The organism is Flavobacterium noncentrifugens, assembly GCF_900100375.1.
Lineage (GTDB): Bacteria > Bacteroidota > Bacteroidia > Flavobacteriales > Flavobacteriaceae > Flavobacterium > Flavobacterium noncentrifugens.
Window position 1 is genome coordinate 608,065 of the sequence record NZ_FNEZ01000001.1, and the last position, 455,024, is coordinate 1,063,088.

392 protein-coding genes, 3 tRNA genes and 2 pseudogenes (1 of these 397 running past the window's edge) are annotated in these 455,024 nt (G+C 41.0%); 194 read left to right on the forward strand and 203 right to left on the reverse strand.

Going from position 1 to position 455,024, the window contains the following annotated elements:
• From BLS32_RS02700 to BLS32_RS18670, 5 genes are all read right to left on the reverse strand, one after another.
• On the reverse strand, positions 1-1,901 hold the 5' portion of the coding sequence (locus tag BLS32_RS02700) for a T9SS type A sorting domain-containing protein (RefSeq protein ID WP_245699308.1). It extends 49 nt beyond the left edge of the window; 1,901 of the gene's 1,950 nt are visible here — the first part of the coding sequence; the start codon lies at positions 1,899-1,901; the stop codon falls past the left edge of the window.
• 295 nt (positions 1,902-2,196) lie between these two features.
• Entirely contained in the window at positions 2,197-2,868 is a 672-nt protein-coding gene (locus BLS32_RS02705) for a response regulator (protein WP_091391752.1), read from the reverse strand.
• A 74-nt stretch (positions 2,869-2,942) separates the two neighbouring features.
• Entirely contained in the window at positions 2,943-4,991 is a 2,049-nt protein-coding gene (locus tag BLS32_RS02710) for a tetratricopeptide repeat-containing sensor histidine kinase (RefSeq protein ID WP_139171679.1), read from the reverse strand.
• Positions 4,992-5,096: 105 nt separating this feature from the next.
• Positions 5,097-5,582 (reverse strand): hypothetical protein, encoded by a 486-nt coding sequence (locus BLS32_RS02715; RefSeq protein WP_139171680.1) that lies wholly within the window; start codon positions 5,580-5,582, stop codon positions 5,097-5,099.
• Between the two features lie 175 nt (positions 5,583-5,757).
• Positions 5,758-6,690, reverse strand: a complete 933-nt coding sequence (locus BLS32_RS18670) for a LytR/AlgR family response regulator transcription factor (RefSeq protein WP_245699309.1) — start codon at positions 6,688-6,690, stop codon at positions 5,758-5,760.
• 302 nt (positions 6,691-6,992) lie between these two features.
• On the opposite strand from BLS32_RS18670, the gene BLS32_RS02730 reads away from it, so the two are divergent.
• The gene (locus BLS32_RS02730; protein ID WP_091391755.1) at positions 6,993-7,493 is read left to right on the forward strand and encodes a hypothetical protein; all 501 of its coding nucleotides are present in this window, start codon (positions 6,993-6,995) and stop codon (positions 7,491-7,493) included.
• Position 7,494: 1 nt separating this feature from the next.
• Complete coding sequence (locus BLS32_RS02735; RefSeq protein ID WP_091391756.1) at positions 7,495-8,430, forward strand: P63C domain-containing protein; 936 nt, start codon at positions 7,495-7,497, stop codon at positions 8,428-8,430.
• A 49-nt stretch (positions 8,431-8,479) separates the two neighbouring features.
• Here the strand turns inward: BLS32_RS02735 and BLS32_RS02740 are convergent, their stop codons facing one another.
• The gene (locus tag BLS32_RS02740) at positions 8,480-10,030 is read right to left on the reverse strand and encodes a glycine--tRNA ligase (RefSeq protein WP_091391757.1); all 1,551 of its coding nucleotides are present in this window, start codon (positions 10,028-10,030) and stop codon (positions 8,480-8,482) included.
• A gap of 32 nt (positions 10,031-10,062) precedes the next feature.
• Here BLS32_RS02740 and BLS32_RS02745 point away from each other — a divergent pair, with 32 nt between their 5' ends.
• Complete coding sequence (locus BLS32_RS02745; RefSeq protein WP_307725600.1) at positions 10,063-10,812, forward strand: ComF family protein; 750 nt, start codon at positions 10,063-10,065, stop codon at positions 10,810-10,812.
• On the opposite strand, the gene BLS32_RS02750 is transcribed toward BLS32_RS02745, so the two are convergent.
• Both BLS32_RS02750 and BLS32_RS02755 read right to left on the reverse strand, forming a co-directional pair.
• Positions 10,813-13,074, reverse strand: coding sequence for a hypothetical protein (locus BLS32_RS02750; protein ID WP_091391758.1), 2,262 nt, complete (start codon positions 13,072-13,074; stop codon positions 10,813-10,815). It abuts the gene before it with no gap.
• On the reverse strand, positions 13,034-14,035 hold the full coding sequence (locus tag BLS32_RS02755) for a hypothetical protein (RefSeq protein WP_170227517.1): 1,002 nt from the start codon (positions 14,033-14,035) through the stop codon (positions 13,034-13,036). The genes BLS32_RS02750 and BLS32_RS02755 overlap by 41 nt, the downstream gene beginning before the upstream one ends.
• Positions 14,036-14,131: 96 nt before the next feature.
• On the opposite strand from BLS32_RS02755, the gene BLS32_RS02760 reads away from it, so the two are divergent.
• Entirely contained in the window at positions 14,132-15,745 is a 1,614-nt protein-coding gene (locus tag BLS32_RS02760; RefSeq protein ID WP_091392395.1) for an Ig-like domain-containing domain, read from the forward strand.
• On the opposite strand, the gene BLS32_RS02765 is transcribed toward BLS32_RS02760, so the two are convergent.
• Positions 15,693-16,496: an amidohydrolase gene (locus tag BLS32_RS02765; protein ID WP_091392393.1), complete on the reverse strand. Its 804-nt coding sequence runs from the start codon at positions 16,494-16,496 to the stop codon at positions 15,693-15,695. The genes BLS32_RS02760 and BLS32_RS02765 overlap by 53 nt on opposite strands.
• Positions 16,497-16,646: 150 nt before the next feature.
• Between BLS32_RS02765 and BLS32_RS02770 the strand changes: the two genes are divergently transcribed.
• From BLS32_RS02770 to BLS32_RS02785, 4 genes are all read left to right on the forward strand, one after another.
• Positions 16,647-19,274: a T9SS-dependent M36 family metallopeptidase gene (locus tag BLS32_RS02770; RefSeq protein WP_091391759.1), complete on the forward strand. Its 2,628-nt coding sequence runs from the start codon at positions 16,647-16,649 to the stop codon at positions 19,272-19,274.
• Positions 19,275-19,294: 20 nt separating this feature from the next.
• Positions 19,295-20,098, forward strand: coding sequence for a laminin B domain-containing protein (locus BLS32_RS02775; protein WP_091391760.1), 804 nt, complete (start codon positions 19,295-19,297; stop codon positions 20,096-20,098).
• Positions 20,099-20,215: 117 nt separating this feature from the next.
• A complete protein-coding gene (locus BLS32_RS02780; protein WP_091391761.1) occupies positions 20,216-22,132 on the forward strand; it encodes a tetratricopeptide repeat-containing sensor histidine kinase in 1,917 nt (638 codons plus the stop codon).
• Positions 22,129-22,758, forward strand: coding sequence for a response regulator (locus tag BLS32_RS02785; RefSeq protein ID WP_091391762.1), 630 nt, complete (start codon positions 22,129-22,131; stop codon positions 22,756-22,758). The genes BLS32_RS02780 and BLS32_RS02785 overlap by 4 nt, the downstream gene beginning before the upstream one ends.
• A gap of 56 nt (positions 22,759-22,814) precedes the next feature.
• Here BLS32_RS02785 and BLS32_RS02790 read toward each other — a convergent pair whose 3' ends face one another.
• From BLS32_RS02790 to BLS32_RS02805, 4 genes are all read right to left on the reverse strand, one after another.
• Positions 22,815-23,558: a succinate dehydrogenase/fumarate reductase iron-sulfur subunit gene (locus BLS32_RS02790; protein WP_091391763.1), complete on the reverse strand. Its 744-nt coding sequence runs from the start codon at positions 23,556-23,558 to the stop codon at positions 22,815-22,817.
• A gap of 40 nt (positions 23,559-23,598) precedes the next feature.
• Positions 23,599-25,599, reverse strand: coding sequence for a fumarate reductase/succinate dehydrogenase flavoprotein subunit (locus BLS32_RS02795; protein WP_091391764.1), 2,001 nt, complete (start codon positions 25,597-25,599; stop codon positions 23,599-23,601).
• Between the two features lie 2 nt (positions 25,600-25,601).
• Complete coding sequence (locus BLS32_RS02800; RefSeq protein ID WP_091391765.1) at positions 25,602-26,438, reverse strand: succinate dehydrogenase cytochrome b subunit; 837 nt, start codon at positions 26,436-26,438, stop codon at positions 25,602-25,604.
• Positions 26,439-26,604: 166 nt separating this feature from the next.
• Positions 26,605-27,498, reverse strand: coding sequence for a hypothetical protein (locus tag BLS32_RS02805; protein WP_091391766.1), 894 nt, complete (start codon positions 27,496-27,498; stop codon positions 26,605-26,607).
• A gap of 254 nt (positions 27,499-27,752) precedes the next feature.
• Between BLS32_RS02805 and BLS32_RS02810 the strand changes: the two genes are divergently transcribed.
• From BLS32_RS02810 to BLS32_RS02825, 4 genes are all read left to right on the forward strand, one after another.
• Positions 27,753-29,108, forward strand: coding sequence for a hydroxymethylglutaryl-CoA synthase family protein (locus BLS32_RS02810; protein WP_091392397.1), 1,356 nt, complete (start codon positions 27,753-27,755; stop codon positions 29,106-29,108).
• A gap of 28 nt (positions 29,109-29,136) precedes the next feature.
• Complete coding sequence (locus BLS32_RS02815; RefSeq protein WP_245699310.1) at positions 29,137-29,727, forward strand: Crp/Fnr family transcriptional regulator; 591 nt, start codon at positions 29,137-29,139, stop codon at positions 29,725-29,727.
• A gap of 69 nt (positions 29,728-29,796) precedes the next feature.
• On the forward strand, positions 29,797-31,089 hold the full coding sequence (locus BLS32_RS02820; RefSeq protein ID WP_091391767.1) for an aminopeptidase P family protein: 1,293 nt from the start codon (positions 29,797-29,799) through the stop codon (positions 31,087-31,089).
• A 146-nt stretch (positions 31,090-31,235) separates the two neighbouring features.
• Positions 31,236-32,018, forward strand: coding sequence for an alpha/beta fold hydrolase (locus BLS32_RS02825; RefSeq protein ID WP_091391768.1), 783 nt, complete (start codon positions 31,236-31,238; stop codon positions 32,016-32,018).
• On the opposite strand, the gene BLS32_RS02830 is transcribed toward BLS32_RS02825, so the two are convergent.
• The 4 genes from BLS32_RS02830 to BLS32_RS02845 form a co-directional block, all read right to left on the reverse strand.
• Positions 32,015-34,786 (reverse strand): PD-(D/E)XK nuclease family protein, encoded by a 2,772-nt coding sequence (locus BLS32_RS02830; protein ID WP_091391769.1) that lies wholly within the window; start codon positions 34,784-34,786, stop codon positions 32,015-32,017. The two genes, BLS32_RS02825 and BLS32_RS02830, sit on opposite strands and share 4 nt — an antisense overlap.
• A gap of 62 nt (positions 34,787-34,848) precedes the next feature.
• Positions 34,849-36,258, reverse strand: a complete 1,410-nt coding sequence (locus BLS32_RS02835; protein ID WP_091391770.1) for an OmpA family protein — start codon at positions 36,256-36,258, stop codon at positions 34,849-34,851.
• A 109-nt stretch (positions 36,259-36,367) separates the two neighbouring features.
• Positions 36,368-37,558 carry a glycine C-acetyltransferase gene (gene kbl / locus BLS32_RS02840; RefSeq protein WP_091391771.1) on the reverse strand — a complete coding sequence of 397 codons (1,191 nt, stop codon included), beginning with the start codon at positions 37,556-37,558 and terminating at the stop codon, positions 36,368-36,370.
• A 70-nt stretch (positions 37,559-37,628) separates the two neighbouring features.
• Complete coding sequence (locus tag BLS32_RS02845) at positions 37,629-40,808, reverse strand: UvrD-helicase domain-containing protein (protein ID WP_091391772.1); 3,180 nt, start codon at positions 40,806-40,808, stop codon at positions 37,629-37,631.
• A 218-nt stretch (positions 40,809-41,026) separates the two neighbouring features.
• Here BLS32_RS02845 and BLS32_RS02850 point away from each other — a divergent pair, with 218 nt between their 5' ends.
• Positions 41,027-41,635: a superoxide dismutase gene (locus tag BLS32_RS02850; protein WP_091391773.1), complete on the forward strand. Its 609-nt coding sequence runs from the start codon at positions 41,027-41,029 to the stop codon at positions 41,633-41,635.
• 371 nt (positions 41,636-42,006) lie between these two features.
• Here BLS32_RS02850 and BLS32_RS02855 read toward each other — a convergent pair whose 3' ends face one another.
• From BLS32_RS02855 to purN, 4 genes are all read right to left on the reverse strand, one after another.
• Positions 42,007-43,905, reverse strand: coding sequence for an amidophosphoribosyltransferase (locus BLS32_RS02855; protein ID WP_091391774.1), 1,899 nt, complete (start codon positions 43,903-43,905; stop codon positions 42,007-42,009).
• A gap of 158 nt (positions 43,906-44,063) precedes the next feature.
• Positions 44,064-44,987: a PfkB family carbohydrate kinase gene (locus BLS32_RS02860; RefSeq protein ID WP_091391775.1), complete on the reverse strand. Its 924-nt coding sequence runs from the start codon at positions 44,985-44,987 to the stop codon at positions 44,064-44,066.
• Positions 44,988-45,092: 105 nt separating this feature from the next.
• Complete coding sequence (gene rnhA, locus BLS32_RS02865; RefSeq protein WP_091391776.1) at positions 45,093-45,572, reverse strand: ribonuclease HI; 480 nt, start codon at positions 45,570-45,572, stop codon at positions 45,093-45,095.
• Position 45,573: 1 nt separating this feature from the next.
• Complete coding sequence (gene purN / locus BLS32_RS02870; RefSeq protein WP_091391777.1) at positions 45,574-46,143, reverse strand: phosphoribosylglycinamide formyltransferase; 570 nt, start codon at positions 46,141-46,143, stop codon at positions 45,574-45,576.
• 174 nt (positions 46,144-46,317) lie between these two features.
• On the opposite strand from purN, the gene BLS32_RS02875 reads away from it, so the two are divergent.
• From BLS32_RS02875 to BLS32_RS02900, 6 genes are all read left to right on the forward strand, one after another.
• Positions 46,318-46,554 carry an acyl carrier protein gene (locus tag BLS32_RS02875; protein ID WP_007137004.1) on the forward strand — a complete coding sequence of 79 codons (237 nt, stop codon included), beginning with the start codon at positions 46,318-46,320 and terminating at the stop codon, positions 46,552-46,554.
• Positions 46,555-46,729: 175 nt separating this feature from the next.
• Positions 46,730-47,983 (forward strand): beta-ketoacyl-ACP synthase II, encoded by a 1,254-nt coding sequence (gene fabF, locus BLS32_RS02880; RefSeq protein WP_091391778.1) that lies wholly within the window; start codon positions 46,730-46,732, stop codon positions 47,981-47,983.
• Between the two features lie 6 nt (positions 47,984-47,989).
• The gene (gene rnc / locus BLS32_RS02885; RefSeq protein WP_091391779.1) at positions 47,990-48,730 is read left to right on the forward strand and encodes a ribonuclease III; all 741 of its coding nucleotides are present in this window, start codon (positions 47,990-47,992) and stop codon (positions 48,728-48,730) included.
• 114 nt (positions 48,731-48,844) lie between these two features.
• Complete coding sequence (locus BLS32_RS02890) at positions 48,845-49,333, forward strand: IPExxxVDY family protein (protein WP_091391780.1); 489 nt, start codon at positions 48,845-48,847, stop codon at positions 49,331-49,333.
• 4 nt (positions 49,334-49,337) lie between these two features.
• On the forward strand, positions 49,338-50,768 hold the full coding sequence (gene pyk / locus BLS32_RS02895; RefSeq protein WP_091391781.1) for a pyruvate kinase: 1,431 nt from the start codon (positions 49,338-49,340) through the stop codon (positions 50,766-50,768).
• A 186-nt stretch (positions 50,769-50,954) separates the two neighbouring features.
• The gene (locus BLS32_RS02900) at positions 50,955-51,728 is read left to right on the forward strand and encodes a Bax inhibitor-1/YccA family protein (RefSeq protein WP_091391782.1); all 774 of its coding nucleotides are present in this window, start codon (positions 50,955-50,957) and stop codon (positions 51,726-51,728) included.
• A 57-nt stretch (positions 51,729-51,785) separates the two neighbouring features.
• Here the strand turns inward: BLS32_RS02900 and BLS32_RS02905 are convergent, their stop codons facing one another.
• The 3 genes from BLS32_RS02905 to BLS32_RS02915 all read right to left on the reverse strand — a co-directional run bounded on the left by BLS32_RS02905 (position 51,786) and on the right by BLS32_RS02915 (position 55,545).
• On the reverse strand, positions 51,786-52,298 hold the full coding sequence (locus tag BLS32_RS02905) for a PAS domain-containing protein (RefSeq protein ID WP_091391783.1): 513 nt from the start codon (positions 52,296-52,298) through the stop codon (positions 51,786-51,788).
• Positions 52,299-52,376: 78 nt separating this feature from the next.
• Positions 52,377-53,459, reverse strand: coding sequence for a DNA polymerase IV (dinB, locus tag BLS32_RS02910; protein WP_091391784.1), 1,083 nt, complete (start codon positions 53,457-53,459; stop codon positions 52,377-52,379).
• A gap of 10 nt (positions 53,460-53,469) precedes the next feature.
• On the reverse strand, positions 53,470-55,545 hold the full coding sequence (locus tag BLS32_RS02915; RefSeq protein ID WP_091392400.1) for a recombinase: 2,076 nt from the start codon (positions 55,543-55,545) through the stop codon (positions 53,470-53,472).
• Positions 55,546-55,624: 79 nt separating this feature from the next.
• Between BLS32_RS02915 and BLS32_RS02920 the strand changes: the two genes are divergently transcribed.
• The 4 genes from BLS32_RS02920 to BLS32_RS02935 are packed head-to-tail and all read left to right on the forward strand — an operon-like array spanning position 55,625 to position 58,459.
• Positions 55,625-56,098, forward strand: a complete 474-nt coding sequence (locus BLS32_RS02920) for a CYTH domain-containing protein (RefSeq protein WP_091391785.1) — start codon at positions 55,625-55,627, stop codon at positions 56,096-56,098.
• Entirely contained in the window at positions 56,086-57,069 is a 984-nt protein-coding gene (locus BLS32_RS02925; protein WP_091391786.1) for a YpdA family putative bacillithiol disulfide reductase, read from the forward strand. Before BLS32_RS02920 ends, BLS32_RS02925 begins: the two co-directional genes overlap by 13 nt.
• Positions 57,066-57,530, forward strand: coding sequence for a gliding motility lipoprotein GldH family protein (locus tag BLS32_RS02930; RefSeq protein ID WP_170227518.1), 465 nt, complete (start codon positions 57,066-57,068; stop codon positions 57,528-57,530). The genes BLS32_RS02925 and BLS32_RS02930 overlap by 4 nt, the downstream gene beginning before the upstream one ends.
• 8 nt (positions 57,531-57,538) lie before the next feature.
• The gene (locus tag BLS32_RS02935; RefSeq protein ID WP_091391788.1) at positions 57,539-58,459 is read left to right on the forward strand and encodes an alpha/beta hydrolase; all 921 of its coding nucleotides are present in this window, start codon (positions 57,539-57,541) and stop codon (positions 58,457-58,459) included.
• 316 nt (positions 58,460-58,775) lie between these two features.
• On the opposite strand, the gene BLS32_RS02940 is transcribed toward BLS32_RS02935, so the two are convergent.
• From BLS32_RS02940 to uvrC, 15 genes are all read right to left on the reverse strand, one after another.
• A complete protein-coding gene (locus BLS32_RS02940; RefSeq protein ID WP_091391789.1) occupies positions 58,776-60,179 on the reverse strand; it encodes an efflux transporter outer membrane subunit in 1,404 nt (467 codons plus the stop codon).
• Entirely contained in the window at positions 60,163-63,369 is a 3,207-nt protein-coding gene (locus tag BLS32_RS02945; RefSeq protein WP_091391790.1) for an efflux RND transporter permease subunit, read from the reverse strand. Before BLS32_RS02945 ends, BLS32_RS02940 begins: the two co-directional genes overlap by 17 nt.
• A gap of 6 nt (positions 63,370-63,375) precedes the next feature.
• Complete coding sequence (locus tag BLS32_RS02950; RefSeq protein ID WP_091391791.1) at positions 63,376-64,530, reverse strand: efflux RND transporter periplasmic adaptor subunit; 1,155 nt, start codon at positions 64,528-64,530, stop codon at positions 63,376-63,378.
• Positions 64,531-64,547: 17 nt separating this feature from the next.
• Positions 64,548-65,033, reverse strand: a complete 486-nt coding sequence (locus tag BLS32_RS02955) for a GbsR/MarR family transcriptional regulator (protein ID WP_091391792.1) — start codon at positions 65,031-65,033, stop codon at positions 64,548-64,550.
• 139 nt (positions 65,034-65,172) lie between these two features.
• Positions 65,173-65,538: a septal ring lytic transglycosylase RlpA family protein gene (locus tag BLS32_RS18675; RefSeq protein WP_245699323.1), complete on the reverse strand. Its 366-nt coding sequence runs from the start codon at positions 65,536-65,538 to the stop codon at positions 65,173-65,175.
• Positions 65,539-65,932: 394 nt separating this feature from the next.
• The gene (locus BLS32_RS02965; protein ID WP_091391794.1) at positions 65,933-66,373 is read right to left on the reverse strand and encodes a hypothetical protein; all 441 of its coding nucleotides are present in this window, start codon (positions 66,371-66,373) and stop codon (positions 65,933-65,935) included.
• Between the two features lie 84 nt (positions 66,374-66,457).
• Positions 66,458-68,101, reverse strand: coding sequence for a glucose-6-phosphate isomerase (pgi, locus tag BLS32_RS02970; protein ID WP_091391795.1), 1,644 nt, complete (start codon positions 68,099-68,101; stop codon positions 66,458-66,460).
• A 297-nt stretch (positions 68,102-68,398) separates the two neighbouring features.
• Positions 68,399-69,634, reverse strand: a complete 1,236-nt coding sequence (locus tag BLS32_RS02975) for a M23 family metallopeptidase (RefSeq protein ID WP_091391796.1) — start codon at positions 69,632-69,634, stop codon at positions 68,399-68,401.
• 15 nt (positions 69,635-69,649) lie between these two features.
• Positions 69,650-70,582, reverse strand: coding sequence for a tryptophan 2,3-dioxygenase family protein (locus BLS32_RS02980; RefSeq protein WP_091391797.1), 933 nt, complete (start codon positions 70,580-70,582; stop codon positions 69,650-69,652).
• Entirely contained in the window at positions 70,582-71,361 is a 780-nt protein-coding gene (locus BLS32_RS02985) for a DUF3108 domain-containing protein (protein ID WP_091392401.1), read from the reverse strand. Before BLS32_RS02985 ends, BLS32_RS02980 begins: the two co-directional genes overlap by 1 nt.
• 290 nt (positions 71,362-71,651) lie before the next feature.
• A complete protein-coding gene (hppD, locus tag BLS32_RS02990) occupies positions 71,652-72,812 on the reverse strand; it encodes a 4-hydroxyphenylpyruvate dioxygenase (protein WP_091391798.1) in 1,161 nt (386 codons plus the stop codon).
• A gap of 170 nt (positions 72,813-72,982) precedes the next feature.
• Positions 72,983-74,140: a homogentisate 1,2-dioxygenase gene (locus tag BLS32_RS02995; RefSeq protein ID WP_091391799.1), complete on the reverse strand. Its 1,158-nt coding sequence runs from the start codon at positions 74,138-74,140 to the stop codon at positions 72,983-72,985.
• Positions 74,141-74,374: 234 nt separating this feature from the next.
• Positions 74,375-75,865 (reverse strand): amino acid permease, encoded by a 1,491-nt coding sequence (locus tag BLS32_RS03000; protein ID WP_091391800.1) that lies wholly within the window; start codon positions 75,863-75,865, stop codon positions 74,375-74,377.
• Between the two features lie 82 nt (positions 75,866-75,947).
• Positions 75,948-78,230 (reverse strand): patatin-like phospholipase family protein, encoded by a 2,283-nt coding sequence (locus BLS32_RS03005; protein ID WP_091391801.1) that lies wholly within the window; start codon positions 78,228-78,230, stop codon positions 75,948-75,950.
• Positions 78,231-80,036, reverse strand: a complete 1,806-nt coding sequence (gene uvrC, locus BLS32_RS03010) for an excinuclease ABC subunit UvrC (RefSeq protein WP_091391802.1) — start codon at positions 80,034-80,036, stop codon at positions 78,231-78,233. It abuts the gene before it with no gap.
• 108 nt (positions 80,037-80,144) lie between these two features.
• Here uvrC and BLS32_RS03015 point away from each other — a divergent pair, with 108 nt between their 5' ends.
• On the forward strand, positions 80,145-80,867 hold the full coding sequence (locus BLS32_RS03015; protein WP_091392403.1) for a YqjF family protein: 723 nt from the start codon (positions 80,145-80,147) through the stop codon (positions 80,865-80,867).
• 11 nt (positions 80,868-80,878) lie between these two features.
• Positions 80,879-81,442, forward strand: coding sequence for a 5-formyltetrahydrofolate cyclo-ligase (locus BLS32_RS03020; RefSeq protein WP_091391803.1), 564 nt, complete (start codon positions 80,879-80,881; stop codon positions 81,440-81,442).
• 150 nt (positions 81,443-81,592) lie between these two features.
• Here BLS32_RS03020 and BLS32_RS03025 read toward each other — a convergent pair whose 3' ends face one another.
• The 6 genes from BLS32_RS03025 to gdhA all read right to left on the reverse strand — a co-directional run bounded on the left by BLS32_RS03025 (position 81,593) and on the right by gdhA (position 91,178).
• Positions 81,593-82,225 (reverse strand): lipoprotein signal peptidase, encoded by a 633-nt coding sequence (locus tag BLS32_RS03025; RefSeq protein ID WP_091391804.1) that lies wholly within the window; start codon positions 82,223-82,225, stop codon positions 81,593-81,595.
• A 316-nt stretch (positions 82,226-82,541) separates the two neighbouring features.
• Positions 82,542-82,922, reverse strand: a complete 381-nt coding sequence (locus BLS32_RS03030; RefSeq protein ID WP_091391805.1) for a TraR/DksA family transcriptional regulator — start codon at positions 82,920-82,922, stop codon at positions 82,542-82,544.
• 7 nt (positions 82,923-82,929) lie between these two features.
• Positions 82,930-86,334: an isoleucine--tRNA ligase gene (gene ileS / locus BLS32_RS03035; RefSeq protein WP_091391806.1), complete on the reverse strand. Its 3,405-nt coding sequence runs from the start codon at positions 86,332-86,334 to the stop codon at positions 82,930-82,932.
• Positions 86,335-86,618: 284 nt separating this feature from the next.
• On the reverse strand, positions 86,619-87,332 hold the full coding sequence (recO, locus tag BLS32_RS03040) for a DNA repair protein RecO (RefSeq protein ID WP_091391807.1): 714 nt from the start codon (positions 87,330-87,332) through the stop codon (positions 86,619-86,621).
• A gap of 82 nt (positions 87,333-87,414) precedes the next feature.
• Positions 87,415-89,703 carry a type IX secretion system anionic LPS delivery protein PorZ gene (gene porZ, locus BLS32_RS03045; protein ID WP_091392405.1) on the reverse strand — a complete coding sequence of 763 codons (2,289 nt, stop codon included), beginning with the start codon at positions 89,701-89,703 and terminating at the stop codon, positions 87,415-87,417.
• 131 nt (positions 89,704-89,834) lie between these two features.
• Positions 89,835-91,178: an NADP-specific glutamate dehydrogenase gene (gene gdhA / locus BLS32_RS03050; protein ID WP_091391808.1), complete on the reverse strand. Its 1,344-nt coding sequence runs from the start codon at positions 91,176-91,178 to the stop codon at positions 89,835-89,837.
• A 258-nt stretch (positions 91,179-91,436) separates the two neighbouring features.
• On the opposite strand from gdhA, the gene BLS32_RS03055 reads away from it, so the two are divergent.
• Positions 91,437-92,198: a THC0290_0291 family protein gene (locus BLS32_RS03055; RefSeq protein WP_091391809.1), complete on the forward strand. Its 762-nt coding sequence runs from the start codon at positions 91,437-91,439 to the stop codon at positions 92,196-92,198.
• 30 nt (positions 92,199-92,228) lie between these two features.
• On the opposite strand, the gene BLS32_RS03060 is transcribed toward BLS32_RS03055, so the two are convergent.
• Both BLS32_RS03060 and BLS32_RS03065 read right to left on the reverse strand, forming a co-directional pair.
• Complete coding sequence (locus BLS32_RS03060) at positions 92,229-93,368, reverse strand: cystathionine gamma-synthase (protein WP_091391810.1); 1,140 nt, start codon at positions 93,366-93,368, stop codon at positions 92,229-92,231.
• Positions 93,369-93,566: 198 nt separating this feature from the next.
• Entirely contained in the window at positions 93,567-94,022 is a 456-nt protein-coding gene (locus BLS32_RS03065; protein WP_091391811.1) for a DinB family protein, read from the reverse strand.
• Positions 94,023-94,099: 77 nt separating this feature from the next.
• Between BLS32_RS03065 and BLS32_RS03070 the strand changes: the two genes are divergently transcribed.
• The 6 genes from BLS32_RS03070 to BLS32_RS03095 all read left to right on the forward strand — a co-directional run bounded on the left by BLS32_RS03070 (position 94,100) and on the right by BLS32_RS03095 (position 99,360).
• On the forward strand, positions 94,100-94,459 hold the full coding sequence (locus BLS32_RS03070) for an arsenate reductase family protein (protein WP_091391812.1): 360 nt from the start codon (positions 94,100-94,102) through the stop codon (positions 94,457-94,459).
• A gap of 58 nt (positions 94,460-94,517) precedes the next feature.
• Positions 94,518-95,378: a YicC/YloC family endoribonuclease gene (locus tag BLS32_RS03075; RefSeq protein WP_091391813.1), complete on the forward strand. Its 861-nt coding sequence runs from the start codon at positions 94,518-94,520 to the stop codon at positions 95,376-95,378.
• A 28-nt stretch (positions 95,379-95,406) separates the two neighbouring features.
• Positions 95,407-95,976, forward strand: coding sequence for a guanylate kinase (gmk, locus tag BLS32_RS03080; protein ID WP_091391814.1), 570 nt, complete (start codon positions 95,407-95,409; stop codon positions 95,974-95,976).
• 6 nt (positions 95,977-95,982) lie between these two features.
• Positions 95,983-96,564 (forward strand): nicotinate (nicotinamide) nucleotide adenylyltransferase, encoded by a 582-nt coding sequence (nadD, locus tag BLS32_RS03085; protein WP_091391815.1) that lies wholly within the window; start codon positions 95,983-95,985, stop codon positions 96,562-96,564.
• 95 nt (positions 96,565-96,659) lie between these two features.
• Complete coding sequence (locus tag BLS32_RS03090; protein ID WP_091391816.1) at positions 96,660-97,820, forward strand: iron-containing alcohol dehydrogenase; 1,161 nt, start codon at positions 96,660-96,662, stop codon at positions 97,818-97,820.
• Positions 97,821-98,364: 544 nt separating this feature from the next.
• Positions 98,365-99,360, forward strand: coding sequence for an NAD(P)H-dependent glycerol-3-phosphate dehydrogenase (locus BLS32_RS03095; RefSeq protein ID WP_091391817.1), 996 nt, complete (start codon positions 98,365-98,367; stop codon positions 99,358-99,360).
• A gap of 146 nt (positions 99,361-99,506) precedes the next feature.
• Here the strand turns inward: BLS32_RS03095 and BLS32_RS03100 are convergent, their stop codons facing one another.
• From BLS32_RS03100 to BLS32_RS03115, 4 genes are all read right to left on the reverse strand, one after another.
• Positions 99,507-99,914 (reverse strand): hypothetical protein, encoded by a 408-nt coding sequence (locus tag BLS32_RS03100; RefSeq protein ID WP_091392407.1) that lies wholly within the window; start codon positions 99,912-99,914, stop codon positions 99,507-99,509.
• Between the two features lie 133 nt (positions 99,915-100,047).
• Positions 100,048-101,067, reverse strand: coding sequence for a phenylalanine--tRNA ligase subunit alpha (gene pheS, locus BLS32_RS03105; RefSeq protein WP_091391818.1), 1,020 nt, complete (start codon positions 101,065-101,067; stop codon positions 100,048-100,050).
• Positions 101,068-101,160: 93 nt separating this feature from the next.
• The gene (locus BLS32_RS03110) at positions 101,161-101,517 is read right to left on the reverse strand and encodes a hypothetical protein (protein ID WP_091391819.1); all 357 of its coding nucleotides are present in this window, start codon (positions 101,515-101,517) and stop codon (positions 101,161-101,163) included.
• On the reverse strand, positions 101,517-102,320 hold the full coding sequence (locus BLS32_RS03115) for a hypothetical protein (RefSeq protein ID WP_091391820.1): 804 nt from the start codon (positions 102,318-102,320) through the stop codon (positions 101,517-101,519). The genes BLS32_RS03110 and BLS32_RS03115 overlap by 1 nt, the downstream gene beginning before the upstream one ends.
• A 59-nt stretch (positions 102,321-102,379) precedes the next feature.
• Here BLS32_RS03115 and BLS32_RS03120 point away from each other — a divergent pair, with 59 nt between their 5' ends.
• Positions 102,380-102,919, forward strand: coding sequence for a CvpA family protein (locus tag BLS32_RS03120; protein ID WP_091391821.1), 540 nt, complete (start codon positions 102,380-102,382; stop codon positions 102,917-102,919).
• Positions 102,920-103,017: 98 nt separating this feature from the next.
• Here BLS32_RS03120 and BLS32_RS03125 read toward each other — a convergent pair whose 3' ends face one another.
• The 8 genes from BLS32_RS03125 to BLS32_RS03160 form a co-directional block, all read right to left on the reverse strand.
• Positions 103,018-103,761, reverse strand: a complete 744-nt coding sequence (locus BLS32_RS03125) for a tetratricopeptide repeat protein (RefSeq protein WP_091392409.1) — start codon at positions 103,759-103,761, stop codon at positions 103,018-103,020.
• Positions 103,762-103,830: 69 nt separating this feature from the next.
• Positions 103,831-105,588, reverse strand: coding sequence for a BatD family protein (locus BLS32_RS03130; protein WP_091391822.1), 1,758 nt, complete (start codon positions 105,586-105,588; stop codon positions 103,831-103,833).
• A 31-nt stretch (positions 105,589-105,619) separates the two neighbouring features.
• A complete protein-coding gene (locus BLS32_RS03135) occupies positions 105,620-106,396 on the reverse strand; it encodes a tetratricopeptide repeat protein (protein ID WP_091391823.1) in 777 nt (258 codons plus the stop codon).
• Positions 106,393-107,433: a vWA domain-containing protein gene (locus BLS32_RS03140; protein ID WP_091391824.1), complete on the reverse strand. Its 1,041-nt coding sequence runs from the start codon at positions 107,431-107,433 to the stop codon at positions 106,393-106,395. Before BLS32_RS03140 ends, BLS32_RS03135 begins: the two co-directional genes overlap by 4 nt.
• 6 nt (positions 107,434-107,439) lie before the next feature.
• Positions 107,440-108,441, reverse strand: coding sequence for a vWA domain-containing protein (locus BLS32_RS03145; protein ID WP_091391825.1), 1,002 nt, complete (start codon positions 108,439-108,441; stop codon positions 107,440-107,442).
• Positions 108,441-110,057: a phenylalanine--tRNA ligase subunit alpha gene (locus tag BLS32_RS03150; RefSeq protein WP_091391826.1), complete on the reverse strand. Its 1,617-nt coding sequence runs from the start codon at positions 110,055-110,057 to the stop codon at positions 108,441-108,443. Before BLS32_RS03150 ends, BLS32_RS03145 begins: the two co-directional genes overlap by 1 nt.
• 20 nt (positions 110,058-110,077) lie before the next feature.
• A complete protein-coding gene (locus BLS32_RS03155; protein ID WP_091391827.1) occupies positions 110,078-110,941 on the reverse strand; it encodes a DUF58 domain-containing protein in 864 nt (287 codons plus the stop codon).
• A 92-nt stretch (positions 110,942-111,033) separates the two neighbouring features.
• On the reverse strand, positions 111,034-112,038 hold the full coding sequence (locus tag BLS32_RS03160; protein WP_091391828.1) for an AAA family ATPase: 1,005 nt from the start codon (positions 112,036-112,038) through the stop codon (positions 111,034-111,036).
• A gap of 259 nt (positions 112,039-112,297) precedes the next feature.
• On the opposite strand from BLS32_RS03160, the gene BLS32_RS03165 reads away from it, so the two are divergent.
• The 3 genes from BLS32_RS03165 to BLS32_RS03175 all read left to right on the forward strand — a co-directional run bounded on the left by BLS32_RS03165 (position 112,298) and on the right by BLS32_RS03175 (position 115,314).
• A complete protein-coding gene (locus BLS32_RS03165) occupies positions 112,298-113,164 on the forward strand; it encodes an aldo/keto reductase (RefSeq protein WP_091391829.1) in 867 nt (288 codons plus the stop codon).
• Between the two features lie 89 nt (positions 113,165-113,253).
• The gene (locus BLS32_RS03170; protein WP_091391830.1) at positions 113,254-114,006 is read left to right on the forward strand and encodes an SDR family oxidoreductase; all 753 of its coding nucleotides are present in this window, start codon (positions 113,254-113,256) and stop codon (positions 114,004-114,006) included.
• Positions 114,007-114,174: 168 nt separating this feature from the next.
• Positions 114,175-115,314, forward strand: coding sequence for an ATP-binding protein (locus BLS32_RS03175; RefSeq protein ID WP_091391831.1), 1,140 nt, complete (start codon positions 114,175-114,177; stop codon positions 115,312-115,314).
• 1 nt (position 115,315) lies between these two features.
• Here BLS32_RS03175 and BLS32_RS03180 read toward each other — a convergent pair whose 3' ends face one another.
• From BLS32_RS03180 to BLS32_RS03210, 8 genes and pseudogenes are all read right to left on the reverse strand, one after another.
• A complete protein-coding gene (locus BLS32_RS03180) occupies positions 115,316-115,948 on the reverse strand; it encodes a T9SS type A sorting domain-containing protein (RefSeq protein WP_091391832.1) in 633 nt (210 codons plus the stop codon).
• 36 nt (positions 115,949-115,984) lie between these two features.
• Positions 115,985-117,121, reverse strand: coding sequence for a hypothetical protein (locus BLS32_RS03185; protein WP_091391833.1), 1,137 nt, complete (start codon positions 117,119-117,121; stop codon positions 115,985-115,987).
• A gap of 12 nt (positions 117,122-117,133) precedes the next feature.
• Complete coding sequence (locus tag BLS32_RS03190) at positions 117,134-117,595, reverse strand: hypothetical protein (RefSeq protein WP_139171681.1); 462 nt, start codon at positions 117,593-117,595, stop codon at positions 117,134-117,136.
• A 10-nt stretch (positions 117,596-117,605) separates the two neighbouring features.
• The gene (locus BLS32_RS03195; RefSeq protein WP_245699312.1) at positions 117,606-118,289 is read right to left on the reverse strand and encodes a hypothetical protein; all 684 of its coding nucleotides are present in this window, start codon (positions 118,287-118,289) and stop codon (positions 117,606-117,608) included.
• Positions 118,290-118,307: 18 nt separating this feature from the next.
• Positions 118,308-118,727: pseudogene (locus tag BLS32_RS18830) on the reverse strand (aspartyl protease family protein); the annotation flags it as partial.
• 66 nt (positions 118,728-118,793) lie between these two features.
• Complete coding sequence (locus BLS32_RS03200) at positions 118,794-119,210, reverse strand: hypothetical protein (RefSeq protein WP_091391836.1); 417 nt, start codon at positions 119,208-119,210, stop codon at positions 118,794-118,796.
• 40 nt (positions 119,211-119,250) lie between these two features.
• Positions 119,251-119,646, reverse strand: a complete 396-nt coding sequence (locus tag BLS32_RS03205; RefSeq protein ID WP_091391837.1) for a hypothetical protein — start codon at positions 119,644-119,646, stop codon at positions 119,251-119,253.
• Positions 119,647-119,766: 120 nt separating this feature from the next.
• Positions 119,767-120,435: a response regulator gene (locus BLS32_RS03210; protein WP_091391838.1), complete on the reverse strand. Its 669-nt coding sequence runs from the start codon at positions 120,433-120,435 to the stop codon at positions 119,767-119,769.
• Positions 120,436-120,586: 151 nt separating this feature from the next.
• Between BLS32_RS03210 and BLS32_RS03215 the strand changes: the two genes are divergently transcribed.
• Entirely contained in the window at positions 120,587-121,312 is a 726-nt protein-coding gene (locus BLS32_RS03215) for a metallophosphoesterase family protein (RefSeq protein WP_091391839.1), read from the forward strand.
• 56 nt (positions 121,313-121,368) lie between these two features.
• Positions 121,369-121,893 (forward strand): DUF6646 family protein, encoded by a 525-nt coding sequence (locus BLS32_RS03220; RefSeq protein ID WP_307725601.1) that lies wholly within the window; start codon positions 121,369-121,371, stop codon positions 121,891-121,893.
• Between the two features lie 126 nt (positions 121,894-122,019).
• Here BLS32_RS03220 and amaB read toward each other — a convergent pair whose 3' ends face one another.
• The 5 genes from amaB to BLS32_RS03245 all read right to left on the reverse strand — a co-directional run bounded on the left by amaB (position 122,020) and on the right by BLS32_RS03245 (position 126,855).
• Positions 122,020-123,573: an L-piperidine-6-carboxylate dehydrogenase gene (amaB, locus tag BLS32_RS03225; protein ID WP_091391840.1), complete on the reverse strand. Its 1,554-nt coding sequence runs from the start codon at positions 123,571-123,573 to the stop codon at positions 122,020-122,022.
• A gap of 364 nt (positions 123,574-123,937) precedes the next feature.
• Positions 123,938-124,231, reverse strand: a complete 294-nt coding sequence (locus BLS32_RS03230; protein WP_091391841.1) for a hypothetical protein — start codon at positions 124,229-124,231, stop codon at positions 123,938-123,940.
• A gap of 169 nt (positions 124,232-124,400) precedes the next feature.
• Positions 124,401-124,592, reverse strand: coding sequence for a hypothetical protein (locus tag BLS32_RS18620; protein WP_170227520.1), 192 nt, complete (start codon positions 124,590-124,592; stop codon positions 124,401-124,403).
• A 473-nt stretch (positions 124,593-125,065) separates the two neighbouring features.
• Positions 125,066-125,599, reverse strand: a complete 534-nt coding sequence (locus BLS32_RS03240; protein WP_091391843.1) for a 3-hydroxyanthranilate 3,4-dioxygenase — start codon at positions 125,597-125,599, stop codon at positions 125,066-125,068.
• A 146-nt stretch (positions 125,600-125,745) separates the two neighbouring features.
• On the reverse strand, positions 125,746-126,855 hold the full coding sequence (locus BLS32_RS03245) for an endonuclease/exonuclease/phosphatase family protein (protein ID WP_091391844.1): 1,110 nt from the start codon (positions 126,853-126,855) through the stop codon (positions 125,746-125,748).
• Between the two features lie 138 nt (positions 126,856-126,993).
• On the opposite strand from BLS32_RS03245, the gene BLS32_RS03250 reads away from it, so the two are divergent.
• From BLS32_RS03250 to BLS32_RS18795, 5 genes are all read left to right on the forward strand, one after another.
• Positions 126,994-129,792 carry a carboxypeptidase-like regulatory domain-containing protein gene (locus tag BLS32_RS03250; protein WP_091391845.1) on the forward strand — a complete coding sequence of 933 codons (2,799 nt, stop codon included), beginning with the start codon at positions 126,994-126,996 and terminating at the stop codon, positions 129,790-129,792.
• An 11-nt stretch (positions 129,793-129,803) separates the two neighbouring features.
• Positions 129,804-130,424 (forward strand): choice-of-anchor J domain-containing protein, encoded by a 621-nt coding sequence (locus BLS32_RS03255; RefSeq protein ID WP_170227521.1) that lies wholly within the window; start codon positions 129,804-129,806, stop codon positions 130,422-130,424.
• A 10-nt stretch (positions 130,425-130,434) separates the two neighbouring features.
• On the forward strand, positions 130,435-131,796 hold the full coding sequence (locus tag BLS32_RS03260; protein ID WP_139171682.1) for a DUF5689 domain-containing protein: 1,362 nt from the start codon (positions 130,435-130,437) through the stop codon (positions 131,794-131,796).
• 226 nt (positions 131,797-132,022) lie between these two features.
• Positions 132,023-132,250 (forward strand): hypothetical protein, encoded by a 228-nt coding sequence (locus BLS32_RS18790; RefSeq protein ID WP_307725602.1) that lies wholly within the window; start codon positions 132,023-132,025, stop codon positions 132,248-132,250.
• Positions 132,251-132,279: 29 nt separating this feature from the next.
• Positions 132,280-132,747, forward strand: coding sequence for a GNAT family N-acetyltransferase (locus BLS32_RS18795; RefSeq protein ID WP_307725603.1), 468 nt, complete (start codon positions 132,280-132,282; stop codon positions 132,745-132,747).
• A 293-nt stretch (positions 132,748-133,040) separates the two neighbouring features.
• Here the strand turns inward: BLS32_RS18795 and BLS32_RS03270 are convergent, their stop codons facing one another.
• The 3 genes from BLS32_RS03270 to BLS32_RS03280 form a co-directional block, all read right to left on the reverse strand.
• Positions 133,041-134,909, reverse strand: coding sequence for an OmpA family protein (locus BLS32_RS03270; RefSeq protein WP_091391848.1), 1,869 nt, complete (start codon positions 134,907-134,909; stop codon positions 133,041-133,043).
• Positions 134,910-134,928: 19 nt separating this feature from the next.
• Positions 134,929-135,864, reverse strand: coding sequence for a PorP/SprF family type IX secretion system membrane protein (locus BLS32_RS03275; RefSeq protein ID WP_091391849.1), 936 nt, complete (start codon positions 135,862-135,864; stop codon positions 134,929-134,931).
• A 65-nt stretch (positions 135,865-135,929) separates the two neighbouring features.
• Entirely contained in the window at positions 135,930-142,883 is a 6,954-nt protein-coding gene (locus BLS32_RS03280) for a T9SS type B sorting domain-containing protein (RefSeq protein WP_091391850.1), read from the reverse strand.
• 182 nt (positions 142,884-143,065) lie between these two features.
• Here BLS32_RS03280 and hflX point away from each other — a divergent pair, with 182 nt between their 5' ends.
• Positions 143,066-144,301, forward strand: a complete 1,236-nt coding sequence (hflX, locus tag BLS32_RS03285) for a GTPase HflX (protein WP_091391851.1) — start codon at positions 143,066-143,068, stop codon at positions 144,299-144,301.
• 142 nt (positions 144,302-144,443) lie between these two features.
• Here hflX and BLS32_RS03290 read toward each other — a convergent pair whose 3' ends face one another.
• From BLS32_RS03290 to BLS32_RS03325, 8 genes are all read right to left on the reverse strand, one after another.
• Positions 144,444-145,346 (reverse strand): DUF3078 domain-containing protein, encoded by a 903-nt coding sequence (locus tag BLS32_RS03290; RefSeq protein WP_091391852.1) that lies wholly within the window; start codon positions 145,344-145,346, stop codon positions 144,444-144,446.
• Positions 145,347-145,420: 74 nt separating this feature from the next.
• Complete coding sequence (locus BLS32_RS03295) at positions 145,421-145,933, reverse strand: DUF2480 family protein (RefSeq protein ID WP_091391853.1); 513 nt, start codon at positions 145,931-145,933, stop codon at positions 145,421-145,423.
• Positions 145,934-145,937: 4 nt separating this feature from the next.
• Positions 145,938-146,261, reverse strand: coding sequence for an SUF system Fe-S cluster assembly protein (locus tag BLS32_RS03300; RefSeq protein ID WP_091391854.1), 324 nt, complete (start codon positions 146,259-146,261; stop codon positions 145,938-145,940).
• A 7-nt stretch (positions 146,262-146,268) separates the two neighbouring features.
• On the reverse strand, positions 146,269-146,691 hold the full coding sequence (locus tag BLS32_RS03305) for a SufE family protein (RefSeq protein WP_091391855.1): 423 nt from the start codon (positions 146,689-146,691) through the stop codon (positions 146,269-146,271).
• 2 nt (positions 146,692-146,693) lie between these two features.
• Positions 146,694-147,125 carry a hypothetical protein gene (locus tag BLS32_RS03310; RefSeq protein ID WP_091391856.1) on the reverse strand — a complete coding sequence of 144 codons (432 nt, stop codon included), beginning with the start codon at positions 147,123-147,125 and terminating at the stop codon, positions 146,694-146,696.
• 9 nt (positions 147,126-147,134) lie between these two features.
• Positions 147,135-148,349, reverse strand: coding sequence for an aminotransferase class V-fold PLP-dependent enzyme (locus BLS32_RS03315; protein WP_091391857.1), 1,215 nt, complete (start codon positions 148,347-148,349; stop codon positions 147,135-147,137).
• A 93-nt stretch (positions 148,350-148,442) separates the two neighbouring features.
• On the reverse strand, positions 148,443-149,567 hold the full coding sequence (locus BLS32_RS03320) for a hypothetical protein (protein WP_091391858.1): 1,125 nt from the start codon (positions 149,565-149,567) through the stop codon (positions 148,443-148,445).
• Between the two features lie 25 nt (positions 149,568-149,592).
• A complete protein-coding gene (locus tag BLS32_RS03325; protein WP_091391859.1) occupies positions 149,593-150,582 on the reverse strand; it encodes a DUF2157 domain-containing protein in 990 nt (329 codons plus the stop codon).
• Positions 150,583-150,693: 111 nt separating this feature from the next.
• Between BLS32_RS03325 and BLS32_RS03330 the strand changes: the two genes are divergently transcribed.
• Positions 150,694-152,052 (forward strand): serine hydrolase domain-containing protein, encoded by a 1,359-nt coding sequence (locus tag BLS32_RS03330; protein WP_091391860.1) that lies wholly within the window; start codon positions 150,694-150,696, stop codon positions 152,050-152,052.
• 169 nt (positions 152,053-152,221) lie between these two features.
• Here the strand turns inward: BLS32_RS03330 and sufD are convergent, their stop codons facing one another.
• The 4 genes from sufD to BLS32_RS03350 all read right to left on the reverse strand — a co-directional run bounded on the left by sufD (position 152,222) and on the right by BLS32_RS03350 (position 156,285).
• Positions 152,222-153,538, reverse strand: a complete 1,317-nt coding sequence (gene sufD / locus BLS32_RS03335; RefSeq protein WP_091392413.1) for a Fe-S cluster assembly protein SufD — start codon at positions 153,536-153,538, stop codon at positions 152,222-152,224.
• A 152-nt stretch (positions 153,539-153,690) separates the two neighbouring features.
• Entirely contained in the window at positions 153,691-154,437 is a 747-nt protein-coding gene (sufC, locus tag BLS32_RS03340) for a Fe-S cluster assembly ATPase SufC (RefSeq protein WP_091391861.1), read from the reverse strand.
• Positions 154,438-154,486: 49 nt separating this feature from the next.
• On the reverse strand, positions 154,487-155,935 hold the full coding sequence (gene sufB, locus BLS32_RS03345; RefSeq protein ID WP_091391862.1) for a Fe-S cluster assembly protein SufB: 1,449 nt from the start codon (positions 155,933-155,935) through the stop codon (positions 154,487-154,489).
• Positions 155,936-155,955: 20 nt separating this feature from the next.
• Entirely contained in the window at positions 155,956-156,285 is a 330-nt protein-coding gene (locus tag BLS32_RS03350; RefSeq protein ID WP_091391863.1) for a HesB/IscA family protein, read from the reverse strand.
• Between the two features lie 222 nt (positions 156,286-156,507).
• On the opposite strand from BLS32_RS03350, the gene BLS32_RS03355 reads away from it, so the two are divergent.
• The 3 genes from BLS32_RS03355 (at position 156,508) to BLS32_RS03365 (ending at position 161,081) form a co-directional block, all read left to right on the forward strand.
• A complete protein-coding gene (locus BLS32_RS03355) occupies positions 156,508-157,365 on the forward strand; it encodes an MBL fold metallo-hydrolase (protein ID WP_091391864.1) in 858 nt (285 codons plus the stop codon).
• Between the two features lie 174 nt (positions 157,366-157,539).
• Positions 157,540-159,138, forward strand: a complete 1,599-nt coding sequence (locus tag BLS32_RS03360; RefSeq protein ID WP_091391865.1) for a S8 family peptidase — start codon at positions 157,540-157,542, stop codon at positions 159,136-159,138.
• A gap of 56 nt (positions 159,139-159,194) precedes the next feature.
• Positions 159,195-161,081 carry a M1 family metallopeptidase gene (locus BLS32_RS03365; protein WP_091391866.1) on the forward strand — a complete coding sequence of 629 codons (1,887 nt, stop codon included), beginning with the start codon at positions 159,195-159,197 and terminating at the stop codon, positions 161,079-161,081.
• Between the two features lie 82 nt (positions 161,082-161,163).
• Here the strand turns inward: BLS32_RS03365 and BLS32_RS03370 are convergent, their stop codons facing one another.
• Positions 161,164-161,439 carry a hypothetical protein gene (locus BLS32_RS03370; RefSeq protein ID WP_091391867.1) on the reverse strand — a complete coding sequence of 92 codons (276 nt, stop codon included), beginning with the start codon at positions 161,437-161,439 and terminating at the stop codon, positions 161,164-161,166.
• A 327-nt stretch (positions 161,440-161,766) separates the two neighbouring features.
• Between BLS32_RS03370 and rnpA the strand changes: the two genes are divergently transcribed.
• The 4 genes from rnpA to BLS32_RS03390 all read left to right on the forward strand — a co-directional run bounded on the left by rnpA (position 161,767) and on the right by BLS32_RS03390 (position 165,467).
• A complete protein-coding gene (rnpA, locus tag BLS32_RS03375; RefSeq protein ID WP_091391868.1) occupies positions 161,767-162,138 on the forward strand; it encodes a ribonuclease P protein component in 372 nt (123 codons plus the stop codon).
• Between the two features lie 66 nt (positions 162,139-162,204).
• Positions 162,205-163,011, forward strand: a complete 807-nt coding sequence (locus BLS32_RS03380) for a DUF4349 domain-containing protein (RefSeq protein ID WP_091391869.1) — start codon at positions 162,205-162,207, stop codon at positions 163,009-163,011.
• Positions 163,012-163,014: 3 nt separating this feature from the next.
• On the forward strand, positions 163,015-164,652 hold the full coding sequence (locus BLS32_RS03385) for a S41 family peptidase (RefSeq protein WP_091391870.1): 1,638 nt from the start codon (positions 163,015-163,017) through the stop codon (positions 164,650-164,652).
• Positions 164,652-165,467, forward strand: a complete 816-nt coding sequence (locus BLS32_RS03390) for an OmpA family protein (protein WP_091391871.1) — start codon at positions 164,652-164,654, stop codon at positions 165,465-165,467. Before BLS32_RS03385 ends, BLS32_RS03390 begins: the two co-directional genes overlap by 1 nt.
• A gap of 98 nt (positions 165,468-165,565) precedes the next feature.
• Here BLS32_RS03390 and BLS32_RS03395 read toward each other — a convergent pair whose 3' ends face one another.
• From BLS32_RS03395 to BLS32_RS03410, 4 genes are all read right to left on the reverse strand, one after another.
• Complete coding sequence (locus BLS32_RS03395) at positions 165,566-166,015, reverse strand: GNAT family N-acetyltransferase (protein WP_091391873.1); 450 nt, start codon at positions 166,013-166,015, stop codon at positions 165,566-165,568.
• Positions 166,012-166,998, reverse strand: coding sequence for a DUF4837 family protein (locus BLS32_RS03400; RefSeq protein ID WP_091391874.1), 987 nt, complete (start codon positions 166,996-166,998; stop codon positions 166,012-166,014). Before BLS32_RS03400 ends, BLS32_RS03395 begins: the two co-directional genes overlap by 4 nt.
• Before the next feature lie 40 nt (positions 166,999-167,038).
• Positions 167,039-169,345: a LysM peptidoglycan-binding domain-containing protein gene (locus BLS32_RS03405; protein ID WP_091391876.1), complete on the reverse strand. Its 2,307-nt coding sequence runs from the start codon at positions 169,343-169,345 to the stop codon at positions 167,039-167,041.
• Positions 169,346-169,554: 209 nt separating this feature from the next.
• Positions 169,555-170,742 carry a phosphoglycerate kinase gene (locus BLS32_RS03410; protein WP_091391878.1) on the reverse strand — a complete coding sequence of 396 codons (1,188 nt, stop codon included), beginning with the start codon at positions 170,740-170,742 and terminating at the stop codon, positions 169,555-169,557.
• Between the two features lie 119 nt (positions 170,743-170,861).
• Here BLS32_RS03410 and BLS32_RS03415 point away from each other — a divergent pair, with 119 nt between their 5' ends.
• From BLS32_RS03415 to BLS32_RS03425, 3 genes are read left to right on the forward strand one after another with little or no spacing between them, the layout of a single operon-like run.
• Complete coding sequence (locus BLS32_RS03415) at positions 170,862-171,635, forward strand: hypothetical protein (protein WP_091391880.1); 774 nt, start codon at positions 170,862-170,864, stop codon at positions 171,633-171,635.
• 39 nt (positions 171,636-171,674) lie between these two features.
• Positions 171,675-172,823 carry a DNA polymerase III subunit gene (locus BLS32_RS03420; protein WP_091391882.1) on the forward strand — a complete coding sequence of 383 codons (1,149 nt, stop codon included), beginning with the start codon at positions 171,675-171,677 and terminating at the stop codon, positions 172,821-172,823.
• A gap of 3 nt (positions 172,824-172,826) precedes the next feature.
• On the forward strand, positions 172,827-173,210 hold the full coding sequence (locus BLS32_RS03425) for a DoxX family membrane protein (protein WP_091391884.1): 384 nt from the start codon (positions 172,827-172,829) through the stop codon (positions 173,208-173,210).
• 149 nt (positions 173,211-173,359) lie between these two features.
• Here BLS32_RS03425 and BLS32_RS03430 read toward each other — a convergent pair whose 3' ends face one another.
• The 7 genes from BLS32_RS03430 to BLS32_RS03460 form a co-directional block, all read right to left on the reverse strand.
• Entirely contained in the window at positions 173,360-175,642 is a 2,283-nt protein-coding gene (locus tag BLS32_RS03430) for a helix-turn-helix domain-containing protein (protein ID WP_091391886.1), read from the reverse strand.
• A gap of 136 nt (positions 175,643-175,778) precedes the next feature.
• Positions 175,779-176,381 carry an OmpH/Skp family outer membrane protein gene (locus tag BLS32_RS03435; protein ID WP_091391887.1) on the reverse strand — a complete coding sequence of 201 codons (603 nt, stop codon included), beginning with the start codon at positions 176,379-176,381 and terminating at the stop codon, positions 175,779-175,781.
• Between the two features lie 222 nt (positions 176,382-176,603).
• Positions 176,604-177,485 (reverse strand): class I SAM-dependent methyltransferase, encoded by an 882-nt coding sequence (locus BLS32_RS03440; RefSeq protein ID WP_091391889.1) that lies wholly within the window; start codon positions 177,483-177,485, stop codon positions 176,604-176,606.
• Complete coding sequence (locus BLS32_RS03445) at positions 177,469-177,978, reverse strand: hypothetical protein (RefSeq protein ID WP_139171683.1); 510 nt, start codon at positions 177,976-177,978, stop codon at positions 177,469-177,471. Before BLS32_RS03445 ends, BLS32_RS03440 begins: the two co-directional genes overlap by 17 nt.
• 20 nt (positions 177,979-177,998) lie before the next feature.
• Positions 177,999-179,870, reverse strand: coding sequence for a tRNA uridine-5-carboxymethylaminomethyl(34) synthesis enzyme MnmG (mnmG, locus tag BLS32_RS03450; RefSeq protein WP_091391893.1), 1,872 nt, complete (start codon positions 179,868-179,870; stop codon positions 177,999-178,001).
• 35 nt (positions 179,871-179,905) lie between these two features.
• Positions 179,906-180,325, reverse strand: a complete 420-nt coding sequence (gene ybeY, locus BLS32_RS03455) for an rRNA maturation RNase YbeY (RefSeq protein WP_091391894.1) — start codon at positions 180,323-180,325, stop codon at positions 179,906-179,908.
• Positions 180,318-183,722, reverse strand: a complete 3,405-nt coding sequence (locus tag BLS32_RS03460) for a collagen-like domain-containing protein (RefSeq protein WP_091392415.1) — start codon at positions 183,720-183,722, stop codon at positions 180,318-180,320. The genes ybeY and BLS32_RS03460 overlap by 8 nt, the downstream gene beginning before the upstream one ends.
• A gap of 132 nt (positions 183,723-183,854) precedes the next feature.
• Here BLS32_RS03460 and gltX point away from each other — a divergent pair, with 132 nt between their 5' ends.
• Entirely contained in the window at positions 183,855-185,360 is a 1,506-nt protein-coding gene (gltX, locus tag BLS32_RS03465; RefSeq protein WP_091391896.1) for a glutamate--tRNA ligase, read from the forward strand.
• 29 nt (positions 185,361-185,389) lie between these two features.
• On the opposite strand, the gene BLS32_RS03470 is transcribed toward gltX, so the two are convergent.
• Positions 185,390-185,977, reverse strand: coding sequence for a hypothetical protein (locus BLS32_RS03470; RefSeq protein WP_091391898.1), 588 nt, complete (start codon positions 185,975-185,977; stop codon positions 185,390-185,392).
• A gap of 78 nt (positions 185,978-186,055) precedes the next feature.
• Here BLS32_RS03470 and BLS32_RS03475 point away from each other — a divergent pair, with 78 nt between their 5' ends.
• On the forward strand, positions 186,056-187,039 hold the full coding sequence (locus BLS32_RS03475) for an SPFH domain-containing protein (protein WP_091391899.1): 984 nt from the start codon (positions 186,056-186,058) through the stop codon (positions 187,037-187,039).
• A 111-nt stretch (positions 187,040-187,150) separates the two neighbouring features.
• Here the strand turns inward: BLS32_RS03475 and BLS32_RS03480 are convergent, their stop codons facing one another.
• The 4 genes from BLS32_RS03480 to BLS32_RS03495 form a co-directional block, all read right to left on the reverse strand.
• Positions 187,151-187,390 carry a DUF6327 family protein gene (locus tag BLS32_RS03480; protein ID WP_091391901.1) on the reverse strand — a complete coding sequence of 80 codons (240 nt, stop codon included), beginning with the start codon at positions 187,388-187,390 and terminating at the stop codon, positions 187,151-187,153.
• Between the two features lie 2 nt (positions 187,391-187,392).
• The gene (locus BLS32_RS03485; RefSeq protein ID WP_091391902.1) at positions 187,393-187,743 is read right to left on the reverse strand and encodes a competence protein; all 351 of its coding nucleotides are present in this window, start codon (positions 187,741-187,743) and stop codon (positions 187,393-187,395) included.
• A gap of 2 nt (positions 187,744-187,745) precedes the next feature.
• Positions 187,746-188,078 (reverse strand): YtxH domain-containing protein, encoded by a 333-nt coding sequence (locus BLS32_RS03490; protein ID WP_091391904.1) that lies wholly within the window; start codon positions 188,076-188,078, stop codon positions 187,746-187,748.
• Positions 188,079-188,374: 296 nt separating this feature from the next.
• A complete protein-coding gene (locus BLS32_RS03495) occupies positions 188,375-190,465 on the reverse strand; it encodes a glutamine--tRNA ligase/YqeY domain fusion protein (RefSeq protein WP_091391905.1) in 2,091 nt (696 codons plus the stop codon).
• Between the two features lie 259 nt (positions 190,466-190,724).
• On the opposite strand from BLS32_RS03495, the gene folB reads away from it, so the two are divergent.
• Both folB and BLS32_RS18405 read left to right on the forward strand, forming a co-directional pair.
• Positions 190,725-191,084 carry a dihydroneopterin aldolase gene (folB, locus tag BLS32_RS03500; RefSeq protein WP_091391907.1) on the forward strand — a complete coding sequence of 120 codons (360 nt, stop codon included), beginning with the start codon at positions 190,725-190,727 and terminating at the stop codon, positions 191,082-191,084.
• A 116-nt stretch (positions 191,085-191,200) separates the two neighbouring features.
• Positions 191,201-191,271: transfer RNA gene (locus BLS32_RS18405), tRNA-Cys, on the forward strand.
• Between the two features lie 136 nt (positions 191,272-191,407).
• On the opposite strand, the gene BLS32_RS03505 is transcribed toward BLS32_RS18405, so the two are convergent.
• The 3 genes from BLS32_RS03505 to rnr form a co-directional block, all read right to left on the reverse strand.
• Positions 191,408-192,091: a LysE family translocator gene (locus BLS32_RS03505; protein ID WP_091391909.1), complete on the reverse strand. Its 684-nt coding sequence runs from the start codon at positions 192,089-192,091 to the stop codon at positions 191,408-191,410.
• 66 nt (positions 192,092-192,157) lie between these two features.
• Entirely contained in the window at positions 192,158-192,826 is a 669-nt protein-coding gene (locus tag BLS32_RS03510) for a head GIN domain-containing protein (RefSeq protein ID WP_091391911.1), read from the reverse strand.
• A 90-nt stretch (positions 192,827-192,916) separates the two neighbouring features.
• Complete coding sequence (gene rnr / locus BLS32_RS03515) at positions 192,917-195,106, reverse strand: ribonuclease R (RefSeq protein WP_091391913.1); 2,190 nt, start codon at positions 195,104-195,106, stop codon at positions 192,917-192,919.
• A gap of 139 nt (positions 195,107-195,245) precedes the next feature.
• Between rnr and BLS32_RS03520 the strand changes: the two genes are divergently transcribed.
• The 4 genes from BLS32_RS03520 (at position 195,246) to BLS32_RS03535 (ending at position 199,905) form a co-directional block, all read left to right on the forward strand.
• Positions 195,246-195,485 carry a hypothetical protein gene (locus BLS32_RS03520; protein ID WP_091391915.1) on the forward strand — a complete coding sequence of 80 codons (240 nt, stop codon included), beginning with the start codon at positions 195,246-195,248 and terminating at the stop codon, positions 195,483-195,485.
• A gap of 614 nt (positions 195,486-196,099) precedes the next feature.
• Positions 196,100-196,531 carry a ribose 5-phosphate isomerase B gene (gene rpiB, locus BLS32_RS03525; protein ID WP_091391917.1) on the forward strand — a complete coding sequence of 144 codons (432 nt, stop codon included), beginning with the start codon at positions 196,100-196,102 and terminating at the stop codon, positions 196,529-196,531.
• Positions 196,531-197,439 carry a cation diffusion facilitator family transporter gene (locus BLS32_RS03530; RefSeq protein ID WP_091391919.1) on the forward strand — a complete coding sequence of 303 codons (909 nt, stop codon included), beginning with the start codon at positions 196,531-196,533 and terminating at the stop codon, positions 197,437-197,439. Before rpiB ends, BLS32_RS03530 begins: the two co-directional genes overlap by 1 nt.
• A gap of 342 nt (positions 197,440-197,781) precedes the next feature.
• Positions 197,782-199,905 carry a Tex family protein gene (locus tag BLS32_RS03535; protein WP_091391921.1) on the forward strand — a complete coding sequence of 708 codons (2,124 nt, stop codon included), beginning with the start codon at positions 197,782-197,784 and terminating at the stop codon, positions 199,903-199,905.
• A 62-nt stretch (positions 199,906-199,967) separates the two neighbouring features.
• On the opposite strand, the gene BLS32_RS03540 is transcribed toward BLS32_RS03535, so the two are convergent.
• Complete coding sequence (locus BLS32_RS03540) at positions 199,968-200,150, reverse strand: Sec-independent protein translocase subunit TatA/TatB (RefSeq protein WP_091391923.1); 183 nt, start codon at positions 200,148-200,150, stop codon at positions 199,968-199,970.
• Positions 200,151-200,360: 210 nt separating this feature from the next.
• Here BLS32_RS03540 and BLS32_RS03545 point away from each other — a divergent pair, with 210 nt between their 5' ends.
• The 25 genes from BLS32_RS03545 to BLS32_RS03665 all read left to right on the forward strand — a co-directional run bounded on the left by BLS32_RS03545 (position 200,361) and on the right by BLS32_RS03665 (position 228,800).
• Positions 200,361-201,227, forward strand: a complete 867-nt coding sequence (locus tag BLS32_RS03545) for a M23 family metallopeptidase (RefSeq protein ID WP_091391925.1) — start codon at positions 200,361-200,363, stop codon at positions 201,225-201,227.
• Positions 201,228-201,232: 5 nt separating this feature from the next.
• Complete coding sequence (locus BLS32_RS03550; RefSeq protein WP_091391927.1) at positions 201,233-202,741, forward strand: GH3 auxin-responsive promoter family protein; 1,509 nt, start codon at positions 201,233-201,235, stop codon at positions 202,739-202,741.
• The gene (locus tag BLS32_RS03555) at positions 202,738-203,619 is read left to right on the forward strand and encodes a carboxypeptidase-like regulatory domain-containing protein (protein ID WP_091391929.1); all 882 of its coding nucleotides are present in this window, start codon (positions 202,738-202,740) and stop codon (positions 203,617-203,619) included. Before BLS32_RS03550 ends, BLS32_RS03555 begins: the two co-directional genes overlap by 4 nt.
• 86 nt (positions 203,620-203,705) lie before the next feature.
• Positions 203,706-205,397, forward strand: coding sequence for a DUF6909 family protein (locus BLS32_RS03560; RefSeq protein WP_091391931.1), 1,692 nt, complete (start codon positions 203,706-203,708; stop codon positions 205,395-205,397).
• 5 nt (positions 205,398-205,402) lie between these two features.
• Entirely contained in the window at positions 205,403-206,383 is a 981-nt protein-coding gene (locus BLS32_RS03565; RefSeq protein WP_091391933.1) for a hypothetical protein, read from the forward strand.
• 10 nt (positions 206,384-206,393) lie between these two features.
• The gene (gene rfbA, locus BLS32_RS03570; protein WP_091391936.1) at positions 206,394-207,251 is read left to right on the forward strand and encodes a glucose-1-phosphate thymidylyltransferase RfbA; all 858 of its coding nucleotides are present in this window, start codon (positions 206,394-206,396) and stop codon (positions 207,249-207,251) included.
• A gap of 4 nt (positions 207,252-207,255) precedes the next feature.
• Entirely contained in the window at positions 207,256-207,807 is a 552-nt protein-coding gene (rfbC, locus tag BLS32_RS03575; RefSeq protein WP_091391938.1) for a dTDP-4-dehydrorhamnose 3,5-epimerase, read from the forward strand.
• Positions 207,801-208,646, forward strand: coding sequence for a dTDP-4-dehydrorhamnose reductase (rfbD, locus tag BLS32_RS03580; protein ID WP_091391940.1), 846 nt, complete (start codon positions 207,801-207,803; stop codon positions 208,644-208,646). Before rfbC ends, rfbD begins: the two co-directional genes overlap by 7 nt.
• Before the next feature lie 59 nt (positions 208,647-208,705).
• Complete coding sequence (locus BLS32_RS03585) at positions 208,706-209,695, forward strand: glycosyltransferase family 2 protein (protein ID WP_091391943.1); 990 nt, start codon at positions 208,706-208,708, stop codon at positions 209,693-209,695.
• A gap of 124 nt (positions 209,696-209,819) precedes the next feature.
• Positions 209,820-210,740, forward strand: a complete 921-nt coding sequence (locus tag BLS32_RS03590) for a sugar nucleotide-binding protein (RefSeq protein WP_091391945.1) — start codon at positions 209,820-209,822, stop codon at positions 210,738-210,740.
• On the forward strand, positions 210,740-211,531 hold the full coding sequence (locus BLS32_RS03595; protein WP_091391947.1) for a sugar phosphate isomerase/epimerase family protein: 792 nt from the start codon (positions 210,740-210,742) through the stop codon (positions 211,529-211,531). Before BLS32_RS03590 ends, BLS32_RS03595 begins: the two co-directional genes overlap by 1 nt.
• Positions 211,521-212,312 carry a glycosyltransferase family 2 protein gene (locus BLS32_RS03600; protein ID WP_091391949.1) on the forward strand — a complete coding sequence of 264 codons (792 nt, stop codon included), beginning with the start codon at positions 211,521-211,523 and terminating at the stop codon, positions 212,310-212,312. The genes BLS32_RS03595 and BLS32_RS03600 overlap by 11 nt, the downstream gene beginning before the upstream one ends.
• Complete coding sequence (locus BLS32_RS03605; RefSeq protein WP_091391951.1) at positions 212,309-215,935, forward strand: hypothetical protein; 3,627 nt, start codon at positions 212,309-212,311, stop codon at positions 215,933-215,935. Before BLS32_RS03600 ends, BLS32_RS03605 begins: the two co-directional genes overlap by 4 nt.
• A complete protein-coding gene (locus tag BLS32_RS03610) occupies positions 215,935-217,074 on the forward strand; it encodes an FAD-dependent oxidoreductase (protein WP_091391954.1) in 1,140 nt (379 codons plus the stop codon). The genes BLS32_RS03605 and BLS32_RS03610 overlap by 1 nt, the downstream gene beginning before the upstream one ends.
• Positions 217,075-217,096: 22 nt before the next feature.
• Positions 217,097-217,993: a glycosyltransferase gene (locus BLS32_RS03615; RefSeq protein WP_217639545.1), complete on the forward strand. Its 897-nt coding sequence runs from the start codon at positions 217,097-217,099 to the stop codon at positions 217,991-217,993.
• Positions 217,994-218,094: 101 nt separating this feature from the next.
• Positions 218,095-218,460 (forward strand): hypothetical protein, encoded by a 366-nt coding sequence (locus BLS32_RS03620; protein ID WP_091391959.1) that lies wholly within the window; start codon positions 218,095-218,097, stop codon positions 218,458-218,460.
• A gap of 264 nt (positions 218,461-218,724) precedes the next feature.
• A complete protein-coding gene (locus tag BLS32_RS03625; protein WP_091391961.1) occupies positions 218,725-219,384 on the forward strand; it encodes a class I SAM-dependent methyltransferase in 660 nt (219 codons plus the stop codon).
• 27 nt (positions 219,385-219,411) lie between these two features.
• Positions 219,412-220,701: a flippase gene (locus BLS32_RS03630; RefSeq protein ID WP_091391963.1), complete on the forward strand. Its 1,290-nt coding sequence runs from the start codon at positions 219,412-219,414 to the stop codon at positions 220,699-220,701.
• Positions 220,702-220,707: 6 nt separating this feature from the next.
• Positions 220,708-221,520 (forward strand): glycosyltransferase family 2 protein, encoded by an 813-nt coding sequence (locus tag BLS32_RS03635; RefSeq protein ID WP_091391965.1) that lies wholly within the window; start codon positions 220,708-220,710, stop codon positions 221,518-221,520.
• A gap of 142 nt (positions 221,521-221,662) precedes the next feature.
• A complete protein-coding gene (locus BLS32_RS03640; RefSeq protein WP_139171684.1) occupies positions 221,663-222,808 on the forward strand; it encodes a hypothetical protein in 1,146 nt (381 codons plus the stop codon).
• Positions 222,805-223,893: a glycosyltransferase family 4 protein gene (locus BLS32_RS03645; RefSeq protein WP_091391968.1), complete on the forward strand. Its 1,089-nt coding sequence runs from the start codon at positions 222,805-222,807 to the stop codon at positions 223,891-223,893. Before BLS32_RS03640 ends, BLS32_RS03645 begins: the two co-directional genes overlap by 4 nt.
• 150 nt (positions 223,894-224,043) lie before the next feature.
• Positions 224,044-225,150, forward strand: a complete 1,107-nt coding sequence (locus BLS32_RS03650) for a DUF1972 domain-containing protein (RefSeq protein ID WP_091391970.1) — start codon at positions 224,044-224,046, stop codon at positions 225,148-225,150.
• Entirely contained in the window at positions 225,092-226,399 is a 1,308-nt protein-coding gene (locus tag BLS32_RS03655) for an O-antigen ligase family protein (protein WP_091391972.1), read from the forward strand. The genes BLS32_RS03650 and BLS32_RS03655 overlap by 59 nt, the downstream gene beginning before the upstream one ends.
• 60 nt (positions 226,400-226,459) lie before the next feature.
• Entirely contained in the window at positions 226,460-227,443 is a 984-nt protein-coding gene (locus BLS32_RS03660) for a UDP-glucuronic acid decarboxylase family protein (RefSeq protein ID WP_091391974.1), read from the forward strand.
• Between the two features lies 1 nt (position 227,444).
• Positions 227,445-228,800, forward strand: coding sequence for an exopolysaccharide biosynthesis polyprenyl glycosylphosphotransferase (locus BLS32_RS03665; RefSeq protein WP_091391976.1), 1,356 nt, complete (start codon positions 227,445-227,447; stop codon positions 228,798-228,800).
• On the opposite strand, the gene BLS32_RS03670 is transcribed toward BLS32_RS03665, so the two are convergent.
• Genes BLS32_RS03670 through BLS32_RS03680 form a run of 3 tightly spaced genes read right to left on the reverse strand, consistent with a single transcriptional unit; the run spans position 228,797 to position 232,391 of the window.
• Positions 228,797-229,981 carry a glycosyltransferase family 4 protein gene (locus tag BLS32_RS03670; RefSeq protein WP_091391978.1) on the reverse strand — a complete coding sequence of 395 codons (1,185 nt, stop codon included), beginning with the start codon at positions 229,979-229,981 and terminating at the stop codon, positions 228,797-228,799. The genes BLS32_RS03665 and BLS32_RS03670 overlap by 4 nt on opposite strands.
• Positions 229,982-229,986: 5 nt before the next feature.
• Positions 229,987-231,072, reverse strand: a complete 1,086-nt coding sequence (wecB, locus tag BLS32_RS03675; protein WP_091391980.1) for a non-hydrolyzing UDP-N-acetylglucosamine 2-epimerase — start codon at positions 231,070-231,072, stop codon at positions 229,987-229,989.
• Positions 231,072-232,391 (reverse strand): phenylacetate--CoA ligase family protein, encoded by a 1,320-nt coding sequence (locus BLS32_RS03680; RefSeq protein ID WP_091392417.1) that lies wholly within the window; start codon positions 232,389-232,391, stop codon positions 231,072-231,074. Before BLS32_RS03680 ends, wecB begins: the two co-directional genes overlap by 1 nt.
• A gap of 131 nt (positions 232,392-232,522) precedes the next feature.
• On the opposite strand from BLS32_RS03680, the gene purD reads away from it, so the two are divergent.
• A complete protein-coding gene (gene purD / locus BLS32_RS03685; protein WP_091391982.1) occupies positions 232,523-233,797 on the forward strand; it encodes a phosphoribosylamine--glycine ligase in 1,275 nt (424 codons plus the stop codon).
• Here the strand turns inward: purD and BLS32_RS03690 are convergent.
• Positions 233,789-234,019: a DUF6341 family protein gene (locus BLS32_RS03690; protein WP_091391983.1), complete on the reverse strand. Its 231-nt coding sequence runs from the start codon at positions 234,017-234,019 to the stop codon at positions 233,789-233,791. The genes purD and BLS32_RS03690 overlap by 9 nt on opposite strands.
• A gap of 47 nt (positions 234,020-234,066) precedes the next feature.
• On the opposite strand from BLS32_RS03690, the gene BLS32_RS03695 reads away from it, so the two are divergent.
• The gene (locus tag BLS32_RS03695) at positions 234,067-234,996 is read left to right on the forward strand and encodes a DUF6427 family protein (RefSeq protein WP_091391985.1); all 930 of its coding nucleotides are present in this window, start codon (positions 234,067-234,069) and stop codon (positions 234,994-234,996) included.
• Here BLS32_RS03695 and upp read toward each other — a convergent pair.
• Positions 234,991-235,644, reverse strand: coding sequence for a uracil phosphoribosyltransferase (upp, locus tag BLS32_RS03700; RefSeq protein ID WP_091391987.1), 654 nt, complete (start codon positions 235,642-235,644; stop codon positions 234,991-234,993). The genes BLS32_RS03695 and upp overlap by 6 nt on opposite strands.
• A 118-nt stretch (positions 235,645-235,762) precedes the next feature.
• Between upp and BLS32_RS03705 the strand changes: the two genes are divergently transcribed.
• Both BLS32_RS03705 and BLS32_RS03710 read left to right on the forward strand, forming a co-directional pair.
• Positions 235,763-236,368, forward strand: coding sequence for a DUF4254 domain-containing protein (locus BLS32_RS03705; RefSeq protein WP_091391989.1), 606 nt, complete (start codon positions 235,763-235,765; stop codon positions 236,366-236,368).
• Between the two features lie 61 nt (positions 236,369-236,429).
• On the forward strand, positions 236,430-237,428 hold the full coding sequence (locus BLS32_RS03710; RefSeq protein ID WP_091391991.1) for a glycosyltransferase family 9 protein: 999 nt from the start codon (positions 236,430-236,432) through the stop codon (positions 237,426-237,428).
• Positions 237,429-237,471: 43 nt separating this feature from the next.
• Here BLS32_RS03710 and BLS32_RS03715 read toward each other — a convergent pair whose 3' ends face one another.
• Positions 237,472-238,524, reverse strand: coding sequence for a ferredoxin--NADP reductase (locus BLS32_RS03715; RefSeq protein WP_091391993.1), 1,053 nt, complete (start codon positions 238,522-238,524; stop codon positions 237,472-237,474).
• 242 nt (positions 238,525-238,766) lie between these two features.
• Here BLS32_RS03715 and porW point away from each other — a divergent pair, with 242 nt between their 5' ends.
• The 10 genes from porW (at position 238,767) to atpG (ending at position 247,894) form a co-directional block, all read left to right on the forward strand.
• Positions 238,767-241,724, forward strand: coding sequence for a type IX secretion system periplasmic lipoprotein PorW/SprE (gene porW, locus BLS32_RS03725; protein ID WP_139171685.1), 2,958 nt, complete (start codon positions 238,767-238,769; stop codon positions 241,722-241,724).
• Positions 241,724-242,131, forward strand: coding sequence for a bactofilin family protein (locus BLS32_RS03730; RefSeq protein WP_091391996.1), 408 nt, complete (start codon positions 241,724-241,726; stop codon positions 242,129-242,131). The genes porW and BLS32_RS03730 overlap by 1 nt, the downstream gene beginning before the upstream one ends.
• The gene (locus tag BLS32_RS03735) at positions 242,097-242,327 is read left to right on the forward strand and encodes an AtpZ/AtpI family protein (RefSeq protein WP_091391997.1); all 231 of its coding nucleotides are present in this window, start codon (positions 242,097-242,099) and stop codon (positions 242,325-242,327) included. The genes BLS32_RS03730 and BLS32_RS03735 overlap by 35 nt, the downstream gene beginning before the upstream one ends.
• On the forward strand, positions 242,320-242,712 hold the full coding sequence (locus BLS32_RS03740; RefSeq protein ID WP_091391999.1) for a hypothetical protein: 393 nt from the start codon (positions 242,320-242,322) through the stop codon (positions 242,710-242,712). Before BLS32_RS03735 ends, BLS32_RS03740 begins: the two co-directional genes overlap by 8 nt.
• 119 nt (positions 242,713-242,831) lie before the next feature.
• On the forward strand, positions 242,832-243,989 hold the full coding sequence (gene atpB / locus BLS32_RS03745; protein ID WP_091392000.1) for a F0F1 ATP synthase subunit A: 1,158 nt from the start codon (positions 242,832-242,834) through the stop codon (positions 243,987-243,989).
• A 30-nt stretch (positions 243,990-244,019) separates the two neighbouring features.
• On the forward strand, positions 244,020-244,211 hold the full coding sequence (gene atpE / locus BLS32_RS03750; protein ID WP_091392002.1) for an ATP synthase F0 subunit C: 192 nt from the start codon (positions 244,020-244,022) through the stop codon (positions 244,209-244,211).
• 80 nt (positions 244,212-244,291) lie between these two features.
• On the forward strand, positions 244,292-244,792 hold the full coding sequence (locus BLS32_RS03755; RefSeq protein WP_091392004.1) for a F0F1 ATP synthase subunit B: 501 nt from the start codon (positions 244,292-244,294) through the stop codon (positions 244,790-244,792).
• Between the two features lies 1 nt (position 244,793).
• On the forward strand, positions 244,794-245,327 hold the full coding sequence (atpH, locus tag BLS32_RS03760) for an ATP synthase F1 subunit delta (protein ID WP_091392006.1): 534 nt from the start codon (positions 244,794-244,796) through the stop codon (positions 245,325-245,327).
• Between the two features lie 21 nt (positions 245,328-245,348).
• On the forward strand, positions 245,349-246,926 hold the full coding sequence (gene atpA / locus BLS32_RS03765; RefSeq protein WP_091392007.1) for a F0F1 ATP synthase subunit alpha: 1,578 nt from the start codon (positions 245,349-245,351) through the stop codon (positions 246,924-246,926).
• 104 nt (positions 246,927-247,030) lie between these two features.
• A complete protein-coding gene (gene atpG, locus BLS32_RS03770) occupies positions 247,031-247,894 on the forward strand; it encodes an ATP synthase F1 subunit gamma (RefSeq protein WP_091392009.1) in 864 nt (287 codons plus the stop codon).
• Positions 247,895-247,989: 95 nt separating this feature from the next.
• Here atpG and BLS32_RS03775 read toward each other — a convergent pair whose 3' ends face one another.
• Entirely contained in the window at positions 247,990-250,074 is a 2,085-nt protein-coding gene (locus BLS32_RS03775) for a prolyl oligopeptidase family serine peptidase (RefSeq protein WP_091392010.1), read from the reverse strand.
• A gap of 145 nt (positions 250,075-250,219) precedes the next feature.
• Between BLS32_RS03775 and BLS32_RS03780 the strand changes: the two genes are divergently transcribed.
• The 6 genes from BLS32_RS03780 (at position 250,220) to BLS32_RS03805 (ending at position 256,835) form a co-directional block, all read left to right on the forward strand.
• Complete coding sequence (locus BLS32_RS03780; protein ID WP_091392012.1) at positions 250,220-251,689, forward strand: oligosaccharide flippase family protein; 1,470 nt, start codon at positions 250,220-250,222, stop codon at positions 251,687-251,689.
• Positions 251,690-251,809: 120 nt separating this feature from the next.
• The gene (dut, locus tag BLS32_RS03785) at positions 251,810-252,244 is read left to right on the forward strand and encodes a dUTP diphosphatase (RefSeq protein ID WP_091392014.1); all 435 of its coding nucleotides are present in this window, start codon (positions 251,810-251,812) and stop codon (positions 252,242-252,244) included.
• An 80-nt stretch (positions 252,245-252,324) separates the two neighbouring features.
• A complete protein-coding gene (locus BLS32_RS03790; protein WP_091392015.1) occupies positions 252,325-253,335 on the forward strand; it encodes a sugar phosphate nucleotidyltransferase in 1,011 nt (336 codons plus the stop codon).
• Positions 253,336-253,439: 104 nt separating this feature from the next.
• Positions 253,440-254,789: a tetratricopeptide repeat protein gene (locus BLS32_RS03795; protein WP_091392017.1), complete on the forward strand. Its 1,350-nt coding sequence runs from the start codon at positions 253,440-253,442 to the stop codon at positions 254,787-254,789.
• Complete coding sequence (locus BLS32_RS03800; RefSeq protein ID WP_091392018.1) at positions 254,786-255,553, forward strand: lipoprotein insertase outer membrane protein LolB1; 768 nt, start codon at positions 254,786-254,788, stop codon at positions 255,551-255,553. The genes BLS32_RS03795 and BLS32_RS03800 overlap by 4 nt, the downstream gene beginning before the upstream one ends.
• 22 nt (positions 255,554-255,575) lie before the next feature.
• Positions 255,576-256,835: a murein hydrolase activator EnvC family protein gene (locus tag BLS32_RS03805; RefSeq protein WP_091392020.1), complete on the forward strand. Its 1,260-nt coding sequence runs from the start codon at positions 255,576-255,578 to the stop codon at positions 256,833-256,835.
• Between the two features lie 122 nt (positions 256,836-256,957).
• On the opposite strand, the gene BLS32_RS03810 is transcribed toward BLS32_RS03805, so the two are convergent.
• Both BLS32_RS03810 and BLS32_RS03815 read right to left on the reverse strand, forming a co-directional pair.
• On the reverse strand, positions 256,958-257,467 hold the full coding sequence (locus BLS32_RS03810) for an acyl-CoA thioesterase (protein ID WP_091392022.1): 510 nt from the start codon (positions 257,465-257,467) through the stop codon (positions 256,958-256,960).
• Between the two features lie 98 nt (positions 257,468-257,565).
• Positions 257,566-258,507, reverse strand: a complete 942-nt coding sequence (locus BLS32_RS03815) for an HU domain-containing protein (RefSeq protein WP_091392024.1) — start codon at positions 258,505-258,507, stop codon at positions 257,566-257,568.
• Positions 258,508-258,609: 102 nt separating this feature from the next.
• Between BLS32_RS03815 and dprA the strand changes: the two genes are divergently transcribed.
• Positions 258,610-259,710: a DNA-processing protein DprA gene (gene dprA / locus BLS32_RS03820; RefSeq protein ID WP_091392419.1), complete on the forward strand. Its 1,101-nt coding sequence runs from the start codon at positions 258,610-258,612 to the stop codon at positions 259,708-259,710.
• Positions 259,711-259,760: 50 nt separating this feature from the next.
• On the opposite strand, the gene trpS is transcribed toward dprA, so the two are convergent.
• Positions 259,761-260,741: a tryptophan--tRNA ligase gene (trpS, locus tag BLS32_RS03825; RefSeq protein WP_091392420.1), complete on the reverse strand. Its 981-nt coding sequence runs from the start codon at positions 260,739-260,741 to the stop codon at positions 259,761-259,763.
• A gap of 100 nt (positions 260,742-260,841) precedes the next feature.
• Between trpS and BLS32_RS03830 the strand changes: the two genes are divergently transcribed.
• Complete coding sequence (locus BLS32_RS03830) at positions 260,842-261,606, forward strand: lysophospholipid acyltransferase family protein (RefSeq protein ID WP_091392026.1); 765 nt, start codon at positions 260,842-260,844, stop codon at positions 261,604-261,606.
• Positions 261,607-261,647: 41 nt separating this feature from the next.
• On the opposite strand, the gene BLS32_RS03835 is transcribed toward BLS32_RS03830, so the two are convergent.
• From BLS32_RS03835 to BLS32_RS03855, 5 genes are all read right to left on the reverse strand, one after another.
• Positions 261,648-263,477: a porin family protein gene (locus BLS32_RS03835; RefSeq protein ID WP_091392027.1), complete on the reverse strand. Its 1,830-nt coding sequence runs from the start codon at positions 263,475-263,477 to the stop codon at positions 261,648-261,650.
• The gene (locus BLS32_RS03840; RefSeq protein ID WP_091392029.1) at positions 263,470-264,015 is read right to left on the reverse strand and encodes an RNA polymerase sigma factor; all 546 of its coding nucleotides are present in this window, start codon (positions 264,013-264,015) and stop codon (positions 263,470-263,472) included. The genes BLS32_RS03835 and BLS32_RS03840 overlap by 8 nt, the downstream gene beginning before the upstream one ends.
• A gap of 28 nt (positions 264,016-264,043) precedes the next feature.
• Positions 264,044-264,484: a lipoprotein gene (locus tag BLS32_RS03845; protein ID WP_091392031.1), complete on the reverse strand. Its 441-nt coding sequence runs from the start codon at positions 264,482-264,484 to the stop codon at positions 264,044-264,046.
• Positions 264,485-264,579: 95 nt separating this feature from the next.
• Positions 264,580-265,584 carry a recombinase RecA gene (gene recA / locus BLS32_RS03850; RefSeq protein WP_091392422.1) on the reverse strand — a complete coding sequence of 335 codons (1,005 nt, stop codon included), beginning with the start codon at positions 265,582-265,584 and terminating at the stop codon, positions 264,580-264,582.
• Between the two features lie 103 nt (positions 265,585-265,687).
• Positions 265,688-266,551 (reverse strand): tetratricopeptide repeat protein, encoded by an 864-nt coding sequence (locus BLS32_RS03855; RefSeq protein ID WP_091392033.1) that lies wholly within the window; start codon positions 266,549-266,551, stop codon positions 265,688-265,690.
• A gap of 181 nt (positions 266,552-266,732) precedes the next feature.
• Between BLS32_RS03855 and BLS32_RS03860 the strand changes: the two genes are divergently transcribed.
• From BLS32_RS03860 to BLS32_RS03870, 3 genes are all read left to right on the forward strand, one after another.
• The gene (locus tag BLS32_RS03860; protein ID WP_091392424.1) at positions 266,733-267,467 is read left to right on the forward strand and encodes a lysophospholipid acyltransferase family protein; all 735 of its coding nucleotides are present in this window, start codon (positions 266,733-266,735) and stop codon (positions 267,465-267,467) included.
• 10 nt (positions 267,468-267,477) lie between these two features.
• Positions 267,478-268,467, forward strand: coding sequence for an acyl-ACP desaturase (locus BLS32_RS03865; RefSeq protein ID WP_091392035.1), 990 nt, complete (start codon positions 267,478-267,480; stop codon positions 268,465-268,467).
• Between the two features lie 86 nt (positions 268,468-268,553).
• Positions 268,554-269,207: an HD domain-containing protein gene (locus tag BLS32_RS03870; RefSeq protein ID WP_091392037.1), complete on the forward strand. Its 654-nt coding sequence runs from the start codon at positions 268,554-268,556 to the stop codon at positions 269,205-269,207.
• Between the two features lie 33 nt (positions 269,208-269,240).
• Here BLS32_RS03870 and BLS32_RS03875 read toward each other — a convergent pair whose 3' ends face one another.
• The 6 genes from BLS32_RS03875 to BLS32_RS03900 all read right to left on the reverse strand — a co-directional run bounded on the left by BLS32_RS03875 (position 269,241) and on the right by BLS32_RS03900 (position 275,378).
• A complete protein-coding gene (locus BLS32_RS03875) occupies positions 269,241-270,023 on the reverse strand; it encodes an enoyl-CoA hydratase/isomerase family protein (protein WP_091392039.1) in 783 nt (260 codons plus the stop codon).
• Between the two features lie 10 nt (positions 270,024-270,033).
• Positions 270,034-271,506 carry an ATP-binding protein gene (locus BLS32_RS03880; RefSeq protein ID WP_371860010.1) on the reverse strand — a complete coding sequence of 491 codons (1,473 nt, stop codon included), beginning with the start codon at positions 271,504-271,506 and terminating at the stop codon, positions 270,034-270,036.
• 2 nt (positions 271,507-271,508) lie between these two features.
• Positions 271,509-272,063 (reverse strand): CopD family protein, encoded by a 555-nt coding sequence (locus tag BLS32_RS03885; RefSeq protein WP_091392041.1) that lies wholly within the window; start codon positions 272,061-272,063, stop codon positions 271,509-271,511.
• Positions 272,063-273,406 carry an MATE family efflux transporter gene (locus tag BLS32_RS03890; protein WP_091392042.1) on the reverse strand — a complete coding sequence of 448 codons (1,344 nt, stop codon included), beginning with the start codon at positions 273,404-273,406 and terminating at the stop codon, positions 272,063-272,065. The genes BLS32_RS03885 and BLS32_RS03890 overlap by 1 nt, the downstream gene beginning before the upstream one ends.
• On the reverse strand, positions 273,407-274,435 hold the full coding sequence (gene hemH, locus BLS32_RS03895) for a ferrochelatase (RefSeq protein WP_091392044.1): 1,029 nt from the start codon (positions 274,433-274,435) through the stop codon (positions 273,407-273,409).
• A 70-nt stretch (positions 274,436-274,505) separates the two neighbouring features.
• Positions 274,506-275,378 carry an AraC family transcriptional regulator gene (locus BLS32_RS03900; protein WP_091392428.1) on the reverse strand — a complete coding sequence of 291 codons (873 nt, stop codon included), beginning with the start codon at positions 275,376-275,378 and terminating at the stop codon, positions 274,506-274,508.
• Between the two features lie 227 nt (positions 275,379-275,605).
• Here BLS32_RS03900 and hemA point away from each other — a divergent pair, with 227 nt between their 5' ends.
• The 15 genes from hemA (at position 275,606) to BLS32_RS03975 (ending at position 288,836) form a co-directional block, all read left to right on the forward strand.
• Positions 275,606-276,862, forward strand: coding sequence for a glutamyl-tRNA reductase (gene hemA / locus BLS32_RS03905; RefSeq protein WP_091392046.1), 1,257 nt, complete (start codon positions 275,606-275,608; stop codon positions 276,860-276,862).
• Between the two features lie 95 nt (positions 276,863-276,957).
• Positions 276,958-277,878: a hydroxymethylbilane synthase gene (gene hemC, locus BLS32_RS03910; RefSeq protein ID WP_091392429.1), complete on the forward strand. Its 921-nt coding sequence runs from the start codon at positions 276,958-276,960 to the stop codon at positions 277,876-277,878.
• Position 277,879: 1 nt separating this feature from the next.
• Positions 277,880-278,542, forward strand: a complete 663-nt coding sequence (locus BLS32_RS03915; protein WP_091392048.1) for a uroporphyrinogen-III synthase — start codon at positions 277,880-277,882, stop codon at positions 278,540-278,542.
• A gap of 78 nt (positions 278,543-278,620) precedes the next feature.
• Positions 278,621-279,646: a uroporphyrinogen decarboxylase gene (gene hemE / locus BLS32_RS03920; RefSeq protein ID WP_091392050.1), complete on the forward strand. Its 1,026-nt coding sequence runs from the start codon at positions 278,621-278,623 to the stop codon at positions 279,644-279,646.
• A 156-nt stretch (positions 279,647-279,802) separates the two neighbouring features.
• Positions 279,803-280,177, forward strand: coding sequence for a hypothetical protein (locus tag BLS32_RS03925; protein WP_091392052.1), 375 nt, complete (start codon positions 279,803-279,805; stop codon positions 280,175-280,177).
• A 3-nt stretch (positions 280,178-280,180) separates the two neighbouring features.
• Entirely contained in the window at positions 280,181-280,726 is a 546-nt protein-coding gene (locus tag BLS32_RS03930) for a GNAT family N-acetyltransferase (protein WP_091392054.1), read from the forward strand.
• Positions 280,716-281,618 carry an oxygen-dependent coproporphyrinogen oxidase gene (hemF, locus tag BLS32_RS03935; protein ID WP_091392056.1) on the forward strand — a complete coding sequence of 301 codons (903 nt, stop codon included), beginning with the start codon at positions 280,716-280,718 and terminating at the stop codon, positions 281,616-281,618. Before BLS32_RS03930 ends, hemF begins: the two co-directional genes overlap by 11 nt.
• 150 nt (positions 281,619-281,768) lie before the next feature.
• Positions 281,769-282,707 (forward strand): DUF4421 family protein, encoded by a 939-nt coding sequence (locus BLS32_RS03940; RefSeq protein WP_170227522.1) that lies wholly within the window; start codon positions 281,769-281,771, stop codon positions 282,705-282,707.
• Positions 282,708-282,766: 59 nt separating this feature from the next.
• Positions 282,767-283,756: a porphobilinogen synthase gene (hemB, locus tag BLS32_RS03945; RefSeq protein ID WP_371860011.1), complete on the forward strand. Its 990-nt coding sequence runs from the start codon at positions 282,767-282,769 to the stop codon at positions 283,754-283,756.
• Between the two features lie 91 nt (positions 283,757-283,847).
• Positions 283,848-284,231: a c-type cytochrome gene (locus tag BLS32_RS03950; RefSeq protein ID WP_091392060.1), complete on the forward strand. Its 384-nt coding sequence runs from the start codon at positions 283,848-283,850 to the stop codon at positions 284,229-284,231.
• 186 nt (positions 284,232-284,417) lie between these two features.
• Positions 284,418-284,891, forward strand: a complete 474-nt coding sequence (locus BLS32_RS03955) for a methylated-DNA--[protein]-cysteine S-methyltransferase (RefSeq protein WP_091392062.1) — start codon at positions 284,418-284,420, stop codon at positions 284,889-284,891.
• 56 nt (positions 284,892-284,947) lie between these two features.
• On the forward strand, positions 284,948-286,105 hold the full coding sequence (locus BLS32_RS03960) for a serine hydrolase domain-containing protein (RefSeq protein ID WP_091392065.1): 1,158 nt from the start codon (positions 284,948-284,950) through the stop codon (positions 286,103-286,105).
• Positions 286,106-286,136: 31 nt separating this feature from the next.
• Complete coding sequence (locus tag BLS32_RS03965; RefSeq protein WP_091392067.1) at positions 286,137-286,850, forward strand: 3'-5' exonuclease; 714 nt, start codon at positions 286,137-286,139, stop codon at positions 286,848-286,850.
• A 79-nt stretch (positions 286,851-286,929) separates the two neighbouring features.
• The gene (locus tag BLS32_RS03970) at positions 286,930-288,369 is read left to right on the forward strand and encodes a nucleoside recognition domain-containing protein (protein WP_091392069.1); all 1,440 of its coding nucleotides are present in this window, start codon (positions 286,930-286,932) and stop codon (positions 288,367-288,369) included.
• Between the two features lie 17 nt (positions 288,370-288,386).
• Positions 288,387-288,836: a DUF1569 domain-containing protein gene (locus BLS32_RS03975; RefSeq protein ID WP_091392070.1), complete on the forward strand. Its 450-nt coding sequence runs from the start codon at positions 288,387-288,389 to the stop codon at positions 288,834-288,836.
• 84 nt (positions 288,837-288,920) lie between these two features.
• On the opposite strand, the gene BLS32_RS03980 is transcribed toward BLS32_RS03975, so the two are convergent.
• From BLS32_RS03980 to BLS32_RS04025, 10 genes are all read right to left on the reverse strand, one after another.
• Complete coding sequence (locus BLS32_RS03980; protein ID WP_091392072.1) at positions 288,921-289,580, reverse strand: 3-oxoacid CoA-transferase subunit B; 660 nt, start codon at positions 289,578-289,580, stop codon at positions 288,921-288,923.
• A 32-nt stretch (positions 289,581-289,612) separates the two neighbouring features.
• The gene (locus BLS32_RS03985) at positions 289,613-290,554 is read right to left on the reverse strand and encodes a phage tail protein (protein WP_091392073.1); all 942 of its coding nucleotides are present in this window, start codon (positions 290,552-290,554) and stop codon (positions 289,613-289,615) included.
• Positions 290,555-290,571: 17 nt separating this feature from the next.
• Positions 290,572-291,276, reverse strand: coding sequence for a CoA transferase subunit A (locus tag BLS32_RS03990; protein WP_091392075.1), 705 nt, complete (start codon positions 291,274-291,276; stop codon positions 290,572-290,574).
• A gap of 168 nt (positions 291,277-291,444) precedes the next feature.
• Positions 291,445-293,739: a penicillin-binding protein 1A gene (locus tag BLS32_RS03995; RefSeq protein WP_091392077.1), complete on the reverse strand. Its 2,295-nt coding sequence runs from the start codon at positions 293,737-293,739 to the stop codon at positions 291,445-291,447.
• 6 nt (positions 293,740-293,745) lie between these two features.
• Complete coding sequence (locus tag BLS32_RS04000; RefSeq protein WP_091392079.1) at positions 293,746-294,228, reverse strand: gliding motility lipoprotein GldH; 483 nt, start codon at positions 294,226-294,228, stop codon at positions 293,746-293,748.
• Positions 294,212-295,591 carry a PSP1 domain-containing protein gene (ricT, locus tag BLS32_RS04005; RefSeq protein WP_091392081.1) on the reverse strand — a complete coding sequence of 460 codons (1,380 nt, stop codon included), beginning with the start codon at positions 295,589-295,591 and terminating at the stop codon, positions 294,212-294,214. Before ricT ends, BLS32_RS04000 begins: the two co-directional genes overlap by 17 nt.
• 399 nt (positions 295,592-295,990) lie before the next feature.
• Positions 295,991-297,346, reverse strand: coding sequence for an oxygen-dependent tRNA uridine(34) hydroxylase TrhO (gene trhO / locus BLS32_RS04010; protein WP_091392084.1), 1,356 nt, complete (start codon positions 297,344-297,346; stop codon positions 295,991-295,993).
• Between the two features lie 240 nt (positions 297,347-297,586).
• Complete coding sequence (locus BLS32_RS04015; RefSeq protein ID WP_091392086.1) at positions 297,587-297,997, reverse strand: BrxA/BrxB family bacilliredoxin; 411 nt, start codon at positions 297,995-297,997, stop codon at positions 297,587-297,589.
• Positions 297,998-298,085: 88 nt separating this feature from the next.
• Entirely contained in the window at positions 298,086-299,252 is a 1,167-nt protein-coding gene (locus BLS32_RS04020) for a lycopene cyclase family protein (RefSeq protein WP_091392089.1), read from the reverse strand.
• A gap of 156 nt (positions 299,253-299,408) precedes the next feature.
• Positions 299,409-300,179, reverse strand: coding sequence for a transporter (locus tag BLS32_RS04025; protein WP_091392091.1), 771 nt, complete (start codon positions 300,177-300,179; stop codon positions 299,409-299,411).
• A gap of 83 nt (positions 300,180-300,262) precedes the next feature.
• Here BLS32_RS04025 and BLS32_RS04030 point away from each other — a divergent pair, with 83 nt between their 5' ends.
• Entirely contained in the window at positions 300,263-302,137 is a 1,875-nt protein-coding gene (locus BLS32_RS04030) for an Nramp family divalent metal transporter (protein ID WP_091392093.1), read from the forward strand.
• A 164-nt stretch (positions 302,138-302,301) separates the two neighbouring features.
• Entirely contained in the window at positions 302,302-302,955 is a 654-nt protein-coding gene (locus BLS32_RS04035; RefSeq protein WP_091392096.1) for a metal-dependent transcriptional regulator, read from the forward strand.
• Here BLS32_RS04035 and BLS32_RS04040 read toward each other — a convergent pair.
• The 4 genes from BLS32_RS04040 to BLS32_RS04055 form a co-directional block, all read right to left on the reverse strand.
• Positions 302,952-303,074, reverse strand: coding sequence for a FeoB-associated Cys-rich membrane protein (locus tag BLS32_RS04040; RefSeq protein WP_091392098.1), 123 nt, complete (start codon positions 303,072-303,074; stop codon positions 302,952-302,954). The two genes, BLS32_RS04035 and BLS32_RS04040, sit on opposite strands and share 4 nt — an antisense overlap.
• 4 nt (positions 303,075-303,078) lie before the next feature.
• Positions 303,079-305,178, reverse strand: a complete 2,100-nt coding sequence (gene feoB, locus BLS32_RS04045) for a ferrous iron transport protein B (RefSeq protein ID WP_091392100.1) — start codon at positions 305,176-305,178, stop codon at positions 303,079-303,081.
• Positions 305,178-305,408, reverse strand: a complete 231-nt coding sequence (locus BLS32_RS04050; RefSeq protein WP_091392102.1) for a FeoA family protein — start codon at positions 305,406-305,408, stop codon at positions 305,178-305,180. The genes feoB and BLS32_RS04050 overlap by 1 nt, the downstream gene beginning before the upstream one ends.
• 78 nt (positions 305,409-305,486) lie before the next feature.
• Positions 305,487-306,158 carry an SCO family protein gene (locus BLS32_RS04055; protein ID WP_091392104.1) on the reverse strand — a complete coding sequence of 224 codons (672 nt, stop codon included), beginning with the start codon at positions 306,156-306,158 and terminating at the stop codon, positions 305,487-305,489.
• Between the two features lie 134 nt (positions 306,159-306,292).
• On the opposite strand from BLS32_RS04055, the gene BLS32_RS04060 reads away from it, so the two are divergent.
• Complete coding sequence (locus BLS32_RS04060) at positions 306,293-308,344, forward strand: M13 family metallopeptidase (RefSeq protein WP_091392105.1); 2,052 nt, start codon at positions 306,293-306,295, stop codon at positions 308,342-308,344.
• Between the two features lie 36 nt (positions 308,345-308,380).
• Here the strand turns inward: BLS32_RS04060 and BLS32_RS04065 are convergent, their stop codons facing one another.
• The 5 genes from BLS32_RS04065 to BLS32_RS04085 form a co-directional block, all read right to left on the reverse strand.
• On the reverse strand, positions 308,381-309,265 hold the full coding sequence (locus BLS32_RS04065; protein ID WP_091392107.1) for a cation diffusion facilitator family transporter: 885 nt from the start codon (positions 309,263-309,265) through the stop codon (positions 308,381-308,383).
• 59 nt (positions 309,266-309,324) lie between these two features.
• Positions 309,325-310,125 (reverse strand): SDR family oxidoreductase, encoded by an 801-nt coding sequence (locus BLS32_RS04070; RefSeq protein WP_091392109.1) that lies wholly within the window; start codon positions 310,123-310,125, stop codon positions 309,325-309,327.
• A gap of 61 nt (positions 310,126-310,186) precedes the next feature.
• Positions 310,187-310,624: an ORF6N domain-containing protein gene (locus BLS32_RS04075; RefSeq protein WP_091392110.1), complete on the reverse strand. Its 438-nt coding sequence runs from the start codon at positions 310,622-310,624 to the stop codon at positions 310,187-310,189.
• 45 nt (positions 310,625-310,669) lie between these two features.
• Positions 310,670-313,063 carry a M28 family peptidase gene (locus BLS32_RS04080; protein ID WP_245699313.1) on the reverse strand — a complete coding sequence of 798 codons (2,394 nt, stop codon included), beginning with the start codon at positions 313,061-313,063 and terminating at the stop codon, positions 310,670-310,672.
• Between the two features lie 18 nt (positions 313,064-313,081).
• On the reverse strand, positions 313,082-313,432 hold the full coding sequence (locus tag BLS32_RS04085; RefSeq protein WP_091392112.1) for a DNA gyrase inhibitor YacG: 351 nt from the start codon (positions 313,430-313,432) through the stop codon (positions 313,082-313,084).
• A 195-nt stretch (positions 313,433-313,627) separates the two neighbouring features.
• Between BLS32_RS04085 and BLS32_RS04090 the strand changes: the two genes are divergently transcribed.
• Together BLS32_RS04090 and BLS32_RS04095 are read left to right on the forward strand one after the other, a co-directional pair.
• On the forward strand, positions 313,628-313,960 hold the full coding sequence (locus tag BLS32_RS04090; RefSeq protein WP_091392114.1) for a single-stranded DNA-binding protein: 333 nt from the start codon (positions 313,628-313,630) through the stop codon (positions 313,958-313,960).
• Between the two features lie 174 nt (positions 313,961-314,134).
• Positions 314,135-314,587, forward strand: a complete 453-nt coding sequence (locus tag BLS32_RS04095) for a hypothetical protein (RefSeq protein WP_091392116.1) — start codon at positions 314,135-314,137, stop codon at positions 314,585-314,587.
• On the opposite strand, the gene BLS32_RS04100 is transcribed toward BLS32_RS04095, so the two are convergent.
• From BLS32_RS04100 to metG, 3 genes are read right to left on the reverse strand one after another with little or no spacing between them, the layout of a single operon-like run.
• Positions 314,588-315,217, reverse strand: coding sequence for a chloramphenicol acetyltransferase (locus BLS32_RS04100; protein WP_091392117.1), 630 nt, complete (start codon positions 315,215-315,217; stop codon positions 314,588-314,590). It lies immediately after the preceding gene.
• Entirely contained in the window at positions 315,214-315,903 is a 690-nt protein-coding gene (locus tag BLS32_RS04105) for an HAD family hydrolase (protein ID WP_091392119.1), read from the reverse strand. The genes BLS32_RS04100 and BLS32_RS04105 overlap by 4 nt, the downstream gene beginning before the upstream one ends.
• A 33-nt stretch (positions 315,904-315,936) precedes the next feature.
• Positions 315,937-318,006 (reverse strand): methionine--tRNA ligase, encoded by a 2,070-nt coding sequence (gene metG, locus BLS32_RS04110; RefSeq protein WP_091392121.1) that lies wholly within the window; start codon positions 318,004-318,006, stop codon positions 315,937-315,939.
• 400 nt (positions 318,007-318,406) lie between these two features.
• Here metG and BLS32_RS04115 point away from each other — a divergent pair, with 400 nt between their 5' ends.
• The 3 genes from BLS32_RS04115 to BLS32_RS04125 all read left to right on the forward strand — a co-directional run bounded on the left by BLS32_RS04115 (position 318,407) and on the right by BLS32_RS04125 (position 322,013).
• The gene (locus BLS32_RS04115; RefSeq protein WP_307725604.1) at positions 318,407-319,381 is read left to right on the forward strand and encodes a S66 peptidase family protein; all 975 of its coding nucleotides are present in this window, start codon (positions 318,407-318,409) and stop codon (positions 319,379-319,381) included.
• 15 nt (positions 319,382-319,396) lie between these two features.
• The gene (locus tag BLS32_RS04120; protein ID WP_091392122.1) at positions 319,397-319,756 is read left to right on the forward strand and encodes a YraN family protein; all 360 of its coding nucleotides are present in this window, start codon (positions 319,397-319,399) and stop codon (positions 319,754-319,756) included.
• Between the two features lie 82 nt (positions 319,757-319,838).
• Positions 319,839-322,013 carry a M12 family metallo-peptidase gene (locus BLS32_RS04125; RefSeq protein WP_091392124.1) on the forward strand — a complete coding sequence of 725 codons (2,175 nt, stop codon included), beginning with the start codon at positions 319,839-319,841 and terminating at the stop codon, positions 322,011-322,013.
• A gap of 64 nt (positions 322,014-322,077) precedes the next feature.
• On the opposite strand, the gene mfd is transcribed toward BLS32_RS04125, so the two are convergent.
• Both mfd and BLS32_RS04135 read right to left on the reverse strand, forming a co-directional pair.
• Complete coding sequence (gene mfd / locus BLS32_RS04130; protein WP_371860017.1) at positions 322,078-325,395, reverse strand: transcription-repair coupling factor; 3,318 nt, start codon at positions 325,393-325,395, stop codon at positions 322,078-322,080.
• Between the two features lie 59 nt (positions 325,396-325,454).
• Positions 325,455-326,036, reverse strand: coding sequence for a hypothetical protein (locus BLS32_RS04135; protein WP_245699314.1), 582 nt, complete (start codon positions 326,034-326,036; stop codon positions 325,455-325,457).
• Positions 326,037-326,188: 152 nt separating this feature from the next.
• On the opposite strand from BLS32_RS04135, the gene BLS32_RS04140 reads away from it, so the two are divergent.
• Positions 326,189-327,127, forward strand: a complete 939-nt coding sequence (locus BLS32_RS04140) for an L-threonine 3-dehydrogenase (RefSeq protein WP_091392127.1) — start codon at positions 326,189-326,191, stop codon at positions 327,125-327,127.
• A gap of 63 nt (positions 327,128-327,190) precedes the next feature.
• On the opposite strand, the gene BLS32_RS04145 is transcribed toward BLS32_RS04140, so the two are convergent.
• The 3 genes from BLS32_RS04145 to BLS32_RS04155 form a co-directional block, all read right to left on the reverse strand.
• A complete protein-coding gene (locus tag BLS32_RS04145) occupies positions 327,191-327,694 on the reverse strand; it encodes a nuclear transport factor 2 family protein (protein ID WP_091392129.1) in 504 nt (167 codons plus the stop codon).
• Between the two features lie 45 nt (positions 327,695-327,739).
• Positions 327,740-329,131, reverse strand: a complete 1,392-nt coding sequence (locus tag BLS32_RS04150) for an ammonium transporter (protein WP_091392130.1) — start codon at positions 329,129-329,131, stop codon at positions 327,740-327,742.
• A 240-nt stretch (positions 329,132-329,371) separates the two neighbouring features.
• A complete protein-coding gene (locus BLS32_RS04155) occupies positions 329,372-330,277 on the reverse strand; it encodes a gluconolaconase (RefSeq protein ID WP_139171686.1) in 906 nt (301 codons plus the stop codon).
• Between the two features lie 475 nt (positions 330,278-330,752).
• Here BLS32_RS04155 and BLS32_RS04160 point away from each other — a divergent pair, with 475 nt between their 5' ends.
• Both BLS32_RS04160 and BLS32_RS04165 read left to right on the forward strand, forming a co-directional pair.
• Positions 330,753-331,346, forward strand: a complete 594-nt coding sequence (locus tag BLS32_RS04160; RefSeq protein ID WP_091392133.1) for a 2OG-Fe(II) oxygenase — start codon at positions 330,753-330,755, stop codon at positions 331,344-331,346.
• A gap of 330 nt (positions 331,347-331,676) precedes the next feature.
• Entirely contained in the window at positions 331,677-332,087 is a 411-nt protein-coding gene (locus tag BLS32_RS04165; RefSeq protein ID WP_091392135.1) for a nuclear transport factor 2 family protein, read from the forward strand.
• A gap of 35 nt (positions 332,088-332,122) precedes the next feature.
• Here BLS32_RS04165 and BLS32_RS04170 read toward each other — a convergent pair whose 3' ends face one another.
• Together BLS32_RS04170 and BLS32_RS04175 are read right to left on the reverse strand one after the other, a co-directional pair.
• Positions 332,123-333,553, reverse strand: a complete 1,431-nt coding sequence (locus BLS32_RS04170; RefSeq protein ID WP_091392137.1) for a CotH kinase family protein — start codon at positions 333,551-333,553, stop codon at positions 332,123-332,125.
• 78 nt (positions 333,554-333,631) lie between these two features.
• Positions 333,632-333,937 carry a hypothetical protein gene (locus BLS32_RS04175; protein WP_091392138.1) on the reverse strand — a complete coding sequence of 102 codons (306 nt, stop codon included), beginning with the start codon at positions 333,935-333,937 and terminating at the stop codon, positions 333,632-333,634.
• A gap of 180 nt (positions 333,938-334,117) precedes the next feature.
• On the opposite strand from BLS32_RS04175, the gene BLS32_RS04180 reads away from it, so the two are divergent.
• Complete coding sequence (locus tag BLS32_RS04180; RefSeq protein ID WP_091392140.1) at positions 334,118-334,399, forward strand: hypothetical protein; 282 nt, start codon at positions 334,118-334,120, stop codon at positions 334,397-334,399.
• 60 nt (positions 334,400-334,459) lie between these two features.
• On the opposite strand, the gene BLS32_RS04185 is transcribed toward BLS32_RS04180, so the two are convergent.
• On the reverse strand, positions 334,460-336,502 hold the full coding sequence (locus BLS32_RS04185; protein ID WP_217639546.1) for a M13 family metallopeptidase: 2,043 nt from the start codon (positions 336,500-336,502) through the stop codon (positions 334,460-334,462).
• 208 nt (positions 336,503-336,710) lie between these two features.
• Here BLS32_RS04185 and BLS32_RS04190 point away from each other — a divergent pair, with 208 nt between their 5' ends.
• The 3 genes from BLS32_RS04190 to BLS32_RS18410 all read left to right on the forward strand — a co-directional run bounded on the left by BLS32_RS04190 (position 336,711) and on the right by BLS32_RS18410 (position 339,758).
• Complete coding sequence (locus BLS32_RS04190) at positions 336,711-337,052, forward strand: four-helix bundle copper-binding protein (RefSeq protein ID WP_091392142.1); 342 nt, start codon at positions 336,711-336,713, stop codon at positions 337,050-337,052.
• 132 nt (positions 337,053-337,184) lie between these two features.
• Entirely contained in the window at positions 337,185-338,441 is a 1,257-nt protein-coding gene (locus BLS32_RS04195) for a putative DNA modification/repair radical SAM protein (RefSeq protein ID WP_091392144.1), read from the forward strand.
• Positions 338,442-339,758, forward strand: a complete 1,317-nt coding sequence (locus BLS32_RS18410) for a TIGR03915 family putative DNA repair protein (RefSeq protein WP_170227523.1) — start codon at positions 338,442-338,444, stop codon at positions 339,756-339,758.
• Here the strand turns inward: BLS32_RS18410 and BLS32_RS04205 are convergent, their stop codons facing one another.
• The 5 genes from BLS32_RS04205 to BLS32_RS04225 form a co-directional block, all read right to left on the reverse strand.
• Positions 339,759-341,312 carry a DHA2 family efflux MFS transporter permease subunit gene (locus BLS32_RS04205; RefSeq protein WP_091392145.1) on the reverse strand — a complete coding sequence of 518 codons (1,554 nt, stop codon included), beginning with the start codon at positions 341,310-341,312 and terminating at the stop codon, positions 339,759-339,761.
• Complete coding sequence (locus tag BLS32_RS04210; RefSeq protein WP_091392147.1) at positions 341,309-341,737, reverse strand: PaaI family thioesterase; 429 nt, start codon at positions 341,735-341,737, stop codon at positions 341,309-341,311. The genes BLS32_RS04205 and BLS32_RS04210 overlap by 4 nt, the downstream gene beginning before the upstream one ends.
• A gap of 1 nt (position 341,738) precedes the next feature.
• Entirely contained in the window at positions 341,739-342,479 is a 741-nt protein-coding gene (locus tag BLS32_RS04215; RefSeq protein WP_091392149.1) for an SDR family oxidoreductase, read from the reverse strand.
• Between the two features lie 61 nt (positions 342,480-342,540).
• Positions 342,541-343,125, reverse strand: a complete 585-nt coding sequence (locus BLS32_RS04220) for a TetR/AcrR family transcriptional regulator (protein ID WP_091392151.1) — start codon at positions 343,123-343,125, stop codon at positions 342,541-342,543.
• Positions 343,126-343,263: 138 nt separating this feature from the next.
• Positions 343,264-344,115, reverse strand: a complete 852-nt coding sequence (locus BLS32_RS04225; protein ID WP_091392152.1) for an AraC family transcriptional regulator — start codon at positions 344,113-344,115, stop codon at positions 343,264-343,266.
• Positions 344,116-344,185: 70 nt separating this feature from the next.
• On the opposite strand from BLS32_RS04225, the gene BLS32_RS04230 reads away from it, so the two are divergent.
• The 4 genes from BLS32_RS04230 (at position 344,186) to BLS32_RS04245 (ending at position 347,804) form a co-directional block, all read left to right on the forward strand.
• The gene (locus BLS32_RS04230; RefSeq protein WP_091392154.1) at positions 344,186-345,373 is read left to right on the forward strand and encodes an MFS transporter; all 1,188 of its coding nucleotides are present in this window, start codon (positions 344,186-344,188) and stop codon (positions 345,371-345,373) included.
• A 7-nt stretch (positions 345,374-345,380) separates the two neighbouring features.
• Entirely contained in the window at positions 345,381-346,547 is a 1,167-nt protein-coding gene (locus tag BLS32_RS04235; RefSeq protein ID WP_091392156.1) for an MFS transporter, read from the forward strand.
• A 29-nt stretch (positions 346,548-346,576) separates the two neighbouring features.
• Positions 346,577-346,936 carry a cupin domain-containing protein gene (locus BLS32_RS04240; RefSeq protein ID WP_091392157.1) on the forward strand — a complete coding sequence of 120 codons (360 nt, stop codon included), beginning with the start codon at positions 346,577-346,579 and terminating at the stop codon, positions 346,934-346,936.
• Positions 346,937-347,087: 151 nt separating this feature from the next.
• Complete coding sequence (locus BLS32_RS04245) at positions 347,088-347,804, forward strand: 3-ketoacyl-ACP reductase (protein WP_091392159.1); 717 nt, start codon at positions 347,088-347,090, stop codon at positions 347,802-347,804.
• A gap of 133 nt (positions 347,805-347,937) precedes the next feature.
• On the opposite strand, the gene BLS32_RS04250 is transcribed toward BLS32_RS04245, so the two are convergent.
• A complete protein-coding gene (locus BLS32_RS04250; protein WP_091392160.1) occupies positions 347,938-348,630 on the reverse strand; it encodes a LytR/AlgR family response regulator transcription factor in 693 nt (230 codons plus the stop codon).
• Positions 348,624-349,667, reverse strand: a complete 1,044-nt coding sequence (locus tag BLS32_RS04255; RefSeq protein WP_091392163.1) for a sensor histidine kinase — start codon at positions 349,665-349,667, stop codon at positions 348,624-348,626. Before BLS32_RS04255 ends, BLS32_RS04250 begins: the two co-directional genes overlap by 7 nt.
• 156 nt (positions 349,668-349,823) lie before the next feature.
• Between BLS32_RS04255 and BLS32_RS04260 the strand changes: the two genes are divergently transcribed.
• From BLS32_RS04260 to BLS32_RS04275, 4 genes are read left to right on the forward strand one after another with little or no spacing between them, the layout of a single operon-like run.
• A complete protein-coding gene (locus BLS32_RS04260; protein WP_091392165.1) occupies positions 349,824-351,209 on the forward strand; it encodes a TolC family protein in 1,386 nt (461 codons plus the stop codon).
• Between the two features lie 12 nt (positions 351,210-351,221).
• A complete protein-coding gene (locus BLS32_RS04265) occupies positions 351,222-354,506 on the forward strand; it encodes an efflux RND transporter permease subunit (RefSeq protein ID WP_091392166.1) in 3,285 nt (1,094 codons plus the stop codon).
• Positions 354,496-355,584 carry an efflux RND transporter periplasmic adaptor subunit gene (locus BLS32_RS04270; RefSeq protein ID WP_091392168.1) on the forward strand — a complete coding sequence of 363 codons (1,089 nt, stop codon included), beginning with the start codon at positions 354,496-354,498 and terminating at the stop codon, positions 355,582-355,584. Before BLS32_RS04265 ends, BLS32_RS04270 begins: the two co-directional genes overlap by 11 nt.
• 19 nt (positions 355,585-355,603) lie before the next feature.
• On the forward strand, positions 355,604-355,894 hold the full coding sequence (locus BLS32_RS04275) for a DUF3861 domain-containing protein (RefSeq protein ID WP_091392171.1): 291 nt from the start codon (positions 355,604-355,606) through the stop codon (positions 355,892-355,894).
• A gap of 115 nt (positions 355,895-356,009) precedes the next feature.
• Here the strand turns inward: BLS32_RS04275 and BLS32_RS04280 are convergent, their stop codons facing one another.
• A complete protein-coding gene (locus tag BLS32_RS04280) occupies positions 356,010-356,918 on the reverse strand; it encodes a LysR family transcriptional regulator (protein ID WP_091392172.1) in 909 nt (302 codons plus the stop codon).
• A 102-nt stretch (positions 356,919-357,020) separates the two neighbouring features.
• Here BLS32_RS04280 and BLS32_RS04285 point away from each other — a divergent pair, with 102 nt between their 5' ends.
• From BLS32_RS04285 to BLS32_RS04300, 4 genes are all read left to right on the forward strand, one after another.
• A complete protein-coding gene (locus tag BLS32_RS04285; protein WP_091392174.1) occupies positions 357,021-357,626 on the forward strand; it encodes an NAD(P)H-dependent oxidoreductase in 606 nt (201 codons plus the stop codon).
• The gene (locus BLS32_RS04290; protein WP_091392176.1) at positions 357,623-357,913 is read left to right on the forward strand and encodes a putative quinol monooxygenase; all 291 of its coding nucleotides are present in this window, start codon (positions 357,623-357,625) and stop codon (positions 357,911-357,913) included. Before BLS32_RS04285 ends, BLS32_RS04290 begins: the two co-directional genes overlap by 4 nt.
• 18 nt (positions 357,914-357,931) lie before the next feature.
• The gene (locus tag BLS32_RS04295; protein WP_091392179.1) at positions 357,932-358,306 is read left to right on the forward strand and encodes a hypothetical protein; all 375 of its coding nucleotides are present in this window, start codon (positions 357,932-357,934) and stop codon (positions 358,304-358,306) included.
• 61 nt (positions 358,307-358,367) lie between these two features.
• Positions 358,368-359,270: a magnesium transporter CorA family protein gene (locus tag BLS32_RS04300; protein WP_091392181.1), complete on the forward strand. Its 903-nt coding sequence runs from the start codon at positions 358,368-358,370 to the stop codon at positions 359,268-359,270.
• A 105-nt stretch (positions 359,271-359,375) separates the two neighbouring features.
• Here BLS32_RS04300 and BLS32_RS04305 read toward each other — a convergent pair.
• Positions 359,376-359,447, reverse strand: a tRNA-Arg gene (locus BLS32_RS04305).
• Between the two features lie 276 nt (positions 359,448-359,723).
• Between BLS32_RS04305 and BLS32_RS04310 the strand changes: the two genes are divergently transcribed.
• Positions 359,724-361,322: an ELWxxDGT repeat protein gene (locus BLS32_RS04310; RefSeq protein WP_091392183.1), complete on the forward strand. Its 1,599-nt coding sequence runs from the start codon at positions 359,724-359,726 to the stop codon at positions 361,320-361,322.
• A gap of 259 nt (positions 361,323-361,581) precedes the next feature.
• Positions 361,582-362,265, forward strand: coding sequence for a hypothetical protein (locus BLS32_RS04315; RefSeq protein ID WP_139171687.1), 684 nt, complete (start codon positions 361,582-361,584; stop codon positions 362,263-362,265).
• 47 nt (positions 362,266-362,312) lie between these two features.
• Here the strand turns inward: BLS32_RS04315 and BLS32_RS04320 are convergent, their stop codons facing one another.
• The 5 genes from BLS32_RS04320 to BLS32_RS04340 all read right to left on the reverse strand — a co-directional run bounded on the left by BLS32_RS04320 (position 362,313) and on the right by BLS32_RS04340 (position 366,193).
• Positions 362,313-362,633, reverse strand: coding sequence for a nucleoside triphosphate pyrophosphohydrolase family protein (locus BLS32_RS04320; protein WP_217639547.1), 321 nt, complete (start codon positions 362,631-362,633; stop codon positions 362,313-362,315).
• A gap of 4 nt (positions 362,634-362,637) precedes the next feature.
• Entirely contained in the window at positions 362,638-362,970 is a 333-nt protein-coding gene (locus tag BLS32_RS04325) for a nuclear transport factor 2 family protein (RefSeq protein WP_091392440.1), read from the reverse strand.
• A gap of 119 nt (positions 362,971-363,089) precedes the next feature.
• Entirely contained in the window at positions 363,090-364,754 is a 1,665-nt protein-coding gene (locus BLS32_RS04330) for a serine hydrolase domain-containing protein (RefSeq protein WP_091392191.1), read from the reverse strand.
• Between the two features lie 73 nt (positions 364,755-364,827).
• A complete protein-coding gene (locus BLS32_RS04335) occupies positions 364,828-365,640 on the reverse strand; it encodes a helix-turn-helix domain-containing protein (protein WP_091392194.1) in 813 nt (270 codons plus the stop codon).
• A gap of 40 nt (positions 365,641-365,680) precedes the next feature.
• Complete coding sequence (locus tag BLS32_RS04340; RefSeq protein ID WP_091392196.1) at positions 365,681-366,193, reverse strand: hypothetical protein; 513 nt, start codon at positions 366,191-366,193, stop codon at positions 365,681-365,683.
• Between the two features lie 394 nt (positions 366,194-366,587).
• Here BLS32_RS04340 and BLS32_RS04345 point away from each other — a divergent pair, with 394 nt between their 5' ends.
• Positions 366,588-367,811, forward strand: a complete 1,224-nt coding sequence (locus BLS32_RS04345; protein WP_091392199.1) for a sterol desaturase family protein — start codon at positions 366,588-366,590, stop codon at positions 367,809-367,811.
• Positions 367,812-367,956: 145 nt separating this feature from the next.
• Here BLS32_RS04345 and BLS32_RS04350 read toward each other — a convergent pair whose 3' ends face one another.
• On the reverse strand, positions 367,957-368,229 hold the full coding sequence (locus BLS32_RS04350) for a hypothetical protein (protein WP_091392201.1): 273 nt from the start codon (positions 368,227-368,229) through the stop codon (positions 367,957-367,959).
• 198 nt (positions 368,230-368,427) lie between these two features.
• The gene (locus BLS32_RS04355; protein ID WP_091392204.1) at positions 368,428-368,808 is read right to left on the reverse strand and encodes a helix-turn-helix domain-containing protein; all 381 of its coding nucleotides are present in this window, start codon (positions 368,806-368,808) and stop codon (positions 368,428-368,430) included.
• Between the two features lie 990 nt (positions 368,809-369,798).
• Between BLS32_RS04355 and BLS32_RS04360 the strand changes: the two genes are divergently transcribed.
• From BLS32_RS04360 to BLS32_RS04370, 3 genes are read left to right on the forward strand one after another with little or no spacing between them, the layout of a single operon-like run.
• Positions 369,799-370,311 carry a T9SS type A sorting domain-containing protein gene (locus BLS32_RS04360; protein ID WP_091392206.1) on the forward strand — a complete coding sequence of 171 codons (513 nt, stop codon included), beginning with the start codon at positions 369,799-369,801 and terminating at the stop codon, positions 370,309-370,311.
• A 4-nt stretch (positions 370,312-370,315) separates the two neighbouring features.
• Positions 370,316-377,170, forward strand: a complete 6,855-nt coding sequence (locus BLS32_RS04365; protein WP_091392208.1) for an RHS repeat-associated core domain-containing protein — start codon at positions 370,316-370,318, stop codon at positions 377,168-377,170.
• A gap of 5 nt (positions 377,171-377,175) precedes the next feature.
• On the forward strand, positions 377,176-377,880 hold the full coding sequence (locus tag BLS32_RS04370) for a hypothetical protein (RefSeq protein ID WP_091392211.1): 705 nt from the start codon (positions 377,176-377,178) through the stop codon (positions 377,878-377,880).
• 924 nt (positions 377,881-378,804) lie between these two features.
• On the opposite strand, the gene BLS32_RS04375 is transcribed toward BLS32_RS04370, so the two are convergent.
• Together BLS32_RS04375 and BLS32_RS04380 are read right to left on the reverse strand one after the other, a co-directional pair.
• On the reverse strand, positions 378,805-379,977 hold the full coding sequence (locus BLS32_RS04375) for a hypothetical protein (RefSeq protein ID WP_091392213.1): 1,173 nt from the start codon (positions 379,975-379,977) through the stop codon (positions 378,805-378,807).
• Positions 379,978-379,991: 14 nt separating this feature from the next.
• Positions 379,992-380,429, reverse strand: a complete 438-nt coding sequence (locus tag BLS32_RS04380; protein ID WP_091392214.1) for a hypothetical protein — start codon at positions 380,427-380,429, stop codon at positions 379,992-379,994.
• A gap of 63 nt (positions 380,430-380,492) precedes the next feature.
• On the opposite strand from BLS32_RS04380, the gene BLS32_RS04385 reads away from it, so the two are divergent.
• Positions 380,493-380,717 carry a helix-turn-helix domain-containing protein gene (locus BLS32_RS04385; protein ID WP_245699315.1) on the forward strand — a complete coding sequence of 75 codons (225 nt, stop codon included), beginning with the start codon at positions 380,493-380,495 and terminating at the stop codon, positions 380,715-380,717.
• Here BLS32_RS04385 and BLS32_RS04390 read toward each other — a convergent pair.
• From BLS32_RS04390 to rseP, 7 genes are all read right to left on the reverse strand, one after another.
• On the reverse strand, positions 380,714-381,154 hold the full coding sequence (locus tag BLS32_RS04390) for a JAB domain-containing protein (protein WP_091392216.1): 441 nt from the start codon (positions 381,152-381,154) through the stop codon (positions 380,714-380,716). The genes BLS32_RS04385 and BLS32_RS04390 overlap by 4 nt on opposite strands.
• A gap of 131 nt (positions 381,155-381,285) precedes the next feature.
• Positions 381,286-381,579, reverse strand: coding sequence for a hypothetical protein (locus tag BLS32_RS04395; RefSeq protein ID WP_091392217.1), 294 nt, complete (start codon positions 381,577-381,579; stop codon positions 381,286-381,288).
• A 156-nt stretch (positions 381,580-381,735) separates the two neighbouring features.
• Entirely contained in the window at positions 381,736-381,966 is a 231-nt protein-coding gene (locus tag BLS32_RS04400; RefSeq protein WP_091392219.1) for a hypothetical protein, read from the reverse strand.
• Positions 381,956-382,390 carry an AbiV family abortive infection protein gene (locus tag BLS32_RS04405; RefSeq protein WP_091392221.1) on the reverse strand — a complete coding sequence of 145 codons (435 nt, stop codon included), beginning with the start codon at positions 382,388-382,390 and terminating at the stop codon, positions 381,956-381,958. The genes BLS32_RS04400 and BLS32_RS04405 overlap by 11 nt, the downstream gene beginning before the upstream one ends.
• A gap of 119 nt (positions 382,391-382,509) precedes the next feature.
• Positions 382,510-383,712 (reverse strand): site-specific integrase, encoded by a 1,203-nt coding sequence (locus tag BLS32_RS04410; protein ID WP_091392223.1) that lies wholly within the window; start codon positions 383,710-383,712, stop codon positions 382,510-382,512.
• Between the two features lie 211 nt (positions 383,713-383,923).
• A tRNA-Asn gene (locus BLS32_RS04415) sits at positions 383,924-383,997 on the reverse strand.
• 83 nt (positions 383,998-384,080) lie between these two features.
• A complete protein-coding gene (gene rseP, locus BLS32_RS04420) occupies positions 384,081-385,427 on the reverse strand; it encodes an RIP metalloprotease RseP (RefSeq protein ID WP_091392225.1) in 1,347 nt (448 codons plus the stop codon).
• A gap of 197 nt (positions 385,428-385,624) precedes the next feature.
• Between rseP and BLS32_RS04425 the strand changes: the two genes are divergently transcribed.
• The 6 genes from BLS32_RS04425 to BLS32_RS04450 are packed head-to-tail and all read left to right on the forward strand — an operon-like array spanning position 385,625 to position 391,949.
• The gene (locus BLS32_RS04425; protein ID WP_091392226.1) at positions 385,625-386,707 is read left to right on the forward strand and encodes an NADH:flavin oxidoreductase/NADH oxidase; all 1,083 of its coding nucleotides are present in this window, start codon (positions 385,625-385,627) and stop codon (positions 386,705-386,707) included.
• Positions 386,694-387,740 carry a Gfo/Idh/MocA family oxidoreductase gene (locus BLS32_RS04430; RefSeq protein ID WP_091392228.1) on the forward strand — a complete coding sequence of 349 codons (1,047 nt, stop codon included), beginning with the start codon at positions 386,694-386,696 and terminating at the stop codon, positions 387,738-387,740. Before BLS32_RS04425 ends, BLS32_RS04430 begins: the two co-directional genes overlap by 14 nt.
• Before the next feature lie 6 nt (positions 387,741-387,746).
• The gene (locus BLS32_RS04435) at positions 387,747-388,697 is read left to right on the forward strand and encodes an aldo/keto reductase (protein ID WP_091392230.1); all 951 of its coding nucleotides are present in this window, start codon (positions 387,747-387,749) and stop codon (positions 388,695-388,697) included.
• A gap of 21 nt (positions 388,698-388,718) precedes the next feature.
• The gene (locus tag BLS32_RS04440) at positions 388,719-389,696 is read left to right on the forward strand and encodes a 2-hydroxyacid dehydrogenase (RefSeq protein ID WP_091392232.1); all 978 of its coding nucleotides are present in this window, start codon (positions 388,719-388,721) and stop codon (positions 389,694-389,696) included.
• 37 nt (positions 389,697-389,733) lie between these two features.
• On the forward strand, positions 389,734-390,729 hold the full coding sequence (locus tag BLS32_RS04445) for an alpha/beta fold hydrolase (protein WP_091392233.1): 996 nt from the start codon (positions 389,734-389,736) through the stop codon (positions 390,727-390,729).
• An 11-nt stretch (positions 390,730-390,740) separates the two neighbouring features.
• Positions 390,741-391,949 (forward strand): MFS transporter, encoded by a 1,209-nt coding sequence (locus BLS32_RS04450; protein ID WP_245699316.1) that lies wholly within the window; start codon positions 390,741-390,743, stop codon positions 391,947-391,949.
• 49 nt (positions 391,950-391,998) lie between these two features.
• Here BLS32_RS04450 and BLS32_RS04455 read toward each other — a convergent pair whose 3' ends face one another.
• The gene (locus tag BLS32_RS04455; RefSeq protein ID WP_091392235.1) at positions 391,999-393,978 is read right to left on the reverse strand and encodes a M1 family metallopeptidase; all 1,980 of its coding nucleotides are present in this window, start codon (positions 393,976-393,978) and stop codon (positions 391,999-392,001) included.
• 201 nt (positions 393,979-394,179) lie between these two features.
• On the opposite strand from BLS32_RS04455, the gene serS reads away from it, so the two are divergent.
• The 12 genes and pseudogenes from serS to BLS32_RS04515 all read left to right on the forward strand — a co-directional run bounded on the left by serS (position 394,180) and on the right by BLS32_RS04515 (position 404,211).
• Positions 394,180-395,451, forward strand: coding sequence for a serine--tRNA ligase (serS, locus tag BLS32_RS04460; RefSeq protein ID WP_091392237.1), 1,272 nt, complete (start codon positions 394,180-394,182; stop codon positions 395,449-395,451).
• 77 nt (positions 395,452-395,528) lie between these two features.
• Positions 395,529-397,307 carry a tetratricopeptide repeat protein gene (locus BLS32_RS04465; RefSeq protein ID WP_091392239.1) on the forward strand — a complete coding sequence of 593 codons (1,779 nt, stop codon included), beginning with the start codon at positions 395,529-395,531 and terminating at the stop codon, positions 397,305-397,307.
• A gap of 46 nt (positions 397,308-397,353) precedes the next feature.
• On the forward strand, positions 397,354-397,665 hold the full coding sequence (locus BLS32_RS04470; RefSeq protein ID WP_091392447.1) for a DUF4286 family protein: 312 nt from the start codon (positions 397,354-397,356) through the stop codon (positions 397,663-397,665).
• A 44-nt stretch (positions 397,666-397,709) separates the two neighbouring features.
• A complete protein-coding gene (gene rsmA, locus BLS32_RS04475; protein WP_091392241.1) occupies positions 397,710-398,489 on the forward strand; it encodes a 16S rRNA (adenine(1518)-N(6)/adenine(1519)-N(6))-dimethyltransferase RsmA in 780 nt (259 codons plus the stop codon).
• A complete protein-coding gene (mgtE, locus tag BLS32_RS04480; protein ID WP_091392243.1) occupies positions 398,479-399,828 on the forward strand; it encodes a magnesium transporter in 1,350 nt (449 codons plus the stop codon). The genes rsmA and mgtE overlap by 11 nt, the downstream gene beginning before the upstream one ends.
• 10 nt (positions 399,829-399,838) lie before the next feature.
• Entirely contained in the window at positions 399,839-400,612 is a 774-nt protein-coding gene (gene proC / locus BLS32_RS04485) for a pyrroline-5-carboxylate reductase (RefSeq protein WP_091392245.1), read from the forward strand.
• Positions 400,613-400,877: 265 nt separating this feature from the next.
• Complete coding sequence (locus BLS32_RS04490) at positions 400,878-401,789, forward strand: 2-hydroxyacid dehydrogenase (protein ID WP_091392449.1); 912 nt, start codon at positions 400,878-400,880, stop codon at positions 401,787-401,789.
• A gap of 30 nt (positions 401,790-401,819) precedes the next feature.
• A pseudogene (locus BLS32_RS04495) lies at positions 401,820-402,184 on the forward strand (VOC family protein).
• Positions 402,185-402,230: 46 nt separating this feature from the next.
• Positions 402,231-402,569, forward strand: a complete 339-nt coding sequence (locus tag BLS32_RS04500) for a TM2 domain-containing protein (RefSeq protein WP_091392246.1) — start codon at positions 402,231-402,233, stop codon at positions 402,567-402,569.
• Between the two features lie 13 nt (positions 402,570-402,582).
• Positions 402,583-402,996: a DUF2752 domain-containing protein gene (locus tag BLS32_RS04505; RefSeq protein WP_091392248.1), complete on the forward strand. Its 414-nt coding sequence runs from the start codon at positions 402,583-402,585 to the stop codon at positions 402,994-402,996.
• Positions 402,993-403,424 (forward strand): magnetosome magnetite crystal formation protein family, encoded by a 432-nt coding sequence (locus BLS32_RS04510; protein WP_091392249.1) that lies wholly within the window; start codon positions 402,993-402,995, stop codon positions 403,422-403,424. Before BLS32_RS04505 ends, BLS32_RS04510 begins: the two co-directional genes overlap by 4 nt.
• A 1-nt stretch (position 403,425) precedes the next feature.
• Entirely contained in the window at positions 403,426-404,211 is a 786-nt protein-coding gene (locus BLS32_RS04515) for a M48 family metallopeptidase (protein WP_091392250.1), read from the forward strand.
• 66 nt (positions 404,212-404,277) lie between these two features.
• Here BLS32_RS04515 and BLS32_RS04520 read toward each other — a convergent pair whose 3' ends face one another.
• Positions 404,278-406,080, reverse strand: coding sequence for a GNAT family N-acyltransferase (locus BLS32_RS04520; RefSeq protein WP_091392252.1), 1,803 nt, complete (start codon positions 406,078-406,080; stop codon positions 404,278-404,280).
• Positions 406,081-406,200: 120 nt separating this feature from the next.
• On the opposite strand from BLS32_RS04520, the gene BLS32_RS04525 reads away from it, so the two are divergent.
• Together BLS32_RS04525 and BLS32_RS04530 are read left to right on the forward strand one after the other, a co-directional pair.
• Complete coding sequence (locus tag BLS32_RS04525; RefSeq protein ID WP_091392253.1) at positions 406,201-406,962, forward strand: exodeoxyribonuclease III; 762 nt, start codon at positions 406,201-406,203, stop codon at positions 406,960-406,962.
• 158 nt (positions 406,963-407,120) lie between these two features.
• A complete protein-coding gene (locus BLS32_RS04530; protein ID WP_091392255.1) occupies positions 407,121-408,080 on the forward strand; it encodes an OmpA family protein in 960 nt (319 codons plus the stop codon).
• 57 nt (positions 408,081-408,137) lie between these two features.
• Here the strand turns inward: BLS32_RS04530 and BLS32_RS04535 are convergent, their stop codons facing one another.
• From BLS32_RS04535 to panC, 12 genes are all read right to left on the reverse strand, one after another.
• Complete coding sequence (locus tag BLS32_RS04535) at positions 408,138-408,485, reverse strand: SdpI family protein (RefSeq protein ID WP_091392256.1); 348 nt, start codon at positions 408,483-408,485, stop codon at positions 408,138-408,140.
• Position 408,486: 1 nt separating this feature from the next.
• Entirely contained in the window at positions 408,487-409,863 is a 1,377-nt protein-coding gene (locus BLS32_RS04540) for a PQQ-dependent sugar dehydrogenase (RefSeq protein ID WP_091392258.1), read from the reverse strand.
• Positions 409,864-409,985: 122 nt separating this feature from the next.
• A complete protein-coding gene (locus BLS32_RS04545; protein ID WP_091392259.1) occupies positions 409,986-410,591 on the reverse strand; it encodes an NAD(P)H-dependent oxidoreductase in 606 nt (201 codons plus the stop codon).
• 28 nt (positions 410,592-410,619) lie between these two features.
• Positions 410,620-410,970: an NAD(P)H-dependent oxidoreductase gene (locus BLS32_RS18800; protein ID WP_371860014.1), complete on the reverse strand. Its 351-nt coding sequence runs from the start codon at positions 410,968-410,970 to the stop codon at positions 410,620-410,622.
• Positions 410,971-410,985: 15 nt separating this feature from the next.
• On the reverse strand, positions 410,986-411,312 hold the full coding sequence (locus BLS32_RS18805) for an NADPH-dependent FMN reductase family protein (protein ID WP_307725606.1): 327 nt from the start codon (positions 411,310-411,312) through the stop codon (positions 410,986-410,988).
• 119 nt (positions 411,313-411,431) lie between these two features.
• A complete protein-coding gene (locus tag BLS32_RS04555) occupies positions 411,432-412,298 on the reverse strand; it encodes a helix-turn-helix domain-containing protein (RefSeq protein WP_091392261.1) in 867 nt (288 codons plus the stop codon).
• A 1-nt stretch (position 412,299) separates the two neighbouring features.
• Positions 412,300-414,255, reverse strand: a complete 1,956-nt coding sequence (locus tag BLS32_RS04560) for a transglycosylase domain-containing protein (RefSeq protein WP_091392451.1) — start codon at positions 414,253-414,255, stop codon at positions 412,300-412,302.
• A gap of 16 nt (positions 414,256-414,271) precedes the next feature.
• Entirely contained in the window at positions 414,272-415,633 is a 1,362-nt protein-coding gene (radA, locus tag BLS32_RS04565) for a DNA repair protein RadA (protein ID WP_091392263.1), read from the reverse strand.
• Positions 415,634-415,640: 7 nt separating this feature from the next.
• The gene (locus tag BLS32_RS04570; RefSeq protein WP_091392265.1) at positions 415,641-416,783 is read right to left on the reverse strand and encodes an alpha/beta hydrolase; all 1,143 of its coding nucleotides are present in this window, start codon (positions 416,781-416,783) and stop codon (positions 415,641-415,643) included.
• A 52-nt stretch (positions 416,784-416,835) separates the two neighbouring features.
• Positions 416,836-417,798 carry a lysylphosphatidylglycerol synthase transmembrane domain-containing protein gene (locus BLS32_RS04575; protein WP_091392267.1) on the reverse strand — a complete coding sequence of 321 codons (963 nt, stop codon included), beginning with the start codon at positions 417,796-417,798 and terminating at the stop codon, positions 416,836-416,838.
• A 2-nt stretch (positions 417,799-417,800) separates the two neighbouring features.
• Positions 417,801-418,151, reverse strand: coding sequence for an aspartate 1-decarboxylase (panD, locus tag BLS32_RS04580; protein ID WP_091392269.1), 351 nt, complete (start codon positions 418,149-418,151; stop codon positions 417,801-417,803).
• A 14-nt stretch (positions 418,152-418,165) separates the two neighbouring features.
• Positions 418,166-419,014, reverse strand: a complete 849-nt coding sequence (gene panC / locus BLS32_RS04585; protein ID WP_091392271.1) for a pantoate--beta-alanine ligase — start codon at positions 419,012-419,014, stop codon at positions 418,166-418,168.
• A gap of 108 nt (positions 419,015-419,122) precedes the next feature.
• Between panC and BLS32_RS04590 the strand changes: the two genes are divergently transcribed.
• The 7 genes from BLS32_RS04590 (at position 419,123) to BLS32_RS04620 (ending at position 430,186) form a co-directional block, all read left to right on the forward strand.
• A complete protein-coding gene (locus BLS32_RS04590; protein WP_091392273.1) occupies positions 419,123-419,929 on the forward strand; it encodes a glycogen/starch synthase in 807 nt (268 codons plus the stop codon).
• 17 nt (positions 419,930-419,946) lie between these two features.
• Complete coding sequence (locus BLS32_RS04595; protein ID WP_091392275.1) at positions 419,947-421,485, forward strand: BamH family beta-barrel-assembly machinery protein; 1,539 nt, start codon at positions 419,947-419,949, stop codon at positions 421,483-421,485.
• Positions 421,486-421,494: 9 nt separating this feature from the next.
• Positions 421,495-423,342 carry a glutamine--fructose-6-phosphate transaminase (isomerizing) gene (gene glmS / locus BLS32_RS04600; RefSeq protein WP_091392277.1) on the forward strand — a complete coding sequence of 616 codons (1,848 nt, stop codon included), beginning with the start codon at positions 421,495-421,497 and terminating at the stop codon, positions 423,340-423,342.
• Positions 423,343-423,628: 286 nt separating this feature from the next.
• Positions 423,629-426,475, forward strand: a complete 2,847-nt coding sequence (locus tag BLS32_RS04605; protein ID WP_091392279.1) for a carboxypeptidase-like regulatory domain-containing protein — start codon at positions 423,629-423,631, stop codon at positions 426,473-426,475.
• Between the two features lie 31 nt (positions 426,476-426,506).
• Positions 426,507-428,081 (forward strand): G-D-S-L family lipolytic protein, encoded by a 1,575-nt coding sequence (locus BLS32_RS04610; protein WP_091392280.1) that lies wholly within the window; start codon positions 426,507-426,509, stop codon positions 428,079-428,081.
• Between the two features lie 242 nt (positions 428,082-428,323).
• Positions 428,324-429,835 (forward strand): F0F1 ATP synthase subunit beta, encoded by a 1,512-nt coding sequence (gene atpD, locus BLS32_RS04615; RefSeq protein ID WP_091392282.1) that lies wholly within the window; start codon positions 428,324-428,326, stop codon positions 429,833-429,835.
• Positions 429,836-429,904: 69 nt separating this feature from the next.
• Entirely contained in the window at positions 429,905-430,186 is a 282-nt protein-coding gene (locus tag BLS32_RS04620; protein WP_091392453.1) for a F0F1 ATP synthase subunit delta/epsilon, read from the forward strand.
• Positions 430,187-430,338: 152 nt separating this feature from the next.
• Here BLS32_RS04620 and BLS32_RS04625 read toward each other — a convergent pair whose 3' ends face one another.
• The 3 genes from BLS32_RS04625 to BLS32_RS04635 form a co-directional block, all read right to left on the reverse strand.
• On the reverse strand, positions 430,339-430,548 hold the full coding sequence (locus BLS32_RS04625) for a helix-turn-helix domain-containing protein (protein WP_091392284.1): 210 nt from the start codon (positions 430,546-430,548) through the stop codon (positions 430,339-430,341).
• Between the two features lie 3 nt (positions 430,549-430,551).
• Entirely contained in the window at positions 430,552-431,067 is a 516-nt protein-coding gene (locus tag BLS32_RS04630) for a DUF2975 domain-containing protein (RefSeq protein WP_139171688.1), read from the reverse strand.
• A gap of 140 nt (positions 431,068-431,207) precedes the next feature.
• Complete coding sequence (locus BLS32_RS04635) at positions 431,208-434,501, reverse strand: zinc-dependent metalloprotease (protein WP_091392288.1); 3,294 nt, start codon at positions 434,499-434,501, stop codon at positions 431,208-431,210.
• 189 nt (positions 434,502-434,690) lie between these two features.
• Between BLS32_RS04635 and BLS32_RS04640 the strand changes: the two genes are divergently transcribed.
• The 4 genes from BLS32_RS04640 (at position 434,691) to BLS32_RS04655 (ending at position 439,195) form a co-directional block, all read left to right on the forward strand.
• Positions 434,691-435,869: an aminotransferase class I/II-fold pyridoxal phosphate-dependent enzyme gene (locus BLS32_RS04640; RefSeq protein ID WP_371860015.1), complete on the forward strand. Its 1,179-nt coding sequence runs from the start codon at positions 434,691-434,693 to the stop codon at positions 435,867-435,869.
• Between the two features lie 148 nt (positions 435,870-436,017).
• A complete protein-coding gene (gene bioD, locus BLS32_RS04645; RefSeq protein ID WP_091392457.1) occupies positions 436,018-436,641 on the forward strand; it encodes a dethiobiotin synthase in 624 nt (207 codons plus the stop codon).
• A 2-nt stretch (positions 436,642-436,643) separates the two neighbouring features.
• Positions 436,644-437,918, forward strand: coding sequence for an adenosylmethionine--8-amino-7-oxononanoate transaminase (bioA, locus tag BLS32_RS04650; protein ID WP_091392290.1), 1,275 nt, complete (start codon positions 436,644-436,646; stop codon positions 437,916-437,918).
• A 119-nt stretch (positions 437,919-438,037) separates the two neighbouring features.
• Positions 438,038-439,195 (forward strand): beta-ketoacyl synthase N-terminal-like domain-containing protein, encoded by a 1,158-nt coding sequence (locus tag BLS32_RS04655; protein WP_091392292.1) that lies wholly within the window; start codon positions 438,038-438,040, stop codon positions 439,193-439,195.
• A gap of 50 nt (positions 439,196-439,245) precedes the next feature.
• Here the strand turns inward: BLS32_RS04655 and BLS32_RS04660 are convergent, their stop codons facing one another.
• A complete protein-coding gene (locus tag BLS32_RS04660) occupies positions 439,246-446,013 on the reverse strand; it encodes an Ig-like domain-containing protein (protein ID WP_170227525.1) in 6,768 nt (2,255 codons plus the stop codon).
• Positions 446,014-446,493: 480 nt separating this feature from the next.
• Positions 446,494-449,406 (reverse strand): T9SS sorting signal type C domain-containing protein, encoded by a 2,913-nt coding sequence (locus tag BLS32_RS04665; protein ID WP_091392296.1) that lies wholly within the window; start codon positions 449,404-449,406, stop codon positions 446,494-446,496.
• Positions 449,407-450,260: 854 nt separating this feature from the next.
• Here BLS32_RS04665 and BLS32_RS04670 point away from each other — a divergent pair.
• Positions 450,261-454,877: a T9SS type B sorting domain-containing protein gene (locus BLS32_RS04670; protein ID WP_175453159.1), complete on the forward strand. Its 4,617-nt coding sequence runs from the start codon at positions 450,261-450,263 to the stop codon at positions 454,875-454,877.
• Positions 454,878-455,024: the final 147 nt, after the last annotated feature.

The following is a 455,024-nucleotide window of genomic DNA, read 5'->3' on the forward strand; positions in this document are numbered from 1 at the left end:
ATATTCACTATGTAAATCCCTTCAGGGTATGCACTTAAATTCACAGGAACCGTCCTGCCCGTAATAGTAAAACTTTGCAAAATATGTCCACTCAAATCAACTACTGTTGCCGTTCCGGTTTCAAATTCATACCCTACAATCACATTCGTAAAATCACCTGCGGGATTCGGGATCGCTTCAATCGTCGCCTTTTTTACTTTTTCCTTGTCTTTATCCAACAGCTTCACCACCCAGAAATCACTATTACCATAATGCGTTTTCTTATCACGCGAGGGCGGTATGTTGGCTTTTCCGCCGCCCAGTGCCGAAGACAGTCCATCCATTGCTTTGTCTGCATCCATGCCTGAACCGCTGCCCCCGCTGCCAAGCGAAGGAACATTTCCCAATGGGCTTTTGGGTGCATTCACACCAAATTTCAAAGGCGAATCTTCACCAAGGTCCGTTGCTTTGTTTATTTTGTCTGCTGCAGCGCCTACGGTTTCGTCATAGCCTTTGTTGAAGCTTTCTGCTGCTTCGGCGATCTTTCCATTGGCTTTGTCTGTGGCATTTTTTAAGCCCTGCAACTGCTGGCCGTTGCCACCGACGCTGATTCCATTTCCTGTGCCCGATCCCGATTTGGTACCTGCTATGCCCATTGTACTCCGCACCGGGTTTGAAGTTCCGGCAAGCAAATAACCGCCGTCCCTGGTTTCTACAACTTTCGTTAAAATGTCTTCGCCGTCGCTGCCGACGGTTTTGTCCCACAATCGTTCCCCTGTTTCCGATATTTTCAGGGCGATGTAATCGTTAATGCCTTTTTCATCTTTCTTTTTTCCATTGGCTTCTGATTTTGCAAAACCACCGATCAGCAAAGTGTGGTCTTTGTTTTCTACAATTGAAGTCAGGATATCCGATGTTCCGAAATCATAGGTTTCCTGCCATATCATCCCGCCTTCTTTGTCTAGTTTTACAAGCCAGAAATCGGTGCCTTTGCCATTGCCTTTCTTTTTGCTGAAGTTTGAACCGGAATTCGAGTTTCCGCCCAGGAGATAACCTCCGTCATAAGTCTGGTGCACCACTGCAAGCTCGTCATCTTTATCCCCGCCGATGACCTGTTGCCATTCTTCTTCCCCGTCTCTATCCAGTTTGATGACCCAATAATCCCCAGTGCCTATGTTATCATCCTTTTTGTTCCCCGAAGCTGGCGAATTGGAATAACCTCCGAGGATGTAGCCCTGGTCTGCCGTTTGTTCGATGCTGCGGAGTTCTTCAAAGTAGATGCCTCCAAAAGTCTTTTCCCAAAGGATTTTGCCTTCCTTATCGAGTTTAACCACCCAGTAATCAAGATTGCCGTAGCTGTTTTGTTTTTTGTCTGCCGATTTTTCGGAACTTGAAGATCCTCCTAATATGTAACCGCCGTCGCGGGTTTGTGCGATACTTTTGAGTTTTTCCTGACCTGTTCCTCCGATGGTTTTTTGCCACTGTTCGCCTCCACCTGCATCGAGCTTGATGACCCAGAAATCCTCACCGCCGTGGCTGTCCTCTTTTTTGGATAGCCCTCGTGCCGAATCTGAATTCCCGGCAAGTATGAATCCGCCATCGCGGGTAAGGCGTATCGATTGCAGGAAATCTGAACCGATGCCGCCAAAGCTTTTCTGCCAGTCCATGTCGCCGTTTTCGTTCATTTTCCATACCCAGAAATCCAGGTCCCCGGCGCCTTCGGAAACTTTATTTCCTGTTTTGCCGGAGAGTGAACTGCCGGCTAGTATGAATCCGTAATCTGCGGTAGGCACGGCATCAAATAAATATTCGGCATTTTTACCGCCATAGGATTTTTCCCAAAGCATGTCCTGGGCGGATACGCCGAGCGAAACTATTAAACTGCATGCCGCAAAGATGAGTCGCGTTGAAAGTTTTATCATAAAGCACAATAGATTAGTTCCTGTCGGAAGTGACAGGAAAATGAAATAACATCAAAATGGCTTATAGATATTGTTGCGGGCGAAAAACTGTAATCGGTCAGTCATAAAAAGCAACCCTGCATATAAATCCAGAACGGATTGCATGGGTAAGAGGGCGCAAGATTAGAAGTGGTATTTACCTTGCTAAAATTTTGTTAAAAATATAAAAAAGAACTTAACTAAAAAACTTTTGAAAGTTTTTTTATGGTTATTTTTCAAAAAAAAACGACAACTAATTGTTGCCGTTTTTTTAAATTTAAAGTAATCCTTTGATTTTCGCTTCGCGTATCAGATCTATATCACTGCCGCCCTTAATTTCCAGTGTTTCCTTTAAGTTGAGTTTGCGCTTTTCAACCGCGCTCAATGAAAGTGGCACATATTGAGGTATGTCTTTTGTTTTTGTGCCTTTTGATAAATGGTAGAGAATCTGTTTGTCGAATGAATCGATTTCAATATTGTCATATTGAATCTGGCTTACCAATTTCACTACCGTCTGGCTGTAATAATTTTCGGATTTTAATATTTTGTCGAATGCCAATAAAAGTTCGTCAAAGGTCAGGTCATTCTTTATTACAAGGCCGTTTGGATTTATATTTTTTATGATTGTATTTATTTTCAACAACTCGGTATGCATAGTAAGCAATATAATTTTGCAATCAGGCATGTGCTTCCTGACCAACAGCGCAAGGTCTTCCCCTGAAAAAATTCCTTTTTCCTCGTAAACAGGCATACTAAGGTCAAAAAATGCAATCCCAAACGGATCGCCTTCATGTTCCATGATGGCCTCATAACCTGTTTTACAGTCTTTCGCCTGAATGATCGTGAAGTCATAAAGTCCCTTGGAATTATAACCTTTTATCGCATTTTTATATGCTTCTATAATAAAAGGATGATCATCCACAATTAGAATATTAATACTAATAGCCATGGTATTTGGTTGTTGTTGTTTAGGAATGATGCAAACGTATTATTTTTTTTTTTCGTTTTGACGAAAATTTGAAATTATGTTACTATTGTCATATCGGAGATCATTGGTACAGTTACTACGATTTTAGTCCCTGATCCCGGTTTTGAAGCGATTGTAAAGCTACCTTTACATTCATCAACCCTTGACTGCATGTTTTGCAAGCCTATGCCTTTTTTCCTGGTTTGGGTCTGAAAACCCGCTCCGTCATCAGAAATTTTCAAGACGATATTGTCATTTTCTTTAGAAATTTCAACCTTGACATTTTGCGCTTTCGCATATTTGTTAACATTTTGGAGTGATTCCTGAAGTATCCGGTACAAATTTATTTTTACTGTATTGTTTACCTTTTCCCAATTTATATCATTTTCAATGACATTAAACACTTGCGCGTCATGCGAATTGTGTTGCTCCTCCAACAAGTTGTTGACGATGGCGACAAAATTATTAATCACAACGTACTTTTCCCTGTTAAGGTCGTGCGAAATTTCCCTGATATCCTGTTCAATGTTTTTTAATTCTGCGAGGTAATTAAACCGGCTTTCAACAGATTGCTCATCAGTAGCCCGATTTAAGCTGTCAAGATTTAGCCTTGCCCCAAAAAGACGACCCAATACTCCGTCATGCAATTCCTGCGCTATTCTCTTTTTCTCCTTTACGCGGCTTTCTTCAATATTTGCCTGTTGTGAAATCATCAGGTTATAAATATCTTCATTGGCCTTTTGTTGGGCTTCGCGCAACAACAACTCCCGGTTTTTTGCCCTTTGTGATCGGATTACAAACAATAATATTCCAATGAATAACGTTCCGACGAAGAAATAACTTATACTTCTGTTTTGTTCGGCAAGCTTGTCTTTTTGTGAAATGATCTCGTCCGTCTCAAACGCAATCCTGGCGAATTTATCTTTTGCTTTACGTTCGGCCTGTTGGAGGCTGTCGCTAATCTTAATGTACTCCTTGGAATAAGCAATAGCATTTTTGTGTTCAATGCTTGACAGCTGTTGGAGCGAGGCCAGTATGTCTGATGATACTCTGGTCTTGCGCGAAAAATCAAGGGCTTCTCGCGCATATTTCTGAGCGATGATTGTATCTTTCTTTGCCGCAAAAAGTTCAGAAAGATGTATTTTATTAAGGATTATCCCCGAATTGTCCTGTTTGAGACTATCCCGCAGTTTCAGGGATTTATAGAAAAGTCCAGGAAGTTGGCTAAAATCGTTAATTTTAAATTTTGAATATGCAAGATTGTCAATCAGCATCGCATAAACGGTGGGATTTCCTTTCTGTAAGGATATGTCTTTGAGGGCAATATTAAAATTTTCAATTGCTTTCTGTTGCTCACCAATAGTTTGATATACATATCCAATATTATTTAACGAACTCGCCATTAAAAAGTTTTTATCTATAACCGACGTATTTTCGATATAGTTAAGTGCTTTGGTATGGTATTCTAAAGCCTTATCAAAATTTTTAAGTTGGTTGGAATTGATGCCAATTAAATTGTATGCTTCATATATTTTTTTCTTGTTTGACGATTTGTTAAGATACGGAAGCGCTTTTGATGCGGAAGTTTCGCTTCCATTAAAATCACTTTCGTAGAGCTGTATAAAAGCCATGTCAAGATAGATTTCCCCTAAGCTTAAACTATCCCCGATATACCTGTTGAATTTTTCGGCCTTTAGGTAGTAATAAAAAGAACTGTCATTTTGATTGCTGTCAATATGGTACTTACCGAGGTTCTTGTACGCTTTTGAAATATTTACTGTATCTTTTTCTGCGACAGACCTTTCTAAAAGTTCTTGTGACAGCTTTCGAAACTGTTTATGTCTACCCAATAAATCAAAATTGTCGGCAATGGTATTCAAAAGGCTTAGACTTGAAGAGTCAATTTTCCTAGTTTGCAATAGTTCATAAGCCCGTTGATTGTATTTGATTTTTTGGTTTTGGGAAGAGTTACCGCCTTTAAACAGGTTAATGTAAATCGAAACGCTATCCCTGACAGCTTCAGCCGAGACAGTTTTCTTGCTTTTCGAACAACCAAGGCACGCACACGCGATGCAGACAAAAATGATTAATGATAGTTTTTTCAATGATTTGTGTTTTTACCCAAAACAAAAAAACAAAAAAAAAGGCTATCATTATAAAATGACAGCCTTAAAATAAGATTTTATCTTATTATATTTCTATATGGAATATTATGCTACTGATCTTGGGGCACTTTGACCGCCAATTCTTGAACTGCTTCTTGGAGCACTTTGACCACCGATTGCAAGACTTCTTGGAGCGCTTTGTCCGCCAATTCTTGAACTGCTTCTCGGAGCACTTTGACCACCGATTGCAAGACTTCTTGGAGCGCTTTGTCCACCGATTGGAATAATTTGTTCTACTGGTGCTGTTTGACCAGGTGCTGTTGGTGGATCAATTTCAGATATGCTTCTTGGGGCACTTTGACCACCGATTGGAATAATTTGTTCTACCGGTGCTGTTTGACCAGGTGCTGTTGGTGGGTCAATTTCAGATATGCTTCTTGGAGCACTTTGACCACCGATTGGAATGATTTGTTCTGCAGGCGGTGCAGTCTGTCCTGGAGCCGTCGGCGGATCAATCTCCCCCGGTTGTGTAAATGAAGTAAGAACCATCATTAAAGACAATAATCCGAATGTTAAAATAGCTTTTTTCATAATTTGAGACATTAATATGTTTGTGGTATATTTTACAAGTTCTGTGACGCTTCCTTGCCTTTCACGTTGTAAAAATATACCGCATGTCTCTATCTATTGTAGTGTTTACAGGGGCTTTTGGTGGAATGCAGCCGTTTGATAGTGGATGGCATTCAAATTATGGTAGATGGTTTTCTTAGATTTCGAGATAATTGCCGTTTGAGATGCTGTTGAGGATCGCATCAACGTTTTCTTTATACGATTTTGAGAAAGGCAGTTTGGTTGTCGTATTCTTAATGTAACACACCGCATTGCCGGTATGGATGCGCGACACGTAGTCGATGTTTACGATATAACTGTTGTGGATGCGTACAAAAGGCGAAGTGAGTACATTTTCAAAATGCTTCAGGGTTTTAAAAGCGGTGATCATTTCGCCGTTGTTCAGGTGGATGTCTGTCGAGTTGTTGTCGGCCTGCAGGTAGCAGATCTCGGTTGCATCAATGAAACGGTAATCCCCGTAAGATTTTACGCATATGATCAGGGGCTTTTCCTGTTGTGTGCCGTAAGCAACAAACGGAGGATTTTCTTCTCGGGCTTCTGCTGTTTCATAGGCAACCATAGGGCCAACAGTCTCTCCTGACGCAATAGTTTCCTGCACAGGCACTTCAATGACAACCGGCAATTCAATAATTGGGCTGTCAACAATTTTTTGAGCAAGGTTTTCAGAATGCGGCTCAGGCGTTGCGGCTGTTCCAAGGTTTTTTTCAAAACGGAGCATCGTTCTCCTCAAATCCCTGGCATTAACCGGCTTTACAAAATAATCAAGCACTTCATACCGCAACGCTTCGAGCGCCAGTTCATTGTCTTTAGACGTTACAATGATCTTTGGAATTTTTTTGAGGTAGCGGTGCAGTTCGTTGATCAGGTGCAATGACAGGCGGCTGTGGGATTTGCCCGGGCTAATTTCAAGGAATACGATGTCCGGAAGGTGCTGCAGGATCAGGTCAAGTCCATCGTCATAGTTGGCAGCAGATGCCACAAAATGCAGGTTCTGAAAACCAGCCGCTACCGACCGGGTTTTCACAACGCTGTTGTAGTCATCGTCTATGACAATGTAATTGTGCTTCATATACTGTACTTGGCTAGGGATTCAAGACAGCATCTGAAATTAAGATTGCAGGTTTGGGGCAGTCAGCGCTAACGCTAACCAGTGGCTAATTTAATTGATTTTACAAATCGCAAATCGCTACAACGCCAACAGTTATCATCATTATTATCATTTGATTACGAACTGCAAAAAAAAACGTTAAAGTACATTGTGATTTTCTTAACACACTTTAAAAAAATAAAATTAAGCATATATAGTATTTTTTTACACCAATTCATTTAGTTTTGTAAACAGATTAATTAACAAAATATACCCCTATTTCTATGATTAATGTTGATTTTCATTCGAAAGATGCGATTATTAACGCTTTTCCGGATGAAGTAGCCTGCTTGGCCCATTTGGAACAATTGCGCTGGGACGGATTTGTAACCAGCCCCTTTGACGCCATCTCAACGGTATACCATTGCAGCAACAACCGCTTTCGCTGCAAGAATACCGGCAAATATTTTAATGCCAAGACCGGAACGATATTCCACAATTCCAAAATCGAATTGCAGAAATGGTTCATCGCGATATGGATCGTATCCAGGCGAACACGCGGCATTACATCAGTAGAATTGGCCGAAGAACTACAGCTCACACAGAAATCTGCCTGGTTTATGCTGCAGCGGATCAAAAAAGGACTCAATCCTGAAAGCCTGAAGAAAAAGCCGAAAAACCGTCTCAAAAAGAAAATGGAAGCTGCCGACATTTCTAAAATCGCGGTGGCTCCAGATTCCGACCGCCTCCAGATGCACCAATGGCTTGAACTGCTAAAAAAATAACATGCCCCAGCACCATCCCACCATTCTTTACGGATCCCCAAATCTGTACTTAAAAATCAAAAATGCTGCAGTTTCCTGCTTCATTTTATCTGACAACCGACAGGCTTTCCGAATGCGGGATTTCCAGAAAGCCCTGGGCTATGATGGAAAATCAGAATCGTGGCTGCTGGAATTGCTGAAGGGCATTTCAAAATTTTCGGCAGTTCCCGAAGCGCTATTTTCAGCCCTTGACCATCCGGAAACCGTTTTGTACAATCATCCGAACGGCGCACAACTGTCCATACGAACCATCGAAATCCCATCGGTACAAAAAATCCTGGATATTCTTATCAATGCACGCAACGACGGGCATTTAAGTGTCGGACAACTCAAATTTGCAAAATCAGCCGCCTTGCTGCATAACTATTTCAGCAACAACGACCTTCAGGCAGCCATCGAAGAAGCCAGCGGGTTTAATTTTGAGAAGGCAGCCGCCAGAACCAGGCTTCACCAACGCCTGATGGCAAAACATCCCAATGCGGCATTTGAATGGGCCAGGGTATTGCCGGATGCATTCTTTGAATTGCTGGGAAAATTGTATGGATTGCATTGGAACCAAATCCGCACCGAACCTGAAATGGGCGCAAAAACCACAAACGACCTGGTGTTCTCCAGATTGCCGGAAGATATTATCCGGATTTTAGCTGCTACAAAACCAAAACGCAGTTATAAAGGCAGCCAGAACCTGCAGCAATCCGAACTGGTGCAATACCTAAGTAGCCTGCAGCAATTGGCCGAAACCGCCGGATACCACCGCAATATTTTCATGCAGCTGTTAAACCGTACCCATCCCAAAAACAACCACTGGCCGGTAAAAGACACTGATTTTTCGACGCTACAGGCTATAGAAACAACAACCTCCGAATTCAACATCCTTTTAAAAAAAGGAATCGTATAAAGCAAAAAAAGCCCCGGAATTCCGGGGCTTTCATTCATAAAATATGGCGTTAGGCTTTTGACGCTTTTAACAGCCAGTTTTTCATAGACACTTCGCTTTCGATAATGCCTTTTAATTCGGAAATCGCTACACGGTCCTGTTTCATCGAATCGCGGTGGCGGATGGTTACGGTTTTATCTTCGAGCGTTTGGTGGTCTACCGTGATGCAAAATGGCGTTCCAAGCGCGTCCTGCCTCCTGTAACGGCGGCCTACGGCATCTTTTTCGTCATAAGCCATATTGAAATCCCATTTGAGGTCTTCGATGATCTCACGGGCGATTTCAGGCAAGCCGTCTTTTTTCACCAGCGGCAAAACAGCTGCTTTTGTTGGCGCCAATACCGATGGCAATTGCAAAACGGTACGCGTTGAGCCGTCTTCCAGTGTTTCTTCTTTCAACGAATTGGAGAAAACAGCCAGGAACATACGATCCAGTCCCACAGAAGTTTCTACGACATAAGGCGTGTAATTCTGGTTCAGTTCGGCATCAAAATACTGCAATTTTCGGCCTGAGAACTGTTCGTGGGCTTTCAAATCGAAATCGGTCCTTGAATGGATGCCTTCGAGTTCCTTGAATCCGAAAGGGAAATTAAATTCAATATCCGCGGCAGCATTGGCATAATGCGCGAGTTTTTCATGGTCGTGGAAACGGTAATTTTCCCTGCCCAATCCGAGTGACAAATGCCAGTTTAAACGGGTGGTTTTCCAGTATTCATACCATTTCATCTCTTCTCCGGGACGCACGAAAAACTGCATTTCCATTTGTTCGAATTCGCGCATGCGGAAGATAAACTGGCGCGCCACAATCTCGTTGCGGAAGGCTTTTCCGGTTTGTGCGATCCCAAACGGGATCTTCATGCGGCCGGATTTTTGTACGTTGGCAAAGTTCACGAAAATTCCCTGTGCCGTTTCCGGGCGCAGGTATAAATCCATCGCATTTTCTGCGGAAGCGCCAAGTTTGGTACCAAACATCAGGTTGAATTGCTTCACATCTGTCCAGTTTCTCGAACCAGTTTCAGGATCGGCAATTTCGAGCTCTTCGATTAAAGCCTTGACATCGGCCAAATCTTCATTGCCCAGCGAACGCCCCATTCTTTCAAGGATTTCGCGGTTTTTGGCCTTGTATTCCATCACACGGGCGTTGGTCGTCACGAATTCTTCTTCGTTAAACGCTTCCCCAAAACGCGCACGTGCTTTTTCTATTTCTTTTTCGGCTTTCTGGTTGATCTTTTCGGCATAATCCTCGATCAATACATCGGCGCGGTATCTTTTTTTGGAATCTTTGTTGTCGATCAACGGATCGTTGAACGCATCTACGTGGCCCGAAGCCTTCCAGGTTGTTGGATGCATCAGGATCGCAGCGTCAAGGCCCACGATGTTTTCATGCATCTGAACCATTGCTTTCCACCAGTATTCGCGGATGTTTTTCTTTAATTCGACTCCGTTTTGCGCATAGTCATACACTGCGCTCAAACCATCGTAGACTTCGCTTGACGGAAAAATAAATCCGTACTCCTTTGCGTGCGAAACTACATTCTTAAATAAATCTTCTTGTTTTGCCATAGTGGTGCAAAAATATAAAAGTGGTTTTAAAAATGGATACAAATGTGCAAGGAATCAACGTTTTTCTTATTTTTATGGAATATACGCCATTTAAAATGCTTACACACCTGATAAATCTCTTCTTTCCAAGGGTTTGCGCCGGATGCGATTCCTTATTGCTTTCGAATGAAAACGTCATTTGCACCAATTGCCGGCACGAAATCCCAGTCACCAATCATTTTGAGCTGCCTGATAATGAGGCGATGAAGAAATTCTATGGAAAAATCCCTGTTGAATTTGCCGCTGCTTTTGTGTATTACCACAAAAAAGGCATCGTTCAGGAAATGATCCACCGGTTAAAATACAAAGGCAATGAGGAAGTCGGGACTTTGTTTGGCCTTTGGTTTGCCAACGAGCTTAAAAAACTTCCCATTTTGAAAGATGTTGATGCCGTTGTTCCGGTTCCGCTGCATCCAAGAAAATTGCGGGAACGCGGCTACAACCAGGTTGATTCTTTCGGAATGGCATTGGCAGAAAGCCTTACAACCGATTATCAGAGACATTTACTGCTGCGAAAAATCTATTCAAAGACACAAACCCGTAAAAACCTGCTGAAGCGTTCGGAAATAGGCAACCGTGACATTTTTGACGTAGATTTTACAGAAAAAGACCACCATAAACATTACCTGCTTGTTGACGATGTACTCACGACAGGCTCAACGTTAGAAGCCTGCGGGCGGGCATTGTTGAAAATTCCCGGTGCGAGGATCAGCATTGTCACCATCGCGATGTCGCATTCATAATTATTTTTTTTGCTGGCTAATGTAAGTTTTAAAGTAGCCACATTCCTGCAACACTTCCTGGTAATATTGCGTTTTTGAATATTTGTCTTTTAGTGATTTGAATCCGTTCCAGGCTAAGAAATTGATCCTGTCATCATCCATTTGCCAATAATTTTCTACTTTTTTGTATTTGTCGTTGTAGTATGCGTTGCGTTCGCATTTGGCGATCATATATTGGCAATGTGCGCGCTGTTCGTCGCTTTTTGCAGCGGCAAAGGCCTTTTGGTAATAGCTTTTGGCCAGACTGCAATCGGTGGCCAAAATCCTGGAACTTTCCCTGAAATCAAATGGTGTCATCGCATATCCAAAAATATTTCCTTCGTGAAATGTACGGCCGTTTCCATAATGCGAAATATTGTAAAAGGCATTTCCGAGTAATATATTATTGGTGTACACATCTTCTGATTTTAATATTTTATTTTGCATTTCCTTGATTTTCAAAAGGAAATCCATAAATGAATACGCACGTTTCTGCCGCATTTGATGGTCGCAATCGTGACAGTCTTTGATGCTTGCGTTAAACGGATTTCCGAGAAACGGCGTATCCTGACTGCCGCTTTTTTGAAGCAACACGATGGCATCGGAAATTTTATTCTTGAAAGTGGCTTCTACCGATTCATACCTGTAAATGTCTTCAAGGGAAACATTATAGACTGCAACAGCAATTTGCTCGATTGGCGTTTTATTTGCTTTTGGCAGAAAAACCTTCATGGTTTCAAGATGCTGATTGCTGTCATAAAAATTATCCTTGCGCGCAAACAATTCAGACATGACGGTATTTTTATTTTCCTTGTACAGCGCGCCCAGATACCGCTTGCTCCAGTCGGAAGCCAGCTGAAAACGAAAAGCGCCATGGTCTGTTTTGGGCAATTCCTGATACAGCCAATTTAAGTCGACCGCAATTTTCTGTTCCTTTTGTGCATCTATCGTATTAAAACTGCTCAACGTATTCACGAAACGCAACAGGCGCAATTGGTTTTTTGCGAGTTCGGTTTGCGGCATCCGCTTTTCGGCATCGGTAAAATGAGTGACAGCTGTAGAAAAGTTCCCTGCAAGGGTTTCAAGATAACCGGCAGCCGTATTCCATAAATAAGGTTTGCCCACTTTTTCAGATTGTGCAATCTTAACGACCAATTTTCTTGCGCTTTCGCTGATGCTGTCTTTGATTGCGGCTTTATTCTGCGCAACGGTTTTATCCGAAAATGACAGATCAGCCTTGACTTCCTGGCGGTTGACAAGCCGCGCCAATAAAAATTCGAGGTATTCGCTTTGCGGTTTGACCTCAAAAATATTTGCAATGGCTTGCTCTTCATCGCCATAATAGCCGTAAAGTGCCCAAAGTGCTGCTTTTTCATCGGCATTTTTCGCCATGGCCAATGATTGCTGCCAGTCTTTTTGCTCCTGCGGATGAAAACAAAACACGGCCACATCACGCATGGGCGGGCATTGGTCGAAAACGATGCTGTAATTGTAATTCGATTCGGCATAATTTTTCGATTTGTACTGGATTCCGGCGATGTAGGAAAGTGCGCGGTAATACAGGACATCTTTGGAGACTTTGCTTTCAGTCAGCTTAAAAAACGCTATTGCTTTTTCTTTATCACCGCTGTAAAAATACGCCTTGATGGTTTGAAACCACCAGCGTTTTTTGAGGAATTCATTTGATGTATTTTTGTATATATTTTCAATCTCATTAAGCACTCCGCCGTTGTTAAAATATTTATAATCCACCGGTTCGTAACTCCAGGAATCTATTGTCACCGATGCCGTCTCGATTTGTTTTGCAAAATATAAAAACTCAAAAAAACCTTTGACATTTTTGTCTTTCAGCTTGAATTTTGACGCCCACTTTTTTGACAGCTCCGATTTCTTTTTGGATTTGATGAAATCATAAACCGCTGTAACATCTGCTGAACTGGAATCGAGCAGGAAAAACTGCACGTCTTCGGATTTCATTGAATTGTTTAAAAAACCAGACCAATCGGAAACCATATCTTCATTGAACTTTTTATAGTCCTGCATTGGTTTATCACCATAAAAAAGTGCCTGTGACAGGAAAAGCGGTTCATAGGCTTTGTCTACAAAAGTTTCGGGCGTAAAATTTGTCGCGTAAAACCAGTCCCAATCCCAGTCGCCTCCGCCACACGCATAAATGGTTCCGTAAATCCCTAAAAGCGCTGCGCTAAAAACGGCGAGCAACCTGCTCAAAAAAACCTTTTTCATATTGTTTGGTATTGCATGCGTCGAGATCGTAAAAAATAATTTCCGACGGTATTGTTTTTAAACTTTTCTTTAATTCATCTGCCATGTTTTTAAGATCTTCCGGTTTAATTTGCTCTATTTTCAGCAAATCGCCCTTGCGATAGAAAATCCCACTGCTGTAATGACTTTGCACCACTTTAAAATACCGGCTGTTTAAATGTACATCATTTGGATTGTTTTGCAAATCAGAAATCGCGATTTTGCTTTTGAGCCCGATGGTTTTGTAGTCGCGGATCTGGATGGCCCACGAATATATGGGCAGCGCGACATCGAGCGGAAGCGGATATTTTTCGAGGCTGGCCAGATAACGTGCTGCGATGTCGGGGTCGTATATGGAATTCAGTGAATCGGGCGCAATTCTTCCCATATTGTAATACATTAAAATACCACGGTCTACATTGGGTATTTTGGTCTTTTCAAAATATTTTACCTGGTGCAGCCTGATGGTTGCAGATAATTTTGTACCGCAGTTTTTCTTAAACAAATCGACAAATTGGAGGTAATTTTCTCGGCTGCCGAGCGTCCAATCACAATCAATCTGTATTTCATCAATTGTAATATTATTTTTTGAGTTGATCTGCGCGATAAAACCAATGGTCTTTTTGACCAGATTTTGAATGTCAAGCCCTTTTTGAAGCATGACTTCATTTTTGATGTAAACCACCGGAATGATTTGCAGTTGTGGTTTTTCGATAAAATGAATGGCACCAACGGGATAAGGGTGTTTGGTTTTTGGTTCAAGCGCTATATCAAAATAACGAACATAGAGCTTATCAGAGTGATTGTCTAGTAAAACTTGTTTTTCAAGGCCTGAGAGCTTAAATGTGGTTTTCCAATAGTAGAATGCTACACCAGATTTTTGGTCTTTTTTACAACCCAAAAACAGGCTGGCCGTCAGCAGGAAAATGATTGTTTTTTTCAATTGGTTAGGGTTCGGTTGTGATTGCCAATAATTCGGCAAAACATTTCGTTTGCATCAAATATAATTGTTATTTTGTGGATTGAAAAAAAGCGCTTCATGTTGAAAAAACATTTTACATACTTTTGCCTGATGCTGGCATTGATACTGACAGGCTGCGCCAAACGCGGATCGATCACAGGTGGGCTCAAAGATACACTGGGCCCGGTTTTAAAAAGCAGTTTTCCTAAAAATTATTCAACCGATTTTAAGGAGAAATCTTTTAAGCTGACTTTTGACGAATATGTCAAATTGAAAAATATCAACAAGCAGCTGATTGTATCGCCTCCGATGAAAAAAGCACCGGAAGTTTTGCCGACAACAGCCAGCAGATCCATCACCGTAAAATTTGCCGACACGCTAAAACCGAATACCACTTATAGTTTCAATTTTGGCCAAAGCATCGAAGACAATAACGAAGGTAATCCGTACCGCCAGTTTAAATATGTATTTTCAACCGGAACTTATATTGATTCGCTCACTTTAAGCGGTTCGATTAAAGATGCTTTTGATAAAAAAATTGACAATTTTGTTTCTGTAATGCTCTATGATGCCGATGAAACCCTGACCGATTCGATCATTTACAGGCAAAATCCGAGATACATTACCAATACGCTCGACAGCAGCACCACTTTCAAACTTGAAAACCTTAAAGCCGGAAAATACCTGCTTGTCGCGGTAAAAGACCAAAATTCAAATTACAGGTTTGACCCTAAAACTGAGAAAATCGCTTTTCGGAAAGCTTTCGTGACCATTCCAACCGACAGCTTATACCAATTGGATATGTTTAAGGAAAGTCCGCAATTCAAGTCCGACAAACCTTCTCAGGTATCCGGAAGCCGCCTCGTCATGGGTTACGAAGGCAATCCTTCAGGAACTAAAGTAAAAATGGAAAAAGGCGGTGAAAACATGGATGTGATCCTGACCAGATTGCCAAAAAAAGATTCGCTTCAAATCTGGCACAAGCCCATCAAACTTGCCGAAGGTGTTAAAACAGATTCCCTGCATTTTGTCGTGTCAAATGATAAATACAGCGAAAAATATACGGTTAAAATTAAAAACCAGAAACGCGACACGCTGAGTTTTACCTCAAAATACAGTACTTCCCTTCCGCTAAGGGAAAAATTCACACTGGCTTCATCGCTCCCGATTACTGCGTTTGATGTTTCAAAAATGAATCTTATCAATAAAGATTCGGTGGCCATAGCCATTAAAACCGAATATGATGAAATGAACCAGGAAGTGACATTCGATTTTCCGAGAGAACCGCTTGAAAAATACCGTTTGCAGTTGCTTCCGGGCGCATTGACCGATTATACCGGCGGCGTAAACGACACGCTTTCCTATCGGTTTGAAACCAAAAACCTGTCCGATTACGGCAATTTGCGGCTCACGCTTGAAAAACCAAAATCGTTCCCTTTAATCATCGAACTGACGAATGACAAAGGCGATGTATTGGCTTCAGCCTATTCGGAAGGTGAGACGAAAATCAATTTCGACCTTGTAGAACCGGCTCTTTTTACGTTGCGGATCATTTACGATACCAATAAAAATAAAATCTGGGATGCGGGGAATTATCTTGAAAAACGGCAGTCTGAAGAGGTTTATTACTTCCCGAAACCTATTGATGTGCGGGCGAATTGGGATGTGGAGCAGCCTGTAAACCTTCAATAACGAATAAATCTTTATCATTTAAAAAACCTAATTTTTTCCGGGTTTCGTTCTGATCTTCTTTGTCGATCTCAACAACAAAAACGCCTTCATTTTCCTGAGCCGGAAGCACTTCATTCCCGAGAAAATCGACAACTTGTGAATGCCCGCTGTATTCGTGCCCATTTCCATCAAAACCAACCCGATTGACGCCAACCGTATAAACGAGGTTTTCAACAGCGCGCGCCTTCAGTAAAATATCCCAGGCGTTGATGCGTACTTTTGGCCAGTTTGCCACGTAAACGAGTAAATCATAATCTTCCACATTCCGCGAAAAAACCGGAAAGCGCAAATCATAGCAAACCAGCAGGCAAATTTTCCAGCCGAGATATTCGACAATTAATTTTTCAGATCCCGGCGTATACGTTTTTTCTTCCCCGGCAAGGCTGAACAAATGGCGTTTGTCATAGGTTTTGATTTCGCCTGACGGAAATACAAAAACCAGCCGGTTGTAAAAATGGCCATTTTCTTCAATCACGACGCTTCCCGCAACCGCTGCATTTTTTTGCGCCGCCCAGGATTTCATCGCACGGATGGATTCGCCATCCATCGTTTCAGCAATGTTTTTTGGATGCATTGTAAATCCGGTCGAAAACATTTCCGGCAGTACGATCAGCTCGGCTTCTGTAGTTCCGGCAATTTTCTGTAAGAAATAACTGCGGTTGGCTTCCGGGTTTTCCCAAACCAACGGTGCCTGTATCAGGACGATTTTCATAAAATGCTGTTTTGATTCCCAAAGATAAGGATTCTGATATTGCAATTTCATCTAAGGGTTTTCCCGAAGTTGCAAAAAACGAGGAATACTTGTAAACCCATCTTTTTGATTGCGAATAATTTAGCAGTATCACACTTCACAACATTTGTCATGAAAAAAATCATCTTTTATTTCCTTCTGCTCGCAACGTTTACCGGATTTGCACAAACCGATCCCGCTAAAATACAGTCCTGGCTCAATTCCAACCATAAAAAATCAGGGCTGACTCCTGAAGACATCAAAGATTGGACAATAAAAAGCACCGGCAGTTCAAAAGCTACGGAAATCAGCAATTATTATGTGCAGCAACGCCATCTCGGCATCGAAATTTTTAGTGCCGTATCGAATTTTGCCGTGAAGAACGGAGAAGTCATCCATGTTGGCGATGGGTTTGTAGCGAATGTGGCGGACAAAGCAAACGCTTCCATTCCGGCGCTTTCAGTTTTAGATGCCTTGGCGAAAGCCTATGTTTTACTGGAAGTCAGCGCAACGGCAAACATCGGCATCATTGCAAATCCGACCAAAAACAATTATAAGATCAGCAATGGTTTTTCAGAAAAAAATCCGGTTAAAGCGCGTTTGGTTTATCAGTTTTTTGAAAGTACTTTAAAACTCGCCTGGGATTTTACGATCCATACGCCCGACGGAATGCATGTATGGGGAATTCGCATCGATGCCGCTACAGGCGAAATGCTTGAAAAAAATGAGTTGATGCTTTCGTGCCAATTTGAATTGGATGTCCATCATCACAAAACAACTGCTCCGCAAACAAACCCTTTTTCTGAAAACTTCTTCAGGTCACAAACCGCAACGCCTTTTCAGGTCGCGAACAGTTCGTACCGCGTGATCCCTTTCAACTATTTAAGCCCGATTGACCATGAAAGGGTTCTGGTTTCGAATCCGTTTCATCCAGCAGCTTCTCCAAAAGGCTGGCATGACATCAATGCCTTAACCGAAAACAATCCGGGCCGGCAATTTACAACAACTCGTGGAAATAATGTGGTTGCAGTCGATGACTGGGATGGCGACAATTCAGATGGAACGCTTGCCGACGGCACATCAGCACTGCTTTTCGACTTCCCGTACGCCGGAACCGGGGTTGCTGCCACTACTTCCATAAACGCTTCTTTGACCAACCTGTTTTACATCAACAATATGATGCATGATGTTTGGTTTGAATATGGTTTTGATGAAGCCAATGGCAATTTTCAGCACACGAATTACAGTGGTATTTCGGGCGGAATTGATGAAGTTTTTGCACAAGCGCAGGATCGTGGACGAACAGCAGAAGACGGCGTGCAGGTTTATAACAATGCCAATTTCTATACGCCTGTTGATGGGGAAACCGGCAAAATGCAGATGTATTTATTCAATTATGCGGTTCCGCCGGTTTGTACTGTAAACAGTCCGGCTTCGGTTGCCGGGAATTATACTGCTTTCTACAACAGTTTTTCAATTGGAAATGTACAAATTCCGGGTGGCGCAGGAATTACAGCCGATGCGGCCCTAGGTGATTCTGGAGCAAACAGCGGTTGCTCTTCGTTTGTTAACAATGTTACCGGAAAAATTGTACTGTTAAACAATATGCACTCGTGTACGTATGTCGACCGGGTGTTGAGGATGCAACAATTGGGTGCCGTTGCAGTAATCATGATCAGCAGCAGTCCCGAAAATCCTTTACGTATGGGCGGAACCGGCGATGCGTCTATTACGATTCCGGCAATCAGTATTTCATTAACAGCTGGGAATGCGCTCAAACTTGCGTTGATGAATGGCCCAGTCAACATGACTTTGGTCGGTTCGGATATTCCTTTCGTAAATGCCGACAGCGCTTTCGACAACAGCATCATATCGCATGAATACGGCCACGGAATTTCCACACGGCTCACCGGAGGCGCAAATACGCCCGATTGTTTGCTGAATGCCGAACAGGCCGGGGAAGGCTGGTCTGACTGGATTGCGCTGATGATGCAGCTGAAGCGCGGAGATGTAGGCACTACGCCAAAAGCACTTGCCAATTTTGTGCTGAATCTTGAAAATGACGGGCCAGGCCTCAGGACAAAACCGTATTCTACAGATTTTGCGATCAACAACCTGACTTTTAACAGCACGAATTTTGCCGCACCGCACCAACGCGGGGAATTTATGGCGGCCGTACTTTGGGATCTAACGTGGGCATATATCGGGAAATATGGCTACAATGACAATATTTATAGCGGCAACGGCGGCAATAATAAAGTCATGCAGCTCGTGCTTGACGGATTAAAATTGCAGCCCTGCTCACCGACTTTCGTCGAATTTCGCGATGCTTTGTTCCTGGCCGACAATGCAACGACCAATGGCGCCGATTTTTGCATGATCGCAGAAGTATTCAGGAAACGCGGCATGGGTGCCAATGCGACTTCCGGCAGCCACAACAGCGCAACAGACCAATCGGAGAATTTCGAGGGATTGCCGCCCGGTGCGAATTGCCTGTTGGGCATTGATTATTTTGAAAATGCAGATTTGTTTAGGGTTTATCCAAATCCAAATAATGGATCGGTTACGGTGAGCATCAGTAAATTCAGCGGCAAAGCCAACATTCAGGTGATCGATATGAACGGAAGAACGGTTTACAATACCGATACGGATTTCAGTTTTGAAAAAACGATCGACATCCATGCGCTGCAATCCGGAATGTATGTATTGAAAATCAGTGGAAACGGATTGAATTATTCACAGAAAATCATTCGAAAGTAACATTTACTCCACTTAAAAAAATGAGAAAAATATTTACAACCGCGACATTGTTACTCCTGAATGTAATTTACGCACAAACCATCAGCAGCACTTTTGACAGTGGTATTGACAATTGGCTTGTGGTTGGAGATGCGACAAGTGCCAACCCGAACTTTATCGCTGAAGGCGGAAATCCGGGCGGCTACTTATCAGCAGATGACACAGCGGCCGGAGGCGTTTGGTTTTGGTTGGCTCCTGCCAAATTCCTTGGAAACCAAAATACTTCTTTTGGAAAAATCCTCAGTTTTGACCTGAAACAAAGCAGCACGTCATCACAGTTTGATGACAGCGACATTGTCATCGCCAGTTCAGGTTTAACCATTGCGCTTGATCTGGCTGAAAATCCGGGAATTGACTGGACGCATTATGCTGTAAGACTTGACGCTACAAACGCCTGGAAAATCAATACGATTGCCGATGCCACACTTGCAACTTCTGAAGAAATCCTTGCGGTTTTATCGGATGTCACAAGCCTGAAAATTAGGGGTGAATACATTAATGGATCCGATACCGGCGGGCTTGACAATGTTTTATTGGGAACAGATTCATTGGATGCCAAATCTTTTTCAGCTGTGGAATGTCATTTTTATCCGAATCCTGCAACCAACAACATTTACTTTTCTGAAAACGTTGATCGTGTCCTGTTTTATGACTTGCTCGGAAAAAAAATGAATCTGGATCTTCAAAATCAAACGGTTGATGTTTCCCAGTTATCAAATGGCATGTATACCATCCGAATGGAGTCGGGCACGAAAAGCCAGACGAAAAAATTTATAAAAAAGTAAGCATCCTTCAAACCCAAATCCCGTTTGCAGAGTAGTAGCTGCTTTATCGGATTTTAAATCCTCTTTCAGGTTTTGTTAGGGGATTTTTTTTAACTTAACCCATTCAAAGCCAAAACGATGAACATTTTTTCAAAATCCTGTGGTTTTTTATTTTGTATGATTTTCTCATACGGAACTGCCTCGGCACAAAAAGACAGCGTTGCCATTAAGAAAATGCTTGATGAAGCGTATGGTTTCGAAGTGTCTGCACCTCAAAAAGCACTGAAAATTTACCGCAATACGTATAATTCAAGCATCAAAGACAAATATTGGATTGGCGCCTTCAAGGCTTTGCTTTACAGCGGATTGGTTCATAATGACCGGGGAAATTACGATTCTGCGATTTACTATTTTCAAAAATCAAAACCATTTGCAGTCAAAGCCAGCAACCAGAGAGGCATCGGTCAGGTTTATGTGAATTCGGCCAACTCATACCAGTTTAAAGGCGATTATGAAACGGCGACCAAGTATTATCTGAAAGGCATTCCGGTTTTTGAAAAATTAAAGGACAGCAACGCCGTAAGTCAGAGTTACCAGAATCTTACGGGCTTGTATGCCAATATCAAAAACTACAAGCTTGAAGAATTTTACCTCAAAAAAGCCATCCAATATTCACGAAGCAGCGACAAAGAGCAGTTGGGACTGTTATACGGCGATTTCGGTTTGTTCTATGCGCGAAATGACAAATTCAAGGAAGCACTTTCTTACTTCAAAAAAACCGAGGCGTTGTCTTTACAGGACAGCAGTAAAGTATTGTCATTTTTTTCGAATAGGAATCTTGGGGAATATTACAGGTTAACCAAAAAATCCGAAATCGCGATTCCGTATTATGAAAAAGCGCTCGGGCTCACGGTTGCTTTAAATGATGCTTTCCAGAAAAGCGATTTATTGTACACGCTCAGTGGATTATACCTTAATGAAAAAGACTACAAAAAAGCGTTTTTTTATGGACAAGAATCCTTAAATCTTGCAAAAAACATAAATGCCCGAGAAGTCGTTTACCGTTCTCAGAGGAGGCTATCGGTTATTTTAAATGCTTTACACCAGCCACAAAAAGCTTTTACATTGCTTGAGCAGAGCTATACATTGCGCGATACGGTATTTGATGAAAATCACATCAAGCAGATTTCTTTGATGCAAACGCAGTTTGAAACTGAAAAAAAAGACAAAGCGATTGCTAACCAAAGGGCGCAACTCAAAAAAAACGAGGTAGAACTCATTAAAAGAAAAACGACAATTGCCTGTGCCATTGCCACAGCAATAGCTCTAGCGCTGCTTTCATTGGGAATATGGCTGTTTTTTCGTCAAAGCCAAAAATTAAAAAACAAAGAAATTCTCGCGTTGCAGCAACAGCAGGAAATCACAAAACTTGAAGCATTGATCGATGGCGAGGAAAAAGAGCGCCGCCGGATTGCGCAGGAATTACATGACGGAATCAATGGTGATTTATCGGCGATTAAGTTCCGGATTTTGGGTATTGATGAATCGAACCTGAGTGCAGATGACAAAGAAAACTTAACGACGACCGTTGAAATGATCGATCAGTCGTGTGCACAGGTCAGAAATATTTCGCACAACCTGATGCCGGCGTCGATCATTGATTTCGGATTGGTCGAAACCGTGCAACAGTATTGTTCGAAAATCAGCCAGTCGCATCCGCTCGAACTCGATTTCCAGTATTTCGGAAATCCGGCAACGCTTCCTAAAAAATCTGAAACCGTCATTTACCGCATCATCCAGGAGCTCATCAATAACATTATTAAGCATTCCCGGGCCACTACAGCACTTGTGCAGATGAATTTCCATGAAAACGAACTCTTTATTACCGTTGAGGACAATGGCGTTGGATTTGACGTCAAAAATGCCAGAAACGGTCTCGGGCTTAAAAATATCGAATCGCGCATCCAGCTTTTAAAAGCCGGACTTGAGATTGACAGCAGCAATAAAGGCACTTCGTTTCAGATCAACATCGACTTAAATTCCATTCAAAAATGATACAAACTGCCATAACAGACGACCATACGATTGTGATCGAAGGCATAAAAACCATGCTTAAATCGAATAAGGATATTGAAATCTTGCAGTCTTTTACGACGATTCACGAAACGATGGAAAGTTTAAGCGACAGCATCCAGGTTTTGCTGTTAGACATCAATCTTCCTGATGGAAACGGCATTTTGGCTTGTAAAGATTTGCTTAAAAAGTATCCTAAACTTAAAATTATCGCACTGACGAATTTTGAAGACAGTTCGTTCATCCGTCAGATCATGAAAAATGGTGCGAGTGGCTACCTGCTCAAAAACACCGATAAAACCGAACTTGTAACCGCAATTAAAACCGTTCTTGAAGGCGACAATTACCTGCCGCAAAACATCCGCGAAATCCTGTTGAACGAATCGATCGGAAAAGGCAACAGCTCCTATTTTATTCCGAAACTCACCAGCCGTGAAAAGGAAATCCTCGATTTGGTGATCAAGGAATTTACCACCGAAGAAATGGCAACTGCCCTTTTCATCAGCGTCAAAACCGTCGAAGCGCACCGCAGCAACCTGATCCAGAAACTTGGAGTAAAAAACACCGCTGGCCTCGTTCGCGTCGCATTTGAAAAAGGTTTGGTATAAAAAAAAGCGCCCCAAACAGAGACGCTTCCAAATTTTTCAATCTTTAAATATTTTAATTATTTAATGCTCGCCGATAAATATTCGCGGTTCATTCTTGCGATATTTTCAAGTGAAATTCCTTTCGGGCATTCTACTTCGCAAGCGCCGGTGTTGGTACAATTTCCGAAACCTTCGTGGTCCATTTGGTTGACCATATTCAACACACGGTCATGCGCTTCTATGCGGCCTTGCGGCAATAATGCAAACTGCGACACTTTAGCAGAAACGAACAACATCGCGGATGAATTTTTACAGCTTGCTACACATGCGCCACATCCAATACAGGTTGCAGCGTCAAAAGAACGGTCGGCGTCATGCTTGTTGATCGGGATCGTATTGGCATCGATCGTATTTCCTGAAGTGTTTACCGAAATAAAACCTCCGGCATGCTGGATGCGGTCGAATGAGCTTCTGTCGGTAACCAAATCCTTGATCACAGGAAAAGCTTTTGCGCGGAAGGGTTCGATAAAGATCGTATCGCCATCCTTGAACATTCTCATGTGCAATTGGCAGGTCGTTACGCCTCTGTCCGGGCCGTGCGCTTCACCGTTGATAAAAAGCGAACACATGCCGCAAATTCCCTCGCGGCAATCGTGGTCAAAAGCCACCGGATCGTCGCCTTTGTTGATCAATCCTTCGTTTAACACGTCGAGCATTTCAAGGAAAGACATGTCCGGCTCGATTCCGTCGATTGGGTAATCAACAATTTTTCCGGTTTCTTTGGCGTTTTTCTGGCGCCATATTTTTAGGGTAAGTTTCATAACTTTATTAATTAGGCAGGAATTATCCCGTGGCTAAATCTTATTTGTAACTTCTTTGAACCAGTTTCACATTATCGAACACCAATGGCTCCTTATGCAAAACTGCATCGCTTGGTTTTCCTTTGTATTCCCAAGCAGCAACGTAAGCGAAATTCTCGTCGTCACGCAACGCTTCGCCTTCATCAGTCTGGTATTCTTCACGGAAATGCCCGCCGCAGCTTTCATTTCTGTGCAAGGCATCTTTGGCAAACAATTCACCGAGTTCAAGGAAATCGGCCACACGCATCGCTTTTTCAAGTTCCTGGTTAAAGCTGTCTAAAGTCCCGGTCACTTTTACATCGCGGTAAAATTCTTCACGCAAAGCGGCAATTTCATGGATCGCTTCGTTTAGGCCTTGTGCGTTACGCGCCATTCCGACTTTATCCCACATGATTTTTCCTAATTTTTTATGGAAATGATCGACAGAATGCGAACCGTTATTGTTGATGAATTTATCCAATTGTGTTCTGACATTTTCTTCTGCTGCAACGAATTCCGGCAAATCGGTTGAAATCGGGCCTACTTTAATATCCGGTGCCAAATAATCCCCGATCGTGTAAGGCAATACGAAATAACCGTCGGCCAAGCCCTGCATCAACGCAGAAGCACCCAATCTGTTGGCGCCGTGGTCTGAGAAATTCGATTCCCCTATAGAGAAACATCCGGGAATGGTCGTCATCAGATTGTAATCTACCCAGGTTCCGCCCATAGTGTAATGCACGGCAGGATAAATCATCATCGGTGTGACATAAGGATCTTCATCGACGATCTTCAGATACATCTGAAATAAATTTCCGTACTTATTTTCAACGACTTCTTTTCCTAATTTATAGATCGTTTTTGCATCGGCATTTTCAAGTCCTTTGATATACGCCTGCTCTTTTCCGTAGCGTTCGATTGCCGCAGCAAAATCAAGATACACGGCTTCTCCGGTTTTATTGACACCGTAACCGGCATCGCATCTTTCTTTGGCCGCTCTTGAAGCCACATCACGCGGCACGAGGTTACCAAAAGAAGGATATCTTCTTTCGAGATAATAATCTCTTTCTGATTCAGACAAATCGGTTGGTTTCTTTTTGCCTTCGCGGATGGCTTTTGCATCTTCGAGGTTTTTAGGCACCCAGATTCTTCCGTCATTACGCAACGATTCCGACATCAATGTTAGTTTGGATTGATGGTCTCCAGAAACCGGAATACAGGTCGGGTGAATTTGCGTGTAACAAGGATTTGCGAAATACGCGCCTTTTTTATGGATTTTCCAGGCGGCAGTCGCGTTGCTTCCCATTGCATTTGTCGAAAGGAAAAATACGTTTCCATAACCTCCAGATGCAATGACCACAGCGTGTGCAGAATGTCTTTCGATTTCACCGGTAATTAAATTACGCGCTATGATGCCGCGGGCTTTTCCGTTTACGATAACCAAATCCAGCATTTCGTGGCGGTTGTGCATTTTTATTTTTCCACGCCCGATTTGACGGTTCATAGCAGAATATGCGCCAAGCAGCAATTGCTGTCCGGTTTGTCCTTTTGCGTAAAACGTTCTGGAAACCAACGTTCCACCAAACGAACGGTTGTCTAACAATCCGCCATATTCACGTGCCAACGGAACGCCTTGCGCCACACATTGGTCAATGATATTTGCAGAAACTTCAGCCAGACGGTGCACATTGGCTTCACGCGCACGGTAGTCGCCACCTTTAACGGTATCATAAAACAAACGGAAAGTAGAATCTCCGTCGCCCTGATAGTTCTTTGCCGCGTTGATTCCGCCCTGAGCGGCAATCGAGTGCGCGCGCCTTGGGGAATCCTGGAAACAAAATGCTTTAACGTTATAACCCAATTCAGCTAAAGTTGCAGCAGCAGAGCCGCCAGCCAATCCGGTTCCAACCACGATAATATCGAGATTACGCTTGTTGGCCGGGTTTACTAAATTGATGTGGTTTTTATAATTGGTCCACTTGTCGTCAATCGGACCTTGTGGTATTTTAGAATCTAATGCCATAATTATGCTTTTAGAATAAAATGAATGTATAATGGAATGATCGCGAACAATAGCGGAACCAAGATCGCAAACCATTTTCCGAAACCTCTAATGAGTCCGTTGTATTTTGGATTGTTCGCGCCCAAAGACTGGAATGCACTTCCAAAACCGTGTGACAAGTGAAACGCTAAGATCGCCATCGAAATTACGTATAAGATCGTTGCGATCAATCCGTATTTAGGATCTTTAAAAAATGCAATCGTAATCTTGTACAAATCTTTATAACCTTCTTTGATCTTTACTTTGGCATTTCCGTCGTAAAAATCCGTCCTGTCTTTAATGATAATGGCGTTCTGATCTACCTGCGCTTTTGGAATGTAGCCGCCATCAGTAGTGAGGTAAAACTCTTGTTTTTGACCCTGAACATCGATAGTTGTCGTTTGCAACGGCATCTTTTTGTCAAAATGCATTGGCGCCCAGAAAGTCACCATGTGCGTTACGATAAAAATCAGGATTACTGTTCCTAAAATCCCCATATTCCTTGATGCCCACGGACTATTTGCCGCAGCATTGTTCCTTGCATATTTGATCGGCCTTGCTGCCTGGTTCTGAAAAACCAAAACCGCACCGTCGATCGAATGGAAAAGAATGGAAATATAAGTGACGTAAGACAGTATTTTCACTGCCGGATTGGTCGTCATGAACAGCGCATATTTGTTAAAATTCAAAGCGTTGTCTGGAACCAAAAGCTGGAGATTTCCTGCCAAATGGCCAATAAGGAACAAGCATAAAAATAAACCTGTTAGAGCCATCCAGTATTTTTTTGCCAGAGATGACTTTAATAATGCAGATTTTGCCATAATATTTGTTTGTAGTTTTAAAAAATCAAACAAAAATAAGGCTAAATGAATACAACTACAACCTTTTCGGTATAATTTATAATCATTTTAAATGCTGTGAAAACGCTGGTTTGGAGTTTTTGAAAATGGAATTTTTTAATGCTATTTTTTCAGATGCAATAAAAAATCAGTCGTTATTGTAAGAAGTCTGAAAAGCTGGGATCAATCCGCGCAACCCCATATCGACAACCTGCTCGCCTTTTGAAGGTTCATATTTGCCATCAGCGACGATTTCGTGCCATTCAAAGCTATGATTTACCGACAAGGAAAGCGTTACTACAATATTTTTAGTTTCGTTTCCGGTAATGCTCAACTTATTTGGAAATCTCCCTGTAACGACACAGGAACCCGAAGCGACAGGCGACGTCGCAGCAATCGGATTTGGAACTGTTGTCGCGCCTTCCGGAGCCTGGCCTTCGGTAGAATACGGATTGTCATCCAATTTAAAAGCCCAATACCCTTGTGAACGGTTTTCGTTAACATTGAAAATTGCATTGTCAATATCAAACGAAGAAATATACGTATTGAAGCCTACGAAACTAGCCAATGTTCCTGAATAATCTTTTCCTGAATTGCGCACGGAAATCCCATAATTCTGATAAGCCAATGACACGCGAACCCATTCATAATTGCCTTTCGCAAGTTTGCTTAACGGAATCTGAAGAAATGTTTCGCCTTCACTCACAACTTTCGCCTGGTTGAAGTCGATGGCATTTTTTCCGCCCATTGTCGTTTCTGTGCCGTGGTATAATATTGCGCCTTTTCCGAGTTGCGTATTGGCGGTTGGCGCAAATTCGAGATAATGTGCAGAGATTGAATTAAAATCGGGAGATTGTGCCGCATTTCCTAAAGCGACTTTTGAAGGTTGCCCGATATTGTCGAGCCGTTGCTGGTCTTTATCAAACTTAAATTTAACGATTAGCATCGGTTCTCCCGCAACGTCGTCGTCTTTCTCGCAGGAAATACAACAAAAGCCAAGTGCCAAAAGCAGCAATGCGATGCCAAATAGTTTGATTTTCATAAAATGCATGTTAAGCCAGTCGTTTTTCAAACGGAAGTAAATATTTTTTATTGCTGAAATGTTAACAGATTTTAAGATTTAACATTCGGATTTTAATGCGTGTATTTTCAAAATCCAACATAAATTGCAGATTTCATAATTTCAAATATTCATTTGTCCAAAATCCGTAAAAATTCCTCCAAGCCTTATTTGTGTTGAAAGAATTCTTCTTTTTGCAAATTGTAATCGTAATTTTACAACTCAAAATCCAACTGATGAAAACAGGAATTGACGCCATTTCGTTTGATGTGGCCAAAATACGATTGCCGATAAAAACATTGGCGCAAGCCAGAAATATAGAGCCTGAAAAACTTGAAAAAGGTTTGGGATTGCTTAAAATGACATTGCCAGATAAACATCAGGATGCTGTGGTTTTCGGCGCGAATGCTTTGACGAAACTGGTTTTAGAAAACGACATCGACCTAAAGGAAATTTCCAGAATTTACGTTGGAACCGAAAGTGGCATCGACAGTTCAAAACCGATCGGTTCGTTTTTAACGACTTTGATAGAGCAAAAATTCGGTGAAAATATTTTATCCGAATGTGATGTGGTCGATTTTACATTTGCCTGTATCGGCGGTGTCGATGCTTTGCAGAATTGCCTCGATTACGTTCGGTTGAATCCTCATAAGAAAGCAATCGTCGTGACTTCTGACATTGCAAAATACGATCTTGAATCGACTGGTGAATACACACAGGGCGCAGGCGCTTTAGCCATGCTGATTGCTTCCAATCCGAGAATTATTGCTTTTGAAAATAATTGGGCAGTGAATACCAAAGGCGTATTCGATTTTTTCAAACCTTACAGAAGCATTTCAAAACAAGAGATTACCGGAAATGAAACCAATGAAAACTGGTTCGGAAACCTAGAAGCCGAAATTGAGATCCACAAAGACCAGCCGGTTTTCGACGGCCAATATTCCAATCAATGTTACATGGACCGCACGCGACATGCGTATTTCCAATTCAAAAAACTAAAAAACACAACCGAAACACTTTACAATTCGTGGAAAAACATCATCATGCATTTGCCGTATTCGTTTCAGGGAAGGCGCATGCTGCCTGAGATCTATTCGCTTGACAGTAAAAATATTTCAGTCGATTCAGATGGTTCAGATTATCAGGCCAAATTGAAAGAAGTGGCAAAAACCGACGATTACAAATCATTTGTAAATGAAAAATTGCAACCTGCGGAAATCGCTTCTTCGTTAATTGGCAATTTATATACAGGCTCCATTTTTATGGGATTTTTATCGGCTTTGTCGCATTTTGATCAGATGAATGAAGACATTTCAGACCAGACTTTCGGATTCCTGGCTTATGGCAGCGGCTCGAAATCGAAAGTTTTTGAAGGCACCATTCAACCGGAATGGAAATCGGCAATTTCAAAAGTAAAATTGTTTCAAACATTGGAACAAAGCTTTGAAATAGACTTTGAAACGTATCAGAAACTGCATAAAAAAGAACAACAAACCAGTGTGCTTTTTCCAAAAAAAGAATGGGTTTTAGACCGCATTGAAACCGAAATCCCAAATCTCACCGGCGCCCGTTATTACAAATGGATGGATTAAAACTCACAAATAATCGTATTTTTGCGGAATGGCAAAAAATGCAAACCACTTCTTCGATTATATCGAAATGTTCCTCAATTCTGATGATTTAGTGTTGAAAGAACTGGTCTTGCAGTCTAAAAATGCATTCACGCCTTTACATTTAAAAAAGAATGATTTTTTTGTCCGCGAAGGCGAAATCTGTCCGTATTTCTGTTACATCGAAAGCGGCATTTTACAGCATGCCATTGAAATTGACGGCGAAGAAAAAACGACTTATCTTGCATTGCGAAATTCGGTTACGAGTTCGCTGAACAGCTTTTTATTCGGGAAACCTTCAAGAAAAAACATCAAAGCCATTTCCGATTGCGAATTGTATGTGATCGATTTGCCGAACTTTAAAAAACTCGTTGAAACCAACGTTGCTTTCCATCAGTTTTATTACAACCTGATCGAAAAACAATTGTGCCTGATTGACGATTACCGCATCGATTTATTAACATTAACTCCGGAAGAACGCTACCTGAAACTGCTGTCGACCGAACCAAAATTGTTGCAGGAAGTGCCGTTGCATTACCTGGCTTCTTTTCTCGGAATTTCAGCCAGGCATATGAGCCGCATCCGTAAAAATATGAAATAACGCCATTTGGCGTATCCGATTTTCATCAGAACAACTAATTTAGCAGTGCTAATTAAAAATTCCGTTATCATGAAATACCATCAGATTGACAGCAAGTTGTTTGTCAAAAACCGCGCGAAATTTACCGCACAAATGAAGCCTAAAGGCATTGCCGTTTTCAACTCGAACGATATTTATCCGGTTAGCGCCGACAGTACGTTGCCGTTTGCGCAACACCGAGACATCTTTTATTTAAGCGGTGTCGACCAGGAAGAAAGCATTTTAGTTTTGTTCCCAGATGCGCCTTACCAGCATCAGAAAGAAATTTTATTCCTGAAAGAAACCAGTGAGCACATTGCCATTTGGGAAGGTGAAAAACTGACTAAAGAGCGTGCTTTTGAAGTTTCGGGGATTAAGACGGTGTATTGGCTTCAGGATTTCCATAAGATTTTGTTCGAACTGATGACGTATGCTGAAACGATGTACATCAATACCAACGAGCATTACCGCCAGACTGTGGAAACAGAAACACGTGAGGCGCGATTCGTAAAATGGTGGAAAGAACAATATCCGGCTCACGCTGTTGCGAAAAGCAATCCGATTTTGCAAAAATTGCGTTCTGTAAAAGAGCCTGAAGAATTGGATTTGATCCAAAATGCCTGCAACATTACCGAAAAAGGCTTCAGGAGATTGCTGCCTTTTGTAAAACCCGGCGTCACCGAATATGAGATCGAAGCCGAACTGATCCACGAATTCATCCGCAACCGATCAAAAGGATTTGCTTATACGCCAATCATTGCTTCGGGAAACAATGCAAACGTTTTGCATTACATCGAAAACAACCAGCCGTGTAACGCCGGAGATCTCATTTTACTGGATGTTGCTGCTGAATATGCAAATTATTCAAGCGATTTGAGTCGTACCATTCCGGTTTCGGGAAAATATTCCGACAGGCAGAAAGCCGTTTACAACGCCGTTTTGCGCGTGAAAAACGAAGCGACGAAAATGCTTGTTCCAGGAACGCTTTGGAAAGAATATCATAAAGAAGTGGGCAAGATCATGACTTCTGAATTGCTTGGACTTGGGTTGATCGATAAAGCCGATGTGCAAAATGAAAATCCGGACTGGCCGGCTTATAAAAAATATTTCATGCACGGCACGTCGCACCACATGGGACTGGACACGCACGATTATGGATTGCTGCACGAACCGATGCAGGCGAACATGGTATTTACCGTAGAACCGGGAATTTACATTCCAGCAGAAGGTTTTGGCATTCGTCTGGAAGACAATGTTGTAATTCAGGAAACTGGCGAACCGTTTAATTTAATGGGGAATATTCCGATTGAAGCGGATGAAATTGAAAGTTTGATGAACGCTTAGTTTTTTAGCTTTAATCTTTAACCATTAAGGCATTAAGTTTTGCTTCATGAAACTTAATACTTTAATGGTTTTTTTGTGTCCGAAATTTATTGTTCTACTATGATAAAACAGATTTAATCTTATTTTTGTATCACTGAGCTGTCACCATGAAAACCACCACATACAAAAATTCCAAAATCGCTTATTCGGATTCCGGAAAAGGAACTGCCGTCGTTTTTTTACACGGTTTTTTAGAAAACAGCCACATGTGGAATGCTTTTGTACCAGAATTGTCTAAAAAATTCCGCGTCATTGTCATCGATTTGCTCGGCCACGGCCAAAGTGAATCGCTTGGTTATGTACATTCGATGGAAGACAATGCCGATATGGTTTTTTCGGTATTGAATGATCTTCGCGTCAGGAAAGCTGTAATTGCCGGGCATTCTATGGGCGGATATGTCGCTTTGGCTTTTGCCGAATTGTATCCGGATTCCGTAAAAGGAATTGCGCTGATCAATTCGACTTCGATAGCCGATAGCGACGAGCGCAAAGCCAATCGGGATCGCGCGATTCAGGCCGTCAAAAAAGATTATTCGTCATTCGTCCGACTGTCGATTGCGAATCTTTTCAGCGAAGACAACCGTGAACGCCTAGCTGATAAGATCGAACAAGTAAAATCTGAAGCGTTAAAAACACCGTTACAAGGCATTGTTGCTGCTCTCGAAGGCATGAAAATCAGGAAAGACCGCGAGGTTTTACTGCATTTTGGGCCTTATCCCGTTTTGTTGGTTTTGGGCGAAAAAGATCCGGTGCTGAATTATAAAGACAGTTTAGAGCAAATCGAAAATACGCGTGTCCAACTCGTCACTTTTCCGGATGGGCACATGAGCCCGATTGAAAACGAATCGGCATTGGCTGAAACCCTACAAAATTTTCTGAAAAAAGTTTAAATTTTTTCGATAAACGGAATTGTTGGGTCTAAAATTTCTTTTAGCAAAACCACGAGTTGTTCTTTGTAATTTTTTGCAATTTCACTGGTAATTATTGTGGTTTCCGATTTATCAATGTCAATGAATTTAAAAGGCAAAAATCCGGATTTAAGGTTTTTAAACGATATGATCCCGGCTTCGATCGCTTGGCCTTCAGCATGCGATTCAAACATAAAGGCGTAAGCCAAAATCTGGATGATCTTGTCATTTTTAATTTCCGCTGTCAATCCGTTCCAGGTTTTCAGGATGACATTTGAAGCTTCGACTTTTCCGGTTTTGTAATCGATGATCCTGATTTTTGGGGTTTCTCCCGATTTTCCGTGCAATTCGATTCGGTCTACTGAACCTCCAATTTTCACAGGAAATGGCAAATCGGAATGCAGCAAATCGTGTTCAAAACGTTCTTCAAGCTTTAGAATTTTGATCGAATCGCCGGCTTTGAGGTTTTCGAGTTCCATCTTTAAGAAATTCGACACATTGCGCTTGGCCACTTCGAACGCCAGCAAATTTCGGCCTTTCTTGATTTCGCCTTCTTTATATACCAGTTTAAATTGGTTCAGCACCTCAGCGTCCATTTTGCCAAAGGCGGTTTTAATATCTGATTCAGATAAAAATTTATCAATAAACGGATCGTATAATGCTTTTAAAGTTTCGTGAATAATGGTTCCAAGCGTATTCAAAGCAATGTTCTCTTCCACTTCTTCGACCTCGCTGATGCGGAGGATTTTCTGGAAATAAAAATCGGTCGGGTTGCGGATGTAACTCGTCAAAGCAGATGGAGAAAATCCTTTATCGGCAATTTCTTTCAGCCTTTGCATTACTTTTTCTGACTTTGGAATTTCCATCGGCTTGTAGGCCGTTTCGGGAAGTTCGGCATTGTAAATTTCGTGTGAAATTTGGTGCAACGGCTGCTTTTCGACTTCGAGCTGCGTAATAAAGCGACTTTTTTCGCCCGCATCGAGCCCTTCACTTTCAGTGTTGTAAAGCAGGTAAATGTTTTTTGCGCGTTGCAGCAAATGATAAAAATGGTATGTATAAATGGCGTCTTTTTCCTTAAATGTCGGCAATCCAAGTTCTCGTTTTACATCATACGGAATAAAGGAATTTTGCGATTTTCCCGCCGGGAATTTCCCTTCATTCATTGACGTCACAATAACTGTTTCGAAATCGAGCACGCGGCTTTCGAGTACGCCCATAATTTGCAATCCGGTAAGCGGCTCGCCTTCGAAAGAAACTTCGGCCAGATCGATGACCTGTTTGTAAATGGCGTGCAGGGTTTCGATTTTGTTAATGTGATCGTGCTGCGAATAATAATTGATCAACTTATTAATCACTTTAAAAACAGCATAAACAAATGCTTTGGTGATTTTTTCTTCCTTATTGTCGTTGTCGAGATTGTTCTTAATGATCTGTAAAAGATTTGATAACAATTGCAAGACATCAATGGCACCGTTTTCCCATTTTTGAAATAATAAAACGAATAACGGATTGGCATTTGGATTGAGCTCCACCAATTTTTTGTGGGTCAGGAATGTATAATTATTCCCGTTTATGATGTTCACGACTTCTTTTGAACCTGCATAATTTGCAATCAGCGGATGCGTCAAAACATCCAGGACATCTTTGTAATAAAACACATAACTGCTTCGCGAAACGGCGTTTGTATGCATTTTAAACAATTTCGCGATCAATATCTGGACGGGATTGTTTTTCGCAGCATATCCCATAGTAATGTTGAGCGCGTTAACCGATGATGGAAGCGAATAAAGCAATGGAACCAAGAGGTTTTCTTCACCTAGGACAACCGCTACTTTTTCTGAAGCGATGCGCTCTGTTTCATTAAGGTTTTCAATAATTTTCCCGGCGATTTTAACCTGCCCGATCGATTTTGGCGTACCAATGATCTGGATGTTTTTTTTATCTGAGAAATCATTTACAATCCATTCAAATGGATTCGATTTATAGTGTTTCCAATTTTCTTTAAAACGCCTTAGAAACAATCCTGCGTCGTGATAAGGATCGTTGAGGAACGTTTCGTCAGCATCCCAGTAAATTCTGGCCTGCCCGGCTGAAATTAAATGTTGTATGATTTTTTCTTCGGCGGCATTTAACGCGTTGAAACCTGCAAATACAAATTGCTTTGTGGAAACTGAATTTGAAAAATGATTCAAATTGGTTACCGCTTCGCGATAAATGAGTCCTTGATAACCGATTTCTTTTTTTAAAAGATGGCTGTAAAGTGTTTGGTAATATTTTGGAAGCAGTTTCCAGAAATCGATGTAATTTTCGAGTAATGTGGTTTTGTTTTCTACTTCAATTCCCCATCTTTTAATGTCTTCGATATCTTTCAGATAGGACAAAACATGCAATGGATCGAGCAAATATCTGTCAATTTCATTAAAATCCTGAAGCAGTGTCTTGGCCCAATTGGCAAACAATTCAAAAGTTTGCTGGTTTTTGGTTTCGGTAACCGATAAATAAACTTCGTAAAACTCAAAAAGTAATTCAATCGGATCGATGGTACGGATTCCTGAAATATCCTGGATAAACTCTTCGATGCTTACGATATGCGGGGCGAATATGTTTTCGGAAACCTGATTCCGAATGGCCTCGATCAGAAAAACCCTTGCGCGTTTGTTTGGCAAAACTATGATTGTATCCGTTAGCCTATCGGAATAATCTTCAATAATGACGCTGGCAATTTTATCAAGGAAAGTTTGGTTTCGCATTGGATAAAAATAAAAAAAACGCCCCGATAAATCGAGGCGTTCTTAAAATATTTAGGCAGAAATTATTTTACTAATTTCACTTCAACACGACGGTTGTTCGCTTTACCTTTTTTAGTTTTATTTGTATCGATTGGTTTAGATTCACCAAAACCAACTGAAGTTAATCTGTCAGCAGCAATTCCGTTTTCAGTTAAGTAATTTTTAACTGCACCAGCTCTGTCTTCAGACAATTTTTGGTTCAATGCATCTTTACCATCGCTATCAGTGTGACCCTCGATGCTGAATTTAGAAGAAGGATATTCTTTCAAGATTGCAACAATAGATTGTAATACTGGGAATGTTTGTTGTTGGAATGTAGCTTTACCGCTGTTGAACAAGATTGTTTTAGCGTAAGCGTTCAATTTCAAGATTTGCTCTTCAGAGATTTCTGGACAACCGTTGTTAGCAACAGTACCTTTAACGTCTGGACATTTGTCATCTTTGTCAAGTACACCGTCTCCGTCTGTATCTGGCCAAGGGCAACCTGCATTTTCTTTAGGACCAGCAACATCTGGACATTTGTCATTTTTATCAGCTACACCGTCGCCATCTTTATCAGGACAACCTTGTAATGATTTAGGACCAGCTACATCTGGACAAGCATCGTCTTTATCAGCGATTCCGTCACCGTCTGTATCAGGACAACCTTGGAATTCAGCTAAACCAGCAACTTCTGGACAAGCATCGCTTCCATCAACAATTCCGTCACCGTCTGTATCAGGACAACCGTTGAATTGTTTCAAACCAGCAACTTCTGGACAAGCATCATCTTTGTCGTAGATTCCGTCACCGTCTGTGTCTTTTCCTCCAAATTTGAAAGTAAGACCTGCAAAGTGCTGTAAGTGAGAAGGCACATTGTCGTTAACAGCAACCAACGGTCTTTCAGAACGTTCGTCAAATGATTGTTTGTAAGTAGACTGTAAAGTCAAACCTACCATTTCAGAGAACCAGAAAGTCAAACCTAAACCTGCGTTAGCAGTTCCGTAGCTTGCATCTCCAAACCATGTATAACCTCCACCAACGTGAACGTAAGGCTGAACGATGTACCCTTTAAGGAAATCGTATTTAATAATACCATCCGCAGAGTAGTAGCTCAAATCACCAGGATTTGTTACTGTATAATCTCCAGGCTCAGTTGTACGAGGGTTAACAAATTTTTTGATTTTGTTTACCGTTCCCGTAACTCCAAATGAGAAATTTCCACCAACGTGTCTCGATACATTAATGTAAGAGATTGATGGTAAAATGTTCCAGTTGTCTTCCACATTGAAATACTGTGAAATTTGGTCTTCTACTTTTGTAGCAGCACTCACTCTAGTGTCTACTGCATTTGCTCCAAAGCTTATCGCCCATGGATTGTTGCTATCCTGTGCTTGTGAACTCAGTCCACAAAACAACACCACAGCAGCAAATAATTTGTTCAGATGTTTCATACTTAATTTTGTTAGATTACAATATTTTATTGAACAAAAGTAATACGTAATTTTTTAACTACAAAACTATATGTTAAAAAAAACCGCCAAAAAGCCCCAAATGTGTGTATTATATAACATTTAATGTTTTTCCTACAAGCGTAAACGCCGCTATGGCTTTGTCTAAGTGCTCTTTTGAATGCGCAGCCGACAATTGTACCCTGATTCTGGCTTTTTCTTTTGGCACAACCGGAAAAAAGAACCCAATAACATAAATCCCTTGCTTTAACAACTCGTTGGCCATGGTTTGCGACAATTTTGCATCATATAACATCACCGGCACAATTGCAGAATCGCCGTCGATAATATCAAAACCGGCTTTTTTCATGCCTTCTTTAAAGTAATTGGTGTTCCATTCGAGTTTGTCTCGTAATGAAGTATCTTTTTCTAACAGTTCAAAAACCTTAATAGATGCACCTACAATCGCAGGAGCCAGTGAATTGGAAAACAAATATGGCCTGGAACGCTGGCGCAGCAGTTCGATGATTTCTTTTTTGCCTGTCGTATACCCGCCCATTGCACCGCCAAGCGCTTTTCCTAATGTTCCTGTAATGATGTCTACACGGCCCATGACACCTTTCGCTTCCATTGTTCCTTTTCCTGTGGCGCCAATAAATCCTGCAGCATGGCATTCGTCAACCATGACCATGGCATCATATTTATCGGCGAGGTCACAGATTTTATCCAATGGAGCGACCACACCATCCATAGAAAAAACCCCATCAGTCACAATCAGCTTAAAACGTGTTCCGACTTCATTGGCTTTAATCAGTTGCTGTTCAAGATCTTCCATATTACTGTTTTCATAACGGTAACGCGCTGCTTTGCACAAACGCACGCCGTCAATAATAGAAGCGTGGTTTAAACTATCCGAAATAATTGCATCGTTTTCGTTTAATAACGGTTCAAATACGCCGCCATTTGCATCAAAAGCAGCAGCATACAAAATCGTATCTTCTGTTCCATAAAATTCAGCGATTTTTTGTTCCAATGTTTTATGGATGTCCTGCGTTCCGCAGATAAAACGCACCGACGACATTCCGAAACCATGCGTATCCAAAGCGTCTTTTGCAGCCTGAATTACTTCCGGATGCGATGAAAGCCCGAGGTAATTGTTCGCACAAAAATTCAAAACGGTTTCGCCTTTTACTGTTATTTCTGCGCCCTGTGGCGACGTAATAATGCGTTCTTTCTTAAAAATCCCATTGTCTTCAATCGTTTGAAGTTCAGATTCAAGGTATTCCTTAATTTTTCCGTACATATTTTTTTAATTTTATCCTTTACTTTTTCGTTTACTTTTTCGTTTAGTCGTTTGTCATGCAGCCTTATGCCTACAAATGTACCACTTCTATACTTTCTCCTATATAAACCAATGCTTTTTTCGCCACTTTAAAACCCATTTTCTCAATCGCATCTTCGTAATTTTCGAGTTGTATTCGATACTTTTCCTGATGCAATCCGGTTTTGTAATCGAGTAAAAAAACTTCTTTATTTTCCGAAAGCACAATCCTGTCAGGCTTAATCGTTCCGGCTTCTTTTTGGATAATCGTTTGTTCGTTCAACACCTGATGTTTTTCTGAAAAATAAAAATCAAGTTCCGGATGATCTAAAATTTGACGTACACTTTCATAAACCGTTTGTTGCTGAAGCGTTGTGATCAGTCCGTTTTCAATCGCTTTGGTCATCGCCAGATCAATATCATTCTTAGTTTTGACAAATGATAAAATTTCGTGCACCACATTTCCATATTCAATCGCTTGCTGTTGTTTCGTTCCCCACATCAGTGATTCGCGCTGGGCAATTTTAATATTTTTCGGATCGAGTATTTCTGCTACCTGCGGGATTTTCGGATTTTCTTCAGATTTTTCGCTCAGCATAGATAATTTCGTTGGATCACCAAATGCATATTCGAACTGATTCACATCAAAAACGCCTTTAAAATCAAGGTAATTGATGAAAAATGCCGCCATATTATTTGTTGGGATTTCTCCTTTTTTCGACAGGTTCATATTCGAAATCACATACAACTGTTCTTCAGCGCGCGTCAAAGCCACATACAAAACATTGATATTATCGAGCATTTCCTCCTGTTTTTTGCCATTATAAATCAATGCGGCATTTTCGCCAAAACCTTCCACGGCACTGCTGTTGTCGATCAAAACTTTCGGCAGTCCGAAATCATGGGCTGTGCCGTCGAGCCATAATTTGTCTTTTGGTTTCCGGCTATAATCTTCTTCAGCAAACGGAATAATGACCACCGGGAATTCAAGTCCTTTTGATTTGTGGATGGTCATAATCCGGACCGCATTATTGCCTTCGGGTGACGGAATGCTGAATTTCTCCAAATTCTTGTCCCAGAAATCGAGAAAATCTGAAATTCCGGCCTGGTTCCGTAAATCGCGTTCCAAAACAATATCCAGAAAATACTGAATGTAAGCATTATTATTTTTTCCAATGAACTTTGATATGATGATCTCAACAGCTTCATACAAAGATTTCTGACGGATATTCTGAAACGACAACGAAATATCCGACAACATCAGCCAGCTTTCAAAAGCGATTTCATCGCGTTCTTCCATGCCTTTTGCAATAAAATCGTGCACCGGAAATTCGTTCTGTACATTTTTAGCAACATAATATAAAAACTGTGCTTTGGCTTCGAGATCGGCACTATTTTTTAAATACCGCAACAGATGAACGATCAATCTGACTTCGGTTGCGTTCGCAATCATCAGCGTTTCCGAAGACAACAACGGAATATTTTGTTCGGTTAAATAATTCGCCACTGCAATGCCCTGGCCGCGCTTTCGTGTAAGGATGACAATGTCTTTATATTGAAATCCCTGTTTCAGCACTTTTTGGATCGTATTTAATGTGGCCAAAACGAACAAATCGGTTTTATCCAACGCTTCTTCTTCAGAAGTTTCTCCCGAAGCATCGGAACTTGGAATAAACGAAATGTTTACATAACCGCCTGTCTTTTCATTAAAATGCTGATGGCTGCGGTTTCTATACAGATCTTTATAATCTTCATGCGCGAATTCATCCGACAGCATTTTAAAAAATTCGTTATTGAAATTGATGACTTCCGAATAACTGCGGTAATTTGTGTCCAGATGTTCCAGATGCTTATCTGGATTGTTGAATGGATTTTGATCTTTGGACAAACTAATAAACTGCTCTGCTTTTCCACCACGCCAGCGGTAAATCGATTGTTTTGGGTCGCCAACAATCATTAACGTTCCTTTTTCTCCCGTTTCATCCTGACCCGAAAGCGCGTTGTCGATCAGCGGAATCAGGTTTTGCCATTGCATTTCGGAAGTGTCCTGAAACTCGTCGATGAAAAAATGGCGGTATTTTTCACCCAAACGCTCATAAATAAACGGCGCAGGCTGGTTTTGGATTTCGTTATAAATGATTGCGTTGAACTCGGCTATTGACAAAACATTTTGTTCTTTTTGGATTTTTGCGAGTTGGTTACTGACTGTATTAAGTAGCGATAAAGGTGTAATATTTTTGAGGAACGCGCGGTAAAAGTCGCGTTTTTCAAAGTTTTTATAAATGCCGCCAAGTTGTTCGAGCAATTCGGGAATAATATTTTCAATAAGTGCGCGATCTTTTGCGGTTTTGTTGATCTTGATGTCGTCGAATTCGAAATAGCGTTTGTTTTTGGAATTGTATTTGCCGTCAACAATGCTGCGCAAATGGTTTGGCAAATACGAGCCTGAAAATGATTTGGCATCGATGCCATGTTTGTCAATTAAGGCCAACGAAAGTTCGGCGCAACCAACGCAGCCCGATTCAATTTCCTTTGCCGCTTCAATGAGTTTGTTTTTGATCGCAACAAATTCGGCGATCGATTTTTCTTTGAAGTGCACGATTTCCTCGCGGTTGTTTTCGTTTAGGATCAAACGTCCGGTTTCGAGGATTTCGCGTGAAATGTCCCAGGATTTGTCGTCGTCGGTTTTTTCCATGGTAAAATCGACGAGCAATTTGGTCAGCGTTTCGTCTTCTCCGGCTTGTGCAATGATCGCATCGACAGCTTCAACTAAAAGGTTTTCGGTATCCAATGTGACTTCAAAAGTCATCGGCAAATTTAAATCGTGGGCAAAAGCGCGGATGACTTTGTGCGTAAATTTATCGATCGTAGAAATGTCAAAAGCTGCATAATTGTGGATGATGTGCTTGATGATGCTTTTGGATTTTTCTTTGATTTGTACCAATGACAAACCGGTTTCGACCGACAAATGCTGCATCAAGCTTTCGGCTTTCGCCGATGGTTGTTCTTTCGCAAACTCCGACAAACTGCCGACGATGCGCGACTTCATTTCGTGAACGGCTTTGTTCGTAAATGTGATCGCGAGAATATTTCTGTAGGCATCGTTTTTCGTTGCGGTCAGGATGATCTTTAAATATTCTTTGACGAGCGCGTAGGTTTTTCCGGAACCGGCCGAAGCATCGTAAATGGAGAATGATGGTCTTTGTAGTTTTGCCACGAATTTTTTTTGAATGTTATTATGGAAACTTCAGCCCTAGCCCCGATTGCAGCGAAAATCCTTTTTTGAGCTTCTTTAGCGAAAAAAAGATTGTAGTGGAAAGCGGGAACAGCTTCTGAAAAATCAATCCGCTTTATTAATGAAATTATAACAAAATAGAATTTCCAATTCCAAAGTTAAATGTTTAAATTTGAATAAAAATTTTTTAATCCAACAATTTAAACAACAATATTATGGCCTTTGAACTTCCGAAATTACCTTACGCCTACGACGCGTTAGAACCACATATTGATGCGCGTACGATGGAAATCCACCATACGAAACACCACAATGCTTATACTACGAATTTGAATGCAGCGATTGCCGGAACCGATCTTGAAGGTTTGACGATTGAAAACATCCTGATCAATTTAGACAAAAAGAACGCGGCGGTTAGAAACAACGGTGGCGGATATTACAACCACAATTTGTTCTGGACGGTAATGTCTCCAAACGGCGGTGGAAAACCAACAGGCGATTTACTGGCTGCGATTGAAAAAGATTTTGGGACTTTTGAAGAATTCAAAGCGAAGTTTGCGAAAGCAGGCGCGACACAATTTGGTTCAGGCTGGGCTTGGCTTTGCGTACTGGAAGGCGGGAAACTCGATGTTTGCGGAACGCCAAACCAGGACAATCCACTGATGCCTGAAGTGGGCTGTGGCGGTACGCCGATTTTGGGAATGGACGTTTGGGAACACGCGTATTATTTGAATTACCAAAACAGACGCCCGGATTATATTGAAGCTTTCTTTAATGTTGTGAACTGGACTGAGGTGGCGAGAAGGTATGCTTCTGAGAAGTAATTTTTGTCGAATGTCAAACGTCTAATGACGAACGACTTCTCGGCTTGTGTATAAAAAAAGCGGATTCAAAAATGAATCCGCTTTTTTTATGATTTATATTTTAACGAAAGTTGGTCTTCAAAGATTGGCTGGTTTAGTTTCGCTCAGTTCGGCTAAAGCCTCGAGTGTTATTAGACATTTTGACGTTTGACTTTTCGAGAGTTTATTCCAATAAAAAAGGTGAAATTTCTTTCACCCTTTTTGCCCCAAATCTACCATAAACTTAACCTACTAATGCTATGGTTCTCCAAATGTATACTAGTCAATCGCTTCTGCAAAATAAATTAGATGAAATACACCGAAAATCGATGAAATGCAGAAATGTTAAATTTTTAGTACGCTCTGGCGTCTTTTCCTTCGTAAAAATTCATGAACGCCTTGTTAACCACGCGGTTACCTCCGGGCGTTGGATAGTCACCGGTAAAATACCAGTCGCCTAAATTTTTCGGGCAGGCAATGTGTAAGTTTTCGACCGTTTGGAAGATGATCTTTACTTCGGCATTGATCTCTGGTGAACTGAGCATTTCGGCAATCTTATCTGAAACTTCCTGCGGATGAAACGGCGCATATATTTCAGTAACGTAATTCACGACTTCACTGTCTTTCAAATGCTCCTGAGCTTTACACTTCGCATAGACTTCATCAACGATATGATATAGGTTTCTTTCTTTTAAAAGATCCAATGCGGCGCGGAAAGCAACCAAACCTTCGAGTTTCGCCATGTCGATGCCGTAACAATCGGGAAAACGGATTTGCGGTGCAGAGGAAACAACCACGATACTTTTCGGCTTTAGCCTGTCCATCATTTTAATGATACTCATTTTAAGCGTCGTGCCGCGAACAATACTGTCATCGATGATGACAAGGTTGTCTGTCGGTTTGATGACGCCGTAAGTCACATCATAAACGTGTGCGACGAGATCATCACGCGAACTGTCTTCGGTAATGAACGTTCTCAATTTCGCATCTTTGATCGCGACTTTCTCTGTACGGATTTTTACTTCGAGCAGTTTTTGTAAACTTTCTGTCGTTAACGTTTTTCTGTTGTCAAGGATGAATTTGTTTTTTCTTTGGTTTAAGAAATCCTGGGCCGCTTCGACCATTCCGTAAAACGAGGTTTCTGCCGTGTTTGGAATATACGAGAAAACGGTGTTGTCTGTATCATTGTCAATTGCATCCAGAACCGCCGGAAGAATTAATTTTCCGAGGTTTTTGCGTTCCTGATAAATTTCGGCATCGCTTCCGCGTGAAAAATAAATGCGTTCGAACGAACAGGCTTTTTTGACTGTTGGAACAATGATTTCTTCTTCGGTGACCGTTCCGTTTTTTTTGACAATCAAAGCATGTCCGGGCTGCAATTCCTGCACTTTTTCAAAATCTACGTTGAAAACCGTTTGGATCACTGGCCTTTCTGAAGCGACAACCACAATTTCATCGTCTTCATAGAAATATGCAGGACGAATTCCGGCAGGATCGCGAAATACAAATGCATCGCCGTGGCCAAACAATCCGGCCATCGCATAACCGCCGTCCCAGCCTTTGGAAGCGCGTTTTAATATTTTTTTGATGTCGAGTTTTTCAGCGATTACCGGTGAGGCTTCTCTTTTGGATAAACCAGCGTTTTTGCATTCCAAATACAAATCGGTGACTTCATCATCGAGGAAATGCCCGATCTTTTCCATTACAGTTACCGTGTCTGCCATTTCTTTTGGATGTTGACCCAATTCGACCAAACTATTGAACAATTCGGTGACATTGGTCATGTTGAAATTTCCGGCAACGATTAAATTCCGGTGCATCCAGTTGTTCTGGCGTAGGAATGGATGCACGCTTTCGATGCTGTTTTTTCCGAAAGTTCCGTAACGCACATGCCCGAGGAACAATTCCCCGATGTACGGAATGTTCTTTTTCTGAAGCGTGACATTTTCTGCCCATTCCGGATGCTGCAGCAATTCATCGTTGATGCGGTCGTTGATCTGGGCAAAAACTTCCTGGATTGGCTGCGCGTCATTCGACCTAACGCGGCTGATGTATCGTTCGCCCGGTTCGACATCGAGTTTGATGCTTGCAAATCCGGCACCGTCCTGGCCACGGTTGTGTTGCTTCTCCATCAGCAGGTACATTTTCTGTACACCGTAAAAAGCCGATCCGTATTTTTCTTTATAGAATTCTAACGGTTTTTTTAATCTTAAAAGTGCTATGCCACATTCGTGTTTGATTGCGTCGCTCATTGTGTTGTTGTTGCTTGTAGTTTAATTTAACCTTTTATTTTTTAACCATTAAGAAATTAAGTTTCATTAAGTGTTAATTATCTTAATTATTTAATGGTTAATGATGTGAACGAAATGTTCCATAAACCAAAAACGCCCCGAAAAACGAGGCGCATATTTTATAACGTAATATCAAATTGTGTCAGCGCTCTGAACTGTTTGAGCCTGTTGACCACTTCTTCTTTATCTAAATTTTCCATTCTTTCGGTCCCGAATTTCTCGACGCAGAATGACGCGAGGTTTGATCCGTAAATGATCGCATTTTTCATATTCTCGAAAGAGATGTTTTCGCTTTGCGTAATGAATCCTGCAAATCCGCCTGCGAAGGTATCGCCGGCTCCTGTTGGGTCAAAAACTTCTTCAAGCGGCAATGCCGGAGCAAAGAACACTTCTTTGTTGTGAAATAACAAGGCACCGTGTTCGCCTTTTTTGATCACGACATATTTTGGGCCCATGGTATGGATTTTCGCTGCAGCCTTTACCAATGAATATTCGCCCGACAATTGTCTCGCTTCTTCATCGTTGATCGTGATCACGTCGATGCGTTTCATGACATCGAGCAATTCCGGTAACGCGCAATCCATCCAGAAATTCATCGTATCGAGGACTACCAATTTCGGTTTAACTGTCATTTGATCCAAAACGCTGCTTTGTACCAATGGATGTAAATTTCCCAACATCACAACATCGGAATCTTTAAAATTTTCAGGAACTTTCGGCTGAAAATCGGCCAATGTGTTTAATTCTGTAACCAAGGTATCACGCGAATTCAAATCGTTATGGTATTTCCCGCTCCAGAAGAACGTTTTTCCACCTTTTACAATTTCCAAACCTGAAATGTCAATGTTTCTTTTTGTCAGCAAATCAAGATATTCCTGCGGGAAATCGTCACCAACGACTGAAACAATCGCCGATTGCAAATTGAAAAATGAAGCAGAAAGCCCGATGTAAGTTCCGGCGCCGCCTAAGATTTTATCTGTTTTTCCAAAAGGAGTTTCAATAGCGTCGAAAGCAACTGTGCCGACAATCAGTAATTTGTTCATTTTACGGTTTTAGAATTAAGCCGCAAAGATACTTCATAACTTTGAAAGTTGCAACGGCGGGAAGTTGTAAAGTTTTGCCAATTTATAAGCCTGAAATGCAGCTATTTAAATCAGTTTTTTGCTTTCATTTTCATAAAAAGCGTCGATTGAAAGTTTGGGTTGCATCGACGCCATCACGGCAAGTTCGTCACAGCGTTCATTTTGCGGATGGCTGTTATGGCCTTTTACCCATTTAAAGTCAACTTCGTGCTTGCGGTAAATTTTGAGAAAGCGTCTCCACAGATCCGGATTTTTTTTACCTACGAAACCTTTCTTTTCCCAACCGAAAACCCATCCTTTAACGACTGAATCAATCACATATTTGGAATCGGAAACAACTAAAACTTTCATGTTCGGGTTTTTGAGTTTTTCAAGCCCGACGATTACGGCCAGCAACTCCATCCGATTATTCGTCGTGAGACGAAATCCCTCGTAAAATTCCTTTTTATGCGGCGTTCCAACGAGTTCCATGACAATGCCATAACCGCCGTTTCCGGGATTTCCTTTGGCAGCACCGTCTGTAAAAATGTGGACTTGATGAGACATTTTAGATTTGTGATTTTAGTAGTTGTTCGATGATTTTCGGAAAATGCTCGTGTTCGAGTTCGTGGACTTTTTGGGCGATTTCTTCCGGAGTTGTGCAGTTTCCGATTGAAACCGTTTTTTGAAAAATCATGTCGCCGTTGTCATAATGCTCGTCGACATAATGAATGGAGATTCCTGTTTCAGTTTCTTTATTTTCCAATATCGATTTGTGGACATTCATGCCGTACATGCCTTTTCCGCCATATTTTGGCAGAAGCGCCGGATGAATATTGATGATTTTATTGGGATACAATCCGATGATATTCGATGGGAATTGGAGTAAAAATCCGGCAAGAACTATTAAATCGGGTTTGATCTCCTGGATTTTCTTTAAGACTTTATCCAATGCGAAATCGGCTTTTGTAAAAACAAAACGCTGAACCTGAAGATTTGCCGCACGTTCCAGAACTTTTGCATTCGGATTGTTCGAAATCACGGCTACAACTTTAGCAACATCTGAATCTTTAAAATGTTTGATGATATTTTCGGCGTTCGATCCCGAACCGGATGCAAACAGGACAATTTTTTTCATTTAAGCGGCCTTTTGTGAGCACAAAAAAAAGGATTATAAATGATATTAAATAAAAATCGCCGTCCTTTGTGAAATAATTTTTCTAAATTAGTAGTCAGATTTATTAACTAAAACGTGGTTTTAAAATAAAGTTTTTTATTTTTGCCAACAAATTAAATTTTAAAATTAAAGATTATGTCAGACATTGCATCAAGAGTTAAAGCGATTATCGTAGACAAATTAGGCGTTGACGAAAATGAAGTTGTAACAGAAGCAAGCTTCACTAACGATTTAGGAGCTGATTCATTAGACACTGTTGAGCTTATTATGGAGTTCGAAAAAGAATTTGACATCCAAATTCCAGACGACCAGGCTGAAAACATTGCTACTGTTGGTCAAGCGATTTCTTACATCGAAGAAGCTAAAAAATAATATAGTATGCACCCGTTTTGCTTTACCAGCAGCGGGTGTTATTATTTTTTAAAAAAAATTACTGATTGATTTTCAATCAATTAAATAATATAATGTAATACCTGTGTCTTTTTTATGATAATAGAAGAAAGCATGGGTATTATTTGTTTTACACTGATAACTTAAAGATACGCGTATGGAATTAAGGCGGGTTGTTGTAACAGGCTTGGGTGCACTCACTCCGATTGGAAACAACATTAAAGACTATTGGGAGGCACTCATTAACGGTGTTAGCGGCGCTGCCCCGATTACTTATTACGATACCGAAAAGCACAAGACAAAATTTGCATGTGAAGTCAAAAACTTCAACATCGAAGATTATATGGACCGCAAAGAAGCGCGCAGAATGGACAAATTTGCCCAATATGCAGTAGCTGCCAGCGATGAAGCCATCAAAGATGCCGGATTAACAAACGATAATGTGGATAAATACCGCGTTGGCGTGATTTGGGGCGCCGGAATTGGCGGACTCGAAACTTTCCAGGAAGAAGTGATGTATTATGCCAAAGGCGACGGAACGCCGAAATTCAATCCGTTTTTTATCCCGAAAATGATCGCCGATATCGCGCCAGCTCATATTTCAATGAGAAATGGGTATATGGGCCCGAATTATACAACGGTTTCTGCCTGCGCCTCTTCCGCAAATGCCTTGATTGACGCATTCAATTACATTCGTTTGGGCATGTGCGATGTCATTATTTCAGGCGGATCTGAAGCTGCGATCACCATTGCCGGTATGGGCGGATTCAACTCCATGCACGCTTTATCAACCAGAAATGACAGCCCGGAAACAGCTTCCCGCCCATTTGACGCCACCCGCGACGGATTTGTTCTTGGCGAAGGTGCCGGTGCTTTGGTTTTAGAAGATTACGAACACGCAAAAGCGCGTGGCGCGAAAATATATTGTGAAATCAGCGGTGGCGGCATGTCATCTGACGCTTATCATTTGACTGCGCCGCATCCGGAAGGAATCGGTGTGATCGCTGTGATGAAAAACACGTTGCGCGATGCCGGACTGAAACCTGAAGATGTTGATCACATCAACACACACGGAACTTCTACGCCATTAGGCGATGTTGCAGAACTTAAAGCGATCAGCGCGGTTTTTGGAGATCATGCGAAAACGATGAACATCAACTCCACCAAATCAATGACCGGGCATTTGCTTGGAGCAGCCGGTGCGATTGAAGCAATTGCTTCTATTTTGGCGATGGAACATGGAATTGTTCCGCCAACAATCAACCATACCGTTGTTGACGAAAACATCGATCCGTCATTAAATCTGACGCTGAATAAAGCACAGAAACGCGAAGTGAAAGTCGCCATGAGCAACACTTTCGGTTTCGGCGGACACAATGCCTGCGTACTGTTTAAGAAATTAGAAGACTAACGGGCGATGCGTTTCATTAAAAAGATATTCTCAAAATCCCGTGCTCCTGAAGCCGGGATTTTTTTTACCGAAATACAGCAGATTCTCGGATTCACGCCGCTGCGCATTGAATTTTACGAAAAAGCTTTCACCCACAGATCATCTAATAAAATTGACACAACGGGAAATCCTGTGAATTACGAGCGTTTGGAATTTCTGGGCGACGCCATGTTAAGTTCAGTTATTGCCGCATATTTATTCAACGAAGCACCAGCAGGTGATGAAGGCTATCTGACGAAAATGCGTTCAAAAATCGTCAGCCGCGAGCATTTAAATGAACTCGGGCGCGATTTAAATTTGATCAAATTTATTGAAAGCAAAGTTCCGGTAGCGCATTTTGGTGAAAACATCCATGGAAATGTATTTGAAGCATTGGTTGGTGCCATTTATCTCGATCAGGGTTATACGTATTGCGAAAAATTCATCCAGAAGCGCGTCATTGTTCCTTATGTAGACATTTCGAAACTCGAAGGAAAAGTCATCAGCTACAAAAGCCTATTGATTGAATGGTGCCAGAAAGAGAAAAAAACATTCTATTACGATGTGTATGAAGACAACGGGATTTCGGGCGAACGCCTCTTCGGTGTCAAACTCAGCATCGATAATAAAGTGGTCGCAAAAGCACGCGCCGCATCCAAAAAGAAAGCAGAAGAAAAAGCTTCGCAACGCGCTTATTTTGCATTTCAGGAAAAAATTGACAACAAATAAATAGAAATTCTTAAAACTATAACGATTTCGTTGCTAATTTATCGTTAACAACTATTTTTTTCGTGTTTATTCTCAGTGATAAGTATTATATTTACGGCTTATTTAATTTTAAATATGGCTGTACATAAGTTACATCTTGATGAATTCGATGAAGTTGATTATGACCTTATTGCAATTCATTCTTCCCTGGAAGATTATCGCCTTGCTTATTTTATCAACCAGAAACTTCCGGTCACTTTATCCAAAAGCAAAGATGAAATCGGTGTCACCATAAAAGAAGGTGAAGCGCTGTTTTCCAAATTTGTATTCAACGATTACAATAATGACATATTATGGAGTTTGGTTCCGAATAAAAACGAGATCATCACTTATAAAAAAAGCACCGGACAAAATCTTTTCCTGAACCGTGATGTAGAAATTGCCACGAAAGTGTACCTGCTTTCAGAACTCAAAAAAGTAGATTATTTCCTCAAAATAGAAAACAATCAGGGCCATCTGGACATCGATGAAATTATACAGCATATCAAGTCAATTAGCCAGATTTCAACTGTTTATACGGTTAACCCCGAAAAAATAAAATCCAAAAACAATTTAATTTTTTAATACAATGCCAACAAACAAAAAAACTAAAATTGTAGCCACATTAGGACCGGCCTGCAGTACGAGAGAAGTCCTTAAAGATATGATTGATGCCGGAGTGAATGTTTTCCGTGTGAATTTTTCGCATGCTGACTACAGTGATGTTAAAGAAAAGATCGACCTCATCAGAGGTTTGAATGAAGAATTTGGTTACACCGTTGCCATTCTTGGCGATTTACAAGGCCCGAAATTGCGCGTTGGCGTGATGAAAGAAGACGTTATCGTAAACAAAGGTGATTTGATTACGTTTACGACTGCCGAAGACATTCCCGGAACTGCCCAGAAAGTCTACATGAACTACAAAGAGTTTCCAAACGATGTCAATCCGGGTGAAAAAGTGCTTCTTGACGACGGAAAATTAATGTTCGAAGTGGTTTCAACCAACAGGACTACTGAAGTTGTAGCAAGAGTTATCCAGGGCGGGCCGTTGAAATCTAAAAAAGGCGTCAACCTTCCAAATACAAAAGTGTCGTTGCCGGCTTTGACTGAAAAAGACATTCGTGATGCGATTTTTGCTATCGAACAAAAAGTAGACTGGATCGCATTGTCATTCGTAAGGACCGCAGAAGACCTGATCGAATTGCAGGATTTGATCGCCAAACATTCTGACTATAAAATTCCGATCATAGCTAAAATCGAAAAACCTGAAGGTGTTGAAAACATCGACAAGATCGTTGCATATTGTGACGGTTTGATGGTTGCCCGTGGTGATTTGGGTGTTGAGGTTCCGGCGCATGAAGTGCCGTTGATCCAGAAAAAACTGGTTAACCGTGCAAAAACAGCAAGAATTCCCGTAATTATCGCTACGCAAATGATGGAAACGATGATCACGAGCTTAACGCCAACACGCGCCGAGGTCAATGACGTTGCGAATTCTGTTATGGATGGTGCCGATGCCGTAATGCTTTCAGGGGAAACTTCGGTAGGAAATTATCCGGTTCAGGTCATCGAAAAAATGACCCAGATCATTGAAGCGGTTGAAGATTCTCCGCTAATCCAGGTGCCGCAAAATACGCCACAAGTCCGTACGAAAAGATTCATCACCAAAACCATTTGTTACCACGCCGCTTCTATGGCAAACGTAATCAAAGCGAAAGCAATTTGTACGTTAACAAATAGCGGATATACTGCTTTCCAGATTTCTGCTTGGAGGCCGCAAGCACACATTTTGGTATTTACTTCAAACAAAAGAATCATGACGCAACTCAGTTTACTTTGGGGCGTAAAATCATTGTTCTATGACAAATTTGTAAGCACCGACGACACCGTAACCGACATCAACGAAATGGCGCGCGAAAGCGGTTATGTTGAAAAAGGCGATTTCCTGATCAACCTCGCAGCGATGCCGGTTGCTGATAAAGGAATGGTCAATACACTTCGTGTTTCTGAAATCGAATAACATTTTGAGGTACGGTTTCAGAGGTACGATCTACGTGATAAGCGTCCGTAAATCAAAATTCGCAAATCGTAAATTAAAAATATCTCTTTATAAAAAGCCATCCATCGTGTGATGGCTTTTTTTCTTTAAAACCACGCTTTTCCAAAAGAAAAAATTATATTTGGAAAGCAAATTAAATCAAAGACCATGTTTAAATCGAACAATCCATTTTTAAGCGACAAGAGATTCCTAAAATCGAAATCGGCTTCCGGCTCTGAACAAGTGCACGAAGCTACAGTTATAGGCTATGAAGATACCATGACGATTTCTGGCACTATGAATAAAAGTTTTTTAATGCTGCTGCTTTTGGTTGCAGGCGCTGCGGTGACGTGGTCTATGGCCTACAGCGGATTAAACCCGATCGTTCCGGCATTTGGCGGCGCCATTGTAGGTTTGATTTTAGTAATCGTCGCTTCATTTAAACCGCAATATTCAGGCTATCTAGCTCCGGGATATGCCGTTTTTGAAGGTTTATTTATTGGCGGGATTTCAGCAATTTTCGAAACCATGTATCCGGGAATTGTGATCCAGGCCGTCGGTGCGACTTTTGTCACGTTTATTGTTTGCTTCTTGCTTTACAAATATGAAATCGTCAAAGTCACTGAGCAATTCAAATCGGTTGTGATCGCAGCGACATTGGCCATTGCAACGTATTATGTGGTTTCCTGGTTGTTTTCGATGTTTACGAGCTTTGTACCGGTGCATTACGGAAATTCAATGATGAGTATCGGGATCAGCGTTTTCGTCATTATCATTGCGGCTTTGAACTTATTTTTAGATTTCGACCAAATTGAAAAAGGCGCACAGCAAAGACTTCCAAAATACATGGAGTGGTTTGGTGCCATGGGCTTAATGATCACATTGGTGTGGCTTTACGTTGAATTCTTAAGATTGCTTTCAAAATTGTCAAGCAGAAACTAACCGAAAAATATTAACGAAAAAGCCATCCGATTGAGATGGCTTTTTTATGTTCTAAACTTACGCAGCGGTTTCAAATGCGATGAAATGGCACAGTTTTCCTTCCTTACTAAAAACCGGGAAACCCTGGATGTGGCAATTGTAAGTTGTTCCGCTTTTGCGGTAATTTAAAATATTGTTTTCAAATGGTTGCTGGTTTTGAACTGCCATCCGGATCGCTTTTGAAGCCTCGCTATCTGTGTCTCTTCCCTGGAACATTTTTGGCGATTTCCCTAAAACTTCAGACTCTCTATATCCATTCATCCGAATCATATTTTCTGAGGCGAAAATGATCGAAAGTGATGCATCGGTAACCAAAATCGTTTGCTGCTGCAGTTTCAATTCAAAGTCGAAATTGAGGTTCCAATGGAATTTTTTCGCGAGTTTTTCCAAACGCTTTGCGTCGGCATGAACTGAATTTAACGCATTTGTAAACTGCTGCTGAAATTCCCACGAAAGTACAGGAACCGGATTCATCACGGATTTTTTATAATAATCTGCGACAGCATTATCGTAGTCTGAAAAATTTTTCATGTCCGGTTTTTTTCAAATATAATTTAATTTTCCAGTCAAAGCATGAAATCACGACGATTTAACCAATGTTGAATCTTTTTAAAAGTCGAATTTGAGCTGAACGGCAACCGTTTTTTTTTCTTCAGTATTTAAATTGTTCAGTGAAATCCCAAGCAACCGCACCGAATCTTTCATGCGTTCCTGATATAGCAATTCTTTCGCTGTTTCGAGCAAAAGGCTTTTGTCTGAAATAAAATATGGCAGTGTTTTGCTTCGCGTTTGCAACGTAAAATCGCTGTATTTGATCTTTAGAGTGACAGTTTTTCCGGCGACATTGTAGCGTTTCAAGCGGCGTTCAAGTTCGCCTGCAATGACTTCAAGCCGTTCAAGCATAAAGATTTCCGAAGTCAGGTTTTCGTCAAACGTATGTTCGGTTGCGACCGATTTGGCGATGCGTTCGGGTTTAACTTCACTGTTGTGGATGCCCCGAACAATATAATAATAGTAAGTTCCCGATTTTCCAAAATGTTTTTCGAGGAATTCAAGCGGTTTTCCTTTCAGGTCCAATCCTGTAAAAATCCCGAGTTGGTACATTTTTTCTGCGGTAACTTTCCCAACGCCGTAAAATTTCTTGATTGGCAGATTTTCTAAAAAGGAAATGACTTCGTCCGGATTGACCGTCTTTTGCCCATTTGGTTTGTTGTAATCCGAAGCGACTTTTGCAATGAATTTATTGATCGAAATTCCCGCTGAAGCCGTCAACCCAACTTCTTCAAAAATGCGTTTTCTGATTTCCTGTGCGATCAGCGAAGCACTCAGATTTCCTTTTTTATTCTGCGTTACATCTAAATAAGCTTCATCAAGAGAAAGCGGTTCGACCAGATCGGTATAATCAAAAAAGATTTTTCGAATTTTCTGGGAAATTTCTTTATAGCGGTCAAATCTCGGGCGAACAAAAATAAGTTCCGGACAGTATCGTTTTGCCAATGTTCCGCTAAGCGCACTCCGAACGCCAAATTTTCGCGCTTCATAACTCGCCGCCGAAACCACGCCGCGATTTTCGCTTCCGCCAACGGCAACAGGCTTTCCGCGAAGTTCAGGATTGTCCATCTGCTCGACCGAAGCATAAAATGCATCCATATCCACATGGATAATTTTTCGATTTCGGATGACTTCTTCCATGACTAAAAAACTACTCGTGTTTCAGGTAAATTTCTTCAACAGCCGATTTTTCCTTTCTTTCTGTTGGAAAAAAGAAACTAATTGGCTTTCTTTTAAAGTGTTTCCAGATTGCCTGGGCTACAAAACGCAATTCGAACAATGAAATGTTGCGGGAACGAAATGCAAGTCCGAGTGACAAGCTAAAACTCACCATAAAATTCACCAATCCGATGATCCCGATGCCAAAAATTCCCCAAACCAACATTGATTGGCTGACGGCATAATTGGCGCCATACAATCCCAAAGCGAGGTTTCCGCTTGCAAAAGTAATGTGCCTAATGTCTAAATTCAAACCCAAAAACATCCCGATGGAAGCCGTACTTCCCATAAAAATGCCAAACCAGAAATTCGAAATCACGCCTGCTCCTTTCTTTTCGTATATTTTGGCCAGCTTAGCCGTTTTCTTCCGCCCGAATGTCCGTTTCAAAATTGGGTGTTCCTGAATCCTGAAATACACCTGGTTGTGCTTGTCCCGGTTCGCAATGCTTCCCGAGATAATTCCTGAAAGAAAAAGAAAAACGCCTGCAATCGCAGCGTGTAAGATCGCCAACGAATGAATCGGGCTTAAATCGTTGATCAAAGTATGCCATTTCGTGGCAGCGATATTGTAATGAAAAATACGATCGATTGCCCAGATCCCAAGCCACGAAACCGGAAAAGCCATAATGACATTTCCAACAAAAGCGATAAACTGCGACCGGAAAACACGTGCGAATAAAATCGAAAATGCACCGTATTTCTCCACATTTTTCCCCTGCTTTTTAGCACCTTCTTCCAAAGCACGCACCAAAGCCGAGGCTGTCATCGCAGGCTGTTTGGTGGCTAATGTAAATCCGAGCAGGTAAATCGCGATGAATCCAAACGCATAATTCATGCTGTAATAAAACGCATGTCCGAAAAAACTCGCATCGACTTTCCCGAGCAAAACTTTAATGATGCACAAAACTCCAACGATAAATCCGCCGCCGAGCGCAGCCCAAAACATCTTAAAATATTCCCTGCGGCTTTCGGTAATGTAATGCTCGCCTGTTTTTGCCGTATGCTGCGTGATTTCATAGGAGATCAGTTGCGTACTTTCAGAAATGAATTTCCGCACGTTATTTTTATAGCAATTGTATTTAATGAGCTGCAATCCCAGCGAAATGCTGTTGGTTTTTTTTTCCTTTTGGCTTTCTACTACAAGCAGCGGAATCAAAACTTCCAGCCTTTTTAATTGTTGCCTTATTTTTAGTAAATTTTGGTTTACCCGAAGTGAAATGCCGTATTTCGAACTGTTGCTAAACGCTTTATCGACAAATTCCTCACATTGCTTATGAAGCACCAAAAGTTGTCGGTAGGACAGATCTTCGGCTGAGATAAAATGAACATCCGTACTTCGGATGCGCTCTTCAATTTGCAGCAATTCCATTTCAAAAGCGGTAAACGGGCTTTCGAGATCGTCAAATTCCGGCACCATTTTAATAACGTCGGTTTCCATGGCGCGGCCGCTCATTCTTTGCGTGATCAGGTTCATGGCAAGCAGTGTTTCCGACAAGGGCGAATCGGGCTCGGTACTTTTGTAAATAGAGTCAAATTCGAGAATATCAAACAATTCTTCGAGCTGTTCTAACGGAATTTTTTCAATCCAAATGCGGTCTGAAGCCAAATGAAAAACCTGGTTCAGCACATATTCCATCCGGTCTTTCTGAGGCTGGTTCGGTAAAATCTTAGCCGAAATCCGGGCCCGCAGTTCCCTGAAAAAATTCACATCCTGCAGCATTGCCGCATCCGACAGGAATTTGTTAAACTTTTTATGGTATAAAATACCATTGAGGTATTCTGAAAACTGGCGGTTGCAAACGGGATGCATTTTTAAGAATGAAATCAGTCCGCTTAAATCAATTGCTTCGATTTTTTTTGGTTTTTTCGGACGGATCAGCCGTACCAATTCGACCAAAGTATCGAGATCATCTTCATCTTTCTGCCACGAAATTCCGCCTTCGCAATGGCTTGCGATAAAACTTTCTGGCGTGGCTTTTTGCTTGGATCGTAATTTTGGAAATTTCATTTTTTTGCGGCTGTAATTGGTAAAAATACGAATTGAACCCCAGAAATTGCTTAACTTGCTCATAAAATAAAGTGCTCCAATGGTTGAAATAGAAAGAAAATTCCTCGTCAATTCGTCTGATTTTAAAGCACAGGCTTTTGCCAAAAACCATATCGCTCAAGGTTATTTGAGTTCCGATCCTGAGCGAACCGTCCGCATTCGGATAAAAGGCGAAAGCGGATTTTTAACGATCAAAGGAAAAGGCAACGAAACCGGAATGACGCGGCTTGAATGGGAAACCGAAATTTCATTGGCAGAAGCCAAACCGTTGCTTGCGATTTGCGAAAAAGGCATCATCGACAAAATCCGTTACGAAGTCAAATCTGGTAAACACACATTTGAAGTCGATGAGTTTTTCGGGGAAAATGAAGGTTTATTACTGGCAGAAATCGAATTGCACCATGAAAATGAAGATTTCAAAAAACCCGACTGGCTCGGAAAAGAAGTGACCAACGACGAACGGTATTACAATGCTTACCTGAGCAAAAATCCGTTTTCAGAATGGACAAAATAAAAATGTACGACCTCATTATCATTGGCGGTGGCCCGATTGGACTGGCCTGTGCGATCGAAGCACAGCGCAAAAACCTGAATTACATCATCCTTGAAAAAGGCGCGTTAACGAACAGCATTTTTAATTATCCGTTGTACATGACGTTTTTTTCAACTGCGGAAAGGCTTGAAATTGGCGGCATTCCGTTTAATTGCTTAGCACCGAAACCCGGCCGCGCCGAAGCTCTGGAATATTACAGGAACATCCACCGGTATTTTGATTTCAATATCCGGTTGTTTGAAAAAGCAGAGAAAATTGAAAAAGATAGCACTGGAATCTTTCAGGTCAAAACCGATAAAAACCATTATTCGGCTACGAATGTCGTTTTAGCAACCGGATTTTACGACATCCCATTGTATTTAAATATTCCTGGGGAAAACCTGCCGAAAGTACGCCATTATTACCGTGAAGCGCATGAATATGCTTTTGGGAAAGTATTGGTCGTTGGCGCCAACAATTCTTCGGTCGATGCTGCGTTAGAATGTTATCGAAAAGGCGCTGAAGTCACGATGGTCATCCGGAAAAATGAAATCAACGAGCGCGTGAAATATTGGGTCAGGCCCGATATTGAGAACCGTATCAACGAAGGCAGCGTGAAAGTTTATTTTGAATCGAATATTTGTGAAATTCGCGAAAATGAAGTCGATATTGTGACACCGAAAGGTAAAATTACGTTAGAAAATGATTTCGTGCTCGCTTTGACCGGTTATCGTCCAGACTTGGATTTCCTTCAGAAAATCGGAATTCATTTATCAGACGACGAACGAAAAGTTCCCAAATACAATCCAGATACGATGGAAACAAATATTCACGGTTTGTACCTCGCCGGCGTGGTTTGCGGCGGTATGGAAACACACAAATGGTTTATAGAAAATTCGCGCGTTCATGCCGAAATGATAGTGAATCACCTCACAGAAAATATAAAAAAATGAAAAAAATCTTCTTTTTAATAACGTTTTTAGCCTTGTGTTCCTGCAACAAAAACCGCGTTTATAACAAATTTGACCGCGATTTTAAAGACAACCGTTGGCTGAAAACGGATGTGCGGACATTTGATTTTACTATTTCAGATGGCAATCAGAACTATGATTTATTGTTTGATTTTAGTCATGTAGACGAATTCGTTTTCAATAACATTCCGATAAAAATGGAAATTGCAAATCCTGACGGAAGTTTTACCACTGAAAATTTCCTGCTTAAAATTACCGATGCAAATGGCAAAGGACTGGGCGATTGTTCTGGGGATTACTGCGATTTGCAGCAAGCGGTTTTGGAAAATACCAAACTCGCTGCAGGAAAGTATAAAGTTTCCATATCCAATGGATTTACAAATGATTATCTGCCAAATGTACTTGGAATCGGAATCGTAGTAAATCGTTCAAAAGACCAATAAACCAAACTATGAAACATTTTTCCCTTATCCTTTTCAGCATTTTATTTTCAGTTCAGATCGGTTTTGCACAGAAAATGACGACAATTACTTATTTTCAAAATGACACTTTAAAACTCGATCTGAATTTATTTCTCCCCGAGAAAAAATCAAATGAAAAATTACCGCTGGTTTTATTCGTACATGGCGGCGGATTTGGCGGCGGGCAAAGTAAAGACGGCAACAGTTTTTGTGAATACCTTTCAAAAAACGGTTATGCGGCAGCAACGATCAACTACACGTTGTATATGAAAAACAAAAAGTTCAGTTGTGACGGCGTGCTGACAGAGAAAGTAAAAGCATTTCAGTTTGGTGCGAATGACTTGTGGCTGGCGACTTCTTATTTTGTTGAAAATGCCTCGAAATTCAATATTGATCCTTCAAAAATATTTGTTTCCGGATCGAGTGCCGGGGCAGAAACTGCTTTGCATGCGGCATTCTGGGATCGAAACCTGATGAAAATGTATGATCTTAAACTTCCCGAAAACTTTAAATATGCCGGAATAATTTCGGGTGCTGGCGCCATTATGGATTTAAATTTAATCACGACAAACAATGTCATTCCGGCTTTCTTTTTCCACGGAAGCGGCGACAGCACTGTTCCTTATGGTACAGCATCGCACCACTTTTGTAAAACAAATGCTTCCGGCTGGCTGATGCTTTTCGGGTCACATTCGATTTATGATAAGTTGATTGAAATGGATAAATCGGCATCATTGTACACTTTTTGTGGCGGCGGGCATGAATATGCCGGAACTTTATTCGAAAAAGATCCACAACCGATACTGGCTTTTCTAAATGATGTTTTGGCCGGCAGGAAATTCCAAAACCACACGATTGTTCCAACAGGCAAAAAGAACGAAATTTCATCTGCTTACAAATTCTGTAACTAGCTTTTAATGCCAAAAACTTGGTAAACGACGTTGTTGACGTACTAGACCACGTTGTTCGACGTACCTGATCACGTTGTTCGACGTACCTGATCACGTCATTGACGTACCCAACCACGTTGCTGGACGTATCTGACTACGCTAAAGACGTACCTCAACACGTCGAACAACGTATCAAACCACGTCGAACAACGTATCAAACCACGTCAATGACGTATTCAGCCACCTTTTTATTTAATATGCTGAAGTTTTGCCAAAACAAAAACCCACCAGAAAATGCTTCCGATGGGTTTTTCACAAATTAAAAAATCAAATCTTCTTACTGCCAACCGCCGCCGAGTGCGCGGTACAATTCAACAACCGCCTGCAATTCCTGCAACCTGTCGTTGATGCCGCTAAGCTGGGCAGATAAAAGGCTTTGCTCTGAGGTCAGCACGTCAGTATAGTTTGTGGTCGAAGTATATTGCAGCAATTGCTGGGTATAATCGACTGCTTTTTGAAGTGCGTCGATTTGTTTTATCCTCGCCTGCTTTTTTTCTTGCGCCATTTGGTACGAAAACAATGCATTTGAAGTTTCTTGTCCTGCAATCAATAGTGTCTGCTGGAAGTTGTTGTAAGCCTGAATCTGTTGTGATTTGGCTACAGCCAATCGGGATTTGTTTTCTCCACGATTAAAAATCGGCTGCGTGAGTCCGCCCACAATACTATAAAACACCGAATGGTCGAAGAAATCCCTTATCTGCAAAGTCGAAAGTCCGCCATTCGCTGTTAGCGTTAAGCTTGGATAGAAATAGGTTTTCGCGAGGTTGGTATTTTCAAATGCATTCCTGAACGTAAATTCGGCTTCCTGAACGTCTGGGCGGTTTTTGAGCAATTGCCCCGATACGCCGGTGGCAAGATTTTCAGGAACGGTTTCGCTTGCAAGCATATTTCTGTCGATGGTTCCTGGCGGTTGTGAAAGTAAGATATTCAACGCGTTTTCTGTCTCGCGGATGCTTTGTTTTAAATCCGGGATCGCCACTTCGGCTGCATATAGATTGGCTTCGCTTTGTACGACAGCGGCGCCGTTTACGATCGCACCTTCTTTCAACGCTTTGACAACCTCAACGTTTTTGATGCGGCTTTCGAGCGTTTGCTGCGTGATCCTGAGTTGTTCGTCAAGTGCAATTAAATTGTAATACGTATTGGCAATATTCGCGATCAATTGGGTTTGCACGGCGCGTTTGGCAGCATCTGTTCTTAAATAACTAGCCAATGCCATTCTTTTGCTGTTGCTGATTTTTCCCCAGATGTCTGCTTCCCACGACGTACTCAAATAAGCGCGATACGTGTCTGTTAGCGTATTGATATTGATTCCGGCAGGAAAATTCTGTGCAGCATCCGAAGCCCGGTTTCTTGTTGCATCGGCTTTAAAATCCAGTGACGGATAATAAGCCAGTTTGCTTTGTCGCAACGTTGCCTGCGCCTGAACAATGTTTTGTATCGCATTCTGCAGATCTGCATTTTGTGCCAATCCTTTTTTGATAATGCCTTTGAGTTTTTCATCTGAAAAAAGCTGTTCCCATGGCAATTTTGCGATCGTCGTTGAATCGGTCGTTTGTACATCGCGGTATAAATTATTGGAAGCCACTTTTGGCGTTTGGTATTTTTGCGTCACGCAGGCACTTAGCAACAGTGCTATTGCGAGGCTTCCAAAAATGACGCTTTTATATCTCTTTATCATGATCTGCTGGATTATTGTTAGGATTTGATTCACTTAAAGCCGGCGCTTTCGGAATGTCATTTTCATCATCGTAATCGAAAGTTGGTTTTGCCGGGCCGCTGAGTTTTTCCTGTAACGTCTGGAAAATCACAAACAAGGCAGGAATGATAAACACTCCGAGGATGGTTCCGAAAAGCATTCCGCCAACCGCACCGGTTCCAATCGATTTATTTCCGACAGCTCCCGCCCCGCTTGCAAACATCAACGGCATCAATCCGAAGATAAATGCAAATGAAGTCATTAAAATCGGGCGGAAACGTGCTTCGGCACCTTCAATCGCTGCCTGTAAAATCGGCAATCCCTGTCGCCTGCGGTCGAGTGCAAATTCGACGATCAGAATTCCGTTTTTGGCTAAAAGCCCGATTAACATAATCAGTGAAATCTGTAAATAAATGTTGCTGTTCAGTTTGAATATAATTGAGAACAAATAAGCTCCAGCCAATCCGAAAGGCAACGATAAAAGCACCGCAAACGGAAGAATATAACTTTCATACTGTGCACTCAAAAGGAAATAAACGAAAATAAGGCACAATAAAAAGATGAATGCTGTTTCACTTCCCGATGCCAATTCTTCACGCGTCAATCCAGAGAATTCATACCCGTAACCTGCTGGCAATGTTTCAGCGGCTACTTCCTGGATCGCTTTGATCGCATCACCCGAACTGTAACCTGTATTTGGCGCGCCTGTTACCCCAATCGATGTAAAAAGGTTGAATCGGGAGATGGCTTCAGGGCCGAAAACGCGGTTCATCTTCACAAACTCCGTGATTGGTGCCATCGTTCCGGCTGAATTGCGAACGAAAATGCTGTTCAACCCTTCGGGGTTTTCACGGTATTCCGGTGAAGCCTGGATCATGACGCGGTATTGTTTACCGAATTTATTGAAATTGGAAGCATAAATTCCGCCATAATAACCCTGCATCGTACTCAAAACCGTATTGACGCTGACACCTGCATCTTTACATTTTTCAAGGTTGATTTCCATCATAAATTGTGGGAAATTCGGGTTGAAAGAGGTTGTGGCATATTGAATTTCGGGGCGTTTTGCGAGCTGCGCTAAAAAGTCGGTGTTGACTTTGAAAAACTCATTTGTCGTATGTCCGCCTTTGTCCTGAAGCTGGAATTCAAATCCGCCGCTTTGCCCAAATCCCTGAATGGTCGGAGGCGAAATGAAGAAAATACTCGCTTCGCGGATTCCGCCGGTTTTCATGAACAGCTCTTTGATAATGTCATCTACGCTTTTGCTCCGCTGATCCCATGGTTTGAGTCTAAGGATTACCATACTGTAAGCACTTCCGGCTCCGGCCGTAAAGTTCTGCCCGACGATTCGGAGTGTGGTTTTTACTTCCGGAAAAGTATGGGCGATGCTGTCGACTTGTTGTGCGATAATCGTAGAGCGTTCCATCGAAGATGATGGTGGCAGGCTGATATTGGCAAAAACAACACCCTGATCTTCAGAAGGAACAAATGCAGACGGTGTGGTTTTCATCATATAAAATAACGCTGCTGAAGCGACTAAAATTGACACCACAACAATCCATTTTTTAAGGGATAGGAATTTTACCGAACGTTTGTATTTTCCCGTCACTTTTTCAAAAGACACGTTGAAAGCAGTATAAAAACGCTGCATGAAACCTTTGTGTTTGTGGTCATCGGCATGCGGTTTCAGCAATAGCGCACAAAGCGCCGGACTCAGCGTTAACGCGTTTACGGCAGATAAGATAATCGCTACTGCAAGCGTGATCCCGAATTGTTTGTAGAAAACTCCGGTAGAACCTGTAATAAATGTCACCGGAATAAATACCGCCGCCATGACAAGCGTAATCGAAATGATCGCACCGGATATTTCATTCATCGCATCAATCGAGGCTTTTCTTGAAGATTTATAGCCGGCATCGAGCTTCGCGTGCACGGCCTCGACGACGACAATCGCATCATCGACGACAATCCCGATTGCAAGTACAAGTGCAAAAAGCGTCAATAAGTTAATCGTAAATCCAAAAAGGTTCAGGAAGAAAAACGTTCCTACGATCGCAACCGGAACCGCAATCGCCGGAATTAAAGTTGACCTGAAATCCTGAAGGAAAATAAAAACCACGATGAATACGAGTATAAATGCTTCGATCAGCGTGTGGATTACTTTTTCAATCGAGGCATCGAGGTTGTCGTTGACATTGATTAGCTCGGTATATTTAATTCCTTTCGGGAATGTTTTTGAGGCTTCGGCAATGATTTTTTTGGATTCGTTGATGACATCACGCGCGTTCGATCCCGGAGTCTGGCTGACTGCAAAACCAACCGATTGCAAACCATTTGTGCGTGTTGTTGAGGAATAGGTTAGGGAACCCAATTCGACTTTTGCAACATCTTTCAACCGTAGGAATTGCCCGTTTGATTGTGATTTTACGATAATGTTCTCAAATTCCGATTCGCTGACCAAACGGCCTTTATATTTGATGACATATTGAAACGCCTGGTTTCCGTTTTCACCAAATTTCCCTGGCGCGGCTTCGATGTTCTGCTCTGCCAATGCGGCTGAAATATCACTCGGAATTAATCCGTATTGCTTCATCACATCGGGCTTGAGCCAAATCCGCATCGAATAATCCTTGCTGCCAAAAACCGTAACTTCACCGACTCCTGTTACCCTTTGGATTTGCGGAACCAGATTGATCTTTACATAATTCTGCAAAAATGTCTGGTCATAACCCTTGTCTTCACTATATAAAGAAACGATCAATAAATTACTGCTCTGGCTTTTGGTTACGGTAACTCCGGCCTGTGTCACTTCGGCTGGCAAAAGGCTTGTCGCCCTGGAAACACGGTTTTGTACGTTTACTGCGGCAAGATCGGGATTGGTCCCCACTTTAAAAAACACCCTAATAGACGCTGTCCCGTCATTTGTGGCAGACGAAGTCATATACGTCATGTTCTCGACACCGTTAATTTGCTCTTCAAGCGGAATGTTGATGCTTTTCAAGACCACATCAGCATTCGCACCCGAATAACTGGCGGAAACGTTGACCTGTGGCGGCGCAATGTCGGGATATTGTGCGATCGGAAGCGCCGTTAACCCTAAAATACCCAATATTACCACGATGACCGAAATAACCGTGGAAAGTACCGGGCGTTGTATGAATTTTTTAAACATCTTTGATTATTTTAAGGTTGCATAAACGGTTTCTGCGCTTTCCATTTTGGGTTTGATCTGGGTTTCGTCTTTAAGATTTGCAACCCCTTCGAGAACGATCTGGTCGCCCGCTTTGAGTCCGCTTTCAACTACATAAAAGTTACCGATCGTATTGTCAAGTACTGTAATTACGGTGTTTTTCGTTTTTCCGTTTTTATCGACAACGGCTGCAAAACGCTTGTCCTGCAATTCGAACGTAGCGCTTTGCGGAATGATGATGACGTTTTTCACTTCTTGTGGAATCCTGACTTTGGTGCTGCTTCCGCTTCGGATAATGCCTTTTTGATTTGGGAAACGCGCCCTGATGTTTACAGATCCGGTTTCGGTATTGATCAATCCGTTAATGGTTTCGATTTTTCCTTTTTCTGCGTAAAGCGATCCGTCGGAAAGCAACATCGACACTTCAGGAAGTTTTGCGATTTTCTGTGCCAGTGTGCCTGAACTGTCTTTTGTAAAACCAAGCAATTGCTTTTCATTGAATGCGAAGTATGCATACACGTTTCCGATGCTTGAAACGGTCGTCAGCGGATCTGCATTTGCAGAACTTACCAAACTTCCGAGACGAAACGGAATTGATCCCACTACACCATTCACCGGACTTTCTACAGTCGTGTAACCAAGATTCGTCCTTGCGTTTGCCAGGCTGGCTTTGGCCTGGTCCAATGTTGCCATGGCAGCTTCATAATTGTATTGCGCCGATTCGAGGTCGTATTTGCTGATGATTTCTTTTTCAACCAGCGGTTTTACTTTGTTAATCGCGAGTTTTGCAGCGCTCACATCGGCTTCGGCGCTTTTGATGCTTGCGGTCGCTGTCCTGACTTCCTGCTCGTACTGCGGTGCGCTGATCTTGAATAACGGCTGCCCTTTTTTTACAACGGCGCCTTCATCAACATAAATCTTGTCGATATATCCTTCGACACGAGGGCGGATTTCTATATTTTGCTGGCCTTGGATACTCGCCGGATAATCGGCATATAAGGTTGAAGTCATCGGCTGCAGTGCTACAACTTTATATTCTTTGGGTTGCGCAGCAGCGGCTTGTGCAGCCTGATCGTCTTTTTTTCCGCAGGAAGCTAAAAAAAGCATTCCTAAAAGTGTGCTGGCGATTGATGTCGTTCTCATGTGCGTATGGATTGGTGTTAGGATTTATTTTTTTCTATTTCTTTAAATTTTTTGATGGTCCGAAGCAGCAGTTCTTCCATTTGAAGGACGTGCCGTTCGTATTCTTTGGTGTGTTCGAGGTTGTCGAGTTCGGCAGTAGTAGTGGCTGTTTTTTGCCGATAAGACATCATTCGCTTGATGATCTCTTTTTCAAAACCGATGATCTTGACGTAATTCAACATTCGCTCGCTGAAAGGCGACGGGCGGTAATATTTCTTACGATCGCCGGGCAAAGTATAATAAGTGATGTTACCCAGTTTTAGCAGCAGGTTCAGGCTTGTAGAAACCGAACTTTTGCTGGCGTTTGTCTGCTCGACAAGCGATTCGAAAGTGATTTCGAATTTGCTGCCATCAACGATCAAAATTCCTAAAATCCTGGAAGCAAGCGGTGGAAGATGGTGCACGGTTTCAAAGTGAATCCCAAACATTTCGATAAGTTCCTCTTTCTCTTTTTGGATGTCCATTTTTTAAAATTTAGACACAAAGATACTTCTAGTTCGTTTACAACCGAACCAAGCGAACTTAAATAATTGTTAAATAATGGCTAAATCGATTTCGTAAAAAACCGGCGATAAAGCCGGTTTCATTAAGTTATATGTAGTGTTATTTGTCTTCTACTTCAATATTCACGGTTAATCCGCCTGTATTCTTGTTGTCGACCAGTTCCATGAAAGCTCTTTTTGTGATGTCAATTTCCCTGCCTCGCGTAAATGGGCCACGATCCTGAACTTCAACAATTACGAATCTGCCATTTGCTGGATTTGTGATTTTTACTTTGGTTCCGAATGGAAATTTCCGGTGTGCTGCAGTATATTTCTGGTTGTCGAATTTGATTCCGCTTGCGGTTCTTTTGCCGTTGAATTTATCATGATAATAAGAAACATGCACGCTTTTCTTGAAAGCTTTGAACTTTCGTCTGGTATTTGCGAGACTATCGAGTGTGGCCTGATTTGGTTTGGCTGCTGCCAATGCTGTAGTATCTGCTGGCGGGGCAATTTTTGAAGTAATGGAAAGTTTTTTATCCGTAGCAGCAAGGATTTTTGCATTTTCTGCGGCTTTTTTATCTGCTTCTGTTGGCTTTGCTGATGTTAATTTGTCGGTTGTTATAGTTTTTTTATCCGAAATTGCCTCTGCTTTATCAGCTGTTTTTTTTGTATTCGAAACTTCTGTTTTTTCTACAACTGCTTTGGCTTTATCTGAAGTTTTTTTCTTTTGCGAAAAGCCATTGGCAAATGTCAAAAGGGTAAATAACAGAAAAAATATTTTTTTGTATTTCATAAGCTGTATTTTGGTTCAGGCGCGGTTTTTAACAAATACTGTTCCTAAATGAAAAAAAGCCCTATTGTAAGGCTTTTCGTTTGAATTAAATCCAATGGCTCCAAGGTATCCTGCTTAAAATCAGCAGCAATCCGAGTGCGTAGAAAATGGCTATTTTTTTGAATTTTGCCGGACTTTCAGTCGCTCTTTTATGAGTCGACCATCCGATTGTGATCAGGACGATTGCGATTAAATTAATAAATGGATGCTCGATTACCGTCAACCTCAGTTCAGGATTTTTCATAACTGTTCCCATTCCCAATTCCCTTATTTTAGAAAATCCGAGTGGCGAAGTAAAGTACAAAATCATCGCAATCAGAAACTGGACGTGTGTAGTGATGAGCCCGAACAAAGCGATTCTTCTGTCTTTTGGGCCAAAAGGTTCTTTAGATGAAATGCCTACAAGTGAGTTGATTACCGTGATTATTAAAGTCAGCAAAACAACGTAAGCCCAGCCTGAATGTGCTTTCAGAATAAATTCGTACATGATGTTTAGTTTTTTTTGAACCTCAAATATAAGTAAAAAAAGCCTCACATTGCTGCAAGGCTTCAAATATAGAATGGTTTAAAATTACTTGTTTTTCAAAAAATAGTTCAATAAGAACGTTGTAGAACTGTCGTGATTTTTGACGGTTTTGGAATTGATTTCTTCTAAAATTGAACTGGCTAGTTGTTTTCCAAGTTCAACACCCCATTGGTCGAAGCTAAAAATATTCCAGATGATGCCTTGAACGAAAATTTTATGCTCATATAACGCGACCAATGAACCTAGAGTTTCCGGTGTCAATTGATCGATTAAAATGCTATTTGTAGGATTGTTTCCTGTGAATACTTTAAATGGCGCAAGGAAATCGGCTTCTTTTTCTGAAAGGTTGCTTTTGGCGAATTCAGCACGGACTTGCGCTTCAGTTTTTCCGTTCATCAATGCTTCGGTTTGTGCGAAATAATTCGACATCAACTTGTCGTGATGGTCCTGGTCACCGTATAACGGTTTCACAAATCCAACGAAATCCGTCGGGATCAATTTTGTTCCTTGATGAATCAATTGAAAAAAGGCATGCTGCGAATTCGTTCCCGGTTCGCCCCAAATGATTGTTCCCGATTCATAGTCCAATGCTTTTCCGTTGCGATCCACACTTTTTCCGTTGCTTTCCATCGTTCCCTGTTGCAAATAAGCCGGAAGCCTGTGCAGGTATTGAGAATACGGAATCAAAGCTTCGGTTTCTGCACCAAAGAAATTGTTGTACCAAATGCTTAGCAAAGCCAAAGTTACCGGTAGATTTTTCTCAAATGGCGTCGTTTTAAAATGTTCGTCCATTTCGTTTGCGCCTTTCAGTAATTTGTCGAAATTTCCGAATCCGACAGCAAGCGCGATCGATAATCCTACGGCGCTCCACAGTGAATAACGGCCGCCAACCCAATCCCACATTGGAAAAATATTGTCTTCAGCTATCCCGAATTCGGTTACTTTTTTAATATTGGTAGAAACCGCAACGAAGTGTTTCGCGACGTCTTCTTTTTTGGCAGATTTCAAAAACCATTCACGGATCGTTTCAGAATTGGTCAACGTTTCCTGAGTTGTAAACGTTTTGGAAACAATAACGAATAAAGTCGTTTCAGGATTTAGAGTTTTGATGGTTTCGTGAACGTGATCGCCGTCGATGTTTGAAACGAAATGAACATTAAGCTGATTTTTGTAGAATTTAAGCGCTTCAACAACCATAACAGGCCCAAGATCTGAACCTCCGATTCCGATATTTACGACATCAGTGAAATTTTTTCCGGTGAAACCTTTGCGGGTTCCGTTGATGATTTCGGATGAAAAACGTTTGATTTTATTTTTGACTTCGTAGACTTCCGGAATGACGTTCTCGCCATCCGCTTTGATGTTTGCCGATTCAGGAGCGCGTAATGCGGTGTGCAATACCGCGCGGTTTTCCGTTTGGTTGATCGTGTCGCCTTCGAAAAATTTGGTCATGGCATCGGGAAGGCCGGCTTCATTTGCAAGTTGCAATAATAGGTCGATGGTTTCCTGGGTGATGATGTTCTTTGAATAATCGATCAGGAAATTGTTCCATTGCAGGTGGAATTTCTCTGCCCTTTTTGGGTCTTGTTCGAACAATTCTTTCATGTTCGATTTTTCGATTTGGTTATAATGCTGCTGTAATTTTTCCCAAGCTGCGGTTTGCGTGGGATTTGTATTTTGTAATGCCATTATTTCTTGATTTTTGTAGATGCAAATTTACAATTAATGTTGTTAAGTTGCGGTTAAGTTTAGCCCTGATCGAAGTGGAAATTTTGCAGGATGAAATGATATTGTTTTTTGGCTTAAAAGAGCGACCGCAGGAAGCTACTTTTTAGGCATTAAAACAAATCATTTTGACAAAAAAATTGCAATGAGAGCGGGATTGGCTCCTGAAAAAAATAAAAAGTTAAACCATTAAGGAATTAAGAAACATTAAGGCTTAATTTAACTTAATTCCTTAATGGTAAACTGTAAAATTTAGACAACTTATTTTTTGAATTTTACTGCAGCCAGGCTATCCAGTTCCTGTTTCAATGGTTTCATTTCGGATAGGAACCTTGGCAGATTGCGCTTGTCCATGGGTTCCGAATTTGGAAGCTTGAGTTTGAGCGCATCAACCTGCACGCCGTTTTTCCAGAAACGGTAACACACATGCGGCCCGGTCGCCAATCCTGTACTTCCAACACGTCCGATGACATCGCCCTGATTGACGCGCTGGCCACGTCGGACGAGGATTTTTGACATGTGTAAATATTGTGTGGAATACGTTCGGTCGTGTTTGACTTTGACGAAATTCCCATTACCTGCAGTAAATCCGGTTTGTTCGACAACACCTGAAGCGGTTGTCATGATTGGCGTTCCCGTTGGCGCGGCATAATCGGTTCCTTTGTGCGCTTTCCAGATTTGCTGTACTGGATGAAAACGGTGCTGGGTATAATGAGACGTGATGTTTACGTACTTGAGCGGTGCTTTTAGGAAGAAATTCTTTAGTGCTTTTCCGTCTTCATCAAAATATTCGAGTTTGCCCGAACCTTGGTTTTGTTCGAATGGAAACGCATAGATCATTTTGCCTTTGTATTCGAAAAACGCAGCTTTTAGACTGTCAACGCCATCGTAAATGGAATCGTCAATGTATCTTTCTGTAAAGGTAATCCCGAATTTATCACCTCTTTTGAGTTTGAAGAAATCGATCGACCAGGCGTATACTTTTGTAATCTGGCTGGCCAATGCCACGTCTACCTTTTGCTTGTTGAGTTCTTCGGAAAGTGAACCGTCAAGGCTTCCGGCAATTGTTCTTTGCTTCACCAAAACCGGACGGATTTTTTTGTAGGCCGAAATCGAATCGCGCAAATCGACAACATAATAACTGCCGCGATCTTGTTGGTAAATGAACACTTCAAGCTTTTTATAGCGATCTTTGGATCTTAAAAAAGTATAAGGTTTTCCAACGCGAATGGTGCGCACATCAAACTCATTTTTTATTTTTTCTACAATATCGTAAACACGTAAAGTATCTAAATTTTGTCCGTCTAAAATGCTGCCAAAAGTATCGCCGCCGCGAACGGTATCATGCACGACGTTGAACTCGTTGAATTTGAATCCAAATTGTTCTACAACCGGCTGCTTCACGTAAATTTCTTCAACGGTTCTATCCTCGTCGGATTTGTTGTTGCAGGAAACCAGCGTGATTAAAACGATGATGAATGCGGCTATTTTTTTCAAACTGTATTTTTTGGTTTATTTTTCTTCGCCCCAGTTTTTGAGTTCGTCTTCACTCCACAATTCCGGGAAAAAGATGCGGCGCTGGTATTTGGGATGCATGTATTTTTTCCAGTCGCTCCCGCCGGTTGCTTCACCGTTGCCTTGTCCACTGTCAATGTATTTTCTGGCAGCATTCAAATGGCCCATAACCCAAGTAATATTTACAGTATGGTCGTAGTGGCGCATGGCTTTGATGAGTTCGGGGTTTTTCTGGTCGGGTTCAGGAAGTTGCTTGAATTTTTGCCAGAGGTTGATGGTGTTGTATTCTTCCATATGGCGCAGGAATGACGCTTTGTATTTGCGTTCGAATTCTAAAATCAGGTATGATTTTTCGCCGGTTTTGTGGTCTTTTCCAGCTGCTTGCCAATACAAATGCTCGAAAGCGTGATCGTATGGCGTATTTCTGTCAATCGTCGCGCGGAAACGGTAATCGATTAAGTTGATCAGATCGCAGGAAGCAAATTCGATCAATCGGTATTGTGCGCTTTGGAAACCGCTGGCTGGTGTTAAAGTATTTCGGAATTTCATATATTGCTCCACTTCCATTCCGTCGCCCATAATATCGAAAGACGTCGTGAGCATGTCGAAATAACGGCTGATGCGCATCAATCTTTCGGTAAAGAAAGCCGTTTCTGGCCTTTCAGTATGACAAATCTGATTAATTTCCCACAGGATCATTTTAAACAGCAGTTCATTCACCTGATGGTACATGATAAATACCATTTCGTCTGGCAATGTCGTTCTTTGGGTTTGAAGGTTTAGAAGCACATCGGTTTGAATGTAATCCCAGTAAGTTATTGGCTTTGACCAAAGCAATCCTTCGAGATGCGTGTCGGTTTTTTGTCCGATGTCGTGGAATTTCGAATCCAGTTCCTGTAAGAGGTTTGTAGTATGTTCTGTAATGTTCATTATGGTTTTGCTTTTACCTTAAAGGAATATTTAAGGCCTTTGAATGCGTCTAGGTCGGCTTTAATAGATCCGACGGCGAGGCTCGCTTTGATGGCAACCGGTATTTTATTGTCGTCATCTGAAATCCAAACGGTTAAACTTTCCTGTTCCTTAAAAACCCTTCCGGATTGTACGTAAGGCCTGAAAACCATCGTTGGAACGACGCCAAATTTAGTCGATAAATCTTCGGTGCCAATAAATTTTAACTTAAACTTCGTGGTTTCGCCATCGAAAAACATGTCGATCATGACAGATTCTCCAACTTTTAATTTGTCAATTGTCGGATAATTTCTGAGGTAATAAAAAGTGGACATAATGTCCTGGGTATTGTCGGGAAAGCCGTAAGTAGATTCGGTTTTGTGTTTGTAATCTTTAACCAGGATTTTATTGGTCGCCTGATTGAAAAAGCCTTCCTGGTTTTTGGTATAGCCGCCTTCGTCTATTTTACGGACGAATTGGTATGGAACTCCGGTTTCCTTGTCGAAAAAACTTTCATAAGTATCATCCACTTTAAAGAAAAATCTTGACATTCCGGTCGTGTAACCTTTCCCTATCGCGTGGTATACTTTTTTGTTATTTCGAACCGCTTCCTGGACTTCAAGCGTTGCATATCCTGCGTTTACCAATCCGTAATGAATCCTGAATTTGAACCATTCGCCTACATCAAAAGCGCGTTCTTTTTGTGGTGTGCTAAAACCAAAAGCTGCAATAATCAATAAAAAAATCAGTCCTTTTTTCATTCTTTTCATTTTTTGACACCCCGAAAGCAATTTTCATTCCAAATGTATAAAAACAAAAAAACCCAGTCAAATTAATGACCGGGTTTTTATGCTATTAACCAACCAAAAAACTATAAATTATGAAAATTTATATAAAAATCGAAGGAAACCACTCCTTCTCTTTTTGCGAGTACAAAAGTATATCAAACATTGTGTTATTTTTAGTGAATATCTAACTTTAACACAACTTTTGTAAACTTTACAACTACAAGGATGGTAAAATTACACATAATGCAATTTTTGAATACTTTTTATAAAGTTCCGCGTTTTTCTTGCTCTCTTTCAATGGATTCGAAAAGCGCTTTGAAGTTTCCAGCACCAAAACCTTTGGCTCCCATGCGCTGGATAATTTCAAAAAACAGTGTCGGGCGATCCTGAACCGGTTTTGTAAAGATCTGTAACAGATAACCTTCCTCATCGGCATCGACCATAATGGCGAGTTTTTCAATTTCTGATAAATCTTCTTTCATCATGTCCATGTGCGCGCCAAGCCTTTCGGGAATCGCTTCATAATAAGAATGCGGCGGCGCAGATAAAAATTCGACGCCTCGGGATTTTAATTCGGAAACGGTTTTAATAATGTCATCGGTTGCAATGGCGATGTGCTGGATTCCGGGTCCGCCATAAAAATCAAGATATTCTTCAATTTGTGACTTTTTCTTGCCTTCTGCGGGTTCGTTGATCGGAAATTTGATGCGTCCGTTTCCGTTTGACATCACTTTACTCATCAAAGCCGAATATTCGGTATTGATTTGTTTGTCGTCGAATGACAGGAAATTTACAAATCCCATGACATCTTCATACCATTTTACCCAAGTGTTCATTTCGCCCCAGCCTACATTTCCAACCATGTGGTCGATGTATTTCAAGCCGGTTGGCGTGGGATTGTAATCAGTTTTCCATTCCTTATAGCCGGGAAGAAAGACACCGTTGTAGTTTTTTCGTTCGACAAAAATATGGACGGTTTCTCCGTAAGTGTAAATTCCGGAACGCACCACTTCTCCAAATTCATCGCTTTCAACCGTTGGCTCCATAAACGGAACAGCGCCGCGTTTTACAGTTTCTTCAAATGCGCTTCGGGCGTCTTCGACCCATAACGCAGCTACTTTTACGCCATCTCCGTGTTTTTTAAGATGGAGATTAATTGGCGAATCTTCATTTAATGGCGTGGTCAACACCAATCGGATTTTGTCTTGTTTCAACACATAAGATGCACGGTCGCGAACGCCAGTTTCCAATCCGGCGTAAGCCAATGACTGGTAACCGAAAGCGGTTTTGTAGAAATGTGCTGCCTGTTTGGCGTTGCCGACGTACAATTCGACATAATCTGTTCCTAATAAAGGCAGGAAATCCTGTGCGCCTTCGAATATTTTTTCGAGTCCGTATTCTACGTTTTTTATCTCTTTTGACATAATGTTTATTTTTTATTTCGGAAATCATCCGAATGTTTTTGTTTGTTTTAATCTGACATTTGTCATTTCTCCTTTTTGTCATTTCGACGAAAGAGAAATCTCATCATCCGATATCCATTACGTGACTTGAGATTTCTCCTGCGTCGAAATGACAGGATTGACACATTGAATTATTCCAACCACGACTGGTAATACTTTCCATCATCCAATCCCATTGCGATTTCGGTAACCTGCAGCGGACGGAACGTATCAACCATTACTGCCAATTCTTCCGTAACGGTTTTTCCAATGCTGCGTTCCATTGCGCCTGGCGCCGGTCCGTGTGGAATGCCTTTCGGATGCAGTGTAATATGGCCTTGTTCGATATTATTTCGCGACATAAAATCACCGTCTACATAATACAAGACCTCATCGCTGTCGATGTTGCTGTGGTTGTAAGGCGCCGGAATGGCTTTCGGATGGTAATCATACAACCTCGGACAGAAGGAACATACAACGAAAGTTGAAGTTTCAAATGTTTGATGAACCGGCGGTGGCTGGTGTACACGCCCGGTTATCGGTTCGAAGTTGTGGATCGAAAATCCGTAAGGAAAATTATAACCATCCCAGCCAATGACGTCAAACGGATGCGTCGCATAAACGACTTCGTGAATCATGCCTTCTTTTTTAATTTTGATCAGGAAATCGCCTTTTTCATCGTGCGTTTCGAGTTCGGTTGGCAATTTAAAATCGCGCTCGCAAAACGGCGAATGCTCTAAATGCTGGCCTGAGGAGTTTTTGTAGCGCTTTGGCGTATAAAATGGCGCGAAAGATTCGACATAAAAAATGCGGTTTTCAGAAGTTTCAAAATCGATTTGATAGATAACGCCGCGCGGAATAATTAAGTAATCGCCGTATTCGAAGTCAAGGTTTCCGAGCATGGTACGTAATTTTCCTTTTCCTTTATGGATGAAAAGCATTTCGTCGGCATCTGCGTTCTTGTAGAAATATGTACTAAGCGATTCTTGAGGCGCGGCCAATCCGATGGTACAATCTTTATTGACTAGCATCGCTTTTCTGCTGTCTAGAAAATCGGCTTCAGGCTTTAGTTCGAAACCTTTAAATAGCAGTGCTTTGATATTTTTCCCGATTGCAATTTTCGGTTCAACCGAATAAGAAGCTTTGATTTCCTTGACCTGCGTTGGCCTGTGAATATGATACGAAAGCGAGGAATTTCCATGAAATCCTTCTGTTCCGAAAAGCTGTTCGTAGTAGAATCCGCCGCCGGGCTTTTCAAACTGCGTGTGGCGCTTTTGCGGAAATTTTCCAAGTTTGTGGTATATTGGCATGATGTGAAATTTAGGAATTGTGAGTTGCAATTTAAGATAGCCACGATTCCATCATTCCGGATTTCTCTTGATGAGGAATTTGAGATGTGACAATAAATCAGTCCAGAAAGGTTTCATATACACAAATATCGGAAAAATTTAATTTTATGGATTCTTTATTGTGAATTATTTATAAATACAAAAAAGGCATTAACAATTTTCATTATTAATGCCTTTTCAGATATTTTAAAAATCTTATTTGTCAGGGTTGTTCAATCGGCTGTTTCTTCGGCTGTATCCAAAATAAATTACGAAACCAATTAATAACCATGCGATCAAACGAAGCCAGTTTGTCCAGCCCAATCCGTAGATCATCGCAAGGCATACGATCACGCCCAAAACCGGAACGATGGGAAGTTTATAATCTGACAATGGCGCCTTAAATTCACGCTTCATATCCGGTTGTGTTTTTCTCAAAACGATCACCGAAATACAAACTAAAATAAATGCAAATAAAGTTCCGATACTCGTCATATCGCCCACAATATCTCCGGGAATGAACGCTGCGAACAATCCAACAATTACTAAAATTACAAGATTCGCTTTATAAGGCGTTTTGTATTTTGGATGCAGATGCCCGAAAGCCCGTGGCAGCAATCCGTCGTTGCCCATCGCGTAGAAAACCCTTGATTGGCCTAATAACATTACTAAAATCACAGATGTAAATCCGAATAAAATCGCCACCGTTACAAACTGCGCCAGCCACTCATAATTTGCGCCCATTGCAGACGTAATCGCATTGGCAACTGAAGCTTCTTTTCCGCCAGTCCTGAAAAATTCTACCGATTCGAGTCCGGTTAAAACGTGTGCAAACAAAATATATAAAACCGTACAAACGGCCAACGAGCCTAAAATTCCAATTGGCATATCGCGTTTCGGGTTTTTGGTTTCCTGCGCAGCCGTACTTACTGCGTCAAATCCAATGAATGCAAAGAAAACGGTTCCGGCAGCACCTAGAATACCCATAATTCCGCCAAAATGATGGCCTACGCCGTGTTCGTCTACAAACACAGAATTTTGAGGAATATAAGGTGTATGATTTGCAGGATTGATGAAGCTCCATCCGAAAATAATGATCAAAACTACAATCGCTACTTTTACAATCACGATCAATCCGTTTACAAATGCTGATTCTTTGGTTCCTCTGATCAACAACAAACTAATCACAGCCACAATAAAAAAGGCAGGTAAATTGATCATTCCGTGTTCTCCTGTTGCGGACGTTTGAAACGGCGAGTGCGAAAGCGCATACGGAATCGGACTCGTATGCAGCACATTGACCAGTAAATTATTGAGGTATTCGCTCCATGCGATTCCAACAGTGGCCGCACCTACGGCATATTCTAGAATCAAATCCCAGCCAATGATCCACGCGAGCAATTCGCCCATTGTGGCATAAGTATACGTATATGCACTACCGGAAATCGGGATTGAAGAAGACAATTCGGCATAACACAATCCTGCCAAAGCACAACCGATTGCAGCCACGATAAATCCTATGGTTACAGATGGACCGGCATTTTGCGCAGCAGCAGTTGCTGTACGAACAAACAATCCGGCGCCAATGATCGCGCCAATTCCAAGGGCGACTAACGACCAGGCAGTCAAGGTTCTTTTTAATCCTTTTTCAGATTCTGAAGCTTCCGCAAGCAAAAGGTGAAGCGGTTTTCTTTTCCAAATAGACATATAATTTGTTTTAAATTTGTTTGTGTTGCCAAATATATTGTTTTTTTACAAACTCTTAACAATTATATGAAGCTGCAGGCTGTTAAAACCAGAATCCGATCGCAAACCAGGCATAGCCTTTTGGAAGTTCCGGCGACCAGGAATATTTGAATTCGATGGGGCCGATGATGCTGTCGATTCCGTAACCCAAAGCATATCCGGTATAACGCACTTTTGCAAACCAGTCGGTTGTCGTAAACAGGTTGTCTTCAACATTGGCGATGTTTGCGGCAAAATTGATGTGGTTTTTCTTGAAGATTTCGTAGTCTAATGTTAAGGTTGACCTGATGTAACTGTCACCGGAAATGCTCAGGAAATCATAGCCGTAAAATTGCTTGAAGTTGTTGACTGCATTGTAGCCATATCCGCCAAGGATAAAATCAAAAACCTGATTGCTTCCGCCGATGGAAAATCCCGCATCAGCCTGGAATTTCATCGTGGCGTGCCTGAAAAGCTTTTTAGCAAAACCAATTTCCCCTTTTGCAATGGAGAACTGCTCAAAGGTGTCGGAATAATCCGCAGCAAATAAATATGATTGGAAATCGCCGCTGAAATACCAGCCGCGCTTCGGGAAATATTTATTGTCAAAAGAATCGAACTTGATCGATCCGAACAAACTGGTATAGGTGCTGTTTTCAAAAACCTGTTCGTTGCTTGGTAATGTACTCGATTTGACTTTGAGGTATTTCATTTCGACACCCGCGCCGAGGAGGAATTTCTGCACGAAAATCGTCTGCACATAAGCCTGGTTCGTAAAATCGGCATAATCAATATTGATCGATTCAATGCCATACTGATTCAGCAAAGCGCCATTTTGAAAATCAGTTTCGATGTTTCTGCTAAAAGCATTGTACCGCGATTTGAAGCCAAAACTCCAGTAAAAACCGTTGTCTATATAATAATCCAGGTTGTATCTGAAACTATCTCCAAGAATCACATCCACAGAAAAAATATCGTTTTTAAAGAATGTTTTCTTTTGCGTCAGATTCAGCAAAATCGCACTTTTATACAAACCATCATAATGCAGTCCGAATTTTAAAAAAGTCGTATTTGGATTTTCGGTCAGGTTGATGCACAAATCGTCATTGCCTTCATTGTTTTCGAGTGTGTAATTGATGCCACTAAAGTTCTGAGTTGCCGTTACGTTGTCCATCCCAAGCTGCAATTCATCATAAGTCACTTTCGAATCCTGCTTAAACCTTAATTTTCCAATAACATAAGAACGGGTATAATTTTCAAGCGGATTGATCGCAATGTTTTTAATGTGCAGCGTGTCGGCAAAAATTTTCGGGAATTTTTTATTGGCTTTCGTAGGGTCGCCTATGGCTTTGATCTGATCATAAACCTTCATCGCCGCTTCTTCACCTTTTTTAATGATGTCGCGGCCCTGGTCAAATGAAATCACGCTGTAATTCGTAATGTCGGGCTTGATGTAAATGTCAGTTCCCTTGACTTTTGCCTTCATTTTTTCGATCATCTGAAGGTTTGAGATCTGAACCAAAATCCGCGTCGCATCTTTCAGGGATTTCCTGTCTTTCAAATCGTCCTGAACATCGACGCCAATGATAAAATCGGCGCCGAGTTTCTTGATTTCCTCTATTGGATAATTATTCGTCACACCGCCATCAACAAGCAACCTTCCATCGATTTCAACCGGGGAAAATAGCGTTGGGAAAGCGCCGCTGGCCAACATTGCCTGAGGCAGATACCCTTTGTTCAGCAAAACTTCCTCGCCGGTTTCGATATCGGTCGCGATGCACAAAAATGGAATCGGGAGTTTGTTAAAATCGCGTACATTCCGGACTTTATACGTGAGTTTATTCAATAAATTGTAATTGTACATGCCTCGTGAAAGTGCCGTCGGGATTCCGATCCGGAGTTTATTGAACGGAAGCGTAAACGCATACAATTCGTCATTGCGCTTTTCATAAAAATTTTTCGATGCACGCGGAATAAAATCACTCAGCAATTTGTCAAAATCGGTATCATGAAATACCGAATCGATTTGTTCTGCGCTGTATCCTGACGCATACAATCCGCCGACGATCGCGCCCATACTGGTTCCACCAATGTAACTGATCTCGACACCGGCTTTTTCGAGTACTTTTAAAACCCCGATATGTGCAAAGCCTTTGGCGCCGCCGCCGCTTAAAACGAGCCCTATTTTTGGTTTTCTGATGGAATCCTGGGCGTATGAATTTTGGAAGGAAAGAAACAAGAAGCAAGAAACGAGAATAATGTGAACGGCGCGTTTTACCGCAAGAAAAGGCGGAAAATGCGGAATCTCAAACGATTCTTTATAATTCTGCCTCAGTATTTTATTCATTTATTCTTTGGGTTTATTGTCGTTGTAAAAGTCGGTAATTTTTTTGGCTTTTGAAAGCCCGATGACTGCCGAAATGTCTTTTTCAGATGCTTCTTTCAGTCTTTTAACAGATTTGAAATGTTTAATTAACGTTTGCATCGTTTTCTCGCCAATTCCGGGAATGGTTTCCATAGACGTTTGCAGCGCATTTTTGCTGCGCTTGTCGCGATGGAACGTAATCCCGAAGCGGTGTGCTTCGTTCCGCAATTGCTGGATCACTTTTAACGTTTCCGATTTTTTATCGAGATACAGCGGAATGTTATCGCCTGGATAAAACAATTCTTCCAGCCTTTTTGCAATGCCGATAATGGCGATCTTGCCACGCAATTCGAGCGTGTCAATGCTTTTTAATGCCGATGACAACTGCCCTTTTCCACCGTCAATGATAATTAATTGGGGCAACGGCTCGTTTTCGTCAAGCAGGCGTTTGTACCTTCTGTAAACGACTTCTTCCATCGACGCGAAATCGTTTGGGCCTTCAACGGTTTTGATGTTGAAATGGCGGTAATCTTTTTTGCTGGGTTTTCCGTCTTTAAAAACGACGCAGGCCGCCACCGGATTTGTCCCCTGGATGTTCGAGTTGTCAAAACATTCGATGTGCCGCGGTTCTTCGGGCAGTCGCAAATCTTTTTTCATCTGCGCCATGATGCGGTTTGTATGGCGGTCGGGATCGACGATCTGCATTTGCTTTAATTGATCGATGCGGTAAAATTTGGCATTTCGAATCGATAAATCCAGAATTTGCTTTTTGTCTCCAAGTTGCGGAACAGTGATTTTGATGTTTTCGCCCAAATCGACTTCAAACGGAACAATGACTTCGCGTGAAGTTAAATTAAAACGTTCGCGCATTTCTATGATGCCAAGTTCGAGCAGTTCCTCATCGGTTTCTTCGAGTTTTTTCTTGAGTTCCAATGTGAAGGAACGAATGACCGAACCGTGCGAAATCTGCAAAAAATTAATATAAGCCGCACTTTCATCCGACACGATCGAAAACACATCAACATTTGTAATTTTAGGATTTGCAACCATCGAACGCGATTGGTAATTCTCTAAAACTTCGATTTTTTCTTTGATGCGCTGCGCCTGTTCAAATTCCATTTCAGCAGCAAAATCCCCCATTTGTTTCTTGAAATTGCGCAGGCTTTCCTTGAAATTTCCTTTTAAGATCTCACGAATGGCGTTGACTTGTTCCTGATAGGTTTCAAGCGGTTCATGGCCTTCACATGGTCCTTTGCAGTTTCCAATATGGTATTCGAGGCACACTTTAAACTTGCCGCTTTTGATGTTATTTTCGGTCAGGTCGTAATTGCAGGTTCGCAGTGGATACAATTCCTTGATCAGGTCTAAAATCGTATGCACCGTTCTAAAACTGGTATACGGCCCGAAATACTCTGATCCGTCTTTGACCATTCTGCGTGTGGAAAATATCCGTGAAAACGGTTCTTTTTTGATACAGATCCATGGATAGCTTTTGTCGTCACGCAGCATCACGTTGTAACGCGGCTGCAGTTTTTTGATCAGGTTGTTTTCCAATAGCAAAGCATCGGATTCACTGGTAACGACAATGTGCTTGATCGTGACAATTTTCCTGACCATGACGCGAGTACGACCGATTTCATGCACCTTATTAAAATAAGAAAGCACACGTTTCTTCAGGTTTTTGGCCTTGCCGACGTACAGCAGCTTTTCATCCTTGTCATAATATTGATACACTCCGGGACTGTCCGGAAGGGTTTGTATCTGAAGTTCTAATGACGGGTTTTGCATGGCGCAAAGTTAGCAAATTGTAACAATCAAAAGACATTCTGGAACCGCAGAGCCGAAGATTTTAACTACTTTTATGAAAAGATTTTCTGCTGCAGCAACATATTGAAAATGGGAAAGATTTCAGATATTTTAAAAGATTTTACACATCGGCCATGGAAATTGCCACAAACGCCATGGCATTATTACCAGGAATGGAACCATGTTCTGTTTTTTCACTGGGCTGTTGATCCTGAAATTTTAAAGCCATTGATTCCCGCCGGATTGGAACTTGATACTTTTGACGGAAAAGCATGGATTTCACTTGTTCCGTTTACGATGCAGAAAATCCGGCCGAAATTTTTGCCGGCGTTTTCAGCAGTTTCGGATTTTCATGAGATCAATTTGCGGACTTATGTATCGAAAGACGGAAAATCGGGTGTTTACTTTATTAACATCGAAGCAGAAAAACATTTTTCTGCATTCTTATCGCGGAATTTATCGGGCTTGCCGTATGAAAAAGCACTGATCAAACGCAGTGAAGGAAAATACAGTTCGTCGAACGTTTTTAAGAAATTTGCTTTGGATGTGGAGTTTGCGATCAAAGAAGATGTTTCTGAGAAATCGGAACTTGAGAAATTCCTGACCGAACGATATGCTTTATTCCTGGAACGAAAAGGCAATTTGTTTCGTTATGACATTCATCACAAAGAATGGAAAATCAAAATGCTTGAAATCAAAAAATTACACCTGGATTATAAGCTTCCGGGATTGGATCTGGCGAATAAACAGCCCGATCTCGTGCACTATTCTGACGGTGTGGAAGTGGTTGCGTGGCGGAAATTGCGCGTTTAAAACAAATACTTATGACAAAAAAAGAACTCCGTACCGCATATAAAAAACTGCGCCAGCAATTGTCGCAAAATGACATTGAAGAAAAAAGTCTGGCTATAGCCAATAAAATTCTGTCGCTACCCATTTGGGAACAAACATATTTTCATGTTTTCCTGCCGATTGAAGCGCACAAAGAAATCAACACCGAATTCATACTGCATTTATTATCTGGGAAAGACAAGGAAATCGTGGTTTCTAAAAGCGATTTCGAAACACGGAATATGGAACATTTCTTACTGACCGACAATACCAAATTCGAAACAAACGATTACGGAATACCGGAGCCGCAAAACGGCCTTGAAGTGCCATCTTCAAAAATTGATGTGGTTTTTGTGCCGCTTTTGGCGTTTGATATTTCTGGAAACCGTGTGGGTTACGGAAAAGGGTTTTATGACAAATTCCTGTCGGAATGCCGGCCGGGAACCATTAAGATCGGGTTGTCATTTTTCCCTGCAGTGGATGCCGTTCATGACGTTTTTGAAAGCGATATCAAACTCGATTATTGCGTCACTCCGGATGAAGTATATGCTTTTTAAATTTAGATTACTTGTATTTTAAAACCATTAAGGGCATTAAGTTCATTAAGCCTGTTTTGCCTGAAAAAATTCTTTCACATCAAAGGCATTACGTTCATCAGGACAATATCTTAATGAAATTAATGGTTTAATATTTTTCTAAATGTTTAATTAAGCCAAACCGCTTCCATCAAAATCGATGTTGCTCTCTTCTTTGTGGAATGCTTTTTTGTTAAATACAATTAAAATTCCAACTCCGGTTGAAATCGCCATATCAGCAATGTTAAAAATGGCGTTAAAGAACTTGAATTCCTGTCCGCCCCAAATAGGAAACCACGTTGGAAAAGTGCCATCAAATAAAGGAAAATACAGCATGTCGACTACTTTTCCGTACAATAAAGAGCCGTAAGGCTGATCTGCAAACAAGGTCGCAAGCTCGCCGTGGCTGCTGCTGAAAATGACTCCATAAAACACAGAATCGACAATATTTCCGAAAGCGCCGGCTAAAATTAACGCGATCGCGACAATTAAATAAGGCGAACAATTTTTCCGGACTGAATCCCAAAGCCAATACCCGATGGCGACTACGGCGCACAATCTGAAAACGGTCAAAAACAATTTGCCATAAGTTCCCGGAATTTCCGTTCCCCAAGCCATGCCTTCATTTTCGATGAACAAAATCTTGAACCAGCTGAAAACAGGGTGTTCTTCGCCAAGGACAAAATTGGTCTTGATGTAGATTTTCGTTACCTGGTCTACGAGCAAGATGATGAAAATGAGCAGATAGGATTTTCTTAATGACATTTTTCGATAATTAGTGGCGCAAAAGTAATAATTTAATTGAAATATAAACTGCGCTGTTCAAGAGGTTTGTATTTTATTTGGGATTTTTGTCCTGAATTTTACGAATGGTTTTTAACCTACAAAAATCATCTTCTTAAAAGTTGTTCCATTATAGTAAATTTAAGTCACGAATTACACAAATTGTCACGCATCTTGACAAAATAAATTTGTAAAAATTCGTTGCAAAATACAATATTTACATTCTGCAATATCTGCAAAAAAAGCTTAAAAAAAACGCTCCATAAAATGAAGCGTTCTTGTGTTTTTTGCTAAGTTATTATCGCTGTAAATTCTTTGCCTCAATGCTCATTGTTGCATGAGGAACGATTTTTAAACGTTCTTTTCCGATGAGTTTTCCGGTTACTTTGCAGATGCCGTATGTTTTATTCTCTACTCTGAAAAGTGCATTTTTCAAGTCGCGGATGAATTTTTCCTGACGGATCGCCAGCTGTGAATTCGCTTCTTTAGACATCGTTTCGCTGCCTTCTTCAAATGCTTTGAACGTAGGTGACGTATCGTCGGTACCGTTGTTCAGGTCATTCATATAGGCGCTTTTTATAAGGTCTAAATCGGCTCTTGCTTTTTCAATTTTTTTCTGGATAATTTCTTTGAACTCTGCTAAGTCAGCATCTGAGTATCGTGCTACTTCATCTACCATGTTTGTTTTATTTTGAAATTAATATTCTCGTTTTGAGGTCGTCGAACTCGATCTCGGTGCCCGAAGGTAATGCATCTGTAAATGCAATTGTTTCAGTTAATGTTTCAGATTTTATATAATCTGCATTTTTTTCTATGGCGTCTTTTAATATTCCGTTTCCGGCTTCAACCTGGACGTTTATTTTATCAGTCACTTCAAATCCTGAGTCTTTTCTAAGGTTCTGGATCCTGTTGACCAATTCTCTTGCGATGCCTTCTTTCTTAAGTTCTTCAGTGATCGTAATATCGAGCGCGACGGTGATGTTTCCTGAATTCGCAACAAGCCAGCCTTCAATATCCTGTGACGTAATTTCGACATCTTGTAAGGATAAAGTTATACTATTTCCGGATAACTCAATATTTGCGATTCCGAGGCGCTCAAACTGTGCGATCTCAAGCTGTGTAAATTTTTGTATCTGATTGGAAATCAATCCCATATCTTTACCAAATCGTGGTCCTAATGTTTTGAAATTGGGTTTGATCTGTTTCACTAAAATCCCCGAAGCATCGTCTAAAAGTTCGATTTCCTTTACATTCACTTCGGCTTTTATGAGATCGGAAATCGCTTCAATTTCAGCCTTTTGAGCTGCGTCAAGTACCGGAATCATTACCTTTTGCAGCGGTTGGCGCACTTTGATCATTTCTTTTTTACGAAGCGACAAAACCAGTGACGAAATCGTCTGGGCCTTCTGCATTTTGGACTCTAACATTTTATTAACATAATTGTCAACACTTTTCGGAAACTCGGCCAAATGTACACTGTCATATTTTTCTGACTGTGTCGCCTGGGTTAAGTCTCTGTAAAGTTTCTCCATGAAAAACGGCGCGATCGGCGCACTGAGTTTTGCCACGGTTAACAAGCAGGTATAAAGCGTTTGGTAAGCAGCAATTTTATCGGTCGCATATTCGCCTTTCCAGAATCTTCTGCGGCACAAACGGACGTACCAATTGCTCAGGTTTTCCTGAACAAATTCAGAAATTGCTCGTGCGGCTTTTGTTGGTTCATAATCGGCGTAAAAACCGTCTACATCTTTGACTAAAGTGTTCAGTTCAGAAATGATCCACTGGTCGATTTCAGGTCTTTCGTTTACAGGAATTTCAGCTTCCGCGTAAGTAAATCCGTCGATGTTCGCATACAATGAAAAGAACGAATAGGTATTGTATAACGTCCCGAAGAATTTTCTTCTGACCTCAGCAATGCCTTCAATATCAAATTTTAGGTTGTCCCACGGATTTGCGTTTGAAATCATGTACCAACGCGTTGCATCCGGTCCATATTCTGCAATGGTTTCAAACGGATCGGTGGCATTACCCAAACGTTTCGACATTTTTTGCCCGTTTTTATCCAAAACCAAACCATTCGAAACGACATTTTTGTATGCGATTTTGTCAAAAACCAAAGTTCCAATCGCGTGTAATGTATAAAACCAACCTCGTGTCTGGTCTACGCCTTCTGCAATAAAATCGGCAGGAAAATCTTTGTTTTCGTCAATATAATCTTTGTTTTCAAACGGATAATGCCATTGTGCATACGGCATTGCGCCCGAATCAAACCAAACATCGATCAGATCGGTTTCACGTGTCATTGGTTTTCCCGATTTGGATACCAATGTGATCGCGTCGACTACATTTTTGTGCAAATCGACTAAATCGTAATTTTCTTCGGACATGTTTCCGATTTCGAATCCTTTGAACGGATTTTCTTTTTGGAAACCGGCTTCGATCGATTTTTCAATTTCTTCGTACAATTCCTGTATAGAGCCAACAAGGATTTCTTCGGTTTTGTCTTCTGTTCTCCAGATTGGCAACGGAATTCCCCAATAGCGCGATCGCGATAAATTCCAGTCGTTGGCATTTTTAAGCCAGTTCCCAAAACGGCCTTCTCCGGTTGCTTTTGGCTTCCAGTTGATGGTTTCGTTCAGGTCGAACATTCTGTCTTTAACATCTGTGATTTTGATGAACCACGAATCCAAAGGATAATACAACAATGGTTCGTCTGTTCTCCACGAATGCGGATAACTGTGGACGTATTTTTCGACTTTGAATGCTTTGTTTTCTTCTTTAAGTCGGATGGCGATTTCTACATCGACTGATTTTTCTGGCGCAGTTCCGGCGTCGTAATATTCGTTTTTGACATATTTTCCGGCGAAATCACCCATATGCGACGTGAATTTTCCCTGCAAATCAACAAGCGGAACCGGAATGTTATTTTCATCTAAAACCAACATTGGCGGTACTTCCGGCATGGCTTCTTTGGCTACTTTCGCATCATCGGCACCAAATGTAGGCGCGGTGTGTACGATTCCGGTTCCATCTTCGGTGGTTACAAAATCTCCGGAAATGACTCTAAACGCATTTTCAGGATTTTGGTATGGAAGCGTGTATTTTAATAGTTGTTCGTATTTTATTCCGACCAAATCCGAACCTTTGAATTCCTTTATGATTTGGTATGGAATTTTTTTGTCACCTGATTTGAAGTTTTCAAAATCTGGTGCATCTTCACTTTCAAAAAACCCTTTTGAGAATTGTTTTCCAACAAGGTTTTTTGCCAAAATCACATTGATTGGCTCAAACGTATATTGATTAAACGTTTTTACCAATACATAATCGATTTTCGGGCCAACAGTCAATGCCGTATTTGAAGGCAAAGTCCATGGCGTGGTCGTCCAGGCCAAAATGTGGATGTCTCCAAAACCTTGTAAAAAATCCGGAAACGTTTCATTCAAAACTTTGAATTGCGCTACAACTGTCGTATCCGTGACATCGCGGTAACTGCCGGGCTGGTTGACTTCATGCGAAGACAATCCGGTTCCGGCTTTTGGCGAATACGGCTGGATCGTGTAGCCTTTGTACATCAAACCTTTGTCGTAGATCTGTTTCAGCAGCCACCAAACCGATTCCATGTATTTGGATTTGTAGGTCACATACGGATTTTCCATATCGACCCAGTAGCCCATTTTTTCAGTCAGGTCGTTCCATACATCAGTGTAGCGCATAACGGTTTTTTTACACGCTTCGTTGTATTCTTCGATCGAGATGGTTTTCCCGATGTCTTCTTTGGTGATGCCGAGTTCTTTTTCAGTGCCGAGTTCAACAGGAAGTCCGTGTGTGTCCCAGCCTGCTTTACGTTTGACCTGAAAGCCTTTTTGGGTTTTGTATCGGCAAAAAATATCCTTGATCGCGCGCGCCATCACGTGGTGAATTCCCGGCAGTCCGTTTGCAGACGGCGGGCCTTCAAAAAACACGAATGGCTGGCTGCCTTCGCGTGTTGTGATGCTTTTTTCGAATATGTGTTCTTTTTTCCAGAAATCGAGCACTTCAGACGCTACAGTTGGCAGGTCAAGCCCTTTATATTCAGTAAACTTGGTGTTCATTTGGGTCATTTTCTAAAATCAATTTGCGAAAGTAAGGAATTTTATTTTTTTATGGGTTAATTCGGGGGATTTTCACTATTCTTTGCGCGAGGCCGCGTGAGCGATTGCAGCGGAAATCCTTTTTTTTGATTATCTCGGAGTGCAACGCTGGGAAGTTAAACGCGAAGCGAAAAAAGATTGAAGCATTTGAAATTAAAAGGAGGACAGCCAGTGGCTGTCAGGTATTTTTAAAAACTAAATAAAAAAGACCGCGGATTTGCGTAGATGTCGCTGACTTTTTTGAATCAGGCGAAAATCTCTTTTAAAATATCGAGTGATCTGGGTTTTTTGAATCCGTCGAGGTGCAACGTGTAATATTCGATGAGGATTTTGAGCAGGATTTGACGTTCGGTGATGTGAAATGCTTTGTGGCTGTCGGTGAATTTGAGTACGATGAGTTTTTTAAACAGGTTGGTTTCGTGTTCGGATAAGGAACTGACGGCGTGCAGCGGACTAAAAACACCTTCGATAAGCTCGAAAAACGGAAAATCCATTTCGGAAATATCCGGGTAAAAACCGAGGTGTTTGGTGGTTTCGAGCATTAAAATCAGATGGAAATTGGCAATCTCATCATGATGGTCGAGCCATTGTAAAGCCGTTTCAAGAAAATCGAAAAAGGCTTCGTTTTTTTCTTCTTCGTGGATCGAATGGTGCAGGATTTCAGAAACAAACATGACGATCGTGCTTTTGACCAGATCGGAATGGACGGATTGAAACGGCGTGGCGATCTTGATTTCTTTAAAATGTTCGAGCGTGCCTTTGTTTTTGTGTGAGGCGTCGATTTCGAGTATCGTCAAGGGCTGGAAATAGGCGATTTTCTGGCTGGATTTTCCAGATGAAAATGCGTTGCGGACAAAGTAGGATTTGAGGCCGTCGGATTGCGTAAAGCATTTCACGATCAGGCTTTTTTCCTGATATTTGAGCGATGAAATGACGATGGCTTTGGTTTTGACCTGCATTGGGATTTACGATTTTTGATTTAAGATTTAAGATTTTACATACGTTGCGGCAAATCGCAAATCTTAATTCGTAAATCTTAAATTATCTGATGATCATGACTTTTTTGACTTTGGTTTCGACGCCGTCTTTAGATGAAATGAGCACCATGTAAACGCCTGAGGCGACTTTGTATTTTCCGAATGCGGAAGTGTCCCACTCAATGGTTCCGCCTTCGGCGATGGTTTCGTAGACAAGGTTTCCACCGATGTCGGCAATTTTAACATTGGCCTGATCCATGAGTCCGCTGATTTTTACCGTACCATAATATTCTGGTCGGACAGGGTTTGGATAAATATAAACATTTTCAAGATTGTCGCTTGCTGCGGTAGAAATTCCGTTAAACGAAACCATTCCCCTGTCTGTAGCAAAAAAAACTTCTCCGGTTGCGCTGTTGATATCGATGTCATTTACATTGTTGCTGGGCAATGGCGAGTTGCTCTGGTTAAAGGCATAGATGGTTTTTTGTCCGTCGGAAGACACGTAAAAAACGCCGGCATCAAGTGTGCCCACCCATTTATTATTGGCGCCATCGACGACAATGTCTGTGATTGGCTGCTGAAAAAAGAGTTCTTCATTGGTATTGTTTTCTACGATGACAATGTTTTCGGGAACCATCTGTTCATCTGAAAGAAAAGCATCAACGCTTGAAAGTACGCGAAGCCCTTTACTGGTTCCAATCCACAATTGATCTCTCCTGTCAACCGCAGCAATATTTACAATTAAGCTTGGCAATTCTCCTTTATCCGGCTTATCGGTCATGCTTTTTGGAAGTTGTCCATACGTTTCATTAAATGCGATCAATCCGTCATCGCGGGTTGGAATCCATTTTGTTCCATTCTTGTCAATAGTAAGCTTTCCCATGTTTAATTTGCTCACTGTTTTATAAACACTGCTCAGGTCATAGGCGCCCCATTGCCCATTGGTTCTCAAAACTTTGAGCCCGTTTTTGGTCATGCTGTTTGTCACCCAGAGATTTCCTGCTGCATCAAAGGCAGTTCCGTCGATCCTAATATCAGTGGCAGTTTGGCCAATCTCAAGGCCACTATTGGTATTGTTGTATAGAATACTTGGAACATCATTTTCGATTTTTAGCAAACCTGAGAAAAACGAACTCACGTAAACCTGCTTGTCGTTTGACGGATTGATTGTAACCCTCGAAAGCGCTTTGGCACCCAGGACATCTTCATACGGTATGGTGTTCCATGTTCCAGAACTGTACTTGCTGATGCCGAATTGCGTTGGCGGGTCTCCGATAAAGCCATACGGGTTATAGTCTTTTGTATATCCGCCATAGACAGCCCACAAATCCTTAGGAGTTACTGAAATGGCAAAAATATTATTTCTATCAGGCCCGAGCGGCGTAATGTTTTCATAAGTACCACCGCTAAATCCTGTCACATACAATCCGTGCTCAAGCGTACCTATATAAAGCGTATCGCCAACGAGCATGGCGCAGGTAAATTTCACATCGGTTTCATCAGTAATTTCGGTGTTGCTAAGAATGCGTACCTGGGCAAGGTTTGAATTGTAAATGTAGATTTTATCTTCGGAAGTAATCAAAAGGTAATTATCGTTTGCACGGATGTCTGCTAAGTTTTTGGCCAGGGTTGTCAGGGGCGAAAGATTGGTGCCCTGAATCCTGTATACGGTGTTGAGCGTGTTTACGCCTACCAATTTATCGTCAATGCGTTCGACGCCGCTCCAGTTGTTATTAAGCGTTGTCCATTGGCTAAAATCATTTAGGTTTGGATTGTTGATATCGGCGAATTTCATTCCCTGGTCTGGCGTCGCTGCATAAATTTTATTTTCAAAAATGGCTGTTTGCTTCACGGCAAGCTTGGCACCGTTGCTTCCTATAAAATAGGTATCGCCAAATTGCATGATATTGAGATTGTATTGTACGATCCCAAAATCACACGAAATGTAAACGATTCCCTGGTATTCATTAAAATGATTGATCTTTTTGATGTCCGGAGAAATGGTTTTATTGATGATGTCTACAACATTCAGCACACTGCCATCTGCATCGTTAATGACAATCATCAACCCGTTTTGATAACCAACCAATGTTTTTTTGAATGCGATGCTGTGGTAAAGAGATGTGATCGTTTGTCCGGAAAGCCCATCAATGGTAGTAAGTGTTTTGATCGCGCCATTTGCCAGGTCTTTTGAGAATAAGGCATTTTCTGATGCTGCCGTAATTTTATTCGCGCCTTCTGTAATATCTTTGATTTCCTTATATCCAAAATAACCTTTCCAAAGCTTTTTACCCTGGGTAAAACCGGTTTGGATCGTGAGCAGCAGCAGCAGGACAGAGAAATATTTTTTCATTGCGGTAATCAACATTTAGGAACACAAATATAGTACAAACGAAAATAAAGTGGGTTTCATATATCCGGATAATATAAGGTACAAAAAAAGCCTCCATTTTCATGAAGGCTTCCTTATTAATTGGCGGTTGATTATACAACACCCTGTCCTAACATGGCATCAGCCACTTTTACGAATCCGGCGATGTTCGCGCCTTTCACGTAATCTACATAACCATTTCCGTCAGAACCATATTTTACGCAAGACGCGTGAATGTTCAGCATGATGTTTTTCAATCTTTCGTCAACTTCTTCAGTCGTCCAGCTCAAACGCAAAGAGTTTTGAGACATTTCAAGTCCGGAAGTTGCAACACCACCAGCATTAGACGCTTTTCCCGGTGCGAAAAGGATTTTTGCATTTTGGAAAACGGTTACCGCTTCAGGAGTTGAAGGCATGTTTGCGCCTTCAGCCACACAGATGCAGCCATTTGCTACAAGCGCTTTTGCATCGTCTCCGTTGAGTTCGTTTTGGGTTGCACAAGGCAAAGCCACGTCACATTTTACTTCCCAAGGGCGTTTTCCTGCTACGTATTTTGCGTTTGGATATTTATTAAGGTAATCGCTGATGCGTCCGTAATTTACGTTTTTGATTTCCATGACGTAGGACAATTTCTCTGCGTCGATGCCGTCTGCATCATAAATGTATCCTGCAGAATCTGATAAAGTCACGACTTTTCCGCCCAATTCAGTTGCTTTTTCAGCAGCATATTGTGCTACGTTTCCTGAACCAGAAATTACAACGGTTTTTCCGCTGAAGCTGTCACCTTTGGTTCCAAGCATGCTTTGTGCAAAATACACATCGCCATAACCTGTCGCTTCCGGACGGATCAATGAACCTCCGAAGGCAATTCCTTTTCCGGTTAAAACGCCCGTAAATTCGTTTCTTAATCTTTTGTATTGTCCAAACATGTAACCTACTTCACGCCCGCCAACACCGATATCTCCGGCAGGAACATCAGTATCTGCACCAATGTGTTTTGACAATTCGGTCATGAACGACTGGCAGAATTTCATAATTTCGTTGTCTGATTTTCCTTTCGGATCAAAATCGGCCCCACCTTTTCCGCCGCCCATTGGCAAAGTCGTTAAGCTGTTTTTGAAGGTCTGCTCGAAAGCAAGGAATTTAAGAATGCTTAGGTTTACAGATGGATGAAAACGGATTCCGCCTTTGTATGGCCCGATCGCAGAGTTCATCTGGATCCTGTATCCGCGGTTTACCTGCGTATTTCCGGCATCGTCTAACCATACGACGCGAAACATGATGATGCGTTCTGCTTCTACCATTCTTTCGAGAAGCATTTTGTTCTGGTATTTTTTATTTTCTTCAATAAACGGAATTACAGTTTCTGCAACTTCGTGTACAGCCTGTAGAAATTCCGGCTCATTAGGGTTTCTTTTGGCAACGCCTTCAACAAATGCATTGATACTTTTTGACATGATTATTAAGTTAATAACGTTTAAGAAAACGTTTTCGTTTGATTGGACAAATATAAGCGATATCAGAAACATCCTATCGATATTTTTTATATTCTCAATAAAATTATCTTTTTGTTAAGGAATCACAACGAGATCAGCTAATAAATATGGGTTTATACCATAATGTTATTATTTTTCCATATAATTAAGTATTTCTTTATTTTATTTTATAAGTGAATTATGTTTTTATATATTTGTCAGGATTTGAAATCTAAAATAATGTTAAAGAAGGCTATTCTATTCATACTAATCGTTTTGGGCTGTTCCAACAGTTCTCAGGCGCAATACGAGCAATTTTATAAGGAATTTGGAATCATGGCCGGACCGGTTTTTTTAAAGTCGGATTTCGGGGCGAGAGGTGATTTTGAGAACTTTACAAAGAATAGCGGATTTACCGTTGGTGGATTTTACTACCTGACTTTCGTTGAGAATTTTCCAAACATCCGTGAGAAATTTAAATTCAGGCTTGAGGCTTCCTACACTTCGGTGAACATGAAGCACTACGGAAAATACGTTGACAATACAAGCAATTCCCTCTTCACAAGACAACTTCGCGCTATGGAAGGCAAAACAACCATCGGGACTTTTGGGGTTCAGGTTGAATTTTTCCCATGGAGGGTTGATGATTACAACCGTGGAGGTTCTCCATTCACACCCTATATTGCCGGTGGTGTCCAAGTAAACAGTTACAGTTCAGAAGTTACGTCTTCCTTAGGAAAAATTGGTACGCCTGAAGCTACGCCTGCTAAATACATGAGCGGTGCTAAAACCGATCAGGGCGTTGCAGGATCATTATCTGCAAGTATTGGTACACGTATTAAAATTGCCGATTATCACGCACTCATCTTTGAAATGAGAGGACAGTATTACTTATCTGACTGGGTTGACGGTTTAAACCCGAACAACAAAGTATATAAAGAGAACAAATCAAATGACTGGTCAACAGCAATTACCGTAGGTTACGTTTACTACTTTAATTAAACTGCCAACCAATCATTATTTATTGGATATTTAGAACGCTTGTTCCAGATCTGCTAAAAGGTCTTCAATATCTTCGATTCCCACACTCAGCCTTACCAAATCATCGCTAATCCCGATTTCTTTTCTTTTGTCTTCAGGAATGGATGCATGCGTCATTAGTGCCGGATGGTTTGCCAATGATTCTACGCCGCCTAAAGATTCTGCAAGCGTAAACACTTTTAAGTTTTCAAGGAATTTAATTGCATCTTCTTTTTTGCCTGATTCAAATGTGAATGATACCATTCCGCCAAAACCGCTCATTTGCTTTTTAGCGATCTCATGAAACGGATGGCTTGGCAATCCCGGATAATAAACCGTTTTTACCTTTGGATGCTTGTTTAAATATTCTGCAACTTTTTCTCCGTTTTCACAATGCCTTTGCACGCGCAGGTGTAAGGTTTTGATACCGCGCAATACCAGGAACGAGTCCATTGGCCCAAGCGTGGCGCCTGTTGCGAATTGCTGAAAATGCAATTGCTCTCCTAGAGCATCGTCTTTGACAATCAAAGCACCTGCAATCACATCCGAATGGCCGCCTAAATATTTGGTTGCAGAATGCATCACAATGTCAGCACCTAAATCCAATGGTTTTTGCAGGTAAGGGGTTGCAAACGTATTGTCAACCGCAAAAAGGATCTTCTTTGCTTTGGTGATTTTTGAGATTTCGGCAATATCGGCAAGTTTCATCAACGGGTTTGTTGGCGTTTCTACCCAAACCAGTTTGGTGTTTTCGTTGATCAGCGACTGGAATTTCTCCAGATCATTCATATCCACAAAGTGGAATTTAATTCCCGAATCTTTATAAATACGCGTAAACATGCGATACGTTCCGCCATACAAATCGTCCATTGCGATGATTTCGTCCCCGGCTTTAAACGATCTTAAAATGCAATCGGTTGCTGCAAGTCCGGAAGAAAATGCGAGTCCGCGCGTGCCGTTTTCGATGCTCGCCAAAGCGTTTTCGAGTGCTGTTCTAGTTGGGTTTGCCGCACGGCTGTATTCATAATCTCCAATCGGCTGTCCCGGGCTGGTTTGTACAAATGTTGATGTTTGATACACCGGCGGCATGACTGCACCTGTCGTTGGGTCGTGGTGTTGCCCGCCATGTATGGTTTTGGTGTTGAATTTCATGGATTTTTTATTTATTGATATGCAAATTTAGATTTATTAATTGCGGAATACTTCCGGTTTAACGAATTTTTAGCCCCGATAGAAGTGGAAATCATTTTGAGGCCTTTCGCCGAAAAAGATTACTTCACATAAATTCTATTTTTATAGGAGTTCAGTGAATATCATTTGAAACGTATAGCGGGATTAGCTCCTAAAAAATCAAACAAATTTCCGAATGCTCATCATTACGCCGGTATGAATGGCTTCATGGTAATAATTGTAAGCAATCGCATCTTCGGCAGAACGGATCGAAAAACCCGACATGGTCGTAAATGGCCTGTAGGTTTCAAACAACTTGTTGATGTGGTCCTGTTGCGTCTGGTCAATGGTAATGAAAAGCAATGACTTAATTTCATCTACTTCGTCTTGTGACAAATCGCGCTCGGGCTTCGTTCCTTTTTTATATTTGGAAACCATTTCATCGGAAATCATGATGGGCAAACCCGACAAATTGTAAACGAGCATTTGCTGCACTACGATAATGTGCGCAATATTCCAGATCAGGTTGTTGTTAAATCCTGGCGGAATTTTGTTGAGCTGCTCCAATGAATAATTGTCAAAAAAAGCTGACAGGACTTTTCGGCTCGACAGCGTAATATCAAAAGCTTTTTCCATTATTTAAATTTTTGATAAAAATAACGAATTTAACGCTTGAAAAGAATTTTCTTTGTGTTTCTAAAACGCCAATTTTTATGAATACGATATATTATCTCGCTTCTTGCGACACGTGCAGAAAGATCATCAAATCGCTTCCGAAAGGCAATGCTTTAAAATTTCACGACATCAAACAGGATTCGATTACGGTTGCCGAACTCGAAGAAATGCACCGGCTTTCGGGAAGTTATGAAGCGCTTTTCAGCAGAAAAGCACAATTATACAAGTCGATGGATTTAAAGAACAAAGCGTTGACTGAAGACGATTACAAAAAATACATCCTCGAACATTACACGTTTTTAAGCCGTCCGGTTTTTATTATTGACGACAAAATTTACATCGGCAACAGCCAGAAAAACATTAACGAAGTGCTGAAAGTTTTGAACGAAAAAGTCTAGGCTTTTCAAAATCACACTTGCGCACTTTTCGTTATCTTTGTCCACTTTAAAATTCGTTATGATAAAATCAATGACCGGATTCGGGAAAGCTACTTTACAGCTCGAATCTAAAAAAATCACCGTCGAAATCAAATCGCTGAACAGCAAAGGGCTCGATTTGAATGTCAGAATGCCATCGGTATTCCGCGAAATGGAACTGGGCCTCAGAAACCAAATGGCAACAGCGCTCGAACGCGGAAAGATTGATGTTTCCATATATCTCGAAAGCACCGCAGAGCAAACTTCTGCAAAGGTAAATGTGCCGATCGTAAAAGCGTATATGGCACAATTGCAAGAGGTTTACGCTTCCGCGGATGAAACGGAGTTGATGAAAATGGCCGTCAGAATGCCCGATGCGATGAAGATCGAACGCGACGAAATCGATGAAAATGAATGGACGGAAATCCAGAAAGTTGTTGATGAGGCTTTGGCGAATATTAATAAATTTCGCACTTCCGAAGGCGTCGCACTCGAAAAAGAATTCCTGCACCGCATTGCAAACATCATGACTTTGATGAATGAAACCGTGGCATTGGACAGCGAGCGAATCGAAACCGTGAAAACGCGTTTGCAGGCTGCGATTGAAGATTTAAAAGTGACTTTGGACGAAAACCGTTTTGAACAGGAATTGATTTTCTACCTCGAAAAATATGACATTACAGAAGAAAAAGTGCGCCTTGAAAACCACTTGAATTATTTCATAGAAACTTTAGCCGGAAGCGAAGCCAATGGCCGTAAACTCGGGTTCATCACTCAGGAAATGGGGCGTGAAATCAACACGATGGGTTCCAAATCAAACCATTCGCAGATGCAGAAATATGTCGTGCAAATGAAAGACGAACTTGAAAAAATCAAGGAACAGGTTTTGAACGTCCTGTAAATCTAGTTTCTTCGCCAAAAACAACAACATGCAACAAGGAAAATTAATCGTATTCTCAGCGCCATCAGGCTCAGGAAAAACAACTATAGTGCGGCATTTGCTTGGACTTCCGGAACTAAACCTGGAATTCTCGATCTCAGCCACTTCACGCGAACCCAGAGGCGAAGAAATCGACGGCTCGGATTATTATTTCATTTCGCTTGAAGAATTTAAAAAGCACATCAAAGCTGAAGATTTTCTCGAATGGGAAGAAGTGTACCGCGATAATTTTTACGGCACTTTAAAAAGCGAGATCGACCGCATTTGGGCCAAAGGCAAAAACGTGATTTTCGACATTGACGTTGCTGGCGGATTGCGTATCAAACGCAAATTTCCTGAAGAAACACTAGCAGTTTTCGTAAAGCCGCCAAGCATTGACGAACTGAAAATCCGTTTGAAAAAACGCTCGACCGAAAGTGAAGACAAAATCAACATGCGCATCGCAAAAGCTTCGGTTGAACTCGCAACAGCGCCGCAATTTGACAGGATCATTAAAAATTATGACCTTGATATTGCAAAACAGGAAGCATTTGAATTGGTTCGGGATTTTTTGAAATAATCTAAGATGAGAATCGGACTGTATTTCGGGACTTTCAATCCCATTCACGTGGGCCACATGATTATTGCAAACCACATGGCGGAGTTTTCCGATCTGGAGCAGATCTGGATGGTCGTTACGCCACACAATCCGCTAAAGGCAAAATCAACTTTACTCGACGATGCCAAACGCTATCAAATCGTTCAGGTTGCCACCGAAGATTTCCCGAAGATCAAGCCTTCGGACATCGAATTCAAATTGGCCCAGCCGAATTACACCGTGCACACTCTGGCACATCTGCAGGACAAATACCCGCAGCATGAATTTTCATTGATTATGGGCGAAGACAATTTAAAGTCACTGCACAAATGGAAAAACTACGAAGTCATTTTGCAAAACCATGACATTTACGTGTATCCGCGCATTTCATCGGAAGCTGAAAATGTAGAATTTAAAAACCATCCAAAAATTCATTTGATTGATGCGCCGGTTATTGAAATTTCATCTACTTTCATCCGAAACGGCATCAAAAACGGTAAAAATATCAGTCCGCTTTTGCCCGAAAAAGTCTGGAAATACATCGATCATAACAATTTTTACAAGAAGTAATTCTTAACATTCCTTTATTAAACTTCGCTTTTGCAATACGTAAATTTGTGTCGCTTTTAAAATCGTTTTAAACGGCAGCAACCTAATTTATAGTCATGTTAAACTTCGAATTATACAACCCGACAAATCTCATTTTCGGAAAAGGGCAAATCGAAAAATTATCCGCACTCGTTCCTAAAAACACCAAAATATTACTCGCTTACGGCGGCGGAAGTATTTTTAAAAACGGCATACACGAACAAGTACTCAAAAATCTCGAAGGTTTTGAAATCGTCGAATTTGGCGGCATCGAACCCAATCCACATTTTGAAACGTTGATGAAAGCCGTTGAAATTATGAGAAATGAAAACATCGGATTTATCCTAGCAGTTGGCGGCGGAAGCGTCATTGACGGCGTAAAATTCATTTCGGCAGCCGTAAAATTCGAAGGCAACCCAATGGAAATCCTTCATAAAAGAATGCAGATCAAGGAAAATGCGATTCCGTTTGGAACGGTATTGACTTTGCCGGCAACCGGAAGCGAAATGAATTCCGGCGCAGTTGTCACGATCCAATCCACTCAGGAAAAACTGGCTTTTGGCGGAAGTGCGATGTTCCCGAAATTCTCAATTTGCGATCCAACAGTCATTGAATCGTTGCCAAAAAGACAAATCCAAAACGGTGTCGTCGATGCATTCACGCACGTCATGGAACAATATTTAACCTATCCGCACGACGCCATTTTACAGGATCGAATTGCCGAAAGCGTGTTGCAGACTTTAGCCGAAATCGGCCCCGAAGTTGTAGAAAATCCAACAGATTACAAACTTGCCTCAAATTTCATGTGGAGCTGCACGATGGCGCTCAACGGACTTTTGAACAAAGGCGTTCCGGTAGATTGGGCGACGCACATGATCGGGCACGAACTGACTGCTTTATACGGAATCGACCATGCCAGGACTTTGGCGATCATCGGCCCAAACTTATACCGCACGATGTTCGAAACCAAAAAGGAAAAACTCGCGCAATACGGTGAACGCGTCTGGCATGTTTCAGGAAATACTATTGATGAAAAAGCCAATCAGGCGATTGAGAAAACCGTCGAATTCTTCCACAAAATGGGAATGAACACGAAACTATCTGAATATACAGAAAATTATGAAGACACGGCCGCATTCATTGTAAACCGTTTCAGCGAACGCGGCTGGAAAGGCCTTGGTGAAAAGCAAAACATCACACTTGAAAAAGTAAAGGAAATCGTAGAATTAAGCTATTAATTTTAGCATTTAAATTGAACCATTTAGGGCATTAAGAAAATTAAGCCTAAATGAACTTAATGGTTCAAAAACAATAAAATCAAAAGGCGTTCCTGAGTATGATACAGGAACGCCTTTCTTAATAACCCCAAAACAAAACTTAACTAACTTTTTAAGAAGATCAAAAAACCAATATTTGATCCTACACAACCTTTAACGGCTAAAAATGAAACGCATTGTTTTGAAAATCATAAATCTGCGTTAAAATTAAAATGCGGCCTTATACGATTTCGTTTTATTAACTACAACGTTTTATTGTTCTGTAAATTTGCGCTACTTTTGATTGATTTTTATTTGAAGCTATTCCGGCTATACGCTGCAATCTTTTATTGCCATGATGTCATTTCGAACAATGGGAGAAATCTTAGGCAATAAAAGGATTTCCGCTGCTATCCGGGCTATGGTGGATCGTAAAATTAAACATATAGATTCTCAATAAGCGATTAAAAATACCTGAAAGCTAGTGGCTTTCCTCTTAATCTCAAATGGGCTAAAAAACACAAGAATGACAGATTATCCAAAATTTGCAGTCATCGGCGGCGGAAGCTGGGCCACGGCCATTGCCAAAATGTTATGCGTCAACCTGCCGCAAATTGCGTGGTACATGCGCAATGAAGATGCGATCAGCCATCTCAAAATACACCACCACAACCCAAATTACCTGAGTTCAGTTGAATTTCACGTCAACAAACTGAAACTCACGAGCGACATCAACGAAGCCGTCGCTTATGCCGATTATATCATATTTGCGATTCCATCGGCATTTTTAAGCGGCGAACTCGAAAAGATGACCGTTGATCTTAAAGACAAAGTAATCTTCTCTGCGATCAAAGGAATCGTTCCTGAAACGAGCCTGATCGTGGGCGAGCATTTTCACGATACGTATGATCTCGATTACGACAACATCGGCGTGATCACCGGGCCATGCCACGCAGAAGAAGTGGCGCTTGAGCGTTTGTCTTACCTGACGATTGCCTGCGGCGACCAGCACAAAGCGCAAATCGTTGCAAACTGCCTTTCGGGAAACTACATCAAAGCCAAAACTTCTGATGACATTATTGGAACTGAATATGCCGCCATGCTCAAAAACATTTACGCGATCGCAGCCGGAATTGCCCACGGACTCGGTTATGGTGACAATTTCCAGTCGGTTTTGATGAGCAATGGGATTCGCGAGATGAAAAAATTCATTAAGAAAGTCCACAAAATGAAGCGCAACATTAATGACTCCGCTTACCTCGGCGATTTATTGGTAACCGGATATTCGGTTTTCTCAAGAAACCGCATGTTTGGGAATATGATCGGAAAAGGTTATACCGTAAAATCGGCCATGATGGAAATGAGCATGGTTGCTGAAGGCTATTACGCTGCAAAAAGTGCCTGGGAACTCAATCAGACACACGGAGCGAAAACACCGATTATCGATGCCGTTCATGCGATTTTATATGAAGGGAAAGAAGCGAAGAAAGTGTTCAAGAAACTGACTGAAAAACTCGATTAGACCGGCTGCGCTGAAAGACTTATATCCATTATAGAAATAAAAAACCTGCTATTAAACACGGCAGGATTTTTTATTTAAAGCATTTTTTTTTCTTTCAGCGAAGCGGTCTTGATTCTTGCAGCAAAGCGGTCATTCAGCACAGCGATCTACCTCACAATCACGCCGTCGGTAAATAAAATCGGCACTTCTTCTACATAATCTTCATGGATCGAATGCGCTTTAAAAGTATATTTCTTATCGTATAAAGTGTTTCCGATGAAGAAAGTCACCATAAATTCGTTGTTCAAAACCAAAACGCTTTTCTCAAGCATTTCGACTTTTACGACAGAAACAGGTGGAATTTCAACAAATGCGTGGCGCAAAAGCGATGTTTTTTTCATTTCGCCTTCAATCGTTCCGAAAGCCTTAGAAACGACCATGACGCCGTCGAGTTTGAAATCGCTGTCGTTGACCAAATGCACATACCAGACTTTTTCCATGAAATCGTCGTTCCATTCCTGGACTGCGGCGAGGAAAATATTTTCTACTTCGGGGATTGTGATGTCTTTTTTCATTTTATTTTCAATTATACCGAAATGCCCTAGCCCGGATGGAAGCGGCATCCTTTTGTGGCGCGCAGCAGAACGAAAGATATAGCGCACAGCCGGAAATAGCTCCCAATTTTTCGTCTAAATGATAAATTGGTTTTTAAATGCTGGATTTAAACTGCTCCAAGAAACGCACGTCATTCTCATAAAACATGCGGATGTCGCCGATTTGGTACAACAACATAGCGATCCTTTCGATTCCCATTCCGAATGCAAAACCGTTGAATTCATCTGGGTTGATGCCACAGTTTTTAAGTACGTTTGGATCGACCATTCCGCAGCCCATAATTTCAAGCCAGCCGGTACCTTTGGTAATGCGGTAATCGGTTTCGGTTTTCAAACCCCAGTAAATATCGACTTCGGCACTTGGTTCTGTAAACGGAAAATAAGACGGACGCAATCTGATTTTAGATTTTCCGAACATTTCCTTGGTGAAATATAGCAGCGTTTGCTTTAAGTCGGCAAACGAAACGTCTTTGTCAATGTACAAACCTTCGACCTGGTGGAAAATACAGTGCGAGCGGGATGAAACAGCTTCATTTCTGAAAACGCGTCCCGGCGAAATCGTACGGATTGGCGGTTTGTTGTTTTCCATGTAACGCACCTGTACCGAAGAAGTATGCGTTCGTAGCAAAACGTCAGGGTTTGTCTGGATGAAAAACGTGTCCTGCATGTCGCGCGCCGGATGGTATTCCGGAAGGTTTAATGCTGTAAAATTATGCCAGTCGTCTTCAATTTCCGGGCCTTCGGAAACGTTGAACCCGATGTTTGAGAAAATGTCGATGATCTGGTTTTTAACCAATGAAATCGGGTGGCGTGAACCAATCGTGAATGGCTCTGCCGGACGTGTTAAATCGCCGTAAACACCTTTAATTTCTTCTTTGCTTTCGAGCAGTTCGGAAATGGTTTTTACTTTGTCTTCGGCAGTTTGCTTGAGTTCGTTGATGATTTGCCCGAATTCTTTTTTCTGGTCGTTCGGGACATTTTTGAATTCGGCGAAAAAATCTTTGAGCAAGCCTTTGCTTCCGAGGAATTTGATGCGGAATGCTTCTAAAGTTTCTTTGTTATCTGTGTTGAACGCTTTGGCTTCGCCGATATATTCTTTGATTCTGTCTATCATTTTGTTGTAATCTTGCGTGCAAATTTAAGTTTTTTTTGCTTTGCTTTTATATTTATTGAACGCGGATGACGCGGATTGTCACAGATTTTTAATCTAATTAATGTATTCTTTTTCGAGAAAATAATTCACGATCGCTTCTTTCATCAAAACCGATTGCTCACCTGCTTTTAAGGGCGGCAATTCTTCTTTGACGCGGTAATGTGGCCAGCCGTCTTTGTCGACATAATCGAATTCGTAAAATCCGTAAGGCTCGAGCAGGCGGCAGATCGCGATGTGCATCAGGTTTAGCTTTTCGTCTTTTTTGTATTTGTCGTGTACTTTCCCGAGTTCCTGAACGCCAATTAAATAAATGATCGCATCAAGGTCTAGATCTTCGCCTTGTGAGAATTGGTCGGAGAGCATTTGGACGAGTTTTTCCCAGCGCTCTTTGAGTTGTGTATCTCTTGACATTATTGGTATTCGATTTTCGTAAGTGAAATTACAGCTCCTTCAGGTGAAAATTGCTTGATCTCTGTTGGAAAATCATTTGCATCATATACCAATTGATACGTGTAAAGATTTGGAGTTGTTGTTGTACTTGGATAATACGACAACCTCGAAAGCGCATTGTTTTCACTCATGCCATCGAATCCTTCAACCGAAAAAACATACCTTAATGACTTATTCATGAATTTTGTCGGATTGTTTTTATGATCAAAAGTGTAGGTGGTTTTGCTTGTAACTGGCGTGCCAAAATCTGCACTAAACCTTTGTTCTTCTATCAAATTTCCCGCTGCAAATATGAAGTTTTTCGTACTGCTAACGGTATAAGTCTCATTCATCAGATATCCTGATTCTGAATATGAAAGCATTCCATTCGTATAGGAATATTTGGTTTGCGATTGGTCGACACGATTGGAAACGATTTTAGTTAAAAGATCTCCATCGTAAATGTAGGTGTTCCGGCCTCTTTCAACATTATCTGCATAACTTATTACATGCTCGACTTTGTCGCCATTGTAAACAAAATCTGACCTGTAAACCGTTGCTACATTTGCATTGGTTGTTGTAGAAGATACCAGCTTGCCATTTTCATAACTGAAAGTAATTGTTCTTTTATCACTCGAATTCGAATTAATGATTTCCGTTATTTTTTTTATCAGGATTTGCGGTTGTGTGACTTCTAAGGCATTGCTGTCATCATCACCAGAACAGCCCGCAATCGCAAACACGAATGCGATTAAAAAGGCTTTTATAAAGATTTGTTTTTTCATTTTATCTATTTTTGGCAAAAGTATGAATAAAAGGCGACTGAGCCTATTGATTAAATACAATGGATTTTATAGACATTTTTCTGGGGATTTTTTTGCTGTACGGATTGATCCGCGGTTTGTGGAACGGGTTTTTCGTCGAACTGGCGTCGCTCGTTTCGCTGTTGCTTGGAATTTTTATAGCGATCAAATTTTCCTATCTGATGAAAGCTTATCTTGAAAACCATGGAACGTGGAATCCAAAAACGGTTCAGGTGGCCGCTTTCGCATTGACGTTTATCTTAGTCGTTGTAGGTGTTTCTTTGCTTGGGAAAATATTCACCAAACTCGCCGATTTTGCAGCTTTGGGATTGTTAAATAAACTCCTTGGCGGAATTTTCGGGGTCTTGAAAACCATTTTAATGGTAAGCGTTTTGCTGAATTTGTTCGAAAAAATCAATGCTGATCATGGTTTCGCAGATAAAGAAACGCTCGATCATTCAACATTCTACAATCCGGTGCGCACCGTTTCCAAATTCATTTATCCTTCGATCGAGGAATGGTTTACGGCTTTCAAATCGGAAGGTTTCAAACCTGAAGAATCATCCGAAAATAATAAGTAAAAGAGAAAAATTAGAACCTTTTATTTTTAATTTAACCATGAAGGGCATTAAGAAACATTAAGCCTTAGTTAACTTAATGCCCTTAATGGTTCAAAAAATCATTTCACTTCTTTAATGTTTTTGCTTTCAATCCACCCATCTGAACCATCGAGCAATTCGACTTTATTCCAATCGCGCGTTTTTTCCTGAACCATCACTTTTGTTCCTTCATGCAGCATAAATGCATCGGGTGCAGATTCACGTGGTTCGCTTTTGACTTCGGCTGCTTCGGCAAAAACAATGGCCGGCCTTTCGTTCTCGTAATAGCTTTTTTCAAAAACCGCCGACAAAATGCTACTGACGATCAGGATCGCAACAACAAACATCCCAACAAAGAAAATCCTTTTCAATAAAGTCGTTCCCGAAAAGTAATATCCGATGAAAAACACTAAAAATAAAGTAGCAAAACCCACGGCAATCCAAGCCCACGAATCATAATTGTATTTTCCTGTAAAGTCGCGCAGCATTTTTTCAAAGCCTACTTTCTGCATTTCCTTGATGTCGTCAATCGTGAGTTTTTTCGCGAAATTCAGGTTGTTCAAAATGTCTTTGTCATTCGGTTTCAAAACCAATGCTTTCTCGTAATTGTAAATTGCAGGCGCAACTTTATTCAGTTTATAATACGCATTCGCCAGGTTAAAATACAATTCCGCCGATTGTTTTTTGGTTGCTAATACGCTTTCGTAAGCCGTGACCGCTTCGTTATATTTTTCTTTCTGGTACAGCGCGTTGCCTTCTTCAAAGCCTTTCTGCGCCCAGAAAACCTGCGTAAACAACAAAAATAAAAAGATGATTTTTTTCATTTGATTCATATCAATTGTACATTATCCATATCACCCGAGGCGAAGCCGAACGGAGCGAAGCTAATTGATTTATATTTGTTTTTCAAGTTCCGAAATGATCGCGACCGCTTTGTCAAAATCCTGCTGGATCGCTCCGGATGAAGCTGGCGCATAACGCGCAAATTCGCAGTTTTCCGTCAGGTTGATAAACGCCGAAACCGTTTCTGGCTGCGCATTTTTCGACAATAAAATTTCGGTGATCTTGTCTTTGCTCATTTCCGAAGTTTCAATGTGCAGCTTAGCTTTCAGGAAATTGTGCATCGCTTTTTCAAGCGCGATGTAAAACAATTCTTTGTTGTTGATTTGCTTTTTGGCTTCGGATAAATATTTTTTCGCCAGTCGGTTTGACAATCGAATTCGGTTTCCGGCCACATCGCCATCGATCGCTTCTTTCTTTTTTCTTGCCATTACGATAATCGGAATGATCAGAAAAGGTGCAAACAGCAACGAATAAAACATGCCCGATCCAAGGAAATCTTTCTGGTGCATCGAAGCCACTTTCGTTTTCAATTTAATGAATTGGAATTGCTCGCCAGCGGTCACTTTCATTTTTGAAACGCCGGAATGATTTTCAGCAACAGCGCCTTCAGCAGCCGTTGGCCCGTCAAGTACATTGACCATAATTTCCGGCGAAGTAATCGTTTTGTAGGTGCCGCTGCCGAGGTCAAAATAGGTGAAAGCCATCGGTTTGATTGGATATTTGCCTTTGAATTGCGGAATAATCGTGTAAGAATCTGAAATTTCACCGTTCATTCCCGAAAGCGGCGTATTGACTTTTTCATTGTGAACCGGATCATACATTTCAACCGAATTCGGCACAATCGGTTTTGGAAGTGTAAACAATTTTAAATTTCCCGTTCCTGAAACCGCGACTTTCAAATCAAGCGATTCGCCATTTTTTAAATTGGTTTTTGATGGTGTGACTTTAAATGCAAATTTCCCGACAGCGCCTGAAAAATCAGCAGGTTTGCCTTTTTCCGGAAGCGGACGCACGGTAATAACTTTGCTTCCTGCGGAAACGCGTTTGCTGTCTTCCACAATCTGAACACGCCCGAAGAAATCGCGTCTGTTTGTTGGCAATTGCAAATCGAGATCCATTGACAGAGGCTCGATTTCGAGTTTCCCGGATTTCTGCGGATACAAAACCACTTTCTTGAGTACAACTACGCGGCAGCGCTCACCATTAAAGGTTCCGTCTTCGGCAACCAATTGCTTGATTTCGATATTCTGGCTCCAGAAATCATTGTATTTCGGTTTGTTGAGTTCGCGCTGGTTTGTAATTCCGATGTTGTAACTGAAATACAATTTGTACACCACGGTAATCGGTTCGTTCAGGTACGGATTGGCTTTTGAAACCTCGGCCACCAAATGAATTGCATCGTCAGCGGAAATCTGCGGTGCATTGTTTGGGTCTTTCGGCAATTCGACCGCATTGGTCACGTTGATCCTCACCGGATTGGTTTTGTAAATCTGTCCGTTGATTTCGACAGAAGCCTGCCTGATCACGACAGCGCCTTTTTGCGTGGGAAGTAAAAAATAAGAGTAGGATTTATTGAACGAACTTCGGCCGTTAACCCACGACTGGCTCACCTGCTGGCTTGGCCCGCCAACAACGCGGAAACCTTCAAATGACGGCGGCGTAAAATTGTCGCCATCGGCATTCATCATAAAGTCGACCCGCAGCCTTTCATTAAGGCCAAGTGTGGTTTTGCTGACTTTCGCCTCAAATTCCACCTGGGCAAAAAGTCCCTGAACGCTTATTAATAATAGAAAAATATACTTCTTCATGTTCCTTTATCGTTGAATATCTTGTCTCGAATTACCAGTCTTTTTCGGTTTTCACCGGACGGCCTTTTACTTTTTGGGCGTTGACTTTGTCCTGGACTTTTTTCTCTTCATTGTTTACGGCGTCCATCAGATTTTGAAGGCGTTCTTTTGGGATATCGCCAGGCTGTGGCTTAGGCTGTCCGGGCTTTTGGTCGTTTTTGCCTTTGTCATTTTTATCCTTATCGCCGTCCTTTTTATCATCTTTTTTATCCTTGTCGCCGTCTTTCTTGTCGTCCTTTTTGTCTTTGTCGCCGTCCTTTTTATCGTCTTTCTTGTCGTCTTTTTTATCTTTTTTATCGTCCTTTTTCTTGTCGTCTTTCTTTTTATCGTCTTTTGGCGGCGGATTGTCTTTCAGCATTTTTTTGGCCAATGCAAAGTTGTAACGCGTTTCTTCATCCGACGGATCGTTTCTCAAGGCATTTTTGTATGCTTCAACGGCTTCGGTATATTTTTTTTCTTTCATAAAAACATTCCCGAGGTTGTGAAATGCCTTGTGCTTTTGCGGACGTGTTTTCGCCGATTCGATCGCTTTCAGATATGGATATTTTGCTTCGCTAATGACATTTTGCCTGTAAATGGAATTTCCCAAATTGTAAGAAGCTACCGCATATTTCGGCGATTTCGATTGAGAAATCCTGTAATCTGCTTCAGCATCGACATACTTTTTTTCCGCGAAAGCATCGTTGCCTTCAGGAAGATTTTTGTCTTTTTCCTGGGCAGAAACTACAGTGCCGAAAATCAGTAAAATATATACCATCAAACTTCTCATGATTCTTTTTCATTAAATAAATTCATCTTTTTGATCCAGCTGGTTTTGATCTCCAGGAAGAAAATGTCAAGGAACAACAGGGAAAATGCAATTCCGAGAAACCATTGGAACTGCGCTTCAAAATCGGCCATTTGCGTGGCTTCGAATTCGGTTTTTTCAATATTGTCGAGTGCTTTTTTGACATATTCGAGTACGGCTTTTGTGTTGTCGCCGTCAACATAACCGCCTTTGGTTGCTTTCGCAATTTCCTTCAGGCTTTCCTGGTTTCTTTTGGTGACGACCACTTCGTTATTTCCGTCACGCTTAAAGCTTTCCACGACGCCGTTTCTTTTTAACGGAATCGGGCCGCCTTTTTCAGTTCCAACGCCGATCGTGATAATTTTAAGTCCAATCTTATTTGCTTCTTCAGCCGCTTCTTCCGCGCCTTCGCCATGATCTTCCCCATCGGAAATCATAATTAGCAATTTATTTGTTTTGTTGCCTTTGTCAAAATAAGTCGCCGATAATTTGATCGCGTCGTCAAGCGAAGTTCCCAGTGACGAAACCATATCGGTATTCATGCTCTGCAGGAACATTTTAGCGACGCTGTAATCGGTTGTGATCGGCAAAACCGGAAATGCGCTTCCGGCGTAGGCTACAATTCCAATACGGTCGCTTCCCAATTGGTTGATGATTTGCGAAACGATCTGCTTGCTTTTTTCGAGTCGGCTTGGCGCGACATCTTCGGCCAGCATACTTTTGGACACATCAACGGCAAATACAATGTCAATTCCTTCTCGTTTTACCGTTTCGAGTTTGGTTCCGATTTTCGGGTTCACCAATCCGATTATGAGTGCGGCTAAGGCCAATAACATCACGGTAAATTTTAGCGCCGGTTTAAAAACCGATTTTTCTGGGCTTAATTTCTGTACCATTTCCAAGTCGCCAAATTCGCGCTGTTTTTTGCGTTTCCAATATTGGACATACAGGAAAACCAGCACCAAGACCGGGATAATGGCGAGTAAGTATAAATATTTTTTTTCGTCTAATTCGTACATAATCCTTTAGATAAAACTTCTGAAAACCGTGTTTCGCAATCCAAACTCAACCAGCAACAATCCGATGGCAAGCCAAACGAATGGTCGGTATTTTTCATCATAATCATAGAATTTTTGCTCTTCGATCTCGGTTGTTTCGAGTTTGTTGATCGAATTGTAGATCTCGCTCAATCTGCTGTTGCTCGTCGCACGGAAATATTTCCCACCGGTTTTCTGGGCGATGCTTTTCATTAAATTCTGGTCGATTTCTACCTGCATCATGCGGAATAAAAACTGTCCGTTTGGCGCAATCGCGTATGGAAATTCGGCCATTCCGTTGGTTCCGATCCCGATCGTATAGACTTTAATTCCGTATTGGCGTGCAATATCCGAAGCTGTTTCCGGTTCGATAAACCCAGCATTGTTCACACCGTCAGTCAGTAAAATAATGACTTTACTTTTGGCCTGGCTGTCTTTTAGACGGTTTACGGCAGTGGTCAAACCCATTCCGATTCCGGTTCCGTCCTGCAAAACATTGTCGTATTTAATGCTTCGGATGGCATCCAAAACTACGGCTTTATCGCTTGTTACCGGAGATTTTGTGTATGCTTCAGCGGCGTAAACCACCAATCCGATTCTATCATTTGGGCGTTCTTTTACAAATTCGGACGCGACGCTTTTAAGCGCTTCCATCCTATTTGGCTTCAAATCTTTTGCAAGCATACTTCCTGAAACGTCAACTGCCATGACAATGTCAATTCCGCGTGTGGTTTTGCTTTTGCTGCTGACATCAACAGTTCTTGGTCGCGCCATCGCAACAATCAATGCGCTTAACGCGAGCAATCGCAATACGAAAAGCAGCGGTTTTAACTTTGGCAAAATCGATCCCGAACCTTGAAATCCTTTCAACGAACTGATCTTCAACGACGGCGATTGTTGGTTTTTTTTCCAGAGATACCAAATCACGGCAAATGGAAGCACCAAAAACAGCCAGAAAAATCCCGGGTTTAAAAAAGTGACGTTTGTCATCATTGCGCGGTAGTTTTAAGTTCGACAGAATTGATGACTCGCGATAAAATCTGTTCGCCGTATTTGTCGCCTTCAGCATGCGCGACCATAATTTGCTGTAAACCGCCAGCCTGTTTGAACAACAGGATCTCGCAATAGACTTTGTTGCTTTTTTGCTGGATCGGATCGATGAACGACATAGTTCCGTAGCCTCTGATTCCGTCAATTCCCTGCTGGGTCTTGAAATCTTCGGGCTTCATGAAAATATTTTTCGCACCGCGCATTTCCATGATTTTGAGGTATTCTTCGTAGGCTTTGTTCAGGTCGAGCTCGGTTTCTTTTTTGTAAGTGATCGTACTAACGTTGATGTACATTTCGTCGGTCATCGTGTTCAATCCGAACGAAGTCATGTCTTTGATCAACGCTGCCGCATCTTTCGGAACAGACTTTGAAGCGTCCAACCTGCGAAGCACTCTCGGCGTTTCCACACGAACTCCTGGATCGCCGTATTCGCTGAAAACCCATTCGCCTTCAACTAAATCTTTCGAAGTATTTCCGATCACGGCATCTTTCACATAACCGAAACCTTTGGTCGCAATGAAATAACCCGTTGTGATGAATAAGAGCAATAAAACCACACCAACCGTAATTAAAATGCGGTTGCGTTTTTGCTTTTTGATCATTTTCTGGCGCTGCAATTCTTTTTGGTGCGCGTCGTTTTCATCAATGGCTTCAGGAATAGATTGGTCTAATGTGACAATGACTTTTTCGATTTTATTTCTGTCCTCGGTAATTTCAAAATCAAGCGGTTTTGATTTGGCAAATTTTACTAAATCGGCTTGTTTTAAAACGCGTTCGAGGTTTTTCGCCGTTTCCGGAGTCAGTTTAATTTTATTTTTGGCTGAAGCCGCACGCAATGCAACAATCAGTTCAGAAGTTGTGCTTTCCATTGCTGGAATGTGAATCGCTTCTTCAATGTAATTCCGCGCAATATCAGTTAATTCACTGTAATACGTTTTGATTTCACCGCGTTGCCATAGCTCCTTCTTTTCTAGTGAATTCAGCAAAATCGTCGCTTTTTCGATCGGTGTTTTAAAAGCCAGCTCGTTGATATTTTTATTCTGGCGTTTCTGGATGTAACGGTAGACGAAATAGCCAATTGCTGCAATTGCGAGTATAATCAAAACATAAATCCACCAGTCACTGCTTTCTTTCACAGGAACGATGTCTTTGATGTCGTACATTTTCTGCTTCAGCGTATCAACCGCAACTGGATTTACTTCCACACGAATGCTGTCGGTTAAAAACGGTTTGTTGTTGATGAGCACCGGAAGACGCGGAATCGTGTATTTTCCACTGTCGAATTGCGTTAATCCGTATTTTTTTACGAGTTCGTAACGGTCGTCTTTTTTGATCGTGTCGATTGGATACGACTGAATGACTTCGAACGCACCAAAATTCTTAAGGTTTGGGAAAACCACTTTTGAAAGCGTGTCAACATTGGTTTTGAGCGTGAGCTTGAACTCGGCGCCGATTTTATTTTTCGTCGTATCGATCGCTGTCGTCACCTGCTTTTGCTGGGCAAAAACCGAAACTGAGAACAGTGTGAGTACGAAAAGGTATAATTTGTTTTTCATTTTTAATCTGAAAGTGCGTCTTATCTTGATTTGAAATAACCGAGCAATTTGGTGACATAACTTTCGTCAACCCTTGTGTTTACTACACCAGAACCTGATTTGCTGAAGGTTTCCTTGAAATATTTCACCTTATCCTGATAGTATTTTTCGTAATTTAATCGTACGGATTTTGATCCGGTGTTGATGAGCTGCGTTTTTCCGGTTTCGGCATCGGTCATCGAAACCATTCCGAGATCGGGCATTTTTTCCTCGCGGATGTCGTACACGCGGATTCCGGTGATGTCGTGTTTTTTGGATGCGATCTTTAGCGTTTGCTCGTAATCATCTGACATAAAATCGGAAATCATGAACACGATCGCTTTTTTCTTTTGCGTTCCCGAAAGGAATTTCAAAGCCTGGCTGACGTCTGTGTGTTTGCTTTTGGGCTGAAATTCGATGAGTTCGCGGATGATTCTAAGAACATGTGATCTTCCTTTTTTCGGCGGAATGTATAATTCAATACTATCTGAAAATAAAATCAAACCGATTTTATCATTGTTTTGTGTGGCTGAAAATGCCATTGTTGCAGCAATTTCCGTTACAATGTCTTTCTTGAATTGGTTTTTAGAACCGAAACTTTCCGATCCTGAAATGTCAACCATCAGCATCATCGTTAATTCGCGTTCTTCTTCAAAAACCTTGATATAAGGTTCGTTGTAACGCGCCGTCACATTCCAGTCGATCGCCCGAATGTCATCTCCATATTGGTATTGGCGCACTTCACTAAAAGTCATTCCGCGGCCTTTAAACGACGTATGGTATTCGCCCGAAAAGATATGATCGCTCAGCCTTCGGGTTTTGATTTCTATTTTTCGTACTTTTTTAAGTAGCTCTTTTGTATCCATTATTTCGATTTTTGATTTACGATTTTTGATTTACGAATTCAATCCGCAATCGTGGCAAATCGTACATCGTAATTCTTAAATCTCAAATCTATTTACGGAACTTCTACTTCGTTTACGATTTTGTTGATGATATCCACGGAAGTGATGTTTTCGGCTTCAGCTTCATAAGTAATCCCGATCCTGTGGCGCAATACATCGTGAACCACGGCGCGAACATCTTCCGGAATCACGTAACCGCGGCGTTTGATGAATGCATAACATTTTGCAGCTGTGGCCAAATTGATGCTTCCACGTGGTGAAGCGCCAAAACTGATCAACGGTTTCAGGCTTTCGAGTTTGTATTTTTCGGGGTAACGTGTAGCGAAAACAATATCGAGGATGTATTTTTCGATTTTTTCGTCCATATACACTTCACGAACGGCGGCTTGTGCACGTAAGATCTGCTCCACAGAAATGACTTGGTTTACTTTTTCATAAGCGCCTTTTAAATTCTGGCGGATCACCATTCTTTCTTCATCCAATTTTGGATAATCGATGACGGTTTTGAGCATGAAACGATCGACCTGTGCTTCAGGCAATGGATACGTTCCTTCCTGCTCAATCGGGTTTTGTGTGGCTAAAACTAAAAACGGTTTTTCTAATTTAAAAGTCGTGTCACCAATGGTGACCTGTTTTTCCTGCATCGCTTCAAGCAAAGCCGATTGTACTTTTGCAGGCGCACGGTTGATCTCATCGGCAAGGACGAAATTGGCGAAAATAGGGCCTTTTTTGATTAAAAATTCATTCGATTTTATGTTGTAGATCATCGTTCCGACAACATCGGCAGGCAATAAATCCGGGGTAAACTGGATGCGGCTGAATGTTCCGTGAACGGCCTGTGACAATGTGTTGATTGCCAGGGTTTTTGCAAGTCCGGGAACACCTTCGAGTAAAATGTGCCCTTGCCCCAAAAGCCCGATCAGCAACCGCTCGACCATGTGTTTTTGCCCTACGATCACTTTGTTCATTTCCATGTTGAGCAGCTCGATAAAAGCGCTCTCTCTTTCAATCTTTTCATTAATCGCCCTGATGTCCAGAGTCGCAGTATTTTCTTCCATGTCCTGTTTGTTTGAGCTTTAAATTTGTCAATAAATTTTAACGCTGCAAATTGAATTTTTTTTTAGAAGGAAGATGTTAAAAAATGGTTAAAAGTTCTGTAAACACTTTGGTTTTAAGGATGATTTGTGATTTTGTTTTTATAATTTTAAGACCGCAACCCAATATCAGAATTTTCCCAGCAAAAATTAGGGAGACTGTATATTTTTCTTCAAAATCCAAACTAACAAACAAGCGGCTTTCCAAGCTGTAAATTCTCTTATGAAAACAAACTTATCTCCTGTGATTTCAGGAACCATGAACTGGGGCGTTTGGGACAAAAACCTCAGCACTTTTGACATGTCGAATTTGATGCATGTTTGCGTCGAAAACGGCATCACTACTTTTGACCACGCCGATATTTATGGCGGTTATACGACTGAAGCCGAATTCGGGAAGGCTTTCGCCGAAAGCAAAATCGATCGCTCAAGCGTTCAGTTTATTTCAAAATGCGGCATTGCGCTTCCAAATCTGCGTGACAATAAAATTAAACATTACAATTATTCTACAGCTTATATCATTTGGTCTGTTGAAAATTCGTTGAAAAATTTACATACGGATTATTTGGATGTTTTGCTGTTGCACCGTCCAAGCCCGCTCATGCAAAGTGAAGAAATTGCGGAAGCGGTTGAAAAATTAAAATCGGAAGGAAAAATCATTGATTTCGGGCTTTCGAATTTTACACCTTCGCAAACCGATCTGATTTTGAAAAACACCGAAGTCGATTACAACCAGATCCAGTTTTCTGCAACGAATTGCGAAGCGATGACCAATGGAAGTTTAGATCACATGCAAACACATAATATTCGCCCTATGGCGTGGAATCCGCTGGGAAGTGTTTTTCGCGAAAATTCCGACCAGACGAAAAGAATGAAAACGTTGCTTGCCGATTTGGTTGCAAAATACCATGTAGGTTCCGATTTGATTTTACTGGCGTGGATTTTACAGCATCCGGCGAAAGTGATTCCGGTTGCGGGAACTGTGAATGTGGCGCGGATTCAGTATTTGAAGAAACTGGAGGAATTGAAACTGGATCTCGAAGATTGGTTTGCGATTTGGACTGCGAGTGTTGGAAATGAAGTGGATTGATTTTGATCTAATAGATAATACTTGAATTGCAGGTAGGTTCTTTTTACAGATAAACTTTGGATGTTGATTAACAAATATAGAATGTTGAAATGAAAACAGTATTGATAACAGGCGCGACTAGCGGAATTGGACGCGAAACGGCGCGGGCTTTTGCAAAAAACAATTACAAAGTGATTCTTTGCGGACGCCGTGAAGACCGATTGGCAGAATTGCAAGACGAATTGTCGCAACGCACTGAAGTGCACAGTTTACTATTTGATGTTCGGAATAAAGAGTCAGTTTTTGATGCGGTTGCTTCGCTGCCGGAAGATTTTTCGGAGATTGATATTTTGATCAACAATGCCGGAAATGCACATGGCCTTGATCCGATCCAGAACGGCGATACAGACGATTGGGACGCAATGATCGACATTAATGTGAAAGGATTGTTGTATGTTTCAAAAGCGGTCATTCCGGGGATGATTGACAGACGAAAAGGCCATATTATCAATATTGGTTCGATTGCCGGCAAAGAAATGTATCCGAACGGGAATGTCTATTCTGCTACCAAGTACGCTGTGGATGCGTTGAATAAAGGCATGCAAATGGATTTGAATCCGTATGGGATTCGTGTGGGTGCCGTGCATCCGGGAATGGTCGAAACCGAATTTTCGGAGGTGCGATTTAAAGGCGATGCCGAACGTGCGTCGAATGTTTATAAAGGTTTTGAACCGTTAAAACCGGAAGACATTGCCGATGTGATTTTGTTTGTAGTGTCGCGGCCTTATCATGTGAATATTGCCGATTTGATCGTGATGCCGACGGCTCAGGCGAGTGCTACTTTAGTAAATCGGGGTTTGTAGATTTACGATTTACGAAGTGGGATTTACGTTTCGGAACCGGGAATTTGTTTTGGAAAACACTGCCCTAGCCCCGATTGAAGTGGAAATCCTTTTTATTGAGAGGAACGAACAATAAAAAGATTGTAACGGAAAGCGGGAAATAGCTCCTGATAAAAAACTGAATTGCAGATGATCAACAAGCGGCTTTTGATTAAAAACCTTTTGGCTCACAATGATGAGAGCAGTTTTTATGACAAAAAGCGGCAGTTGAATTTGCATACGCGCGAGGGAAAAGCGAAATTTTTGAAGCACATTTGCGCGTTGTCGAATTCGAATCCGGGGAATAATTCTTACATTGTTGTGGGCGTTGAAGACCAGGACAATGAGATTGTGGGCGATGATTTTTTTGATGACAGCCGAATCCAGAATCTGGTGAATGCGTTTTTGGAGCATCCGCCGAAAATCCAGTATGAGAATGTGCCGTTTCCGAATTTGCCAAAAGAACGCGTGGTGGGTTTGGTGACGATCCGGCCGAAGAAAAACGTGTCTTTTTTCAAGAAAGGCATTCATACAATTTTGGCTAATACGGTGTTTGTAAGGCGCGGCAGCAATTCGGTTCCAATTGAAACTTCGTTTGAAAAAAATTACCAGAATACGGAAATTGTCATTGGAATTGAGAACAATTCGCGCAACAGCATTGCGTATACTTTGGATGGCGTGATGGATTTCATGAATGTGAAACACAAAGATATTTCGCCGAAATACAAGGTTTTTAAGGAATTGTTTGTGATTTGCTGGGCCGGTGTACAGAAGAAAGTGCGCGATAAAACGTTTTTGTCGCGTGTGGATATTTCGCTGATCAATGAACAGATCAAGCTGTTTTATTCGGCTCAGGACGATGTGACGATTACGTTTGACGATGATACTTTTACGATTCTGGAGTTTGTGCCTTTGGGTTTGAATGACAAAACGAGTTATTATCCATTGGAAAAGCAAACGATCCGGTTTTTTGAAAACGGCTATTATAAAATTGAGCGCGAAATGTTGTTTGAGCCGCCGGAATATAACAGGAAAATGCTGTATCACATTTATAATTCTAATTTGGCTTTGATTGACAAATTGCACAAAGGCTTTGAATTGTCTGAACGCGAAAACCGGGATTTGCAGAATTTGCCATCGACTTTTATGATTTGTTACCTGAATGGTTTCGACGATGCAAAGCAAAAACTGGCTGATGCGAAACCTTTGTTAAAGCCGTTTCCGAGTGTTTATCTGGCTTTTAAAGAAGCGATGCGGGTGTTGCGGAAAATGAAATACGATCGGGTTTAGACTATTTTTTGAGGATAATGGGAATGGTCTGGGATGTGGTTTCGTTTGTAAATCTAAAATAATACAATCCGTTTGGTAAATGGGAAAACTCAAGCCGCTCGTGAACTTTTTTATTTTCAATAAATTTTCCTTTAGCATTGAAAATCGCCACGTTTACATTTTGTGATCCAACGCTTATAAATCCGGGATTTGGATTTTGATACTTAAAGTTCAACGGATTTTCTTCAATGGGATGGATAATGGACGTTGGCGCTGACAACGGCGTCAGAAAAAATCCGGTCCATTGGTCCTGCAAATTTTCAGAATTTTGAAGGTCCTGAAGATTCGTGTAGTAAACTTTGACATTTAACTGATAACCCATTTTTCTCTTGGGGTTTATCGGGATTTCAAAATTGTTGTTCAAGTAAGCAATCGTTGAGCCGAAGCCATTAATATAAAATGCTTTGACTGTTATTATATTGCCGGAAATCTGTGATTGCCCGGAATGGAAATAATACAATTCTGAGGCTTCGGTGTCAAGGCTGATGTTGATTGTTCTTGGCGAATTTTCAGTGATCCTGATTTGGTGTATTTGGAGTGCGAAAGCATTTTGCATTAGAAATTGAAGCAAAAGGATGGTTATGATTTTTTGCATGGCGGGTAGAGATTAGAAATATTCAATAGATAAATTTTATTCGAATTCATTTAATCCATAAAGGATTTCCTTCATTTTTGTTCCATTAACTTCTACAGGCTTGTAAGCAATATTAAATTTTTGGATGGCAACGTCAATGTCGGCTTTCAATTTTTTATATTCTGGCGGAAGTTTAGTTTCACATTGTTTTTCATTCTCGTAACTGTTGAGTATGATTTTAAATTTTTCGTAAAATTTTCCGCCCTGATCAATAAACTCATTGTATTGTGTAATGAATTGCAGCAATCGATCAATTGGAAATTCCATGTTGACCTGCATTTTATATTGTGAAGAACCGGTTGCCGTTTTTACTTTGGCAAGATATTCATCCATCTTTTGGGTAATGGTTTCCCAGTCATCGTTGGTCCTGCAGATTTCCAATGTTGAAGTATAACCAATTGGTTTGGTATAATCTTTAAAAAGCAATTCAATATCCTGTTTTATTTTATCATTGCCTGATTGCAGATACGCTGTTTCAAAATAAATTGTATTAAGGTCGTTTTGCATCCGAAGTGTAAAATCAAGTACGCATTCTACATTTTTTATTTCGCTTTCTTTTTCTTCGCGTGTAAGGGTCGAACCGATCATATTGGTAAATGTCTGTACCACTGAAACGATAGTATTTGTCCCAAGCATCGAGGTTAAATCGACTGCAAATTTTTTATCGCGTTTAGCATTTAGGATTTCTTTGAGCTTGCTGTATTCTGGATATTGATTTGGATTTGAAATTTTGTTGATTTCATTTAGCGTACGCACAGAGGCAAAATGATGATCGAGGCTTAAGACTTTTTCGTATAAAATTTTAATGATTTGCAATCCTTTTAAATATCGAATCTTGGAAATATCATTGCCGTTTTCAAATTTCAAAATCTTAATTTCTTCCTGAATCTGGTCTTTTTGAATTAAAAGCTCTACTTTTTGATCTGTGGAAACTGCATTTTTTAACCTTTCGTTAAATTGGCTTTTCAGAAGGTTTTTCTGGTTTAAAAGCAGTTCATATTTTTTATTAGTTGCCTGAATTTCCTTAAGCATTTCTTGTATCACAGCATTTGGATTGCCTTCTTTAACATCCAATGTAAAAGCATTTCCAAATGAGAAAGTGAGAAACAATGAAAATAAAAAAAAGCGTTTCATGGCATTTGTATTTTAATTTTTTGTGGAGAGTGTAAATGTGATTTTAACTGTTTCCTTGTCAATTGCCATTTGATAGTTTCCTGGCAAAATGGTATTGTATTTTGGATTTACAGAAAGGTTCTGAAGTGATTCGGCATCAATTTCCAATGGCTGTTGCTGTATGAAAACCAATACTTCTCCAGATTGAATTTGGTTGAAAGGCTTGCCAGCGATTTTAGTTTCATCTTCAACTGATAAGGTTGCTCTTTTGATTTCGAGCAGTAGCGAATTTTCAGACATTTTTTTTGAAGTTCTAAAATCTGATGTTTTAGCAATGGTTTTCGAACTTGTGAAAGAACAGGCGCCACGGCCTGAAGAACAGTCAGCTCCATATCTGCCAAAAGTGGCCTGCGCAGCAATTGATTTGTTTTCGGTTTGGGCAATAGTGATTAATGGCAATAATAAAATCATTATTGCTGATAGAAACTTTTCCATTGGTAAATATTTATTTGTGGATTACTTCGAGATCAAGTGTATTCCAATCTTCGGTTTTGTTTAGGAAATCTTGAAGTTCGCAGATGTTTTCGGGTGTGACTTTTTGATTGTTTACCGAGACGATTTTGTCTCCGAGATTGTATTTTGTTTGCGATATTTCTTTGAGTTTAATGACCAGATTTCCTTTGTACATAATTGTGGCGTATTGGCGTTCTTTCTTGGAAATCGGAATTTCTATATTCATATTTGGTTTAATGTATACCTGATTTTTTTCATAGTCGATGATCCAGTCAAATTTTTTAATAAAGTTAATGCCTGCATTTTGTGCAGCAATCGTAGATGATATGATGACAGGCGACTGAAATGCTTGAACTCCAAATTTTACCGGCATCTCGTTAAAAATCAATTCATTGCCCGTAGTTATAGTTGTTAATGTTGAAAATAGCGAGCCTTCAAATGCCCTGAAGTTTTGGTTTTTAAAATTCTGTATTTTAGATCTAGGAATTATCAAATCCCCAGTAAAACCGGTATCAAGCTTAAATTTATATTCGACATTTTCGATCGTAATAAAAATATAAATCATTCTTCTGCTACATTCAGATTTGATGCGTTGAAAATTTTCTTCTTTTAAAAATTTATTTTGGCTTTCTTTTGAAATGTTACACAATTGGTTTTGAGTAAAGTTCAAAAACATGGTTAGTTTTTGATCCAGCAAAACATCCATTCCAATGATTCCAGAAAATTTTTGTTCTTTTTGGCATTCTTGAACCGGAAGATTAAAAAATGCAAAAACTTTATTTTTTCCTTCAAATGTTTCTGAATTGATATTTGCCGTGAACAATCTTCGCTTTGAAGTTTTTTTATCTGCGCCGACAGATGAACCAAAATAAAAAAAATTCTTATTTTGAAAATCCTTAATTTCTGATGAATCAACTACTACTGAACCAGTTGCCCCGGTGTCGAATAAAAACCTGTGTTGAACTGAATCTAACTTTACATTTAGTAAAGGCATACCCATATCAAAACCAATTGTAGTACATTTTTCTAAAATATTAATTTCTTGATCACTAAAAATCTTTATGACACTGCAAGATGTAAACGATAAAAAAATAAAGAAATAAATAAACTTCATGTGGAATTATTTAAAATTAAAGAATAGCCTGAAGAAATCAACAACGATATCCTCAGGCATTTTAATTTAAGGATTTACGACGGCAATTATTATGTCAATCAAATCCTTTATTGCCTGCAACCAACATTTAAAGCCACATCGGCTTGCTACGGCAACTGAGCCGCTTGATGAACCAGATGCAGCAAGATTTTTCAACGATTTGCCATCATATTTTGCAAAGATGTCACCCGTATTTGTTTTCGCTGCCAAGAAGTTGTAAACTTCTGTCACAACAACACTTTCTTCTTTTGAAAGCGCTTTGGAATCTGAAATTGTGGTGGTAAACTGTGCGTAAGTCATACCTTCTTTGTAATACATCCTGGCATTGTCAACAAGACCCACCATTGATGATTTAAGTAAATTCTGAACTGCTGCGTTTTTGTCTTGAGCAATTGCATTAAAGGATAATAAAACTGCGGCGAATAAATAAAGTAATTTTTTCATGGTAATAAATTTAAAGGTTTGTGTTAAAAAATGGTTTGTGTTAAGGAGCTACTACCTCGATTAAAATTTCAATGATCAATCTCACTAAAAACATCCATAGGCCGCGTTGGGCAGTGGCCTGGGCAAATACAGCTCCGTTTTTGACTTTTGATAATTCTGTTAACGAAGTGCCTTCTGAATTCTTAAAAATGGCTTCTGAATTTGAACCTGCTGTCAGAAAGCCATAAACTTCCTTCAAAAGTTTTTCTTCTTGGGCGTTGGGAACCGTATTACCGACTTGTGCGTTAAGCCAGTCTTTGTAACTTGTCCCTTTTGTAAATGTGGTTTTGGCCTGGCTAACAATTACAACCATCGAAGATTTTGCAAAAGTGTTGTTTTGTGCAGTTGCGGATAATCCAAATAAAATTGCGGCGAATAAATAAAATAATTTTTTCATGGTAATGAATTTTAATTAAACAATATTAAACTACTCTTCAGATATCCCGGGTAATCTGATATTGTAAAACTACATCCATTTAAAAACCTGATACTGTGGTTTTCCCATACAATTTGTTAACTAAATAAAACCCAATCTTCTCGCTTCTTTCACAATATCCTCATCTGTCCCTTTTGTAGTGATGCAGAAGTAATCCTTAATTTGCGACTTTCTTTTCTCAATGGCACTCAATGAAATGTTTAGGTATTCAGGCATGCTTTTCGTTTTTACGCCCTGCGACAAGAGCAAAATGATCTGGCGGTTGTAGCTGTCCAAAAATTCTTTTTTAGACAGCAATTGGTTTAAACTGGCCTTTACCGTCTGGCTGTGGTATTGTTTTCCCTGTAGGATTTCATCCAGCGCTACAATAAGCTCATCAGGGTGAAAATCACTTTTGACCAGCAATCCCGACGGTTGAAATTTAGTCACGATATTATAAAGGACAAATGCTTCTATATATGACGTTAGGATGATTACTTTGGTTTCAGGCATATACTTCCTGATAAATGGCACCAGTTCTTCTCCGGAATGAATATTCTTTTCAATAAACGGCGGCATGTTCTTATCCAGAAAAACAACATCAAAAGAATTGGAGAATTTTTCAGAAGTAATCACCTCGTATGCACTTTCACAATCATAACAAGCCATAGTTTCTACCTCATAGCCGTAATCATTGCAATGCAGAATGATCTTATAGCCCTCGATTTGCGAAGGGTGATCATCAATCATTAAAATCCTAATGCGTTTCATACCCTTTATTTATTGAAAACTATTTGATTTCCTGGATTACAGTTTACGGTTTTTCCGCAACAAATGTTAAAATTTTATTGCAGTTGAACAAATTAAAATGCACCTGCTGTAAATGCGCTTTTTCGTTTATTTTTGTAAAATATTCCATTTTATGAACAGAACTCTTGTCATTGGCGACATTCATGGTGGCATGCGCGCTTTGCGGCAAATCCTTGAACGTGCCAATGTAACTAAAAACGATATGCTCATTTTCCTTGGTGATTATGTAGATGGCTGGAGCCAATCGCCTGAAGTGCTTGATTTCCTGATGCACCTTTCTACGCAACAGGAATGTATTTTCATGCGTGGCAATCATGACGATCTGCTTCGCGAATGGCTCGGCGGAAAGGACAATGAACTGTGGTTTCAGCACGGCGGCGAAGCGACAATTAAAGCATATGCCACATTATCCGAAGAAACGAAAAAACACCACGTCACATTCCTAGAATCACTCCACAATTACTACCTGGATGCTAAAAACCGCCTGTTTGTCCATGCCGGGTTTACAAGCCTGCACGGTGTAAGGTCGGAACATTTCCCAAGATTGCTTTTTTGGGAACGAACACTTTGGGAAACCGCTCTGGCGCTGGATCCAAACATGAAAACCGACAATCCGTCCTATCCCAAACGCTTTGGGCTATATGATGAGATTTTTATCGGCCATACGCCGGTAACCCGAATTGGGGAAACCATTCCAACACAGCGCGCTAACATCTGGAATATGGATACAGGCGCTGCTTTTCTTGGGCCTTTAAGCATTTTAGATGTAGATTCGAAGGAATTTTGGCAAAGTGATCCGCTGCCGAGCCTTTATCCTGAAGAAAAAGGGCGGAATTAACAATAACTTGTTACATTTGCACCTCCAATTTATTCAAGAACTAAAAAAACAAACTTATGATAAAAAAAATCATCACACTGGCATTGTTATGCATCACGGCTTTTGCTAGTGCGCAGGCTTATAAAGGCAAAGGCGACAAGAAATTTCAGGTTGCCGCCAACTTGCAAAGCGGCGGAACAGGAATTCACGCATCGGCCGATTTCGGATTGGGTGAAAATATTTCTGTCGGAGTTACCACTACCTATTTGCTTGCCGCAGATGACCAAATTATCAATGACAACCAAGGTTTTCCCAAGCTTGACGAGCCGGATTTCATCGATAAATTCGATGCCAAAGTTCGTTTTAACGCCAATCTCGGTAACGTTATCGGATTGCCGGCAGCCATGGACCTTTATCCAGGATTGAATTTGGGTTTGCGTAATTTCGGAACACACATTGGCTTCCGTTATTTCTTTACCGACGGATTTGGTGTGTTCACTGAAGCTGGGGTTCCAATCACAAAATATGGTGGTAAATCTTATGGAACTGAAAAATACAACAACCAGTTTGCACTCAACATTGGTGCTTCTTTCAATTTCTAATTCAGATGCAGTCATAAATAGGAAACCCGCTTTTAAGGCGGGTTTTTTCATTTCTCATTCTTGCGAAAGTTTATTTTATAAAAAAAGCCGGTAAATAATTACCGGCTTCACTTTATCAGTCAATGACTACAAATCAAATTTGATTCCCTGTGCCAATGGCAAACTGGTCGTATAATTGATCGTATTGGTTTGTCTTCTCATATAGATTTTCCAGGCATCGGAACCTGATTCGCGTCCACCGCCGGTTTCTTTTTCGCCGCCGAATGCGCCACCGATTTCAGCTCCTGAAGTTCCGATGTTTACATTTGCAATGCCGCAATCTGAACCGGTTACCGATAAAAACCTTTCGGCTTCACGCAGATTATTGGTCATGATCGCCGAAGAAAGCCCTTGCGCTACGCCATTCTGGATGTCGATCGCATTTTCTACTTCGCCCGAATACTTCAATAAATATAAAACTGGTGCAAAAGTTTCGTGCTGCACGATTGCATATTCGCCTTTTGCTTCGGCGATTGCAGGTTTTACATAACAACCGCTTTCGTAGCCTTCGCCAGAAAGCACGCCGCCTTCAACCAATATTTTTCCGCCTTCTTCAACCACTTTCGCCAACGCTTTGTTATACATTTCTACAGCATGCGTATCGATTACCGGCCCAACGTGGTTATTTTGATCCAATGGATTTCCGATTTTCAATTGACCATAGGCCGAAACGATCGCGTCTTTTACTTTGTCGTAAATGCTTTCGTGGATGATCAACCTTCTGGTTGACGTACATCTTTGCCCAGCCGTTCCAACAGCGCCGAAAACAGCACCTATTACAGTCATTTTAATATCGGCATCCGGAGTCACGATGATCGCGTTGTTTCCGCCCAATTCTAATAATGATTTTCCGAGTCGGCCTGCAACTGCCTGAGCAACGATTTTACCCATTCTGGTAGAACCTGTTGCAGAAACCAATGGCACGCGTGTATCTGCCGTCATCAATTCCCCGATTTTGTAATCGCCGTTGATCAAGCATGAAATCCCTTCCGGAAGGTTGTTTTCTTTTAATACTTCAGCCAAAATGTTCTGGCAGGCCACACCGCATAAAGGTGTTTTTTCAGAAGGTTTCCAAACGCAAACATCGCCGCAAACCATAGCCAAAGCCGTATTCCAGGCCCAAACCGCTACCGGAAAATTGAATGCCGAAATGATCCCTACGATTCCAAGCGGATGGTATTGCTCATACATCCTGTGTCCCGGACGTTCTGAATGCATGGTTAAACCGTGCAACTGACGTGACAAACCAACGGCAAAATCACAGATGTCGATCATTTCCTGGACTTCTCCGTAACCTTCCTGCAGGGATTTTCCCATTTCGTAAGAAACGAGTTTTCCAAGCGCTTCTTTATTGTCGCGTAATTTTTGACCAAACTGGCGCACGATTTCACCTCTTTGCGGTGCTGGCATCAAACGGAAAGTCTTGAATGCTTCGGTTGCCGTTTGCATGACTTTTTCATAATCGGCCGGAGTGGACATTTTTACTTTTGCGATCAATTGGCCGTCGACCGGCGAATAAGATTCGAGAAGTTCGCCGCCTGCGAAGGTATTTTGTCCAGTTGACGTTCCGTCATTGATGGCTTTGATGCCGAGTTGGGCTAAAGCTTCGGTCATGCCGAACTGTTCTGCTATTGTTGCCATTTATATATTTTTTTCGGTTATTAATTGCTGGCTGCAAATGTATTATTATTTTTTGAATTGGATAAATGGGAATTTGGCAATTAGCGATCTGTCGGTTAACGAATGGGCGATTTGAAAATTAATTCAGATATCAGCGATGATTTGTGGCCATTGGTGTGGGCGTTTAAAATTTTTCAACCAATTTTTGAATATCCTCTTCTTCATTTCAAAGTTTAACGACCTCAACTCTTCTTTTGTTACTTCAGAGATATTAGAATTTACAGACCTTAATTTTCTTTATTGCATCCAGATCTGAGTGTAAAAGTTTTTTAACTAAAATAAGCTTCACTGTGATTAGATTTTTTGATATTGTCAATTGCGTATGTTAATCAGGGAAAAGTTTTTCTTGGTATAGTTTTGAAAAATACGTGGAAATACCTTCATTTAAAATATTTGCATCTTTTTTTCCTGTTGGATACAAAATGTGACATACTTCGTGGGCAAGTTGATAATATGGCTGAGGAGAATTTGGAATAAACTGACTACAGTTTGTAGATAAAACAATTGAAATTCGATTATTTGGATAGTACATAATATATGGACCATCATCATAAATTCTAAACCAATATGTCCAGTTTTTATCTCTTTCTCCAAACATATCTTCCGCCAGATGCAGCATTTTGTTAAATACTTATGTGAGATGTGTTAATCCTTGCTCAATGTAATCACAATCATTTTTGTTTTAAACTCTGTATAGCGTATCACCCGACGGTCATGGATCAAAGCGGGTTTGCTTTACCTGTCAGGATAAATTTTTTTTCGTGAATCCATAAGTTTCGACAATTGGTTTATCTGTTTTGCTGCTGCTTTTGTCTTAAATAAATAATCAGCGTCCCGCAAAAAAAAGTCAGTGAACTCAGGACCCACAACCAATAGCCCAATCCGTAAGAGACAATTTCACTTTTCGTTCCGCCTTCATTTGTAAGTATCCCGTCGTAATATAAAAATGATAGAGAACACAACAATCCAATAAAACCCATGAGCACGGGCGGTTTTTTTCCCTGAATAACGCGATATAAGAAATTAGCAATATCGGATTGGCGAGCCATGCAGTATGAAAAGCGAGCAGGTCAAAAAAGCCCATTGCCAAGATGTGAATTGCGGGCTGTCTGATAATAGAAATGCCGTCTTTTGTGGTGAATGCGGTTTGGGTAAGCGATATGCAAAAAAAACCAAAACTTATAAAAAAAACGATGCGTTTTCTAAATCCTTCCTCTTTGTAAATAAGTTGTTCTGTTAAATTTATCATGTTGTTTATGGAATGCATTTCAAAAATGGTGATAATGTTTTGCCATTATTCTAACTTTATGATATTGCGATTATTGCGGTTTTCTCAATTGAAGTTGCTCTTGTATTTTAAATGTTGATGTGCTCAATAATCTCACCCAAACGAATGTCGAAAAAAGATAACTGGGTTCGAAATTTCAGTTGTCATAAAAAATTCGCCGATGAACTATTTAGTAAATCTTGGATCGGCTTCCATCACAGTCCCACAGTTTTTACACGTGCGCAGCTCCTCAGAATTGTAAAAGTGCTGGAAATGCGGTAGGAAATCCTTTTCGATGTCGTGGAGTTCAAAATAAACTTCATGTAATTTGTGGTTGCAGTTTTCGCAGAACCATAAAAGTCCGTCGGTAAAACCTTTTCCGGCGCGTTTTCGTTCGATAACGAGTCCGATCGAACCTTCTGAACGTACAGGCGAATGCGGTGTTTTTGCCGGATGCAGGTACATATCGCCGGCATGAAGTTCCATTTCGCGGCGCTCGCCATTGTCCTGGACAATTATTTTTATTGAACCTTCAAGCTGGTAAAACAATTCTTCGGTTTCATTGTAATGGTAATCTTTGCGTGCATTTGGCCCGGCTACAACCATTACAATGTAATCCCCGGAATCCTTGTAGATGTTTTTATTGCCAACCGGAGGTTTGAGCATGTGGCGGTTTTCATCGATCCATTTATTGAGGTTGAAAGGTGCAGGAATGGCCATAATGTTATTTTTACGCTAATTTAATGAAAATAAAAAAGGTTAGCCGAAACTAACCTTTTTTATTTACGATTTCAGATATACGATTTACGACTATTGAATTGTATTCGCAAACGCATCATTATCTATTATCAATTGTTAATTATCAATTATTTCACCTCTTTAATCAGGTAAATGTAAACCGGGAAGTGATCGCTGAAACCGACTTCATTTGCACCGTGGCGCAACGGATATCCTTTAAACTGCCCTGTGGTCTGAATCAAATAAGGCTTATTGAAAATGCCGGCTTTCCAGTAACGGAACGAAGAAAAATCGTTGCGGATTAAGGGTTCTGTCACCATAATCTGGTCGAAAATATCCCCGGCATCGCGGTAGAATAAGGTCGCGTTTCCGTCTTTTGCCATTTGCTCGAACGGATTGTAAATGCCGTTTTCTTTGACTTCCGAGCGTTTTAATTTGGCGCCAAGTTCTACTTTTACGCTTTTATTATACGTTCCGTCGTTCAAATCGCCCATCGTAATTACTTTCGCATTTGGGTTGATCCTTTGAAGCGAATCTATAATCTTGCGGTTTAGCCTTCCGGCTGCCTCGCGAAACGGGCTGCTTTTCTTTTCTCCGCCTGAGCGTGACGGCCAGTGGTTTACGATGACATTGATTTCTTCGCCGTCCAATAAACCTGTAACGAGCAATTGATCCCTGGTGTAGACACGTGTATCGGTAGGAACAACCACCACTTTGTCTTTGTCGTCCGGGGAATCGTCTTTTTCTTCTTTTTCCTTATCGGTTTGCGGCTTGTTGTAGATGTAAAGCGGCACGTTGATATAGCTAGTTGGCTTGAAGTGTTTTTTCTGATACAGGAATCCAACGTCAATTCCGCGTTTGTCCGGAGAATCGAAATGAACGACTCCATAATCTTTTCCGATGAGTTTCGGGTCTTTGGTAAGGTCTTCGAGTACGCCACGGTTTTCAATTTCAGAAACCCCGATGATCGTTGGAGAATTGTTTGGGTTTTCACCGGTACCGATCTCAGAGATCACACGCGCCATGTTGCTGATCTTTTGCTTGTACTTTTTTGAAGTCCAGTTTTGCGCGCCATTCGGAAGCCATTCTTCATCATTATTCGGCTGGTTGATCGTGTCGAAAAGATTCTCGACATTATAGAAAGCAACCGTATGCACAATAAACTTTTTTTGCTGCGCTTTGGTACTGCCGATTGCGAATATTGCAAACAAAACGGCGATAAAATTTTTAATTCTCATTAAATTGAATATTAATTTACGATGAAGTTTAACACAAACTTGGCAGCAAAAGTAAATAATATTAATTAATCCTGTACATTTGCAGCCGTTAAGAAATTAATTTCTTGGCAAACATGTAAATTAAACCATTTTTTATTTATGAAAAAACTTGTTATTAGTACATTATTTGTAATGCAGGTGATTTTTGTTTTTGCACAGTCAGCTACCGGGATTACTGGGAAAGCGGTCGACCTTAAAACACAAAAACCTTTACAAAATGTTGTTGCATCCATCCAGAACACAAACCTTACCCAGCTCTCAGATGCTACCGGTAAATTTACACTTGTGGATGTTGCTGCAGGAAATCAGTTGTTGGAAGTGAAAACCCAGGGTTACAAAGCACAATTGCTTCAGGTAGAAGTTGTTGCCGGAAAAATACTGGATTTAGGCGTAGTTGTTTTGGAAGAAGACCAAACAGAAGAGCAACAGCTCAGCTTGATTACGATTACTGAGAATGATTTGGGTGACGACAACAGCGGTTCAGAAAGTACTGCAGGGCTTTTACAGGCTTCGCGTGATGCTTTCCAGCAAACTGCTGCTTTTAACTGGGGACAGGCACGTTTCAGGATCCGTGGTTTGGACAATGAAAATGCGACGACCATGATTAATGGTGTAGTCATGAATAAAATTTACGACGGAAGGCCACAATGGAGCAACTGGGGCGGATTGAATGATGCGACCCGTAATCAGGAATTTACCACAGGATCTGCACCATCTGATTATACTTTTGGCGGCATCCTTGGAACACAGGAAATTAATACCAGAGCGTCAATTTACAGGCCTGGAACCAGAATTTCGTTTGCAAATACCAATACCAATTACAGCTTCAGGGCTATGGCGACACATGCTTCAGGCATGAACACCAACGGTTGGGCTTATGTGATTTCAGCGGGAAGACGCTGGGCACAGGAAGGTTATTTTGACGGGACAGATTATGCTGCAAACTCTTTATTTGCAAGTGTTGAAAAGAAATTCAACGAAAAGCACTCGTTAAACCTTACCGCAATCTACGCGCAGAACAGCCGCGGAAAAAGCTCGCCTAATACAGACGAAGTAACGAATATTGCAGGTGTAAAATACAACTCTTACTGGGGATGGCAAGATGGCGAAAAAAGAAACTCGAGAGACAAAGATGTTGAAGAGCCTATCGTGATGTTAAGCCACTACTGGAAATTAAGCGACAGGACTAATTTAAACACAAACGTTGCCTTTCAAACAGGAAGCATCGGGAACAGCCGTTTGGATTATCAAGGTGTAAACAATCCTGATCCTACCTATTACAGATTGTTGCCAAGCTTTTATACTTCAACCTATTCAGGAACGACTTTGGTTGGAAACCAGGAGCCTTATCTCACACAAGCGAAAAACGCTCCTTTCTTAACAAACAGACAAATCGACTGGGCGCAAATGTATGCTGCAAATGCTTCAACTGCAGCCGGAAACAGTGCCTACATTTTATATGAAGACCGTACCGATGACAACCAGTGGACTGCAAACTCTATTTTAAGCTCTCAATTGGCAGACAACATCGCTTTTAATGGTGGTGTGACTTTCAGAGGTTTGAGATCACACAACTTCCAGAATCTTTTGGATCTTTTGGGAGGTAAATATTATGAAGAAACCGATACTTTTGGTGGAAACTACATGCAAACACAACCTGACCTGAACAATTTGGACAGAAAAGTAGGCGAAGGTGATACTTTTGGTTACAACTACATTTTAAGAGCAAACACGATCGATGCGTTCACACAATTTAAATTTACTTACAAAAAAGTAGATTTTTACATGGCGCAAACTTTCACACGTGCCGATTACCAAAGAGAAGGTTTGTACAGAAACGGTTATTACCCAACAAACTCGTTCGGTAAAAGCCAGAAAACGACTTTTGAGAACTTTGGTTTTAAAGGTGGCGTGACTTACAAAATTTCAGGAAGACAATACCTGACTGCTAACGGTGTTTATATGACCAAAGCGCCTTCAATGAGAAACGTTTTCCCTAATGCGCGTGTAAGCAACAATGTGGTAGCCGATGCTACAAACGAAAACATTACAAGTGCCGATTTGAGCTACATTATCAGAACGCCAAAATTGAAAGCAAGGTTGACCGGATATTTCGCTAAAATCAAGAATTCTACCGAAACTTCATTCTTCTATGCAGAAGGGATTTTTGATGATTCTGAAAGTTCAGATTCAGATGCTTTCGTAGCTGAAACCGTTACCGGAATCGACAAAAAACAAATGGGCGCTGAGCTTGGCCTTGAATACCAGATTACTTCTACGATCAAAGCCATTGCATCTGCTGCTTACGGACAATATACGTATGACAACAACCCGCATGTGAGATTGAACCAGGATGCACTTGCTTCTGCAACAAACCCAAATCCGGTAGTTGATTTCGGAACTGCAAAACTAAAAGATTACAGATTGCCCGGAACGCCACAGGAAGCTTACTCTTTCGGATTGGAATACCGCGATCCTAAATTCTGGTGGGTTGGTGCCAATGCCAATTACCTTGCAAGCAATTATATGGACGTAGCGCCGTTATTAAGAACAGACAATTTCTTCAGAAACCCAAGCGATCCTTTCGGACTTCCATTCGTAGATGCCAATGACGCTAGAGCCAATGAATTGTTGAAACAAGAAAAATTTGACGATTTTTATCTGGTAAACCTTACCGGTGGTAAATCATGGAGAATCAAAGGAAACACGATCGGCTTCTTTGCAAGCATCAACAACATCTTTGACGTGACTTACAAAACAGGTGGTTTTGAACAGGCAAGAAACGGAAATTACAGAGAGTTAAGCCAGGATCGCGCAAGCGGAACACCGGTTTTCGGAAATAAATATTTCTACGGTTACGGAAGAACTTATTTTGTTAACCTTTATATCCAATTTTAATTATGAAAGTTATGAAAACGAATAGCGTAAAAGCACTCTTTCTTGCGGTATTGACTGCAGGAATGCTGACCAGTTGTGTTGGTGATGACGACACGGTATTGCCAAATTACAAACCGGTTATTTTTGGAGAAGATTTTGAATTGAATGCTGTTGACAATACCTTGCTTGCCCTTCCGGGTTGGTTAAATTACAACGAATTGGGAAGCTCCAGATGGACTTCACAATACTACAGCAGCAATAATTATGCAGAGTACAGTTCATTTAATTCTGGAGATGCTGTAAACATCGGCTGGTTGATTACACCTTCGATTACTTTGGGTGCACATCCAAATGAGAAACTGTTATTCCAGTCGGCGCAAAGTTATGTGACCAATACTGCCAATACATTGGAAGTCCTGATCTCAACAGACTTTGACGGAACTGTCGCCAATGTTACCACTGCACACTGGACACCGCTTTCAGCGAATTTTCCAACAACAACAAGTACATATTTCGCATTCCTGAAATCAGGCGATGTTGATTTATCTTCTTACAGTGGGCCGGTTCACATTGCCTTCAGGGTAAAAGGTTCGGGAACAAACACCAATCTTGACGGTTCTTACCAAATCGACAACTTAAGAATTACTTATTAAAAATTAAGACATGAATATGAAATCTATTATAGTAAAATCTGCTTTATTCATCGCCATCATTGCCGGAATCGTTACCGGATGTGAAAATGGAGACGATTACAGCGCACCAGAACTCACTTGTGTTGATCCGGGCCTTACCGCAAACAAAACCATCCAGGAAGTTATTGCCGGAAGGACTTCTGCAAGTACGCCACCAGTAGAATATACTGCTGATGATATTATCGAAGGGTATGTCACTTCAAGTGATGAAAAAGGAACTTTTTACAAATCAGTTTCTTTACAGACCATTCCTACTGACGGATCGGCTCCTGTAGGATTTAGTGTTTCGCTTAACATTACTTCTTCTTTTGGAGAAGGCTTTAAGCCAGGTAAAAAAGTGTTTATCAAACTGAAAGGCTTGTATACTGCAAAAGTATCCGGTTCATTGGCAATTGGAGAATTGTACAAATCATCTCCTACTGCTGCTGCGGAAATTGGAAGAATTTCTGAACTTACTTACAAAAACTACCTTTTCCCATCATGTAATGATGTTGCTGAAGACAGTTTTGTAAGATCGATGACTTTGGCTCAAGCCTATAACGATGCCAATTTGAATACGCTTGTAGAAATTGACAACGTTAGATTTGTTGATGCTTCTGTTGGAAGAACCTACTATGACATCGATTCTGGAGGTGGTGCTACAAACCACAGTATTGTAGATAATAATGGCGGTGCTTCAAACATCATCCGTTTCAGCAGCTTTGCACCGTTTTCTGGGAAACAAGTTCCTGCAGGTGTGGGTAAAATCAGAGGTGTAATGACCAAATTTTCAAGTACGTACCAATTTATCGTAAGATATGAAAGTGACATCCAACTGGGCACTACAAGACCGCTTACTTTCCTTGGTGCTTTTACCGAAGATTTCGAAAGCTATGTGAATGCACAGGACAATTTCCCGAAATACGTGAATGATCCGGTTGTTGGAAACAAATCATGGGCTATTAAAACGACTGCAACAAAATTCATTGAAATGTCTTCATTCAACAGCAATGAGGTAAACAGGACTTTCTTTGCAGTGCCGATTGATTTTACAGCTGCAAACAGCATTACATTCCAGTACAAAGTAGATTTCCTTACTTCAGGGCACGTGCCGTTGAAAGTATATTATGCTAAAAACTACACCGTTGGCGGAAGCCTTTCAGGATTGGTAAACATCACCTCTCAGTTTGCAAATCTTGCTTCTCAAACATCGACAAGCTTTACATCTGCTGGAACTTACAACATTCCGGCTGACGTAACCGGTGACGGTTTCCTAATCTTGGAATATACAGGAACCGGAATTGTACCAAGGCTGACAACCAATTTAGGAATTGACAACATCGTTGTAAACTAAACTGGAAATACATATTATAAAAGAGGCTTTAGGGCCTCTTTTTTTTGTTTTATACATTCCCAACTAACGTTAATCTTGTACATAAGCGCATAATTATATTGGATCAAACCTGAGATTAAAATATATAATCTATTTTCATAACCAATTATACAATCAGATTTACGAACCTATTTGAAAGAACCGGGAAAATGGCTTAGGCAGCCGGCTGCGTTTAATGACGGCAAAAATGACAGAAGATGCGGCTAAAATATACGATCCAGCTGGAATTCTCACCAAAATGGTTTCCGGTGTTTTTTATACTGTCGAAAGACGGCGAAAAACGATTACCGAAATCGCAACAGACATCGGGCATTCACAGCCTTCAGTCACAAAAATCATTAAAGAGATGATCAAGGCGGATTGGTTCAGGAAAAAATGCAATCCCATGACAAACGCCGCAATGTGGTTGGTTTAACTGAAAAGGGGGCCGCCCTTTCGGAAAAAATGCGCATCCAGCACAAGGATGTCGGCAATGCTGTAGAAACCCTGATCAATGAAGCAACAAACAACCTCTGGGAAGCGATTGAAGAATGGGAATTTTTGCTTGGTCAGAAATCATTACTGAAAAGGGTTCAGGAGCAAAAAAAAATCCGCGAAAGCAAAAATGTAAAGATCGTATCCTACAAACCCGAATACCAATCGGCTTTTAAATCATTAAATGAAGAGTGGATTTCTACCTATTTTGAAATGGAACCGGCCGATTACAAAGCGTTGGATCATCCGAAAGAATACATCCTCGACAATAGCGGACAAATATTCATTGCGCTTTACAACGACGAACCGCTTGGCGTTTGCGCTCTGGTTAAAATGGAGGACCATCATTATGACTTCGAAATGGCTAAAATGGCGGTTTCTCCAAAAGCACAAAAACATAGGCTATTTGATCGGATTGGCTGTTGTGCATGCTGCTAAAGAAGCAGGTGCTAAAAAGTTGTATTTCGAAAGCAATACCATCCTGAAACCGGCGATCAGCCTGTACCAAAAACTGGGGTTTAAAAAAATTGTTGGCCATGCTACACCATAGAAACGCTGTAACATCTAAATGGAGCTTATTTTAGCGGGAAAAAGTGAAACGCCGAACTAAGAAGTGCTTTAAAAAAATCAACGCTTTTAACGTGCTAAAATCGGCTTGCGCTTTACGGCCAAATTCATAAAACAAAAAAAGCCGGACATTGCTGTCCGGCTTTTTTATTTATAAGCTGCTGTTATTTTACGATCAGGAATTCTGAACGCCTGTTTTGAGCATGTTGTTCTTCTGTACAAGCTTCTTTACAATCTACTTTTGGTGCTGTTTCCCCAAATCCTTTTCCAGAGATCCTGGCTTTAGGAATGCCTTTAGAGATGATGTACTGCACCGTTGATTTAGCTCTTCTGTCAGATAAGTTCAAGTTGTAAACATCGCTACCGCGGTTGTCGGTATGTGCTTTAACCAGAATAACCATCGTTGGGTTGTTTTTCAACACCTGCACCAGTTTGTCCAATTCGAAAGCGCCTTCACGTGTGACGTTGCTTTTGTCGAATTCAAAGAAAATTGAATTTAAGGTGACCTCGTTTTCTTTCACGATCGTTTCGATTGGCTGAAGCGCTGCAGTAACATTTACATCGCCTCCAGGATTTTTAGCCACCGGGAATGTATTGCTTTCATAACCTTCTCTTGAAACCTGAACAGTGTAATCTTTATTACATTCTACGCGATAAGACACTTCGCCTTTGGCATTTGTTTTTTCTGTAGAAATGACGTTTTTCTTGTCATCCACAATCGCAACGCTTGCATTGGCCAATGGCTTTCCGGTCTTTGCATCGGTAACCAAGGTTTGAACACCAACGCCACAGATTGGGTTTACGATGAAAATATCATCATTCCCGTTCCTGTTTGTGGAAAGGAATCCGATGTTCTTTGCTTTGTTGAACGAGAAAGCGAAATCATCTTTTTCAGTATTCACCGGTTTTCCAACGTTTGAAGCTTCGGTGCCTTTGCTCAGATCAACTTTGAAAATGTCAAGACCTCCAAATCCCTGTTTTCCGTTTGAAGCGAAATATAGCGTCGTGTTGTCGTCAGAAATGAAAGGAAAGCTTTCATTGCCTTCAGAATTGACTTTTTTACCTAAATTTTCCGGAGTTCCAAAAGTTCCGTCGGCATTTACAGCCACTTTCCAAACGTCTACGCCGCCTAAACTTCCAGGCATGTCAGAAGAAAAATAAAGTGTTTTTCCGTCTCTGCTGATGCTTGGGTTGCTTGTAGAATATTCTTTGCTGTTGAATGGCAACGACGTGATATTCGTCCATTTGTCGCCTTCTTTAGTCGCTTTGAATAAATTGTTGCGGCCCAATTTCAGGTTGTTCTTTTTGTCTCTTTCGAAAGATTTTTCCCTGAAACTGTCGCCTGAAAAATAGATTGTATTTCCATCTCCAGTGATCGTAACCGGTCCGTCGTGGCGTGGCGTATTCAATTCAGATACCGTTCTTGCATTGGTAATCGTACCATCTGCATTGTAATCTGCCTGGTAAATGTCAAGAAACGGTTCTTCGTTCCAGCCGTAGTTTTTTCTGGCTCCGTTACGCGCACTTGTAAAATACAATGTATTGTCATACAAAACCGCTCCAAAATCCGATTTATCACTGCTTACGTCAGACGATTTTACATCGAACAATTTCTCTTTATCGAGTAATTTCGGGATGTAATTTGGATTTTCATTGAATGTTTTGGCACGTTGGTCGTTTGGCGCCAGGCTCGCAAATTTCTTCATTTGCTTGTTGGCTTCTTCATATTTTCCATTGGCTTTCAACATTTGCGCGTAGCGAAAATATGTTTCGGCATCCTGAGTGGTTTCAGTTGCTTTGGCATACCACTTTGCGGCTTCGGCAGTATTGAACATATTGTAATAGGTGTCCGAAAGCTGTTTGTAAACATAGCCGTCAGCTTTTCCTTTGTCAACCAGTTTCAGGTATTCATCAGCGGCATCAACATATTCATATTGATTAAAAAGTTTGTCGGCTTTTTGCGTGTCTTTATTTTGCGCCGAAAGACTTGCACTGGCCATCACAAAACTTAATGCGATATATAGATTCTTCATTTTTAGTGTAGCTTTTATGTTAGAAATACCTTGGTGATTGTGATACTTTTTTCGGGAAGTTCAAATCGAACAACAGCATGACCTCGTGAGAAGCCGGAGTTGTCACTTTAAGATCTGAAATGATGTGGTCGTAAGCATAACCAATTCTCAAGTTGGGCGTGATGGCAAAATTGACCATGCCGCCAAAACTGTCATCCAATCTGTAAGTCGCACCAAGTTCTAATTTGTCGAAGAACATGACGTTTAAAGATCCATCCACAGAAACCGGTGCATTAAAAGCTGATTTCACCATGGCCGACGGTTTTAATTTGGTGTTTGGAGACAAATCAAATACATAACCTCCAGTAAGGAAATAATGCAATGATTCTGATCCGAATTTAAGTTTATCACCGCTTCTGTCCAGATCAAGGTGTTTGGATTTCAACATATTTGGTACAGAGAACGCAACATAGTACTTTTTGGTATAGTAAAATACACCCGAACCAATGTTCATATACGTTCTGCTGACGTTTTCAGAAAATGCGGGATCGTCTGCATCCGGAACATTTCCATTTCCGATGTCGCTGAACAATCCTACTTTATGGAAAGTAGCGCCTCCTTTTAAACCGAAAGCCAGTTTGTGCTCGCCTCCAAGGTTCAATGTGTAAGAGAAATCTGCATATACGTTGTCTTCTTGTACCGGCCCGATCCTGTCATCAATAAATGAGATTCCGAGTCCGACATTCTTGCCAACCGGGCTGTGCAGGAAGAACGTACCTGTTGAAGGTGCATCTTCAATATCAACCCATTGTTTTCTGTAAAGGACTCCGCCCGAAAGCGATTCTTTGGAGCCAGCATAAGCGGGATTCACGACGCTCATGTTATACATGTACTGCGTATAATGCGGATCCTGTTGTGCATTTGCATCGATTAATGTCATGAACACTATTAATGCTGTGAAATAAATTTTCTTCATGTGTGTATGTTTTTGTTGCAATCCCGGCTGCTCTTAAACAGCAGCCGGTTGCAGCTTTTTTACTTTTATTTTTCGCGATTAATATAGATCCATCCTGTTTCTGTAGCAGCTGTGTCACGTTTGATGACATAGTAGTACGTTCCGTCTGGCAATTCGTCTCCTTTTTTAGATTGTCCGTACCATTGGTTCGTATAATTTTTAAGGCTGTACACTTTTGTTCCGTATCTGTTGAAAATCTCAAGTTCTGAAACATTCATACCTGAAAGGTCGAAAGAGTCATTTTTACCATCACCAGGACCAACACCTCTAGGAGAAATACCTTTTTGTATCTGGCAACCGATGCTGTCAACATTCCATGGTTCCTGAGAAGAACAACCTGAAGACGTTACCGTCACCTTAAGCGTATAAATTCCGCTCATGGTTGGGAAAATCGACTGAGTATTTCCAGCCGGGCCACCTGTTGGATCTGTCCATGCAAATGTTACGTCTGTTGCTGCGATGCCGCCTGCAAGAGTCGCTGTAATTTCATACACATTGTTTGCGTTACAATCCCCGAATAATGTGAATTGTGGATTGTCGCTTACCGTAACATTTAATGTGAACGGAGCGTAGCAATGTGCAACAGCTGGCGTCGGAGTGAAAATATACGCTCCGCTTTGCGTGTTGCTGATTACACTTGGTGCCCAAGTTCCAACAATACTGTTTAGCGAAGTGTTTGACAACGCTGGTGCAGTAGCTCCCGTACACAAGAATATCGGAGAATTAAATACCGGTGTTTCTATTGGGAACACGTTGATCGCATAATCATAGAACGGCTGTGACGAACAAGATCCTACAGGTGTAAACCTGTATACTCCTGTGGTCGTGATTTGAGCCGGGTTCCATGATCCGGTTACCCCGTTTGGAGAAGTGCCGTTAAGCGCTGGCAATGTTTCGCCTTCACAATAATCCCTGAATGTGAAGTCTGGCGCAGCAATTGGCTGAATGGTGATGTTGTAACTGCTTTCTGCCGAACAATTCGCAGTCGCTGCACGGATGTAAATTGGCAATTGGCTTGCAGTGATTTGTGTAAGTGCAGTACCAGGATACATCGTTCCAAGTCCATTTGCTTGAGTATAGTAATTGAATGGCGCAGGAAGCGCTGGCAATATATAACTTCCACAGGCAATAACGTCTGTTGCAGTTGGCGCAATAAAACCATCAACTGTGATCGTGTAATCAAAGAACGGTTGTGACGCACATTGTCCAGGGTCAAGTGTAAACCTGTACACACCGCTTGTGGTGATGGTATCAGGACTCCAAGTACCAGCAACCCCGTTTTGGGAAATAAGCTCCAATGCAGGAAATGCCGATCCTAAGCAATAATACGTATTGAATGTAAAATTAGGGTCTTTGATTGGTGTCACTGCAATGTTAAAACTGCTCTCTCCGGAACAACTTGCGTTGCTTGCATAAATATACAAAGGCGTATGGCTTTCGGTAATTTCTGTAAGCGCAGCACCAGGGTACATTTGGCCAAGACCGTTGGCTTCGGCGTAATAATTAAATGGTGCGGGAAGTGCCGGTAAAACGTAACTTCCACAAGCCACTACATCTCCAGGTGTTGGCGGATGGAATCCATCAACAGTGATCGTATAGTCATAAGACGGTTGCGTGGCGCACTGCCCCGTTGGGTCAAGTGTAAATGTATAAACCCCTGTTGTGGTAACTGTAGCCGGACTCCAGATTCCTGTTAACAATGTTGGCGAAGTCGTCTCAAAAGCCGGGATCACAGCACCTTCACAATAAATCGGGAATACAAAACCTGGTTCTAATTTTGGATGTATTGTAATGTTAAAGCTGCTTTGCCCTGAACAGTCTCCGGTTGAAGCATAAATATACATTGGCAACTGGCTTGCCGTAATTTCTGTAAGCGCATCACCCAGATATTTCGTTCCGAGCCCATTTGGTTCAGTATAATAATCAAAAGGTATTGCCAAAGCTGGTAAAATATAACTTCCGCAAGCTTCTACATCTGTAACAATTGGCGCAACAAGTCCGCCAAGCGTTACCATAAAGCTTTCTTCATCCTTGCAAAAAGGAGTTACCCCTGCAGCAGATTCTGCATAAACATATACCCTTTGAGTTTCAGTCAATAAAGTATTCGTGATTGGGTTTTGTCCATTGGTATCAGAAAAATAGTTTCCAATAGTCAATACCGGCAATTGATACGTATCGTCGCAAGACTGAACATCCTGGAAAGGAAGTACATCTAAAGAACCTACTTTTAATTCTACAGTAGATGATGTTGTCAAATCTGGCAAGCCACATCTTTTGTAAGTTGCTGTACCTGTAAATGTGGTGTTTTCCGTTACATGTACATCAATATTCGGAGAGGTACTGTAAGGTGTTGTTGAACCATCCTGATACCATGCAAACGTTACGTTTGAAGCACCTGCCGGAGTAAATCTCCAGGCTTCGTGATGGGCATCCCATGGATCGTTTGAATTCCTGCCCGGAGCAACTGTTGCCTGCAAACCGGTTTTATTCAGAAGTCCGATGATACCGTCTCCGTCCTGCCAGCTGGTACAACGGGTTCTGTCTTCAATGTATACGTCGATGATGTTTGAGTTTTCATAAAACACGATCTGGCTTGTTTGAAGGCCAACCTCTTCATCACACTGAAACTGTGGAAGCTTATAGTAATTTACAACGAATGCCCTACATGGTGCCTCTCCTAGCGTTTGGTAATTGATGCTCATTTCCGGTGCGACTTCGCGAAGATCTTCGCTTAAGTCGGTATCCTGAAATGGTCCGAAAACCGCATTTTTAAGTTTTGCCGGGAAAGCTGATGCCGGGATGTTTAAATCATTGATCTGCCATGGGCATTCCTCTCCACTATTTAACACGTTAGGATTGTTTGGCGTGTATGTTGCATTAAATGAAACGACACCATTAGAACCTACCTGTGCTTTTGTATAAACGTCTCCGTAGAAACAGAAGTTAAACGGTAAAGTATATACCGGTGCCCATCTGTCATCTCCATTGATCAGGAATTCCTGTCCTCCCACGAAAGGGTATGGCGGTGCATATCTGATGCTGCTTACTGAGTATGATGTGGTTAGGTTTGATGCAGGGAATACTGCTTCTAAATTCACATCGCTTTCACCTGCACAAAGGTCAAGTGAACCATTTGGATTGTCTCCGGTGGTAACGTGAACATCACCGTTGTCAATACCTACTTCCAAACAACGTGGAGGCAGTACGCCGATAAAAATTGTTACCGGGCCAGCCCAATCTCCGATATCGGTATCTGAACAAAGGCTTCTTACATAGAAATCATAGAAACCTGGCAGGATCGTCGTAGGCGTATTCCAAGAGTTTGTAAAAACAATTTCTCCTGTTGTTGGCATCGGAAGTCCGGCATCTGTATAACGAACTTCCCAAGTCGAGGAATTCAATATTGGCCATGAAACGTGAGCGCCATTTGACTCCGTTCCGATAGTCTGCTCTACTAAAACAGGCTCCGGTTTTGGACAAGTTGGCAATGTCCTGTAAGTGAATGGTCCAACCCATGTACTTGGTGAGTTCACGGAACAAATAACCCTTACATAAAACTGATAATTGGTACTTGGCTGTAAAGATGGGTTTGGAAGCGTAAGTGATAAACCTGTTGCAGTCAAAACATTTTCCGTTTGATCCGGGGTTGGTGGTGCTGAACCTGCCAACACATTATACACTTCATAAGAGAGTGCTTCAACACCAACTGGTGCTCCCCAAAGTAAGGTTGCGTTATAAATTCCAGGATTTGCGCCTAAAGTAGGAAATGCCGGAGACAAACATAATGGGTTTTCGCAATCCGTTACACCAGCATATAAAACGGTGGATGCTCTGTCAGAATTGTCCTCTGGCATGCTAAATAATATCTGCCCGAATGGATTTGTTATAGAAGTAATGATGACTTCATTTGCAAAGTTACCTGCTGTAATCCAATACAAATCGAATGGCGTATTCTTACACAATGAAACAGTGACCGGAACAGGGTTTGTATCCTGCGCAGTAGTTGGCCCGGTAAGTGTTGCAATAACAATATCATTTTGTCTTACCTGCATGATGGCACCATTCCATCCGTCACCATCTGCATCTTGTACTGTAAATGTATAATTACACCTGTCTTCTGTGTTACATACTAAAGTACAGAAGTTTTTTACTGCCGACCATGCACTTACGCCATTTGCATCGCCACAATTGGCGCGTACATAATAATCGTAGCAGGTTGAAGCCTGTAATCCCTGAAGATTGAAAGAGTTTGTTGGTGAAGTCACCCATCCTGTTGAAGCTGCTGTAGGTGGTTCTGCACCTGCAGGAAGTACAAGAATCTGCCAGCTTTCTGAAGTTGAAATGCCGCTTGTCCATCCCAATTGTGCAGAGTCTATAGTGATTGCAGTTGCCGTTAAAACCGTAGGCTTGTAACATGTTGGCAATGTCGTGAACAGCCTTGGTCCAAACCAGGTACTCAATCCACCTGCATCGCCGCAATTTCCTCTGATGTATAAATTATAAGCCGTCTCGCGTTGCAATGGAGCACCTGTATAGCTGGTTGTTATGGTACCAGGACTAGCCGCTATAGGCACCCATCCGGTTGTTGAAGCCGTTGGCGCAGGCTGCCCTACCGGAATGGCAATCGCCTGCCAAGAAGTAGCTGTCGAGCCTGTAGTTGTAAATGTAAAACTTACACTACCCGAAGTGATTGAAGCAGTAGTAACTGTAAGCGTTGCCGGCTTTACGCATGTTGGCAATGTGGCAATTGTTCCTACAAGAACCCAAACACTTGGACTGTTTTCAGAACATACTGTCCTTACATAAAAATTGTAACTGGTGTCAGGAAGTATATTCGTTGGATCATTTACTACATAACTTGTTGTTGTTGAGGTGTACATCGCCGGAGTTGCAAGCGTTGGTGGCGCAGATCCGACAGTGTTAACATATAATTCCCAGGAAACCGATGGCACTCCTGATGTAGTATAACTCACAGTTGCTCCTGTTGTCGTTCTGGTATTAACAGACCATGGCGTTGTTGGAGGTAAACATACCCTTGAACTACAGTCGACCATTTGTGAAAATAAAGTTGTTCCAAACAACGGAGCGCTATTTGTTGACATATTATACAATGTCTGCCCAAAGTTATTTTTAACGGAAATTCTCATCTGTGTAGATGTAGTTCCTGCAACTGTCCAGACTAATTCAAAAGGAATCCCTGGACATAATCCTACGGTAACAGGACTTGAAGCCGTCGTAAAACCTGGCCCTAGCAATGCGACTACAACACCTGCTTGTCTTACTTCCATGCGACCACCTTGCCATCCGTTGGCTCCTGTAGAGTCCCCAAGGGTAAAAGTATAATCACATTTATTATCGCAGATTGAAGTTGTAAAGGAGAATGGCCCGGTCCATATGCTGTAAGTTCCGTTTCCGCAATCTGCCCTTACCCAATATTGTAAAGCAGTTCCTGACGGTAAGCCTGTTGCTTCGAAATTTGTTCTTATTGGGGCATTGTATCTGATTTCACCTGGTATTAGGCTAGCTCCGGGGATATTCGACCCTTCTGGTTGTACTGAAACTTCCCACTGCGTAGAAGTACTTGTTGCAGGCATATTCCATGACAACAATGCAGTTTGTGTTCCTGTTACTACCACTGGAACAGTTGCTGCTGTTGGTGCCTCACAGGTTATTTTCTGAATTGTCAATAAATACGGGAAATTAAAGGTATTGCTTGTTGAAGAAACAACAATATAATAAGTGGTATCGTGTACCACGTTAAGCGTCAGGTTTCTGATGTTGCTTGTGGTATTCCCCATACCTGTCAAACAGGCATTTCCAATGGTTGCACAACTTGAATATACAAAAACACCTGTGTTGGCATTGCCAAAAGGGTTTAGTGAAATTGAAACTTGTCCGTCAAAATCTGCGGTATAGCTGTATGCTGCATCCAGGCTTTCGAGATAATTCCCTGTACCCGTTATTCCGCATGTTCCTCCAGAAGTAGCGCTCCTGTCAATATTGTTTCCATATTCTAAGGTGTTGCTTAAATGAGAATATGGCAATGGCGAGGTCGCTACGATCGGGTCGGCACACTGGGCTCCAATCTTAAGGGTATCAAAAAAATACGGCGTACTCCAATCACTTGTAATTCCTCCGGGACAAACTGCCCTTACATAATATTCGTAGCGTGTTCCTGGCAACAAATTATCCTTGAAATAAGATATTTGTCCAATAGGTACATTTATCAGATTGTTCAGGTCAATTGTAAATCCAATTAAGCCAAAGGCAATCTGGTATGTTCCCTGAATACCCGATGGATGGCTCCATAGTAATGTAGCATCTCTTGAATTGATTGGGAATGGTTGGTCCGGAATGGTTGGAGCTATACATTGTGGCACCATTCTTACATTGTCAATAAGCCATCTGTCCCCAAGTTGGGTATCTGTTTGCGTAAAAACTTTCACAAAAGCAACATATACCTGCTGGCCTGTACGACCAAGCAATACAGATTTCTCATTGTATTCATTGTATGCAAACGGAGCCTCGTTCAGTTCAGATTCCGTATATGTTTTTATCGTTACGTAACTGCTTCTTACTGTAGGATCTGAGTTCGTAGAAACCCTGATCTGATAAAGCGTTCCGTTATCATTTAATAAACCCTGCCTTGTGTAAAACCGCAGCTGCTCTCCAGCCCGCATCGTCTTGCGCGGGGTAACGAGCCAGTCTTCGGATACATCACCAACGGCTTCTAGGCCTTCTCTGGTGACATCGGCTGATCTTCCGGTTCCTTCATACGTAAAATTCGACGCGCTTATCGGCCCCCATGAAGATCCAAGGCCAACTCCGTTATCGAATACTTTCCACGTCCCTGAACTCAGCGCCCAGTTTCCGGAAGCATCGGGAGTAGATGTCCCTTCAAATTGCTCGTTAAGCTGATCCTGGGAAAAGCCTATAAAGCCCATGAGAGACATTAAAACAATAAAAATAATTTTTTTCATAAATGAAAATTTAGTTGTTTAATATAGTTTTGTAATTTTTGAGTTCCAAATTTAACAAAAATTATGAATGCTTTAGGATAATTTTGTTTTTTAACTATTTTCTGCAAAGAATTCGTGATAATTGGAAAATCTTGTCCACGCATCATCCTGAAATCATTAGCTTTGCATCAGAAATTTTATTTATGCTCGAAAAAGAAAAAATCCAGTTTGAAAAAACGGTCATCGTCGGAATTGTAACCCAAAAACAGGACGAAGAAAAATTGACAGAATACCTTGACGAACTCGAATTCCTGACTTTTACAGCCGGCGGCGAAGTCGTGAAGCGTTTTTTCCAGAAAATGGAACGCCCAAACCCAAAAACATTCCTCGGAACCGGAAAAATGGAGGAAATCAATCTCTATGTTAAAGAACACAGCATTTCGACCGTGATTTTTGACGACGAACTGTCGCCTTCCCAACAAAAAAATATTACTAAAATCTTAGATTGTAAAGTATTAGACCGCACCAACCTCATCCTCGATATTTTTGCACAACGTGCTGAAACTTCTTATGCGCGAACGCAGGTAGAACTTGCCCAGTGCCAGTATTTGCTGCCAAGGCTTTCTGGAATGTGGACACACCTTGAACGACAAAAAGGTGGAATCGGGATGCGTGGACCGGGAGAGACCGAAATTGAAACCGACCGCCGTATCGTGCGCGACCGAATTGCCTTGTTAAAAGATAAAATTAAAGTGATCGACAAGCAAATGTCGGTGCAGCGGGGCAATCGTGGCGCTATGGTTCGCGTGGCTTTAGTTGGTTATACCAATGTTGGAAAGTCGACCCTGATGAATGTCATCAGCAAAAGCGATGTTTTTGTAGAAAATAAATTGTTTGCGACTTTAGACACAACCGTTCGGAAAGTCGTGATCAAGAATTTGCCGTTTTTATTGTCGGATACTGTGGGATTCATCCGGAAATTGCCTACACAACTCGTCGATTCGTTTAAAAGTACGCTCGACGAAGTGCGTGAAGCCGATTTGTTACTGCATGTAGTTGATATTTCACATCCGGATTTTGAAGACCACATTGAATCGGTAAACCAGACTTTGCTCGATATTAAAAGCAACGACAAGCCAACGATCATGGTGTTCAACAAAATCGATGCCTACAAACACCTGACCATCGATGAAGATGATTTAATTACTGAAAAAACACACCGCCATTATACACTTGACGAATGGAAAGACACCTGGATGTCTAACGTTGGGGCAGAAAATGCGTTGTTCATTTCGGCTGTCAACAAAGAAAATTTTGAAGCGTTCCGCGAACGGGTTTATGAAGCCGTCAGGGAAATTCACATTACGCGCTTTCCGTATAACAAGTTTTTATATCCGGATTATAAAGATGCGGTGGAAAAAGAAGACAATGATGAGTAGCTAAGTAAAATAAAAATATGTTTTATAAAAAAAGCGTCCAAAATGAATGGGCGCTTTTTTTTATGGATTATTTGGTAAACTTTGACACTGTACCACTCTGCCACTATTGAAAATCCAGCTCTTGCAGCTTAGGTGCTTCGTGTTAAAATCCGAAATTCACGCCAAGCCCGAAAACTTCCCTGGTTTGAAATCCGCGGAAAGCGTTGTCATCATAAATCGCCTGGAATGAAAGGTTTGTCGACAGGTATTTGTTGATTTTCATCACGACATTCAACTGGTAATCCATATCTACATTTTGTGTGTCCTCAAGGTAATTCGAATACAGGCTCAGGATATTTTCAAATGATACATTGGTCATAATGTTAAGCTTGTAATATCCTGCAGCATAGAAACCAAGCTCGTAACGCAGGCTTTTATTCGTGCCAACGCCAAAATAGGATTCATCGACATAATCCGGAATAGAAGTAAACGAATTGTCAACAAAAGTCAGTTTTGAAGTTGCCGGAGCCAAATTAAATTTAAGGTTTTCAGTCTTTTTCCACTGCATACCCGGCCCAAAAGTCAGGTAACCCGGAGAAAGGAATCGTGAAACGGCATCACTTCTTTCCTCAACGCCATCAACCATGCTGTATTTATAACCATCGGTAAACTGGGTTTTAAAATTCAGGAAAAACGAATACGACCAGTAACCTATGGCTTTTTTTCCCACGAGTGAGTTGAATTCTAAACGGTCATCGGTTTTTTTCTCGTTGGCATCGTTTGTTTTTACCAATCCATAGGAAGCAATAAGTTTATTGTCCCAGGTCCAGTCGTCTTTTTTATAATTCAGGTCATAATTGATCCCAACCGTTCCCGAAATATTATTTTCGCCACCGGCAACCCAATTGCTAAAGCTTGATTGGTTCAGCAATAAATTAAAATTCCCTTTTGAAGTCCACACTTTTAGTGAATCTGGTGTTACTGCAGCCGCATCAGCGGATGTATCCTGTGCCATGGCCGATGTGGCGCCAAAAGCAAACAATAATAAAGTGGTAATTTTTCTCATATTGGATCTGAGTTAGAGTTTATGCTGTAAAAGTAAGCATTCAAAAAAAATAACATAACGAAAGCCCAACAAATTTAAGGCTTGGCTTTTTTAAACAAAGGAACTGCCGAGCAGGCTTCCCCATACATAATGCTTTTCGCAAATGGCTGTAAATATTGCGCTGCCAATACATAAGCACTCATTGGCACAGGCTTTTTCGAACAGCCTTTGATAATGACTGGCTTATCCATATAAATCGAATAATCAATTTTGGGAAGCAGGTCCTGGTAAATCGCGGTTTCAAGGTCTTCTAATGATCCATTGACGATTTTTTTGGCGAATGGCACTGCATAGATCGTAACCAATATGGATGCCCAGGCAGGAACAATCGCATCTGTGCTGCAGTTTACCGCGACAAATGCATCCTGATATTGCACCCAGTCGTGGTTTTTTAAATGCTCCCGGAAATCTTTTTCCCGCAATAAAAAACCTTCAGTGAGCCATTGCGACATATCGATTTGGAATCGCTCTTCTTTGGTGTAATAATCTTCTAAATCAAATACTTCCAGTATACTGGAAGCTACTCTATTAATGATTTCTTCTTCCATGGATTTATAGCATTCCGAGTTCGAGCTTGGCTTCTTCGCTCATTAAGTCTTTGCTCCATGGGGGATCAAAAGTAATTTCGACTTCGGTTGATTTGACATTTTCAATAGCCGTGATTTTTTCTTCTACTTCTTTTGGAAGGCTTTCTGCAACCGGGCAGTTTGGCGAAGTCAGCGTCATCAGGATTTTCACTTCCTGGTCGGTATTAACCATGACGTCATAGATTAAACCGAGTTCGTATATGTCAACCGGGATTTCGGGATCGTAAATGGTTTTTAATTTTTTTACGATTTGCTCTCCAAGTGCTGTAGTATCTATTTCTTGCTCCATAATTCCTTTAATTGTGTTTTGAGTTGAATGCAAAGGCATACATTTTAATTTGCTTGATCATCGAAACCAAGCCGTTTGCGCGTGTGGGCGACAAATGTTCTTTAAGTCCGATTTCATCAATGAACTGCATCTCTGCTTCTAAAATATCCGAAGCTTTCTGGTTTGAAAATGCCCGGATCAAGATGGCGATAATCCCTTTGGTAATAATCGCATCACTATCGGCAGTAAAAACAATTTTATCTCCGTTTTCTTCGGCGTGAAGCCAAACTTTTGACTGGCAGCCTTTGATGGTGTTTTCTTCGGTTTTGTATTTTTCATCAATCAGCGGAAGCGATTTCCCGAGATCGATCACATATTGAAAGCGCTCATCCCAATCATCAAACATTGAAAATTCATCAACAATTTCGGCCTGTATTTCTTGTATCTTCATTATTATTCTTTTGCCAATGCCGTGATTTTGGTTACAAAACGCGCAATTTCAATTGGTGGCGTTCCGTGATCAAAACCATCGGTTTGGTAGGTTTTATCTTTATAAGTCACTTTCAGGTTCCCGATTGCCGCGCCGTCGTAAAAACGCCTTTCGCTCGGTGCTTTTAAATTTGGCAAGCCGTCCAGATCGATTTCCTGAAATTCAGTGATCAGTGCTTTCCAGTCGGCATCTGAAATTTTTTCAGTCACGGCAACCGCATCAGAATTACGGTCTTTAGAAACAAAAATCGTTTGGTTTTGGATGATGATTTTCTGGTAAAATCCGCGTGTGTTCGCAGAATATTCTACGACAGCCGATTTGATGTCCTGCTTCTGCTCATTGTCACAGCTTTTGCCCAAAAAAATCGTCAAAAAAAGTATCGATATAATTTTCATAAATGTATTTTAAGATAACATGGTTTTTGCTTTTTTGACGGCTTCAACCATCAAATCAATTTCTTCTTTAGTATTGTAAAAGGCAAAAGAGGCGCGCACCGTTCCGGGAATGCAGAAATGCGCCATGATCGGCTGGGCACAATGATGGCCGGTTCTCACGGCAATTCCCATTTTATCTACGATCATCCCGATGTCATACGGATGAATGCCTTCGATGTTGAACGAAATTACGGAAGTTTTTTGTTCCGATGTGCCAAAAATCTTCAATCCTTCAATTTCAAGGAGTTTTTCAGTTGCGTATTGGAGCAGTTCTTTTTCCTGTTGCTGGATGTTGTCAAAACCAATCGAATTCAGGTAATCGATTGCCGTTCCGAGCACAATTCCGCCAGCGATATTTGGCGTTCCGGCTTCAAATTTATGCGGCAAATCGGCATAAGTCGTTTTTTCGAATGTCACTTCCTTGATCATTTCACCGCCGCCCTGATATGGTGGCAATTTGTTGAGCCAGCTTTCTTTTCCGTATAGAATCCCGGTTCCTGTTGGCCCGCAGATCTTATGTCCTGAAAACACATAAAAATCACAATCCAGATCCTGAACATCTGGTTTTAAATGCGGCACTGCCTGAGCGCCATCAATCAGAATTGCCGCGCCAACCGCATGCGCTTTTTCAATCATGTATTTGATCGGATTGATCGTGCCGAGCGCGTTAGAAATGTGGTTTACGGTGACGATCTTTGTTTGATCCGACAGCAATTTGTCGTATGCATCCATGATCAGTTCGCCCTTTTCATTCATCGGAATGACTTTCAAAATGGCGCCAGTTTTTTCGCAAAGCATTTGCCACGGCACAATATTGCTGTGGTGTTCTAATGCTGAAACAACCACCTCATCGCCTGGTTTTAAAATCGATGCAAATCCGCTTGCGACCAAATTGATACCGTGCGTCGTTCCAGAAGTAAACAGCACTTCATGGGAAAATTCGGCATTGATGTGGTTTTGGATTTTTTTTCTGGATGCTTCATAAGCATCGGTCGCGAGCTGGCTCAAAGTATGTACGCCGCGGTGAATGTTTGCGTTAATTTCCTGGTAATATTTCGAAATCGCATCAATGACGATCTGTGGTTTTTGTGAAGTGGCGCCGTTGTCAAAATACACCAGCGGCTTGCCGTTTACTTTTTGGGAAAGTATCGGGAAATCGGCTCTTATCTTGGTAATGTCTAACATTTTTGTGTGGAAAATTTGTACGCAAAAATACAAAAACCTGAAGGTTTAATTCCGAATATTATGTTATTTGTTTCGAATGAAAATCCACTTTGTTTAAAACGATTCGCCTGCGCCGCCACCGCTAAATCCGCCGCCTCCAAACGCCATCGGATCATCGGTTTGCGTATGGTGCAGATTCAGTTGTGAATTGATAATGATCGCCTGCGCATACATCAATGAATTTTTATCTGTATTGCGGTCGGGTTTGAAAGTCAGGCCACTTTCTTTGTGCCTGAGTTTGAATATTCCGAAGCATGCAATTCCCGAAAGCACCATTCCACCAAAAATCAATGCCGTTTCAATCGGCATCAAACTGTAATAATACCGGATCGTAAAAATTGAAAATGCAAAAGCGAGTAATCCGACAATTAAGAATTCGCGGCTTTTTTTCTTCAGTGCAAACGCAATATATCCAACAGGAATCAAAAAGGTCAAGGCATAAAAAAGAAACGCAAACGGAATGTCTTCGCCTGGTTTAACTTCAATTCCCATCAGTTCTGCCGATAATTCGCGAACGACGAGATAATTTACAGCTGCATATCCTAAAACCATGCTGAAAACCTGCAGCAATTGCATTGCATATTGGTAAAAATAAGTTTCGGGGTTTCGCTTCAAAATCGTAAAAATCCAGTATATAAATCCGGCGACCAACAGCATTACAAAAGGCAGAAACGCGGTTGGAATTATCCTGTAATCAATAATTAAAATGGCCACAGTTCCCGAAATACCTACTAATGCGATCAATGCCGATAAAGTATTGACATAACGCAGGCAGCTCAAAGTGCCCACAATTCCCATCACAATCAAAACAAAAAGCTTGTTTTCAGTAGAAAAGCCGATTGCGGTAAAAAGCATCGCCTGAAAACCGAGTACAAAAACATCGTCGAGTCCGTAATTATAGAACTTGTTTTTTGCTAAAATTTCGCTTCCCACAAGCCCGATAATGGCATAGAAATAAAGGATAATCGTGAAATCAAAATCGCCCCTGTCCCAAAGCGGCGACGTGAAAAGCGCGATTGCTCCAGCAATTGAAGAATACAGCAACATCCCAAGCAAAAAGAATCCAGCGCGCATTAATATATTCGGCTGGGTTTTGAGTTGCTCGTATTTGTTTTTGATTTTAAAATACTGATCTGATGAAATGAATTTCCCGTTCCTGAGGCTTTTTGCTTCTTCCACCAAAAAAGTGTTTTCGAGTAATTTCTTATGGTAGGCTTTTATATTTTTTGCGGTTGAATTGTTTGATGGATCGGATGAACAAAAAGATCGAACCGATAAAATAAATAGGCGAAAAGATCAGTAGAAACTCGAAAAATGCAGAGCTGTCGGCAGCCTGAAGCATTTTAAATAAAACAATGTTAAGTCCGATATAGCCGTAAAGCAGCACAAATATAAAAATCGAAACCGCTTGTATTTTATGGCTTTTCCAATAAAAGTAAACCACCGAAGCAGAAAGGAATAAGGCATAAAGTGGCCAGTAGTAATCAGCCATTCCGGTCAGGCAGCAAATGCAGATCAGGTGCAACGCAAAAGTAAGGAACACCATTGAAAAATGTTTCTTGAAATCTGTTTTCTCTGAATATTCCGTCCATAAAAGCAGCAAAATCCCCAAAGCGATCCCGTAATAAAACAACGCCGGATTGTCATAAAATTCGCCATGCATCAATGCTTGCGGCGTCGCGGAAATCCCAATGGCTGCCGACAATCCGGTAATTCCGATAGACAAAGCGCTGCGGTTATCGAAATAATAAGCGCTTGCAAAACCAACAAAAGCCGTCAGCAAAGCCACAAATGCCGAACCCAAAACCTGGTATTGAAATTCGAAATAGCCAATGAAAATGCCGCTTAACAACGTTGCAGCTAAAACGAGGTAATTGAATACCGGATTTTCAAAATCGGTTTCATTTCTCGAAAATCCAGTCGAATTTTTAAAGGAAAAATAAAACGAAACGCCAGTCGCGATAAGCAACAATGCCATAATTACGGTATGCCCGATCGTGTCAATGTTGTCATAAATTAAAATTCCGGCACCGGTCGTAAACAACAAAACCGCCAAATAAAGCAGGAACAGCAATTCGTTGTGCAGCGAGAAAATTTTCAACGACTCATACGCTTTCACATCGACAAATTCCTTTTCAGAAATCAGGTTTTCGTCTAAAAGCTGCTGCGCAATCTGTACTTTGGATTTTTCCATAATCATATAGTGTGAATCCAAATATACATTCTTTTACGCCAAGCTGATTTTTGGAAACTGCAATTTGTCGCATTGTTTTTATACTTTTATCGGACACCAAATTTTCTGAAAATGAAAAAATTAAAATATTTCATGCTGATTTTAATCGTTGGAATCGCTGCAGTTGTCCTCATAAATTACCCAAAACTCGACCTGATTTCGGGCTTTGCGGCCAAAAGTGTCGCATCGGCGCATTTCATGGACGGAAGAAGTTTAACGGCCATTGAAACGGGCGACAACGACATTCCGCTTGTGACTTTGGCTACGAATAAAATTGATGAAGTGGGGAAATCTGCGACTGCTTCAGTATTTGGGTTAAAAACCAGGAAAGCGGTTTTCCGTGAAGGTTTGGGTGCGGTTTTAATCGATGATGATTTTGATGCGAATGCGAAATATGACATTCCGAAACGTAATTTTACTACGCTCAATTTGCCGTTTCCGTATGGAAATAATGAGCCGAAAGACACGGTGTTTGCCAATGTTGATTACACAAAATTACAAGCTGCAATGAACAATGCTTTTGATGAAAAAGGCCAAAAAGCAAAACGTACGCGTTCAGTTGTCGTTGTTTACAAAGACAAAATCTTAGCCGAAAAATACGACACAGGATTTACTAAAAACTCCAGGATTTTAGGCTGGTCGATGACCAAAAGCATCACGGCAACGATGTTCGGAATCCTGCAAAAGCAAGGCCAATTCGACATTTACAAACCCGCACCAATTGCCGAATGGAAAAACGACAAACGCGCTAAAATCACCACAAACGATTTGCTTCACATGAACAGCGGCCTCGAATGGGAAGAAAAGTACGACAAGATTTCAGACGCGACTAAAATGTTGTTCCAGGCAAAAGACATGAGCCGTTCGCAACTTGAAAAACGGGCTGTCGCCGAACCGAATTCGCTGTGGAATTATTCTTCCGGAACAACAAATTTACTTTCGGGAATTTTGCGAAAACAGTTTAAAACGCATCAGGAATACCTTGATTTCTGGTATTCAAATTTGATTGATAAAATCGGAATGCATTCGATGCTGGTGGAAACCGATATGTCTGGAAATTATGTGGGTTCTTCGTATGGCTGGGCGACGACACGTGATTGGGCGAAGTTCGGATTGTTGTATTTGCACAAAGGAAACTGGAACGGCGAGCAGTTATTTGATCCAAGTTGGGCCAAATATGTGTCAACGCCAACAAACACTTCAAACGGCCGATATGGCGCGCATTTTTGGCTCAATGCTGGCGGTTTTTATCCCGATGCGCCGCGCGATTTGTATTCGTGCAATGGCTTTCAGGGACAGATGGTTTTCATCATTCCGTCGCTGGATTTGGTTGTAGTCAGAATGGGTTTGAAGGAAGACCCGGGTTTTGATTTTAATGCTTTTTTGAAGGAAATTATTGGAAGTTTCAAGAAATATAATTATGAAGACTGAATTATAAATGAAAAAGCCCGACTGAAACGTCAGGCTTTCTTGATATGATTAATGCCCTAGCCCCGATTGCAACGCAAATCCTTTTTTTGAAGGATTACTCTGAAGCGCAGCGGAAGAGAAATCTACTTCAAAAAAAGATTGCAGTGAAAAGCGGGAAAAAGCTACTAATTTACAAATCAAATCCCATATTCACACCCAATTTCATTGCGATGATCTTCGTGATTCTTTGTTTCAATTCCGGGATTTTGATGCTTTCGATGACTTCGTTTGAGAACGCATACATCAGCAACGCTTTGGCTTCTTTCTTAGGAATGCCACGCGATTGCATGTAAAACATCGCCTTGTCGTCGAGCTGTCCGATCGTGCAGCCGTGTGAACATTTGACATCGTCGGCAAAGATTTCGAGCTGCGGTTTGGCATTGATCGTGGCTTTGTCGCTGAGTAAAATGTTGTTGTTTTGCTGAAATGCGTCGGTTTTTTGCGCTTCTCTTTCGACATAAATCTTTCCGTTGAAAACGCCGGTTGATCTTTCGTCAAAAATCCCTTTATAATTCTGGTGGCTTTCGCAATTTGGCGTCGCATGCTGCACCAAAGTGTGGTGATCAACGTGTTGCTTGCCTTCGATGATTGTGATGCCTTTAAGCGTACTGTCGATGCGTTCGCCCTGATGGTAAAAATTCAGGTTGTTTCTCGTGATGTTTCCACCAAAAGAAAATGTGTGCACCGAAACGTGGCTTTGCTCCTTTTGGGCAATGTAGGTATTGTCTACCAATGACGCTTCAAGGTTGTCATTCTGGATTTTATAATAATCGACGATCGCGCGTTTTTTGGCAAAAATCTCGGTAACGGAATTCGTCAAGACCGGATTTTCGTTTAAGCTTTGATGTCTTTCAATGATCTGAACGTGTGCGTTTTCACCAACAATGATTAGGTTTCGCGGCTGAACCAAAAGCGCGGCTTCGGTTCCGGTTGAAAAATTGATGATCTCGATTGGTTTTTCAACCACTTTACTTTTTGGGATGTTGATGTAAGCGCCTTCGAGGGCAAATGCCGTGTTCAAGCATGTTAAGCTTTCGTCTTTGCTCGCGACTTTATTGAAATATTCGTCGATGACCATTTTGTATTTTGGCTTCGTCAATGCCGATGACATCAGGCAAACATCGATGCCGTCATGTGTTGTTGCCGACAAAAACGAACTGAAAACACCGTCAATAAAAACGACTTTATACGTGTCGATTTCGTGCAGAAAGTATTTTTTGACATCGGCAAATTCGATGGCATTGTCACTTTTTGGGAATACGCTGAAGTCGTTTTTGAGTACCGAATTCAGCGATGTATATTTCCAGGCTTCTTCCTTTTTCGTAGGAAAGCCTTTGTTTTCGAAGTTTTTAATGGCCGAAGTACGGATGTCGTGCAAATCTGCAGTAACATCGACACGTTCTTCGAAAGCCATGAAAGACGAGATTAATTTTTCTTTTAGTTCCATTTTTGTCGTGACCTCGACTGGATTCAAACCAGTAACCTCTTGGGCCGTATTTGTTGATTTGACCATTAAGAAATTAAGAAAAATTAAGCCTTAATGAAACTTAATCTCTTAATGATTTTACTTATGCCTTTTCACTTATGCCTTGAATTTAATTAATTCTCCGCTTTAATCCAGTCGTATCCTTTTTCTTCCAATTCGTAAGCGAGTTCTTTCCCGCCTGATTTTACAATTTTTCCATTGTACAAAACGTGAACAAAATCCGGAACGATATAATCCAAAAGCCTTTGATAGTGCGTGATGACTACAATTGCATTATTTTCGCTTTTGAGTTTGTTGACGCCATTGGCTACAATTCTGAGTGCATCAATGTCAAGCCCTGAATCGGTTTCATCGAGGATTGCGAGTTTTGGTTCGAGCATCGCCATCTGAAAGATTTCATTTCTCTTTTTTTCTCCGCCCGAAAAACCTTCGTTTAAAGAACGTGATAAAAATTTACGGTCGATTTCCAATAATTCTGATTTTTCGCGGATCACTTTCAGCATTTCATTTGCAGGCATTTCTGCCAATCCGTTGGCTTTGCGGGTTTCGTTGATTGCCGTTTTCATGAAATTCGTTACCGAAACCCCGGGAATTTCCACCGGATATTGAAACGATAAGAAAATGCCTTTGTGCGCGCGTTCTTCCGGCGCGAGATCGGCTAAATCTTCACCGTCTAAATAAACGGCGCCTTCAGTCACTTCGTAGTTTTCGTTTCCTGCTATGACAGCAGAAAGCGTACTTTTTCCGGAACCGTTCGGGCCCATAATAGCGTGGACTTCACCTGCATTTACCGTTAAGTTGATGCCTCTTAAAATATCTTTGTCTTCTACTTTTGCGTGTAGGTTTTTGATTTCTAACATTCTTGTATTTTGTATTTTAAACCATTAAGGCATTAAGTTTCATTAAGTTTTATCCGACAGATCCTTCAAGCGAAATCTCTAATAATTTTTGTGCTTCTACCGCAAATTCCATCGGAAGTTTGTTTAAAACCTCTTTACTGAAACCGTTCACAATCAGCGCAATCGCTTTCTCTGTTGGGATGCCGCGTTGGTTGCAATAAAAAACCTGGTCTTCGCCGATTTTTGAAGTCGTGGCTTCGTGTTCGATTTTTGCAGACGGATTTTTGCTTTCGATGTACGGAAAGGTATGTGCCCCGCAATTGTTTCCCATCAACAGCGAATCGCATTGTGAAAAGTTTCTCGCATTGTCGGCTCTTGCAGAAATTTGCACCAATCCGCGGTAGCTGTTTTGTGATTTTCCTGCTGAAATTCCTTTCGAAATGATAGTCGATTTGGTATTTTTTCCCAAATGGATCATTTTCGTTCCGGTATCAGCTTGTTGGAAATTATTGGTTACGGCAATCGAGTAAAATTCGCCCACCGAATTGTCTCCTTTTAATATGCATGACGGATATTTCCACGTTACAGCTGATCCGGTTTCAACTTGTGTCCACGAAATTTTTGCATTTTTCTCACAGATTCCGCGTTTGGTCACGAAATTATACACGCCGCCTTTTCCTTCTTTATTTCCTGGATACCAATTTTGAACCGTTGAATATTTAATTTCGGCATTGTCCATTGCGATCAATTCGACAACGGCTGCGTGCAACTGGTTTTCGTCGCGGCTTGGCGCGGTGCAACCTTCGAGATACGACACATAACTGCCTTCGTCGGCAATCACCAAAGTTCTTTCAAATTGACCTGTTCCGGCCTGGTTGATTCGGAAATAAGTTGATAGTTCCATCGGGCAGCGCACGCCTTTCGGAATGTAGCAAAACGAACCATCAGAGAAGACAGCCGAATTTAATGCGGCGTAAAAATTGTCTTTTTGAGGAACAACAGTGCCAAGATATTTTTTAACCAGTTCCGGATGTTCTTTGATCGCTTCAGAAATCGGGCAAAAAATAATGCCTTTTTCCGATAAGGTTTTTTTGAAAGTCGTTGCAACAGAAACCGAATCAACGACAATATCCATCGCGACATTGTTCATCATTTTTTGTTCGTCGATCGAGATTCCGAGTTTTTTGTACATCGCCAACAATTCGGGATCTACATCGTCTAAAGTTTTTGTAGGATCGGACTTTTTGGGCGCTGAATAATACGAAATCGCCTGAAAGTCGGGTTTTACGTAATTGACGTTGGCCCATTCCGGTTCTTTCATTTCTTTCCACGCGCGAAACGCCTCAATGCGCCAGTCGGTCATCCATTGCGGCTCTTCCTTTTTGAGGGAAATCGCGCGAACGATGTCTTCATTTAAGCCAATCGGAAACGTTTCTGAATCGAGATCGGTGTAAAATCCGTACTCGTATTCTTTATTTTCGAGCTCGATTTTTAAATCGTCTTCGGTGTATTTTGACATATTTATTTTTTTGAGATCACTTATAGCGAAAATGATTCGCCACAACCACAGGTCCTGCTTGCATTCGGATTGTTAAAAACAAATCCTTTGCCATTCAATCCGCCCGAAAATTCCAAAACAGTTCCCGCCAAATACAGGAAAGATTTTTTTTCTACGGCAATCTTTACGTTATTATCTTCGAAGACTTTGTCATTTTCACCCAGTTCTTTGTCAAATTTCAATTCGTATGACAAACCGGAGCAGCCGCCGCTTTTTACGCCCACACGAACGTAATCCTGCGCTGCATCAAAACCATCGTCTTTCATCATGTCGACGATTTTTTTACTTGCTGTATCTGATACTTTTATCATAGCCAATAGGGTTTTTGTCTAAATTATTTGCGCTTTGGCTTTTCAGCCTGTCGCATTCAATCCGCAAAGATATTACATAAAAAGCTTTTTGCCGCACAACCTAACATTTTTATAACGGATGAACGGATAGAAATTTCTTATTCGTTCCGATTTTTGACTGTGGATTTTATAAATTGCAACTTCTTTTAATCCTCAAATTTTTTGAATCTTTAAATTCTACGAATGAAACTATATCCTATTGAAGCAGGAAATTTTAAACTCGACGGCGGCGCGATGTTCGGCGTGGTGCCAAAAACCATCTGGAACAAAACCAATCCCGCCGACGAAAACAACCTTATCGACATTGCCGCCAGATGTTTGCTAATCGAAGATGGAAACCGGTTGATTTTAATCGATACCGGAATGGGAAACAAGCAATCGGAGAAATTTTTTGGCTATTATTCGCTTTGGGGAAACCATTCAATCGACAAATCATTAGAAAAAAACGGTTTTCACCGAAATGACATTACCGATGTTTTTATGACACACCTGCATTTCGACCATTGCGGCGGAAGCGTACAATGGAATTCAGATAAAACCGGATATGAAGTCGCTTTTAAAAACGCGAAATTCTGGACGAATGACAACCATTGGGATTGGGCAACGAAACCAAATCCGCGTGAAAAAGCCTCGTTTTTATCCGAAAATATTCTGCCAATGCAGGAAAGCGGCCAACTGAATTTCATCAAACGCCCCGAAAATGATTTTCTTCCAGAGTCAGAACTCGGTTTCGGAATTTTCTTCGCCGACGGCCACACCGAAAAAATGATGATCCCAAAAATCAAATACAACGACACAACCATTTGCTTTATGGCCGATTTGTTGCCAACTGCCGGGCACATTCCGCTGCCGTATGTCATGGGTTACGACACGCGCCCGCTTCTAACTTTGCCCGAAAAAGCAAAATTCTTAACCGAAGCAGCCGACAACAATTATTACCTCGTTCTCGAACACGATGCTCATAATGAAATCATTACCGTCGAGAATACCGAGCGCGGTGTTCGGTTAAAAGAGGTTTTTGAATGCGGGGAAATTTTCTAAATTTGGATTTCTGTCAAATTACAATCGGTATTTTGTACAATTTCAGAGTTACGGTTAATGCAATCAACTTCGGCAAGGGTTCGTAAATCGTTCTAAAACCGTAAATTAAATGTTAATTATTGTGCCGTGTAACAAACTCGGACTATTTTTGACCTATTCAAAAAATTCATACAGATGAAATTACTTAAGCCAATTGGCCTTACCGCTTTTGCGATGTTAGCATTAGCGGGCTGCGGAACTTCAAAGATGGTAGCTACCAATCCCGCAAATATTGACAAAATCCCTTTAAAGATCAGCCCGATAAATGAAAACGACCTCAAGCGCTGGAGCAATCTCGACCTTGTGAAAGATACCGTTCCGGGAATGAGTGTTGATAAGGCTTACGCCGAATTGATCAAAAACAAAAAAGGTGTGAAGGTCATTGTTGGTATTGTCGATTCTGGTGTGGATATCGAGCATGAAGATCTGAAAGGCATGATCTGGACAAACACCAAAGAAATTCCCGGAAACGGAATCGACGACGACAAAAACGGTTACATAGACGACGTTCACGGCTGGAATTTCCTTGGAGACGCCGATAATGAAAACCTCGAACTCGTTAGAATCCTTAAAAAAGGCGACGACGGTTCTATAACCTACAAAAAAGCCAAAGCCGATTACGATAAAAAGAACGAAGAAGCGCTTGGCAGCAAACAACAGGTCGATTTTATTTTCAAGGCCAAAGACAAAGTCGCGGCTTACCTAAAAAAAGACAATTACACACTTGATGAAGTCAAAGCGATTACAACTACTGACGGCGCATTGATGCAAAGCAAACAAGTCATGATGAGCGTTATCGGGCAAACCGGCCCGGATTTCAATTCTGATCTGAATGACTACAAAAACCAGGTGTACGACCAATTGAACTACAACCTGAACCTCGAATTCAGCGGACGCAAAACCGGCGACAATCCCGATACGATGGATAACAAATTCTACGGAAACAATACCGTTTGGGGCCCCGCAAAAGACGGCGCACTTCACGGAACGCACGTTTCAGGAATCATTGCGCAAATTCGTGGCAACAAACTTGGAAGCGATGGTGTAACCAATAACGCACAGATTATGGCCGTTCGCGCAGTTCCAAATGGCGACGAATATGACAAAGACATTGCATTGGCGATTCGTTATGCAGTCGATAATGGCGCAAAAGTTGTCAACGGAAGTTTCGGAAAATACTTTTCGCCACATAAAGAATGGGTTTACGACGCCATCAAATATGCGGCAAGCAAGGACGTTTTAATCGTAACTGCTGCAGGAAACGACGGACTTGATATCGACCTCATCGAAAACAAAAGCTATCCGAACGATTCGCAAGACAATACGACTGAAGTCGCTAACAATTACATCACTGTTGGCGCATTGAACACGACTTATGGCTCTGGTTTGGTGGCGAATTTCTCCAATTACGGAAGCAAAAACGTCGATCTTTTCGCTCCGGGAACAAAAATCTACGCAACCGTTCCGAACAATTTATACAAATTCGAACAGGGAACATCGATGGCATCGCCGGAAGTTGCCGGAGTTGCTGCATTGGTGCGTTCCTATTATCCAGATTTAACAGCAGCCCAGGTCAAACAAATCCTGATGGATTCGGGAACGCCAACAACAACTGTAGTCACATTGGGTGAAAAAGAAGAAAAACGCCCGTTCACAAACGCTTCAAAATCGGGGAAAATGGTCAACGCTTACAATGCTTTGGTTATGGCTTCAAAGATCTCTAAGAAAAAATAATCACAATTTACTATTGAAATGGAAGGTTCGCGCCTTCCATTTTTATATCCAATCGTATGAAAAAACTTTTTTTATTTTCTGTATTTGCTTTGGGATTGAACGCTGTTTCGGCACAAAGCACTGGCTATTGGCAGCAGCATGTGGACTACAAAATGGATGTCGTCATGGATGTCAAAAGCTACCAATACAAAGGCAAGCAGCAATTGGTTTACACCAACAATTCGACCGATACTTTACGACGCGTTTATTTTCATTTGTTCAACAATGCGTTTCAGCCTGGAAGCGAAATGGCGACACGTTTGAGCACTATTGCCGATCCCGATGGCCGAATGGTTATCAAGTCAAAAATAGACGGAAAGGAAATCAAAACGAACAGGATCAATGAATTGAAAACCAATGAAATCGGCTATTTAAAAGTATCGAATTTCAAACAAGATGGCATCGAATCGCAGACAAAAGTAGCGGGAACGATTCTCGAAGTCACGTTGGCCAAACCGATTTTACCGAATTCAAAAACAACATTTACATTGGATTTTGACGGACAATCTCCGCTACAAATCCGCCGTTCAGGACGCAACAATTCCGAAGGTGTCGAATTTTCAATGGCGCAATGGTATCCGAAAATGGCCGAATTCGATTTTGAAGGCTGGCACGCCGATCCATACATTGCACGCGAATTTCACGGTGTTTGGGGAAATTTCGACGTCAATATCACGATTGATAAAGATTACGTTCTTGGCGGAAGCGGTTACCTGCAAAATAAAAACGAGATCGGGCACGGTTATGAAGATGCTGGCGTTACAGTAACTTATCCGAAAAAAGCAAAAACTTTGACCTGGCATTTTATCGCGCCTGAAGTGCATGATTTTACTTGGGCAGCGGATAAAAATTACCTGCACGATAAAATTGTTGGACCAAATAATGTCGAATTGCATTTCCTGTACAAAAACAATCCGAAGATCATCGATAACTGGAAAAAGATCGAGCCAAAAACAGCGGAATTGATGGATTTTTACAACAAAACCGTTGGTGAATATCCATACAAACAATATTCTGTGATCCAAGGCGGCGACGGCGGAATGGAATATGCGATGTGTACGCTCATTCTTGGAGAAGGCAAATATGACGGCATTCTAGGAACGATAGCGCACGAACTTGGTCATTCGTGGTTTCAGCATGTCCTGGCTTCAAATGAAAGTGAACATTACTGGATGGACGAAGGTTTTGCAACGGTTATCGAAGAGCTTGGAATGAACCATCTGGCAGAAAAACCGGTGGCAAATCCGTTTGAAAGTACGTATCGCGCCTATTACAATCTTGCAAATTCAGGCAAAGAGCAACCGCTTACAACACAAGGCGACCGTTTCGATGTGAACAGAAGCTACAGCATCGCGGCATATTGCAAAGGCGCAATCTTCCTGACGCAATTCGAATACCTCATTGGAAAGGAAAACCTGATGAAAACGATGAAGAAATATTACGCTGATTTCAAATTCAAACATCCGACGCCAAACGACATCACGAGAACAGCAGAACGTGTTTCGGGAGCCGAATTGGGTTGGTACCGAACTGATTTTGCCGAAACGACAAACACGATCGACTACGGTATTAAAGAAGTTTCTGATAAAGGCGAAAAAACAGCCATAACATTAGAAAGAATCGGAAGAATGCCGATGCCTATTGATGTTGTTGTAGAATATACGAACGGCACAAAAGAATATTATTACATTCCGCTTCGCATGATGCGCATGCAAAAACCCAATCCGTATCCGGAAATGAAAAGGATTGTTCTGAATGATTGGGACTGGTCTTATCCGACATTTTCATTCGAAATTCCCAAAGGAAAAGCATTCATCAAAAACATCACAATCGATCCAAGCGGGTTGATGGCCGATGTGAAACAGGAAAATAACGTGTATCCGTTGATAGAGAAAAAACCATAGTTTGTTGGAATGACAAAAAAAACAAAAATCCCTTCTGAATTTTACAACAGAAGGGATTCTTTATAATCAAGAGTTAGATTGATTATTGTGCAGGTTTAGTTGCATCTGATTTCGGTTTTTGGGCAGCTTGTTCTGCTGGTACGGTAGTGGTAGTTTCCGTTTTTGTGGCTGATTTTGCAGTACCGTTATCTGCACTTTTTACAGTCGTTGATGTTGTTGAACTTTCTGCTTTTTTAGCTTCCGGAGTTACCGAAGTCACAGATTCTGTCTTGGTTTGTTCTTTAGTCGTTTTCTTCGCTTCCTGTGCTGATGCACAAACGCCAACCAGGATCATAACACTTAAAAATAAATTTTTCATCTTAGTGATTTTTATTAATTAAAAATATTTTGTTGTTGTAAATGACTTGTGATTTGCAAGGATGATGCCGTTGCAATTTAATGCCCGTCCAAACTATTGCTTCAGTCATAATTTTTAGAAAAAAATACTTTTAAACAACTGTTTTTAAACAACTTAAAAAATATTGACATTTATGTTTATCCCAACTTCTCTATGTCCGATGAATTTGCGAAAGTTGTGGAAAGCTGTAGAACGTCTTGTTAAAAATTGTAGAATTGTTGATTTTTTCCCAATTTTCCCATAATCCCGAATGACTTTGTACCTTTGTCCACGCCCGAATAACAAAATATGCCTTTTACGTATCCGAAATCTGAAAAATTAAAAAGCCGAAAAACCATCGATGTGTTGTTTTCGAAAGGCAAATCGGTTTCAAAATACCCACTGCGATTGGTTTATGCTGAGGTTACAGATCAGGATGAAGTTTTGAAAACAGGCGTTTCGGTATCCAAAAGATATTTTAAGAAAGCTGTTGACCGGAATTATTTCAAGCGCGTGCTTCGGGAAACCTATCGATTGAATAAGCATCTGATCGAAATTGGCCCCGAAAAAAAATACGCATTCATGCTGCTTTACCAAAGCAAAGACCGATTGACATACGAAGAAGTTCTGGCCAAAACCATTTCTCTTTTCGAAAAGTTTTCGGCTGAAGCCAATAAGTAACCGATTGCTTGATCTGCGGTCGTATAATTTTTCAAAAGCAGTTTCGTTTTATAAAAAACTCCTGGTATGAAAACTACTTTACCTTTTTTAATTTTTTTGCTTTTTTGTTTTTCTGCTTGTACAAAACACCCATCTGAAGAGACTTACGACAGTAAAATCAGCTCGGTTCGTTTGCCTGCAAGCGATTTAAAAAAAGACAAGGTTGCATCTGACTCAGACAAGAAAATCATCCGCAACGCAAACCTGAAATTTCAATCGGAAAATCCCGAAGAGACATATTTGCAAATTGGCAAGACCGCAAAAAAATGCAATGCAATCATCGAAAATGACAACCAGGAAAAAAGCGACAGCGAAATTTCCCGGACACTTATCATTCGTGTTCCAAGCCAGAATTTTGAGCCATTCTTATCGGAAATCGGAAAAGGCGTGGCTTATTTTGACACGCGCGAAATTACCTCAAGCGATGTAACCGAACAATATATTGATTCTGAAACCCGCCTCAAAAACAAAAGAGTGCTCGAAACCCGTTACCTCGAATTGTTAAAAAAAGCAGGCAAAGTTTCCGAAATCCTCGAGATCGAAAAAGAATTATCAGACGTTCGTGAAGAAATCGAATCCAAAGAAGCACAACTAAAATACCTGCAAAGCCAGGTTTCGATGAGCGCCATAACCATCTCATTTTACAAGCCTGTTGCCCACGGAAACGGCGTCACGATTTCATACGGTTCTAAAATGTGGAATGCTGTCGCTGAAGGTTTTTACGGATTTTCAGGATTCTTGCTCGGTTTGCTTTATATTTGGCCTTTTATTACTATTTTAGTCGTCCTGTTTTTTGTTTTCAGAAAGAAACTCAGAAGAAGAAAAACCCTTTAAATCATGTACAATTTTTTGAAAAAAAGATACATCCTGCCTGCGCTCGCTGGCGGATTTTTGTTCGTCGGAATGAGTTTTCGCGAAGATTTTTTTGAAGTTGCGAAACAGATCGAAATCTTTACGACGCTTTTTAAAACGGTCAATTCCAATTACGTCGATGATACGAATCCCGGCGAACTGATGGATCATGCCATCAAAAGCATGCTTGCCGATCTTGACCCGTACACGAATTACTTCAATGAAGCCGATGTAGTTCGGTTCAAGATCAACAACACCGGCGAATACACGGGAATCGGCGCAATGATTACGCGAAAAGAAGGCAAGCTCATCATCAAAGAACCGTATAAAAATTTTCCTGCAGACAAGGCCGGACTCAAAGCCGGAGACGAAATCATACAGATTGGCGACGTCAGCCTCAGCGATTTTAAAGACGACGCTTCGCAGTTGCTCAAAGGCGCGAAAAATACGAAAGTCGACATCAAATACATCCGACAGGGAAAAACACTTTCGACCCAATTGACATTGGATGAAGTCGATATCAAAGCCGTTCCGTTCTTTGGAAAAATCGATGACAAAACCGGTTACATCGTGCTGTCACAATTCAATAAAAAAGCGAGTCTTGAAACTAAAGAAGCTTTGGAACAGCTCAAACGCGACGGAGCCGACAAGATCGTTTTAGACTTACGTGGAAATCCGGGCGGTTTGCTGAACGAAGCCGTAAACATCTGCAATTTATTTGTTCCGAAAAACGAGATCATCGTCACGACAAAATCGAAAATCGAAAAACATAATAATACGTATAAAACCACGCACGATCCGATTGATACGGAAATTCCGCTCGTCATTTTAGTCGACGGAAAAAGCGCTTCTGCCTCTGAAATTGTCGCCGGAGCTTTGCAAGATATGGACCGCGCCGTGATTGTTGGCAGCAGGAGTTTCGGAAAAGGCTTGGTGCAGCGTCCGGTCGACCTGACTTATGGCACCCAGATCAAGATCACGATTTCTAGATATTACACGCCTTCGGGTCGATGCATCCAGGCTTTGGATTATACGCACAAGGACAAAGATGGCAAAGCGATCCGCACAGACGCCAGCAAATACAACGCGTTCCAGACCAGAAAAGGCAGAACGGTTTATGACGGCGGCGGCATTCAGCCAGATGTCGAGCTCAGCGAAACCAAAACCAGCCCGATTACGGATGCTTTGGTGCGTAACGACGGGATTTTCAATTATGTGACGAATTATTATTATGCGCATCCGAATGTTGGGACAAACATTCCGACGATTTCCGATGCTGATTTTTCCGATTTCAAAGCCTATCTCAAAAAACAGAATTTCTCTTTTGATACGGAAACGGAAGTCGCGCTTAAAAACACGCTGACTACAGCCAAAAAAGAGAAAGTCGATGCAGCGATCGAAGCCGAATTCAAGCAATTGCAAGCCGCTTTAAACCGCAGCGAGGAAACGCAGCTGAACCAGAATTCTAAAGAAATCAAATCGTTAATGATCGACGAGATCATCAAGCGTTACCAGTACCGCGAAGGATTGTACCAATACTACACAAAAAGCAATACTGAAATCAAGAAAGCCGTTTCAATCCTAAGCAACATGCCAGAATATAACAAAATCCTGAAAATATAATGAGGCATTTTCTAATTTTCCTGTCGCTGCTTTTCAGCGGATTTTTGTTCGCACAGGAAGAAGTCGTACAGTCGGTTTATTTTGAATTTGACAAATATTCATTGGATGAAAAACAGGCGCAGGCCGTGGTGAATTTCATCAAAACGACCGATTCTACACGTATTGAATCGGTGGAAATTTTTGGTTATACCGATGACATTGGAAAAGATGCTTACAATTTTAAGCTTTCCACAAACCGCGCTGCAACGATCAAAAACAAACTCATCCACAGCGGCATTAAAAACAAAATTATTGTCACCATTGAAGGTAAAGGCCGGATTTTAATCGACGATGACATTGTCAAAAACCTGCCTGAAGCGCGTTCTAAAAACCGCCGCGTCGATGTGGTTCTGAACTTAAAAGAATTGCCGAAAATCGAAATTCCGGGATTTTTTACTTCAATCCAGAAAAAACACATTGTTGGCGACCACATTTATCTCGAAAATTTATTGTTTGAGCGCGGCAGCAGTAAACTAACGATCAAAGCAAAAACGCAGCTCGATAAACTGGCTTTGGAACTGCACAGGCACAAAAACCTGCAGTTTGAAATTCAGGGCCATGTGTGCTGTACGCCGCCATACCAGAAAGAAGCGATCGACCGGGAAACGCGGAAGCGGAATTTATCTTTGAACCGCGCCGAATCAGTTTACAAATATCTGGCTTTTAAGAAAATTCCTAAAATACGCATGACTTTCAAAGGATATGGAAATACCGTTCCGCTTGGAAAAGGCTCGGAATATGACCGCCGGGTGGAATTGGTGATTACTAAAATTTAGTGTTTATTTAGAAAGGTAAAATTCAGTACCATTAAGATATTAAGTTTCATTAAGCCTTAATTGTCTTAACCCCTTAATGGTTTAGAAGTTTAAAATCATCAAGAGTTTCTTTTCATTTCAATATGCGGAATATCGTCCTCAAGATATGTTTCGCTTGACGTGATAAACCCAAGTTTTTCATAGAATTTCTGCAAATACAATTGTGCGGAAATCGTGATTTTTGCTTCTCCGAAAAAAGTTTCAATGCCCGAAATCGCCTGTTCCATCATTTCAAATCCCCATTTTCTATCGCGGTAATCCGGATCGATCACGACACGCCCGATTGACGCATTTTCAAAATAATCTCCTGATTTGAATAGTCGCGCGTAAGCAACGATTTTTTCGTCAGATTCTCCAATCAGGTGCAATGCTTTTAAATCCTTGCCGTCGATATCCTGATATACGCAGTTTTGCTCGACTACAAACACTTTTGAGCGCAACTGCAATATCGAATACAATTCAGGCGCTAAAAGTTCCTCAAATGGCTTTATTTTCCAATTTATAATCATTTCGTTTTCTTTCGTTTTAAAAATTCAGCCGATTTGACGATCGATTCGAGTTCAAACATCAGATCGCGCTTTTCTTTTGACGGCGCATAGCAAAATCCTTCGAGCACCAAAGCGCGGTTTCTAGGCCAGTCAATAATAGTATAATTGATGAATGGCCCCGACATAAAATCGTTTTTAAGTTCCCAGGTTCCTTTGGTCTCGAATGTTTCTTTTCTTCTGAATTTGTTGTTGAACAAATACGGCGCATACGAATCTTCAGTCACCATTTGCGTATTTTTCGAAGTGCCGTGAATATACAAATTCCCAATGGAATCGCGCATTTTGATAATGTTGTTGATGGGATATTGCTTGTTTTTGATCTGGCTGATCGGAACCTGATAAATCAAAATACTTGTGCTTCCGCTGGTGATTTCTTTTTTAAGCCAGATGAATTTTTTGCTTTTCATGACAAAATTATAACCTTTGGGAACATGCAATGCAATCCGGAATTTATCGGCGATCAATTGGGTATTGATTAGCGAAGTGTCGATGATGCGCTGGTTTTCGGTGATTTCCGTTACGCGGATGCGTTCGATGATTTTAGGTGCATTTTCTTCAATTAGTTCTAAAATCGCAGCAGCAGTTTTTCCTGAAATGTGAAACACATTCTGCGGTTTGGCATATTCATTTTCAATGACTTCAAAATAATTTCGGGATTCCTTTTTGACGACAATAATGTTCCGGCTGTTTGCCATAAAACCTTCCAGCAACCGGATTGGATATTGGTTAATCGTAAAAAGCGGCTCTTCCTGCGGCAACCCGACAACTGGCGACGCAAATTTATTCCGGATGCTGTCACCTACTTCGCCGTTCCAGAGCTGGTCGTCGATGATGACAGAAATCGTGTTGATTTTCCCGGAAGTTTGTTCAGGTTCGGTATTTTTATTTTTGCACGACAACACCAAAACCGGCACCAGCATCCATAAAAAAAGTGCCTTTTTCATAGTGATGAAATAAGCCCTAAATTTAGTTGTTATTTTTTTATTATCCGTTTATTTTGAGTTTCATTCCCGGTTTGAGTTCGTTTCCGCTGATGCCGTTCCATTTTTTAATGTCTGAAATCGTCACGCCAGGATATTTTTTTGCGATGCTGAACAAGGAATCGCCTTTTTTCACGAAGTAATGATCTTCTACTTCTTTTTTAGAAACCTGTCTGTCTTTTTTAGACGTTTTTTCCGCGACAGCGTTGTCATTGTCAACAACCAGTTTTTTGTTTACGATCAAGGTCGCACCCAACTGAATGCTGTTGTCTGACAAATCGTTCCATTCTTTCAGGTCAGAAACTGCTACGCCGTTTTTCTTGGCGATGCTTCCTAAATTGTCGCCTTTCTGAACGGTATATTCAACCGATTTTACTTCTGTTTTTGGTGTTTCCACATTAGCAACATCTTCGATACCGTTTTTAATATCGGCTATTTTCAATTTGCTTTGCAATTGGATTTGCGTATCTGAAAGGTTGTTCCATTTTTTTAGGTCTTCCACTGAAACATTGTATTTTCTGGCAATGGCACCTAAATTATCTCCGGCTTGAACGACATAAAAATCGGAAGGTTTATCAGCAGTTTCGGCAATTGGCTCTTTCTTCGTTTTTTCCGCCACAGCGAAGTTTTCGCCTTTTACTTCTTTCCTGACCGTAGAAACCACTCTTTCGTTAGAAACGATTTTGAGGTTTTTCCCAAAAGCCACGTTGTTGCTTTTCAGATTGTTCCACTTCTTGATCTCTGCAACAGTTACGCCGTATTTTTCAGAAATTTCGCCCAGGTTGTCGCCTTTTTTCACTTTGTGGAATTTCGTCACATCTTTAAATGAAACTACTTTTTCCTCTTTGTAAACTTTAGACGCTTTTGGCTGAACGGTTTCGGTCGATGCTATTGCAGTTGTCGTATCTTTAACAATCGCAACTTTCTCGATTTTTTCTTTCTTCACATTCGAAGCAACCCTTTCAGAAGTTACAATTTTTAAGTTTCTTCCAAGTGGCGCGCTGTTTCCTTTCAATTTATTCCAACGTTTGATTTCAGAAATCGAAACATTGTAAGCATTTGCAATTTCGCTAAGATTATCGCCACGCTTGACTTTGTGGTATTTCGTTCGCGAAACAATCGCACTATCGCCGCCATTTCTCAAAGAATCCCTTGAAACCAAACCTCTCAAACGTGAAGAATATGGTTTCTCCCTTTGATTGTCTTCATGTTGCACGTACGCATAAATCTTGTCTTCATTTGAAGTGAACACTGCAATTTTTTCAAGCGGCAATCTTAAGAAATGCGGTTTGTCTGTATAAGTTGGAACGACATTTAATTTGTAAGAAGGATTCAACATTTGCAATTGTGCTACCGGAATATCCAAAAGATCAGATATTTGTTTGAACGACATTTGCTTTTTCATCATCACCGTATCGGTCGCGAAATGTTTTACGATCGCGCGGTTCGGTACAATTCCGTGTTCTTTGTGGTATTCGTAAATGTACATCGTGGCAAGGAAAGCCGGCACATAACCTGCAGTTTCCTGTGGTAAATATTTCCTGATGTTCCAGTAATTTTGCTGTCCGCCTGATCTTCTGATCGCTTTGGCAACGTTTCCAGGCCCTGAATTGTAAGATGCCAAAACCAGATCCCAGTCGCCGAAAATTTTGTACATGTTGGTCATATATTGCGCCGCAGCTTCGCTGGCTTTCAACGGATCGCTTCTTTCATCAACATACGAATCAATTCCGAGGTTGTATTGCTTCCCAGTTTGGTACATGAACTGCCAAAGTCCGGTTGCGCCTACTCTTGAAACGGCTTTCGGGTTTAACGCCGATTCAACGATAGCAAGATATTTGATTTCCAACGGAACATTTTGTTTAGCCAAAGCTTCTTCAAAAATCGGGAAATAATATTCTGAAATGGCCATCAGCCTTTCGTAAGATTTTTTTCTGTTTTTGAGGAATGATTTGATGATGTTTTCCAATCCCGGATTGTATTCTATCTTGAATGGCGATTTTGCATCCATTTCGGCGAGTCGCTTTTTGAGCAATTCTGTCGGAAGTTCGGCATAATCTACCTTTTGATCGAGCTTGATGTTTTTGATGTCTTCGGAAAGATCATTGTAAATATCAAGGTTTGTGAGCTCTTTCATCCAAAGGCTGTCTACGCAAGACGCAAGATTGTCCTTTTTGAAAGTGCCTTTGATCGAATCAAGATAGGAAATTTTGACAACAGGTTTCGAAAAATTGTTTTGTGCCGAATCCTGTGCAAAAATGCAACCGGAAACCAGCAAAAAAATCGAGAGTGTGGTATTCTTTAAATTCATACTTACGTTGTTATTGTTCGTTTGGCCAAGGCCTCAAAGTGAACTTTAATTCGTGTATTTTTTATTGTTTTTTTAGCAAAATTGTATGCTTTCAATTACAATTTGTTACAATTCAAATAATTACATTGAAGCAAAAATAGGAATCTTATAACAAAATCCCATAATTGTGAAACGTAAATTTGTCTTAATTATTGTTAATTGTGATTTGCTTAATCTAAAATCGCTGCAATTCCAGGTAACGTTTTTCCTTCCAGCATTTCGAGCATTGCCCCGCCACCAGTAGAAACATAGCTCATTTTATCTTCCAAACCGAACTGTTTTACTGCTGAAACCGAATCGCCGCCGCCAACAAGTGAAAAAGCGCCTTTTTCTGTGGCTTCTGCGATAAAATTCCCCAATTCGATGGTTCCGTTGGCAAATTTCTCCATTTCGAAAACGCCCAAAGGCCCGTTCCAGAGAATTGTTTTGGATTCTAAAATCACTTTTTTGAAGTTTTCTAAAGATTTCGGGCCAGCATCTAAACCTTGCCAACCATCTGGAATTTTGGTAACGTCAACAATCTGCGTTTCGGCATCATTTGAAAAAGCATTTGCGGCAACTACGTCGACCGGAATGTGGATTTGTACATTTTTTTCTTTCGCCAGACGCAGAATTTCCAAAGCCAATTCCTGTTTGTCGTCTTCACAAATTGAATCGCCAATTTTTCCGCCTTGCGCCTTCACGAACGTAAAAGTCATTCCGCCGCCAATAATCATATGGTCGACTTTGTCTAAAATATTTTCAATTACGGTAATTTTTGAAGATACTTTTGAGCCACCTAAAACTGCTGTAACTGGTTTTTGTGAATTTCTCAAAACTTTATCAAGGCTTTCAATTTCTTTGGCTAATAAAATCCCGAAACATTTCTCATTCGGGAAAAACTGGGCAATGATCGTAGTGGATGCGTGTGCGCGGTGCGCGGTTCCGAAAGCGTCGTTCACATAAATGTCACCCAATGAAGCGAGTTCTTTAGCAAAATCGACATCACCAGCTTCTTCTTCGGTATAAAAACGAAGGTTTTCTAGTAACAGGATTTCTCCAGGTTTTAAATTTTCTGCGGCTGATTTTGCGACTTCGCCGCGGCAATCTTCAGCAAATTTTACTTCTTTTCCAAGAAGTTCAGAAGCTTTTTTAACGATATGTTTGAGGGAATATTTGTCTTCTTTTCCTTTTGGCCTTCCAAGGTGTGACATCAAGATCACGCTTCCGCCATCGGCAAGGATTTTATCAATGGTTGGCTTTGCAGCTTCAATTCTGGTGGCATCCGTAACCTTAAAATTTTCGTCAAGCGGCACATTAAAATCAACACGGATTAATGCTTTTTTATTTTTAAAATTGAAGTCCTGAAGCGTTTTCATAAATAATTGAATTTGGATTTAATCTGCAAATATACGGATTTTCGCGAACCTTGAAAATCCTGGCTTTTTCGGGTTCGTATCGAAGAAATTGTATCTTTATCGTGCTTAAATTCAACCTGATGAAACATTCTTTCCTTTACGACACCGATGCGCTGATTATCGTTTCGGCTTTATTTGTACTGATGTTTGCAGCGATTAAAACCGGATATAAAATCAGTTCCGGACGTTCGAAACCAGATTCCGACCATTCCGGGATTTTGTCGTCCTTGCTGGGTTTGCTGGCATTGTTGCTGGCTTTTACTTTCGGAATGTCGGGTTCGAGATACGATTCCCGGAAAGCCAGCCTGGTTCAGGAATCGAATGATATCGGAACAGCGATTTTGCGTGCCAACGTGTATCCGGATAGTATAGCGAACTTTTACAAAAAAGATTTTAATAATTATCTAAACGCACGGATAGCCTATTTTGAATCTGGCCGCGATGAAGAAAAAATTTCCGCATCACAGAAAAAAACTGCCGCAGTTTCAGCGATTTTGTGGAAACGCACGACCGATTTGGCGCATCAAAAAGACAACCTTCTGCCGTCAAATATGATGATTCCGGCTTTGAACAGCATGTTTGACAGCGCCACAACTGTCAATGCGGCTTATGCTTCATCGGTTCCTGAATCGATCGTGTATTTGCTGTTGATCTTTTCGATTGTCATTTCGTTTTACATCGGCTACAGCTCAGGATTCAAAAAAACGCTTGAGCCTTATTTTACTTTCGGATTTTGCTTTCTCACCTGCGTTGTGATTTACATAACGTTGGATCTTGACCGTCCGAGGCGTGGCATTATCAACCTTCAGAACGAAATTGTTTTGTTGCGCGACCTCCAAACAAATTTCAATTGACGCTTTTTAGACCGCAGCTTTTTCAGTTATCTTTGCGCCATGCAGTTTTCAAAAATTCTCGGACAGGATTACATTAAAAATCATCTGGTAAAAAGCGCGTCTTCGGGTCGGATTCCGCATGCGCAGCTGTTTATCGGACCTGAAGGCAGCGGCACTTTACCGATGGCGATCGCTTATGCACAGTATATTTTATGCAATAATGTTGGAGTTGAAAATTCGGGCGGAAACGAAGCCTGCAATTTAAAATTCGAATCAATTTCGCATCCCGATCTGCATTTTATTTATCCGACAGTGACGACCGACAGCGTCAAAACCAAACCCAAGAGCACCGATTTCCTTAAAGACTGGCGCGAATTTTTAGCTGAAAATCCGTACGGAAGTTTATTCGATTGGTATCGGATATTAGGTGTTCAGAACAAACAAGGCGAAATCAGGGTTGAAGATGCGCAGGATATTTTGAAATCATTGGCACTCAAATCCTACGAAGGCGGTTATAAAATCATGATCATCTGGATGGCCGATAAAATGAACATCGCGTCGTCGAATAAATTGCTCAAACTGCTCGAAGAACCTTCGGATAAAACACTTTTCATCCTGATTTCCGAAAACGAAGAAGACATCATCCAAACGATCCGTTCGCGCTGCCAGGTGTTACATTTCAACGGATTGTCTGAAAAAACAATCGCCGATGCGTTGGCCGAAAGGCAAAATATCGAACCGCGAATGGCGGCAAAACTCGCACATCAGGCGCAGGGAAATTTTAACAAAGCGCTGCAGTTGCTGCACGAAGATTCTGAGGATGTGGTTTTTGAAAAATGGTTTGTCGACTGGGTTCGTGGTGCTTTTAGAGCCAAAGGAAATGCGGCGGCAATCAACGATTTAATTCAGTGGAGTGAGCAAATCGCCGGACTTGGGCGTGAAACCCAGAAAAAATTCCTTCAATTCTGTATTGAAATGTTCCGCCAGGCACTGCTATTGAATTATCAGGCGACAAGTTTGGTTTATATGGAACCGAAAATCGAAAAATTCAAGCTTGAGAATTTCGCGCCGTTCGTTAACGGAAACAATATAAATGATATCTTTCGGGAACTTTCCGATGCGATGTACCACATTGAGCGCAACGGAAATGCGAAAATTATACTGACCGATTTGTCGATCAAACTGACCCGTTTAATCCATAAAAAATAGCTTATGTTTAATGTCGCTTCGATTCTTGTTTTGGTGTTGCTGGCCGTTACTTTCATACAATCCGGCTATGATAAAGTCATGGACTGGAAAGGAAATATTGCATTCCTGAAAGACCATTTTAAGAATACTTCGCTCAAAAAACACATTCCGCTGGCTTTAATGCACGTTTTGGTTTTCGAATTGATTTCGGGGATTTTATGTATCGTTGGCTGCATTCAACTGATGATCAACAACGATAGAACCGTTGGCCTTTACGGTGGAATTTTTTCTTGTATTACTTTGATCATGCTACTGTTCGGACAGCGATTGGCGAAAGATTATGATGGCGCGAGAACCATTGTAATTTATTTTATTCCGGCTGTTATGGCGGTTTACTGGTTGAGTTAAAAAAAATTGAACTACTAAGAGTATTAAGTTCATTAAGCGCGGTTTGTCTGAAAAATTCCTTTTTGACTTTAGATTTCCAAAAATCAAAAATTTAGATCAAAGAAATTTAGAAATGCTAAGCATTAATGACCTTAATGGTTTAAAGAAAATCAATCCGCAAACTTCACGTTTAGACTCGCTTTAAACAATTTGAGTTCGTCCCAAGTAAATTTATCGCCATATTGCTCTTTCAGCGGATTCAGTGATTCTTCTTTGTAACCTTTGAAAATTTCGGCGAGTTTTTCGATTCGGTCTTCTGGTAAAACATTTGAAATGTCGACGGTTCCGGTTTCGATGAGTTTGGCCAAATGGTTGCTGATCGTTTGCTTGGTGAGCTTTCTAATTCCGGCGATTTCCGCGATTGTATTTTTCTGGATCCACAATTCGTAGGTTTCCTGGACGGTCGATTTTTTAGGCTCTTTCGTTTTTTTCTTTTTCGAATAGCGATCAGCATCGGCTTCATCTTCAATCAAAGTGACGTTCAGGTTTTTAAATTCTTCGCGGATGTTTTCAGATTTTCTGGATTTATAGTATTTGATCGCATCCGAAATTAAATTTTCCTTACAGATTTCCTTGCCTTCCACGACGGTTTCAATCAGCAACTTGGCTTTCATCAAACGCATGACCGCGCGGGTTTGCAATTCTTCAAGCGCTAATAATTCGTCATAAAAAGATTTGACTTTTTTGATGCGCTTGACTTCTTCGATTTTCCAGAGGATTTCATACAAAATGTTATCCATGGGCTTCAGGAAATAATTGTACGCGGCTTCGATTCGTTCAAAAATGAATTCAAAATCGACGTTTTCTTCCCTAAATAACGAATTGAGCTGCGAACTAAATTTCCGTGCAGGTTCTAAAAGCGTCCAGATCGTTTGCTCCTGATTTTTCGCCCACACATAATACTTGGATTTTTCGGAACGTTCGGCTTCCTGCTTGTAACTGAATTGATGGTTGCGCCACTCCTGCGCGAGTTCGTTCCATTCGAAACTGCCTTTCAGATAGTTGTGGATAAAATTTTGCGTTTCCAATCTTAGCGAATCTTCTAAAATCTGATCGTTGGCTTTATTTTCAGCATAATCCATCACATCCTGATCGTTCTCAATGCCGTTCATACGCAGCGGAGAAAGCAAAATCAAGCCGTTTAAAGAGCGCAAGCGCGACAGGGCTACGTAAGCTTGGCCGGGCTGAAAAACCTGCGAAACATCGAGCGCCGCTTTGTCAAATGTCAATCCCTGGCTTTTGTGAACCGTAATTGCCCAGGCGAGTTTGATCGGATAATGGACAAAAGTACCAAGAACTTCCTCTGAAATCTCCTTGGTATTCGGATCAACGAAATACCGAATATTTTGCCATTCATATTTTTCGACCTCGATCGTTTTGTTTTCTTCGGGAAAGTGAACCAAAATTTCCTGCTCTGAAAGCGATTTGATCACGCCCATTTTTCCGTTGAAATAATTTTTTTCAAGTGACGGATCATTTTTGACGAACATCACCTGAGCGCCGATTTTTAGCTGCAGATTTTCATCCACAGGATAAATTTTATCTGGAAATTCGCCCACAATTTCGGGTTTGTATTGCACCAATTTGCCGCTTAACTCTTCAATTGCTTTTGCGTTGATTTGGTCGGCCTTGGAATTGTGCGTCGTAAGGGTAATAAATCCGGGATTGTTTTTGAGGTCAAAATCCGGTTTTACAAACTGGTTCAGCGTTTGAATGTCTTCATTCGTAATCTGATTGTTTCGAAGATTGTTCAGCACCGAAATAAAAGTGTCGTCGGTTTGCCTGTAAATCTTCGACAATTCGATATACAACGGCGGATTTTGCTGGATCACATGCGAATTAAAGAAGAATTTTCCTTTGTAGTAATTCCGCAATGTGCGCCATTCTTCATCTTTGACAACCGGCGGCAGCTGCAATAAATCACCTATAAATAAAACCTGGACACCACCAAAAGGCTGGCGTATTTTCCTGACGCTTTGCATCATATAATCGATCGCGTCGAGCAAATCGGCACGCAGCATGCTGACTTCGTCAATGATCAGCAATTCCATATTCTGGATCACCGCTTTTTTGAGTCCGCTCATGCGGAAATGGCGTCGCAGCGTTGTTGGGCTTTCGAATTTGACGTTGCCTGAAAAGTGCGCGTCTGCATTTTTATCGGGAATAAATCCGGCGAACGGCAGTTGAAACATTGAATGGATTGTGACGCCGCCGGCATTTAATGCGGCAATTCCTGTTGGCGCAACAACGACGGTATTTTTGTGCGTCGTGCGGATAATTTCGCGCAATAGCGTGGTTTTTCCGGTTCCGGCTTTTCCGGTAAGAAAAATCGATCGTTGTGTTTGATTGATAAATCGCAGTGTGTAGGCTGCGGCGTCAGAAATTTGTTCCATGGCGTATAAATTAAACGCTAAAAATATTGAATTTTCTTGTACAATCTTAATTTGCAAATAACTGTTTGTAAGAGATTGGCAAAAAAAATGCCTTCATCAGCATCCGATGAAGGCATTTTTAAAAACTTTTAAAATCTTATTTTTTGCTTTCTAAAGCTTCGATTTCTTTTTTGGCATCGGCTTTTACATCCGTTTTATCGTCAGTTTTTGGAGCCGATTTGTATTTATCGTTTAACAGTTTCACGATGTCTTTTGTGATGTCATATTTGTCTTCAGCGTATAAAATAGAAACCGCTTCGCCAGTTCCGTAGATGTAAGCGTAGCCTTCTTTTTTACCGTATTCTTTGATGTATTTTTTTACGCCTTTTACCAAAGTATCCATTTCTGCACCGCTTTCCTGCTGCAATTGCTGGATCATCGCTTGTTGTGCGTAACTTAATTGCTGCTCTCGTTTTTGAAGTTCAGCACCTTTTTGCTGTGCCCATGCCTGCCCGTTTGCCTGTGCATTTTTCTGAAAATTTGCAGCTTCCGATTTGAAACGGTTTACTTCAGCTTCGAGTTCGCGTCCCATTTCATCCGATTTAGCCTTGTATTTTGCTTCAATGTCTTTGGCTTCGGTGTATTCTTCAAGCAATTTTGAAGTGTCAACATAAGCCGTTTTTACTTCTTTAACATCTGTTTGTTTGTTACAAGAAACAATTGAAATGGCTAGTGCAACAATTAAAAGTGATTTTTTCATTATGTGAATTTCTACGTTGTTTTTTTATTTGTGTCCAAAAGTATTAAAATTTTAAAGAATAGCGATTGTTTCGGTAAAACTTATAAAATCTTTGGGATTTGTCTGATATCAGGGTAATTTATGGGGTTTTAAAATTGGATTGTTTTATCTTATCAGATTTGAGTCGAAATAAAGGGTTTTAAAGGGCTTTCGAAAATCACCAATGTTATCCGCCATTTGTCTTTAAAACAGCGATTCAAGCGAATTTATGTCGGTTTTTGTGTTTTTTAGGATGTAAATGTGTGAAGAATACTCCTTGCTTCTATTTCCCTTTGCATTTGACTTCAATCCGGTGATAAAAGCTTTAAAATAATTCATGGTTCCGGTTTTATATTTTTCTGACAAAAGCGATACATAAAAGGAGTCGAATTTCATTGGGATGATTTTAATTAAATCCAGTTCTTCTTTTTGGAAAAGTAATTTTATGGCTGTTTTCGAAAAGTGATACAAATGCCTTGGCACATCATAAGCTGCCCAGAATTCTCCATAATGTTGTGCATCATACGACTTGAAATTGGGAACTGCAATAAAAATTGTTCCATTTGGTTTTAAAAGCCTTTTCAGTTCACTTATTTGTGCTTCAACATTAGATACATGCTCCAGAACATGCCACATTGTAATGACATCTAAAGAATAATTGGGAAGTTTTTCAGTGCGATCTGTAAAAGATACGCCTTTTGACATTGCGATATTCCTTGCTTTATCGCTTGGTTCATATCCAACGGTTGCCCAGCCATTTTCTTTTGCTGCGAGTAAAAAATCCCCTGTTCCTGCACCAATATCTAAAAGTCTGCCTTTTCCTATTTGCTGAAAATTGATCATGCAGACTTTCTTTTTCAAAGCAATATTTTTTACAATATGATAAGCTTTTTCAAATAATGATCTTTTGCCATCGGTGTGTGAAATATAGTCGTCACTTTCGTAATATCTTGATAGATTTTCAGGGTCAGGTTTTGGATGCGTCATTAACAGATCCAATGTTTTATTATGATACAATTCGAAAGTTTCCTTTGAAACTGAATAATCTTTTACTTTTAAATAGAATTCTTTATCGTGCATATCCATTTCGTAAAAATTCGTCTTTTAAATTTTTGAGGTAATTTACGGCAATATTCTGAAGCAATGATCCTTCTGCAAGACAATCTTCATTGTAGGAACTGATCATAGAAATGGCAATAAATTTTCTTTGATCTCCTGATTTTGCATTTTCGGGAGTTACATTCATTGGCGCATAATTGGTGCTCACAAAATATTTTTCAAACTCGTTGTAATCGTAGATAATGATTTTGAATTTTTGTCCATCAGTCTTTATCCAAAATTCTTTTTCGAAAAGATTGTTGGTTTGAAATTTCATCGAAAGGTATTGTTCTATCGGAACATTCTTCATGTTGTTTTCAAAAATGAAAGCCGTCAGGTTGTTTCCTCCGATGTTTTCTTTGCCGTTTGGCACCAAAACATAATCGGGAACTTGAATGCTTTGTTTGGCTCCCGCACAACTACTCAAAACAAAAAAAAGAAACAACATTCCTGTTATTCCTTTAATGGCGGGCTTTCGCATGTTTAGTTTCACGTGGAACATTATCTACCCATATATATTAACAATACCGAAACGTCGCTTGGAGAAACTCCACTGATTCTTGAGGCCTGAGAAATCGTTACCGGACGAATCGCACTTAGCTTCTGCTTTGCTTCTATAGACATGGATTTAATTTTCTCGTAATCGAAAAATTCAGGGATTTTAACGTCTTCCAAACGGGTAAGCTTATCCGCATTGTTGCGTTCTTTTTCGATGTAACCCGAATATTTAACCTGTATTTCGGCTTGTTCTAAAATTTCCTGATCCAAATCATTTTCATCCGCGTAGGTTTTCACTTTGTCGAACTTCAACATGTCGTGCAAATCAATTTGCGGACGCGAAAAAACTTTAAACATTTTATCTGATTGCGAAATAGAAGCCGTTTCTTTTGCTTCTAAAACCGGATTGGCTTCAGCCATCGTGACGCTCGTTTCTTTAAAAAAATTGACCATCTTTTCAGATTCATTAAACTTGTGTTCCATTCGGCGCAAGCGTTTTTCTGAGGCCAATCCTATCGCATGCGACATTGGCGTTAACCGAAAATCGGCATTGTCCTGGCGCAGTAATGTTCTGTATTCGGCTCTGGAAGTAAACATTCGATAGGGTTCTTCCGTTCCTTTTGTAATTAAATCGTCGATCAAAACCCCTATATATGCTTCATCCCTTTTCAAGATCAATGGTGCTTTTTCCTGAACTTTTAATGAGGCGTTGATTCCTGCCATCAATCCTTGAGAAGCTGCTTCTTCATAACCTGTGGTTCCGTTGATTTGTCCGGCAAAATACAAACCTTCCACAAGTTTGGTTTCTAATGTATGCTTCAGTTGTGTTGGAGGAAAATAATCGTATTCTATGGCATAACCTGGTCTGAAAAATTTGACATTTTCAAAACCCACAACCGAACGAAGCGCTTTAAATTGCACATCTTCCGGCAATGATGTCGAAAATCCGTTTACGTAAACCTCAACCGTGTTCCAGCCTTCAGGCTCGACAAACAATTGGTGCCTTTCTTTATCTGCAAAACGATTGATTTTATCTTCGATAGATGGGCAATATCTTGGTCCGATGCTTTTAATTCGTCCATTAAACATGGGTGAACGATCAAATCCTTCACGCAAAATATCATGCACTTCAAGCGAAGTATAGGTCATGTGACAGGATTTTTGATGCACTAATGGCGATGTAATATCTGAATAGGAAAATTTATCAGGCTTTTCATCGCCTTTCTCTTCATTCATTTTTGAATAATCTAACGAGCGTCCGTCTACACGCGGAGGCGTTCCAGTTTTCATTCTGCCCGATTCGAATCCGGCACTGACTAAATCTTCCGTAATTCCGTATGCAGCACTCTCACCTGCCCTGCCGCCGCCAAATTGCTTTTCGCCAATATGGATCAATCCGTTAAGAAAAGTTCCATTGGTTAGCACCACTGATTTGGATCGGATTTCCACACCTAGCGACGTTTTGATTCCTTTTACTTTTCCGTTTTCGATAATCAGCCCTTTAACCATTTCCTGATAGAAATCAAGATTTGGTGTGCGTTCCAGCATTAGCCTCCATTCTTCTGCGAATCGCATGCGGTCGCTTTGTACTCTTGGAGACCACATTGCCGGGCCTTTTGATTTGTTCAGCATCTTGAACTGAATCGCTGTTTTATCTGAAACGATTCCGGAATATCCGCCAAGCGCATCAATCTCGCGAACAATCTGCCCTTTCGCAATTCCGCCCATCGCAGGATTGCAGGACATTTGTGCAATGTTCTGAAGGCTCATTGTCACCAATAAGGTTTTCGAACCCATATTTGCCGCAGCAGCTGCGGCTTCAGAGCCCGCATGGCCTGCGCCAACAACAATTACATCATATTCTTCCTGAAACATATTCTTCTATCTTATTTGTCATTAGCATTTAAACGCTATTGTTCCACGTGAAACAATAGCATTTTTTCTTCTTCTTTTTGACGCATCAATCTCTCGTCAGCTTCGGATTTGTCTTTGTAACCGCAGTAATGCAGCACTCCGTGAACCAGTACTCTTTTCAATTCTTCGTCGAACGAAACGCCAAAATCAGCAGCGTTTTCCGCCACACGCTCAATTGAAATGAAAATATCGCCGTGTAATTCGTTTCCTACAGAATAATCAAAGCTTATAATGTCGGTTAAAGTGTCATGATCGAGATATTGCTGGTTGATTTCTAGCAAATATCCGTCGTCACAAAAGATATAATTGATATCGCCTTGTGACTTTTTTTCCGAAACAATCACATTGGACAACCAATCCACATAAGCTTCTTCATCTGAAATCTCAAACTCTGTTTCGTAATTGAAATTAATCATTGCCTTTAAAGTATTGCTGAACCTTCTGGTTAAAATTGGAGCGCAAAGGTAAGCTTTGTCTGTTTAAAATCTCTATGCTGTTTAAATAATCTTGTAGCGAGGCAGGAAGCGCATTGCTTTGGTTGTTAAACTGCTGTTTACTGGTTTCGGCCTGACGTTTCTTTTCCTCGCCTTGCTGTTGTACCGCTTTGTCGAGTTTTAGCAATTCATATTTAAGATTCAATGCTTTTTGCAAGGTTTCATTGTTAAACCCTTTGTTGAGCAATTGCTTTTCGATTTGCTTCATTTGGTCTAATGCATTTTGCCCATTTCCGCCAAGGCCTTTCTTGTTCAATTCGTTTTGTAAAGCTTCTCGCAATTGGCGTTGCTCTTTGTAGATTTCCATGATGGCACGTGCATCGCCTTCACCATCACTGCCGTTTTCTCCACCTTCTGACTGCCCGCTTCCAGAATCGCTTTTGCCGTCTTTTCCAGATTTCCCGTCTTTACCCTGGCCGGGTTTTCCATCGGATCCAGGCTTATTTCCGTCTCCGGGTTTCTTGCCTTCACCAGGCTTTTTCCCTTCACCGGGTTTGTCACCAGGTTTATCTCCAGATTCCATTCCGTCTTTCATTTTTTGGCTCAAGCCTTCCTGTTTTTTAATGATGTCCGGAAGTTGCATTCCGGCGCCTTGCCCCTGTCCGGGTTTGGGTTTTCCTTGACCGCTTCCGGATAACGACATTTGCATCCCGTTTAAAATATCGCTGAGGAAATCGGCAAGTTTATTTGCTGAGGAAATCGTGTATTGCTGGTGTGAAAGTCCTTTCGGGATTTGCGCCTCTACCAAACTTTCAAGCGATTTGTCTATGTTGTAATGCACGTTTCCAATCTCTTTCGTAACATCTTCTGCAATTTTTGGATTTCGTAATGACATTGCAAACAAACTGTCGTCTACATGTTTAAATTGCAGTTTTAAATCCTGCTGGAGCTTTAAGTTTTTGTTGAATGACGGCGATCCGCGCTTGAGGTTTTTAAATTGTCCCATTAAATCTTCCTGTGAAAATGAAAAAGCAAGTAAATTATCGAGGATCTGGCGCAACATTTTTACATCTTCTTCGAGTTGTTCCATTTCGCCTGACTGCATGCTTTCAGCCATTTTCTGACTCATTTCCTTCATCTTCTTAGCCGCACTTTTTTGCTTTGGCTTGGCCGATGTTTTTTTGTCTTTCTGCAATTCTTCAGACGCTTTTTTCAAATCTTCATCAATACTTTTTTCTTTCTCGGCATCGTTTGGAATTTCGACCGGCGTTTTTAAATCCTGATTTTCTTTTTTCAGGTCTTTTAACTCTTCCTGGATTTTGTCGAATTCTTTATTGATTTCATCCTGTTTATCGGTTTTGTTTTCCTTTTCATTTTCTGATAACTTGTCCTGTTTTTCAGAAAGCTTGTCTAATTTATCTGCCAATTGTTCGGCTTTCTTTTCAACGTAATATTTTTTCGTAAGCTCTACAAGCTGCTCTAAATTCTTGACTTGGTTTTTACTGTTTTGTTTGAATTTATCGAGTTTTTCCAACAACTCTTCGTTCTTGATTTTATCGTTCAGTTCTTTTAGTTCATCCAATAATTTCTGGTTTTTCTCTAAATCTTTTTCGGCATTTTCGAGGCGTTTTTGCAGCTCTTCTTTGAGTTCGTCTTTTTTATCGGCTTTAAATTTGTCTAAGTTTTCCTCCATTTTTTTGGAAAACTCTTTCATCATTTCGTCCTGCTGTTTCTGACGTTTGATAAATTCATTGACTTTTTGCTGGTCTTTAAATTCGAGGTTGTCTTTTTCCTTTCCGGTTTTCTGGAGCTTGTCAATTTCAGACAATTGCTTATCCTGATTTTTCAACGATTTTTCAAGGCTGTTGATGTTTTGATTCTGCTGCTGCAAAACCACGTCTTCTTTTTGTTCATCTGTCAAAATCGTATTCGAGAAAACCGATGATTTGGTGCTCTTAAAATTATGGATCGCATCGTTGTCGAAAACCTCAAAATAATACTCATACGAAACGCCCTGCTCTACAGGCAAAGTTCCTGGGAATGCAAAAACAAACTGGTCGAAAACTTCTTTCTTCACCGAGATCGTTCCACGTTTGGCTAATTCAGGCTTGTCTTTCGGATAATAAACAATTTGCAGTTTTGACAATCCATAATCATCTGAAATCTGTCCCAAAACATAATTTTTCTGCACTTTCAAAGTATCTGGCGCGTTGTTGACATTGATCGTTGGATATTGGTCTTTGATGACTGAGATCTGATAATTCAGTTTTTCATAATTCCGCACTTTAGAATTTGATGTAAGAATTTGATATTCTGTGTTTTGTGAAATATTCTTAGTCAGTGAAAAAGCATTCTCCGATTTTGAAAACGGATAATTGCTTTTCAAATCCGTCCAATCTACATTTTGCGTTGCTTGTGTATTCATTTTCCACGTCACGCGCGTACCTTCTGGAACAATGGCGTTTCCGGTTCCTTTTACGATTTCGGATTTTTTGTTCAGATAAGACGGAAAGTTCAGCACCATTTCAAAATTCGCTATCGACGGAACGGCCACAACGGCCAACTCATATTCCTTCGACGAAATGTCATTGGCTTCAAGCCTGAATGCCACATTTGAAAGCGGCTTTGCAATCTTAAACTGGAATTCTCCTGGCTTTTCAGATTCCATAAAATAACTTTCGTCGCCAATTAAAATCATTGCGTTTTCAGGAATGATTTTTCCTTCGGTTTTGATACGTACGATAAAATCTCTATTTTGTTCGGTTTGTAGGTTTTGATTCAACACCACAAATTTAAATGGCGCCGGAGGCAGGAATTGTTCTTTAAAATTTACGACTCTATTGAAACTCTGCGAGATCATTCCGCTGTTTCCTGACAGATAGAAAAAAGCAAAAAACAAGATCGGAATAATAGCCAATGGCAGGAATTTGCTGTTCTTTTTAAAGTTGATCGCGTTTCCAAACGGAATTGGCTGCAGTGTATTTGCCTTTTGTTCGATCGAAGCCAATAACAATTCCGATTGATTATTCTCATTCGACAATTGCAGGAAATTCGTAAGCTTGTCGCTGACTTCTGTAAAATGGTTTCCGATGATATTCGACGCTTCTTTGTAATCGATTCCTTTCTGTAATTTGAACAATTTAAAAATAGGAAACAGGATAAACCGAAACAACAAGAACACTTCCACTCCAACAAATGCCCAGAATAAAAACGTTCGTGCCGTTGGTTTCAACCATAAAAAATATTCAACGAAAAGCGTGAACAACAAATAAATCAACCCAAGCCCGACGAAAAAAATCGTTCCGCGCAGCAATTCATTCGTATAATATTTCCTGATAAAAGCCTCTAACTTCCCGTAAATTACATTCGAAGTATCCAAATTCAATCGTTGTTTTTTAATAACCGATAAAAGTAGTAATTTATATGAATAAGAAAAGGTTAAAGTTTGACGCCTAATTTCAGGCCAAAATCGGACTTCGTTTTCCTATCTTTGCACCAAAATTTTACAAAAATGTCTAAGCAAGTTCGCGTGCGTTTTGCACCAAGTCCGACTGGTCCGTTACATATTGGCGGCGTTCGTACCGCATTGTTCAATTATTTGTTTGCCAAAAAACACGGCGGCGTTTTCTATTTAAGGATTGAAGATACCGATCAAAACCGATTTGTTCCCGGCGCTGAACAATACATTTTTGAAGCTTTGGAATGGCTGGGAATTGCGCCATCTGAAACCGTTGGAAAAAACGAAAAATTCGGGCCGTATAAGCAAAGCGAAAGAAAGGATTTGTATAAAGATTATGCAAACCAGCTAATCAATTCAGGCTGGGCGTATTATGCATTTGACACTGCAGAAAGTCTTGACAATTTGCGTAAATCTTCTGAAGCAGAAGGAAAAACATTTATTTATAACCATTCGGTTCGTGATGTTTTGGATAATTCTTTGACGAATTCGGCTGAAAAAACAGCTGAAAGAATCGCTACTGGTGAAGATTACGTCATTCGTTTTAAAACGCCTGTTGGTGAAACTTTGCATTTGAATGACATCATTCGTGGCGACATTAAATTTGAAACGAATTTACTAGACGATAAAGTATTGTTCAAAAGCGACGGCATGCCAACGTATCATTTGGCCAATATTGTTGACGATCATTTGATGGAAACTTCACACGTGATCCGCGGTGAAGAATGGTTGCCATCGATGCCATTGCACGTTTTATTATACCGCGCTTTCAATTGGGAAGCACCGGAATTCGCGCATTTGCCATTGATCTTAAAACCGGTCGGAAACGGAAAATTATCAAAACGCGACGGCGATAAATTGGGATTTCCGGTATTTCCATTAGAATGGAAAACTGAAGAAGGCGTTTCGTCCGGTTACAGAGAAAACGGATTTTTCCCAGAAGCGGTGATCAATTTTTTAGCGCTTTTAGGCTGGAATGACGGCACTGACAAAGAATTATTTTCATTGGATGAACTGGCCGAATCTTTCGACCTTGACCGCGTCCATAAATCCGGAGCCAAATTCGATCCAGAGAAAAACAAATGGTTTAACCACCAATATTTGATTGCGCAAAGCGACGAATCATTGGCGAAAGCCTTTGCTCCTGTTTTAACTGAAAAAAGAATTTCAATCGAAAATGAAAAGCTTGTAAAAATTGTAGCTTCAATTAAAGAACGTGCGAATTTTGTTTCGGATTTCTGGGAACTCAGCGATTACTTTTTTGTTGCGCCTACGTCTTATGATGAAAAAGCGGCTAAAAACTGGAAAGAGGAAACGCCGGGCTTGATGAACCAACTCATTTCCGTTCTGGAAAACATTTCTGATTTTACTTCTGCAAACATCGAAACGGTTGTAAAAGACTGGATGACAACAAATGAAATCGGAATGGGCAAAGTCATGCAGCCGCTGCGTTTGAGCCTTGTTGGTGCTTTAAAAGGCCCGCATTTGTTTGATATTCTTGAATTAATCGGAAAAGAAGAAACGATCAAACGGATTCACAAAGCAATCCAAACCTTATAAAAAAAGCTCCCGATTTGGGAGCTTTTTTGTTATCGGCAATTTATAAAAACTGGAATATCGAGAAAAGTCATGATCATTCGGTTGTTTGTATCGGATGAATTGCTTTCAAACAACTTTGCTTTTTCCAATAGCTTCGGGCAATCGGGGAAATGCGTTTGGATCAAAGGGTTCACTCCTGCCCTTTCTTGAATACTTTTATCAGAGTTGTTGGCACTGAAAGAAGTACTTGCCAGCAGATTTGAATCTGCATCTAAAACGACCAATTCGTAAAAATCCAAAACCGATTCAAATCCGCCGCGGCTGATGACTTTGGATATTTTTATTGTGGCTAATGTTTTGCCTTTGTCTTCTGCCAAAACGTAATATGATTTGGATTTTTTGTTGATTGTAAATGATTTGAATCGGTAATCTCCAAAATTTGCAATGTTTAAATCTGTAAATTTCAGCTTTTGCTCTTTAACAACATTGGGCAGTTTGTAATAGATTTTTTTGCCATTAGCATCTACGTGAATGGAATTTTCGACAGGATTTATTTTGGTTCCGTTTTTCATTTCGATGGCATTTTGTGCAGATGCATTGATCGAAATAAGGCCGATTAATAGTAGTAATTTCCTCATCAGGTTTGGGTTCAATAATTTATAATTCGGGACTTGGTTTATTTTTCGTAATTTACGATAATTTTAAATTCAAACCTTATGAGCATTGGCCTGATTATTTTTTTAGTCTTCGGATTGTTTATTTTTCTGTCTTCCTTTTTTACGGTCAAGCAGCAAACTGCTGTCATTATTGAGCGTTTCGGAAAATACCACAGCGTCCGGAATTCTGGATTGCAATTGAAAATACCGCTGATCGATCGGGTCGCCGGACGTGTCAATCTTAAAATTCAGCAATTGGACGTTATTATCGAAACCAAAACCAAAGACAATGTATTTGTCAAAATGAAAGTTTCGGTACAGTTTAAAGTCATCCAGGACAAAGTGTATGATGCTTTTTACAAGCTCGAATATCCGCATGACCAGATTACGGCTTATGTTTTTGATGTTGTTCGTGCCGAAGTACCAAAACTCAAACTCGATGATGTTTTTGAACGCAAAGATGACATTGCAATCGCTGTCAAACGCGAATTGAACGAAGCCATGACGACTTACGGTTATGACATTATCAATACTTTGGTTACTGATATTGATCCGGATGTTCAGGTGAAAAACGCAATGAACCGCATCAATGCTGCCGATCGTGAAAAAACCGTTGCAGAATTTGAAGCCGAATCTTCAAGGATCAGAATCGTTGCAAAAGCAAAGGCTGAAGCCGAAAGCAAGCGTTTACAAGGACAGGGAATCGCCGATCAAAGACGCGAAATTGCGCGCGGTTTGGTTGAAAGTGTGGAAGTTTTGAATAATGTTGGAATCAATTCCCAGGAAGCTTCGGCATTGATTGTCGTGACGCAGCATTACGATACACTACAAGCAATCGGTGCTGATGCGAATTCAAATCTGATCTTGTTGCCAAATTCTCCGCAAGCCGGAAGCGACATGCTAAATAATATGGTCGCCTCATTCAGCGCTTCAAACCAGGTTGGCGAAATGATGAAAAAGAACAATAAAAAACTAAAGCCAAAAGAAGAATCTCGTTTCCGTGAAGATTATCCGGATCCTGAAAACCCAGATATTACGGTATAAAAAAAGAGGCTTGATTGCCTCTTTTTGTTATCTGAACCATTAAGGAATTAAGAAAATTAAGGTTTTGTGCGCTTAATGAATCTTAATCCCTTAATGGTTTTATTTAAAAACTTATTTTTTAAATATCTTATTCAATAAGAAATTGATCGCCATTCCTTTGATTGGGCCGGAAAGATTTCCTAAAAAACCAAGCGCCGCTTTGGGAACGCCACCCATTAAATTTCCGGGCGACAGGCTTTCTTTGGTGTCCTGAACGCTTTGTGTCATGCGTTCATAATGAATTTCCTTTTCGAGTTTCAGAATTTCGAGGTCGCGGTCAATATCAGCGTAAGAAGCATATTTTTTTGCCATAATCAGTCGTTAAAAAAGAATTCTGAAAATTTCTCTAATATCGGGCCTTCGACGATTTTGTCTTTGATCGAATAAATCAACAGGCTGATAATCAGGTAAACTCCTCCGATGATTAAAAATCCATAAGCGAAATTATTGAGTGCATACCCGATAGCCAAAGCCGCTGCAACTGAAAAAAACAATACAACCATCAACAGCATCATGCTTAAAAGAAAAATCTTGAGCAGCATTGTAGTAGATTTCATTGCGACTTTAAAAAACCACAATTTGTAATATGCTACATTGCTGTCAAGATAATCTTTCGCGTGCTGCTGGAGCTCGCTGGTGTTTTCTTTTATTTTTTCGAATGCCATTCTTATTTTTTATAAGAAGCTGCCGTTCTTTTCAATTCGTCGAGCTTTTTCTCCAGAGTCGAAATGATGTCATCAGCATTGTCGTCTACTTTTGAAATCAGGCTGTCGAATGAAGATTCGAGGTCTACTTTTGATTTTGCAAATTTTGATTTGAGCTGGTCTGACAAATGTTCGAATTTGTCTTTAAGTTCGTCTTTTTTATCGTCGAAAGAGTTTTTGATTTTTCCACGGGTTTTATCTCCTTTGTCTGGAGCAAATAAAATTCCGGCTGCAGCTCCAAGAGCCACTCCGGCCAAAACGGCTACTAATGTATTTGATGAATTGTTATCAGACATGATTTTTGTTTTTATGATTATTATTTTAAAGATAGCCCGTTTATCAACAGTATGCTGTTAACAACCCGTTAAAGTCTTTTATTTTTCAAGTAAACCACAAATAAAGGCGATTGTTTTACGATTTTTGCACAAACCACGCATTGATGTCTCGAAAGTATTATTTTGGCTTAAAAACGATGTATGGAGGCCGGTTTTGGTAAATTAAAATGATGGAAAAACAGATTTCGATAGAAAATATAAATAATAAAAAAAGCCTCTTAAAAAGAAGCTTTTATATATAAGGTTGATTTGTGATTTTAAAGTTCCGAAAGTAATTTTAAAACCTTTTCATCTTTTTCATAATTTTTTAAATCGGACAATTGTGTTTGAAATTCTTTTAAATTTTCAGGATCTGATTTTAAATTTTGAATTGCTTCAGATCGTACGAAAGGCGATTCGCTTTTTAAAGACATTGTATATAATTTTTGTAAAGTCTCTTTATCAAAATCAGAAGCTTTGACTTTAGAGAAACTTAGGATAAAATTTTTATACAACAACGCGTTTTTATCATTTTTGCTGACTTTCGTAAATTCGTTTTTCAGCAAACTGTAATTGTTGATTCCAGATAAAGCCGTTTTGAAATTTGCTGTAGAAACATTGCGTTTTTCTTCATCAAATTTGAAAAAACTTCCAATTTCACGTTCGATTTTTTCGAGCGCTTTTTTATCCGAATTTCCTTGCTCCGCCCAATCGTCTTTGAGTCCGACCGTTTTGTTGAACACCAATTTTTCTGATGTCGAATCTTTATCCACAGTAAAATAACCCAATCTTTGAAACTGGAATTTATCTTCGTTTTTGGCTTCTTTCAAGCTTGGTTCCACAAATCCGGTCACTACTTTCAAAGAATCCGGGTTAACGAATTCCAAAAAGTCTTTTTCTTTATGGGAATCTGGCGCTTCATCGGTAAACAAACGGTCATACAAACGCACTTCAGCCGAAATTGCATGCGCAATCGAAACCCAGTGTAATGTTCCGGAAACCTTGCGCTGGCTGGCTTCGGTGCCGCTTCCGCTTAAACTTTGGGTATCATAAGTTGCGTGGATTTCAGTAATATTTCCGTCGGCATCTTTGATCACATTTTCGCCTTTGATAATGTACGCATTTTTCAAGCGCACTTCTTTTCCAAGGCTCAAACGGAAGAATTTCGACGGCGCATCTTCCATAAAATCTTCTCTTTCGATATAAATTTCACGTGAAAACGGCACTTTCCTGAATCCGGCGCTTTCATCTTCCGGGTTGTTTTCGGCGTCAAGCCATTCTTCTTTTTCTTGCGGATAATTTGTAATGACCAGCTTTACCGGATCTAAAACCGCCATGACTCTTGGAGCAGTTTTGTTCAGATCTTCACGGATGTAAAACTCCAAAAGCGACACATCGATCAAATTGTCGCGCTTTGCAATCCCGATTCCGTTGGCAAAATTCCGCAATGCCGCAGCGGTATATCCGCGTCTGCGAAGCCCTGAAATCGTTGACATTCGTGGATCATCCCAACCGTTTACGTGGTTTTCACTTACCAATTGCGCCAATTTTCTTTTACTGACAACGGTGTGCGATAAATTTCGCCTGGCAAATTCGCGTTGCTTCGGGCGTACTTTATTTTCATCGTAAATCTGATCTAAAAACCAGTCGTACAATTCGCGGTGCGGCAAAAATTCGAGCGTACAAAACGAATGCGAGATCTGTTCGATATAATCGCTTTCACCATGCGCCCAGTCGTACATTGGATAAATGCACCAATCGTTTCCGGTTCTGTGGTGGTGTCTTTTTAAAATCCTGTAAATGATTGGGTCGCGCATCAACATATTGGTCGATTTCATGTCGATCTTTGCGCGTAAAATATGGGTTCCTTCCTCGAATTCGCCGTTTTTCATGCGTTCGAATAGGTCTAAATTTTCTTCAACAGAACGGTTTCTGTACGGACTGTCGGTTCCCGGCGTGGAAGGTGTTCCTTTTTGCGCTGCCATTTCTTCCGAAGACTGGCTGTCTACATACGCTTTTCCTTTTTTGATGAACTCGATCGTCCAGTTATACAATTGCTGGAAATAGTCAGAAGCATAACGTTCTTCGGCCCATTGATACCCCAGCCATTGCACATCGCGTTTGATCGCATCTACGAATTCCTGCTCTTCTTTTGCGGGATTCGTGTCGTCGAAACGAAGGTTTACAGGCGCGTTATAATCAAGGCCAAGACCAAAATTGAGCGCGATTGAACTTGCATGCCCAATGTGTAAATAACCATTTGGTTCCGGCGGAAAACGAAAACGTAATTTGTCAGACGACAAACCGTTTTTCAGGTCTTCCTCGATGATTTGCTCAATAAAATTGAGTGATTTTTCTTCTGTTGACATAGTTCCATTTGTAAAGCGCCAAAGGTATTTAAAAAAGTGCAAAGATTTTAGTGGATGAATTGCGGATTTTGGGTTAATTTTGATTGACAATTTGGTAGATTAAATACCGAATTGGATTTAAATTGAACCATTAAGGGACATTAAGTTCATTAAGCTGGATTCTTAATGAACTTAATGTCCCTTAATGTCCTTAATGGTTAATTATAGTTATCCTTTTCAGAAAAAAAATTCTAATTTTGAGTAGAAAAAATACAATTATATGGGCACAATCAAGCTTAAAAATATCAGGACATTTTCGTATCACGGCTGTTTAATTGAGGAAAGTAAAATAGGTTCGGATTATCGTGTGGATTTGGATATTAAAACTGATTTGAGAAAATCTGCAGTTTCAGACCATCTTTCAGATACGGTTGATTATGTACTATTGAACCGGATTGTGACTGAAGAAATGGCCATCCGTTCTAATTTACTCGAACATGTCGCACATCGAATCATTGCAAGAATATTTTCTGAAATTGCGGCTGTTTCCCGAATTACTTTGGCAGTTTCTAAATTAAATCCGCCGATTGGTGGTGATGTTGAATCCGTTACGATTGAAATGGAAGAATACAGGACTTAGCATTTAAGACTCGATATTTTGGATTTTAGATTCGAAAGAAGATTTTCAAAAAGTTTTAAACTTTAATCTTTTGAACTTTAAAGTTTTTATTTACATTTGCCGTCCAATCAATAATTGGCGTCGTGGCCGAGTGGCTAGGCTGGGCTCTGCAAAAGCTCCTACTGCGGTTCGAATCCGCACGATGCCTCAGGAAAAGAGATACGAAAGTGTCTCTTTTTTTTTTGCTTAATATTTTTCTTTCCACTAATGTCATTTCGACGAATGAGAAATCTATGCCATTATTACTGAGATTTGTCTTTCGTCGAAATGACAAAATAGTAGCATTATTTCTTATGCTCGAGCTTGTCAAAAGCCTTGTCCATGATTTGTCTTTCCTTTGGAAACCAGCCTTGGGACAATAAGAATATTCCCGAAACGATCAAGATTACGCTAATAATCCTTTTGATGAAATTGATGTTTGTTGGATTTAATTTATTTCTTAATTGCTTGGCCAATAGTATTTTAAAAATATCGGTAATAAAATAACTCAGAATCACGGTTGTAAAAAATACAAACATACGGGTTGGATTCAATTCCAGTTTTGGCCCGATCGTAATTAAGATCGCAAGCCAGAATCCGAGTACGCCAATGTTGATGAAATTTAGGAAAAAACCTTTGATGAACAATGAAAAATAATTCGTTTGTGCCAATTCAACCGGATCTTCCGGATCGATGCTTTTCTTGGATTTTTTATTTTTTACGAATGAAATAATGCCATAAGTAAGCATTACCAAACCTCCAAAGATGAACAATGCGGGATCGTCTTTAATACTTTGAATTAACCTGTAACTGCTGAAATAAGCGATCAGAATGAAAATGATATCAGCCAAAACCACGCCAAGATCAAAAACTACAGCCGCCCGAAATCCTTTTACTACACTGGTTTCCAGCAGCACAAAAAAAACCGGGCCAATCATAAAACTTAAGAAAAAGCCCAGTGGAATTCCCGTTAAAATATCTTCAATCATTGACTATTCCTATATCTGTTCACACAAATATAATTCAAAAATTACAATCTGATAATTTTGAACCAACTATTCTGGCATTTGTTCAATAGTTCCTCCGAGCGTGGTTTTTTGGTTTACCTGCGCCGGTTTTCCATAAATCGTTACATTCCCACCTGCTTTTACTTTGGCATCGACCAATTCTGAAGCGTTGATTTTTGCTTTTCCACCCGCACTTACGCTGACTGTCGTTTGTGAAGTTTTGAGGTTTTTTGCTTCTACAATTCCGCCAGCGCCAATAGTAATTTCCTGGTTTACAGATGTTCCTGAAAGCGTTAAAGTACCACCGGTATACGCTTTTTCAGAAATTTTCTGGAGCTCTACATTCACTTTCACTTCAGCACCTTCTTTTGCTGAAACTTCGAGTGCGCTTTGCTTAAAAACGGCGTCGCTTCCCACATAAGAACCTTCTGAAGCATCAATGGTTTCGATTCTTTTAAAGTATAAAACCGCGTTGATCTCTTCACCGTCGAGTAGTTTTTTAAATGGCATTCTTATTTTGAGTTCGCCATTTTTATTTACGACTTCTACTTCGCTTCCTCTGGATCCAGATATTTCGATCCGGTTTTCGTTTGATGGAACCAATTCGACTGAAATCCGGTCAAAAACCCGCACTTTGTCAAAATCGCCAACATTCTTTTTAACCTGCGCAAATGACAATTGTGCAATTAAAATTGTTAAAATTAAAATCTTTTTCATCTTCTTTTTCGTTTAAAATTTAATAGGAATTTAAACCATTAAGGAATTAAGATTCATTAAGACTTAATTTCTTAATGGTTTAACTTCAGTTTATTCTTCAGTATTGTTTTTTCTGATGAATGAAAAATCCAGTTGTTTTTTCACTAAATCGGCGTTTTTGACTTTTACATACACTTCGTCCCCAAGCTGTAAAAGCTGGTTTGAAACCGCGCCAACCAAGGCATATTGTTTTTCATCAAACGTATAATAATCGTCTTTGATTTCGCGGATGCGGCACATGCCTTCACATTTGTTCGACACGATTTCAACATAAATTCCCCATTCGGTCACGCCTGAAATCACGCCCAGGAATTCTTCATCTTTGTGATCCTGCATGTATTTCACTTGCATGTATTTGATGCTGTCGCGCTCAGCATTTGTAGCCAATGATTCCATATTCGAGGAATGCACGCATTTTTCTTCGTACACTTCTTCACTAACCGATTTTCCGCCATCCAAATAATATTGAAGTAATCTATGTACCATCACATCGGGATAACGCCTGATTGGTGATGTAAAATGCGAATAGTAGTCGAATGCGAGTCCGTAGTGGCCAATGTTTTCCGTAGAATATTTGGCTTTGCTCATCGTTCTGATCGCTAAAGTATCAACTAAATTTTGCTCTTTTTTACCTTGAACATTAACCAAAAGCTCATTTAAAGATTTGGAAATTTCTCCTTTTGATTTCAGATTGATCGAATAGCCAAACTTAGAAATAACCGTTTGTAAATTGATCAATTTGTCTTCATTTGGCTCGTCATGAATCCTATAGACAAACGTTTTCTTTTGTTTTCCAACGAATTCCGCAACTTTTCTATTGGCTAAAAGCATGAATTCCTCAATTAAGTGATTCGCATCTTTCGACACTTTAAAATAAACGCCGGTTGGCTCTGATTCTTCATTGAGGTTGAATTTGACTTCGACTTTATCAAATGAAATAGCGCCGTCGGCCATTCTTTTTCGACGTAAGATTTTTGCCAATTCATCCAATTTTAAAGTCGCTTCGACAATTTCGTCTTTCACGACATATGAACTTCCGGTAATTGAAGTTTCTTCGGGAATCGTATTATCCTTGGTTTCGATAATGTATTGCGCTTCTTCATACGCAAACCGCTGATCGGAATAAATCACGGTTCGTCCAAACCATTGATTCACGACCGCAGCTTTATCAGTCACTTCAAAAATCGCTGAAAATGTATATTTTTCTTCATTCGGACGCAAAGAACAGGCAAAATTCGACAACACTTCAGGAAGCATCGGCACCACTCTGTCTACCAAATAAACCGAAGTGCCGCGTTGATACGCTTCATCATCTAAAATGGTTCCTTCCTGCAGGTAATACGAAACATCGGCAATATGAATCCCAATTTCGTAATTTCCGTTGTCCATTTTTTTGAATGAAAGCGCATCGTCAAAATCCTTCGCATCTTTCGGATCTATCGTGAAGGTCAGCGTATCGCGCATATCACGTCGGTTTGCAATTTCGCTTTCCTGAATCGACGTATCTATTTTTTGTGCAAAAACTTCGACTTCAATAGGAAAATCATAAGGCAAACCATATTCGGCTAAAATTGCATGGATTTCGGTATCATGCTCGCCTGGTTTTCCTAAAACTTTAATGACAGATCCAAACGGACTGTCGGCTTTTTTTGGCCAGTCTTCAATTTTTACAATGACAACATCGCCGTTTTCTGCATCACCATATTTTTCTTTTGGAACAAAGATATCCGTGTACATTTTGGCATTCGCCGTAGAAACAAACGCAAAATTCTTCTGGATGTCGATGACTCCGACAAATTCCATTTTCTTTCTTTCGATGACTTCGATGACTTCGCCTTCGGGACGTTTTCCTTTTCTTCGGTTGTACACATAGACTTTTACGATGTCGCCATCCAAAGCACGGTTTAAATTGTTTGTCGGAATAAACACGTCTTCTTCAAAATCAGGGCAAATAAAATACGCCGTTTTGCGGCTCGTCATGTCGATTTTGCCTTCGTAATAATCCTGGCTGATCGCTTTAACGAGGTATTTTCCGGGTTCGGTTTCGATAATTTTATTTTGTGAGGCCAGGATCTTTAAGTCTTTAATGATTTCGTTCCGGCTTTTGGTATCGTCAAGCTCTAATATGGCTCCGATTTGTTTGTAGTTGAATGCGCGGTTTGCATTCGTAGATAAGATTTTTAAAATTTTTCCTGAAAAATCTTTATCTGTTTTCCCTAATTTATGGGGTTTCTTACTCATAATTCTTTTCTAATAATGCCGAAAATTACAAAATACTTTAGAGTTTCACAGTTATATGTTAACACTTTTAATGAAATTATAACTTCTAGCTGGGCAAACATCAATATGCAAACTTCGTATCTTTATAAAAACACTTGAAATGGAAAGCTTTATCACCATTGCGATTTTCGATTATCCGCATGAAATTGCGATTTTAAAACACCGGCTCGACCAGGAAGGTTTGCAGTATTATTTCGAAAATGAGGCGACGGCTTCAATCGTTCCAATGTATTCGATCGCGCTTGGTGGCATCAAGCTAAAGATCCATCCAAACGATTCCGAACTGGTCAAGCAAATTCTTTCCGAACTCAATGGCGATTCGAATCTCAAAATCGTTTAAACTTTTAAAGTTGTCAACATCTATTAAAAACAACAAAAAGAAAAATTGAAATTAAATTAATTTTAGGTGGTTATTATAGCGTGTTGATAGTAGCTATAAATTTATTTTTTGCGGCATTGATTCTAGATTGTACTTTCTTATAACAATTTATTAACATACCATTTGGATTTTAAAAGCTTCAAGATGAACGTTTTTTTGATTGTTATCCACAACTGTTAACAATCCTTTTTTAATAGATTTTGTAGATAAGTCGGATTGCTGATTTGTGTTAAGAAAAACGATTTGAGTATTGATAACTTTTACAAAAATTACCCAAACTAAATTTGTTTTTCCGGTTTGGGTTTTGGATTACAATTTTATCGGACACCAACAAAAAATACTTCTAAAATTCTATCCCAAGTTATAAACAATTCATGTTAATTTAAAGTTAACTGATTATCAGCTAATTGCAAAACACAATTAACAATCTATAATTTTAACAATTTAATTACATAAAAACCAATAAGAATCAGCGACTTACGTCGAATTTGATAAAGCACTTCAAATTACAATCGCATTCGGTTTACTTCGCAATTCTTTTGGTAAATTTGTGCACACAACCTAATCAATATGTTATGAAAATCTCGATCGGAAACGACCACGCAGGCCCGGATTATAAAAAAGCGATTGTTGCAATGCTGCAATCCAAAGGCCACGAAATCCTCAACCACGGCACTGATGTTTTTGACAGCGTCGATTATCCCGATTTCGGCCATCCGGTTGCCTCTGACGTTGAAAATAAAACCGCCGATTTCGGGATTGTCATCTGCGGAAGCGGCAACGGAATCGCAATGACCGTCAATAAACATCAGGGCATTCGCGCTGCATTATGCTGGACCAAAGAAATAGCCGCACTTGCAAGACAACACAACGACGCCAACATCATCAGCATTCCCGCGCGTTTCACCTCAATTCCGCAAGCGGTCGAAATGGTCGAAACTTTTCTTTCCACAAACTTCGAAGGCGGCCGCCACGCAAACCGCGTCCATAAAATCGCCTGTCAATAATGGCACATTCACACAACCACAATCACAGCCACGAAGTCACAGGAAAAAACCTGTCGGTATCGATTTTCCTGAACATCGCTATCACGCTGGCGCAGATCATTGGCGGATTCATCTCCGGAAGTTTGTCGCTTTTATCGGATGCGCTGCACAATTTTAGCGACGTATTGTCGTTGATTTTAAGCCTTTTTGCCCACAAACTCGCCAAACGAAAAGCCTCAGAAAAATACACTTTCGGATACAAACGCGCCGAAATCCTCGCCGCTTTCATCAACGCCGCTACTTTGGTTATTGTAGCTTTATTCCTGATTTATGAAGCGGTCGAACGCTTTTCAAAACCAGAAGTCATCGGTTCCGGACTCGTGATCTGGCTGTCGCTGCTCGGAATCCTGTTCAACGGATTTTCAGCGCTGATATTAAAAAAAGACGCCGAACACAACCTCAACATGAAATCGGCTTACCTGCATTTATTCACAGACATGATGGCATCGGTCGCCGTACTCGTTGGCGGTTTGCTGATGAAATATTTCCAATGGTTCTGGATCGACAGCGTCATCACGCTCGGAATCGCGATTTATTTAATTATCATGGGATTCGGATTGCTAAAATCGACCACAAAAATGCTGATGCTTTTTACGCCAGAAGATCTCGACATCAACGAAATCATCGCAAAACTGCACAACGTTACCGGAAAAAATACGTTGCACCACATTCATTTGTGGAATTTAAACGACAACAAACTTCATTTTGAAGCGCACCTCGAATGCACCGAAAACATTTCCATATCCGATTTTAACAGCATCGTTTCAGAAATCGAAGAAGTGCTGCACCACGAATTCCACATCAGCCATTGCACGATCCAGCCCGAATTCGGAAAAAGCTGTTCGAAGGAATTCATCGTTCAGGATTAATTAAAATTTTACCATTAAGGAATTAAGAATCATGAAGCGTAGTTGTCTTAATGATTCTTAATTCCTTAATGATTCAAAAAAATTTATAATTGTTTAAACCCAATCCGGCTTTCCGCTGCAAGCTTTTACATAAAATGCTATTTTTGGCACAACAAAAAAGCAGCTTCCGTTGGTCGCTGTTTTTCATTGACAAAAATCACCATTTTAAAGCAAAAGGCTTTTCGCTTCAAATGCATAGCATTCACTGAACTCCAATTAAATATAAAAGTCAGTGAAGTAATCCGGGGTAAAAATGCGTTTCCAAAACAGCATAATTCGTAAATTAAAAATCGTAAATCAAGAATGACCAACATCGATTTCATCAGACAAACAGTTTCCACATCGGCACAAAATATCCAAAATACCGTTCAGCTTTTAAACGAAGATTGCACGATTCCGTTCATTTCGCGCTACCGCAAAGACAAAACCGGAAACCTCGATGAAGTTGTCATCGAACAAATCGCAAAGCAAAACCAGGCTTATGATGCGATTGTCAAACGAAAAGACGCGATCTTAAAATCAATTTCCGAACAAAAAGCACTCACGCCCGAACTCGAAAAAAAGATCAGCCAAAGCTTTGACCTAAACGAACTCGAAGATTTTTACCTGCCGTTCAAAAAGAAAAAGAAAACCCGCGCTGACGTAGCCCGTGAAAACGGGCTCGAGCCACTTGCCAAAATCATCATGGCGCAAAACAACGACAATATCGATCTTATTTCGTCCAAATATTTAAATGAAAAAGTCAGAAATGAAGACGAAGCTTTGCAAGGCGCGCGCGACATTATTGCCGAATGGATCAATGAAAATAGCTATGTCCGCAAGCAAATGCGCCGTTTGTTTAATCGAAAATCGACAATCACAACGAAGGTTGTCAAAACCAAAAAAGACGACGACAACGCACAGAAATTCAACCAGTATTTCGACTGGTCAGAACCGTTAACGAAAGCACCATCACACCGATTGCTTGCGATGCTTCGCGCCGAAAATGAAGGTTTTGTCAAGATGAAAATCGAAATTGAAAATGAAGAAGCGATTGATTTGATATCAGAAGTGGTTATTAAAAATAACAACGATACGACACCACATTTACAGCTCGCGATCGAAGACAGTTATAAAAGATTGCTCGCTCCGGCGATTTCAAACGAAGCGTTGCAGGAAGCCAAAGCCAAAGCCGATGCGAATTCGATTGGCGTTTTCGCAAACAATTTAGGCCAATTGCTGCTCGCGCCGCCACTCGGTGAAAAACGCATTTTAGCAATTGATCCCGGATTTCGAAGCGGCTGCAAAATTGTCTGTCTTGACAAAAAAGGCGATTTGCTATATAACGAAACCATTTTTCCGCACGCACCGCAAAAGGAAGAAACGATGGCAATGAAAAAAATCCGTTCGATGGTCAATTCATATAAAATCGACGCGATCTCAATCGGCAACGGAACCGCTTCGCGCGAAACTGAATTTTTCATCAAGAAAATCGCATTTGACAAGCCGGTTCAGGTTTTCATCGTAAGCGAAGCCGGAGCTTCAGTATATTCAGCTTCGAAAATCGCCAGGGAAGAATTTCCGAATTATGACGTCACCGTTCGTGGTGCCATTTCCATCGGAAGAAGATTGTCTGATCCATTGGCAGAACTTGTAAAAATAGACCCGAAAGCCATCGGCGTAGGCCAATACCAGCACGATGTCGATCAGGGAAAATTGAAAGAAGAACTCGATACGGTTGTGGTGCGCTGCGTGAATTCGGTTGGCGTGAATATCAATACGGCGAGTAAGCATCTATTGGGCTATGTGAGCGGAATCGGGGAGAAGCTTGCTGAAAACATTGTAGCTTACCGTTCCGAAAACGGGCCTTTCGAAGATCGGAAACAACTTAAAAAAGTGCCAAGATTGGGAGAAAAAGCCTACCAGCAAGGCGTGGCTTTCATTCGGATTTCAAATGCTAAAAATCCGCTCGACAATTCGGCCGTGCATCCGGAAGCATATCCGATTGTTGAAAAAATGGCCAAAGATTTAAAACTTTCCGTCAATGATTTAATTGCAAACAAAGAAAAAACAGCGCTGATTAAACCTGAAAATTACATTACGACTGAAATCGGTTTACTCGGATTAAAAGACATTATTAAAGAGCTTGAAAAACCAGGATTGGATCCGAGGAAATCGGCAAAAATATTCGAATTTGATGCCCATGTCAAATCGATTAAAGACGTTAAAATAGGAATGGTATTGCCTGGAATTGTGAACAACATTACGAATTTCGGCTGTTTCGTGGACATAGGAATAAAAGAAAGCGGACTTGTGCACATTTCCCAGCTCAAAGCCGGATTTGTATCGGATGTGAATGAAGTCGTAAAATTGCACCAGCATGTTCAGGTAAAAGTCACTGAAATCGATGAAGAAAGAAAACGCATTCAACTCAGCATGATTTTATAAGGCAAAAAAAAGACCTCAGCAATTTAACTCGCTGAGGTCATTAAAAAACACCAAAGATGTTTTTAAATTTTTTCTTCTTCTTCTTTTCTTGTAGCTGCCGGCTGGTCATTATCCTTTGCTGCATTTTTGAATTCCTTAATACCAGAACCCAAACCTTTCATTAATTCCGGAATCTTTTTACCTCCAAAAAGCAATAAAATTACTGCTACTATGATAAGGATTTCTGTAACACCTAATCTTCCCATGATAAAAATTTTTGTGCCGAAGCAATTGTAAAATGTAAAGGCAAATATAAAAAGAAAAAACGGTTACTGATTTGCTTATTTGGCAAATATTTATGATTTATCCGCGTTAAATCTCTTTTTGGCAGTGATTTAAAGGAAATGTAACAAAACACCCAATTTTCAAAGCCATTTAAATCCCTATATTTGTTAACTCATACATACTTACGGTAAATGTCCGGAAAAAGATTAAAAAGAAGAAAATTAGCCAAAAAACTATTTACTAAGAACCGTCTGGTGATTTTAAATGAGGACACTTTTGAAGAAATTTTCTCTTTAAAATTAACCCTGATGAATGTTTTTGTGGTTGCTACGATCGGTGCTATTTTGATCATTACCGTTACAACTTATATCATCGCCTTTACGCCACTGCGTGAATTTATTCCGGGTTACGCTTCCGACAAGCTCAAAAAAGACGCAACTGAACTGGCGTTGAAATCCGATTCACTTTCGTCATCCCTCAAAAAAAACGAAGCGTATATCGCCTCGATCCGAAAAGTACTGACCGGAGATCTCGAATTTGCCAAACTCAGCAAAGACTCTATTTTGGCTGCGCCGACAACATCCGATCCGGCAGCGGTTTCACCCTCAAAAGAAGACCTGAAATTGCGGGAAGAAGTCGCGCAGGAAGACAAATACAACCTTTTTGAAAAAGCGCAATCCAAAGCCGGAGTGGTTTTATTTCCGCCGGTGAAAGGCCCGATCACTGAAAAATTCGACCGGAAAGCGAAACACCTGGCTGTTGATATCGCTTTGGCCAAAGACACGCCGATCAAAGCCGTTCTTGGCGGCATCGTGATCTTTGCCGATTGGACACCATCAACGGGAAACGTCATCATCCTGCGCCACAACAACGGATTCATTTCGGTTTATAAACACGCAGCATCACTCACAAAATCGCAGGGCGACATCGTAAAAACCGGTGAAGTCATTGCGCTTGCCGGATCGACAGGCCAGGAATCAACCGGCGTGCATTTGCATTTCGAGCTTTTGAAAGACGGTTATGCGATCGATCCGACCCAATTTATTGAATTTGAATAAAAGATATGTCCATAAAATCTATAGCCGCTAAAATTTTCGCAAAGCAGGTTTACAACAAAACCCAAAAGTGGGTTCAAAATCCTGTAGAAACCCAGCAAAAAGTTTTTGACAAACTGATTGCTGCTGCGAAAAACACGCAATTTGGCAAAGACCACGATTTTGAAAACGTCAAAACTTACGCTGATTTTGCTGCTAAAGTTCCGGTACGCGATTACGAAGAACTCAAATATTATGTCGACCAGATGGTGGCCGGAAAAGAGAACATTCTCTGGCCGGGAAAACCATTGTATTTCGCCAAAACTTCGGGGACGACATCAGGCGCGAAATACATTCCGCTTACAAAGGAATCGATGCCATTCCATATTCAAGCCGCCCGAAACGCGATCCTGAGTTACATCCACGAAAGTGGGAACGCCGATTTTGTAAATGGCAAAATGATCTTTTTACAAGGCAGCCCGGAAATGGAGGAAAAAAACGGCGTAAAACTCGGTCGCTTGTCGGGAATTGTTGCGCATTTTGTCCCGAAATATTTGCAGAAAAACAGAATGCCATCCTGGGAAACCAATATTATAGATGATTGGGAAACGAAAGTCGATGCCATTGTAAAAGAGACGATACATGAAGACCTATCGGTCATTTCGGGGATTCCGTCGTGGGTGCAAATGTATTTTGAAAAACTGCAGCAAAAAGGAGGAAAGCCTGTGGGCGAAATCTTTAAAAATTTTAATTTGTTTATTTATGGCGGTGTGAATTATGAGCCTTATCGGGCGAAATTTGAAAATCTGATCGGGCGAAAAGTCGACAGCATTGAATTGTTTCCGGCATCGGAAGGTTTTTTCGCATACCAGGATTCGCAGAAAGAAAAAGGCATGTTGCTGCTTTTGAACTCCGGAATTTTTTATGAGTTCATCAAATCGGACGAATTTTTTACCAATTCCAACGGTTCGGGACCAAAACGTTACACCATTGGCGAGGTCGAAACCGGTGTCAATTATGTATTGATCATTTCTACAAATGCCGGGCTTTGGGCATATAATATTGGCGACACCGTACAATTTACTTCGACAAAGCCGTACCGCGTGATCGTTTCGGGCAGGATCAAACATTACATTTCGGCATTTGGGGAACATGTCATAGGGAAAGAAGTTGAAGCCGCTTTGCAGGAAGCGATGTTAGGAACTGATGTCAGCGTAAACGAATTTACCGTCGCGCCGCAAATCACACCAGCAACCGGATTGCCGTACCATCAATGGTTTATCGAATTTGAAAATGAGCCTAAGGATTTACAGGCTTTCGCCGATAAGATCGATGCAGCAATGCAAAAACAAAACGTGTATTATTTCGATCTGATTTCAGGAAAAGTACTGCAAAGGTTAGTCATTTCGAAAGTGCCCAAAAACGGATTTCAGGATTACATGAAATCAATCGGAAAGCTCGGCGGACAGAATAAAATTCCGAGGCTGAGCAACGACAGAACCATTGCAGATTCGTTAAAAACCATTTCTCAAAAATGAAAAATTCCTTCTTTTTCGGGCTGCTCTTTTTCGTAGGCTTTTCTGCTTTGGCACAGATCAGAGGCGTAGTGAAAGACAGCATTGATGGAAAACCAGTTCCGTATGTGACGATTTCGGTCGAAAATGAAAATTTCGGAACAACCTCAGAAGAAAATGGCGAATTTAAGATCCATGTTTCAGATAAAAGTAAAAAACTGGTATTTTCAGCGTTGGGATTTGAGCGCAAAACAGTTTCCATTTCAGACGTTTCGGAAGTCAGGCTCAAGCCAACGGCATTGCAACTCGACGAAGTGGTGATTTCAAAGCGATTTGAAACGCAGAAGAAAGAAATCGGCGAACCCGAAAATGCCATTCTGGAAACTTTTGATAAAGCACCGAGGATCGACATCAAGTTTTTTCCATACGATCCTTCATATAAAAAAACAAGGTATCTGAAGCAGGTGGTGCTGGTGACCGATAGTAAAATCAATGATGCCACATTTAAAATCCATTTTTACAGCGTCGATGCAAATGGGTATCCCGGCGAGGAATTGCTTGAGAAAGATTTTATCGTTGCTGTGGATAAAGGCGTGTCGAAAACCAAATTCAACGTCTCGAAATTCAATTTGATCATGCCAAAAACAGGCCTGTTCGTTGGTTTTGAAAAGCTGCTGATCGATAAGAATTCCGTTGAGAAAATGGTGATGAATTACAATACGAATGAAGCTTTACCTGTAACGACCTATTATCCATTCATGCTGTACAACAATGTCAAACGCAATTTTCAGTTTGTTTTCATTGGCGGAAAATGGATCCGGAAAAGCAATCCTGATCAAAACAATCCGGCAGATAAAATCAGGATATATGAACCGGCAATTACAATCATTCTTACCAACTAAATATAAAAATGTTACATTTGCAGGTTAGAAAATAAATATAAAGCAAGAAGCCTTGCGAAAAAAGGCAAAATTATAGCAAACAATTAATGAAAGAAATTAAAAATATTGTAAGATCAAGGGCACAGGAATCTTCAAGTGCCGTTGAGAAATTATACATCACGATGCGCCATTTGTTCAACCGCGGTTTTTACAAGCCGATGGGCGTTTCGGGAGACACTTTAAGGGAAGCTTTGCTGTCATTGCGTCCTGAAATTTACGGAACCATTGCAGAGGAAAAAGTAGAATTGAACGGACTTTTATATGTTATCGAAAGGCTTCCTGTTGGAATTGAGGAATGCCGTTTCATCAACTTAACTTCGGACGAAGGTTATTCGAAATCGCATTTCCAGGCGATTGTTCCGCCAAAGCGAAAAAGAAACTGTTACCGCATTGACGACGAGCAGATGAACGTTGAAATTACGCGCGGGCGTTCAGATATTTACGATATCCTGACGCATTTGACATTTATTTTCATCGAATCCCATAAAATCAAAAACAGCGTTCTAATCGATGAATCTGGCGAAGTGACGCGCGACTGGCTGAAGCTCGAAATGGCGGTCGTAGCCAATAAAAAGCTGAACCTCATCGATAAGGAAAAGGCCATTTCGCATACCGCGAATATCCTTGGGCGTACCTTTGCTGAGGTTTTAGACATTTACGATGCATTCGCCACGACGGAAAAACCAGACCGATTCCTACACGTCATTTACTGGCTCGGAAAACTCGCGCTTGAAGAAGCGATGGGAAGCGCGAAACGAACGATCACTTTCAGCCCGATTTTGAGGGAAAGGCTCGGACACCACATTCACGGGGAAATCTGGGCGACGAATATTAAGGAAGTTTTGAAAGAAAATGAACTTTTAAACCGTCCGATCCATATCATCAGCGCGAATATGCACAGCGTGATGAATTCGCTTTTTGCAATGCACGTGTTGAAAGCCAAATTCAAAGACCAGTCGGATTTTAATATTTTTGAAGAACTCAGCAAATCCGGCGCACACGACGTAAGAAATAAAGTGGAGGAATTTGCGAAGCTGCACGGCATGATTGCGCTTCCGGACACTTCGGGAACAAATATCGACGTACAGATTTTTGATACGGCGAAGATTGACTGGAAAAAATCGGCTTTCCCAACCGCCAAAACCGGCGAAAGCGCACCAGTGATCATTGTCATGGATTATGCGTTTGGAGAACAGGCGTATGAAACGATTGACGAATTGCTGAAACCGTATAAAATTTCGAAAGACAATAAAGTGTTGCTGAATGTCGAATCGGTTTCGATCATGGGCAAAGCCGGGATTCTGGAAGGCGGAAAAGGCGATATCATGATTCCGTCGGCACACATCAATGAAGGAACAGGCGACAATTACCCATTTGAAAATGAGCTCACGGCAGCAATGCTCGAAGGCAATGACATTCCGGTTTATGCCGGGCCGATGGTTACCGTGTTGGGAACTTCTTTGCAAAACAAAGACCTGTTGAAGTTTTTCCACGAATCAACCTGGGGCGTGATCGGGCTTGAAATGGAAGGTGCTTATTACCAGAAAGCGATACAATCGGCATCAAAAATCAGGAAAAGCATCAATCCGGACGTGAAAGTCAGATATGCTTATTATGCATCGGACAATCCGTTGGAAACCGGAAGCACATTGGCTTCGGGCGGACTCGGGACAACAGGGGTGAAGCCGACTTATCTGATTACGATTAAAATATTAGAACAAATTTTTAACATACAATAATTTTTATGAATACAAATCCTACGAGAAATCCAGACGATCAGGAAATTAACCTGGGTTTAATCTCAGACAAAATCGGTGGTTTTTTTCAAAACATCAATTATCTTATTTTCAGGGCGATACAGTTTGTGATCAAACACATTGTGGTATTGGGCATTTTGGTTGTAATTGGTGTTGCCGTTGGTATGTTATTAGACAAAACGAGCAAGACGTATGACCATCAGATCATTGTTAAAAGCAATTTTTTAAGTACGGATTATTTGTATGCAAAAATCGACCTGATCGAATCCAAAATTAAAGAAAGAGATACTTTATTTTTAAAGGCTATTGGTGTTGAAGATCCTGCAAAACTGACCTTTATTGAAGTGAAGCCAATCGTTGATATTTACCAATTCGTCAATTCAGAACAAAATTTCCAGATCCTGAAACTGATGTCTGACGACAGTGAGGTAAAGAAAATCATCGAGGATAAAACGACGAGTAAAAATTACCCTTTTCATCTGATTTCTTTTACGACGAAAGATTATACCACGCGTAAAAAAACGGTTGAGCCTTTGATGAAATATCTGAACAACAGCGCATACTACAGCAAAATTCTCAAAGAATATGTAAATAACGTCAAAGAAAAGATCAAGGCAAACGACATTATCATCGCTCAAATTGATGCATTCCTTAACGGATTGTCAAGATCAGATGCATCAAAAGACAACAAATTGGTTTATTACAGCGAGAATTCACAGCTCAACGATGTGATCGAGACCAAAGACAGGCTTTTGAAAGAGCAGGGAAACAACAGGATTGACCTTGTTAACATTGATCAGATCGAAAAAGAAAGCAATTCGATCCTGAATATTGAAAATAAAACAGCAGTGAACGGTAAACTTAAATTTGTCCTGCCATTCATACTCGTTTTGATCTACCTTGGAATCTTTTTCTTCATTAGGTTTTACAAAGCACAATCATTAAAATACGAAAACAAACAAAATTAAAACGCCAAAGATGAAAGGAATTATTTTAGCAGGAGGCTCAGGTACAAGACTACATCCATTAACGTTGGCGGTAAGCAAGCAACTGATGCCCATTTATGACAAGCCGATGATTTACTATCCGCTGTCTACTTTACTCTGGTCTGGCATCAGGGAAATCCTGATCATTTCAACACCGCACGATTTGCCGTTGTTTGAACAGTTGTTGGGCGATGGGAAAAAATTCGGCTGCAGCTTTGAATATGCCGTTCAGGAAAATCCAAACGGGCTTGCCGAAGCATTTATCATCGGGAAAGAATTCATCGGAAACGAAAAAGTCGCATTGATCCTTGGCGATAATATTTTTTACGGAACAGGGCTTTCTGAACTTTTACTGGCCAACAGCAATCCTGAAGGCGGAATCATTTATGCTTACCATGTGCATGATCCCGAACGTTACGGCGTAGTCGATTTTGATGCCAATGGCAAAGTGCTTTCAATTGAAGAAAAGCCTGAAAACCCAAAATCCAATTATGCGGTTCCCGGAATTTATTTCTACGACAATGACGTAGTAGAAATTGCGGCAAACATCACACCGAGCCACCGCGGCGAACTCGAAATCACCGACATCAACAGGGAATATCTCGAACGCGGAAAACTTCAGGTGAGCATCCTCGACAAAGGAACAGCCTGGCTTGATACGGGAACATTCAATTCGCTGATGCAGGCTTCACAGTTTGTCCAGGTCATTGAAGAAAGACAAGGCCTTAAAATTGGCTCTATCGAAGAAGCGGCATATAAAATGGGCTACATTGATGCTGCACAACTCAAACTATTGGCTCAGCCGCTGTTAAAAAGCGGATATGGTACTCATTTGCTAAGCATAATATAATTGTATGAATTTTGTTCCAACGAAATTAGAAGGCTGTTTCATCATTGAACCAAAAATCATCAGGGATGATCGTGGGTATTTTATGGAAAGCTTCAACGAAAATACGTTTTACAACGGCACAGGACAAAAAGTGCACTTTGTTCAGGACAACCAGTCCTTTTCTTCAAAAGGCGTGTTGCGCGGACTGCATTACCAAACCGGCGATCATGCACAGGCCAAGCTTGTCAGCGTGATTTCTGGCGAAGTGCTGGATGTTGCGGTAGACATCAGGCCGGGTTCTAAAACCTATGGTCAATATGTGGCAGTAGTGCTTTCTGCAGAAACCAAAAACCAGTTTTTTATCCCAAGGGGTTTTGCCCACGGATTTCTGGTGCTCAGCGAAACTGCGACGTTTTTTTACAAATGCGACAATTTTTACAACAAAGAATCTGAAGGCGGACTCATTTATAATGACGAAACCATCGGGATCGACTGGAATTTCAATCCTGCGGAATTTATTATTTCCGATAAGGATAAAATTCAGCCGATACTTAAAAACGCGAAAAAAGCATGGTAGTTTTAGTCACAGGAGCTGCCGGGCAGTTGGGCCAGGCTTTGCAGTTTATTTCCGATAAATATTCGGAAATCCAATTCAGATTTTTTACATCTTCTGAATTGAACATTACCGATGCAGCAAATTGTGAAGCGGTTTTTTCAGAAATAAAACCTGATTATTGCATCAACGCAGCGGCTTACACTGCGGTGGACAAAGCCGAAAGCGAACCGGAAAAAGCATTTGCGATCAATGTAACCGGAGCGAAAAATCTGGCGGAAGCCTGCAAGAAAAACAACACCAAACTGATCCATGTTTCCACCGATTTTGTTTTTGACGGATTAAAAACCACACCTTACACCGAAGAAGATTTTCCAAACCCAACAGGCGTTTACGGACAAACCAAACTTGATGGCGAAAAAGCCGTCCAGCAAACCTGGCCGCAGCATTTTATCATCAGGACGTCATGGGTGTATTCGCAATTTGCCAATAATTTCATGAAAACGATGATTCGCCTCGGAAACGAAAAAGACCAGTTGAATGTCGTGAGCGACCAAACCGGAACGCCAACACATGCTGTCGACCTGGCTGAAGCTTTGGTGGCCATCATTCAGAAAAATCCGGAAAATGCATTTGGGATTTACAATTTCAGCAATGAAGGGCAATGCAGCTGGTATGATTTTGCAAAGGAAATCTTCGAAGTCAATCACATTAAAATCGATCTGCAGCCGATTCCAACATCGGCATATCCAACTCCGGCAAAACGCCCGGCTTACAGCGTACTCGATAAATCAAAAATCCGGCAAGCTTTCGGTATCCCGATTGCAAACTGGGAAGAAGCACTCAGCGCTATACGTTTGTAAAATAATTAGGTTGCTTTCGTTAAATATTTTAGTTTTACAGGCTTAAAACAGGCAATCAAATGAATAATATTACCGGCATTGACATTTCAATCATCGCACCTTTATATAACGAAGAACAGGTTTTTTCGCAATTGATTGAAAGGCTTCAAAGTGTCATCGATAAGACACCGTTTGCCTGTGAAGTCATCCTTGTAAATGACGGAAGCAGCGACAATACTGCTGCACTTATCGAAGAAATTTGCCTTAAAGACAGCCGCTTTACCGGAATTTTACTGTCGAGAAACCATGGCCACCAACTTGCAGTGACTGCCGGATTGGCATCTGTACGTGGAAAACAAGGCGCGATGATCATTGATGGCGACCTTCAGGATCCGCCAGAATTGGTCAATGAATTCTACAAATTGCTGCAACAGGGTTACGATGTCATTTATGCCGTCCGGAAAAACAGGAAAGAAAGCTTTTTGAAAAAGATGGCTTATGCGGTTTATTACCGTTTGCAAAAGAAAATATCGAGTTTTAATATCCCAATTGACAGCGGCGATTTCTCAATGTTAAGCCGCCGGGTTGTTGACAACATGAGCATGATGCCAGAGCAAAGCCGTTACCTTCGCGGGATGCGCGCATGGATTGGCTTTAAGCAAATTGGGTATGAATATGACCGCGATGAGCGCCATGCCGGGGAAACCAAATACAGCTGGTCGAAATTGTTTGAACTTGCGTTTAACGGAATTTTTAATTTTAGCGATTTTCCGGTCAGGATCATTTCAAGGCTTGGATTAATTACAATCTTTTTCTCATTGATCTACTTTGTTTACAACGTTTATAGAAAAATTTACTACAACGATGTGCCGCATGGATTTACGGCAACGATACTTGCTATTATCATGTTTAGCGGCGTGCAGTTGCTGTCACTGGGGCTAATTGGCGAATATGTATTGCGGATTTACAACCAGGTCAGGAACAGGCCTTTGTTTATTGTGGATAAAATTATTCAGGATGGACGGGAAAACCCCGCAGGCATTGTTTCAGAGCGCAGTAAAAAACCATAATTCATTACACCTGGCCAATCCTAAACGGCAATCACATGACATCTTAGAAGCGCATTAAATGTGATTTAATTGATTTGTATCCGATGTAAACTGTATATTTGGCACATCAATTAAATACATAAAAATGAAGCTACTCGTTGGGCATACGGGATTTGTTGGTTCCAATTTGAAAGGGCAAACCCATTTTGACGGATTGTATAATTCTGCAAATATTGAAGATGCTTTCGGGCTGAATCCGGACGTTTTGGTCTATTCTGGCGTTCGTGCCGAGAAGTTCCTCGCCAACTCTGAGCCTGAAAAAGATTTTGAGATCATCGAAAATGCGATTTCAAACATCCAAAAGATCAATCCAAAGAAACTGATCCTGATCTCGACCGTCGATGTATATTCGAAACCGGTGCATGTTGATGAATCTGACGACACCCAAAAACTTGAGCAGGCTTACGGCAAAAACAGGCTCTTTCTCGAAAACTGGGTTGCAGAAAATTTTGAAGACCATCTGATCGTCAGGCTTCCGGCATTGTTCGGCAAAAACCTTAAGAAAAATTTCATCTACGACCTGATCCAGATTGTGCCGTTCATGCTCAATGAGAAAAAATTTACGGAGCTTTCGCAGGAAAATAATTGGCTCAACGATTATTACACGAAACAGGAAAATACATTTTACAAACTCAATACCATATCGGCGGAAGCCAAAAAAGAACTAAAGCAAAAATTCCTCGACATGGGTTTCACAGCTTTAAACTTTACCGACAGCCGCGGTGTGTTTCAATTTTACAATTTGGCCGATTTGTGGCCGGATATTGAAACTGCCCAAAAACACCAGATCAAAAAGCTAAACCTTGCAACAGAACCGGTTTCTGTAAACGAAATTTACAAGGCGGTTTTCCGGAAAGATTTTTTAAATGAAATCCTGCCCGAAGCGCCGTTGTATGATTTTTACACCAAACATGCCCCGCATTTCGGAGGCAAAAGCCATTACATCAGAAACAAGGAAACGGTCCTGAAAGCCATTCAACAATTTATCTCCGAATCTGTAGCCTGATGAAATTATCGATTTCCAACATAGCCTGGACTTCCGAAGACGACCACATGATGTATGCTTTTTTGCAGGAAGCAGGTTTTTCGGGCCTTGAAATTGCACCAACCCGCATTTTTTCTGAAAATCCGTATGAGCATTTGGAGGCTGCAGCCGATTTCAGCGATCAGTTAAAAGAAAACTTTCAACTCGAAATTTCTTCAATGCAATCGATTTGCTTTGGCAGGAACGAAGCTATTTTCGGAACGAAAGATGAACGCGAAGCCATTTTCAATTACGTCAAAAAATCAATTGATTTTGCGGCGGCGATGCATTGCAATAACCTGGTTTTCGGATCGCCAAAAAACAGGATCATCGGCACAAACCAGATGGATGTTGCGTTTGATTTTTTTGGAAAACTCGGGTGTTACGCCGATTCAAAAGGAACCGTTATGGCATTGGAGCCGAACCCCGACATTTACGGAACGAATTTCATCAATACGACCCAACAGGCGATTGATTTCGTGAAAGAAGCAGCCGTTCCCGGATTAAAGATTAACCTGGATTTTGGCACATTCCTCCACAACAATGAAAGCCTGGATTTGATTTCAGATCATTTGCCGCTGATGAACCACATCCACATCAGTGAACCGTATCTTGAAAAAATTGAACACCGCGAATTGCACCGCGAGCTTGCCATTTTACTCAAAGAACAACAATACGACCGCTTTGTTTCTATCGAAATGAAGAATCTGAATGATATTGAAGCTGTCAAAAAAACCGTGCTTTACCTCAAAGAAACGTTTTATGCTGTATAAAAAAATGACCGGCGTTCCTGCCTTTGAAGCTTTTGAACTGAACGAAAAGAAAGCCAAATATTGCCTGTGCATTCCGATTATCAATGAAGGGGAAAGAATACTAAACGAGCTGAAACGCGCGCAACAACACGGGATTCACGAACTCATCGACATCATTATTTGCGATGGCGGATCTACTGACGGATCGACCGATATTGAAAAATTAAAAGCCCTGGGCGTAAACACACTTCTGGTCAAAAAAGATTCCGGAAAACAGGGCGCCCAGCTCAGGATGGGATTCTGGTTTGCTTTTGAAAGAAATTATGAAGGCATTTTAACCGTCGATGGCAACAACAAGGACAGCATCGAATCGGTTCCGTTGTTTATTGAAAAACTTGAAGCCGGCTACGATTTTATCCAGGGCTCAAGATATGTAAAAGGCGGGAAGGCAGTCAACACGCCATTGATCAGGCATTTGGCTGTAAAATTCATACATTCGCCAATCATCACGCTGACGGCAAGGCATCGTTTTACCGATTCTACCAATGCTTTCCGCGCGTATTCAATGAAATATTTAAAACATTCGAAAGTAAAACCGCTTCGCGAAGTGTTTACAGGTTATGAGCTTTTGGCATTTTTATCTGTCAGGGCATCGCAGCTCGGATTGAAAGTGGGCGAAGTTCCTGTTGAAAGGGTTTATCCAGTTTCGGGGAAAACGCCAACGAAGATTAGTTTTTTTAAAGGCAATTCAGATTTATTAAAGATTTTATTCAAAAATTTTAAAGGCGACTACAATCCATGAAAAAGTTCTTAGAAACCATAAGGGAATATTCTGAAAAAAACCCGAAAGCCTTTAAAGCGCTGGCGGCACTCAGTTTTTTTGGCTCTTTATTTGTGCTCTCGCCGCTGTTGAATGTTGTACTGCAATTCAGGCCCGCGATAAAGGATTTTTCACAGCATGTGATCTCGAACGGAACAATTTACAACTATGATGTTTCGTCGAGGATTAAAACATATTATGGCAGCATCATTTCGGTTATAGCCGTTTCTGGACTACTATTTTCGGGACTTTTCATTTATTTTCGTAAAAAGATCGCCGATAGCGTATTTAGCCAGAAATCCCTTGAACTCGTTTTTAACTTGTCGTTGGTAGGCATGATGTCGGTATTTGCAGGCTTTTTCCTGATCAATGCCGATGTTGCGGTGTACATTGTTTTTTTTCTTGCCGTTTACACCTTGTTTCATACAAAGGCAGACAGGGCAAACAGCGATGAAGATGGTTTTTGGATATTGTCAGTATCAATTCCATTTGCAATGCTTTTATTTGAGTGGTTTCAGAAAAAAATTCAAACGGGTTTTTTTTCAGTCGATTTGGTTGTTTCCAATGTAACAATTCCATTTTCCACAAAAAACATCTTCTTTTTCTTATTGTTTGTTTTAGTCAATATGGCAGCATCTATTTTCTTGCGCTGGTTTTTGGGAAAAGAAAACGATTCGCAAATTGCATTAAAGCGGATGACTCTTTTCGCTGCCACGATTCCGTTAGCCGGAATTGTTGCAGTGCAATCCCTTGGCCTGGAATTTTTTAATATCCTTAATGTAAGGACAGGATATGTGTTTGACAGCCCGAAACTGTTATTTGCTGTGGTTGCTGTGGTTGCTATAGGAATTTCTTTATGGCGATACTTTAAACTTCGCGGCAAAGAAGTGGTGCAAACCAATGTCATTGCCAGATATTTCTTTCCGCTGCTAATTGTTTCGCTGGCCTTTATGATTGCACAACCATGGCGCGTTGCGGGTGCACAGGATGAGTTTTTTGAATCTGCAAACCATGGCATTTCTGTCGATCACTTTTTTCGTTACGGAAGCATTCCAATCATTGAAACTTTTGATGCCCACATGCTTTCAAATGAGATTTTTGGATTCGTCTACAGTTTTTTAAACGGATACGAACCCTGGTCGCCATTTTTGTATAATTCGTATGCAGACATTTTCAATTACCTGCTTCTTTTTTTCCTGTTAAGGAAGCTTTTAGATCCGAAAATTGCTTTGGTGGTGTGCCTTTGTTTCCCGATGCTCGACATCCTGAACAACTATTTTATTTTCACGGTTTTTGTTGCATTGGCATTGCTCAGGCTTTTCAAGACCCGGTCGACCAGAGCTTTTTATGTGTATTGGATTTCAATATTGCTGTTATCCCTATACAGGCTCGATTTGGGTTTTCCTAGCGTTATAGCAGGAACGGCGGCCTATTTTATCTTTAATTACATCGGGAAAAACACCTATGAATTAAAAAAATTCGTTGTTACTGCAGCAGTAACCTTTGGAAGTGCACTGCTGCTTTTTGCGGTGCTCTGCCTGGTAAAGGGGATTAATCCGCTGGAAAGGCTGCACGAATTCGTGGTGGTTTCGATGTCAAATCAGAACTGGACTTTTGAAAACATGGGCGATCAGAGCACTACAGTGTTCAGGATTGTTTATTATGTTTTACCGCTGGCCTTGATTTTCCTTCTTGCAGGCCTTTGCTTAAGGACGTTCTTAGACCGGAAATATGCAAATGAGATCATGTCGAATGAAAGAAGCCGTGAAGCAGCGATCCTTTTCGTGTTCTTTGCACTGGCTTTTTATTTTAACATTCCAAGAGGAATCGTCCGCCACACTTTATTGATGAATATCATTGTAACGTTTACTAGTACGATTCCGATAGCGGTATGCTGTTTCATTTTTATCAAGAAAAGGACATACAACCTGATGCTTTTTCTATTTTTAATTATCGGGTTTTCTTTTCTGGTCAAGCTCAATGAGACAAGCCTGAAAGGCAAAAGTCAAAGCCTTCTTGCTGCCGCCATAGGTTCCCAGTCGTTCAATGAGAAATTCCAGGAAGCTTATCCGTTTAACGGAACCCGGACGAAACCCCAAACCGACGAAAAGGAAATACAATATTTCAAAAGCCTTCTTGATGCCGTTTTGAAGCCGGATGAAACGTATTTTGATTTTTCATCGCATAATTACTATTTTGCGCTTACCGGAAGGAAAAATCCACTCTATGTGAACCAAACGCCGCTGATGCTCAATGGTGATTTTTCACAGCAACGCGCGCTGGAAGAAATTAAAGGCAAAAACATTTCGGTCGTATTGATGTCAGACAGCACCAACATGTGGAGAACGATCGATGAGGTGTCGGTTGACCTGAAATATTATATGCTGTCAGAATATGTATATCATAATTTTAAGCCGATACTTAAGCTTAAAGACATCATTATGTTTGTTCGCAAAGACAAATGGGAAACCTATAAAAAGCAATTAAATACCAGTAAAACGATATTGACCGACTTCATGATTTCTGATTTTTCAAAAATTAATGTTGGTAAATTGAACAACAACCAGATTTCGGTAGCACCTTCTGAAAGAAAAGGCCTCGTGCTCACTTCTGCAGGCAGCGATCCGTTTATCACAGGAATTATTCCGGCAATTTCAGAAACTACAGCATTTGAGAAAAACGCTCCTGTAAACATTGATATCAAATTCTTTGATTCAAATGGGCCGGTACAGGTGTTTTATCTTTTGCCCGGACAGGAAACTTACACCGAAGAAAATTCGGTCAGGAAAACACTTAGCGCGGCAGAAAACACGGTGTCGCTGAACCTTTCGGCTTTTCCAAAAGACATCAGGATTGATTGCGATGCGCCAAAAGTCGAAATTTCGGCCATTCATTTTTCAAATCCGGTAAACCCGAATTCCATTTTGCCCGAGGTGCCAAACCAGCAACTTAAAAATATTCCACGTGTTTGGGGAGAAAAAGCCGACAGCAATGTTTTTGATAAAGTTAAAAAACTCGAATACCAACTGTTGCAGCCAGAAATCATATTGTCTTTAGACACGCAATCAAACTTAAAGCAGCCCATGTATCTTTTTACCGAATTTAAATCGGATGAGGTGATCAATGTCAGGGTAAATTTATACGACAAAACCAATGTGAAAAGAGGCGAGTACACCTTTTTAGCCGAAAAAGGACTGCATCAATATGCGCTGCGCTTGAGTACGAATTATTACTGGTGGAACAGTGCGATAGCAAAAATTACGCTGAGCGCGGATAAAGCCATTGCGATTGATAAGTTTGCAATTATTTCCAGCAATGGGAGTTTCCAAAAGTCAAGCGATAGCAGTACCTTTACGCTGAGTAATATTACAGATGAATATTGGGAAGGCGGCGTTGGCCTTAAAATGAATGTACTGTTAATGGGCAAATCGCCAGTGGTTTTGAAAGTATTGGCAAACGCAAAGACACTTGAATTTTCAGACGGATCGATCATGCATATTAAAAAGTATACCGAAGCAGGAGATTACATCCACATTGAAATGGAAGAACAGGTTGGGCTTTTCAAAGCATCGGCGGCTTATCCAAATAATATAAAGATTAAATAATGCAGAGCGATTTTTTTGATAAAGTAATCATCGGAGCAGGGATTTACGGTCTTTATGCTGCAGATTTGTGCGGAAAAAAAGGAGAAAAAGTGTTGGTTCTCGAATATGACAATTCTCCTTTCATGCGTGCTACTTATATCAATCAGGCGCGCGTTCACATGGGTTATCATTATCCTAGATCGTATTCGACGGCGACAAAATCGGCGAGTTATTATGATCTTTTTAAGAATGACTACGGATTTTCGGTCAAGGAAGATTTTGAGAAAATTTATGCCATCGCAAGTAATTTTTCATGGACGAATGCGGCACAATTCCAAAAATTCTGTAAAGATTCGAAAATTCCGTGCCGGCCTGTAGATCCGTCAGAATATTTTAAGCCAGGATTGGTGGAAGGCGCCTTTCTAAGCAAGGAAAGTACTTATGATGCCGCCATCTTACTGGAGCATTTCCTAAAAAACATAAACGAGCAGGAACAGGCAACAATCCTTTATGGCAGCAGGATCAGAACGATTGAAAAGCAAGGAAACAATTACGAAATTGTCTTAGAATCGGGACAGCACTATACGACGCCTTTCATTTTGAATTCTACGTATGCTTCTGTAAATCAAGTCATATCCAAATTGGATTTTGAAAAAATAGAAATTAAGTACGAGCTTTGCGAAGTGATTTTGTGCAAAGTCAGCGATTCGCTAAAGAATATCGGGATTACCGTTATGGACGGCCCGTTTTTTTCGCTGATGCCATTTGGAAAAACCGGTTACCATTCGCTTACATCGGTTTCCTACACGCCACATAAAACGAGTTATGATGCGTTGCCGACATTCGACTGCCAGCCGCACAGCCAAAACACCTGCAGTCCGGAACAGCTTGGAAATTGCAATATCTGTGTAGCAAAACCAGAAACAGCATGGGATTATATGTATGGCATTGCCCGAAAATACCTCAATGATGATATCGAAATTGAATATGTAAAATCGTTGTATTCGATTAAGCCGGTTCTAAAATCGTCTGAAGTGGATGACTCCCGGCCAACAGTAATCAAGCAGCATTCGTCCAAACCGGCATTTATTTCTGTACTATCAGGAAAAATAAATACAGTGTATGATTTAAATGAAATATTGACAGAAAGTGACTATTAAAGAAAAAAAATTAGTTTCGGCTGTGATATACCTTCACAACGAAGAAGACAGGATCGCTGGTTTTCTGCAAAAGATCATTGGCATCCTCGACCAGAATTTTCAGAGTTTCGAAATTATCGTTGTGAACGACTGTTCTACTGATAATTCGATCAAGAATATCAAGGCGCTCAAAGATTTGGCATCATCACATATTAGTTTGGTAAATATGAGTTTGCACCAGGGCCTGGAGGTGTCTATGACAGCCGGAATTGACCTTTCAATGGGGGATTTTGTATATGAATTTGATGATCTTGCGATCGATTATCAGGAATCCATGATTCTCGATGTCTATTACCGCATCGTTGAAGGGTTCGACATTGTTTCGGTAGCGCCTGTCACGCACAATGCTTTGTCTTCAAAACTCTTCTATAGTTTATTCAACAGGTATTCAAAAAGCAAGTACAAATTGCGTTCAGAGCGTTTCAGGATTTTGTCCCGACGCGCGATAAACCGCGCCTATTCCATAAGCAAATCCATTCCTTACCGAAAAGCGCTTTATGCCAACAGCGGATTAAAAATGGATGTGCTCGAATACAAAACAATTCCGCGCAGTTATCCTAGAAGCAATAAAGAAAAAGGCATATTCCGCAATAAAATGGCCTTGAACTCCTTGATTATTTATACCAATCTTGCTTTCAGGATTTCAATTGGCATCACCATCGTTTTATTTTGCCTGACGATGTTCTCCGGAATTTATGCCTGTGCCATTTACTTTAGCGAAAGGCCTATTGAAGGCTGGACTACGACCATTTTGCTCATTTCAGGCAGCTTTTCAGGCTTGTTTTTTATACTTGCCATTATTATAAAATACCTGTCGTTAATTGTTGAGCTGATTTACAGTAAAAAAACCTACCTGGTAGAGTCGGTAGATAAAATTTAAACCCTAAAAACCAGGTACATCACATTAATTTTGATTTTTTTAAGAAAAAATTATTTTGAATAAAAAAAATAGATACTTTTGCAACAAAATAAACTTTCAAGATGAAAAATAGAATTTACGCAATTTGCATGTTTGCAATGTTGGCTTTCGCTTCATGTAAAAACGAACCAAAACAAGATGAAACAGCCAAAGAGGTAGTAAAAGAAAATACTATTAAGCTTAGTAATTATTCAGACGAAAACTGGAATGCAGGCGTTGGAATTGTTTACAACATGTTTATTGTTGACAACAATGCAGAAAACGTGGCAAAATTAAAATCAGTGAAAGAACTTGTACTTTCTGACGGAACCTACGTAACTGTGACTGGAACCAATGAGGCAGGGAAATTCATTCAAGTTCTTTTGAAGGATAAAGCTTCAACATTTCAGAAACTTGCTGGTTATCCTAATGAACTTGTTGTTCAATAACAACATTTCAATACCAACAAACTTTTTTTTCTAAGATATTGCTTTTCGGCCACTTGATTTCAAGAGGTTTGATTGGCATTGTCTTTATGCCGTATCGTCTGCATAAAAGGAGAAAAGGGAAGGCACTTTTTATTTCCAAATTTAGCGTCAAAATGCTATTTTTAAAATTAAAACACTATTTTTGAAAAACACTAAAACCCCGGTTTTGGTGTTTTCAAAACATAGATCCAGAAAACTTTAACAAATCTGGGCCATTCAACAATTATGGATTATAGCAGTAAAGCATCCAGTTATTTTGCAAATGTCAGAACAGATTTAACGAGGCTCATCGGTGCCGAAAAAAAGAAAATTAAAGTCCTGGAAGTTGGTGCAGCTTATGGCGAAACCTTGTTTTACCTCAAACAAAGCGGAGTGGCTGCAGAAGCTGTGGGCGTAGATATTTTTGAAGACACGAATAATCCTCAGAATTACAAAGCAGTAGATCGTTTTATTTTTGGAAATATCGACGTACTTGATTTTCCGGAATATACAAATTACTTTGACCTCATCATGCTTCCCGATGTACTGGAACATGTTTTTGAGCCAGGCAGAATTTTGCAAAAACTCAAAACCTACCTTAAAGACGACGGCGAGATGATTATCAGCATGCCCAATATACGCCATTACTCTGCTTTAAATAAGATTTTCCTGAAAGGCAATTTCCAATATGAAGAAAGCGGCATTTTTGATTACACGCACATGCGGTTTTATTGCCGTGAGGACATGAGATCGCTTTTTGAGTCAAATGGTTTTCAGGTTGTGAGTTATGAAAGTTCGATCAAAAATTACAAAGGAAAATCAACAGCAAAAATTATCAATACCATTACGTTAGGGCTTTTCGAACAATTTTTTTCATACCAATATTTTTTTATAGTCCGCAAATAGCCTTAACCAATTTCTCAATAGACTAAGATGAATCCAGTAAGTCAGAACTTTAAAAAAGTGATTTCATCTTCAGGAATCACACTAATTTTCAGAATTTTCGGACTGGCGACGTCGTTCTTATCTACCATTTTAATTACCCGTTTTTTCGGATTGGCCAATTTTGGCAATTATTCCCTGATTTTTACCATTTGCCAGGCTTGTGCGATGATTTTTGCCCTTGGCATTCCGGCAGCACTCATAAAAATCGTCGGAAACCACAATATGGATCTGCAGCAGGCCAGATCATTACTCAAAAGAGGGATCAAAATCACCTGCTACTTTGCCATTTTGCCGATTGTGATCTTCTATGCAGGTGCCAGTTTTTTTTCTACGACTGTTTTTAAAAATGAATTGCTGGTGCCGTATTTCGTCATCACCGCCATTGCATTGCCATTGTCGATCCTGCATGAGCTTTTTTTATATTTTTTTATTGCCACGCGCAATTTTATAAAATTTAACCTGTTCATGTTTGTGCTTCCAAACCTGTTCCTGATTGCTTCTTTATTGCTTTTTTATTATTTCGATCTTTCAGGGCCGTATACTTTTTTGGCCTACACGATCGCTATTTTGCTGGTCATCATCCTTGAAGCTATCGTTATATTTGAATTCAAAGCATCAGCAAAAATCGAGAGTTCCATTACGTCAAAAGAATTGCTTGCCACCGCTTCTCCCATGATGTTTAGCAGTTTACTCCTTTATTTACTCAATTGGACCGATGTGATCATTTTAGGAACGATGGTCGATGAAAACCAAATTGGGATTTACAACGTCGCTTATAAAGTGGGAACGGTAGGCTTTCTAGTGATTGTATCGTTTGGTACAATCATTACGCCAATGATCGCACAGTTTTACGGAACCGGCAATTTTGAAGGCCTTCGCAAACTTGTCCAGAATTCCACAAAGATCATTGCCGTTTTAACCATACCAATTGTCGCCGGACTGATTATTTTCAGCAGTTACATTTTATCCTTTTTTAATGAGGATGCCGTTCAGGGCGCATCAACATTAATCATTGTTTCCATCGGGGTATTGATTAGCGCCGTTTGCGGAAATTGCGATCAGATACTCAATATGACAAACAATCAGAATATCCTTCGGAACATTACGTTTTTCTGTTTCTTTCTGAACGTAGTGCTGAATCTTATCCTGATTCCAACCTATGGAATCAACGGCTCAGCATTTGCAAGTTTAGTCACCAACGTGGTTTTAAACGTGGTTTGCATGTATTACATTAAAAAGAAACTCGGATTTTATACCTTTAGCTTCAATCTCAAATAACAAAACATGCATATAGAACTGTCTGTAATTATTGTAAATTACAATGGATACAAATATCTAAAAGATTGTTTTGATTCCCTCAATCAACAGCTCAAGGACATTTCATTTGAAATTATAGTAATCGACAATGCGTCTTCCGATGCAAGCTGTGCTTTTATCAAAACCCATTATCCCGAAATAAAACTCATCGAATCAAAAGACAACCTGGGTTTTGGGAAAGGAAATAATGAAGCCGTAAAACAAGCAGCCGGAAATTATTTACTGCTTATAAATAACGATACGGTCGTGCTGGACCTGCTTTTGCCAGTTTTTGAAATGCTCAAAACAAACCCTGAAATTGGTGCGGCAACGATTAAAATGCTTGATGGAAATCGAAATTACGCGACTTCTGTGGGCAATTTTCCAAATCCGGCAAACATGTTTAAAATGCAGAAAATGCAACAGGCCGGACTCGAGATCCAGGCTGATCATTTTTCGAAAAAAAGTTATGAGGCCGACTGGCTTAGCGGCTCTTTTATAGCGATGCCTAAAAAAGTATACCAGGAAATTCGCGGTTTTGATGAAGACTATTTTTTATATGTTGAAGATGTTGATTTTTCAAAACGAATAGCAGACAAAGGCTACAAACGCATTTTCCTTCCAGGTCAAAGTTACATCCATTATGTTGGATTCAATAAAAGCAAAAACCCAATGCTTGTAAAAGGATACCAATTGTACATTTCGAAACACTTCAGCGGATTAAAAAAAATGATTATGCAAGCCGCATTGTTTGCAAACCACATGGTTAAAAAAACCAAAAGCAGTCTAAAACTGGATTAAATCTATTATTTTTGGATCCGATCCAGAATTCCACCACCACATGAAGATAAACGCGGTAAAATTTTATACCTCAATTTTTATAATCGTAATTTTCTCGCAATTATACCTTCCTTCATTTCGAACAAATGTGATTATTCAGTTCATGGCCATCGGAATTTTTTTCTTCCTTGAAAAAGAAAGCCTTTCGGTATTTGTAGTAAAAAACATCAAACCGTTGTTGGTTCTTTTTTTTCTCGGATTTGCCGGAACGCTTGTCAATAAATACCCGGTTGTAAACATTGTAAAAGACATTACCCATTTTATAAAACCCATTTTAGGCATACTCATCGGTTATTACTTTTATAAAAAAATAAACAATTTCAGGACTTTCGTTTCAACAATCGTCTTAATCGGATTTTTATCAGCATTGGTACACTTTGTAATTCTGATTTTTTTCAGCAAAACAGACAACCTTTCAGACATACGGGAATTTGGAAAAGACAACTTTTTAGAATTATTCTCCCTGTTTTTCCTGGGATTTTACAAGAAATTTCAAAACGAAAGCCTGTTTCAAAACCCCTCAAAATACTATTTATATTTTGTGGTGATCCTATTGTCCAGTATCCTTTATTTTTCAAGGACAATGATGGTTACAGCCATTATATTGCTGCTTTCTATTTACGGCTACACAATCATCACAGTAAAAGGGTTACGCAACATCGGCATTTGCCTGGGTTTGTTTATCGCCTTTTATGCTTATTTGTTTAGCGTCAAGCTTGATAGGAATTCCAAAGGGGCAGAAGCTTTTTTTTACAAAATGCAAAACGCGCCCGGAGAATTGTTCGACACCAAAATTGACCGCGACAACCATGCTGAGTTATGGGATCACTGGCGTGGCTATGAGGCAAAAAGAGCGATGGCGCTAATGGTCGATAATCCCAGCAGTTTTATTTTTGGAAACGGCCACGGATCACTGGTGAATCTAAGGTTTTTTGCCCCACTGACAGGGCCGCACGATAAAGGAATGAAATACATTTCCGAACTTCACAACGGTTATGCATACCTGCTCTATAAAACGGGAATTATTGGGCTTATCATCTACATCGGATTCCTGATCCGCATTTACCGGAACATTTATAAAAGCCGAAATTTTGTTTATACGGTTCTCTCAGCGATCGGCCTCATATTTTTATTTACGACTATTACCATCACCGGACTTTACAATCCTAAAGACATCATGGTTTTTATCGTTGGCGCCATGCTGTCCTTTAGCAATACCGATACATTCAAACAGCAGCAGCTATCATGAGAACAAATTTTTTTGTAGACTGCCATGTTTTTGACGGCCCGTTTCAAGGCACAACAACCTATCTTAAAGGCTTGTATACTGAACTGATCCGTGATGCAGATAAAATGTTCTTCCTGGCGTCGAACGATACCGCCAGCCTTAAAACCATTTTTGGCGAACATGAAAATGTTACGTATCTGGAATATGCCTCGCACAACAAATTCATCAGGTTGCTTTTTGACATTCCAGCAATGATCAAGAAACACCAAATCGACTATGCTCATTTTCAATACATTGTGCCGCCGTTTAAGTTTTGTAAATACATCATTACTGTACATGACGTCCTGTTTCTTGATTTTCCTGAATATTTCCCTTTCGGATATAAACTGAAAAACAAATTGCTATTTGGAAAAAGCACGCGTTATTCAGATATCGTATTAACGGTTTCCGAATATTCCAAAAAGCAGATCCAAAGGCATTTTGGTGCCAATGAAATTACGGTTACTCCAAACGGAGTTGATGCGGCCTATTTTGAAAGCTATGATAAAAATGCAGTCAAATCCGAAGTAAAAAAGCGCTACGGATTTTCAGAGTATTGGCTTTTCGTAAGCCGCTGGGAACCCAGGAAAAACCACCATACTTTATTGAAAGCTTTTGTTGAAAACAAGCATTATGAAAAATTCCATTTGGTTTTTGTCGGAGGAGCAGCAATCAATAACCCCGCTTACAATGACTATTTTGAGCTTTTAGAACCACACATCAAAAGCAAAATTGTAAAGCTCGACGCATTAAAGCAAAATGACTTGCTGCTTGTGCTTCGGGGCGCGTCCTTGTCGGTATATCCGTCAATTGCCGAAGGTTTTGGGATTCCGCCGCTTGAATCTATTGCGGCAAATGTTCCAACGATTTGTTCCGATGCGACTGCGATGGCCGACTTTAATTTCATGCGATCCCATCTTTTTAATCCGTTAAATTCCGAAGACATAAGCGACACCGCGGTTTTGGCTTTAACCGATGGAGAAACAGAAGCACAAAGGACATCCGTGATGAAAAAATACAATTGGGCAGTCGCAGCCACAGCATTTAGAAAGGCACTGCAGCAGTAAAATACTTTCTTTTGTTGCCAATGAAAAGCAGCAATCCAAAACAACATTTCAGGCGATTTTCCAGAGATTGCGTCACGGTTAAAAAATAGATTTTTACATACAATTTCACTATGTTTGCACGCGAATACCAAGAAATTTGAAATTGCTCTGATGAAAATAGCCATTATAGGAACGCGAGGCATTCCGAATCACTTTGGTGGATTCGAACAGTTTACAGAATATTTTTCGGTATATCTTGCAGAAAAAGGGCATGACATTTTCGTCTACAATTCCCACAACCATCCGTATCAGGAAGCCGAATTTCATGGGGTGAAAATCATCCACAAGTATGATCCTGAACATAAAATGGGCACTTTCGGCCAATTTATCTACGACTACAATTGCATCATCGATTCCCGCAGAAGAAATTTCGACATCATCCTGCAACTCGGTTACACCAGCAGTTCTGTATGGTTTTTCCTGTTGCCGAAGAAGCCGATCATCATCACGAATATGGATGGGCTCGAATGGAAAAGATCAAAATATTCAGCGCCCGTTCGTCAGTTTCTTAAATTCGCCGAAAGGCTTGCCGTAAGGAGCAGCGATTTTTTAGTTTCAGATTCGCTCGGTATCAAATCTTTTTTAAGCAAAAAATACCAGAAAGACTCGACTTACATTGCTTATGGCGCGCATCCATTTGATGCTGCTGATCCGTCAATTCTCTCAGAATACCAGTTGGAAGCAGGAAAATACAACATGCTCATTGCAAGGTTTGAACCTGAAAACAACCTCGACATGATTCTTGAAGGCGTCACTATGGCGAATTCAGATATACCAATGCTTGTCATCGGAAACCACAACACCAAATATGGCAGCTACCTGAAGGAAAAGTTTTTGACAAAAAGCAACATCCGTTTCATTGGCGCAGTTTATAACCTGAACAGCCTGAACAACCTCAGGTTTTATTCGAACCTGTATTTTCACGGGCATTCCGTTGGCGGAACCAATCCGTCACTGCTTGAAGCGATGGCATCAAAAGCACTTATCGCTGCCCACAACAACGACTTTAACAGGGGCGTATTGAAAGAGAATGCGTTTTATTTTTCTGATGCCCATAAGGTAAAGAACATACTTGAAAACATCAAAAAAAGCGATAACTTGCAGTTTGTAGAAAATAATTTTACAACGATCAAAAACGATTTTAACTGGGAAAAAATAAATGGGCAGTACCTACAATTATTTGAAGAATGCATTTCTGGAATTAAAACAGGAAAGTAGCAAAAACCCCGGAGTAGCCAGTGTTATCCTGCTTTTATGGTCTATTCAATTGCCATACAGCATCAGCAGCATTAGCCTTGGCATCTTGGCCGCAACTGCAATATTTACCTTCAAGAAATCAAATTTTACAACCCAAAATACATTGCTACTCCCGATAGCGCTGTTTGCCATGATGGCCATGTCCCTGATTTGGAGCATTGACCTGCGCATGTCGCTAAAAGGACTGTCGAAGAGCATTCCGCTGGCGCTGGTTCCATTGTGTTTTTTGATCTATCCGGCATTTACAGCTGTACAAAAACATATCGTTCTTCGGTTTTATAGTTTGGGGATGTTGGTTTTTGTTGGTTTTTATCTGATAAAAGCAACAATCCGATTTGCCATGACACAGCAAACAGCAGTATTTTTTTACCACGAACTCGTTACTGAAGATGTCAATGCCATCCATGTTTCAGTATACGTCGCGATTGCAGCCATTTACTTCCTGTGCTATTCAGAAGGCATTTTATGGAAAAAAATCGCAGCAATTGCCCTGCTTTTTTTTATGGTTTTATTGTCTTCTAAAAATATTATAATCGTTGTCCTGGGTTTGCTGTGCTACCACTTTTATACCGGATCACGGAGAAACCTTAAAATTGGCGCAGTATTTCTGGTCGTTGCAGCCATTGGCCTTTCCGGTAAAATCAAAGAGCGTTTCGTTGACGAATTCAGTTCGAATGCTTCAACAGTGCATCAGGGACAAAACATCAATAAAGTAAGTGTCGGGCAGGCGTGGAATAATCCCACATTTTCTCAAAACAATTATTTTGCGGGAACAGCGTTCAGGGTTTACCAGATCAGGATCTTTAAGGAAATGCTGCAGGCAGATCCTGGCGTTTTTTTTACCGGCTACGGATTGAATGCCACTGATGAAAAAATAAAGGAAAAAGGGGCAGCACACAATGTTTTTTCGGGCGACGGAGTCAACGATGGTTACCAGAATAAAAATTTCCACAACGAGTATATTCAGGTTTTAGCCGAAACCGGAATTTTCGGATTGCTGATATTGTTGTCAATATTAATAATTAACACTATAAAAGCGGTTCTGAACGAAAATTTTATACATATTTCTTTCGCAATTATAATGATAAGTTTATTTTTGACAGAATCATTTCTTTCGCGGCAAAGAGGCATCATATTCTTTACGATCATGTATTGCCTTTTTAACGGCTCAAACGATTTCGTAAAAGCCCGGACGGAGAAAAATATATGAATTTGCCCCGTTTAATCGCAGGATTAAAACAAATTCATAGCACAAATTTTAAATCTACATATGAAAAGGATACTTATTACCGGAGCTGCGGGTTTTCTAGGATCGCACTTGTGTGACCGCTTTATCGCCGAAGGTTATTTTGTAATTGGAATGGACAACCTCATTACGGGCGATATCAAAAATATCGAACACCTTTTCAAACATAAAAATTTCGAGTTTTACCACCACGACATCACCAAATTTGTCCACATTCCGGGTAAATTAGACTACATCCTGCATTTTGCCTCGCCGGCCAGCCCGATCGATTATCTAAAAATCCCGATCCAGACTTTAAAAGTCGGTTCATTGGGAACCCACAATTTATTAGGATTGGCAAGGGTAAAAAAAGCGCGGATCTTAATTGCATCCACATCTGAAGTCTATGGCGACCCGTTGGTGCATCCGCAAACCGAAGAATATTACGGAAACGTTAACACCATTGGCCCAAGAGGCGTTTATGATGAAGCGAAGCGTTTTCAGGAATCCATTACCATGGCTTACCATACTTTTCATGGCGTAGAAACCAGGATCGTACGGATTTTTAATACCTACGGGCCAAGAATGCGCCTCAACGATGGGCGCGTCATTCCGGCATTTATTGGGCAGGCTTTGCGTGGCGAAGACCTGACGGTTTTTGGCGACGGATCACAAACCAGGTCATTTTGTTATGTAGACGATCAGGTAGAAGGCATCTTTCGGTTGTTGCATTCCGATTATATTTATCCGGTAAACATTGGCAACCCAGACGAAATTACGATCCGGGAATTTGCCGATGAAATCATTAAGCTTACAGGTACCGATCAAAAGGTGGTCTACCGCGATTTGCCAATAAACGATCCGCTGCAGCGCCAGCCAGACACGACAAAAGCCAGGGAAATTTTGGGCTGGGAAGCAAAAGTGTCCAGAAGCGAAGGCATGAAAATTACTTATGAATACTTTAAATCATTGTCAACCGAAGCGCTTTTAAAAGAAGAGCACAAAGATTTCGAAGGATACATTCATTAATATGACGGCAGCACAAATAGGAAGGTACTCGGGTTACATCAGGCCCATCACTTACATGATCGATCTTTGCATCATCAGTGTATTTGCGTACTTTTTACTTCCTGAAAACTTTTTTTCAATCTACTTCATCGCCTTCATCTTGTTGTCGTGGATTGTCATAGCCATCAACAGCGGATTTTACGAAGTCTATCGCTACACGAAAGTACTGTCGATCTTCAATAAGATCCTGAAACAGTTTGCGCTGTTTACCATTTTGTGCTTTGCTTTTTCGGGCTTTTACGTCAAATATTCAGAGGCATTCCCGATTTTAAATTATACGACGGCTTCGATCATCACCGTTTCTTTTTTCAAATTGCTAGTCTATTACCTGCTTAAAAAATACCGCTCTTTTTACGGCGGAAATTTAAGGCGTGTTGTCATCGTTGGCGACGGAAGCAGCGTAAACCAACTGATCGAATTTTTTACCGAAAACCCGGATTACGGCTATAAATTGGTTCGCGTTTTCAGCCTCGAAGGCGATAAACGGGCAAAGATCCAGGAAAGCCTCAAGTTTGCGCTCGATGAAAATGTAGATGAAATTTATTGCTCGCTACACAACCTGAGTAACCATCAAATGAATAGTTTTATTGATTTTTCAGACAACAATCTGAAGATCCTGAAATTCCTTCCGGACGACAAGGAAATCTTTACCAGAAACCTGAAACTCGATTATTACGATTACATTCCGATTGTGTCTCTACGAAATATTCCACTTGATAACTTCATCAACAAATTGGGAAAACGCATTTTCGACATCGTATTTTCGTTGATTATTATTCTCGGATTGCTTTCCTGGCTGATTCCGATATTAGCGCTTTTCATCAAAAAGGAATCCAAAGGGCCGCTGTTTTTTACCCAAAAAAGAAACGGATTGAATTACAAGGAATTCAACTGCTATAAGTTTCGTTCGATGCGGCTCAACTCGATTGCCGATTTGGAACAGGTTTCGAAAAATGACCCGCGCGTTACGAATATTGGAAAATTTATCAGAAAAACGAGCATTGACGAACTGCCGCAGTTTTTTAATGTACTCATCGGAAACATGTCAGTCGTTGGCCCAAGGCCGCACATGGTCAGCCATACCGAAATGTATGCCCGAAAAGTTGATAAATTCATGGTGCGCCATTTTATCAAGCCCGGAATCACCGGATTGGCACAAACCAATGGTTTTCGTGGAGAGGTCGAAAATGACAAAGACATTATCTACAGGGTAAAATACGACATTTTTTATATGGAAAACTGGTCGCTGCTGCTCGACATCAAGATCATTTTCTTAACGTTGTACAACGCCATTAAAGGTGAAGAAAAAGCGTATTAAAAAACGTTTTTCTGAATGAGGTTTCTGATTTGGACATCGAGATTGAAATGTTCCGAAGATTGCTTGTAAACATTTTCTTTTCGCAATTGTACCGCATTTTTCCCGTCGTCTGAAATCGATTTTAAGATTGCATTCAGGCTGTTGAAATCTTCCACTTTTGCAACCCAGCCCAGGTTGTTATTCTCTACAATGGTTTCGCCTTCTCCGCCTCCAAAATACAAAATGGGAATGCCCAAAGCGCTGTATTCGAATATTTTTGAAGGCACAGAACCATAAATTCTTGTCTTCAGCGGAACCAGCGCAATATCGGCTGTAGCCAATTTTTCAATGAGGTCATTTCGCTCGAGCATGCCGTGAAAAACAATGTTTTTTTCAGGATGGTTTTTGATGTAGGTTTCAATTTGTGTTTTCTCTGCGCCATCGCCAAAAATGTGGAATTCAAAATTCAGGCTTTCCAGTTTCATTTTTTCACAGACTTCCAAAACGCCTTGTGCAACACCAAGCAATCCGGCATAAAACAACTGGATTTTTGGGTTTTCAGAAGTTTTAATTTCAAAATTGTTCAGATGATGATCAGGAAAATTTCGGTACAAATAGCAAGGCTTTTGAGGAAAAATTTCGTGAATGTGTGTGATGATTTCGTTTGATTGTCCGAGTATCAGAGTCGCTCTTTTATAGATATATCTTTCGAAAAACAACGACACTTTATGCGAAAATGAGCCGGCTTTCAAAGCATCAAGCTCGATTGCCGCCAACGGCCACAAATCGGAAACATTCAGGATGATTTTTTTGCCTTTAAGCGAAAGTACAAAAACCGAAATAAACGACAACAATAGCGGCGGCGACTGCACGATCACTTTCTTCGGCGTTTTTGCAAACAACAAATAAAAAAATAATCCGACAGCAAAGGAAAGAATCGAAAGAATGCGCTTGAAGATATTTTTGCTGATGCTTGGATAGATCCAAAGCCGAGAAACCGTTACATTCTGAAAGTTTTCCTTTACAAAAAACCGTTTTTTATAAGTTGGAAAAACCTGCCCTTTCGGATAATTCGGCAACGGGCAAACGACAGAAACCGTGTAATTATTTTCATAAAGTTTCAACGCCAATTGCTCAATCCGGTTGGCCGCAGCACCTTTTTCCGGCGGATAATAATTCGATACGATCAGAATGTCTTCCATCGGATTTACAGCGTTAAAAGGATGTCGATGATGCGTTCAGACGCTTTTCCGTCCCAAAGATTTGGAATGCCACCGTTTCGCTTTCCGTTTTGCAGAAATAAATGAAACTCTTTTTCGAGGTTTTCGATCGAAATCCCGACTAAAACATTGGTTCCGATGGTTGTCGTTTCCGGCCTTTCAGTCGTTGTCCGCATAGTAAAACACGGAATTCCAAGCACGGTAGTTTCTTCGGAAATCCCACCCGAATCGGTAATTACGGCAAAACTGTTTTTGATCAGATACATAAATGCGAGATATCCCTGCGGCTCGACATAAATGATGTTTTTGAAATCGATATTGGTATTTTCAAGGATCGCTTTGGTTCTCGGATGCACCGGAAAAATGACTTTTTTGCCATTTGCCAAAGCGTCGATTCCCAATAATAATTTCTGCAAAGAGGCTTCTTCGTCTACATTTGACGGGCGGTGCAGCGTCAGAATAATATAATTTCCGGTTTCAAGATCGTATGTTTCCCAGAAATCGGGTTTCTGGATTCTGCCTAAATTCTGCATCAGCGTATCGATCATCACATTTCCGACAAAGTGGATTTGCTTCGGATCGGCGCCATATTTCAACAAATTTTCAGAAGCAGTTTCAGAAGTCGTAAAGAAATAATCCGTAATACTATCAGTTACAATCCTGTTGATTTCTTCAGGCATGGTCATATCGCCGGAACGGATTCCAGCTTCGACATGCGCGACTTTCAGGTTCATTTTTTTTGCGACCAAGGCGCATGCCATTGTCGAGTTCACATCGCCAACAACCAAAACCAAATCACACGGATTGTCTATCAATTCCTGTTCGAACGCGACCATAATGGCAGCCGTTTGCTGCGATTGCGAACCGCTTTTTACCTCGAGATTGCTGTTTGGCTGCGGAATATTTAATTCTTCAAAAAAAGTATCGCTGAGGTTTTTATCATAATGCTGCCCGGTGTGCACGAGGCGAAACGAAATGTTAGCACCTTCATTTTCCTTTTTTTGGATGGATTTGATGATCGGTGCGATTTTGATAAAATTCGGGCGTGCGCCTGCAACTATAGTGATTTTCATCAGGATTGTTTTAGTAAAGAGGTGAATTGTTTGAGTTTGCCGGCGGCATTTCTTTGGAGAAAATCTTTCCTGTGGAAATGATAATTGAGTCCGGGTTCGAGATAATCGGAAAAGACATTTTCAATCGTCCGGATTTCCGATTCGGTCAACGGCCTTTCGCTGGCGTAATCAATTTCAAAGGTATCGGTTTTTGTTTGTTTGATCGTAAATTCTTTCACATTTCCGTCGTCGTTGAACAATTTTTTCGTGATCGAATAGAACGTCATTCCGGCCGGTTTTTTTCCGCTTGGCAAGATCGCAAAATCGTTCGTGCGTCCGATCAATTTCTTCAGGATTGGTTTTTTCGGAGTACTTTTTTCGTCCAAAATTCCGTAATCGCCCACTTCATAACGAATGAACGGATGCGCATAATTGTACAGGCAAGTTACGACGATTTTGCCTTCTCTTCCATTGGGAAGCGGATTGTTGTTCTCGTCCAGAATTTCTACGAATAAGGTTTCGGCATTCACCACCCATTCGTCATCTGGATTTTGAAAGGCAATCACATCAAGCTCTGAAGCGCCATATTCATTAACAACTGGAACGCCGAGATAAGTTTCAATCAAAATTTTATCGTCATCAAAAAGCATTTCCGAAGTGACAATGCAAACTTTTAATGTCGGGCAAATATTCTTAAGAATCAAGCCGTTTTTCTGTAAGTATTTTGCCAATAAAACGACACAGCTCGTATAACCGTTGATGTAATCGAATCTTTTCGAAGCAAATTTCGCCACGACTTTTTCAAGTCCGCGATCCGACAAATCAAAAATGCTGAAACGGTAGCGTTTGCTCAGGTAATCTTTAAAGCGCAGTTTTAAATTGTTGATAAAATCTACCGGCATTCCGTAAAATCGGCCTTGCCACGAATGGTTAAAATCAACGCCGTACCAGCCAAACCTCCGGATAATATTCGACCAGATCAAAGCGTGGTACAATTTGTCTTTTGCAAAAACCACAGGATCGCCGCTGGAACCGGAAGTCTTGTTGATGTAAACTGTTTTTTCTGTAAATCCGCTGGAAAGCCTTTCAGACAAAGGCCTTTGGTAATCGGATTTTTTTATAACCGGAAGCGAATTCCAATCTGAAAAATTATTGCTGCCGACTAATGTTGCATAAAACGGATTGTTTTTCAGATGAAATTCAGCAATCGCTTTCTTTTTTTTATCTGTAAAATCTTCAAAATTACGATCGGGAACGGCCAGAATTTCTTTGAGCTGCGCTTTGGCTTTTTCCAATGGAAAGCCGTTTAGTTTCAGCGAAATGTCGAATATTTTGAACACGTACCAGTAATTTTTTCCAAAAATACTATTTACCAATGATTAAGCATCGGGAACGTACAATTTTTTAAAGATTAATTATTTTTTCCGTTCAAAAGCCAGTATTTTTGCGTGCACAACGAAACCACAACGACATGACTATTTTACTTTTAGGATCGGGCGGCAGGGAACATGCTTTGGCCTGGAAAATGACACAAAGCCCGAAGTGCGAAAAACTTTTCGTAGCACCGGGAAACGCCGGAACGTCTGACATTGCAACGAATATCGACATCAATCCATTGGATTTTGAAGCCATCAAAACATTCGCGATTCAGGAGAAAATCGATATGGTTGTCGTTGGTCCGGAAGATCCGTTGGTCAAAGGAATTTTCGATTTTTTTGCGAATGATGAGCAGTTGAAACATATTCCAGTAATTGGACCTTCAAAACTTGGTGCGCAACTCGAAGGCAGTAAAGAATTCGCAAAAGAATTTCTGGTAAAGCATAAAATCCCAACCGCAGCTTACGACAGTTTTACGAAAGAAACGGTTGAAAAAGGCTGCAAATTCCTCGAAACGCTCGAACCGCCATACGTATTGAAAGCTGATGGACTGGCAGCGGGAAAAGGCGTTTTGATCATTCACGAATTGGCCGAAGCCAAAGAAGAACTGCGCAACATGCTTATCAATGAAAAATTCGGCGCGGCAAGTGCAAAAGTCGTGATCGAAGAATTTTTAAACGGAATCGAACTCAGCTGTTTCGTTTTAACCGATGGGAAAAATTATAAAATACTGCCAACAGCAAAAGATTATAAACGCATAGGTGAAGGCGACAGCGGTTTAAATACTGGCGGAATGGGCGCGATTTCTCCGGTTCCGTTTGCGAATGAACTGCTGCTTGAAAAAATTGAAACGCGCATTGTAAAACCTACGATCGACGGTTTGCAAAAAGACGGTATTCCGTATAAAGGGTTTGTTTTCATCGGGTTGATCAATGTCAAAGGCGAGCCAATCGTGATCGAATACAACGTCAGAATGGGAGATCCGGAAACGGAAGTCGTGATTCCTAGATTGAAATCTGATCTGGTAGAATTGTTCCAGGCTGTCGCCGATCAGAAACTCGATGAAGTGTCACTCGAAATTGACCAAAGAACAGCCGCAACCATCATGGTGGTTTCGGGCGGTTATCCTGAAGATTATGAGAAAGGAAAAGTGATTTCGGGTGTTGAAAATGTATCGGATTCGATTGTTTTTCATGCCGGAACAAAAACTGAAAATGGAAAAGTGGTCAGCAACGGCGGGCGAGTTTTGGCAGTAACGTCATTTGGAGACAATTTCGAACAGGCCATAAAAAAATCCTACCAAAACATAGAAAAACTAAGTTTTGATAAGATGTATTTTAGAAAAGATATCGGTTTCGACTTACTTTAAGAACGAATGCGCCGTTGTATCTTGGTTTTCTTCACCTTTTTGATCAAAAAGACGAAGCTGTTTGATCCAGTAAACCATGAAGCTCGCGCAAATGATCATAAAGATCCAGTTGATCGTATTGGCTAAAAACCAATGTGACAATTCCAGTTTCCTTAAAAAGTTCTGTGGAATGAATAAAACGTTTTCAAATAACCATTGGATTCCTTCAAAAAATGCTCTCATTTTAAACAAGTATTATATTTACATTTACAAAAGTATAAAATATCCTCATGATCGCAAGTGTTTTTAGAAAATCTACGCCGTTAAATTATTCGATTGTCATTCTCGGGGTTTTGTTTTTCTTTTTTTTATATCAGATTCAGCATGCAACGGGTGAAAATTCGCTGGTTCATTTCGGGTTTAAATTCGGTTTGCTGGCGCTAATTTATGCATCGATTTTCATTGCGAATTTCATTGTAAAAAAGAACGGACTCAGCAAAGACAGTGCTTTTACGGTTTTGTTCTATCTGATTTTTCTGATGTTTTTCCCGCCGGTTTTAGACGATTGGAAGTTGATCGTGTCCAATTTTTTCGTGCTGCTGGCGATGCGGAGATTGGTTTCGTTGCACTCACTTAAAGCACCAAAAGAAAAAATATTTGATGCTTCCTTGTGGATTTTTATCGCTTCGATCTTTCATTTCTGGGCGATTTTGTTCATTTTGCTTGTTTTTATTTCGATACTTTTTCATGCAGCGCGCGATTATCGCAACTGGTTTTTGCCATTTATCGCGTTTTTCACGGCCGCGACGGTTTTCCTTTTTTTCGCTACGATGTTTGATAAAACGTGGATCGATCATTTGATTCACAGTGCAACATTCAATTTCAAAATCAATTATTTCACGAACAATTTCCAGAATGTGGCTTTGTCGATTTATGCGACTGTTTCTTTGTTTTTCCTGGTTTCGCTGTTGATGTCGTTGTCAAACAGGCCGTTGATCTTGCATTCCTCTTACAAAAAGATCATTTCGGCTTTTCTCATTGGAATTGTCATTTTTGTGATTTCCCCGAGCAAAAGCAACGATCTTGTCATTTTTACTTTCGCGCCACTGGCGATGATGGCAACCAGCCACATTGAAGCGACCGAAGCCAAATGGCAGCGCGATGTTGTCGTTGCAATTGCAATTGCGTGTGGATTGTTCTGCTTCTTTTCGCAGTTATAATTTATTCCCGTAAGCCAAATCACCGGCGTCACCTAATCCGGGAATGATGTAGTTTTTCTCGTTGAGTTTTTCGTCCAATGTCGCCACCCAAAGATGCACATTGTCTGGCAAATGCTGCTCCAAATACGCAATTCCTTCGGGTGCGGCAATAACCACGGCGATGTGGATTTCCTTCGGCGTTCCTTTTTTCATCAGCGTATTAAAAACCGCAACCATCGATTGGCCGGTCGCCAGCATCGGATCGATCAGGAGTAAATTTTTACCTTCTATGTTTGGAACGGCCTGGTATTCGACCTTGATTTCAAACGAATCATCGTTATTTGCGTGATACCGATATGCCGAAACAAATCCGTTTTCCGCATCATCGAAATAATTCAGAAATCCTAAATGCAAAGGCAATCCGGCGCGTAAAATCGAACACAAAACCAACTGGTCTTCAATTTCTGTCGTCTTTTTAATGCCCAGCGGTGTCTGGATTTCGATATTTCGATAGTTCAGGTTTTTGCTGAGTTCATACGCCATGACTTCACCAATGCGCTCGATGTTCCTGCGAAAACGCATGCTGTCGTTTTGTACTTTGACGTTTCTAATTTGCCCTAAAAAATGGTTCAGGACACTATTGGCTTCAGAAATATAATGGATCTGCATTTTTGTTTACGGTTTTTGGGTGTGGATGAAAACTCAGTTACTCAACTTTGTGTCTTAGCAACTTTATTTTAGGTTATAAAAGTATAAAAAGTATCTTTGTCTTTTAAAATGTAAAGATATGTTTTCAAAGTTAGCCAATTCCATTTTTGAGCAAAGCATTCATGATTACCACAAATTTGACAATGTAGACCAGCCGGTAAGCAATCCGTATTCAAAGGACCAGTTCGAGCATTTGTTGTATGTCAAAAACTGGATCGATACCGTGCAATGGCATTTTGAAGATATTATCCGCGATCCAAATATTGATCCGGTTGCAGCTTTAACTTTAAAAAGAAGAATCGATGCCTCAAACCAGGAGCGCACCGATATGGTGGAATATATCGACGGTTATTTTTTACAGAAATTCAGCAACGTAAAAGTGAAAGATTCGGCAAAGATCAATTCCGAAAGTCCGGCCTGGGCATTCGACCGTTTGTCAATTTTAGCATTGAAAATTTACCACATGCACGAAGAAGCGACGCGTCCCGAAGCTTCTCAGGAACACCGCGACAAATGCCAGGTAAAGCTCAATATTTTATTGGAACAAAGAACTGATCTGTCCACGGCAATCGATGATTTGCTTGCAGATATTGAAAGCGGAGATAAGTTCATGAAAGTCTACAAACAGATGAAAATGTACAACGACGACGATTTGAATCCGGTGTTGTATCAGAATAAGAAATAATTTTCGGACAAGGAAATTGTCACAGAAAATCAAACATATAGCCGTTATCCGACTTTCCGCAATGGGAGATGTCGCGATGACGGTTCCTGTTTTACGGGCTTTGGTAAAGCAACATCCGGAGCTGAAGATCACGATGGTTTCGCGTCCGTTTTATAAACCGTTTTTCGCCGGAATCCCGAACCTTGATTTTTTTGCATTTGATGCCAAAGGCAAACATAAAGGTTTTTTCGGGCTGCTTAAATTGTTTTCGGAATTAAAAGCACTTCATATTGACGCTTTCGCAGATTTGCACAATGTTCTCCGGTCAAAAATCATCCGGAATTTATTCGCTTTAAGCGCAAAAAAAACGGCCGCCGTCGATAAAGGAAAAGCAGCGAAAAAAGAACTGACCAGACCAGAAAATAAGATTTTCAAACCACTTGCTCCGATGGTTGAAAGACACGCAAAAGTGTTTGAAACTTTAGGATTTCCAATCGATTTATCGAACCCAGAATTTCCTGCTGCAAAGAATTTAAGCCCCGAAGTTTTCGAAATTACCGAAGCTAAATCTGATCTAAAATGGATCGGTATCGCGCCATTCGCACAACACGACGGCAAAGTATACCATATTGATCTGATGCAGCAAACGATCACACAATTGTCAAAAATCAGGAATGCTAAAATCTTTCTTTTTGGCGGCGGAAAACGTGAAATCGAAATCCTTGAAAAATTCTCAAAAGGCCTTGATAATGTAATTGTCATTGCAGGAAAAGTCACTTTCGAACAGGAACTGCAACTCATCAGCAACCTTAATGTCATGCTTAGCATGGATTCGGGAAATGCACACATTGCCGCGATGTGCGGAATTCCAACCATTACGCTTTGGGGTGCGACGCATCCCTTCGCGGGATTTGCGCCGTTTAATCAACCGATCGAAAATGCCTTGGTTTCCGATCGCGAACAATATCCAAAACTGCCCACATCCGTTTACGGAAACAAATATGTCGAAGGCTATGAAGATGCGATGCGCACAATTTTGCCTGAAACGATTGTAGAAAAAATCAGGACCATTTTAAAATAAAAAACTTTCCTTTTCAGAGAAGTTTTTTATGATTTGATGTTTCTTAAACGTCATCGTAATCCACATAAATCTCGGGTGTTATTGGATGTGCCTGGCAAGTCAGGATCAAACCTTGAGCGATTTCACTGTCAGTAAGAATAGCATTTTTAACCATTTCTGCTTTTCCGGAAATCACGCGTGCAAGACAGCTGCTGCAAATCCCGCCCTGGCAGGAATATGGCGCGTCAAGCCCTTGTTTTAAAGCCGCTTCAAGCACGGTTTGCTTTTGTGACATTTCAAAAGTCGTTTCCTGGTCATCGACCATTACGGTGATTTTCGTATGGCCTTCGAGTGCAGAATCAATTTTGTGTTCGACTTTTGTAGAAGTAAACAATTCAAATTTGACGTCTTTCTCCTTAATATTATGCTCTTTCAAAACCGCGGCAACCGTTGTGATCATTTCTTCGGGGCCGCAAAGGTAAAATTTGTCGAATTCAATTTCTTTGTACTTGTTGTTCAGCATGAAATTCACAGTTGAACGTTCGATCCTTCCAAACAATTCATGCTCGACTTTTGCCTGGCTGTACACATAATGCACGAAAAAGCGCCCCACATATTGCAGTTGCAAATCGTGCAGCTCCTGGTGGAAAATAGTATCGGCCGGTGTTTTGTTTCCGTAAACCAACACAAAAGTACTTTTAGGCTCATTCGCCAAAACGCTGTGGATGATGGAGAGAACCGGCGTAATTCCGCTTCCGGCTACAAAAGCAGCATAATTTTTCTGGCGTGCAGCATCAGGTTCGAAAGTAAAAGTGCCTTCGGGCGTTCCCACTTCCAATAAATCACCGGCTTTCAATGATTTTGTGGCAAATTGCGAAAACACGCCATTTTTCAGGCCTTTTACGGCAATGCGCAGTTCGTCACTGTTAGGCGAGGAGCAAATCGAATAGGCGCGGCGGATTTCCTGTCCGTCAAGCGTAAGCTTTAAATTCAGGTATTGGCCGGCAGTAAATTTATAAAAGTCTTTAAACTCCAAAGGAACCGAAAACAGTACCGAAACAGATTCGTCGGTTTCGCGTTTGACTTCCTTTATATTCAGTTTATAGAATGATGACATAACAAAGTTTTTTACAAAAGTAAAAAAAACAATTCAGAACAAGGAATTATCGGGAAGTACAAATAAAGAAAAGGGCCAATTTCTGAGAATTGCACAAAATCTGCGGAAGCGAAATTTACTTTAAGACCGATAAAATCAAACTTTTGGGCTATAATTTTCGCTATATCAAAAAGAAACGTATTTTTACCAGTCAGTATACTAAAACCGGCTTTTAAAAGTTTAAACAATAAAATTGTTTCAAATTGAAGACTAACTTACTCAGATACATTTCCATAGCAGGATTCTTTCTTTTTTTGATAGCGTGTTCTACCAAAAGAAATTCTTTTTTATCGAGGAATTCCCATGCGTTAAGTTCGAAATACAATATTTTATACAATGGCGGAATGGCATTGGATAAAGGCGTTGCCGATCTTAAATCACAATACAAAGACAATTTCTGGGAGCCGCTTCCTATCGAAAGAATGCAGATCTCACAGGAAAACGCACTTCCTGGACAAGCCAATAAAAACCCGAATTTTGACCGTGCCGAAACCAAATCGGCGAAAGCCATCCAGAAACATTCGATGAATATCGCAGGATCTGAAAAAAACCCACAGATGGACGAAGCGCATTTGATGCTTGGAAAATCAAGATATTACGACCAAAGGTTCATTCCGGCACTTGAGGCTTTCAATTACATTTTATACAAATATCCAAACAGCGATAAGATTTACGAAGCCAAGATCTGGCGTGAAAAAACCAACATTCGTTTAGACAATGATGCCATTGCAGTTACCAACCTGAACAAATTATTAAAAGAGATTAAATTCAAGGACCAGATTTTCGCTGACGCGAATGCAGCATTGGCACAGGCTTTCCTGAACCTGGAAGAAAAAGACAGCGCCTTGGTGAAACTCAAACTTGCCAAAGAATTTACAAAACTCAACGAAGAAAAATCGCGTTATGATTTTATTTTAGGGCAATTGTACGAAAGCCTGGGACAAAAAGACAGCGCTTATGCGGCTTACCAATCGGTTATTGACATGAACAGGCAGGCAGCGCGACAATACGTGATCCAGGCGCATGCAAGACAGGCGGCACAATTTGACTACCAAAAAGGCGATACGACCGCATTTGTCAAAAAATACAAAGATTTGCTCGAAGACCGTGAAAACCGGCCGTATTTGGATGTATTAAACCATCAAATGGCACTTTTCTATGACAAGAACAAAAATTTCGAACAAGCTAAGAAATATTACAATGCTTCGTTGAAAAAGAAAACTCCGGACCAGTATCAGATTGCATCGAATTACAGGAATCTGGCCGACATTTATTTTAATGATGCCAAATATGTGACTGCCGGAAAATATTTCGACAGTACGTTGGTGCAACTCAATCCGAGGACAAGAGAATACAGGGCGATCAAAAAGAAACGCGAAAACCTTGTTGATGTGATCAAATACGAAGCGATTGCGACAAGAAACGACAGCATCATCCACGTGTTTTCATTGTCTGATAATGAAAGGACAAAATATTATGAGGATTACATCATCAGGTTAAAAAAGCAGGAGGAAATCGCAAGAGCGCTTGCTGAAAAAGCAGCCCAGCGTGCGGCTGACAATGGAAACTCTGGCGCAACATCATCATCGGTAAATGATGAAACCGGAATGAGTAGTGCAAATAAAGACAAGATGAAAGAAGGCGGCACTATGGCCAAGCAACTTACAGATCCGTCAGCAAAAACCACTCCGCCCACACAAAGTACTTCCCAGCCGTCTGCAGCATCGTTTGGCGGTTCTGGCGACAGCAACTTTTACTTCTACAATCCGACAACAGTCGCTTATGGAAGAAATGAATTCAGGAAAAACTGGGGCAACAGGACACTCAAAAACAACTGGCGTGTTTCTGCTAGTAAAGCTGGGGCGAATGCAGTGTCAGAAGAAGATGCAGCCGCAAACAGTGCTGAAAACGAGAAGCAGAATAAAGAAAATGTCGGCAAAGTAGATGAGGTATATACCGCTGATTATTACATCAAAAAAATCCCAAAATCCCAGGTTGAGATTGACAGCATTTCTAAAGAGCGCAATTTTGCGTATTACCAGTTGGGCGTGATCTACAAAGAGAAATTTAAAGAATACAAGCTTGCGGCAGCCAAATTGGAAAAACTGCTTCAGTACAATCCTGAAGAAAGGCTGATTTTGCCGTCGATGTATAATTTATACAAATTGTATGAGGTTTTGGATGCAGCCAAAGCGGCAGAAATGAAAGCCCGGATCATCAGGGAATATCCGGATTCAAGGTATGCACAGATATTATCGAACCCAAATCCGTCGGATATTTCGCTAACGGATTCGCCCGAAGGCGCTTACAATAAATTATACAAATTGTATGAATCCGGGGATTATAAAATCGTATTGGTGAATTTAGGGATTGCAATCGACCAGTTTACTGGCGAGGAAATCGTTCCGAAATTTGAGATGCTGAAAGCCAATACCATTGGAAAATTAAAAGGCCTTGACGAATATAAAAAAGCCCTGAATTATGTTTCATTGACGTATCCAAACAGCGAGGAAGGCAAACAGGCCGAGTTTTTAATTGCGACGGAAGTCCCGAAAATGGAAGCCTTAAAGTTCAATACCGTTGAACCGTTAAGCTGGAAAATCTTATACAAATCGGACAATCCCGAAGACAAAGCGTCGAAAACACTGATTGCGAAAATCAACAAATTCATCAAAGACCGTTCGCTTCCAAAGATCAAAATGTCTTACGATATTTATACGATGGATAAAAATTTCGTTGTGATCCATGGCATGAAAACCGAGGAATATGCGAAAGGAATTGCATCGATCTTAAAAGAATTCAAAGAATATAAAGTACAGGATCAGGCCTATATTATTTCAAACGACAATTATAAAATCGTTCAGATCAAGAAAAATTTTGAAGAATTTTTAAAAGTAGGATCTCAACCGATCGTGCCTATTGCAGCACCTGAAGCGCCGAAAGCACCAACGCAGAAAACACCCAATTCGGGCATTCCGGCTTCAAGGACAGGAACGCTTTCGCCGCCGATGGAAGTTACAAAACAGCAGTCCGATAAAACCACACCGCCTGTTGTTGCGCCAAACCAGAACCAACCGGTACAAAATCAAACGTCCCAGCCGCCAGGTATTCCAGACATTGGCGATCCACCGCCGGCGCCGGGAGCAATAAAATCGAAATAATGTTTGACAAAAAGCCAAAATCCTACACCGATTTATTGGGAAAAACCAACAGGATCGTAGAAGGGACAATCATCACCGGAAATATTGTTTCGCATGCTGATTTTCGCCTTGACGGAGATTTAGTGGGCAATTTCCAGTCGAATGGCAAAATCGTTATTGGGCCGGCAGGAAGTGTAAAAGGCGATATCATCTGCAAAAATGCAGATATTGAAGGCAAGTTTAGCGGAAAAATACAGGTGACTGAAATTCTAAACGTCAAATCAAAAGCCAGCATTCACGGCGAAGTCATCTGCGGAAAACTGGCAGTAGAACCCGGTGCCGAATTCAGCGCTTCGTGTGTCATGAAACCAAATGTAAAATTACTTCCAGCACATGACGGACAAAAACCCGAACAATCGCAGCAATAAGTGGCTGGCGCTAATCAACATTCCGATACAAATGGGCGTGATTGTTTTCGCATTCGCGTATGCGGGAAACTGGCTCGATGAGAAATACCCAAATCCGCATAAAATATACATAAAGATCCTGGTGCTCGTTGGCGTGGCTTTGTCTTTTTACAATTTGAACCGCCAGTTAAAAGACATCAACAAATCGGATGAATAAGATGACGCTTAAAGATTTTAAACCTGCAATCATGACGTTGCTTTTGTCGGTTGCATTATTCGGAATCCATTCCCTGATGTTTTACCTCTTAAAAATCAATACTGACAGCTATTCTTATTCGCTTTTGGAATTGTATGGATTTTTTACCCCGATCGCCGTCTTTATTATTATCGTTCTGATTTTCGTACATCGAAAAAACAAAGATGCTGTGGGTTATGCTTTTATGGCATTGACGTGCATCCAGATGGCAGCGAATTATTTTATGCTGCATCCGATGTTGCAACAAAACCTACGTCCGCAAAAAATCAATTTTTTTATACTGTTTGCGTTGTTTTTAGCAATGGAAACGATTATTACGGCTCGAATTTTAAACAATAAGCAATAAACATTCTTTAAATCGGGAATTCTTTCAAAAAATAGTTTCCTATATCTTTTGGATATTAATAAAAAATGTACCTTTGCACCAAATTTCAGGATCATTAAAATTAAGATATTTATTAAGGTATGGTGATTTCAAACAAACCACTCAGATTTATTTTAGCAGCTTTCGTAATGTGTTTGCCATTGCTGAATTTTGCAAATCCGACGGCTGATTCTACTGTTGTTGCCACTGAAACTGCGCAGCACGAAGCGGCAGCTGGCCATAAAGAAGGACACGCCGAGCCAACAGATCTTAAATCACAGATCAATGCGTTTAAAAAACACCACGTTTTAGACGCGCATGATTTTACCCTTTTCTCAGACAATAGTACAGGATATCATTTTGGTTTTCCGCTTCCAGTAATTTTACTGGATAACGGATTGCAGGTTTTTTCTTCATCCAAATTCAACCATGGGGAATCGGTTGCCGAATCAAACGGAAACTACTATAAAATTAATCACCACGACGGTAAAATCTACAAAACTGATGCAGCCGGAACGATTACTGAAGACGAAAAAACAGGTCACCCTACAAACGTTCGACCGATCGATTTTTCAATTACCAAAAACGTTTTTGTTATCCTGATCGTAGCCTTTTTAATCTTCTTATTATTTAAAGGATTGGCTTCGTCATACCAGAAAAACGGAAGCATTGCAAAAGGGCCGGGAAGAATTTTCGAACCATTAGTATTGTATGTCCGCGATGAAATTGCGATCCCGAATATCGGAGAAAAACATTACAAAAAATACATGAGCTATTTGCTTACGATCTTTTTCTTTGTGTTGTTTCTTAATATTGTTGGATTAACGCCACTTGGAATCAACGTGACCGGAAATATCACGATCACTGCGGCATTGGCCATGCTGACATTTTTGATCACAAACCTTTCGGCGAATAAAAACTATTGGGGACACATTTTCTGGATGCCAGGCGTTCCAAAACCGATGCGAGTTATTTTAGCACCGATTGAATTGTTGGGTGTGTTCATCAAACCTTTTTCATTGATGATCCGATTGTTCGCGAATATTTTCGCAGGACATATCGTATTGATGAGTATCATCGGACTGATGTTTATTTTCAAAAGCTGGATCGGAAGTTCACTTTCATTCGGACTCGCATTTGTACTTTCGTTACTTGAAATTTTGGTAGCGTTTTTACAGGCATATATTTTCACGATGCTGTCGGCTTTGTATTTTGGGGCTGCTAACGAAGAGCACCACCACGAGGAGGCGCATCATTAATTTGAATGTTTAATTTTTAATTTATATATCATGGAAGGTTTAAATTTCGTTGGAGCAGGATTGATCGTAATCGGAGCTGGTTTGGGAATTGGTAAAATCGGTGGTTCAGCAATGGACGCGATTGCACGTCAGCCAGAAGCTTCAGGAAAAATTCAAACAGCGATGCTAATTGCAGCAGCGCTTATTGAAGGAATCGGTTTCGCTGCTTTGTTCGCAGCATAATTTTTAAGGGTAAAAGTTGCAACGGTTGGTTGTAACTTTTGCCTTATTATCAAAAAACGTTTTACATATTATATATAAAAATGGAAAAATTAATTAATCAGTTTGAATTGGGCTTGTTTTTCTGGCAGATGTTGATCTTTGTCGGATTGATTTTATTGTTGAAGAAATTCGCATGGAAACCAATCCTTGACGCAGTAAATACTCGTGAAGAAGGAATCAGAAGCGCATTGCTTTCTGCAGAAAATGCAAGAAACGAAATGCAAAACCTGAAATCAGACAACGAAAAATTATTGGCTGAAGCCAGAGCAGAACGCGATTTGATGCTAAAAGAAGCGCGTGAAATGAAAGAGAAAATGGTTGCCGATTCTAAAGCGGAAGCTCAGGCAGAAGGCGCAAGAATGATCGAGCAGGCAAAAACGGCTATCCAGTCTGAGAAAAATGCAGCGATGGCCGAATTGAAATCACAGGTTTCTTCACTGTCACTTGAAATCGCTGAAAAATTATTAAAAGACGAATTGTCTAACAAAGATTCCCAAATGAAATTGGTCGAAAAAATGTTGGGCGACGCTAAATTAAACTAAGATGGCAGGAACAAGAGCAGCAATCCGTTATGCAAAAGCAATCCTTGACACGGCACACGACAAAGGTGTTTCGACTGAAGTAAACAACGACATGTTGGTTATCGCTTCAACAATCAATGGAAATGCGGAACTAAGCACTTTTATTGCAAACCCAACTACAAGAGTAGAAGTGAAGGAAAGTGCGCTTTCTGAAATTTTTGCCGATGTGAATCCGGTATCCAAAAGCCTTTTGCGCTTATTGCTCGAAAACAAAAGATTTGAGATCCTGTCGGATATTGCGACAGAATACAGCAAATTGTTCGAGGAAATGAACGGCGTAGAAGTGGCGACAGTTACAACTGCAGTGCCATTGGACGACGAAATGAAAGCGAAAGTGTTGTCAAAGATCCTGACGTTTTCAAACAAAAAAGTAAACATTGAAAACATTGTAGATCCATCAATCATTGGCGGATTTATCCTAAGAATAGGCGACCAGCAGTACAACGCTTCTGTAGCCAACAGATTACAAGTATTAAAGAGAGAATTAAGTAACTAGTTATTTATAAATAAAATAATTATGGCGGAAATTAAGCCTGCTGAAATTTCAGCAATATTAAAAAAGCAATTGTCAGGTTTTGAATCTGGTGCTACTTTGGAAGAAGTTGGAACAGTATTGAATGTTGGAGATGGTATCGCTCGTATTTACGGGTTATCAAATGTGCAGTATGGAGAGTTGGTTGAATTTGACAACGGACTTGAAGCTATCGTTCTGAACCTTGAAGAAGACAATGTTGGGGTGGTACTTTTAGGACCATCAACCGGAATCAAAGAAGGTTCAACAGCTAAAAGAACCCAGCGTATTGCTTCTTTAAAAGTGGGTGAGGAAATGGTAGGTCGTGTGGTAAACACACTTGGTTTCCCAATCGATGGAAAAGGGCCAATCGGCGGAACATTATACGAAATGCCACTCGAAAGAAAAGCGCCTGGAGTAATCTTCCGTCAGCCAGTAACTGAACCATTGCAAACCGGTGTAAAAGCCGTAGATGCGATGATTCCTGTAGGTCGCGGGCAACGTGAGCTTGTAATTGGTGACCGTCAAACTGGTAAATCTACCGTTTGTTTGGATACCATTTTGAACCAAAAAGAATTTTACGATGCCGGACAACCGGTATTCTGTATATATGTTGCCATCGGGCAAAAAGCGTCGACTGTAGCAGGAATCGCTAAAATGTTGGAAGAAAAAGGCGCAATGGCTTACACGGTAATCGTTGCTGCTAACGCTTCTGATCCTGCTCCAATGCAGGTTTACGCACCATTGGCCGGAGCTGCAATTGGGGAATATTTCCGTGATTCAGGACGTCCAGCACTGATCGTTTATGATGATTTGTCTAAACAAGCGGTTGCTTATCGTGAGGTGTCTCTTTTGTTAAGAAGACCACCGGGCCGTGAAGCTTATCCTGGAGACGTTTTCTACCTCCACAGCCGTTTATTAGAGCGTGCTTGTAAAGTGATCAACAATGATGAGATCGCAAAACAAATGAACGACTTGCCGGATTCTATCAAAGGAATCGTAAAAGGAGGCGGATCTTTGACTGCGCTTCCAATCATTGAAACACAAGCGGGTGACGTTTCTGCATACATCCCAACAAACGTAATTTCGATTACAGACGGACAGATTTTCCTTGACGGAGATTTGTTCAACTCTGGAGTGCGTCCGGCGATCAACGTAGGTATTTCGGTATCACGTGTTGGAGGTAACGCTCAGATTAAATCGATGAAAAAAGTAGCGGGAACATTAAAATTAGATCAAGCGCAATTCCGTGAATTGGAAGCGTTTGCTAAATTTGGTTCTGATTTGGATGCCGTAACGTTGAACGTAATCGAAAAAGGAAGAAGAAACGTAGAGATCCTGAAACAAGGTTTGAACGATCCTTATACTGTTGAAGATCAGGTTGCCATCATTTATGCAGGTTCTAAAAACTTGCTTAGGGATGTTCCTGTAAACAAAGTAAAAGAATTCGAAAGAGATTTCCTGGAATTCCTGAACAACCAGCACAGAAGCACACTAGATGCTTTAAAAGCAGGAAAACTGACTGACGAAATTACAGATGTAATCGAGAAAGTAGCGAAAGAAGTTTCAGCAAAATATAACTAAAAATAGTCGAACGTCTTAAAGTCAAAAGTGTAAAGTCCAATCAAACGATTCGACAAAACAAGAAACTTTTGACTTTGCGGCTTGCGACTTTAGACTCATAAAAAATGGCAAACTTAAAGGAAATCCGTAATAGAATTACTTCCGTTTCATCTACGATGCAAATCACATCGGCGATGAAAATGGTTTCTGCTGCAAAACTGAAAAAAGCACAAGATGCGATTACAGCGATGCGCCCTTATGCCGAAAAACTGACCGAATTGCTGCAAAATCTTTCTGCTACGCTTGACGGCGATATAGGTGGAGAATTCACAGCACAACGCGAAGTCAAAAGAGTTTTGGTCGTTGCAATCACTTCAAACAGAGGTTTGAGCGGCGCTTTCAACTCGAATATCGTAAAAGAAGCCAGAAGACTGACTGAGAAAGAATATGCCGGTAAAAAGGTAGATTTCATTACTGTTGGTAAAAAAGGAAACGATGCAATCAGTAAAGCAAATACGGTAATTGCCAACAACAATTCGGTTTTTGACAACCTGACTTTTGAAGCCGTTGGCGTGATCGCCGATGATTTGATCCAGTTGTTCATCGACGGAAAATACGACAAGATCGTTTTGGTGTACAACCAATTTAAAAATGCGGCAACACAAATCGTTCAGGCAGAGCAATTTTTGCCATTGGCACCGATCGCTTCAGATAAGCCAGCAAGCAATGTTGATTACATTTTCGAGCCTTCAAAAGAAGAAATCGTGCTGACTTTGATCCCAAAAATGCTGAAGACACAATTGTACAAAGCAGTTCGCGATTCCTTTGCATCAGAGCACGGCGCGCGAATGACTGCGATGCACAAAGCAACAGACAACGCAACAGAACTTAGAAACCAATTGAAATTAACTTACAACAAAGCACGTCAGGCGGCCATTACAAACGAAATCCTCGAGATCGTTGGTGGCGCAGAAGCTTTGAAAGGATAATTAATATTCAGATAAATAAAAAAGCGGTTCCTCACGAACCGCTTTTTTTATGGCAATATTGTATTCGTTGGACTCTCGACGTTTTGGCTTTCGACTCAATTATTCAAATGATACATTAGGAAGTTGTAAAACTCCGCATTTTCTTCCGTACGACTGTTGTAATTTGAAATCTTCCCATAATGCCCGGAATTGCTTAGTGTTTTCAGGAAAATCGGATTTTTCTGTGCAGCGCGGTTCTGCAATCTCGCCGCAAATTTATACGAATGGATCGGCGGGACACGGTCGTCATTTTCAGATGTAATGATCAACGTCACCGGATAATTCACATCATCTTTAATGTTGTGGTACGGTGAATAAGCCATCATTGCCTCAAATTCATCCTTTTTATCCGGGTCGCCATATTCGTCGTGATGGTATTTCCCGATCGTATAATCGTCAAATTTAATCATGTCATAAACGCCCACTTTCGGGATCGCGACCTTAAACAAATCCGGGCGCTGCGTCATTGCAACACCAACGAGCAAACCGCCTTGCGAAGCACCGGTAATGGCCAGTTTTTGAGGTGAAGTATACTTTTCTTTGATTAGGAATTCGGCAGCATCAATAAAATCGTTAAACGTATTCATTTTTTTCAAGCCTCGTCCATCTTTATGCCAGGCCGGTCCTTTTTCGCCGCCACCGCGGATTTCGGCATACGCAAATACGCCGCCTTTTCCAAGAAAATACAACAATCCGGTGTCATATTTCGGGCCGCTGACTACGCCAAAACCACCGTATGCTTTAAGCAAGGTCGGGTTGTTTCCGTCGAGCACAATCCCTTTTTTATGAACGATCGTGATTGGAATGTCTTTGCCGTCACGGCTTTTATACGTAATGGTTTTGGTTTCAAAATAATCGAGCGGAAAAATCGTCGGTTTCGGTCTTGAATATTCACTGTAAAATGCTTTTACAATACCAGTTTCCAGATTCAGTTTAAAGTTGTGGAATGATAATGTGTACGAATAAAAACTCACAAATAAATCATTGGTTGTGCTGTCAAAAAACCGGATGTTAAAATCCATGCCGTCCGGAGCATCAAATTTTCGGATGAATTGCCCCTCGCGGTTGTAAACATTGATGTAATTTTTGCTGACAGTTTTATATTTGCAGACAATGTAATTCTCATAAAAATCGGCATCCACAAGCAAATTGTTGTAATACTGCGGAATCAGGATCGTTTCGTCACTTCGGTTCTTAATATTGAATGACCGCACATCGCCCCAGCCAAATTCCTTCGAAGAAAAATAAATCCGGTCTTTCGAATAATGCAGCATTTTAAAATCGGCATCATCTTTTTCCAGGAATTTCTCTAAATAGAAATTCTCTGTGTCAATGTTGGTATAATAATATGTTTTGAACGTTTCTTCTTTATTGGTTTCAACAATAAAAAGCTTGTTCCCGCTTGTGAAAAAACGAATGTAACTTTCATTTTTCGTTCCGTCAAAAACCAATTCGTCTTCCGATTGGAGTTTGCCTATGCGATGATAATATACTTGGTAAGTCGAATCGCGCGCAAAGACTTCAACATTCGAATTTTTCTTGTAAAAAACGCCGCGATCGCCATTCCACGCCACATTTGAAAATTTAATGTTCGTCAGTACGTCGTCAAGATTTTTAGCCTTTTCGATATCACAAAACCTGATTTCCTCTCTGTCGCTTCCGTCCATACTAATCTGGTAAGCCGTATATTTTGAGTTTCGGGAAGGATAATTCCCCGAGATAACCGCATTTTCATTCTTGTAAATTTTATACGGATTCACCAATTCCACAGGCTTGTCAATCAGGCTTTTTGCATAATATAAAGACGACGGAAGTGCTTTATCGAGGCGAAAATTCATATAAAAATATTTCCCTTTTTTTATCGGAAGCGAATTTGACGACAAATAATCATATTCTTTAATCTTCCCTTCAGATGAAAATTCTTTCCTGTCAATCTCGAGTTCCGCATCGGTAAGCTCGTTTTCCTTCGCCACCCAATTGCGCACTTCATCCGACTTGTAATTCTCGAGCCATGCATAATCATCGGCATAAGAATTTCCGTGTTTGGTAATTTTATGTGGAACCGACTTCGATTTAAAAACCGGCTGCCCGAAGGATTTGCAAAAACCAAAAACCAATAAAAGCAACAGGATTTTTTTCATGGGGAATGTTTGTCCGACAAATATAGACGAAAGCGTTAAAAATCAGTATAAACATTTCAGTTTCGGGCGGTTTTTTATTTGTGCTTTTCCGGCTTAAACCCAAAGAAATACTTATTTTTGCGGGTACTTAAATCAAAATCAGACTTTGGGTTTATATAAAAAGCTTTTTCAGCAAACCGCCATTTACGGACTCGCAACGGTGATTCCGCGCATGATGAGTTTTTTCCTCGTGCCACTTTACACCGGATTGCTGCCTAAAGAAGAATATGGAAAGATCACCGTGATTTTTTCGTACATGATTTTCTTCAATGTCGTTCTCGCTTACGGCATGGAAACCGCTTTTTTCCGGTTTTACAACAAAGAATCCGACAAGAAAAACGTTATTGAAACCGCGATGATTTCCATTTTCTGGACGTCATTGGCTTTTCTCGGGATCGGATTGTTGTTTAGGAATACACTTGCGGAATTTTCCGGAATCAACGTGCAATATGTCACCTATACGATTTGGATTTTAGTACTCGACGCGCTCGTGATCATCCCGTTTTCAAAGCTTCGCGCCAACCAGCGGCCGTTTTATTATGCGATTGTCAAAATCGGAAACGTTGCCATAAACCTGATCCTGAACATTTTTTTTCTGATCATTTTACCCAAACTCGCCACGCCAAACCCAAATGATTTTTTCAGTTTAATGTATTTCGAAAACTTCCAGATCGGATACATTTTCATCTCACTGATCATTTCGAGTTTCGCCACTTTCGTCGTGCTTTCACCCGATTATCTTAAAGTAAAATGGCATTTTGATTCCGAACTCTGGAAACGCATGATGCAATACGGACTGCCGATTCTCATCGCCGGACTCGCATTTGCCATCAACGACCAGTTCGACAAAATCCTGCTCGGGAAATTATTGCCCGCAAACATCGCCGACGCAGAAGTGGGCGTGTATTCTGCCTGCTACAAGCTTGGATTGTTCATGGTTTTGTACCGAACAGCTTATACGCTCGGCATCGAACCGTTCTTTTTCAGCCACGCCGACAAAGAAAACGCCAAGCAAACCTACGCGACCGTTACTAAATATTTCGTGATTTTCGGTTCCTTGATCATGCTCGCCGTCATCGTTTTCGCCGATTTATTCAAGCAGCTTATGATTCGCGATTCGTCATATTGGGTTGCTATGAAAGTCGTTCCACTAATCATTCTCGCAAATTTTTTCCTCGGGATTTACACGAATTTGTCCGTTTGGTACAAGCTCATCGATAAAACACACATCGGTGCTTACATTTCCATTATCGGCGCGATTGTAACCTTGGTCTTAAATTTTTTACTGATCCCAACAATGAGTTATTACGGTTCGGCCATTGCCACCATCGCCGCTTACGGCAGCATGATGCTGATTTCCTACCTACTCGGAAATAAATATTACCCCATTCCATACGACATGAAAAAAATCGGCGGCTATCTCGGACTTTCGATCGCATTTTCAGTCGTTTCATTCTATTATTTCAGGGAAAATTACTACGTCGGCCTCGGGCTGCTGCTCGTATTCATGTATTTCATTTACCACAACGAAAAAGAAACCTTAAACCGAATTTTAAAACGAAACGAACACAAATAAAATTTTTTTCAGGAGCTATTTCCTGCTATCCGCTGCAATCTTTTTTCGGTAAAAACCTCAAAAAGGATTTCCGCTGCTATCAGGGCTAAGCCAATTCCGGAACATTCCAACACACAAAATATGACCATCCAAATCATCAACAAATCCCGGCACGAACTTCCAAATTACGAAACCATCGCTTCAGCCGGAATGGACCTTCGTGCCAATTTAACCGAATCAATAACCTTGAATCCGCTCGAAAGAGCCATCGTAAAAACCGGCTTGTTCATCGAACTTCCAATCGGATATGAAGCGCAGGTACGACCAAGAAGTGGGCTCGCAGCAAAAAAAGGCGTCACAGTTCTAAATTCTCCCGGAACAATCGACGCCGATTATCGCGGGGAAATCGGAGTGATTTTAGTAAATTTATCAAATGAAGCTTTTACCGTAGAAAACGGCGAAAGAATCGCACAATTAATCATCGCCAAACACGAACGCGCCGAATGGATTTCAGTTGATGTTTTATCTGAAACCTCACGCGGCGAAGGCGGATTTGGGAGCACTGGAACTAAATAATTCAAAAATTAAATGATTGAAAAATTTAAGAGTTTGTCAATTTTTCAATCATTCAATTTTCCAATCTTTAAATAAACAAAATGAAAATAATCGTACCCATGGCCGGACGCGGCTCAAGATTAAGGCCGCATACTTTAACTGTTCCAAAACCTTTAATTCCAATCGCAGGAAAACCAATTGTGCATCGTTTGGTCGAAGACATTGCCGGTGTTTTAAACCAGGACATCGAAGAAATCGCATTCATCATTCACAAAGATTTTGGTTCGCAGGTAGAAAAAGACCTGATCGCAATCGCAAACAAACTCAAAGCAAAGGGAACGATCTATTACCAGGAACAGCCATTGGGAACCGCGCATGCGATCATGGCGGCTAAAGAATCGATGACCGGCCCAATTGTGGTTGCTTATGCCGATACGCTTTTCCGCGCCGATTTTACGTTAGACACTTCTGCAGACAGCGTAATTTGGGTAAAACAGGTTGAAGATCCAAGCGCTTTTGGCGTTGTGCAATTAAATGAAAACAACCAGATCGTTGATTTCGTTGAAAAACCAAAGGGATTTGTATCTGATCTGGCGATTATCGGAATCTATTATTTCAAATCAGGTGAAACTTTACGCGCCGAATTGCAATATTTACTCGATAATAATGTTGTTAAAGGTGGCGAATACCAATTGACCGATGCGCTTGAGAACATGAAAGTCAAAGGCCTCAAATTCGTTCCCGGGAAAGTCGAAGAATGGATGGATTGCGGAAACAAAAACGTAACTGTAGAAACGAATTCCCGCATGCTGAATTTCCTGCACAATGACGGCGAACATTTGGTTGATTATGATGTCAAACAGGAAAATTCGGTCATCATTCCGCCTTGTTTTATTGATAAAGACGTGGTGTTGATCAACGCAACTGTTGGTCCAAATGTGTCTTTGGGAAAAGGCTGTCACGTGATTGACACCACGATCAAAAACAGTCTGGTGCAAAACCATTCGCACATCAGGAATGCGAATTTAAACAATGCGATGATTGGAAGCCACGCCACTTTTGATGGAAATTTCACGAGCATCAGCATTGGCGATTATTCTGTTTTGGAATAGAAAATATTTTATAAACCATTAAGGGATTAAGAAACATGAAGCATCCGCCTTAATGGCACTTCATTTCTTAATGGTTCAAAAAACGTATTTGTAAAAAAGTAGCGATGAAAAAGAAAATCATTTTGGCGGTTTTAATCGGGATGCTATGCGTTCCCATTTCGCTATCGGCACAAAAGGAGCCAGATGACATTGCGCTCAACAACGATGCTTTTCAGGATGCTTTTTATGAATCGCTAAAGCAAAAAGGCATCGAAAATTATGACAAGGCGATTACCGCTTTGGAAAAATGCCAGAAACTCGAACCGAACAATGCAACGGTTTTCTTTGAGCTTGGGAAAAATTACCTGGCGCAAAGAGACTACAAACGCGCTTACGATTCGTTCGAACAAGCGACTAAAATCGATCCGAAAAACAAATGGTTTTGGGTGGGGATGTATGATGTTTGTTATGAAACCCGCGATTGGCCGCAGGCAATTATTATCGTAAACAAACTGGTCGAATTCAAGAAAGAATACGAAGAAGATCTGGTGTCGCTGTATATGAACACGCAGCAATTTGACAAAGCATTGGAACTGATCAATAAGCTCAATGACAATGTCGGAAAATCTGATTTGCGTGACAGTTACAAAAATCAAATCCTGAAACAGTCAAAATATCAACGTTCGGAAAAAGACAATCTTATTGCTCAAATCGACAAAAATCCGAAAGACGAGGCCAATTATATTGCTTTGATTTACCTGTATTCTGAAAGCAATCAGGAAGAAAAAGCGATGGAAGTGGCGAAAAAACTCGAAAAGGAAATCCCAACTTCCGATTGGGCGCAAGTCAGCCTTTTTAAATTTCACCTGAACAACAACGACGGGGAAAAAGCCGTAAAAGCGATGAATGTCGCATTGGCCAGCAAAAAAATAGATCCAAAGATCAAGCACAGAATGTTGAATGAATTCCTGATTTTCATCAAAGACACACCGCAATTCGATCCGGATCTGGACAAAGCTATTGCATATTTCGACAATGATAAAGATGTGAAAGTCGCAAAGGAAATCGCGAAGTTTTACGATGAGAAGAAAATCTGGGACAAAGCGATCCGTTATTATGAAATGCATTTGAAAAGCAATTCGGATGATGTCGAGGCCATGTTGTTACTATTCAACGATTATACAGAAAAGCAGGAATTTGACGTTTTAGCTAAAAAAGCAGAAGCTGCTATCGAGTTGTTTCCGTTGCAGCCGCAATTTTATTATTTTGGCGGATTGGCAAATAACCAACTCAAAAATTTCAAAAAAGCAAAAGATTTGCTCGAAATGGGACTTGATTATTTGGTGAATGACGTTGCGCTCGAAATCAATTTTAATATCCAACTCGGGGAAGCTTACAGCGGATTGGGCGATGCGAAGAAAAAAGAAAGCTATTTTCAAAAAGCAGAGAGGCTTTTAAACAAGACTAAAAAATGAAAAAATATTTAGGGATAATCATGTTGCTGATGATTGCTTCATGCAAAACTACAAAAACCGCAGTTGCTGAAGGAAGTGCTGCAAAATCGGTCGAGGCAGAGAAAATCATCAACAGTCATTACGCCAATAAAAAGGAATTTTCTACAGCCTATATCAAAGCCAGCGCGAAATACAAAGACGAAAAGCAAACGCAGAATGTGAGCGCTGAAATCCGGATTAAGAAAGACGAAGCGATTCTCGTTAGCATTCGTTTTCTCGGAATCACGATGGCAAAAGCGTTGATCACGCCAACAGCGGTTAAATATTATGAAAAAATAAACGGTACGTATTTCGAAGGCGATTATGCGGCTTTAAGCCAATGGCTTGGCACCGATCTCGATTTTCAGAAAGTGCAGAATTTGCTGATTGGCGAATCATTGGATGATCTCAGAAAAGGAAATTATACAAATTCGATTGAAGACCAATTGTATAAATTAGGCAGTTCAGACGGAAAAACAGCTAAAGAATATTTCTTTGAATCGGAAAAATTCCTATTGAAAAAAGAACAGATTTCACAAGCGGCGCAACAACGGATGCTTCAGGTTTTTTACCCGAATTACAACCAATATGCGCAAGGTGCCTGGCCGTCGGGAATTGAAATTGACGCGCAGCAACCTAAAGGAAAGACGAGTATTGATATCGATTACAACTCGGTTTCATTCGAAGAAGCAGTTTCTTTTCCATATAGCGTTCCCGATGGTTACGAACGGATTTTTATTAAGTAGATTTGCACAAATATTTTTTAATATGCCAAAATACATCTTCAGCCTGATCTTTATCTGCATGACCGCAATCATGTCTGGACAGCAAACGCAGGAAAAACTGGAAAAAAAGAAAGCACAAATCCTAAAGGAAATCAGCGAAAAGGAAAATTTGCTTCAGGAAATGCGCACGAAAGAAAAATCGGTCGCCACACAGCTTGAAGTGCAGACTGAGAAAATAAAACTCAAAGAAAACCTGATCAGCACGACTGAAAAGCAGGCAAAACTGCTCAGCAACGACATGTACATCAATCAAGTCAACATCAATAGATTGAAAAAAGAACTTGTGATTTTGAAAGAAGATTATGCCGAGATGATCTTAAAATCATACAAAAGCCGCTCAGAGCAAAGCCGTGCGATGTTTTTATTGTCTTCCGAAAATTTTCTTCAGGCCTACAAACGCGCGCAGTACATGAAGCAATATGCGAGCTACCGGAAGATGCAGGGCGAGGAAATCAAGTCGAAATCAAGCGAACTCGAAAATTACAATGAAAAAATTGGCGTTCAGAAAACCGAAAAGCAAAAACTGATCGCCGAAAACGAAAAAGAACGCTTAACGCTTCAAAAAGAAAAGCAGGAACAGCAGGAAATCGCAAAATCGATCAAGAAAAGCAAAACCCAGATCGCTGCTGAAATCAAGAAAAAACAACAGCAAACCCGCCAGATCGACCAGCAAATCGACCGTTTGATCCGTGAAGCGATTGCTGCAGCGAATAAAAAAGCTGCTGCTGCTGCCGTAAAGGCCAATCCAAAAACAACAACAGCCGCTAAAACACGCGAAACGGAAACCGCTACAAAAATCGTTCTGACTTCTGAAGGTAAAGTAGTTGCCGATAATTTCCGCGCCAATAAAGGCAGATTGCCATGGCCGGTTGAAAAAGGATTTGTATCATTGGGTTATGGCGATCAGGCGCATCCGGTTTACAAATCACTGATCGTTCACAACAGCGGGATCGAGATCACGACTGAAGAAGGCGCCAATGCCAGAGCTGTTTTCGGAGGTGAAGTGATCAAAGTCATGGTGCTTTCACCAGTAAATAAAGCGGTTATGATCCAACATGGAGATTATTTTACTGTATATCAGAATCTCAGCAGCGTCAGTGTCAGCAAAGGCGATAAAGTGTCGATCAAGGAAACGATCGGAAAGATCAGGACCAATGGCGACACCGGAAAAACGGTCTTAAAATTTACCATTTCCCAGAATACGACTTATAACAATCCGGCGAGCTGGCTTTCGAATATGTAATAAACAAGAAGGAGAACCAAATCAGTTCTCCTTTTTATTATACAAAAATATTTTGGACTTGTTTTTGGCCACGAATTATGCGAATAGGTGTTGTTATAATTCGTTGCTGAAAAGAAAACTTTTTATAGAAATAATGCCCGCAATTCCGTAGCTTCATGAGGTTTCATCTTGCCAGCCAAAACCAAACTGAGTTGTTTTCTTCGCAATGCGGCATCAAAACGCTCTTTCTCAAGTTCTGTTTCGGGAATGATTTCAGGTACGGTTACAGGCCGGCCTTGTTCGTCTACAGCTACAAAAGTATAGATCGCTTCGTTTGCTTTGGTACGAACTCCAGATTCGCGATCTTCAATCCACACATCGAGGAAAATTTCCATAGAGCTGTTGAAACTTCGCGACACTTTGGCTTCGACCGTAACCACGCTCCCAAGCGCAATCGCGCGGTTAAAAGCGACATGGTTTACAGAAGCGGTAACGGTAATTCTTCTTGAATGGCGTCGTGCTGCAATGCTCGCCGCGCGGTCCATCCGGGCTAAAAGTTCGCCTCCAAAAAGATTGTTCAATGGATTGGTTTCACTCGGCAAAACCAGGTCGGTCAATATCGTTAAAGATTCGGATGGATGTTTCGGGTGCATTGTTTTTTTTGCAAAGGTAATTACAGCGCATAAAAAAAGGCTCCACAATCCAGAAAAATTTCTGTTTTAGTGCAACCTTTTGTATTTGTTGACGAATGTTACAATGCTTTAACGAGAATCCATGCATCTGATGCGGTAGATTTCCGGATGTCAGATTTTGCCTGCTCGGCTTCTTCGCGCGTCGCGTAGCTTCCATAAACAACCGGGAAACTTCCGCGTCTGTCCGGCGCAATTCTGCGTGCTTTGAATCCGGAATTTAATAGATCTTTGTATGCTTTCTCTGCATTTTCCTCATTTCTGAAAACGCCGGCAACCACATGGTAATTGAGTTTTTCTTCCTTAACGGTCAATGTGACTGATGGCATTGGGTTTTCGATAAAGAAAGTCGCTTCCTGGATTTTATTCTGGACTTGTTTCTGGACTGCAGTTTCTACGATCAGCGTTTGTTCCTCAATATGGTCGTCGTATAATTTATAGCCAATTGCGCCGGTAGCACTCATTGCCAAAATAAAGATCGCAGCATATTTTAAATACGATGGACGGCGGCGTTCGCGCTTTTCCGGAGTAAATATGATCGGTGCTTTTTCTTCAAGGATTTCAATTTCCTGTTTGTATGCTTCGCGTTTTACGGCAGGGGAAACAAAGGAGTTCAATCCGAAGGATTCTTTTAAATAATTGATGTTTTCAGAAGGCGTAAACACCAGGTTTTTTTCGGAATTCAGTGACAATTCGCCTACATTTTTCAATGTAAATCTTTGGTTGACTTCAAGAATGCTTTTCCAGATCACGACTTCGCTTTCAATCGAAGCGACTGCGCTTTCATAAGTCGTTTTTTCAGTTGTGGCAATATGGTTTGCCAACAAGCCGTCGTTGTTTTTCAGATGCGGATTAAATGAAATGAGCTTCTTCGGCGGATAAAACGAATGCGTGTTTTCATGCAGGTGCGCCGACTGGATTTCGGTCAAAAAGGCGCCGAAACCTGGAACAGTTACACACTGGTGTCTGTATAAAAGCTGGGAAATGGATTGTTCGATCTTCATGGAAACAAAGTTATGCAATGGGTTAAGTTATCAAAATTTTATTCACAATTTTTATTAACAATTCCAACGAAATTTTATACATTTCACCTTCAAACACTTACTATGCGCCACGAAGAATTATTTTATTTATTAGCCTTGCAAAAAGTGGAAGGCGTGGGCGATATTGTCGCCAAAAAACTCATTTCGCACTGCGGAACTGCCGAAAATGTATTCCAGACAAAAGCTGCCCAGCTCAAAATGATCGACGGGATTGGGTCGATGGTTTTGCGGAATCTCAAAGATAAATTGGTCTTTGAAAAAGCGGAAGCAGAACTTCGATTTATCGAAAAAAACAACATCAACTGGACGTATTTTGGCGATGAAAAATATCCCGAAAGGTTGAAGCATTGCATTGATGGGCCGGTTTTACTATTTGCGTCGGGCAACATCAACCTGAACAAAAAACGCATCATCAGCATAGTCGGAACGCGGCAGATTACATCACACGGAACCGAATTCTGCAAAAACCTGATCGCAGAACTTGCACCACTTGATCCCATCATCGTGAGCGGATTTGCTTATGGCGTAGACATCGTCGCGCATCAGGCCGCACTCGAACACAATTTGCAAACCATCGGAATTGTCGCTCATGGACTGAACCAGATCTATCCGAAAATTCACAAAAGATACGTTTCCAAAATAGAAGAAAATGGTGGTTTTATGACCGAATTCTGGAGTTCATCGAATCCTGAAAAAGAAAATTTCGTCAAGCGAAACCGCATTGTCGCTGGGATTTCCGAAGCTACGATCGTTATTGAATCTGCCGATAAAGGCGGATCTTTAATTACGGCAAATATGGCGAATGATTACAACCGCGATGTGTTTGCTGTTCCGGGAAGAATAACAGATAAATTCAGCCAGGGCTGCAACAACCTGATCAAAACGCAGAAGGCAAATTTGCTTACCAGCGCTGCCGATGTGGTTTACATTTTAAACTGGAATTTCGAAACGAAAGCAAAACCGATACAAAAACAATTGTTCATTTCATTAAATAATAACGAACAAAAAATCTACGATTACCTTCAAAAAACCGGAAAGCAATTGCTTGACATTATTGCATTGGAATGTGATTTCCCGATTTATAAAATCTCGTCGACGCTTTTGGATATGGAACTTAAAGGAGTCATTCGTCCGTTGCCTGGAAAATTATTTGAAGCGATTTAATAAAAAAAGCCTGTCGGTTGGGACAGGCTTTTCATTTTATTTATTGGAATTTAAAATGCAAACCCCAATTTCTCACGAACTCTTGAAAGTACACCATTGGCGACAATTCGTGCTTTTTCAGCGCCAAGCTGCAACGCTTTTTCGACTTCTTCAGGATTGTTCATGTAGTAATTGTATGTTTCCCTTTCGGTTTTAAATCTTTCGAGGATCAGTTCAAACAACGCTTGTTTGGCATGTCCCCATCCGAAATCACGGTTGACATTTTTGTATTTTTCGGTCATGTCGGCAAGCTGATTTTCATTGGCCAACAATTTATAGATTGCGAAAATCTTGCAGGTTTGGGTGTTTTTTGGCTCTTCAAGCGGCGTGCTATCGGTTTCAATCGACATCACTTGTTTACGCAACGCTTTGTCGTCGAGGAAAATAATAATCGTATTGTTTGCCGATTTGCTCATTTTTCCGCCATTGGTTCCGGGAACATATTTGGTGTCTTCCTGCAAATAAGATTCCGGCAGTACAAAAGTGTCGCCCATTTGATTGTTAAACCTTGCGGCAACATCGCGTGTAATTTCAATATGCTGCAATTGGTCTTTTCCAACGGGAACAAAATCGGCATCATACAATAAAATATCGGCGGCCATCAGCATCGGATACGTAAACAATCCGGCATTGACATCTGATAAGCGATCGGATTTGTCTTTAAATGAATGCGCCAATGTTAACCGTTGAAACGGAAAAAAGCAACTCAAATACCAAGACAATTCTGCCGTTTGTGTCACATCGGATTGTCTGTAAAAAATCACTTTATTGATATCCAAACCACAGGCGAGCCAGGTTGCAGCGGTGCTTAACGTATTTTCCCGCAACGTTTTTCCTTCTTTGATCTGTGTCACAGAATGTAAATCGGCGATAAAAAGAAACGTTTCGTTCTCAGGATTTTGCGATAATTCAATTGCCGGAATAATTGCGCCCAGAAGGTTTCCCAAATGCGGCGTTCCGGTGCTTTGGATGCCTGTAAGTATTTTTGCCATTGGTGATAAATTTCGAAACGGCTTGGCTTCGATGTTAATGTTGAAGCGCAAAGTTAATTCTTTTGTCAAAAATTACACACGATTCCGTATTTTTGGCAGTATGAAAACACTAAAAATGATTTTTTGGGTGCTCTGGAGAATCTGGTTCTATGTTTTACTGGGCGCTCCGATCCTGATCATGTTGCCGTTTTTAGTTGTTTCGATCCTCAAGGAGAAATGGTATCCTTACTTTTTTATAATGGCCAGGATTTGGGCGAAAGTGATTCTTTTCGGAATGGGATTTTATTACAAAGTCGAGCGCGAACAGGAAATCGAGCCTCATAAAAGTTATATGTTTGTGGCCAATCACACTTCAATGGCCGACATTATGCTGATGCTTGCCGTGACCAGAAACCCGTTTGTATTTGTCGGAAAAAAAGAATTGTCTAAAATCCCGCTGTTTGGATTTTTCTACAAACGCACTTGTATTTTAGTCGATCGCAAAAGCTCAAAAAGCCGAATGGAAGTGTTCAACCGCGCCCAAAAAAGATTAAATCAAGGACTCAGCATTTGTATTTTTCCCGAAGGCGGCGTTCCCGATGACGAATCGGTTTTGCTCGACGAATTTAAAGACGGCGCATTCAGACTGGCGATCGAGCATGAGATCCCGATTATTCCCATCACTTTTGCAGATAACAAAGCCCGTTTTTCGTATACGTTTATGAGCGGAAGCCCCGGAATCATGCGCGTTAAAATCCATTCATTTGTCGAAACTAAAGGCAAAACAATTGAAAACAAAAAAGACATCAGGGAAGTAAAGGAAAAAGTCAAAGAAATCATTTACAACCAACTTCTGGTTTTCCAAAGCAAAAAAAAGAGCGCCTAACCAAAGCGCCCTTTCCCGTTACATTCGTAACAGTAACCTAACTAAAATTTGAAGCTTAAGCCGGTGTACAATCCAAAATAATAAGGTTTGAAATTGCCATTATCTTTACTAAAAGTGTCCATTTGATATTTAAACATCGGATTGAAATTGGCTTCAAAAGCCTTGAAAAAACGGTATCTTAAACCCAATCCGATATTGGTGCTGAAATGTGTCTTGTTCAGGTTATTCGCTTCCCCGAAATTCGTCGTATAACCTGAAGAAACTACCTGGATTTCATTTTCATTGAGGAATAAAGTGCTTAATCCGCCTATGATATCGATCCCGAATTTTTTGTCCAAAACCGCGTATGAAAGTTCGACAGGAACTTCAATGTATCCCATTTTCTGGTTTAGATAGCTCTCGAAAGTATCCGTCATAAATTCCGTTTTGTTCGTTTTTGAAGCGCTGTTGCTCAGGTTGAGGTATTGATTTTCATTTCGAACCGTCACATTCGGAAGTGATTTTGCCTGAAGCCCGGCATTGATGAACACATCATTCGTACGGTAACTTAATGAAACTTTATTGACCCCGGTTCGGATTTTGAGTTTTTTCGTCACGGCATAATTTACGCCAAGGCCAAAGCTTAAATTGGTTCCATAATTTTTAGAATTGCCTGCAAAACTCGAATCGATCGGCGAACCTTTGGACGTTGAACCCAAATAAACAGGCGCAACGGTTGAGGTAATTTGCCACCTGTTTAGTTTCGGTTCTGGCTGGGTAACAAGTTGTTTCTTTTCTTTTTCTTTTAACAATTCTTCCAGCGCATTAGGCACAACAGCAATGGCCGTAGAATCTGTTTTTTTGATTGGGGTTTCTTCGGTTGCAGCAACAGCATTTTGTTTTGCATTGGTTGGCAGATCAGAAAATCCATTGGTTTCTGAGGATTTTGAGCCCGCATTATTTTCATTGGCCAAAGCCTGGTTTGTATTCAAATTTCTGGTGATTTCGTTTCTGACCAAAGTGATTTCTGAATTTTGATTTTTCAGGGTTTGATTGTCTTTTGATTTTCGGGAGTTTGATTTCAGATTTGAGTCAGATCCGGATTCAGCGATTGCGGTTTGCAGACTTTTCAGGTCTGATTTGCGATTTCTTTTTCGGGAGTTTGATGTCAGATTTGGATCGGATCCGGATTCAGTAATGGCGCTTTGAGGATTTTTGAGGCTTGATTTGCCATTTCTTTTTTCGGAAGGAGTTTTTTTAGTTTTATCCATTTCCAAATGGGCAACAGCCGAATTTGAGTTTTCGTATGAATTGGATTTTCTGGATTTTTTCTGATTCGACAGTGCCGGATTTTTTAATTTTCCATTGGAACTTTCAAGCTTTTCATCATTCGGATTTAAATTTTCAGAAGCATTTGCAACTGCATTTTTACGGTTTCGGATGGAAACGGAACTGGATGGTTTTCCTTTTTCCGCTTCAGCGTTTTCCAATTTTTTTTCAGAATTTGCAACCTCGTTTTTGTGGTTTTCAGGATTTGAAATTTTTACCGGATTTGCATTGGTCACCGAATCTTTAGATGCGGCAGCTACACTTTCAGAATCGGTTCGTTTCGGATTTAAAATCGCCGGATTTTGAGAAGCATCATTTGGTTGGTCAACGACAACCGCATTTGGAACATCGGTTTTTGCCGACTGAAAATCCCGTATCACAAAAAAACCGATCAAAAATGCAGCAGCAACCCCTGAAAGCTGCCACCAAAACGGAATGATTCTTCTTTTCTTTTTCTTCTCCAGTTTGGCCTTGAGTTCCGGCCAGGTAAATTCAGGCGGATTTACTTCAAAATCTTTGAATTTTTCCTGAAAGAGTTTGTCTATGTTTTTTTTCTCACTCATTTTTCAGATGCAATTTAGTGGAATTTAAGGTTTCAATTTTTTCTTTCAAAATCACTTTTGCCCTTGACAGATTTGATTTTGAGGTGCCAATGTTTATGCCGAGCATTTCGGCGATTTCCTTGTGTGCATAATTATCGATGACATAAAGGTTAAACACAAGCCGGTAACGGTCGGGCAATTGCTGGATGATTTCGAGTAAGTAATCCAGTGAAATGGAATTCTCTTCGATATCAACCGTTTCTTCATCTGCTATATCTTCGTTAACGAGCTTAAAAAAGTTTTGTTTGCGGTAACATTGGAGTGCATTATTGATCATTAATCTTTTGGCCCAGCCTTCAAACGAACCTTTAAAAGCAAACTGCCCGATTTTTTCATAAATCAGCATAAAACCATCCTGAAGGTTGTCCTGTGCTTCTTCATAATTGCGTGAATATTTAAGGCACACAGCAAAAAGCTTAGGTGATAATAACCTAAACAGTTGCTCCTGCGCTTTAATATTATTTTTTTGGCACTCTAATATAAGTTCCTCTAAACTCAATTGGGTTTTGGGTTAATCGATTAAATTTTTATCTCACAGGCACAACATAATCGTAATAAGTATCTTCTCCGCTTTCATTTTTTCCCGTCCACATTTTAAAAGTGTAAATTGTTCCAGTTTCCCCGGCAATGAAATTGAATTTTGCCGAAGCCAGGTCTGGCCCAGGCCCGGAAACCGTTGTGTAAGTCACCGGCTGGCAGTCATTCCTTTCAGCAACACGTGTTTGTATTGCAATTTTTTTAGTGCTGTCTTCGCCATCAAGTAAAATCCCAATGTAAGTATGGCAGGTCGTGGGCATTTTGTAGAACATTTCAAATTCGTAGGTCGCACCTGAAGTAAAACTGCGCGGCAACTGGCAATATTGAATCGGGAGCAATTCATAGTGAACAGGTACATCTGCTTGCGAATCGTCTGTAGAACAGGCGGAAAGGGTAAAAAGGAAGAATAAGAAAAGCAGTAATTTTTTCATTCTGTAGTTTGTTGTTCAGTACAGCCAAGATGACGTTTGCTGAAAAGGTTGCGTGTAAAAATAAAAAAACCCGGATAAATTTCCGGGTTTTGATATTATGCATTATTTTCTTTAATTCTTTGCTTGATCTTTACTTCAAGTTCATCAGCCATTTCAGGGTTGTCTTTGATGAGCGTTTTTACGGCATCGCGTCCTTGTCCCAATTTGGTTTCGCCGTAGCTGAACCATGAACCCGATTTTTTTACGATTTCAAATTCGACTGCAAGATCCAGTATTTCTCCTGTTTTTGAAACACCTTCTCCGTACATGATGTCGAATTCGGCAGTTTTGAATGGCGGCGCCACTTTATTTTTAACGACTTTTACTTTGGTTCTGTTTCCGATCACATTATCACCGTCTTTAATTTGTGAAGAACGGCGGATGTCTAAACGAATTGATGCATAAAATTTCAATGCATTTCCTCCTGTTGTAGTCTCTGGATTTCCAAACATAACACCGATTTTCTCCCGCAATTGGTTGATGAAAAATACGGTACAATTGGTTTTACTGATTGTTCCTGTTAATTTTCTGAGTGCCTGTGACATCAATCTGGCGTGAAGCCCCATTTTAGAATCTCCCATTTCGCCTTCGATCTCACTCTTTGGAGTCAAGGCTGCAACTGAGTCAATTACTACAATATCAATCGCTCCGGAACGGATCAGGTTTTCGGCAATTTCTAGCGCCTGTTCTCCGTTATCCGGTTGTGAAATGATGAGGTTTTCGACATCTACGCCAAGTTTTTCGGCATAACTTCTGTCGAATGCATGTTCGGCATCAATGAAAGCTGCGATTCCTCCGGCTTTTTGCGCTTCCGCAATAGCGTGCAAAGTCAGCGTGGTTTTACCAGAAGATTCCGGTCCGTAAATTTCTATGATTCTGCCTCTTGGATAACCGTTTACGCCAAGTGCCAAATCGATGCCCAATGAACCTGAAGAAATCGTTTCGACTTCTACAATGGCTTTGTCGCCCATCTTCATGACGGTGCCTTTTCCGTAGGTTTTATCTAATTTATCGAGGGTTAATTGTAATGCTTTTAATTTTGCTTCTTTTTCTGAACTCATCTTTTCCTTCATTATATATTGCACTTATTTTGCGTAAAAATACTTCTTTTTTCCGAAGTTACAAGGTGCCGATTTTATTTAGCCTGCCTGTTTTTGAACAATTTTACGGATCTGTTTTTCCTTCAAATTTCTCCAGAGATTTCAGGTGTTTTGAATTTTCTATAAGGTATTTTTTGGATTTTAGAAACCATTTTTGAAACTTGGTTTTGTCACTTCTTTCAAAAAAAGTCTGAACCATGTCAAGACACATCTCGAATTTCTCATCACTGTTTTTGCAATAGTTCAACCCGGCAATATAAATTTGCTCTGCATCAGGAACTTTTCCCATTTGGATTAGTGCGAATCCGAGTTCGCGATACAGCATAAAATTTCGTGGATTGTATGCAATTGCAGCGTTCATTAAAGAAATTGTTTTTTGATATTGTTGCGTGGCGTTATATGCAACAGCGAGTTCAAAATCCAGATTCTCGGCATGTGGTTTAAGCAGTGATGCTTCCTCAAAAAGCGCAATAGCAAATTGGCTGCAGCCAACGCGATTGTAAAAAGAACCTTTTCGGATAAATGTTTCCGGGGCTTGCTGCATATCGTAAACTTTTAGCCATTCCGGCTTTTCAGGCAAATCCAATGTTTTGATGTTGTCCTTTTTTAAAACGAATACTTTTCCGGTATCGTCGTTTAATGCGCGTTTGATGATATAACCCGAACGTTGTTTTCCGAATTGGAATTTCCCGTTTTTATCAACCTTAAAATTATTTTCCAGTACAAAAGAAAACCCTTTGTATTCGTCAAGGTAAATGTATCCCAAAGACAAGCTGTCTTTGGTTTTTTCAGATAGAACAACCCAATGGTTTGCGGCGTCAAAAAAGTCTGTATCGAAAGTAAATGTGACATCGGGTTGTTTATCCTTTTGGCCGCGAGTAACATTCGATAACAACAACAAAATCGGTATCATAAATTTAATGTTCATCTGCGCCTTTTATTTTAACCAAAAATTATTTACCAAACTTAAAAGCCATTGCAAAAAATGAAGTATGGCTTTTCCTCACGAATTGTTAAAAATGATTGTTATTTACCAATCTGATCTGCAAATAGGTGTTAAAAAAGCGGAATTTATTTCTTATTTTTGCCCGAAATCTTTTCAAAAAAGTATGGAAAAAATAATATCATATCCGATATCTGCCCTTGCAATGCTGCTTTTTTTGCTGGTGCTGGTTATTTTTCATCCAATTCAATGGATTTGCCTGAATGTTTTTGGCTATCAGGCGCATAAAAAAAGTGTCGATTACCTGAATGTGTGTTTGCTCAGAATCGGGCATTTATTGGGCACGACTTATAAAGTTGAAAACCGCGATTTGATTCCGAAAGGCGTTCCGATCATCTTTGTTGCAAACCACCAAAGTTTATATGACATCATTGGAATCATCTGGTTTTTCAGGAAGTTCCATCCCAAATTTGTCAGCAAAAAAGAGCTTGCCTCCGGAATCCCGAGTGTATCCTACAATTTACGACACGGCGGTTCTGTTGTAATCGACAGGAAAGATCCAAAACAGGCGATTCCCGTGATTAAAAGCCTTGCCGAATACATCGAAAAGCACCATCGTTCGGCAGTAATTTTTCCCGAAGGCACGCGAAGCAAAACCGGAGTTCCGAAAGAATTTGCGCAAAGCGGATTAAAAATTCTCTGTAAATATGCACCTTCGGCGGTTGTTGTGCCCATATCAATCAACAACTCTTGGAAATTTGTTAAATACGGTTTTTTCCCTTTTGGTTTGGGAAATCGCCTTACCTTTACCGTGCATAAAGCGATGGCTGTGAAAGATTATCCGTTTGAAGAATTAATGCAACTGACTGAAAAAGCCGTAGTTAGCGGAGTAAAAATATAAATAATTAAAAATGTCTATAAAAAACATACGTCTGGAAGTGATGCAGTTCCTGGAAGATAAGATCGACGGATTCGTAGATCAATATCTGATTCCGGTGGAGAAAATATGGCAGCCTTCTGACTTTTTACCAGATTCCGAAAGCGATACTTTTTTTGAGGAAGTACGCGAATTGCGTGAATTGGCCAAAGACCTTCCTTATGACTTTTGGGTTGCAATGGTTGGCGATACGATTACTGAAGAAGCGTTACCAACTTACGAATCCTGGCTCATGGACGTCGAAGGCGTCGATAACGTAGAAAGAAATTCGTGGTCAAAATGGGTGCGTCAATGGACGGGTGAGGAAAACCGCCACGGCGATGTACTCAATAAATACCTATACTTGTCAGGACGCGTGAACATGCGCGAGATCGAAATGACGACGCAGCATTTGATTTCCGACGGATTTGACATCGGAACCGGCCGCGATCCCTACAAAAACTTCGTATACACGTCGTTTCAGGAACTCGCGACTTACGTCTCACACAACCGTGTTTCCCAATTGGCAAAAAGCTACGGCGACAAGAAATTGTCTAAAATGTGCAAGATGATCGCAGGAGACGAAATGCGCCACCACAATGCATACAGCGAATTTGTGAACCAGATTTTCAAAGTCGATCCAAGTGAAATGATGTTGGCGTTCAATTATATGATGAAAAACAAGATCATTATGCCTGCCGGATTCTTGCGTGAATCGGGAGAAAAAATCAGTTCGGCGTTTGAGGAATTTTCAAATTCGGCGCAACGAATTGGCGTGTATACAGCCAATGATTATGTCGATATCATGCAAAAACTCATCGACCGTTGGGAAATTGCCAAGATTACAAACCTAACCGACGAAGCAGAGAAAGCGCGTGATTATTTAATGAAACTTCCAGCAAGAATGGCCAGGGTTTCTGAAAGAATGATCGTTCCTGCTGAAGAATATATTTTTAAATGGGTCGAACCTGCAAAATTACACTAAAATAGATTTTCGGCTTTAAGCAAATATTTTGAAATTCAATACAACCAAATCCTTTCTTCACCGGAAGGATTTTTTAATTCCAACAAATGAAAAATCCCAATTTAATTCAGAATACGATCGCTTTTGTAAAACAGCAACTGCAACATGCCGAAGGCGGACACGATTGGTTTCATATTGAGCGCGTGCTCAAAAACTCCGAAAACATTGCCAAAAGCGAGGACTGTAATCTGGAAATCGTGCAACTCGGTGCATTGCTGCACGATATCGCGGATAGTAAATTTCACAATGGCGACGAAACCATTGGCCCGAAAGTCGCGCGGGAATTTCTTGAAACCCAGAATGCTGATGAAGAAACTATTCAGCACGTCATTAATATCATCGAAAACATTTCCTACAAAGGCGGAAACTTCGAAAAGGAATTCTCTTCAAAAGAACTCGATATTGTTCAGGATGCAGATCGTCTCGATGCACTAGGAGCCATCGGGATTGCACGGGCTTTCAATTATGGCGGATTTAAAAATAGGGCTTTATACGATCCTGAAACAACCGTGAACCTTAACATGTCCAAAGAAGAATACAAAAGCCAGGTTGCGCCAACGATCAACCATTTCTACGAAAAATTGTTGCTTTTAAAAGATCTGATGAATACCCAAACCGGAAAGCAAATCGCACTCGAAAGACATCAGTATATGGAAGATTTCCTCGACCAATTTTATGCCGAATGGAATGGTGAAAAATAAAAAAGAGAACTTCCTTGTTCTCTTTTGTTTGAATTAATTTCCAGAAAAAGCCGCTTTTCTTTTTTCTAAAAACGCAGTCGTTCCTTCTTTAAAATCTTCGGTGCCGAAACATTTTCCGAATGCTTTGATCTCTGTGGTATAACCGTTTACGCCGTCTTCATAATTCGCATTTACGGCCTTGATCGCCTGGCTGATGGCAACAGGGGAATTTCTCCTGATTTTTTGTGCGATGCCGTAGCAGAAATCCAACAATTCAGTTTGGGCAACGACATGATTCACTAAGCCATATTGTTTGGCTTCTTCAGCAGCAACCATTCCGGCGGTCATGATCATCTCCATCGCTTTGCCTTTTCCAACGAGTTGCGGCAAACGTTGTGTACCGCCATAACCCGGAATGACTCCGAGAGAAACTTCTGGCAAGCCCATTTTTGCATTGTCGGAAGCGACGCGAATGTGACATGCCATTGCCAATTCTAATCCGCCGCCGAGTGCAAATCCATTCACTGCAGCAATTACGGGTTTTCTCAGATTCTGTACAAAATCGAATAAAATTTCTTGTCCGTGCGCGGCCAATTGCGCGCCTTCTTCGACAGAAAAATTAGCAAATTCTGAAATATCGGCTCCGGCAACGAATGCTTTTTCGCCGCTTCCTGTGATTACGATGACTTTGGTTTCGGGGTCGTTTCCGGCAGTTTCAAAAGCCTGGTGCAGTTCCTGGATCGTTTCTTTATTGAGTGCGTTGAGTTTTGTCGGGCGGTTTATTGTAATCGTTGTGATGCCGTTTTCCCTTGCAGTTAAGATATTTTCAAATGCCATTTTGTTGTTTTTACGAGTTAATGATCGGAAGCGAAACCGTAAATGTCGTTCCTTTTCCATATTCAGATTCAAATGTAATTGTTCCTTTATAATTTTCGATGATGTTTTTGATAATTCCGAGTCCGAGTCCCATACCGCTGTTTTTTGTGGTGAATTTGGGTTCGAAAATCCGGTCAATATTAGGTAGCTCAATGCCGGTTCCATTGTCACGAACGGCAATCTGAACATCATTTTCAACGCGTTTTACACTGACTGAAACTAGTTTTTGCTGCTGGCCTTCGGGAATCGCCTGAATCGCATTTTTGACCAGGTTTGTAATAATGCGGATCAGTTGTGTCCGGTCCATCTTAGAGATAATTTCGCTTTCTTCACTTTCGAAAAGCACATCGTCTTCGTTGAAAATATCCAATGCCAATTCGACTACTTCCACGACATTTAAAGTTTCATTTTGCTGTGCCGGCATTGAAGCAAAGTTTGAAAATGCCGAAGCGACCGAACTCATCGTATCGATTTGCTGGATCAAAGTTTCGGAATAATCTTTTAATTTTTGCTTCAGATCGGGATCGTTCGCGTCAAATTTTCGCTCGAAACTCTGCACGGTCAATCGCATCGGAGTCAGCGGGTTTTTGATTTCGTGCGCGACTTGTTTTGCCATTTCCCGCCAGGCTTCTTCACGTTCGCTTTGCGCCAGTTTTACAGCACTTTTCTCAAGTTTATCAACCATGCCATTATACGCTTTGATCAGCAAATTGATTTCTTTGCTGTTCGCCCGAAGGAAAATCTTTTCGTTCTTTTGGTTCAGGCTGGTTTCGCTTAATTTATCGGAAATGGTTTTTAAAGATTGTGTAATGTAAGTCGATAAAAAGTACGCCAAAGCGAATGCAATCACAAGCATGAACGAATATACTTGCCCCAATCTGATCAGGAAATTTTGCAGTTCTTTTTCATAAAATCCGTCGTCTTCCACATAAGGCAAATTCAGGATTCCGAGCGGCTTGAATTTTTCGTCTTTGATCAGGCTGTAAGAAGAACGATTTTTTAGTCCGTTGATGTTTTTGATGTCAACGTAGCGTTTTTCGATTGAAGACTGTACGAGTTTGAGGATGTATTTTGGAATCGGCGGTGCGATGCTATCGATAGAAAACGACGCTTTCGAAGATTTCAGCAGCTTTCCATCCAAACCGTAAATATTGATTTCCATGTTGTGGATTTGTGCGAGTTCGTGGATTCGATCCTTGAAAATCAAATCCAGATTGTTTGTCGTCAGCGGATAAGTTGTATTTGCAAGCACATAATTAATGTGTTCCTTGATCGCGCTTTCCTTGCGTTCCAAACGTTCCTGATGGTAATCTTTGGCTTCGTTCTTAAATTGGATAATCGAAATCGAAGCCATCAAAATTGAAGCAATCAGAACCAATACGATCATCGACAGGAAAATCCTGATCCGAAGGGAAAGCATCGACATCCTGAATCTTTTCGGCATGATTAAGAATTGTTTTTGGAACGGATTTTCTTATAAAATTTAAATCCGAGCATGATTAAAATCGAAAATAAAAAGATTCCGATAACACCATAAATCCAGTTCACGGCATTTTTCAATACGACTAAAAAAACAACGGCAAATAAAATAATTGTTGCACCTTCATTCCACAAACGCATAAAATTCGACGTATATTTTACTTCGTCTTTCTGCAACGACAAATAAATCTGGTGGCATTTTAAATGGTATAGATACAACAAAAACACAAACGATAATTTCACGTGCATCCACGGCATTTGCAACCACACATGTCCTAAATCGGTGAAAAACAACATCCAAAACGCAAAAAAACTAGCCAAAATTGCCGATGGCCACGTAATAATGTACCACAAACGATACGTCATAATTTTGTATTGCTTTTGCAGAATTTCCTTTTCAGGTGATGGTTTTTCGTTGGCTTCAATTTGGTACACAAACAACCGGACGATGTAAAAAAGCCCGGCAAACCAGGTAATGACAAAGATGAGGTGCAATGATTTAAGATAATTATACATTTCCATTACGAGGATTTAAGTTTGGTATTCATTTCCTTCAGCAAGAAAGATCCGGTGACCGAAGTCGCTAAAATATCGGCGATCGGGAACGAAACCCATACGCCAAAAATACCAAAATAATGCGGTAAAATGAGAATTAGCGGAATCAGGAAAAAACCCTGTTTGGTCAACGTCAGCAGCAACGCTTTCAATGCTTGTCCGGCTGCCTGGAAATAAGCCGATCCGATTAATTGCACTGCAATCACAGGCGAAGCGGCAAAAACCCAGCGCAAAGCATTCGGCGTGTCGCGGATTATCGTTGCATCATCGGTGAAAACCGTTACGATCTGATGCGCAAAAACCAGGATAATACTGTAAATCACAATGGCAATGATTGCGGCATATTTGATCGAAATTTTGATCGATTCGCGCACGCGTTCCATTTTCTTCGCGCCATAATTGAATCCGGCGATCGGTAAAAAACCTTCGGCAATTCCGGAAACGGGAAACAAGGCAAACATTAACAAACGGCTGATAATTCCGTAAATCGTCACCGAATGTTCGCCGCCGTGCGCATACAAAACGTGATTCAGTAAAATCGATAAGATGCTGATAACGCTTTGCCTGGAAAAGGTCGTCAGGCTCAAACCTGAAATTTCCGACAATAATTTTGGCTTTAATTTGAAATGTTTCCATTGCAATTTCATGCTGCTTTTAAATCGAAAAAACCACAATATATAAAGGAAAGAAATAAAGTAAGAAGCAGCTGTTGCAAATGCAGCTCCTGGAATTCCGAGATCAAAAACTTTAATCAGTAAAATGTCGAGTGCAATATTCGCGACAGCGGCAATAATGATTGCAACCATCGCAAATTTGGATTTGTCCTCGGCACGCATCACGCTGCTTCCCATAATAATGAAACCCATAAATGGCGCGGAAGCCAATATTGGAAGCAAAAACAATCTTGCAGGTTCAATAATATTTCCTTTTGCGCCAAAAAGTGCCAGCATCTGATCGCTAAAGAAAAATCCTGCAAGCATGATGACCATTGAAAGCACAAAAACCATCGTGATCTGATGTGCAAATGCCGATAATGCTGTTTCGCGGTCGTTTTTCCCCAAAGCACGGGAAATGACCGAGCTTCCGCCAATGCCAATCGCCAATCCGATTGAAGTAATGATGAAAACCACCGGGGTAATTACGGTCAACGCTGCAATCGCTAAAGATCCGATCCATCGGCCAACAAAAATGGCATCAATCAAGATATTGACCGTCATGAATAAAATGCCCACAGCAGCAGGAACGGCCTGTTTGATCAGCAGTTTTCTGATGTCTTTCGTTCCAAATTCTTCTTCCGGGGCGGTATTCATTTAGACTGGAATTTCGGCAGTTGCCCATTGATTGATCCAGCCTGCAACGGTTTTACACCAATCGTCGCCATCATTGAGGCACGGAATTGCAAGGAATTCTTCGCCGCCGTTCAATTTAAACTGATGGTTGGCTTCCATCGCGATTTCCTCTAAAGTTTCAAGGCAATCGGCAACGAAAGCGGGTGTGACCACTGCTAATTTTTTGATGCCTTTTTCGGGCATTTTGTTGATCTCGATGTCAGTATACGGCTCGAGCCATTTGTCTCCGGCGAGTCGCGATTGAAAGGTTTGACTGTATTTTCCTTCCGGAATTTCGAGCAGTTCTACAACTTGTCGCGTGGTTTCATAACATTGGTGGCGGTAGCAAAATTCATGCGCCGGGGAAGGCGTGTTGCAACAGCTGCCGTCGATTTTGCAATGCGATTTCGTGACATCTGTTTTGCGGATGTGGCGTTCCGGAATGCCATGATAAGAGAATAGCAAATGGTCGTATTCGAAAAATTCAAGACTTTTTTTGATGGAATTTGCCAATTCGCGAATGTAATCCGGGCGGTTGTAAAATGCCGGAACGTTCGTAAATTTCATTTGCGGAAAATGTTTTTTGCGAAGTTCTTCGGCCAAAACTTCAATTGTCACGGTCGAAGCCATTGCATGTTGTGGATACAAAGGAAACAACAATACTTCGGTTACGCCTTTATCATGCAATTCCTGCAAGCCCGATAAAATACTCGGCTGGCCGTAACGCATCGCAAGCGCCATTGGAATATCGACTTGTTGATTTACTTTGGCAAACATTCTTTTCGAAAGCACAATTAATGGCGAACCTTCGTCCCACCAGATTTTTTTATACGCTTCTGCCGATTTTTCCGGGCGTTTTCTAAGAATGATGCCGCGAACGAGAAATGCACGCAGTAAAAACGGTACGTCTATCACGTATTTGTCCATTAAAAATTCATCGAGATAGGGTTTGACGTCTTTGGCGTCGGGGCTTTTTGGTGAGCCGAGGTTGACTAATAGTGCTCCTTTCATAATGCAGTCAAAAGTCGAAAGTCGAAAGTCAGAAAGAATGACGACGATCAATATATTTTAAGTTAGTAAATTAGGCTGTTTGATTAATAGACATTAAATATTTTTTTGGTGTCGTGGCAAATTTTTTCTTGAATGCAGAAATAAAATGACTGGCTGTGCTGTAACCGATTTTGAGGCCGACTTCATTCACATTATGCGAACCGTCTTCGAGTAATTTGCGTGCGAATTCCATTTTGTAATCGAATAAAAAACTGTACACGCTGTCGCCGTAAATCTGTTTGAAACCCATTTTAAGTTTTTTGAGATTTAAGCCAACTTGGTCTGCGAGTTCCTGTAAACCTGGAGGCTCGGCCATATTTGCGATGATAATGTCTTTGGCTTTTCGGATTTTTAAAACATTGTCTTCGTCTATTAAGAACGGACATTGTTCAGCATCCGGATCTTCGGTTCGGTTAAAGTACAAGCTTAACAATTCGTAACCTTTCCCTTTATAGTATAGGTTTTTGATCGATGGATGCAGGTTAAAATGAAACAACTGGCTCAGAACGATTGCCATTGACGGACTGATATTGCCTTCATCATAATATTTCCGATCCTGGTTTTCTTTGCTCAAAAACGGAATGTATTCGGCTTCAGATGAAAATAATCCGTGGAATTTCTTGATGGAGATAATCACCGAAATTATCCAGGAATTCGGTGCCAATTCTAAATTCAACGGCAGTTCTTTTTGCGGATTATAAAGCAACAATGATTTTTCTTCCTTCAGTTCCAAAGCATAATTTCCCTGATTGAAAATGAATTTTGCCTTGCCTTTGATCCCAAAATGAAACTGGATCAAACCCTGATTGATCGCACGTTCGGCCCGAAAAACTTCGTTGTCATCATTCTGGAAACGAATCAGATAAAAGTCATCTTCGATTTTAATTACTTCCTGAGAACCCATAGCGGTATTTTTTGAAATGATTTTTCGGAAAGAAGCGGCTTTTCTATTTAGAATAGTTCTACATAAGAACATTGTCAATGCTTGATTCCACTGCAAATTTACAAGAAAAACCATAGTTTTAAGCAATTTATATTAAAATATCCCGCAGCGATATAAAAAGTCCTTTGAGCGTTACTTTTCTAAATATGATAAGTATAATTTTGTTGAACTTTCAGAAAAAGTGTAAAATGGAAAAAAACAACCTGTCGAAGCATCTGTATTTTTACGCCGTTGGCCTCAGTTATAAAAAAGCCGATGCCGAAATTCGCGGAAAATTCAGCCTCGACACCATCGCCAAAACGCGTTTGCTCAACCAGGCAAAAAGCGAGGGCATCGAAAGTTTAATCGTCACTTCAACCTGCAACCGTACCGAAATTTATGGCTTTGCAGAACATCCGTTTCAACTGATCAAATTGATTTGTGAGAACAGCAATGGATCGGTTGAGGAATTCCAAAAAGTAGGTTTTGTGTATAAAAGTCAGGAAGCGATCAACCACATGTTTCGCGTTGGAACAGGTTTGGACAGCCAGATTTTAGGCGACTTTGAAATCATCAGCCAGTTGAAAGTGGGATTTGCCGAATCGAGATCTTTGGGATTGATCAATACTTTTTTAGACCGTTTGGTAAATGCCGTGATTCAGGCCAGCAAAAAGATCAAGAACGAAACCGAGATCAGTTCAGGCGCCACTTCGGTTTCTTTCGCATCGGTACAATATATCATTAAGAATGTAGCCGACATCAAAAATAAAAACATTTTACTGTTTGGGACTGGGAAAATCGGAAGAAATACGTGCGAGAATCTGGTTAAACATACCAAAAATGAACACATTACTTTAATCAACAGAACGAAAGACAAAGCCGAAAAACTCGCAGGCAAATTGAATTTAATTGTAAAAGATTATTCGGAATTGCACCTCGAATTGCAAAAAGCCGATGTAGTCGTTGTGGCCACCGGCGCGCAAAACCCAACCGTTGACGCAGCGATTTTAAATCTGAAAAAACCACTTTTGATTTTAGATTTGTCGATTCCGAAAAACGTCCATGACAATGTCAAAAATGTGGAAGGCGTGACTTTGATCCACATGGACCATTTGTCCCAGATGACAGACGAAACTCTGGAAAACCGCAAAAGACACATTCCGGCCGCCGAAGCGATCATCGAAGAAATCAAGGAAGAATTCACTACCTGGACAAAAGCCAGGAAATTCGCCCCGACCATCAATGCTTTAAAAGAAAAACTGAACGCGATCAAGAATTCAGAGCTCGATTTCCAAAGCAAAAAAATCGTGGGTTTCAATGAAGAACAGGCCGAAATCATCAGTGCCAGGATCATCCAGAAAATCACTACACATTTTGCAAATCATTTGAAAAATGACAATACCATGGTCGATGAAAGCATTGAATGGATTGAAAAAGTGTTTCAGATTGAGGCAAAAACGATTTAAACCATTAAGGAATTAAGAAAATTAAGCACTCGTAATATGCCCAAAATCTTAATGTGCCTTCATCTCTTAATGGTTAAAAAAATAGCATGTTAATGATGACAAACAAAACAATAAGAATCGGAACCCGCGACAGCGAACTCGCACTTTGGCAGGCGCATACCGTTGAAAAAAAACTCAATGATCTGGGTTACCAAACCGAAATCACCGCCGTAAAATCTCAAGGCGATATTCTTCTTGACAAACCGCTTTACGAACTCGGAATTACCGGGATTTTTACCAAAACTTTAGACATTGCAATGATCAATGGCCAGATTGATATTGCCGTGCATTCGATGAAAGATGTGCCCACCGCTTTGCCCATTGGGATTGTTCAGGCCGCGGTTTTGGAGCGCGCAAGTGAAAAAGACATTTTAGTTCACAAAGGGAATCTTGATTTTTTACATTCAAACGGAATTGTTGCCACGGGAAGTTTGCGCCGACAAGCACAATGGCTGAACCGTTACCCAAACCATGAAGTCGTCGATTTGCGCGGAAACGTCAATACGCGTCTGCAAAAACTCAAAGAAAACAACTGGAACGGCGCTGTTTTCGCAGAAGCCGGACTTGACAGAATTAATCTAAAACCTGAAAACCACATCGATCTCGATTGGATGATTCCCGCGCCCGCACAAGGCGCAATGGTCGTTGTCGCCATGGAAACTGATATTTTTTGCCGTGAAGCCGTTGCCAAATTAAACCACAAACAAACTGAAATCTGTACCGAAATCGAACGCGAATTTTTAAAAACGCTCGAAGGCGGATGTACGGCTCCAATTGGTGCTTTCGCGGAAGTGTTTGAAAACCAAATTCGTTTTGAAGGTTTGCTGTGTTCGCTTGACGGAAAAGACAAAATTCATATTGAAAAGACTATTTCGATTGACAGTTATAAAAATTTCGGGCGCGATTGTGCTTTATTCGTATTGGATAACGGCGGAAGAGAAATTATGATCCAAATCAGAAAAGATTTAAACAAATAATATGATCCGGATCTTTTCAACAAAAAAACTCCAGCCGAACCAAAAGCAATTTTTGCTGAACGCCGGTTTTTCTGTTGTTGAAGCCGATTTTATTAACATTCGAAATACAGAATTTACGTTCTCAAACATTCACGACAACCTGATTTTTACAAGCGGAAATACCGTGAAAGCCGTTAGCAATCATCCCGATGTTCAGGATATCCGAAGAAATCCAGCGTTTTGCGTAGGCGAAAAAACGGCTAATCTGCTCGATGAAAATGGATTTACGGTTCAGGAAATCGCGAACAGCGCAGCCGAATTGGCACAAATGATCATCGCACAATATCCAATGGAAAACTTCACTTTTTTCAACGGAAATTTGCGTCTGGATGAACTTCCAAATCAGTTGAAAAAGGCGAATGTGTTGTTCAATGAAGTCGAAGTTTATAAAACGGTTTTAACGCCAAGTCTAATAAATACAGCAACCGACGGCATTTTATTTTTCAGTCCTTCAGCAGTTGAAAGTTTTCTTTCAATAAATAAAATCACAAATGAAACCTGTTTTTGCATCGGAAACACGACTGCGAAAGCATTAGAAAAGAATACAAAAAATATCATAATTGCAAATCAGCCATCCGTTGAAAACACTATCATCCAGACGATAAATTATTACAAACAATCTTAATGAACCTTCATTTCTTAATGGTTTATTTTTTTATCATTAAGGGATTAAGAAAAATTTAAGTTTAGCACAAATAAACAAATGATCAAAAACGACCTATTTTTAAAAGCATTGCGCGGAGAAACCGTAGAACGTCCGCCAGTCTGGATGATGCGCCAAGCTGGCAGGTATTTGCCCGAATTCATCGCCCTGCGCGACAAATACGATTTTTTTACACGCTGCCAAACGCCGGAATTGGCTTCTGAAATTACCGTGCAGCCCATCAGAAGAATTGCTCCAGATGCAGCGATTCTATTCTCAGACATACTCGTCGTGCCGCAAGCAATGGGCATTGAAGTATTAATGAAAGAATCCGTTGGACCATTTTTACCCAATCCAATCCGGACGATTCAGGATGTTGAAAGAGTCATTGTTCCCGATATCGATGAAACTTTAGGCTACGTTATGGACGCGATCAAAATGACCAAAGAAATGCTCAATGATGAGGTTCCGCTGATTGGTTTTGCAGGTTCACCATGGACGATTTTTTGTTACGCCGTTGAAGGAAAAGGCTCAAAAAGTTTCGACACTGCCAAAGGATTTTGCTTTTCGCATCCCGAAGCAGCACACGTTTTATTGCAAAAAATCACCGATACGACAATCGCTTATTTAAAGAAAAAAGTCGAAGCCGGAGTCAACGCAGTCCAGATTTTTGACAGCTGGGGCGGCATGCTTTCACCAGTCGATTACCAGGAATTTTCGTGGAAATACATCAACCAGATCGTTGAAGCTTTAGCAGACATCACGCCAGTCATTGTCTTCGGAAAAGGCTGCTGGTTTGCACTCGGCGAAATGGGCAAAAGCAAAGCATCGGCACTTGGCGTAGACTGGACGTGTTCGCCAAGAAACGCCAGGTACTTATCGGGCGGAAACATTACGTTGCAGGGAAATTTTGATCCGTCAAGGTTGTTGTCGCCGATTCCGACAATCAAAAAAATGGTGCACCAAATGATCGACGAATTCGGGAAAGACAAATACATCGTGAATTTAGGCCACGGAATCCTGCCGAATATTCCGGTAGATCACGCGAAAGCGTTCATCGATGCGGTGAAAGAATATAATAATTGATAATGGGGCGTGTCGGCGGCTCCCAAAAAGCTAATCGCATTTTGCTCGCCACCGTCGTGCTTTCGGCACTCGCTGTTGCTTCGTGCCTCAGCAACGAGCTTAAACAAAGCCTCAATCCCTCACGCAAATCTCACGCACTACCAATAAAGTAAATCTATGCCATTAACCGCAAGGCTTCGCGACGAAGAAAACGAAAGAATCAACAACGTTTTAAAAAAGTTGATTGGTTTGGATTATGTTCCTGAAACGGGAACTGATTCCATCGATCAGATTTTGGCTCAAATCGGCTTGACGTTTGAAATGTTGTCTAATTTAAGTCCGCAAGATTTGGTGTTGCATTTGAAAAAATTCAATTTTGACTGGGAAAATGCAGAACAATTTGCCGATTTTCTGATTTCAGTTTCCGATCGGTCGAATGAAAATTCAATACATTGGAAACAATGCGCCATCGCCGTTTACAATTACATTCAATCCGAAAGCAAAGTGTTTTCATTCGGAATTTCGACTAAAATCGCAGCTGCAAAAAAGTAAGTTATGGCATTCGAAAACTGGAACATACAAACCATCGCTGAAATTCTTCCCGAAGAATTGTTCAACCTGATTGAGAAAAACCGAAACCACATCAGCAAAACATTTCCGGTTACAGTTTCAAGCTGTGAGAATTTCGAGAAAACCATTCAGTATCTCGGCGAAGCAATCGAAAATCAGGAAAAAGAAGAATCCTATTATTTTTATCTGAGAAACCTCGAAACCGGAATTTTGATCGGATTTGTGATGATTAAAAACCTCAATAAAAAAATCCGAAAATGCGAACTTGCGTATTTTGTAGATCAGGATTTCGAAGGAAAAGGCATCATTTCGAAAGCAGTTGTACAAACGATCAGCTTTTGTTTCCGCGAATTGATGATGAACAAGATTTTCATCTGTACATCAAAAATCAATTTCGGAAGCCAAAAAATTGCAACGAAAAACGGTTTTCAGCAGGAAGGCATTTTACGCGAAGAATTTAAAAACGGTGAAGGCGTTTTAGAAGATATTGTTTATTTCGGACTCTTAAAATCCGATTATTATGAAAGATAAATTTTACCAATACATACAGAATCTCCAAGACGAAATTGTTGCCGGACTTGAAAAAATCGATGGCCACGCCAAATTCCGTGAAGACATTTGGCAACGCCCAGAAGGCGGCGGAGGACGAACACGCGTCATTGAAAACGGCGCAGTATTCGAAAAAGGCGGCGTCAACATTTCAGCAGTTCACGGCAAATTGCCCGATTCGATGCAAAAATTATTCAACGTAGGCGAAGCTGATTTTTTTGCGTGCGGACTCAGTTTGGTCATCCATCCAAAAAGCCCAATGGTGCCCACGGTTCATGCAAATTGGCGTTATTTTGAAATGTATGATGAGGTAGGAAATGTCATCCAGTCGTGGTTCGGCGGCGGCCAGGATTTAACGCCGTATTATTTATTTGAAGAAGATGCAAAACATTTTCACCAAACCTCAAAAACGGCCTGCGACAAACACAACCGCGACTTTTATACAAAATATAAAAAACAATGTGATGGGTATTTCTGGAACGCGCACCGCAACGAAGCACGTGGCATTGGTGGTTTGTTCTTCGATTATTGCAAAGCAACAGAACAAATGTCGATGGAAAACTGGTATGATTTCGTGACTGAAATAGGCAACAGTTTCCTCGAAGCATACGTTCCGATTGTAGAAAAAAGAAAAGATTTGCCGTATACAGAAGCACAAAAAAACTGGCAGGAAATCCGCCGTGGGCGTTATGTCGAATTCAATCTCGTTCACGACAAAGGCACGTTGTTCGGGCTAAAAACCAACGGCCGCATCGAAAGCATTTTGATGAGTTTGCCACCAACCGTGCAATGGATTTACGACCATCATCCGGAAAAAGGAAGTGAAGAGGAAAAGTTGTTGAAAGTTTTAGAAAACCCGGTAGATTGGATTTAACAAAATAAACCATTAAGGAATTAAGATTCATTAAGTAGACTTAACTAGTCTTAATTCCTTAATGGTTCAAATAAAATATGCGACGAAGAAAGAACTTACATTTCTGGTTGAATGTAATTATCAATTGTCCATCATCAATTATCCATTAATTTGAAAAATTATTGCATAGGGATTTTTTTTACCAGTTTTCTGAGCTGTCTGGCGCAGGAAGACTCAACCCGTGTGCGCTATTTTAAACCATTCGATGACAACATTACAACAAAACTTTCTGTAAATTCCACATCAAACAGTTTTGTTTTAAATGATGTTGCCAATAATATGAGATATGATATTGTTCCGAATGACCGCGAGCGAATTGATCTTGGCATAAGTTACCGATCAATTGCATTCAGTTTTGGCTTTGCACCAGATTTTCTCGCAACTAACAAAGACAACAACAATTCGAAATTATACAACCTGAATTTTCGCGCATTCCACAAGCAATGGACACAGAGTTTTGATTTGTACAGTCAAAGAGGATTTTACCTCGAAGCAAACGACCAGCAAGTTCCGCTTCCCGAAATGAAAACCTTAAAAATCGGCGGGCAGACTTCATACATTTTAAACAAGAACTTTTCATTCCGAGCTGTTTCGGCGCAAAGCGAATGGCAGCAAAAAAGCGCCGGAAGTTTCGTTCCAACCTTATCCTTATATTACACCAAACTGCGGTTTAAAATTGAAGATTTCGACGAAACCGTAAACATTTACACTGCAGCGTTATCGCCGGCCTATTATTACAATTTCGTCATCAGGAAAAATTTCTTTTTCTCGCTGGGCGTTTTGCCGGGTTTCGGAGTAGAATATGCAGATTCCGATGCTTCGGCTTTGTATCAGATGGAAATTAGCGCCGCATTAGGTTACAATTCAGATACATTTTTTGCCGGAATCAATTCCAATGCAAAATATTTCAACAGCAATACCGGCTCCGATGTCGAATGGGGCGATACGGTTTCGAGGGGCGAAATTTACCTCGGCTATCGGTTCAAACCACCCAAAAAACTGACTGAAACCACCGATAAAATCAACCAGAAATTACCATTCAAAAAATAAAAATAATCTACGATAGTGTCTCAATTATCAATTGTTCATTATCCATTATCCATTAAAATATGATGTTCAACAGAAATAGAAGACTCAGAACCAATGAATCGATCAGAAGTTTAGTAAGAGAAACGACTTTAAGTCCGAACGATTTTATGTTACCGATGTTCGTCGCCGAAGGCAAAGACGTCAAAATTGCCATTCCATCGATGCCCGGAATTTACCGCCATTCGCTCGACAACACCATCAAAGAAATTAAAGAAGCCTGGAATCTCGGGATCACAGCCGTAAATATTTACGTTAAAGTTTCCGAAAACCTCAAAGACAACACCGGAAAAGAAGCCTGGAACAAAGACGGACTCATGCAGCAAACGATCCGCGCGATCAAAGACGCCGTTCCTGAAATGATCGTGATGCCAGATGTCGCGCTTGATCCATATTCGATTTACGGCCACGATGGCATTATCGAAAAAGGACAAATCATGAACGATTCAACGGTTGATGCGCTTACGCGTATGAGCCTCAGCCACGCCGAAGCCGGAGCCGATTTTGTTGCACCTTCAGACATGATGGACGGCCGCGTGTATGCGATCAGAAAAGCACTTGAAGAAAACGGACACCACAATGTAGGAATCATGAGTTACAGTGCAAAATATGCATCGGCATTTTACGGGCCTTTCCGCGACGCACTCGATTCTGCGCCGGTCGATCTAAACCATGTGCCAAAAGATAAAAAAACGTATCAGATGGATTATGCAAACCGCATCGAAGCCATCAAAGAAACGCTCGACGACGTGGCTGAAGGCGCCGATATTGTGATGGTAAAACCCGGAATGGCGTATCTCGACATTGTTCGCGAAGTTAAAAATGCTGTAAATGTTCCTGTTGCCGTTTATCAGGTTTCAGGCGAATATGCGATGGTCAAAGCGGCCTCAGAGCGCGGTTGGCTTGACCACGACAAGATCATGATTGAACAATTGTACTGCATCAAAAGGGCAGGAGCGAACATCATTTCGACGTATTTTGCGAAAGAAGCAGCCGTCATTTTAAACAGATAAATATTTTAAAATTCACAGTTAAGGAATTAAGGAAATTAAGTTTTTGCTTAACGGGTCTTAATGCCTTAATGGTTCAAAAAAATAAAAAAACATGTACAAAAAGCTTTTATTTTTAATAGCAATCGGCCTGTTTTTCAGTTGTAAATCTGAAGAAAAAAAAGAAAATCTGTATCCAGAAGCGCAAACTGAAAAGCAAACGCCCGAACAACTTGGTCAGGAGCTTTTCGAAGGCAAAGGAAACTGCATCGCCTGCCATCAGCCCGACCAGAAAATCATTGGCCCAAGTCTGCAGGAAATTGCAAAAACCTACAAAGACAAGAACGCAAGCATCGTAAATTTTCTCAAAGGCAACGAAGAACCCATCGTCGATCCGAGTCAGTTTGAAGTCATGAAAACGAATTTCACGATCACGAAGCAAATGTCTGAAGTCGAATTAAAAGCGCTCGAAAGTTACATTTTGAGCCATTTGAAGTAGTTTTTCAGGAGCTGATTCCGGCTATCCGCTGCAAATGAAATTCACTGAACTCATATGAAAAGTAGAAATAAAGTGAAGCAATCTTTTTTCGGTAAAACCTCAAAAAGGATTTCCGCTTCTATCAGGGCTAGGGCGACAGTTTCAAAAATAAGCTTATGATTTCAACGCAAAAACTTACCTTTAACAATGGAAACCGCCTTTATCAATTCACCGCTCGGAATCACGAAAATCACCGGAGACGAATCGGGGATTTCAGTCATTTCCATATTGAACGATGAAACGGAAATTTCTTCAGAAATCCCCGAAATACTTGGGGAAGCAGTCAGCCAACTCTACGATTATTTCGATGGCAAACGCCAGGATTTTACCTTTAAATTAAATCCGTCAGGAACTGATTTCCAGCAAAAAGTATGGCAGGAATTGTTGAAAATTCCATTTGGGAAAACCATGTCTTACCTTGATCTGTCCAAAAAAATCGGCGATGTCAAAGCCATACGGGCCGTGGCTTCAGCCAATGGAAAAAATCCGTTATGGATTGTTGTTCCGTACCATCGCGTCATCGGAACAGATGGTTCGCTAACCGGTTATGCCGGCGGATTGTGGCGCAAGAAATGGCTCATCGAACATGAAAATCCAAGCCATCAGCAAAGTCTTTTCTAAAAAAGAATCATAAAGGAAAATTGTGTAAATTGCTTTGCCTTTGCAAACAAACATTTATGAAAATCCTTGTCAAAATCCTGTTGTGGTTCATCGTCGTGTTGACATCAATCACCTTACTGCTCTACATTTTCAATTTTGATTACCTGATCACCGCAGTCAGAACAGTTTATTTAAACGGCCACACAACGGCATTTCTCGATGATTATAAATATTTTGCAAACCGCACCATTCCAAAAAGCACCACGCCGCAGCCTTGGGCAATTTCCAAAGATTACAATTCGGTAAAACCAACTGCTGAACTCGAAAACTGGCATCAAGAAACCGGAAGCGTCGCCTTTTTGATTATAAAAAAGGACAGCATCTGGAACGAAAGTTATTATGATGGTTATGGAAAAGATTCCAAATCAAATTCATTTTCGATGGCAAAAAGCGTGGTTTCGGCAGCGCTTGGAAAAGCGATCATGCAGGGAAAGATCAAAAGCCTTGAGCAGTTGGTTTCTGATTTTTATCCTGAATTTGCAGATGGAAAAACAGCCACAATGACCGTTGGTGATTTGTCCTCGATGGCTTCCGGATTAGATTGGGATGAATCGTATTACAGTCCGTTTTCAGTAACCACACGCGCTTATTTTGATGAAGATTTAGATAAAATCATCCTCGGTTTAAAAGGAGAAAGCGAGCCGGGAAAATCATATAAATACCTTTCCGGAAACACGCAATTGCTCGCAATGTGCATCCAAAAAGCAACCGGGGAAAACCTCGCCGACTATGTTTCCAAAAATTTCTGGCAGCCGCTTGGCGCAGAAAATGAAGCGCTTTGGCAAACCGACCACAAAGGCGGAATGGTCAAAGCATATTGTTGTATTGCAAGCAATGCACGCGATTTTGCACGTTTCGGAAAATTGTACAAACAAAACGGAAAATGGAACGGACAGCAAATACTTGACAGTACTTTTATAGTCAAGTCAACGACGCCGCGCTTTGCAGATTCGCCTGAATACGGTTACGGTTTCTGGCTCAGCAATTACAAAAACAAGAAAATATTTTACATGCGCGGACATCTTGGGCAATATGTGATCGTGATTCCTGAAGACGATCTGATCATCGTTCGCCTTGGAAACCGACACGTCCGAAGCACGACTGGCAACAAGCACAGCGACGATTTTTACGGCTATATTGACGAAACCTATAAAATGCTTGCCAAAAGAAAATAATATTAGCCAGAAACTTTAAATACACGCCATTATGATTGAGAAAATTAACTTAGAACACATTTTGTTCCTCGACATCGAAACTGTTCCGATGGTGGAAAATTTCAATGCGCTCGACGCCGACATGCAGCAGCTTTGGGAACTCAAAACCCAATACCAAAGACGCGACGAATACACGCCTGAAGACTTTTATGACCGTGCTGGAATCTGGGCAGAATTTGGAAAAATCGTCTGCATTTCCGTAGGTTATTTTGTCCTCAAAGGCGACATCCGGAATTTTCGCGTGACCTCATTTTTTGGAGAAGAAGCAAAGATCTTAAAGGATTTCAACAACCTGCTGAACAACCACTTTAACCAGCCACAGCATTTGCTTTGCGGACATAATGCAAAAGAATTCGACATTCCGTTTATCGCCAGGAGAATGATCATCAACCAAATTCCGATTCCAAACAAACTTAATTTATTCGGAAAAAAACCATGGGAAATTCCGCATCTCGATACCCTGGAATTGTGGAAATTTGGCGATTACAAACATTTTACGTCTTTAAAACTGCTGACAAAAATCTTAGGGATTCCATCTCCAAAAGGCGACATCGACGGCAGCCAGGTTGGCCACGTTTTTTATGTTGAAAAAGACATCGACCGCATTGTAACCTATTGTGAAAAAGACACGATTGCCGTTGCCCAGATTTTCTTGCGTTTGCGGCGTGAAGATTTGCTGGTTGATGATGAGATTTTGCATGTGTAAATCGGCGAAGCAACGCAACTTTCGACTGTCGGCTTTCCAACTTTCGACTAAATAATCTACATTTACAAAAAAACAGATTATGGTTTTAAGCAGGTTCTGGCTGGTGATTTTCATTTCTTCGATTGTATTTGTGGTCGTGAGCTTATTCACAGGAAACAATTATTCAGTCGATTTTATATTGAATGGAAAAAAGGATGATCCGGTTTTGATTTCCGAAAAATATAAAGAACAGTTGCCTGAGTTTATCCGCGACAGCATTGAAAAAGCGCCTGAACAAACGATCGTCATTAATAAAGTTGAATCGAATGCCGACACGACTTACATCTTCAAAAACAAAACGGTAAAAATCTACAGCGGCGTACAAAAAACCGACGGGCTTTTGCCAACGTGTAAAAATACACTGCTTGATCTGATCCTTCCACTGATCGCTTACCTTGCTTTTTTCTGCGGACTCATGCAATTGCTGATCGATTCCGGAGCTTCTGAGAAACTCGCTAAAAAACTGAGTCCGGTGTTTGTAAAAGTGTTCCCGACAGTTCCAAAAAACCACGAATCGATCTCCTACATGACGTTGAATTTTGCAGCAAACTTCCTCGGTTTGGATTCCGCAGCAACACCATTCGGACTAAAAGCGATGCAGAGTTTGCAGGAATTGAATCCCGATAAAGACCGCGCCAGCGACGCTCAAATCATGTTTATGTGTTTGCATGCGGCCGGACTGACGTTGATCCCGACTTCCATCATCGGATACCGCGCTGCTGAAAATGCGAGCAATCCTGCCGATGTGATGTTGCCGTGCATCATTACCTCTTTCGTTGGAACCATTGCGGCATTTCTGGTCATCGGAATCAGGCAGAAAATCAACTTTAAAAGTGCTTCGCTTGTGGTCACTTTAATGACTTTGATTGCCGCGATTGCCGGGTTGATGCTATACATCGGACGAATGGATTTGGTAGAGAAAAATTTGTTTACCGGAAATCTTTCGGGATTGATGCTCGTTGGGATTATTGCATTTACGCTGGTTTTTTCCTTTATCCACGAAAAGAAATTTACAGAACTGAATACGACGATTTTCGATTCTTTCGTGACGGGCGCCAACAACGGACTGAAAACCGGTGTAACGATTTTTCCTTATGTTCTGGGAATGCTGGTCGCGATTTCATTTTTCAGGAACAGCGGTTTGTTTGAAATTATCAGCAACGGAATTTCGTTTGTATTTTCACACATCGGCGTAAGCAAAGAAATTACCGATTCGTTGCCTGTTGCGATGCTTAGGCCTTTTAGCTCTGGCGGGTCACGCGGATTTATGATTGATTCGATGCGCACTTTCGGGCCGGATTCTTTCACCGGAAGGCTGAGCTGTATTTTTCAGTGCAGTGCCGAAACCACTTTTTATGTGATCGCCGTTTATTTTGGATCGATCAAAGTGAAGAATACGAGATATACACTGGGATCGATGCTTTTGGTCGATCTGATATGTGTGGTTACAGCAATTTTCGTCGCAAGCTGGTTTTTCTAATCCATAAAATATAAAAAATGACAAATATTTTTGATAAACAGGATAACGAAAGTTTACTAAAAAGGTTGCAGCAACTTCATCCCGAATCTCAACCGCTTTGGGGAAAAATGACCGTTTCACAAATGGTTTTGCACTGCCAGAAACCGATTGATGTAGCGCTCGGAAAACTGATTCTCAAAGGCGGGTTGTTGGGATTTCTTTTCGGGAAAATTGCCAAGAACAGTTTTATCAAGAACCTGGGCTTTAGCAAAAATTCGCCAACGTTGACACAGTTTAAGATTTCCGGAAATCCGGACTTTGAAAAAGAAAGGCAAATTTTAATGGCCATGATTGCCAATTTTGAAACCGTCGGACCGAAAATAATAGTCAATAAAGTACATCCTTTTTTTGGTGAAATGTCGGATGAAGAATGGGGAACATTGCATTATGTGCACCTCGACCACCATTTAAAGCAATTTGTGGTTTAGTTTTGCATATAAAATAAATGGCCACTAATTCACGAATATTTAAAATTATTCGTGAATTAGTGGCCAAAATATTTATAGTAAATATTAGCCAATCTGCATTTCCGGAATGTCGCCTTCAATGATCAAATCGGCTTCAGTCGAAGCGATAATGTGTTCAACGGTTACGCCCGGAGCACGTTCTAAAAGCTTAAAGCCTTTTGGCGTGATTTCTAAAACAGCAAGCTCGGTAACGACTTTCTTCACACAGCCTACGCCAGTTAACGGAAGCGTACATCTTTTCAGGATTTTAGATTCCCCGGCTTTGTTGACGTGCATCATCGCGACGATGATATTTTCTGCAGATGCGACCAAATCCATTGCGCCGCCCATACCTTTGACCATTTTTCCGGGAATTTTCCAATTGGCAATGTCGCCGTTTTCAGCGACTTCCATCGCACCTAAAATAGTCAAATCCACATGCTGTCCGCGAATCATCCCGAAGCTCGTCGCCGAATCGAAAAAAGAAGCGCCTTTTAGCGTTGTTATGGTTTGTTTTCCGGCATTGATGATATCGGCATCTTCTTCGCCTTCAAACGGAAATGGGCCCATTCCGAGCACGCCATTTTCACTTTGGAATTCTACCGCAATATCTTTTCGGACATAATTGGCCACTAAAGTTGGAATGCCAATGCCAAGATTGACGAAGTAATTGTGTTTCACTTCTTTTGCAATTCTTTGTGCGATTTCTTCTTTATTTAGCGCCATAAAAATATGTTTAAAGTTTATAAACTTCAGATTTAGATTGAAAAGGATAATGGGACAGACCATGCTGTTGGTGCTCCGCTTGAGCAGATTGCCCTGACATAGAATTGGTAGGTAGCGTTTTTTTGAAGAATCACGACCGGTGTGCCTGAGGTATCAATGGTTGATGTTGCGACGATACTTCCGCCTCTGACTACTTTGTATTCGAAATTCACTTCACCATTATAGTGCCAACCAAAATTCACTGCCAATTGTGTTGCATTGAATGAATTTGTAGCATAAGTTAAATTTGTTGGAACGCTGCATAAATTTTGATTGGTTGCCGAAAAATAGCTGTACGGCCCAACCCATGAACTCCAAGTATTCGTTGTATTGCAAAAAGCCCTGACATAAAAGTCATAAGTTGTGTTTGCTGCCATTTGCATTGCTCCATAATAAGCAGTATTTGAGACAACTATTGTTCCGGCGCCAAGCGAAAACCCTTGCGTTCCGTATTGAACTTCGTAGCGCGATGCAGACGATGTAGCACTCCAGTCAAATTCAAATCCGAAATTGCTTAAACCAGCCTTTAAATCATACGGTTCCGGACAAAAATCTGTTATGGTGACACTTTTTGGAGTAGTCCATGTGCTTCTGCTGTTGTCTGAGCAAACTGCTCTTGCGTAAAAAAGGTACACATCTCCGGGATTAAGGCCTAAATCGTAAAGCGCCTTGGTTTTGGTTAATGTGGTCATTTGTTCTTTCTGGCCAAATTCGGGATTGTTGTCGCTTCCTGCCATTAGGTAAGAAACTTCATAATATAAAGGACTTGAGTCAGTGGTAATCGTAAAAGTTATGTTGCCGGCTTGCTGTATTGCGGTAAGATCCCTTACAGATGCACACGGATTTGTTGCTGCAACTTCTGTAACAGCATCGCTGCTTGAACAGGCATTAAAAAGGAAAGCAATAAATAATACTTGAAGTGACGTTGTTTTCATAAAAAGAAATAAAATATTTAAGATTGTTTTTTTCTGACGGTTCGTTGTTCGATCCTTTTTTCATAATGTTCACCCTGGAAGATCCTTTTGACAAAAATTCCGGGAATGTGGATTTGGTTCGGATCTAAAGTTCCGGCTTCTACGAGTTCTTCAACTTCGGCGATCGTGATTTTCGCGGCACCGGCCATGCAGGAATTGAAATTCCGGGCAGTTCCTTTGAAGATTAAATTTCCGGCGGTGTCGCCTTTCCAGGCTTTAACGATCGCGAAATCGGCTTTGTAAGCTTCTTCCATCACGTGCATTTTGCCGTTGAATTCGCGGGCTTCTTTGCCTTCGGCGACTTCTGTTCCGTAGCCTGCGGGTGTGTAGAAAGCGGGGATTCCGGCTTGTGCGGCCCGGCATTTTTCGGCTAGTGTTCCTTGCGGCGTGAGTTCAACTTCGAGTTCGCCTGAAAGCATCTGGCGTTCAAATTCAGCATTTTCGCCGACATAGGAAGAAATCATTTTCTTGATTTGTCGTTTTTGCAACAACAAACCAAGTCCAAAATCGTCAACGCCGGCATTGTTTGAGATGCAGGTTAAATCTTTGACATCTTTTTTGACGAGTTCGGCGATGCTGTTTTCGGGGATTCCGCAAAGGCCGAAACCACCAACCATGATGGTTTGCCCGTTTTCAATTCCCTGAAGTGCTTCCTGTACAGAGTTTACTTTTTTGTTGATCATGTCGTTAGTTTTTTTGCCACGAATAACGCTGTTGATTGCGTGGATGTTTTAGCCCCGATAGCAGCCGGTATCCTTTGTGAGGTACGAACAAAGATAAAGGCGAATAGCGGGAAATAGCTCCTAATAAAAACCATGAAGCAATTGAGATCATCGCTTCATGGTTTTAATTTATAATGAAAATTCGTCCGTGTCCTGCTCAAATTCAGTCGCCGTAGTGTCTTTTACCGGAACCCAGCAATCCACTTTGATTGAAAGGTTTTTAGGGCGGTCGAAATCTTTTTTGGAGATGTTCAAATCCTTATCGGCATAACATTTTTTCATAAAAATTCCCCAGATCGGCAAAGCTGCAGTTGCGCCCTGGCCATAAGTAATTCCCCGGAAATGCGCCGAACGGTCTTCGCAGCCCACCCAGATTCCGGTGCATAAATTCGGCACCATGCCCATAAACCAACCGTCGGATTGTTTTTGTGAAGTTCCGGTTTTACCGGCAATTGGGTTAGTGAACATGTATGGATAACCAGTGACGCGGTTGTAACCATTTCCGCCGCCTTGTGTGCGCAAACGCGCGCCTGAGCCGCTTTCGGTAACGCCTTCAAGCAGTTTTATGACTGCGAAAGCGATGTCTTTATTGAGAACATCGTGCGATTCCGGAACTGGCTCGTAAATCACAACACCATTTTTATCTTCAATCCTAGTAATGAACTGCGGTTTGATGTAAACGCCTTCATTTGCAAACGTGCTATATGCAGCAACCATGTCCTGAACTGTAATTTCTACAGCTCCAAGCGCGATGGATGGCTGCGCTGGAATGTCTGAATTGACACCGAGTTTGTGCGTTAATTCGACCACCGCTTCGGGGCCGACTTTGTCAATCAACTTTGCAGAAACCGTATTGATTGAAAGGGCAAGCGCTTTTTTTAAAGTCACCATGCCGCGGTATTCGCCATTTGAATTGCTTGGCGTCCAGGATTCTGTCACGTTGTGGCGCCCTTTTGGGATCGTGAACGGCGAATCGATAATCGAATCACACGGAGACATATTTAACTGTTCAATCGCAGTTGCGTAAACGAACGGTTTGAAAGTCGAACCCACCTGTCGCGCGCCTTGCCCAACGTGGTCGTATTGGAAGTATTTGTAGTTAATTCCGCCCACCCACGCTTTTACGTGCCCGGTTTGCGGCTCCATCGCCATTAAACCTGATTGTAAGAAACTTTTGTAATAACGGATTGAATCTGTTGGCGTTAATATGGTGTCGCGTTCGCCTTTCCAGGTAAACACTTTCATTTTGGTTTTTACGCCGAATGATTTGATAATGTCGGATTCGCTTTTGTCCTGCGCGGCCATTTGCTTCCAACGGTCGGACGTTTTCATCGCCTGCATCATCAGTTTTTGGGTTTCTGCATCGCTGAGTTTGATGAATGGCGCATTTTTATTGTCTTTCTGGTCGATCACAAATTCCTTTTGCAGGTTGGTTAAATGCTGCGTGACTGCATCTTCGGCATAGGTTTGCATGCGCGAATCAATGGTGACGTAAATTTTGAGTCCGTCTTTGTAAATGTCGAATTCTGAACCGTCGGATTTTTTATTTTCTTTTGTCCATCTTTTCATGAAATCACGTAAATATTCACGGAAATACGTCGCAATTCCTTCTTTATGGCTTTCCGGCTGGAAGTGTAAAACGATGGGTTTTTTCTCGAGTTGCGCTTTCGCGGATTCTTCTAAGAAACCATTTTTGACCATTTGGCCCAATACTGTATTTCTTCTCAACGTTACTTTTTCGATTCTTTTGATCGGATTGAAAAGCGATGGATTTTTAAGCATCCCAACGAGCATTGCACCTTCATCGATCGTTAAATCGCGCGGTTCTTTTCCGAAATATACTTTTGATGCCGAACGTATCCCGACTGCCGTATTGACAAAATCGGCTTTGTTCAAATACATTGCAATGATTTCATTTTTAGTGTATTGACGCTCAAGTCGGATGGCAATGATCCACTCTTTTGCTTTTTGGATGATCCGCAAAGGAAGAAATCTTGAACCTTCTCCGTGGAATAACAATTTGGCCAATTGCTGTGTAAGCGTACTTGCACCGCCGCTGGTTCCGAAACTTAAAACCGCTCTCATTGTTCCGCGGCCGTCAATTCCCGAATGCTCGTAAAAACGCTCGTCTTCGGTGGCAACCAACGCATCGACAAGATGTTTCGGCAAATCGGCATATTTAATCGGCGTGCGGTTTTCATTGTAGAATTTCCCAATCGTTACGCCATCTGTAGAAATGACTTCAGTCGCTAAGTTCGAATCCGGGTTCTCTAGATCTTCAAACGAAGGCATCGACCCGAAAACGCCCCAGGAAGCAAGGATGAAAAACAAGGCAAGTCCGCCCAGCGTATAAAGGAAAATCTTCCAGAATTGCCACTTGTAATGATTGAAATCTTTTGTAGTGTTATTTTTTTTGGCAGCCATAAAATCTTAATCTAATTTTTCTAATCTGAAACCTACTTCGGTAATTCCGTTGAGTTGCGGAACACCGGTTACTTTCCCGGTTTGCCTGTTCGCCTGACGGATGTGGACTTTATAAATCCCCGATTTAAATTGCATTCTTTTCTTAAAAACAAGTTTGCTTTCCTTGACATCTGTGAATCCGTTTCCGAGTAAATTCCCTTCGGCATCAGCCATTTGGTATTCGAGTGTATCGACTTTGGTAACGCCATCTGGCTGTTCCATCGAAACGATCACAAACAAATTGCTGAACGGATAATTGTCGTCGTCGCGGATGTTCAAAAACGCATTGTATTGCTTCGTGGTGTCGATTTTCGGCAGCTCAAAACTCACAATGCTGTCCTTGTTCCAGGATTTTCCAACCGATTTGTATTCGTCAAAAACCCTTTTTTTATCGCATGAAACGAGTAAAACGGCTACAATAAAAAATAGCAGACTACTTTTTAGGTTCATCTTTCTTATTTGGAATTATCTTATTTCCGGCCGGTCTTGGGCCGTTGTTTGCCGGTTTCTGTTGGTTTTGATTGCCTTGCGGACGTTGCCCTTCGCGCGGTTTTTGTCCTTCTCTGGGCTTTTGCCCTGCAGGTCGCGGTCCTCTTTCCGGACGTGGCTGGTTTCCGGCGGGACGGTTTTCTTTTACCGCAGGCTTTATGACTTCTGAACCTGGCGCTTTTTCGGCACCAACGGTTTGCTTTTTGTTCTTACTCGGGCGTTTCTTTTTCTTCGGTTGGTCAAAACGCGTCAAGCTTTCCTGGCCCATCGCATTGTTGAAGTCTTTTTCCGGAGCCGCCGCTTCTTCCACAGCATAATCTTCAAGTGAAGACACTTTGTTCTTTAGCTTGTTTTCAGCGACGATTTCGCGAACCTGTTCGATTTTCAACACATGCCAGTTCGCATAATTATCAGTGTAGGCAAACCACATCAGCCCTTTAAAAATGTCCTGTTTCTGGCAAACGGCCAACCCTTTTTCGGTCATGAGTTTGGTATCAAAATCGGGGAAATCTTTTAAAGCATCCATATACGTGTCGAGCTCATAATTGAGGCAGCACTTTAATTTGCCGCATTGTCCGGCGAGTTTTTGTGGATTCAGTGACAACTGCTGGTAACGCGCTGCAGAAGTATTGACGCTTCTAAAATCGGTTAACCAGGTCGAACAACAAAGCTCGCGTCCGCAAGATCCAATTCCGCCCAAGCGCGCCGCTTCCTGGCGAAAACCAACCTGCTTCATCTCAATCCTGGTGCTGAATTCCTTCGCAAAATCCTTGATCAGCAACCTGAAATCAATACGGTCGTTCGCCGTATAATAAAACGTAGCTTTCGATCCGTCGCCTTGGAATTCGATATCCGAAATCTTCATTTCGAGCTTGTGTCCAATCGCAAGTTCACGGGCGCGAACCTTCATCGGCTCTTCCTTATCGCGTGCATTCGACCAAATGTCGATATCTTTTTGTGATGCTTTTCTGTAAATTTTCGGAACGTCGCTGCTTTTGTGGTTTGCTCCTTTTTTCTTCATCTGGATGCGCACGAGCTCACCCGTTAAAGTTACAATCCCGATGTCGTGTCCCGGAGACGCTTCGGTCGCAATAATGTCGCCGATGCTTAAAGTCAGTTTCTCCGTATTTCTGTAAAATTCTTTCCGTCCGTTCTTGAAACGCACTTCAACGCAGTCAAAAGGCGCTTCACCATTGGGAAGGCTCATATTTGAAAGCCAGTCAAAGACCGTTAATTTATTGCAGCTGTCGGTGCCGCAAGTCCCATTATTTTTACAACCCTTTGGCGCTCCGCCATCTGAGGTTGAACAACTTGTACATGCCATGATATATGTAGTATTGCGACGCGCGCAATTTAAGTTCTTAAAACGTTTTGCGCGTAAAGATAGTATTTTTTAGTTGGAAAGTTTAAAGTCAAAAGTCAAAAGTCAAAAGTCAAAAAGTAAGAAGTTTTAGTGTGGCTGAGTGGCAAGTTCCTGAGTTGCTGAGTTTCAAATGCGCAGAAATTAAGAGTCAGGATATTAGGGCAATCAAGGCATCGTTAATTGTCAATTAATTTTTTCAAGAGCTATTCCCGCTATTCGCCTTTATCTTTGTTCGTCCCTCACAAAGGATACCGGCTGCTATCGGGGCTATGGCAATGGATTCATCCGTAAACAAAACTGCCGAGAAACCAATAGTAATTGGCAACTCAGCAGTTGAAATCGTGCTGGATGATTTAAAAATTAAACGTCCAGTTTGTATAATTTATCAGACAATCGAATTCTGAAAGGCAGCTTTAAGGAGCAATAATCTCCGGAAACCGCATTTCCAGACGCTTTGTCATTCACAAACATTTCTTCTAAAACCAATTCCTGGCTTCCGGTTGTTGGGCCTTTGATTAGGATTTTGTCGCCAATGTTGAGTTGGTTTTCTTCAATCAAAAATTGTCCAATGCTCGCTTTCGGAAAAAAATGAATCCCTTTTCCGAGATACGTTTTTTTAATTTTTGACGCTTTTACCGCTTTTGGCTTTTCCAAAACGTCGGTGGCAAGGGCATTGGCTGTAGCCGTATTTTTAAAAGTCAGCACCTCCGATTTTCCTTTTTTGAAGATCTTGTTGCCGTTTTTGATGCCGCGGCGAATGGCTTTTTGTTCGTCTTCCGGAAGATGGATCACGTCAACGCATTCGCTAGAACAGCAGCCTTCCATTGCAGCCGCACATGCTTCACATTGGATGAATAATAAATGACAACCTTCGTTAGCACAATTGGTATGCACGTCACACGGTTTTCCGCATTGGTGGCAATTGGAAACGATATCATCTGTAATTCTTTCGCCCAAGCGGTGGTCGAAAACGAAATTTTTCCCGATGAATTTGCTTTCGAGACCTTCGGCTTTCACTTGTCTTGTGTATTCGATGATGCCGCCTTCGAGCTGATAAACGTTTTCAAAACCTTTGTGCTTAAAATACGCGCTGGCTTTCTCACAACGGATGCCGCCGGTGCAATACATCAGTAATTTTTTGTCTGATTTGTGTTCGGCAAGTTGTCCTTCAATAATCGGCAGCGATTCGCGAAACGTGTCCACATCAGGTTTGATCGCTTTCGTGAAATGCCCAATCTCGCTTTCGTAATGGTTGCGCATGTCGACAACAATCGTGTCCGGATCTTCGAGCAGGTCGTTGAATTCCTTGGCTTTTAAATGAATTCCTATGTTTGTCGCATCGAAAGTTTCGTCGTTCAAACCGTCGGCTACAATTTTATCGCGGACTTTTACGGTCAGTTTTAGGAATGAAAAATCGTCCTGTTCTACGGCAACATTGAGGCGAATGCCTTTCATGAAATCGTATTTTTCGATTGTATCTTTAAATTCGTAAAAATGATCTGCCGGCAATGACAATTGGGCATTGATGCCTTCGTGTGCCACGTAAATTCTCCCTAAAACCTCCAATGGATTCCAGGCTAAAAAAAGATCATTTCTGAATTGTGTGGGATTTTCAATTTGCGCATAGGCGTAGAAAGACAGCGTGAGCCGCTGTTTTCCGGCATTGTCAATGAGTGCCGTTCTTTCCTCAGCGCTTAAAGTGTTGTACAGTTGCATGCTATAAACAGGTTTAAGTTTGGAATTATTTTGGCTGCAAATTTAGGGAAAAGTTGTGGAGTGGCAAAGTTTTCGGCAGATCGATAATTCGTTGTAAAAACTTTCTTTTAAAACCGAATGCCCTAGCCCTGATAGAGGCGGTATCCTTTGTGAGGCACGAACAAAGATAAAGGCGAAAGCAGGATTAGCTTCAAATAAAAAAACCACGACGAAACGTGGTTTTTACTGAATTTTTTGTGATTAACAGAATTCTTTAAAAGCGTCCTGTAAATTTTCAGCGATCAATTCTGCCGGACGGCCTTCAATGTGGTGTCGCTCCAACATGTGCACCAATTCGCCGTCTTTAAACAAGGCGATGCTTGGCGATGATGGCGGGAAAGGGAACATGAATCCCCGTGCTGCGTCTACTGCATCTTTGTCCACTCCGGCGAAAACCGTCACCAAATGGTCTGGTTTTTTGTCACCATTTAAGCTCTGTTTTGCACCTGGGCGTGCATTTCTTGCCGCACATCCGCAAACCGAATTCACGACAACAAGCGTCGTTCCTGGCTTGGCGATCGCGTTTTCTACGGCGCCGGCACTATATAATTCTTCAAAACCCGCGTCTGATAATTCAGCGCGCATTGGGCTTACCATTTCTTCTGGATACATAATCTTTTAATTAAAGGTTGAAAGTTATTTTAGCAAAGATAACAACAAATCGCGTTTTGAAAATGATGCGTATCATAAAGATTTGTTATCATTTTATAGTTTTTACAGGTTGATTTTTGAAAATCCTGTTGATTAATGCGCTGATAAATAACCGTTTCGGACATTTTAAAATGACTTTTAAATCTTCGTAAAGGGAAGTTTCTTCGTCGAGAAATTTAAAAATGAGTGCTGGATTTCCAGATTTGAACATTGATGAGAAAATGGAACTTCCAAGGTGGTTTTTATCGCTTAAAATGTCAAGTAACAACAAATCGTAAAACCAGAATTTGTTGGTTTTATGGAATTTTGTGAAGTCATTTTCATGTTGCGAAAATTCGATTAATGCTTTTGATTTTTTGATTGTATTTTTAAAAGTATAACCAGTGCTTGCTTTCGTCCAGCCGCCGGCAGAGCCAATGTTTAAAATGTTTTTGGTATTTTTTTTCCAGAATTGATATGACGTCATCGGAATTTGCCCGCGTTCTTTTTCGATGATTTCATAAGTTGAAATGCCGAGTTTTTGAATGTAATCTTCAATTGCATTTTCATATTCCTTTTCAGGAAGTAAATCTTTTGAAAACAAAGTATATTCAAGCAAAGCTTCATTTTCAGATGTTGGCAAAACATACATAAATCTTGTATTTCCGTTTTGCGGAATCGAGAAATCCATGAATGTCGGCAATTCGGGATTAAAGATTTTTTGTACGGTTTTGATTTTCCATCCAATGAAATGCTGCTGCAAAACCGGGAATTGTTGTTGGCTTAAAGCTGATTTTGGATCGTAAATGCTGTTGAATAATTTATTACAGCTAAAAGTTTCGGAGGCTGTTTCGATAAAAACCAAATCGTTTTTTTCTAAAATGGAATTGACTTTTTGGTTAATGAAGTGAATGTACGGATGAAGCGAAATTTCAACAAATACAAAATTGTAAAAATCCAGACCGCAAATCATCTTGTATTGATACGGATTCAAATCTAAAATTCTCCTGAAATTTTCATGGGCAAACCATGCAATTTTCCATTTTTTAGAAACAATGGCATCAAATTTTCCGTTTGGCTTTTCCCAGAAACACCAGGTTCTGTCGTTTGTTTTTTTCGAATCTGCATCCAGCAACAAAATGCTTTTATCCGAAAATTTCCCCGAAACCGCGATTTCATAAACCGCCATCAAAGCCGATAAACCCGCGCCAGCAAAAATGTAATCGTAGTGTTTCATTCCAAAATTAAAAACCTAAAGGTAGTTTTTTAGATCGCGTTTTCCTAAAAACCATTAAGGAATTAAGAACCATTAAGGCTTAATGAAACTTAATTCCTTAATGGTTTAGATCTTTTTTATAAAGACTCGCATTGTCAAGGAGTTTTGTGTTATAAATTACAATCGGAATGAAAATCCCAAAGCCGTGTAATAATCCGGAGCGTTTTCAGAAATTCCAAAACCGCCCGAAGCGTCGATCATCACATTGTCCGAAATCAAATACGTAAATCCGCCGTCGCAACGGTGATCGGCTTTATCCTTTTGTGGGGCAAATCCGTAAAGTTCGACATAACATCCTAGTTTTTCTGACAGTGAAAATCCGCCAGTCAAAGTATAAATAAATGTCGGTTCCGGACTTTCCCCGTCCCATTCTGCTCCTAAATTGTAGCCAAGGTTGACCTTGTCAGTTAAAGTGTGCTGCATTGTGAAGCGAAATCTCGGCGCATAATAAGTTGTTTTCAGTTCTTCTGAAGCCAATTCCGGAATCATCAAATGCGCGATGAACGACGTTTTTGGCCAGATGCCTTTTTCTTCAGCAAGTGCGGCTTTAAAGCCAATGAGTATCGGATTCAAACCTGAAATTTTAGCGCCATCGGTATTTTCAACTGAAAATTCTGTGATCAGGCGCAATTCAAAATTGCCGTTCACGCCGTATTTAATCAATGAAGAAGGCAATAAAAATGACTTTGAATGGCGGTCGGTTTTTTCAAAGCTAAATCCGTTTTCCATCTGAAATACGCCTTTCGGAACAATTGAAGGCGTTTCGGTCTGGTCTGGCCGATCGGTTTCTATCGGTTCCGATTTTTTCATTTCATTTTCGGTTTCCTGTGCCGCAACATTCAAAGAAATCGCCAGCAATACTATTGAGAATGTGATTGTAAGTTTCATAACAATTATTTTTTAGACAAATCTAAAAATTTATTTTGTAAAACGTAAAAATAATGTACTTTTGATGTTGTAAAATTTCAATCATGAGCGGAAAGTCATTAGAAGAAGTCCACGAATCGGTACAAACGCAAGGAAAAGCAAAAGGATTTAGAAAAATATTAGCCTTTTTAGGCCCGGCCTATTTAATCAGTGTCGGCTACATGGACCCTGGAAACTGGGCGACCGACATTGCCGGCGGAAGCCAGTTTGGTTACGCGTTGATCTGGGTTTTGCTGATGAGCAACATCATGGCGCTGCTGCTGCAAAGTTTGAGCGCGCGCCTCGGAATCGTGACACAGCGCGACCTTGCGCAGGCTTCACGAGAAACGTATTCGAAATTCATCAATTACATTTTATATTTCCTGGCGGAAATTGCAATCGCTGCCTGTGACCTGGCCGAAGTGCTCGGAATGGCCATCGGACTCAATTTACTGTTTGGGATTCCATTAATTGACGCCGTTCTTTTTACCGTTTTGGATACTTTTTTATTGTTGTTCCTGATCAACAAAGGCATGCGGAAAATGGAAGCATTTATCATTGCGCTCGTCGCCATCATCGGATTTTCATTCATCTTCGAAATGATCTTTGCACAGCCTGAAATGGGCAAAGTGGTTGCCGGATTAATTCCGTCATTGCCCGGCCCGGCAGCACTTTACATCGCGATCGGAATCATCGGGGCTACGGTCATGCCGCACAATTTATACCTGCATTCTTCGTTGGTCCAAACGAGAAAATTCGACCGAACGAAAGACGGAATCAAGCAGGCGCTCAGATACAATTTTATCGATTCGACGATTGCATTAAACCTTGCCTTTTTTGTAAACGCCGCAATTTTAATATTGGCCGCAGCCACGTTCCACAAAGCCGGAATGTATGAGGTTGCCGAGATCCAGGACGCCCACAAATTCCTCGAACCGCTGCTCGGAAACAAATGGGCACCGATTTTATTTGCCGTTGCCTTGATCGCCGCCGGGCAAAGTTCGACAGTAACTGGAACGCTCGCCGGGCAAATTATCATGGAAGGTTATCTAAATTTCCGAATGAAACCGTGGGTTCGCAGAATCATTACAAGATTGATCGCCATCGTTCCCGCAGTCATCGTAATTTATATTTTCGGCGAAAGCGTCACCGGAAAACTGTTGATCTTCAGCCAGGTAGTGTTGAGTTTACAGCTCGGTTTTGCGATCATTCCGTTAATACATTTTGTCAGCGACAAGTCGAAAATGAAAGGTTTCCACATCAGCACGCCTACAAAAATCGCGTCGTGGCTCATTGCTTTGATTATCGTTTCATTAAATGCCAAACTCGTTTATGATGAAATCAAAGGCTGGCTCGATTCGGCAGAAAATCCAACATTGCTTTGGTTTACGGTTGTTCCGCTCGCATTTGCATTTTTGTTTTTGCTGTTGTACATTGTTTTTCAACCCTTTTTTGCAAAACCCAAAGTCGACATTTACAACCATTCGCCACACAGCCTCAAACTTAAATTTATAAGTGCTGGAGTGTACAGTAAAAAGAATATCGCCGTTACTGTAGATTTCTCAAATGCCGACGAATCTGCGCTCAACAATGCATTCGCGCTTGGCGGAATTGAAGCAAATTATACTTTAATTCACGTAGTTGAAACCGTCGGGGCCATTTTATATGGCGATCAGGTTGTCGATCATGAAACTTCTGTCGACGAACAATTGCTGCTACAATATGAAAAAATGTTAACCGATCACGGCTATAAAATCAACACCAAACTCGCATTTGGCGAACCTGGAAAAGGCATCCCGAAAATCGTAAATGAAGGAAATTTCGATGTGTTGGTTATGGGAACACACGGCCACACGGGTTTTAAGGATTTAATTCTTGGTACAACGGTTGATAAAGTGCGGCACAGGATCAACATTCCGTTATTTATTGTGAAGAATTAAGCAGCTGTTTCCTGCTGTCCGCTGTATCTTTTTATTTTTATCAAGCGTTTTGCAGGCTAGGAAATCTGTCAAAAAATAAAAAGGATGCCGCTTCCATCAGGGCTAATGTGCCCGGATACTGAAAGAATTTTTTTCGTAAATCAAAAATCCCAATTCGTAATCAAATGACTTTTTCAGAAGAAAATTACCTCAAAACCATTTACCATTTAACGATCGTTTCCGATTCGGAGATCAGCACGAACGCGATTGCCGAAAAAATGGAAACCAAAGCATCATCGGTAACAGACATGCTAAAGAAACTCGCTGAAAAAGACCTCGTCAATTATAAAAAATACCAGGGTGTTTCGCTGACTCAAAAAGGAAGATTGTCTGCTAAAATGATTGTCCGAAAACACCGTTTGTGGGAAGTTTTCTTAGTTGAAAAACTTGATTTTTCATGGGATGAAGTGCACGATATCGCCGAACAACTCGAACACATCAAATCGGAAAAGCTCATCAACAAGCTTGACGATTTTCTCGGCAATCCAACCGAAGATCCGCACGGCGACCCAATTCCGGACGCAAACGGACAGATCGTCAAAATCGAAAAACAACTGTTATCGGAATTTCCATTGGAGCAAAAAGGAATCTGCGTAGGCGTAAAAGATACGTCGTCGGAATTTTTAAAATACCTGGACAAGCAGCAAATTGCGCTCGGTTCAACAATTGAAGTCCTTTCAAAAGAAACTTTCGATGCGTCGCTAAAAATAAAAGTCGACCAGAAAGAATTGGTGGTTTCAAATAAAATTGCTGCAAACTTATATGTCAAATTGCTTTAACTGCAGCCGCAATCGGTGCCGCAATCACCGGATTTTTTCTTCTTCTTAAAAAAGAATTTCCGGACCAGAAAAAAAACAGCCAGTCCGAGCAATGCAAAAGCGATGATTTCCTGTGCCATGATTTTATTTTAAAAGTTGGTAAGCAATTAATGCCACAACATACGCGAAAGCGCTCATAAACACCAATTGCGCCGCCGGCCATTTCCACGTATTTGTTTCTTTTTTCGTTACGGCAAGCGTACTCGCGCACTGCATGGCAAACGCATAAAACAGCAATAATGAAATTCCGCTGGCAAAATTGAATACTTTTTTTCCGGTGATCGGATTGATCTCGGCAGCCATTTTATTTTTGATGGTTTCGTCGTTATCGCTTCCGCCAACGCTGTAAATCGTGGCCAATGTTCCTACGAAAACTTCACGCGCGGCAAAGGAACTGATGATCGCGATCCCGATTTTCCAATCGTAGCCTAAAGGCGAAATCACAGGCTCAATGGTTTTTCCCATCAAACCGATATAAGAGTTTTCAAGTTTGTGCGCGGCCACGGCATTTTCAAGTCCGGTTTCGGATAAATTGCTGTGTTGTGTTTTTTCAATGACAATGGCTTCGGCATTGCTGAAATTTTTCCCCGGTCCGTAAGAGGCAAGAAACCACAAAATAATCGAAATGGCAAGAATGATTTTTCCGGCACCGGTCACGAAAGCCTTGGTTTTTTCAAGTACGTTGATCGCAACATTTTTAAACAATGGCAATTTGTAATTCGGCATTTCAACGACGAAGAATGTTTTGCCTTTGACTTTCAGGATCAGATTCAGAATGTATGATGAAAAAATCGCCATTCCGAAACCTAATAAATACAGCAACATCAGCGTCAAGCCTTGCAAATTCAGTATTCCAAGTACGCGTTCATTTGGGATTACGAGTGCAATAATGATCGCATAAACCGGCAATCGCGCAGAACAGGTTGTAAACGGCGTGACTAAAATCGTGATCAGTCTTTCTTTCCAGTTTTCGATATTTCGCGTCGCCATAATCGCCGGAATTGCACAGGCAGTTCCTGAAATTAACGGGACGACGCTTTTCCCGCTGAGGCCGAATTTTCGCATGATCTTATCCATCAAAAAAACCACGCGACTCATATAACCGCTTTCCTCGAGTATCGAAATGAATAGAAATAAAAACGCAATTTGTGGGATGAAAATCACAATGCCGCCAATTCCAGGAATGATGCCTTGCGAAACCAGATCTGTTAAAACGCCGGGCTGTAAATGTGCTGCAGCGTACGAGCTTAAATTTGCGAATGTCGTATCGATAAAATCCATCGGGTAACTCGACCAGTCAAAAATCGACTGGAAAATCACGAATAAAATGGCAAAGAAAATTACATAACCCCAAACTTTATGAGTCAAAATGCGGTCTAACCTGCTGCTAAAATCCTTTGCAACTGCTTTGTCAATGGTTTGCCCAACTTTTAAAACATTATTGATAAACTGGTAACGCTTGATCGTTTCTTTTTGCTGCAACCTTTTGAGTTCCGACAGTGATTTGGTATAAGAATTCCGGATTTCATGCCGGTCCAAATTTGCGAAGTTGGCATCCTGCGTAATCACAAGCCACAATTTATACAGCAGCTGGTTTGGAAATGCTTTCCGCAAATGGTTAAAATAATCGGAATCGATTTCCGAAGCGTTCAAACACGGTTCTGTTGAAAGCGTTTTATAGGTAACGATTAAATTTTTTAATTCTTCGATTCCGAGGCCTTTTCGCGAACTGATCAAGGCAATTTTTGTTTTGAGTTCTTGTTCAAGATGCGGAAGATCGAGCGAAATGCCTTTGTATTCCATGCGATCGGCCATGTTGATGACTAAGATCGTTGGGATTTCAAGGTCTTTGATCTGGGTAAAAAGGAGTAAATTTCGTTTGAGGTTTTCTACATCGGTGACCACCAAAGCGACATCGGGGAAAAGTTTGTCGTTTCTGTTGAGCAGCAATTCGATCACGACATTTTCATCGATCGAACTCGCATTCAGGCTGTACGTTCCGGGCAAATCCAGGATGTTTGCCTTGATATTGTGCGGCAGTTTGCAGAACCCGATTTTCTTTTCAACTGTAATTCCCGGATAATTCCCAACCTGCTGGTTGAGTCCGGTGAGCTGGTTAAAAAGTGAAGTTTTCCCTGTATTCGGGTTTCCGATCAATGCGATGTTGATATTTTCGTGGCTCATTAGGAAATAATATCAACAATGATTTCTTTGGCAGTTTCAATCCGGATGGCGAGATGCGAACCGTTAATATCCAAATATAAAGGATCGCCCAAAGGCGCAATCTGCAGCAACTCCACTATGTTTCCAGGCAAGCAGCCCATTTCTAAAAGTTTCAGGGGAACAGCATCAAGGTCAAATTCCATGATGATGGCCTTTTCGCCTTTTTTGAGTGAATGGATCGTAGTTTGCAAATCTTATTTAGATTGAATTTAGATTGCAAAAGTACATATATTTATACGAATGAAAAGCTAAAATTCGATTTTTATTGGTTACTCTTCCTGAGCCGAAAGCCAATTGATATCGGCGATCAGCCTTTGAATGTCTTCTTTTTTTGTTCCGTCATAAAATCCGCGGACGCGTCGTTTGGTATCGACAAGCACAAAGTTTTCAGTGTGCACCATATCATACAATTCATCAGGCTTGCCTAATTTTACCGCGAGATACGATTTTCGCGCCATGGTATAAATTTCCTTTTTGTCACCGGTCACAAGGTTCCATTTGCTGTCGATAACGCCTTTTTCAAGCGCATATTTTTTGAGAACGGGAACACTGTCGATTTCCGGAGTTACCGTGTGTGAAAGCAACATGACTTTCGGATTGTTTAAAATCGCTTTTTGGACATCGACTAAATTTGCAGTCATTTTCGGGCAGATTGAGCCGCAGGTTGTAAAGAAAAAATCGGCTACATAAATCTTGCCTTCGTAATCTTTCTGTGTAATCGTTTTTCCGTTTTGGTTGATGAATGAAAAATCAGCAATCGTGTGGTTTCGTTTGATGTATTGCACGGTGCTATCGACCAATTCAGGATTTACGTCGCCTGGATTGTAAATCGGAAGCATTTTCTTCGGCTTCAAAGCAAAATAAAAAAGCGTGATAATAATGACCGAAATGACCGCCATGACGCGGAAAAAAGTCCTGTATTTTTTAAAGAATTCGAACATGGTGGAAATTTGATGCAAAAATACAAAAACACCTTTGGTTTCTATCCGAATTAACACATTGAATTCCAACTAAAAATTAACAGTTTTGCATTGTTAAATTGATATTTTTGCGGCAATTAAACTACCACTCAAAAATGAACTACCACTTTAAGAAGCACCATTTGCTGCTCGTTCCGGCGCTTATGGTTCTTAATGCTGCCGATGCGCAGGAATCAAAACCCGGAATCAACACGGCAAACATGGACAAATCGACAAAGCCAACGGATAATTTTTACCGTTTTGTAAACGGAAGCTGGCTCGACAAAAACGAAATCCCAAGCGACAAAACGCGTTGGGGAAGTGCAGATGAATTGCGCCAGAAAACAGACAAAGACGCACTCGACATTTTAAACGAAGCGTCAAAAGACCCAAAATACAAATCGAATACCGACCAGGGAAAGGCGATCAATTTATACCGCGCAGTCTTAGATACTGTCGCCAGGAATAAGCAGGGCATCGCGCCGATCAAACCGCTGCTTGCCAAAATCGATGCAATAAAAAACGCAAATGATTTGCAGCAATTGCTTATCGAAACGGAGACTTACGGCGGAATTGGATTTATCGGAATCGGAATTGGCTCGGATGCCAAAGACAGCAATAAAAATGTCGTGACGCTTTATCCGGGATCGCTCGGGCTTCCGGATCGCGATTATTATATTTCGGATGAAAAAGACTCGAAAGAAAAACGCGACAAATACGTGTTGCACGTCACGAGAATGCTACAATATCTCGGAGAAAAACCGGCTGATGCGAAAATCCATGCCGACCAGATCCTAGCATTTGAAACTGAAATGTCCAGGTCAAAATTCGATCGGGTAGAAGCGCGTGACGACAGTAAAAGCTACAATCCGATGACAGTTGCCGAATTGCAGAAACTGACGCCTTCGATCGACTGGAAAAAATACTTTTCCGGAATTGGAATCATTACGCTTGACACGGTTGTCGTTTCCCAGCCGAAATACATGCAGGAACTCGAAACTTTATTAAAGGAAAACAATGTCGCTGCCTGGAAAGCGTATTTGCGTTGGACTTTACTGAACAAAAGCGCGGGGAAATTGTCAATGGATATTGGCCGTGCCAACTGGGATTTTTACGGAAAAACCTTAACCGGAGCCAAAAAATTACGTCCGCTTGACGAACGCGCCTTGCAGACGGTAAATGGTTCTGTAGGAGAAGCGTTGGGCAAATTGTATGTCGAGAAAAAATTTCCGGCTCAAGCCAAAGCCAAAGCAGAGAAAATGATCCGGAACATTATTCGCGCTTACGAAACCCGAATCAACAACCTGGCGTGGATGTCGGCAGCAACCAAGAAAAAAGCCATCGAAAAATTGCATAAAGTCACTATTAAAATCGGTTATCCCGACAAATGGAAAGACTATTCTGCACTTGAAGTCAAAAGCATCGCTGAAGGCGGAAATTATTATGACGATTCAAAAAGCATCGCCATCTGGAACCACAGGAAAGAACTGGCCAAACTCAACAAACCGGTCGACAAAACCGAATGGCTGATGTCGCCGCAAACGGTAAATGCCTATTACAATCCGTCGTATAATGAAATCGTATTTCCGGCCGCCATTCTACAGCCGCCATTTTACGATTACAAAGCCGATGAAGCGGTAAATTATGGTGCGATCGGAGCGGTAATCGGGCATGAATTGTCACACGGTTTTGACGATTCGGGATCGAAATATGATGCGGATGGAAATCTTATCGACTGGTGGACAGCTGATGACCTGAAACAATTTACGGCCATGAGCAGCGCTTTGGCAGACCAGTTTAGTGCCTTGGAACCACTTCCGGGTGTTCATGTGGATGGAAAATTTACATTAGGAGAAAATATCGGCGACTTGGGCGGAATCAATGTCGCTTATGACGCTTTGCAACTGGATTTAAAAGAAAATGGAAATCCGGGATTGATCGATGGCTACACGCCGCAACAGCGTTTTTTCATTTCGTATGCCACGATCTGGCGTTCGAAAATGCGCGATGAAGCCTTGAAAAACCAGGTTAAAACCGACCCGCATTCTCCGGGAATGTTCCGCGGGTATGTGCCTCTGCAGAACATTGATGCGTTTTACGAAGCCTTCGGGATCAGGAAAGGTGACGGCATGTTTGTTGAACCTGATAAAAGAGTAAAAATTTGGTAAGCCAAAAACAAAATCCTGGATTCGCGTCCGGGATTTTTATTTAATATTGAGTTCGTATGGCTCAACGTGGATCAAAACATCGGCGATTTCAGGCAATTTTTCCTGGATCGTATCTTTTAAACGGTGTGCAATTTCGTGGCCTTCAGTAACGGTAATTTCGCCTTTTACGATCAGGTGCAAATCAACCAGATACATCATTCCGGTTTTTCTGACATAGCATTTTTCGGTATCGATCACGCCATCGACCGTTGTCGAAATCTCGCGGATTTTCACAATCAGGTCGTCATACAAATGTTCGTCAAGAATTTCACCCAGCGCCGGTCGAAAAATCAGGTACGCATTGTAAATGATAAATCCCGAAGCCAGTAAAGCCGCCCAGTCATCGGCAGTTTCATAACCCGGACCCATAAAAATCGCAATTGAAATCCCGATAAACGCCATCAGCGAAGTAATCGCATCGCTGCGGTGGTGCCATGCATCTGCTTTAAGCGAAGAACTGTTTGTTTCGTCACTTTTTTTCGAAATGATCCTGTAAAAAATTTCTTTCGTTAAAATGATCGCAGCAAGAATATACAGTGTCCAGCTTTCGGGTGTTTTGTGTGGCGTTCGAATGTGGTCGATACTTTCGTAAGCAATGATCGTCGCCGAAATTACAAGAAAACCGACTACTGCAAAAGTGACCAAAGCTTCGGCTTTTCCGTGTCCGTAAGGATGGTTTTCATCGGCTGGCCGCGAAGAATATTTGAGTCCGAACAATACGAGCAGCGACGAAAAAACATCTGAAGCCGATTCGATCGCGTCGGCGATAAGCGCATAGGAATTCCCAAAATAACCTGCGAAGCATTTAACTAAAGCCAAACCCAGATTTCCCAATATGCTGAGGTAGGTGGCTTTTACGGCTTTTTCTGTGTTTGCAGTCATAAAAAATTTGTTGCTGCAAAGGTATTTGAGTTTACGTCAATTAAAAAGCGAAAACCGATTTATAATTTTTTGAAGGTAAAATCGTAACTGAGGATTTCTTGAAGTTTTTGAGAATCAATGGTTTTTCCTACGGAGATTTTTTCATGGTTGAATTTTGGCTCTGGAAGATTTTCAGATTTTGCTTTTTCGGTATAATAATTTTCCCTTGTCGGATGAAAAGGCGTAGCGGCATTGAAAGTTTCGTTCCAGATTTCATTTTTGATGATTTTCAGGATAATTCCAATGCAGTCTTTTTGATGGATGAGATTGATCGGGCCGTCGGGATTTTCAAGATTTTCTCTTCCGGCGAGGAATTTTATCGGATGGCGGTCATCACCGATAAGTCCGCCAAATCGAAGAATCGTCGTTTTAAAATTTTTATTTTTTTGCAAAAGCTGTTCCGATTCATACAATTGGCGGCCGCTTTCGGTATCTGGGTTTGGAATTTTTTCTTCGGTAATTATTGCGTTTTCGTCGGCATAAACGGAAGTCGAACTGATGAAAAGCACTTTTTGGATTGTAGAACTTTCAATACGATAAATCAGATTTTGGATTTTTGAAACGAAATTTTCTTTCTCCAAACCGCGCAATTTTGGCGGAATATCCACAATTAAAATATTGGAATTTAAGAAATCTGAAACATTTCCGCTGATTCCAGATTCAGAAACCGAAATTAAAAAAGGTTCGATCCCGAAATTTTGAAGCAAAGCCAATTGACTTTCCGAAGTGGTCGATCCATAAACTTCAAAATTTTTTGAAATCAAGGCTTTCGCCAATGGAAATCCGAGCCAGCCGCAACCTAAAATGCTAATTTTTGTCATGATTTGTAACCAATTTTTTTGCGTTCGGGCGTTTGGGAATCGTCTTTTTTGATGAGGTAATTCAGCGCTTCGTAAACATCGTTGAACTGCTTGTCGTATTTGTTTTCGAGTTCCAGTAATTTGTCTGTAAAATCTTTGTGCTGCAAGGCAAATTCCGGATCATTACAAAAGTACGCATGATCGCGATATTGACGTTGATCGCAACATCAGAATTTAAGATGCCGCTGAGCATTGCGATTCCTTGTTCGGTGAAAGCGAAAGACATGAAATTTATATTCCGCTTGTTTTGTGATGCGGTCACAAATTGTGACCGGATAACATTCCATTTTTCGCTCGATAATCGGAACATAAAATCGGATGGAAATCTTTTAATATGCCGCTTTACAGCCTGATTTAATACTTTGGTTTCAATTTCGTAAAGCGTGGCTAAGTCAAAGTCGAGCATGACTTTTTGGTATCGGATGCTGTGGATCCGCGATTGTAAATGATCGTTATGCATAATGGATGGTTTGGCGTTTATATATTTTTTTTTGGCCTATAAATTTTAATTTTCAGCTTCGGGATCGGGGATGGTGTCGTTGGTTATTGTATTCTGGAGCGAGAAAGTTTTCTGAACGACTACTGGAATAACCTGTTTTGCCGTTGGTGTGATTTTCTTTTTGATCACGACGGCATCGGTGAGTACAAAAGGCATCGGCATCATCCAGGATTTGCGTTTTTCCATGCTGTAAGCGGGGTTATTCATTAAATCAAATGAGGATTCCATCAGTTCCATGTCTAAAATCGTTTTTGACGGAATCATGAATTGCAGTTCCAAAGGTTGGTTGTCAACCACATAATAACTGATGATTTTCCTGTTTTTTCTTAAATAAAGTGATCCTTTTTGCCCTAAAGGCTCAGCGCCGTTGGCTTTCATGTTGTGGAAAACCATATTATCATTGGCAAAAATATCGTAGCGGTTGACTTTTCTATTTGGCGTGATGCGGATTTTTAAGTAGCGGTATTTTCCAATGATCGAATCTTTTAAGAAATCAATTTGTGGTTCTTCAAGATCGCGAACTAAAGCTGTAGCAGCAAACGTAAACTCAGAGTTGTATTTGCTGAAAAGCGGATTAACATTCAAAAATAAAGGATTTACCGAATTATCGGCAAGATAAATTTTCGTCCATTCGTCAAGCGATTTGTCATAACTCGCCCAGTATGCTTTGTCTTTGTCGGCATCATAAATATAATCGAGGCTGTTTGGTTTGGCTTTTCCGAGTTCATAATTTGAGTTTAAATGCGCCATTACGAAACAGGCAATTGCACATCCGAAAAATAAAATCGCCCAAAGCCCTTTCTTTGAAAACAAACCCAAAATTGGTAAAAGCAACGAAAAAACGAGCACGGTTAAAACGGCGCTTCCTGCAAGGATTTTTAATCCAAGGCCGATTGGGAACATGATCATATAAGGTACATAAATGACCAATGCCGGAATGCTCATAATTAAATTGAATATCGGATTTGTCTTTTGCGTGACTACAAACCAGCCCAGCATTAGAACCGAACAGAAAACCGGAATAATAAAAAATCCGGCTCCGGGCAAATAACAGGCAATGCCAAGATTTAGTAAAATCCATAAAATTATCGGCGCAATTGAATGGTTTAATGTGAGGTTCTCGGTTCTTGATCGGACGTAAAACAAAAACGAAACCGCGAGGCTCAAAAAGAGGAACGCACCTATATAATAATGTCCATTATACGTAAATCCCTGTTGGATGTCTTTGTACTGTGGATAAATTTCGAGCAGTAATTTCCATCCGAAAAAAGCGACGCAACCAGAAACGATCAATGATCCGAAAAGCGGAATAAATCCTTTTCCGATTTCGGCTACAGCCAATGTGCGTTTGCCAATCCCGATAAAAATGAAGAACAGCAATAGTAATAAACTCACGATCAGCATGGGGAAAACCCATGAAAACGGATAGCTTACAAAATAAAAAGGGGTGTTGAAATAAATGTAATCCTGGTCTGAATTCAGGTTGTTCAAATCGGAATTTGAAAAATATTTTAAAAGCGGCATCAGATAACTGCCTTGATGTTCGACAGTTTTCGGACTCAAATGCGCCAAATCATCCTGCGCCGTATGGTAATTAAAATGATCATCAATGAAAGCGAAATTAAAGCCCTGAATTTTTCCCTGCTCGCGAAAAACGGTCAGATCGGTATCGTTTGGAAGCATTTTGTAAATGCTATACATGAGTGAATTAGAAGCTGGATATTTTGGGTTTGCAGCAGAAAATTCTTTGACCATTTTAGCATTTCCGCCATTGACTTCCATAAACATATATGCCGGGCCCGAAGTGCCGCGCGCTTCAAAATTAACGGCAAGCCCAACATCTTTTGCCCATTTGCTTTGCGTAACAAACAAAGCGGCACCGTTTAAACCGAGTTCTTCAGCATCAGAAAAAAGAATGAGGATGTCGTTTTTATGCGGTGTTTTGTTGTGGATAAAAGCACGAACGCTTTCAAGAATGGTTGCAATTCCGGTCGCATCATCGCCTGCGCCATGCGAATAGGAATGCGGAGCACTGTCGTAATGTGAAAGCAACAGCAAGGCTTTTGAGTTGTTTGATCCTTTGATCCGGGCAAGGATATTTTTAGATTTGACCAGATTACCCCAATCTGAAAGCGTGGTTCCTTCTTCGATTTTGGTTTCAAGCCCTAATTTTTGGAGTTCTTTTTCAATGGATGAAGCCACATTTTTATGGTTTTCTGAACCGATGTAATGTGGTTTTTCCGAAATTGCTTTTACATATTCGAGTGCTCTTTTGGTTGAAAAATCTGACAATAACGGCTCGTCAGCGGGAAGCCATTGCGGCATAATTGTGAAATAAACCCAGCTTAGAACGGCTGAAATGAACAGGATTGATAAAAGAGCGGTATATTTTTTTTTCATGAAACGGATTGTTTGGGGCTAAACGTCCTTTTTTACGAGCATGTAAAAGTCATTTTCAAGGGATAAATAACCTTGATCGTACAGAAAATGATAGGTATTTCCGGTTTTGGTTTGCAGGATATTGGTAAAATAATCAAAATCGAAACCCTTATTGATGAGTTTATTTTTAGTTGTTTTTGATTTTCCTTCGGTGTTTATTTCAGACAGGATGCGGTAATTCTTGCGGAGCTTGTTGTTGACGTTTCGCATGAAATTCGTACTGTCTTTATTGATTTTGTTGTTGAATGCGTTTCGGCAGCCGTCACTGCAGAATTTTTTGTCTTCGCGGCCGATGATTTTTTCTCCGCATTCCGGGCATAACTTTGTCATAATGGCAGATATTTATTGTTTTTAATGGCGTATACTCAGTCAAATATAGGAATTAAATTTCCAATTGCAAACGATTACAATCAACTACAAACGAAAATAAACGCTTTACAACCGATTGTTTTTCAATACTTGCCACATCTTTGCCCTGTTGATTCGACACAAGCAAAATTTCATTAATATTAAAATTTATAAGCCATGAATGCATTAAGAAACAAAGTACAACTAATTGGGCACCTTGGAAATGACCCTGAAATCATCAATCTGGAATCTGGAAAAAAAGGAGCAAAATTCACAATCGCAACAAACGAAACTTATAAGAATGACCAGGGAGAAAAAATTACCGAAACACAATGGCATTATGTTGTTGCCTGGGGAAAAGCTGCCGAAATTATCGAGAAGTACGTGACCAAGGGAAAAGAAGTCGCCATTGAAGGCAAATTGGTGCATAGAAGCTACGAGGATAAGAATAAAGAAAAGCGGTATGTCACCGAAATTGTCGTCAACGAATTGCTGTTATTAGGCAAATAATCATTTTCGAGTTAGCGAAAAAGGCGCTTTAATCTTACGGGTTTAGTTTAAAAGACGGTATAAAAAAGCTAAGTTTTCAACACGAAAACGTTTTCGCGTGCCTAATTGACAAACAAATGTTAATTTATAAATGCAATTGATTTACTTTTAAAGCCTTATCATTTACAAAAAGGCATGAATTATTTTAAAAAGGCAATGGTTGTTATGATGTTTTTTCTGGGCTTTCAAGTTTCTGAAGCGCAGGTTGGAATTAATACCCCAACACCTTTAAGCACGTTGGATATTAACGGAAATTTATCTTTAAAAACGATTGGAGTTCCAACTGCATTAAACGGTGGGCCAGGAGGAAGTGCCACTCAAATTTCTGATGGCGTTTATATTTCATTGACGCCGCTTTCGGGAAGTCCGGAATTTATTTTGCCGAATGCAACCAATGTTCCGGGAAGGATTTATATTTTGAGGAATATTTCTACGACAGTAACTGCGCAATTGTATAGTTTCGGAGGAGGATTTTATGCCAAAGATGCTATAGTGACGACCGCCGCACCTTTAAATTTGCCTGCTAATGGAAATTTAAAAACGATTATAATTATTAGCGACGGACAAAACTGGACGTACATTTTCTAATTAGCTGTTCATTTCTTCCTGAAAACAATTCACAAATTGTCCCACATGAAAGCCATCCATTAAACCATGGTGCACATGTACCGACATAGCCATAGTGCGCTTACCGGTTTTCGAAACCATCATTTTGCCAAAAGATATTTTCGGGCAACTGTCCGGAAATGTAAAACTCCGTGCGTGGGAAAGGGAAGTAAAATTTACCCAGGGAATCGCCGAAAAGTGAATCAGATTATCCTGTTCGAAGCTTCGTGTGAAAAGTCCGGATGTATTTTTAACGCGTTCTATTTCTGTGATCGCTGAATTTCGGAACACATTAAAATCAGAATTGAATTCTATCAGAGAAAAACCAAACGAACCATCTTCGCGGCTTATCGTCGCCGATACGTCGACCCTGTCATAAATAAACACCTGCTCATTGTCTATGCGGTAACGAAAGGCTTCGATAGTGTTTATGGCAATTAAAGTTTTATGCAGGTAATAAGTAAAAAATGAAATGCCATCTGCTTTTGAAAATTCATAAGCTTTGGTACAATCAATTTCGACAACAACACCAAAGAAAGGGTCATCAAATTTCCGGAAGAAATTAAAATGCTCCTTTCGTGGCCAACTGTCAAGGTTTAAAAGCGTTTTCATTGTTGAAACAGTGATAAAATGTCGGTAATTTTTTCGAAATTTTTAAAGTTTTCGTGTTCCACTTTATGATCAATCCGCTCATGAGCCCAGGTTGTGTGAAACGGGATGTGAATTGCGTGCCCGCCAATGCCAAGCACTGGAAGCACATCCGATTTTAACGAATTTCCAATCATTAAAAATTCTGAAGGATGAATGTCAAGGCGTTTGACCAAATCGGAATAATCAACATCCTGCTTGTCAGACATGACTTCAATGTGGTGGAAATATTTTCCAAGACCTGAATTGTGCAGTTTTCTGCGTTGATCCAATAAATCGCCTTTGGTAGCAACAACGAGTTTATAATTTTTTTTCAGAGTTTCTAGAGTGTCTTCCACACCATCGAGCAATTCGATCGGTTTTTCAAGCAGTTCTTTGCCATACTGAATAATCTTTGCAATGGTTTCATTGCTGATCGTATTGTTGGAAATCTTTAAAGCCGCTTCAATCATTGAAAGAATGTAGCCTTTAATGCCGTATCCATACAATTTTAAATTCCCGATTTCTGTCTTGAAAAGTTCCTGCGAAAGGGTATGTCTTGACAAATAAGGCAACAGCAATTCACAAAATTTTTCCTCTGTTTCCTGAAAATACGGCTCGTTGACCCAAAGGGTATCATCGGCATCGAACGCGATTACTTTAACCTGCATAATATAATTTTTAAACGCAATTGCGAGTGAAATTTAATTGATCGTTTCCCCATTTGGAACTTCAGCATCCGGATTTACAAATACGAGTTTTCCTGCCGCATTTGCAGCCATCAGGATCATGCCCTGGCTTTCTACGCCGCGCAAATTTCTCGGAGCCAGATTGACTAGAACGGTCACTTTTTGTCCGATGATTCCTTCAGGCGAAAAACTTTCTGCAATGCCTGAAACAATGGTGCGAATGTCAATTCCGGTGTCAACTTTTAAAACCAAAAGCTTGTTTGCTTTCGGCATTTTTTCAGCTTCGATGATTGTTCCGGTGCGCAAATCCATTTTTGCAAAATCTTCAAATTGGATCAGGTCTTTTTGAGGTTCGGCTTTTTTATTTTCAGCTTTATTTGCTGTTTTAGTCGCTTCAAGTTTATCGATTTGCCTTTGGATTTCTTCGTCTTCAATTTTGGCAAACAGCAATTCGGCTACGCCAATTTTTGTTCCCGGAGCTAAAATCTGCTCCGCTTTTGAAACTTCAAGCCAGTCAATCACAGCTTCCGGACTTGGATGCACGTTAAGCATTTTTTTAAGTTTCGCAGAAGTAAAAGGCAAAAAAGGTTCAGATAAAATAGCAAGTGCCGTCGCAATCTGCAAAGCGATATACATTTGCGTTTTAACGCGTTCCGGATTTTCCTTGATTAATTTCCAAGGCTCTTCATCTGCAAGGTATTTGTTTCCAAGACGTGCCAGATTCATCAATTCGACCAAAGCTTCCCTAAAACGGTAACGCTCCACAGAACTTGAGATCACGGCAGGATAAGCATGCATTTCAGAAAGTGTCTGAACATCTACTTCTGAAAATGCTTCCGGCTCCGGAACAAGTCCGTCATAATATTTATTGGTCAAAACGACCACACGATTGATGAAATTTCCAAAAACAGCAACAAGTTCGTTGTTGTTTCTCGCCTGAAAATCCTTCCACGTAAAATCATTATCTTTTGTTTCCGGCGCATTAGATGTCAGTGCATAACGCAAAACATCCTGCTTATCCGGGAAATCTTCCAAATATTCATGCAGCCAAACCGCCCAGTTTTTAGAAGTGGAAAGTTTGTTGCCTTCCAAATTCAAAAATTCATTTGCCGGAACATTGTCTGGCAAAATATAAGAACCTTCCGCTTTCAACATCGCAGGAAAAATCACGCAATGAAAGACGATGTTGTCTTTTCCAATGAAATGAACCAGTTTCGTATCGGCGCTTTTCCAATACGGTTCCCAGTCTTTTCCCTCGCGTTTTGCCCATTCTTTTGTAGATGAAATGTACCCAATTGGCGCATCAAACCAAACATAAAGCACTTTTCCTACTGCACCTTCCACAGGAACCGGAATTCCCCAGTCCAAATCTCTGGTCACGGCTCTGGGTTTCAAACCGTCGTCAAGCCACGATTTTACCTGACCCAAAACATTCGTTTTCCAGTCTTTCGCATGGTCTTTCAAAATCCATTCTTTCAGGAAAGCATCATATTGATCCAATGGCAAAAACCAGTGTTTCGTTGATTTCAAAACTGGCGTATCGCCTGTAATGGTTGACTTGGGATTGATCAAATCCGTTGCGTTTAAAGTCGATCCGCAACGCTCACATTGGTCACCATAAGCTTCTTCATTGCCACATTTCGGACAGGTTCCAACAACAAAACGGTCGGCCAGAAACTGGTTCGCTTTCGCATCATACAATTGTTCGGTCACTTCTTCAATGAATTTCCCGTCATTATACAACTTCCTGAAAAATTCCGAAGCCGTATCATGGTGGATTTGCGAAGAAGTGCGCGAATAATTGTCAAACGAAATTCCGAAATCCAGAAAAGATTTCCGGATAATTCCGTCATATTTATCAATGACTTCCTGCGGTGTAATGCCTTCTTTCTTGGCTTTCATCGAAATCGCAACGCCGTGCTCATCGCTTCCGCATATAAACGCCACGTCTTTGCCCAGAAGGCGTAAATATCTTGAGTAAATGTCCGAAGGCACGTAAACGCCCGCCAAATGGCCAATGTGGATCGGCCCGTTCGTATAAGGCAATGCCGCCGTAATCGTATATCTTTTTGGATTTTGTAACATATTGCAATTAAAATTGACTGCAAAAATACAGAAATTAAGTTGCAATCCCGAAGCTTCGGGAGCAAAGTCGAAAGTTGCAGGCTTCAAAAAAGCAATTGCTAAAAATTATTAATTGTTAGCTATTGATTATTAATTTTTTCAGGAGCTATTTCCTGCTGTCCGCTATATCTTTTTTGCCACAGCATCGGTCTTCGGAAGAATGAAAATCCGAGGCAAAAAAGGATGCCGCTTCTATCAGGGCTAGGGCGGAAGTTTCAACAACGACGCCATTATCCATTAGTCCGGAATTTATCGATCATCAAGCTATTGTCCATTATTACATTAAATTTTCAGACAATCAAACCATTGTTAATTATTCATTATTAATTATTTTATATTTGCCACAACCGATTTCCATCCAATGAAAAATCCAAAAAAACTTATTCTTTCTGTAATTCTCGGACTTTTCATATTCCAAACCTCACAAGCACAAAGAAAAATGATCACACCCGAATTCCTCCAGAAAGGCGACACCATCGGCATATTGGCCACAGCCCGAAAAATAGATTTAATCAATTTGCAACCCGCCATAAAACTGCTCGAGAGTTGGGGCTTGCATGTTATCATCGGGAAAACAATCGGAAAAGAAGACCACCAGCTCGCCGGTCCAGACTGGCAGCGTGCCACTGACTTCCAGGAAATGCTAGACAACCCGAAAATCAAAGCGATCTGGGCGGCAAAAGGCGGTTACGGAACCGTTCGCATCATCGACCGCATCGATTTTACGAATTTCAAAAAGAAGCCAAAATGGATCATTGGCTTTAGCGATGTCACTGTTTTACACAGTCACATCAACAATATGGGCATCGAAACCCTGCATGCGATCATGGCCGCAAGCGCAAAAACCGCAAGTCCGCAAGCGATTGAAACGTTTAGGAAATCGCTGTTCGGGGAAAAACTGGAATACCATATTGAAGTTTCGCCATTCAATAAAAACGGAAAAGCGACTGGCGAAATCGTAGGTGGGAATTTATCGGTTCTGTACAGCATTCTCGGTTCAAAATCGGAAGTCGATTACAAAGGAAAGATCCTGTTTATTGAAGATCTTGATGAATATCTGTACCACATCGACCGCATGATGATGAACCTGAAACGCAACGGTTATTTTGACGGACTCAAAGCGCTCGTCGTCGGCGGGATGACTGAAATGAACGACAACGACATTCCGTGGGGAAAAAATGCGCTTGAAATCATCCAGGATGTTTTAAAGGATTATAAATTTCCGATCATTTATAATTTTCCAGCCGGACACATTAAAGACAACCGCGCATTGATATTGGGAAAAACTGTTTCGATCGATGTGAATGACAAAGAAGCGTTGGTGAAATTCGAATAATTAATAGCCCGGATCATGGCTGAACATAACGAACTAGGAAAACTCGGAGAAGCATTAGCTGTTGAATTCCTTCAGAAAAATGGTTATGAAATCCGCGTAACCAATTGGGTATTCCAAAAAGCAGAAATCGACATTATTGCAAAAAAAAATAATTTCCTTGCTGCAATTGAAGTCAAAACACGCTCTTCAGTAGCATTTGGGCTTCCGCAGGATTTTGTCAAACCAAAAAAAATCCAATTGCTCGTAAAAGCCGTAAACGAATATGTGATTTCCAATGATTTGGACGTGGAAGTCCGCTTTGACATCATAGCAATCAGCAAAACAGAAAAAGGCTTCTCAATAGAACATCTTGAAAATGCTTTTTTCCATTTTTAAAAGATAACAGTTTAACATTTGGAAAGTTGCAGCATCGAAATATTAATTACATTTGGGAAAAATATTGCTAAAAATCTAAAATATGAAGAGAATCATTACTATTGTTGTGCTGTTTGTGAGCATTGGTATTTTTGCCCAGAGAAATGTGGCTAAAAAAGTCAACGATCTGATTTCAAATAATGCAAGCTTTCAACAGCTTTCATTGTTTTCGACCGCTACGGCAATCGAGAATGAAGAAATAAAAAAAGTAGTTGAAAATGCGACTTACGCAAAATTAAATACTACGGTCCTGGCTGAAGCAATGTTACACAAATACGAAAACATCGAACTTCTACTGCCATATCAGGGCAGGAATATTACAGTTCAGCTGTATCAAGTTAATATTTTCGCTGAAGGTTTCCATTTGGACACCAACGAGAACAAAGCGGTTTCATACAATCCCGGTATTTATTACAGGGGAATTGTAAAAGGCGATGCTGATTCTGTAGTGTCTTTCAGCTTGTTTAATGATGAGGTAAATGGCGTTGTTTCTGCAGATGGAATCAACAATCTTGTCATTGGAAAACTTGTAAAAAAAGGCAATACTTTAGATTACATCATCTATTCTGACTCGAATCTAAAAGTGGCCAATACTTTTAATTGCGCGACTAAAGAGGAAAGCTCAAAAGAAATTTCAGTTGAAACAAAAACACAGGGAACATTAAGCGCTAAATGTGTTACTATTTTTCTTGAGATCGACCACGATTTATACGAAAGAAATGACAGCAATACCACGACGACAAACAACTGGGCGACGGCTGTTTTCAATAATATCCAGACGTTGTATTCAAATGATGGAATTTCCATTTCGTTGAAATCGGTTTATATCTGGACAACAGAAGATCCTTACAGCGGATCAGACTCAAGCGATTATCTGTTTCAATTTCACAACAATACCTGTGTTTTTGATGGCGATTTGGGACAATTGCTCGGAATTGATCCGGGCGGACTTGGCGGTGTTGCTGTTGGCATAAACGGATTTTGTACACAAAGCAATTTCAGCTATACAGATGTAAATTTCGAATTTGCCACAGTACCTGTTTTTTCATGGACTATTGAAGCCACTACCCATGAGTTTGGGCATTTAATGGGATCGCAACACACACACGGCTGCTGGTGGAATGGCAATAATACTGCAATTGACGGTTGCGGATCTTCAGTTGGCTATGTGGAAGGAAATTGCGAACAAGGGCCAATTCCATCAATTACAGAAAAAGGAACCATCATGAGTTATTGCCACTTGCTTAACAATGTTGGGATTAAACTTTCAAACGGATTCGGGCCACAACCAGCCGCTCGTATTTTAAGCAACGTGAACAATGCAGGTTGTCTTGGGCCAAATTGTAATAATACGTGTATCAATACGGTTTGTTCTGTAACGGTTTCAAATGTTACAAGTTCGACAGCAACCGTAAACTGGAGTGAAACCAATGCCTCGACAACTTCTTGGCAATTGAGCATTATCCCGTTTAACAGCCCTACAGACAACTGGACAACGGTAAATTCTGCAACTTTTAATGTTGCCGATTTGTTGCCAAATACTTTTTACAGAGCAAGGATCAGCCCGGATTGCGGCGCTACTTTTACCGCACCGTCAAGCGAAGCTTTGTTCCTGACAAGCGCTGCCTATTGCAACGGAATTGTAATGACTGATACCGGAGGCGCTTCAGGAAATTATCAGGATGACCAATCTTACGTAAGAACAATTATTCCAAACCTTCCTGCAAAAAAAATCAAATTGACGTTTACAGCATTTTCGCTCGAAAACGATTTTGATTATTTGTATTTGTATGACGGAAATTCTACTTCGGCAAATGACCTGAGCAACGGCGGATTTACGGGTTCTCAAAATCCTGGAAGTTTCACGTCAACCGCTGCAGACGGTTCGTTGACGTTAAAATTCTATTCTGACGGTGGCGTTGTTGATGACGGATATGTCGCGAATGTTGCCTGTGAGCAACGATTGGCAACAGAAGATTTTGCTCAAAACATCGACTTTACGTATTATCCAAACCCGACAAATGGTTCGTTAAACATTGTTTCAACAACTGCTATGAGCGAATTGGCGGTCTACAATCTTGCCGGGCAAATGCTCTACAACAATAAGATCAACGGATTGAATGCTAAAGTTGACATGTCGGCTTATGCCGTCGGAACGTATTTCTTTAAATTGAAATTCAATGAAAAAGAAGTCAATTTCAAAATCCAGAAGAATTAATTTCTGATAGATAGTAAATAAAAAAACCACTCTTAACGGAGTGGTTTTTTTATGGATTTCAATTTTATTCTTCCAGCATTTGCATCATGTGCAGTGCTTTTGTAATCGATTTTACATTTTCAAATGTCAGTAAAAGGCGCAAGCCATTTGGCGTTTGTTTTTCTTTCATTTTGCAAAGTGTCGGATTTTTCTGGACAAATTGCAGCACTTTATGAAATTGCTTCGAAGTATAATAATCCGATTGCTGGTCAGACACAAAATAAGCGATCATCTTGCCTTGCTTCATCACGAGTTTTTCAATCCCGAATTGCAGCGCGATCCATTTAATGCGGATGCTGTTCAATAAAGCCAAAGCCGGTTTTGGCAACAATCCGAAACGGTCGATCAGCTTGCTTTCATAATTGGTCAGTTCGTCTTCGTTTTTGATCAACGCTAATTCATTATACAACACCAAACGTTCTGAAACATTGTTGATGTAATCATCCGGGAACAGCAGTTCAAAATCAGAATCAATCTGGATTTCCTTCACATATTCTTTCGGCGCACTGTTGTTTTCATCTTCAGAATACAAATCCTTAAATTCGTTTTCCTTCAGTTCTTCAATCGCTTCATTCATGATTTTCTGATAGGTTTCAAAACCAATCTCATTGATGAAACCGCTTTGTTCGCCACCGAGTAAATCTCCAGCACCGCGAATTTCAAGGTCTTTCATTGCGATGTTAAAACCACTCCCGAGTTCGCTGAATTGTTCGAGCGCCTGAATCCTTTTCCGCGCATCATCAGTCATCATCGAATACGGCGGGCAAATGAAATAACAGAATGCTTTTTTATTGCTTCGCCCTACGCGGCCACGCATCTGGTGCAAATCGGAAAGTCCGAAATTATTCGCATTGTTAATGAAAATCGTGTTGGCATTTGGAACATCGAGTCCGCTTTCAATGATTGTGGTCGCGACCAGAACATCAAATTCGCCATTCATAAAAGCCAGCATCAGTTCTTCTAATTTTGCGCCTTCCATCTGGCCGTGGCCAATCCCGACGCGTGCATCGGGAACCAATCGCTGGATCATTCCGGCAATTTCCTTGATGTTTTCAATGCGGTTGTTGATGAAAAAAACCTGGCCATTTCTCTGGATTTCATACGAAACTGCATCACGGATCAGTTCTTCATTAAACGCGACAACATTGGTTTCGATCGGATAACGGTTTGGCGGCGGCGTAGTAATTACCGATAAATCGCGTGCGGCCATTAGTGAAAATTGCAATGTTCTCGGAATGGGCGTTGCCGTTAAAGTCAGCGTATCTACATTTGCAGCAATCGTTTTTAATTTGTCTTTTACATTGACGCCGAATTTCTGCTCTTCATCAACAATCAACAATCCAAGGTTTTTAAACTTCACGTTTTTGTTGACCAATTGGTGTGTGCCAATGAGAATATCAAGTTTGCCTTCTTCCAATTGTTTTAAAGTATCCGATTTTTGTTTGGCTGTTCTAAAACGATTCAGATAGCCAACAGTCACAGGCATTTCTTTCAAACGTTCTGAAAAAGTCCGGAAATGCTGATACGCTAAAATCGTCGTCGGAACTAAAATCGCTACCTGTTTGCTGTTGTCAACGGCTTTAAATGCCGCACGGATTGCGACTTCTGTCTTTCCGAAACCAACATCGCCACAAACCAATCGATCCATCGGGCGGTCGCTTTCCATATCGGCTTTAACTTCGGCCGTTGCTTTAATCTGATCTGGCGTATCTTCATAAATAAACGAACTTTCGAGTTCATTCTGCAGATAACTGTCTGGCGCGAATTGAAAGCCTTTTTCAAGCCTTCTTTTGGCATAAAGCTGAATTAAATTGAATGCAATGTGCTTGACGCGTGCTTTGGTTTTTTGTTTTAAAACCTTCCAGGCGTTCGATCCGAGTTTGTATATTTTGGGCGGTGTGCCGTCTTTTCCGTTGTATTTTGAGATTTTATGCAGCGAATGGATGCTGACGTAAACGATGTCGTTGTCTGCATAAACGAGCTTGATCGCTTCCTGCGTTTTGCCTTCGACCTGAATTTTCTGCAATCCGCCAAACTTCCCGATGCCGTGATCGATGTGCGTCACATAACCGCCCACCGAAAGCGTATTGAGCTCTTTTAAAGTGATCGTCTGCTTTTTCGAATAGCCGTTTTTGATGCTAAATTTGTGGTAACGCTCAAAAATCTGGTGGTCGGTGTAACAGGCGATTTGATTTTCTTCATCTACAAAACCCTGATACAGTGGGAAAACCAAAGTGTGATAGGATTTTCGGATGCTTTCATGATTCGCTTCATCAAGCGTTTCAAAAATATCGTGGAAACGTTTTGCCTGTGCTTCGTTCGAACAGAACAGGTAATTTTTATAACCGTTGAAATGGTTTTCGCTGAGGTTGTTCAGCAACAAATCAAACTGTTTGTTGAACGAAGGCTGCGGCTGAATGTAAAATTCAAATGTTTTTGTAGTTTTGAATGTTGGGCGTGAAGCCAATTCTACAATCGAAAAATCGAGTGCTTTGCGAATGAATTCTTTTTGGTTTAAAAACAATTTTTCAGGTTCGACATGACTGACTGTCGCATTTAAATTGTCGTAAATCTCAGTTGCTTTTTCGAATAATTTATCGAGTTTTGAAAAAAGCAAATCGGAATTCTGGAAGAATAAAGTCGTCGCCGGACTAATGTAATCCAGAAAACTTTCCCGATGTTCCTGAAAGAATTTATTCTCCACATTCGGGATGATCGTGATTTTTTTCTGCTTTTCGATCGACAATTGCGTTTCGACATCAAAGCTTCGGATGCTTTCGACTTCATTTCCGAAGAATTCAATTCGGTACGGATTGTCATTCGAAAATGAAAATACATCAATGATTCCGCCACGAACCGAAAATTCTCCAGGTTCGGTAATAAAATCAACACGTTTGAATTCGTATTCGAACAACACTTCGTTAATGAAATCGATCGAAATCTGATCGCCCACAGAAACCTTTAAAGTGTTTTTTTCAAGTTCTTTCCGTGTCACGACTTTTTCAAAAAGCGCTTCGGGATAACTCACAATAATCGCAGGTTTTTTACGGGAATTGATGCGGTTCAAAACTTCTGCGCGAAGCAAAACATTGGCATTATCCGTATCTTCAATTTGGTACGGACGGCGATACGAACCCGGATAAAAAAGCACATCCTGCTCACCAATCATCTGTTCAAGATCATTCAGGTAATAAGCCGCTTCTTCCTTGTCGTTCAGGACAACTAAAAACGGATTTTCAGTATTTTTAAAAAGGGATTGCACGACAAAAGACAATGAAGAACCGACAAGTCCGGGCACATGGATTTTATGGCCGGGCTGCAGGCTTTCGCCAATTTGCCTCACTTTCGGCGATTGGTCGTACGTATGAAACAGGTTTGATTTACTCAATTTAAGATAAAAAATTATGGTTTTGGTGTATTCGGGATGGCTCTTGCTGTGTCAAGCATTCGGATCATATCGGCTTCACCTTCTTCTTTTGGGATTTCTTTTTTGCGGACAATTTCGTCCATTTGCCTGTACAATGATGCCATTTCCGTATTGATGTCAGAAACCAAAGTCACTACTTTTTGATCTGGAATTTCCTGGATATTCACAAATAAATTGATCGAATTTACTTTTGTGATCAATACCGCAATGCGCGCTTTAATTTCAGGTTTGTTGAATTCCGGCGGAATATTGTTGTTTAAAGCCATTGCTTTTTTAGACAATTCTTTGGCTTTTTTCTGGAATGCACCGATGGAACTTTTGGGTTTCTGGTATAATTCGGTTGCGAATAAACGCAGTTCTTCCCAGTTTCGAACCAGTTCCAGACTTTTCTGGCTAATTGGCGGATTTGAGAAATTCCAGCCTTTTTCGATGTTCGCAAAAATCAGTTCTTTTTTCTTCGCGTCTTTGGCTGCAGCCAATTGTTGCGCATCTTCATTCTGGCACGAAACAAAAAAACCAACCGCTAAAAAAACATATAATATTCTGAATTTCATCATTCTTGGATTAATTCGCAAAGTTACAAAGGTAAAATGAAATCGGGACTGCAAAACGGCGTTTCCAATTATAATTTTGTTAAAATAAATGGTTTCTTTTGAAGTAAATTTATTTTTTCAAAATACTATCTTTACGTTCTTAAACAACACAACTCATGGGTACAAAAATTCTGATTATCGGCGCTTGCGGCCAAATTGGTACAGAACTGACGCAAAAACTCCGGACCATTTACGGAAACGACAATGTCATTGCTTCCGACATCCGGAAACTCAATACAGACGTTGTCAATTCCGGGCCTTTCGAAGTGGTCAACGCGCTTGATTTCAATCAGATCGAACACATTATCGAAAAGCACCATATTGATGAAGTGTATTTAATGGCCGCTTTACTTTCGGCTACAGCCGAGAAAAATCCGGCATTTGCATGGGATTTGAACATGAATTCACTGTTTCACGTACTCAATCTGGCGAAAGCCAAAAAGATAAAGAAGATTTTCTGGCCATCAAGCATTGCTGTTTTCGGGCCTACGACGCCAAAGGAAAATACGCCCCAATTTACGATCATTGAACCGTCGACAGTGTACGGAATCAGCAAGCAATCGGGTGAAAGATGGTGCGAATATTACCACAATATTTTTGGTGTTGATGTACGCAGCATCCGTTATCCGGGATTAATTAGCTGGTCAACGGCTCCAGGCGGTGGAACGACTGATTATGCTGTGGATATTTACCACAAAGCTTTGAGCGACGGCAAATATGAATGTTTTCTGTCATCAGAAACCAAAATGCCGATGATGTATATGGATGATGCGATTCGGGCAACAATAGAAATCATGCAGGCTTCAGATGATGAGATTAAAATTCGTTCTTCGTATAATTTAGCAGCAATGAGCTTTACACCAACAGAAATCGCAGCTGAAATCAAGAAACACATTCCGGAATTTGAAATCACTTACAATCCGGATTTCCGCCAGAAAATCGCCGACAGCTGGCCTGCAAGCATCGACGACAAGGAAGCGCAAAAAGACTGGGGCTGGAAACACGAATTTGACCTTGAAAGCATGACTGTTGACATGCTGGAGCATTTGGGTTAAAAGTTGCAAAGTAATAAGTTGACAAGTTTATAAATTAAGAAGCCGGCTCGAAGTCGGCTTTTTTTATTCCTGTCTTTGTAATTCTTTGATCAGTTTGTCTTCAGCAGTTGCTTTGATCGCAGTTACTTTGTCTGCATCTGCATTTGGGACGGTCATTGAAAGTACGTAATGCGCGATTTTCCATTGGCCGTTTTCTTTTTTCAGGATGCCAGAACCGCGGCAGATTTTCATTTGGGTGTCAAGCAATTCGTCAAACCAGGCAAGGTTTCCGTCGGTGCTGAAATAAATGTGGCGTTGGAGCGCCGTAAAATTCCAGGCTTTTCCTTTGTCGAAATAGGGTTTTGCGAATGCTTTGAATTGATCCATATTCCAGTTTTCCGATGCATCTGTGCCTATATAAACCGCATCGAAACTCATGAATGAAAAATATGAATCAAATTTGGCGTCAGCTGCCGCTTTGTGCCAATTGTTCAGCAACGTATTGATGGAAGCGGTGTTTTTTGAATTCTGGGCAAAACCCATGTTCGAAACTGCCACAAAAGCGAGAATAAATAAAAAGTGTTTCATAAATCAGATTTTAATCTTACGAATGTAATCAAAATCTGCGAAAGCTTATTTATTGATCAGGTCGATAATGCCCATCGGATCAGTTTTGTGGTGGTCGAGGCTTTCGTCGTGCTGGGAAAGGTCAAGCCCGATATGCTCTGATTCTTCGGAAACGCGCAACGGAATGATCGCATTGGTCACCTTGAACAAAATCATCGCGCCAAAAAATGTAAATGCCGAAACGATTCCCAGTGCCGCCATGTGATGTGCAAAAACATTCCAGCCGCCGTGCAGCAAACTGGCATTTTCACCCTGCGCAAAAATCGCCGTTAAGATCATTCCCATAATCCCGCCTACGCCGTGGCACGCAAAAACATCTAAAGTATCGTCAATTTTCTTCATCGCTTTGGCATTCAGGACCAAATTCGACACGATCGCTGTAATGAATCCGAAGAAAATACTTTCCGGGACCGTTACATAGCCCGCCGCAGGAGTAATGGCAACTAAACCTACGACGGCGCCAATGCATGCTCCCAATGCGGAAACTTTACGGCCGTTTAATCGTTCAAAAAATATCCAGGTGAGCATGGCTGCTGCCGATGCGGTTGTTGTGGTAGCAAATGCCATTGCCGCCGTTCCATTCGCGGCAAGCGCAGATCCGGCGTTGAAGCCAAACCAGCCAAACCATAACATTCCTGTTCCGAGTAAGACAAACGGAATGTTCGTTGGAATGTGGTTGCTGTTTTTTCGCTTGCCTAAAACGATCACTCCGGCGAGTGCGGCAAAACCGGCGCTCATGTGAACGACCGTTCCGCCAGCAAAATCCTTTACGCCGAAATACGTTCCGAGGATTCCGTTTGGATGCCAGACCGAGTGGCAAAGCGGTGCATAAATGAATAAGGTAAACAGGCAAATGAAAAGCAGGTAAGAGATGAAGCGCACGCGTTCGGCAAACGAACCCGTAATGATCGCGGGTGTGATCACGGCAAATTTCATCTGAAAAAGGGCAAAAAGCATGAATGGTATTGTTGAGGCCATTTTGTGGTTTGGGAGAACGCCAACATGGTCCATAAAAGCAAAAGTTCCGGGATTTCCGACAATGCTGTAAAATCCTGCGCCGATCTTAAATCCGATCGGGTCGCCAAACGCCAGGCTGAATCCGACAACGATCCATAATAAAGTCACTACACCAAGGCAGATAAAACTTTGAAGCATCGTAGAAATGACATTCTTTTTCCCGACCATTCCGCCATAAAAAAAAGACAATCCCGGCGTCATCAGCAAAACCAGGCAGGAAGCGGTGAGCAGCCAGGCAACATCTGCGGGAACGATTTGTTCAGTGGTTCCGAATTGTGCTTTTATTGCGGCAGTTTCAATCGGCGCAGGCCAGAACAATCCCAAAGCAGCTACAAGTGTCATGATTGCGAAAGCGGCGATCCAGCGTTTTTCTATTTTCATCGTAAATTTATTTTATTTAATCCTAACCCTAAAAATTATAGGGCAAAATTATAAAAATTTACAAATACAAATCATAAAGCAATAAAAAATACAGGGTTAAATTTTATTTTTATCGATTTTTTAATTTCGACCCAATAATTTAGGATTTAAAATGAAATCAGTTGCAGAATGCAGAATTTACGGTTGATTTGGCATAAATAAAGCCACAGAGGCTGCATTAAAAATGGCAGAAATATAAATTTACAATTCTGAGTTGGTTGCTTTGCCAATATTTTGTGTTGGCTGCCAGATTTCAGGATTTAAAACCCACGCTTCTTTATGATTTGAGACTCTTGATTCTGCAAAAATTCCTGTGTTCACAATTGCAGATTTCCAGTTGTCATTGCTTACGAGCTGATATACTTTGGAATTGTTATTATTTTGAAGCAAAGTCAGCGTATTGTTGTTGCTTAAAAGCAAACCATCTGCATTCAGCGAAATGTTTGAAGTAGAAACTTTCTGGATGTTTTCTGGATTTAAAATATCGATTTTGAATAAAGTCCCGGAACTGTTGTTCGTGAGTAAAAATCCGTCAGGATGCCAAACGATGCTGTTTAGCCGGGGATTTGTTTCTGAAAAGGAGTCGCTTTTTGCAAATAACGAAGCTTTTCCATTTGCCGTTACCTTATAAATGGCGTTTGACACATGATCGGCGATGTAAATATTTCCGCTGCTGTCGAAAGTTAAATCGCTCGCAAAATGGTTTCCGCCGGACAGATTCGACAATTCTGTTTCTGATAATTTTTTGCCCGATTTGGCATCAATACCAATCAAACGCAAGGTTTTGCTGGAACTTTCAGAAGTCGTATTGGCATCAGAGGTTTTTTCGCCTATGCAAAAATAAAGCGTTTTTCCGTCGGGCGTAATTTTTAAAGCAGACGACATTTTGAAGTCATTATCATTGTACAGCATTTCATATTTGCCATCTGGCGTATATTTTCCAATGGCGCCTGTCCTTGATGAAGAGACGTAATAAATGTGGTCAACCGCGTCATAAACCAGTCCCGAAGTGTGTTTGTCTATCGTTTTAAATTCCTTTTGTTTTATTGGGGCCGGGATTTTGGCCGCCATAAAACTGACGGCCAGTGAGAATATCAATCTTTTCATAGCATCATTAATTTGAGTGCAGCCTGTCATGGGAAATTGTGGTATTCAAGCTGATTTGGTAACAAATGTTTAATAAAACAAATGTAAATTCGATTTCAATTAAATGTTTTACAGGATTTTAGTTAAATCTTTTAGATTTACGATTGGTTTATTTTCGGATTATAATTTTAGAATGACAATCGGCGTTAAATTTTTTTATCCGATCTGGAAACGGTTATACTCCAGATTGCCGCTAATATTCATTTAATCCCGACGAATGTTCATTTGTAAATATCGAAAGGCTTTTATGTCATACTTTTGATTGCAGCGTTGTAATTTTTGAGACCGCGGCGAATCAAACAAACATTTTTATTTTAGTTAAGGCAAAGGTGCTGTTCTTCGGAATGGCATTTTTTTTGTTTTGCAGATATTGGCGCCAAACCAAATTTAAGAACACTACCTTGTGCGGTTGCCTGTATTTTCAGGCTTCCCAAATATGGAAGATCATTTTGAAATGCTCATTGAAAGTTACCTGAAACAAAATGTTGGCATTGCAGAAAATTTCATTAGTGCAGCGCTTGCCGGACATTTAAAAGACAATTTACTCGAATTGAACAACAATGCGATGCTGCTCGCGGCCGGAACGGGAAATGCAAACAAGCAAAACCAAAATAAACTCGTGCGTTCAGATGCGATTTACTGGCTCGACAAAAAGCATAACAATGTATATGAAAATGCTTTTTTTGCATATATCGAAGCTTTCATTTTGTATCTCAACCGAAGCTGTTATGCCGGAATTACAGGCTATGAATTTCATTATACTTTATACGAACCCGGAAGCTTTTATGTAAAACATTTTGACCGTTTTAAGGACGATGATTCCCGCGCCTTTTCGATGATCAGCTACCTGAACGCCGATTGGAAAGAAAGTGACGGCGGCGAATTGTTAATCCATCAGCTCGAAAACAATCTGAAAATTGCGCCAACAAATGGAAAAACAGTCTTTTTTAAAAGTGATGAACTCGAGCATGAAGTATTGGTTACCCATGAAAAACGAATGAGCATTACAGGTTGGCTCAAACGCGGATGACACTAAAATCCATAAAAAAAGCCGCCCCGAAGGACGGCATCCATCAATAAATAACCTAACAAAAATCAATCACTGATATTACTGTAAATGATGCTTAAGCAAAATCACTACATCGGTGACCAATATGCGGTACTTATTGATCTTGATGTAAAACTACGCCGAAAGCAGGCGAAAATGCTTATATGATTCTAACAGAATGTTGTAAGGTTTCTATGTAAAGCATTGTCTTTAAGAGTTTTCAAACATCAGAATTTTATTATAAAAACATTAACGAAAGCAGCTGCAATTCGGACGGGATTTATGCGTTGATATGAAACAACCCCAATTGCTATGAAAACCCTGACTTCTGCACCTGCTACTGACATCGCTGCTTTAGAACAAAAATTGCTTCACGCCATTTCAAACGGACACTTTCGCACACTGGATTTGCTTTACCACAATAATGTGATCGTCCACAATTCAATTGGGCAAACCTTGACGAAAACCGCTTTTATGGAGCCTTTTTATTTAGGACATTTGAGCATTGACCAGATCACGACTTCACAACAGCAAATTTCGCTTTACAATGATGCTGCCGTAGTATCTGTTTTGCTTCGGATGAAAGGCAGAAACCTGGGCTTCCCGTTTGAAGGCACCTATCGTTTCATGCGTACCTGGAATTCCTTCAACGGACAATGGGCGGTTGTTGGCGAAAGCAGCAATGTAATTTATGAAGGTTCCTCAGGTTTTGCAAACGATTGATTTTTTCAAGTTTTCTATTGAAAGTGCCATCAGATTTACCATGGAATATTCGCTGCACGACTGCTAAAAAAATTCGCCGGCCCGTTATTTCCGGCCTGATTGTTTCCTGATAACAATCTGTAATTTGGTTGGTTGCCCCAAGAAGCGGGCTTGTCTTCAATAACCATATCTTCACCAGTATCATTTGCAACATACAGATTTATTTTTTCGTGCCAAACCCGGATGCGGGCCATGCTTTTTGTAGCAGAAAAATAATTGTTGTTGGGATTGATCAGTTCTTTAATGGCGTTTTTATAAAGGATCTGGTATTCCGGAATGGTCAGGATCTTTGTAATCAGGGGCTTTCCTGTCGTGCCCCAGCCTAACGGATTTTGTGTGCCGGAATTGGATATCAGCAAGGAAGTCCCAAGCGTGTTGTCATAATCATACGGAATAAAATAAGCCTTTCCGTTTGGCGAAAAGTAAAAATAAAAGTTGTTGCCGTTGCCCCAATAATCATCCCACATGCCCAAAACGACATTCACGGCATAAGTACGCATAAAAAGCGGAACATCCATTTTGCTGCTGATCCAGTTTTTAAAGTCGATCCCGGTTTTTGAATTCAGATCACTGATAAACTGCGTTAAATTGGCTTTAGCCGACACCAGATTGTCTTCGTTGGTTTTGAGATCGTAGGCGTAAAATACCGAAGTGGCCGGATTGAGCGTCACATCTTCAATTCCCATGCTGGCTGTTTGCACAAAATCGGCCTTATTCCCATCCGATCCAAAACCGCCTTTCCACATATCGCCTACCGCAGCCGACCAATATCCCTGGCGTTCCCTGATAAAATCTTCATCTACACTTTCAATCATCGCATAAACGCCATAATTTGCCAACTGCGTGCCGTCAACTTTAATATAAACGCGACAATAAGAAGCTAATGGCGCGGTCCAGATGCCAAAACGGCGAAACAAATCATAACTGTAAATTTCACGTGCATACGCCGCATCGTCTTTAAACCATTTGAGTGCCAGTTTATTCCGGCCGTAGAAAAGTTGGTTTGGACGGTTTTTTGAAAAATCCAATGAAAAATGGCAATGGTGCCAATCGGGATTCTGTGCGTTGTGCAACTGCCCGAATGCACCTTCGGGGCGGCGGCGGCTGGTGTTGCCTTTGAGTTTTAATCCGATGCTGTCAAGCTGAATATTGACTTCTCTGGATGAAAAAGTAAAAGCGGCTACGACTTTCTTTTCATTTTGCGGATTCAAGTCAAAATTGGTGAGGATTTTATTCCATTGTGCTTCCGAGAACTGCAAAGTAATCGACGGCACATTGTTTAAATTGAATAAAGATTTCGGGTCAATATTTTGATTCCCTTTATCGGGAAGCCTGTTTGCGGTTTCAGGATTTTGAGTTTCTTGAACATCATATTCCTGTGAACACGCGGCCAGCAAAAATAAAAACAATACGGAAAGTTTTTTCATTTTGGGAATTTTCAGCAAGTTACAAATTTGTATGGTCGCAACATAAAACTTCCGGCTATGATTTTTGAAATGAACACGTTACATTTCCTGCTCTTTTCCTTTTTCGAAAAAATTCACGTAAAAGAAATCATTTGGTTTTAAGCCGAGTTGCAGAAAGGTAGCATCAAGCAAAGCTACTTGCTCCGAAGGCGTGTCTCCATCAGAAATTTTTAGGAATTCCTTAAAATGATCGAGGTTGTCAAATTTAAAACTCAGTTTCGTATTAAGAGAATAAGGCGTAATCTTAAAATCGAGCGGCTTGCCCTGAAGCTCCTTTTTTTCGGTCAACTGGTGAAAACCTTCGTGGATCAAAGTATCGATAATGGATTTGAATTGCTCGTTCATAACAGCTGTATTTTGATTAAATGGCTTTTGCTAATTTACACATAACTCTTTATAGTTCTTTGTAAAGATGTTACACGATTTGTGCAATTTACAGCAAATAAATTTCTGCAACATGACATTTATCATATTCTGAACCAGCATGCTGCGGTAATTTTACATCAGAATTAAAACCTAAATGTTATGAGCACTTATCAAAAATATTACAACCGTTTTGAACACGGATTATTCGGAAACTGTACTTTGGGAATACTCGCTTCAAGCTGCCTTGGCGGAATCGCGGCGATGGCCGTTTTGATGCACGGAAACGGCTTCGGCCAGATGACACAATTGTTTTTTGTGATCTGCGTCAGTATGATGTTCAACGGCGCGGTGATTTCACAGCAAAAGCCAAAAACAATCTTCAATCTTTTGATCTTAAGCGTTGTCGTAAATACGTTGTTGTTTGCCATCAACTTTCATTAAAATCCATTCCAATAAAAAAGCCCGCCAATAGTTTGACGGGCTTTGTTTGTTCTAAAAAAATTACCAGATTTTTACCCTTTTTTCAGGTGCGAGATACAAAGAATCGCCTGGTTTTACTTTAAAAGCTTCATAAAATTCAGGAATATTCCTTACGATCCCGTTAATACGGAAATGTGCGGGCGAATGCGAATCAGAGGCGATCTGGCTTCTTAGCGCTTCTTCACGCGACTTGTCAAGCCAAACCTGGGCCCAGCCTAAAAATACGCGTTGCTCTCCCGAAAATCCGTCCATTACCGGAGATTTCTTTCCTGCCAAACTCATTTGGTATGCTTTTAAAGCAATCGTCAATCCGCCAAGATCGCCGATATTTTCCCCTAAAGTATAAGGTCCGTTTAAGCTCAAATCAGGAAATGCTTTAAATCCGCTGTATTGTTCTGCCAATGCGCCGGTTCTTTGTTTAAAAGCTTCCAGGTCTTTCGGAGTCCACCAGTCGCGCATCACGCCGTCGCCGTCAAAAGTAGCACCCTGATCGTCAAATCCATGCCCGATTTCATGTCCGATAACCGCTCCGATGCCGCCATAATTAATCGCATCATCCACTTTCAAATCAAAGAAAGGCGGCTGTAAAATCGCTGCTGGAAATACAATTTCATTTAAGTTCGGATTGTAATACGCGTTTACCGTTTGCGGTGTCATCGCCCATTCTGTCCTGTCAACTGGCTTCCCAAGCTTATCGATCTGGCGGTTGTATTGAAATTCCTGCGAACGCACCACATTTCCGTAAAGATCATTTTTCACGATCTTCAGTTTCGAATAATCGATCCATTTGTCAGGATAACCGATCTTTGGATTGAATTTTGCAATTTTCTCCAAAGCCTGTTTTTTCGTTTCCGGGCTCATCCAGTCCAGTTTTTTGATGCTTTCCTCGTAGGCCTTCAAAAGGTTTTTTACCAATGCCACCATGCGCTCTTTCGCTTCAGGCGGAAAATGCCTTTTCACATATTCTTTCCCGATGATCTCACCAAGATTGCCATCAACCGTGCTGACCGCTCTTTTCCATTGGGCACGCTGTTCGGGCATTCCGTAAAGCGTTTTTCCGTAAAAAGAGAAATTTTCCTTGTCGATCGCATCCGAAAGAAATGTGGCATTTTTATGCAAAGCCATCCATTTTAAATACGTTTTCCAGGTATCGAGCGGTGTCGATTTAACAATGCCGTTCAATGCTTTTGTGTAAGCAAGCTGGGAAACAATAATGGTTTTTTCCTTGTCAACTCCCGCTTCTTTCATCATTGCTGCCCAGTCAAAATCGGGCATCAGGGTTTTAAGCGCCGAAGTTTCAATTTTGTTGTAAGATGCCGCAATGTTGCGTGTTTCTTCTTTCGACATCTGGCTTTTGGCCAACGTGGTTTCGAGCGTTAAAATTGTGTTAGCATTTGCATCCGGATTTGGTAAATTCGCCAATTTCAGCATATTCGTCAGATGTACTAAATATTTGGCACGTGTATCTTTCGACTTGGCATCTTGAAGCAAATAATATTCTCTTTCAGGAAGCCCAAGGCCGCCCTGCCAGGTTTGCACGACATTTTTGTTTGGCTCTTTATAATCCTGGCTTACGCTAAAGCTAAACGGAATGTCATACCCTTTTCTATTGGCTTCCCCAAAAAATGCAGCAAGTTGGCTGTAGTTTGTGATCGCATCGATTTTTGCAAATTCAGGCTGTAGCGGACTAACGCCTTTGGTGTCGCGGTCTTTCTGGTTTAAATACGAATTGTAGAAATCCCCGATTTTTTGCTCGTTCGACCCTTCATCAAATTTGCCTTTGGATGATTCTTCGATGATTGCTTTCAAATCGTCCTGTGATTTGTCATAAATCGCATCAAAAGAACCAAAAGAAGATTTGTCTGCCGGAATTTTGTTGTTTTTGATCCAGTCACCATTGACATAAGCATCAAAATTGTCGCCTGGTTTTACGAGCGTATCCATGTTTTTAAGGATGACGCCCGATTGCAGCGGCTTGTCACTTTCATGTTTGCCACAAGAATTTAAGATCAGTGCCGACGCAAGCAGCATCGGAACACTCATGTAATTGGTTTTTTTAGTCATAAAGAATATTAGGTTAAGAAACAGTTTGTCAGCTGCCGGGCGCAAATATAATTAATCGTTGTTACGGCGCATCCGGTTCGCGGATGTATTTGTATCGGCAACACAAAAAATGTTACAGATATTGAGAAAGTTATACAATCGGGCAGAATTCTGTAATCGGTTAAACGTTGGTTTTAACCAAATTTGTACCAACCGAAAAACTACAATCATGTCACAACAAGACTTTACCGCCTGTATTGAAGCCTGCCGAAAATGTGCCGCTGCCTGCGACCATTGTGCGGTTTCCTGCCTGAATGAAGAACAATTGGCACAACTTAAAAGATGCATCCAGCTCGCTTTAGAATGCTCGTCAATCTGCCGCTCAACAGCTGCTTTAATGGATCTTGGAAGCGTGTATAGCGGACAGCTCGCTATTGTTTGCGCCGCCATTTGTGCCGATTGTGCCGAAGAATGCGAGAAACACGCAGCTATGGGAATGGAACATTGTCGGGAATGTGCAGAAGCCTGTAAAAAATGTGTGGAATTATGCGAGGAAATTTCTGAATTGTAACAAATTTGCCGGGTTGCATGCCTGAGTTTTAATTTGAAATTTAACAGAGCGCCTTTTGTTTTTTAACAACTGTTCAAATTTGATTTCTATGCTGATTGTGTACTTTTAAAAACTGCAAAAGCGCATATTCCCATGTCAGACAGAATTCGTGAAAAGCTCAACATCCTTGCCGATGCCGCCAAATATGACGTATCATGTTCGTCAAGTGGCAGCAGCCGAAAAAATACGAACAAAGGTTTGGGTGATGCCAATGGCGCCGGGATTTGCCATACGTATACCGAAGACGGGCGTTGTGTCTCGTTACTCAAAATCCTGCTGACTAACCATTGCATTTTCGATTGCGCTTTTTGTGTTTCGCGAAAAAGCAACGATGTCAAACGCGCGGCATTTACCGTTGATGAAGTCGTCGAGCTCACGATGAGTTTTTACAGAAGAAATTATATTGAAGGCTTGTTCCTGAGTTCCGGGATTTTTAAAAATGCCGATTATACAATGGAGCGCCTGGTTCGGATTGCTAAGAAATTACGTCTCGAAAACAATTTCAACGGCTACATTCACCTCAAAACGATTCCGGGTGCGAGCCAAGAGCTTTTAACCGAAGCCGGGCTTTACGCCGACCGAATGAGCATCAATCTTGAAATGCCAACCGAAGCCGGACTTAAACTTTTAGCTCCCGACAAATCGCATGAGGATGTCAAAAAGCCGCTTGGTTTTATCAAAGACAGCATCATCCAGTTTAAAGACGAAAAAAAGGTCATTAAAAGCGTTCCGAAGTTTGTTCCTGCTGGCCAAAGTACGCAAATGGTCATTGGTGCGACACCTGAAACCGATATGGAAATCATGTACAGCGCCAACGAATATTACAAGAATTTCGATTTAAAACGCGTCTATTATTCAGGTTATATTCCGATTAGTTTTGACGACAGAATGCCGATGATTGGAAGCCAGCCGCCGCTTTTGAGAGAAAATCGTTTGTATCAAACCGATTGGCTGATGCGTTTTTACGGCTTTGATGTCCACGAAATTTTAAATGCCAAAAATCCGCATCTCGATGTTGATATCGATCCGAAACTAAGCTGGGCGTTGCGCAACATGGATCAATTTCCAATCGACATCAATACTGCAGATTATAGAATGATCTTACGCGTTCCGGGAATCGGTGTCGGCTCTGCAAAGAAAATCGTGTTGGCCAGAAAATTTGGAAGATTGCGTTCGGAGCAATTGCAGAAAATCGGAATTGCATACAACCGCGCGAAGCATTTCATCCGCTGCGCCGACAGCATTTTCCAGCTGAATGTACCCGAAGCAATGCACGTAAAAAATCTGATTTTGTCGGAAACCAACAGCAAATACTTAAAAATCCCGCAAAACCAACTGACACTTTTCTAAATGGTGATTTATGTTTTTGACGGTTCATTCGAAAGTTTATTAACGGCGATTTTCGAATTTTACGAACGCAAACCCGGAAAGATCCAACTCATCAGCCAAAGCCGTTTCGAACCGGTTTTAATTGACGAAGTGCTCGAGATCATCAGTGACGAAACCAAAGCGATGCGCGTCTGGAACGGACTCAAAAAGAAAATCTCGCCCGATTGGCAGCAGCGTTTCTACAAGACTTTTTTATCGGAATCAGACGAAAGCTTCCGGCATTTGTTTGATTTTGCCTGTTACATTTTTGACCATCCGAAAGGCGCAGAAATGAATTATGGTCATCCATCAGTCATTGCGCTTTCGCAAATCGAACGCAGTGTGAGCCGGGAACGCCATCGCATGAAAGCATTTATCCGGTTCCAGGAAACTGCAGATGGGATTTTCTATGCGCCGGTTGAACCCGATTACAATGTTTTGCCGCTAATCGCCGGTTTTTTTAAAAACCGCTATGCCGACCAACGCTGGATCATTTACGACCTCAAACGCAAATATGGCCTGTATTACGACCTTGAAAAAGTCGAAGAAATCCGTTTGGAGTATGCGCCTGAAATGAAAAATGATGCTACTTTTCTTTCAGAAGATGTGGTTTCAGATAAGGAAAAATTGTACGGTTTACTATGGAATGATTACTTTAAAAGCACCAACATTCCGGCGCGGAAAAACATGAAACTGCACATTCAGCACGTACCGAAACGCTATTGGAAATACCTTACGGAAAAACAGGAAATGGAAAAATTATACTTTATTGCAATCGTCCCGCCGAAAGAAATATCGGAAGAAATCACATTGATCAAACAGGATTTTGAAAAAAATTATGAAAGCAGCCGCGCGCTAAAAGTGATGCCTCATATTACGCTCAAAGCGCCGTTTAAACTATTCGAATCCGATCATCAGCATTTGTTGAAATGGTTCGAAAAGATCAACATTCCGATTCAAAAATTTATTGTTGAACTTAAAGATTTCAAATCGTTTCCGAATCCCGAACAGCCAGTAATTTATGTACATCCTGAAAAATCTGATGCAATGAATCAATTGCAGAAAGCCCTCATTCAAGAGTTTAAAAGCACATTTCGCGGAGTCAAAAGCAACACGGCAGATTCAGGTTTCAATCCGCACATGACCGTTGCCTATCGAGATTTAAAACCCGAGCAATTTGAAAAAGCCTGGGAAATCTATCAGCACAAAAGGTATGAAGCAAAATTCTCCGCAGAAGCGTTTCATCTGCTACAGCACGACGGCACAAAATGGAACGTCATTGCCACGAAAAAATTCTAATCAATGGTCTGAAATCGCAGCGAGATCTACTTTTTTCTTATTCGATTGCCTTGCGGCCAATACCAATAAAGGCAGTGCAAGCGCAAATAAAATCCCAACCAGAAGAAACGCATCGCGGTAACTCAGCAACGCCGATTGTTTGTTGACGATGTTTTCCATGACTTTCATCGCCCGCAAATGCGCATCGGCTAACCCGAAACCTTTCTGTTGAAAATAACGAATGTAAGTATTGATACGCTCCATCGAAATGACATTGTCGGCAGTAATATGCGAAGCCAGTTCGTTTCGATGCGCCGCCAATCGATGTGCCAAATAAGTGTTTACAATTGAAATCCCGAACGAACCGCCAAGCTGCCGCATCATATTGTTGAGCGCCGCGCCTTGCGGAATGTCTTTCGGCTCAAGCGACGAAACCGCCAACGCTGTCAACGGAACCGTCAATAACGCCATTCCGATAGCCCGGAAAATCAATGTAAATGTAATTTCTGCTGCGGATGTATTGAGCGTCATGCCCGACATTCGCCAGTTGAAATAAATGAACAATAAAAATCCGCCGCCGATAATTAAAACCGGAGAAGTGCCTTTTTGTAGCAGCAATCCTGAGATCCGCAATGCAAATAATGCTAAAATGGCTCCCGGGAATAATAGTAATCCGGTTTGCGTAGGAGAAAAATTCAGCAATCTTTGCGCAACGACCGGCGTTAAATAAATGGATGTAAACATGCCTAGACCGGTGATGAATGTCAATGCCGCAGCGATGCTGAGTGTTTTGCTTTTTAAGACGCGCAGATTCACGACTGGATTGTCAATTTTGAGTTCCCAGAAAACGAAATAAATTAAGCTGAAAGCGGCGATAACACTAAGCCAGACAATGTACCTTGCTTCAAACCAGTCGTCGATTTCGCCACGTTCGAGCACGGTTTGCAACGCACCAACACCAATGGCAAGCAACGCGATTCCGGTCCAGTCGACTTTATGTACAAGCGGCTTGGATGCCGGTTCACGAAGCAAAACATAACAGAGGCAAGCGACTACAATACCGATCGGTATGTTGATGTAAAAGATCCACGGCCAGTCGTAGTTTTCGGTAATGAATCCGCCAAGGGTTGGCCCGATGGTTGGCCCGATGAATACGCCGATTCCGAATAACGCACTTGCGGTTCCCATTTTTTCTTTCGGGAATTGCTCAAAAACCACAACCTGCGAAACAGATAATAAGGCGCCGCCACCGATTCCCTGCATGAACCTGAAAAAAACCAGCATCCAGATTCCGCTCGCCTGTCCGCACATGAACGAACAGAAAGTAAATAGTAAAATTGAACCAATGTAATAATTGCGCCGTCCGAGTTTCGCACTTAAAAAACTTGTAATCGGAATGATGATGACATTTGCAATTGCATAAGACGTGATCACCCATGAAGTATCTTCGAGCGTTGCGCCGAGATTTCCGCTCATGTGTGACAGCGCAACATTCACAATTGAAATGTCTATGAGTTCCATGATCGCGGCAAGGATTACCGTCAGGATTAAAACCTGCCGCTGGATCGGGTTCATTTGGCGTCGGTTTTAATTAAATTGGTGTAGCCTTTTGCGAGTAGTTTTGACTTATCGTGATTCCAGATTTCGCATTGCGCATTCACGATGGTTTTGCCTTTTTTGTTGATTGCCGTTTCAGAAATGATAATATCACCTTCTTTGGCCGAAGCAAAATAATCAACGACATTGTTGATCGTGACGTAAAAATGCGGTTCACCGTAAGCAATTAAAGTGGCGCCTATCGCATCGTCGACCATTGCCGCGATAACGCCGCCGTGCAATGTTTTAAACGGATTGGTCATTTCGGGGCGAACAGTATATTCGAAAGATAATTTTCCTTCTTCCACATGAAGCATTTTCGGCTTCAGCCAATTCATGAAAGGCGATGGCGAAGCCGTAATTTCTTTGCCAATGTGCAGTTTTAAGAAATCTGAAGCCTGCATATTATTCGCCGTTTGCATTCATCACAGCCAAAGCTGCTGCCGGATTCGAATGATACAAATTGAACATATCCGCAGTTTGCCCGGTGTGGATTTCGTATTGGTCATTTTCAAAAGCTTTGAATAAATCTGTGGCTAGCAATTCTGGAGAAACGCCGTTTTCGCCTCCGATTTCTTTTGAAAAATCGGTATTGACCAATGGTGGCATCAATTCGAAAACTTTTACAGAGGTGTTTGCCAATGACAATCGGAGTGTTTTAGTATAGGAATGCAAAGCGGCTTTGCTTGCAGAATAAGTCGGCAGCGATTTGCCGGGAACAAGCGCAACAATAGACGAAACATTTACAATTGCAGATTCTTTTGTAGTTAAAACCGGCAGTAAATTTTCAGTCAGGCGAATAATGGAAAGGTAGTTCGTATTGATTTCATCTGATGCTTTTTGAAAAGCATTGATTTCCGGAGTCGCAAGATCAAAAACCGACGCGCTTCCTGCATTATTGATCAGGATGTTGAGGTTTGGAAAATCTTTTTTAAGGGTTTCCACTAATGTTTTCACGTCATTTTCATTGGTGATATCCGCAGCAATTGCAGTTGTATTTTTTAATTGAGCAGCTGCTTTTTGCAATTTCTCAGAATTTCTTCCAGTGATGATGATCTGGTTGTCATTTGAAAATAATTTAGCGATTTCAAATCCGATCCCAGATCCACCGCCGGTAATTAAAATGGTATTTTGTGAAGTTTTCATAAGTAATATTTAAAAGATTTATATTATATACCGATCGGTATATTTTAGTTTAAAAAAAAAGTTATAAGCTTTCAATGTAATAACGAAGCGTCGTCATAATGGATTTCATGTAATTGATTTTCCCGCTGAGTTTAGAAATCATCACGCCGCCTTCGATCATGGCAAGTATGCCAAGCGCTGCTTCTTCGGGGTTTGTTGAGTTCCTGAATTCGCCATTTGAAATCCCGTCAACGACGATTTTTTCCAGGCTGCTTTTCCACATTAACAAAGCGCGTAACGAAGATTCTTTGAGCTCCGCATGTGTGTCGTCTGCTTCAATGGCGGTATTCATGATCGGGCAACCGCCGTTTGGAAAAATCGCCATCGAAGATTTGTCATAAAAATCGGCATACGCCAGCAATTTGCCTTTTGCAGTTGTTTTTGAATTGATTTCGGCATCAAACATGGCCTGCATTTTTGACACGTTGAATTTAAACACTTCAAGCGCAACTTCATCCTTATTGGTAAAATTGCCGTAAATGCTGCCTTTGGTCAATCCGGTCGCTTCGGTCATGTCAAACAACGAAGTTCCGGCAAAACCTTTGCGGTTAAAAATCGGGGCGGTTTTTTCGATAATAAAATTTCTCGTTCTTTCAGCTTTGCTCATAATGGTCATTCAAATCGGATACAAATATATACCAATCGGTATAATGTTCAATTTATTTTATGATTTATTTTGGTTTACGATGTTTGATTTATGTAAGCAGATCGCGTAAATCATATTTCTGAAATTGTAAATAAATAATTATTCGGCCGAATTTAAATCGCTTTTCTTAAAGCTTCCCGGCGCAACCTCCCTGCGTTTCTTAAAGTAATTCGACAAATGGCTTTCATCTGAAAATCCAAATTCATAAGCAATTTGCTTGATTGGCATTTGCCTGCCGCTGATCCTTTTTTCGATCAATTGCAATCGCAAATTGTTGACGTAATCCCGAAAGGTAATCGAAAAACTGCGCTTGAAATACGCACTAAAATACGTAGGCGAAATATTAAAATGTTCAGAAATCGCTTTCACCTGGATCATTTTCGGATTGTAAATATTCTGATGAATGTACGAAATGATTTGTTTGTTGTCAAACGAATTTCCAAGCAGCGGTACATTCATGCATTTCAGCGCTTCTTTGATCAATCCGAAAATCGAAAGCACCTGATAAAAAACAATTGGCGAAGTCGACACGTCATTCCGGCAATTGTAAGCGGTGATGTTTTCGATCGTATGTTTTAAAATCGTTTTGCACGGCTCATCGAGTTTTAAAACCTGTTCTTTCAGGATTTTTTCGCGCATGAATTCTTCGGGTTTCCGAAGCAGGAAATCGTCACAGGCAAGGTTTCTTTTCGAATAAAAATAGGTGTCGGTGAATTTGATGAATACAAAACGCGTGCTTTTCTTAATGTCGAAATAATGCTCATCATCTGGCGAAATCACAAACAAATCGCCGCTTTTATACGGAATCAGATTTTTGTTCAGATGGTGGATGCCGCTGCCTTTTACAATGTAAATGATCTCATAATAGGTATGGCTGTGCTTGGGCAAATGAAATTTTTCTTCCTCAAATTCATCAATGACCAATGTCTCGAATTGCTTTAATGTTGGCATAACATAAATTTACAAGTATATGCTGTAAAAGTACAATTTTATTGATTGCGCTTGTGCGTAAATTTGCCTGATGGAAAAAACCGGACTTTCGAAAACGCAAATTACAATTATGGCGATCTCTGCCGGAATTTGCGTCGCCAACATTTATTACAACCAACCCATTTTAAAAGACATCGCCGAATCATTGCACACGACCGAAGCCAATGTCGGGCTTATTTCTGTCTTAGCACAAGCCGGTTACGGTTTCGGATTGTTTTTCATCACGCCGCTCGGCGACAAGATCAACCGCAAAAAGCTCATTTTGGGCATGCAGGTTTTGCTGATCGCGTCTCTACTCGGCATGGTTTTTATCGAAAACCGCATCGGGATTTTTTCAATGAGTTTGATCATCGGAATATGCAGCGTCGCAGCACAGGTCATTTTACCAATGGCAGCAAGCTTGGAACCGAAAAACAAAGGCAAAACGATCAGCATCATTTTCTCCGGAATTTTAATCGGAATTCTTGCAGCTAGAGTGTTTAGCGGATTCATTGCAGAGTGGCTCGGCTGGCATTTCGTCTATGCAATTTCTGCGGTCATGGTTTTTATGACGATGTTGATGATTCACTTCAGCCTGCCGAGTGTCGAAGCCAATTTCACCGGAAATTACAAAGCCTTACTGCAATCAGCATTTGAACAATTGGGGCGTTTTGCCATTTTAAGACGAGCGGCTTTAATGGGCGCTTTGATCTTCGGAGCCTTTTGTTCGTTTTGGACAACACTGACTTTTCATTTGAGTGGCGCACCGTTCCATTATAAAACCGACCAGATCGGATTGTTCGGACTGCTCGCCATTGCCGGAGCTTTAGGCGCGCCTTACATTGGCAAATTGATCGACAATGGAAATCCGGCAAAAACCCAATTGTACACAACGGGTTTGTTGTTGTTTAGCGTATTATTGCTGCACTTTTTTCCCATATCGCTCTGGGCCATTTTAGTTTCGGTTTTGCTGCTCGACATTGGTGTTCAGGCGACGCAACTGATTAATATTGCCACCATTTATACTCTGGATGAAAAAGCGAACAGCCGCATCAACACGATTTACATGACTTCGTATTTTATCGGTGGTGCCTTTGGAACGTTTATCGGCGTGCAATGCTGGAAATACGGCGGCTGGAATCTTGTGACTTTGCAGTTGATCATTTTCAGTTTGCTCGCAGTTGTCGTCGCGTGGTTTTCGTACCAAATAACATCTGTCAAAACCACACCAATAAGATAAAAATCAAATGAAAAAAAGCCTTTTTGCGCTGCTGCTCGGTGGCCTTACGATAGGAATTACCGAATTTGTGATGATGGGTTTATTGCCCGACATTGCTGCCGATTTAAAAATTACAATCCCTGAAGCCGGGCACTTGATTTCAGCCTACGCGATCGGCGTGGTCATTGGCGCACCGACGCTTGTGATTCTCGGACGGAATTTTCCACCAAGAAAAATGCTGTCGGTCTTGGCGTTGATGCTAACGGTTTTCAATTCGCTTTCGATCATCGCACCAAATTATGAAATCCTGTTCCTTTCGCGGTTGTTTTCAGGTTTGCCGCATGGCGCTTTTTTTGGCGTTGGAGCTGTCGTTGCAAGCCGTTTGGCCGATAAGGGAAAAGAAGCGCAGGCGGTTTCGATCATGTTTTCCGGACTCACATTAGCGAATCTTGCAGGCGTGCCAATCGGGACGTATATCGGACATCATTACACCTGGCGTTATACTTTTGTCCTGATCGCATTTGTTGGATTACTGACGTTGCTGTTTTTATATTTGTGGATGCCAAACCTCGAATCTAAAGGCGGCGAAAGCATGAAAACCCAACTCCGATTTTTTAAAAAGCCCGAAGCCTGGCTGATCATTTTAATTACGGCGGTTGGTTTCGGAGGCTTGTTTGCGTGGATCAGTTACATTGCGCCATTATTGACGGAAGTTTCGGGATTTTCAGCAGAAGCAGTTCCCTATATTTTGATCCTCGCCGGACTCGGAATGGTCGTTGGGAATTTTATCGGAGGAAAAATGGCCGATAAATTCTCACCGTTAACAACAACAATCACTTTATTATTGGTGCTTGCGCTCGATCTAACGCTTGTTTTTTTCGGATCCGGAAATCAATATCTGTCGTTGTTGCTGGTATTTATGACCGGCTGTATTTCGTTTGCCGTTGTCGCACCCATCCAAATGCTGATGATCCAAACGGCAAAAGGTGCAGAAATAATCGCATCGGCAGCGATTCAGGGAAGTTTTAATATCGGAAATGCACTTGGCGCTTTCCTTGGCGGATTGCCGCTCGTTGCCGGTTACAGTTATGCTTCTCCGAATCTTGTTGGCGTGGCAATGTCATTAATTGGCGCTGGAATTACGCTGGTATTTATTCTCAGAAAAAGAAAAATTGCAGCCATTCGAGCCGTCTGATTGCTTAAATTTACAATCAAATTTTTAACATGCGCGCCTACAGAATCAAGAATGACCCCCACGGAAAATCCTATTTTGAACAAGGGTCGCTGCCCGAAGGTTTCGACCTGAATGCCGAGCGGTTTTTTCTCAAAACAGCAATTGAAGAGTACCAGAAAATACAGCATCCCGCGCCGCGATATCAATATGTCGTGACGCTCAAAGGCAGACTTGAATTTACAACTTCCGACGGGAAAAGTTTTATCATCGAGCCCGGAATTATCCTTATTGCTGAAGATACAATAGGCGAAGGACATTCGTGGAAAATACTCGATGGCGATCAATGGCACCGCATTTATATTGTTCCGAATCCGAATGCAGACGACGGATTTATTATCGATAAAAATTAAATAAAAATTAAATAAAAATTGGAAAGCTTAAAATAGTAATTTTTAAAATTACCATTAAGGTATTAAGATTCATTAAGAGCTATACCTTAATGAATCCTAATACCTTAATGGTTTAAAATATTAATAACAACTTCTGAAACAACAAAATTAAATGGAAAATCTACAAGGAAAAAAAGCATTGATCACCGGCGGTGGCCGTGGATTGGGAAAAGCGGCCGCATTGGCTTTAGCGGCCGAAGGCGTTGACATCGCGATCACAGGAAGAAACGAAGACGTATTGCTGCAAACGATCCAGGAATTGCAGGCATTTGGCGTTAAAGCGATCCACGCAGTTTTTGACGTCTCTGATTTTGAGGCCGTGAAAACCGGAATTGCCAATATCAAAGCGGCTTTCGGACACATTGATATTTTAATTAACAACGCCGGAATAGGGAAGTTTGGTAATTTTCTCGATCTCGAACCCGAAACATTCAAGCAAATCCTTGATGTCAATGTTCTGGGATTGTATTATGTGACGCACCAAATTTTGCCCGATATGATCGAACGCAAAAGCGGTGATATTATCAACGTAGCATCTTCTGCAGGTTTGCGCGGAAATCCCGGAACGAGCGCTTACACGGCTTCGAAATTTGCAGTGGTTGGCTTATCGGAAGCGTTGATGATGGAAGTCAGGAAACACAATATTCGCGTGTCGACTTTAACGCCAAGCACGATTGCCACCGATATGGCAAAAGATTTAAAACTGACCGACGGAAATCCCGAAAGTGTTTTGCAGCCCGAAGATTTTGCAGAATTAATTGTCGCACAATTGAAATTGAACCGCCGCGCGTTGCTGAAAAACGCATCGCTGTGGTCGACAAATCCATAATAATTTCCTGCCTTCGGGCGGGATTTTTTGTTTTTTGGAAAGATTTAATTTTGGAAACCGATGCCCGCGTTAGCGATTGCAGCGAAGTGCCGCGCACTGCGGAAAGCGCGGCCCGAAGGGAAACGCCCAAAAGTTACGACTTTAAACGCTCGGCCATTTCCCTTCGATACGTAATGCCAACCGGGATTTTTTCACCGTTGATTGTAATCATTTCGCGGTCGGAATTTTCGATTTTATCAAGCGCGACAATATAAGATTTGTGCACGCGCAAGAAATGTTCTGAAGGTAAGTTTTGCTCCAATTGCGCCGTCGTCATCGTAGCGAGCCAGGTTTTTCCGGGCGTAAAGATCTTCACGTAATTGCCGTAACTCTGCGCAAATAAAATATCGCGAACGTAAATATCAACGATCGAACTGTCGATTTTTATCGGAATAAAAAGATTGGAAGCAATTGATTTTTCAACGGCGAATGCAGATAAAAAGCGTTCAGTTGCTTTTAGGAATCTCGGAAAATAAATCGGCTTTAACAAATAATCGATGACGCCATAATCGTAGCTTTCGAGCGCAAATTCAGAATAAGCCGTTGTTAAAATGGTTTTCGGTGGATTTTTCAAGGTCTGCAACAATTCCAATCCCGAAATTTCAGGCATGTCAATGTCCAGAAACATTAAATCGATGTCGTTTTCACGCAGGTAATTCAGTGCTTCAATGCCGTTGTAACACTGCTGAACCAATTCGAGCTGCGGATTTTGCCTGATGTAATTCGCCAAAACATAATGCGCAGCCGGTTCATCATCTACGATCATGCATTTTTTCGGACTTAACATTGGACGATTTTTTTGAGTTGCAACCGAAGGTCGACCGTATACGTGTTTCCGGTTTCGTGCAGGTCCAAATTATACGTTCCCGGATATAAAAGTTCAAGGCGTTCTTTGGTGTTTTTGAGTCCGATTTTGGTTGAAATAATTTCGCGTTTTTTCTCCGGAATCGAATTGACAATGTTCAGGTGCAGTTTGCCCTTTTCAACCGTGATTTTAATTCGAACATAACAGCTTTCGATCGTTCCGGCACCGTGTTTAAAGGCATTTTCTACAAACCCGATCAACAGCATCGGAGAGATTTTGTATGCATTTTCATTGTCGATCTTGCAATCATACAGGATTTCGCAACGATAACCCACGCGTTCCTTTTCAAGTTGGATGTAACTGTCAATAAACGATAATTCTTCTTCAATCGTAACGCATTGGCGGTCGGTGCTTTCGAGTTGGTAACGCATCAATTGCGATACTTTCATGATTAAATCTGGCGTTCTTTCGGGATATTCAAGGCTGATTCCGTACAAAGTATTGAACGTGTTGAATAGAAAATGCGGGTTCAACTGGCTTCGCAAAGAATTCAGTTGCATTTGGTTCAGTAAAATCGTTTCGCTGCTTTGTTTTTTCTGCTCGCTGTAGAATTTAAGCAAAGTTGTCGGGCCTAAAACACAGATCAAAGTTCCCACGACCGAAGCCAATTGGTACGGATAGCTTTTTTGGTGTGAGAATTTTGCTAATGCCGACGTCTGATACAAATAATTGTTCGCAATTTCATACAAAGCCACCGAAAAAAAGAACGCTAAAATTGCTGTAAACGCCAGATAAATTAAAGGTTTGTGCTTCTTAAACAAGATTGGAAGCAAAAAAAACCGGTTGCATTGCGCATGAAAATACAAAATGAAAAAATACACGATTCCGGGTAAAACAGCTTGAAACGACCGAAACAAAATCCAGTCATTTTTAATCGAAAACAACGTAAACGCAAACCCCAAAACCGCGATTTCCTGTTCCCATTTGTTTTCAAGCACATTTTCAATTTTCCACTTCATCTCCAAAAATTAATGTCTGCAAAGTAACCACATAATTTCGAAAACGTTGTAAAATTTATGACCAATTCAATTCGTCATTTTATAAGCGCGATATGTCATTTCCTAAGGCCAGAAGCCAATTTTGTACGTTAAATTTGCAACTTCAAGAAAACGATTATGATTCTAAAAAAACTGGCTTTTGTCTTTTTTCTGCTGATTTTTACAGCCGGATTTGCTCAGCCACTTTCCCTTAAAGATGCTGTCGAAAAAGGTGTCGCCAATTACGGAACTATTCGCGCCAAAAGAAAATACAAAACTGCCTCCGATGAAACCGTGAAGCAAACCAAGCGAGAATACCTGCCAAATTTAAGCGTTTCCGCCCAACAGGATTACGGAACGGTAAACGGTCAAAACGGACCATTGTATGGTTTTGGCGGACTCGGAGTTGCGTCTTCCGGATTGCCGTTGCCGGAACAAAACTGGAACTCGGGATTTGGTGCCTTGTATCTCGCCAATGTCAACTGGGATTTTTTTACTTTCGGAAAAATGAAGCAGCGCATCAATTTGTCTAAAGTGGATGCCGAACGTTTTCAGAAAGATTTAGAGCAGGAAACTTTTCAGCACAAAGTCAGGATTTCTGCGGCTTACCTGAATTTATTGGCAAGCCAAAGGTTGTTGATCTCACAGCAAAAAAACCTCGATCGGTCAATGGTTTTTCAAAGACTCGCTGCCGTTCGCGTCAAAAATGGATTGCTTGCCGGAGTCGATTCTACATTGGCTTCCGCCGAAGTGTCGCGTGCGAAAATCGCGCTGAACCAGATCAAAGACCAGGTCAAAGACCAGAACAATAAACTCGTCGCTTTAATGGGCGTTCCGGTTCAGGATTTTATTTTAGACAGCGCTTTTGTAAAGCAGGTTCCAAAGGCAATTTTACCAATTCAGGCTTCAACCGACAGCATCAATCCGATCCTCGAATTTTACAAATCGCGCGTCGATTATGGCAAGCAGCAACTCAAATTATTCAAGCGTGAATATTACCCGAGTTTCAGCCTTTTCGGAGTGTATCAAACCAGAGGTTCGGGATTCAATTCTGATTATGCCTCAAACCAAAATTCCTTTACCCGAAATTATTTTGACGGCATCGATCCGGTTCGGCAGAATTACCTTGTTGGTGTTGGCGTGACGTGGAACCTGACCACGATCTTACGAACCAGCAAAAAAGTCAGTGCCCAAAAGCTTGTCGCCGATGGTTTGCAGGACGAATATAATGTCATCGACCAACAGCTCAAAACACAGTCTGATGCCGCCGATGCCAAGATCAAATTCGCAATGGACAATTACGTTGAAGCGCCAAAACAAGTTACCGCCGCAAAACAAGCTTACCTGCAACGAACGACCTTATACAAAAACGGCCTCACGAATTTAACCGATGTCACGCAGGCATTTTACACCCTGAACCGCGCCGAGATCGACCGCGATATCATCTATACCAATGTCTGGCAATCGCTGTTGCTGAAAGCCGCCGCGACCGGAGATTTCGACTCATTTATTAACGAATTTTAATTACACGCCAAGATGAATCTGATCCGATTTGCCCTACGTAAACCCATATCGATACTCGTGCTCGTTGCCGGATTGTTCTTCTTCGGAATCGGCGCCGTAAAAACCATCAAGGTCGATATTTTACCAAAAATGAACCTTCCTGTGATTTACCTCGCGCACCCTTTTGGAGGTTATACGCCAAACCAGATGGAGTCATATTTCGCAAAGAATTACGTCAACATTTTATTGTTTGCCAATGGCGTGAAATCCATAGAAACCAAGAATACGCAGGGGCTGACATTAATGAAAGTCACCTATTATGAAGATACGAACATGGCGCAGGCTGCCGCCGAATTAAGTGCGTTGTCGAACCGTATCCAAGCCGGATTTCCACCAGGTTCGCAGCCACCGTTCATTATCCGTTTTGATGCTTCTTCGCTGCCGGTTGGCCAATTGGTTTTGAGCAGCAAGACAAAATCAAACAACGAATTGCAGGATTTGGCGAATGTTTATGTGCGCGCATCGTTTACCTCAATTCCGGGATTGCTGTCGCCGCCACCTTTCGGCGGAAGCCCAAGAACAATCGAAGTGAATGTTGATCCCGATTTGCTGCGTTCCCACAATTTAACGCCCGACCAGATTGTTGAAGCGATTAAGATCAACAACCAGACGGCGCCTTCGGGAAATGTCAGGATTGGCGACCAGAATTACATTACGCCAACAAACAATACGATAAAAGAAGTTAAGGATTTCGAGAAAATTCCGTTGTTTAAAGGCGGCGTCCAAAATTTATATTTGGGCGATGTTGCCACGGTAAAAGACGGTGCCGATATTACCGCGGGTTATGCTTTGGTTAACGGGAAACGTTCGGTTTACGTCAGCATTGCCAAAGCCGGAGATGCTTCCACCTGGGAAGTCGTGCAGAATTTAAAGAAACAATTGCCAAAAATCCAAAGCACATTGCCTGAAGATGTGTCGCTTTCTTATGAATTTGACCAGTCGGTTTATGTGATCAATTCGGTTAAAAGTCTGATAACCGAAGGCGCGATTGGAGCAATCCTGACCGGATTAATGGTGTTGCTGTTTTTAGGAGACAAACGCGCCGCGTTCATCGTCATTTTAACGATTCCGATTTCGATCATTTCAGGTGTTTTATTCCTCAAATTATTCGGGCAAACCATCAATTTAATGTCGCTGAGCGGATTGGCTTTGGCGATTGGGATTTTGGTCGATGAAAGTACGGTTACCATCGAAAACATCCACCAACATCTCGATATGGGCAAACCCAAGGCACTCGCGATCTGGGATGCATGCCAAGAAATCGCCTTGCCAAAACTGTTGATTTTACTTTGTATTCTGGCCGTTTTTGCACCCGCATTTACGATGACCGGAATTCCAGGAGCACTGTTTTTGCCGCTTGCCATGGCGATCGGATTTTCGATGATCATTTCGTTTTTGCTGTCGCAGACGTTTGTCCCGATCATGGCAAACTGGCTGATGAAAGACCACGCACATCCAAATCACGGCCCGGAAATCACCGATGATGAAGCTGAATTCGTCGCATCGGGAATGATCGAAGGTTCAAATGCCGATTTTTCGGAGCAGAAAAAAGCATTGGTACAAAGAGACGATTTCAACAACGACGGAAAGATCAGCCGGTTTGAAAAATTCCGGAACCGGTTTATGAAATTGATCGACCGCATGTTTCCTTTCAGAAAAACCGTCGCTTTGGCTTATTTACTCGGAATTACAGCAATCGCAATTCTTCTATTAAATGTCATCGGGCAGGATGTTTTTCCAAAAACCAATTCCGAACAATTCCAGTTGCGTTTGCGCGCTGCGGATGGAACCAGATTGGAACGCACCGAAGAAAAAGCGCTGGTTACGCTCAAAGAACTTGAGAAAATGGTTGGGAAAGAGCACATTTCGATTACCTCGGTTTATGTCGGGCAGCATCCATCGCTGTTTTCAGTGTCGCCGATTTACCTGTTTATGGCCGGGCCGCACGAGGCTGTTTTCCAGGTCGCGCTGAAAGAATACCATGCCGATATGGATGTTTTTAAAGACGATTTCCGCAAGCGCATCAAAAAGGTTTTGCCGGATGTTAAATTGTCTTTCGAACCAATTGAGCTGACTGACAAGGTTTTAAGCCAAGGTTCGCCAACGCCAATTGAAATCCGCATTGCAGGAAAAAACAAAAAAGCAAACGAGCAATATGCCGCTAAAATCATCGACAAGCTGAATAAAATCAATTATTTCCGCGATGTACAATTGGGCCAGCCAATCAAATACCCATCGTTGGATATCAATATTGACCGTGTCCGCGCGGCACAATTGGGCGTTGACATGAATGACATTTCGCGTTCGCTGATCGCATCAACTTCCTCTTCAAGATATACCGAAAAAAATACGTGGATCGATGAAAAAGCTGGATTGTCGTATAATGTACAGGTTCAGGTGCCGCTCAATAAAATGAAAAGCGAAAGCGACATGGGCGAAATCCCGCTGCTTAAAAATGCGACGCGCCCTGTTTTGAGCGATGTTGCTACGATTACGCCGTCATTTACTTATGGAGAAAATGACAATCTGGGTGCGATGCCATACATTTCAGTGACCGCAAATATCGACCACACCGATTTGGGCACAGCCGTCAAAGATGTTAACAATACGATTACTTCATTAGGAGAATTGCCGCGCGGCATGTTTATCGAGCCGATCGGATTGAGTAAAGTTTTGGTCGAAACCATGGACAGTTTACAATCGGGATTGCTCGTGGCAGTCATTGTCATTTTCCTGATGCTGTCGGCGAATTTCCAGTCGTTTAAAGTGTCTTTAGTCATTTTAACGACAGTTCCAGCCGTAGTCTTAGGCGCCTTGTTGATGTTATTATTGACTGGATCAACGCTGAATTTACAATCGTACATGGGAATTATCATGTCGGTCGGCGTTTCGATTGCGAATGCCGTTTTATTGGTCACCAATGCCGAGCAATTGCGAAAACACAACGGAAACGCGCTCGAATCGGCACGGGAAGCCGCATCATTGCGTTTGCGCCCGATTATTATGACCAGTATTGCGATGATTGCCGGAATGCTTCCAATGGCCATCGGGCATGGCGATGGCGGTGAACAGGTTGCTCCGTTAGGCCGAGCAGTCATTGGCGGACTGTTATTTTCTACCTTTACAGTGTTGATTATCCTTCCGATGATTTTCGCCTGGGCGCAAGGAAAAAGCAGTACACAATCGGTTTCACTGGATCCCGAAGACAAAGAAAGCAAACATTATATCTCATCTTTACATACGCAACATGAAAAATAATTGGATCAGAATAGCAGCAGTAACATTGGCCTCAGCCGCGATTTTTACCAGCTGTAACAAAGCAGAAAGCAAGCCAGTAGCAGTTGAAGAAACACCAGCGATGGAAACGATTTCCCCGGTAAAAGAAAAATTTTCTACAGAGTTGCGCATGCCGGCAGAATTGACCGGATTCCAGCAAGTTGATATTTACGCAAAAGTCAGCAGTTATGTCAAAGAGTTGAAAGCAGATATCGGTTCGGAAGTCAAAAAAGGACAGCTGATCATGGTTTTGGAAGCGCCCGAAGTCAGTTCGCAACTCGCAGCTGCCGAATCGCGATTCCGGTCGCAGGAAGCGGTTTATTCAGGTAGCAACAGCACTTATAAACGGTTTCTGGAAACGAGCAAAACTGAAGGAACGATTTCTAAAAACGACTTAGAGCAGGCCGAAGCGCGCAAGAATTCTGACAATGCAAATTACCAGGCGGCAAAAGCTTCGTACCGCGAAATCCAGAATATTCAAAGCTACCTGCAAATTCGTGCGCCTTTTGACGGCGTGATTGCGGCGCGGAATGTGAATCTTGGCGCTTATGTTGGCCCAGCAGGAAAAGGCTCGGAATTGCCCTTGTTTACGATTCAGCAACAGGATAAATTAAGGCTTTCGGTTTACGTCCCGGAATCGTACAGCGGATTTTTGTCTGATGGCGATGCGTTAAAATTCAACGTAAAATCATTGCCGGGAAGGACATTCGAAGCAAAAATCGCAAGAAAATCGGGTGCGCTGGACAGCAGGTTGCGCTCAGAACGCGTGGAGATGGATTTTAAAAATGCCGATAAAAAATTACTGCCGGGCATGGTTGCCGAAGTCATTTTGCCGTTAACCGCAAAAGACAGCAATTATGTCGTTCCGAAAACGGCCGTTTTTTCTTCGAGTGAGGGCGTTTTTGTCTTGAAAGTCGAGAACAGTAAAACATTGCGCGTTCCTGTTCAGAAAGGGCGTGAAATTGAGGATAGGGTTGAGGTTTTTGGAGATATTACTGCGGAAACCGTTTTGGTGAAAGCAGCGAATGAGGAAATTAAGGATGGCACTTTGGTAAAATAAGTAAAGTATAAATTAAGTCATGCCTAAAAAAGCCAATACATACAAACTCACTTTGGAGCAGCTTTCGTCAATGAAAGAAGATGTTTTATTGCAGGATCCGCTGGTTTTGGAATTTGAAAATCACGATGAGATTTTTAAAATTATCGCGATCATGCGTGAGAAAAATCTTTTTGAAACAGAAAACCAATCAGTAGAATTTGCGATTGGGTTGAAATTGTTTAGCGAAGTGATGCTTAAAAACAGAAAGCATCCGCTGTTTGAAGATTTTTTTCCTGCGTTTGGCGACTTCATGAGAAAGTTAAAAAGCTGATTTTTGACAACCACCCGCGTTAAGGATGGAAGCGGAAATCCTTTTTATAGTGTAGCGCAGCGAAATTATAAAAAGATTGCAGCGGACAGCCTGGCCTGCAAGGCAACGCCCAATATCAACAAATGCAATTCACCATTTCTTTTTTGAAAATGGCTTCGATCTGCTCGATTTCTTTGGCGTAGATCGTTTTGCTGCGCGAGCCGAAATATAAAGTGTTTTCCATTATTGAAAACCCTTGCCACAACAGTTTGATGTTGCCGAGTTCGATTTCCTTGGCAGATAAAAAATCGGGGATTACAGCAATGCCGGATCCTGCGGATAAGCAACGGATGATTGAACCCATGTTTGGGACGATGTAATTGGGTTTAAAATCGGGGCGGCGGCCGAAATTAAGGTGCCAGAATTTTGTTAAATGTTCCATATCTCCGGCAGTTCCGTACCAGCTTTGGTTTTTGAGCCAATGTTGCAAACCATCTTTGTTTTTGGATTTGATGTGTGCGTTGAGTTCATCAGTAGGCGTTGCTGCGCCGCCAATCAGGACGATTTTTTCCTTGAAAAACGGTTTGAAAACCAACGATTTGTAATCACCTTTTTGCGGCGTGATAATCAGGTCTAAAATCCCGTTATCGAGGTCTTTAAGCATTTCGGGATATTCGCCAAATTTGATAATCACGTTGAATGGAAGCGTTGGTAAATATGATTCGAGTGTAAACTGAAAGGTTTCAAAACACATCCCAATGCTGATCGTGGGTTTTTCTTTTTCGGTGCTTTTGGTGAAATGCTGTTCGGCTTCTTCGAGGCGGCAAACGGCTTCCTGGATGTAATTGTAGAGTACTTTTCCGCGTTCGGTGGAAACCATTTTTCTCGAACTTCTATCAAATAATTTATGCCCGACATGTGCTTCGAGCGAACTCAAATGCAGGCTCACGCCGGGTTGTGAAATGTATAGCGCTTCGGCGGCCCCGGTTAGGGTTCCGGTTTCGTAAATTGCTTTAAAGGTTCGAAACCATTCGAGATTGACCATAATCTTATTATTATAATTGTGATGCAAATGTATGATTTATATAATTTTAATTATACAAATTCTAACGGTAATTTCGTATTCGATAATTAAAAGAAATAAAAGATGAAAATATTTGTAATAAATGGCGGCCAGGTTTTTGGGCATTCAGGAGGAAAATTCAACAAGACGGTTTTTGACACGACGATCGGATTTTTTAAAAATGAGGATGGATTTGAAGTAAAATCAACCGACATTAATGAGGCATATGATGTTGCTGAAGAAGTAAAAAAATATGTCTGGGCAGATGTCGTGATTTACCATACGCCAATCTGGTGGTTTCAACTGCCGCACGGCATGAAAAAATATATTGATGAGGTTTTCACCGAAGGCCACCAAAACGGCATTTACAAAAGCGACGGGCGTTCCTCAGCAAATCCGGAGATCAATTACGGAACCGGCGGCATGCTGCACGGTCGGAAATATTTGGTGACAAGTTCGTGGAATGCGCCGAAAACAGCATTTACGCTTCCGGGTGAATTTTTCAATGAAACGAGCGTCGACAATGGGCCACTTTTCGGCTTTCACCGAATGAATGCCTTTACCGGAATGAAGCCGCTCGAAAGCCTGCATTTTCACGATGTGGAGAAAAATGCCGACATCGCAGCCGACCTTAAAAGATATGTGGCACATCTGGACGGATTATTCATCAACAAAACCCAACTGTTATGATTGTTTATTTGACCGCAGTTGTCAAAAGCAAACCCGGAAAATCGGAGTTGCTGAAAAGCCTGTTGTTCGAACTGGTTTCGCATTCGATCAAGGAAAATGCGTGCCTGCAATATGAATTGCACCAGTCTTCGGATGATGAAAACGTGTTTATTTTCCATGAAGAATGGGCAAGTACCGAAGGTTTGGCTTTGCACAATTCGCAACCGCATCTGAAAGCGTTTGTAGAAAAATCGGCAGGAATTTTAGACGGCGGCTTCAATATTTACAAGACAAATAAAATATCATAGCCATTTGACGGTTGAAAAATGTTTGTGAAAACCTGGGCCATTTTTCAAGGTGAAGACATAGCCGCTACAGGAAACAGAAGCATAGAGGCAACACTGAAAATCCGCCAAAAAGATACTTTTGCCTTGATGCCGTTGCGCAGGGATCCGTTTTTAAATTCCACTGTAAATAGCGGCAAAGCACCCATAAGACATGCAGTAGCGATAAAAACGATAAAAAAAGCGGAAGTTCCCAAAAACGTACTTCCTTTTCCGCAGGTTAATTATTATGGTTACATCAAATCGAATCAACAGCAAAAAGAACTTGTCATGCTGAAAGTAGACGATAAACTTGTGCGGTTAAGGACAGGCGAATCGGAATCGGGCATACTCAAATCTGATAAAATTTTCCGTTAAATACTGTAACATGTTCAATCGGTTGTGAATGTAATTTTATGCCAACCAAATACATTGAGCCATGGCCGCAGAATTTTGCCATTTGAAAGACAGTAAAATTGAATGGACCGATTTCGTCGATCCGTCTGCTGAAGAACTTGAAGCCATCAGCAAGAAATACGACCTGAATCCGTATACGCTGATTGACAGTCTGGATCCGGATCATTTGCCGAAGTACGAAGAACACAACAATACCCATTTTATTATTGTGCGGTTGGCAAAAGAAGAGGAAAAACAAGACCAGTCCATCCGGACTTTGAGCAGTAAGATTGCCCTGTTTTTTAACGACGATTTCATCATTACGATCCATCGTGCAGAGCAGCCGCTGATTGCAACAATCCGTGAACAATTCGTCGATTCTGGAAAAATCAGTTCAACTACAGGCATTGCGGTCCGGATCATCCGCGAAGCGTTGCATACGTATGAACAGCCTGCTATGCAGCTTTCAGACAAGATTGACTTCTTTGAATCGAAGCTTTTCCTGAAGAAAAATTTTCCCGCCAATCTGATCGAATCGATTTACTTCCTTAAAAATAAGGCCGGAATTTATAAAAAGATCCTGTTACTAAGCAATGAAGTCGTGAGTTCTGTCAAAGTTGAAAGTGACGATCGCCCGGCACTTCGCGATGTACATGATCTGCATACGAAACTGGTTTTGCTGTACGACCAAGTTCAGGAAGACGCAAACAATCTACTCAATATTTACCTGTCGCTTTCGGCAAGAAAGACTAATGATGTGATGAAGATCCTGACGATTTTCTCGGTGTTTTTTATGCCGCTGACATTTATCGTGGGCGTTTACGGAATGAATTTTAAATTTATGCCGGAACTGAATTACCGTTATGGTTACCCGCTGGCGATGTTGTCTATGGTTGTTATTTCTGTGGTGATTTTTGTGTGGTTCAAGCGTAAGAAATGGCTGTAGAATAAAAAAGCCACCCGAAAAGAGCAGCTTTTGTGTCGCCAATCCCGAAACTTCGGGAGAACTTGCTCTAAATGTTTGGCATGACATTTAAATTTTATCTTAAAGTGATCCCGCCAAGAATCGAACTTGGATCTAAAGTTTAGGAAACTTCTATTCTATCCGTTGAACTACGGGACCGGAAATTGGCTTAAAGCCGGCTGCAAATATAAGAGAAATTTTATTTTCAGCTTCTTACAGGCTTCGGTTTTTTATCAAAGACATTTTTATGCGGAATGCCAATCTATAGTTTTTCTAATTTCCGATATCGTATTCGTACATTTCAATGTTACCAAAACATTAAAAAGTTAGTTTCTGTAAGAAAATTAACATAATTCGTTGTGTAAAAAGACTATATTTATAAATGTCTTCTAAGATTTATTTCTGAAAAGCGCACACAACTAAATCTTTTATACAATGAAAAGAATCATTACTTCTCTTATGTTTATTGCAGCCGCTTATCAGGCACAGGCGCAAAATCCGGTAATCACGCTCGTGAAGGACATTTATCCGGGACCGGAAGGATCCAGCATCCGCACCCAGGCCGAATTCAACGGCAAACTTTATTTTAATGCAGATGACGGTATCCATCAGGAAGAACTCTGGGTTTCCGACGGCACTTCAGCAGGAACGCAGCTAGTAAAAGACATCAGCCTCAGCGGAAGTTCTTCGATCACCGAATTGACGGAAGTCAATGGAAAACTCCTTTTTTCGGCCAATGACGATTCAAACGGAATCGAATTGTGGGTTACAGACGGCACCGCATCGGGAACGGTAATGCTTAAAAATATTGCCGCGGGAAGCAACAGTTCCGTCCCATCCAATTTTAAAAAATTCAATGACAAGATACTTTTTACTGCAAATGATGGTGCCAATGGTGAAGAATTGTGGATTACAGATGGAACTGCAGCGGGAACTATAATGGTAAAAGACATCAATCTGCTGGGAAGTTCCTATCCGTATGGTTTTACCGAATTGAACGGAAAAGTGTTTTTCCAGGCTGACAACGGTATCAATGGTACAGAACTTTGGGCCACCGACGGCACAACATCCGGAACACAAATGATCAAAGACGTTTGGGCCGAAGGCGACTCTTACCCAAGAAGTTTTGCTACGCTGAACGGCAAATTGTATTTCCGTGCCGATGACAGTCGCGGTGATGAATTGTGGGTTTCTGACGGAACGGACGCCGGAACCGTTTTCGTAAAAGACATCAATACGGCCGAAGGTGACGGATCGAGCATCAACGAATTTACAGAACTCAACGGAAAATTATTGTTCCGCGCGCGCGATGAAGCATCCAGTTTCGAACTTTGGATTACCGATGGCACTGCAGATGGCACGCACATCGTAAAAGATATTTTTCCGGGTGACGGCGCATCATTTCCGGGCGCGCTTACAAAATACAATGGCAAAATTTATTTCCAGGCAACCGATGGCGTGCACAATACCGAACTTTGGGCAAGCGATGGCACGACAGAAGGTACTTTTATGGTAAAAGACATTCATCCAACCGATTATTCTGCACCAAATGAATTCATCGAATACAATGGTTTACTGTATTTTGTCGCAATTGACGGGACAAATGGCAGCGAACTTTGGGTTACTGACGGAACGGAAGCAGGAACGACTAAAATCCAGCCTGACAACGCAGTGAGTCCGCTCTATTTTATTCCGTTCTTTAAAGTTTACAACGGCAATTTGTATTTCAAAGCCGAATTTGGAACGGCTGGGGCCGAATTATGGAAGCTTTCGACCGAACCGCTTTCAACCATTTCAACCGATGCAAAATCGCAAAGCACCGTGTATCCGAATCCGGTTTCAGACAGGCTGAATATCAATCTGAAGAATGCGAAAATTGAAAATGTAACCATTTATTCAGTGTCTGGAGTAAAAGTGCTTGAAGCAAAAAATCAGGAGACGGTAGATGTTTCGCAACTGAATGCCGGTGTTTATTTTGTCAAAATCCAAGATGATAAAAACGGTGTATTTTACAACAAAATCGTCAAAATATAGAAATACGACATTTTTTAAAGCTGCTTATTTGGGCAGCTTTTTTTATAATAGTTTAGTGTAACACCATCGTAAACAATCTGGAAAGAAGTATGGAATACGAATATGCTGTGAATTGCCCCGAATATTTCTCCACAACTGACATTCATACATCGGTTAAAAATATCATTTTATTTTACTGTATTTTTGAATTGAAATCTGGTTTAATCTTTTTCTGTCCGTAATGCAAATTAATCTAACATATCTACCAAAATTAAATACAATGAAAATAGTAAGTCTTTTGTGTTTCTACATTTTATCCGTCGGTTGCCAAGGCGGGAAAAGCCATGAATCAGATCCTTTGGACGAGATCAAGGCGCAATTTCATGTAGCAGTCAAATCGTTGCCAGAAGAAAACGTTAATGGCAATTATGTTGTCCAGGTCGACAACCTGAACACAGAAACCAAAAAAGCATATCCACCGGTACTTATCGCTTCAAAATCGGCACAAATCATTTTTGAAAGGCTTTCCAGCGAACAAAAAAACAGCACTGAAATGATCCAGGTTTACGTGAACTCAATATTTAAAATGGATCATTATAAATTTAAATTAACCGATCTGCAAAGAATCACGCCATTTTTAAAAGTTGCAAAAGCAGGTGCCGAAGACATTGCCAGCGGCGATTATGAAGGGTTTTTCAAGATGGCCGACAGCAGTTATCTGAAAAAAGCGGATTATGACAATTACATCAAAACCAAGATCGAACCGTTTCCTGAAAATTTTGAAGGCATTTCGGAAATTAAAGATGGCGGCTTTGAATTTGAAGAATCTGACGGGATAAATGTGGTTCGGGTTTATTACAATTCTATGTCTTCAACCAAGGTTAGTTTAAGCTACGAAATCGCTTTTGTTGACAATGGAAATTGCAAAATTGGCGGATTGTATGTACAGCAAAAAGCATTTTAGCTAAAAACAACTCTGATTTTTTAATTCAGGAATTGAAGAAATAAATGTTACTTCTCCAAAAGTTTTTCTGTTTTTGATAAAAAGTTTTCCATGGCTTCGTTAACGTCAATTCCAGATCTGTTTGCCAGGACAATCAGCCACCAAATGCTTTCGCCGATTTTGTGTTCGAGTGCTGCATCGGAATTTGATTTTGGCCAGCGCTGTTGCTGTGACATGATGTTTCGACCCACCAATGCGGCATCGGTCAGAAAGGCGAGCGCATCTTCGGATGTCGTCCATTCGCTGCCGTGGTGCTGGATTTCGAGTTCGTGGTATTTTTTTCTGATTGCTGTAGAGCGGCTGATGAGGTCTTCAAAATTTGTATTCATAATTTTAAATTAAGTCTGCTTTTACGGTTGCTATTTTTTCATTTTTGAAAGTAAAATCGAATGTGCCTCCGATTTTGCCTTCGGGAAATTCCCCGGTAAATTCTACTTCAAGATGCGCATGATGATCCTGAATGCTTAAACTTACAAATTTCGTTTGGGTTTTGTATCCGATAAAATAACTGTTGAAATAGTCGCGGATGCCGGGATGGCCAACAAACTTTCTACCCACTGACGGATCGTTCAGTACGGCATCTTCAAGGTATTTGTCTAAATATTTTTCGGTGTTGTAGCTGTTGGCTAAAGCAATCCAGTCGTGTAAAAAAACTTCAATGTCCATGAGGAATCGTTTGGTAAAATTGTTTAAGATCAGGTTCAAATGATCAGACAAAAGTCTGCAAAAACAAAAATTTGGTTGTTGCCAAATTACCAAAGGTCGTAGCCAAAATGACATTGCTTTTACGGTTTTAAAACCGACGGCAAAATAAAATCCTTCACGATCCGGTCTGCCTGTGCATGTGCGTAAGGTTTGTTGTATGCTTTTGAAGTTATGATGATGGTCAAAGGCAAGTCTTTAAAAATAATGAACTCATTTCCGCCATTTCCGGCGCAGTAGAACGTTTCGTATGCTTTTCCATCAATATTTACGGTCTTGTTCCAGAACAGGTAACCGTAGAATTGCTGGTCGCGTCCGGGAATCTGGATTTGTTTCGTAAGTGTTTTTTGCACCCATTCAGCAGGAAGAATCTGCGCCCCTTTCCATTCGCCGTTGTTTTTATACAATTGTGCATATTTGGCATATTCAAGCGAAGTCATTTGCAGGCTTCCGGCGGTGTTGGCTACTTTTTGCGGCGTATATTGCCATTGGTAATTGTCGATGCCCATTGGTTTGAAAAGTTTTTCATCGGCATATTTTTCCATTCCGTCCGGAACTTTCTGGTTCAGCATGTCGCCCAAAAGCACGACTCCGGCAGTAAAATAATCCCACTGGCCGCCATTGGTTTTAGATTTTTCTATTGGCAGATCCAAAGTAAATTTGACCCAGTTTTCCGAAGGATACATGTTTTCCTCATTTCCGGGCGATTCGCTGTTTGCATCTGAACCTTCAAATGCCGAGCTCATCGTCAGGAGGTCTTTGATTTTGATTTCGTCTTTTTTCGGATCGTAATTGGCGAAAGCCTTCAGGTCGTAAAACGAATTTAATGTCTGGTTTTCATCTTTGATATAACCGTCTTTGACCGCAAGCCCCATTAAGGTTGAAGCAAAAGATTTTCCGGCTGATCGCGTGTCGTGAAGCGTATTTCTGTTGGCGCCGTTGAAATATTCCTCAAGCATCAGTTTGCCTTCGCGGATGACGACGATGCTCGTGATTTCTTTGAGGTTGTGTTGTGCAATTTCGGCATTCAGCGCCTGGATTTTCTTTTTGTTGAAAGGCAGATTTGAAAGTTCCCAACCGCTTTCGGGCATGATTTTCTGGATGGCGATTTCTTTCGCGGTCACTTTCGGCGTTTTGATTACCAATTGTACTTGCCCTTCGGCAATTAAATTCCCAACCAACGGTTCGGTGTTTTCTTCCAGTTTCAAATAAGGCCGCAATTCGATTTTGAGCAGGTGCGTGCCTTCGGTCAATGCATTTTCACCGCCATAACCTTTAAACCGGTCCCAGAGATACATCGCCCACCAGTCTTCACCCTTCGTACTTGTCAATGGAACGCGGAATGTTGTGGAGCTTTTCTTGCTTCCGCCGGATCCGAAAGTACAGCCCGGATTGATGTTTTCTTTGTAGATGAATTGGTTGTCGATGTAAAAAGCAAATTGGAGGTTGCCTTTTTCCAGAAGTTGCTCGGCAGAAAGTCCAGGCGCGAGCTGGTGAAGGTAATTGACGACCGAATTTGCCATGAAAACCCGGATGTTCAAATCAGAGCGGTAGGCGAGCAGGTACGATTTCAGAAAATCGGATGCTTGGTATTGGTCAAGCGGAATATTCCCATCCATAAAAGTAACCTTGCCGATATTCGCCTTGTGTAGCGGATTGGCAATCGCATCGGCGGGAAGCAGGTCGTTAGTTTGGGAATAAGATTCAGAGGCCATGCAGATTAAAAGCAGTAGTAAAATTCGTTTCATGATGTGATTGATTGATGATTGGCCACAAAACTACACTTTCCACGCATCCAAAAATAGGACAGGATTAACATTTTCAGGAATGCAGCAACATTTTTCTGAATGCCGAAGGATTTTGCCCATTCCATGCTTTAAAGCAGCGCGTCAGGTGGCTTTGGTCGAAAAATCCGCAGCGGTAAGCGATTTCGGCCAACGGCATTTTTTGCCCGGATAGCAAGGCGGTCGCTTTTTCGACACGTATTTTTCGGATGTATTCCCCAAGATTGCAATGGAAGTATTTCGAAAAATCCCTTGAAAGATGCACCGGATGAATATGGGCTGAAGCCGACAAATATGCCAAGGTAAGATTGTTTGCAAATTCTTCGTGCAGGATCTCGTCGAGTGTTGAAACCCAATTTGGTTTGGCTTTGCCTGAATTTTTCTGGATTTGGTTCAACTGTGAAAAAGCATCTGTCAGCAAAGTTTGGATTGAAAGAGCTGTGACGCCATCTTCGATTTTCGTTTCCCTGAAAATTTGGTACATCAACAATTTAATGTCGGGATGCGCGATGTTGGTGCTGCCCTGTAAAAGGTGTATGTCCAGATCTGCATCGGCAAACCACTGCTGCTCCATTTCGATATGGAAGCCGCGTGTAAATCCGTCAGGCTTGATGTTGTAATGCGATTCCTGCCAGTTGTGGAATAAAAGGCTTCCGGGACTGCAATTGTAGATTTCCTTTTTATTGCCTTCGATGACATTTCCCTGCAGGATGAATGTAAAATAAGCATTTTCGTGGTAGTGCCAGTCGACCGTTGGTTTTGTGTATTCGGTATCCGTCAGGACGAGATTGTTTAAATGGACCGTCTTGTTGGTCTGCCCGAAAAACTCGCCTTTTTGTAAATGCTGCATGTGGTGGAATTTGTGAAATTTTGCGTCAGGCGGAGGCGGTTTATTTTTTAGAGTCGTCTTCCACGATGAGCTTTAACGAATTGATGTAATCGGTGTCAAATTCTATCACGCGGATTTTATTGAGCTTGAACGGCATTTCACCTTCAAACCGGCCTTCGGTATCGAGAAAATCCATCACGAGTTCTTCATCTGTAATTTCAATCAGCTTGCCCAGGTAAACGGCTTTGTCCGACTTTTTGGCTACCTGGAAGATTCCGTATTGGCGTGCCAAAAAATTAATAATAGCCGGCAAATCCTGTATCGGGATGATTTCTTCGGCGCTTGTTCTTAAGCCTTTTAATTTGATGACCCTTTCGGTGAATTCGTGGTCTTTGTCCTGGATGATCGACTTGATGTTTTTGTTTTTCAGGATCGTATACCCATCTATGATAAAGTCGAAAGGATTGTTTTTGATTAAAATCCAGTCGTCGGTCCAGTCGATGAGGAAACCGGTAAAGATTTCTTTTTTGTCTTCGAATTCTATTGAGATGAGCTGGCGTAAGTATTTTTCCATTGTATTTTTTTAAATTTTGATCAGGATTATAAAACAATCGTGAGACGAACGAAGTTATGAAAAATCAGGTTTGCATTTACGATGAAAATCAGGTACTGGTCATAAATTTTGAGAAAATTTCAGACAAATTTCGAAATCGTTCGAATTTAATTGATGTTAAAAAACCCATTCCCTGCAGTTTTATAAAACCATCTTTATAAATTTGTATATACAATGAAAAACAAAAGCGCAAATAGGATGACGGTTTGCTGTGACACGATGTGTTGCTTCAATCGGTTGTGCTATGAATCGCCCAAAATATAAACCCAGTTTGTAAAATTAAAGGCCTTTCATACGTGGAGGGCTTTTTTGTTTTTGCCCCGATCGCAAGGCTATCATCATTAAAAATTTGATTATGGAGCATATCAATTTTCTCGCTTTTGCGATGCCGGCATTTTTTCTTTTCGTTTATCTGGAATTCAAGCTTGCGAAAAAACGAAACCGGCCGAAACTTTTTAATTATGAAAGTTCCGTGTCGAATATCAGCATCGGAATTGCCGAAAGGCTGCTGAACCTTTTTGTATCGGCGACTTTTTACGGCCTGTATTATTTTATCTACGACCATTACCGGTTGTTTACAATTCAAAGCAGTATTTGGGTTTGGCTGGCGCTGATATTAGCCACCGATTTTGTATGGTATTGGTACCATAGATTGGGGCATGAAGTCAACTTTTTCTGGGCTGCACACATTGTTCACCACCACAGTGAAGAATTCAATTTTACCGCTGCGGCGCGGATCACGACTTTTCAGGCCATTATACGGACGGGTTTTTGGTGCATTTTGCCTTTTATCGGATTTCATCCAACGATGGTGATTGTGATGCTCGTCGTTCACGGCGCGTATTCCTTTTTTACGCATACGCAGATTGTCGGAAGGATCAAATGGCTCGAATATGTGTTTGTGACGCCATCGGTACACGGCGTGCATCATGCATCGGACGAAAAGTATTTGGATAAGAATTACGGCGACATGTTTACGTTTTGGGACCGGATGTTCGGGACATTCCAGGAAGAAGAAGAACAGCCAAAATATGGGCTCACCCATCCGCTGAAGAGCTTTAGCTTTTTATGGCAGCACTTTCATTATTATTTTGAAATCTATGAATTGTGGAAAAGATCAAGAGGGTTTAAAGCGAAATGGAGTGCGGTTTTTGGAAGCCCGGCTAATATGGACCAAGACATTCGTCCGATGCTTGAGCGGCGATTTTTACAGGACCGTACGCAAAAGCGCTGCCGACTGAAATTCAGGAATTACCTGTATGTACAGTTGGGCGTTTGCGTTATCGGACTGACATTTTTGACTTATTATTTTGGGCAATTGGATACGGCAGCCAAAGTTTTCGCGACCGCTTTTATACTCATTACGCTGATCAATTGCGGTGCCTTGCTCGAACAGCGCAAATGGATTTACTACCTCGAATATTTGCGGTTGTTTTTCGTAACGACTTACATGCTTTATCTCGCAGATTCGCTCGGATTCTTCCTGTTTCCTGTTGGTTTGATGATCTTGTCGGAACAGCTTTTCTCACTGAGTACACGTTATCAGAAAGTCGTATTACAGCTGGAATCGGTGAAGTAAATTTGAGTAGAAAACAACGTTTCTGTAAAATGCATTTGTTTTGGTGTTGTTTTGGTCTCGCTTTGGTTTGTTTTGGAAAAACGGCCTTTTTGCGAACAACAGTAAAACAACACCAAAACAAATGCTGTCGGAATTGAAGCTGTTTTTATGCAGCTTTCAGCATACGGCTTCCTATCCTGTCGCAAATGTCAGCACCGTTCACATCAGCACCCACGCCTAGGTTTACGATCAAGACGTTTGCCTGCAACACGAATTCGGGTTCCGCATTGTATCCGCAAAATTCGGTGTTGACAATGATTTTTTCAAGCAGCGGGTTTTCGTAAAGGAAGCTTGCTTTCATTTCCTGCAAAAACATATAGATTTCGGGAATGCAGTGGGCCACTGCTTTAATCTGGTTGGGTATGATGGTAATTTTCATTTCTTAGCTTTTTTTTACGGATACAAACTTCGGCAAAAGCAGACGTAAACGTTTTACAGCATTTGGTGCATTCGTTGCAGCATCATGGTACAGCAGGATCAGTAGAATGCTTCGTTGCTGTACTTTTAATTGGATTGTGGTTGCTCCTGTGCAGGACAGCGCATAAAAAAAGCCGCTGTAAAAAGCGGCTTTGTGATTTTATTTATCCTTGAATAATTTTTCTAAATATTCGACTTTGTCTTTTTCAGCCTGGACCAGGCGCTCGTACAATTCGATAACTTTGTCTAACGGATTGAAATTACAATGGTTATTGAAGGTTCCCGCACTATTGTCAGTAAAATTATTAAAATAATTAATCACTCCTTCTTCAGAAAAATTCTTAATCGCCTCGGCACTGACACCTAATGCCTTTGCAACTTCGTCTAATTTCTCATCGTCTATTGTTTCTTTACTTTCCATAAGCGATATTGCTTTTTGGGTTGTTCCCAGCGCATCTGCCAGTGTTTCCTGCTTCATATCGCGGAGTTCTCTAATGCGGCGGATTTTTTGGCCAAGGTGGCTTCGGGTCGGTGTATCCATAAGTTCAAAGTTAATAATTTGTAAAACTGCTGCCTTAAAATTTTGCAGCGATGCAAAATGACTCAGTAGAAGTATCGGCTTAGAGTTGTTTAACAAAAATACAATTTTTCAAATATGATTTAACTAAAATACAAAAATAATATAGTCTAAGACTTACTTCAAACTACCACGAATTACTTATCAGTAGCTTATCTATCTGACGATACAAGCTCCTTCGGGATAATCCGACTTTGCTTCGGGTTTTGCCCGTAACGACAGTCTTTTTTTGAATGAAACCCGAATAATGCCCGGAGAAAGTACAATTATTAATGTTTAGTTTATTTCTTTTCGTAAAAATAGTTTTTTGCAAACATTGACAAAACTACAGCGCTATAAGTGAAGTCGTATCTTCATCTCCCTTAATCGTTTTAAATTCTTATAGTTTTTACCATTTTAATTTTCGTTTTATTATTTGTCAATGCCGTCGGGACTCTCTCAAGCCGTAACGGCAGGGTGGCTGATTGGTGGATTATCATTCACACATTGAAAAGTCTTTCAAAAATTTTTTAGGGCAAAAAATTTAAAGTCTGGTTGCTCGAAAGCTATGTATGACTTGAAATATTGTAAGATAAATGATAAAAAAAGATTGAATATTGAAGTCTTCGGTTGAAATATTACTTACAACTCCAAAAATGCAACAATTTATTAAGAAATTTTTCAAGTCTCAAACAGTTTATTATGTTAAATCAGGCATTAGTTTAAAAAAAATCATTAAAAAAGTTACAATACTTAAAAAATACATTTGTCTTAAATAATTCTTAAAACCTATTGTTTGTCATTTATTTTTTTTTATAGTTTTGACCCATCAACAAAAAGCAAATACCACTTCAGCTTTTTGATCAAAAATTTATATTTGATGCCTTCCCTTTACTGGGCGCATATCTATAAATTCTAATACTTGCACACAGTCAACAAATTGACTTCTTACATATAGATTTAATACGCTAAAAGATGATAAAAAAATTCTTTCTTGGCATTGCTTTTTTTGCAATACAAAATATTCCAGCACAAATTCAACCTCTAGGCCTCGGAGGCGTTTCACAGGCTGGACCGGTTGATCCAGTACTTGACTATAATGCAATTAAGTTTGATTACGATACTGCTGGAAACCAAATCAAAAGGTACATGATTTACTTAGCAGATGGACAAGGAAAACATCTTAGTGGAGAAGATTCCAGTGAAATTTCCAACAACCTCGTACAGGATCAGGAAAATTTTCAAATTTCATATTACCCTAATCCGGTACGCTCTGAGTTATACGTTAAATGGATAGAAAATACCAACGAAGATTTACAAAAAATGTATCTATATGACTTAAATGGTAAGCAAATGAATTATTTCCCAAATCTGACCTCCGAAGACAATATAATTATCGATTTTCAACAGTATCCGTCGGGCATTTATAATTTGTTACTTTATTATAGTTCAGGAAAAACTAAAACATTAAAAATTGTCAGACCATAATTTTATGAAAACTTATCTACTACCCTTTTTCTGCATTTTTTTAATTAATAATATTTCCGCTCAATTTCACGACACGCAAGGTAAGTTAGATATTAGCGATAGCGGCCAATCTGTTTATACATTGCCAATTTCGTTACCTCCAAGTATTCAAAATGTTGGCCCAAAAATAGATTTGCAGTATTCAAGTGGGCAGATAGGAGGTATTGCTGGTCAAGGATGGAATTTGAGCAGTATTTCAACTATATACAGGGTTTCTAGCAGAAAAGATATAGATGGCTTTATTGATGCTGTGGATTTTGATGACAATGATAAACTATCTTTAGATGGACAAAGACTAATTTCTAAAACTGGATCTTATTGGGCGGACGGTTCTACTTACGAGACTGAATTCCAGAGTAACTTTAAAATAGAACTCATGGGTCAGGATAGCAATATTTATTTTGTTGTTACCAATGCTGATGGCTCGAGATCCTGGTATGGAAATTTTGGAGGGATGAATGCGACTGATCAGACCGCATATTACATTACACGGTATGAAGATGCTAATGGAAACTTTATAGTATACAACTATACTAATTATACTCCAGCTGGCAGTGCACCAAAACTATATCTGACAAATATCCAGTTCAGTGCAAATACAGTTAGCAACACAACACCTTTGAACAATATTACGTTTACCTATAGAGATGCTGCTAGAACTGAAACAACTTACATAAAAGGGTTAAAGCTGATAAAATCTAAGATTTTAAGTAAAATTGAAGTAAACACGAACAATTTATTATTCAAAAAGTATGAACTAACACATACAGCAGATTCTCAACTTGGTTATGAAAAACTAACTAAAATTCAGGAATATAATAATTCGGGTGAAGCTGCAAATCCAATCGAATTGGAATACTACAATACAAATAGAGGAAATCTTGACTGGGCAGGAGATGAAGCTTCCTATACCTACAGAGGCGGCACTGACTTTAGTGGTTTTTCAAAGTCAGGGGATTTTGATGGAGATGGCGAAATGGACGTGGTTTGCAATAACAAATTGTACCGAAATATCCTTAGGAACACAATAAATGCAATTCCTGTCATTGATATGCCATTAAATGTCCCTATGCAGTTTACAGCAATGACAGTAAAGGACAATAAGCTTAATGATAGAGAATCTTTTGTGAATTGTGAGCTGGGAAAGTTCAGCAATTTTACCTTCAAGGCATACAATTTAAATTCTATTACTTCGGCAATTGCACTGGATTATACCAGAACAATTCCAAACCTTAATAACACAACAGTAACCGGTGGAAATCCACCATGGGTAGGCACGTGTGTCAATAACGGTGGTAGCGAACCAACTCCTGCAAACTATCTAGCTTCAGGAGATTTTAACGGGGATGGAATTACCGAAGTTTTGATAACGCAAGAAACGGGCTGTCAAAAAAACCTCGCCTTAGATAGGGTCTGGAATCCCAATAATGGCGGATTTTATGAAACAATTTGTACCGAGACAAGAAATTGTACGGGAAATAAAACAATGTGGGTTGATTTAAATCCAAATTCTACATTTCCTGCGGGTTATTATACTTTGTATAATTGGTCTACAATATTCCCTCACTCATCCTATACAAAAACAATAACGTTGGATTTTAATGGGGATGGCAAAACAGATGTACTTAGAGTTTACGACGGAAATAAGTATATCATAGCAACGTTAAGAGAAAGTAAAACCGCTCCTAATTTGGTTTGTGAAAAGATTGGCGAAGGTACATTAGGTGATTACACTGCTACAAAAAGCGTTTTATTTGGTGATTATAACGGTGATGGTAAAATGGATATCATTATGCCCACTACTGAAGGTTGTTCCGGATGTAATTGGTGGGCAATATATTATAGTGATCCAAATCCAGCGGGGGGTGAATATTTTGATAAAGAATACCATCAAATTGTAGAGTATTGGCCTGATACAAATAGTGCCCCAATGAATGACAGTCATATGACCAGCGAATATTTTGCAATGGATACTAACAACGATGGCAAATCAGATTTAATCAGAGTTTTTAGAAATACTTGGAGATCAAGTCCCTTCTGGGATCCAGATAACTGGGACTTTCAATGGAAAGTTTTTGCTTACATCAATAATGTTGGAAATACATCTGTACGAACATTTATACAAGATGGTGCGGCAGCAAACCATCCCTTTAGTACGGATAGAAATATGATTTGCATAGCTGCAAGCTCATCTTCTAGAGTCAACCGTTCTTTTGGAACCAGACAAAATGAACTGGCGATGATTAACCTGACAGAGAATCTTATAACCCACTTTGACTTTACAAAAGATGTAAATTCTGAAAATCTCATTAAGGTAAAACAATCTGCTAATGGAGGTATTCTTGATGAAATCGAATATGTATCTGCAAAATTGGAAGTTCCATTTGTTTATTCGATACTGGATCCAGTAAATTATCCGCTGGTTCGTTATCGAAGTATTCCATCTCTAAAGTTAGTATCTAAACTCAAAAATACTACTTTGGGGATTAGCCGATTTCAAGAATTTAAATATGTGGATTACGTATCCGATTATTCGGGCGTTGGTCCAATAGGATTCGCTAAAACTGCAAGGACGAGTTGGTATCTTACTGAAAATGACCAGAAAATTTGGAATGCTACTGTAAATGATAGAAACAATAGAAATGCAACATTAAGAACTTTTACAAGACTTAACGCCGCTAATGAATCATTTAACTTTTCTGAAACCGGTTCAATTATTAGTAGGACGGAGAATACCTATGTTCCGGCAACAATTGATCCTGTGTCAAAGAAATATACTTTGCTGTTACAAAGCAAAAAGACGACAGACTTGTTGACAAATGTTGTTAATGAGCAAACGTTTCAGGAATACACAACTGATGGATATTATCTCCCAAAAATTGTCTTGAATAAGAACTATCTTGGAGCTAATTTGCAAGGAACTACAAAAACAACTACTTTATACTCTAATGCTATCAACGGTACGGGTAGCAGTTATTACATTGGAAGACCATACGAAATTACAACTGAAGTTTCAGCCTATGGCAATACGCAAACTACTTCAGAAAAATTATTTTATAATAATGGGAATGTAACAAGAACTGAAAAGAAACCTGTTTCTGATGCAGTTACCCTTGTTGAAGAAATGGACTATTTTCCTAATGGTAATTTAAAAACAAAAACGCTTAGTGCAATCGGAACTACTGCTTTAAATCAAGTAACCCCAAGAGTCACTGCATACACTTATGACTCAACCAATCGATTTATTAAAACGACTCTTGACTTCCAAGGGATATTGACAACAAATGACACTTATCATACCATCTATGGCCTGCCACTAATTGTTACAAATAATACCTTTGGTCAAACCACTACAAATCAATATGATATGTGGGGAAAGCGAACAAAAATAACCGATTTTCTTGGGAAAAGCATAAATTATGCATATACAAAAGTTCCTGAAGGATATACCACTACAGAAACCTCTGACGATGGCAACGTTAGCAGTATTACCAGCGATGCGCTGGCTCGAGAAATTCGGAGAGGCAAAAAAAACATTGATGGTGTATGGAGCTACAAAGATACACGATATGACGCTTTTAGTAGAAAATCACAGGAGAGTGAGCCATATTCGGGAACAGATACCCCGAAATGGTCAACTATTGAGTATGATGTTTATAGCAGGCCCATTAAAAATATTTCATTTACGGGTAAAATGATCAATACCACTTACGATGGTTTAGAAATAACAATAAGGGATGGTGTTACTACAAAAAAAGTAATCAAAAACTCAAATTCCCATATAGTTTCATCTACAGATACACCTGGCGGAACAATTACATATAGCTATGACGCAGTAGGAAATTTGCTTTCTTCAAGTTATTCAGGCGCGGTTTTGACAATGCAATACGATGCTTGGGGACGCAAGACATCCCTTAGTGATCCTTCTGCGGGACTCTACACATACAATTATAATGCATTTGGTGAAACTATTTTAGAAACTACTCCAAAAGGGACAACAACCTATACTTTAAATGCTTTTGGAAAACCTTTAACTAAAAGGGTGTTGGGAGCCACAAGTGCCGAGAATACAGATATTTTAAGTACTTATAATTATGATCCTACGTACAAATGGCTAAACAGCATTAACGTTACAAACCCAAACGATGGTAACAGCAGCTATGCATATACCTACGATACTTCAGGGACAAACACAAAACAATTGAAAAAAACTGTAGAAACAACCCCTCAGGCAGTTTTCACCCGAGATCTTACATTCGATGGTTTTGGAAGGGTATTGACAGAGACTTCAACAGCCACAGCAAATGGCAAAAGCGCAACCAAAACCATCTACAATACTTATAAAAATGGGGCGCACTGGCAAATGAAAGATACGAATTTAAGCGGTTCAATCCTGTGGCAGACTAACAATACCAACGCTAAAGGACAACTAACAAGCGCAACCTTAGGAAATGGTATTAGCATACAAAACAGTTTTGACGAATTTGGATTCCCAGCTAAAATAAAACATGACCTAACTACAACATCTACAGTCAATATAATGACGTTAGATACTAAATTTAACGCTGTAAGAGGAAACCTAGACTATAGAAACAATAGCTTGTTTGATATGTACGAAGAGTTTAAGTATGATGATTTGGACCGCTTGAAATCTTGGATGAATTCTGATGGCATTATATGGAACTGTCAGTTTAATACCGACACAGAAGGATTTCAGGACAACCAGGACATGCAACACGATAATTATTTTTACAACAATTCTGGCAAGCTTGTGGCAAATTTAAGTGGTGAAGGTGCAGGTATTGAGAAACAAATTTCCACCAACACGACAATTGGCAAAGTTTTTAGAATTACGTTTGATGTAGAAATGCCAACAGTTTTAAATGATTGTCGTTTATTTGCGACAGTTTATGAAAGTAATCCGGCAACTGGCGAAAAAATCGGAAACTTAAATTACACACTCCAGATGAACGCTACAGGGTCATATGACCTCACTTATACGGTTACGCAGTTTACAGATGTTTATTTTAAACTTTTTATCGATAGAGGAAGACCTTTTCCAATGATGCAAATTACTTTAGATAATCTTAAAGTAAAGGCAATGATTAATAACATACAGGAATATGATGACCAAGGTAAAATTATCGCTAACAATTTGGGAACTTATAATTATACTAATAATCAAAAACCTTTTCAAAATACTTCTATTAAGCCGATAACTCCAGCAGCTAAAATCAGTTTGGCATCAACTCAAACAATCACGTACAATGCCTTTAAAAGCCCGATAGAAATTATACAATCCACAGAACGGATCAGTTTTGGCTACAATGCAATGGAAGATCGAAGTGTGATGTATTATGGATCAAACAATGCAAACAAACTGCTGCGGCCTACCCGTAAATATTATAGTAGTGACGGCAGTATGGAAATAAAATATGCGCTTACCGGAGAAACAGAATTTGTTCTTTACCTTGGCGGAGACGCCTATTCTGCACCATTACTCGTTAAAAGCGACGGTGTGAATCCCATAAATGCTAATAACAATTATTATTTACATCGTGATTATTTAGGCAGTATCGTTGCCATAACAAACAATACTGGTGGGATAGTAGAAAAACGCCATTTTGATGCCTGGGGGAATGCCCTGAAAATCCAGAATGGAACAGGCAATACGCTGCCTAAATTAACGTTTACAGATAGAGGATATACCGGCCATGAACACATGCAGGGCGTGGGACTTATAAATATGAATGGAAGGGTCTATGATCCTTCGCTGCATCGCTTTTTACAACCCGATAACTACGTTCAGGATCCATTTAGCACCCAAAATTACAACAGGTACGGTTACTGTGTAAACAATCCTTTTAAATATACAGATCCAAGCGGTGAGAATGCCATTGTCATAGGAATTGTTGTAGCAGTAGCTTCATATCTTATCACATCGGCCATAAATCATACAGCCATCACGTATCCGGGACTGATGTTTTCAGCCATTAGTGGTGCGATTGGTGGCGCAGTAACCAGTGGAATAGGCTCTGTGGCATTGACCATCAACGACTTCTGGATAAGGGCAACATTTCAGACCGTCGCCCATGGTATTTTCCAGGGAAGTATGGCCGCAGTTTCTGGAGGCAAATTCTGGACTGGTTTTGCGGCAGGAAGCGTTAGTAGTTTGGGAGCAAGCATGTGGACTGGCGGCGGAGCCGGGGAATGGCAGGGTATCGGTGGACAATTTGCAGATTCAGGAGTTGGGACTATCGCCTTTGGTACTATATCGGGCGGTGCTGGAGCAGCCCTCACTGGCGGAAATTTTTGGCAGGGTGCTGTTACAGGTTTAATTGTAAGTGGATTGAATCATGTGTCACATATGAAAGATATGAGAAAATTTATGAGAAACAGATTTCATAAGCTAGACCCAGATGCAGTTCCTAAGAAGAATATGAAATCAGTCAACGATGTTTTTCAAGATGTCGATGAGTTAGAATCTTTCCACAAGGATAGTGGAAATTATGAAATTGTTATTGATCTAAAAACTGCAAATGGAAATAGAGGATATACAATTAATGAAAAAATCTACTTATATAAAGGAGCTTTTAAATCAAACTTATGGTTAGCCTCTACAATATTTCACGAAAGCTATCATGCATATCAAGAAACGTGGCACAATGGACAAATTTATTCAGACTTATTTACACGGTTTGGTGGTGCGGGTCCTCGAATGAATTCAGAATTGGAGCGACAAGCCTACATGTTTGAATGGCTAATGGGAAATCAACATTCTGATATTTTAGAACAAATAAGAAGAAACACAATTAATTAACGCATATGAAATTTATAATTTTTTTACCGTTGTTCATCATCACATTACTAGGATGTCAGAGTAATAAAGGGGTAGAACTTGAAATAATTAATCAGGAAGTTATTTCCCTTAAAGTCCGGCCTGCTGAAACATTAAAATATTTTTCTGATTCAACCTTTAGATTGAAGTCCAAGAATATAATCACCTACAAATTGACTAACAATGACGATAAAACATATTTTTTTAATCTAAACTGGTATTCGCATCAATTAAAAAATGTAAATGGTATTAATATTGGGAGGGCTTATCTAAATTTTTTTGACAACGAACATAAAAATGTTCTCACCTATGGATTTTCTCCTTCGAAAGGAGATACATGTTATGATGAATTTACTAAATCCCAACAACTTACCGCAAAAGAACTGGGTTACAAAATTGATGGAATGGAAAAGTTTTATTATGATAATAATAATTTTATATTATATCCAGGTGAAACATTATATTTTGAAGCATATATTAATTTGCCACTTGGCGGAGAATTTCAGTATTATAATGCACGATTCAATTACAAAAAAACTTACAAAGCTGAAATATTAATGTGTAGCGATAGCATAAATTACAAAAAAAAATTATCTAGAACTGTAGTGAGAACAATATTAAAAAATAAGTTTGAAGTTTATCATGGAATAATCAAATCAAAAAACAATATTCCTGTAAGGTTTATTGAATAAAATCGTATATCTGAACTTAGAGATACTGCATTTTTTTATCTATAACATAAATTATTTTACTCGCGGAATGCGAATTTTATAGAGAGTTGAAACGAATAAAATTTACATTCAGTTTCATCCAAACCCGCCTGTCGAAATAAAAAGTTGGATTTAAAAGTGATGGCAAAGAAGAAATTATACTTTTTAAGAAAATTCCATAATTTTAAATATATTTATTTGCAACATCGATTACCTATCCTCGATTGATGTTTGAGCCATTAGCGGTGCCTTCACATCTGGTTCGGTTCTCTCGCACTTACGATTGATGATTTTTGGATACGAATGACATTCCAACTGTTGCCCATGGCATTTTCTACGGAAGTATGGCTGCCGTTTCCAGAGGTAAATTCTGGACCGGTTTTGCGACAAAGATGAAAAAGCCCAACTTGTTACAGTCGGGCTTCTTGTGCTTGGTGGTATTTGGTGTTGTCTTAAAAAGGGAAAATAGACTCTAGACATGCATTTAAGCGTGTCAAAAAGTCTTGATGGCACTTGTGTCGTTCGGTCAAGTTTATTGATAAAAGGGCTCATTGCATTCCTTATTTTCTTCCTTGCATCCCAGTTCGATCTTCCCATTTTTGTCAAGTGAATAAATGTAGTCGCTATCAATTTTATAACCGAATTAACTTTTCTCCTTTTTCATAAACCCAAATGATCAGATTATACTTTCCGGAATAATTGACCGTAATGGTATTCCCAAAATTGGGTGCTTCGAATGCCCTGATCTCGCAGCTTCCATTTTTGTAAATGATTATTGATTGATTGCAGCAGCTTCCACCTGAAAAATTGAATTCCTGCGTGCAAATAAATGACAGCTTAGACTTAGTTTAAGCAGTCAGGGAAACCGCAATGGAACAAAAAAAAATATAAAATGGAATCTTTTCATTAATAGTAATGGATTTCACGGTTGATAATTCTTTTTCTTTCCCCTGACATAAAATCTGACCTTTTGATCCAATTCCCCGAATCGTCGTATTCATATTCAAAGTCTATACGATATGATCGAAATAAATCTAAATCTGAAAACGACAATCTTTCTTCTGTAACTACATCTTGATTCTCGTTATACTTGTATGTTGTCAGATAGTAATTTTCGTCACTCATAAACGACTTGTATACAATTTTATCGATTGATTTTGATGGAGTGTAATAGTATTTTAGTTCTTGATAGCTTGATTCACTTGGTGATTTATATGTTTTTTTTGCCACTTGACCATTTTGATTATAAGTAATGAAATAATAATCATTAATTTTTACAAGCTTATTTGTCTTATATATGAAGTTTGATTTTGCGTTTTTACCGGAATAGGTCTTTAAATTACTATTTGGGTCATAAACATATTGAGCTGATATCTTGTCTTTTTCCTGATTAGTTAAAGTTCCCGAGTTGTTTTCCCAAATAACCGATTCTATCTCTTTACTAAGAAAACCTCCAGTTCCATATTTGTAATTTGTAGTGTTAACACTATAGCCGGATTTAGTAGGAGAAGTTGAAACTGTAAACCGTTCTGACTTTGCAATTTTGCTTTTTAGTACCTTAGCTTCGTAAGTGTAAGTTATTGCAGTTTCAGAAGGATAATCCTTAAACTCATTGATTACATTGATTACGCTTTGAGTTAGAAGATTGTTAGAATATTGATTGGTAATTGAACAATTTAATTTACCAAGTGGAGTGTACAATTTAATGCTCAGTAATTTTTGATTTTCGTTAAACATGGCTTCAATGTTGTGCCGCTCTAATAGCTTAACGTGCCGTCCATCTTCCAATATTTCTATTGGAAAATTTTCGGCTTCAGTACCATTTACAATATTGTGGCCGACTTGCTTAAAGGATTTTACGCGACCTTTTAATCTTAAATCTTTGTAGAAGTTGATGTCCTCAATTCTCTTCTGAGAACCGACAATTTCTTCATTGGCGGTACTTGGAAATTGAAGTGGTAAATGTAAATTGATATCAAAACTATCGCCCCTTAGTAAATCGTCAGAGTTAAGTTGAGCGTTTACTATCGTCGTAATTAGTGCAAATACCAGTATATAAATGTGTTTAATAATTTTCATTGGTTTTTTATTTATTAGTTCTTTTTAAGAATATAATGTCTGCCATTTGCATCTCCGTCGTCGTCGATACTTAATCTTAAGTCAGTATTAGTTAGAGAAATAATCCTGTCTGTATCTTCAAGGCTCTCTGTCGTTGGATTATAATATTTAATGAAATCGCCGTCGATGCGATATGTATAACTGGTCAATTCATTATGTTCTGTAAACAGACACGTACCATTGGCTTTAAATTCAAATGTTGAACACGAGTTTTGACAAATATGGTCTGAGTTGTCTGAAATGAAAATGGTATTATAAAGCGTCCATTTGCCTACAACTGATATATTCGAGACATTAGAATTTGAGTTATCATCATCGGAATTGCAGCCTAAAAAAAATAAAGCGGCCAATAGGGAAAGACCGCTTGAGAGTTTAGAATTTGTTTTCATGTTTAATTTGTTTAGGTCGTTCATTAAAAATCAAATATAGGCAAATATGCCTACTTGTAAAATGTATTATTCATCGAATTTTAATTCGTGGATAAGGATCAGAAAAAAATATTTTTAATTGCGTTCGGTGCAAAACTGCGGCAGTTGCGAGAAACTAAAGGATTCACGCAGGAAAAACTCGCAAACGATTTGGGAATAGAAATTTCTCAAATCAGCAGAATTGAAAGAGGAGTTTTGAATACATCAGTTGCTACTTTGTATTCAATTTGTAAAGTGCTTAAAATTAGTTCGGAAGAATTGCTTAACCATTAAGATAGCAAACCTTCATTTGCAAAACTGTAGAAGTTATACTTTGTAACAATCAAATGATCCAGCAAAGCTATATCCATAAATTCCGAGCACTTTTTTATCTTTTTTGTTAAAGCAATGTCTGCATCGCTAGGGTTGAGTGTTCCTGACGGATGATTATGTGCAAGTATTATTCCTGTCGCGTTGCATTTTAGAGCTACTGAGAATATCAAACGTACATCGACTACCGTTCCGGTGATACCTCCTTTCGACATTTGATAAATTCCCAAAACTTCATTGGCTCTGTTGAGTAGTAAGATTTTAAATTCTTCTTGCAACTCAAGGGTGTCTTTATCCCAAGAATTTAGAAGTACTTCAAAGGCTTTTTCGCCTGACGTAATTTTTTCACGTTGTGTATTTGCCACGTTGTATGTGACTTTGATTTCTGAAATTTTGTTCATAGCAGTTTTTTAGAATTGTTATTAAATAAAAAAGCAACCCGAAGGTTGCTGTAGTGCGGTCAATAGAAGTATATGTGTGCTTTTATATATATTAGTCCTTACGACATCGTCTTTTTAAGCTTACAATGAGCTTATTTTACTTTCAATGATGTTCCACGATAATTAATTGTAACATTGTCTGCATCGAGTTTTTTTGCAGCCAGAATTGTTTGTCTAAAAAGATTTGTTCGAGCTAATACACCATACCTTATTAGTGTAAGTGCTTCCTCTTCAGTAGTGGCTCTTTTTCCGTCAAGTGATGTTGAACCGTCAATTACCGATTCAATTGTTTCGTCAATCAAAGCATAAAAAGGGGGTGATAATTTATCTATTAATTCCTCAGTTTGCTCGGCTATAAATTTGTCCTTAAGTTTTTTTGCATCCATAACATATATATAATTATTTAATTACTGCCTTTATTTATTGTCTGTCTTGCCTCGTCCTAATATCTTGTAAATATTTGTCAGTCCTTTTGCTATTAAAAACATTCCAGAACTAAAATGCTAACAATGTTGCGTAGCCGTTATTGGCACTAGTGTTAATTAAAGCCTTGAATTAATTTTTGATATTACTTCCTTTTTAATTAACTGCAACTCGGAAATTGTAATATCTAACTCTTCACTGGTTTGGTCAAGAACTATTTTTAAGATATTGGAAATTGCAGACCGAATTAATTCAGTTTCTTTCAGTGCAAGGTTGAACTCTTTTTCAACGACGCGATTAGGAGAAAACCATTTTTTATTAAAACCAACGTACAATCCCTTATTTTTCATTTCGTTGGCATGTGAAAACCAATTCTTCAATGTGTTTTTTTTCATTTTCCACATTCGAAACGACTTGAATTACGTTAATATTATTATGATCAAAATCAGGATCGTTCATATCAAATGTCTTGAAAAACTCATTAAAAAATAAAGCAAAATCATGGCGATTAGAATGTAAGTTACCTTCAAAGATGCCTCTATATACTTCTTTTTCCTCATCACTCTCTGAAGCCATAATTTGAAAAAGTGCGAACGCTTTCATTAGTTCTTCAACAGATAAAACTAAAAGTGACATTGATACACTAATTTTATTTTGTTCTTTTAAAATTAACGCGCTTTCATAAATATTGGTTGAATTTTCAAAGCAAAATTTTATTCCCTCAAGCATGCTCGGAATTGTGAGAATTTTAATGTTATCAAATTTTGTTTTCATCCGGTTTTAAAATGACTACTATCTTGTAAAGATACGCAACTTTTAAATAAATAATTTGCGGAATCTATCCCAACCCTAACCAAAGTAAGTATAGTCAGGGTTGTCAGGATAGTGTAATATTATTGTATTTTCTCGGATAGGATTTTCATAGTCTCGCCAATCTTCTTTTGCACAACCTTACCATAGCTTTCTTGCGTGATCATCATACTCGAATGACCTAATAATTCAGATACAATTTCCATTGGTACATCATTATATAGCAACACTGTAGATGCAAACGTTTTTCGGGCTATGTGATGTGTCAAAGTTTTTTCAATTCCTACAATCTCAGCGATTTCCTTCAAATAAGAATTGAACGTTTGATTACTTACGAAAGGGAAAATATTTTCAACCTCACCCATATACAGGTCGATAATTTCCTGTGCCTTTGGAAGTATAGGAATTGAAAGTGGGCGATGTGTTTTTTCACGCAGCATTTTTATCCAGTTGAATCCGTCAAAGCCCAATTGTATATTCCTCTTTTTAAGATCAGCCATTTCCCGATATGCTAAACCAGTATAACAACAAAAGATAAAAAGATTTCTAATTACCGTCAATCTGTTTTGTTTAAAGTCATAGTTTTGAAGTTCAGAAAGTTCGATATTGGTCAGGAATACAACCTCTTTGCGGGTCTTTTTAGGCTTGTGAAGTATAAACGGGTCTTTGTCTAAATAACCTTCTGAAATCGCCTGCTTTATTGCAGTACGAAATCTTTGGACGGTTTTGTTGATGGTGATTTGTGCCTGCTTCTTCTCGACAACCAAATAGTAAATAAATCCATTCAGAAAGTTCTCGGTAAGGTCTTCCAATGGGATGTCTTTTTGAAATTCCAGTTTTACATAGGCTTCCAAATGATTGCCAACATATACAAATTTATTGTACGTATTTTCCTTGATCTGTAACCCAACAAGCTTTTTTAGTTTGGACAGGTACAGCTTATAATAAGCCACCACGGCTTCCTTTTTCTTGGTTTCCTTTCCAATATATCTATCGTAAATTTCGTTGACTGTGAAAGGCTCTTTTTGCGAAATACATATAAGAAAATTCGTCAGAAGTTTGGATTTTATATCCTCTAGTTGATAGTTGTACTGCGAAGCGTTTTGGCTCTTTTTTACAACCGTTTGATTTTTTGAATCCCAATGTTCAATTTGTACGAAAATACCAGTGCTAAATTGGCTTCTGTTGCCCTGATATGTGATTCGACAATAAATTGGGGATTGGTTTTGCTTGTTCAACCTGTTTTTGGTTTGAACAAAAAGTACTTTAAAATTTTGAGTGGTCATGACTTCAGGTTTTAGTCAGACACACAATTCATAAGCAAATAAAAATGTTACCTTTTCAAAAAATCCATGTTACCGAATTGTGCACCTAATTAATCCGATTGCTAGTCAAAACGATTAAAATAGTGTTTTCGATAAATTCCAGTTTTGTATAGGATCCCAAAGTATATAGTATAAAAAAAGACGACCATTTCTGATCGTCTTTCTGCTTTTGCTCCCTCTCTTGGGCTCGAACCAAGGACCCTCTGATTAACAGTCAGATGCTCTAACCAACTGAGCTAAGAAGGAAGGTGTGTTACCTTTTAAAGCGGTGCAAATATAGGGCGTTTTTTGTTTTTTGCAAATAAAAAACGAATTTTTTTTAATTTTTTTTACTTCCCAACAACTGCTTTGTAGATGTCATTTCCGTTTGCAAACAACAGCAATGCGATAAGCAATACAAAACCAACCATTTGCGCATGCTCCATGAACTTGTCGCTCGGTTTTTTGCCGCTTACGATTTCATATAATAAAAACATCACATGGCCGCCATCAAGCGCAGGAATCGGCAATAAGTTCATCACGCCAAGCATGATCGATAACAAAGCAGTAATGCTCCAGAACACTTCCCAACTCCAGGTTTTCGGAAAAATATCGAAGATCGCCTTAAATCCACCCACGCCTTTATAGGCACCGGTTTTCGGATTAAAGATTGCTTTGAGCTGTTTTCCGTATCCTGAAATTTGATTTATTCCGCGGTCGATTCCAATCGGAAACGATTCAAAAAAACCATATTGCTCACGGCTGAATTTATAATAACCCATTTTTTCCAGGTTTTCTTCTTTCAATGCGCCCAAAGCCACGCCAAGCTTGCCTTTTTCACTAATCTTTAAAGTGACCGGCGTTTGTTTCTCATCCCTCAAAACAGTCGCAGAAACAGTCTTATTTTTATTCGCGTCCAGATAAGCCATTACTTCATCCAGGTATTTCATCTGCTTGCCGTCAAGGCTCGTTACGATGTCTTTCGGAAGCAATACTGTTTTATTTGCTGAACTATCGGAAACAGAACCCACAACAAATGGTGTTCTCAGCATCAGCAACGATTTTTTATCCGATTTCATGAAATTGTCAATGAAATTCACCGGAAGTTTGATGTCCTGGTTTTGTCCGTTCCGATTTACCGTAACCGTATGCCCCATTAAGATTTTCTCATTGATCGACGGTTCAAAACGCTCGATCTTGTCGCCGTCAACCGCTACAATTTTATCTCCGGTAAGGATTCCGGCTTTTTCAACAGTTGGATTTGCAACCCAAACGCCGTCTTTCAATTCGCTGTTTTTAATGTAAAAATCGCCGTAAGCATAAGTCATTCCAATGTAAATGATAAATGCCAGGATGAAATTCACAGTCACGCCGCCAAGCATAATAATCAAGCGCTGCCATGCCGGTTTCGATCGGAATTCCCAAGGCTGCGGAGGCAGGGCCATTTGCTCCTTGTCCATGCTTTCGTCTATCATGCCTGAGATTTTGACGTATCCGCCTAAAGGCAACCATCCGATTCCGTATTCGGTTTCGCCGATTTTCTTTTTCAGCAATGAATATTTGACATCAAAGAAAAGGTAAAATTTTTCAACACGCGTTTTAAACAATTTTGCCGGGATGAAATGCCCGAGTTCGTGAAGTATGATCAGTAATGATAAGCTCAGCAAAAACTGAGAAAGCTTGATAGCTATTTCCATTTTTTAGTTTTAAAATCGATAATGCCGACAAAAATAGTGTTTTAACTTCACTTATCGATAATCTGCAAATTTTTCAACATTTAAATGTTTGTTAATAATTCCCGCCGCGTTTCGGGATTCATTTTTTGACGAGTAAATTTACGGATAGAAGCCATTTTTCAATTCTTCGGCTTCCGATAACCGATAAAATAAAGCACATGCCTTCACCATTATTCGCCCCGATTTCCATCAAAAACCTCACATTTAAAAACCGGATTGTCATTTCGCCCATGTGCCAATATTCTGCCGAAGACGGTTTTGCCAACAACTGGCATCTTGTTCATCTCGGAAGCCGGGCGATTGGCGGAGCTGCAGCCATCATTCAGAAAGCGACATCCGTATCGCCCGAAGCGCGCATTTCCCCCGAAGACCTCGGAATCTGGAAAGATGCCCACATTGAAAAACTCTCCCAAATCACCCAATTCATCAAATCCCAAAATGCCATTTCCGGAATCCAGCTCGCGCACGCCGGACGAAAAGCCAGCGTCACATCACCATGGAAAGGCAACCAGAAATTAACTTCTGAAACCGGCGGCTGGGAAACATTCGCACCAAGCGCCATCGGATACCACGACAACGAAGCGACGACCTCACTCAATTATGCCGGAATTACAAAAGTCATTTCCGATTTTAAAGCAGCTGCCAAACGCGCCGTTTTAGCCGGCTATGAAATCCTCGAATTGCACGCTGCACACGGTTATTTATTGCACCAATTCCTGTCGCCTTTATCAAACCAACGCACTGACGAATATGGTGGAAGTTTCGAAAACCGCATCCGTTTGACACTCGAAATCCTCGAAGCAGTACAATCGGAATGGCCTTCAGATTTGCCTATTTCCGTGCGGATCTCCGCAACCGATTGGGCCGAAGGCGGTTGGAATATTGAAGAATCGGTACAGCTTTCCAAAATTTTAAAAGAAAAAGGCGTCGATATTATTGATGTGTCGTCAGGCGGATTGGTTTCATACCAGCAAATCCCAACCGCACCGAATTACCAGGTTTCGTTTGCCGAACGCATCAAAGCAGAAACCGGAATCATTACCGGCGCAGTCGGCTTAATCACCGAATCCCATCAGGCGGAAGCCATCATCACACAACAACAAGCCGATCTCATATTTTTCGCCCGGGAATCTTTACGTGATCCAAACCTCGCACTCACATTCGCCCATGAGCTAAACGCTGAAATTCCCTGGCCAAACCAATACGAACGCGCAAAACCACACGACCATGCAAAAAATTAAAACCGCTTTACTGGCTTACGGCATGTCGGGCAAAGTGTTCCACGCGCCATTTCTTGAACTGCATCCGGGTTTCGAACTGACGGGCGCCTGGGAACGCAGCAAAAAGTTAATTCAGGAAGATTTTCCGCTGGTCAAAAGTTATGCGTCGATTGAAGAATTGCTCAAAGATGAGGTCGATCTGGTCATCGTAAATACGCCGGTCGGGACACATTTCGAATATGCGAAACAGGTTTTACTGGCCGGTAAACACGCACTCGTCGAAAAAGCATTCACGACAACCGTCGAAGAAGCTGAAGAATTAAAGGAAATCGCCGACGAAAAAGGATTGAAACTCACCGTTTTTCAAAACCGCCGCTGGGATAGTGATTTCAAAACCGTCGCAGCTATTTTCGACAAGGATATTCTGGGCGAAATCGTCGAAGCGGAAATTCATTTTGACCGGTACAATCCGAATTTGAGTCCGAAACCACACAAAGAAACCGCCAATGACGGCGCCGGTGTTTTAAAAGACCTCGGCCCGCACATCATCGATCAGGCATTGGTTTTATTCGGATTTCCGGATGCGCTTTTCGCGGATGTCAGAAAAACGCGTGAAAATTCTGTCGTCGATGACTGGTTCGACATTTTATTGTATTATCCCAATACGCGCGTTCGGCTTAAAGCCGGATTTTTCGTCCGTGAACCGTTGCCATCCTACATTTTGCATGGAAAAAAAGGCTCGTTTCTCAAAAGCCGCGGCGACATCCAGGAAGACGAACTCAAACTAGGTAAAAAACCGATGGTGACCGATTGGGGAAAAGAACCCGAATACAAATCGGGCGTGTTGCATACCGATATCGAAGGTTCGGAAGTGCGCGAAAACATCCCGACCATTCCCGGAAATTACTACGGATTCTTCGATGCTTTGTACCATTCGATCAGAAAAAACCAACCAGAACCGGTAACTTCACAGGACGGCATCAACGTCATGAAAATCATTGAAGCCGCAATTCAAAGCCATTCCCAACAAAAAATTATTTCATTTCAAAATTAATTTATCATGGAAAAAGTACAACTAGGTCAAACCGATTTACAGATATATCCGGTCGCTTTTGGCGGAAATGTTTTTGGCTGGACGCTTGACGAGAAACAATCGTTCGAAATCTTAAACGGATTTACCGGGGCCGGATTCAATTTTATCGACACCGCCGATGTGTATTCGCGCTGGAAGCCCGGAAACTCTGGCGGAGAATCGGAAACCATCATCGGAAAATGGATGAAAGAAAAGAAAAACCGCCAGGAAATTATTCTAACAACGAAAGTGGGAAGCGACATGGGCGACGGCAAAAAAGGCCTCAAAAAACAATATATTTTAAAAGCAGTCGAAGATTCTTTAAAGCGACTGCAAACCGATTATCTCGATTTATACCAGACGCATTTTGACGATGAAGGAACGCAGGTGCAGGAAACGCTCGAGGCGTATGACCAGCTCGTGAAGGACGGAAAAATACGCTGGATCGGAACGTCGAACATGTCGCCGGAACGCATCAGGGAATCATTGGAAACCAGCGAAAAACAAAACCTTCCTGCTTACAAAACACTTCAGCCGCATTACAATTTGTACTTCCGTGAAAATTATGAAACCAACTTAGAGCCGCTCGTAAAAGAATTCGGGCTTGGCGTGTTTACGTATTATTCGCTTGAAAGCGGATTTTTAACCGGGAAATACAGAAGCAAAGAAGACCTCGATAAAAGTCCGAGAGGCGGCGGAATGGAGAAATATTTCAACGACCGCGGCATGAAAATCCTCGCGGCTTTGGATAAAATTTCGAAAGAGTACAATGCCACTCCGGCAGCAGTTTCATTGGCGTGGCTGATCCAGCATGCGACAGTTACCGCACCAATTGTAAGCGCCACCAGCTTAAAGCAACTCGACAGCATCATCCAGGCACCGGAATTGAAACTCGACAGCAATGCGATTGAATTCCTGAATGCAGAAAGCGCCTGGTAATTCATCAATAAAACAATAAAAATGAAAGTATTCATCACCAGAATTATTCCCGAAGCCGGACTGCAACTGCTCAAAAATGCCGGAATTGAAATTACCCAATGGGAAGAAAAACGCGAATTGACCGATCAGGAACTTATCGATCACTGCAAAAATGCCGATGCGCTTTTAACTGCTGGTCGTTCCAAAATTGATGGCAATTTCCTCAAAGCCTGCAGCCATTTAAAAGTCATTTCACTATTTGCAACAGGTTTTGACAACGTCGATATTGCTGAGGCTAACGCCCAGAAAATTCCAATTGGGCATACGCCTGATGTGCTGAGTAAAGCCACTGCCGACATTGCTTTTTTGCTGATGCAGAATGTGGCGCGAAAAGCATTTTTCCACCACAAGCGCATCGAAAAAGGCAACTGGAATTTCTTTGAACCAACAGCAAATCTCGGAATCGATTTACAAGGCAAAACACTCGGGGTTTTAGGTCTCGGAAAGATCGGTTTTGAAATGGCCAAATCGAGCAAAGGTGCTTTCGAAATGAACATTATTTACCACAATCGCAGCACCAATGAAGAAGCCGAAACAAAGCTTAACGCCAGAAAAGTTTCGTTTGAAGAATTGCTTGAAAAAAGCGACGTGATTTCTGTCCATGCCAATTTAACCGATGAAACCAAAGGCATTTTCAATGAAGAAACGTTCGCAAAAATGAAACGGAAGGCGATTTTCGTCAATACGGCCCGCGGTCCGATCCACGACGAAAAAGATTTGCTGGAAGCGTTGCAGAATGAAGTCATTTGGGGCGCAGGGCTTGATGTTACAAATCCAGAACCAATGGATCCGAACAATATTTTGCTGCACATGCCAAACGTTGCTGTGTTGCCGCACATTGGTTCATCGACTGAGAGTACACGAAATGATATGGCGGTGCTTGCTGCACAAAATGTGATTGCAGGTTTAAAGGGTGAAAAATTACCGAAAGTCGTGAATCCTGAAGTTTATCAAAATTAGATTATTTTTCGATGTCTTCGGACACAAATGCAACGCTATGAAAAAACACATGACGCTTTTATTGATCGGGATTTATGCTTCGGGTTTTGCCCAACAGCCCAAGCTCGAAGTAACCGGAATCCGGATGGAAAATGTCAAATACCCATTTCCAGTAAAGGAAATCAATCTGAAAATTCAAGGGCAGGATTTGAAAATGGCATATATGGATTTGCAGCCGCAACAGCCAAACGGAAAAAACATCCTGCTTTTGCACGGCAAGAATTTCTCGGCGATGTATTGGGAGCAAACGGCGAATGATCTGGCGAAAGCCGGTTACCGCGTCGTTATGCCCGACCAGATCGGTTTCGGAAAATCGTCAAAACCCGGAAATATCCAATACACTTTTCAATTATTGGCACAAAATACCAAAGCCATTTTAGACGAACTGAAGATTACAAAAACCAATGTTCTGGGACATTCCATGGGCGGAATGCTTGCGACAAGATTCACATTGATGTATCCAGAAACCGTTGAAAAATTAATCCTCGAAAACCCGATAGGGCTTGAAGACTGGAAAACCGTTGTGCCATATCAATCGGTGGATGATTGGTACAAAACTGAACTCGCACAGGATTATGACAAGATGAAAGCCTATCAGCTGCAGTTTTATTACGGAGGCCAATGGAAGCCCGAATACGACAAATGGATCGCGGCTCCAGCCGGGCAAACACTCAATAAAGATTATCCGATTGTTGCCAAAAGTTCGGCACTGACTTATGACATGATCTTTACGCAGCCCGTCGTTTACGAATTTGAAAACATCAAAGTGCCCACGCTTCTGATTGTCGGGCAACGCGATAGAACGGCGCTCGGAAAAGGAAAAGCGCCAAAGGAAATCCAGGAAACATTTGGGAATTATCCGTTGCTCGGAAAAGCAACTGCAAAAAAAATTCGTAATTCTGAGCTTGTCGAACTCGATAATGTCGGACATTTGCCACATATTGAAGCGTATGACCGTTTCATTATACCGTTGCTTGCATTCTTAAATAAATAAATTTTTTTGCCGTGTTCGAGTTTTTCATCAACCGTTTCAAGTTCAAATCCAACGTTGGAAGCGGGTACCAAAATGCAAAATGGTCCTATTTAAAAAGGATCCGGTTTTGCGTTTCGGTGTTTTATTTTTCGATGGGTTTGTGTTTTGCGAGTTGGGCGAGCCGGATTCCCGACATTAAAACGATGCTGCATTTGAGCGAAGGCGATCTTGGCAGTATTTTATTTGCCGTTCCGGTTGGGCAATTGATCATCATGCCGTTTTCGGGAAAACTGGTGACGCGTTATGGCAGCAAGTCGATTTTGATCTTCGGATTGGTTTTTTATGCGTTGAGCCTGGTTTCGCTCGGATTTGCAACAACGGCCTGGGAATTGTCGGCGGGATTGTTTGCATTTGGCGTTTTCGGAAACCTGTCAAACATTGCAGTGAATACGCAGGGAGTTGCAACTGAATCGCTATTTAAGAAAGCAATTATGTCTTCGTTTCACGGTGTTTGGAGCATAGCAGGATTTTCTGGCGCGATCATCGGATTGGGCATGCTGGCGCTAAAACTATCGCCGCTGCATCATTTTTTGATTGTTGCAGTTGTTGTAATGATTGCCATATTATTGGCGAATAAACATCTGATCACAGCCAAGGAAAAAATCCGTTCAGAAAAACAAAAATTCTTCTCCAAACCTGATCCTGCGCTCCTTTGGCTTGGTGTTATCGGATTTTGCTGCATGGCGAATGAAGGCGTGATGTTTGACTGGAGCGGCGTGTATTTTAAAGAAATCATCAAAGTGCCCGGTGCGCTGGTCATCGTTGGCTATACTTCATTTATGATCATGATGGCTTTGGGAAGGTTCCTGGCCGATTTTTTAATCCACAAATATGGACGCAAACGAATCCTTCAGTTAAGCGGCATCCTCATGTCGACCGGACTTTTCATCTCTGTGATTTTTCCATACTTCATTCCGGCAACGATCGCTTTTATGATGGTGGGATTGGGCGTGGCTTCGGTCGTGCCAACGGTTTACAGCGTTGCCGGAAAAAACCCTAATGTTCCCGCCGGAGAAGCATTAACGATCGTTTCGAGTGTCAGTTTCCTTGGGTTTTTAATGGGGCCGCCGGTCATTGGTTACATTGCTGAAATGACAAGTTTGCGCGTGTCTTTTGCAGTTATCGGAATCTTCGGATACCTTGTTGCGCTAATGGTTTCACGGATCAAAGCCATCGAATAAAAAAATCCCCAACATCGCTGCCGGGGATTTTATGTCAGTTTTTTTTAAATTATTTTTTGCTGAACTTCAATTGTTTCGTTCCAGCATTTGTCTGAACCGTCATGAAATAAATTCCCGAAGCCAGATCGGAAACATCCCAGGTATTTTCAACAGTCGTTTCTTTTGCCATTTGTCCGATCGTATTGTAGAAAATTGTTTTTTCGACAGCAACCCCGGACGGCAATTGCAAGGTCAGTTTGTTAGATGCAGGATTCGGATACAATACGCTTGCGCTGAGGTTGTCAAAAGCAGATGTCGCCAGTGTCACAACATTTTCCTCAGCAACAATGTCGCTTTTCGGATTGAATACCACATTGGTTACCACAAATGGAACGGCAACATTGAAGATCTGCCCATTTGAAGTATTGTCTAATACCACATCAAGTTCCTGTCCGCCGCTGCCCGTTAACCTTACCGGAACCGGGCCTTCAAAAAAGCTTACCGATGCATGCGATTGCGCCTGTCCAACCTGAATGCTGGCAAATCCGGACGAAGTATTCCTCACGGTAATGTCATAAATCGGGTAACCCTGATTGTAAACCCAATCATTAAAAAATTCAGTTAAACTTGTTCCTGAAACTGCTTCAAGATGCGCCTTCAAGTCGGCTGTAGTCGCATAACCATAGGCATGAGCCGGATCTGCAAGATAATTGCGCAACGCCTGGAAGAAATTGGTGTCGCCTAATTTCAAGCGAAGCATATTTAAAACCATACCGCCTTTGTCATAAGACAAACGGCTGCTGAAAATGCGGTTTACGCTGGTTGCTTCATCATCGGTCATGTAAATGGCGCCGCCGGGTTGTGAAATGATATATTCCACCATGCTTGCTTTATCTTGGGTAAATGCATTTTCTCCATCAAAATTCTGAATGACCATGGATGCGAGATAGGTTGCAAAACCTTCGTTAAGCCAGATGTTGTTCCATGATGCGCAGGTCACTTTATCGCCAAACCACTGGTGTCCCATTTCGTGTGCGATGAGGCTACGGCTGTATCTTCCGCTGTTTCCGGCTGTCATAAAAGAAACCGACTGATGCTCCATTCCGCCGCCCCAGCCAAATTGTGCATGGCCATATTTCTCATTCCTGAAAGGATAAGGCCCGAATTTCGTTTCATAAAAATTGATAATTGACGGTGTAACGGCAACACTTGCGGTATTTGCTGCAGCTGTTTCTGGATAGGCATAATTCACGATTGGGAAAAACGGACTTTCTGCTGTTCCCAATCCGCCTTGCTGCGTATAAATCTGGTAATTCGTACACGCAATGGCAACCAGGTAAGCCGCAATTGGGTAATTGTGCTTGAAATAAGTCGTTGAGGTGCCGTTCCCGTTATCGGTTTTGGATTGCTGCAAACCGTTTGAAACAGAATTGTATTGTGTTGGCGCCGTAATGTATACGTCAAGTCCGGTATCGATCTTGTCATTCAGATCCTGCTTGCAAGGCCACCAGTCGCGTGCACCAAAAGGCTCCGAAAGCGTCCATAAAACCGGCGTAGAACCATGATTTGTCGCTATAAATGAGCCAAAACCGCTTCCTGCAGGCGCGCCTTCATAGGTAATTTCAATAACAGCAGAAACGCCTGTCGCCTGTGTTGTAGGAAGCGTCACGATCAGTTCTGTGTCATTTCTAGTGAAAGCCAGGTCGGAATTGTTGATGCGAACCGCATTTACCACAATTTGGCTGTCATAATTGTCATCACTTGGATCGGTAATTTTAGCGAGGTCAAAAACGATGGTATTCATATTTGACAATGCTTTGTAAGTCGTCGTCACCCTACCTGCTATATTGTAAACCGCCGGATCGATCGTAAATTCGAGTTTTTCGTGTGTAATGTCGTAGTTTAAGGTGTTTGGGTTTGCCTGAAGCGCCATCCTTTTGGAAGCCGACTTCCTTTCGGCTTTTACAAGCCCTTCTTTTTCAGACTCATTCGATTGTGCAAATGCAGATGAAGCCGCAACGAGCAACAATAATGCGTAGTATTTTTTCATTATGTTCAGAAATTTTTCCCAAATCTAATCAATAAACCAATTCTCGACTGTTAATTTGATCGGAAATGCATTTGGAATCATAATTTTAGACGCTTAAAATCGCAAAGTTTCTTTTCAAAATCGGCCTTTTTATATAAAAACATTTGATTAAATTTGCGACCTTGATTCCGGGCAGCATCCGGATCTTTTAAAATTCATTATATGTTACAGATCGCATTTATCAGGGAAAACCAGGAAAAGGTTATCAAAGCATTGGCTAAGAGAAACATCGACGCCAAAGCCATTGTGGAAGAAGTTGTGCTGTTGGATGAAAAACGCCGCGCCGCACAGGTCGAACTCGACAATGTTTTATCCGAATCCAACAAATTGTCCAAAGATATAGGCGAATTGATGAAAGGCGGAGAAAAGTCAAAAGCAGCCATTTTAAAGGAAAAAACGGTGTTGCTGAAAGAGCAAAGCAAAGCACTTTCTGAAAAAACAGAAGCTTTGGCAGACGAGCTGACGCAGAAAATGTACACGTTGCCAAACCTTCCGGCCGATATCGTTCCTGAAGGCAAAACGCCCGAAGAAAACTTAAACGTTTTCCAGGCAGGCGACATCCCGAAATTGCACGAAGGCGCACAGCCGCATTGGGAACTCGTTAAAAAATACGACATCATCGATTTTGAACTTGGCGTAAAGATCGCAGGCGCAGGATTTCCGGTTTACAAAGGAAAAGGCGCAAAATTGCAACGTGCATTAATAGCTTATTTTCTTGATAAAAATACCGATGCCGGTTATACCGAAGTCCAGGTGCCGCATTTGGTCAACGAAGCTTCAGGCTATGGAACAGGGCAATTGCCAGACAAGGAAGGACAGATGTACCACGTTGGAATCGACGATTTATATTTGATTCCGACTGCTGAAGTTCCGGTAACGAATTTGTTTCGCGATGTGATCGTGAATGAAAATGAACTTCCTATAAAATATACAGGTTACACGCCGTGTTTTAGGCGTGAAGCCGGTTCTTATGGTGCGCACGTTCGCGGACTAAACCGTTTGCACCAGTTCGACAAAGTAGAAATTGTTCGTGTCGAGCATCCTGATAAATCATATGAAGCGCTTGACGGCATGGTCGAACACGTAAAAAATATCCTTGAAGAATTAAAATTGCCTTACCGCGTGTTGCGTTTGTGTGGCGGCGACATGGGCTTTACGTCGGCATTGACATATGATTTTGAAGTATTTTCAACTGCTCAGGATCGCTGGCTCGAAATTTCATCGGTATCGAATTTTGAAACCTTTCAGGCCAACAGGTTAAAATTGCGTTTTCGAGACAAAGACGGCAAAAATCAATTGGCACACACCTTAAACGGAAGTTCACTCGCTTTGCCGCGTGTCCTTGCCGGAATTTTAGAGAATTACCAAACCCCGGAAGGCATCGTAATCCCCGAAGTACTGCGCCGTTACACAGGTTTTGATATCATCAACTAAAAGTTAATCTTTAATAAATCAATGTACTAAATCGACACAAAATGTGTTACTTTAGTACATTGTGTTTTCAATCCCGAATGAAAAAAATCTTCCTTTTCCTTACAATATTCTTCGCACTGGCCGCCGTTGCGCAGCAAGATCAGCTGGCGCAGAATTATTTTGACAAAGGAGATTTTGACAAGGCAAAAATCAGTTATGAGGAATTGCTGAAGCAACAGCCAGGAAACGGGTATTATTTCCAGAAACTGGTCGACTCGTATCAGCAATTGCAGCAATATGACCTTGCGGATAAACTGATCCAGGATCGTTTGGCGCGGTTTCAGCAGGGAAGCGTTTTAGTTGAATTGGGTTACAACTTCCAGTTGCGCAAAGACGATTCGAAAGCTAAAAAATACTACGAACAGGCACTCGATAAAATCCGGAAAAACCCAAATGAAGTCTACAATATTGCCTCGGTTTTTGAACGGAAAGTTCTGATTGATTATGCGCTTCAGGCGTATCAGTTGGCGTTGACCTTAGAGCCAAAACTCAATTTCAATTTCCAGATGGCAATGCTCTACGGCCAATCCGGGAATACCGATATGATGATCGATAAATTCCTTACCGAAGCCTTCGAAAATCCACAGAATTCGATCATGATCCAAAACCAGTTGACGCGTTTCATGACCGAAGACGGCGAAGCGACTTTTAACGAATCTTTGCGGAAAGCGTTGTTGTTAAGGGCGCAGAAAAGCCAGGACATTTTTTGGAACCAGTACTTGAGTTGGTTTTATGTGCAGCAAAAAGAATATGGCAAAGCATTTATCCAGGAAAAAGCAATTTACAGGCGTGATTCAGAGTCGCTTGCGAATATTGAAAACCTCGCGCAGCTTGCCAATGAAGAAGGCGAAACTGAAACGGCAAAGGAGATTTTTACGTTCATGCTTGAAAACACAAATGACCTCGATTTAAAAATCAAAGCCAATTATTACCTGATGGAAATGCGCATCGCCGCAGCTCCTGAAAAAGATTATAAAACCATTGAAACAGATCTGGCAGCGCTTTTGAAACAATTTGGCATTAGTCCGTATTCCTTGAAACTGCAGATTCTCGAAGCGCATTTCGTAACGTTCAACCTGAAAAATCCCGAGCAGGGAAAAGCCATTTTGAAGACCGCGCTCGACCTTCCGCTGAACAAATATGACCTTGCCGATGTAAAAATGGAACTCGCCGACATTTTGTTGTATGAAGAAAAATTTAACCAGGCATTGATCTATTATTCCCAGATTGACGACGATCTCAAAAACGATGTCATCGGACATGAAGCAAGTTTAAAAGCAGCAAAAACAAGCTATTTCAAAGCCGATTTTTCCTGGGCGCAACAACAATTTAAAGCACTGAAATCGGCATCGACACAACTGATCGCAAATGACGCGCTTGAATATTTTTTACTGATCAATGACAATACGGCCGAAGATTCGACCCAAGTTGCACTCAAAAAATTCGCCCGCGCCGATTATCTGTTATACCAAAATAAAAACACCGAAGCATTGGCGCAATTCCAATCAATCCTGGCAGCATTCAAAGGCAAGGAAATCGAACCGGTGACGCTGCTGAGGCTTGGAAAAACCTATGAAAAATTAAATGATTACAATCTGGCTTTAAGCCAATACCGGGAAATTATCGACCACCACGCCGAAAGCATTTACATTGATGAAGCGTTGTATTTTTCGGCCGAGATCTATAATAAAAAACTCAACCTGCCCGAAAAGGCAAAACCGCTGTATGAAAAATTACTGTTTGGCCACGAAGACAGTATTTATTTTATCGATGCCCGAAAGAAATTCAGGCAATTGCGCGGTGATTCAAACCTGTAAACGCGAATCTGTATTCGCAAATCAAAATCTTAAAACGCAAATCATCATGATTATCTATAATGTTACCACAAACATCCACGAAAGTGTGCATGACCAATGGCTTAAATGGATGAAAGAAAAGCATATCGCTGATGTTTTGGCGACCGGAAAATTCTCATCTGCCAAACTCGTTCGGGTGCTTGTTGAAGAAGAAATGGGCGGAAAAACGTATGCCGTGCAATTTTTTACCGACAGCAAAGAAACGTTGCAAAAATACTATCAGGAAGATGCGCCGAAACTGCGACAGGAAGCACAGCAACTGTTTGGAGAACTCGCGCTCTCATTCCGCACTGAACTCGAAACAATCTCGGAACACTAAAAATAACACACGAACTTCGTGACTTAGCGCCTTTGGCAATAAAAATGGATAAAGTAAGAGCTAAAAAGCACCTCGGGCAGCATTTCTTAAAAGACGAAAGCATTGCGAAAGCGATTGCTGATACAATGAATCTGGAAGGTTATAACGATCTGCTCGAAATTGGGCCGGGAATGGGCGTTTTGACGAAATACCTTTTAGAGAAAGATATAACGACTTACGTCATTGAAATCGATACCGAATCGGTGGCTTATCTCGACCAGAATTACCCGAAATTAAAAGACAAGATCATTTCAAAAGATTTCCTGAAATACAACATCAATGAAGTTTTTGAAGGCAAACAATTCGGCATCATCGGAAATTTTCCATACAATATTTCAACGCAGATTGTGTTTCGCGCATTGGAATACAGAAACCAAATCCCGGAATTTGCCGGAATGTTCCAAAAAGAAGTTGCTGAAAGGATCTGCGAGAAAAAAGGAACGAAAGCTTACGGAATCCTGTCTGTTTTAGTCCAGGCTTTTTACGAAGCCGAGTATTTATTTACGGTCAGCGAAGACGTATTCGATCCACCGCCGAAAGTCAAATCAGGCGTATTGCGGTTGAGAAGGAAAGCCGATTTCAGTCTGCCATGCAGTGAAAAATTGTTTTTTACCGTAGTCAAAACCGCTTTCCAGCAGCGCCGCAAAACCATTCGTAACAGTTTAAAAACATTAAACCTGTCGGATAATTTGCGCGAAGATGTTATCTTTGACCTCCGGCCGGAACAATTAAACGTCCAGCAATTTATTGAACTGACCCAAAAAATAGAAGCCGATGGAGTTTAAAATCAGCAAAGAATTAATCAGCCAGCTCGAGCAGCTCATTGCCGCAAAACGAGACAGTGAACTGAACGTGTTGCTTGAAGACATGCACCATGCTGACATTGCTGAAATTCTTGACGAGCTTGATTTTAACGAAGCGACTTACATTTTTAAGGTTCTCGACAGTGAAAAAACCGCAGAGATCCTGCTCGAACTCGAGGACGATCTGCGTGAAAATATCTTAAGCAGGCTTTCGCCGAAAGAGATCGCCGAAGAGCTTGACGAACTCGAAACAAATGATGCGGCCGACATTATCGCCGAACTTTCAAAAGACAAAAAAGACGAAGTAATTTCTGAGCTTCAGGACGTTGAGCATGCCAAAGACATTGTCGATCTGTTGCGTTACAGTGAAGATACCGCCGGTGGAATCATGCATAAAGAGCTGGTGAAAGTTAATGAAAACTGGAGCGTGCTGACCTGTGTCAAGGAAATGCGCATTCAGGCAGAGAATATTTCTCGCGTGCATTCGATCTATGTCGTCGATGATGAAAACCGGTTAAAAGGGCGTTTGTCTTTAAAAGATTTGCTGACGACTTCTACAAGAGCACAAATTAGTGACATTTATATCAGCAAACTCAATTCTGTAAAGGTTGATACCGAAGACGTTGAGGTCGCGCGGATCATGCAGAAATACGATTTAGAAGCGATTCCTGTTGTTGATGAACTTGGCCGTCTCGTTGGACGAATCACGATTGATGACATCGTTGACGTCATTAAGGATGAAGCCGAAAAAGATTACCAGTTGGCTGCAGGTATTACGCAGGACGTTGAGGCGAATGACAGCGTACTTGAGCTCACCAAAGCGCGACTTCCGTGGCTTTTGATGGGAATGGTGATCGAACTTTTTGCATCTCAGGTGCTTGATGCGAACCAGGCCATTTCAGACCAGTTCAGAACTTTGATGATTTTCGTACCCTTGCTTTCGGCAACGGCGGGAAACATCGGCGTTCAGGCATCGGCGATTGTCGTGCAGGGTTTGGCCAACGGATCTGTAAAGGAATTCAACAGGCATTATTTCAGTAAAGAATTAACGGTTTCGATGATTTCGGGAACGATCATTTCGTTGTTCCTGCTGTGTTATCATTACGTTTTATACGGACAATTTTTAGTCGGATTTGCCATTTCCATTTCGATGATCGCCGTGATTTTATTTGCCGCGACGCTAGGGACTTTGGTGCCGCTTTTACTCCACAGGAATAAAATCGATCCCGCGATCGCAACCGGCCCATTTATCACGACCAGCAATGATGTATTTGGTATTTTTTTGTACTTTGTCATCGCACGGCTGATTTTAGGCGTTTAAACCAAACCACATGAACATACACATCATTGGCGGCGGCAACCTTGGGGTAGCCATCGCACTCGGAATCGTAAAATATACCGAAAACAACAACGTGACCGTAACCCGCAGGAATGTCGAAAACATCAGGCATTTGGAGCAAAACGGCATCACGGTTTCAGCAGACAATACGTCAAACATCCAGCAAGCCGATTTAATCATTTTAGCGGTAAAACCGTATCAGGCAGAAATTGTCCTTAACGAAATCATTCCATTGGTTCCAGAAAAAACCATTGCATCGGCAATCAGCGGCGTCACAGTCGAAACTTTGCAAAATGCTGCCAACGGAAATTCAATTGTCCGCATCATGCCAAACATCGCGATCCAATTCGGGGAATCGGCAACCTGCATCGCATTCGCAGCAAAAGACAAAGAACCTGCACAACACGTCATCGAACTCTTCCAGCAGCTAGGAACCGCGCCCGTTATCGAAGAAAAATTAATGGATGCAGCAACCGTTTTAGGCGCTTGCGGAACGGCGTATGCTTTGCGTTACATCCGCGCGTCAATGCAGGCCGGAATCGAAATAGGCTTCGACTCGCAAACGGCTTTGGCGATCGCTGCACAAACGGCAAAAGGCGCTGCAAAAATGCTACTCGAAGAAAAAATTCATCCGGAACAATTGATCGACCGCGTCACAACGCCACAAGGCTGTACAATTGTTGGCCTCAACGAAATGGAACACCAAGGCTTCAGTTCGTCGTTAATTAAAGGAATCAAAACCTCTCTGCAAAAAATTAAGGAATAGATTTTATAAACCATTTAATATGTAGGATTTTCTTAATGAACTTAATGTCCTTAATGGTTCAAATTTTAGCTTTTTGTATTTGGGCATTGCCTTCGGCCCGCGCTGTCCGCTCTATCTTTTGCTTCGCTGCGCTACTCAAAAGGATGCCGCTTCCATCACTAATGCGAACCCACAAATCCGGAACAAATCCGTAATTTTGAAACACCTAAAAAACACCGTTTTGGAAACCATCAAAATCCTCCACATCGACAGCAACAACCCGATCATGCTCGAACAATTGCAGCAGGCCGGATTTATAAATGATGAAGATTATACCTCTTCAAAAGCCGAGATCGAAGCCAAGATCTACAACTACCAAGGCATTGTGATCCGCAGCAGATTCAAGATCGACAAGACATTTCTCGATGCAGCGACCAATTTACAATTCATCGCACGCGTGGGCGCCGGATTGGAAAGTATTGACGAACCGTATGCCGCTGAAAAAAAAATCCAACTCATTGCAGCACCCGAAGGCAACCGCAACGCCGTTGGAGAACAGGCGCTCGGCATGATTTTATCACTTTTCAACAAACTCAACAACGCCGACCGCGAAATCAAATCCGGTCATTGGAACCGCGAAGCAAACCGCGGCCACGAACTCGAAGGCAAAACCGTCGGGATCATCGGTTACGGAAACATGGGAAAATCATTTGCCAAAAAACTGCGCGGATTTGATGTCGAAGTGTTGTGTTACGACATTCAGGAAAATGTAGGCGATGCGAATGCCAAACAGGTTTCATTATCGGAATTGCAGCAAAAATCTGAAGTGCTGAGTCTGCACATTCCGTGGACGCCACAAACCGATAAAATGGTCAACACCGATTTTATCAATGCTTTTGCAAAACCATTCTGGCTTATCAATACATCGAGGGGAAAAAATGTCGTAACATCCGATCTGGTCGAAGCGATGAAATCCGGGAAAGTCCTCGGCGCAGGTCTCGATGTGCTCGAGTATGAAAAATTATCATTCGAAACGTTGTTCACCGAAGGCGAAATCCCCGAAGCGTTTCAATATCTGTTAAATTCGAAAAATACCTTGCTCACCCCGCACATCGCCGGCTGGACGTTTGAAAGCCACGTGAAACTGGCACAGGTGATCGTAGATAAAATCAAACAGAAATATTTCGGCGCAAGCTAACCTGAATCTGTTAAAAAGCGTGTCACCAGAATCAGCGGATTTTTCTTCAAATCCAAAAACCCGAAAGCACTTGTGGCCTGGTATGGGAAACATCTCTGACTCAAAACGGATTATTACGGTTCGACTGTCTGGTGGAAAGATGCCGCAGAAATGACTGCTCGACACAATGGTCGCCGTTTCCTGAAGATACCAAATATTACGATCCGTCGAAAAAAGAATTCATGCAGAATTTCCGGGTTGAAAACCTTGACCGTTTGTTGGAACAATTAAAATTGGAAGGAATAACCATAATTGGCCAACCCGAAACCTATGATTATGGCAAATTCGCATGGATTTTAGATCCAGAACAAAATAAAATTGAACTTTGGCAGCCAAATGGTAGTGCTTTTCAATAATTTTTATATTTTTAACAAACTTTAACCAAAAACAAACAAATATAAAATGGAAGCACAAAAAGTAGACATGTTCATGATGATGAACGCCAAATTCTTCGAAAGCCACCACCTTGAGGGTGTTCGCGATACTTTAATAAATCTCGACGAATCGAAATGGGGAATGGTTCAGATGGTTTCTTACAAAGATCCAACAACAGCATTGATCCTTTCCTTACTAGCGGGAAGTTTTGGGATTGACCGTTTTTACATCGGCGATACCGGAATGGGTGTTGGTAAACTCTTAACTTGTGGAGGTCTCGGAATCTGGGCAATTGTAGACTGGTTCCTGATTATGGGCGCTACACGTGAAAAAAACATGATCGCTTTTCAGAACGCGGTAGTTTAAACAGGTTTTAAAAATGACTAAAAACAAGTTATATTCGATTTTGCTTATAGCTTGTTTTTTTGGTTATGCATGGCTCGGTTTTTCGATTTTGAACGAAGATCCTCATGGAAATTCACACTTTGGCGTTTGCTTTTTTAAAAAGATTACGTCATTTCCATGTCCGTCCTGCGGAACCACAAGGTCAGTGAAATTTTTAGCAAAAGGCGAATTTTCGCAGGCTTTGATGACTAATCCATTTGGAATCATCGTTGCTTTTTTGATGATCGCAATTCCGGTCTGGATCGCATGCGACGCAATTTTAAAAACACAAACTTTGTTTGAATATTACCATAAAACAGAAAATTTAATCAGGACCAGATGGATTGCCACACTGCTCATTCTTTTAGTATTGGGCAATTGGATCTGGAACATCAATAAAGGATTATGAACCAAACCACTAATTTTCCTTACAAACCCGGTGAACACGAAGCCGAAAAAGCATCAAACAGTTACCTGATGTCGCTCGTTGCCGTAGTTGCAGGCTTGCCTTTTCCGATCGTAAATCTTATTGCCAGCGTAATTTTTTATTTGTCGAACAGGAAAGGAACTTATTTTGTAAGATGGCATGCGACGCAATCGATGCTGTCGCAACTCGGACTTGTGTTTTTCAACAGCATCAGTTTCTGGTGGACGATTTCGATTGTTTTTGGAGATGAAAATGTTAGCAACCGCTATTTTGCGTATCTGTTTACCGTGATCATCCTCAATTTATTCGAATTCATTTCGACCATTTATGCGGCTATCGAAACCCGAAAAGGCAGGCACGTCGACTTTTGGTTTTTTGGAAGTTTAACCGATTTAATCTGCAAACCATAATATGAGAAAGACACTTCTACAAGGATTGATTCTTGGCATCGGCATTTTCGGATTGCTCTTTTTGCTGCAGCAGATTGATTTCATAAAGCTCTTCCATGTCAAGAAAATCAACGATACGACCGAAAAGAAACTCGGCGAAATGATCTGGAAAACCATTGAAGCGACTGAAACGGTTGTCAAGAATGATTCTGTCAACGACCTGGTCAATAAAATCGTGACCCGGATCACAGAAAAAAATAATATGGACCGCGAGGAATTTAAAGTCCACGTTATCGAAAATGACGAGATCAATGCTTTTGCAATGCCCGGCGACCATCTGGTCATTTACACCGGATTGATCCAGAATTGCGACAATGAAAGCGAACTTGCCGGAGTGATCTGTCATGAACTTGCTCACATCCAGAAAAACCATGTGATGAAAAAGCTCGTCAAGGAATTGGGGCTTTCTGCGCTGATTTCGATTACGACCGGAGGAAACAGTCCGCAACTGATCAAAAAACTTACAAAAGAATTGTCGTCTGCCGCGTATGACCGCGAACTCGAATCGGAAGCCGATATTACAGGCGTAGATTACATGATCAAAGCACAATTGGATCCTGAAAAACTAGCCGATTTTCTGTACAAATTGTCAACTGAGGAATATATGCCAGAACAATTTTACTGGGTCAGCACGCATCCTGAATCTAAAGAACGCGCCAAAGCAATCTTGGAATACATCAAAGGTGATACCTTAATCAAGAAGCCAATTTTGTCAAAAACTGAATGGGATTACCTGAAGAAGAACTAATTGCGATTTTAGAAGTACGATTTACGTGATCAAAATATCGTAATCGTACTTCTAAAATCGTAAATATCATTCTCCTTTTTCTGCAAGCTTGCGTTCGAGTTCTGCCTGAAATTCTTCCATGACCGGTTTCACGGTGCTTTGCGGAATATCTGCGATGCGAATGTACATCAATCCATCGACGGCATTGTTGAACAACGGATCAACATTAAAAGCGACCACACGTGCATTTTGCTTGATGTATTTTTTGATCAGTACCGGAAGGCGTAAATTTCCTGGTTCGATCTCATCAATGATCTTGTCGAATTTATTCAGATCGGCTTCCGCTTCATTAAAAACAAAATCCTTATCGGCGTCCTTTAATTTGACTTTAAATTCTTTTTTCGGGTAGATGTACTGCGCAATGTACGGATCGTAATAATGCGATTTCATGAATTCGATCATCAGCGATTTCGAAAAATCTGAAAACTGGTTGCTGATGCTCACACCGCCAATCAGGAATTTATGCTCCGGATAGCGCAATGTTAAATGCACGATGCCTTTCCACAATAAAAACAGCGGCATGGGTTTTTGCTGGTAGCTTTTGATAATGAACGCGCGGCCCATTTCGATGGATTTGTGCATCATGTCGAAAAGCTCGGGTTCAAACCGGAACAATTCCTGCAGGTAAAATCCGTCGATGCCATATTTTGGGAAAATTTCAGATCCCAATCCCATACGGTAAGCGCCGGCGATCAGATTGGTTTCGCTGTCCCACAAAAACATGTGGTGGTAATATTTGTCAAATTTATCAAGGTCGAGCGATTCATTCGTTCCTTCGCCCACTTCACGAAACGTAATTTCGCGCAAACGCCCGATTTCGTGTAAAATGTTTGGGATTTTATGCGCTTCTGTAAAGAAGACTTCATAATTTTTACTGTGCAGCAAACGACAGTCGGTCTTGCGGAGTGCGTTGACTTCTACGATCATTTTCTCGTGATTCGCAGGTGTTGCAATTTGCTTCGGGCTTTTCGGAAGCTTTAAATTGGCACTTTGCAAAAACGGCACTTCTTTTTCAAACGCGTTTGAAAGCATGTAGGTTTTCTTGCGAAGGAAATCGGAGTATTCCTCGATCGTTTGGTGTTCGTTTTGTTCGGCGACAGAAATTGGTTTCCCAATGCGCACTTTAATCAGTCGGTCTTTCTGTGTCAACAATTCCGAAGGCAATTTTGCCGTCCTGAGCGTGTCGTCAATTTTTGAAAGCAGGTAAAACAAGCGGCTGTTTTTCGCATGGAAGTAAATCGGCACCACGGGAACCTGGGCTTTCCTGATGACTTTAATTGCGCCTTCTTCCCAAGGTTTATCGACCACGAGTTTTCCGTCTTTGTACGTAGAAACTTCACCTGCCGGGAACATACCAAGCGGTTTGCCATCGCTTAAATGGCGCAAGGTTTCTTTGATCCCAACAACGCTCGACTTTGCATCTTTATGGTTTTCAAACGGATTGACCGGCATGATGTACGGCTTCATCGGATCGATGCGGTGCAGCAAGAAGTTGGCGATAATCTTAAAATTAGGCTCTCTTTCAAGCATCAGCTTCAAAAGCAAAATCCCGTCGATGCCACCCAGCGGATGGTTCGAAATCGTAATGTAAGCGCCGTCTTTTGGCAGTCTTTTTAAATCTTCTTCCGGAATTTCAAACTTGATGTTGAGTTCGTCCAAAATGGCGTTCAGGAAATCAAGATCTTTCAAATGCTTGTTCCTGTCGTATAGTTTATTGAGTGTAGATATCTTCAGCACTTTCATCAGAAGCCAGCCTGAAAAAGTCCCAAAAACCCCGTATTTGTCAGCATTTATAGCCTTTGCAACTTCTTTAGCGGTAACTAAACCCATTTAATGTTTGTTTTTTGAGCCCGAAACAAAGATAGCAAAAAACTCCATTTTCACTCTTTTTTCTGAATTATACTTTGCGCTTTTTTACTACTTTTGAAACGCTAACTTTTATCCGTAAAAATGAGAATTATTTCCTATAATGTCAACGGAATCCGCGCTGCGATCAGCAAAGGTTTTATTGAATGGCTCAAAGCCGCAAATCCCGACGTCATTTGTCTTCAGGAAATCAAAGCGATGCAGGAGCAGGTTCCGGTCGCTGAATTTGAGAACATCGGATACAAATACCATTACTGGTTTTCGGCGCAGAAAAAAGGCTACAGCGGCGTGGCGGTTTTGTCTAAGATCAAGCCCAATAATGTCGTTTTCGGAACCGGGATCCCGCACATGGATTTCGAAGGAAGAAACCTGCGCCTCGATTTTGACGATTTTTCGGTGATGAGTTTGTATTTGCCATCGGGAACCAACCTGGCGCGACTTGACCACAAATTCATGTACATGAAAGACTTCCACGATTACGTGCACGAATTGAGAAATGAAGTTCCGAATCTGATCATTGGCGGTGATTATAACATTTGCCATGAACCGATTGACATCCACGATCCGATCCGAAACAAAAATGTATCGGGATTTTTACCCGAAGAGCGCGCCTGGCTTGATGTTTTCATCAACAACGGCTTCATCGACAGCTTCCGCCATTTCAACAAAGACCCGCACAATTACACCTGGTGGAGCTATCGCGCAGGTGCTCGTGGCAACAACAAAGGCTGGCGCATCGATTATTTACTGGTTACAAAATCAATCGAAGACCGTTTGACAAGAGCCGTGATTTTACCCGATGCGAAACATTCTGACCATTGTCCGGTTTTGGTTGAAATTGATTAAATCAGGAGCCTAATCCTGCTTTCGGCTATATCTTTTTTTGTTTGGAAGTTCAAAGTTGAAAAACTACATTTGGAGCAACAAAAAAAGGATGCCGCCTCAATCAGGGCTAGGGCAGCCGTTTTCAAAATAATATCCATCCAAAAATAAAACTCAAAAACATGATAAAAAAAGTTTCCATTGCCTTATGCATCCTCGCTTTGTCCACATCGTGCGTATCCAAAAAGGTATACACCGATCTTGAAAACCGTTATGCACAACTCAAGAAAGACAACCGCAAAATATCAGATCAGAACGATGACCTGAACAAGGCCAAAACCAAGCTCGACCAGGATTATGCGGCACTAAAAGCCGATTTGGATAAAACCAAAGCCGAACGCGACAAACTATCAAACGATTACAAAGCTGCTGATAAAAGCCTCAAAACGCTGCAATCTTCTTACAGTGCACTCGAAAAAAACAGCGACGATGCTTTGTTGGCCAACATGAATAAAAACCGCGATCTGCTTGGAAAATTGGAAGCCAAAGAAAAAGCCCTGGCCGACGAACAAGCGCGCCTTGACAAATTAAAAGCCGACTTGAATGCAAGCTCCACACGTCTTGCCGAACTCGAATCGATGATGGCTTCGAAAGATGCAGCAATGAAAAAACTCAAAGAAACCCTTTCAAAAGCATTGAACAGTTTCGAAGGAAAAGGTTTGACCGTACAGCAGAAAAACGGAAAAGTTTATGTTTCTATGGAGAACAAATTGTTATTCGGTTCAGGAAGCTGGGCTGTAGGCGTTGAAGGAAAAAAAGCGGTGGTTGAAGTCGCAAAAGTACTTGGCGACAATCCGGATATTTCTGTTTTAATCGAAGGCCACACTGATGATGATGCCTACGCAGGATCTGGCGCCGTGACTGACAACTGGGATTTGTCGACCAAAAGGGCAACAGCGATTGTAAACATCATTGGCGAGAACAAAAAGGTAAAAAAAGAGAATTTAACAGCTGCAGGCCGCAGCGAATATGCGCCGCTTGTTCCAAACACGAGTGCTGAAGGAAAAGCAAAGAACAGAAGGATCGAAATCATCCTGACGCCGAAATTGGATGAAATTTCTAAAATGCTGAATGAATTGTAAGATTCATTTTAAAAATACAAAAAGCCCGAATTTTACGTTCGGGCATTTTTATTGGTGTTAAACCGGGAATTTTATTTTGATCGCTTTTTCGGTTCGAACAAACATAAAAGCGATGGCAGCGATTAACGCAATCCATGCAATCACCGTATTTGATGTTTCGGAAAACGGTGAAAATGTTGCAAGTCCTGAAATTAAAAGCAGTCCCAAACCCGATTGCAGCATCGCAATGGCAGAAAACCTTTGTGCAAATTTCCAGCTTTCTTCAGATTTCATCGATGATGCCGTTCGGTAACCGTATAAAAAATTAATTCTTTTTGGTGGAAAAATGTACATCAGCATTGCGGTGATGGCAAAAATTCCGCCGGTAATTACCAAAATATATAAGGCCTGACTGTCTGAATTCATATTATTTAATGGTTAGTTTCGTACTCGATGAAGCACCCGACTGATCGGTTACCGTGATGATGTACATGCCGCTTTGAAGCGAACCTGTGGGCAATGACGACAAATTGCTGTCAATATTGGCATTCATCAATAATTTCCCGGTCACATCATAAAATTTCACTGCTGCTGGAAAACGCGCATAGCTTATTTTTAGATTAATTTCTGACGAGGCCGGATTTGGTGAAACCGAAAAAGTCATTTTATCAAAGTTGGTTGTAGCAAGTGAAGTGTCGGTGATTTTAAGGATTTTCCCTGTAGCGCTGGCGGCCACATACAATTCGCCAGTTACATCTTCTCCAAAGGTTGTAAAACCGCTGCTTCCCGAGAAAGTTGCAGAATAAGTTCTTGCGCCGGTAGTATTGTCTACCATTCCAATTCGGTTCTGGTAATAATCGGCAAATAAATATTTGTTTTGTAAATTCGGGTACGTAGTTCCGTTGTACACATAGCCGCCGGTAATTGAATGCCCGCCGGTAGAATGGTTGTATTCAGCTATTGGCATCGTCATGGTTCCGATAGCAGCACAGCCCGAGGTATTGTATGGTGCAGAGCCTTCATAACAACGCCATCCAAAATTAAGTCCCGGAGTAAGCGGTGCAGCTACTTTATTGATTTCTTCAATAGCATCCTGGCCCACATCTGCAATCCACAAATCGCCGGTTGATTTATTGAATGAGAATTTCCATGGATTCCTGAGCCCGATCGCCCAGATCTCATCATTTCCGACAAGCGCTCCGGCATAAGGATTTGTGGGCGGAATTCCGTAAGGCGAACCCGAATTCACATCGATGCGAAGCATTTTTCCTAAATTTTCAGAAATATTTTGTGCGCGGTTTCCCGGATCTCCGCCATCTCCGCCATCGCCCATTCCAATGTATAAATAACCGTCGGGACCAAATTTAAGCGTTCCGCCATTGTGGTTTGAAAATGGTTGTGCGACTGTTAATAAAACGGTTCCGCTGGCCGCATCGGCAACATTTGGATTGTCGCTCACATGATAACGCGCAATGACTGTATTTCCCGCTGTGTTGGTGTAGTTTACGAAGAAGAATCCGTTGGTCGCGTAGTTGGGATGAAAAGCCAAACCGAGCAATCCGCGTTCGCCGCCGGTTGAAATGGTTGCCGTGGTTAGTGTCAGGAAATTGGTTGCGTTGATGGTTCGGTCGGTATTTAAAATCCGGATCGCTCCGCCTTGCTGTACGACAAATAAACGGCTGTCGCCTGCGTTTACAATTTCTGTCGGGGCATTGAAACCTGTGGCAAATTCGGTTAGTGCAATCGTTTGTGCAAAAGAAATTGCAGGCAGGGCAAATAATAAAAGCGTAATTATTTTTTTCATAGTAAAATCATTAAAAAGGTTAGCCACGTAAAAGTAGGAATATTTAATGTTTTTTCATTATGCTTTGGTTATTAATAAATTACATGATTTGAATGTGTCTATCAGATTCTCAATAATCCTGTTTAAAGTTCAAAAACGCTTTTTAAATGCGAGGGATAATTTTCTAAATCTTTTGTGATGTCTCCATCTTTGAAAATATCGAAACAATTGTAATCGGGCACGATTGCTACGCCACAGAAACGATAATTGCTGGTGATCGGAAGCAAAAAATCGGCAGTACTTGCGCCTTTGAATAATTGCTGACTGGCATCTGAAAAGCTTGCTGCAGGCGCATTCCATGTAGCACAAACCATAAACTTTTTCCCGTGTAAAAGTCCGCCAGTTCCATATTGTCTGGATGCATCTTCCCGTGTCCTTCCATCGCCGGTAAGAAATTTTTTGCTCAACAATCCGCTGTTAAAAACTTCGTCTACGTATTTCTTGTAAATCCATGGCGCGCCAAACCAGTTGATCGGGGTTTGCAGGATGATCAAGTCGGCTTCCAAATGTTTTTCTACTTCTTCATCTGCCTGATAGCCGTCTTCTACTTTGGTTTCTAAAACTTCGAAATTATGAGCTTCTAAAAAGTCTTTTGCCTTTTGATGGAATGCGTCGTTCAATAATCCTTCAGACCAATTGGGATAAGTCAGGTGTGTATTGATTAGTAATGCTTTTTTTGATTTTTTCATTGATGGTTTTTTATTTGTAATCGTACATTTATAAGCCCAGCATTTTTTGTAAATAAGCAGGATAATTTTCTAAATCTTCTTTAATGTGTTTGTTGTGGTACACGTCATAGCAATAATATCCGGGGATTATTTCAAAGCCGGTAAAAAGATAATTTGCCGCCACATTGAACAAAGCATCATCGGCACTTTTGCCTTTAAAAAGATATTGTGCGTTGTCATTAAAGCTTTCTTTTGGTGCATTCCAAGTGGCAGAAATCATAAATTTTTTGCCTTGCATTTTACCGCCCATTCTGTATTGTTTTGAGCCTTCAATTTCTGAACGTCCGTCACCGGAAAGGAATTTTCGACTTTTTAAAGCGCTGTTGAACACTTCATCCACATATTTTTTATAGATTCAGGGCGTATTTTCCCAATTCACCGGTGTTTGCAAAATGACAATGTCTGCCTGTAAATGTTTCTCGACTTCTTCATCGGCATGATAACCGTTTTCCACTTTTGTTTCGAGAACGGTATAATTTTTAGAGATGAAAAATGCTTTGGCGGCATTGTAAAATGATGCATTTAGATTTCCTTCAGACCAACCCGGATAGGTGAAGTGCGTGTTGATGAGCAATACTGTTTTCTGCTTACCGTCATTTTTTTTTGCCGCAATTTGTGCTGTGGTTTTTGTTGCAGCTGCTAAAAACATGATTAACATTGCAAATAGAATTCTTGTTTTCATTTGATTTTTTACTAAAGCAAAAGTAAAAAGCTGTAGGATGAACGAATGAAACAGACTACTAATAAAAAAGAAACAAATTACCGATATAAAAAAACGCTCCTGAATGGGAGCGTTTGTACCTAATTTTTGCCGTTTGCCTGCAGCCGATATTCTCTTGGCGTGAGGTTTACTTGTTTCTTGAAGAATTTTGAAAAGTAGTTGGGATATTCAAAACCCAGTTCATAAGCCACCTCGGTCGTGTTGAGTTTCTTATTTTCTATCAATAAATCCTTTGCCTTCTTGATTACAAAATCGTGGATGTTTTCCAGCGCAGATTTTTCGGTAAAATGCTTGATGATATCGCCCAGATAATTGGCGGTTAAGCCCAATTTATCTGCAAAGTATTGAACGTTTGGAAGATGGGAAACAGGTTTGCTGTAATAATCAATCAAGCTTTGTTGAAAGTCGGTTACAATGCGGTTGTATGCTTTTGGATCGGTTGAAAATTGTCTTTTATAAAATGCTTCAACCAATGAAATCAACACATTTACATACGACAAAAGCACATTGTAATTTTGTTTTTCGCTTTCGTAATATTTTACCATCAATCGAAAAACAGCACTGATTTCCTGAACTTCATCCTCTTGTAAATATAAAGCTTCGTGTTGTCCGTAATCGAGATAGGTTTTGAACAAGTATCGGTTTTCTTCGATGATTTTCTTCGAAAGCTGGACATACATTCCGGTATAAGTCGGCTCTACATCCCAGCCTATAGGCAAAATCAAATTCGGACTATTAAAAAAAACCGCCGTAATCGGTCGTCTGTCCGGAGTGGCATTATTTACAACATTGATCTTAATGGAAATTCGGTAAAAATCAACAGTTATGGCTTCAGATTTTAATAACATATTCGGCGGATCATAATAACCTACGTCAATATCGGCGTCCAATGGTTTTTTCAGGCCGAGATAGTCGTTATAAGATTTAAAATCTGCGAAATGTTTCATTTTAAAAATTAAATTCTTCAATAGAAGTCGAATCAACAGCCGTCGAATCTTTCACGACTTTCGTCCTGATGAAGGAACGCGCCGCACCCGAAACCATAATCGGCAATTCGTAAATCGTATCTTCAGACGTAATGATGCCGCGCCTCAGCATGATATTTCTCACCATTTTGTCGCGGTTTACAGCAAAATTTCTCAGATTGCCTTCGTCATTAAATTGGTACATAAATTTCCTCGGACTCGGAATGATATTCGCCAAATACAAACATTCATTCAATGACAATTGCGATGGCGATTTCTGGAAATAAAAATGGGCTGCTTCGCCAATGCCGTACACATTTGGGCCCCATTCGATGATGTTGAAATACACTTCGAGCATGCGTTCTTTGCTGATAATGCGGTTGTTTTCCATCACATAAACCAATAAGATCTCTTCCAATTTTCGCGATAACGTTTTTTCACGCGTCAGGAAAACGTTCTTGATCAACTGCATGCTGATCGTGCTTGCGCCACGGGAAAATTTTCTGGTTTTGATGTTTTTGATGATCGATTGCTTGAATGCCTGGTTGATGAAACCGTGATGCGAGAAAAATGACGGATCTTCTGTCGTCAATACCGATTTTCTCAGATAAGGCGTAATTTCAGACAACGGCGCGTAATTCGGATTTCCTGGGCCAACAAGAATCGGGCGCTGCGGCTTGCCATTGATCATCGCCCGATACACGAATGATCCGTTGAGTTTGTTCAGATCGGCTTCGCCATATTTAAGGATTTTAAGGTTTTCTTTGTTGAGCTTGCTTTCAAAAACCAAATCGTTTGGCCTGTCTTTGTTGTATTCAAAATCAAGTCGGTAATCAAAAGTACCTTCGGCTTCCATGCCTTCAAAATGCGTAAACAAACCTTCGGGCAGCGATTCGATAAAATCCTGCGCTTTCATTCTTGGCAACGCAATTTTCAGCTTGTAAATTTTGTCTTTTTCGTTGTTGTATTCGACGTAGGGATTGAATTTCATCTTATTTAAAAGTACGGTCGAACTGCTGTCAATCGCAATGAAGCTTTCGCCGAAAAGGAAATGGTAATCGAAACGCGCATTGTTGATCACGACATCTTTACTCGCAATTTTCTCGTGGTTGACATGCAGGTTCGCAATCGAAGTAAAGCCGTCAATGTGCAATTCATCGCCATCCATGTCAATATTTTCCACGTTTAAACGAATCGAATCAAAGCCTGCAGTCAAGTTGTAGCGTTCGTCAAAATACGGCACTTTAATCCTTCCGGTATCGATGTTAAAAAACCGAATGTCGGCCTGTTTGTTCCGCGGATCGGCAAATCCTTTAATTTTCCAGCGCTGCGTAAACGTGTTGGTTTGCACTTGGATTGCCGTTTCGAGCTGTTTGTCTTCGAGCGTTAAAGTTTTAAGGTTGAGCTGCGCTTTTTTGCCCATGTCATCCATTTTGAGCGACAGGTTTTCGAGCTTCATATCGGTTGGGACCAAATTTAAAGCGTTGGTCAAAATCCGGTAAGCCAATTCGGCATAATTCGTTTTTTCATCCGATGTGGTTTCTTTCTTTTTCGGAAGGAATGCATCGAAATTCCGGCCATTCGCGTTGCGTACCAATTGCACGTAACCGTTTTTAGCATCAAGGCTTCCAAGCTGCACATTTCCGGTAAACAAATGCCAGAAATTGACCGTTGTTTTCATGCTTTCAATGCGGAAAAGCGTGTCGGCATGTTTGGGTTTCAGTACGACATCTTTAAGTTCGACGCCAGTTAATCCATTGAATTTAGCCAGTTTGACCGTAAAATTGCTGTCGTAATCCTGGTCCATTTTCTCTTTGACTTTTACAATGGCTTTCTGAAGTAAAGCATCGCGAAAAATATAAACACCGGTTATTGCTAAAACAAAAATCACACTTAGAATCGAAAGTGTCAGTATAATTTTTTGTTTTCTGGTTCTCATGTTGTAGGTTTTAATTTTATCCGAACAATTCGCTTGCGACATCTTCAATTTTAGATACTAAGCGGATTTTGATAAACGTATTTTTTAATGCAATCTTGTTGTATTTAGAAACGAAAATCGTGGTAAACCCGAGTTTTTCGGCTTCCTGAATGCGCTGGTCAACGCGGTTCACCGGACGAATTTCTCCCGAAAGCCCGACTTCTCCCGCAAAGCAAAAACCTTCGCCAATCGGGATGTCTTCATTCGACGATAAAATGGCAGCCACGACGGCAAGGTCAATCGCCGGATCATCAACAGAAATCCCGCCTGTTACATTCAGGAAAACATCTTTGGTTCCGAGACGGAAACCGGCGCGTTTTTCTAAGACGGCCAAAATCATATTGAGTCTTTTGGCGTTGTATCCGGTCGTACTGCGTTGCGGCGTTCCGTAAACGGCGGTGCTGACCAATGCCTGAATTTCGATCATCAGCGGACGCATGCCTTCAAGTGTCGATGCGATCGCGGTTCCCGAAAGTGCTTCTTCTTTATGTGAAATTAGTATTTCTGACGGATTCGAAACTTCGCGCAAGCCACTTCCGAGCATTTCATAAATCCCGAGTTCGGCTGTAGAACCGAAACGGTTTTTAAGTGAGCGTAAAATCCGGTACACGTGGTTTCGGTCGCCTTCGAATTGCAAAACCGTATCGACCATGTGTTCGAGGATTTTTGGTCCGGCGATCGTTCCGTCTTTGGTAATATGTCCGATTAAAATAACCGGAACATTCGTTTCTTTTGCAAATTTGATCAGTTCGGCGGTGCATTCTCGGATTTGCGAAATGCTTCCCGGCGAGGCTTCGATGTAATCGGTATGCAAAGTCTGGATCGAATCGATAATGACGACATCAGGTTCGATTTCCTGAATTTGCTTAAAGATATTCTGGGTTTTCGTTTCGGTCAGAATGTAGCAATTGTCGCCATTTGGCGTAATCCTTTCGGCGCGCATCTTAATTTGCTTCTGGCTTTCCTCGCCTGAAACATACAGGGTTTTGTAAGGCAGTTTGAGTGAAATCTGCAACAGCAAGGTGCTTTTTCCGATTCCGGGTTCGCCACCTAAAAGGATCAGCGATCCCGGAACGATGCCGCCACCGAGCACGCGGTTAAGTTCGCCGTCAAAAGAATCCATGCGGATTTCCTGTGCCGAATCGATTTCGTTGATTTTTAAAGGCTTGCTGGCCTTTGTTGTGGTTGTGGTTTCGGGTTTCCAGCTTTGCTTTTCAGACTTCTGGATGATTTCTTCCACTATGGTGTTCCATTCTTTGCAGGAGTTGCATTGTCCTTGCCATCGGGCATATTGGGCGCCGCAATTCTGGCAAAAAAAGGAAGTTTTAACTTTTGACATAAATGTTTTACATGTTCTTGATTTCGTCGGCCTTATTGAGCATCATGTCTTTGGTAAGGTTTCCAATCTCTTCTTTCTGGTAAGCGCTTTGGTAGCTTTTTACTGCGCGTTTGAGGTCGCCTGTTTTTTCATACATCAGGCCCATTTCATAATCGGCGAGCATGCTTTTCGGGTAATTTTTTCGGGCAAGATCGGCAAGTTTGTCAAATTCGGCGTAAGCCTTATTCTTTAAAATCGCGGCTTCGATCGCTTTGAAATCGTTCAGCCTGACCTGCATTTTAATGTTCAGGGATTTTTCCATGACGTCATATTTATTGATCAGATAATCAACAAATCCGCCTGGAAGCGTAACAATTTTCTCATTGAATTCGGCACTTGAAATCGGTTGGTACACCGCAAAAAATTGGTACAATGCGTTTGGAATCGAATGCAATACCAGCGAATAATGCGAAGCGCCTTTAAAATCGTCAAACTGATAATTCAGCGTTGGTTTTGAGATTTTTTTCGCGGCGGCATCAAGCGCCTGGATGCGCGTTCTCATTTTTTTCAGGTCGCCATCGGCAGTCGAATGATAATAGAAAATTGGCGTTGTGATCAGGGAAAAACGTTCCGGCAATTGCTCTTCCATGCCCAATGGCAATTCCGGGCTTAATGAAATATACGCGTTAAATAAAGGTTGGTCTTTGTATAAATACAGGTTTAAAAATCCAGCAGTAACATCATGTCCGGCGATGATTTTAAAAGGCGCAAGCCTAAAATTCTTTTCGAGGTACGGCATCAGTTCCAATCCTAAAAATTCAAAAAACCGATCTCCTTTTTCATCAGGCAAACCCGTTGTTGCATCTACAGAGCAGTCGTTTTCACGCTCGTTGTTTTTATTTTGGCTGATGCCAACGATGATCACTTCGGGAAGATCGTCCCAGTAATTCCCATATTGAATGGCGCCCTGGAACGGATCAAAAAGATAATCGCCGTCGAGTAATAATAAAAGCGGGTATTTTTTAGCCGGATTTTTAGCGTAAGACGGCGGAAGGCTGATCGTAAGCTCGCGGTCTTCTTTTAGTTTTTTTGAAGGGAAAGTTTCAACGGTTTTTTGCGCATCGGCAGCGATAAAAGTGATCAGAGTGATCAGAAGCAGGAAATTTTTCATGGTTGGCCGGATTGGTTTTTGTCGGTTTGAAAACAGACAGCAATATAACGAATTATTTGCTTCGGTTAAAAACCGGCAGAAATAAAAATGACAGCACGCCCAACAAGACCAATACCAGCATTTGGGACGTCCAGACGATCCATCCGAATGCATTTCCAACCGTTTCAGAAATGGAATAGAACAGTAAGATTTTAGAGATCAGGAACGGATAAGAACCGAAACCGCTATTCGTAAAAGCAATGGCAATACTTCCGACAACAAACGAGGTCACGACTGCGCCGATCGACAAATGGCTTGTTTCAGGAAAAGCGAAGATCGTCACGTAAAACATTCCGATAAACGACAACCAGATGAAAATCGTGTGAAAGAAATAAGCCCATTTTTTTTCCATGTGTACGAGGCTGAAAATCCCTTCTTTGAGTCCGGACACCTTTTGTTTGAGGCTCAGGATCAGTTTTGAACGGGAATACATGTAAATCAGGATCAAGACGACAAAAGCGACCAATCCGGCAACGACAAGAATCAGTAATTTTTTTAATGGGATTTTGTCGAGGATGAATGCTTTAACCACGTCAAACTGCAAAGTTACAGCGAGTAGCATAAAGAGCAAAAGAATCACCATGTCGACAATGCGTTCGGCAACTATGCTTCCGAAACCTTTGTCAAATGGGATGCCGTTGTATTTTTTGACAACCAATGCCCTTGAGATTTCGCCCGATCTTGGAACCGTTAAGTTCAGCAAATACCCAATGTTGACGGCCATGAAATTATTCTGGAATGACGAAGTGTAGCCCATTTGCTCGAGCGAAAACTTCCAGCGGTAAGCGCGTGAGGCATTTCCGAGGACGGCAATAAATCCGGCGATAAAAATATAGGTGTAATCGGCATTTTTAAAATAGCCTTCAATTTCTTTGATTTGTTCCGGTGTAAACTGGTGGTAAGAATAGTAGATCAGGTAAACGCCCAGTAAAACCGGGAGTAAAATGGATAACCACTTGCTGATTTGCTGCTTCACAATTACGTAAGGGAATTGTCTTTTTCGTTAGGAAAAACGAGGCTAGGCTTAAATAATTTGGCTTCTTCGAATTCGAGGATCCCGTAAGAAATAATAATGATAATGTCGCCTTTCTGGACTTTTCTAGCCGCCGGGCCGTTTAGCGTAATTTCGCCGCTGTTGCGATTTCCTTTAATCGCATAGGTTTCGAGGCGTTCGCCGTTATTGATGTTGACGATGGAAACTTTTTCGCCTTCAATGATATTTGAGGCTTCCATTAAAGCTTCGTCAATGGTAATACTGCCAATGTAATTGAGATCGGCTCCGGTTACGGTAACGCGGTGTATTTTCGATTTTACAACTTGAACTTGCATGGGGCAAAGGTAAATTAATTTAATGAAATAGTATCGATCAATCTGATTTTGTTGACAAAAACGGCGATGAACGCGCGGTATTTATGGCCTTCGGTTTTGTGTTCGAATGGCAATAAAGTCGCTTCATCTGCGATTTCGAAATATTCGAGGTCAAAGCCCGGAAGGATTTCGAAAGTGCTGTAAACCCAATCGGCGACCTGCTTAGCACTTTCTGTGCCAAAACGCGTTTTTGCTTCTTTGAGGGTTTTGTATATGACAGCGGCGTTTGTTCGCTCTTCAGGTGTCAGGCGTTCGTTTCTGGAACTCATTGCAAGCCCGTTTGCTTCGCGAAAAATCGGGCAACCGATGACGTTTACAGGCAAATGGTGTTTTTCGACCATTTTCTTTACGATCTGCAATTGCTGGAAATCTTTCTCGCCGAAATACGCGTTGGTGGGTTTTACGATTTCAAACAGGCGCTTTACGATCGTGCCGACACCGTCAAAATGTCCGGTCCTGAACTTTCCTTCCATCTGATTTTCAAGTCCGTCGTAATCGAAATGCGTAGAAACCGTTTCGCCTTCATAAATGTCAGCGACACCTGGTGCGAAAACAATAATATCGGAATTCAATTTTTCAATTTTTTCAACATCGGCGTCAAGCGTACGCGGGTATTTTTCGAGGTCTTCGGGATTGTTGAACTGCGTTGGGTTCACAAAAATACTGATGACGGTAAAGTCGTTGTTTTTTAATGATTCTTCGAGCAAAGATAAATGCCCGGCGTGCAAAGCGCCCATGGTTGGTACAAATCCGATCGTGCTGTTTGGGGTAGAAACAGATTTCAAATGGGCTGACAAATCGGCTTGCCTGCTGAATATAAGCATGTGCGTTTGATTAAAATACGGTGCAAACTTAAGATTTTAGTTAATAACTGCATAAATTTTTGTAATTTTGCCTGTTTTTTGTTGACAATAAGTAAAGTAAATTACAATATGGAGGATAAGAGGATATTATACGTATCATCTGAAGTTGTGCCCTATCTGGCTGAAAATGAGGTTTCTTTAATGTCTTATGATGTTCCGAAAATGATCAATGATCAGGGTGGGCAAATCAGGATATTCATGCCCAGATATGGAAATATAAATGAAAGAAGGCACCAATTGCATGAAGTAATCAGGCTTTCGGGAATGAATTTAGTTGTCAACGATCTTGATATGCCGCTGATTATTAAGGTGGCGTCTATCCCAAAAGAGCGCATACAGGTTTATTTTATCGATAACGACGAATATTTCAAGAGAAAAGCCACGTTTACAGATGAAGAAGGTGTTTTGTATCCGGACAACGACGAGCGTGCGATTTTCTTTGCAAAAGGCGTGGTTGAAACGGTGAAAAAACTCAATTGGGTTCCGGACATTATTCACGTTCACGGCTGGATGGCCGCGATGCTTCCGGTTTACATGAAGCATTATTATAAAGATGAAGCGCTTTTCGCGGATACTAAAATCGTGACTTCGGTTTATTCTCAATCTTTTGAAGGTGCGCTCGACCTTGAAATGATCAACAAAGTAAAATTTGATAATGTTCCTGAAGAGGCGATTAGTTTCCTTGAAACGCCAAATTACGAAAACATCCTCAAAACGTCGATAAACCACTCTGATGCAGTGATTATCGCGTCTGAAAACCTGTCTCCAAGTTTAACAAAATTTATAGAATCATCGGGAAAACCTTTTCTACCTTTCGCCCCCAAAGACCGGTTTGCTGAGGCATACACGAGTTTTTACAAGAATTCGGTTTTATAAATATTTATTAAGGTCAAATGAAATACCAGACGTTTTTTAAACAAATAACATTCGTTTTATTTGTGAGTTTTTTTGCATCCTGCGACAATGATTCCAATGACATTGGAACCAATATAGTAGGAGATGATAATTTTGCAGTTCAGGGACAGTCTTTTTCTGTAAAGGCGACGCCATACAATTACGGAGTGGTTGCTTCAAACAACCTTCCCACTGCGGCATTAGGAACTTACGTCCATCCGGTTTTTGGAAAAACGACAGCCAATTACGCTACAGAAGTGGTTCTTGCAACGGTAAATCCTACCATCGACGCGACATTATCTCCAACAGTTACAGAGGTAACGCTGTCGGTTCCGTATTTCAGTACCGTTTTAAGTAGCGATGCTACGACTGCAATCAGTACTTACGAACTGGATTCCATTTACGGCAATGCGTCGGCTTTCCTGAAACTGAAAGTTTACAGATCGAGGGTTTATATGAGCGATCCAGCAACGCCAAATTTTTACACAGACCAGAATACGCTTTTCCAAAACCCATCAGCTGATGACTTTCTAGGAGGAAATGATGATTTTTTCTTTGATAAAGTGTATAAAGAAGAAGAAACGTTCGATGAAGATACAAATGAATATGTTAAATCAAAGGTGTCTCCACGAATGATACTTAGTTTGGAACCGGATAAGTTCAAAGACATTTTGTTTTCGGCTGCAGCGCAAGGCCAACTGCTCAATAATAATGTGTTTAAGCAGTATTTTAGAGGGTTGTATTTTAGTATAGAAGAAAGGGATCCTGGCCAGTCGGTTATGGGAATGTTAAACTTTGCAGCGGGAAAGATTACAGTTAAATACTTAGAAAAAAAGGTTGCTGCCGATGCTCTGCCTACGGTAAAGAAAACGATTGTGCTTAATTTGACCGGAAATTCTGTAAGCCTTCTTAACAAAACGAATGCCGCTGTCATTCCTGACGAAGCGAAAAAACTGGTTCTTGAAGGTGGACAAGGCAAGATGGCCGTAATCGAGTTGTTTCCAAATGAAAACCTGGAAACCCTTAGGGCTGAAAACATGTTGATTAATGATGCAACGCTTACCTTTCATGTTGATACGCCTACGATGGCAGGTTCTGAGAATATGTCACGACGCATCTATCTGTATGATTTAACAAACAATACGCCTATAATTGATTATAGTTCAGATGTGACCACCAATGCGACCAATGTTAAGCTAAACAAGAGTATTTACGGTGGGATTTTACAGGTCGTGAACAATGGGACTGACACCCGATATACGATAAAACTCACAAATCATGTGATAAATATATTGAAAGATAGCGATAGCAGCCCGTCAGATAATGTGAAACTAGGATTGGTTGTCACTGAAAATATAAACGCAGTAACTACGAAAACATTGAAAAATGCATTTACTTTACCAACTGGTGAAAAAGTAGAAACTGTTCCAACCATGTCGGTTGTTCATCCTTTTGGAACTGTTTTATGGGGAAGCGGGGCAGATGTTCCCGAGGACAAAAGACTAAAATTTCAGATTTATTATACAAAACCTAATTAAGATAAGATTATGTGTGGAATTGTCGGATACATAGGATTTAGAGAAGCTTATCCAATTGTGATTAAAGGCCTTAAAAGGTTAGAATACAGAGGATATGACAGCGCAGGAGTGATGCTTTTTGACGGAAATGACCTTAAAGTTTCCAAAACAAAAGGCAAAGTTTCTGACCTTGAGGAAAAATCCAAAGAGATTTCCCAGTCGGGTACTATCGGAATGGGACATACGCGTTGGGCTACTCACGGAGTGCCAAATGACATCAATTCGCATCCGCACCTTTCAAATTCAGAAAACCTTGCGATCATCCACAACGGAATCATCGAAAATTATGAGCCTCTGAAAAAGGAACTGATCAAAAGAGGATACGTATTCAAGTCGGATACCGATACGGAAGTGTTGGTTAACCTGATCGAAGAAGTTAAAAAGAAAGAAAACCTCAAACTCGGGAAAGCGGTGCAAGTGGCGTTAAACCAGGTTATCGGCGCTTATGCTATTTGTGTTTTTGACAAACAAAAACCAGACGAAATCGTGGTGGCCCGTTTGGGAAGCCCGTTGGCAATCGGTGTTGGAAAAGACGAGTTTTTCATCGCTTCCGATGCATCGCCATTTATCGAATATACTTCAAATGCGATTTATCTGGAAGATGAGGAAATGGCGATCGTAAGATTGCACAAGCCTTTAAAAATCAGGAAAATCAAAGACGATACAATCGTAGATCCTTACATTCAGGAACTTCAGATGAATTTAGAGCAGATTGAAAAAGGCGGATACGACCATTTCATGCTCAAAGAAATCTATGAGCAGCCAAATGTTATTAAAGATACTTATCGCGGAAGGCTTTTGGCTAATGAAGGCATTATCAAAATGGCCGGGATCGAGGACAACCTCGAAAAGTTCCTGAATGCCGACCGCATCCTGATCGTAGCCTGCGGAACTTCATGGCATGCCGGATTGGTCGCAGAATACATCATTGAAGAATTTACAAGAATTCCGGTTGAAGTAGAATATGCGTCAGAATTCCGTTACAGGAATCCGATCATCAATAAAAACGACATCGTCATTGCCATCTCACAATCCGGTGAAACGGCTGATACTTTAGCAGCAATCAAGTTGGCTAAAGAAAATGGCGCTTTCGTTTTCGGAGTTTGTAATGTTGTAGGGTCTTCCATTTCAAGAGAAACCCATGCAGGCGCTTATACGCACGCCGGGCCTGAAATTGGCGTAGCATCGACAAAAGCATTTACGACACAAATTACGGTTTTGACGATGATCGCTTTGAGATTGGCTAAAGCCAAGGGAACGCTTTCAAACTCTGACTTCCACAGGCATTTGCAGGAACTTGAAATCATTCCAGAAAAAGTGCAGGAAGCTTTAGAAATGACCAATGAGGTCGCTAAAACCATTGCCGCAAAATTCAAGGATTCTCAAAATTGCCTTTACTTGGGAAGAGGATATAATTTCCCGGTGGCTTTGGAAGGAGCCTTAAAATTAAAAGAAATTTCATACATCCACGCCGAAGGTTATCCTGCAGCAGAAATGAAGCACGGCCCGATCGCTTTGATCGATGAGCAGATGCCGGTAGTTGTAATTGCCCCAAAACAAGGACATTATGACAAAGTCGTGAGCAACATTCAGGAAATAAAATCAAGAAGCGGAAAAATCATTGCAATTGTCACCAAAGGAGATACCCAGGTTCGTGACCTTGCTGATTATGTGATTGAAATTCCCGATACTTCAGATGCTTTGTCACCGTTGCTGACTACCATTCCATTGCAATTGTTGTCTTATCATATTGCAGTAATGAGGGATTGTAATGTTGACCAACCAAGAAATTTGGCCAAATCAGTAACAGTTGAGTAACATTAAAATATAAGTTGAAAAAGCGGAATTTATTTCCGCTTTTTTTGTGCCTTTTAAAAAAATTTCCCAAGTATTTATTTTTGAATAAAATGCTATTTTATATGTATGCATAATATTTTTTATACCTATTATATCGATATAGTTGTAAATGTTTAAACATTTGATAAATATTGAATCAATAGTATTCAATTAAAAATTTGTTAATTGTGAAAATATTTTGAGCCCTTTTTATTAATGTGAAAAATATTTGTACATTGGCATTATAAACCACAAAAAATCTAACCCAATGAAAATGTACTTATTTATTTTGTCGTTGTTTTTTTGCAGCATCATGCATGCGCAAACGACAATTACAGGTTCTGTTACCGACAGCAACAACCTGCCAATTCCCGGTGCAAATGTAAAAGTCTCCGGAGATAATGCAGGAACTGTCACAGACATGGACGGAAAATTTTCTTTAACTGCTACCAGGAAACCGCCTTTCACAATAGAGGTTTCGAGCGTAGGATTCGGTGTTAAAAAAGTTGACGTTCAGTCTGAGAACCAAAAAATAGCGGTAAAGTTAACTGATGAAGAAAACAAACTTGACGAAATCGTAGTATCGGCTTCAAGAACGCCTGAAAGGGTTATAGAGTCGCCTGTTACAATTGAAAGAATGGGGCTTCAGCAGATTAAAAATACCACTGCAGCGAGCTATTATGATGGTTTGGAAAACCTGAAAGAAGTACATTTCAATACAAGCAGTTTGTCATTCAAATCGATCAATACACGTGGTTTTGCAACTGTTGCCAATACGCGTTTCATGCAGTTGGTTGACGGAATGGACAATTCTTCACCGGCATTGAATTTTGTTCTCGGAAACCTTATCGGTGTTTCAGAACTCGATGTTGCGAACGTAGAGTTGTTGCCAGGTGCATCATCTGCACTTTACGGAGCCAATGCGTTCAACGGAATTTTATTCATGAACAGCAAAAGCCCATTCACAAATGAAGGAATCAGTACGTACATAAAATACGGGCAAACCAGACAAAATGTAGCCGGAACCAACGATTACTGGGATTTCGGAATGAGGGCAGCGAAAGCTTTTACCAAACATTTTGCAGCGAAAGCCAACTTTACTTACTTAAGAGGTACAGAATGGATTGCAGACGACAGAAACAGTGTGACTGACGGCGGAATCGGACATGGCGTAAACCAAAATTACGACGGATTGAACCTTTACGGAGATGAGGTGACCACCTTCATCAATAATGTAGGACAAGTGAGCCGCACCGGATACCGCGAAAAAGATTTGACAGACAACAAAATCGAAAGCGTAAAAGCCGACTTCTCTTTGCACTTCAAGCCTTGGGCAAATGATTTTGAAATCATCCTCCAAAGCAAAATTGGTACAGGAAATACGATTTATCAGGGTGCCAACAGGTATGCGCTCAAAAACTTTTACATGAACCAGAATAAACTGGAAGTAAAAGGGAAAAACTTTTTCGCACGTGTTTACATGACTACTGAAGATGCAGGAGATTCTTATGACATGCGTTTCGCAGGATGGAACGTTAATGCCTTGTCAAAATCTAATACCAACTGGTTTACAGATTACGCAACAGCTTTTCAGCTTTCATCGGCCATCTTAGGATTGAATGCGAATGGCGCTTCAAATTACGCAAGGGCTTTTGCAGATACAAACATGTCGCCTGGATTAAACCTAACGCCAAATACCAATCCGCTGAATCCTTCTGAGCCAAGAAATGCGAGATTTGAGCCGGGATCAACGCAGTTTAACAACGCACTAAAAACGGTTACGGCTAATCCTGATTTAACTCAGGGTGCAAAATTCATCGACCACTCAGAAATTTACCATTCAGATGTAAATTATAACTTTAAAGACATCATCAAATTTGCTGAAATCCAGCTTGGAGGTTCTGCAAGACAATATGTAATGAATTCTGAAGGAACGATCTTTACAGATTATGATGGCCCGATCAAATACAACGAATTCGGTGTTTACGGCCAGTTGACTAAAAAATTCCTTGAGGAAAGATTGAAATTCACCGGATCTGTCCGTTATGACAAGAGCCGCAATTTTGACGGATTTTTCTCTCCAAGGGTATCTTTTGTCTATTCTGCCGGGGCAGATAAAAGACATAATTTCCGCGCATCTTACCAAACAGGTTTCAGAAACCCTACGACCCAGGACCAGTATATCGGACTTGATTTAGGCCCATTCGCCCTGATCGGATCAGCACCTGACAACCTTACGAGATTTACAGAAATCAGACAAAACAATGTGAATGGTGTGACGATTTCTGCACAAGGGCAGGAAATTCTTGGTGCAGACCAGGTGACGCTTTCAGGGGTTAACGCTTACCAGAATTCATATACTTTGAGTTCTGTACAGGCATTTGATGCTGCAAGAAACAGCGGACAAACAATCGCTGCATCGGCTGCTTTGCTTGAAAAAGCAACAATCGGATTGGTGAAACCGGAAAGGGTTCAGGCTTTTGAATTGGGATATCGTACTATTGTAAACAACGACCTTTCAGTAGACATCAGCGGATATTACAACATTTACAATGACTTCCTGAACCAGGCAAGGGTTTATACGCCTTATTATGGTGACGCCAACGATACTTCTGCAGGATCACAAGCGGTAGCTGCGATCAATAACAAAGATAGAAGGGTTTACCAGATTTATACCAATTCAAGAACGGAAGTGAAATCTAAAGGTTTCGGTGTTGGATTGTCTAAAAAAGTATACAAAGATTTCGAATTGGGTGCCAACTACAACTTCGCAGAATTTGAATTTGATCAGTCGAAAGACCCAAGCTTCATCGCTGGTTTCAACACGCCTAAACACAGGGTAAAAGCATCGTTAGGAAATGACAAATTGTTTAAAAACTTTGGGTTCAACGTGAATGTAAGATGGAATACGGAATACTTATGGGAGTCTTCGTTCGCAGACGGCATGGTTCCGGAAAATACGGTTTTGGATGCGCAGATCAATTATGCCATTCCGAAAATCAAATCCGTACTTAAAGTAGGTGCGAACAACCTTGGCGGAAAAGATTACATCCAGGTTATCGGAGCAGGACAAATTGGAAGGCTTTACTTTGTTTCCTTAACGATCAATCCTTAATTCATTCATTTAATAAAAATTATACAGAATCATGATAAAAAATTTCAAATGGTTGTTACTGGTTTCTTTAACCTTTGCAGCATGTAATAGTGATGATGATGAAAGCCTGGTTGCCGCAGACGTTCCAGTCGTAGCCGGATCAGCAGATTTTTCCAAATATGTGGCTTTAGGAAATTCCCTTACTGCCGGATTTAGTGACAATGCGTTGTTCATCAAAGGACAGCAAGGTTCTTACACCAATATACTCGCGCAGCAATTTGCGGTGGTTGGCGGTGGCGAATTTAAAATTCCGCTGATGAATGACAATATTGGAGGCCTGCTTTTTGGAGGTGCTGCAAATCCGAGGTTCGGTCCGAGGCTTACCTTTAATGGTGTAGGTCCGGTTCCTGTTTCGGGAACGCCTACTACTGATGTGATTTTAGGGCATTTAACCGGTCCGTTTAACAATATGGGTGTTCCCGGTGCAAAAAGCTTTCATTTATTGGCTCCCGGATATGGAAATCCGGCCGGACTTGCAGCTTCGCCTGCGACAGCAAATCCATATTTTGTGCGTTTTGCATCAAGCAACGGAACTTCTGTTTTGGCAGATGCCATGGCGCAAAGCCCGACTTTCTTTTCTCTTTGGATTGGAAACAACGATGTTTTGGGATATGCTACTGCTGGCGGTGTCACAACGGCCCAGGATCCCGTAAACGGAGGAGACATTACTCCGCCAACAGGTGCGCCTGGAGTAGGTTTTGACGGAACTTATGCGGCTTTGGTTACAACCTTGACATCAAACGGTGCTAAAGGCGTTGTTGCAAATATTCCTTATGTAAATACGGTACCTTTTTTTACAACCGTTCCTGTCAATCCTTTGACGTCTAAAGTCTTGGGAAGTGGCAACGTTGCGGTAGGAGAAGCAACGATAGATCAATTGAATTCATTGCTCTACGGACCTTTGAAACAGGCGCTGACTGCATTTGGCGCTGGCGATCGTTTGGAATTGCTGTCAAAAACAGGAGGCAATCCACTTTTAATTAAAGACGAGTCGCTTACAGATTTGTCTGCACAGCTTACGGCAGCGTTCACCCCAAGTTTGGGTGCGCCAACCGCTGCTTTCTACGGACAGGTTTTCGGACAGGCCAGACAAGCAAAAAAGACAGCTGATCCTGCAACTACCGACTTCATTTTGTTGACGACACAATCCGTGATAGGAACTGCTCCGGCAGGAATTCCGGCACCTTTGAACAAATTCGGGATCACTTATCCGCTTCAGGACAAGCACGTTTTGGTTCCATCTGAAATCCTAGAATTAAAAACAGCAACTGATTCATACAACGTTACGATCAAAGGCTTGGCAGACCAGAAAGGCCTTGCTTTTGTGGATGCAAATGCCGTGTTAAGCCAGGTTTTCAATGGAGGAATCCGTTTTGGAAACTACCAGCTGACTTCAGCATTCGTAACCGGAGGCGCTTTCTCTCTTGACGGGGTTCACCCAAGCCCAAGAGGTTACGCTTTGATCGCAAATAAATTCATGGAAGCCATCAACGCCAAATACGGTTCTACTTTCAGGCCGGTTGATTTGGGATTGTATCCAATACAATATCCTGCAATATTAAATTAAAGAGTAGTATTCAGAAAAAAAAGCCATCCGTTTTTGGGTGGCTTTTTTGTTTTATAGCGTGATTTCGTCTGAATAAAATCCAATAACAAACAATACTGCAAAATTTCAATAATTTTTCATTCAAATGTTGTTGATTTTATATTTTAAAAAATTATCTTTGCACTCTGAAAAAGAGGTCGTTTTTAGAATTTCTGTCAAGGCCTTTCACAAACCTAAATAGCTATTTAATAAATACATAAGCAATGTCAAAAGTAATAGGAAAAGTTGCGCAAATCATCGGTCCGGTAGTAGACGTGGTTTTCAACGGTAAGGATGTTGAACTTCCAAAAATTTATGATTCATTAGAAATCACTAAAAAAGACGGTACTTTATTGGTACTTGAAGTACAAACACACATCGGTGAAAACACAGTTCGTACCATCTCGATGGATTCTACTGACGGTTTGAGCAGGGGTTATGAAGTGGTTGCAACAGGAAATCCAATCAAAATGCCAATCGGTGCAGACATTTACGGACGTTTATTCAACGTAATCGGAGATGCCATCGACGGTTTGGGAGATTTGCCTAAAACAGGTGACGCAGGTGTTTCAATCCACCGCCAGGCGCCAAGATTCGAAGATTTATCAACCTCATCAGAAGTTTTATTCACAGGGATTAAAGTAATCGACCTGATCGAGCCTTATTCAAAAGGAGGAAAAATCGGATTGTTCGGTGGAGCCGGTGTTGGTAAAACCGTATTGATCCAGGAGTTGATCAACAATATTGCAAAAGGACACGGTGGACTTTCGGTATTCGCAGGAGTAGGGGAAAGAACGCGTGAAGGAAATGATTTGCTTCGCGAGATGCTTGAGTCGGGGATTATCAAATACGGCGACGCTTTCATGCATTCTATGGAAGAAGGCGGATGGGATTTGTCTAAAGTAGATAAAATGGGGATGCGCGATTCAAAAGCGACTTTCGTATTCGGACAAATGAACGAGCCACCTGGAGCACGTGCACGTGTGGCACTTTCAGGATTGTCTATCGCTGAATATTTCCGTGATGGAGCAGGTTCAGATCAAGGAAAAGACGTATTGTTCTTCGTAGACAACATCTTCCGTTTTACACAAGCGGGTTCTGAGGTTTCTGCACTTTTAGGACGTATGCCTTCCGCGGTAGGGTACCAACCGACATTAGCAACAGAAATGGGTGCGATGCAAGAGCGTATCACCTCAACAAATAAAGGATCTATTACATCGGTACAGGCGGTTTACGTTCCTGCGGATGACTTAACAGATCCGGCTCCGGCAACGACATTTGCCCACTTGGATGCAACAACCGTATTGTCTCGTAAAATTGCCGAGCTCGGAATTTATCCTGCGGTAGATCCACTGGATTCTACTTCAAGGATTTTGACGCCGCAAATTCTTGGTGACGAGCACTACGACTGCGCACAACGCGTCAAAGAAATCCTTCAGAAATACAAACAATTGCAGGATATCATCGCGATTCTTGGTATGGAAGAACTTTCTGAAGAAGACAAACTTTCGGTTTCAAGAGCACGTCGTGTACAACGTTTCCTTTCTCAGCCGTTCCACGTAGCAGAGCAGTTTACAGGAATCCCAGGCGTTTTAGTTGATATCAAAGATACCATCAAAGGATTCAACATGATCATCGACGGAGAATTGGATCACCTTCCTGAAGCAGCTTTCAACCTTAAAGGAACTATTGAAGATGCCATCGAAGCAGGACAAAAAATGCTTGCAGAAGCTTAATTAATGGATAATTAACAATTGACAGTTGACAATTATCCATTGTCCATTATCAATTATCAATTGAAAAATATGACTTTAGAAATCGTATCACCGGAAACCACACTATTCTCAGGAGCCGTAACAGCCGTTACTTTTCCTGGCGTTGACGGAAGTTTCCAGATTTTGAACCACCACGCGCCAATCGTTGCGATCCTTAAAGAAGGCGTCATCAAAATTGCCGCCGACCATTTTGAGATCAGCAAAGAAGCCGCTTCGAAGTTTACGAAAGTAGATGAGAAAACCTATACGGTTGCGATCAATTCTGGCACAGTCGAAATGAATGACAACAAAATCATTGTTTTAGCCGACTAAAGCAAACCCAATTTATATTAGAAACGCCTCGAATCTTCGGGGCGTTTCTTTTGGGAAGCTATTCCGGCTATCCGCTCTATATTTCGCTGCGTTGCACTCCGCGAAAGGATGCCGCTGCTATCCGGGCTAAAGGCGTGTGGGTTTCAAAATGTTTATTTTTCAGCAATATATTCGATAATGTCTCCAGGCTGGCATTCCAACACTTTGCAGATCGCTTCCAATGTCGAAAATCGGATCGCTTTAGCCTTTCCAGTCTTTAGTATGGAAAGATTTGCAGTAGTAATGCCGATGCGCTCGGCAAGTTCATTGGAGCGCATTTTTCGTCTAGCCAGCATCACATCAAGATTTAAAACGATTGGCATAATCTAAATCGTAAGTTCGTTTTCATCATTAATTATTTTCGCTTCATTAAAAATGTAACTCAAAATAATGAAAAACAAAGATATGATAATTGAAAACGCTATCGACTCCGGACTGATACTACTTATCTTTAGATGGATAGTTGCGCTATTCAAAATACCATACGCATAACCGGGTACCTGAATTAGAATTGGCGATGCCAACATCGAAACACCAATAATTCTAAGAGTTTTTACAGATAAATCAGTGAAAAATTCTTTTCTAATAAACATATCGATGAGCTTTTTCAACTGGTAAATTGAATAGATGAAAAAACCATAACCAGTTGCCATTAATAAAATCACAATTGTAAGAACCGCATCGACATGATTGATTTCCTGTCCATGTATTGTAACGTTCATTTTCGACATATTTCCGGTCATTAAACCCATAAGTAAGCCAAGCACGCTAATGACCATGATACAAATTGAGAATACGATAACGACATTCAGGATCGTTTGAAATTGTTTAATTTTTTTCATTTTTATTTTTTTTTGGTTTCTCAAATATATATAATAATTATCGATAAACAATAAAAAAATATTTAAAAGCAATTAGTATTGTCTGCCAAAAACAAAAAAACCTCCGGAACTCCGAAGGTTTTTAGGTAAATTATTTTTTGTTATTCCACAACAATCTTTCTCGTTTCTTTCTTATCGCCATTGGTAACCGTGACCAAATAAATTCCAGCCGAGGCTTTCAAAGCAACATTTTCATTAAATAAAGAAGTTTTCTGGAAAGATTTTGATAAGATTTGTCTTCCGCGAATGTCAAAAACCGCCACATCAATCTTATCGGCAGCATTGCTGTCAAACTGAATGTTGAACGCGCCATGATTCGGGTTCGGAGAAATCACAAAATTCCGGATCGCATTTTCAGCAATTCCCAAAGCCGGGCCAACGGCGCAAAAATTCAAACTCCAGCCCACCAATGATCCGCCGTCGCCGGTATAATTGTCCTTAATTCTCAAAATCCAGTTTCCTGCAGCATTTTCGCCATTAAAAGCAGCAAGCAATTGTGTAGCCTGAACCGTTCCTTCAATCGCCGGATTATTCGAACAAACCACCGCAATTCCTGCGTCATCAAAGGTTGCATTCACATTATTGGCGTCGTCACAAGCCGAATTAAATAAAATCACCTGCGTTCCTGCCGGACTGATCAACGTTGCAGTCAAATCGCCTACGTAAGTGTGCGTCATGTTCATCGTTAAATTCACATCCGAAATCACGCCGCTTGTTGTCACATTCAGATTAGAGTTTACTGTTGGTGATCCGTTTGCCGAAATGGGCTGTGCGGCATTTGGAGAAACGATAGTCGTACAGTTCTGCTGCCCGGTTTTAAATTCAAATGGCGTGGTATAGACGCCAAAACACGACACGTTTTTTGGAAGTATTCTCCAGTAATAAGTCGTCAATTCTGCCAGTCCCGAAACTGAAAACGAAGTCGTATTCGTTGTTCCCGAAGCGATCACATTCGTAAAAGCCTCATCCGCCGCCACCTCAACATCATAAAAAGTCGCATTTTCATTGGCTTCCCAACCTAAATTCAAAGTCGTTCCCTGGCTTTGTGCTTCGTTAGCCGGAGTGGTCAAAACGGTATTTCCAAAATCGGCATTGAACAATTCAAGGTAATAATTGATGGTTTTTACCGTAGTTCCTGAAGTTGCGGTAACCACTAAAGTATAAAATCCCGGAGCCGTCGCTTCGGTCGTATTGATCTGTAAAGTTACTGTTCCATCTGCATTCAGTGGACTCGGTGTAACCACAACCGTGCTTCCTTCCGGCGCTCCGGTTACAGTAAATGCGGTTGCTCCTGTAAATCCGTAAGTTTTATAATCAAATGTATACGAAACATCTGAACCGGTACAAATCGTTTTGTTCTGATGGCCCGCAACTCCCGTAAACGCTGGTGCAAAAGTAGCTTCGGGTGCGACAATCGTGAAATTGGCATTCGATGCATCAAAGAAAATATTTTCAAAAGCACGAACAATTACACGGTTTTGCGTTCCCGCAATATTCGGAACCGTTACCAGTTCAGAGCCATCATTTGGCACTTTACTAGCTAATAAAATAGGGAAATCGGTTCCACCATTTGTTGACAGGTAAATATCGACAAACTTTGCATTCACGCCATTTGCGTCGGTTCCGGCCACATTCCACGTTACGGTTTCAATTGTACCCGCTGTCCAGGTCACGTTTGTATTTGGTGCCGTCATCAAAAATGGGCCTGCGTTTCCGCTTACGGTAACTTTCATCAAATCGGAAGCAGTCTGGCCGCCGCCTGCTTTATTGTCGCGGACCGTCAAAGAAAAATTCAAATTTCTTGAAACGGACGGACAAACTTCCCAGGTATTTGAAGTATTTCCAGCCAGGATCGTTGCCAATGCCGGCATGTATCGCACCGGAGTTGTTTTCGCCGAAAGCGAACGAAACATTGGCCCGGCCGCACGCGTCGCAGTTGGCGCTGCAGTCGTATTCGGATTTTCAGGGTCGTTTTGTTCCCAGTTGTACGTAAGCGCATCGCCATCTGGATCAGATCCGGTTCCCGCGAGTACAAAAGGGGTAGATTTTGGAATTACATAATCGGCTCCGGCATTCGCTGTCGGAGCATTATTTGAAAGCGGCGTAATCTGAGCGCAAAATGAACTCACGCCCGATTTTACATTCGCCAGAATATCACGGATGTTTACGTAACCAAAATAAGCATCGCTATTGTTTTGCACGTTTGCCGGACAAATTCCTGCATAACCCATAATGGATGAACCCGAACCCGGCTCGACTTCTGTAAAACCACTTCCGGAACGGCAGCCAGAACTGCTCTGGATGTGGAATCCGCCAAACTGGTGGCCCATTTCATGTGCGACATAATCAATGTCAAAAGCATCGCCTGTTGGGTTTGATCTTCCCGTCATTCCTGTTCCTTTGTGCGTGCCTTGCGGATTGCTGTCCGGACTGCAAACACAACCGATACAGCCCGCATTTCCACCGCCTGAAGTATTGAAATTGTGTCCGATGTCATAATTTTCGAAACCAATATTGGCATCGATCGTCACTCCGGTTTGCACATTGTATTCTCCGCTCCACGGATCTGCAGACGTACTTCCATAATAAATGACCGCATCATTATTGGCCACAAAAACCATCGTAATGGCAAGGTCATTTTCATAAACGCCATTTACGCGCGTCATTGTAACCGCCATTTGTGCCTGGATGTTGGCTTTCTTTTCAAGATCGGTTCCTGTCCCGGCGAAAATATTTCCGTATTCTGCGGTACATGATTGTGCCAAACGATAGGTTCGCAGTTTTTTGTCGTCGGTGTTTAAAGCCTTATCTGCATTGGCTTTGCGGTCTTTTTCAAGCGTTGGCAAATGGGCTTCGCTACTCGTCAAACACGTAAAATCATTCGGAACTGCACCAAGCGACGCTTTGTCGTAAACGATGTAATTTTTTTTATCTGATGTGTACGGATCGATAAAAACCGTGCTTTTGTCGCCCGATAAAACCATGCTGTGCAATCCGAATTGCGTTACAGAAAAACGTGCAACGGCCGTTGGATCTTCAATTCCCTGCGCTGCATAAGATTTGATCATTGGGAATTTGGCTGCAAGTGCAGTTTCCATAATCGGCGTTTCTACTACGCGGTAATGCTCGATTTTTCCTGAAGCATTTGGAAGTTCGATGATCAGGTTTGATTTCCCCTGTAAATTTCCTCTTAAAGGGGCGCCCGATAAAGCATTTTTGAAAGCCTGAAGGTCGAGGCTGAAGATATTTGATTGTTGCGGAATAGTGTTTCGGCGTGTTTTTTCAGCAGATTTTAAATCTATTTCTTTGACAGTTTTCCATAACGACTGCGATTGGGAATAGCCCATAGAAATCGTACAAAAAACCACAAAAAGCAATTGTAGGTTTTTTTTCATTGTTGTAGTAGTTTAAAGTAATTTTAGTTAATTCAAAGATAAACCCCAGAAAATTCAAAAACTACTCAATTTTGGAAAAGAATGTTAAAGTTTATTCAGTTATTAATATCAATTCTCATTTTAATAATTTACCCTTGCAAACCCGTTTAATCCTGACACTTTTGCTAATTTTGATTTTTATACGATTGGATGGCTCCAATTTTAAAACCTTTAGCATTCCAATTCATGAATTCTTTTCCTGAAAAACTTACCGAAAAAATCGAAACCCGAAAACAGCAAAACGCTTTGCGCCAACTTCCGGTGTGCAACAACCTGATCGATTTTTCGTCGAATGATTACATTGGCTTTGCCAAATCGGAAGCATTGTTTCATGAAACGCACCATTATCTGATCGAAAACGGATTTGTGCAAAATGGCGCAACCGGATCAAGATTAATCTCAGGAAACCATTTGCTTTATGCCGAAGCCGAAAATTTCATTGCGCAGTTTCACCAATCGGAAACGGCACTGATTTTTAATTCTGGTTACGATGTGAATGTGGGATTTTTCAGTTCTGTTCCGCAGCGCAACGACCTGATTTTATTTGATGAACTGGCGCACGCCTCGATTCGCGACGGCATCAAAATGAGCCATGCCAAATCGTATAAATTTGAGCACAACGACCTTGAGAATCTTGAAAGCCTGATTGTAAAATACCAATCGGCAGGAAATGAAATCTACATTGCCACCGAATCGGTTTTTTCAATGGATGGCGATTCGCCCGACCTGGAAAAACTCGCCACACTTTCCGAAAAATACCATTGCCGACTTGTCATTGACGAAGCACATGCATTGGGTGTTTTTGGAAATCAGGGCGAAGGTTTGATCCAGGAACTGCAATTGCAGGAAAAGGTTTTTGCGCGAATGATGACTTTCGGAAAAGGATTGGGCTGCCATGGCGCTGCGGTTTTAGGATCGGTTGAACTGAAAGATTTCCTCGTAAATTTTGCCCGAAGTTTTATTTATACCACAGGTTTGCCGCCACATTCGGTTGCCTCGATTTTAATCGCCTACAAACAATTGGTAAAAGAAAATACTGCGACAGAACAGTTGCGCGACAATATTTTGTTTTTCAGCCAGCAAAAGAATAGCCTGGGCTTAAAGCCGATTTTTGTCAGGAATAAATCGGCGATCCAATCAGCGATCATTCCCGGAAATGAAAAAGTTAAAAACATCGCATCTGCATTGCAATTGCATGGATTTGACGTTAAAGCAATTCTTTCGCCAACTGTTCCCGAAGGGCAGGAAAGATTGCGGATTTGCCTGCACGGTTACAATACGCAGGGACAAATTTCAAATTTGCTTCAAACGCTGCTTCAAAGCCTTTGAAGATTTGTAAGCCCATTTAACAGATTTTATAAGGTTTGGCATTAGAATGTCCAAAATTATTATCAAACCGAACATGCTTTTGCAAAGCCGGTTTTGTTTCGGCCAATGTTACAATTCTTGTTTATCTTTGTGTGGAAAGCAACATTATATGAAAATTTTCATCACAGGAATTTCGACCGATGTCGGCAAAACAATAACCTCTGCGATTGTCACCGAAGCACTCGAAGCCGATTACTGGAAGCCCATCCAGGCGGGCGATTTAGACCAATCCGACAGCCATAAAATCAAAAGTTACCTCAGCAATTTAAAAACAAAAATCCATCCGAACAGTTATGCACTGAATACGCCTGCAAGTCCGCACCTAGCAGCAGAAATTGACGGAATTGTGATTGATATCCAAAAAATTACCGAACCCGAAACCCAAAACCATCTCGTCATTGAAGGTGCCGGAGGCTTATTCGTTCCGTTAAACAAAACCGAAACCATCGCCGATCTGATCAAGCCTGATTATAAAGTGATCGTTGTTTCACGGCATTACCTCGGCAGCATCAACCACACTTTACTAACAATCGAAGCCTTGCAGCACCGGAATATCAAAGTCGCCGGAATTATTTTTTCAGGCGATGAAAATCCGGCTACCGAAAGTTTAATCCTCAATAAAACCGGCGTTAAAATGATCGGTAGGATTCAAGAAGAACCGTATTTCGATAAAAATGTCATCGCAGAATATGCCGATTTGTTCCGCGAAAAACTGTTGAATTTAGACCAATAAAAATGACAACATTACAGGAAAAAGACCAGAAATACCTTTGGCATCCATACACCCAGCACAAAACTGCCGCCATTCCGATTGCCATTTCAAGAGGCGAAGGCGCATTGCTTTGGGATGAAAACAATAAAGAATACATCGATGCGATCGCGTCATGGTGGGTGAATCCGTTTGGGCACAGTAATAAGTTTATTGCCGACGCGATTTACAAACAGCTCACGACTTTAGAGCACGTTTTGTTTGGTGGATTTACGCACGAACCGGCGATTCAGGTTGCAGAAAAACTCATGCAAATCTTGCCTGAAAACCAAAAGAAAATTTTCTTTTCAGACAACGGTTCGACCGCAGTAGAAGTCGCGATCAAAGTCGCTTTACAATATTTTTACAACAAAGGCGAAACGCGAAAAACAATTATTGCATTTGAAGATGCATTTCACGGCGATACATTTGCGGCAATGGCAGCAAGCGGAATCTCATTTTACACACAAGCTTTCCAAGGCATGTTTATCGATGTCGTGCGGATTCCGGTTCCGGTGAAAGGGCAGGAGCAAGCGAGTTTCGACGCCTTGGAACAACTCATCAAAAACCACAATTGCGCCGGATTTATTTTCGAGCCGTTGGTTTTGGGTGCAGCCGGAATGGTCATGTACGAACCAGAAGCTTTAAACGAACTAATGTCCATTTGCAAAAAAAATAACATTTTAACGATTGCTGATGAAGTCATGACCGGATTCGGGAAAACCGGAAAAACATTTGCCTGCGATTATTTGAATGTGGAACCTGATATGATGTGCCTTTCAAAAGCCCTGACCGGCGGCACGATCCCAATGGCAATTACGACATTTACCCAGGAATTGTTCGACGGATTCTACAGCGATGATATCAACAAAGCATTATTTCACGGCCATACTTTCACCGCAAATCCAACGGGTTGCGCGGCGGCTTTGGCAAGCATAGAATTGCTTCAAACGGATGCAATGCAGCAAAATATTGAGCGCATCAATCAAAGCCATTTAAAGTTTGAATCGGAAATTAAAAAGCATCCAAGAGTGACGACAACGCGCGTGCTTGGTGTGATTTTCGCGCTCGAGATCCAATCTGAAAATGAAGAAAGTTACTACGGAACGATGCGCAACAAACTCTATAATTTCTTTATCAAAAACGGCGTTATTATGCGGCCTGTAGGCAACATCATTTACATTTTGCCGCCTTACATCATGACAAACGCACAGCTTGTGAAAGTTTATGAAGTCATTACAAAAGCGCTCGAAATAGTTTAATTTTGCAGCTGTTCCTGCTATCTGTTGCAATCTTTTTGGCCCGCTAAAGAAGCGGAACCAAAAAGGATTTCCACGACTATCAGGGCTGGGCAGTTTCCTAACAACAACATTCAATCAAATTGCAAGATATCATTTCCATAACCGCCATAGCATCGGTGTCGCCATTGGGCAGCAGCGATGAAACCATCTGGGACAATTACCAGAACGGCGGGCATTGCTTTACCGAACACGAATTCAACGGAAAAAAAGCGTTTGCGGCCTTTCTCGATGAAACTTCCAAACAAAAAGTTGCGGAAGTAAAACAATCGGATCACAAATACAAATCACTTGACAACTCCGTCTTGTATGCAATTTCCACTTCGCGCGAAGCGATCCGTAAAGCAGGCTGGAAAAAAACCGATATTTTCGGGATCAATCTGGGTTCGTCCCGCGGCGCTACTGATTTGTTCGAAAAGCATTTCACCGATTTTATCGAAACCGGAAAAGCGCAAACATTGGCTTCGCCAACAACCACACTCGGGAATATTTCGTCGTGGGTGGCGCATGACCTGCAAAGCTCCGGCCCGGAAGTATCGCATTCGATCACGTGCTCGACCGCATTACATGCAATGCTGAATGGAATCGCGTGGCTTCGTGCCGGAATGTCGGATAAATTTCTTGTAGGCGGAAGCGAAGCGCCATTAACTGATTTTACGATTGCGCAAATGCAGGCGATGAAAATTTACGCCAGGGAAAGCCAGGAGTTTCCGTGCCGCGCTTTTGACCTTGATAAAAAACAAAATACCATGATTTTGGGTGAAGCGGCTTCGGTTTGTTGCCTTGAAATCGGGAAGAAAGCAAATGCGCTGGCATTTATTGAAGGGTTCGGTTATGCAACTGAAATTTTGGAACACAGCACATCCATATCTGCGGAAGCCGATTGTTTCCAGAAATCCATGGCAATGGCATTGCAAAACACCAAACTTTCGGAAGTCGATGTGGTTGTGATGCACGCGCCGGGAACGATCAAAGGCGACGCATCCGAATACCATGCGATCCGAAAAATCTTCGGTGAAGCACTTCCGTTGCTTACAACGAACAAATGGAAAGTTGGGCATACTTTTGGCGCTTCGGGATTGCTGAGTGTAGAACTTGCCGTTTTGATGCTGCAACGTCAAAAATTCGTCGGCGTACCATTCGCGAAAGCGCAACAATCAGAAAAACCAATTCGGAAAATATTGATCAATGCCGTTGGATTTGGCGGAAACGCCGTCAGCATTTTAATTTCTAAAGCATAAAAAAACCCGCTTCCTTAATGAAAGCGGGTTTTTAGTTTAATATTTTGGGGTTATTTGATGATCACTTTTTGCGATGTTTCGTAACCGTTTTCCAGTCTTACTTTGACAACCAAAACCTGAGTAGCTTGTGTAAGTTCGGCAGTTTTGAATTCCAAAGTGTTGATCTTGTTTTTGCCGAACAATCTTCTACCTAATAAGTCATAAACTTCTACGGTTTCGATTGCTTTTGAAGCATTCACTTTTACTTGTTTTGCATCGGTTGAAATTACTACAGCATTTGTGTTTGCCGTATGGTTTTCAGTAGCCAGTGTTGCAGTTTTGAACCTGATCTCAAAACGGGTGTTGAACGTTCCGGCAGCAGTTGCAAAAGTATAATCTGAATTTTTCAGATTGTGGGTCACGTGTTCTTGGTTGTCGATCAGGTAAACGTCCTGGCTTTGGAACAATCCGTCAAATTCGTCAAGGCGGATCGTGAAATTTGTTGCAATGGTTGATACATAACCTACAGGAATAATCTCGTCATCGCTGAAAGGAAGTTGTCTTCCCTGGATCGCATAGGTATCGCTTCCTGAAATCGTGTAGGCTGTAATTTTGTTTCCGGCAGCCATTGTTTTTCCGTCGTACATATCGTCAAATTCATTGGTTGCACCAGTTACATATCCCACGAGCAATTCGTTAAAAGCGCCTTCTGAATTTGAAACGTCTAACCACAGGCGGCTTTTTTCAATTGCATTTACGGTGTGTGCTACAGGCCCTTGGTTTTTGTAGAATGAACCGTTGTGCCCTACAACGCGCATGTTATTTTTGAAATTTGCAGTATAACTTCCGTTTGCAAGGCCGGTTTTTGCTTCGATGAAGAAACCTTGTCCTGAAGCTACTTTCCCGTCAGGTTTTACACCGCCTGTTAAAGCAGTTGCACCTGTTTTTACGCCACCGGTAAGGTTGTATTTCGCATAATCATCAGAAGTGTACGTATACAATCCTGCGGCATTGGCACTGGCAATTGCTGTGTTGTGCGTCCATAAGTAAATCGTTCCGTTTACAAGGCTGGCGTTTACAGGATCGGTAAGGAACGCGTCGATATCGATCGCTGATGGATAAGGATTTCCGATCAGGTTGAAAGTTCCAGCGCCTTTTTTGATCGTTACAGGAACCACACCGTTGTTTGGAATCCCTTTGAATGTGCCTTCATATATGCCGTTCGTTGCATTTGCGGTGCTCCACCCGGCAGGGGCACGAAGTAGGTATCCTGTGGCAGGTTGCATGATGGCAGCACCATTTTCGTGAATCACATACGCATTTGTAATTGGGTTAAAGCTGTAATATTTGTCATATCTCGTCAATGGCGAAAGGTCGAATAAGGTTTGGTTCTGCACCGGAGATGACCAGTAGCTGAAATCAAAATCCTTCATCGTAGACGTTTTTCTTTTCACGGTAATGCTTCCGATGTCAACGGCTGCGTCTTCAAACTGTACGATGCTTCCCTGGTCTTCCACTACAATGTTAGAATTTAAATGCGTATCGACAGTCAGGTTGTTTATAATGACCAGGTTTTGGCCCACGCCAACTGTTACCACTGCGCCATTTGTAACCTGGCAAGAACATACATGCAAGTCAGAAGTCAATGTAAGGTTGCTATTGATGGTTACAGTTGAATACTGATCAGGCGTTCCGCTCCAAACACCATTTTGGTAAGTGATATCTGCAGGAATTATAATCTGAAGCACATTGGTAAACTGTGCTGAACAACCGCCGTTTTGGATGACTGCTCTGTAATAAGTGGTTGCAGTAATGGCCTGCATTGCTGCGGATGTTAAAGTTGTTGCTGTTGAAGCAATATCTGTAACTCCGGTTGTGAACGCTGCGTTTGTAGCCGTTTGCCATTTGATGACGCTTCCTGTTTGTCCTGTCAATACAATGTCTTTCGGTTTTGTGCCTTTACAGATGGTGGTAGGAGCCGTACTGATTGTACCTGCAACAGAACCTGTAATGGTGATTTGTTTGGTAATGGCTGTTGTGGTCGTTCCGCAGAAACTGTTTTTCCTGCGTACCCAATAAGTGGTTGTAATAGTAGGATTCACAGTGATCAAAGCTGCTGTTTGACCTGTTATAATGTTGTCACCAACAGTTCCTGTTCCCCATTCAAATACTGCATTTGTCCCGGCAGTTCCTCCGCTTGCCGTAATGGTAGTTGCACCGCCGCTGCAAACCGTATCGTTTGTCGCTGCTATTGTCGCTGGTGCAGTTGATGCAATTGTGATATTTGTTAAGGCAAGCGCTGCATTGGCATTGCCGCCGATCTCTTTAATTCGGATTTCGATGGTTGAATTTTCGTTGAGGTTGAATGTTCCCGTTACATCTCCAACACATGCGCCGCCGCCGCTATAGGAATCACAATTCCATTTTCTAACGCCGTCTACATACAATTCGGCTACGTCATCCCAGTTTAACATTTTTAAAGTATAAGTTCCGCAAGGGAAGCCTTTTCGTTTTGCTGTGAAAACAAAATTGTCAACGGGTACGGCACAACCGCTGTAACCTGTAGCACTTGATGGCGATGTCGCTGTTCCCCAGCTTGTTGATGAATCAAAAGTTAGTGGTGCTCCTGTAATTGCTGTTTGGATGTAATAACCCAAATAGGCGTTTGTTGCCAGGGTGATATCTGAATTTAAATAGCCATAAACATTCCATGCATTGTTTCCAAATGCTGTCGGATCGCCTGCAGGCGCATTTACCACAACTGAAACCGAGGCTGAAGTGGTGTATGCTGAACAGATTCCGGTATCTTTAATCCTTACCCAGTAAGTTGTTGTTGCAAATGGCGTAACTGTGATCGCATTTCCTGTTCCTGCAATCGCATTGGCGTCAGAAACGGTTCCTGTTCCCCATTGGTAAGAAGCGCCTCCGGCTAAAGTTGATCCTGTAGCAGTTAAAGTTCTGCTCGTTCCAGGGCATCCGGCAGTTCCGGATACTGTAATTGATGTAGGTGCAACAGATGGCTGTGTTACATTTACCTGTACATTATATGTTCCAGTATTTCCTGTACAAGGCGATTGTTGTACCATTCTAACCCAATAGGTTGTTGTTGTTAAAGGAGTTAAAGTGATTGGATTTCCTGTTCCAACGGCATTGGCATCTGAAACCGTTCCCGTTCCCCATTGGTATGAAGTGCCAGTTGCACCGGTTGCAGTCAATGTTGTTGAAGCGCCGCGACAAATCGTTGTTGTTCCTGAAACTCCGTTCGGGGCAACAGCTTGCGGTGTTACAGTTACAGTTAGCGATACTGCAGCCGATATTGTAGCACATGGTGATCCGTTATCTTTAATTCTAACCCAGTAAGTAGTTGTAACTGTTGGATAAACTGTAAATGTGGTTGCTGTTGTAGTTCCAAGCTGGTTTGCGTCTGAAATTATTCCTGATCCCCATTGGTAGTAAGCCCCGTTAAATAATGTACCGCCGGCAATTGTCAAGACCGGGTTTGTTGCTGAACATACCGCAGCAGTTCCTGTAAGGGAAGTTGGCGCAATGGATGGCGGATATATCGTAATGTTAACTGAGCCAGTTGGTGTTGTGCTGCATGGAGAGGCATCAACTCTTCTTACCCAGTAAACTGTTGGTGCAGTAGGATTTACAGTGATGATTCCTGTTGATTCTGTACGGAAAGCATTAGCATCGTTTACAGTGTTTGTAGTTCCCCATTGGTAAACTGCTCCTGTTCCCATTGTTCCTCCAACTGCAGTGATCTGAACTCCGCCCGCAACATTGTTACAAGTGCTTGTTGCTGAAATTGAGGTTGGATTTGTCGATTTTACATTTACTGTAATTGCTAACGATACAGCACTCGAAATGTTAGAACACGGAGATCCGTTGTCTTTAATCCTTACCCAATAGGTTGTTGTTGCACTCGGATAAACTGTAAAAGTCGTACCTGTTGTAGTTCCAAGTTGGTTTGCATCTGAAACTGCACCATAACCCCATTGGTAATAAGCGCCATTAAATAAAGTACCTCCAACAATGGTTATCACCGGATTTGTACCTGCGCAAATCGTTGTCACTGGCGTAGTTAGGGAAGTTGGCGCAATCGATGGCGGATATATCGTGATATTAACCGATCCTGTTGGCGTTGTGCTGCATGGTGTAGCGTCAATGCGTCTTACCCAATATACTGTTGGCGTAGCTGAATTTACAGTGATTGTTCCTGTAGATTCTGTAAGGAAAGCATTGGCATCGCTTACAGTATTTGTAGTTCCCCATTGGTAAACCGATCCGGTTCCTACAGTTCCTCCGGTTGCAGTCAGTGAAACACCGCCTGTTACATTGTTGCAAGTGCTCGAAGCTGAAATTGATGACGGATTGGTCGATTTTACGTTAACCGTAATTGTTAAAGATGCTGTGGCTGTAACCGTAGTACACGGTGATCCATTGTCTTTGGCCCTTACCCAGTAGGTTGTCGTTGCTGTCGGATAAACCGTAAAAGTGGTACCGGTTGTAGTTCCAAGCTGGTTTGCGTCAGAAATTGCTCCATAGCCCCATTGATAGTAGCCGCCATTAAATAAAGCACCACCATTGATCGTGATAACAGGATTCGTGCCTGCGCATACAGTCGTTGCCGTTGTCGTAATTGATGTTGGGGCAATAGAAGCCGGATAAACAGTAATGTTAAGTGATCCGGTGGTTGTGCTGCATGGCGCAGCGTCTACACGCCTAACCCAATAAATGGTTGTCGCTGTTGGGTTAACAGAAATTGTTCCGGTTGTTTCTGAAAGGAAAGCAGTTGTGTTGTTAACGGTATTTGTAGTTCCCCATTGGTACACTGCTCCGGTTCCCATAATGTTGCCTCCGGCAGTAAGTGAAATTCCGCCTGCAACATTGTTACAATTGTTCGGACTTGCTGTTAAAGTCGCTGGTGTTGTCGATTTTGTGTTAACGGTAACAGTCTGATAGATCATATCAGTCGTAACGTTACAAGGCGTTGGGTCAACCCTTCTTACCCAATAAGTCGTAGTTCCTGTAAGATTTGCTGTAGTGTAACTCGCTGAAGTGCCTGTAGATAAAGTGGTGCTGCCGGTTCCCCATTGGTAAGTAGTTCCAGGAGCGGCATTTCCGCCAGAAGCGGCAAGCGTTGTATTGGTTCCTGAACAAATTAAGGTTGTTCCTGTAATGGTTGTTGGTGCCGTCGAATAATTATTACAAGCGGTATAAGCGAAAGAAACCTGTGCCTGACCCGTGCGTTCGTAAAAATCCAGAACCAGATTGGCGTCGCCGCTTAAATAAACCGCATTAGAAACGCTTGAAGTATAACTGTGGTCTACGAAATTATTGACCAGATAAGTCGCGCCGCCGTCGATGCTCAAACGGTAACCGTCATCTCCACCAACAGTAAATGTGTACCATCCTGCAGGAAAATTTTTCTTCATTTTGAATTTTACGGCGAATAAATCAACGTAACTCCCGCAAATATTTCCTCCCGAAGGACCAGCGTCTACCCAGTTGTGGTTGAAAGTTTCCGTTTCAGTGATATATCCACGGTAAGTGGTTGTAAAAGCATTGCTTGGAGGACTTGCCGCTTCTGTGCTGGCGTATACATATCCGATCCAAGAACCATTGCCATAAGACGTTTGGTCACCAGCTGGAATGTTTACCGTAACTACGGCAGAAGCCTCTGCAGTATAACCTGCACAACTTCCTCCAGTGTCGAGTCTTCTTACCCAATAGGTTGTAGTCGCTGTCGGGCTAACGTTTATTGATGCACCAGTTTGTCCTGAAATGGCATTTGCTGTAGTGACAGCTCCTGTTCCCCATTCGTAAGTTGCGCCTGGAGCCAATGTTCCGTTAGCGGCAGTGAGCGTCGTGTTGTTTCCGGCACAAATTGTCGTTGTGCCTGTAATAGCGGTTGGAGCCGTTGATTTTGCATTTACAGTTACGCTTGTTGTAAGACCGTTTGTTTCGGCGTTGCAAGGCGCGGCATCTTTTCTTCTCACCCAATAGCTGGTAGTTGTTGATGGACTTACGCTGATGGATGCACCGGTTTGTCCGGCAATAGGATTTAAACCTACGGTCGTTCCGGTTCCCCATACATAATATGAACCTGACAAAGCAGTTCCACCAGAAACCGTTAAAGTCGTCGATGATCCGTTGCAAATTGATGTTGGTGCCGAAACTGTCGTTGGCGCAGTAGAAATATTATCGCAAAGTGCGGTGTAGGTAAAAGTCACCCTTGAATCGCCGCCCTGATCGTAATTTTCAAGAACCAGATTTTTGGTTCCGCTGAGGTAAATGGTTTTAGAAGTGGTTTGGTAACTGTGGTAATTCCAATCTGAAATTTCCCAAGTTGCCCCGCCGTCAAAGCTTAGTCTTACACCATCGTCACCACCAATGGTAAACGTGTAGCTTCCTGCTGGAAATGTACGCGTCATGCGGAATCTGACAGAAAACCCATCGGTATAGGTTCCGCAAACATTGGCGCCTGAAATGGCTCCTGCGCCGAGATTTTGGTCAAAAATTTCAGGTTGCGTCACATATCCTTTGTAAAGCGTTGGCGATGTAAACGGATGTGTAGGCGGATTTGCCGCATCGATTGCAGAATACACATAACCGATCCATGAATCGACACCATAAACGGATGGATCTCCCGGAGGTGTTGGACATTGCGCTGATGCATCTGTATAACTTCCGATGAGAAGCAATGCTACAGCGATCCATTTTACAGCATGTTGGAAAGAGTTGAAAATGGCGCTGCATTTTCTTTCAATCGCTGAGGTTGTTTTTGTTTCATTTGAAGAATTGGAGTTCAAATGGGTTTGGGTAATTTTTTTCATTTCGAACATTTTTAAATGCGTGATCGTTTGTTTGGTTTAATGATTTTAATTAGAACTTTAAAATCATCGACCAAATGTATAAAATATCCGATGAAATGCACTATTTATTTTTTGTTATATTTTTTTTCCTACAAAGAGCGAAAGCGTTGTAATTTTTCAAACTTCCTTTAAACACTTGGATCACAGACTTTTTGAACAAATAAAAACAATTAAGTTTTTTTTATAACTTTTTTAATTTGTAGGATTAATATTATTGTTATGAAATTGGTTATTTTGATATTTGCAGGTGATCACATTGGTCTCAGCCGATTATTTTCTGAAGGTGTGTTTGATTTTCCTACATAAAAAATCCGTAACAGTTGCTGTACGGATTCTTGAACTCGATTAATATTCTTTTATTGATGCGTAAAACTGAAAAAAATCGGAACAAAAAAAATCCGCTAAATAACTTAGCGGATTGATTATGACTGTTAAATTTTTTTAGTTGACCAATACTTTTTTAGTAAGTGTAGCATCGTTGGAAAAAGTAATCTGTACCATTAAAACCTGATTGCTTGCGTTGATCGCATCGGTAGAAAATGAATCTGACTCAATCCCGTTTTTGGTATATAAAAGTTTTCCGGTTAAATCATAAACAGCAACACTATTAATGGATTCTGTAGATTGAATACTGATGGTATGGTTTTCTGCGAATACCACTGCTGATTGATCTGCCATTGCAGCATTTTTGGTTCCCAATGCAGCATTTGTAAATTTAAGTTCAAAACGGTTGTCGAAAGTTCCAACTTCTGTATTGAAAGTATAGCCATTTGTCTTGATGTCCTGAACCGTATTTGTAAGCTTGTCTAAAAGATATACATTTTGGTTTTGGAACAAACCATCAAACTGGTGAAGCGAAATCTTAAATGTTCCGGCTACCGTAGTACTGTATCCCAATGGAACTGCCTGATTGGCGTCGAACGGTAAAGCACGCCCCTGGATTACAAGTTTGTTTGAATCGACTATGCTGTAAAAATTCACAAAACTGTTTCCATTGATTCCGATTCCGTCATAAGCCCTGTCGATTCCATTTGTTGCACCTTCAGAAAAACCAATCAGCGTTTGTTTGAATGCGCCTTGTTCATTTGTCAGGTCAAGCCAGATGCGGTTGTTGCTGTCTTGTATGGTTGATGCATTTTTGTAAAACTGCGCATTGTTGTTTGTCAGACGCATGGTGTTTGTAAACACGGCATTTACGGGATTCACTGCCTTTACAAAGAAAGCCTGCCCGGCGGCAATTTTACCCTGAAAAGGTACTCCGGTAGGATTTGTCATCACACCGCCTACTTTATTGTATGCAATGTAATCGCTGCTTGAATAAGCATATAAGTTCCCACTTGCTGCAATTGGCGTTGCATGTGACCATAAATAAATTATAGGTGAAATATTGGCATTGTTGCTGCTGCTTTCCGAAAGGAATAAATTTGCATCTATGGCTGAAGGATATGGATTTCCAACGAGGTTCATGTCATTAGCTCCCGATCTTACCATAGGAATGGTCACTTTACCATTATGCGGCCTTCCAACGAATGCAGCATTAAAGGTTGAGTTTGGTGCCGTAATGACAGTGCCTGCACGCGCAATGTATCCTTTTGCTTCAACCATGGTTTCAAGTCCGTCAGTGATTACCTGCCATGCATTTGATGAAGTGTTAAATTTATAGAACTTGTCGAACCTGGTAGATGGAGATACATCATGAAGCAATTGGTCTTCAACAGGTGATGAATAATAGACGAAATCAAAAGGTTTTAATTGCGTAACATCTCTTTTCATAGTAAATGTTCCTGCACCTAAATCTGCATTTTTCGTATCCTCTTTAATTTGGACTAAACTACCAGTACTTTCAATGGTAAAAGTTCCATTATTCATGACAATTCCATTTACAGTTAGTGAAGCGTTTGGTTGAATGATCAGGGTAGCACCATCTTTTACTTCAAGTTCGCAGGCATTGAAATTTGAACCTGTCGGAACAGTATATGTTCCGCTGGAGATAGACATATAGTAATTTGTAGTCGATGCGTCAATTGCAATTCCATCTTTCCAGGCACCATTATCATATACTGCAGAATAAGGACATTCCCTGGTTTTAATACGTGAAATCATACGGCGTGGCGTAGCATCATAAGTAGTGTAGTCACCACTTACAATAATTTTACCATCCGATTGCAATACGATATCCCTGATTACGCTAACCCCTTCATATACACCAGTACCGCCGTTAAATCCCGCTCCTGTAAGGAAAGAAGTGTCTCTTGTCGCATCAGTAGCACTAATACGTGTAATCCCTTTTGGAATTGTTGCGCCTCCATAAGAAGTAAAATTTCCTCCAATAAGTACTTTTCCATCCGGTTGGAATTTTGCAGAAAAGATTGTAAAACCATTTCCTGTACCAACAGTGTTGATCAAAAGCTCAGCATCTTTTTTAAGGAAAACAATGCTGTTACGCGATGTTCCGTTAAAACCCGTGAATTTTCCAACTGCAAAAAAGCTGTCTGAATCCGGTTTAACGATAATGTCGAAAACGGCACTTCCACCTGTAACACCAGTTCCACCAGGATTGAATGTTGTATCGAAATCACCATTTGGCAATACTCTTATTAAATGTCCTTTTGCTGCTTGTCCTGTCCAGCCATCAAAAAATCCACCAACTAAAATCTTATTTGCATTGGCTCCTAATTTTTGCAATGCGATTGCCCTGATTTCTCCATTTGGCGTTCCGACCGTATTAAATGTAGCATCCAATGAACCATCGGCATTCAATCGGAGCAATCTTCTGTTGCCGGCTGAATTAAATGTAGTATAGTCACCTCCGATAAGAATTCTGTTGTCGGATTGCAGGCAAATAGCATGTACGGGTCCATTCGTTCCCCTAACAGCTGTAGCTGGCGTCACTACATTAAAAGTATTGTCGATGGTTCCATCTTCATTAAGGCGGGCGATGTTTCTGTAAACCCCAATGCTGAAGCTTCCCCCGATAAGGATTTTATTGTCTGGTAGCACTTTGACGCAATACAGATAGTCACTTGCAGGATTGGTGCTGAAATAAGGCGTGTTGAATGTAGTATCCAATGTTCCATCGGCATTAATTCTTGCAATTTTTTTTCTTTGCACACCATTATAGCTTGAAAAACGGCCAATGATCATGATTTTGTCTTTATGGACGCTTGAAGACGGATATACATCGGTTTTGTAAACAATTCCATCTTGGCTTCCATCAACTGTAGGCAATGTAGCTGTTCCGCCATAAGCGCCAGTTCCACTCGAATTAAAAGAGTTGTCAATTTCTCCTGGCTGGGCATGTCCTACTAAAGACATGATCAGGAAGATCAGCGTTAAATATAATTTTGTTTTCATAATTAACTTTTTAATTGTTAGGTTAAACTTGATTTGGTATTGCAAAAGTATCAATATGGGGTAGTATTGAAAACTTATATGTTATTTAATTGTCAAAGTGTTAATTTTTATCGACGAAATACGCGCCTGATGCTGTTTTTATCGATTAAAAACACAATCGCATGCATTATCCGCAACGAATGTTTCTTTTTTTAGAAAGAAACTTCCTATTATTATATTGTTAGCATTTTATAGAAACCTGTCCTGTTTTTTTGGAAATTTTTAACTATTGCTTGCTGTATTCTATTATAAATATAAAATAAAATCGTATCTCTCCAATTTTTATGCTTAAAAACAATAATAAATCTTATGCACTTCTTTAAAAGGGTTTGAGAAACTTTATAAACAATAAAATGTTAATAATTCTTGTAATCTTACACCTACAATTTATGTTAAATAGAACACTTTGTCGTAGTAATTGTGCATTTTATCGATGTTTTTTTTTGTAAATGTAAAAATAAAATTTACTTTCGAACCATAGAAATGAAATTTTTTTTAAAAAATGCATTTTTATGTCCTAACAAACAGCAAATTATGAGTAGTAAAATCCAAGAAAAAAGAAGTATCGATATCATGTTCTTCAGAAGGCATTTATCGAATGAAATCATGAGGAGATTTTTGATATCTAAAGTTAAAAACGCCTTCTGGACAGCTGATTTGCTATCAAATTAAGCGTCTTTATCGATTTTATTACGCATTTAATCTAAAAATTAAGGGTTTGTTGAGAATCTGAAAATGTTTGTAATACTTTCGTCCCTGAAAAGCCCAAAATGCTTTTCAATTGTACCCAATTTTATAAACCTAAAACATTGATTATGGAACACACTATTACTAATTTTAAAAGAGCATCTCTTTTTCTATTATTGTTTTATGCCGTTTTCTCTTCACAGGATGTTCATGCACAGGCTGTCACAGAAATAGTTACTGATTATCAGGGCTATTGGAAAAGTGGCCCTGGCGTATTGCTCAATCCGGTGAAGCCGCAAAACAGTCATGACCTGTTGTCATTTACATTTAACGGACAACGTTATTCGACAGGCGTAAACGATGCTTTGCTTACTACTCATGGAGATGCATTCTCTGCGCAGAAGTTTATCGCACTCCCGATGGAGAATATGTCGGGGATCCCAACTGCCGAAACTTTTATCGGCGTGGGCCAATTGTATGACGGCGTAAACAACGGCGCATCAATACCACCACCATTAAATAACCTCGCTTATTATCTTACAGATGGTATACAGGGTTTGAACATTGGAACTTGTGCGACAAACATCCCACAAGGATATGTAAGCTTTCAGGTATCTCAAGTAAACCCATTGTCAATTGGCGATGGCGTTCCGGATATTCTGATTACACAGGTAGCACAACCTTCTGGCGCGACAGATATTTATTCGTTTAAAGACATCAACGGAAACACCGTAGGGAATTCAGTGAATATTGTATTGAATAACCTTGCACCGGTAGGAAACTGGATTGCCGATTTCTATAAAGTAAATTCAAATCCCATGATTATTCCTCCTGGATTTGTCAATACAGAAAGACCAATGCGTTTGTGGGCTGCAGATTTTGCAGATTTCGGTATTACTGCCGGAAACTACCAGTCTATCGACCATTTCGTGATCAACCTTAAAGGAACTACCGATATCGCTTTTGTGGCTTACAATTTTGCAACTGCAGTAGTAGTGCCATTAACGCCAGGGATTGCATTGTTGAAAGACGGTGTTTTTCAGGATACTAATGGAGATTGCCGCGCAAGTGTTGGCGATAAAGTAAATTATACTTTTAAAGTAACCAATACAGGACAAGCACCTTTAACACAAGTAACTGTTACCGATCCTTTGGTAACCGTTTCAGGCACGCCGATTTCATTGGCTCCAGGTGCAACAAGCATCGGGCATTTTACGGCTACTTATACGATTACCCAGGCTGATATTGATGCAGGTGCGGTATACAACCGTGCTACAGCTACAGCAAGAGATCCTGAAAATGCTATCATCACTAAAGATTCATCTGATCCAACGCCAATTGGTTCTTCAAGTCCTTTGTTTCATGCAAGCTGTCCGGAATGTACGGTAACGCCATTGTTGCAAACACCAACAATCACGTCTCCGCTTTCTCCGGTGAATGTAAATGGCTGTTCAACGACTGCGATTACCTCTTTGCCTTATAGTGAAGTAGCGGTTTCCATTACGCCTGCACAGTTTATCGCTCAGGGAGGAACAATTTCCAACATTTCATTGGTGCTTTCAATTTCTTACCAGGATGTGAAATCGGGAACTTGCCCTATTGTTGTAACAAGAACATTTACGGTAACTAGCGGTTGTCTTGTATTGCCTTTCAGGCAGATTATCAACGTCAACGATACGGTTAAGCCTACTGCTGATGCTTTAGCAGATTTAAATGTGGTGGGCTGTAATGCAGTATTCCCTACTGCCGACATTGCGTTGGTCACTGGAGAAGCTGACAATTGTACAGCAGTACCAACAGTAACTTTTGTAAGTGACAGCGCGCCTGTAGTAACAGGTTGTACAGAAACGATCATCAGGACTTATAAAGTAGCGGATGATTGTGGAAACTTTATTGAAGTGCACCAAAATTTAATCAGAACAGCTGATACGGTAAATCCGACAGCTTCAAACCCTGCTGATTTGCCGGTTGTAGACGGTTTGCCTGCGCCAGATGTTACCGTAGTAACAAACGAAGCCGACAATTGCAGCACACCAACAGTAACATTTATTTCAGACAGCACTCCGGTAACTCAAGGTTGTACTGAAGTGGTGATCAGAACTTACAGAGTAACTGATGCTTGTGAAAACTTTATCGATGTTGTCCAAAGATTGGTAAGAAATCTAACAACTACGGCTCCGGTTATCGGAGACGTGACACAGCCAACTTGTAGGTTGACTTCTGGAAGCATTGTGATTTCAGGATTGCCAACAGGAAACTGGACAATTACTCAAACTGGAACGGTAAGCGCGACTTACAGCAATTCAGGTAATACGTTTACCGTACAAAATTTATTTCCGGGTATGTATACTTTTACTTTTACTGCAGACGGTTGTACGTCTAATGCATCTGTTGAAGTAACTATCAATGGAATTCCGAATGTGCCAAATGCACCAGTTGTTGGCGAAATTACGCAGCCTACATGTAACGTTGCTGGTGGAACTGTTGTATTGTCAGGATTGCCTGCTACAGGAACATGGACAATCAATGATGGTACCGAGGTTGTTGCAACAGGAACAGGAACAAGCACGACGCTTACCGATTTATCCGCAGGAACACACACTTATACTGTAACGGTTAATACCGATTGTACTTCATCCGCTTCAGCGAATGTGGTAATCAATCCATCAACAAACCCAACTGCACCAGTAGTTGTAAATGTAGTACAGCCAACTTGTACGGTTCCAACTGCAGCGGTAGTACTTTCAGGTTTGCCATCAGGAAACTGGAGCATTGCGGAAATTGGCCTTACAGGAAACGGTACTGCTAACGTAACAGTAAACCTGGCTCCTGGAACTTACAATCTTGTGGTAACAAACAGCCTTGGATGTAACTCATTGCCATTGGATATACCGTTAGTAATCAATCCACAACCAGCTGCTCCGACTGCTCCGCTTGTAGGAACGGTAACGCAGCCAACGTGTACTTTAGCTACCGGAAGCATCGAGCTTACAGGTTTGCCTTCAGGAAACTGGACATTGAATACGCCAAACGGGCCAGTATCAGGAACAGGTGCTACTTATGTAGTATCTGGATTGGCTCCAAACACTTATACTTTTACAGTAACTGTTGGAGATTGTACTTCAACAGCATCTGTTGCACAACAGATCAATACAGAAGCTGCTCCAGCTGCTCCGCTTGTAGGAACAGTAACGCAGCCAACATGTACTTCAGCAACAGGTAGCATCGAGCTTACAGGTTTGCCATCAGGAAACTGGACATTAAATACGGCTAACGGGCCGATATCAGGAACAGGCGCTATTTATGTAGTATCAGGATTGGCTCCGAACACCTATACTTTTACAGTAACTGTTGGTACTTGTACTTCAGCAGCAACTGTTGCACAGCAAATCAACACACAGCCTGGTAACTTAACTGCGCCTAATGTTGATGGAACTGTTCAGCCAACTTGTACTACTGCAACAGGAACAGTAACACTTTCAGGACTTCCTTCAGGAAACTGGACGCTTACGCAAACGGGTACTTCTGGAAACGTCTATACAGGTGCAACAGCAAGTTATACTATCGAAAACCTTGCTGCCGGTACTTATAATTTCAGTGTGACCAATGCTGCAGGATGTAATTCTCCGGGATCACTTGCTGTAACAATCAACAGCCAGCCAGTTGTTCCATCTGCACCAACCGCTGCAACGCCTATCAACCCTACATGTAGTGTTCCAACGGGAAGCGTAGTGCTTTCAGGCTTGCCATCAGGCAACTGGACGATCACGCAATCGGGAACGTTTAGCAATACTTATACAGGTTCAACGCCAGCTGTTACGATAGCGGATTTGGCCCCTGGAACTTATACCTTTACAGTAGGAACTGCAACCTGTACTTCTGTTGCCTCAACAGCTGTAGTGATCAGCTCGGCAACTGCTGCTCCGACTGCACCTATCGCAGCAACACCAACACAGCCAACTTGTACAACTACCACAGCAAGCGTAGTCCTTTCAGGATTGCCATCAGGAAACTGGACCTTGAACCTGGGAAGCATGACTATCGCAGGTACTGGTACTACTTATACCCTTGACAATTTAGCCCAGAATGCAACCTATAGCATTTCTGTGATCAACAGCCTTGGTTGTGAATCGCCGGCAACAACCGTTGTGATAAACGCTGCCGGGGAAACTGTAAACCTTGCAGATGAGGCTTGTAACGGTGATGATAAACTGATCCTGAACCTTGGGTTGAAACTGCCAACAGGTACGCCATTAAGTGGTGTATGGACACGCCTTAGCGACAACACGCCGGTTACTGCGCTGTTTAATCCTTTCGGACTTGCCAATGGTGTTTACAACATCCAGTATGTGGTTGCCTCAGGAAGCTGTACCCAGACTTTTGTGGTTGCGGTAACTGTGGATTCGAATCTTTGTGCCGTTTCTCCATGTGGAAATTTAGTGGTCAACAATGCTTTTTCTCCAAACGGCGATGGTTTGAACGATACTTTTGTGATCACAGACCTTCAGGAGACAGCGTGTTATCCTACAAACAGCATCGAGATCTACAACCGTTGGGGCGTATTGGTTTACGATACCAGACAATATGACAACAATACCAGGGTATTCCGTGGTATTTCAGAAGGTCGTGCGACCCTTAGCAAATCATCAGAGCTTCCTGCCGGAACGTATTTCTACATCTTGAAATATACCGATAGCGTAGGTAAAAATTATGATAAACAAGGCTACCTCTACCTTTCAAAATAAACCTAACTCAAATCTAACTCCCGGAATTTTTCGGACTTCCGGGATAAAAACAAGAATCTAATGAAAACAAGAATATTAATTTTCGTTTTGATGTTTACAGGAGCGTTAAGTTATGCGCAGCAGGATGCGCAGTTTACGCAGTACATG

Excerpts from the sequence above, each read along its gene's own strand:
- BLS32_RS02705 (WP_091391752.1), bottom strand. The coding sequence starts at position 2,868 with ATGGCTATTAGTATTAATATTCTAATTGTGGATGATCATCCTTTTATT.
- BLS32_RS02715 (WP_139171680.1), bottom strand. The coding sequence starts at position 5,582 with ATGAAAAAAGCTATTTTAACATTCGGATTATTGTCTTTAATGATGGTT.
- BLS32_RS18670 (WP_245699309.1), bottom strand. The coding sequence starts at position 6,690 with ATGAAGCACAATTACATTGTCATAGACGATGACTACAACAGCGTTGTG.
- BLS32_RS02730 (WP_091391755.1), top strand. The coding sequence starts at position 6,993 with ATGATTAATGTTGATTTTCATTCGAAAGATGCGATTATTAACGCTTTT.
- BLS32_RS02735 (WP_091391756.1), top strand. The coding sequence starts at position 7,495 with ATGCCCCAGCACCATCCCACCATTCTTTACGGATCCCCAAATCTGTAC.
- BLS32_RS02740 (WP_091391757.1), bottom strand. The coding sequence starts at position 10,030 with ATGGCAAAACAAGAAGATTTATTTAAGAATGTAGTTTCGCACGCAAAG.
- BLS32_RS02745 (WP_307725600.1), top strand. The coding sequence starts at position 10,063 with ATGGATACAAATGTGCAAGGAATCAACGTTTTTCTTATTTTTATGGAA.
- BLS32_RS02750 (WP_091391758.1), bottom strand. The coding sequence starts at position 13,074 with ATGAAAAAGGTTTTTTTGAGCAGGTTGCTCGCCGTTTTTAGCGCAGCG.
- BLS32_RS02760 (WP_091392395.1), top strand. The coding sequence starts at position 14,132 with ATGTTGAAAAAACATTTTACATACTTTTGCCTGATGCTGGCATTGATA.
- BLS32_RS02765 (WP_091392393.1), bottom strand. The coding sequence starts at position 16,496 with ATGAAAATCGTCCTGATACAGGCACCGTTGGTTTGGGAAAACCCGGAA.
- BLS32_RS02770 (WP_091391759.1), top strand. The coding sequence starts at position 16,647 with ATGAAAAAAATCATCTTTTATTTCCTTCTGCTCGCAACGTTTACCGGA.
- BLS32_RS02775 (WP_091391760.1), top strand. The coding sequence starts at position 19,295 with ATGAGAAAAATATTTACAACCGCGACATTGTTACTCCTGAATGTAATT.
- BLS32_RS02780 (WP_091391761.1), top strand. The coding sequence starts at position 20,216 with ATGAACATTTTTTCAAAATCCTGTGGTTTTTTATTTTGTATGATTTTC.
- BLS32_RS02785 (WP_091391762.1), top strand. The coding sequence starts at position 22,129 with ATGATACAAACTGCCATAACAGACGACCATACGATTGTGATCGAAGGC.
- BLS32_RS02790 (WP_091391763.1), bottom strand. The coding sequence starts at position 23,558 with ATGAAACTTACCCTAAAAATATGGCGCCAGAAAAACGCCAAAGAAACC.
- BLS32_RS02795 (WP_091391764.1), bottom strand. The coding sequence starts at position 25,599 with ATGGCATTAGATTCTAAAATACCACAAGGTCCGATTGACGACAAGTGG.
- BLS32_RS02800 (WP_091391765.1), bottom strand. The coding sequence starts at position 26,438 with ATGGCAAAATCTGCATTATTAAAGTCATCTCTGGCAAAAAAATACTGG.
- BLS32_RS02805 (WP_091391766.1), bottom strand. The coding sequence starts at position 27,498 with ATGAAAATCAAACTATTTGGCATCGCATTGCTGCTTTTGGCACTTGGC.
- BLS32_RS02810 (WP_091392397.1), top strand. The coding sequence starts at position 27,753 with ATGAAAACAGGAATTGACGCCATTTCGTTTGATGTGGCCAAAATACGA.
- BLS32_RS02815 (WP_245699310.1), top strand. The coding sequence starts at position 29,137 with ATGGCAAAAAATGCAAACCACTTCTTCGATTATATCGAAATGTTCCTC.
- BLS32_RS02820 (WP_091391767.1), top strand. The coding sequence starts at position 29,797 with ATGAAATACCATCAGATTGACAGCAAGTTGTTTGTCAAAAACCGCGCG.
- BLS32_RS02825 (WP_091391768.1), top strand. The coding sequence starts at position 31,236 with ATGAAAACCACCACATACAAAAATTCCAAAATCGCTTATTCGGATTCC.
- BLS32_RS02830 (WP_091391769.1), bottom strand. The coding sequence starts at position 34,786 with ATGCGAAACCAAACTTTCCTTGATAAAATTGCCAGCGTCATTATTGAA.
- BLS32_RS02835 (WP_091391770.1), bottom strand. The coding sequence starts at position 36,258 with ATGAAACATCTGAACAAATTATTTGCTGCTGTGGTGTTGTTTTGTGGA.
- kbl (WP_091391771.1), bottom strand. The coding sequence starts at position 37,558 with ATGTACGGAAAAATTAAGGAATACCTTGAATCTGAACTTCAAACGATT.
- BLS32_RS02850 (WP_091391773.1), top strand. The coding sequence starts at position 41,027 with ATGGCCTTTGAACTTCCGAAATTACCTTACGCCTACGACGCGTTAGAA.
- BLS32_RS02855 (WP_091391774.1), bottom strand. The coding sequence starts at position 43,905 with ATGAGCGACGCAATCAAACACGAATGTGGCATAGCACTTTTAAGATTA.
- BLS32_RS02860 (WP_091391775.1), bottom strand. The coding sequence starts at position 44,987 with ATGAACAAATTACTGATTGTCGGCACAGTTGCTTTCGACGCTATTGAA.
- rnhA (WP_091391776.1), bottom strand. The coding sequence starts at position 45,572 with ATGTCTCATCAAGTCCACATTTTTACAGACGGTGCTGCCAAAGGAAAT.
- purN (WP_091391777.1), bottom strand. The coding sequence starts at position 46,143 with ATGAAAAAAATTGTCCTGTTTGCATCCGGTTCGGGATCGAACGCCGAA.
- BLS32_RS02875 (WP_007137004.1), top strand. The coding sequence starts at position 46,318 with ATGTCAGACATTGCATCAAGAGTTAAAGCGATTATCGTAGACAAATTA.
- fabF (WP_091391778.1), top strand. The coding sequence starts at position 46,730 with ATGGAATTAAGGCGGGTTGTTGTAACAGGCTTGGGTGCACTCACTCCG.
- rnc (WP_091391779.1), top strand. The coding sequence starts at position 47,990 with ATGCGTTTCATTAAAAAGATATTCTCAAAATCCCGTGCTCCTGAAGCC.
- BLS32_RS02890 (WP_091391780.1), top strand. The coding sequence starts at position 48,845 with ATGGCTGTACATAAGTTACATCTTGATGAATTCGATGAAGTTGATTAT.
- pyk (WP_091391781.1), top strand. The coding sequence starts at position 49,338 with ATGCCAACAAACAAAAAAACTAAAATTGTAGCCACATTAGGACCGGCC.
- BLS32_RS02900 (WP_091391782.1), top strand. The coding sequence starts at position 50,955 with ATGTTTAAATCGAACAATCCATTTTTAAGCGACAAGAGATTCCTAAAA.
- BLS32_RS02905 (WP_091391783.1), bottom strand. The coding sequence starts at position 52,298 with ATGAAAAATTTTTCAGACTACGATAATGCTGTCGCAGATTATTATAAA.
- dinB (WP_091391784.1), bottom strand. The coding sequence starts at position 53,459 with ATGGAAGAAGTCATCCGAAATCGAAAAATTATCCATGTGGATATGGAT.
- BLS32_RS02915 (WP_091392400.1), bottom strand. The coding sequence starts at position 55,545 with ATGAAATTTCCAAAATTACGATCCAAGCAAAAAGCCACGCCAGAAAGT.
- BLS32_RS02920 (WP_091391785.1), top strand. The coding sequence starts at position 55,625 with ATGGTTGAAATAGAAAGAAAATTCCTCGTCAATTCGTCTGATTTTAAA.
- BLS32_RS02925 (WP_091391786.1), top strand. The coding sequence starts at position 56,086 with ATGGACAAAATAAAAATGTACGACCTCATTATCATTGGCGGTGGCCCG.
- BLS32_RS02930 (WP_170227518.1), top strand. The coding sequence starts at position 57,066 with ATGAAAAAAATCTTCTTTTTAATAACGTTTTTAGCCTTGTGTTCCTGC.
- BLS32_RS02935 (WP_091391788.1), top strand. The coding sequence starts at position 57,539 with ATGAAACATTTTTCCCTTATCCTTTTCAGCATTTTATTTTCAGTTCAG.
- BLS32_RS02940 (WP_091391789.1), bottom strand. The coding sequence starts at position 60,179 with ATGATAAAGAGATATAAAAGCGTCATTTTTGGAAGCCTCGCAATAGCA.
- BLS32_RS02945 (WP_091391790.1), bottom strand. The coding sequence starts at position 63,369 with ATGTTTAAAAAATTCATACAACGCCCGGTACTTTCCACGGTTATTTCG.
- BLS32_RS02950 (WP_091391791.1), bottom strand. The coding sequence starts at position 64,530 with ATGAGAACGACATCAATCGCCAGCACACTTTTAGGAATGCTTTTTTTA.
- BLS32_RS02955 (WP_091391792.1), bottom strand. The coding sequence starts at position 65,033 with ATGGACATCCAAAAAGAGAAAGAGGAACTTATCGAAATGTTTGGGATT.
- BLS32_RS02965 (WP_091391794.1), bottom strand. The coding sequence starts at position 66,373 with ATGTACGAATTTATTCTGAAAGCACATTCAGGCTGGGCTTACGTTGTT.
- pgi (WP_091391795.1), bottom strand. The coding sequence starts at position 68,101 with ATGGCATTACAAAATACAAATCCCACGCAAACCGCAGCTTGGGAAAAA.
- BLS32_RS02980 (WP_091391797.1), bottom strand. The coding sequence starts at position 70,582 with ATGAACATTACAGAACATACTACAAACCTCTTACAGGAACTGGATTCG.
- BLS32_RS02985 (WP_091392401.1), bottom strand. The coding sequence starts at position 71,361 with ATGAAAAAAGGACTGATTTTTTTATTGATTATTGCAGCTTTTGGTTTT.
- hppD (WP_091391798.1), bottom strand. The coding sequence starts at position 72,812 with ATGTCAAAAGAGATAAAAAACGTAGAATACGGACTCGAAAAAATATTC.
- BLS32_RS02995 (WP_091391799.1), bottom strand. The coding sequence starts at position 74,140 with ATGCCAATATACCACAAACTTGGAAAATTTCCGCAAAAGCGCCACACG.
- BLS32_RS03000 (WP_091391800.1), bottom strand. The coding sequence starts at position 75,865 with ATGTCTATTTGGAAAAGAAAACCGCTTCACCTTTTGCTTGCGGAAGCT.
- BLS32_RS03005 (WP_091391801.1), bottom strand. The coding sequence starts at position 78,230 with ATGAATAAAATACTGAGGCAGAATTATAAAGAATCGTTTGAGATTCCG.
- uvrC (WP_091391802.1), bottom strand. The coding sequence starts at position 80,036 with ATGCAAAACCCGTCATTAGAACTTCAGATACAAACCCTTCCGGACAGT.
- BLS32_RS03015 (WP_091392403.1), top strand. The coding sequence starts at position 80,145 with ATGGGAAAGATTTCAGATATTTTAAAAGATTTTACACATCGGCCATGG.
- BLS32_RS03020 (WP_091391803.1), top strand. The coding sequence starts at position 80,879 with ATGACAAAAAAAGAACTCCGTACCGCATATAAAAAACTGCGCCAGCAA.
- BLS32_RS03025 (WP_091391804.1), bottom strand. The coding sequence starts at position 82,225 with ATGTCATTAAGAAAATCCTATCTGCTCATTTTCATCATCTTGCTCGTA.
- BLS32_RS03030 (WP_091391805.1), bottom strand. The coding sequence starts at position 82,922 with ATGGTAGATGAAGTAGCACGATACTCAGATGCTGACTTAGCAGAGTTC.
- ileS (WP_091391806.1), bottom strand. The coding sequence starts at position 86,334 with ATGAACACCAAGTTTACTGAATATAAAGGGCTTGACCTGCCAACTGTA.
- recO (WP_091391807.1), bottom strand. The coding sequence starts at position 87,332 with ATGCAGGTCAAAACCAAAGCCATCGTCATTTCATCGCTCAAATATCAG.
- porZ (WP_091392405.1), bottom strand. The coding sequence starts at position 89,703 with ATGAAAAAATATTTCTCTGTCCTGCTGCTGCTGCTCACGATCCAAACC.
- gdhA (WP_091391808.1), bottom strand. The coding sequence starts at position 91,178 with ATGTCAAAAAGTATCAATGCATTTGTTGAAGGCGTTGCCAAAAGAAAC.
- BLS32_RS03055 (WP_091391809.1), top strand. The coding sequence starts at position 91,437 with ATGTTAAAGAAGGCTATTCTATTCATACTAATCGTTTTGGGCTGTTCC.
- BLS32_RS03060 (WP_091391810.1), bottom strand. The coding sequence starts at position 93,368 with ATGAAATTCAACACCAAAACCATACATGGCGGGCAACACCACGACCCA.
- BLS32_RS03065 (WP_091391811.1), bottom strand. The coding sequence starts at position 94,022 with ATGGAAAAAGCTTTTGATATTACGCTGTCGAGCCGAAAAGTCCTGTCA.
- BLS32_RS03070 (WP_091391812.1), top strand. The coding sequence starts at position 94,100 with ATGAATACGATATATTATCTCGCTTCTTGCGACACGTGCAGAAAGATC.
- BLS32_RS03075 (WP_091391813.1), top strand. The coding sequence starts at position 94,518 with ATGATAAAATCAATGACCGGATTCGGGAAAGCTACTTTACAGCTCGAA.
- gmk (WP_091391814.1), top strand. The coding sequence starts at position 95,407 with ATGCAACAAGGAAAATTAATCGTATTCTCAGCGCCATCAGGCTCAGGA.
- nadD (WP_091391815.1), top strand. The coding sequence starts at position 95,983 with ATGAGAATCGGACTGTATTTCGGGACTTTCAATCCCATTCACGTGGGC.
- BLS32_RS03090 (WP_091391816.1), top strand. The coding sequence starts at position 96,660 with ATGTTAAACTTCGAATTATACAACCCGACAAATCTCATTTTCGGAAAA.
- BLS32_RS03095 (WP_091391817.1), top strand. The coding sequence starts at position 98,365 with ATGACAGATTATCCAAAATTTGCAGTCATCGGCGGCGGAAGCTGGGCC.
- BLS32_RS03100 (WP_091392407.1), bottom strand. The coding sequence starts at position 99,914 with ATGAAAAAAGACATCACAATCCCCGAAGTAGAAAATATTTTCCTCGCC.
- pheS (WP_091391818.1), bottom strand. The coding sequence starts at position 101,067 with ATGATAGACAGAATCAAAGAATATATCGGCGAAGCCAAAGCGTTCAAC.
- BLS32_RS03110 (WP_091391819.1), bottom strand. The coding sequence starts at position 101,517 with ATGTCAAGAGATACACAACTCAAAGAGCGCTGGGAAAAACTCGTCCAA.
- BLS32_RS03115 (WP_091391820.1), bottom strand. The coding sequence starts at position 102,320 with ATGAAAAAACAAATCTTTATAAAAGCCTTTTTAATCGCATTCGTGTTT.
- BLS32_RS03120 (WP_091391821.1), top strand. The coding sequence starts at position 102,380 with ATGGATTTTATAGACATTTTTCTGGGGATTTTTTTGCTGTACGGATTG.
- BLS32_RS03125 (WP_091392409.1), bottom strand. The coding sequence starts at position 103,761 with ATGAAAAAAATCATCTTTTTATTTTTGTTGTTTACGCAGGTTTTCTGG.
- BLS32_RS03130 (WP_091391822.1), bottom strand. The coding sequence starts at position 105,588 with ATGAAGAAGTATATTTTTCTATTATTAATAAGCGTTCAGGGACTTTTT.
- BLS32_RS03135 (WP_091391823.1), bottom strand. The coding sequence starts at position 106,396 with ATGAGAAGTTTGATGGTATATATTTTACTGATTTTCGGCACTGTAGTT.
- BLS32_RS03140 (WP_091391824.1), bottom strand. The coding sequence starts at position 107,433 with ATGTACGAATTAGACGAAAAAAAATATTTATACTTACTCGCCATTATC.
- BLS32_RS03145 (WP_091391825.1), bottom strand. The coding sequence starts at position 108,441 with ATGACAAACGTCACTTTTTTAAACCCGGGATTTTTCTGGCTGTTTTTG.
- BLS32_RS03150 (WP_091391826.1), bottom strand. The coding sequence starts at position 110,057 with ATGAAAAACAAATTATACCTTTTCGTACTCACACTGTTCTCAGTTTCG.
- BLS32_RS03155 (WP_091391827.1), bottom strand. The coding sequence starts at position 110,941 with ATGGATACAAAAGAGCTACTTAAAAAAGTACGAAAAATAGAAATCAAA.
- BLS32_RS03160 (WP_091391828.1), bottom strand. The coding sequence starts at position 112,038 with ATGGAAGAAAATACTGCGACTCTGGACATCAGGGCGATTAATGAAAAG.
- BLS32_RS03165 (WP_091391829.1), top strand. The coding sequence starts at position 112,298 with ATGAAAACAAACTTATCTCCTGTGATTTCAGGAACCATGAACTGGGGC.
- BLS32_RS03170 (WP_091391830.1), top strand. The coding sequence starts at position 113,254 with ATGAAAACAGTATTGATAACAGGCGCGACTAGCGGAATTGGACGCGAA.
- BLS32_RS03175 (WP_091391831.1), top strand. The coding sequence starts at position 114,175 with ATGATCAACAAGCGGCTTTTGATTAAAAACCTTTTGGCTCACAATGAT.
- BLS32_RS03180 (WP_091391832.1), bottom strand. The coding sequence starts at position 115,948 with ATGCAAAAAATCATAACCATCCTTTTGCTTCAATTTCTAATGCAAAAT.
- BLS32_RS03185 (WP_091391833.1), bottom strand. The coding sequence starts at position 117,121 with ATGAAACGCTTTTTTTTATTTTCATTGTTTCTCACTTTCTCATTTGGA.
- BLS32_RS03190 (WP_139171681.1), bottom strand. The coding sequence starts at position 117,595 with ATGGAAAAGTTTCTATCAGCAATAATGATTTTATTATTGCCATTAATC.
- BLS32_RS03195 (WP_245699312.1), bottom strand. The coding sequence starts at position 118,289 with ATGTTTTTGAACTTTACTCAAAACCAATTGTGTAACATTTCAAAAGAA.
- BLS32_RS03200 (WP_091391836.1), bottom strand. The coding sequence starts at position 119,210 with ATGAAAAAATTACTTTATTTATTCGCCGCAGTTTTATTATCCTTTAAT.
- BLS32_RS03205 (WP_091391837.1), bottom strand. The coding sequence starts at position 119,646 with ATGAAAAAATTATTTTATTTATTCGCCGCAATTTTATTTGGATTATCC.
- BLS32_RS03210 (WP_091391838.1), bottom strand. The coding sequence starts at position 120,435 with ATGAAACGCATTAGGATTTTAATGATTGATGATCACCCTTCGCAAATC.
- BLS32_RS03215 (WP_091391839.1), top strand. The coding sequence starts at position 120,587 with ATGAACAGAACTCTTGTCATTGGCGACATTCATGGTGGCATGCGCGCT.
- BLS32_RS03220 (WP_307725601.1), top strand. The coding sequence starts at position 121,369 with ATGATAAAAAAAATCATCACACTGGCATTGTTATGCATCACGGCTTTT.
- amaB (WP_091391840.1), bottom strand. The coding sequence starts at position 123,573 with ATGGCAACAATAGCAGAACAGTTCGGCATGACCGAAGCTTTAGCCCAA.
- BLS32_RS03230 (WP_091391841.1), bottom strand. The coding sequence starts at position 124,231 with ATGCTGCATCTGGCGGAAGATATGTTTGGAGAAAGAGATAAAAACTGG.
- BLS32_RS18620 (WP_170227520.1), bottom strand. The coding sequence starts at position 124,592 with ATGGGTTTTATTGGATTGTTGTGTTCTCTATCATTTTTATATTACGAC.
- BLS32_RS03240 (WP_091391843.1), bottom strand. The coding sequence starts at position 125,599 with ATGGCCATTCCTGCACCTTTCAACCTCAATAAATGGATCGATGAAAAC.
- BLS32_RS03245 (WP_091391844.1), bottom strand. The coding sequence starts at position 126,855 with ATGAGAATTAAAAATTTTATCGCCGTTTTGTTTGCAATATTCGCAATC.
- BLS32_RS03250 (WP_091391845.1), top strand. The coding sequence starts at position 126,994 with ATGAAAAAACTTGTTATTAGTACATTATTTGTAATGCAGGTGATTTTT.
- BLS32_RS03255 (WP_170227521.1), top strand. The coding sequence starts at position 129,804 with ATGAAAACGAATAGCGTAAAAGCACTCTTTCTTGCGGTATTGACTGCA.
- BLS32_RS03260 (WP_139171682.1), top strand. The coding sequence starts at position 130,435 with ATGAATATGAAATCTATTATAGTAAAATCTGCTTTATTCATCGCCATC.
- BLS32_RS18790 (WP_307725602.1), top strand. The coding sequence starts at position 132,023 with ATGACAGAAGATGCGGCTAAAATATACGATCCAGCTGGAATTCTCACC.
- BLS32_RS18795 (WP_307725603.1), top strand. The coding sequence starts at position 132,280 with ATGCGCATCCAGCACAAGGATGTCGGCAATGCTGTAGAAACCCTGATC.
- BLS32_RS03270 (WP_091391848.1), bottom strand. The coding sequence starts at position 134,909 with ATGAAGAATCTATATATCGCATTAAGTTTTGTGATGGCCAGTGCAAGT.
- BLS32_RS03275 (WP_091391849.1), bottom strand. The coding sequence starts at position 135,864 with ATGAAGAAAATTTATTTCACAGCATTAATAGTGTTCATGACATTAATC.
- BLS32_RS03280 (WP_091391850.1), bottom strand. The coding sequence starts at position 142,883 with ATGAAAAAAATTATTTTTATTGTTTTAATGTCTCTCATGGGCTTTATA.
- hflX (WP_091391851.1), top strand. The coding sequence starts at position 143,066 with ATGCTCGAAAAAGAAAAAATCCAGTTTGAAAAAACGGTCATCGTCGGA.
- BLS32_RS03290 (WP_091391852.1), bottom strand. The coding sequence starts at position 145,346 with ATGAGAAAAATTACCACTTTATTATTGTTTGCTTTTGGCGCCACATCG.
- BLS32_RS03295 (WP_091391853.1), bottom strand. The coding sequence starts at position 145,933 with ATGGAAGAAGAAATCATTAATAGAGTAGCTTCCAGTATACTGGAAGTA.
- BLS32_RS03300 (WP_091391854.1), bottom strand. The coding sequence starts at position 146,261 with ATGGAGCAAGAAATAGATACTACAGCACTTGGAGAGCAAATCGTAAAA.
- BLS32_RS03305 (WP_091391855.1), bottom strand. The coding sequence starts at position 146,691 with ATGAAGATACAAGAAATACAGGCCGAAATTGTTGATGAATTTTCAATG.
- BLS32_RS03310 (WP_091391856.1), bottom strand. The coding sequence starts at position 147,125 with ATGAAAATTATATCGATACTTTTTTTGACGATTTTTTTGGGCAAAAGC.
- BLS32_RS03315 (WP_091391857.1), bottom strand. The coding sequence starts at position 148,349 with ATGTTAGACATTACCAAGATAAGAGCCGATTTCCCGATACTTTCCCAA.
- BLS32_RS03325 (WP_091391859.1), bottom strand. The coding sequence starts at position 150,582 with ATGGAAAAATCCAAAGTACAGATTGCGCAGCAGCTTTTAGACGAAAAC.
- BLS32_RS03330 (WP_091391860.1), top strand. The coding sequence starts at position 150,694 with ATGAAAAAATTAAAATATTTCATGCTGATTTTAATCGTTGGAATCGCT.
- sufD (WP_091392413.1), bottom strand. The coding sequence starts at position 153,538 with ATGGAACTAAAAGAAAAATTAATCTCGTCTTTCATGGCTTTCGAAGAA.
- sufC (WP_091391861.1), bottom strand. The coding sequence starts at position 154,437 with ATGTTAGAAATCAAAAACCTACACGCAAAAGTAGAAGACAAAGATATT.
- sufB (WP_091391862.1), bottom strand. The coding sequence starts at position 155,935 with ATGTCAAAATACACCGAAGACGATTTAAAAATCGAGCTCGAAAATAAA.
- BLS32_RS03350 (WP_091391863.1), bottom strand. The coding sequence starts at position 156,285 with ATGATAAAAGTATCAGATACAGCAAGTAAAAAAATCGTCGACATGATG.
- BLS32_RS03355 (WP_091391864.1), top strand. The coding sequence starts at position 156,508 with ATGAAACTATATCCTATTGAAGCAGGAAATTTTAAACTCGACGGCGGC.
- BLS32_RS03360 (WP_091391865.1), top strand. The coding sequence starts at position 157,540 with ATGAAATTACTTAAGCCAATTGGCCTTACCGCTTTTGCGATGTTAGCA.
- BLS32_RS03365 (WP_091391866.1), top strand. The coding sequence starts at position 159,195 with ATGAAAAAACTTTTTTTATTTTCTGTATTTGCTTTGGGATTGAACGCT.
- BLS32_RS03370 (WP_091391867.1), bottom strand. The coding sequence starts at position 161,439 with ATGAAAAATTTATTTTTAAGTGTTATGATCCTGGTTGGCGTTTGTGCA.
- rnpA (WP_091391868.1), top strand. The coding sequence starts at position 161,767 with ATGCCTTTTACGTATCCGAAATCTGAAAAATTAAAAAGCCGAAAAACC.
- BLS32_RS03380 (WP_091391869.1), top strand. The coding sequence starts at position 162,205 with ATGAAAACTACTTTACCTTTTTTAATTTTTTTGCTTTTTTGTTTTTCT.
- BLS32_RS03385 (WP_091391870.1), top strand. The coding sequence starts at position 163,015 with ATGTACAATTTTTTGAAAAAAAGATACATCCTGCCTGCGCTCGCTGGC.
- BLS32_RS03390 (WP_091391871.1), top strand. The coding sequence starts at position 164,652 with ATGAGGCATTTTCTAATTTTCCTGTCGCTGCTTTTCAGCGGATTTTTG.
- BLS32_RS03395 (WP_091391873.1), bottom strand. The coding sequence starts at position 166,015 with ATGATTATAAATTGGAAAATAAAGCCATTTGAGGAACTTTTAGCGCCT.
- BLS32_RS03400 (WP_091391874.1), bottom strand. The coding sequence starts at position 166,998 with ATGAAAAAGGCACTTTTTTTATGGATGCTGGTGCCGGTTTTGGTGTTG.
- BLS32_RS03405 (WP_091391876.1), bottom strand. The coding sequence starts at position 169,345 with ATGAATTTAAAGAATACCACACTCTCGATTTTTTTGCTGGTTTCCGGT.
- BLS32_RS03410 (WP_091391878.1), bottom strand. The coding sequence starts at position 170,742 with ATGAAAACGCTTCAGGACTTCAATTTTAAAAATAAAAAAGCATTAATC.
- BLS32_RS03415 (WP_091391880.1), top strand. The coding sequence starts at position 170,862 with ATGAAACATTCTTTCCTTTACGACACCGATGCGCTGATTATCGTTTCG.
- BLS32_RS03420 (WP_091391882.1), top strand. The coding sequence starts at position 171,675 with ATGCAGTTTTCAAAAATTCTCGGACAGGATTACATTAAAAATCATCTG.
- BLS32_RS03425 (WP_091391884.1), top strand. The coding sequence starts at position 172,827 with ATGTTTAATGTCGCTTCGATTCTTGTTTTGGTGTTGCTGGCCGTTACT.
- BLS32_RS03430 (WP_091391886.1), bottom strand. The coding sequence starts at position 175,642 with ATGGAACAAATTTCTGACGCCGCAGCCTACACACTGCGATTTATCAAT.
- BLS32_RS03435 (WP_091391887.1), bottom strand. The coding sequence starts at position 176,381 with ATGAAAAAATCACTTTTAATTGTTGCACTAGCCATTTCAATTGTTTCT.
- BLS32_RS03440 (WP_091391889.1), bottom strand. The coding sequence starts at position 177,485 with ATGGATATGCACGATAAAGAATTCTATTTAAAAGTAAAAGATTATTCA.
- BLS32_RS03445 (WP_139171683.1), bottom strand. The coding sequence starts at position 177,978 with ATGCGAAAGCCCGCCATTAAAGGAATAACAGGAATGTTGTTTCTTTTT.
- mnmG (WP_091391893.1), bottom strand. The coding sequence starts at position 179,870 with ATGTTTCAGGAAGAATATGATGTAATTGTTGTTGGCGCAGGCCATGCG.
- ybeY (WP_091391894.1), bottom strand. The coding sequence starts at position 180,325 with ATGATTAATTTCAATTACGAAACAGAGTTTGAGATTTCAGATGAAGAA.
- gltX (WP_091391896.1), top strand. The coding sequence starts at position 183,855 with ATGTCTAAGCAAGTTCGCGTGCGTTTTGCACCAAGTCCGACTGGTCCG.
- BLS32_RS03470 (WP_091391898.1), bottom strand. The coding sequence starts at position 185,977 with ATGAGGAAATTACTACTATTAATCGGCCTTATTTCGATCAATGCATCT.
- BLS32_RS03475 (WP_091391899.1), top strand. The coding sequence starts at position 186,056 with ATGAGCATTGGCCTGATTATTTTTTTAGTCTTCGGATTGTTTATTTTT.
- BLS32_RS03480 (WP_091391901.1), bottom strand. The coding sequence starts at position 187,390 with ATGGCAAAAAAATATGCTTCTTACGCTGATATTGACCGCGACCTCGAA.
- BLS32_RS03485 (WP_091391902.1), bottom strand. The coding sequence starts at position 187,743 with ATGGCATTCGAAAAAATAAAAGAAAACACCAGCGAGCTCCAGCAGCAC.
- BLS32_RS03490 (WP_091391904.1), bottom strand. The coding sequence starts at position 188,078 with ATGTCTGATAACAATTCATCAAATACATTAGTAGCCGTTTTGGCCGGA.
- BLS32_RS03495 (WP_091391905.1), bottom strand. The coding sequence starts at position 190,465 with ATGTCAACAGAAGAAAAATCACTCAATTTTATTGAGCAAATCATCGAG.
- folB (WP_091391907.1), top strand. The coding sequence starts at position 190,725 with ATGGGCACAATCAAGCTTAAAAATATCAGGACATTTTCGTATCACGGC.
- BLS32_RS03505 (WP_091391909.1), bottom strand. The coding sequence starts at position 192,091 with ATGATTGAAGATATTTTAACGGGAATTCCACTGGGCTTTTTCTTAAGT.
- BLS32_RS03510 (WP_091391911.1), bottom strand. The coding sequence starts at position 192,826 with ATGAAAAAGATTTTAATTTTAACAATTTTAATTGCACAATTGTCATTT.
- rnr (WP_091391913.1), bottom strand. The coding sequence starts at position 195,106 with ATGAGTAAGAAACCCCATAAATTAGGGAAAACAGATAAAGATTTTTCA.
- BLS32_RS03520 (WP_091391915.1), top strand. The coding sequence starts at position 195,246 with ATGGAAAGCTTTATCACCATTGCGATTTTCGATTATCCGCATGAAATT.
- rpiB (WP_091391917.1), top strand. The coding sequence starts at position 196,100 with ATGAAAATCTCGATCGGAAACGACCACGCAGGCCCGGATTATAAAAAA.
- BLS32_RS03530 (WP_091391919.1), top strand. The coding sequence starts at position 196,531 with ATGGCACATTCACACAACCACAATCACAGCCACGAAGTCACAGGAAAA.
- BLS32_RS03535 (WP_091391921.1), top strand. The coding sequence starts at position 197,782 with ATGACCAACATCGATTTCATCAGACAAACAGTTTCCACATCGGCACAA.
- BLS32_RS03540 (WP_091391923.1), bottom strand. The coding sequence starts at position 200,150 with ATGGGAAGATTAGGTGTTACAGAAATCCTTATCATAGTAGCAGTAATT.
- BLS32_RS03545 (WP_091391925.1), top strand. The coding sequence starts at position 200,361 with ATGTCCGGAAAAAGATTAAAAAGAAGAAAATTAGCCAAAAAACTATTT.
- BLS32_RS03550 (WP_091391927.1), top strand. The coding sequence starts at position 201,233 with ATGTCCATAAAATCTATAGCCGCTAAAATTTTCGCAAAGCAGGTTTAC.
- BLS32_RS03555 (WP_091391929.1), top strand. The coding sequence starts at position 202,738 with ATGAAAAATTCCTTCTTTTTCGGGCTGCTCTTTTTCGTAGGCTTTTCT.
- BLS32_RS03560 (WP_091391931.1), top strand. The coding sequence starts at position 203,706 with ATGAAAGAAATTAAAAATATTGTAAGATCAAGGGCACAGGAATCTTCA.
- BLS32_RS03565 (WP_091391933.1), top strand. The coding sequence starts at position 205,403 with ATGAATACAAATCCTACGAGAAATCCAGACGATCAGGAAATTAACCTG.
- rfbA (WP_091391936.1), top strand. The coding sequence starts at position 206,394 with ATGAAAGGAATTATTTTAGCAGGAGGCTCAGGTACAAGACTACATCCA.
- rfbC (WP_091391938.1), top strand. The coding sequence starts at position 207,256 with ATGAATTTTGTTCCAACGAAATTAGAAGGCTGTTTCATCATTGAACCA.
- rfbD (WP_091391940.1), top strand. The coding sequence starts at position 207,801 with ATGGTAGTTTTAGTCACAGGAGCTGCCGGGCAGTTGGGCCAGGCTTTG.
- BLS32_RS03585 (WP_091391943.1), top strand. The coding sequence starts at position 208,706 with ATGAATAATATTACCGGCATTGACATTTCAATCATCGCACCTTTATAT.
- BLS32_RS03590 (WP_091391945.1), top strand. The coding sequence starts at position 209,820 with ATGAAGCTACTCGTTGGGCATACGGGATTTGTTGGTTCCAATTTGAAA.
- BLS32_RS03595 (WP_091391947.1), top strand. The coding sequence starts at position 210,740 with ATGAAATTATCGATTTCCAACATAGCCTGGACTTCCGAAGACGACCAC.
- BLS32_RS03600 (WP_091391949.1), top strand. The coding sequence starts at position 211,521 with ATGCTGTATAAAAAAATGACCGGCGTTCCTGCCTTTGAAGCTTTTGAA.
- BLS32_RS03605 (WP_091391951.1), top strand. The coding sequence starts at position 212,309 with ATGAAAAAGTTCTTAGAAACCATAAGGGAATATTCTGAAAAAAACCCG.
- BLS32_RS03610 (WP_091391954.1), top strand. The coding sequence starts at position 215,935 with ATGCAGAGCGATTTTTTTGATAAAGTAATCATCGGAGCAGGGATTTAC.
- BLS32_RS03620 (WP_091391959.1), top strand. The coding sequence starts at position 218,095 with ATGAAAAATAGAATTTACGCAATTTGCATGTTTGCAATGTTGGCTTTC.
- BLS32_RS03625 (WP_091391961.1), top strand. The coding sequence starts at position 218,725 with ATGGATTATAGCAGTAAAGCATCCAGTTATTTTGCAAATGTCAGAACA.
- BLS32_RS03630 (WP_091391963.1), top strand. The coding sequence starts at position 219,412 with ATGAATCCAGTAAGTCAGAACTTTAAAAAAGTGATTTCATCTTCAGGA.
- BLS32_RS03635 (WP_091391965.1), top strand. The coding sequence starts at position 220,708 with ATGCATATAGAACTGTCTGTAATTATTGTAAATTACAATGGATACAAA.
- BLS32_RS03640 (WP_139171684.1), top strand. The coding sequence starts at position 221,663 with ATGGCCATCGGAATTTTTTTCTTCCTTGAAAAAGAAAGCCTTTCGGTA.
- BLS32_RS03645 (WP_091391968.1), top strand. The coding sequence starts at position 222,805 with ATGAGAACAAATTTTTTTGTAGACTGCCATGTTTTTGACGGCCCGTTT.
- BLS32_RS03650 (WP_091391970.1), top strand. The coding sequence starts at position 224,044 with ATGAAAATAGCCATTATAGGAACGCGAGGCATTCCGAATCACTTTGGT.
- BLS32_RS03655 (WP_091391972.1), top strand. The coding sequence starts at position 225,092 with ATGGGCAGTACCTACAATTATTTGAAGAATGCATTTCTGGAATTAAAA.
- BLS32_RS03660 (WP_091391974.1), top strand. The coding sequence starts at position 226,460 with ATGAAAAGGATACTTATTACCGGAGCTGCGGGTTTTCTAGGATCGCAC.
- BLS32_RS03665 (WP_091391976.1), top strand. The coding sequence starts at position 227,445 with ATGACGGCAGCACAAATAGGAAGGTACTCGGGTTACATCAGGCCCATC.
- BLS32_RS03670 (WP_091391978.1), bottom strand. The coding sequence starts at position 229,981 with ATGGAAGACATTCTGATCGTATCGAATTATTATCCGCCGGAAAAAGGT.
- wecB (WP_091391980.1), bottom strand. The coding sequence starts at position 231,072 with ATGAAAATCACTATAGTTGCAGGCGCACGCCCGAATTTTATCAAAATC.
- purD (WP_091391982.1), top strand. The coding sequence starts at position 232,523 with ATGACTATTTTACTTTTAGGATCGGGCGGCAGGGAACATGCTTTGGCC.
- BLS32_RS03690 (WP_091391983.1), bottom strand. The coding sequence starts at position 234,019 with ATGAGAGCATTTTTTGAAGGAATCCAATGGTTATTTGAAAACGTTTTA.
- BLS32_RS03695 (WP_091391985.1), top strand. The coding sequence starts at position 234,067 with ATGATCGCAAGTGTTTTTAGAAAATCTACGCCGTTAAATTATTCGATT.
- upp (WP_091391987.1), bottom strand. The coding sequence starts at position 235,644 with ATGCAGATCCATTATATTTCTGAAGCCAATAGTGTCCTGAACCATTTT.
- BLS32_RS03705 (WP_091391989.1), top strand. The coding sequence starts at position 235,763 with ATGTTTTCAAAGTTAGCCAATTCCATTTTTGAGCAAAGCATTCATGAT.
- BLS32_RS03710 (WP_091391991.1), top strand. The coding sequence starts at position 236,430 with ATGGGAGATGTCGCGATGACGGTTCCTGTTTTACGGGCTTTGGTAAAG.
- BLS32_RS03715 (WP_091391993.1), bottom strand. The coding sequence starts at position 238,524 with ATGTCATCATTCTATAAACTGAATATAAAGGAAGTCAAACGCGAAACC.
- BLS32_RS03730 (WP_091391996.1), top strand. The coding sequence starts at position 241,724 with ATGTTTGACAAAAAGCCAAAATCCTACACCGATTTATTGGGAAAAACC.
- BLS32_RS03735 (WP_091391997.1), top strand. The coding sequence starts at position 242,097 with ATGACGGACAAAAACCCGAACAATCGCAGCAATAAGTGGCTGGCGCTA.
- BLS32_RS03740 (WP_091391999.1), top strand. The coding sequence starts at position 242,320 with ATGAATAAGATGACGCTTAAAGATTTTAAACCTGCAATCATGACGTTG.
- atpB (WP_091392000.1), top strand. The coding sequence starts at position 242,832 with ATGGTGATTTCAAACAAACCACTCAGATTTATTTTAGCAGCTTTCGTA.
- atpE (WP_091392002.1), top strand. The coding sequence starts at position 244,020 with ATGGAAGGTTTAAATTTCGTTGGAGCAGGATTGATCGTAATCGGAGCT.
- BLS32_RS03755 (WP_091392004.1), top strand. The coding sequence starts at position 244,292 with ATGGAAAAATTAATTAATCAGTTTGAATTGGGCTTGTTTTTCTGGCAG.
- atpH (WP_091392006.1), top strand. The coding sequence starts at position 244,794 with ATGGCAGGAACAAGAGCAGCAATCCGTTATGCAAAAGCAATCCTTGAC.
- atpA (WP_091392007.1), top strand. The coding sequence starts at position 245,349 with ATGGCGGAAATTAAGCCTGCTGAAATTTCAGCAATATTAAAAAAGCAA.
- atpG (WP_091392009.1), top strand. The coding sequence starts at position 247,031 with ATGGCAAACTTAAAGGAAATCCGTAATAGAATTACTTCCGTTTCATCT.
- BLS32_RS03775 (WP_091392010.1), bottom strand. The coding sequence starts at position 250,074 with ATGAAAAAAATCCTGTTGCTTTTATTGGTTTTTGGTTTTTGCAAATCC.
- dut (WP_091392014.1), top strand. The coding sequence starts at position 251,810 with ATGACCATCCAAATCATCAACAAATCCCGGCACGAACTTCCAAATTAC.
- BLS32_RS03790 (WP_091392015.1), top strand. The coding sequence starts at position 252,325 with ATGAAAATAATCGTACCCATGGCCGGACGCGGCTCAAGATTAAGGCCG.
- BLS32_RS03795 (WP_091392017.1), top strand. The coding sequence starts at position 253,440 with ATGAAAAAGAAAATCATTTTGGCGGTTTTAATCGGGATGCTATGCGTT.
- BLS32_RS03800 (WP_091392018.1), top strand. The coding sequence starts at position 254,786 with ATGAAAAAATATTTAGGGATAATCATGTTGCTGATGATTGCTTCATGC.
- BLS32_RS03805 (WP_091392020.1), top strand. The coding sequence starts at position 255,576 with ATGCCAAAATACATCTTCAGCCTGATCTTTATCTGCATGACCGCAATC.
- BLS32_RS03810 (WP_091392022.1), bottom strand. The coding sequence starts at position 257,467 with ATGCACCCGAAACATCCATCCGAATCTTTAACGATATTGACCGACCTG.
- BLS32_RS03815 (WP_091392024.1), bottom strand. The coding sequence starts at position 258,507 with ATGAAGATCGAACAATCCATTTCCCAGCTTTTATACAGACACCAGTGT.
- dprA (WP_091392419.1), top strand. The coding sequence starts at position 258,610 with ATGCGCCACGAAGAATTATTTTATTTATTAGCCTTGCAAAAAGTGGAA.
- trpS (WP_091392420.1), bottom strand. The coding sequence starts at position 260,741 with ATGGCAAAAATACTTACAGGCATCCAAAGCACCGGAACGCCGCATTTG.
- BLS32_RS03830 (WP_091392026.1), top strand. The coding sequence starts at position 260,842 with ATGAAAACACTAAAAATGATTTTTTGGGTGCTCTGGAGAATCTGGTTC.
- BLS32_RS03835 (WP_091392027.1), bottom strand. The coding sequence starts at position 263,477 with ATGAGTGAGAAAAAAAACATAGACAAACTCTTTCAGGAAAAATTCAAA.
- BLS32_RS03845 (WP_091392031.1), bottom strand. The coding sequence starts at position 264,484 with ATGAAAAAATTACTGCTTTTCTTATTCTTCCTTTTTACCCTTTCCGCC.
- recA (WP_091392422.1), bottom strand. The coding sequence starts at position 265,584 with ATGAGTTCAGAAAAAGAAGCAAAATTAAAAGCATTACAATTAACCCTC.
- BLS32_RS03855 (WP_091392033.1), bottom strand. The coding sequence starts at position 266,551 with ATGAACATTAAATTTATGATACCGATTTTGTTGTTGTTATCGAATGTT.
- BLS32_RS03860 (WP_091392424.1), top strand. The coding sequence starts at position 266,733 with ATGGAAAAAATAATATCATATCCGATATCTGCCCTTGCAATGCTGCTT.
- BLS32_RS03865 (WP_091392035.1), top strand. The coding sequence starts at position 267,478 with ATGTCTATAAAAAACATACGTCTGGAAGTGATGCAGTTCCTGGAAGAT.
- BLS32_RS03870 (WP_091392037.1), top strand. The coding sequence starts at position 268,554 with ATGAAAAATCCCAATTTAATTCAGAATACGATCGCTTTTGTAAAACAG.
- BLS32_RS03875 (WP_091392039.1), bottom strand. The coding sequence starts at position 270,023 with ATGGCATTTGAAAATATCTTAACTGCAAGGGAAAACGGCATCACAACG.
- BLS32_RS03880 (WP_371860010.1), bottom strand. The coding sequence starts at position 271,506 with ATGCCGAAAAGATTCAGGATGTCGATGCTTTCCCTTCGGATCAGGATT.
- BLS32_RS03885 (WP_091392041.1), bottom strand. The coding sequence starts at position 272,063 with ATGGAAATGTATAATTATCTTAAATCATTGCACCTCATCTTTGTCATT.
- BLS32_RS03890 (WP_091392042.1), bottom strand. The coding sequence starts at position 273,406 with ATGAATACCGCCCCGGAAGAAGAATTTGGAACGAAAGACATCAGAAAA.
- hemH (WP_091392044.1), bottom strand. The coding sequence starts at position 274,435 with ATGAAAGGAGCACTATTAGTCAACCTCGGCTCACCAAAAAGCCCCGAC.
- BLS32_RS03900 (WP_091392428.1), bottom strand. The coding sequence starts at position 275,378 with ATGGGTTCTCAGGAAGTAATTAAAATCGAAGATGACTTTTATCTGATT.
- hemA (WP_091392046.1), top strand. The coding sequence starts at position 275,606 with ATGGAAAAAAACAACCTGTCGAAGCATCTGTATTTTTACGCCGTTGGC.
- hemC (WP_091392429.1), top strand. The coding sequence starts at position 276,958 with ATGACAAACAAAACAATAAGAATCGGAACCCGCGACAGCGAACTCGCA.
- BLS32_RS03915 (WP_091392048.1), top strand. The coding sequence starts at position 277,880 with ATGATCCGGATCTTTTCAACAAAAAAACTCCAGCCGAACCAAAAGCAA.
- hemE (WP_091392050.1), top strand. The coding sequence starts at position 278,621 with ATGATCAAAAACGACCTATTTTTAAAAGCATTGCGCGGAGAAACCGTA.
- BLS32_RS03925 (WP_091392052.1), top strand. The coding sequence starts at position 279,803 with ATGCCATTAACCGCAAGGCTTCGCGACGAAGAAAACGAAAGAATCAAC.
- BLS32_RS03930 (WP_091392054.1), top strand. The coding sequence starts at position 280,181 with ATGGCATTCGAAAACTGGAACATACAAACCATCGCTGAAATTCTTCCC.
- hemF (WP_091392056.1), top strand. The coding sequence starts at position 280,716 with ATGAAAGATAAATTTTACCAATACATACAGAATCTCCAAGACGAAATT.
- hemB (WP_371860011.1), top strand. The coding sequence starts at position 282,767 with ATGATGTTCAACAGAAATAGAAGACTCAGAACCAATGAATCGATCAGA.
- BLS32_RS03950 (WP_091392060.1), top strand. The coding sequence starts at position 283,848 with ATGTACAAAAAGCTTTTATTTTTAATAGCAATCGGCCTGTTTTTCAGT.
- BLS32_RS03955 (WP_091392062.1), top strand. The coding sequence starts at position 284,418 with ATGGAAACCGCCTTTATCAATTCACCGCTCGGAATCACGAAAATCACC.
- BLS32_RS03960 (WP_091392065.1), top strand. The coding sequence starts at position 284,948 with ATGAAAATCCTTGTCAAAATCCTGTTGTGGTTCATCGTCGTGTTGACA.
- BLS32_RS03965 (WP_091392067.1), top strand. The coding sequence starts at position 286,137 with ATGATTGAGAAAATTAACTTAGAACACATTTTGTTCCTCGACATCGAA.
- BLS32_RS03970 (WP_091392069.1), top strand. The coding sequence starts at position 286,930 with ATGGTTTTAAGCAGGTTCTGGCTGGTGATTTTCATTTCTTCGATTGTA.
- BLS32_RS03975 (WP_091392070.1), top strand. The coding sequence starts at position 288,387 with ATGACAAATATTTTTGATAAACAGGATAACGAAAGTTTACTAAAAAGG.
- BLS32_RS03980 (WP_091392072.1), bottom strand. The coding sequence starts at position 289,580 with ATGGCGCTAAATAAAGAAGAAATCGCACAAAGAATTGCAAAAGAAGTG.
- BLS32_RS03985 (WP_091392073.1), bottom strand. The coding sequence starts at position 290,554 with ATGAAAACAACGTCACTTCAAGTATTATTTATTGCTTTCCTTTTTAAT.
- BLS32_RS03990 (WP_091392075.1), bottom strand. The coding sequence starts at position 291,276 with ATGATCAACAAAAAAGTAAACTCTGTACAGGAAGCACTTCAGGGAATT.
- BLS32_RS03995 (WP_091392077.1), bottom strand. The coding sequence starts at position 293,739 with ATGGCTGCCAAAAAAAATAACACTACAAAAGATTTCAATCATTACAAG.
- BLS32_RS04000 (WP_091392079.1), bottom strand. The coding sequence starts at position 294,228 with ATGAACCTAAAAAGTAGTCTGCTATTTTTTATTGTAGCCGTTTTACTC.
- ricT (WP_091392081.1), bottom strand. The coding sequence starts at position 295,591 with ATGGCATGTACAAGTTGTTCAACCTCAGATGGCGGAGCGCCAAAGGGT.
- trhO (WP_091392084.1), bottom strand. The coding sequence starts at position 297,346 with ATGCAACTGTACAACACTTTAAGCGCTGAGGAAAGAACGGCACTCATT.
- BLS32_RS04015 (WP_091392086.1), bottom strand. The coding sequence starts at position 297,997 with ATGTATCCAGAAGAAATGGTAAGCCCAATGCGCGCTGAATTATCAGAC.
- BLS32_RS04020 (WP_091392089.1), bottom strand. The coding sequence starts at position 299,252 with ATGAAACACTACGATTACATTTTTGCTGGCGCGGGTTTATCGGCTTTG.
- BLS32_RS04025 (WP_091392091.1), bottom strand. The coding sequence starts at position 300,179 with ATGAAACTTACAATCACATTCTCAATAGTATTGCTGGCGATTTCTTTG.
- BLS32_RS04030 (WP_091392093.1), top strand. The coding sequence starts at position 300,263 with ATGAGCGGAAAGTCATTAGAAGAAGTCCACGAATCGGTACAAACGCAA.
- BLS32_RS04035 (WP_091392096.1), top strand. The coding sequence starts at position 302,302 with ATGACTTTTTCAGAAGAAAATTACCTCAAAACCATTTACCATTTAACG.
- BLS32_RS04040 (WP_091392098.1), bottom strand. The coding sequence starts at position 303,074 with ATGGCACAGGAAATCATCGCTTTTGCATTGCTCGGACTGGCTGTTTTT.
- feoB (WP_091392100.1), bottom strand. The coding sequence starts at position 305,178 with ATGAGCCACGAAAATATCAACATCGCATTGATCGGAAACCCGAATACA.
- BLS32_RS04055 (WP_091392104.1), bottom strand. The coding sequence starts at position 306,158 with ATGTTCGAATTCTTTAAAAAATACAGGACTTTTTTCCGCGTCATGGCG.
- BLS32_RS04060 (WP_091392105.1), top strand. The coding sequence starts at position 306,293 with ATGAACTACCACTTTAAGAAGCACCATTTGCTGCTCGTTCCGGCGCTT.
- BLS32_RS04065 (WP_091392107.1), bottom strand. The coding sequence starts at position 309,265 with ATGACTGCAAACACAGAAAAAGCCGTAAAAGCCACCTACCTCAGCATA.
- BLS32_RS04070 (WP_091392109.1), bottom strand. The coding sequence starts at position 310,125 with ATGACAAAAATTAGCATTTTAGGTTGCGGCTGGCTCGGATTTCCATTG.
- BLS32_RS04075 (WP_091392110.1), bottom strand. The coding sequence starts at position 310,624 with ATGCATAACGATCATTTACAATCGCGGATCCACAGCATCCGATACCAA.
- BLS32_RS04080 (WP_245699313.1), bottom strand. The coding sequence starts at position 313,063 with ATGAAAAAAAAATATACCGCTCTTTTATCAATCCTGTTCATTTCAGCC.
- BLS32_RS04085 (WP_091392112.1), bottom strand. The coding sequence starts at position 313,432 with ATGACAAAGTTATGCCCGGAATGCGGAGAAAAAATCATCGGCCGCGAA.
- BLS32_RS04090 (WP_091392114.1), top strand. The coding sequence starts at position 313,628 with ATGAATGCATTAAGAAACAAAGTACAACTAATTGGGCACCTTGGAAAT.
- BLS32_RS04095 (WP_091392116.1), top strand. The coding sequence starts at position 314,135 with ATGAATTATTTTAAAAAGGCAATGGTTGTTATGATGTTTTTTCTGGGC.
- BLS32_RS04100 (WP_091392117.1), bottom strand. The coding sequence starts at position 315,217 with ATGAAAACGCTTTTAAACCTTGACAGTTGGCCACGAAAGGAGCATTTT.
- BLS32_RS04105 (WP_091392119.1), bottom strand. The coding sequence starts at position 315,903 with ATGCAGGTTAAAGTAATCGCGTTCGATGCCGATGATACCCTTTGGGTC.
- metG (WP_091392121.1), bottom strand. The coding sequence starts at position 318,006 with ATGTTACAAAATCCAAAAAGATATACGATTACGGCGGCATTGCCTTAT.
- BLS32_RS04115 (WP_307725604.1), top strand. The coding sequence starts at position 318,407 with ATGAAAAATCCAAAAAAACTTATTCTTTCTGTAATTCTCGGACTTTTC.
- BLS32_RS04120 (WP_091392122.1), top strand. The coding sequence starts at position 319,397 with ATGGCTGAACATAACGAACTAGGAAAACTCGGAGAAGCATTAGCTGTT.
- BLS32_RS04125 (WP_091392124.1), top strand. The coding sequence starts at position 319,839 with ATGAAGAGAATCATTACTATTGTTGTGCTGTTTGTGAGCATTGGTATT.
- BLS32_RS04135 (WP_245699314.1), bottom strand. The coding sequence starts at position 326,036 with ATGATGAAATTCAGAATATTATATGTTTTTTTAGCGGTTGGTTTTTTT.
- BLS32_RS04140 (WP_091392127.1), top strand. The coding sequence starts at position 326,189 with ATGGGTACAAAAATTCTGATTATCGGCGCTTGCGGCCAAATTGGTACA.
- BLS32_RS04145 (WP_091392129.1), bottom strand. The coding sequence starts at position 327,694 with ATGAAACACTTTTTATTTATTCTCGCTTTTGTGGCAGTTTCGAACATG.
- BLS32_RS04150 (WP_091392130.1), bottom strand. The coding sequence starts at position 329,131 with ATGAAAATAGAAAAACGCTGGATCGCCGCTTTCGCAATCATGACACTT.
- BLS32_RS04155 (WP_139171686.1), bottom strand. The coding sequence starts at position 330,277 with ATGAAAAGATTGATATTCTCACTGGCCGTCAGTTTTATGGCGGCCAAA.
- BLS32_RS04160 (WP_091392133.1), top strand. The coding sequence starts at position 330,753 with ATGGAAGATCATTTTGAAATGCTCATTGAAAGTTACCTGAAACAAAAT.
- BLS32_RS04165 (WP_091392135.1), top strand. The coding sequence starts at position 331,677 with ATGAAAACCCTGACTTCTGCACCTGCTACTGACATCGCTGCTTTAGAA.
- BLS32_RS04170 (WP_091392137.1), bottom strand. The coding sequence starts at position 333,553 with ATGAAAAAACTTTCCGTATTGTTTTTATTTTTGCTGGCCGCGTGTTCA.
- BLS32_RS04175 (WP_091392138.1), bottom strand. The coding sequence starts at position 333,937 with ATGAACGAGCAATTCAAATCCATTATCGATACTTTGATCCACGAAGGT.
- BLS32_RS04180 (WP_091392140.1), top strand. The coding sequence starts at position 334,118 with ATGAGCACTTATCAAAAATATTACAACCGTTTTGAACACGGATTATTC.
- BLS32_RS04185 (WP_217639546.1), bottom strand. The coding sequence starts at position 336,502 with ATGACTAAAAAAACCAATTACATGAGTGTTCCGATGCTGCTTGCGTCG.
- BLS32_RS04190 (WP_091392142.1), top strand. The coding sequence starts at position 336,711 with ATGTCACAACAAGACTTTACCGCCTGTATTGAAGCCTGCCGAAAATGT.
- BLS32_RS04195 (WP_091392144.1), top strand. The coding sequence starts at position 337,185 with ATGTCAGACAGAATTCGTGAAAAGCTCAACATCCTTGCCGATGCCGCC.
- BLS32_RS18410 (WP_170227523.1), top strand. The coding sequence starts at position 338,442 with ATGGTGATTTATGTTTTTGACGGTTCATTCGAAAGTTTATTAACGGCG.
- BLS32_RS04205 (WP_091392145.1), bottom strand. The coding sequence starts at position 341,312 with ATGAACCCGATCCAGCGGCAGGTTTTAATCCTGACGGTAATCCTTGCC.
- BLS32_RS04210 (WP_091392147.1), bottom strand. The coding sequence starts at position 341,737 with ATGCAGGCTTCAGATTTCTTAAAACTGCACATTGGCAAAGAAATTACG.
- BLS32_RS04215 (WP_091392149.1), bottom strand. The coding sequence starts at position 342,479 with ATGAAAACTTCACAAAATACCATTTTAATTACCGGCGGTGGATCTGGG.
- BLS32_RS04220 (WP_091392151.1), bottom strand. The coding sequence starts at position 343,125 with ATGAGCAAAGCTGAAAGAACGAGAAATTTTATTATCGAAAAAACCGCC.
- BLS32_RS04225 (WP_091392152.1), bottom strand. The coding sequence starts at position 344,115 with ATGCCAACATTAAAGCAATTCGAGACATTGGTCATTGATGAATTTGAG.
- BLS32_RS04230 (WP_091392154.1), top strand. The coding sequence starts at position 344,186 with ATGGAAAAAACCGGACTTTCGAAAACGCAAATTACAATTATGGCGATC.
- BLS32_RS04235 (WP_091392156.1), top strand. The coding sequence starts at position 345,381 with ATGAAAAAAAGCCTTTTTGCGCTGCTGCTCGGTGGCCTTACGATAGGA.
- BLS32_RS04240 (WP_091392157.1), top strand. The coding sequence starts at position 346,577 with ATGCGCGCCTACAGAATCAAGAATGACCCCCACGGAAAATCCTATTTT.
- BLS32_RS04245 (WP_091392159.1), top strand. The coding sequence starts at position 347,088 with ATGGAAAATCTACAAGGAAAAAAAGCATTGATCACCGGCGGTGGCCGT.
- BLS32_RS04250 (WP_091392160.1), bottom strand. The coding sequence starts at position 348,630 with ATGTTAAGTCCGAAAAAATGCATGATCGTAGATGATGAACCGGCTGCG.
- BLS32_RS04255 (WP_091392163.1), bottom strand. The coding sequence starts at position 349,667 with ATGAAGTGGAAAATTGAAAATGTGCTTGAAAACAAATGGGAACAGGAA.
- BLS32_RS04260 (WP_091392165.1), top strand. The coding sequence starts at position 349,824 with ATGATTCTAAAAAAACTGGCTTTTGTCTTTTTTCTGCTGATTTTTACA.
- BLS32_RS04265 (WP_091392166.1), top strand. The coding sequence starts at position 351,222 with ATGAATCTGATCCGATTTGCCCTACGTAAACCCATATCGATACTCGTG.
- BLS32_RS04270 (WP_091392168.1), top strand. The coding sequence starts at position 354,496 with ATGAAAAATAATTGGATCAGAATAGCAGCAGTAACATTGGCCTCAGCC.
- BLS32_RS04275 (WP_091392171.1), top strand. The coding sequence starts at position 355,604 with ATGCCTAAAAAAGCCAATACATACAAACTCACTTTGGAGCAGCTTTCG.
- BLS32_RS04280 (WP_091392172.1), bottom strand. The coding sequence starts at position 356,918 with ATGGTCAATCTCGAATGGTTTCGAACCTTTAAAGCAATTTACGAAACC.
- BLS32_RS04285 (WP_091392174.1), top strand. The coding sequence starts at position 357,021 with ATGAAAATATTTGTAATAAATGGCGGCCAGGTTTTTGGGCATTCAGGA.
- BLS32_RS04290 (WP_091392176.1), top strand. The coding sequence starts at position 357,623 with ATGATTGTTTATTTGACCGCAGTTGTCAAAAGCAAACCCGGAAAATCG.
- BLS32_RS04295 (WP_091392179.1), top strand. The coding sequence starts at position 357,932 with ATGTTTGTGAAAACCTGGGCCATTTTTCAAGGTGAAGACATAGCCGCT.
- BLS32_RS04300 (WP_091392181.1), top strand. The coding sequence starts at position 358,368 with ATGGCCGCAGAATTTTGCCATTTGAAAGACAGTAAAATTGAATGGACC.
- BLS32_RS04310 (WP_091392183.1), top strand. The coding sequence starts at position 359,724 with ATGAAAAGAATCATTACTTCTCTTATGTTTATTGCAGCCGCTTATCAG.
- BLS32_RS04315 (WP_139171687.1), top strand. The coding sequence starts at position 361,582 with ATGAAAATAGTAAGTCTTTTGTGTTTCTACATTTTATCCGTCGGTTGC.
- BLS32_RS04320 (WP_217639547.1), bottom strand. The coding sequence starts at position 362,633 with ATGAATACAAATTTTGAAGACCTCATCAGCCGCTCTACAGCAATCAGA.
- BLS32_RS04325 (WP_091392440.1), bottom strand. The coding sequence starts at position 362,970 with ATGGACATTGAAGTTTTTTTACACGACTGGATTGCTTTAGCCAACAGC.
- BLS32_RS04330 (WP_091392191.1), bottom strand. The coding sequence starts at position 364,754 with ATGAAACGAATTTTACTACTGCTTTTAATCTGCATGGCCTCTGAATCT.
- BLS32_RS04335 (WP_091392194.1), bottom strand. The coding sequence starts at position 365,640 with ATGCAGCATTTACAAAAAGGCGAGTTTTTCGGGCAGACCAACAAGACG.
- BLS32_RS04340 (WP_091392196.1), bottom strand. The coding sequence starts at position 366,193 with ATGGAAAAATACTTACGCCAGCTCATCTCAATAGAATTCGAAGACAAA.
- BLS32_RS04345 (WP_091392199.1), top strand. The coding sequence starts at position 366,588 with ATGGAGCATATCAATTTTCTCGCTTTTGCGATGCCGGCATTTTTTCTT.
- BLS32_RS04350 (WP_091392201.1), bottom strand. The coding sequence starts at position 368,229 with ATGAAAATTACCATCATACCCAACCAGATTAAAGCAGTGGCCCACTGC.
- BLS32_RS04355 (WP_091392204.1), bottom strand. The coding sequence starts at position 368,808 with ATGGATACACCGACCCGAAGCCACCTTGGCCAAAAAATCCGCCGCATT.
- BLS32_RS04360 (WP_091392206.1), top strand. The coding sequence starts at position 369,799 with ATGATAAAAAAATTCTTTCTTGGCATTGCTTTTTTTGCAATACAAAAT.
- BLS32_RS04365 (WP_091392208.1), top strand. The coding sequence starts at position 370,316 with ATGAAAACTTATCTACTACCCTTTTTCTGCATTTTTTTAATTAATAAT.
- BLS32_RS04370 (WP_091392211.1), top strand. The coding sequence starts at position 377,176 with ATGAAATTTATAATTTTTTTACCGTTGTTCATCATCACATTACTAGGA.
- BLS32_RS04375 (WP_091392213.1), bottom strand. The coding sequence starts at position 379,977 with ATGAAAATTATTAAACACATTTATATACTGGTATTTGCACTAATTACG.
- BLS32_RS04380 (WP_091392214.1), bottom strand. The coding sequence starts at position 380,429 with ATGAACGACCTAAACAAATTAAACATGAAAACAAATTCTAAACTCTCA.
- BLS32_RS04390 (WP_091392216.1), bottom strand. The coding sequence starts at position 381,154 with ATGAACAAAATTTCAGAAATCAAAGTCACATACAACGTGGCAAATACA.
- BLS32_RS04395 (WP_091392217.1), bottom strand. The coding sequence starts at position 381,579 with ATGGATGCAAAAAAACTTAAGGACAAATTTATAGCCGAGCAAACTGAG.
- BLS32_RS04400 (WP_091392219.1), bottom strand. The coding sequence starts at position 381,966 with ATGAAAAATAAGGGATTGTACGTTGGTTTTAATAAAAAATGGTTTTCT.
- BLS32_RS04405 (WP_091392221.1), bottom strand. The coding sequence starts at position 382,390 with ATGAAAACAAAATTTGATAACATTAAAATTCTCACAATTCCGAGCATG.
- BLS32_RS04410 (WP_091392223.1), bottom strand. The coding sequence starts at position 383,712 with ATGACCACTCAAAATTTTAAAGTACTTTTTGTTCAAACCAAAAACAGG.
- rseP (WP_091392225.1), bottom strand. The coding sequence starts at position 385,427 with ATGGAAATAGCTATCAAGCTTTCTCAGTTTTTGCTGAGCTTATCATTA.
- BLS32_RS04425 (WP_091392226.1), top strand. The coding sequence starts at position 385,625 with ATGCCTTCACCATTATTCGCCCCGATTTCCATCAAAAACCTCACATTT.
- BLS32_RS04430 (WP_091392228.1), top strand. The coding sequence starts at position 386,694 with ATGCAAAAAATTAAAACCGCTTTACTGGCTTACGGCATGTCGGGCAAA.
- BLS32_RS04435 (WP_091392230.1), top strand. The coding sequence starts at position 387,747 with ATGGAAAAAGTACAACTAGGTCAAACCGATTTACAGATATATCCGGTC.
- BLS32_RS04440 (WP_091392232.1), top strand. The coding sequence starts at position 388,719 with ATGAAAGTATTCATCACCAGAATTATTCCCGAAGCCGGACTGCAACTG.
- BLS32_RS04445 (WP_091392233.1), top strand. The coding sequence starts at position 389,734 with ATGAAAAAACACATGACGCTTTTATTGATCGGGATTTATGCTTCGGGT.
- BLS32_RS04455 (WP_091392235.1), bottom strand. The coding sequence starts at position 393,978 with ATGAAAAAATACTACGCATTATTGTTGCTCGTTGCGGCTTCATCTGCA.
- serS (WP_091392237.1), top strand. The coding sequence starts at position 394,180 with ATGTTACAGATCGCATTTATCAGGGAAAACCAGGAAAAGGTTATCAAA.
- BLS32_RS04465 (WP_091392239.1), top strand. The coding sequence starts at position 395,529 with ATGAAAAAAATCTTCCTTTTCCTTACAATATTCTTCGCACTGGCCGCC.
- BLS32_RS04470 (WP_091392447.1), top strand. The coding sequence starts at position 397,354 with ATGATTATCTATAATGTTACCACAAACATCCACGAAAGTGTGCATGAC.
- rsmA (WP_091392241.1), top strand. The coding sequence starts at position 397,710 with ATGGATAAAGTAAGAGCTAAAAAGCACCTCGGGCAGCATTTCTTAAAA.
- mgtE (WP_091392243.1), top strand. The coding sequence starts at position 398,479 with ATGGAGTTTAAAATCAGCAAAGAATTAATCAGCCAGCTCGAGCAGCTC.
- proC (WP_091392245.1), top strand. The coding sequence starts at position 399,839 with ATGAACATACACATCATTGGCGGCGGCAACCTTGGGGTAGCCATCGCA.
- BLS32_RS04490 (WP_091392449.1), top strand. The coding sequence starts at position 400,878 with ATGCTCGAACAATTGCAGCAGGCCGGATTTATAAATGATGAAGATTAT.
- BLS32_RS04500 (WP_091392246.1), top strand. The coding sequence starts at position 402,231 with ATGGAAGCACAAAAAGTAGACATGTTCATGATGATGAACGCCAAATTC.
- BLS32_RS04505 (WP_091392248.1), top strand. The coding sequence starts at position 402,583 with ATGACTAAAAACAAGTTATATTCGATTTTGCTTATAGCTTGTTTTTTT.
- BLS32_RS04510 (WP_091392249.1), top strand. The coding sequence starts at position 402,993 with ATGAACCAAACCACTAATTTTCCTTACAAACCCGGTGAACACGAAGCC.
- BLS32_RS04515 (WP_091392250.1), top strand. The coding sequence starts at position 403,426 with ATGAGAAAGACACTTCTACAAGGATTGATTCTTGGCATCGGCATTTTC.
- BLS32_RS04520 (WP_091392252.1), bottom strand. The coding sequence starts at position 406,080 with ATGGGTTTAGTTACCGCTAAAGAAGTTGCAAAGGCTATAAATGCTGAC.
- BLS32_RS04525 (WP_091392253.1), top strand. The coding sequence starts at position 406,201 with ATGAGAATTATTTCCTATAATGTCAACGGAATCCGCGCTGCGATCAGC.
- BLS32_RS04530 (WP_091392255.1), top strand. The coding sequence starts at position 407,121 with ATGATAAAAAAAGTTTCCATTGCCTTATGCATCCTCGCTTTGTCCACA.
- BLS32_RS04535 (WP_091392256.1), bottom strand. The coding sequence starts at position 408,485 with ATGAATTCAGACAGTCAGGCCTTATATATTTTGGTAATTACCGGCGGA.
- BLS32_RS04540 (WP_091392258.1), bottom strand. The coding sequence starts at position 409,863 with ATGAAAAAAATAATTACGCTTTTATTATTTGCCCTGCCTGCAATTTCT.
- BLS32_RS04545 (WP_091392259.1), bottom strand. The coding sequence starts at position 410,591 with ATGAAAAAATCAAAAAAAGCATTACTAATCAATACACACCTGACTTAT.
- BLS32_RS18805 (WP_307725606.1), bottom strand. The coding sequence starts at position 411,312 with ATGAAAACAAGAATTCTATTTGCAATGTTAATCATGTTTTTAGCAGCT.
- BLS32_RS04555 (WP_091392261.1), bottom strand. The coding sequence starts at position 412,298 with ATGAAACATTTCGCAGATTTTAAATCTTATAACGACTATCTCGGCCTG.
- BLS32_RS04560 (WP_091392451.1), bottom strand. The coding sequence starts at position 414,255 with ATGAGAACCAGAAAACAAAAAATTATACTGACACTTTCGATTCTAAGT.
- radA (WP_091392263.1), bottom strand. The coding sequence starts at position 415,633 with ATGTCAAAAGTTAAAACTTCCTTTTTTTGCCAGAATTGCGGCGCCCAA.
- BLS32_RS04570 (WP_091392265.1), bottom strand. The coding sequence starts at position 416,783 with ATGAAAAATTTCCTGCTTCTGATCACTCTGATCACTTTTATCGCTGCC.
- panD (WP_091392269.1), bottom strand. The coding sequence starts at position 418,151 with ATGCAAGTTCAAGTTGTAAAATCGAAAATACACCGCGTTACCGTAACC.
- panC (WP_091392271.1), bottom strand. The coding sequence starts at position 419,014 with ATGCTTATATTCAGCAGGCAAGCCGATTTGTCAGCCCATTTGAAATCT.
- BLS32_RS04590 (WP_091392273.1), top strand. The coding sequence starts at position 419,123 with ATGGAGGATAAGAGGATATTATACGTATCATCTGAAGTTGTGCCCTAT.
- BLS32_RS04595 (WP_091392275.1), top strand. The coding sequence starts at position 419,947 with ATGAAATACCAGACGTTTTTTAAACAAATAACATTCGTTTTATTTGTG.
- glmS (WP_091392277.1), top strand. The coding sequence starts at position 421,495 with ATGTGTGGAATTGTCGGATACATAGGATTTAGAGAAGCTTATCCAATT.
- BLS32_RS04605 (WP_091392279.1), top strand. The coding sequence starts at position 423,629 with ATGAAAATGTACTTATTTATTTTGTCGTTGTTTTTTTGCAGCATCATG.
- BLS32_RS04610 (WP_091392280.1), top strand. The coding sequence starts at position 426,507 with ATGATAAAAAATTTCAAATGGTTGTTACTGGTTTCTTTAACCTTTGCA.
- atpD (WP_091392282.1), top strand. The coding sequence starts at position 428,324 with ATGTCAAAAGTAATAGGAAAAGTTGCGCAAATCATCGGTCCGGTAGTA.
- BLS32_RS04620 (WP_091392453.1), top strand. The coding sequence starts at position 429,905 with ATGACTTTAGAAATCGTATCACCGGAAACCACACTATTCTCAGGAGCC.
- BLS32_RS04625 (WP_091392284.1), bottom strand. The coding sequence starts at position 430,548 with ATGCCAATCGTTTTAAATCTTGATGTGATGCTGGCTAGACGAAAAATG.
- BLS32_RS04630 (WP_139171688.1), bottom strand. The coding sequence starts at position 431,067 with ATGAAAAAAATTAAACAATTTCAAACGATCCTGAATGTCGTTATCGTA.
- BLS32_RS04635 (WP_091392288.1), bottom strand. The coding sequence starts at position 434,501 with ATGAAAAAAAACCTACAATTGCTTTTTGTGGTTTTTTGTACGATTTCT.
- BLS32_RS04640 (WP_371860015.1), top strand. The coding sequence starts at position 434,691 with ATGGCTCCAATTTTAAAACCTTTAGCATTCCAATTCATGAATTCTTTT.
- bioD (WP_091392457.1), top strand. The coding sequence starts at position 436,018 with ATGAAAATTTTCATCACAGGAATTTCGACCGATGTCGGCAAAACAATA.
- bioA (WP_091392290.1), top strand. The coding sequence starts at position 436,644 with ATGACAACATTACAGGAAAAAGACCAGAAATACCTTTGGCATCCATAC.
- BLS32_RS04660 (WP_170227525.1), bottom strand. The coding sequence starts at position 446,013 with ATGAAAAAAATTACCCAAACCCATTTGAACTCCAATTCTTCAAATGAA.
- BLS32_RS04665 (WP_091392296.1), bottom strand. The coding sequence starts at position 449,406 with ATGAAAACAAAATTATATTTAACGCTGATCTTCCTGATCATGTCTTTA.
- BLS32_RS04670 (WP_175453159.1), top strand. The coding sequence starts at position 450,261 with ATGGAACACACTATTACTAATTTTAAAAGAGCATCTCTTTTTCTATTA.